A 455280-nucleotide genomic window follows, 5' to 3' on the forward strand; every position below is an offset into this window, starting at 1 on the left:
GCCAAGGTCGAAGCGGCAATTATCGGCGAGAATGGCCGCCCCAGGCGTTTCCCAAAGGACTGGATCGAAGCCTTCATGCCCGGACGGTAACGTCGGCCGAGCGGCAGCACACCGCCGACGGCCCTGCCATGAGAGTTCACTGATCACGAGATCGTGTGACGCCGCGCAGCGATTACTGGGCTCCGGAGCGCTGCAATCCCGTCGCACCGGGTGGCAGGTTGGCGCACCATCATGTTCCTAACCCATCTTTAACCATAACGGCCCATTAAGGGGTCGGTGAAAGTCGTAAGTATTCCGAGCGGCCTTCCTTTCACCAAAATTGGCTCCGAAAAGGCCGAAAAGGCGCATTTTGGGGCACTTCCGGAAGCTTCGCGCGAACGGACCACGATGGGATGATGCGCAAGGGCTAGCTGCGAGCCGGGCCCGGAAATCTTAAGGACTGTTACAAGATGGAAAACCTACCTCTCGCCCAAACCGGCGCGGAATTGTCGATTTGGGCGCTGTTCTGGCAGGCCGGCTGGGTGGTCAAGCTGGTGATGCTGGGCCTGCTCGGCGCGTCGGTATGGACCTGGGCGATCATCGTCGACAAGCTGGTTGCCTACAACCGCATGCGCGCAGCGCTGAACCGCTTCGAACAGATCTTCTGGTCGGGCCAGTCGCTGGAAGAGCTCTATCGCAACCTTTCGGACCGCAAGACCACAGGCATGAGCGCGATCTTCGTCGCTGCCATGAAGGAGTGGAAGAAGAGTTTCGAGAAGGGCGCCAAATCGCCGCTGGCGCTGCAGACCCGTATCGACAAGGCAATGGACCTGGCGCTGACGCGCGAGATGGAGCGGCTGGAAGGCCGGCTCGGCTTCCTCGCCACCATCGGTTCGGCCGCCCCCTTCATCGGCCTGTTCGGCACCGTCGTCGGCATCATGACCTCGTTCCAGGCCATTGCCGGCTCGAAGTCGACCAACCTCGCCGTCGTCGCCCCCGGCATCGCCGAGGCACTGCTGGCAACCGCAATCGGCCTGCTCGCCGCTATTCCCGCGGTCATCGCCTACAACAAGCTGTCATCCGACGCCGGCAAGATTGGCATGCGCATGGAGGGCTTCTCGGACGAGTTCTCCGCCATACTGTCGCGCCAAATCGATGAAAAAGTCGCGCAGCGGGCCTGAGGAGTAGACCATGGGTATGTCAGTTAGCGCGGGCGGTTCGGGCCGCGGCGGGCGCGGCCACAGGCGGCGCGGCCGCCACCACGGCCTGATGTCCGAAATCAACGTCACGCCGTTCGTCGACGTGATGCTGGTGCTGCTCATCATCTTCATGGTGGCCGCACCGCTGATGACCGTCGGCGTGCCGATCGACCTGCCCGAGACCCAGGCCAAAGCGCTGAATTCGGAAACACAGCCGATCACCATCTCCATCAACGAGGCCGGCCAGATCCACATCCAGGAAACCGAGATCCCGATCGACGAGGTCGTCGCCAAGCTCGGCGCCATCGCCAAGGCCGGCTACGAGGAACGCATCTACGTGCGCGGCGACAAGACCGCCGACTACGGTACGGTGATGAAGGTCATGGCCCGTATCCAGGCCGCCGGCTACAACAAGATCGGCCTCGTTACGCTGCAGGAACAGGACCAGTAGCCCGCAAAATGAAGACCGGCATCACGACATCTGTGGTTTTGCATGCGGCGGTGCTGGGTTTCGGCCTGTTCACCCTGTCGGCACCCAGCGCCCTCGAAGTCGCCGACGTCGAGGCGTTCCCGGTCGACATCGTGCCGGTGGAATCGATCACCCAGATCCAGAAGGGCGACAAGAAGGCCCCGGCCAACGAAAAGCCGGCGCCCAAGCCGACAAGCCGTCCCGATATCGTGCCGGACGCCCAGAATGTCGGCGACAACAAGACCGACAGCGACAAGCCGCCGACGCCCGAGCCGACGCAGAAGGACGTGGATGTCGCAGCCGCACCGCCGCCCTCGCCCAAGCCCGAGCCCAAGCCGACACCGGTCGAGCAGCCCAAGCCCGAGCCGGTGAAGCAGGCCGAGCCAAAGCCTGTGCCGGTACCGGCGACCGAAGTGACGCCGCAGCCTCAGCCCAAGCAGGAAGTCAAGCCCGACCCGGTTGCCGAGACCATCGTCAACGACCAGGCCGAGGCGGAAGCCGTCAAGCTGCCCGAGAATGCGCCGGCACCCGAAGCCAAGCCGCAGCCTCCGCAGGCGCAGACGGCCAAGACGCCCGAGCGCAAGCAGGAAGACAAGCAGACCCAGCAGGCCTCGTCCAAGCCGAAGTCGGAAGAAAAGGAATTCAACGCCGACGAGGTTGCGGCCCTTCTCAACAAACAGAAGCCTTCGGGCGGCGGCGCCAAGCGCTCCACCGAACAGGCGTCGCTGGGCGGCAAGAAGGACACCGGCGGCAACAAGCTGAGCCAGAGCGAGATGGACGCCCTTCGCGGTCAGGTCCAGCGTTGCTGGAACGTGCCGGCAGGCGCCATGGACGGCGGCAACCTCAAGGTTTCCATTCAGTTCAATCTCACCCCTAGCGGCGAAGTCGAGGGACGGCCGGAGATCATCTCCGGTGGTGGTTCGGCCGGCATCGAGCGGGCGGCAGCCGAGTCGGCGCGCCGCGCGGTCCTCCAGTGTGCTCCGTACAATCTGCCGGCTGACAAATATGCCGGCGGCTGGGACCAAGTCATCGTCAATTTCGACCCGAGCGAAATGTTCTGAGCGCCCACACGCTCACCCGGAACTAAGAGGCCTGTCTAATGAAGCATGTAATCAAAGCGATCCTTCTGATCGGCGCCATGGCGAGCGGCATGACCGCGTTTGCAACCTTGCCCGCACGCGCGCTGGTCGAGATCGACGTCAACAAGGGCAATGTCGAGCCGCTGCCGATCGCCATCACCGATTTCCTGTCAGGTGATGCGATGGGTGCCGAGATCGCCGGCATCGTCGCCGCCGACCTGCAGCGCTCGGGCCTGTTCGCCCCGATCGACAAGGGCGCCTTCATCGAGAAGATCTCCAACCCCGATGTCGCACCGCGCTTCGAGGACTGGAAGGTCATCAATGCCCAGGCGCTGGTCACCGGCCGTGTCAGCCAGGAAGCGGACGGCAGGCTGAAGGCCGAGTTCCGGCTGTGGGACACCTTTGCCGGCCAGCAGCTTGCCGGCGAGCAGTTCTTCGCCAACAAGGCCAATTCGCGCCGCATCGCCCACATCATCGCCGATGCCATTTATGAGCGCCTGACCGGCGAGAAGGGTTACTTCGACACCCGCGTCGTGTTCATCGACGAGTCGGGCGCCAAGACCGCGCGCAAGAAGCGCCTCGCGATCATGGATCAGGACGGCGCCAATGTGCGCTACCTCTCCGATGGCCGCTCGATCGCCATGACCCCGCGCTTCTCGCCGACGCGCCAGGAAATCACCTACATGTCCTACGAAAGCGGTCAGCCGCAGGTCTACCTGCTGCAGATCGAGACCGGCCAGCGCGAACTCGTCGGCAACTTCCCCGGCATGACCTTTGCGCCGCGCTTTTCACCCGACGGCCAGAAGGTGATCATGAGCCTGCTGCGCGACGACGGCAATTCCAACATCTTCTCGATGGACCTGCGCAGCCGCACCACAACGCGCCTGACCAACTCCAGCGCCATCGACACCTCGCCATCCTATTCGCCCGACGGTTCCAAGGTGGTCTTCACCTCCGACCGTGGCGGCCAGCCACAGATCTACGTCATGGGCGCCGACGGCTCGGGCCAGACCCGCGTTTCCTTCGGCGGCGGCAGCTACTCGACCCCGGTGTGGTCGCCGCGCGGCGACCTGATCGCCTTCACCAAGCAGTCGGGCGGCCAGTTCCAGATCGGCGTCATGAAGACCGACGGTTCGGGCGAGCGCATCCTGTCGACCGGATTCCAGCAGGAAGGCCCGACCTGGGCGCCGAATGGCCGCGTCGTGATGTTCTTCCGCGACCAGCCCGGCGGCGGCGGTCCCAAGCTCTACTCGGTCGACCTCACCGGCCGCAACGAGCAGGCGATCCCGACCTCGGGCTTTGCCTCCGACCCGGCCTGGTCGCCGCTGCTCGACTAAGTGCACGGGCGCGAAGATCGGTTTCGAACTTCGCAACGGGGCAGTCACCCGTGTCAAAGTGTGACAGCGCCCTTTGCGCGTCCCAGCTGACACGCAGTGCCACAGGGGCCCGTTGTTAACCTTCTCCGGTGAAGGCGCGACGAATGGACCAGGCGGCGTCAATTGACCAATGACGCCGCCTTTCTGCCGTATTTTCGCCTACGGTGCGCGGCGAAGTGCATGTTCGACGGCTGCCGCATGCGGGGACACTACAGCGAGCAGCAACGATATTTTAACCACGTTTCTTGAATGCCGGTTAACCCCAACGTGGTTACTGGATGTTCAACGAAATCACTCGAATGCGAAGGAGAGGCGGGATGCGCCGTATCGCAAAATTTGCAACCAACCCCGTGGTCGTGGCCCTGATCGCCTCTCTGGCGATTGCCGGCTGCGCCTCGAAGAAGACCCCGAACAACGCGGCCGATCTCGGCCTCGGCGGCGGCGCCGGCTCGGCAACGCCGGGCTCGTCGCAGGACTTCACCGTCAATGTCGGCGACCGCATCTTCTTTGACACCGACTCTTCGTCGGTTCGTGCCGACGCCCAGGGCATCCTGAGCCGCCAGGCGCAGTGGCTGAACAAGTACGGCCAGTACGCAGTCGTTGTCGAAGGCCATGCCGACGAACGCGGCACCCGCGAATACAACCTGGCTCTCGGCGCACGTCGCGCCGCTGCCGCCCGCGACTACCTGATCTCGCAGGGCGTTGCCGCCAATCGCCTGAAGACGATCTCCTACGGCAAGGAACGTCCGGTCGCGGTTTGCGACGACATCTCCTGCTGGTCGCAGAACCGCCGCGCCGTCACGACGCTGTCGGGCGCCGGCAGCTGAGCTGCGCGAAGCCACTGAGTGAAACGAAAGGCGGTCTTCGGGCCGCCTTTTGCTTATCTGGCAGTCCGAAACAAAATTTGGCCGAAGTCTCCGGTCCTGATAAATGACGAGAGCGCATCGGCGCGAAGCAACCAAATTCTCTTCCACGGCGAGAGGCTAATGCATTTTCGATCAATCCTGAGTGGCACACTTGCCATCTTCCTTCTGTCGGGGGCCGCAGCGCACGCGCGCGACGGCATTGGCATCGACTTCCCCAAGATCGGCCTGCCGGGTGTTTTCGGCAGCAAGACGGAGAGCACCGAAGTTCCGATCCAGCTCGCCCAGGCGGGCGATCCGCGCGTCACCGCGCTCGAGGAGGAAATCCGCAAGCTCAACGGCTCCATCGAGGAGCTGAACTTCCAGATCCTGCAGATGCAGGAGCAGATGCGGAAGATGCAGGAAGACAACGAGTTCCGCTTCCAGGAGCTTGAGGGCGGCGGACAGAAGAAGTCCGACGCCTCCGGCAAGAGCAACAGCTCGATCGTTGAGGCGCCCACGGCGCCTCAACCCGGCGCGGCCCAGACGGCGACCGCTCCCGCCCCAGGCGCAAACAGCGTCGAAGACGTAATCACCGATTCCGGCACCGGTGAGCCCGGTGCAGTTGCCGGTGGCGGCACCGGCGCGCCGCCGACGACATTCGGCACCATCACCGTCGATGCCAATGGCAACGTCGTCTCGGAAAGCGCCAATCCGCAGGTCGCTGCACCGGCCCAACCGCACGCGCCTGCCGCAACGCAACCGGCGCAACCGAAGAGCAATGGCACCGCTGTTGCCGCATTGCCCGACACCAACGATCCGGACGAGCTTTACCGTAACTCCTACCAGTTCGTGCTTTCGGGCGACTACACCACCGCCGAACAGGGTTTTCGCGATCACATCTCGCGCTTTCCCGCCGATCCCAAGACGGCCGATGCGCGCTTCTGGCTGGGCGAGTCGCTTCTCGGCCAAAAGAAGTACCGCGACGCTGCCGAGATTTTCCTCAACGCCTCGAAGGAATATCCGAAGTCCAAGAAGGCGCCTGAAATGATGCTCAAGCTCGGCGTTTCGCTTGTCGGCCTGAAGCAGCGCGATGTTGCCTGCGCCACCTTCGGCGAGATTGGCAAGCGCTATCCCGACGTCTCCGGCGCCATCAAGGAACGGGTCAAGCAGGAACGGGCTCTCGCCGCGTGCTGACGCAGCCGATCGACGCTGACTTCTTTGCAGACTTTTCCGAGTTCGACTTTGCCGCGCACGCAACGATCATCGCAGCGGCATCAGGCGGCAGCGACTCGACAGCGCTTCTCCTTCTTCTCAAATCCCATCTCGACAGGCACGCGCCGACGACGCGCTTGCAGGCGGTGACCGTCGACCACGCGCTGCGCCCCGGTTCGGACGCCGAGGCCGACGCGGTTGGGCAGCTCTGCGCCCGCTTTGGTATTGCCCATCGCACGATGCACTGGACCGGCGACAAGCCGTCGACCGGCATCGCAGCCGCCGCGCGCAATGCGCGCTACGATCTGCTCGCCCAGGCAGCGCGCGAGGCGGGTGCGACGATCCTGGTCACCGGTCACACCGCCGACGACCAGGCCGAGACGGTGCTGATGCGCAGCGCGCGCGGCACGGGCCGCGGTGCCGCCGGCATGGCCTCGGCCACGCTTTTCGACGGCGACATCTGGATCGTCCGCCCGCTGCTCGGGCAGCGCCGCGAGCGGCTGCGCGACATGCTCAGGGCGCTCAGGACCAGCTGGATCGACGACCCCACCAACACCAATGACGCCTACGAGCGGCCACGCATGCGGCTGTCGCTGCAGAACGATGGCATCCAGCGGATCGAGGCCGCCCTAAGCGACGCCCGGCAGGCAGGCGCGGCGCGCACCAAACTGGGCGAGCGTGCGGCAGCGCTGATCGCCACCCATGCCAGTCGCGTCAGCCCGGGACTGAACCGTCTCGACCCGGCCTTCGCGGAGACACCTGACAGCGATGCGGCGGCCTACGCGCTACGTGTGTTGATTGCGGTGTCAGGCGGCGTGCCGCATCTGCCTGACGAGGCACGCGTCCGCGACCTGCTGGAGCGTCTCGCCGATGGGCCGGCTAACAAAAAACCGGCCCGCGCCACATTGTCGCGCGCGCTCGTCGACATCAGAAGCACAGGCATTTTCCTGCTGCGCGAGGGACGCGGATTGCCGCGGGCAACGCCATTGGCGACGGGTCTGTGGGACGGCCGCTACAGGATTGCGGCCCCACAACCAGGACAGGCTGAAATGACCGTCGCACCACTCGGTTTGACGGCCGCCATCTCGATGGCGTCGGAGGTGAATGCACCGCAAAGTCTTGTCCGGGCGGCACTTCAGGCCGAGCCCGCCTTGTGGCGCGGCGAAAGATTGGCGGGATTGGCATTTCTAACAAATGCTGACGCGCTGGCCGGCCCTTGGGCGCGTTTCCTCCCCGGCTTCGACCTGGCTCCGGCTCAGGCAGTGTCAGAACTGATTGGCGGGCGAGCGATCCCGGTCTCGCCATGCCGTGGTCACATTGCTGTTTGACCTTAACCGAGACTTAGGGACGCGCTTGGCAATGTCCGAGGCCGTGCCTATGTTAGGGGCAAGCTTACTCTCACCATACGCGCCCCTGGTGGGCGCCAACGGGAAACTCGATGAATCCGAACTATCGCAACTTCGCGCTGTGGGCGATCATAGCCGTTCTGCTCATCGCCCTGTTCAATCTGTTCCAGACCCCGCAGACCCGCGGCGCGTCGAGCGAAGTGGCGTATTCGCAGTTCCTCCAGGATCTGGACTCTGGCCGCGTCAAGACGGTGACGATTGCCGGTGACCGCATCAGCGGTACCTATATCGACAACTCGACAGGCTTCCAGACCTACTCGCCGGGCGACGCGACGCTGGTGTCGCGCCTCGAGCAGAAGAACGTCACCATCAACGCCCGCCCTGAAAATGACGGTTCGGGCTCGATCTTCTCGGTGCTCTTGTCCTGGCTGCCGATGATCCTGATCCTCGGCGTGTGGATCTTCTTCATGCGCCAGATGCAGTCGGGTTCCGGCCGCGCCATGGGCTTCGGCAAGTCCAAGGCCAAGCTTCTGACCGAAGCACACGGCCGCGTCACCTTCGGCGATGTCGCCGGTGTCGACGAAGCCAAGGAAGACCTGGAAGAGATCGTCGAGTTCCTGCGCGACCCGCAGAAGTTCCAGCGCCTCGGCGGCAAGATCCCGCGAGGCGTGCTGCTCGTCGGCCCTCCCGGTACCGGCAAGACGCTGCTTGCCCGCTCGGTCGCCGGTGAAGCCAATGTGCCGTTTTTCACCATCTCGGGTTCTGACTTCGTCGAAATGTTCGTCGGCGTCGGTGCAAGCCGCGTCCGCGACATGTTCGAGCAGGCCAAGAAGAACGCGCCTTGCATCATCTTCATCGACGAAATCGACGCCGTCGGCCGCCATCGTGGCGCTGGCCTCGGCGGTGGCAACGACGAACGCGAGCAGACGCTGAACCAGTTGCTGGTCGAAATGGACGGCTTCGAGGCCAACGAGTCGATCATCCTGATCGCCGCGACCAACCGTCCCGACGTTCTCGATCCCGCGCTGCTGCGTCCGGGCCGCTTCGACCGCCAGGTCGTTGTGCCGAACCCGGACATCGTCGGTCGCGAGAAGATCCTCAAGGTTCACGTTCGCAACGTGCCGTTGGCGCCCAATGTCGACCTCAAGACGGTCGCACGCGGCACCCCCGGCTTCTCCGGCGCCGACCTGATGAACCTGGTCAACGAATCCGCCCTGATGGCTGCGCGCCGCAACAAGCGCCTGGTCACCATGCAGGAATTCGAGGACGCCAAGGACAAGATCATGATGGGCGCCGAGCGCCGCTCCTCGGCCATGACCCAGGCCGAGAAAGAGCTGACTGCCTATCACGAATCCGGCCACGCCATCCTGGCGCTCAACGTGCCGGCCGCCGACCCGCTGCACAAGGCGACCATCATCCCACGCGGCCGCGCATTGGGCATGGTCATGCAGCTGCCGGAAGGCGACCGCTACTCGATGAGCTACAAGTACATGATCTCGCGTCTGGCGATCATGATGGGCGGTCGCGTTGCCGAGGAGTTCAAGTTCGGCAAGGAGAACATCACGTCCGGTGCCTCCTCCGACATCGAGCAGGCGACCAAGCTGGCGCGCGCCATGGTCACCCGCTGGGGCTTCTCCGACAAGCTTGGCCACGTCGCTTACGGCGACAACCAGGAAGAGGTGTTCCTCGGCCACTCGGTGGCCCGCACCCAGAACATCTCGGAAGAGACTGCCCAGATCATCGACGCCGAAGTGCGCCGTCTGATCGATGAGGCCTATTCGACGGCCAGGACCATCCTGACCAAGAAGAAGAAGGACTGGATCGCACTCGCCGAAGGCCTGCTCGAATACGAGACGCTGTCGGGCGAAGAGATCAAGCAGTTGATCGCCGGCAGCAAGCCCGCCCGCGACATGGGTGACGACACCCCGCCGTCGCGCGGCTCGGCCGTGCCGAAGGCCGGTTCGACCCGCGGCAAGAAGAAGGGTTCGGAGCCCGAAGGCGGCATGGAACCCCAGCCGTCGAGCTGAGGCCCGGACAGCGGTACTGAATGAAAAACGCCGTCGAGGAAACTCGGCGGCGTTTTTGCATTCTGGGCGGTCGCAGACTGCCTCCAAGCAGATGACCGTTTCCGCCAAGTTTTCGCAGAGGTCATCGGCACGCTGCCGCCAATGTTCGGGCACGCATCCGAATCGCATCCAGTCGGCAGACCGAAGCGGAACAGATTATGGTCGCATCGCGTCGTTCACTGCTCAAACTGGGATTGACCGGCATGCTCATCCCTCAGCGATCCTTGGCCTTTGCGGTCGACGCAAGGAACCCGTCTTTCGAAGACTGGCGCCGCAACTTCGCAGCCGGCATTGCTGCACGGATGAAGGCGGCAAACGTCGTGGGCGCGGCCGTTGTAATCGCATCCAGGGAAAACACCACGCTCTTCGCCGAGGCCTTCGGCTTCGCCGACCTGAAACAGCAGCGAAAGCTCACCACCGACACCCCGATGCACCTGGCGTCCATAAGCAAGCTTTTCACGGCTTCCGCCCTGGTGTAGCTGTTCGAACGCAAGGGTCTTGACCTGCAGGGCGACGTCAGCGGATTCATCGATTTTCAGGTCCGCAACCCGCGCCATCCACAGTTGCCGATCACGCCGCACCACCTTTTGACCCACACATCGAGCATTTTCGACGAAGGCCATGGCGACGTTTCTTTCCCGGGCGATCCCACGCAGAGCCTGTCGGACTTCCTGCGGAACTATCTTGTGAGTGGCGGCAGCGCTTATGCACCCGGGACATCCTTCCTCCAGGCGGAGCCGGGCACAAAGTGGGAATACAGCAACGTCGCCATTGCGCTCGCCGGCTACGTCGTCGAACGCATCAGCGGGACGAGCTTCCCGGCTTACGTCAAGGAGAACATTCTCGACCCGATCGGCGTCAGCAATGCCCATTGGTATCTGAGGCAATTTCAGCGCGATGTGCTTGCCAAGCCCTACAGCTTCGAGGACGGCACGTTCGTCGAACTGCCGCAGCAGGGTTATCCCGACGTTCCGGCCGGAATGCTACGCTGCTCGGTGAGCGACCTCGTCAAGTCGCTGCATGCCATGCTGTGGGGAAGCCATAATGCCGTCCTGTCCCAGCGAGCATCCGCCGAAATGCTGCGCAGGCAGGTCGACCCGAAGATCTACCCTTATCAAGGGCTCGGCTGGACCGAAGAGGAAAGTGCCAGCCGCAAAGTCGTCGGCCACACAGGCAGCGACAACGGCGCCTCCAACATCGTGGCGCTGTCGGAGGACCAGAACCACGTGGCGGCACTTCTCATGAACAACGATGGCACTCTAAAGAGCGGCGCGTTCCGGGCGTCGGTGATCGACGACCTACTGGCCGGCGCGAAACTTGCGACGTGAGTCGATAGCGTTCTCAGGGAGCCGCCGCTGAGGACACCCAGCGGCGGTTTTGCATCTTCGGTTCAGCAGCCGGCGATGCTCAGTTTCGGCTGCCCAGCGCCACCCGGCATGCCAGCCCGGCAAAGACACTGGCGAGGAAATATTGAGGCAGCCTGCCCAGCCGCACCAATCCGCCTGCCCGCTGGCGCAGGTGGCTGCTCAACAGGATGACCGAGCCGTTGACGATGAAGCCGATCCCGTTGAGCACGGTCGCCAGCACCAACGTCTGCACGATCATCGATCCGGTGTCGGGACGGATGAACTGCGGAAACAGCGCCAGCACGAACAACGCCATCTTGGGGTTGAGCAGGTTGGTGGCAAGCCCTGCGCCGAGGATGCGCCTTGACGAGAACCGCTTGAGACCGGACGCCGGCGCAAAGGCCGATGTCTCGGAGCGCAGCGTCTTCCAGGCAAGGTAGAGCAGATAGGCGCAACCCGCCCAGCGCACGATCTCGTAGGCGACAGGCACTGCCACAAACAGCTGCGAAAGCCCGAGGGCCGCGGCCAACGCATGGCAATAGGTGCCGAGCGCGATGCCGAGATAGGTCAGGAAACCCGCCGAGCGCCCCTGGCTGATGCTGCGCGAGGCGATGAGCAGCATGTCAGGACCGGGCGTGGCGGTCAGAACCACCGATGCGGCGGCAAAAAGCATGAGTGTGGAGAGTCCCGGCATATCGTGTTCCTTCGAGTGAGCCGGAGTTCCTGTCTAGCTGGATTCAAGGAATTGGCAAGGTGGCGCCTTCTGCATCTGCGCCCGACAGCCAAGCAACTTCTGCAACCAGTGCGATATGGATCCTGTCGGGCTCCAACAAACGGTTTGCCCAAATTGGAGCCGCGCCACGTTTGTAGCCTGGCATCAGGGGGCCGAGAAAGGCCAACCCACCTTCAAGTCGGGGAGACTGCCGCGAAAAACCCCAACCCTTTTCTAAGCTTTTGTGACATAAAATCACCAAATGTGATGCGTTGGTCGGCCCGCGTTGTGGCAAAGCAGGCGCGGGTGGACTCCACGGGGACAGGCTAACATGGCTGGACGCTATTTCGGCACCGACGGCATTCGCGGACGGGCCAACAAATTTCCGATGACCGCTGAGGTTGCGATGAAGGTCGGCATGGCTGCCGGCCTGTCGTTCCAGCGCGGCAATCACCGCCACCGCGTCGTGCTTGGCAAAGACACGCGCCTGTCGGGCTACATGATCGAGAACGCGCTGGTGTCGGGCCTGTGCGCAGCCGGCATGGACGTGTTCCTGCTCGGCCCGATCCCGACGCCGGCTGTCGCCATGCTTGTGCGTTCGCTGCGCGCCGACATCGGCGTGATGATCTCGGCATCGCACAATCCCTACCACGACAACGGCATCAAGCTGTTCGGCCCAGACGGCTACAAGCTCTCCGACGAGATCGAGGAACGCATTGAGGCGATGCTCGACCAGGATGTCGAGGCGCTGCTCGCCGATTCCGACGGGCTCGGCCGGGCAAAGCGCGTCGATGGCGTGCATGACCGCTACATCGAATTCGCCAAGCGCACCCTGCCGCGCTCGATGTCTCTGTCGGGCCTGCGCATCGTCGTCGACTGCGCCAACGGCGCAGCCTACAAGGTGGCGCCTGCCGCCCTTTGGGAACTCGGCGCCGAGGTGATCCCGATCAATGTCGAGCCCAACGGCTTCAACATCAACGCCGAATGCGGCTCGACCCATCCGGCCGGCCTGCAAAAGAAGATCCACGAGGTTCGCGCCGACATCGGCATCGCGCTTGACGGCGACGCCGACCGCGTCGTCATCGTCGACGAAAACGGCACCGTCGTCGACGGCGATCAGATCATGGCGCTGATCGCGCAATCCTGGCAGCAGAGCGGCCGTCTCGCCGGCGGCGGCGTCGTGGCGACCGTGATGTCGAACCTCGGCCTGGAGCGCTATCTCGGCGAGCTCAACCTCGAACTGCATCGCACCAAGGTCGGCGACCGCTATGTCGTCGAGCACATGCGCGCGCATGGCCTGAACATCGGCGGCGAGCAGTCGGGCCACATCGTTTTGACCGACTACTCGACCACGGGCGACGGGCTGGTGGCGGCGCTGCAGGTGCTTGCCTGCATCAAGCGCTCCAACAAGCCGATGAGCGAGCTCAGCCGCACCTTCGAGCCGGTGCCGCAGTTGCTCAAGAACGTCCGCTTCTCCGGCGGCAAGCCGCTGGAGGAGACACTGGTGAAGGCGGCGATCGAAGACGGCCGCAACCGGCTGGGCAAGACCGGACGTCTGGTGATCCGCCCGTCGGGCACCGAGCCCCTGATCCGCGTGATGGCCGAAGGCGACGACCCGCAACTGGTCGAAACCGTGGTCAACGACATCGTCGGCGTCATATCGGAAAGCCGCTCGGCCGCCTGAGCCAAGATATCTGAGAGACACTGAAAGGCCCGCCTCCGGCGGTCCGCCTCTGGCGGGCTTTTTTTTGTTGTTCAAAAGCTTGAGGCCACAACCTCGGCAACCATTGAGCGCAGGCAAACATGGTTAATCGCCAGGGTTAAGCGGGCCTTAACCTATACCAAGCATTATCCATCCCGGTTAGTGACGTCGGGCGCGTAGCGGGTCCGCAAGTATAGGGTTATGGGCAATGTTCAATATTGGAAGGAACGCATTATTCGCCGCGCTGCTCGTCGGGGTCGCCGGGCCGGCTTTCGCCGCCGACATGCCCGAGCCGATCATCGAGGTCGAGCAGCCATCCTATGGCGGCTGGTACCTGCGCGGCCACATCGGCATGAGCAACCAGCGCATCAAGCGACTGGAATCGCCGCTGTTCGACATCCCGTTCGAACATGGCTGGTACGATGACGGCAGCTTCGGCTCGGCGCCGACTTTCGGCCTCGGCGTCGGCTATCAGTTCAACGACTTTCTGCGTGGCGACATCACCGCCGAGTATCGCGGCGCGGCGGACTTCACCGCACAGGACTGGCTGAGGGCCACGGCTCCCGGTGATCCGGTAACAACCAACGACTATCGCGGCAGAAAGTCGGAATGGCTGTTCCTGGCCAACGCCTATGCCGACGTCGGCACGTTCTATGGCATCACGCCATATGTCGGTGCGGGTATCGGCGCGTCGCGCAACACGATCTCCAGCTTCACCGACACCAATCCGCAGACGGGCGGTGGTGCTTATGCCGCCGACAAGTCGCGCTGGGATCTCGCCTGGGCACTTCATGCCGGTCTCGGCATCAAGGCCACCGAGCGCATGACCATCGACCTCGGCTACAGCTTCGTCAATCTCGGCGACGGCCAGACCGGTGAGTTGAAGAACGTCGACCCGTCCTTCCCCTTCCCGCCTGCCAATGACGGCATCCGGTTCAAGGACATCACCTCGCACGACTTCAAGCTTGGTGTCCGCTACTCGCTGAACTAACCGTCCAAGCGGATTTCCCTGACACCAAACCGCCCGGCTCGCCGGGCGGTTTTTCTTTGCAGCGACGTCCGCAAACACCAGCTAACCATCTGTTATCCTTAACTGTGACTTAACCTCTATGGTTAATGATGAGCTGAACGGCTGCTGGGCTCATCGGCAACATCTGGCGCCATTTCGGGAGAATGCGATCATGACCTTGACGTCTCGCATAGCGCTGGCACTGGCCGCGACCATGCTTTGGCCACTCGCAGCCGGCGCTGCCGACTATGACCCGCCAATCGCCATCGACGAGGCCCCGGAATATGTCCCGGTCGAAGTCGGTTCCGGCTGGTACCTGCGCGGCGACGTCGGCTACAACATCACCAAGTCGCCCTACGACTTCACGCTGTTCGGTGTTGAATCCGACAGCACCAGCATCACCGGCAGCATCGGTGCTGGCTATCATTTCAGTGATTTCCTGCGCGGTGAGCTCAATGTCGGCTTCCTGGGAACCGACAGTTTCAGCGCTTCGGATGTCGACACCACCGTCTCGCTGAACAACAGCTTCTGGAACGGCATGGCAAATGTCTATGCCGATCTCGGCACCGTCGCCGGCTTCACCCCCTATGTCGGCGCCGGCCTGGGCCTGATCTATTCAAGCCAGCGCGTGAGCATCGACGATGTCGACCCGACACTCGACTTCTATGCCCGCGACGCGCAATACAAGGTCGCATACTCGGTCGGCGCCGGTGTCGCATATCGCGTCGCCCAGAACACCTCGATCGACGTCGGCTACCAGTATCTGAGCGCGCCCGATCTGGAATACATGGATTTCAGCACGCTCACCACCAAGAAGGGCCTCGACTACCACCAGGTCAAGGTCGGCCTGCGCTACGATCTTTGGTAGCCGCGAGGTCCCTCGGCATCACATGGCGGCGGGCAGAGGCCCGCCGTTTGCATCTGGGCTGTGGACTCAGAGGTCCGCGTCCGCAGTCTTGCAGATGCGGGTGTGCCTAACTTGCCAAAACCCGAGGTCTCGAGCGCTCACGAAAGAGACGAACGAACTCTTCGTTCGTGTGATCTGCCTGTTTCTGCAGCTCAGTTCTGTCCGGCGCCCAGATCGAAAGGTCAATTCCGGCGAAATTTCCGAACCGCCTGATATCCGGCACTGGATTGCACGAAAATTCCTCATAGACGATGGGAAGCCTGGGCAATTCGAAGAGGCTGCAAAGATAGGCGATCATCTGGTTTGCCTCTGCAATGCCGGCGACCCTCGCCTCGATATCCTCGTATCGAAACTCGCTGCTCGCATTCGGCGTATCAGACTGAGTGCTGAACCAGCGCTTTGTTTGATCGGCTATTGAAAAGGATACAGCTTGTTCGACCAGGCCTCGGCGGGTCGCATGTACCACGCGTACACCGTTGAACATCTTGTCAATGCCAGACCTCAGCAGCATTGCCAGTTGATCCCAGGACGCTTTGAAACCATAAGCCGTCCCGGGCAGGCGCTCAATGTCCACGATCTTCATGATGTGATCGGGAAACGACGTGGAGCCTATGTCCTTTGAGACCAACTCGACAGTGTCAAAATTGAGATGCTCATACAGGCCACTGAACAGTCCGGTGGAGCGGATGTGTTCGGAAACCAGATTTGACCCGGACCTGTTGGTGAACGCGACGATGTAAAGAGTGGGGAAAAGCACACCGCCACTGTAATTCATGCGACCATCAAATGTCCGACGAATGGCCCGCTCATGCTCGCCCAGCGCGGCCAGTCGCTCATTCATCATTTGACTTCATCCCGCTCCGCTCTGTTTCATTATCATTCGCTAGTCTCTTCATTAGCACTGATCAATACAGTTTCAACGGAAGCGATCGTGTTTTGAGCACCCAAGCGAACACCATGATGCGCCTTCCACAGCAGGCGACGCACCACAGTCGAATTGAGCGCATGGCTAAGCCTCCATGATTGAGGCGTTCATGGAGACCAGCCAAATGGATTCTCTGATCGGATAGTGCTTCAACGCAAATCTATTGGCGAATGCGATCAAAATGCGCAGTTCGTTGATCATCTGAGCCGGAAATCTAGCACACGATCAGAAAGCTCTTTCCCCACATGCGCGCCTCGACTCTGTTCCTGTCAGCCGCTGCGTCTTGCCTCCACTTTTCGCTGGTCGCGTCTTGAGCCTTCATCAATGCCGATTCAACGAAAGCCGTTGCCGCCCCGGCATGGCTGGGGCGACATAGAAACAGCTTGTTGCGGATGTATGCGAACGGCGCCAAATTTCGCGGGAAAGCGAAGAAAGCGTTCACTGCATCATTCACGCCCAGCGTGAGCGGATTGATGAAATCATCAACAGCAACAACGCCCTTTTGTGCCAGGAGGTCTTCAGCCAAACGGAGATCCCAGAACACGTCATCACGTTCGTGCGACCCATCGATGCTTATGAAGCGCGGCCTTCCGCCATCCATCAACGCAAGCAATTCCGCCGCGCCATACGATGTGGAAAACCCCTCGACAAATCGTATGTCTGCACCAAGATGCTTAATCGATTCAAGATGATGATGAACCGCCGGGCGGGTGACATATTGGAAGGTATCTAGGCCTAAGATAGGATTTCCATTGCGCGCGGCAGATCTAGCCAGGATACTGAAGTACCTTCCAGCGAAAACACCAATTTCAAATATTGGACCCTTGACGCCGCCTTCTTCCTGCCAACGTAAAATATCAAACGTTCTAAATGCAGTCGCTTCTTCAAGCCACCCAGGGATTTTTGTCACTATCTCATTATAAAAATCGGTATCCTCATGACGTCTTTCCGCGACACCATCGGGAAACTTTTCGACTTTTTTACGAAACATTCTTTAGTCCTTCCGATGTTCTCTGGGACAATTGTTCATGCAGGGGAGTTGCCTCGGGCATACCACTCGAGGTCCGTGGACGATCCCGGATGAACGCTTCGATGAGCACATCATTGATCTTGGCTGGATCCGACATCGTTTCCAGCGGCAGGAGCAACCCCTTACGCAGGGCGCGCAGGCGCTCGGCAGGGGCTCCCATGTCGAACGTGCAGACCGGGTAGCCTGCCTCCAACGCTATGGACAGGGTATAGGAATAGGTCTCCGGCCAGACGGAAGGCAAAAGCGCTACATGCGCTTTCACGTCGTCAAGCGCGTCGAACACCTGATCCTCTTTGTAACCGCCGGTGATCTGGATTTCCGACGAGCCATTGAGCTTTTGGCTGCTCGTAAATCCAACGATCGAAAACGCGATGGGAAGCTCACGGTTTCGGGCGTCGTCGATGCAGGCTTCCAATATGCGGGCGCCCTTGTGGTCGCCGATGGCACCGATGGTGACGACTTTCAGCACGCCGCCTACGTATGGAAGAGCAACCTTACGGGCAAACGGCCTGTCCGACTCGGCGTGCGGACGCAGGACGATTTCGCGACCGGGATGATAGCGCGCCATGCGCTGGATGACGTCCTGGCTCGGCGCGGCCACTTCATCGGCTCCCGAAATGAAGTCACTGTATCGCTGCCGCCAGGCGTCGATGTCCGCCATGTCGGCGGAATGCCAGTCAGGATGAATGGTGCTGGGGGATGTGGGGTTTTCACCGATGCACCGGTTGCACTGCTCGGATCCTGTTTCACCGCAATAGTGCCCCGAGCTGTCGATCAGGGTTATCTGGGGGCAGACGGGCACATAGTCATGCAGCATGACGCCATATGTTACGCCCAGCTCGCGCGCCAGATCCGGAACCAGATCGAGGATCTTGCTTGACCAGCGAACTGTGCTGTGGACCTCGATATGCGAAACGATGCCCCGGAGTTGCTCGGCAAGCGTCGAAACGCTGCCTTCCACCGCAAAGGGTTCGAGATTTGCGAAATCGCCCCGCGATGCGACATTGGTGATTCTGAACGCCGTGCCATCCCGCACGGGCACGGCACATAGCAGCGCTTCTCCACTCGACATGCCGGCAGCCGCACGGTCAGCAAGGTAGCGATCGATGCCGCCACCCCAGCCGTGGGTAAAGCAAAGCACGACACGAGCAAGTCGACCCTCGACCAGACGGGCGATGTCCAGCCGTGCACGCGCAGCTTTGGCGGGATCGGCAGAGAGGTAACGCGCGACAGCGCCGGGGTATTGAGGGTGCTTCTTGACCAGCGCGCGGTAGCCGTCCTTCTTGGCCTGTGCAGCCCCCGAGCTGAATGACGTCTCGCCTGAATGGAAGACAAAGACATCCAGCGCGTGCAAGTTGCGCATGTTCTGCGCCTCGGCCCGAACGCAGAAATCATTCTCCTCGCCATAGCCGCGGCCAAAGGTCTTGACGTCCAAATCGCCGATCTTCGTGAATGTTGCGCGCGTCACATACATGCAGAAGCCGACACCCGTCGGCACCTCGACTGCGGTGCCCCGGTTTGCCGCAGCCGCATACTCGTCGATCTTGGCAAAGGGAACATCCAGTTCGCCCGGATTGTCCTTGCAGAATTTCGGATAGCTACAGATCGTGCCGTTGTTGGTGAACGGCGTCACAGTCGCCACCTCGCCACCCGTGACGTGATCTTTAAGCCGGTCGAGCCAGTCGTTGAAGACCAGGGTATCGCTGTTCAACAACAGCACGTCACGATCGGGATGCAGGGCGATGCCGCGGTTCACTGTCGCGACAAAACCCAAATTCTTCTGGTTTCGCAGCAGCGTGATGAGGCCCATCCCGGCAAGCCGATCGAGCGCGCGCGACAGCTCGGGCTCCGGCGAGGCATCATCGACAACGATCAGCTCGAGATCGGTCCTGTTCGTGCTCATCAGCACCGACATGATGCAAGCCAGCGTGTCGTCGTAGCCGCGATAGACAGGAACAATCACGTCAACCGTGGCAGACGACGCGACGGGAGCAGCGATATGAGCGGCCAACGCCTCGAAATCACCCCAGTCTGGAGCTGCCGGGCGAAATGACGGCTTGAAATGGTCGTCGCGACCGGCGCCCTGAAGATGCTGGCTTAGCAGCATCTTCGTCCTGTCCGCATTCGGATTGGCATTGAGATAGGATGCGGGATCGAAGTTTTCGTTCGGCCACCTGCCCTCCTTCTCGCCACGCTCGATGTAATGCAGCAGCGGGTTTCCGCCCCAGTTGCGAATGTCCGCATTGTTTTCAAGGTAGTAGGAAGTATCAAAGCCTTTGCATGGATCGCGCCCTTCATAGGCGCCGAAAAGCACATAGTGGACCACCGGCTCATGCCGGGAGGCGCCGACATCCGGGTAGCTGTCCTTGTACCACTTGCGGTCAAACAGTCCCGAATTGACCAGAGTTCGACAGATCTGCGCGAGTTCCGAATGTCCGAACTTACGCGCCAGGGTTCCCAGTGCACTGCGCCGACGTGCGGCCAGCTGTCCGTCCGAAATATATTCAGACAGGCGGTCATGGCGAATGCGATACAGGCTGGCTGCCTCATTGAGCCGCGCGATTTCGCTTCGGTGTTTAGCAGCTTCGGCTTGATGCCGGGATATGGCGGCCCTGGCCTCGGCCAGCGCGCGCTTTGCAGCTGCCAGCTGTTCATCGAGGGGTCGATCCCGGTCGTGATCCGCATCATCCGCATAGCGAGGCACTGCGGCAGTGTCCGCTTCGGAGCGTGTACGCTTTGCGGCCGCCAGCTCTTCAGTGAGGGCGACCGACTTGCGGTCACGGTTCGCAGCATCGGCATGAGACGACTCTGCCGCCGCTCTTGCCTCGGCAAGCATACGCTTTACGCCTGCCAGCTCTTCATTGAGCGCGACCCAATTCCTGTCGTGGTCCGTATCGTCGCCGTAGCGCGGAGCAGCAACGAAGTGCGGCACCAGTTCATCAATGCCATCCACCCGCTTGCACACGCTGGCGCGTTCCTGTGACGGGGCCTGGCGATCCGCCGGCAGGAACAGCAACGCTGTCTCATGCGCGACGCCGAACATGTTCTCCGGATCACCATTGCTGTTTTGGGCGTTGTAGGCGGACGTCGACACGAAGTACGCGGCATAGTCATGTGCGGACATCACATCAAACAGGCCCGAGGCATGCCCAATCGAGTTCACTTCGCAGAAGATTGCCGGTTTGTCGCGACTGATCGTCTTGAAGGCTCCTTTCAGCGCCAGCGACTCATAACCTTCGATATCCATCTTGATGAAGTCAACCTGGTCGAACTGATAGTCGTCAATCGCCCTGACTTCCACGGCGATGTCATTTGAGCCGGCAACAGTTCTAACCGATTGTGCCCCTGCATTCACGTTTCGATCGTCAGGCAACCTGCCGATAAATGCGTGCCCGGCTTTCTCGCCGATAGCCACCGCGTGAACACTGATCTGCCCATCGAATTGTCCAGCGTTGCGCGACAACAGGCTCGCCAATTGCGGCTGCGCTTCAAAAGAATGGACCCTCACGCCCTTGGAGAGGCTGGCAAAGGCACGCGCGTGAAGCCCGACATGGCCGCCAACATCCAGGACAAGACTGCATGGCGAGATGAACTGGGCAAGGAAGTCGATCTCGATCTGCGCCCACTCGCCGTACTTGGACAACGAATCCGCAATCGGACGATCGTGTACCTTGATAAACACAGGCCCATATCGAGTGGAGAACTCTGTTGTCCCCGTGGTCGCTTTCATTCCGCAGCTACTCTCTTGAAATCCCTGGCATGCGCACCTCCGACCAATCACGTGCTTGGCGGCGAGTCGAGAACCTATCCACTAACATCGACCAACGGGCTTATATCCAGCGCATCCGCTTCGGCCAAGTAGACATTGCAGACAGGCTGCATTCCCAACATGGCATCGGCGCCGTATCGGGCCACATGACACGTATCGCCACCGACGCAACGGCTGTAAGCACGCTCGGTACGGAGAAGTCGCGCGCGTCGCAAGCAGGTTTCCCCAGTGCCCACAAAGAGCGTTGGAGGCATTTCCGCCACCTTCCCACCAGCCACTTCGTTATTGCAATTTCATCTTTCAGAATTTACGATTCTCTAAATTAGACTTCACTTGGGGGGGCGGACTTGCGTGAACAACTTCCGAAACGAGGGCGGCGGCCGGCGGGGACCGAGGCCGTGCATATGAGGTTTCCATCGACCGTGCTGGACGCCGTGGACGAATATCGCCGCAACAAGCAGAGCGACGCCAGCCGGCAGGAAGCCATCCGGGAGTTGCTGCACGACCATCTGGTCCATGCGGGCTATCTGCCGGCAGAGTAGGTGGCGATTGCGGGCATGCCCGGTCGGCGACCAGCGCTGCCTGCATTTCCGCACCGTCACGGCATGTCCTCTTTGCGACAGAAACTTTCCTCTTGACGCCCGAACGCTAAACGCATATCGCCGTCCGTGGGCCACCCCTCCCCAACGAGGGGCCAACTATCTGGAAGGATAGAACCACGATGACGATCGTCGCCAAACCCGGACTCCGTCCGGCAAACCCCAATTTCTCCTCAGGTCCCTGCGCAAAACGTCCCGGCTGGTCGCTCCAGGCCCTCGCTGACGCGCCGCTCGGCCGCTCGCACCGTGCCAAGATCGGCAAGACCAAGCTCGAGCAGGCCATCGCGCTGACCCGCGAAGTTCTCCAGGTCCCATCGGACTACCGCATCGGCATCGTTCCGGCTTCCGACACCGGCGCCGTCGAGATGGCGATGTGGTCGCTGCTCGGCGAACGTGGCATCGACATGGTCGCCTGGGAGAGCTTCGGCGCCGGCTGGGTCACCGACGTTGTCAAGCAGCTCAAGATCGAAGACGTGCGCAAGTTCGAGGCGCCCTATGGCGAGCTGCCCGATCTCGGCAAGGTCGATTTCGACCGCGACGTCGTCTTCACCTGGAACGGCACGACCTCGGGCGTGCGCGTCGCCAATGGCGACTTCGTCCCCGCCGACCGCAAGGGCCTGACCATCTGCGACGCCACATCGGCGGCGTTCGCCCAGAAGCTCGATTTCCGGAAGCTCGACGTCGTCACCTTCTCCTGGCAGAAGGTGCTCGGTGGCGAAGGCGCGCACGGCATGCTGATCCTCAGCCCGCGCGCCGTCGAGCGGCTCGAGAGCTACAAGCCGGCCTGGCCGCTGCCCAAGATCTTCCGCCTGACCTCGGGCGGCAAGCTGATCGAAGGCATCTTCAAGGGCGAGACCATCAACACCCCGTCGATGCTCTGCGTCGAGGATTATCTCGACGCGCTGAATTGGGCCAAGGGCCTGGGCGGCCTCGATGCGCTGGTTGCCCGCGCCGACGCGAACTTCGCGGCCATCGACGCGTTCGTCGAAAAGTCCGGCTGGCTCGCCAACCTGGCCGTCGTTGCGGAGACGCGCTCCAACACCTCGGTCTGCCTGTCGATCGTCGACCCTGAGGTCGCCGCTCTCGACAAGGACGGTCAGGCGGCCTTCGCCAAGGGCATGGTCTCGGCGCTGGAAAAGGAAGGCGTCGCCTTCGACATCGGCGCCTATCGCGACGCGCCTCCCGGCCTGCGCATTTGGGCCGGCGCCACCGTCGAGACGTCCGATCTGGTGGCGCTGATGCCCTGGCTCGACTGGGCCTTCGCCAACCAGAAGGCAGCGCTCAAGGCTGCGGCCTGACGCCCTTGCCCTCCCCCGCGCGGGGGAGGTCGATCCGCACGGCGGATTGGGATTGGGGGCGCATGAGACTTTGCTCCCATCCCCGCGTTCAACCCATTCCCCCACCCGGTCGCTTCGCGACCGACCTCCCCACAAGGGGGAGGCAGACCAATCGCAAAGGGATTAAGACCCATGCCTCGCGTTCTCGTTTCCGACAAACTCTCCACCACCGCCGTCCAGATTTTCAAGGATCGTGGCGTCGAGGTCGACTACCTGCCCGACCTCGGCAAGGACAAGGAAAAGCTGCTCGAAGTCATCGGCCAATATGACGGCCTGGCCATCCGCTCGGCGACCAAGGTCACCGAAAAGCTGATCGCTGCAGCGACCAATCTCAAGGTCATCGGCCGCGCCGGCATAGGCGTCGACAATGTCGATATTCCTGCCGCCTCGCGGCGCGGTATCATCGTCATGAACACGCCCTTCGGCAATTCGATCACCACCGCCGAACACGCCATCGCGCTGATGTTCGCGGTCGCCCGCCAGTTGCCCGAGGCCAATGCCTCGACCCATGCCGGCAAGTGGGAGAAGAACCGCTTCATGGGCGTCGAGATCACCGGCAAGACGCTCGGCCTGATCGGCTGCGGCAACATCGGCTCGATCGTCGCCACGCGCGCCGTCGGCCTCAAGATGCATGTCGTTGCCTTCGATCCGTTCCTGTCCGAGCATCGCGCCGAAGAACTCGGCGTCGAAAAGGTCGAGCTCGACGAGCTGTTCGCCCGCGCCGACTTCATCACGCTGCATACGCCACTGACCGACAAGACGCGCAACATCATCAACGCCGAGTCCATCGCCAAGATGAAGACGGGCGTGCGCATCATCAACTGCGCCCGCGGCGGCCTGATCGTCGAGAAGGACCTGATCGCCGGCCTGAAAAGCGGCAAGGTGGCAGGCGCCGGCATCGACGTGTTCGAGGTGGAACCGGCTGAGCAAAACGAACTGTTCGGCATGGACAACGTCGTCTGCACCCCGCATCTCGGCGCCTCGACATCGGAAGCGCAGGAGAACGTCGCCTTGCAGGTGGCCGAGCAGATGGCCGACTATCTGGTCAAGGGTGCTGTTTCCAACGCCATCAACATGCCGTCCATCACCGCTGAGGAAGCGCCGCGGCTCAAGCCCTTCGTCAAGCTCGCCGAAGTGCTCGGCGCCTTTGTCGGCCAGGTGACGGAAGACCCGATCACCGAGGTCGAGATCCTGTTCGACGGCCAGACCGCACAGATGAACACCAAGGCGCTGATCAGTGCTGCGCTCGCCGGCCTGATCCGGCCGCAGGTCTCCGACGTCAACATGGTGTCGGCGCCGATCATGGTGAAGGAGCGCGGCATCATCGTCGCCGAGGTCAAGCGCGACAAGTCGGGCGTGTTCGACGGATATATCAAGCTGAGCGTGAAGACCGAGCATATGACGCGCTCGATCGCCGGCACGTGCTTCTCCGACGGCAAGCCGCGTTTCATCCAGATCAAGGGCATCAATCTCGATGCCGAGGTCGGCCAACACATGCTCTACACCACCAACGCCGACGCGCCTGGCATCATCGGCCTGCTCGGCACCGTGTGCGGCGAGAGCGGCGTCAACATCGCCAACTTCCAGCTCGGCCGCGACCGGCCGGGTGGCAATGCGATCGCCTTGCTCTATCTCGACGCACCGTTCCCCGAAGACGTGCTCGCCAAGGTGCGCGACCACAAGTCGATCGACTCGGCCAAGCGCCTGCAGTTCGACATCAACGGGATCTGACAAAGCCTCCCAAGGCACCAAAGGGCGCGGGCCGATCCCCGCGCCTTTTCTTTTCAGGCATCGGAGCTGTGTTCTTCGGCAGCCAAAAGCTCCTCGGCGCTCGCCATTTTCCGCCCGGAGTGCTCGGCAAGCCAGATGCCGCCAAGCACCAGCACGATGGCGACTGCGTGGTAGAGCTGGAAGTCCTCGCCGATGATCATCACCGACAACAACGTGCCGAAGATCGGCACCATGTTGATGAACAGGCCCGCACGATTGGCGCCGATGAGTTCGACACCCCTGATGTAGAAGATCTGCGCCAGGATCGAGGGAAACAGCACCATGTAGGCGGTGATCGCCCAGCCCGTCGCATCGGGCGCGATGGCCCTGCCAGTGCCGATTTCCCAGGCGACGAACGGAAGCGAGGTGACGAAGGCGGCCGATGTCATGACGATCATCAGGCTCAGCCAGTGGATGTCCGGCTTGAAGCGCAGCGCAACTGTGTAGGCACTGTAGACGAGAACGGCGATCAGCATCAGCGCATCGCCGAAATTCATGTCGAGCGCGAGCAAGCTCCTGAGATCGCCATGGCTGGCGGTCAGCGCGATGCCTGTCAGCGACAACAGGAAGCCCAGAATCTGGCCCCAGCTGACCCGCATGCGAAACAGGATGAAGTTGGCGGCAAAGATGACCATGGGCATGCCCGCCTGCTCGATGCTGGCATTGATGGCCGAGGTGAAATTGAGCGCGGAGTAGAGGGCGGCATTGAAGGCGGTGAAGCCTAACCCGCCCAAGGCGACAAGCAGCCAGAGCTGCCTGCGCGCCACCGCCCAGTCCACCCGGAGCCTGGACCAGCCGACGGCGCCGAGAAATGCGGCGGCGAACGCCCAGCGCAACGAGGTCAAAAGCATCGGCGAGGCGTGGCCCACGGCAAGCTTGCCCGCCACCGCATTGCCACCCCAGAACAGGGTGGTCGCCAACAGCAGGACATAGGCGTTTCGATGCATGCGGCCGGACTTTCGCTGGCGAGGGGCACCATGCCGGCCTAGGTGCTGGCTGTCGGCATGTAAATGCGCCCAAAGGCTGAATTTGTTGTGCCTGAGGCGGCAAAGAAAGGTCGCACATCCAATTGCTTGGCGTTATAGAGGCCTGTCATTTTGCACTGTTCGCGGCCTCAGCCGCGATGTCGGAAGGAAAATATTATGGCCAATGTGGTGGTCGTCGGTTCCCAGTGGGGCGACGAAGGCAAGGGCAAGATCGTCGACTGGCTGTCGGAGCGCGCCGATGTGGTGGTGCGTTTCCAGGGCGGGCATAATGCCGGCCATACGCTGGTGGTCGACGGTGTGGTCTACAAGCTGTCGCTGCTGCCATCCGGCGTCGTGCGCGAGGGCAAGCTGTCGATCATCGGCAATGGCGTCGTCTTCGACCCGCATGCCTTTGTCGCCGAGATCGAGAAAATCCGCGCCCAGGGCGTCGAGATCGGCCCCGATCGCCTGAAAATAGCCGAAAACACCGCGCTTATCCTGTCGCTGCATCGTGAGCTGGATGGCTTCCGCGAGGACGCCGCCTCCAATTCCGGAACGAAGATTGGCACGACCCGTCGCGGCATCGGCCCCGCCTACGAAGACAAGGTGGGCCGCCGTGCCGTCAGGGTGATGGACTTGGCGGATTTGGAAACGCTCCCCCAGAAGGTCGACCGTTTGCTGACGCACCACAATGCCATGCGCCGCGGGCTTGGCCATCCCGAGGTGACGCACGACGTCATCATGGCCGAGCTGACCTCGATCGCCGACAAGATCCTGCCCTACATGGACCGCGTCTGGAAGGTGCTCGACGACAAGCGTCGCGCCGGCGAACGCATCCTGTTCGAAGGCGCCCAGGGCACCCTGCTCGACATCGACCACGGCACCTATCCGTTCGTGACCTCGTCGAACACAGTCGCCGGCCAGGCGGCAGCGGGTTCCGGCATGGGCCCGGGCTCGATCCACTACGTGCTCGGCATCACCAAGGCCTACACCACCCGCGTCGGCGAGGGCCCCTTCCCGACCGAGCAACAGAACGAAGTCGGCGAATTCCTCGGCACCCGCGGCCACGAATTCGGCGTCGTCACCGGCCGCAAGCGCCGCTGCGGCTGGTTCGATGCCGTGCTGGTGCGCCAGGCGGTTGCCGTCAACGGCATCAAGGGCATCGCCTTGACCAAGCTCGACGTGCTCGACGGTCTCGACGAGATCAAGGTCTGCACCGGCTATATGCTCGACGGCGAACTGATCGACTACCTGCCGGCGAGCCAGGGCGCCCAGGCGCGTGTCGAGCCGGTCTACGAGACGCTGGAAGGCTGGAAGGGCACCACCGCGGGCGCCCGCAGCTGGAACGACCTGCCGGCCCAGGCGGTAAAGTATGTGCGCTACATCGAGGAGCTGATCGGCGCCCCGGTGGCCATGCTTTCCACCAGCCCGGAGCGGGATGACACGATACTTGTGACCGATCCGTTTGAAGACTAGTTTTGGCAACTTTCCGGCGGCTGATTTGCCGCCGGAATCGCCGCGGCCCAGAAGAAGAGATAGGTCGACGAGAGAATGGCAGACTTCGTAGCGGTTCTGAAAAAGACGCTGGATGGCATGGGCGACACCACGCCGGCGATGCGCGCGCGGGTGTATGACAAGGCCCGCAGCACCATCGCGGCCAAGCTCGCCGCGCTCAACCCGCAGCCGCCCGCAGCCGTTGCCGAACGCCAGACCAAGTCGCTCGAGGACGCGATCGCGATCGTCGAGGCGGAATTCCATCCGCCCGTTGTGGAAGACGATCCGCTGGCCGAGCTGGAAAACGTCTTTACCTCGATCGCCCGCAACAAGGATCAGCCGGCCTATACCAGGGCAGCACCTGCACCGGAGCCACGCAGCCCGGTGACCCCGGTCGCGCCACCGCCTGCCGCAGACCCCATTCCGGCCTACACGCCGCAGCAGCGCGAGCCCCTGCCCGACTTCTCGGCAAGCGACGATGACGAAGCGCAGGACGGCGAAGGCGACAACAACTTCGGCGACGCCGCAGCCAACAATGGCGATCCATTCGCCAACACGCGGCAGAAGCCGCGCAAGCGCATCAGCGGCGGCCTGATCGCAGCGGCACTTGCCGTGGTGGTGGTCGGCGCCGGCGGCTATGCGCTGTGGTCCAACCGCGATGCCTTTGTCGGCAGTGGCAGCGACACGGCGGCGGAAACGCCCCCGCCAACGAATGAAGCAGCCACTCCTCCGCCCGCCAATGGCGGCCAGGCAGCACAAGCGCCGGCAAGCGACGAGCCCGGCAAGTTCACCCAGCGCATGACCGCGGATGGCAAGGAGGTCGATCCTGGTCCGGCCAGCGGCAGCAACACCGTCGGCGAAGGCACCTCGGTTGCAGCACTGACCCAGCCGGCTCCGGCAACGCCACCGGCGACGCCCGAGACCGCGCCGGCAACCCCTGCCACGCCCGCAACACCCGCCGAGGGAACACCGGCGACGACAACGCCTGCGGCAGGCGAAAACGCACCCGTGGCCGTCGGCCAGAAGGCGATCTTCTACGAAGAGCGCACCAACGTCGCCCAAGGCTCGGCTGAGCCGGGTTCCGTCGTCTGGACGGTGGTACAGGAATCGCCCGGCGGCGACCTGCCGCCCGAGCCTGCCATCCGCGCCGAAGCGACAATCCCCGGCAAGGACATCCAGTTGCGCATGACCATCCGCCGTAACGCCGACAAGACGCTGCCGGCGAGCCATATCCTGGAAATGATCTTCCTGACGCCTCAGGGCTTTGACGGCGGCGGCATCGAGAACATCCTGCGCGTGGCGATGAAGAGCTCGGAACAGGACGCCGGCAATTCGCTGCTCGGCATTCCGGCCAAGATCGCCGACGGCTTCTTCCTCGTAGCGCTCAACGACACCAAGGCCGAGGTCGACGCCAATCTGAACCTCCTGCGTCGCCAGAGCTGGATCGACGTGCCGGTCGTCTACAAGTCGGGCCGCCGCGCGCTGTTCACGCTCGAAAAGGGCATCCCGGGCGACAAGGTGTTCGAAGACGCGATGAAGGCCTGGCAGGCCAAGGAAGCCGGCTGATCTGGAGCTTTCGCTGGCGCGGATGATCATCCTCCGCGTCAGTAGCCTTGGAACGGCGCGCCTGCAGGGCAACTATGACCGCCGCTTGCACGACGACCGAGACGTACCTTTCGGTCCTCGCGCGTCGTCTCACGCCAGAGATTCCAGCCGGCGGCTTAAAGTAGAAACCCCTGAAGTAAGATGTTAGGCTGAAGAACGCGTTCGGCCGCGTCCAGGCTGACGGATATGACCCAGCCGACGGAAAGCCGAACGCCTTCGGTATATCATGTGCGCTGCGACGACAGATCTTCCGCATCTCGGCGCTTCCGTCGCACTCACCGACGGCGGCCTCGAGACAACGTTGGTCTTCCTGGACGGGATGGACCTGCCGTGTTTCGCGGCGTTTCCCCTGTTGCTCGATGCGGCCGGCCGCGACAGGCTCGACGGCTATTTCAGGCGCTTTCTCGATATCGCCGAGCAACACGGGGTGAGCTTCGTGCTGGACACGCCGACATGGCGGGCCAATCCCGACTGGGGCGAGAAGCTGGGCTACTCCCGCACGGCACTTTCGGACATTAATCGTCGCGCCGTCGCACAGGCGAAAGCGCTGCGGGCGCCTTACGTTGCCCGCGGCATGACGGTGCCGGTCAACGGTGTGGTCGGCCCACGTGGCGACGGCTACCGTCCCGAGATGAAGATGACGCCGGTCGAGGCCTCGGACTATCATCGCGACCAGGTCGTCGCATTCCGCGACGCCGGAGCCGACATGATCAGCGCCGTGACCATGAACTACCCCGAGGAAGCGGTCGGCATCGCCTGTGCCGCCATGGAAGCGGGCCTGCCATCGGTGATTTCCTTTACGGTAGAGACTGACGGGCGATTGCCATCGGGCGAAAGCCTGGCGGAAGCGATCGAGATCGTCGATGACGAGACCGACGGCGCGCCCGCCTACTTCATGATCAACTGCGCCCATCCCAGCCATTTCCAGAGCGTGCTGGCGGAAGCCGGCAGCTGGGTCCAGCGCATTGGCGGCGTGCGGGCAAACGCATCGACAAAAAGCCACGCCGAACTCGATGCCGCAACAGAGCTCGACCCCGGCGATCCTGACGATCTCGCCCGCCGTTATCGCGCAATGCGGGACGGCTTCGGCCACATCAAGGTTCTTGGCGGCTGCTGCGGCACCGACCATCGCCATATCGCGGCGATCTGCGAAGCCTGTCTCTAGGCTGTGGCTAGCCTTCCAGTTCCTCGCGCAACATCTCGAGTTCCAGCCACTCCTCCTCAAGCGCGGTGAGCGTCGTGCGTTCCTTGTCGAGTGCGGCGATGGTCTTCTGGAAACCGTGCGGATCGCGCTCGTAGAAGGCTGGATCGGCGATCTGGTTTTCCAGCCGCGAGATCGAGGCGGTCACTGCCTCCATCTTCTTGGGCAGGCTATCGAGCGCGAACTTCTGCTTGAACGACAGCTTCTTGGACGCGGCCTTGGGCACTTCGGCTTCGCCGCGGCCGGCTGAGGCCTGGCCATTGGCTGCCTTGCGCGACTTGCGGTCGTCGAGCTTGGTGCCTCCGCGCTGGGCCAGCATGTCGGCGTAGCCGCCGGCATACTCGATCCAGCGGCCCTCGCCGTCGGGCGCAATGATGCTGGTGACGGTGCGGTCAAGGAAATCGCGGTCGTGACTGACCAGGATGACGGTGCCGGCGAAACCGGCGACCAGTTCCTGAAGCAGTTCCAGCGTCTCCATATCGAGATCGTTGGTCGGTTCGTCGAGCACCAGAAGGTTTGCCGGACGCGCCAGCACGCGCGCCAGGATCAGCCGGGCACGTTCGCCGCCGGAGAGTTCGCGCACCGGCGTCCGCGCCTGCTCGGGCTTGAACAGGAAGTCCTTCATGTAGGAGACGACGTGGCGCTGCTCGCCATTGATGACGAGGTTTTCGCCACGGCCATCGGTCAGGTAGCTCGACAGCGTCTCGTTCGGATCGACCGCCTCGCGCTTCTGGTCGAGGGTGGCGATCTCCAGATTGACGCCAAGCCGCACGCTGCCGGCATCGGGCTCCATCTCGCCAGTCAGCATCTTGAGCAAGGTCGTCTTGCCGGCGCCATTGGGACCGACGAGACCGACGCGATCACCGCGCTGGATGCGGGTCGAGAAACCCTTGACGACTGAAAGCTCGCCAAAGCTCTTGTCGATGTTCTTGGCCTCGATGATAAGCTTGCCGGATTCTGCCGCCTCGCTCGCAACCATGGTTGCCACGCCCTCGGCGCCGCGATGGCTGCGGAACGTCTGGCGCATCGTCTGCAGTTCGCCGAGACGGCGCATGTTGCGCTTGCGCCGCGCCGTCACGCCATAGCGCAGCCAATGCTCCTCGCGCACGATCTGACGGCCTAACTTGTGCTGCTCGCGCTCCTCTTCCTCCAGGATCTGGTCCCGCCATTCCTCGAAATGGGCAAAGCCGCGGTCGAGCCTGCGCGTCTGGCCGCGATCGAGCCAGACGGTGTTGCGGCTGACGCGCTCGAGGAAACGGCGGTCGTGCGAGATCAGGATCAGTGCCGAGGAGGTGCGGATCAGTTCCTCTTCCAGCCATTCGATGACCGAGAGGTCGAGATGGTTGGTCGGCTCGTCGAGCAGCAGGATGTCGGGCTCGGGCGCCATGACGCGGGCAAGTGCTGCGCGGCGCGCCTCGCCGCCCGACAGGTCGGCCGGAGACTCCTCGCCGGTCAGGCCGAGATGGTCGAGCAGATAGGTGGCGCGATGCGGATCGTCAGCAGGTCCGAGCCCGGCTTCGACATAGGCGCGGACAGAGGCGAAGCCTTCCATGTCGGGCATCTGCGGCAAGTAGCGGATGGTTGCCGTCGGCTGGCGGAACACCACGCCGTCCTGCGGCTCGATCATGCCCGCCGCGATCTTGAGCAACGTCGACTTGCCCGAGCCGTTGCGGCCGACAAGCGCGATCTTGTCGCCGGCAGCGGCCGTCAGTGCGGCGCCATCGAGCAGCGGCGTGCCGCCAAAGGTCAGACGGATGCCGTCGAGATTGAGAAGCGGAGGCGCCATGTTTCAGAAATCCGAGGCAGGAAAGGGATGAGCGAGGAGCAGGGCACGGCCGCTGCCGAGCGAAATCCGCAACGGACCCCGCACTTCATTGGAAAGGGTCAGCGACGAACCGAACGGCACGTCGACATTGTCGAGCGGCCACTTGGCGCCCTGTTCGGACAGCCCGGTCAGCTCGGAGAAGGCGAGCACCGAAAACAGCATGCCGTCTTCATAGTCGAAGCCAGCGCTGCCGGGCAGGAGCGGCAAAGCCTCCTGGCGCCCGCTGCTCAGCAGCACCTCGATGCCGGCTTCGGCAAGCCTGAGCGCCAGGGCGAAATGAAGGAAGGCGTGGTCGGCGCGGGCGCCGCCGAAGGCGCCGACAAGCACCAGCGAGGTCGCGCCGAGCCGAAGCGCGGCATCGATGGCCAGTTCACCGTCGGTCCTGTCCTTTTCGGCCGGAAAGGTCGCCCGCGGCAGGTCGGCAAAACGCGGGTCGAGATCTACCGGCACGGAATCGAAGTCGCCGAGCCACAGTTCCGGCATCAGCCCGAGCGTGGCGGCATGGCGGATACCGGCATCTGCCGCAATCACCCTGCTGCCCGCCACCTGGCGGTCGAGGCGCGGGGTGCGGAAAAGCTCGCCGCCGAGAAGTATGGTGAACCGGGTCATGGCATGCGCATTACCAGCCCGGCAGCCGAAACGGAAGGCCGCGGCGTGGTCGGTGGCCGGCAAACTACCGCTTGCGTGGCCTGATGCGCGAGCCTATTTGTTGAACCGCTCTAACGGGGTGCCGGTCGCGCAATTGCGTGCCGGCTGAGAGGCATAGGGAACCGTCCCGGCCAACCCGCTGAACCTGATCCGGTTTGTACCGGCGGAGGGATTAGATGCTTCGGACGCCCGGCGCTTCAAATTCCCTTTCAACACCAATGAAGGAGGCGCCGATGCGCTCGTTGATCCTGTCCATGACTTCCGCCCTGGCGCTGGCCACGGTTGCTTTCCCTGCCGCTGCCGAAGGCAAGCTTACCGTCTACACCTATGAAAGCTTCACCTCCGAGTGGGGCCCCGGCCCGCAGGTCAAGAAGGCCTTCGAAGCCGACTGCGCCTGCACTGTCGACTTCGTCTCGGTCGCCGATGGCGTAGCACTGCTCAACCGCGTCAAGCTCGAAGGTGCATCGACCAAGGCCGACATCGTGCTTGGCCTCGACACCAACCTGACAGCCGAAGCCAAGGCCACCGGCCTGTTTGCGCCGAATGGTGCCGCCGGCGCCGACGTCAAGGTTCCGGGTGACTGGAAGGACGACACCTTCGTTCCTTACGACTACGGCTACTTCGCCGTCGTCTATGACACCGAGACGCTGAAGAACCCGCCGAAAAGCCTGAAGGAACTTGTCGAGGGCAATCCGGAAGAAAAGATCGCGATCCAGGATCCGCGCACCTCGACGCCGGGCCTCGGCCTGCTGCTCTGGGTCAAGTCGGTCTATGGCGACAAGGCGCCGGAAGCCTGGGCCAAGCTTAAGGGCCGCGTGCTGACCGTCACCCCGGGCTGGAGCGAGGCCTATGGCCTGTTCACCAAGGGCGAGGCGCCGATGGTGCTGTCCTACACCACCTCGCCAGCCTACCACATGGTCGCCGAAAACACCGAGCGTTACCAGGCGGCGTCATTCGAGGAAGGCCACTACCTGCAGATCGAAGTCGCCGGCATCACCACGACCGGCGCCAAGAACCCGCTGGCCGAAAAGTTCATGGCCTTCATGACCAGCCCAGGCTTCCAGGACGCCGTACCCGAAACCAACTGGATGCTGCCCGCCGGCAAGACCGACAAGCCGCTCAACCCTGCCTTCGACAAGCTGGTGAAGCCGACCAAGACGCTGATCTTCAGCGCCGACGAGGTGGCTGCCAACCGCAAGGCCTGGGTCGACGAGTGGCTCGGCGTGATGAGCAAGTAAGGCTCTGTCGACCTGCCATGGTTGCGCTTGAACATCCCCTTCTGGCCTGCCGGCCATCTCCCCCGCAAGGGGGGAGATTGGTAGTGGAATGGCTCTCGCCAACCCCAGAGGTTGCCGGTGGTGCGTGGGCATCCAAGCCGCTGATCTCCCCCCTTGCGGGGGAGATGGCCGGCAGGCCAGAGGAGGGTGGGACAGAGCGCGACCCATCGCGGCTGCCGCACCTGCGCCTAGCCAATCGCGGCCCTGCATGTCGGTGAGCCGTACAGACCCCCGCATCGCCGCCGGCATCATCGCGCTGGCGGCCATCGGCATCCTGATCGGCGGCGCATTTGCCGGTCTTGGCATCGAGGCCGCACGCAATCCACAAGGTGCTGCCGACGCCTTCGATTCCTATCTCTTCCGCATTGCCCGTTTCACCCTGTGGCAGGCGCTGCTGTCGACCTTGCTGTCGGTTGTGCCGGCGATCTTCGTTGCCCGAGCGCTCGCACGGCATCCCGCCTTTCCCGGCCGCGCGCTGATCCTGCGCCTGTTTGCCGTTCCCCTCGCCTTGCCGGCGATCGTCGCAGCCCTTGGCATCCTGTCGCTCTACGGCCGCGCCGGCTATTTCGCTGAACCGTTGGCGGCGCTGACCGGCGGCACCTGGCCCGGCATCTATGGGCTGTCCGGCATTCTCGTTGCCCATGTCTTCTTCAACCTGCCACTGGCGACGCGGCTGATTCTGGAGGCGCTGCAGACGGTGCCGGCGGACCAGTGGCGGCTGGCGAGCCAGCTCGGCATGGGCGCACGGTCGAGCTTCCGCATGATCGAATGGCCGGCAATCCGAGCAGCCTTGCCCGGCATTGCGGGCCTCGTTTTCATGCTGTGCATCACCTCCTTCACCATCGTGCTGACGCTCGGCGGCGGCCCGGCCGCAACAACGCTTGAGGTTGCGATCTATCAGGCGTTGCGCTTCGACTTCGACCCCGCGCGCGCAGTCGCCCTGACCCTGCTGCAGATCGCGCTCACGGCAGTTGTGGTTCTGGCGCTGATGCGGCTCGGTGCCAACACGACCGGCGACGCCAACCTGCCGGTGGTCCAGCGCAACTACATCAAGGCAAAGACCGGCGAGAAGGCGCTCAACACCGCCATCATCGTTGTGGCGCTCGTCTTCGTCGGTGGGCCGATGCTGGCGACAATCGTCTCCGGGCTTGAGGCCAATCTCGGCCGCCTCGCCGGCGAAGCGGCGGTGCAGCGTGCGACACGTACCAGCATCGTGCTTGCGACGCTGTCGGCAACACTCGCAACCATGCTTGCGCTGTCCCTCGTCATGGCGCGCCGGGCACTGGCCGGCAGCAGGACAGGCGGCGAAAAGACATTGCTCGAACGCTTCACCGACACCGGCGCCGGCTTCGTATTGGTGGTGCCGCCGATCGTCATCGGTGCCGGCTGGTTCGTGCTGGTGCGGCAGTCGGTCGAGGTGTTTTCGCTGGCGCCATTCATGGTCGTCACCGTCAACGCCGTTATGGCCATGCCATTTGCCGTCCGCGCCGTCCGCCCTGCCTATGACGCGGCCAGCGAACGTCACGAAAGGCTGTGCGCCCAGCTCGGCATCTCAGGCTGGAACAGGCTGCGGTTGATCGACTGGCCGGTGCTCAAGCGCCCGCTTGCAACGGCATTCTCCTTTGCCATGGCGCTGTCGCTCGGCGATCTCGGTGTCATCGCGCTGTTCGGCAGCGACGCGGTGCAGACCTTGCCCTACCTTTTGCTCGCCCGCATGGGCAGCTACCGCACCGATGACGCGGCGGGACTTGCATTGATGCTCGGCCTGTTGTGCCTGGCGTTGACAATGCTCGCCGACCGCCTCGGCAGGGAGACTGCGAAATGACCTCGACCAGTGCCGCGGTACGCCTCGACCATGTGGTGTTCAGCTATAGCGACACCATGGTGCGCTTCGACGTGACCTTTGCACCGGGCGAGATCACCGCGATCATGGGACCGAGCGGCGCCGGCAAGTCGACATTGCTCAACCTCGTCGCCGGCTTTGAGATACCGCGCGAAGGCCGCGTGTTGATCGGCGACGTCGACGTGACGATCGCACCGCCATCCGAGCGGCCGGTGTCGATGGTTTTCCAGGAAAACAACCTCTTTGCCCATCTCGACGTCGAGAAGAATGTCGGGCTCGGTCGCTCGCCTGCGCTGCGCCTGGCCACTGCCGACAGGCGGGACGTGGCAACCGCACTGACACGCGTCGGCCTCGCCGGCATGGAGAAGCGCCTGCCCCGCGAACTGTCGGGCGGCGAACGCCAGCGCGTGGCGCTGGCGCGCGTCCTTGTCCGCGACCGGCCGATTCTCCTGCTGGATGAACCCTTTGCCTCGCTTGGACCAGCATTGCGCGAGGATATGCTGGATCTCGTGGCGAGCCTTCATGCAGAACGCGGCATGACCGTGCTTTTCGTGACACACCAGCCCGAAGATGCCCGAAAACTGGCTAAAAACATGGTTTTCGTCGAGGCTGGCACTGTCGCGGCGGCTGGAAAGACTGCGGATTTCTTCACCAATGCTGGACCTGAAGCGTTCAGACACTATATCGGCGGTGAACGGTGATGACGCGATCACGCCGGGTTGCCCGGAAGCGGACATAATTTACAGCCAAATCGCCACATTGGCGGTATCGGCCTTATTGTGTCGGCGAGTCGTCTGTGGCTACGTCCATCTGGTCGGGCCCGCTTCTGCTTTGCCTGCCGCCTAAAGACTTCGAAAGGACGCGAGCTCTGCCCACCTGCCGCGACATGTTGATCGAGACGAGAACGCCCCGCTATGCGCGCCTGATGGTTGCCGTCGCGCTGTCGGCGCTTGTCTCGGGTTGCCAGATACTCAACCCCTCCGACGTCCGCGAGTCAGGCTTCCAGCCGTCCAACAATCCTGTCACCGTCGACAACGTCACCCGCAACGACAAGCTCGCCGAGATCGCCAAGGCGCAGCATCCGCGCATTCTGGCGACCTATGGCGGCGAGTATTCGGATCCCAAGCTTGAGCGCATGGTCGCCAAGGTTGTCGGCAGCTTGACCACCGTGTCGAGCAACCCGAACCAGACCTACCGCATCACCATCCTGAATTCGCCCAACGTCAATGCCTTTGCGCTGCCCGGCGGCTATCTCTACGTGACGCGCGGCCTGCTGGCGCTGGCCAATGATTCGGCCGAGCTTGCCGCCGTCATCTCGCACGAGATGGGCCACGTCACTGCCAACCACGGCATCCAGCGTCAGCAGAAGGAAGCCGAGGAAGTGTTGGCGACCAAGGTCGTCACCGACGTGCTCGGCGAAAGCCCGACCGCCAAGGCAGCGCTGATCCGCGGCAAGCTCCGGCTCGCCCAGTTCTCGCGCAATCAGGAGCTGGAAGCCGACGGCATCGGCATCAAGATGAGCGGCCAGGCCGGCTACGATCCGTTTGCCGCAGGACGCTTCCTGCAGTCGATGGCCGCCTACTCCGACCTGCGCGCGGTCAGCGGCGCCACCGACGCCAGCCTCGACTTCCTGGCGAGCCACCCCAACGCGCCGCAGCGCATCGACCTTGCCCAGCGCCACGCCCGCCAGTTCGGCGCGCCCGGCATCGGCCGCCGCGATCGCGATTCCTTCCTCGCCGGCATCGACGGCCTGCTGTTCGGCGATACGCCCGACGAAGGTTATGTGCGCGGCACCACCTTCATGCACCCCAAGCTCGGCATCTCGTTTGCCGTGCCGCAAGGCTTTGTCATCGACAACACGGCAGCCGCCGTCACAGCGACCGGACCTGACAATACGGCTATCCGCTTCGATGGCGTGGCGATCGACGCCAAGCTGCCACTGACCGACTACGTCAAGAGCGGCTGGGTCGCAGGCCTCGACCCGTCGAGCGTACGCGCCGATACGATCAACGGCAACGAGGCGGCCTTCGCCCGCGCCAGCGCCGAAGGCTGGCAGTTCGATATCGTCGTGATCCGCAATGGCGCGCAGGTCTATCGCCTGCTGACGGCCGCTCCGACGGCCAGCACCGCGCTGGACCAGATCGCGCGTTCGGTCAGCTCCAGCTTCCGGGTCATGACGGCAGCGGAGAAGGCTGGTCTGAAGCCGTTGCGCATCCGCGTCGTCACCGTCCAGCCCGGCCAGAACATGGGCTCGCTCGCCGCCAGCATGGTCGGCGTCGACCGCAAGCTCGACCTGTTCAGGGTTCTGAATGCGCTGGCGCCCGGCGCCTCGGTCTCCGCCGGCGACAAGGTCAAGATCGTCACCGACCGGTAGCGCATCGGCCCGGAAATCGGGACGTTCGGCAAGCACGATGCAGGTCCAAGAGATCAGCGCTCAGGCGACCTGGAACGCCGAGTTCTTCCGCTCCAGCGCTGATTTCAGCTTTTCCATGGCGCGGGTCTCGATCTGGCGAACCCGCTCCTTCGAGATGCCGAGCGAGGTGCCGAGCTCTTCCAGCGTAGCACCTTCCTCCGTCAGCCGACGTTCTTCGATGATCTGCAGTTCCCTCGCATTGAGCACGGTGAGCGCGTCATGCAGCCATCCCGAGCGGCGCTCGATGTCGATCGCCTCGCCGACCAGCTCGTCCGGCAAGGGATCGTCCGAGACCAGCAGATCCATCCGTTCGCCCGAATCGCCATCGTCGCTGAGCGGCGCATTGAGCGAGGTGTCGGGCACCGACAACCGCATGTCCATCAGCGCGACGTCGGCTTCCGACACGCCAAGGGCTACCGAAATCTCCTGATAGGCTGCGGTGCCGCCGAGCGGGTCGCCGCCCTGGGCGAGCCGGGCGCGCATGCGCCGCAGGTTGAAGAACAGCGACTTCTGCGCCGAACTCGTGCCGCCACGGACGATCGACCAGTTGCGCAGGATATAGTCCTGCATCGAGGCGCGAATCCACCAGGTCGCATAGGTCGAGAAGCGGACCTCACGCTCCGGGTCGAAGCGTGCCGCCGCTTCAAGCAGCCCGACATGGCCTTCCTGGATGAGGTCGCCCATCGGCAGCCCGTAGCGCCGGAACTTGACCGCCATGGCGATGACCAGGCGCATATGGGCGGTGGTGATGCGGTTGAGCGCATCCTGATCGTGCCGCTCTTTCCAGCGGATCGCCAGCTCGAGCTCTTCGCCGCGCTCCAGATAGGGCGCGCGCGACGCCGCCCTCAGCATCATCTGCTCGCCAGACAGGCCTGCCCGATCCATATACATCTTGCGCCCCTTGTCCTGAGAGCAGCCAGACGCGCACCGCAATTGCCGCGCTGCCCCGCAGCGCCATTAACGCGCCGTATCGTCGAATGTTCCGGGGCGGCTGGCGGCCTTCAGTTGCGTAGATTCGCATTCCAGTATTGCGTCGATTTTGAAATTTCATTCCTTATGTCGAGAGCTGGCTTCTGACAGATTGCCGCCAATCACAACTTTCCCGGCCAGCGAGCCGGGCACAAAATCGGGATCACACAAAATGAAGTGGTTTAAGTCGCTGGCCGTTGCCGCAACGATCCAGCTCGCAGCCGTCGCCGCCGGCCATGCCGGTGAAAATCTCAATGAGATCAAGGCAGCCGGCGTATTCAAGATCGGCACCGAGGGCACCTACGCGCCCTTTACCTATCACGACGCATCGGGAGCGCTCGTCGGCTTCGACGTCGAGATCGGCAAGGAAATCGCCAAGCGCCTCGGCGTCAAGGCAGAGTTTCTCGAAGGCAAGTGGGACGGCCTGATCGCCGGCATCGACGCCAAGCGCTATGACGCCGTCATCAACCAGGTCGGCATCACGGAGGCGCGCAAGGCCAAGTACGACTTCTCCGATCCCTACATCGCCTCGAAGGCAGTGCTGATCGTCAGCGGCAAGAATGAGGACATCAAGGGCTTCGCCGACCTCAAGGGCAAAAAGTCGGCCCAGTCGCTGACCAGCAATTTCGGCAAGATCGCCGAGGCCAATGGCGCCGAGCTCGTCGGCACCGATGGCTTCGACCAGTCGATCCAGCTGGTGCTGAACGGCCGCGCCGACGCCACCATCAACGACTCGCTATCGTTCCTCGACTTCAAGAAGCACAAGCCCGACGCCGACGTGAAGATCGTCGCCGAAGAGGCCAAGGCCGACTTCTCCGGCGTGATCGTGCGTAAGGGTGAGCCCGAGCTGGTCGAGGCGATCAACAAGGCGCTGGCGGAGATCAAGGCCGACGGCACCTACAAGAAGATTTCCGAGACCTATTTCGGCGCCGACGTCTCGCAGTAACAGCATTGCCCTTCAGGCGGCGCCCGGCGTGGCGGCCGCCTGTAAGGCGCTCATTTTCCACCTCTCATTTTTTCCCATGAACTTGCCCGGAAAATCTGCGATTTTCCGGGCTTGTTTGTTGTGGAGAGGGAGCATTCATCTTGCCACATTGGCTTCAATTGATGCTGGACTCGCTCGGCCCACTGTTGTGGGCCGCGCTCGTTTTCACAGCCCCGCTGACGCTTCTCTCTTTCGCCTTCGGCCTGACCGTGGGGCTGGGCGCAGCCCTTGCCCGCCTGTTCGGGCCTACCTGGCTTTCTGGCATCGTCCGCTTCTACGTCTGGATCATCCGCGGCACGCCACTTCTGGTGCAGCTGTTCCTGATCTTCTACGGCCTGCCCAGCATCGGCATCGTGCTCGACGCCTTTCCGGCGGCACTGATCGGCTTCACCCTCAATGTCGGCGCCTATTCCTCCGAGATCATTCGTGCCGCCATCAGCTCGGTGGCCAAGGGGCAGTGGGAAGCGGCTTACTCTATCGGCATGACATGGTCGCAGGCGATGCGTCGCACAGTCCTGCCGCAGGCGGCCCGCGTCGCCGTGCCACCGCTGTCCAACACCTTCATCTCGCTGGTCAAGGACACCTCGCTGGCTGCCGCCATCACCGTGCCGGAGATGTTCCAGGCAGCCCAGCGCATCGTCGCCACCACTTATGAACCGCTGATCCTCTATGTCGAGGCGGCCATACTCTATCTCGCAATGAGCTCGGTGCTGTCGTCGCTTCAGGTCAGGCTCGAGAAGCGGCTCAACCGTTACGGCGGCTTCCTGGAGGCACGGTCATGATCGGACTGTCCCACATCGTCAAACAATTCGGCGACAATGTCGTGCTCAAGGATGTTTCGGTCGAGATCCGCGAGGGCAGCGTCACCGCCCTCGTCGGGCCTTCCGGCGGCGGCAAGAGCACGCTGCTGCGCTGCATCAACCTGCTGGAAATTCCGACCTCCGGCACTGTGCGCATCGGCGACGACACGCTCGAATTCCGCCCCGGCCACCGCGTCGCCACCAAGGCAATCCAGCAGTTGCGCCGCCAGACAGGCATGGTGTTCCAGAACTTCCAGTTGTTTCCGCATCGCACGGCGATCGAGAACGTCATGGAAGGGCTGGTGACGGTGCTGAAATGGCCAGATTCGAAGGCACGCGAGCGGGCCATGACGCTGCTCGACAAGGTCGGCATGGCGCACAAGCTCGACGCCTGGCCCGCGACCTTATCCGGCGGTCAGCAGCAGCGCGTGGCCATCGCACGCGCGCTGGCGCCGTCGCCCAAGGTGCTGTTGTGCGATGAGCCGACCTCGGCACTCGACCCGGAACTCGCGCAGGAAGTGGTCGACGTGCTCGGCCAGCTGGCGCGCGAGGGCACGACGATGGTGATCGCCACGCACGATCTGCGCCTGGCGTCGAAGATTGCCCATGAGGTGCTGTTCCTGGAAGCGGGCTCGGTGGTTGAAAAGGGCCCTGCCAACGAGGTGTTCGGCAATCCCACGCACGAGCGCACCAAACGGTTCATCGCGACGATCACGCATCAGCACGACCACGGCAAGGGCGGCGAAGGCTAGATCTCGCTGCCGCCCCAGGCAGTGGTCAGAACGAGATTGCCACGGCCGGGCGGACATCGACCACGGCATCGCCGGCACCAAAACCGTCGAGCGTTTCGTTGTGGTGGGCGATGATGTCGACATGGGTGAGATGGGCCGAGTCGGCGGTCGTATGGCAGTCAGCGACGAGCGTGACGTCGTAACCGAGCGACACGGCCCGACGCACAGTCGTGTCGACGCAGAACTGGGTCATGCAGCCGCCGACGACAAGATGCGAGATACCAAGCTCCCCAAGGCGGGCGCCGAGCTCGGTCTCGTGAAACGAGTCCGAGCTCTTCTTGCGAACGAGAAGGTCACCGGCCCGCGGGGCCAGCTCCGGCCGGACTTCCCAACCTTCCGTGCCAACTGCCAGGCGGTGGCCCGCAGGGCCGTCATGCTGGATGACTATGACCGGCACGCCCGCAGAACGCGCTCTGTCCTGGAGATCACGCAGCCTGCCAATGGTATCGTCGAGCGCAGCCTCGAGCAGTGGCTGCCGCTCCGAGGTGCCTTTGCCCCTCTGGATCGCATTCTGCACGTCGATGACAAGAAGTGCGGTGCCCATATGCTGCCTCTCCTGTTGCGATGATTGGCGTCGGATACAGCAAAACCGGTCGGCTCAGTAGCGGCTTTCACGCCGAACTGCTCGGCCAGCAGGGCCACCTTCTGGCCTGTCCCGTCGGTCGCAGGGTCACGGCAACCGCGGTGACGGTCCAGAAGTGGCGGCATCTCATCCAGCCAGAGCCTCTAGGATATTTTCCAGAAGTGACTTTCAGCCGATTGGCCGCGCAACGCACCATTGTCTGCTGAGACGCGCTGCCTCTCGGCAGACAAACAAAAAAACCCGGCCAATGGCCGGGTTTTTCATAGCGGAACTTACAAGCCCTATCAGGCAGCTTCTTCCTGCTCGGCGTCGGCTTCTTCGTTGTCAGCCTTGGTGCCGCGCTTCGGACCCTTGTTGAGGTTGGTCTCGATGAGACGGACAGCCTCGGTCTCCGACAGGCGGTTGACCGCTGCCAGTTCGCGCGCCATGCGGTCGAGCGCTGCTTCATAGAGCTGGCGCTCGGAGTAGGACTGCTCCGGCTGGTTGTCGGCGCGATAGAGGTCGCGCACGACCTCGGCGATCGAGATCAGATCACCGGAATTGATCTTCGCATCATATTCCTGGGCGCGGCGCGACCACATGGTGCGCTTGACGCGGGCGCGGCCCTGCACGACCTTCAACGCACGCTCGACATAGTCGGTCTCCGACAGCTTGCGCATTCCGATGGACGTTGCCTTGGCGACCGGCACCTTGAGGCGCATCTTGTCTTTCTGGAAATCGATTACGAACAGCTCGAGCTTGTGTCCCGCCACTTCCTGCTCGTCGATCGATACGATCTGGCCGACGCCGTGCGCCGGGTAGACAATGTACTCGCCAGTCTTGAAACCGTGACGTGCTGCGGATTTCTTCTGCGGGATGGAAGTTGCCATACGCCCTGAACTCCTTCTTGTGACACCGGCCCGCCGAGGCCGGTTGATCGGGACGGTCGCAAAACGCGACCTTCTGCCGCACGACATTCGACCCCCAATCGGAAGAGCCTGGACCGGCAAACCGCAAAACGTTGCGACCGCCGGGCCCAGATTACTCTGGTCCGGATTAGGGTTGTCACCTTTCAGTGAATTAGGCTATGCGCCATAAATCGACGTTGTGTCATCGGCATGTTGGGCTAGCTCTAACACAAAAAGTCGGAAGAATCAAGATTTTGCTGCATACGCGAACAATCTGCCGCGTCAAGAGTCGACGGCGGCTCTCAATCCAACGATCTAGCGCCATTTAGGGCGCGCTACCCTCAGTTGCCTTCGCCAGGCTCGGCCGAAAAGAACTTCTCGAACTTGCCTTCGACGCCGTCAAATTCCTTGGCGTCTGCCGGCGGCTCCTTCTTTGCAGTGATATTCGGCCATTTTTCGGCATATTCGGTGTTGATCTGCAGCCATTTGTCGAGCCCCGACTCAGTGTCAGGCTTGATCGCGTCGGCCGGACATTCCGGTTCGCAGACGCCGCAGTCGATGCACTCGTCGGGATGAATGACGAGCATGTTCTCGCCTTCATAGAAGCAGTCGACCGGACAAACCTCGATGCAATCCATGTATTTGCATTTGATGCAGTTGTCGGTGACGACGTAGGTCATGAAGCAGGCTCCGGGACTTCCCGTAGTTTGTATCTTTCGGGTGAGGTATCCCCTTTGCGGGGTCGTTGCAAGGGCGGCCATTCCGCGCAGAAGCACGTTTGCGGAACGTAATTCTCAACTTCGTTGCCGCCGCTCCAGAGCCTTTGCGTCACTGGTCGCGCAGCCTGTCGGTGGCCCGCCGTTCTTTCTTGGTCGGACGGCCACTGCCAACCTCGCGCAGCGGCGGCCTGGCGTCGGGCGGCGCCTCATCCCTCGGCGTGGGTGCGGGAGAGATGTCGTCGTAGAGCTTGCGTGCTTCTTCGGCCGGCCCGCGACGCTCGCCAGCCAGCAGAATCTTGTAGACCAGGATACGACGATCGAGCGTAATCGTCAGCACGTCGCCTGCCTTGACGATGTCGGAGGCCTGGCTGAGCTTCTGGCCATTGCACCTGACGCCGCCAGATTGCGCGAGCTTGGCGCCAAGCGAGCGCGACTTGACCGCGCGCGAGAAGAACAGCCACTTGTCGATGCGCTGTCTTCCCTCGCCGGCCAAGGCGCTTACTTCTTGAGCTGGTCGCGCAGCGCGGCGAGCTTGGCGAAGGGCGAATCCGGATCGATGCGCACCGGACGCTCCTCGCGTGGCTTGGGCTGGAAGGCGGGCTTGCCCTTGGGGCCGTTGCGGTCGCCGCCGTGCCTGTCGCCCTGCGGACGCTCATTGCGATTGCGGTGTTCGGGACGCCCACCCTCGCCCTGCGGCTTGCCGCCGGGCTTGCGGTCGAAACGCGGACGGCCGCCATCACGGCCTTCGCCACCCTCGCGCCCGCCACTGCGGTTGCCCTCGCCCTGACCCTGACGGGCTGCGGGTGCGCCGGCGGCACGCTGCTCGCGCTGGCCGCCGCGTGGGCGATTGTCCTGGCGATGACGCGGGCGCTGCTCGAAGCGGCCCTGACGCCACAAAAGGATCGGCTTGGGTTCTTCGGCAGGCTCCGCGGCGGCAGTTGCCGGCTGGGCTTCGGCTGCAGCAGTCTCGACGGCCGCCGCTTCCGACAGCGCTTCGGCTACAGGTTCTGCGACGGCTTCCACTTCTGCGGCGGGTGCAGCAACTGCCTCGGGTTCGACGGCAGGCTCGGCCGCCACTTCGGCCACGACCTCAGCTGCAACCTCGGCAACCGCTTCCGGCGCCTGCTCGGCATCCGCTTCCTGCGCGGCTTGGGCAAATGCTTCCGTGGAAACCTCGGCGGCCTGGCCGGCAGCGGCAGCTGCCGCTGCGGCCTTGTCGGCCTGCGCCTTGGCCACGGCCTCGCGCATGGCAGCGTCGATCGTCTCGAGCTTGTCCTTGACCTCGGCAGCCGGCTTCGGCTCGGCGCGATAGCCGAGGCCCTTGAGGATTTCTTCCATGTCGTCGCCGGTTGCGCCGAGGATCGACATCATCTGCGGCGTGACGATGAAGGCGCTGCCGTCATAGGCACCGTCAGGACGCGCACCGATGCCCTGCTTCCAGGCAAGCGCCGGGCGGATCAGATCGGCGAGACGTTCGAGAATGTCGACACGCACGGCGCGGCGGCCGAGATTGCGGAATCCGGCAAGCTTGTAGAAGGTCTTGTCGAAAGCCTGATCGATGACAACAGACGTACGGCCGGCGGCCAACGCATGGACGACATCGCCGAAGCCCGGCTTGTCCTTGCCGTCATTCTTGAGCGCCCAGAGCAGCGTCACCAGGCCGGACGGTGCCGGCTTGATCAGCGCCGGTACAAAGACGTGGTAGGCGCCGAAGCGGACGCCGAGACGGCGAAGTGCTGCGCGACCTTCCTGGTCGAGCGACTTCACCTCGTCGGCGATGTCGCGGCGATTGATCAGGCCGAAATTCTCGACCAACTGGAAAGCGATGCCACGGCCAATGCCGGAAAGCTGTTCGCCGGCCTTGAGATCGACCAACGGCTTGAGCAGCGACTCAATCTGGAAATTGACGAAACGGTCGGCGCGCGCCGCGACCTTGTCACGGGCCGGGCCCGTCAGTTGCTCGTCGGCGAGCAGCACGACGCGCGGCTTGAGCGCGTCCTCGCCCTCGACCAGCGTGCCGATCGGCGCGCCGATCCAGCGCAGAACGCCGTCGGAGCCAAGCGCGATATCGCCATTGGGCGACGCCGAGAAACGCTCCGCGCGGGCATCGAATTCTGTGGCGAGCGCCTTCTGTGCTGCCGTGCGCACGGCCTTGGCGTCTTCTCCGCCAGCGCTCTGATCTGCGGTGAAACGGAACCCTTGCAGTTCGCCGACATGGTGGCCCTCGACGAGGACAGTTCCGGACGGGCTTATTTCGGCTTCAAGCATAGTGTTTTCTCTAAGGCGGCGCATGAGGACGGAAGTCCTGCGGTCTACAAAGCGTTTCGTCAACCGCTCATGCAGTGCATCCGACAATCTGTCTTCGATGTTTCGCGTTTTTTCTTGCCAGTGTGCCGGATCGGCAAGCCAGCCAGGGCGGTTTGAGACAAAAGTCCAGGTCCGGATCTGTGCGATCCGGTGGGAGAGCGTGTCGATGTCGCCTTCGGTGGAATCGGCGCGGCGCACCTGTTCGGCCATGTAGTTTTCGTCGACATGACCGTTGCGGGCGAGATCGTCATACATCGACGCAATGAGGTCGGCGTGCTGGGCAGGCGCAATCCTGCGATAGTCGGGCAGCGCGCAGGTCTCCCACAACAGGGCGACACGTTCGCGACCGGTGGCGAGCGAGCGGATGTTTTCGTCACGCGACAGGTGTTCGAGCGCCTGGGCGTCGACCGCAGGCAGCGCCCGCGTCAGGCCCTCGACGGGCGCCACCGTGTCGATCGAGCGCTTGAGCGTGTCGAGGCTTGTGAAGTCGAACGAAGCGGTGCGCCACTGCAGCACCTTGACCGGCTCGAAATCGTGCCCTTCGATCTTCTCGATCAGCTCCTCGTCGAACGGATCAACCTGGCCGGTAACGCCAAAGGTGCCGTCGCGAAGATGACGGCCGGCACGGCCGGCGATCTGGCCAAGCTCGGCGGCGGTCAGCTGGCGATACTGGTAGCCGTCGAACTTGCGGTTCTGGGCAAAGGCAACATGGTCGACATCGAGATTGAGGCCCATGCCGATGGCATCTGTGGCAATCAGGTAGTCGACGTCGCCGGACTGGTAGAGTTCGACCTGGGCGTTGCGGGTGCGTGGGCTGAGCGCGCCGAGCACGACGGCAGCGCCGCCCTGCTGACGGCGGATGAGCTCGGCGATGCCATAGACCTCATCGGCCGAAAAGGCGACGATGGCCGAGCGGCGCGGCAGGCGTGTCAGCTTCTTGGAGCCGGCATAGGCAAGATGCGACAGGCGCGGCCGGGTGACCACCGACACGCCCTTCAAAAGCTTCTGCAGGATGCCGTGCATGGTGGCAGCACCCAGCAGCAGCGTTTCCTGCCTGCCCCGCAGGTGCAGGATGCGGTCGGTGAAGATATGGCCGCGCTCGAGATCGCCGGCGAGCTGTACCTCGTCGATGGCGACGAAGGCGGCATCGGTCTGACGCGGCATCGCCTCGACGGTGCAGACGGAATACTTGGCACCGGCCGGCAGGATCTTCTCCTCGCCGGTCACCAGCGCAACCTTATGGGCACCAACCTTCTCGCAGAGCCGGCCATAGACCTCGCGGGCAAGCAGCCTGAGCGGCAGGCCGATGATGCCGCTTTCATGCGCGACCATGCGCTCGATGGCGAGATGCGTCTTGCCGGTGTTGGTCGGCCCGAGGACCGCTGTCACATCGCGACCCGACAGGATCAGGGGGTCATTCTGCTTGGAGTGAACATTCATTCTAAGGAACCGCCCTCGGCGCCGGGCCCACCCGGCGTTGCGCCGCTTTCACGACGACTGGACACATAGGGATTTGCGAGACGAAGCGAAAGCGGAATGTTCCAGATTTAAGAGTTGGAACGAGTCTGGAACGAATCAGCGACGAATCACTGACTCCGGCAGATTCAGGTTTTGTTCACCCCAACATATAGATTTCGTGCTGGCAAGTCGCACCACATGCAGATTCTCTAAAGTGGCCCGTTTCATGCTTTAGCCCACTGCTGTTAACCTTTGCCGGCCAAGCGCCCGAACGCTCTGGCAAACCCGACGCAAAATAATGATTTTGTTGATGTTTCCTATCTCCGGGTTAACGCTGGAATCGTCGATGAGCGGCATTTCGTTAAGATTTGAACCAAATGCGGAACGAACAGGCGACGAATCACTGATAGGACAAGTTTCCTGATTTGTTCACCGCTAGATGTTGTGTCTTCCCCAACGACTCCACCGATTATCCACCGTGGAGTCACAGGCTTGTCCACAACAGGCTCCCGGGCGCGTTAATCTTTGCGTGCCAAAGCGGCACACCGCTGGTTCGACGAAAATATCTGTGATTGCATTACGTTAAGGGAACCACACCCGTTGAATGCGACAGCGAGGCATGTCTCCATCCGCATGTTGAGTCTGCGCGGCGGGGATTGCCCAGGCGGGGCCTCCGGAAAATGCGGCGCACCACGCAGGCGCACGACATCTGGAGGGAAGATCATGAGCAAACGTCTATTCGCCGAGTTCCTCGGCACATTCTGGCTTGTCTTTGGTGGTTGCGGCAGTGCGGTGCTTGCGGCTGCGTTTCCCGAACTCGGCATCGGCTTTGCCGGCGTAGCCCTGGCATTCGGCCTGACCGTGCTGACCATGGCCTATGCCGTCGGCGGCATCTCGGGCGGCCACTTCAACCCCGCAGTCTCTGTCGGCCTGATGATGGCCGGTCGCTTCGAAGCCAAGAACCTTGTGCCTTATGTCATCGCCCAGCTTGTCGGCGCCATCGTCGCCTCGACGGTGCTCTACCTCATCGTCAGCGGTAAGGCCGACTTTGCCGGTATCGGCGGCTTCGCGACCAACGGCTATGGCGACGCTTCACCCGGCAAATATGGCCTGACCTCGGCATTGATCATCGAGGTCGTTTTGACCTTCATGTTCCTGATGATCATCCTGGGCTCGACCCATGGACGCGTGCCGGCCGGCTTCGCACCGATCGCCATCGGCCTTGCGCTGACGCTTATCCACCTGATCTCGATTCCGGTCACCAACACCTCGGTCAACCCGGCCCGCTCGACCGGACCGGCGCTGTTCGTCGGCGGCATCGCCCTGCAGCAGTTGTGGTTGTTCTGGGTAGCCCCGATCGTCGGCGCGGCGATCGCCGGCATCGTTCACAAGGCGATGTTCGAAAAGGACTGAGCCTCACCGGCCAGACGCGAAAACGGCGCCTTGCGGCGCCGTTTTCTTGTTTCGGGGCAGCAAGCCCGACGGTCAGACGAAATATTGTCCGCCGTTTGCGGACAGGGTCGCGCCCGTGATGAAGCCCGATTGTTCCGATGCCAGGAACACCACGCAGCGCGCGATCTCTTCAGGCTCGCCGAGCCTGCTGACCGGGATCTGGGCGATGATCGATTCCCGCACCTTTTCCGGAACCGCCATCACCATCTCGGTGGCAATGTAGCCGGGACAGATGACATTGACGGTGATGCCGGCGCGGGCGCCTTCCTGGGCCAGCGCCTTGGTGAAGCCGATGTCGCCTGCCTTGGAGGCCGAATAATTGGCCTGGCCGGCCTGGCCCTTCTGGCCGTTGATCGAGGAGATGGTGATGACGCGGCCGAACTTGCGGTCACGCATGCCGCTCCACAGCGGATGGGTCATGTTGAAGGCACCGTTCAGGTTGGTGTCGATGACTTCCTTCCACTGCTCGCGCGTCATCTTGTGGAACATCGAGTCGCGCGTGATGCCGGCGTTGTTGACCAGCACCGAGACGGGGCCGAGGTCAGCCTCGACCTGCTTGATGCCGGCCTCGCAGGCGTCGTAGTCGGCGACCGACCATTTGTAGACCGGAATGCCCGTCTCGGCCTTGAACTTCTGCGCAGCTTCGTCATTGCCGGCGTAGTTGGCCGCAACCGAGTAGCCCGCCTCCTTCAGCGCGATCGAAATAGCAGCACCGATGCCGCGCGATCCTCCGGTAACCAGTGCAACCTTGCTCATGCGTTTCCCCTTTTCTGCTGCTTGATGGACTGCCCTTGCGACAGGCTTTTCCCTTGCGAGAGGCTTTTAGAGACAAAAAGGGCGGCACATCGGCCGCCCTTTTGTTTTCGATTTACATCGCCTCGACACACATCGCGACGCCCATGCCGCCGCCGATGCACAGGGTCGCCAGACCCTTTTTCGCACTGCGCCGGCGCATTTCGTAGACCAGCGTGTTGAAGACGCGGGCGCCGGACGCGCCCACCGGATGGCCGATGGCAATGGCGCCGCCATTGACGTTGACGATCGCCGGATCCCAGCCCATGTCCTTGTTGACCGCGCAGGCCTGTGCGGCGAAAGCCTCGTTGGCTTCGACCAGGTCGAGATCGCCGACCGACCAGCCGGCCTTTTCCAGCGCCTTGCGCGACGCCGGGATCGGGCCGGTGCCCATGATCTGCGGGTCGACGCCGGCGGTCGCCCAGGAAACGATGCGGACCAGCGGGGTGAGGCCGCGGCGTACAGCCTCGGCTTCGGTCATCAGCACGACAGCGGCAGCGCCGTCATTAATGCCGGAGGCATTGCCGGCGGTGACGGAACCTTCCTTGTCGAAGGCAGGCCGCAGCTTGGCAAGCGAATCGAGGGTCGCACCGTGGCGGATGTATTCGTCCTGGTCGACGATGGTGTCGCCCTTCTTGCCCTTGATGGTGACCGGAACGATCTCGTCCTTGAAGCGGCCTGCAACCTGCGCGGCTTCGGCCTTGTTCTGCGAGGCGACGGCGAACTGGTCCTGCTCGTCGCGGGTCAGCTGCCACTGGCGCGCGACGTTCTCGGCGGTGTTGCCCATGTGGTAGCCGTAGAAGGCGTCGGTCAGGCCGTCCTTGATCATCGTGTCGATCATCTTGAAGTCACCCATCTTCACGCCGCCACGCAGGTGCTGGCAGTGCGGCGCCATCGACATCGATTCCTGGCCGCCGGCGACGATGATCTTGGCGTCGCCGGTAGCAATCTGCTGCATGCCGATGGCAATGGTGCGCAGGCCCGAGCCGCACAGCTGGTTGAGGCCCCAGGCGGTCGCCTCCTGCGGCACACCCGCCGCCATGGCCGCCTGGCGGGCCGGGTTCTGGCCGGCGCCGGCGGCAAGGATCTGGCCGAGGATGACTTCGTCGACTTCCCTGGGGTCGACACCGGCGCGTGCCAGCGCCTCGCGGACCGCGACTGCACCGAGTTCATGGGCCGGGGTGTTGGCGAAGGCACCGTTGAACGAGCCGACCGGCGTTCGAGCGGCGCTGGCGACGACGATGGAGGACGAGGCGGACATGTTTCTCTCCAGACTTCGTTTGACGAATGGTTCTGGCGCCTCGAGACATTGGCGCTCATGACTTTTCTTGCCCGTTCCAGGACCCGAGTCAAACCGGAAAATCAACGGATCGCCGATGCTGCGGCCGCACTGCAGCAATGCTGCGCAGCATTTTTTTTGCCGGCGTTGCCTCGCCTTGCCTTCTCGCAGTGCACAAACCACTTGGATTTGCGATTGCTTTGCGCTTATCCTCGTGGCCGGCGAAATGTTACCGGCTGCTTACACGGCATTCCGGTCTTCCGGGGGAGGATGCTGATGGTTGCCAAAGACACGCCAATCGTAATCAAGAAATACGCCAACCGCCGCCTCTACAACACCGGCACGAGTACTTACGTCACGCTCGAGGACCTGGCCGAAATGGTCAAGAAAGGCGAGGAATTTACCGTGCAGGACGCCAAGACCGGCGAGGATATCACGCACCCGGTATTGACCCAGATCATCTTCGAACTGGAGAACAAGGACGGCCAGAACATGCTGCCGATCCCGTTCCTCAGGCAGCTGATCTCCTATTACGGCGACCAGATGCAGATGGTCGTGCCGAGCTTCCTCGAACAGTCCATGCTCGCCTTCTCGAAGGAACAGGAACGCTTCCGCGAACAGATGAAGGCGACCTTCGGCAAGGCGCCGATGGACATGATGAAGGGGACCGCGCCGATGAAGGCGCTGGAAGAGCAGACGCGCCGCAATATGGAGCTGTTCCAGAACGCGATGCGCATGTTCACCCCGTTTCCGATGCCCGGCACCGCAGCGCCCGCAGAGCCGGCGAAGAAAGAAACGCCCGAGAAGCCGGACGAGCTCAAAGAACTCAAGGACCAGCTCGCCGCCATGCAGCGCAAGATCGATTCGATGGGGTGAACACCCGGTCCGCCTTGGCGGATTGAAACGTCCGGTGGACGTTTCAAAGGGTGCGAACGCCGGGAAGCTGCCGGAGGCAGCGGGGCCCCGGCAGGGAACTGCGGCACTTAAGGCCGACGGAAAGCCAACTGCTTGGCTTTCCGAGCGTCGAACGCCCGGAGCGACAGCGAAGGGCCGGAGAGACTTGAAGCTTGAGCTCTTCCTTGAACCACCGGCAAGCCAACGCAGCACGCCCCCGCCCCTACCCTTTAGGACGAGAGATTTTCAACCTGACGCAGGGTTTTGCCGGGCGTCGGGAGGGTGTTTGCTAGACGCCCATCGATTTTATCAGGAGGACTGCACATGACCGAACTGACGCTGGCCAAGGCCAACGCCATCATCGACACCGCTTTCGGCCTTGCCGCCGAGCAGAAGTTCAAGCCCCTGGGCGTCGCCGTGCTCGACGCCGGCGGCCACCTCCTGGCCTTCCAGCGCCAGGACGGCTCGCCCTTCATCCGCGCCGAAGTGGCGTCGGGCAAGGCCTATGGCGCGCTTGCCGTCGGCTCGAGCTCGCGCGCACTCGGCGTTGCCGCCGTCGAGCGTCCGCATTTCTTCCAGGGGCTTTCGGCGGTGTCGGGCGGAAAGATCGTACCGGTGCCGGGCGGCGTGTTGATCCGCAACAAGAATGGCGACGTGCTCGGCGCGGTCGGCATTTCGGGCGACACGTCGGACAATGACGAACTGGCGGCCATGGCCGGCATCGAATCGGCCGGCTTCGTCGCCAAGGTCTGACCTATCAAGCGCGCTCCTCGAGGAGCGCGCTTCTACTCGCGCCCAAACGTGACGTCCCGGTTGGCCGAACGGATCGATACCGAGAAGCCAGCCAGCACGTCGAGCAGCGAAATCACCATCAATATGAAGAAGACCGAGCTGGTGGCGCCGCGCACCAGCAGGAATTCGACCAGGAACGCGACAAAGACGAAGGTCGAAAGCAAGTGATCGACGACAGAGGCGCTGCCCGTGCGGGTCGCCTTGACGATCTCGACGAAGAAAAGCAGCAGCGCCACCACGATCAGCAGGTCGCCGAGGGTAAGCGCAAAACTGCCGCCCGACATCATCCCCAACGTGAGGATCTCGGTTGCCCACGGATTGCCGTCGGGGCCGCTGCCGAACAAGCCGGCCACGCCGATGTTGTAGAGGACGAAGGGTATGATCAGAAGGGGAATGCCCGCGAGCATGGACCGGTCTCCGCTTTGCGCTGGCACCTTCTAGAATCCCCGGACGGCCGGGCGTCAAGGAAATTCAGCACCATCATCCGGACATGCAAAAAGAAAGGACCGGCAAGGCCGGTCCTTTCCCAATTTGCTCGCTCGGGTAAAGCCGCTTGGCTTTCCCTCGGGAAAAGCTGCTTAGCTTTCCTTCGGCGTCAGAACCTGGCGACCGCGATACATGCCGGTCTTGAGGTCGATGTGGTGCGGGCGGCGCATTTCGCCGGAATTCTTGTCCTCGACATAGGTCGGGGCCTTCAGCGCGTCGGCCGAGCGGCGCATGCCGCGCTTGGACGGGGAGGTTTTTCGTTTTGGAACAGCCATGGATATACTCCACCAATCGGTCAAATGACCCTGTCCGCCCTCGTGAAAGGGCCGCGCATGGGCCGGAAACTGAGAAAGTTGGCGAGCCTATACACGGCGAACGCAGGCTTGACCAGCCCGAAGCGACTCTTTTTTCAGCCGACAGCCGTCTATCTAGTTCAGGCACTGTACATAGGCGCCTGCCTTGGTGGCGCGGCGCTCGATGACCGATGCGAGCCGCCTCAGCCCGGGTCCAGGCTTGGCTGGATTGCGTGCCGCCGGATTGGGCAAGGTTACCGCCAGAAGCGCTGCCTGGCGCCGCGACAGCTGACTGGCCGGCTTGCCGAAATAATGCTGCGACGCCGCCTCGACGCCGTAGATGTTGGGGCCCCACTCGGCGATATTGAGATAGATCTCCATGATCCGCCGCTTGGGCATCAGCGCATCGAAATAGATCGCCAGCGGCAGTTCCAGAGCCTTCCGCAGGAACGAGCGGCCATTCCAGAGATAAAGATTCTTCACCGTCTGCATCGGGATGGTCGAAGCACCACGAGTCGATTCCCCGTCGAGCGCATCGCTTATGACACCACGCAACTCACCCAGGTCGACGCCCCTGTGGGCGCAGAATTGCCCGTCCTCGGACATGATGACGGAATGCGCCATGACGGGCGCGATGTCGTCGAGCGGCACCCACTGGCGGTCATAGCCCTGCAGCGTGACGACATCCTTGATCATCAGCGTCGAGATCGGGCGCACGACCGGAGGCAGATAGAGGATGGTCAACACCACCGGCAGCGCGATCATCAGCGCGGCGAGCAGCGCACCGAGCCGCACCCAGCGGCGCAGGCTTCCGCGCGAGAACATCCCGCGTCGCGCTGCTGCCATCTCCAGCCTTTCGGTTTCCGGCTCTATGATCGGTTCCGACAACCCGTCCGCCCTGTCTTGTCAGCCTTTTGGCATAAAGGCGCTTGGCTTCTTGCGCAACGTCTGACTGTCGGCTACCGCTCGCCGCCATGACGATCGACAGCGATATCATGTTCGAAACCTTCCTGCGCATGCGCGCGGAAACAGTCGAAACGCGGTTGCGGCAGTTGCTCGGCGAGAGCCCCCTGTCCGGCGAGATCGCACGGCCCGGGCATCTGATGGCGGCGATGCGCCATGGCGTGCTCAACGGCGGCAAGCGGCTGCGCCCATTCCTGGTGCTGGAGAGTGCTGCCCTGTTCGATGCTGATGGCGAGGCAGCTCTGCGTGTCGCAACTGCGCTCGAATGTGTGCATTGCTATTCGCTGATCCATGACGACCTGCCGGCGATGGACGACGACGACCTGCGCCGCGGCCAACCGACGGTGCACAAGGCTTTCGACGAGGCGACGGCGATCCTCGCCGGCGACGGCCTGTTGACCTTTGCCTTCGACATTATTGCCGACGAGGCGACGCCGTTGCCGGCCGACCGCCGCGCAGCCCTCGTCTTGGCGCTGGCGCGCGCTGCCGGCCCCGGCGGCATGGTCGGCGGCCAGGCACTCGATCTCGACGCCGAACACAACAAACCCGACGAAACAGGCATCATAAAACTGCAAGCGATGAAGACCGGCGCCCTGATCCGCTTCGCCTGCGAGGCCGGCGCCATCGTTGGCGGCGCATCTGCCGACGAGCGTGAAAGACTGGCCGAGTTCGGTTCGGCGATCGGGCTCGCCTTCCAGCTTGCCGACGACCTGCTCGACCTCACCGCCGACGCCGAGACGATGGGCAAGGCAACCGGCAAGGACGCAGCCGCCGGCAAGGCGACGCTGGTTTCACTCCACGGCCCCAACTGGGCCCGCTCCCAGCTTGTTGGCCTGGTCAACCAGGCGCACGACTTGCTGGAGCCCTTCGGCGAACGCGCAATCATGCTCAAAGCTGCCGCAAGTTTCGTCGCAGAGCGCAACAGCTGATCTTTACTGTCAGCCGGCAAGCAACATTTCGCGGACAAGTTGTGCGGGTCAGAAACTCTTAATGTTAATGGTGTCTATTCCGGCTCTGTAAAATTGTGCGTATGTGTTTGGGGTTGCGCATGCCGGAGCACTCGTCCTTCATCCGTTCCATACGGATCCGATATCTTTCGGGTCTCCTGATCTTCGCCCTGACGTCTATCGCCGTCATGCTGGCCTTCAGCCAGGGCAATACTTATCGCCGCGACGTCGATGCCATTGCCGCCGAGCTACAACTGTTCTCACGCGAACTGCGCAATGCCAGCAGCTTCGCCGAGACGACGAACGGTACCTGGCGGCCGGAAACGCAGGAAGCGCTGGCGGCTGCCGCCCGCAACCATGCTCTCAGGCTCGACGCCCGCATCAGCCACCTGGCCAGCTCGATCGACACCGTCCGCCCCAGCCTGTCCGACAAATCCGTGCGCGAACTCGACAGCGCATCCGTCAATGGCGATCTGTTCTGGTCGGCACGCGACATCACCCACAACCTCGGAGCGCTGGCGAGTGCCAAGACCTCCGACGAATGGAGCTATCGCGAGATCCGCAACCAGAACGATCTTTTCGCCCAGCCGATGCTGCTGCGCGCCACGGCCGCCATGGAAAACGAACGCCGTTATGCCGAAGCGCGCAGCGACCGGCTGCTGACCACGGCCGCCGCACTGCTGATCCTGGTCATCGGCGGCGTCGCTGCGTGGGTCTTCCGCCCGATGGAACACGCCATCCGCAAGGCGTTCTCCGAAAGTGCCGAGTCGCTGTCGAAGGCCGAAGCGGCCGACCGGGCAAAGTCGGAATTCCTTGCCAATATGAGCCATGAGATCCGGACGCCGATGAACGGTGTCCTCGGCATGGCCGAGCTCTTGGCACGCACCGACCTGACGCCACGCCAGAAGACCTTCACTGAAGTGATCGTGAAATCGGGCAACGCGCTGCTGACGATCATCAACGACGTACTCGACTTCTCCAAGATCAACGCCGGCCAGTTGACGCTCGACCCGGCCCCGTTCCATCTCGGCGAGGCGGTCGAGGATGTCGCGACGCTGATCTCGGCCCGGGTTGCCGAAAAGAACCTCGAGCTCATCGTCCGCGTCGATCCCCGCCTGCCGAGCCATGTCACCGGCGACGTCGGGCGCTTCCGCCAGATCATCACCAACATGCTCGGCAATGCGGTGAAGTTCACCGAGCGCGGCCATGTGCTTGTCGACGTGACCGGCGAGGTCGTCGATGGGACCGTGGCACTCAGCATCCGTGTCGAGGACACCGGCATCGGCATCCCCGCGGACAAGCTGCAGAGCGTGTTCGAGAAATTCGCCCAGGTCGACGGCAGCTCGACGCGTCGCCATGAAGGCACCGGCCTCGGCCTTGCCATCGCGGCCCGCCTTGTCGACCTGATGGGGGGCCGTATCGGCGTCGAAAGCGAGCTGGGCAAGGGTTCGGTGTTCTGGTTCACAGCGATGCTGCCGGTCCATGAAGCGCAACAGGAAAGCAGCGTCGTGCCGGTCGACGTCACCGGCGCGCGCGTGCTGGTCATCGACGACAATCCGGTCAACCGCGAAATCCTGCTGGAGCAGCTGAAGAGCTGGGGTTTCGACTGTGCAGCCGCGGAAAGCGGCGCCATCGGCCTCGCTTTCCTGGACCGCGCCGCCCAGCTCGGCGCCAGCGTCGACTGCGTCATCCTCGACTACCAGATGCCCGGCATGAACGGCGCCGATGTCGCCAAGGCAATCGCCGCCGACAGCCGCATCTCGTCGATCCCGATGGTGCTGTTAACTTCGGTCGACCAAATCGATTTCTCCCGCATGGTGCTCGATTTCGGCATCGCCGCGCATCTGACCAAGCCCGCCCGCTCGGCAGTGCTGCTCGGCACGGTGATCGCTGCGGTGCAGAAGGCCCGATCGCAGGCCGGCCGCACCGAATTCGTGCGCGAGCCGGTCCGACACACACCTGCATTCACGGTCATCCGCGGCCCTTCCGTCGCACCGGTCGCCCATCACGAGCCGGCAGTGTTGCAATCCAGCGGGCTCGACGTCCTGGTGGCCGAGGACAATGAGGTCAACCAGCTCGTCTTCGGCCAGATTCTATCCGGCCTCGGGCTCAGCCACCGAATCGCCGGCAATGGCCGCACGGCGGTGGAGATGTACCGCACCTTCAAGCCCAAGCTGATCCTGATGGATGTTTCGATGCCGGAGATGAACGGCTACGAGGCGACACGCGCCATCCGCTTGGAGGAAGCGGCCAATGGCAGCCGCACGCCGATCATCGGTGTGACAGCGCATGCGTTGAAGGGCGACCGCGAGAAATGCATTGACGCCGGCATGGACGATTACCTGCCCAAGCCGGTGTCGCCCGACAAGCTCGGCGCCAAGATCGGCATCTGGCTGAGCGAGAGCGCCGAGCTCGTCCAGTCTGCGTGACGACGCAAACTGCCTATGACTTCTTTATTTCTTGGCAGTTCCGCCCGTCTCGAATCCTGATGCGGCTGATTTTACCTTCCTGACGCGACCGGACGACGGCGACCTCGCCGCTCCGGCGTGAACAACAAGGAAGTAAGAAAATGCTTCGTACCCAGATGCCCGACCGGTTCGTCAGTGCACGGACCACAGAGCCCACGCGCCGTGATGCCGCCAATGACGGTAAGCTGGTCAAGGGCCAGACCGAGCCCTTCATGTTCACCCGCCTGTTCTTCGTCACCGGCGTGCTGCTGGGCGGCCTGGCGTTGGCCACCATGCTTTCAAGCTGACAATGGAAATCTCGGACGTGATTTCGGTCGAGGACGTGGTCCTCGACCTCCGGCCGGAGAGCAAGACACGACTGCTCAAAGCGCTTGCGGCGCATGCCGCACGCCGCACCGGCTGTCCGGCCGCCGAGATCAGTTCGACGCTTGCAGCCAGGGAAAAGCTCGGCTCGACCGGGCTTGGCCAAGGCGTTGCCATCCCGCATTCCAGGTTGCGCGGGCTGCAGACGCCCTATGGCGCGTTTGTAAGACTGGCCGCACCCTGTGCCTTCGAGGCTATCGACGACCGGGATGTCGACCTTGTCGTGCTGCTGCTGTTGCCGGAGGCCTCGCCGCAGGAACATCTCAACGTGCTGGCCAAGATCGCCCGTCGGCTGCGCGACGTCGAAGTGGTGGCAAGCCTGCGCAAGGCAGGCGACGCTGCCACCTGTCATCGCTTGCTCACGGACCAGCCGCTCAAGAGCTCGGCAGCCGCCTGAACAGACCGGCCGTCAGCGGTTCCTGACCACGATGCAGGAGCCGCCGATGCTGCGCAGGCTCTGGCATATCTGGCCTGCTTCGCTGCGGTCGTCGGCGCCGATGCGCACGGCATAGATGCCACGTCGGCCGATTGGCGTACGCACCCGACTTACGACAGGATCATGCGACGACAGCAGCTTCGGAAATCGTCCCTCGAGCCGCTGCCACTGCCTGATCGCCGCCGCGCGGCGGAAATTGCCGGCGACCTGGATGCCCCAGGGTTTCACATGCACGCTGGCCATGGCGACTGTCTGGGACCTGATCACCTTCAGGTTCTGGCAGGCGGCGGCAAAAGACATGTTCGGATCGAGCGGCCGGTTCGTGCCGACATGGGCCTTGTCGGCAAAATTGTCGGCCGGCTCGCCCATGATGTCGAGCACATAGTCCTCGGTTTCGAGCGGCAGGAAGCCGCCTGACGACAGCCAGCGCGCGACGCGGTTCTCGCCGGCATTGTAGGCAGCGGCGGCCAGGCCAAGATTGCCGAAGCCGGATTTGAGCTCGCCGAGATAGCGCGCCGACGCCGGGATCGCCTGCTCCATGTCGAACGGATTGGCGAGGCCGCGCATCGCGGCGGTACCGGGCATGAACTGGGCAATGCCTTCCGCACCTGCCGGGCTCACCGCATTCGGATCGAAACGGCTCTCCTTCCAGATCAGTCTTGCGAAGAACTCGCTGGGCAGGCCGTGGCGTCGGGCATGGGTGTCGATGAGCTCGCAGACGCGCGCGGCATGGGTCTTCTTCGGCGACCGTGGCGGATCGGCCAATGCAGGCAGGCACATGGCAAGCGAGACGAGGAAAGCCAGAGCTGCCCTCGACAGGTTGCGCATCCCTATTCGGCTGCCGCCTGGCCGCGGCCGAAACGCTGCTCGATATAATCGGCAACCATCTTTTCGAAATCCGCGGCGATCGCTGGACCGCGCAGCGTCGCGGCCTTCTTGCCGTCGATGAACACAGGCGCCGTCGGCGTCTCGCCGGTGCCAGGCAACGAGATGCCGATGTCGGCATGCTTGGATTCGCCCGGACCATTGACGATGCAGCCCATCACCGCAACCTTCAGCATTTCGACGCCGGGATACTTCTCGCGCCAGACCGGCATGTTCTTGCGCAGATCGTCCTGGATGTTCTGGGCCAGCTCCTGGAACACGGTCGAGGTGGTGCGGCCGCAACCCGGGCATGCGGCAACGATCGGCACGAACTGGCGGAAGCCCATCGTCTGCAGTAGCTCCTGCGACACCTGGACTTCCCTGGTGCGGTCGCCATTGGGCTCAGGCGTCAGCGAGATGCGGATGGTGTCGCCGATGCCCTGCTGCAACAGGATGCCCATCGCCGCCGACGAGGCGACGATGCCTTTCGAGCCCATGCCTGCTTCGGTCAGGCCGAGATGCAGCGCGTGGTTGGAGCGAGCGGCGAGCATTGTGTAGACGGCGATCAGGTCCTGGACGCCGCTGACCTTGGCCGAAAGGATGATGTTTTCACGCGGCAGGCCGATTTCTTCGGCGAGATCCGCCGAGATCAGCGCCGACTGCACGATCGCCTCGTGCATGACCTGGCTGGCGGTGAGCGGCGAGCCGTTCGCCTGGTTCTCGTCCATCAGCCGGGTCAGCAAATCCTGGTCGAGCGAGCCCCAGTTGACGCCGATGCGCACAGGCTTGTCGTGGCGGATCGCCATCTCGACGATGTCGGCAAACTGCTTGTCCTTCTTCTCCTTGAACCCGACATTGCCCGGATTGATGCGGTACTTGGCCAGCGCCTCAGCACAAGCGGGATGGTCGGCAAGCAGCTTGTGGCCGATGTAATGGAAATCGCCGACCAAAGGCACGTTGATGCCAAGGCGGGCGAGACGGTCGCGGATATGCGGAACGGCGGCGGCACTTTCGTCGCGGTCAACGGTGATGCGCACGATTTCGGACCCGGCGCGATGAAGCGCTGCGACCTGGGCGACGGTCTTGTCGATGTCGGCCGTATCGGTGTTGGTCATCGACTGCACGACGACGGGTGCTTCGCCACCAACGATCACGCCGCCGACGCTGACGCCGACCGACTTGCGGCGGGCAAATGGGGACGAAAAATAGCCGGTCATCGACGGCCTTCTTGAAGCTCGAGGTATCCGCGCCTGAGGTGGCGCGCGCTGCGCGCGATGTCAATATCGCAGGTGGTCGCGCCCGCCAAGGGCGGCGTTAACCTGGCAGCAAGCGGAGATGAACAACGGCGTCCAATGCTGTAGTGTGGACCCACATCCATGGGGGATTTCATGGCAGCATCGCTCCGCAGTCCCGTCTTGCCGCTTGTCGCCCTGTCAGCACTGCTAGTTTGCGCCCAAGCCCGCACCCAGGCAATCGAACCCGGCAAGGAGGGTGAACTCGCCAATTTCATCCCCCCTGAAGCCGGCGCACGCGCCTGTTTCGGCCGGATCTACGACGAAGCGCATCTCAAGGCGCATCCGAAGCAGCAGGTGACGGAAATGCAGTTCCGCATCGCCTACTACATTCACGAGCCGGACGCGTTTTACCCCAAGGGCCAGCGCAACTATTATTTCGAGGTCCTGGCCAGGCTGCGCGGCCACAAGCAGGCGAAGCCGCTCAGCGCGATGGGCGAATGCAGCCCCAGCGACGACGGCAAGTCGATCTTCTGCGGCGTCGATTGCGACGGCGGCGGCGTGATGGTCAAACGCAGCGTCGGCGGCAAGATAGTGGTCGATCTCGAGGCGCTCGGCCGACTGCGTATGACATCGGATTGCGGCGAGGACGAAGAAGGCGGGGTCGAGTTGTTGTCCGGCGCCGACGACAAGCGCTTCCTGCTGTCGAAGCAGGCCTCATCCGAGTGCCCGGCCTACGACGACTGGTAGGAAAAACTCGGTCCTCACCCCACAATTTCACGAAACTGTGCGACAGCGGTGCTTCTTTTGCGCCGCACAGCACGTATATGTTGCATCGCACCATAAAGATTCCCGAAGGATTCTCCTGCATGACCGCGACCAGGACCGCCATCGTCACCGGCTCGACCTCCGGCATCGGCCTCGCCATCGCCGAGGCTTTTGCCCGCGACGGCATGAACGTCGTCATCAACTCCTTTTCCGATACGCCGGCCGACCATGCCATCGCCGAACGGCTGTCGAAGGAACACAAGGCCGAGGTCGTCTACATCAAGGCCGACATGTCCAAGGCGGCCGAATGCCGGGCGCTGGTCGCCAGGGCCGCCGAGGAATTCGGTACCGTCGACGTTCTGGTCAACAATGCCGGCATCCAGCATGTCGCCCCGGTCGAGGACTTCCCTACAGAGAAGTGGGACGCCATCATCGCCATCAACCTGACGTCGGCGTTCCACACCACCGCGGCCGCGATCCCGCTGATGAAGAAGGCCGGCAGCGGCCGCATCATCAACATCGCCTCGGCCCATGGCCTGGTAGCCTCGGCCTACAAGTCTGCCTATGTCTCGGCCAAGCATGGCATTATGGGCCTGACCAAGACGGTGGCGCTGGAACTGGCGCAGGACAAGATCACCTGCAACGCCATCTGCCCCGGCTATGTGCTGACCCCACTGGTCGAGGCGCAGATCCCCGACCAGATGAAGGCGCACAACATGGACCGCGAGACGGTGATCCGCGAGGTCATGCTCGACCGCCAGCCGACCAAGGAATTCGTCACCGTCGAGCAGATCGCAGCGACTGCCGTCTTCCTCGCCTCCCCGGCGGCAAGCCAGATCAACGGCACCCACATCTCGGTCGATGGCGGCTGGACGGCTCAGTAACGCTCCGCCAGGTAGACGAACCCCGACACAAAGGACAATGACGCCATGACTGGAAACGGCACGGCGGAGGAGAACAAGCCGATCAACGTGGCGCTGCAGGGTGGAGGTTCGCACGGAGCCTTCTCCTGGGGCGTGCTCGATCGCCTGCTGGAGGACGGCCGGCTCGACATCAGGGCCATCTCCGGCACCAGCGCCGGCGCGATGAACGCGGTGGCGTTGGCCGACGGCTGGGTCCGCGGCGGTGCCGAGGGAGCACGCGCCAAGCTCGCTGGGTTCTGGCGGGCAGTCGCACGAAAGGGACGCTTCAGCCCGGTGCAGCGTTCGCCATGGGACGTGCTGTGGGGCAATTGGTCGATCGAGAACACCCCCGGCTACATCTGGTTCGACACCATGTCGCGGGTGCTGTCGCCCTATGTCGCCAATCCCCTGAACCTCAACCCGCTGCGGGACGTCGTCGCCGAGGAGATCGACTTCGCCAATGTCCGCGCCTGCAAGGACATCGACCTGTTCATCTCGGCGACCAATGTCGAGACCGGACAGTTGCGTGTGTTCAGCGACGGCGAGATCGACCTCGACACGGTGATGGCCTCGGCCTGTCTGCCACAGATCTTCCAGGCCGTCGAGATCAATGGCGTGCCCTATTGGGACGGCGGCTATGGCGGCAATCCAGCGATCTATCCGTTCTTCAAGGCCAATGAAACGGACGACGTCCTGCTCGTCCAGATCAACCCCGTCATCCGCGAACAGACGCCGAAGACGGCCAACGAAATCCAGAACCGCATCGACGAGATCACCTTCAATGCCGGCCTGCTGCGCGAATTCCGCGCCATCGCCTTCATCAAGGAGCTGATCGCAGCAGGCCGCCTGCCTCATGGTGAGTTCCGCGACATCCGCATGCACCGCATCGACGCCGACGAGGCGTTCAAGGATCTTTCAGCGTCGTCGAAGGTAAATGCCGAGTGGGCGTTCCTCGAATACTTGCGCGACCTTGGCCGCACGGCGGCCAGCGACTGGCTCGAGGACAACTTTGATTCGGTGGGCACGAAGGCCACGCTCGACCTATCCGGGCAGCTCGACGACGGCTTCAAGCCGCTGCATGGCCCCTCGGTCGGGCGCCGCGTCCGCGAGTTTCTGGCCACCAGAACCAAGCCAGCTGCCGTTCGCCAGCACAACTAACCCGCGAAAATCCGCCATTGGGGACAAGCAACCACGGCGTGCTGACACCTCCTGCCAGTTTTGTCAGGATGATGTTTCCATTCTTTTTTATCACTATTTTGTAATCTTCATTTGATGTAGAAGACGCCCTTCCGCTGCTTTGCCCCCGCGGCGGATTGAATGCGGTATTGCGCGCCACCATATCGGGGCGACGCGCCCGGCAAGATGGCGGTAGCCGCAACCGTCCTTAACGGATAACGACAATGTCGAAGATTAGGTTCCATAAGCTTGCAGCCTTGGTCGTGCTCGTGGCATTCGCCGCGTGGATGGGTACTGGCGAATTCTCTTCGGTGGGCAGCGCTCAGACTCAACCCGACGAAAAACCTGCCCAGGCCGCAGAACAACCAAAGGCGTCGCTGCGCACTGTCATGGTTGTCGCGCCGCCACGCGTCGAACACGCCCGCGCCATCCGCATTTCCGGCCAGACCGAAGCAGAAAAGCGCGCAACGCTTGCCACTCGTGCGGCCGGCATCATTGCCGAACTGCCGGTCAAGCAGGGCGACCACATCAAGCAGGGTGACCTGATCCTGATGCTCGACGCCGAAGAGAAGGCCGCAGCCGTCGAAACGGCAAAGGCGGTGCTGTCGCAGCGCAAAGCCGAATGGGAAGCAGCGCAGAAGCTCACCAAGGCAGGCTCTGCAGCCAAGCTGACCGGCGACATTGCATGGTCCAACTACCAGACCGCACAGTCGCAGCTCCAGGCATCCGAAGCCGAGCTGTCGCGCAACCAGGTCAAGGCTCCGTTCAACGGCGTCGTCGATCGTGTTTCTGTGGAGCTCGGCTCCTCGGTCGCGCAAGGCGGCGAGGTTGCCACGATCCTGAGTCTCGATCCGATCCTCGCCAAGGGCGAGATCAGCGAGCGCGACCTGCGCTACGTCAAGATCGGCGATGAGGCCGATGTCAGCCTGATCAACGGCGAAGTGGTCAAGGGCAAGGTTCGCTATATCAGCCGCGACGCCACCGCCAAGACCCGCACCTTCCCGATCGAGATCGCGGTCCCCAACAAGGACAATGCCATCCCGGCCGGCATGACCGCTGAAATCACCGTGCGCGCCAACCCGACCGACGCGGTGGTGTTGCCCCGTTCGGTGGTGACGCTCGGCCAGAACGGCGACCTCGGCATCCGCGCCATCGACGCGGCGTCGAAGGTGGTCTTCTTCCCGATCGACCTGGTCGACGACACCCAGAAGGGTCTCGTCCTCGGTGGCATCCCAGCTGACGCGAAGGTCATCATCGCCGGCCAGGACCTCGTCAAGGAAGGCGACGAAGTGCAGGCCCAGGTCGCCGACGAGGCGGCCCTCAAGAAACTCGCTGAAAGCGCAGCCGGGACGCAGTAAAAATGGACATCGTCAGCCTTGCGATCCGCAATGCGCGACTGACCCTTTCGGTCTTGCTCTTCCTGGTCATCGCGGGGGCGCTTGCCTACCGCGCCGTGCCCAAGGAAGCCGAGCCGGACGTCGCCATTCCGATCATGTATGTCAGCCTGGTGTACAACGGCATTTCGCCTGAAGACGCCGAACGACTGTTGCTGCGCCCTGTCGAATCTCAGCTCAAGAGCCTGAAGGGGCTCAAGGAGATGAAGTCGAACGCCTATCAGGGCGGCGCCAACGTCGTCGTCGAATTCGATCCGTCGGTCGATTTGGGCGACGCGTTGATCGACACGCGCAACAAGGTGCAGGACGCCAAGCGCGACCTCCCCGCGGGCGTCGAAGAACCGACAGTCAACGAGGTGAATCTGTCCGAATTCCCGGTCGTGTTCATCACGCTGTCCGGCGACATTCCGGAACGCGCTCTGACCGCCGCCGCCAAGGACCTGCGCGACCGCATCGAAGAGGTGCCCGGCGTGCTCGAGGCCGAGATCCAGGGATCTCGCGACGAGCTCGTCGAGGCGATCGTCGATCCGGTAAAGCTGTCTTCCTATGGCCTGCAGCTCGACCAGCTCATCCAGGGCGTCGGCGCATCGAACAGTCTCGTCGCCGCCGGTACCATCGAGGGAGCGGAAGGCAAATACGCGGTGAAGGTGCCGTCGCTGATCGAAACGCCGGAGGACGTCGCAAACCTGCCTGTCGTGGCCGGCCCGAACGCTGTCGTCCGAGTTCGCGACGTCGCCACCGTGCGTTCGACCTTCAAGGACGCCGAGACGATCGCCCGCATCGATGGCAGGCCGGCGATCACGCTGGCGGTCAAGAAGCGCATCGGCGCCAATGTCGTCGAGACCATCGAAGGCTCGAAGAAGGTTGCCGAAGAGTTCGTGGCAAAGAGCAAACAGGCGCTGCCCGACCTGCAGGTGACCTACACCCAGGACAAATCGGTTTTCGTCAACCAGCTGCTGAACGACCTGCAGAACCACGTGATGATCGCCGTCATCCTGGTCTTCATCGTCATTCTCTATGCGCTTTCGGGGCGCGCCTCGATGCTGATCGGACTGGCGATCCCGTCTTCGTTCCTGATCGGCATCCTGCTGCTTGCCTTGATGGGCTACACGATCAACATGATCGTGCTGTTCTCGCTCATTCTGGCGGTTGGCATGCTTGTCGACGATGCGATCATCGTCACCGAATATGCCGAGCGCCGCATGTCGGAAGGCATGCCGAAGGCGCAGGCGTTCGAGGAAGCCGCCAAACGCATGGCCGGACCGGTCATCGCGGCGACCCTGACCCGCATCGCGGCGTTTTCGCCGCTGCTGTTCTGGCCAGGCATCGTCGGCGACTTCATGAAGTATCTGCCGATCACGCTGATCGTCACGCTCGCCGCCTCGATGGCCTATGCGTTGATTTTTGCCCCGGCGATCGGCGCAATCATCGGCAAGGCGCCGCTTCATGGCGAGGAAGAAAACCGCGACGGCCTCTACATGGCGATCGTCAAGAAGGCCGTGGCCTTCCCGATCACCGCTATCGTCCTGACGCTGATGCTGCTGGGCGGCGGCCTCTATTCCTACGTCAAGTTCGGCAATGGCGTGGAGTTCTTCCCCTCGGTCGAGCCGGACTACGGCCTGCTTTACGTCCACGCCCGCGGCAACCTCTCGCTTGAGGAAATGGACGCCGCAACACGCATCGCCGAACAGCGCATCATCGGCTGGCCCGGCATCAAGTCGGTACTGACCAAGGTCGGCAAGACACGCGGCGGCGAGGACGTTCCGGAAGACGTCGTCGGTGTCATCAACTATGAGTTCATCGACTGGCGCGAGCGCGAATCCGCGCACAAGATCCTCGAAGACCTGCGTGTCGCGATGGCCGGCATTCCGGGCGTCGATGTCGAGGTGCGCGTTCCGGACGCCGGCCCGCCGACCGGCAAGGCCATCCAGGTGCAGCTTTCGGCGACGGACCCGACCGGGCTCAACGACTATGCCAAGCTGGTGGCCGCGACCGTGGCCAAGGTTCCCGGCGTCATCGACCTTTCCGATGGCCTGCCGCCCCCCGGGGTCGACTGGGCGCTTGAGGTCGATCGCTCCAAGGCCGCGCAGTTCGGTATCAGCCCGACCTCTGTCGGAACGGTGGTTCAGCTCGTGACCACGGGCCTGAAACTGACTGACTATCGGCCCGCGGGCACGGACGACGCCGTCGACATCAGGCTGCGTCTGCCGGAGGACCGACGCACGCTGTCGGCGCTCGACGAGTTGCGCATCGAAACGGCACAAGGGTCTGTGCCTATCTCCAACTTCGTCTCGCGCAAGCCGGAGCCGACCGCTGGCGTCCTGAAACGTATCGACAGCAAGCGCACCATCACCATCCAGGCCAATGTGGCAGGCGGCTTCCAGGTCGCCGAAGTTCAGGCTGCGGTCGCCAAGGCCGTTGGTGAGATTGCCAAGCCGGGCGTCGACTGGAAGCTCGCCGGGTCGAACGAAGACAGCGCGGAGGCAGCTGCCTTCCTCAGCAATGCGTTCGGCGCCGCGATCTTCCTGATCTTCATCGTGCTTCTGGCGCAGTTCAACAAGTTCACCAGCGTGCTCTTGGTGTTGTCCTGCGTCGTCATGGCGGTGATCGGTGCGCTGCTCGGCATGTTGCTGACCGGTCAGACCTTCGTCATCGTCATGTCGGGCATCGGCTTCATCGCACTGGCCGGCGTGGTGGTGAACAACAACATCGTGCTGATCGACACCTATGATCGGCTGCGCGATGAAGGTTGGAACAAGCTCGACGCGGTGCTGCAGACCTGCCGCGAACGCGCGCGGCCCGTGGTACTGACCGCACTGTCGGCCATCCTTGGCGTCATGCCGATCGCCTTTGGCCTCGGCCTGGAGATCTTCCACCACGAGACGACGATCAACGCCCCGTCGACGCAGTGGTGGATCGCGCTCTCCTCGGCGATCGTCTTCGGCCTGTCGTTCGCCACCGTGCTGACACTGGTGGTGACGCCGGCGATGCTGATGGTGTTCACCCGCGAGAAACGCAAGCCCGGCCAGCGTGGCTGGTTCAGCAAGCTTCTCCACCGGAAGGACAAGGTCGAGGCTAGCGCCACCCCGGCGCCTGGCCCCGACGAACCTGCTGTCGCCTTCCCCAAGGCAGCGGAATAGACTGACCAAGCAAGACCCCATGAAAGGCCGCCCAGGAACAACCGGGCGGCCTTTTGCGTTGCTGCCTCGATGAACCCCAAAGAATCCGAGGCATGAACAATGACGATTTCAACCCTGCTCATCATCATCCTGATCCTGATCCTGCTCGGCGCTGTGCCGGCCTGGCCGCACTCGCGCGGATGGGGATATGGCCCATCGGGCATCGTCGGCATCCTGCTCGTGGTGCTCTTGGTGTTGATGCTGATGGGGCGGATCTGACCGTCAGCGGACCAGCCGGCTAAGGCGACTGGAGCAAGCCTGCGCAGGTCGCCAGCCCCTTGCGGTAATCGTGCCGGGCCGGGACGCCCCGGTCCGCAACGCATGCTGGACATCGATGACATAAGCATTGAAGTCGGACGACGCCTCAAGGCTGTAGGGGTTGGCGGCCCCGCCGACATCCATGGCCTTCAAAGCCCAGGCCTTCTCCCGCTAGACGAGCCTCTCGATGTCGGCGGCAGTCTGGGCGGCGTCGTCCACCTTCTCGATCAGGCTTTCAAGCACGGCCGACCGGGCGGAGATCGTGTCGTGTAGGTCCCGGCTGTCGGAGAGCGCGTCGGCCACGGCCGGCGCCGTTGCAAGCTGCGAGCAACAAGGCGATACCGCTCAACGCGCTCATCCAACGCCCCCCACACGGCAACTATCTCATGCACAGTCACCGGCTGGAAGCTGAAAGGCTTCAGGCGGCCGACTTGAGTCTGGAAGGGAGCAAGTCGAGATCGTCGAGCGCGCCCTTCACCGCCTCGTCCAGCGGCGTGTGCGGGATCTCGCCGATGGCGGCTCCCAGCCGCCTCGAGACGAGGCGATGCGGTTCGAAGCGCAGATAGGACATCGATACGATCGCCTTCCACATCGGCACGAACGGGCTACCGGCGCGCAGCACCCACCACGGCATGCTGGCGAGCTTGAGCTTGCGGCCTGTCACACGCCCCATTGCCGCCTTGATCTCCAGGTCGGTCAGGGAGTGGCCCGGGAGATTGAAGCTTTCATAGGCGCCGAGAGACTCTCGCCTGTCGGCCAGCGCCACAAACGTTCTGGCGAGATCGGGCAGATAGGCCCAGGCATGAACGAGATCCACGGGGCCAGGCGCGGTGTAGACGCCCTTGGCCAGCTTGGAGGCGATGATCAGGTCGAACCAGGAGCCCGTGCCCTTGCCGCCAAAGAAGTCGCCGGCCCTGAGCAACACAGTACGAACCCGGCCGGCATCGGCCTCGTTCCGGTACAGCTCTTCTTGCTCTGCGCGGATGCGGCCCTTGTCAGTCGTCGGTCGCTGCGGCGTGTCCTCTGATATGACGGCAGGCATCGGCGAGCCGAAGTTGTAGACGGTACCGGCAACCATGTGCAGCGCGCCATTGGCGTGGCAGGCAGCCATGACGTTTTCGGCCATCGGCAGCACCGAGCTCCAGTCGGTGTAGACGGGACTCAGGCCGTTGAAGACGATGTCCATGCCACGTGTGGCAGCGACAAGCGACTGCCGGTCGAGCGCGTCGGCGGCGAACGCTTCGGCGCCAGCAAGCTCAGCCGGCAGCGTGCCGTCGCGGGTGATGGCCCTCACCTGGTATCCCGCGTCGAGAAAGGCCTTGGCGACGGCGCGGCCAAGCCGGCCGCGGGCACCCAATATTGCGATCTTTGTCATGTCGGTCACTCCTGTTGTGTGACCGCAATGTCGTTCATTCATTTCGGGAAATAAATTGACTGGAAATGGCAACCTGATATTCGTTTTTGTATAGATGCCTGAGCTCGACTGGAACCTCATCCGAAGCTTCGTCGCGGTTGCCGAAACCGGCAGCCTGTCGGCCGCGGCGCGCAAACTGGGCTCCAGCCAGCCGACCCTGGGTCGCCATATCGCCGAGCTCGAGCACGTACTCGACGTCACGCTGTTTCGGCGCGGCCGCCAGGGTTATGTGCTGACCGAGGCCGGTAGCCTGCTGTTCGAGCGGGGCCGTGCCGTCAGCGAACAGGCAACATCATTCGCGCGACTCGCTTTGGGCGCGGTGGAAGCGATCGAAGGCACGGTCCGGATCGCGGCGAGCGAGATGGTTGCCGCCCATGTCCTGCCTGTGATGCTGGCGCGTCTCGGAATGGAAGAGCCGGGCATCGAGGTAGAGGTCGTCGCGTCCAACCAGGTCGAGAATCTTCTGCGCCGCGACGCCGACATCGCGATCCGCATGGTGCAGCCGGCCCAGAATGAGCTGGTGGCCCGCAAGGTCACCGACATCGCTCTACGGATGTGCGCTGCTACAACCTATCTCGACCACCGCGGCCGGCTGGGGCATCCGGAGGATCTGCAGCAGCATGACCTGATCGGGTTCGACCGCAGCGACGAGATGATCCGCGGCCTCGAACGCTTCTACCCCGGGATGACGCGGCATGCCTTCCGCTTCCGCTCCGACAACCACATCGTGCTCTGGGAGGCCGTACGGGCCGGCAACGGCGTGGGTATCGGCCAGTTGCCGCTGATCCACCGCGAACCGGGGTTGGAGGTCGTCCTGCCTGACCTGCCGCTGCCTGTACTGCCGGTCTGGCTCGCCATGCATCGCGACGTGCGCGCAAGCGTACGTATCCGTCGCGTCGTCGACTTCCTGCATGAAGAGCTGAAGCGTTATTCCGCCGGCGCCGCTTGAGTCACTGCCCTGAAGTCGGCATGGCGGGCGAGCCCGGCCATGACGGATACCACGACCAGCAGGCCGGACAAGGTGACGAAAACAGGCGCAAAGCCCGTATGGCCGGCGACGAAGCCGATCGCCGACGGTGCCACCAGTATGCCTGAATAACCCATCGTGGTGACCACGCTCATGCCGATGTTCGGCACCACGCCGGGCTGGTTTCCGGCAGCGGAGAAGGCGATCGGCACCATGTTGGCGACGCCCAGCCCGCACATGGCGAAGGCGGCGATGGCGATCCAGGGATTGGGCGCAAGGCCTGCAGCCAGCATGCCGGCGGCGGCGACCAGCGCCGAGACGCGCAGGGTGTTGACCGCACCGAAGCGGTTGCGGACACCATCACCCAGGAACCGCATCAGTGCCATGATGCCGGAGAAGGCGGCAAAGGCGAAACCGGCGGTAGCGATGTCGGCGCCAAGTTCCTGCTTGAGGTAGAGCGCCGCCCAGTCGAGCACCGCACCTTCCGGGATCATCGAAAACAGCGCCATGACACCGACGAGATAAATGGCCGCCAGGCGCGGCATACGGAAATGCCGATGCTCATGCGCCACCGGCTTGTCCTCGATCAGATAGCGCAGGGCAAAGGCGGTCATGGCCGCTGCAACGAGCGTGACGAACAAGGCATGCGGCAGATGCCCGAACTGCTGGATGATGATGCCGCCAAGCCCGCCGCCGACGAAGCCGCCAAGGCTCCAGAAGCCGTGCGACGACGACATGATAGCGCGCGACAGCCGCTTTTCCACCGCAACGGCATTGGCGTTCATGGCGACATCCATGGCGCCCGCCGTGGCGCCGAAGATGTACATCGTCACCGCAGTCAGCCAGACATTGGGCGCCAAGGCTACCATCAGCAGTGCAAAGACCAGAATCCAGGCGAAGCCGATGACAACAGGGCGTGAGCCGCGCTTGGTCATCAGGTAACCGGAGAACGGCATCGCCGTCAGCGCGCCGATGCCGAAACCAAGGATCAACAGGCCGAGCACGAACTCGCTGATGCCGAGCCGGGTGACCAGCAACGGAATCTGCGGCGCCCAGCTTCCGGTCATGAAGCCGTTCATGAAAAATGCTGCTGCGACGGCCCATCGGGCCGAAGCGTTGGCGGGTGTCGGGGTGGCGTCTTTGATGCTCATCGAGCGCGACTCCTAACATAGCTGCCTGGCAGCTGAAATCGATTTCAAACTGCCGTGATCGTCGGATTCAAAAAGTGACCGCCAAGCTCGACAGGTCCCGGTGTCGCCACCGCATTTCAAGGCTAATGCTGATTTTTAAATCGATTTAGAAGCCAGTCAAGTCAGCTTCCATGGCAAGCATTGGGCCAGGACGGTAACAAAGGTTAACGATTGCCCGAATTCCGTCGAATAGCTGGGCTAGCAGGGAAGCTAGGAAACTGCGGCGGGACGGGCAACACACTCCACGTTCGCAATCGTTTCGATACATTGCATGCTAAATCGGGTTGGGGGTCGGCTTCGGCATGTCGCCGGGCTGTACCAGTGTGGAGTCTTGTACCATGAATACCCCCGCCTTCCGGCTTGCCGGGATATCAAGCGGCCTCGCCGCCCGTCTGCCCCGGCTGCATCTGTCGAAGCTCGAAATCGGCTTGCTTGGCGCAGCTGCGACGCTGGCGATCGCCATCGTCGCATTCGGGCTCACCGGCAGCGACAAGCCGGACCCGATAGAAACCGCAGCCGTCCTGCCCCCGCGCCTCGAAACCAAGAACCCCGGCACGGAAATGCCCGCCGAGACAGCCAAGCCGATCGCATCGGCCACCGGTCAGACAGCAGCCGCTCCGGTTCCGGCAGTGCCAGCGCCAACACAGGCCCCGCTCCTGTCAGCCCTGGCCTCGGCACCCGCAACCAGCCATTTCGAAAAGCCCCAGGCGACGGCAGCTGCCGGCCCGGACGAGCGAGGCGAGACGGCCACAACGCCATTGACCACGGCCGCCGACCAGGCGCCCGATCCAGCGCCGACCACGGTCATTCCAACGGAAGGATTGCGCGGCTCGATCGACGTCCAGGTGGCGGAGACGGAAACGGAGGTGGCGATGCTTGAGCAGCAGACCGGCATGATAGACGGCGAGACCGGTAATGTTGCACAGGCGACGACCGGTCCGCTGCCGGAGTTGCGCCCGGCAAAGGTGGTGAAATACGCCAATTTGCGTGACGGACCTGCCGACGAGGCCAAGGTGATCGTCGTCGTTCCGGCCAATGCCGAGATCGAGGCCGAGGTCGACTGCAACTGGTGCACGGTCGTCTACAAAGGCCAGCGCGGCTACATGTATAAAAACCTGATCCGCCGCACCGTGGCGGAAGAAGCAAAGGCAGGTCAGGGGCTGTTCTGAGCCCCCGACCCTGAGCGAGATCAGCCGTAGACGACCAAAAGGTCCTTGGCGTCGATCTGGTCGCCGGCACGCACCAGCACCTCGGCGATGGTGCCGTCGCGTTCGGCATGCAGTGCCGTTTCCATCTTCATGGCTTCGATCGACAGCAGCACGTCGCCGGCCTTGATCGGCTGGCCGGCTGAGACGGCGAGCGTCGAGACGACACCCGGCATCGGCGCACCGACATGGGCGTCGTTGCCCGCCTCGGCCTTGCGCCGTGCCTTGGAGGCGGATGCGCCATGGGCACGGTCCGGCACCTTGACGCGGCGCGGCTGGCCGTTGAGTTCGAAGAACACCGTCACCATGCCCTTCTCGTCGACGTCGCCGACAGCGAGGCAACGGATGACCAGCGTCTTGCCCTTTTCGATATCGACGAAAACCTCGTCCTCCGGCTTCATGCCGTAGAAATAGACCGGCGTCGGCAGCACGCTGACCGGACCGTAGGTGTCCTGGGCGCCGACGAAGTCGGTGAACACCTTCGGGTACATCAGCCAGGAGGCAAACTCGTCCTCGGACAGCTTGCGCCCGAGCTTGCTCTCGATTTCCTTGCGGTTGGCCTTGAGATCGGCCGGCTTGAGCAGCGAACCGGGGCGCGTGGTGATCGGTGTCTCACCCTTCAGCACCTTTTTCTGCAGTGCCGCCGGCCAGCCGCCCGGCGACTGGCCGAGATCGCCGCGCAGCATCGACACCACCGAGTCCGGGAAGGCAATGTCCTTGGCCGGGTTCTCGACGTCGGCGACGGTCAGCTCCTGGCTGACCATCATCAGTGCCATGTCGCCGACGACCTTGGACGACGGCGTCACCTTGACGATGTCGCCGAACATCAGGTTGACGTCGTGATAAGCCTGCGCCACCTCGTGCCAGCGGGTCTCGAGGCCGAGCGAGCGGGCCTGTTCCTTCAGGTTGGTGAACTGGCCACCCGGCATCTCATGCAGATAGACCTCCGAAGCGGGTCCCTTCAGGTCGCTCTCGAAGGCGGCATACTGGTTGCGCACGGCTTCCCAGTAGAACGAGATGCGGCGGATCCATTCGGGCGCCAGGCCCGGGTCGCGATCCGAACCACGCAGTGCCTCGACGATCGAGCCCAGGCACGGCTGCGAGGTGTTCCCGGAGAAGGCATCCATGGCCGCGTCGATGGCATCGACGCCGCTTTCGACCGCCGCCAGCACGGTTGCCGCCGACAGGCCCGACGTGTCGTGGGTGTGGAAATGGATCGGCAGGTCGGTGGCCTCACGCAGCGCCTTGAACAGCACGCGCGCCGCAGCCGGCTTGAGCAGGCCCGCCATGTCCTTGACGGCGATGATGTGCGCGCCGGCCGCTTCCAGCTCCTTGGCGAGGCCGACATAATACTTCAGGTCGTACTTCGCCCTGTTCGGGTCGAGGATGTCACCGGTGTAGCAGATCGCCGCTTCGCAGAGCTTACCCTCGGCACCGACCGCATCCATCGACACGCGCATGTTCTCGACCCAGTTGAGGCAGTCGAAGACGCGGAACAGGTCGACGCCACCTGATGCAGCCTGGCGAACGAAATGCTGGACGACGTTGTCGGGATAGTTGGTGTAGCCGACGCCGTTGGCGCCGCGCAGCAGCATCTGCAGCAGGATGTTGGGCGCCGCCTGACGGACTTTCGATAGCCGCTCCCACGGGTCTTCGGTCAGGAAGCGCATGGCGACGTCGAAGGTGGCACCGCCCCAGCATTCGAGCGACAGCAGCTGCGGCAGCGCGCGCGCATAGGTACCGGCAATCTTGGCGATGTCATGGGTGCGCACCCGCGTCGCCAGAAGCGACTGGTGGCCGTCACGCATCGTCGTGTCGGTGATCAGTACCTGCTTCTGCGCCCGCATCCAGGCCGCGAACTTCTCCGGGCCAAGCTGGTCGAGCATCTGCCTGGTGCCGTCGGGGATCGGGCCGGTGAACCACGGCACGACGGGTGCTGCGGCCTCTGGATTGGGCGCGGCGCGGCCACGCGTCTCCGGGTGGCCGTTGACGGTGACGTCGGCGAGGTAGTTGAGCAGCTTGGTGGCGCGGTCCTGGCGCTTGACCTGCGCGAACAGCTCGGGCGTCGAGTCGATGAACCTGGTGGTGTAGGAATTATCGCGGAACGACGGGTGCGTGATGATCGCTTCGAGGAAGGTCAGGTTGGTCGCCACGCCGCGAATGCGGAACTCGCGCAGCGCCCGATGCATGCGCGCGATCGCCTCGACCGGGTTCGGCGCCCAGGCGGTGACCTTTTCCAGCAGCGGATCGTAGAAACGGGTGATGACCGCGCCCGAATAGGCCGTGCCGCCGTCGAGGCGGATGCCGAAACCGGTGGCGCCGCGATAGGCGGTGATGCGGCCATAGTCGGGAATAAAGTTCTGCTCCGGGTCCTCGGTCGTGATGCGGCACTGCAAGGCATGGCCGTTGAGGCGGATGTCTGCCTGGACGGGCACGCCCGATTCCGGCGTGCCTATGGCGAAGCCGTCGAGGATGTGGATCTGTGCCTTGACGATGTCGATGCCGGTCACCTGCTCGGTGACGGTATGTTCAACCTGGATGCGCGGGTTGACCTCGATGAAGTAGAACTTGCCGGTGTCGGCATCCTGCAGGAACTCGACAGTGCCCGCGCCGATATAGGCGGTGTCGCGGGCGAGCTTGAGGGCATAACCGCACAGCTCCTGGCGCAGCTCCTCGCTGAGGTAAGGTGCTGGTGCGCGCTCGACGACCTTCTGGTTGCGGCGCTGGATCGAGCAGTCGCGCTCGAACAGGTGCACGGCGTTGCCATGGGTGTCACCCAGCACCTGCACCTCGACGTGGCGAGCGCGTTCGATCAGCTTTTCAAGATAGACCTCGTCCTTGCCGAACGCCGCCTTGGCCTCGCGCTTGCCTTCGGTCACCTCGCGGATAAGGTCGGCCTCGCTGCGGATGGCGCGCATGCCACGACCGCCGCCACCCCATGAGGCCTTGAGCATGACGGGATAGCCAACCTCGGCGGCGAGCCTCTTCACCTCGTCCATGTCGTCGGGCAGAGGGTCGGTCGCCGGGATCACCGGCACACCGACTTCAATGGCAAGGTTGCGCGCCGCCACCTTGTTGCCAAGCCGGCGCATGGTCTCGGGCTTCGGCCCGATGAAGGTGATGCCATTGGCAGCACAGGCGTCAGCGAACTCGGGGCTCTCCGACAACAGACCATAGCCGGGATGGATGGCATCGGCACCCGACAGCCTGGCGACGCGGATGATCTCCTCGATCGACAGGTAGCTTTCGATCGGTCCCATGTCCTTGGTGAGATGGGGACCACGGCCGACCTGGTAGCTTTCGTCGGCCTTGAAGCGATGCAGCGAATATTTGTCCTCTTCGGCCCAGATCGCCACGGTTTTGAGCCCCAGCTCATTGGCCGCGCGGAAGACGCGGATGGCGATTTCGGATCGGTTGGCGACGAGGATCTTGCTGATCGGCACGAATACGCTCCAGGGAACCGGATATTTAAGAGGCGGCGAATGATTAGCGGGAAAATGCTGCGGTGCAACCGAAAACACACATTGCTAAATCGATTTAATTTCCGTTGGGTCAGACCGGCATTTTTCCACGGCACAAAAAAATGCCCGACGCTTTCGCGCCGGGCATCTCACATCAGCAGACCCTGCTGAAATTACTTCTGCGGCTTGTAGGTGTACTTGCCGTCGTCGCCCTTCACCCATTCATACATGATGTAGCCGGGCAGCTTCGGGTCGCCCTTCTCGTCGAAGCCCATGTCGCCAAGCACGGTCGGGAAGGTGTTCGCCTTCATTGCCTTCGCCACTTCCTGCGGATCGACCGAACCGGCCTTCTTGGCAGCTTCGGCGATGACCTGCATCGCTGCGTAGGAGTAGAGGGTGTAAGCCTCGGGGTTGAAGCCGGCGGCACGGAACTTTTCGACCAGCGCGTTGTTCGTCGGGTTCAGCGTCGGATCGGGACCGAAGGTGTTGAGGGTACCGGCAACAGCGTCGCCAGCGATCGAGGCGAGTTCGTTCGAGACGATGCCATCGCCCGAAACCAGCTTCGCCTTGAGGCCCTGGTCAGCCGTCTGGCGGATGATCAGGCCGGCTTCGGTGTGTAGGCCGCCCCAGTAGATGATGGTGACGCCGGCTTCCTTCATCTTGCCGATGAGTGCCGAGAAATCCTTGTCGCCGATGTTGACGCCTTCGTACATGACCTCGGTCAGGCCGGCAGCGTTCATCGCCTTCTTGGTTTCGTCAGCCAGACCCTGGCCGTAAGGCGTCTTGTCGTGGATCACCGCGATCTTGGCGTCCTTGAACTTCTCAGCCAGATATGCGCCGGCGATGGCGCCCTGCTGGTCGTCACGGCCGCAGGTGCGGAAGGTGTTCCACAGGCCACGCTCGGTGAACTGCGGGTTGGTCGCAGCCGGGGTGATTTCGAGAATGCCGTTCTCGGCGTAGACTTCCGAAGCCGGGATCGAGACGCCCGAGTTGAAGTGACCGACCACGAACTTGACGCCGTCAGCGACGAACTTGTTGGCGACCGAGATGCCCTGCTTCGGATCGGAAACGTCGTCGCCGACAACCAGCTTGATCTGCTCGCCATTGATACCGCCAGCTGCGTTGATGTCGGCAACCGCCTGCTCGGCGCCCTTCTGGAGCTGCGCTCCGAAGGCTGCGTTCGGGCCGGTGATCGGGCCAGCGACGCCAACAATGATATCGGCCCATGCGCTGCCGCTGAACGCCACAAGCGCGGTCAGTGCAACAGCCGACAAAAGTGACTTTTTCATTGAAACACTCCCATTAGTTGAGTGGGCGTGGATGTTCTTTCATGCGATGCCCACCCATATCGCAGAAAGGTGAGTTTGCCGATTTTCCGGCAGTTGTCACGCCGATTCATTGGCGAATCGGCGCGTTAGAACCCCCTCAAGACTTGGCGCGCCAAGAAAGCGGCGAGGCCTTTTCATAGAGCCAGTGATATTGCTTCACCATCTGATTGGTGCGGGTGTATTTGTAACCAAGCGTTGCAAAAACCAGCAATATGACGGTGTCGACGATATAGTATTGCAGCGAGAACATGGTGCCCTCGAACAGCGCGTGGTGGATGAAGCGTACGCCGAGCCCAAGCCCCAGAATGTACAACACGAGCTGCGCGTAGCTGCGCCAGGTCTGGGCACAGGCGCGTCCGGTCATCCAGGCCGCCCATCCACCCAGCAGGCAGCTGACGAACAGGAACTGCCAGATCGAGGCTTCCTCGTAGAGAATGCCGTGCATGATGGTGTCTCCTAGTGACGGCCGCCTTCGAGATAGGCTGCGCGAACCTCGGGATCGGCGAGCAGATCCTTGCCGGTGCCGCTCATCGTGACGACGCCGTTGACCATGACGTAGCCGCGCGTCGCCAGCTTGAGCGCGCCGAAGGCGTTCTGCTCGACAAGGAACACGGTCAGCCCTTGGGTGCGGTTGAGCTCGCGGATGGCGTCGAAGATCTGCTTCACGATCAGCGGCGCCAGGCCGAGCGAAGGCTCGTCGAGCAGCAGCAGCTTGGGTCGAGCCATCAGCGCGCGGCCGATCGACAGCATCTGCTGCTCTCCCCCGGAAAGCGTGCCGCCGCGCTGGCCGATGCGCTCCTTGAGACGTGGAAACAGCGTGAACACCTTCTCGACGTCCTCATCATAGTATTTGAGGTTGTCGAGGCTTGCGCCCATCTGAAGATTTTCCATCACCGTCATGCGCGGGAAGATGCGCCGGCCCTCGGGCGATTGCGCGATGCGCAACCTCGCGATCTCGTGCGTCGGCATGTCGGTGATGTCGGTTCCGGCGAAGGTGATGGTGCCGCGGCGCGCCCTTGGCGTACCGAAGATGGTCATCATCAGCGTTGACTTGCCAGCGCCGTTGGCGCCGATCAGCGCGACGATCTCGCCTTCATTGACAGCGACGTCGACGCCGCTGAGGGCGCGGATGTTGCCGTAGTAGGTCTCGACACCTTTGATGTCGAGCAAGGTCTTAGCCGTCACTTGCCACCTCCGCGCTTGGCTTTCGCCGGCTTGGCCGCTTCACGCGCCAGCGCCTTGGCCTGCCCCACCCAGTCTTCCCGTTCGATGCGGCCGTCAAAGGCGAGATAGGCCTCGGCCGCCGCGATGTCCGACTTCTTCCACGCCGCCACCTGGTCGAAATGGAAGATACCGTGCTCGTTGAGCTTCTTTTCGTTGACCGGCCCGATGCCCTTGATCGCGATGAGCCGGTCGGCAACGCCGCCACGCGGAGCGGCAAGTACGTTGGAGATGGTCTTCGGAGCTGAGGGCTTCGCGGCGGCAGGTTTGGACGCCGCCGGCTTGGCGGCAGTCGGTTTGGGCGTTGACGCCGCAGGTTTGGCGGCCGGCTTGGCCGCAGCCTTCGCAGCCGGCTTGGCGGGCGCCTTTGTCGCAGCCGTTGATGACGGTTTTGCTGGCGTCTTCGTTTCGGCTTTGGCGACCGCTGGCTTGGCAGCCGGGGCAGGCTTGGCGCTGCCCTTTGGTGCCGGCGTGGCCGTGACTGCAGACTTTACGACCTTTGCTGTCTTGGTAGCAGGATTCGCGGCTGGTGTCGCCCTGGCAGCCGGTTTCGCCGGCGGCGTGGCCGTGCTGGTCGGCTTCGCAGCGTTCGTGGCTTTGGCAACCGGCTTGGCCGATACAGCGGCTGGCTTGGCTGCCGGAGCAGCCTTCGCCGGGGCCTTGGTCGTTGTCTTGGCAGCAGCCTTCGGCGCATCCCCCCTGGCGACTTGCTTTGCAGGTGCCGGCGCTGCCTTGGCCGCGGGCTTGACCGCCTCTTTCACGACCGCAGGCCTGCTTGCCCTGGCCGCAGGCTTCGTCTCAGCCTTTGCCGCTAACTTGGCAGCAACAGCAGCGGATGCCTTGCCGGCTGCCGCCTTGGGCGCAGGCTTGACCGGCGCAGACATCAACCCCGCGGCTGGTGCAGCCGCAGGCTTGGCCTTCGTCGCCTTTCCGGCGGGAGCCATCTGGCTTGCAGACGCGGCGGCTGCCCTTGCAGCCTGCACTTCAACCTGACTGGCTTTCGATGCGCCCTTGGAGACCGAGACGACTTCGCCATGATCATCGCTGTGGCCAATGGTGTCGCTCACCGGTCCGGCCATCATCGACGAAGACGAACCAGGTCCATGGGCCGGATCCGGCATGCCTTCGAGCTCTTCGATGACCTGCTCGTCGCCAACCTCGACCAGAACGTTGGATACCTCTTCGTCGTCGACGCCGAGATAGGCGGCAATGACCTTCGGATCCGTCCTGACCGACATCGGGTCGCCATCGGAAATCTTGCGGCCGTATTCCAGCACCACGACGTGGTCGGAAATCTGCATGACCACCGACATGTCGTGCTCGATGAGCAGGATCGACGTGCCGGTGTTGTCCTTGATGTCGTTGAGCAGCGTATTGAGTGCCAGCGACTCTTTGGGGTTGAGGCCGGCCGCCGGTTCGTCGAGGCAAAGCAGCTCTGGTCCGGTACACATGGCGCGCGCAATCTCGAGGCGGCGTTGTGCGCCATAGGGAAGGTCGCCCGCCGGATCGTCGGCACGGTCGAGCAGTTCGGCCTTTTCGAGCCAATGCTTGGCAAGCTCGACTGATTCAGCCGACGCCCTGCGGTAGCCGCCAAGGCCGACCAGGCCCATGACGGTAAATCCGGAGGCCTTCATCAGCTTGTTGTGCTGGGCAACCAGAAGATTCTCGAGCAGCGTCATGCCCGAAAACAGCCGGATGTTCTGGAAGGTACGCGCGACCTTGGCCTTGGCCGTGATCTGGAAGTCCGGCATGCGCTCGAGCAGGAATTCCCCGCCTTCGCGGCCGTTGAACCGGATCATGCCTTCGGTCGGCTTGTAGAAGCCCGTAATGCAGTTGAAGACCGTGGTCTTGCCGGCACCGTTCGGGCCGATCAGCGCGGTGATTTCGCCGCGCTTGGCCTCAAAGGACAGGTCGCCGATGGCGACAAGGCCACCGAATTTCATCGACAGATGCTCGACCTGCAGGATCGGCTTGCTCATGGATGCGCTCGCGTTCATCAGCCGTGTCCTTCCTTGGTGAAGGAACTGGAGACAGCTTTTCGTTCATGCAGGAAGGCCGTGGGTTCGCGGCTGCCGACGAAACCTCGCGGCTTCCACAGCATCACGATGACCATCGCCATGCCAAACAGCAGCATGCGGTAAAGCTCAGGCGTGAAGTCCGGCCCGAAAACGTGCTTGAGGAACTCCATCTCGCGCAGGATCTCGGTGCCGCCGATCATCACCGCGGCCGCGACCGCGATGCCGACCAGCGACCCCATGCCGCCGAGCACCACGATAGCCAGGATGATCGCCGATTCCAGGAAGACGAAGGATTCAGGCGACACGAAGCCCTGGCGCGCGGCGAAGAACGAGCCGGCGAAACCGCCGAACATGGCGCCTGTCGCAAAGGCGGTGAGCTTGGTGGTGGTGGTGTTGATGCCGAGCGAACGGCAGGCGATCTCGTCCTCGCGCAGCGCTTCCCAGGCGCGGCCGACCGGCATGCGGCGCAGGCGTATGGTGACGAAGGCAGTCAGCAGCGCCAGGCCAAGGATGAGGTAGTAGAGGAAGATCTTGTAGTAGGCGCCGGACTGGGCGATGCCGAGCACCTTGGCGATGTAGTTGGGATCGGAGACGTTGAACGACATCAGCCCGAAGAAGCTGACCTTCGGGATGCCGGAGATGCCGGCAGCACCGTTGGTGACTTCGCGCCAGTTGATCAACACGAGGCGGATGATCTCACCGAAGGCGAGCGTGACGATCGCCAGATAGTCGCCTCGAAGCCGCAGAACCGGGAAGCCGAGGATGACGCCCCAGAAGGCGGCCATGATGCCGGCCACCGGCAGCAGGATCCAGAACGACCAGCCGAGCTGCGTTGCCAAAAGCGCGTAGGCATAGGCGCCGACGGCGTAGAAAGCGACGTAGCCGAGATCGAGCAGCCCGGCGAGACCGACGACGATGTTCAGGCCCCAGGCCAGCATGACGTAGATCAGGATCTGGATGCCGAAATTGTCGACCCACTTGAGCGAACCCTGGAAGCCGCCAGCCATCGAACCCGTCAAGAGCGCCAGGATCAGGACGACAACGATTGGATAGGCGATCAGGACGCCGACGCCGAGGGCCGAAAAGTGGTTATGGATGAAGGCGCGGAAGTAGAACAGCACCGAGGCCAGCGCATAGATGATCGCCAGCGCGCGGAAGAAGCGCAGGTAACCAGCCAGGCCGGAACCGAAAATCCCGTCAAGCGAGCCGGCGAACAACAGAAGCACCGCCGCGACGACCAGCGCCCCAATGAAGTAGGGCAAGCGGAAGAACCGCGTCGCCACGCTGTCTGGCAGCAGCCCGCTGGCGACATCGACGATCTTCTGTCGCGCCATGAATGGCTGCGCATAGGCGACGTAGAGGAAGCGGCCGAGCATGACCAGACCGACGACGATGGTAAGCAGGCCCCAGCGCGGAACGAGGACCAGTTCGTTGCTGATGTTCTGGTCGGTCTTGAGGCCGATGAAGAGGAAGAAAAGGCCAAACGCGATGATACCCGCATAGAAGGCCTCGCGAAGGCCGTGCTGCAATGGGCTGGCGGTCTCTTCGCGTGAAGCTTGGGCGATATTGGCCATGTTGTCAGACCTTCTCGACTTCGGGCCGGCCAAGGATGCCGGAGGGCAGGAAGATGAGCACGATGGCGAGGATCGAGAACGCTGCAACGTCCTTGTAGTCGATCGAGAAGTAGGCCGACCACATGCTTTCGATGAAGCCGATCATCAGGCCGCCAATGACAGCTCCCGGCAACGAGCCGATGCCGCCAAGCACCGCCGCCGTGAAGGCTTTGACCCCGGGCACGAAACCGTCGGAGAAGGCAACGACACCGTAATACATGAGGAACAGGGTACCGGCGACGGCGGCAAGGGCTGCACCCATGATGAAGGTGATGGAGATGGTGCGGTCGACGTCGATGCCGAGCAAAGCTGCCATCTTGCGGTCCTGCTCGCAGGCACGCTGGGCGCGGCCGAGCGAGGTCTTGTTGACGAGGTACCAGAACAAAGCGAGCAGCAGGGCGGTGACCACGACGATGATGATCTGCTTCAGCGAAATCGAGATGCCGCCGATATCGTAGACCTGGCTGACCATTGGCGGGATCGGCTTGTTGCGCGGACCCTGGGTGACCTGAACGAAATTGGACAGCGCGATCGACATGCCGATGGCGGTGATCAGCGGCGCTAGGCGGAACGATCCGCGCAGCGGCCGATAGGCCACCTTTTCGATCGTCCAGTTGTAGAGGCTGGTCAGGAGCATCGCCACGACCATCATGATCAGCAGGGCGATGACGACCGGCACCGAATAGAACATGGCGCCCAGGATCAGGAACACGATCAGGGCTGTAAACGCCCCGAGCATGAAGATGTCGCCATGGGCGAAATTGATCATGCCGATGATGCCGTAGACCATCGTATAGCCGATCGCGATCAGGCCATAGATGGACCCCAGCGTCAGCCCATTGACCAGCTGCTGGACGAAATATTGCATATGGATGCGGCTCCCCTGGAATGTCGCGCGATGCACGCATTCCTTTTGATATTTCCCCTAGTCCTAAAGTTTCGAGCCTGGATTGCAACGTGATTCTTCAACCCGTTGCGGCTTGCCGGACAGCGTTTTCCGCCGCCTCTGTTTTTTGTTGTCCAGGCCCTGGACTATCGCGAAACCTATCATTGGCTCAACGCAATGTCTTTGCCGTTTCCGGTGATTTTGCGCGCCATTATCGAAGAATGTAGCGCCAAGATACGTAACAGCAACAGGTTCTTGCGTCTTGCCGATGGTCTCTTTCCCATGAATGTCTAGACATATTGGCTGCTCCAGCTCCCTGCCATACGACTATTTGACTATGAACCCATGCGCGAACGGATCGCGATCGTCGATGAAGATGGTGTTCAATCCGGTCATCCGCGCCCACCCCCCGATCGAGGGAATGATCGCCTTCTTGCCGGCCACTTCGACCTCGCGCTCGACCCGCCCCTTGAACAGCGAACCGATGATCGATTCGTGCACGAAATCGTCACCCGCCCTGAGCTTGTCCTTGCCGTGAAGCTGCGCCATGCGCGCCGAGGTGCCGGTGCCGCAAGGCGAGCGGTCGATCGCCTTGTCGCCATAGAAGACCGCGTTGCGGGCATGCGCTTCGGCATGCTTCGGCGCACCCGTCCACAGCATGTGCGACAGCCGGTCGATGCCGGGATTTTCAGGATGCACAAACTGGTATTTTTCGTTCAGCCGCTGCCGCACGACAGGGCTCCAGGCGATGAAATCGCCGGCGGTGTAGTCGGCCATGTCGCGGTAGTTTTCCTGCGGCTCGACGATGGCGTAGAAATTTCCGCCATAAGCGACATCGACCCTGATCTCGCCGAGTACAGGGCATTCGACCGAAAGCCCTTCGGCATAAAGGAAGGACGGCACGTTGGTGATGCGCACTTCCTCGACATAATCGCCGACCTGCCTGTACTCGGCAATCACGAGGCCGGCCGGCGTGTCGAGGCGCAGCGTGCCCGGCGTCTTCGGCTTGATCAGCCCGTGCTCGATCGCCATCGTCACCGTGCCGATCGTGCCGTGGCCGCACATCGGCAGGCAGCCCGACGTCTCGATGAACAGGATGGCGACATCGCAATCCTCGCGCGTCGGCGGATAGAGGATCGAGCCCGACATCACGTCATGGCCGCGCGGCTCGAACATCAGCCCGGTGCGGATCCAGTCGTATTCGGCAAGGAAATGCGCCCGACGTTCCATCATCGTCGCGCCTTCGAGGCGGGGGCCACCGCCCGCCACCAGCCGCACCGGATTGCCGCAGGTGTGGCCGTCGATACAGAAAAAGGAGTGGCGCGCCATGATGATACCTTGCGTCAGAAACGTTGGGCGGAAAAGGGGGTGAGATCGATCGCCGACTTTTGACCCAGCATGCGCTCGCGCACCAGCCGGCCGGTGGCCGCCGCCTGGGTGAGGCCAAGGTGACCATGGCCGAAAGCGTAGTGGACGCCGGCTTGGCTGCGCGAGCCGCCAATGACCGGCAGCGAATCGGGCAGCGACGGGCGGAAGCCCATCCATTCGCGCCCGCCCGAAGTATCGAGACCCGGTAGGAACTTGCGCGCCTTCTCCAGCATCGCCTTCGACCGCGCATAGTTCGGCGCCCGCGAGATGCCGCCCAGCTCGACAGCGCCGCCGACGCGCAGGCCGGTGGCAAGCGGCGTGATGACGAAGCCATGGCCGGAGAAGATCAGCTGTCGCTTGACGTCGAAAGCACTGGTGGGGAGCGTCGTGTTGTAGCCGCGCTCGGTTTCGAGCGGGATGACGTCGCCGAGCTGACGGGCGAGCAGATGCGACCAGGCTCCGGCAGCGATCAGAACCTGGCGGGCGAACAGCGTGCGGCCTTGCTTGAGCTGGATCAGGATGCGGTCACCAGCCGGCCGGACAAGCCCGACATCGCCCTTGACGAAGGAAGCGCCGCTGACCTCGGCATGACGCCAGATCGCCTTGCCGAGATCCTTCGGGTCGGACACCGTCTTCCAGCCGGGCACGAAGGTGCCACGCGTGAAGCGGTCGGCCAGCCCGGGCTGATAGTTTGCGAGTTCGTGCTTTTCGAGATGCCGGTAGGCGATGCCGAAGCGGTCACGCGCCGCCCAGCTCGGCAATGCCGCCTTGAACTCCGCCTCACGCTCGTAGAGTTCAAGCGAACCGTCCTCGCGCAGCATCGAGCCGGTACCCGAGCGCGCCATCAGCGACGCCCACTCCTGCTCGGCGAGCTTCATCAGCCCGGCCTGCGCGGCAAGGCTCGCCTCATAGTTGGCGGGCGCCCCGGCACGCCAGAAGCGGAAGAGCCATGGCGCAAGCTTGGGCAGGTAGGCAGGTGGAATGGTCAGCGGGCCAAGCGGGTCGGCCAGCCATTTCGGTACGTTGCGCATCATGCCCTTGTGCGCAAGCGGCAGGACATCGGAGAACGCAAACGCCCCGGCATTGCCGGAGCTGGTTTCCTCGCAGACGCCGGTGCGGTCAAAGACCGTCACCTTGCGCCCGGCCTCGGCGAGATAGGCAGCCGCCACGATGCCGACGATGCCGGCGCCGATGATGGCAATGTCGATCTCGTCGACCGCTGCACTCATGCCTTGCTCCCCTCCGAGCCCTGCCCTTACCAGATCAGAACGAAGGCAGCTTGGGGCGGACTTCCAGGGCATCCTTGATGATCTTCTCGACCGCGTTGCGGCGCTCGCCCGACAATGGCTTGCGCGGCATGCGCACACGATCGTGGGAGCCGATCGCCAGCACCTCGGCAAGCTTGATGTTCTGGACCAGATAGGTCGAGACGTCGAGGTCGAGCAGCGGGCGGAACCAGCGGTAGATGGCGAGCGCCTCTTCGCGCCGGCCCTGCTTCATCAGCTGGTAGATGGCGACGGTCTCGCGTGGGAAGGCGACGACGAGGCCTGCAACCCAACCGATTGCGCCGACCGAAAGAGCCTCGAAGGCGAGGTTGTCGACGCCGGTGAACAGGTCGTAGCGGTTGCCCAGGCGGTTGATGATCTCGGTCGAGCGGCGGATGTCGTCGGACGATTCCTTGACCGCGACGAAGCGCGTGTCGGACGCCAGTTCCTCCATCTGGTCGACGGTGACGTCGACGCGGTAGGCGAGGCGGTTGGAGTAGATCATGACCGGCAGGTCGCCGGCCTCGGCCACGGCGCGAAGGGCCGCCACCGTCTCTTCCGGGTTGGTGTGGTAGATCGGGCTCGGCACCACCATCAGGCCGGACGCGCCTTCCCTAGAGGCGCGCTTGGCGATGGCCGCCGCCTCGCGGGTGCCGGCCTCGTTGACCGTCAGCAGCACCGGCTTGCCGGCGGCGACCTTCTGGGCGGTCTTCAGCACCTCGATCTTTTCGTCATGCGAGAGCATCGGGCCCTCGCCGAGCGAGCCGGCGACGATCAGGCCGTCACATCCGGCCTCCATCTGCAGCGCGAAGCAGCGCTCCATTTCGGCATGATCGAGGCGATCGTCCGCCGTGAATTTGGTGGTGACTGCTGGGATGACTCCGGCCCACATAGCGCTCTCTCCATCTGATATATCAGTGATATATGACGAGGCGACCAACATTGTCAATCGGCAATCGCATCTGATATATCAAAAATATATCATTGCGCTTTCAAGAGATTCGGTCATGCAAGCTGAGAAACTGGAACCGGCTGCGACACGGGCCTACCACGAGCTCGAACGGCTCATCGTCACCCTCGAACTCGCCCCTGGGACCATTGCCACCGAAGGTTCTCTGATCGACAGGCTCGGCCTTGGCCGCACGCCGGTGCGCGAGGCGATCCAGCGCCTGGCCTGGGAAGGACTGGTCGAGATCAGGCCGCGCGCCGGCCTGGCGATTGCGCCGCTGCACCCCGGCGATTGGCTGCGCGTGCTCGACGCGCGCCGCGGCATCGAGGTCGTGCTCGCTCGCTCGGCGGCGCGCTTCGTCACCCGCGATGCCGCCAACCAGTTCCATGCCGCAGCCCTTGCGATGCAGAAAGCAGTGATCGCGGCCGACGTGCTCGGCTTCCTTGCGGCCGACAAGGCGCTCGACGAGGCGCTCGCCCTTGCCGCCGACAACGACTTTGCCGCCCGCCTCGCAGCACCCCTGCAGACCCACAGCCGGCGTTTCTGGTTCCGCTACCAGCGCGACACCGGCCTCGCAGCCTCTGCCGAGCACCACGTCGCGCTGATCCGGTCCATCCTCGAGCATGACGAGGAGGGCGCCGCCCAGGAAGCCGAGCGGCTGATGGCGATGCTGCGCGCCCATGCCGAGGCGGCAGCGACGCGGTAAGGCCGCATGATCGATCAATGTCTCGGTTCGGCTTCCCTGACTTCATCAGCGGCGCTCTCCCAGCCGTCGCCGGCGGCGAGCACACAGCTGCGGCCTCTGACATCCGACAACAGCACGGTCCAGGTGCCATCGTCGGAGATGTAGATTTCGACGATGGCCGCGTCGCCAGCGACACCGTAACCAAGGCGCCGCTCGTGAAAACTGTCCGTCAGGCCGGCCACGATCGCGTCATGGTCGCTGCAGAACAGCTCTGCAACTGCCGGGGTGGCCGGCAGCATCAGCGCCAAGCCGAAGGCCGCCAGCCCGCTTGTGTGGAATGCGGGCGCGAGTGCCATTCGACACCTCCTTGCCGCCGCATCTGAGCGGGAAGGTAACGACCCATCTTAACACGAAAGGCCAGTGGAAGCCCCGGAAGCATTGGGCCTTCCGTCATTCCGTCCAGGCCCTCGCACCCGGGGCATATTGCTGCACACCGCCGCAACGAGCGGCGGCACGTCAGCCCTGTCGGGGATCACACAATGGCAACTTTGCGATAGCGTCGTCCGTCAGCAGTTTTCTCAGGTTTACCGACGACACCAGGAAGTACTGTTCGTCCGCCTGGCTGCGCATGAAAATCTCTGCCGCGAGCGCGCCGGGGTTGATGGCACCGTCGCGGCATCCACCCTTGATCGTCACGGATATGCTGCCCTTGCCATCCTTCCGGCCGGTCGCCTTGAAAGCGCGCGCCTTGGCCTGTGCGGCGGCGAGCCGGGCCAGGTCCGCCTGCGCGACGCGAGCGACCTGGATCCTTTCGAAGGAAGGGCTGGCCGACACGCCCGGCGCATTGTCGCCTGATACGATTTCGAGCGGCAAGGCCTCGTTGACCGGTCCATAAGGTGCCGGCGCCTCCATCGCGAAATGCAGCACGACATCGCCGGTGCGCAGCTTGAGCGGAACAGGCATGACGGCTGCGACGCTCATCTGCTCCGGCGCGATCTCTAGAGGATCAAGGGCTGCGAGCCTGGTCAGCGCCATCGGATTGAGCGAAGCGCAGGCAGACAGCGTCAACAGCGAGGCCAGCCCTGCAATCGAACGTCCACGCACCGACATAATACCTCCATATGGTTGTTTGACAGCACTGACTTATTGTTTTACGATAATTTTTGCAAACAGATTTTGAAGAGGCTGAAATGCAGACTGCCCGCGAGCGCGCCCGTTTGCTGAGCCGGCGCATGGAAAGGCTCATCCTCGTGCTGATGGCCATTCTCGGCCTGTTCGTCCTCTACGGGCTGGTACTGGCCTGGTCCGACCCGACCTGGATCGGCACGTTCGTGATCGAAAGGCTGGCACTTCCCAAGCCGGCGCAGCTCTCGACCTCGACGATGCTGTTGCTGGCAGCGGCATTTCTCGCACAGGCCGGATTGCTCGGATGGGCGCTGCAGACGCTGCGGGCGGCGTTCCGCGAGATCGGCCTGCATGACATCGTCGGCGCTGAAAGCGCGCGCCTGATGCGCCTGTCAGGCGTGGCTTTTCTGACCAACGCGATCGCCATGGCGTTGGCCCCGCCGCTGGTCTCGCTCATCGTCAGCCTCGACATGCCGGCCGGCCAGCGATTCCTGGCGATCAGCTTCGGCACGCACGAACTGCTGGCCCTGATCCTGTCGGGCATACTGATCGTCTTTGGCCACCTCCTTGCGGTGGCCGCCGAGGTCGACGACGACAACAAGCGGTTCGTCTGACATGCCGGTCATCGTCAATCTCGACGTCATGCTGGCGCGCCGCAAGATGCGTTCCAAGGAACTCGCCGCCAAGATCGGCATCACTGAGCAGAACCTGTCGCTGCTGAAGTCCGGCAAGGTGCGCGGTGTCAGGTTTTCGACGCTCGCCCGCATCTGCGCCGAGCTCGAGTGCCAGCCGGGCGACCTGCTGGAGTACCAGCCGGGACCGGAAGAAGAGGACGAAACGTAAAACGGGCGCCCAACGGGCGCCCGTTCATTTTCCAGCTAGAAACGATCAGTTCATCGTCGGGATGATGAACGCCACGCCGTTGGGCTTAGTTCATCGTCGGAATGACGAACTCCGCACCGTCCTTGACGCCCGACGGCCAGCGCGAGGTCACCGTCTTGGTCTTGGTGTAGAAGCGGAACGCATCCGGACCGTGCTGATTGAGGTCACCGAAGGACGAAGCCTTCCAGCCGCCGAAGGTGTAGTAGGCGATCGGAACCGGGATCGGCACGTTGATACCGACCATGCCGACCTGGACGCGTGAAGCGAAATCGCGGGCGGCGTCGCCGTCGCGGGTGAAGATCGCCACGCCGTTGCCCATCTCGTGGTCGTTGGCCAGCTTGATGGCGTTCTCGTAGGTCGGCGCGCGCACCACCGAGAGAACCGGGCCGAAGATCTCTTCCTTATAGATGCGCATATCGGCGGTCACATGGTCGAACAGACAGCCGCCCATATAGAAGCCGTTCTCGTAGCCCTGCATCTTGAAGCCGCGGCCGTCGACGACGAGCTTGGCGCCTTCCTTGACGCCGATGTCGACGTAACCCTTGATGCGCTCCAGCGCCTCACGGGTGACGACCGGGCCGAAGTCGGCGGACGAGTCGGTCGACGGGCCGACCTTCAGGCTCTCGACGCGCGGGACCAGCTTTTCCATCAGCCGTTCGGCGGTGTCGTGGCCGACGGGAACGGCCACCGAGATCGCCATGCAGCGCTCGCCGGCCGAGCCGTAGCCGGCGCCGATCAGCGCGTCGACGGTCTGGTCCATGTCGGCGTCGGGCATGATGATCATGTGATTCTTGGCGCCGCCGAAGCACTGCACGCGCTTGCCGTTGGCGCAGCCCCGGCTGTAGATGTACTGGGCGATCGGCGTCGAGCCGACGAAGCCGACGGCCTTGATGTCGGGATCGTCGAGGATCGCGTCGACAACCGTCTTGTCGCCGTTGACGACGTTGAGGATGCCTGCCGGAAGGCCGGCTTCGAGGAACAGTTCGGCGATGCGCAACGGCACGCCCGGGTCGCGCTCTGACGGCTTCAGGATGAAGGCGTTGCCGCAAGCAATCGCCGGCGCGATCTTCCACAGCGGGATCATCGCCGGGAAGTTGAACGGGGTGATGCCGGCGACGACGCCGAGCGCCTGGCGCATCGAGTAGACGTCGATGCCGGGGCCGGCGCCGTCGGTGAACTCGCCCTTCATCATGTGTGGAGCGCCAATGCACACTTCGACAACTTCAAGGCCGCGCTGGATGTCACCCTTGGCGTCGGCAATGGTCTTGCCATGCTCGCGCGCCAGAAGCTCGGCCAGCGAGTCGTATTCCTTGTGCACCAGCTCCAGGAACTTCATCAGCACGCGGACGCGGCGCTGCGGATTGGTGGCCGCCCAGGCAGGCTGTGCTGCCTTGGCATTCTCGACGGCGGCGCGCAGTTCCTGCGCCGAGGCAAGTGCCACCGTGGCGCGTGCCGAACCGTCCATCGGCTGCAGCACGTCCTGCTTGCGCCCGCTGGTGCCGGCGACATGCTTGCCGCCGATGAAATGACCGTAATCGACCATTGCTTCTCTCCCAATTCTTTGTTGATGGCTCATTGTCCCGCTTAACGCGCGCCTTTGCAACGCGAGGGTGAACGCAACCGTTGTGCAGAAAATAAAGTCCGACGAGAGCTTGAATGCGATTTCATGCATAGTAGGGTGCACGGATCGTAGCCCTTCGCCCGAGGTCGGAACCACCGATGAACTGGGATGACGTCCGCATCTTCCTCGCCGTCGCGCGCACCGGCCAAATCCTCGGTGCGGCACGGCGGCTCGAGCTCAACCACGCAACCGTATCTCGGCGCGTGGCAGCCCTCGAAGAGGCGCTGAAGACAAAACTCTTCCGCCGGCTGACCACCGGCAGCGAACTGACGCCCGCCGGCGAGCGCTTCCTCGAAGTCGCCGAGCGCATGGAAGCCGACATGCTGACTGCCCGCGCCGAAATTTCGGGCGAAGGCGACGAAGTGTCGGGCACGGTGCGCATCGGCGCGCCTGACGGATTCGGCGTTGCCTTCCTGGCGCAACGCCTGGGCACGCTGACCGCCGAGCACGCCGACCTGCGCATCCAGCTCGTTCCGGTCCCAAGGACATTTTCACTGTCGCGGCGCGAGGCAGACATCGCCATCACCACCGAGCGGCCGAGCGAAGGCCGACTGGTGGCGGCAAAGCTTGTCGACTATTCGCTCGGCCTGTTTGCTTCCCGCGCCTATGTCGAACAATACGGCCTCCCCACCTCGCGCCCCGAGCTTTCGGCCCACCGCCTGATCGGCTACGTACCCGACCTCGTGGTCAGCTCATCGCTCGACTACGCCGCCGAGTTCAGCCCGTCATGGGAGTCCGCCTTCTCGATTTCGTCTGCGCTCGGGCAGGTCGAGGCGGTGCGCTCAGGCGCTGGCATCGGCATACTGCACACCTTCATTGCCCGCAGGATTGCCGACATCGTGCCGGTAACGGCGATCCCGCCAATCCGCCGCGCCTACTGGCTTGTCTATCACGAGTCCGTCCGGCCTTTGCGCCGCATCCAGACGGTGGCGGGCTTCATCACCAAAGCTGTGGAACGCGAGCGGCCGCTGTTCATCTGAACAGCCTTCCGACAAGCTCACACATCCGCTAACGTCGGTACTCCAACCGAGGAAACCGATTTGCTGCCCCGTCCCTACGCAGAATTGCTGCGCAAGGCCCGGCGCGCCACGAGGCGCGCCGATGAGGCCGAAGATCTGTTGCAGACGGTTCTTGTCGCGGCGGTCGAGGCGGGGCGCACCGACCTGTCGAATGTCGAGAACCGGCGCTGGCTTGAAGGCGCATTGCGACGCCGCGCCGCCTTCGACGCGCGTTCGGCAGTTCGGCGCAGAAAACGAGAACAACCTTTCGCAGCCATCAGCTGCGAGCCAAAGCCCCAAGAAGCCTTGCCGGTCAGGTTCGTCGCGACCTTGCCCCCTAGCTTGCGCACGACGACGCTGCTGGCGCTGACAGGCCATACGCGGCAGGAAATCGCTTGGCTGCAGCACCTCGCCGATCCGGCCTTGCGGCAGCGCATCGCAGAAATCCGGCGGCGCTGGTTGGCCTATGGCGGTGGCTCCTTTGGGGAAATTCCGGGCCTGACCGGCACTCTTGCCTTCGGCAGCATCAGGCGTTCCCTGCTCGCTTTGGCCAGGCAACCGGGCGCCCTGCTCGCCAGCCACGACCCCGACGGGCACCTTTTTGTCGTCGGCACCTCACAAAACCCGGCGGCACGGCAACTCAACAGGCGTGCAACCGACATCACGGAGTGACCATATGTTCGGCAAAAGCAAACTCGGTAACATCTGCTACTACGTCTCGAACATCGACAAGACCGAAGCCTTCTATCGCGATGTCATGGGTCTCGAGCTCCAGCGCATGGAAGGCGACGCGGACACCGGCGGCGACTGGCTGCTCGCCAATACCGCCAATGGCGTCGACCTGATCTTCTTTGCGATGGAGTCCCGGCCCGGCAACTCACCGATCATCGTCTTCGAGATCGCCGACGGCGGCATCGATGACATTGTGTCGACGCTGGCCGACAATGGCGTGACCATCGTCACCCCGGTGAGCCACGCGCCGGGCGGATGGTCATCCGAATTCACCGATCCCGACGGCCACGTCATCTCGATGTACCAATCGGCGGAGGCGCCGCGCTCGCTGAAGGTGGCCTGACGTCAGGCCCAAAAGCGCTCAGGGCCAAGGCCGCTGATATCGACCTCCGGCTCGCGGCCGGAGATCATGTCGGCAAGGATTTTCGCCGAACCGCAGGCCATGGTCCAGCCTAGCATGCCGTGGCCCGCGTTGATGTAGAGGTTCGGCAGCTTGGTCCGTCCCAGAACCGGCGGACCGTCAGGCGTCATCGAGCGCAAGCCGCACCAAAAGCGCCCTTCGCGCAGATCGCCGGCATCCGGAAACAGCTCGCTTAGCGCACGCTCCAGCGGCACCCGACGCTGCTCGTGCAGGGTCAGATCGAAGCCCGAAATCTCCACGGTGCCGCCGATGCGGATGCGGTCGCCAAGCCGTGTGACCGCGACCGTGCCGGCAACATCGATAACACTCGAGGCAGGCGCTGCATCGACGTCGGCGATCGGCACCGTCAGCGAATAGCCCTTCAGCGGATAGAGCGGCAGGCGCTGGTGCAGCTTACGCATGAAGCGTTCGGAATAGCTGCCCGCCGCCAGAACGAACGCGTCGGCGTCCTCATGGCCGTTGACCGTGACGCGCTGAACTTTCCCGGCCCAGGCATCGATCGAAAAGACCTTCTGCCCGAACTTGAACACCACACCGCGCGCGGCGCACAACTCGACCAGGCGCTCGGTAAACAAGCTGCAATCACCGGTCTCGTCGTCAGGCAGGCGCAGGCCGCCAGATAAGCTGTGGCGCGAGCGAACAAGACCGGGCTCCACTTCAACGCATCCCGCCGCATCGAGAATTTCGTACGGCACCTCGAGCCTGTCGAGCACGGCGACATCCGCAGCGATGCCGTCGAGTTGTTCCTGGGTGCGAAACAGTTGCAGCGTGCCATGACTGAGCTCGTCATAGGCGATGCCGGTGCCTTCGCGCAGCACCCGCAACATGTCGCGGCTGTATTCGGCGAGCGGCACCATCAGCGACTTGTTCGCCTGGTAGCGCTCGGCCGTGCAATTGCGCAGCACCCGGGCCAGCCACATCCACATCTTGGGGTCGAATTTCGGCCGGAAGGAAAAGGAGTCATCCTTCATGGCGAGCCATTTCAGCGCCTTGAGCGGCAAGCCAGGTGTTGCCAGAGGCGAGGCACAGCCGGAGGCAATCTCGCCCGAATTGGCATAGCTGGCTTCTTGCGCCGGCCCCTTCTGGCGGTCGTAGACGACCACCTCGTGGCCGGCCTCGGCAAGATAGTAGGCAGTCGTCACCCCGATGACGCCGCCGCCGACGACTATGACCTTCATTGCGCCCCCAGATACAGGCTCCGACATATCAGGTCGATTTCGGAGCGTGCATATTCCCGATTTGCGGCTGCTTCGAGCACTCTCCGAAGCGCGGCAGACGGCGCCGGTCAGGCCGCAGACGGGCCCGGATCATCGCCATTTGTCGAGATGTGCCGGATTTTTCGCGGCACGCCAAGAGCTTGCGGCTCATCGGCGCTGAACACCAGCACTGGAAAGCGGCGTTCAGATGGGTCGGGACGAAGGTCCGGCGTCGCGATGCCCGGCCGCGCCGCCTCGGGCTGGTAGTGAATCTCGTCGACGCAGATGGTCTCGGTTGCACCGCGGCCGCAGTCGATCGATATCGACTGGCCCTTGCGCAGGCCGAGCAGGGCAAGCCCGCGCGGCACGGTGATCGGGATGATCTGCCCGACCATGCCGTCCATCGGCCCATGCGCCACGATCCGGGTATGCGGCGCGCCACCATCGACGCTGAAGGTGACGCGGCTGTTCAGCGTCACCACGTCGGCGTCGGCCTCATTCGAAAACACGACCTGGGCCGAAGCGAGCTTCCGGCGCAACAGCGCCACCAGCGGACCGCCCGACCAGGCGAGGCGGTCGAGCATCGTCTTGACGATGGCAAAATCCTTGGTCGTCAGCTGACATTTGGACATGGCTTGTCTCCGCAAGCACCGGGTTGTTGCCCGGCATGCAGCGCCAAGGCGTCAAGGTGGACGCGCAGGCGGGATTTCAGGAGTGGGCTGGCAGGAGCGCGCCGTCAGTTGGCGTCCGCACGGGGTGCTTCGACGGTCACGATCTCCAGTTCGAGACGGCGCCCGTCGCGCGATGTCCAGGCAACTGACTGACCTTCGCGAAGACCGATCAGCGCTGCACCCACCGGCGTCAGGATCGAGACCTTGCCTTCGGCGATGTCGGCCTTGCCGGGATAGACCAGCGTCACCGTCTTGACCTCGCCGTCGCCGCCGCGGAACGTCACGGTCGAGCCCATGCGCACGACATTGGCCGGGATGCGGCTGAGCGGCTTGATCTTGGCGCGCTCCATTTCGGCGAGCAGTTCCTCGGCGATTCCAGGTAGACGTTCGAGGCTGGATTCGGCGAGGCCGGTCAGCCTGGCATGATCGTTTTCGCTCACCACGATCTCATGTTCGCGGCGCTGCTTGATGTTCTGGCGCAATGGATACTCCACGGATTCTCGTCCGGCCGTGGCGGAAACGCTCACGACCGGTCCGTCCGCGCAAAAGCGGACGTGCCCAAATGTTCAGACCGTTCCGCCCAGCGGCCCGGTGCTCATGATTTCATGCATTGAAAAGTGCCCCGCAGGCTCGGACGTCGCATAGCGACCGAGCCGGGGCTAGGATCCCGCGATGGGGCAGACCCGGAACAAGGCAAAGCTGCCAATATGAGCGTAAGTGCACATGGCCGGAGGGTCGCCGACCCCGCCCTGCTTGTCAAGGGCGGCCGGCCAGATGCTATCCGGCCAAGTATTATCCGGCCAGGTGCCTGAACGCCGCCACGACCTCGTCATAGACCTTGCGCTTGAACGGCACGATCAGTTCCGGCAGCTCGAACATCGGCTTCCACGCCCAGCGGTCGAATTCGGCCGAATGGCCGCCCGGCGGCGGGTTGATGGCGATCTCGCTTTCCTCGCCCTCGAAGCGGAAGGCGAACCATTTCTGCGTCTGGCCGCGATATTTGCCCTTGAGGGCGATGCCGAGCAGATGCGGCGGCAGGTCGTAGTTGATCCAGTCGGGCGCCTCTGCAAGCAGGCTGACGCTGCGCATGCCGGTCTCTTCATAAAGCTCGCGGAGTGCGGCCGGATACGGATCTTCACCCTTGTCGATGCCGCCTTGCGGCATCTGCCACAACTGGTCGGTATCAGACAGTTCGCTGTCCGGCTCGGCGATGCGGTGGCCGGCCCAGACCATCCCCCTCGCATTCAGCACCATGATGCCGACGCAAGGACGGTAGGGCAGATCTGCGGGCGCTTTCAGGGTCTTCGACATCAAGTCCTATCCTCGTTCGGGGTCGCTCGCGACAGCCGAGATCGGCACGATCTCGATGCCGCGCTTGCGTGCCTCGCTTGCCCACGAGGCCACGGCGTCGACGGTGACGTCGAATGCATTGCCGGTGCCGATGGCAAAGCCCTTTGCGCGCGCCGTCCGCTCCAGCTCGTCGAGCTTGTCGAGGATCGCGCCGCGATCCTGAACGCCGTCGATGATGGCATCACCAGCAGCAAACGGCACGCCGTTCTTCAACGCTGTCTCAGGTGCGAGGCTTCGTGCCGATGTGCCGTCGTCGACATAACCGATACCACGCTTGCCGAGCTCGGCCATCATCACGCCCATCGCCTCGGGGTTCGTCGAGAAGCGCGCCCCCATGTAGTTCATCACGGCGGTGTAGTTTGTCGTCCGCGACAGCGTCCAGCGCAGGTTCTTGAGGATCTCGTCGGCACCGGCCTCGACGGTCAGCGTGTTGCGACCGGGATTGACGTTGGGAAAATCGAACGGCTCGAGCGGCACCTGCATGACGATCTCGTGGCCCTCGCGCCGCGCCGCCTGCATCCATCGGCCAAGGCTGTTGCCCTGCGGCGCGAAACCGAGCGTGATCTCCGGCGGCAGCTTGCCGATCGCCGTCTGGGTTCCGGTCTGCGACAGTCCGAGCCCGCCGATCACGATCGCCACCCGCGCGCCACGCGCACCGGACCAGGCCCGGGCATAGACGTCGAACGGACGGCGCCCGTCGGCGGCGCGGATCGGCAACGGCCCGGAGGGGCTGGCCTCGATCAGTGCCTTCTCCGGCAAATGGGCGACGCGCACATTCAGCCCGACGGCAGAGGGATCGCGGACGACGACGGCACCACCCTCGCTCTCTGGCGGGTTGACGCGGATGATCTGCGGGCCGCCGCTTGGCGTCTGTGCCGGCTTCGGTTTGGCCACGGGTTGTGCGGGCGCCGCGGCAACCACCTCGGGCGTAACCACCGCAACGACTTCAGGCGTGCGATAAGGCTTCTGGCGAAAGGCGATCGACGCCGACGCCGCCACCAATGCCAGGACGCACAGGCCGGCAAGCAGCGGCCCCTTGCGCAGCCAGGCAGAGCGCTTGCCAGTCGGACGGCGCGGCGCCTGTCCAAGCGGACGGTCGATTTCCTTTTCGATCTGCACCACGCCGTGCCCTGTGGCCGAAGCCAGCCTCCCCCGAATCAAACTGCCGGAACCTTGCGGTCCCGGCAGCATGGCATTGTCACGTAAAGCAGGCCAGCGCTTCGCCGGTCGCCCCTTACTGCTGGTTCATCACGGCCTTGTCGGGGTTGGGCGGGAAGGCCGGATCGGTCTTCTGTCCACGCAACAGCTCCAGTGCGTAATTGAGCTGCAGGTCGTCCTTCGGCTCCGGCGGCACATAGGCTGCCGAGCCCGAACCCTTGTCGCTTTCCTCGGCCCCCTTGATATGGCCCTTGAGTTCGGACTCGCCACGGGTCACGTCGCGGCCCTGCAGGTCTGCCGGCAGCGGCTGGTCGACCTTGATGTCGGGCGTGATACCCTTGCCCTGGATCGACTTGCCTGACGGCGTGTAATAAAGCGCCGTCGTCAGCCTGAGCGCGCCGTTTTCGGCCAGCGGGATGATGGTCTGCACCGAACCCTTGCCGAAGGACTGCGTGCCCACCACGGTGGCGCGGCGCAGATCCTGCAACGCGCCAGCCACGATTTCCGAAGCACTCGCCGAACCGCCATTGATCAGGACGATCAGCGGCTTGCCGTCGATGTCGTCGCCGGGACGCGAGTCGAAGCGGGTGATGTCCTTCGGATCGCGGCCGCGGGTTGAAACGATCTCGCCGCGGTCGAGGAAGGTGTCGGAAACGCTGACCGCCTGGTCGAGCAGGCCGCCAGGGTTGAGGCGCAGGTCGAGCACATAACCCTTCAACTTGTCCGCCGGGACCTGCTTCTTGATCGTGGTGATCGCGTTTTGCAGGTCGTCGAAGGTCTTTTCGGTGAAGGAGGTGACCTTCAGGTAGCCGACATCGTTGTCGACGCGGAACTTGACCGCCTTGACCTTGATGACGTCGCGCATGATCGACAGCTCGATCGGCTTGTCGGCGCCTTCGCGCAGGATCGTCAGCTTGATCGGGGTGTTGATCAGGCCGCGCATCTTTTCGACGGCGTCGTTCAGCGTCAGGCCGCGAACTTCCTCGCCATCGATCTTGGAAATGTAATCGCCGGCCAGCACGCCTGCCTTGGCGGCGGGCGTGTCGTCGATCGGGGTGATGACCTTGACCAGCTCGTTCTCCATCGTCACCTCGATGCCGAGGCCGCCGAATTCGCCCTTGGTCTGGACACGCATGTCCTTGGCCGCTTCAGCGTTGAGATATGACGAATGCGGATCGAGCGAGGTCAGCATGCCGTTGATGGCGTTCTCGATCAGCGACTTTTCGTCCGGCGGGGTCACATACTGACCGCGCACGCGTTCGAAGATGTCGCCGAAGATGGCGAGCTGGCGGTAGGTTTCGGAACCCGCCGCATTCGCTGTCGAGCCGGGCGCACCGTACACCAGGCTCATCGCGGAGCCTCCCATCAGCGCCCCGGCAAGCAGAAGCGACAGTTTACGCATCATTTCATGTCCTTCCAGAGGTACGGTCCGCCCACCACGGGGTCGGATCGACGGGTTTTCCATCCTTGCGGAACTCGACATAGAGTTCCGGCGTCGCATTTGCATTGTCCGAGGCTGAGGTGCTCGCCACCCTCGCCTCTCCCATCGCACCGATCGGCTCGCCTGCTAGTACGGACTGACCCGGCGCGACGCTGATTCTGCTCATCCCCGCCAAGACGACATGATAGCCGTCGCCGGCGTTGAGGATCAAGAGTTGACCATAGGAGCGGAAAGGCCCCGCATAAAGAACGCTTCCATCCGCCGGAGCGGTGACGATGGCGCCCGATTGTGTCGCAACCATGTCCCCAAGCATGGTGCCGCCGATGCCATCGTCGGCGCCGAAGCGGCGTTTGATACGCCCGGCGACCGGTAGCGCCACCTGCCCCTGGAGCAAGGAAAATGGAGCGGAAGCAACAAGTTGGTTGGCTTCCGGCACCACCGGAACGACCGGTTCGTTTGCTGCCTTGGCTGCCTCCGCGGCAGCCTTTCGAGAGGCCTCTGCGTCGGCGGCCTTCTTCGCCGCCTGCTTGTCGAGCGAGGCGATCAAATCTTTGAGACTTTCGGCTCGCGCTGCGAGTTCGACTGAATTTTTCGTCTCTTCGGCAAGCGCTGTCTCGGATTCCGAGCGTAGCCGGTTCTTGGCTTCGAGCAGCAGGTCCAGTCGCGCCTTTTCGCCGGCCTGCGCCGTCATCGCGGTTGTCAGGCGGTCACGTTCCGCCTCGATCGAGGCCACAACCCGTGACAGCTCCTTGAGGTCGGCCATCAGAATCTCGGTCTCGGAGCGCAGCTCGGGCACCACGGCGCCGAGAAGGATGGCGCTGCGGATCGACGACAGCGCGTCTTCCGGCTTGACCAGGATCGCCGGCGGCGGATTGAGGCCCATGCGCTGCAACGCGCCAAGCACCTCCGCCAGCACGCCGCGGCGCATGTTGAGCGAGGTGCGGATGCCCGCCTCCTGCTCTTTCAGCCCTTCGACCTTGCCGGCGATATCTTCGATGTCCTGGGCGAGCTTGCGCTCAGTCTTTGCCGACTGGATCAGCGCCGCGGTGATCGAGGCGTGATCCTTCTTCACCTGGGCAATCTCGGCCGCCAGCTTTTCGCGCCGCTCGGCTGAAACCTCGATGACGCGCGACAGGTTCTCGAGTTCGGACCGCGTACGGTCCGGGTCCGGCAAGGGCGGGCCTACCTGGGCCAATGCGGCTCCGCAGGCGAGCGCGATCCAGCCTGCGGCGACGATGCCGCGGCATGGTTGGAGCCACGACTTCACTGGGGAATTCCGCGCCATGCGATGATCCGGTTGTATGCTTGCGACCTTAGCGGCGGCATCGTTAACGAACCATCAACCATGTTCACCGGGCACGACCGCGGGCGGACTTTTGCCCAGCCATTTTGTCAAATTCCGGACGCTGCCATTATTTTCCTGTTCGAATTTGTATAGTGGACGCGATACGCCTTGTCGGAGAACCCACATCACAAGACCAAAGAGGTTCCTCTCACTGGCATGTATCTGCTCGGCACTTATCGCAGCGACGGATGCGTTGACCATCGAGAGCCGCGCCATAGGCGACGTATATTCGCTCTACGAATACTTGTCTGGTCAGGACCTTACCGGGGCAGCCCAAGAAAAGCTCGCAACCTTGGCGTGCCGGAAAAGGACGACGCCGCCTTTGTACTTCGGCACCAGCGTTTTCAGCTGCAATATGCAGACCTTGTGCGGTAATCCAAACGAGCACGTGGTCTACTATTCCCGAAACAGAGGCGCATACATGGTGCCGGATCCATTTGCTGAACGGTTCGCCAGATCCTGCCCGGAAATGCTAACTGACAAGGCGCTTGCCGACATGTCAGCCCATTCACGCGCGATGATAGGGATGCCCTGAAAGAATGGTCGCCGCGCGATAGAGTTGCTCGCCAAGCATGATGCGGACCATCTGGTGCGGCCAGGTCGCGGCACCGAACGAAATCAGCATCTGGGCTTCGTTGCGCAGCGCCTCGTCGTGGCCGTCAGGACCGCCAATGGCAATCATCACGCCGCGCTGGCCGCCGTCGCGCAGCGACGACATCTTGTCGGCAAATTGCTGCGAGGAGAGATTCTTGCCGCGTTCGTCGAGCAGGATGAGTGCGGTTCCCGGCGCCATCTGGGCGCGCAGCCTGTCGGCTTCTTCGCGCCGCCGCTCATCGACGGTCTGGGCACGGCTTTCTGCGATCTCGGTAACTCCGGAAAAGTCGAGGCCGAGCGGGCCGCCGCTTTTCGAGAACCGATCGAGATAGCGGTCGGCGAGTTCCTTCTCGGGGCCGGCTTTCATCCGGCCCACGGCATGTACCCAGACTTTCATCCCTGGCGTCTAGCGGCTCAATGAACCGTTTCTTCCTCGAGATCCGGCGCCTGCCACATCTTTTCGATGTTGTAGAACTCGCGGATTTCGGGCCGGAAGACATGGACGATGATATCGCCTGAATCGATGAGGACCCAGTCGGCACCTGACAGCCCCTCGACGCGGGCGGCGCCGAGACCGGCATCCTTCAGCGCTGTGAGGAGATGATCGGCAACCGCCGCGACATGACGGTGCGATCGACCCGAGGCGATGACCATGTAGTCGCCGAGGCTCGATTTCCCCTGAATGTCGATGGAGACGATGTTTTCGGCCTTGGAGTCTTCCAGACTGTCAAGGACTGTCTTGAGGGCGCGGGCAACGGCGTCGAATTCGCCTATCCCGGCCGGCGAAGGCATGACTTCCGCCTTCTTCCGAAGTGCTGTTCTCAGTGTCTTTCCTTTCCGACAGGAACAACCAAATCACCCTGAACTCGGGCGACACCATTTAGATAGGCAGAGTTAGGCTACAGTTTCAAGACAGCGACAACAAGTTGATCGTTCCCGGCAGCCCTCGCGCCAGGGTTCCTATGGCTCGGTCGACGGCGGCAGCTGGGCCGACATCGGCGCAAAGCTGCCAGCATCGGCCTCCGGCACCGCCGGACTGATACGCAGGCGCCAGAGCACGAAAGCGGTGAACAACGCCGCGATGGCAGTGGCGACATACATGAAAGCCTGGGTTCCGTAGAAAGCCGTCAGCAAGGTGCCGAGGCCGGGAACGATGAAGCCCGACAGCGACCAGGCAAACAGCATGCTGCTCGACAGTGCCACGAGGTCGTCCTTGTGGGCGCGGTCGCTGGCATGCGCGCTCGACAGCGAGTAGATCGATTCGCTGGTGCCGCTCCACACGACATAGATCGCGACCATCAGCGGCAGGGCACTGCCGTCGAAACGGTTTGCCGCAATCCCGGCGATCACCACCAGGAGCCCCGCCGCCACCAGCACATAGCGCCGGTCGGTTCGATCGGAGATCCAACCCAGCGGGATCTGGAACAGGAGCGTACCGAGGGGCATGGCAAACAACAGCGTCGCCACCTCCTGCTGGCTGAAACCGCTCGCCGTGGCGTGGATCGGCGCGAAGCCGGCGATCATCATCGACAGACCACCAACCGCAAGCATACCGGCGACGCCGACGGGAGAGATCCGCCACGCCCGCGCCAGCGCCACAGAGGCCGCCAGCGGTGGCGGCGGCTGCCGCAGCCGGGTCAGCCCGACGGGCAGGATCGAGATGGCGGCGGAGGCCACGCAAAGCAACGGCGCCTGCGCGGTTGCGATGTCGACGAAGCGCAGCAGGAACGAACCGATACCGAGGCCGACGACATAAGCGACGTAGAAGATCGCCATGACCCGGCCGCGTATGTCGTTGCCGACGGCGTCGTTGAGCCAGCTCTGCGCGACGATGAACAAGCCGCAGATGGCAAAGCCATAAAGCGCCCGAGCGGCGATCCAGACGAAGGGGAACGTGCCTGCAGCGACGGCAACGTTGGACAGCACGATCAGGGCGGAAAACACCATGTAGGCACGGGCATGGCCGACACGGCGCACCAGCGCTCCGGTGAGCAGGCAGCCGGCAAGGCCGCCCGCCGACAGGCCGGTCAGCATCGTGCCCGCCCAGGTCGGCGCATAGCCCGCGGCCCCCAGGCTGACAGGGATGTAGCCGAACATCAGGCCGTTGCCGACGGCGAGCAGCGCCATCGCCAGGATCACACCGGCAACGGCGATCGCCGGCGTGTGGCCGCCCTCTTCGACTTCGCTGATCATCCCGTGCCGTTGTTCCATGCAGCCAGTTTCGCGGCTGCGATACATTGGCGCCGCTGCATTTGCGACATCGGCCGTGCAGGTTCAGCCAATAGTCCGGACTGGATCAAGACGGGCCGACCGGCGTTATTGCCATCGACATCGGCGCAAAAAAGCGCTGTGCAGCAAGCACGATCAAATGGACTTCCCCGCAAGCAGGCATATCGGGGTCGTCCTCATGCCGGAAACAACAATGACCCCTGTTCAGAAAGCCATCTGGTACATCGAGAGCCACTACCTCAAGGACATCGGCCTCGATGACATCGCCGCCGCTGGCGGGGTCTCGCGTTTTCACATGTCGCGCGCCTTCGCTGCCGCCACCGGCCAATCGGTCACGGGCTATATCAGGGCCCGCCGCCTGATCGATGCCGCGCTGGCGCTGGCCAAGGGCGCGCCCGACATTCTGGCGGTCGCGCTCGACGCCGGTTACGGCTCGCATGAGGCGTTCACCCGGGCCTTCCGCGATCGCTTTGGGCAGACGCCCGAGGAGGTGCGCGCCAATGGCTCCGTTTCACAGACCCAATGCCTGGAGCTTCTCAAAATGGACGAGACCTTCGTCGAAAACCTCGCCCCGTCGCGCTTCGTCGATGGCGGCCCCCTGCTCATAGCCGGCTTCGGCCAGCGCTACACCAGCGAAACGAGCCTGGCGATCCCGTCGCTGTGGCAGCGCTTCGGCCCGCATTTTGGCAGCGTGCCCGGCCAGAAGAACCATGTCGGCTATGGCGTCTGCTGCAATTTCGACGACGACAGTTTCGAGTACATCGCCGGCGTCGAGGTCAAGGATTTCGCCGACCTGACCTCGGAGTACACCCGTCTGCGCATCCCGCCGCAGCGCTATGCGGTGTTTGCCACCACCGACCACATTTCGATGATCCGTCGCATCACCCACACGGTGTGGAGTAAGTGGCTGCCGACATCGGGGCATGAAGCCGCCGACGGTCCCAATTTCGAGCTCTACCCGGAGAGCTTCGACCCGGCGACGGGCAATGGCGGCTACGAGATCTGGATCCCGATCAAAGGCTGACGCAATTCCAGGAAAACTGTACCGCGATTTTCCGTCCGGACGGCTAGGACTTGCCCTTGGCCGTCCCGTTCCTCAGCGCCGTCGACGACAGCAGGGAACGGGGTCCGTGGATGAAGGTCCAGGCAGGGGCCTTCATGCGCGCCAGCAGCGGCGCGTCGCCCTCGTCGACACGTGCATAGTCGAAGGTCTTGGCGACCACAGACGACAGGAATGACAGCGTCGCCCCCGGCCGGTCGATGACGGCGATCGGGAAGGTCGTCGCGATCTGCCGCCAGCGCTGCCAGCGATGGAAATCGCGCAGATTGTCGGCGCCCATGATCCAGACAAAATCGACGCCCGGGTTGCGCGCCTTGATCAGCGCCAGCGTGTCGGCGGTGTAGCGCACATTGTGGCTCGCCTCGAAGGCGGTGACCTTGATGCGCGGGTTTTCCGCGATCTGCTCGGACAGTTCGATGCGTCTGGCCAGCGGCGCCAGCTCGCGTGTGCTTTTCAGCGGATTGCCTGGCGTGACCATCCACCACAGCTGGTCGAGTTGCAGGCGGCGCATGGCGATTTCAGCGACGAGGCCATGGCCGGCATGCGGCGGGTTGAACGACCCGCCGAACAGCCCGACCTGCATGCCTTTCATGGCATGCGGCATGCGAAGGTACTTTTGGGAAACTGGCGGCTCCGAAGGCAACAGCAACTTTAGGCCCCCTGAGCCGTCACACCAGCCCGATGCTTTCCGTCACGGCCGAAGCTGGCCGTTGCCGCGCACACGGTATTTGAACGAGGTCAGTTGCTCGACGCCGACCGGTCCGCGCGCATGCATCTTGCCGGTGGCGATGCCGATCTCCGCACCCATGCCGAACTCGCCGCCGTCGGCGAACTGGGTTGAGGCGTTGTGCAGCAGGATCGCCGAATCGATCTCGTTGAAGAAACGTTCGACGGCCTTCGCATCCTCGGCAACGATCGCCTCGGTGTGGTGTGAGGCGAACGTCTCGATATGCTCGATGGCGCCGGCGACCCCGTCGACAAGCTTCACCGAGATGATGGCGTCGAGATATTCGGTCACCCAGTCGGCATCGGTCGCCGGCTTGGCGTCGGCAAAGGCCGTGACCACATCCGCGTCGGCATGAATTTCACAGCCTGCCTTGCGCAGCGCTTCGAGCACCGGAACCAGATGTGTCGCCGCAACTGCGCGATCAACGAGCAAGGTCTCTGCCGCGCCGCAGATGCCGGTGCGGCGCATCTTGGCGTTGACTGCGATCGCCACTGCCATGTCGAGCTTGGCCGATTTGTCGATGTAGAGATGGCAGATGCCCTCGAGATGGGCGAATACCGGCACTCGCGCCTCGGTCTGAACGCGTTCGACAAGGCTCTTGCCGCCGCGCGGGATGATGACGTCGAGATTGCCCGACAGGCCCTTCAGCATTTCGCCGACGGCGGCACGGTCGGCCACCGGCACCAACTGGATCGCGTCCTCGGGCAGGTTGGCCGACTTCAGTCCCTCGGCGAGGCAAGAATGAATCGCCAGCGACGAGTTGAGCGAATCCGAGCCGCCGCGCAGGATAACGGGGTTGCCGGCCTTGAGGCACAGCGCACCGGCATCCGCCGTGACATTGGGACGGCTTTCATAGATCACGCCGATGACGCCGAGCGGGGTGCGCACGCGCTCGATATGCAGGCCATTGGGGCGGTCCCATTCGGCAATCACTTCGCCGACCGGGTCCCTGAGATCGGCAATGGCGCGGATGCCGTCGGCCATGTCGCGGATTCGGCCCGACGTCAGCTTCAAACGATCCATGAACGAACCGCTGAGACCGGCTTCTTCCCCGTTCTTCACGTCGATGGCGTTGGCTTCGAGGATCTCGTGCTCGCGATGCAGGATGGCTTCGGCCATGCCGATGAGGGCAGCATGCTTGCGTTCGGCGGAGGCGACAGCGAGTGGGCGGGCGGCGGCACGAGCCTTGCGGCCGATATCAGCCATCAGCCGCGCAGTATCCTCATGGGACTTCTCATGCGCCTTCAGCATGTCCTACCCTTCCGCTTGCACCGCAACCTTGTCCGTATGGCTGACCACGAGGTCGTCACGATGGATCATCGCCGAGCGTGCCTCGTAGCCAAGAACGGTTTCGATCTCCGCCGTCTTCAGTCCAGCGATCCTTACGGCATCCGCAGCGTCATAGGCAACCAGCCCGCGCGCGATCTCGCGCCCCTCGGGCGACAGAATCGCCACCGTGTCGCCGCGTGAGAAATTGCCGCTGACAAGCTTCACACCGGCCGGCAGCAGCGACTTGCCCGACAGCAGCGCACCGACGGCACCCGCATCGACGGTCAGCCGTCCTGCCGGCTCGAGCTGGCCTGCGATCCAGGTCTTGTAGCCCTTCACCGGATTGCCGCTCGGCCGAAACAGGGTGGAGCGTTCGCCGCGTTCGATCGCCATCAGCGGCGACAGCCGCGTGCCGGCGGTGATGATCATCGCCGTGCCGGCCGCAGTGGCGATCTTGCCGGCGTCGATCTTCGTCCGCATGCCGCCGCGCGACAGTTCGGAGGCAGCTCCCCCGGCCGCCGCCTCGATATCAGGCGTGATGCGGTCGACGACCGGAATGAATTTGGCATTCGGGTCGCTTGCCGGCGGGGCGGTGTAGAGCCCGTCGATGTCGGACAGCAGCACCAAAAGATCAGATCCCATCATCGTCGCCACACGCGCCGCCAGGCGATCATTGTCGCCATAGCGGATTTCGCTCGTCGCCACCGTGTCGTTTTCGTTGATGACCGGCACAGCATCCATCTTGAGCAGCGTCGATATGGTGGCGCGCGCGTTCAGATAGCGCCGGCGCTCCTCGGTGTCGCCGAGCGTGACCAGAATCTGGCCCGACTTCAGCCCCTTGCGGCCGAGCTCTTCCGCCCAGGCGCCCGACAAAGCGATCTGGCCGACGGCCGCGGCGGCCTGGCTCTCTTCCAGCTTCAAGGCGCGCTTGCCGAGACCGAGGATGGTGCGGCCAAGCGCGATCGCGCCCGACGAGACGACCAGCACGTCGGCGCCACCTTCGGCGAGCGTTGCGATGTCGTCGGCCATCGAGGCCAGCCATTCGCGCTTGAGACCGGTCGAGCGGTCGACAAGCAGCGCCGAGCCGATCTTGACTGTGATGCGCTTGTAGCTTCGAAGCGTAGGGATCGTCATGGCAGTCTACTTCGTCCAGCGCGCGTCGGAGGGCGCCACCTCGCCGCTTGCCTGACGTGCCTCTTCGACCACGCTCATCAGCGCGCGCAGCGTCTCCTCGACGCCCTCGCGCGTCGCCGCCGACAGGAGGATAGGCGCGCGCCCAGCCGCGCGTTTCAACGATGCCATCTTCTTCTTGCGTTCATCTGGATCGAGCGTATCAGCCTGGGAAAGTGCGACCACTTCGAACTTCTCGTCGAGACCGTGGCCATAGGCCTCAAGCTCGCGGCGCACCGTCTTGTAGGCCTTGGCAGGGCTTTCTTCCCGCGCCGAGACCAGATGCAGCAGCACGCGCGTGCGCTCGACATGGCCAAGGAAACGGTCGCCGATGCCAACACCTTCATGCGCGCCCTCGATCAGACCGGGAATGTCGGCGATGACGAACTCGCGGGCGTCGATGCGGGCCACGCCCAGGCCCGGATGCAGCGTGGTGAAGGGATAGTCGGCAATCTTCGGCTTTGCCGCCGTGACCGAGGCAAGGAAGGTCGACTTGCCGGCATTGGGCAGGCCGACGAGGCCGGCATCGGCGATCAGCTTGAGCCTGAGCCAGACCCACATCTCCTGGCCTTCGAGGCCGGGATTGGCTCGCCGCGGCGCCTGGTTGGTCGAGGTCTTGAAATGCTGGTTGCCGAAACCGCCATTGCCGCCCTTGGCGAGCAGATAACGCTGGCCGACCTGGGTCAGGTCGCAGATCAGCGTCTCGTTGTCTTCTTCATAGACCTGCGTGCCGACCGGGACCTTGAGCGTGATGTCGGCTCCCTTGGCGCCGGTCATGTTGCGGCCCATGCCGTGAATGCCGGTCTGCGCCTTGAAATGCTGCTGGTAACGATAGTCGATCAGCGTGTTGAGACCATCGACGACCTCGAGCCAGACGTCGCCACCGCGGCCGCCATCGCCACCGTCCGGGCCGCCGAATTCGATGAACTTTTCGCGCCGGAACGACACTGCACCCGCGCCACCGTTGCCGGAGCGGATGTAAACCTTGGCCTGATCGAGAAATTTCATCGGACTCTTCGTCTTCTGCTGCTATTTCGTTGTTTCAGCGCACTTGCCATAGCGCAAGGCGCGGCGAAGGGCGAGAGCGGATTGGGCCGCGAAGCCCGTATCGAAAGGACGTAGATGAAACTGGTCACCTACAACACCCAGTATGGCGTCGGCCGCGACGCGCGCTACGACCTCGACCGCATTGTCCGCGCCGTCGACGGCGCCGACATCGTGTCGCTGCAGGAGGTGACCCGCAACTTCATGCGCAACGACATGGCCGACATGGTCGACGGCCTTGCCCGCCTGCTGCCCGACTACTTCCATGTCTACGGCGTCGCCATGGACATCGACTTCGGCATGCTCGGCACCGACGGCAAGCCCGCCAACAAGCGGCTGCAGTTCGGCAACATGGTGCTGTCGCGCTGGCCCATCGTCGCGTCGCGCAACCTGCTCCTGCCGCGCAGCAAACGCCTCAGCCGCGGCAACCTGCAGCGCTCGGCGCTGGAAGCGCTTATTATGGCACCGTCGGGTCCGCTGCGTGTCTACTCCGTACACACCGACCACGTCAGCCAGGAGGAGCGCATCGCCCAGATCCGTCACCTCAAGGAACGGGTCTACGCCTTTGCCGCAGAAGGCGGCGTCCTCACCGGTGCTGCCGAATACGGTTTCCCCGAGCTCCCCAGCCCCGAGGAATTCGTTCTCATGGGCGACTTCAACATGGTGCCGGGCTCGCCCGAACATCTCGTCATGACCGGCGTGCCCGACCCGGTGGAAGGTCCGCAGATCGTCGCCCATCACCCTGTCGACGCCTATACGCTGGCGGGCGGAGTTCCGGATGGGTCGGTCTCCTGGACCGACACGACCCATCCGGAAAAAACCCGCCTCATCGACTACGTCTTCGTTCAGGCCAACATGGCCGCCAGGGTCAAATCCGTCCGCATCGACAGCGATGCGGCAGGTTCCGACCACCAGCCGGTGTGGGTCGAGCTGGCCTGAGCCGTCCGCCTAGAACCGCGCCCACGACCTGAGGCTCGCCCAGGTCTTGCGGTCGAGCCGGTAACGCTCGACAGGGACCTGGCCGGCGACGATCGAGTTCAGCATGCCCTGGCCGGCATACTGGAAGCCGCACTTGTGGATGACCCGCCGCGACGCCGGGTTGATGACCCGGCACGAGACGTTGAGCACGGCAACATCGGTTGCCCGGAAGGCGAGATCGACGAGCGCATGCGCGGCCTCGGTGGCATAGCCCGACTTCCAGTAGGGTTCACCGATCCAGTAGCCGAGCTCTAGCCCGCGGTCGGTGACGTTTAGCCCGGCCGAACCGACGAAGGCACCGGTGTCGGCGATGGTGATGGCATAAACCACCCCGCCGCGCCTGCTACGCGCCATCGACAGGAAGGCTCGCGCCTCGGCCTCGCCGTAGGGATGCGGCATCCGCGACAACATCTCGGCGATGTGGCGGTTGTCGGCCAGCTGCACCAGCTCGGGGATGTCGTCCTCGTGCGGTGGCCGCAGGACCAGGCGCTCGGTCAGCAATATCGGACAGTCGATCGACAGCCTTTCGTCTTCGCTGTCTTCCTTCTCGGCAACCATGTGAAATCCTCCAGGAGAATGAAAAAGGGGAGATGGAAACCCATCTCCCCTGATCCTTTTCCTGGCTTGGCCAGACACCGGTTCCCGAGATGGGGCGCCGGTGTTGTAGTGCGGAACCGGCTACTCCGCGGCCTTGAGAATCGGATTCACCGATACGTAGGTTCGGCCATTGGCTTTTTTGTTGAAGGTCACGGCGCCGGCTTCGAGCGCAAAAAGGGTGTGATCCTTGCCCATGCCGACGTTGACGCCGGGATGCCAGGTGGTGCCGCGTTGACGAACGATAATGTTGCCCGGAATCACGGACTCGCTACCGAACTTCTTGACGCCAAGGCGCTTCGACTCTGAATCGCGACCGTTGCGCGACGAACCGCCAGCTTTCTTATGTGCCATGGATGTTCTCCTTCAGCGCTCTGATTACTCTGATTCCGCGACGGCTGCAGCCTTTTTCGGCGCTGCCTTCTTCGCGGGCTTTTCTGCAGCTGCATCAGCTGCGGCTTCGGCCTTCACTGCCGCCTTCTTCGAAGGCTTCGCACCGCCGGTCAGGATCTCGGAGATCCGGACAGTGGTGTGGTGCTGGCGGTGACCGCGGGCGCGACGCGAGTTCTGGCGGCGACGCTTCTTGAAGGCGATGACGGTCTTGTTGCGGCCGTGCTCGACCACCTCAGCCGTCACCACTGCGCCCGCGACGAAGGGCGCGCCGATCTCGGCGTTTTCACCTTCGCCAACGGCGAGCACTTCAACGAATTCCACGGTGTCGCCGGCGGCGCCGACGAGCTTCTCAACCTTGATCACATCATTGGCGGCAACGCGATACTGCTTACCGCCCGTTTTGATGACTGCGAACATTTTGTGCCTTTCGCTGTTCGGTCGGCCTTTTCGGCCGTCTTTTTGTCAGTCGTTACGGGTTCATGACAAACGGCGCAGAGGACCCTCCACGCCGATTGCAGGGGTCCCGTAACCGAAGGTTGCCATGAAGTCAAGGCGAACACCTTGGCAAAGCTGCGCTTTTGAGCCCGGTCAGGCCTCCCGTGCCGACGCGAGCCTCACGCAGTCCAGTCCCGGATACCGGCTTCAGCTCAAGCGAACAACTGCCGAGGCGACGCCCGCATAACCCAAACGCCCGTGAAGCCAGTCTCTCTGACCGTGATTTTCCACCGGGCTGACGCAGCGTCCATCTGGCTAAATCGGCTCAATGAAAAAGATACGCCAACTCGGTCACATTTGGCCTTGTGCGACAGGCCATGAGCCGTTATCTACTGCGCCGCGCCGGCAACGGCCGATCACGACCGCGGAGAGGTGGCAGAGTGGTCGAATGCACCGCACTCGAAATGCGGCATGGGTGCAAGCCCATCGGGGGTTCGAATCCCTCCCTCTCCGCCAGACACCGCCGCTTCTACGCTTAAAGCCCTAAATATCTTGAGGCCGCAACGGCGGCTTCCTGCCTTCATTGCCGATGTTCGGCATTGCTGCTTTAGAGTGCAGATTATGGTTCATGATCGCGCCCACCTTGAGATAGCGTTCCGTGCCAAGGCACGCCTGAAGTTCCTTTTCTTCTGGGGGCACCAGCCTGCAGAGGATGGACGGATAACTTCCTCATGCTTCAGCCAGTGGTGGTCTGTGGCCTTCGAGGTGGCCAGCATCCGCTATCCCACGGCTGAGCATTGGATGATGGCTGAGAAGGCACGGCTGTTTGGCGACCAAGAAGCGGTGCAACACGTCCTTAAGGCGCGAAGTCCCAAGCAGGCAAAGCAGATCGGTCGCGAGGTGCGCGGTTTTGATGAGGCGCGTTGGGATGGAGAGAAGCGCCGCATCGTCACTGAAGGAAGCTTCGCAAAGTTCTCCCAAAACAAGGCGCTCGGGGCATTTCTGCTGTCTACCGGCAATCAGATTCTAGTTGAAGCAAGCCCGGTGGACCGCGTGTGGGGCATCGGCTTGGCCGCTGATGACAAGCGAGCAGCCAATCCACTCCTGTGGCGTGGCGACAATTTGCTCGGCTTCGCGCTCATGAACGTGCGAGACCGCATTAGAGTCTGATACCGCCTTATAGCCCTGATCTGTATGTCCGCTAACCACTCCGCTGTAGATCTACTCGACCGATATTACTCTCCAGCTGTCTTCATTTGGATCCCAGCGTGTGCAGCGGCGGAAGGTTTGCGGATGACATAAAGATCCTGGTGTTCCCACCAACCGGCAGATTCGTAGGTTAGGTACTCAGCGCCGGAAAGTTGCGCGATTTGCCCATCGACAAAACCCTTCGCCAATCTCGCCTACGTCAATCTCCACACGGATGGCTTTGCCGAACAGGGCGGCGCTGCGGCTCTCACCGTCGCAAGGGATTCGACCGACGTCACCTTCACCACCGTCGGGTTGCGCGCCTCGACCGCATTTACAGTGGCAGGCATAGAAACCAGCGCACGCGGCATGCTCGGCTGGTGCCACGCTTTCGGCAACACGTTTCCCTCGTCAGTCAATGCCTTTGGCTACTCCAGCGCTTTCTCTGTCGCGGGGGCACCGATCGCCAGAGACAGCGCCATTACCGAGGCCGGCTCGACTTCGACATCTCCGCGGCTGCAAGCGTCGGCCTTGCCTATCATGGCCAACTGGCATCCGACGCACAGCATCACAGCTTCAAGGCAAACCTTGCGGTGCGGTTCTAGCCGTCTTCATGCACGCCATGCCGACCATGGACGACTACCAGGACCCGAAGATGGTCGTGTATCTTCGGCAGCCGCGACGGCGTTTGCCGGCCCACCTGGCGGCGGGCCCGGATGGGTCAGCCCTTGCCCGTCAGCGTGCGCTCGCGCGCGCATGGTCGATATAGATCTCGCGCAGCCGCGTGACGACTGGTCCCGGCTTGCCGTCGCCGATCGGCTTGCCATCGATGCGGGCCACCGGCATGACGAAGGTCGAAGCGCTGGTGATGAAGGCTTCGGCAGCAGCCTGGGCTTCCTCGACGGTAAAGCGGCGTTGCTCGAGCGTCAGGCCGCCCTCCTCGGCCAACTGGACAAGCGCCTGTCGCGTACAGCCGGGCAGCGTGCGCTGGCTGTTGGCGGGTGAGACGATCTTGCCGTCATGGGTAACGATATAGGCGGTCGACGACGCACCTTCGGAGACATGACCGTCCTCGACCATCCACGCCTCGTCGCAACCTTCCGCCTTGGCGTCGCGCTTGGCCAACACCTGCGGCAGCAGGGACACGCTCTTGATGTCGCGCCTTGCCCAGCGCAGGTCGGCCAGCGTCTTGACGGCAATGCCGGTCCTTGCTGCGGCAACATCGACAAGCACCTTCGGCTGCGTCAACAGCAGGAGTGTCGGCTCCAGCTCCTCGCCGAACAGGAAGTTCCGCTCTTCGGCGCCCCGCGTCAGTTGCAGGTAGACAAGCCCTTCCTGCAGACCGTTGCGCTCGATCAGACCGTGCTCGATCTCTTCGATGGCAGCGGTGGTGATGGGCAGGCGCAAGCCAAGTTCACGGGCCGAGCGCTCCAGACGCGCCATGTGCAGGTCGCTGTCGACTAGCTTGCCGTCGAGAACCGCCGTCACCTCGTAGATGCCGTCGGCAAACAGGAAGCCGCGATCGAAGATCGACAGTTTGGCCTCAGCGGCCGGCAGGTAGCTGCCATTCAGCCAGACGATGCGGTCTTGTCCACCGGCCATAGGTACTCTCCAATGCAAGTGAGATGTCAGCGCGCCTTGTACAGGCCCAGCGCCCCGATGGAAATTACCTTATGCAAGACGGCGCCGCTGTCACTTATGGTTCCGAAGGGCTTCCGCGCAGGCCTCGAGATAGGCGTAACCATATCTCAGGTCGGGTTCGAGATACGCCCCCTCGCCCCACTCGTTCCAGGCATTGATGAAGACAAGGCGCTCGTTTGCAGGATTGGCCTGCGCGCGCTCCATCGCGTCCCCGAGCCATTGCTCGAACAGATCGGGCGTCGAGCCATGGTAGATCTGGGCAGACGTCGGACGGCGCGCGCTGTTGTCCCATGACGGCATGACGCCGGGATGGACGACGCCTGCCTCGACCGACTTCACCTTTTCCGCTGCCACCACATCGGCGTAGCGTCGAATACGACCGCTGTCCCGGAAGCGTGAGACGGACAAGCTGCTTTCGATACTCGGCGTGCGGATGTTGTGCGGCGGAAACTCGGACAGCGCATCGAAGCCGTGGTCGCGATGCGCACTGAAATCAAAGGCATTCGTCGCGATCAGGTAGATCCCAGGATATCCGAGCCTGGTCATCTCTGCGCGCCAGCGTGCGATGGTGGCTTTCATGTCCGGGAAGAGGCTCGCGCGATAGACGGTGAAAACCGGCTTGCCGTCGATTTTCAGATAGCGGGGATCGCGGAAATATTTGTCGAGGCCGCGAATGACCGCGATGTCGTCCTCCGCCGAATGCCGCTGCGCCAGAAGCACGTCCTGCTCGCGCCCGGACCAGCGTCGCGACCAGGTTTCGTTGGCCCAGCACAGGGAGAATGGCAGGTCGAGATCGGCGGTTGCCAGATAATGGTCCAGCGGACCTTCCAGCAGACGCCGACCACCAAACCAGTAGAAATGAAAACAGAAGGCTGAGATGCCGTAGAGCTTGGCCAGTTCGACCTGCCGGCGCATGACTTCAGGCAACCGCAGGTCATAATAGCCCAGTTCTCCCGGCAGCCGCGGCTGGTAGTGACCTTCGAAGACAGGGAACGCGCGCGCAACGTTGCGCCATTCGGTGAAGCCGCTCCCCCACCACTCGTCGTTCTCCGCCGTCGGATGAAACTGCGGCAAGTAGTACGCCACCAGGCGGACGTCGGTCGCGGCCGGCTTTTCGCTTGCTATCGGCTTATAGTCACCGGCCGGATAATGGCCAAGGAGATTGCGGACCTGTGTCTCGTGTAGCCGGTCCGACGGCTGTGACCTCGCCAGCCATCGGGACGGCTGCGCGATCCGCCGCAACTTTCCCCAGACTCTGCGCAAGAAGGATGGCCTTTCACGCCACGGGGCGCCTGACAGAGCGTTCACTGGCGCTTCCCGAAACTGCCCATAGGGCCGCCATTCAATCCGTTTGCAAATCCCAGAAGCTTGGAGCGTCGCGCACTGGAGAACAGCACATGCGGCCACAGCAGCTTCAGCCATGTACGGAAACGTTCGGCAGGTACGTCAAGCGGCATCTGGTGCTTGTTCATGACATAGACCAGCGACCGGCCCATCGCTTCACCCTTGACGCGGCCCGACTCGACCGACCGCGCGCTGGAGCGGCCTTCCGCATGGTCGACGGCAGCACCTGCAGCAAGCCGCAGCTCGACACCGACCCGCAGCAGCCGCACGCTGAGGTCGTCGTCCTCGTGGAACAGGAAGATGTTCTGGTCGAAGCCACCAACCTGCTCGAAATGCTTACGCCTGATGAAGATGCAGGCGCCATGCAGGACCGGGATGGCGCAATCATGTTTGGGGGGCGCCCCGTGCCAAAAGTCGGACGCCGGCAGCAGTCGCGACCACCGTCTGAAGCGCCGGCGCGAGCCCGAATAGAAACGCGGATTGAAGGCGGCGTCGGGATGGGCAGCGGCTGCAGCAACAAGCGCTTCTATCGCGCCCGCCTCGAAGCGAAGGTCAGGATTGGCAAGCAGCAGGAATGGCGCATTGCCGGCGGCCGCGCCGACATTGCAGGCGCTGCCATAGCCGACATTTTCCTCGATCTCGATGACCTTCGCCCCGGCAGCCTCGGCAAGCGTCACGGAGTCGTCGACGCTGGCGTTGTCGACGACAACAACGTTTGCACAACTCGGAACAGTCGCCAAAAACACTGGCAAGACCGAGCCGCTGTTGTGGGTAACGACGATCAGATCCACGTCCGGTTTCATAAAGTCGTCCGCATCAACTTGACTTAACGTAAATGTCGACTCCTACCCAAAGCAGTGAGCTTTTCCTCGTCTCGCATCTATGCAGCGAAACGGCTGTCCGGACAACATTTGTACAATCACAGCTTCTTTCCGCCGTAGCAATCGGGTGATCAACCAAACGGGAACCTTCCGGCAACGGGCAACTGGCGTTCGCTTTCGAAAGCGCTCGGGATCAGATTCACCTGTTTGAAGATCCGACCAGTTCCGTGACCAGCCCCCCGACCCGCTCTCGCCACTCGCCGGCACGGTAGCTGAAATCGCGGGCAAAGGCGTCCGAGCTCAGTTGCGAATTCGCCGGCCGCGCGGCCTTTGCTGGCCATTGCTCACTGCCGACAGGTTCTGCAAGCGCGGATGGTCCGCCGAGCGACGCACTGACGGTAAAGACATGAGTGGCCAGCTCAAACCAATTGGCGCGGCCCTGGCCGGCGAGATGGTAGAGGCCCTGCGGAAAGCCGCCTTGCTTGCGCCACGAGGCAGCTGCCGCCAGCAAGCCGTCCGCGAGATCACGGGCCTCCGTCGGATTGCCGAACTGGTCGGCCACGACCTGCAGCCTGTCGCGTGTCGCCGAGAGCCTGAGCATCGTCTTGACGAAGTTGCGGCCATGGCGGCTGACGACCCAGGCCGTGCGCACCACCAGGTGGTCCGGATTGCCGGCACGGACGGCTTCCTCGCCCGCCAGCTTGCTGCGGCCATAGACCGTCTGCGGGTTGGGCATGTCCGTCTCTGAGTAAGGCTGCGCCGCCTTGCCATCAAACACGTAGTCCGTCGAAACCTGGATGATCGGTATGCCCGCAAGCCTGGTCAGCCGAGCCAATTCCGCCGGCGCCTCGGCATTGATGCGAAACGCACGCTGGGGTTCGTCTTCCTGCTGATCGACGCCGGTGTGCGCGGCGGCATTGATGACCATATCAGGCGCGACCGATTTCAGGACCGGGGCAAAAGTGGCGAGATCTTCAAGGTCGAGGTCAGGCCGACCGACAAGGACGATATTTGCTTTTCCCTTGGCGCGCTCGGCAAGCGAGAGCGCCAATTGGCCGGATGTTCCGGTAACCAGAATCTTCACTTGGCAGCGACCAGTCCCTGGCGGGTTCCGTCGAAGCGCTGCTCGCGGATCGGGCGCCACCACCAGCCATTGGCGAGATACCAGTCGACGGTACGGGCGAGGCCGGTCTCAAAGGTTTCCAGCGGCGTCCAGCCCAGTTCCTGCTCGCTCTTGGTCGGATCGATGGCATAGCGCCGGTCATGTCCGGGCCGGTCGGTAACATAGGTGATGAGGTCGAGATGCGAGCGGCCGCCATTGCGAGGGCGGCGTGCATCAAGCAGGGCACAGATGGCTTCGACAACTTCGAGATTGGTGCGTTCGGCACGTCCGCCGATGTTGTAGCTCTCACCAATCCGGCCCCCGGTCATGACCGCTTCGAGTGCCCTGGCGTGATCCTCGACGAACAGCCAGTCACGGATGTTTGCGCCTTTGCCATAGACCGGCAGCGGCTGCTCATCCAACGCGTTGGCGATGACCAGCGGGATCAGCTTTTCCGGGAAGTGGTAGGGCCCGTAGTTGTTCGAACAGTTGGAAAGGACAACCGGCAATCCGTAGGTCTCGTGCCAGGCGCGCACGAAGTGATCGGACGCCGCCTTCGATGCCGAATAAGGCGACGACGGCTTGTAGGGCGAGTCCTCGGTGAAGACGCCGGAATCGAAAGGCAGGTCGCCGAACACCTCGTCGGTCGAGACGTGATGGAAGCGGAAGCGCTTGCGTGCCTCCTCCCCAAGGCTGCGCCAGTGGTCGAGCACGGCCTGCAGCAGGCTCGCCGTGCCAACGACATTGGTGGTGACGAAGGCCATAGGCCCATCGATCGATCGGTCGACGTGGCTTTCTGCCGCCAGGTGCATGACGAGATCGACGGCTTCGTCTGCGAGAATCTTGCGCACCTTGTCGGTGTCGCAGATGTCGGCCTTCCGGAAGACATAGTTCGGATTGCCATCGAGATCACGCAGCGACGTCAGGTTGCCGGCATAGGTCAGTTTGTCCAGGTTAACGACGCGGTACTTGCCGCTTGCCACCAGATGCCGGCAGACGGCCGAGCCGATGAAACCGGCGCCACCGGTGACCAGCACAGTTTGAGGGACGTTTTTCACGGGTAGACAAATCCGGTTTCGACATCAGTCAGCAAGGGGGCGGCAGCATCCTTGTCCGACAGGATCAGCTCTTGTGCGGCTACCGGCCAGTCGATCGCGATGTCGGGGTCATCGAAGCGGATCGAACGGTCATGCGGCTGCGAATAGGGTGCCGACACCTTGTAGGCAACTTCGGTGTCGGGCTCGAGCGTAACAAAGCCATGCGCGAAGCCCTTGGGCACCAATATCTGATTCCATTCTTTGGCGGAAACCGTCAGCCCCACCCATTTGCCGAAGGTCGGCGAGCCCACGCGAATGTCGATGGCGACATCGTAGATCGATCCGCGCAGGACCCGCACCAGCTTGTCCTGTGCAAAGGGCGGCTTCTGGAAATGCAGCCCCCGCAACACGCCGCGCTCCCGCGACAGCGAGTGATTGTCCTGCACGAAATCGACGGCGATGCCTGCCTGGGCAAGCTTCCCGGCATTCCAGGTCTCGGAAAAGAAACCGCGTGCGTCATCGAACCTGGGGACGCGTATTTCGCAAACGCCGTCCAGGCCGAGCTTGCTCACCTCAACCATGACTGATTTCCCTGACTCGGCGCTCGAGATAGCGGGCATAGTCGGTCTTGCCGAGCTCGGCGGCACGGCGCAACACGTCCTCTTCGCTGACCCAGCCGAGTTCGAAGCCGATCTCTTCCGGGCACATGATCTTGATGCCCTGGCGATGCTCGATGGTGCGCACGAAGGACGACGCCTCGTGGAGGCTGTCATGAGTGCCGGTATCGAGCCAGGCGTAGCCCCTGCCCAGGCGGACGACATGCAACGTATCGCGCTCGAGATAGGTGCGGTTGACGTCGGTGATCTCCAGTTCGCCACGCGCCGACGGCTTGATCGACGAGGCAATGTCGACCACCGAATTGTCGTAAAAATAGAGACCTGTCACCGCCCAGTTCGAGCGCGGCTGCGCAGGCTTTTCTTCGATCGACAGGGCACGCTGGGTCTCCCGGTCGAATGACACGACGCCATAACGCTGCGGATCCTCGACATGGTAGGCAAAGACCGAAGCGCCGCTCTCGCGGGCAACGGCTGCCCGACAGCGCTCCGACAGGCCGTCGCCATAGAAGATGTTGTCGCCAAGTATAAGCGCCACCGGGCTGTTGCCGATGAACTCGCGTCCGATGATGAACGCTTCGGCCAAGCCGTTGGGAGAAGGTTGGACGGCATAGGAAAACGACACGCCAAACGCCGAGCCGTCGCCGAGCAACTGCTGGAACTGCGGCAGATCGCGCGGCGTCGAGATGATAAGGATGTCCTGAATACCCGCCAGCATGAGAACGCCGAGCGGATAATAGATCATCGGCTTATCATATATCGGAAGTATCTGCTTCGATACTGCAAGTGTTGCAGGGTAGAGTCGCGTGCCACTACCGCCCGCAAGTATAATTCCCTTCACGGTACATCCCTGGTGTCGTTGCCTTCTGACCCCCGTCCCGGCTGACAAACCGCAATAGACCGTATGGGACGCACAAACAAGACATCAACTTCGTCTGCCACAATCACGAACAGATTTGGTTTCAGAAGGTAAAACTTGCGGAGCGGAACCCGCTATCCAGCCGCTCGGCCACACGTATCGAAAGATTAGGAACATGAACCGCCTATTGCTCAAGATCGCCTCTGTCCTGGCATTCGCCGCCATGGCATGGATTGCACCAGCCGCAGGAGAAAACATGCTCGAACGTGAATTGCATGCAAGCGCGAGCAAGGGTGACGCGACAGCTGTCCGCGACCTGCTTGCAAAGGGCGCCAGCATCGACGCACGCGACGACAGCGGCCGCACCGCACTTCTGCTCGCCACCCACGGCAACCAGATCGAAGCTGCCAGGGTGCTGATCGACGCAGGCGCCGACGTCAACGCCAAGGATGCCATCAATGACAGCCCGTATCTTTATGCCGGCGCACGCGGACACCTCGAGATCCTGAAGATGACGCTGGCCCACGGCGCCGATCTCAAGAGCATCAACCGCTATGGCGGCACCGCCCTGATCCCGGCCGCCGAACGCGGTCATGTCGAAACCGTGCGCACGCTGATCGAGGCCGGTGTCGAGGTCGACCACGTCAACAAGCTCAACTGGACGGCTCTGCTGGAGGCGATCGTACTCGGCGATGGCGGTCCCCGCCACGTCGCGATCGTCAAGTTGCTCGTCGACGCCGGTGCTGACGTCAACCTTGCCGACGGCGACGGCGTAACGCCGCTGCAGAACGCACGCAGGCACGGCTTCACCGAGATCGAGAAGGTCCTGGTTGCCGCCGGCGCCCGCTGAGGAGGCCGAATTGGACAAGTCGAGTGAGTTCCTTTGCCATGCAATCGAGCTGGCGCGCGCGAACATTTCGAGAGGTGGCCGTCCTTTTGGAGCGGTTGTGGTCAGGAACGGAGAGGTCGTCGCCTGTGGCGTCAATGAAGTGCTCTCGTCCAATGATCCGACTGCCCATGCCGAAATGTCGGCCATCCGGGCGGCAAGTCAGGCCCTGGCCTCGCCACGGCTCGACGGTTGCACAGTCTATGCAAGCGGCCATCCTTGCCCGATGTGCATGGGCGCGATGCGCATGGCCGGCATAACCGAAGTCGCATATGCATATTCGAATGACGACGGCGCGCCCTATGGCCTGTCGACGGCAGCTGTCTATGCCGACCTGGCGCGGCCAGCGACCGAACAGACGATGAAGGTCGCATATCGCCCGGTGCGCTCGCGGGACCACCAGCATCTTTACGCCGAGTGGCAGGCTGCACAGTCCCAATCCTAGGCTCTTCACCCCAATCCGGCCGGAAGGTTTCACAAGCCCCTCCGCCAGCCTCTCGTTTTCGCCACAAGGAGTGCGGACCATGACCAAACCGGCAACCGGCCCGCTTGCCGGGCTTCGCGTCGTCGAATTCGTCGGTCTCGGACCTGCGCCCTTCGCCGCCATGCAGTTCGCGGACATGGGGGCCGACGTCATCCGCATCGCGCGCCCGGAGGCCACGCCTAAAATTCCCGATCCGATTTCGGGACGCGGGCGTCCAACCGTGGAGGCCGATCTCAAGGATCCCGTCCAGGCCGAGATGGTCCGCACACTCTGCGACAGTGCCGACGCCCTTATCGAAGGGTTCCGGCCGGCTGTCATGGAACGGCTGGGGTTGGGACCTGATGTCCTGTTGGAGCGCAATCCACGCCTCGTCTACGGCCGCATGACGGGATGGGGACAGACCGGCCCGATGGCAGCCTGTGCCGGGCACGACATCAATTACATTGCCATTACCGGCGCGCTCGCGGCGATAGGCCCCGCCGGCCATCCCGTGCCGCCGCTCAACCTCGTCGGCGACTTCGGCGGCGGCGCCATGTTCCTCGTCTCCGGCATGCTCGCGGCCCTGCTGTCGGCGCAGCGTACAGGCACCGGGCAAGTCGTCGATGCTGCCATTTGCGACGGCACCGTCCAACTGATGACCATGGCTTACGACCTTGCCTCCGCCGGCCAGTGGCAGCCCCAGCGCGCAGCCAATCTGCTCGACGGCGGCGCGCCCTACTACTGCACCTATGAATGCGCAGACGGCAGGCATATCGCCATCGGTCCGATCGAACCGCAGTTCTTCGAACTGTTCCGCCAGACCATCGGGCTGGACGACACCGCCCACGCCCTGCGCGCCGACCGGTGCAATTGGCCAGCACTGAAAGACGAGATCGCAGCGCTGATCATCAGACGCCCAAGCTCCGAATGGCTGGCTCTGCTGGAACACTCCGACGCCTGCGTTTCACCGGTGCTCGACCTTCACGAGGCGGCGCAACATCCTCATCTCATCGCCCGGAAAAGCTTTGTTCAACTGAACGGGCTGACACAACCAGCTCCGACCCCGCGCTTTTCCGGCACGCCGACCGAGGCGCGCGCCCGACCTCGAGAGGTGCTGCCGCTGGCCGAGGCGGTCAGGGCGTGGAGCGGCTAACTCCAGCTCGCGAGCTCTCCACCCCAGCCGACAGACCCCAAAATGCAAAAAGCCGCCGGTGGAGCCGGCGGCTTGAGCAATTCTGTCGAACGTGCCTGACCCGGCGAGAAATCCTCAGATCGCGGCTTCCAGGGTCGAAAGGTGGTTGAGATAGGCTTCCGCCTTGGTGCGGGCCTGGTCTTCCTTAGCGTCGGCGACGTCCTCGCGTGCGTCCTGGATGCGCCGCAGCAGTTCGGCGCGGTCGATGTCCTTCACCGGCGTCGCCGATTCGGCAAGCAGCGTGCAGCCTGCCGGGACGATGTCGGCGAAACCGCCGAATACGACGTAGCGCTCTTCCTTGCCGCCAACGGCCTTCACCGTCACGACGCCCGGCTTGATCGTGGTCATGACGGGCGCATGGTTGGCCATGACAGTCATTTCGCCTTCCGCACCGGGAATGACGACGGACTCGACCTGCTCCGAAACGAGCAGACGCTCGGGCGAGACCAGTTCGAATTTGAATGCTTCAGCCATGGTGTCTCACAAATGCTTGGACGGAGTTCCGAGCAGACCTGCCCACAACTGGGCAGTCATCGGTGCAACAGCGCGGACCATGGGCCCGCGCTGCGGCTTTATGATTATGCCGCTTCCGCAGCCAGGCGCTGGGCCTTCTCGATCGCCATGTCGATGCCGCCGACCATGTAGAAGGCAGCTTCCGGCAGGTGATCGTACTCGCCGTCAACCAGGCCCTTGAAGCTCTTGATGGTGTCTTCGAGCGGAACCAGCTGGCCGGGCGAGCCGGTGAACACTTCAGCGACGAAGAACGGCTGCGACAGGAAGCGCTCGATCTTGCGGGCGCGGGCGACCGTGACCTTGTCCTCTTCCGACAGCTCGTCCATGCCCAGGATGGCGATGATGTCCTGCAGCGACTTATAGCGCTGGAGGATTTCCTGGACGCGACGGGCGACGGAATAGTGCTCTTCGCCGACGATCAGCGGATCGAGCATGCGCGAGGTCGAGTCGAGCGGATCCACGGCCGGGTAGATACCCTTTTCCGAGATCGCGCGGTTGAGAACCGTCGTCGCGTCAAGGTGCGCGAACGAGGTTGCCGGCGCCGGATCGGTCAAGTCGTCGGCGGGGACGTAAATCGCCTGCACCGAAGTGATCGAGCCCTTGTTGGTGGTGGTGATGCGTTCCTGCATCGCACCCATATCGGTCGACAGCGTCGGCTGATAGCCCACGGCCGAAGGAATACGGCCGAGCAGAGCCGACACTTCCGAACCCGCCTGGGTGAAGCGGAAGATGTTGTCGACGAAGAACAGCACGTCCTGGCCCTGGTCGCGGAAGTGCTCGGCGATGGTCAGGCCCGACAGGGCGACGCGGGCGCGCGCACCGGGCGGCTCGTTCATCTGGCCGAACACCAGGGCGCACTTCGAACCTTCGGTCGAGCCGTTGTTCTCGTGCGGGTCCTTGTTAACGCCCGACTCGATCATTTCGTGATACAGATCGTTGCCTTCGCGGGTGCGCTCGCCGACGCCGGCGAACACCGAGTAACCACCGTGCGCCTTGGCGACGTTGTTGATCAGTTCCTGGATCAGAACGGTCTTGCCGACGCCGGCGCCGCCGAACAGGCCGATCTTGCCGCCGCGAGCATAAGGAGCCAGCAGATCGACGACCTTGATGCCGGTGACCAGGATCTGTGCTTCGGTCGACTGGTCGACATAGGCAGGCGCTTCCTGGTGGATGGCGCGCTTGGACTTGGTCTTGACCGGGCCGGCTTCGTCGACCGGCTCGCCGATGACGTTCATGATGCGGCCGAGCGTCTCGTCGCCAACCGGAACCATGATCGGCGAACCGGTGTCACGGACGGCCTGGCCACGAACGAGGCCTTCCGAAATGTCCATGGCGATGCAGCGGACGGTGTTTTCGCCGAGGTGCTGTGCCACTTCGAGGATGAGGCGGTTGTCGCCATTCATCGTCTCGAGCGCGTTCAGGATCGGCGGCAGTTCGCCGTCGAACTGCACGTCGACGACAGCGCCGATGACCTGCGAGACGCGGCCCGCGCCGGAGGCGACGACCGCCGACTTTTCGACCTTGGCAGCGGCCGCCTTGGCAGGCGCCGCCTTCTTTGCTGCGGGGGCCTTTTCCGCCGCCGGAGCGGCTTTCGGAGTAGCTGCTTTAGCCATCGTTTAACCTCTGTGTCCGTTCGTTGTTTCACGCGGACCCGCCTTGCGGCGAGCCATCACGTGGCTAGAGCGCTTCGGCGCCCGAAATAATCTCGATCAGTTCCTTGGTGATCTGGGCCTGACGCTGGCGGTTGTACGTGATCGTCAGCTTGTTGATCATGTCGCCTGCGTTGCGCGTGGCATTGTCCATCGCGCTCATCTTGGCACCCATCTCGCCGGCAGCATTTTCCAGCAGCGCCCGGAAAATCTGCACCGAGATGTTGCGCGGAATGAGATCGCCGAGGATTTCGCCCGGCTCCGGCTCGTATTCGTAGACCGCACCGCCGCTGGTCGCGGCATCGGCGCCGGCCGAAGGAGCGGCGGCAGGAATGACCTGCTGCGCGGTCGGAACCTGGCTGATCACCGACTTGAACTCGGAGTAGAACAGCGTGCAGACATCGAAGCCGCCCTGGTTGAACAGGGTGATCACCTTCTTGGCGATCATGTCGGCATGGACGAAGCCAACCTGCTTGGCGTCGCGCAGTTCGACGCGGTCGATGATCAGCGAGGCGAAGTCGCGACGCAGGACATCGTAGCCCTTCTTGCCGACGGTGATGATCTTGACCGTCTTGCCCTGGCCCTGGAGCTTGCGGACATGGTCGCGAGCCAGACGCGAAATCTGGCTGTTGAAGCCGCCGCACAGGCCGCGCTCGGCGGTGCAGACGACGAGCAGATGCACGTCGTCCTTGCCGGTGCCGGTCATCAGCGCCGGAGCATCGCCACCGCCACCGACAGCCTGGGCGATATTCGCGAGAACCGCACCCATGCGCTGCGAGTAGGGACGCGCGGCTTCCGCAGCTTCCTGGGCGCGACGCAGCTTCGCCGCGGCGACCATCTGCATCGCCTTGGTGATCTTCTGCGTCGCCTTGACCGAGGCGATACGGTTGCGGAGGTCTTTTAGCGAGGCCATGCCTTATCCGTCAGTGTCAGGCGAAGTTTTTCGCGAAAGCGTCGATGTGACCCTTGAGCTTGCCGCGGAGTTCGTCGCTGAGCGCCTTCTCCGTACGGATGCCGTCGAGAACGTCTTTGCCTTCCGAGCGCATGTAAGCCAGCAGGCCCTGCTCGAACTTGCCGACCTGGTTGAGGGCCAGCTTGTCGAGATAGCCGTTGACGCCGGCGAAGATCACCGCCACCTGCTCTTCGGTCTTGAGCGGCGAGAACTGCGGCTGCTTGAGCAGCTCGGTCAGGCGCGCACCGCGGTTGAGCAGACGCTGGGTGGCCGCGTCGAGGTCGGAACCGAACTGCGCGAAGGCAGCCATTTCGCGGTACTGCGCGAGCTCGCCCTTGATCGAGCCTGCAACCTGCTTCATCGCCTTGATCTGGGCCGACGAGCCGACGCGCGACACCGACAGACCGACGTTCACGGCAGGACGGATGCCCTGGAAGAACAGATTGGTCTCGAGGAAGATCTGGCCGTCGGTGATCGAGATCACGTTGGTCGGGATGTAGGCCGAGACGTCGTTGGCCTGCGTTTCGATGACCGGCAGAGCGGTCAGCGAGCCGGCGCCGTTTTCGTCGTTCAGCTTGGCCGAACGCTCGAGCAGGCGCGAGTGCAGGTAGAAGACGTCGCCCGGGTAAGCTTCACGGCCCGGCGGGCGGCGCAGCAGCAGCGACATCTGGCGATAGGCGACGGCCTGCTTGGACAGATCGTCATAAGCGATCAGGGCATGCTTGCCGTTGTCGCGGAAGTATTCGCCCATGGCGCAGCCGGCGAACGGAGCCAGGAACTGCATCGGGGCCGGATCGGAGGCGGTGGCGGCGATGATGATCGAATATTCGAGCGCGCCGCGCTCTTCGAGCACCTTCACGAACTGCGCGACGGTCGAGCGCTTCTGGCCGACGGCGACGTAGACGCAGTAGAGCTTTTCCTTCTCCGGACCAGCGACGTGGATCGCCTTCTGGTTCAGGATGGTGTCGAGAATGATGGCAGTCTTGCCGGTCTGACGGTCACCGATGACCAGCTCGCGCTGACCGCGGCCGACCGGGATCAGGGCGTCGATGGCCTTGAGGCCGGTCGACATCGGCTCATGCACCGACTTGCGGGGGATGATGCCGGGCGCCTTGACGTCGACGCGGCGACGCTCCTTCGCCTTGATCGGGCCCTTGCCGTCGATCGGGTTGCCGAGCGCGTCGACGACGCGGCCGAGCAGCTCCGGACCGACCGGGACGTCGACGATCGCGCCGGTACGCTTGACGGTGTCGCCTTCCTTGATGTCGCGGTCGGCACCGAAGATGACGACGCCGACGTTGTCGCTTTCAAGGTTCAGCGCCATGCCGCGGATGCCGCCCGGGAACTCGACCATTTCGCCCGCCTGGACGTTGTCGAGACCGTAGACGCGGGCGATACCGTCACCCACCGACAGAACCTGACCGACTTCGGTAACTTCGGCTTCCTTGCCGAAATTCTTGATCTGGTCTTTCAGAATTGCGGAAATTTCCGCGGCGCGGATGTCCATCAGCCGACCTCTTTCAGTGCAAGCTTGAGCGAATTGAGTTTGGTTTTGAGCGACGTATCGATCTGGCGCGAGCCCATCTTCACGATCAGGCCGCCGAGCAGCGAAGGATCGACCGCGACCGAGATCGCCACGTCCTTGCCGGCGACACTCTTCAGCGCCGACTTGAGTTCCGTTTCCTGCGCCGCGGTCAACGCATGCGCCGAAGTCACCTCTGCCGAGGTCTCGCCACGATGCTCGGCGGCGATCTGGCGGAACGCCTTGATCATGCCGGGCAGTGCGAACAGGCGGCGATTGCGCGCCACGAGGCGGAGGAAATTGCCGGTCAGGCCGGTGATCTTGGCCTTGTCGGCGATCGCCGAGATGGCCCTTTCCTGATCTTCGCCGGAGAACACCGGGCTCTTGATCAGGCGATCCAGATCAGCACTGCCGTCAAGCAGCACAGCGAAACGACCGAGGTCGGCTTCTACCTTTGCAACAGCGCCTGCTTCGAGTGCGAGATCGAACAACGATCCCGCATAGCGCTCAGCAACACCGGAGATTGGCGAGGAAGATTGGGTCACGGACCGTCTTTTCTCTTGTCTGACAGGCCGCAAGATTGTTGGCGCGAGTGTGAGACTCTAGCTAAATCTTTGACCTTACTGCGTTTTTTGACCCCGGAGCTCGCGACAGCCGCATCCCCCCGGCCGAAAGTCGATTGCCGTCTAGCACAGGCTTTTGATGACCGCAACACGTCCTCTAACAGGCTTTTGAGGCACTATTGTCGCATCTTGCGCATCGGAGCTGTGGCTTGACGGCGATTCACGGCCAGAAGCCGAAAACAAACCCAAGGGGTAGGGCCGCCAGCGCCAGTTCGACAACGATCGCCACCCAATTGTATGGGGTGTTGGCACCGTCCGACATCATGGCGACGATCCGGCCGAAGGCAGTGAACAGCCACGACACGCCGAGCGCCATGTAAAGCAATGGCTGGGCTAGCAGAATCGCGCACAGCCCAACCCCGAGGAAGAAGCCGGCCATAGTGGCGCGACCCTGGGCGATGGCTTCCGGATTGTCCGGCCTTGCCTGCAGCCTGAGCAGGCGGAAGGCGATTCTCGGGGCAAAGAACAGGATGACACCGAACAGCAGCGTGACCGCCGCCGAGCTCCACGCCAGCCACTCGCCCTGGCTCGCCGGCCACGGAAATGCGAACTCCATATTTCCCCTCCGGTCAGGCCTCGAATCCACAGGGATCATATCCGACGGTGTGTCGAGCGCCAGAGCGCAACTGGTGTGAACGGCCGAAACAAGTATGCTGCGGTCGGCGGGCCTGATGGAGGGACCATGGCCATACCGGCGCGAATAGTCTGGGCGATCAGTCACCTCGGCATTCAGCCAAGCGACAGGCTGCTGGAAATCGGCTGCGGGCGGGGCATCGCCATGGCTGAAATCACGCCGCTGTTGACCGATGGTCACATTATCGGGCTCGATCGCTCGGACAGCGCCGTAAGCTCCGCCGACGAGAGAAATCGCGCAGCGATATCGGCCGGCAAGGCAGCGTTGGCGCAGGGGGCACTCGCGGATTGGAGCGGTGGCGGTCGGCACTTCGACAAGATCTTCGCCATCAACGTCAACCTGTTCTGGCTGGAGGCGGCGCGCGAACTCAAGCTGATCCGGTCGCTGCTCGCCCCGGAGGGCAAACTGTACCTGTTCTTCGAGCCGCCAAGCGCCGGCCAGATCTCAGCTATCGCGCACGCCATCGAGGTGCGCCTCAAGGCGGGCGGCTATGTGCTGGAAAAAACCATGTACGGCCCTGCAGCGACGCCGCCGCTGCTCGGCATGATCACCCGGCCCATGGCCTGATCACAGGAAACTCTGCGGATCGATGTCGACCTGCACGCGCACCGATCCGCGCAGCTTGGGCCCGGCGGCAAGCAGCGCGCGGATGTAGCCCTGTATGTCGGCCTTCCTGTCGGCCTGGACCAGCAAACGGAAGCGATGGCGGCCGCCGATGAGCGCCAGCGGCGCCTCCGCTGGCCCGAGCACATGGACATCCTGCGCCACCTGGGCTGCGCGGCGCAGACCACGCGCATGGCTCTCGGCCTCGGGCCGCGTTGCCGCGCTGACGATGATGCCGGCGAGCCGGCCGTAGGGAGGCAGGGCGGAACGCTCGCGCTCGGCGATCTCACGATCGTAGAAGGCCTCCGAATCGCCCGAGACAATCGCCCGCATGACCGGATGGTCGGGCTGGAAGGTCTGCAGCAGGCCAAGGCTCTTCTTGCCGGTGCGCCCTGCCCGGCCGGTCACCTGCGACAACAGCTGATAGGTCCTCTCGGCGGCACGCGGGTCGCCATTCGCGAGGCCAAGATCGGCGTCGACCACGCCGACCAGCGTCATGTTCGGAAAGTTGTGCCCCTTGGCGACGAGCTGGGTACCGATGACGATATCGGCTTCGCCATTGGCGATCGCCTCCAGTTCCAGCCTGAGCCGTTTCACGCCGCCCAGCATGTCCGAGGACAGCACGATGGTGCGCGCGTCGGGGAAATGCGAAACCACTTCCTCGGCAATGCGTTCGACGCCCGGCCCGCAGGCGACGAGATGATCGAAGGTGCCGCATTCCGGGCAGGCCTCGGGCCGCTTCTCGTTGTGACCGCAATGGTGGCAGACCAACTGGCCACGAAAGCGATGCTCGACCAGCCAGGCCGAACAGACCGGGCAGCCGAAGCGGTGACCGCAGACCCGGCAGAGCGTCAGCGGCGCATAACCGCGCCGGTTGAGGAACAGCAGCGACTGCTCCTGCCGGCCAAGGGTTTCGCGCATCTTGCCGAGCAGCACCGGCGACAGGAAGCCGCCGCGCGCCGGTGGCGAGCGCCGCATGTCGACCGTCGCCAGCTGTGGCAGCGCCGCCTCGGCGAAACGGGCTGAAAGCACCGAACGCGCATACTTGCCCTGCTCGGCGTTGACCCGGCTCTCAACCGACGGCGTGGCTGACGCCAGCACGACAGGAAAGCCGCCGATATGGCCCCGCACCACCGCCATGTCGCGGGCATTGTAGAAGACGCGGTCCTCCTGCTTGTAAGCAGGGTCATGTTCTTCGTCGACGACGATCAGCCCGAGATTGTTGAACGGCAGGAACAGGGCCGAGCGGGCGCCAGCCACCACCCGCACGCCACCCTCGGCGACCTGGCGCCAGACGCGCTCGCGCATCCGCGGCGGCAGGTCCGAATGCCACTCGGCGGGCTTGGTGCCAAATCGGTTCTGGAAGCGCTCGAGGAAGGCCTGCGTCAGCGCGATTTCAGGCAGCAGGATCAGCACCTGCTTGCCTTTGTCGAGCGCCGCCGCCACCGCTTCGAAATAGACTTCCGTCTTGCCCGAGCCGGTGACGCCGTCGATCAGCGTGACCGCGAATTTGTCGGCCTCGACCTGGGCGCGCAAGCTTGCCGCGGTTGCCTCCTGGTCATTGGTGAGCTCTGCGCTGGTGTAGGACGTATCGGGCGGCGCCACCACCGGGCGCGGCGGGATCATCACCGTCTCGAATACGCCTTGCGCCCTCAACCCGTCGATGACGGTGGAGGAAACGCCGGCAGCATGCGCCAGGCCCGAGCGCGTCCAGGCTATGCCGTCATTGGCCATTTCGAGCACACGGGCGCGCGCCGCAGTCATTCGGTCGGGCTCGCCGTCGCTGCGCTTGAGCCCTTCCGTCCAGGGCTCCGGATCGAAGGCCTCGGGCGCGCGCAGGATCATTCGCGCCACCATGCCGGGCGGCGACAGGGTGTAGTGGGCGATCCAGTCGACCAGCCGGCGCATCTCGTCATTGACGGGGGGACAATCGAAGACATGCGCAATCGGCCTGAGCTTCTTCGGATCGACCGCTTCGACCGGTCCGTCCCAGACGATGCCTGCCACCTCGCGCGGGCCGAGCGGCACGCGCACGATCGAGCCGGGCACCACCTGCATGCCGTCGGGAACGGCATAGGAGTAGGCGCGCTCGGCCGGCATCGGCACCAGCACGGGGGCGGCCCTGGTTCTTGGCGAATCGGCGGTCATGACGCGTGACCTTGCCCCGAAGTTGGTTTAGAGCAAAGGCCGACATGTGCGGTGTGCCTGAGGCACCCTTCCATCACCAAGGAGACAGTTATGAAGTTTTTCGTCGACACCGCCGACGTGAAGGACATCCGCGAGCTCAACGAGCTCGGCCTTCTCGACGGCGTCACCACCAATCCGTCGCTGATCCTCAAGTCCGGCCGCAACATCGCCGAAGTGACCAAGGAAATCTGCGACATCGTCGAAGGCCCGGTCTCGGCCGAAGTCGCTGCCACCGAATATGCCGAGATGATGAAGGAAGCGGCGGTGCTGTCGAAGATCGCCGACAACATCTGCATCAAGGTGCCGCTGACGCTGGACGGGCTCAAGGCCTGCCGCGCGCTGACCTCGGAGGGCCGCATGGTCAACGTCACGCTGTGCTTCTCCGCCAACCAGGCCCTGCTCGCCGCCAGCCAGGCCGGTGCCACCTTCATTTCGCCCTTCATCGGCCGTCTCGACGACATGGCCGTCGACGGCATGGAGCTGATCGCCGAGATCCGCCACATCTATGACAATTACGGCTTCGACACCGAGATCCTGGCCGCTTCGATCCGCTCGACGGAGCACGTCAAGCGCGCCGCCCTGATCGGCGCCGACGTCGCCACCATCCCGCCGGCAACGCTGAAGGCACTGGTCAAGCACCCGCTGACCGACAAGGGCCTCGAGATGTTCCTGGCCGACTGGGCCAAGACCGGCCAGAAGATCGGCTGATCTTCCAGCCAGAACGACGAAAGCCGGCGCCATCAGCGCCGGCTCAGACTGCTGACGAACCCCGTCGAATTTCGGCGGGGTTTTGTTTTGTGGGTTGATTGAGCTTTTTTGGATTGATGTCGGGGGGCAGATGCCAGTGCCGTTGCGAGCCGGCTTTGGCCTCATGCGAGGCTTGGTTCTGGCTTTGGCCAGAGGCTGATTGCGATCTTTTTCATGTTCTGGGCGGCGGCTGCGATCAGGCACTGGCAGGCGACGCTTGTTCGCCCTCGGAAGCGGGCATAGCGATGGCCGAAGAGCTGCTTGGCATCGGCGAAGGATCGCTCGACCGTCTCCTTGCGGCGTCGATAGATCGCCTTGCCCCATGCGGTTAAGCGGTTGGCATCGACCCGCTCGCGGACATCCTGCCAGACATGGCGCGTGATGGTGCGCTCGGCCTTGGCGTTTGATGTGCAAGACGCCAGCAGCGGACAGTTGCGGCAGATCGTCGGGTTGCTCCTGTAGTGGCGGTAACCGCCGCGATCGGTGGTGGCGTAAGTGAGCAACTGGCCCTGCGGGCAACGATAGCCGTCAAGGTCCGGCTCATGGACGAAAGCGCCCTTCCTCATCTTGCCAGGCTTTGGCCGGGGCGGGTTGCGATAGCCGACGACACCGTGGATGTTCCTGTCCTCCAGGCCCTTGGCGATGCCTGGCGTGGCATAGCCGGCATCCAGCCCCGCCGCCGTGACATCGAAGCCGAAACGCTCCACCTGGCGGTCGAGCCGGTCGAGATAGACGATCGAGTCATGCACGTTGGCCGGCGTGGCAAACGTGTCGGTGATGATGCCGAAGCCGCCATCCACCGTGCGGTGATCGAGATAAAAGAAGCCCTTCGGCTTGCCCTCGCGCACCATATAGCCAGCCTCAGGATCGGTGCGCGAGACCTTCGTCTCTTTCACCGCAGGGCTGCCGCTCCTGCTCCTTCAGCGCCTTCTGGCCGTGCAGCGCCCGTTCGGCATCGATCGCCCGGTCGAGCTCGCCCCAGTAGTCGGCACGCGACTTGGCGACCATGGCAAGGTCGTATTTGCCCTTGTTGGCATTGGCCTTCAGGTGCGTGCTGTCGGTGTAGAGCACCGTGCCGTCGACCAAGCCTGCCCCGATCGCCTGCTCGACAATGCGGTCGAAGATCGCCTGCGCGATCGTCTCGTCCTGGTAACGCCGGCGTCGGTTCTGCGACAATGTCGAGGCGTCGAACACCTTGTCCGTCAGCTTCAGCCGCAGGAACCACCGGTAGGCGACATTGACCTCGATCTCTCGCACCAATTGCCGCTCCGAGCGCACCCCGAACAGGTAGCCGATGAACAGCGCCTTGAACATCAAAGTCGGATCAAGTGGCGGGCGACCATTGTCGGCGCAGTAAAGCGGCGCTGTCAGATCGTGGATGAACGAGAAATCGATAACACCATCGATCTTGCGCAGAAGGTGATCAACTGGAACCAGTTGATCGAGCGTGACGATCTCAAGTGCGGTTTGTTCAGGGCCGGCTCGCTTCAACATCACCCACTGAATCACAACCCCCCAACTCTCGCCAGGGGTTTGTCAGCAGTCTGAGCCGGCGCCATCAGCGCCGGCTTTTTTGTGTCTGCTGCTCAGAGAAGCGGCGGCAGCCTGCGCTTGACCGGCTGCGCCTTGACGATCGAGCTGCTGGTTTCCGCCTTGTCGGCGATGCGGTCAAGGATCGTGTCGAGCTCGTCGATGGAGCGGATGTGCAGCCGCCCGACAAAGCAGTCGTCGCCAGTCACCTTGTCGCATTCGGAGAATTGCGGGATCTGCTGGATCAGGTCCTGCACCACATGCAGCTTGCCCGGTAGCGGCCGGATGCGGACGATGGCCTGCAGCGTGTAGCCAAGCGCCGCCGGGTCGACATCGACAGTAAAGCCGCGGATGACGCCACGCTCCTCCAGCCGCTTCAGCCGTTCCGATGCGCTCGGGGACGACAGCCCGACCCTCTGGGCCAGTTCCTTCAGGGAAATCCTGGCGTCCTCGACCAGGGTTTCGACCATGCGCCGGTCGATGTCATCAAGCATTTTTCACCTCAAAGGCAAAATCATTCATCAACCTTACATTATCAGGGAGAACCGAGAAAGCGTCTCTTCAATGCCATGTTTTTCCGCCCTGCGACCGCGCAGAATGTGCCCAGCCTAACAAGGGAGCAGGGACATGTCGGACAAGATGCGCGGAACCGTCGAAATGACCGCCGCCATGGTGATTTCGGGAACGATCGGGCTGTTCGTCGTCCTGTCCGGCCAGCCGGTGATGGATGTGGTGTTCTGGCGCTGCGCCTTCGGCGCCATCACCCTGCTGATCGTCTGCGCCGCACTCGGCCTGTTCCGGCCCGAGGTGATGACGCACCGCCAGATTGCCTGGGCCGCGGCCGGCGGTGTCGCCATAGTCTCCAACTGGATCCTGCTGTTCGCGGCCTTCCCGCGCGCCTCGATCTCGATCGCGACCGCCATCTACAACACCCAGCCCTTCATGCTGGTGGCGCTCGGGGCAACGTTGTTCGGCGAGCGGCTGACGCTGACCAAGCTGAGCTGGCTCGGCATCGCCTTTGGCGGCATGCTTTTGATCGTCCAGTCCAAGCCGGACGCCGGCGCCGTCGGCACCGACTATCTCTCCGGCATCCTGTTGGCGCTGGGTGCTGCCTTCTTCTACGCCATCGCCGCGATCATCACCAAGAAGCTCAAGGGTGTGCCGCCGCATCTGATCGCGCTGATCCAGGTGACCGTCGGTATCCTCATGCTCGCGCCGTTCGCCAACTTCGCCGCGCTTCCGGTCGACGCGAAGACCTGGACGCTGCTTGTCGCGGTCGGCGTCGTCCATACCGGCGTGATGTACATCCTGCTCTACGGCGCGATCCAGAAACTGCCGACGAACCTCGTGGGGGCGCTGTCCTTCATCTATCCAGTCGTTGCGATCCTGGCCGACTTCCTGGCCTTTGGCCATCGTCTGCAGCCGCTGCAGCTGCTCGGCGCCGCAGCGATCCTGATCGCCGCCGCCGGGATGACGCTCGGCTGGACGTTGGTGAAGCGGCGCGTTGCGCGTGCCTGAGCCGGCATCAATCGTCGTCGGGCATCTGCCCTGTCGCGCGCATGCCTTCGATCGTCGTCGCACCTTCATTGCGCACCACCGTCAGCGCCCGCGACCCGGTGCGGTCTCGGATCAGGTCGGCAAGCTCGCGCGAATGTGTCACCACCCACACCTGCGTGCGCTCGGCGGCCCGCGCGACCATGTCGGCGAGTGCCGGCATCATGCGCGGATGCAGGCTCGACTCGGGCTCGTTGAGCGCAATGAGTTTCGGTAGTCTGTAGGACAAAAGCGCACCCGCCAGCGCCAGGAAGCGGGTCTGGCCGTCCGACAGTTCCTGCGGCCTGAACACACGCTGCGGGAATTCGGGCAACACCAGCCCGAATGTCGCGGTTTCTCCCGGCACGGGCACGTCGAGTTTTGCACCGCCAAGCGCATCGGCGATACAGCGGTCGAGATCGACGGTGTCCTCGCGGATATGCCTCAGCGTTGCAAAGACGGCCGCCAGATTGGCGCCGTCCTCGTCGAGCATGGGCGACGTCGTTGCAAGTGCTGCCCGCCGCACCGGCGAATCTGCGTCCGTTCGGAAGCCGTGATAGAATCGCCAGCCGGCAACGGCGGCGCGCATGTCGCCAACCTCGGGATAGCGGCCAGCGCCGCCGAGCAGAGCCAGCGCGGTTTCTGAGTTCAGGACACGTTCGGGGTGCTCGAACCGGCGACCGTCTCCGTCGCGGGCAAAAATGGCCTGCCCCTTGCGCGACATCATCTCGACCGGTCGACGTCCTGCCTCGATGGTCAGGCTCTCTTCCTTGACGTGCGGTTCAAAGGCGAAACCCGCCGACAGCGGCGGCGGCAGACCGATCTCGACCTTGTAGGCATAGCACACGGCCGTCTCGTCATCGACGAATTGAGCGTCGATGATCACGCGGGCCGGCTGCCCGATGCGGCGAGTGCCCGACCACAGGGCTGAGTTCATGCCGCCCTCGCCGGCGATCTCGCGCGCCAGCGTTCCCTCGGCGGACGCCTTGATGAGCTGCAGCGCCCGATAGAGATTGGACTTGCCGACACCGTTCTCGCCGACGAAAATCGAGACTTGGCCGATGTCGAGCCGGATCGATCGCAGCGATCGATAGCCTGCGGCCGAAAAGGATGTCAGCCGCATCGACCCATCCCTTTGAAGAGGGCGTCAGCCCTTGGACATGTCCTGGGCGATGGCCAGCCTGAGCAGTTCGGCCAGTTCGCGCGCCGCACGGTTTTCGGCATCACGCTGCGCCCGCAGCGTGGCGAACTCCTGGCGCGGCCGGTCGAACGACGCCGAGACGTTGCGCTTGCCCGAAGCGATGCGCTTGCCGGTCTTGATGTCGGTGATGATATAGGTGCCGGTCAGGGTCATCGTGCCGGTGGTGGGCTCGTCGTCCTTGGTGGTCACGGCGGCGAGCAGCGCCGATTCGCTCAACGCTGTGACCGCCAGATCCATCGTGTATGGCGCCGCTGCTTGCTGGCCGGCACCGCCATTGAACATGAAGATCAGATGGTTGCGGACTTCCTGGCCATAGCGGGTGTTGACCGGCTTGATGTTGATCGAGGCCAGTTGTGTCGCCGTGCCGGCCTCGGCACCCGCCTGTGCCGGACCGTCCGAATAAAGCGGGCGCACGGTGCAGGCAGATGCCAGTGCAAGCGTGGCAAGCAAAGCCAGACGCGCAGCAACACGCAGCGAACGGGCAGAATTCCGCGCCTCAGGCAACGACATTGACGATCCTCTGCGGCACAACAATCACCTTGCGCGGCGACTTCCCATCCAGCGCCTTCTGCACTGCTTCCAGTGCCAGCGCCGCTTTCTCGACGGTCAATTGATCTGCGTCGCGGGCGATTGTCAAATCAGCTCTTTTCTTGCCGTTGATCTGGACCGGATAAGTGATTTCGTTGTCGACGACGAGTGCTGCATCGAACTTTGGCCACGGACGATCGGCAACCAGGCCATCGCCCTGCAGCGCTGCCCAACACTCTTCGGCCAGATGCGGCATCATCGGCGCGATCATCACGATCAGGATGTCGACAGCCTCGCGCAGCGCCGAGACCATCTCGGCCGAAGCCTTGCCGGCGGCAGCGTCGGCAAGCGGCCCCTGCAGCGTGTTGGTCAGCTCGTAGATGCGCGCAACGGCCTTGTTGAAGGCGAGCTTGCCGATGTCCTCGCCGACCGACTTCAGCGCCTTGTGCGCCGCCTTCGAGACGGCCGCCGCATCGCCTTCGCCGGCTGCCCTGGCTTCCGCTTGGGCCAACGCCTCCGCCGATTCGGACACCAGGCGCCAGACGCGTTGCACGAAACGATGCGCGCCCTCGACGCCGGCCTCGGTCCACACCACGTCACGTTCGGGCGGCGAATCGCTGAGCACGAACCAGCGCGCAGTGTCGGCGCCATAGCTCGCGATGATGTCGTCGGGGTCGACAACGTTCTTCTTCGACTTCGACATCTTCTCGATCGAGCCGATCTCCACCGGCTCGCCGGTCGCAATCAGCGTCGCCCGCCGCTTGCCGTCGGTCTCCTCGATCCTGACGTCGCTCGGCGAAACCCACTCGCCGTTCGGGCCGCTGCCGAGACGGTAGGTCTCATGCACGACCATGCCTTGCGTAAACAGGCCCTTGAAGGGTTCGGACAGGTCGAGGTGGCCGGCCTTGCTCATCGCGCGGGTGAAGAAGCGCGAATAGAGCAAGTGCAGGATCGCATGCTCGATGCCGCCGATATACTGATCGACCGGCAGCCACTCATTGGCGGCCTTCGGATCGGTCGGTTCGTTTTCCCAAGGTGCGGTGAAGCGCGCGAAATACCATGACGAATCGACAAACGTGTCCATCGTGTCGGTCTCGCGGCGTGCCGCCTTGCCGCATTGCGGGCAGTTGACGTGGCGCCAGGTCGGGTGACGGTCGAGCGGATTGCCCGGACGGTCGAACTCGACGTCGTCGGGCAGCCTGACAGGCAGATCGGCCTTCGGCACCGGCACGACACCGCAATCCTCGCAGTGGATCATCGGGATCGGGCAGCCCCAGTAGCGCTGGCGCGAAATGCCCCAGTCGCGCAGGCGGAACAGCACCTTGCGCTCGCCCATCGGGCGATTGCCGATCGAGATCTGCTCGAGACGGGTGGCAACGTCGTTGAACGCCGCCTCCGGCTTCATGCCGTCGAGGAAGCGCGAATTGATCATCACGCCATCGTCGGTATAGGCCTCCTCGGTGATCTGGAAGGTCGCGGCATCGCCGCCCTCCGGCATCACGACAGGAACCACCGGCAGGCCATACTTGTTGGCGAAATCGAGGTCGCGCTGGTCGCCCGAAGGGCAGCCGAAGATGGCGCCCGTGCCGTAGTCCATCAGCACGAAATTGGCGACATAGACCGGCAGCGTCCAGCTCGGGTCGAACGGATGGACGACGCGGATGCCGGTGTCCATGCCCTTCTTCTCGGCCGTTTCAAGCGCTGCAACCGACGTACCCATGCGGCGGACGTCGTCCATGAAGGCGGCGAGCTCAGGCTTGCTCTCGGCGGCCTTCCTGGCCAGCGGATGGTCGGCCGAGATCGCCATGAAGGAGGCGCCGAAGATCGTGTCCGGACGCGTCGTGTAGACTTCCAGCTCGTTCTCACCCGCAGGTGCGGTACCGGCGGCCAGCGGCCAGCGGATCAGCAGGCCCTCCGAACGGCCGATCCAGTTGCGCTGCATCAGCTTGACCTTCTCGGGCCACTCGTCGAGGCCGTCGAGCGCGTCCGACAGGTCCTGTGCAAAATCGGTGATCTTGAAGAACCACTGCGTCAGTTCACGCTGTTCGACCAGTGCGCCGGAACGCCAGCCGCGTCCGTCGATGACCTGCTCGTTGGCGAGCACGGTCATGTCCTCGGGATCCCAGTTGACCTTGGACGACTTGCGGGTGACCAGTCCCTTCTCGACGAAGTCGATGAACAGCATCTGCTGGCGGTGGTAATAGTCGACGTCGCAGGTGGCGAACTCACGGCTCCAGTCGAGCGACAGGCCCATCGACTTCAGCTGCGTGCGCATCGTCGCGATGTTCTGGTAGGTCCAGTCCTTGGGATGGACCTTGTTCTTCATCGCAGCGTTTTCCGCTGGCATGCCGAAGGCATCCCAGCCCATCGGATGGAGCACGTTGTAGCCCATGGCGCGGCGGAAGCGCGCGACGACGTCGCCCATCGCGTAGTTGCGGACGTGGCCGACATGGATGCGCCCCGACGGATAGGGGAACATTTCCAGCACGTAGTATTTCGGCCGGGGATCGTCGTTGTCGGTCTCGAAGAGCTTTGCCTCGCCCCAGGCCTTCTGCCATTTGGGTTCGGACGCGCGCGGATTGTATCGTTCGGTTGCCATCGGATGTTTTTCACTTAAAAGCGTGCATGGACCGGGGCGAAAACCCGCGGTTCAGGAAATCGTTGCCGGGTGTTCATCATGGATTCCCGGACCCGTCAACTCCGGCAGGCTGGAGGCGGGCAAAAAGCAGCAGGGCCAGCGGCATGGAAAAGTCGGTCGAACAGCTCACTCTGGTGAAGCATAAGATAGGTGCGGCCGAGCGCGAGGCCAACAGGCCAGAGGGCTCGACAGTGCTGGTGGCGGTCTCCAAGACCTTCGATGCCGAGCACATCCGCCCCGTCATCGAGGCCGGACAGCGCGTCTTCGGCGAAAACCGCGTCCAGGAAGCGCAAGGCAAGTGGCCGCAGCTGAAGGCGGAGATTTCCGACATCGAGCTTCATCTGATCGGCCCGCTGCAATCCAACAAGGCCAAGGAGGCGGTCGCCCTGTTCGACGTCATCGAGACTGTCGACCGCGAGAAGATTGCCGCCGAGCTCGCCCGGGAAATCGAGAAGCAGGGCCGGTCGCCGAACCTCTACGTCCAGGTCAACACCGGCTCCGAACCGCAAAAGGCCGGCATCGAGCCACGCGAAGCGGTCGCCTTCGTCAAGCGCTGCCGCGAGGTCCACAACCTCGCCATCGAAGGCCTGATGTGCATCCCGCCGGCTGACGAAAACCCCGGCCCGCATTTTGCCCTGCTGGAAAAACTGGCGCGCGAAGCCGATGTCGCGAAGCTTTCGATGGGCATGTCGGGCGACTACGAACTTGCGATTGCATTCGGCGCCACCAGCGTGCGGGTCGGCTCGGCGATCTTCGGCACCCGCTGAGATGCCAGCAGCCACGAACACAAAAGGCCGGGATCTGCTGCATCCCGGCCTTTTCGTTTCTACCTAGCCCGGAAGTTACTCCGCGGCGACGATCTTGCCGCCTTCCCACTTGAACAGCGAGAAGCTCGGCGAAGTCAGGTCGCCGGTTTCGCCATAAGTCAGGTTGCCGATGGCGGTGGAGATCGGCTCGCCCGACTTGAGCGCGGCGGCAACAGCTGCGGCGTCGTCGGCCTTGCCGGCCTTTTCGATGCCGGCCTTCAGCACCTCGACGGCAGCATAGGCGTTGAGGGTGAACGCCTCGGCGGGAATGCCCTTGTCGGTCAGAACCTTGACCGCCTCGGCCGAGGCCGGGTTCTTCAGTGCGTCGGTCGCATTGGTGAACAGCGTGCCGGCAGCGGCTTCGTTGCCGATCGCCCAGAACTCGGTGTTCGACAGGCCTTCGCCGCCGATGATGACGGCGTTGACGCCACCGTCCTTCAGCTGGCGCGCCAGAAGGCCACCTTCGGGGTGATAGCCGCCGAAGTAGATGACTTCGGCATTGTCGGCCTTGAGACGGGTGATCAGTGCCGAAAGGTCCTTTTCGCCCGGGTTGAGCGAGTTCTGCTGCACTTCGGTCAGACCGCCGGCATTGATCGCCTTCTTGAAGGCTTCGGCCAGGCCCTTGCCGTAGGTGCCCTTGTCGTCGATCACGGCGACGCGCTTGTCCTTCATGTTCTTGAGCACGTAGGCAGCGGCAACTTCGGCCTGCTGGTCGTCACGGCCGCAGGTGCGCAGCACGTTGGTCAGGCCGCGTGCGGTCAGGTCCGGCGCGGTTGCCGTCGGCGTCACCATCAGGATGCCGTTTTCGGCAAAGACGTCCGAAGCCGGGATCGCAACGCCCGAAGTCACCGGGCCAACGACATATTTCACGCCTTCGCCAACCAGCAGGTTGGCAGCCGAGACGCCCTGCTTTGGATCGCCGGCATCGTCGGCGAGCTTCAGCACGATCTTCTCGCCGAGGATGCCACCCTTTTCATTGATGACATCGACGGCGGCCTGGGCGCCGTTCTTGACCTGGTCGCCATAGGCGGCGACCGGACCGGTCAGCGGGGCGACGAGGCCGATGGTGATGTCGGCATGCGCGGCGGAGCCGAAGGCCATCAGCGCGGCGAGCGAGACGCCCGCAAGGATCTTCATGTTCATCGTAGTTCTCCCTTATACCCGCCGATCTCAAGGATTCGACGGGAACTCTGGAGGGCGGGATAGCGGCCCGGGGAGCGTCCTGCAATCGGCCCAGCGCCGCAAAAGCCGCAATTGATTTGTGCCAGAACCTTGCGCAGGCGACCGTCATCGCGTGAAAAATCGCTGTCGATCAATGAGATAGGCGAACCGACGGGAAGGCTCAGTGCAGCAGCACGAACTCGCCGTCGACCTTGCGCCATTCGTTGGGCGCGATCAGCTTGCGGTGGGTGTAGTGCACCGAGTGCAGCGGGCCTTCGAGCTTTGTCCGCCAGAACTCGATGAAGCCGAACAGGACGGGAAATTTCGGCGCCAGGTCGTAGTCCTGCCAGATGAATGTCTGCAGCACATGTGGGTGGTCGGGCAGGTGATAGAGGATTTCGGCCGTGGTCAGGCCGTAGCCCTTGAGCATCAGTTCCAGTTCAGAAGCGTCGCGCATGCTGGCCTTCCGTATCGAACAGCTCCTCCACGGCCAAAGTCTGCGCCGCGATGGTTAACCGTCTGCTAAAACAACGGAATGCGCATATGATAGTTCCAAGAAATCAGCACTTTAGCACTCGACCTCAGCCATTGCTGATAGCTATATAGCGGCGGCGATTTGCCGCTACGGAAAGACCACAGCCAAATCCAAGGTCTAATATTGTGAGGCGGCGCGAATTGCTAATAATGCGCGCCAACGCGGCTCCAACGCCGCCGTCCGCCGGCCGCAAGGAGCCGTCGGATCGTTTCCGGGAGGAAGGGAGAGAAATGTCCGAAGTCCGTGTCCACCGCGTTCAGCCGGCGTGGAAGAAGAATGCGCTGATCGACAACGATACCTACCTGAAATGGTATGGCGAGAGCGTCAAGAACCCCGACAAGTTCTGGGGCAAGCACGGCAAGCGCATCGACTGGTTCAAGCCCTACACCAAGGTCAAGAACACCTCCTTCGACGGCAAGGTGTCGATCAAGTGGTTCGAGGACGGCCTGACCAACGTCTCCTACAATTGCATCGACCGCCACCTGAAGAAGCGCGGCAACCAGACCGCCATCATCTGGGAAGGCGACAACCCTTACGACGACAAGAAGATCACCTACAACGAGCTCTACGAGCATGTCTGCCGCCTCGCCAACGTGATGAAGAAGCACGGCGTCAAGAAGGGCGACCGCGTCACCATCTACATGCCGATGATCCCCGAGGCTGCCTATGCGATGCTGGCCTGCACCCGCATCGGCGCCATCCATTCGATCGTCTTCGGCGGCTTCTCGCCCGATGCGCTGGCCGGACGCATCGTCGACTGCGAATCGACCTTCGTCATCACCGCTGATGAGGGCCTGCGTGGCGGCAAGGCGATCCCGCTCAAGGAAAACACCGACAAGGCAATCGACATTGCCGCCAAGCACCATGTCATGGTCAAGGACGTGCTGGTGGTGCGCCGCACCGGCGGCAAGGTCGGCTGGGCGCCCGGCCGCGACCACTGGCACCACGACGAGGTCCGCTCGGTGAAAGCCGAATGCAAGCCCGAGAAGATGAAGGCCGAGGATCCGTTGTTCATCCTCTACACCTCGGGTTCGACCGGCAAGCCCAAGGGCGTGCTGCACACCACCGGCGGCTATCTCGTCTACGCCTCGATGACCCACCAATATGTCTTCGACTACCATGACGGCGATATCTACTGGTGCACGGCCGATGTCGGCTGGGTCACCGGCCACAGCTACATCGTCTATGGCCCGCTCGCCAACGGCGCCACCACGCTGATGTTCGAGGGTGTGCCCAATTACCCCAGCGCCTCACGCTTCTGGGACGTCGTCGACAAGCACAAGGTCAACATCTTCTACACCGCCCCCACCGCCATCCGCGCTTTGATGGGCGCCGGCGACGAGCATGTGAAGAAGGCTTCGCGCAAGAGCCTGCGCGTTCTGGGTTCGGTCGGCGAGCCGATCAATCCGGAAGCCTGGGAGTGGTATTACAACGTCGTCGGCGACAAGAAGGTGCCGATCGTCGACACCTGGTGGCAGACCGAGACCGGCGGCATCCTGATCACGCCGCTGCCTGGTGCAACCGACCTCAAGCCGGGCTCGGCGACGCGGCCGTTCTTCGGCGTCAAGCCGGAGCTCGTCGACAACGAAGGCAATGTGCTCGAGGGTGCCGCCGACGGCAATCTCTGCATCACCGATTCCTGGCCGGGTCAGATGCGCACCGTCTATGGCGACCACGAACGCTTCATCCAGACCTATTTCGCCACCTACAAGGGCAAGTATTTCACCGGTGACGGCTGCCGCCGTGACGCCGACGGCTACTACTGGATCACCGGCCGAGTCGACGACGTCATCAACGTCTCGGGTCACCGCATGGGCACCGCAGAGGTCGAGTCGGCACTGGTCAGCCACGACAAGGTTTCGGAAGCCGCCGTCGTCGGTTACCCGCACGACATCAAGGGCCAGGGCATCTACAGCTATGTCACGCTGATGTCGGGCATCGAGGCGACCGAGGACCTGCGCAAGGAGCTCGTCGCCCATGTCCGCAAGGAGATCGGCGCCATCGCTTCGCCCGACAAGATCCAGTTTGCGCCGGGCCTGCCCAAGACCCGCTCGGGCAAGATCATGCGCCGCATCCTGCGCAAGATCGCCGAGGACGATTTCGGCGCGCTCGGCGACACCTCGACGCTGGCCGATCCGGCCGTCGTCGACGACCTCGTCGCCAACCGCCAGAACAAGCGGGCCTGATGAACCTCCAACCCCCGCATCACCGATGCGGGGGTTTTGCTTCGGCGATGCACGGACCGCTGGTCCAATGACTGCTCGCAGTCACCTATTGACAACTCCTCGCATCAGAAAAAGAATTTTCCTATACGAAAATTCCTGAGAGGAGCTGCCAGATGGCACGAGAAGTTGAGTGGGCGCGCATGACCGCGCCGGACCTGCGCGAGATCGCCGCGCGCGGCAACGCCATGGCGATCCTGCCGGTCGGCTCACTGGAGCAGCATGGCCCGCATCTGCCTGTCATTACCGACACGGCCAGCGCCGAGGCCGCCGCCCGGCGCGGCGCGCGCCTAGTCGCCGATGAGGTGCCTCTCGCCGTGCTGCCCGGCCTCTGGCTTGGCATGAGCGAACACCATCTGCCGTTCGGCGGCACGATCAGCCTCGACTACACCGCCTATTTCCATGTGCTGAAATCGATCGTCCGGTCGCTGAAGGCTATCGGCTTTACCCGGTTGCTGATCGTCAACGGCCATGGCGGCAACATCGACCCGCTGGCGATGTCGACACGCGAGCTTGCGGTCGAGTTCGCCATGCCGATCGTCTACACCACGCCCTGGATGCTGGCGCCGGCGGAGACGGCAGCATTGTTCGAGACCGACAACGGTCCCAAGCATGCCTGCGAAGGCGAGGCGTCAGTGATGCTGGCGATCTCGCCCGACACGGTGAAACCGGACAAATTCGAGTTGGCCTTCACCAACGAGGCCGGCAAGAACGAGGCGCCGCATGGTGCCCATCGCTTCTACTCGTTCTCCGAGCGCGCGCCCAATACCGGCACATGGGGCGTTCCGGCCAAGGGCACGGCCGAGAAGGGCGAGCGCTTCCTTGATCTGCAGGCGCGCGAACTCGCCAAGCTGATCGTCGACCCGGTGCTGTGGACCAAGCCTGACGCTGTCTGGCGGCCGGGTCGCGGGCTCGACACGCGCGCCGGACGCGCCGACTGAGCAGGCAAAGCGCCCGCGCCCGGCAGGCATGAAGGACAGGCCTTGACTTAGAGTGCGCTCGAACACCTAGCATCGCGAGCGTCGTAACGAGACAAGGTTGATGATGAAGATCGGTGAGCTTGCCAGGCGCAGCGGTTTGACCGCTTACACGATCCGCTACTACGAGCAGATCGGGCTGTTGCCCGTGGCCGACAAGGACGCCTCGGGGCAACGCGACTATGACGCCTCGATCCTCACCTGGATCGAGTTCCTCGGCCGGCTCAAGTCCACCGGCATGCCGATCCGCGAGATGCTGCGTTATGCCCGGCTTCGCCAGCAGGGTGAGGCTAGCGAAGCCGAGCGTCGCCTCCTGCTGGAAAGGCACCGCGACAAGGTCCTGGCCAAAGTCGCCGATCTTCAGGCCAACCTCCTCGTTCTCGACGCCAAGATATCGGGCTACGCCGATGCAGAACAAAGGATCGAGACCAATGGACAACAACAACGAAAGCCGCTTCGAGCGCGGCACGCGCGCACTCTCTGACATCGACGGCGAAGGCGGCCGGAAGGTCGTCGATTCTCTCGCCGACATTGCCCCCGATTTCGCCCGCTACATCATCGAGTTTCCGTTCGGCGACATCTATTCACGCCCCGGCCTCGACTTGAGGTCGCGCGAGATCGCAACGATCGCCGCCCTGACCGCGCTCGGCAATGCTGCGCCGCAGCTCAAGGTGCATATCCAGGCGGGACTGAATGTCGGTTTGAGCCGCGACGAGATCGTCGAGACCATCATGCAGATGGCGGTCTATGCCGGCTTTCCGGCGGCCCTCAACGGCCTGTTCGCCGCACGCGAGGTGTTCCAGGAAAAGCACAGTCTCGCAGCATGATGTCGTACCAATGGTCTAGTGCCATGGTCGCACTTGCCAAATCGATGGAAAGACCCCACCTTCTTCAAGTGTTCAACGAACTGAAAGGAGGTGATCCGATGTCGAGTGATTTCGTTTTCCAGAACGTGGCCTCAGCGGATTGCCCTTTCGGGAAGCAGTCTTCCCGTTAAGGCGCGAGATGCGCGGCTGGTAACAGCCTGAGCCGCGCCATGGACGGAAAAACGGAAAGGCCGCCTCTTCGCAAGAAGGGCGGCCTTTTTCCTTTCGGCGCATACCGTCCTGCTATTTGGTCAGCACCAGCCGCTCGATGTTCTGAGCGATTGTCTGAAAAGCGGTATCGAGTTCCTTGCCGTTCGAGGTCTCGAAATAACGCTTCACCACACCGTCTGGCGAAGCACAGTCTTTCATGGTCTTCTTCGCAGCCGCGGTGTCGAGCTTGAAGCCGATGGTGAAAATCTCGATGCCCTTCTTGCGCATCTCTTCGCATAGCGTCTTGGCTGCGGTGCGGGTGGCGGTCTTGCCACTCGCATTGTAGGCATCCTGCCATTTGGAGGCATCCGCGTACGACAGGTTGAATTCGCCGTCGGTCATCAGGATGGCGAACTTTGCGACCTTCTCGGGATCGGCCTTCTCCGGCCGCTCCGACTTCTGAAAGACACCGGCCCAGTTCTCGGACAAGGTGTACCAGGCCCACTGAATGCCGATATGCCCGGCGGTGCCGCCATTGGCAACGAAAGCCTCGATCTCGGTCTTGAGCTTCTTGCCGTCATCGGTGAGCGGCACCACCTTCGCGCCAGGGCAGGCGGGGGTGTCGTAGTTTTCGGAATAGGCGTCGATCAGAAAATCGCGATTGACCATCGCCAAGTCAGGCCCCGCATCGGTGTACTGGTAAAACCCCTTGCGCTCGGTGGCGCAGTTGTCGGGACGCGTCGAGCTCGAAACCGCCTTCGCGTCGGTATTGGCAGGCGCTTGTTTGCGGTCCGCCTTACTACGCTCCACGAAGACAGAGCTTGACGCCAGATCGCCTGTGTTGACGGAGTTTGCGTAGGGGACCAGCGACATGCGCACGCGCGGGTCGCCTGACGGCGTCTTCTCCCCCTTCAGGAAGCTGTCGACCGCATTCTTTGCCGCCGTCTTCAGATCCTTGATCTTCTGACCGTCCATCGACTTGGTGACATCGAGCATCATCGCCACTTCGATGCGCTTGTCGGAATAGAGTGACGCCGTCGACGCCGCGACACCCTGACGGTTGGACGTGCCGAACAACGGGAAGAACACATTGACGTCGATGTAGGCCGACGCCTCCACCGTGCCGGCGAGCTTGTCGACTGTCACCTTGTTCAACACGACCTTTTCGCCCGGCGCCAGCAGACGGCCAGCATTGGCCTCGAGAAAGGCCCGGACTGTGGCGTCCGCATCCTCGAGCTTGATCTTGCCGGTCGTCAGATCGCGGGCGGTCGACGTCACCGCGGCATCAACCGCCTGCGACAGACCCGACTTCACGTTGAACAACTGCGCGGTGTTGATGCCGTAGCCGGCTGCCATGGCGAGAATGGAAATGGTGACGCCGCCAAGAATGGCAAAGTTGCCGCTGCTGTCTCCGGTGAAACGCCTTGCCGCCCGTGCCAGTGCCTGAAATTTCCGCATGTCCTGCCCCGCCGCCTGTGTGCCTCTGGCAAGGGCAAAGCAGGAAATCGGCCGCAGCCGCCCATTCAGCCGGGCACGGCGGCATCACCGCATCAAGTCATTGATTTTCATTGAGATCAGTGATCCACATGGTGAATGTGGGGTTAACCCGCTTGCAAACCGGCGGGCTTGTTTACCGCTCATTCACCATGGTGACGGCAGCACCGCTGGCGCCGCCTCACTTCGGCACACAGAGCCTGTGCCAGATCGGGTCACCTACACCAGCTGTCCCGCTTGCCGCCGCCATAAGCGCGCACCAGCCCGTCTTCGAGCATTGCCTTGGCGACCCCCTCACCGTCTCCGGTGCTGACGTCGGCAAGCACACGGCCGTAATATTTGGCGCCACCGATATTGGAGAGACTTATCGGACCCTCAGCGACAAGCCGGGCAAGGGCTGCTCGTGCCGCCAGTGCCGCGGTTCGTTCATCCACGCACCGGCTTTTCATCTCCGGTGCGTCGATGCCACGAATGCGGATGTTCACCCGCAGCGTCTGCCCGGGCCAGATCTCGGCCTCGGCCAGGAGCGTGTCGCCGTCAATCACCTCGACGACGCGCGCGCTGACCGGCCCGGCGAAATTGTCCCGCCGTTTGGCTTCTACGGGATAGGCAAGGCCGACACAAACCAGCACCGAAATAACCTTGAGCGGATTCGAATCCATTCAAGGTATTTATTCCTATGTCGTCGATTGAGCAATACGCCCGAGCGCAGGCGTTGCGAAACTACAACCTCGGCTCGCCGCTGACAGGATCGACCTTGATCTCCACCTTGGCCTTGTCGGAGGTGTAGTAGGTCACGTCGTAATAGCCTTCGCTCTCCCAATCGATCTCGGAGATGTAGTGGAACTGGTCGCGCTGCTCGATCTTGGCGATGATCTCGGACAGCTTGAGCGAATTCTGCGGCGGCACCGCCGGTTCCTTGGTCTGCGCTTGCGCGGGCACGGCACCCAGCAGCACAACAAGTGCGAGTCCCGAAATCATCCTGGTTATGGCAGCTCCTTGCACGGTCCCTTGGAGAACGACCGGCTCGCGATTTCGGTTCCATCGCAGTCGTGCAAGGAAGACCCGACCCGACCGCGTCAGAAGTCGCTGGTCAGGCCCTTGATTTCCCAGTCGCCATAGCGCCCGGGCTCCTTGCCTCCACGGCCGCCGATCTCGCGCGGCAGCTTGGCTTCTTCGGCCTTGTAGGCCTCGCGGCGCGCTTCCGCTTCGGCGAGCGCACGCTTGGCCGCCGGCGAAAGCTGCCTTGGCGCAGGCGTTTCCAGATCGGTCTGCAGCTTGGCGTCGTCCATGGGATTCCTCGGAAATGATTGAAACGCACCCTCGTCTCTCCCATCATATAGCGAAGCGCACGGCCGTGATCGACCCTGGCGCGCGCGGAAAAGGACGGAGTGAACGATGAACATGATGCGGACGGCGATGCTTCTGGCGACCATGACGGCGCTGTTCATGGGCGTCGGCTATCTGATCGGCGGCTCCGGCGGCATGACCATCGCCTTCCTGATCGCTGCAGGCATGAACCTGTTCAGCTACTGGAATTCCGACAAGTTGGTCCTGCGCATGAACAATGCCATCGAGGTCGACGAGCGCAACGCACCTGAATATTACGCCATCGTGCGTGGCCTTGCCGCCAATGCCGGCCTGCCGATGCCCAGGGTCTATCTGATCGACAGCCCGCAGCCCAACGCCTTTGCCACCGGCCGGAATCCCGAAAATGCCGCCGTCGCCGCTTCCACCGGCCTGTTGCAGCGCCTCAGCCATGAGGAAGTCGCCGCCGTGATGGCGCACGAGCTCGCCCATATCGAAAACCGCGACACGCTGATCATGACCGTTACCGCGACCCTTGCCGGCGCGATCTCGATGCTCGGCAACTTCGCCTTCTTCTTCGGTGGCAACCGCGACAACAACAATCCGCTCGGCTTCGTCGGCGTTCTGGTGGCAATGATCGTGGCGCCGTTTGCCGCCATGCTGGTGCAAATGGCGATCAGCCGGACCCGCGAATATTCGGCCGACAGGCGCGGCGCCGAGATCTGCGGCAATCCGCTCTGGCTCGCCTCGGCCCTTGACAAGATCGCCCGCAACGTCGAACGCATCCACAACCCCGAAGCCGAGCGCAATCCTGCGATGGCTCCCCTCTTCATTATCAATCCTCTATCCGGCGAGCGCATGGACAATCTTTTCTCGACCCACCCCAATACAGAAAACCGCATCGCCGCCCTGCAGGCGATGGCGAACGAGGGTGTCGGTCGTCCAGCCCAGCGTACGGCACCCCAGCCGACGGCGCAGTCCTCGGCACCTTCCGGCTCGCAGGGTCCGTGGGGCGGTCGCCCTGCCGAGCAGGCGGCGCCCGAACAGCCACGTCCGTCCGGCCCCTGGGGCCGCAATCCGACCGGGCCGAAAGGCCCGAGGTCGTGAGCGGCGGTCAGCGCGACGACAAGCGAAACCGCGCACGCTCAGGCAATGCCAAGGGCAGTCGCCCGTCCACCGTTCCCGATGTCCCCGGCATCGCTGCGCGCATGGCGGCCGCCCGCCTGCTTGCCGCGACGATCGACGCCGGGACCCCACTCGACGGCCTGACCGATCACGAACACGGCCACCCGCAGTTCCGCGCGCTCGACATGCGTGACCGCGGGTTGGTCCGCGCCATCCTGGCCACCGCGCTTCGTCATCGAGTCACCATCACCAAATTGCTGGCGCGCCGGCTGGAAAAGCCGTTGCCGGCCAACGCGACTGTTCTCACCCACATCCTTCATGTCGCGGCAGCCCAGATTCTGTTCCTCGACATTCCCGACAGCGCCGCCGTCGACCTCGCCGTCACCCACGCCAAGGCCGACCCGCGCACCGTGCGCTTCTCCGGCCTGGTCAATGGCGTGCTGCGCACCCTTGCGCGTGCCAAGGACGCCGAACTGCCCGAAATGCTGGCAACGACAAGTGACGCGCCGGACTGGTTCGTCGAGCGCTTGACGGCGGCCTACGGCCCCGAACAGACAAAGCTGATCCTCGCCGCGCATCGCATCGAGGCGCCGGTCGATTTCACCGCCAAGGCGGATCCGGCCATGTGGGCGGAGCAACTGGGCGGCACCGTGCTGCCCACCGGAACGATCCGTATCGAACGCCTCTCCGGCCCCGTCGCCGAACTCCCGGGCTTCGCCGAAGGCGCCTGGTGGGTCCAGGACGCCGCTGCCGCATTGCCGGCAAAGTTGTTCGGCGACGTCACCGGCCAGCGCGTCGCCGACCTCTGCGCTGCCCCCGGCGGCAAGACGGCACAGCTCGTGCTCACCGGCGCCAGGGTCACAGCGGTCGAAGCCTCGAAGAACCGCCTCGCCCGTCTTGCCGGCAATCTGGAGCGCCTTGGCCTCGACGCCGACAAGGTCAATGCCGACATTCTCACTTACGAGCCGGCCGAGCTGTTCGATGCCGTCCTGCTCGACGCGCCCTGCTCGTCCACCGGCACGGTGCGCCGCCATCCCGACGTGTTGTGGACCAAGTCGCCTGCCGACATCACCAAGCTCGCCGGCGTCCAGCGCGCTTTGCTCGACCGCGCCGTCAAGCTGGTGAGACCTGGCGGCAGAATTGTCTTTTCCAACTGCTCGCTTGATCCCGAGGAAGGCGAAGCGCTCGTTGCCGGCTTCCTCGCCGATCACAAGGCCAAGGTCGAACTTGACCCGATTCGGACAGGCGAGGTCGCAGGCATCGACGATTTCGTCACCGCCACCGGCTTTTTGCGCACCACGCCCGCTGGCCTCGACATCGGCAATCCCGCCATCTCCGGCCTGGATGGCTTCTTTGCAGCAAGGTTCCGACGCATCGCCTGATCAACACGGCGTTTACGAAAAATTCACCCTCGCGCCCGCCATTGAAACAACCTAATTTGTGTACGACGTGGGGTTGCGTCAGGAGGGGTATTGTCGATCGCGACGGACAACACGACGCGTCTTTGGGCTCTCGTTGCCAAGGAGTTCTGGCGTAAGACGCGCCGGCGCCTGCGCGCCGGGCCGGCCTACAGCTGGCGCTACTCCGGGCGCACGCCCGAACGCGTGCTTATCGCGCCGCCGGATCTGCGCCTGGCCGATCCCCAGATCGCGCTCGAAATCTACTATGGCCGCTTTCCGCTGTCGGGCCATCTTGTCGAGACCGGCGGCCAGTCGCCCTTCCTGATCGACGTGCCCAATCGCGGCTGGCAGCGCAGCCTGCATGGCTTCCGCTGGCTGCGCCACATGCGCGCCGCCGGCACCGAGCTGGCCGCCGCCAACGCCCGCGCCCTGGTGTCAGACTGGATCGCGCTGCATGGCAGCCGGATTTCCGGCATCGCCTGGGAACCGGCAACCACCGCCAAGCGCGTCATCGCCTGGCTGCAGCACTCCTCGGTCGTGCTGCAGGGCGCCGAGTTCGCCTTCTACCGGTCTTTCCTGCGTTCGCTGGCAATGCAGATCCGTTATCTCCGGTCGATGTCACCCGAGATGCCCGACGGCAAGGACAGGCTCCGCGCCCGTGTTGCGCTCGCCTTCGCCGCATTGTCGCTGCCGGCGCCTGTCTCGGCGCTGCGCTCGGCCACGCGCAACCTCGCCGAGGAGCTCGACCGCCAGATCCTGCCCGACGGCGGGCACATCTCGCGCAATCCGATGGCGGTTCTCGAAATTCTCGCCGACCTTTTGCCGCTGCGCCACACCTACGCCAACCAGGCCGAGCAGCCGCCGCTGGCGCTGATCAATGCCGTCGAGCGCATGCTGCCGGCACTGCGCTTCTTCCGCCACCAGGACGGCAGCCTCGCCCGCTTCAACGGCATGGGCGCCACCATCCATGACCGCATCGTGGCGATCCTGCGCCATGACGACACCGCCGGCTCGCCGCCGCTGCACGCCACCCATTCCGGCTACGAGCGCCTCGCCATGGGCGGCACGACGGTGATTGCCGACACCGGCACGGCACCGCCGATCGACGTGTCAAACCAGGCCCATGCCGGTTGCCTTGCCTTCGAGATGTCGTCGGGCCGCCAGCACTACATCGTCAACGCCGGCATCGACACCTATGGCGCAGCCGATCTCAGGCCGCTGGCGCGGGCCACCGCGGCTCACTCCACCGTCACCATCAACGACACCTCGTCGGCCAGCTTCGCCCATTCGCAACGCGTCAGCGGCGTGCTCGGCAGCCCGCTTTTTGGCGGACCGAAATCGGTGCCGACCCAGCGCTTGGACAAACCCGGCATCCATGGCTTCGTCGCCCGCCATGACGGCTACGCCCAGCGCTTCGGCCTCCATCACGAGCGCGAGCTGAGCCTGTCGGCCGGCGGCAGCATCCTGTCGGGCTGCGACCGCATCCTTCGTGCAGGCAAGACGCCGATCAAGAATGATGGACGCGATCTCGTCACCATCCGCTTCCACGTCCATCCCGACGTCCAGCTGTTCCGTGACCAGAAGGAGCGACTGGTGTTGACCGGGCCTGATATCGACACCTGGGTCTTCACCTCGCCTGATGTTGGGTCCGAGGTCGAGGAATCGATCTATTTCGCTGGTCTCGGCGGTCCCCGCCGCTCCCGCCAGATCGTGCTGTCGTTCAAGGCTTCGGAAATCTCCGAGGTGCATTGGCAGTTCTCGCGCACGCGCATCATCAGCCGCCTCGACGGCTAGAGCCGTCCAGGATTGCGGAGGCACCTTGAGCGCCTGATCGGCATCACCTCGGGAAATAGGCCGCATGCGCCGCTGCGCGCCTTGATTTCCGGGCCTCATGTGCTAGGCCGCCCGCAAGCAAAGTTTCCGCTCCCAACTTTGAAGGGCCCGCCACCCATGGCCGTCGTTTCCAAGAAGATCCCCGCACCCGACCTCGTGCCGATCCGGCGCGCTTTGCTGTCGGTCTCCGACAAGACCGGGCTGATCGAATTTGCCAAGTGCCTGACCAATGTCGGTGTCGAACTGGTCTCCACCGGCGGCACCGCCAAGAGTATTTCGGCCGAGGGCATCGCCGTCCGCGACGTTTCCGAACTCACCAAGTTCCCCGAGATCATGGACGGCCGCGTCAAGACGCTGCATCCGTCGGTGCATGGCGCATTGCTCGGCGTCCGCGACGACCCCGAGCACGTCGCTGCCATGGCCGAGCACGGCATCGAGCCGATCGACCTCGTGGTGGTCAATCTCTATCCCTTCGAGGAGGTCCGCGATTCCGGCGCTCACTACGCCTCGATCGTCGAGAACATCGACATTGGCGGCCCGGCCATGGTCCGCGCCTCGGCCAAGAACCACGCCTATGTCGCCATCGTCACCGACCCGGCCGACTACAAGGACGTGCTCGATTCGATCGTCGCCAACAATGGCTGCCTGACCTACGAGTTCCGCAAGAAGCTCGCCGCCAAGGCCTTTGCCCGCACCGCCGCCTATGACGCGGCGATCTCGGGCTGGTTTGCCGAGGCGCTCGAGATCGAGACGCCCGACTGGCGCGCTTTCGGCGGCAAGCTGCAGAGCGTCATGCGCTATGGCGAGAACCCGCATCAATCGGCCGGCTTCTACCTGACCGGCGACAAGCGTCCCGGAGTCGCCACCGCGACCCAGCTCCAGGGCAAGCAGCTGTCCTACAACAACATCAACGATACCGACGCAGCCTTCGAGCTGGCCGGCGAGTTCGACCCTGTCCGCACGGCCGCCGTCGCCATCATCAAGCACGCCAATCCGTGCGGTGTCGCCGAGGGTGCAACGCTGACCGAGGCCTATGCCCGGGCGCTCGCCTGTGACCCCGTCTCGGCTTTCGGCGGCATCGTTGCGCTCAACCGCATTCTCGACGCCGAGGCGGCCGAGGAGATCGTCAAGATCTTCACCGAAGTCATCATTGCGCCGGAGGCTACGCCGGAGGCCCAGGCCATCGTCGCTGCCAAGAAGAACCTGCGGCTGCTGGTGACAGGCGGCCTGCCCGATCCGGATCGCGCCGGCCTTTCGGTCAAGTCGGTCGCCGGCGGCCTGCTTGTCCAATCGCGCGACAACGCCGTCGTCGATACGCTCGACCTCAATGTCGTGACCAGGCGCCAACCGACCCAACGCGAGATCGAAGACCTGAAATTCGCCTTCCGTGTCGCCAAGCACGTCAAGTCGAACGCCATCGTCTACGCAAAGGATCTTGCCACGGTGGGTATCGGCGCCGGCCAGATGAGCCGGGTCGATTCATCGCGCATCGCCGCCCGCAAGGCGCTGGATGCCGCGGAAGCCGCCGGCCTCGCCGAACCGCTGACCAAGGGGTCGGTGGTTGCCTCCGATGCCTTCTTCCCCTTCGCCGACGGTCTGCTGTCTGCCGTCGAGGCGGGCGCCACCGCTGTCATCCAGCCGGGCGGCTCGATGCGCGACGACGACGTCATCGCCGCGGCAGATGCCCATGGTATCGCCATGATCTTCACCGGCGTGAGACACTTCAGGCACTGAGGGGGAGATACCTTCTCCTGTTGCGGGAGAAGGTAGTGAGCGGAGCAAAGCCGGACGAGGGGTTCTGGACGGAGTGAGGTGTTGCCAGAAAAGCGGCGAGCGCCGAAACCTTGAGACGCACCGCCTCGTCCAGCACCGCTATCCGTCGTCTTCGGTGACAGCTTCTCCCACAGGAGGAAGATAATATCCGCTATTTCACCTCGTCAGCCGGATAGGGCGTGCGCAACAGCACTGCCAGCCCGACGACGAAGAATATGATGATCATCGCCATGCCAAGCCGTGGCGAGCCGCTCAGGGCGGTGACTGTCGCGACCACGAACGGCGCGACGAAGCTGGTCGCCCGGCCCGACAGCGCATACAGACCGAAATAGCGCCCTGCCTCATCGGCCGAGACACTGCGCGCCATATAGGAGCGCGACGACGCCTGCACCGGGCCGAAGGCAATGCCGACCAGCAGGCCGAAGGCAATGTAGGCCTTCTCGGCGGGCGTGCCGAACAGCCCGTTGGTATCGGCACCAGGCATCTGCCACAGGCCGAACAGCGTGTAGCCCGGTCCGGTGGAGACGATGCCGATGGTGGCGATCGTCAGCAGCACCAGCGAAAACACCACCACGACCTTGGAACCGAAGCTGGTGTCGAGACGGCTGGCAACCAGGCAGCCAAAGATGGCGACGACATTGAGAATGATGCCGTAGATTCCGATTTCAGTGATTGTCCAACCGAACATCGCAGCCGCGAACGCGCCACCAAGACCGAGCAAGGCGTTGACGCCGTCCTGGTAAATCATGCGGGCGACGAGGAAACGGAAGATGCCGGTGCGCTGGCGCACCTCGCCGATCGTCGACTTGAGCTCGGAAAGCCCCAGCCGCACGGCCGGCCGGATGGCGATGCCCTTGCCGCTGTCGGGCGTAAAGAAAAACATCGGCAGGATGAAGACGAGGTACCACAATGCTGAAATCGGGCCTGTGGCGCGAGCATCCTCGCCTGCCACCGGGTCCAGCCCGAACAGCGGGGCCGACCCGATGATGGTCTTGCCGCTCTCGGGCGACGCAGCCAAGAAACCGACGACGAAGATCAGCACGATCATGCCGCCGAGATAACCAAGGCCCCAGGCAATGTTGGAAATCTTGCCGATCTCCTCCTTCGAAACAAGGCGAGGCATCATCGAATCGTTGAAGACGATCGAGAACTCCGCCGCCACCGAAGCGAGCGAAAACAGCAGGACGATCGGCACCAGCGGCGATCCGGGCTCGGCATACCAGAGCAGGCACAGGCTGATGATCTTGATCGCGGCAAAGAATGCGATCCATGGCTTGCGCGGGCCGGTCTGGTCGGCGATCGAGCCAAGCACCGGCGACAGGATGGCGATGACAAAACCGGCTGCAGCAATGCCGTAACCCCAGGCTGCCTGGCCCATGGCCGGATCGGTCGCCATGCGCGAGACGAAATAGGGACCGAAGATGAAGGTGGTGACCACGGTGAAGAACGGCTGCGCCGCCCAGTCGAAGAACATCCATCCCCAGACGCCACGCCGAGGCGTGCGTTGAACCACCATCGTGTCAGCCATCATCCCTCCGCGCGCGCCGCATCAGCGCGTTGTCTGGAGCTATAGCGTAGTTCGCTTGCGTGGTCCTTGAGGAAAATGCCTGCCACGGTTGCCGTGGCAGGCGCCGTTGCAAGGGCTCAGCGTCCCGACAGGTCGCTCATCAGCCCGGCCGCCACCGTCAGGCGCGACACGGTGATGTCGCCACCCTCCGTCAGGGCCTGCAGCCTGTCGCGGGTACGGTTGGTCCTGTCGCCGCCGGCGTCGAGCCATGCAGCGACCGGATCGGCAGCCTTGCCGAAACCGGTCAATGCCGCAACCGCGATGCCGCGTCGCGCCGCACCGATGGTGTCGGATGCACGCGACAGCGCCAGCCCCTCATAATAGTCGGAGGTGGCGATCGCATGCGTTGCATCCTCGATCCGCGGAATGCGGAACGCCTCGCTGACGCCGAAGAACGCCTTCGCCGCTGCCAGGATGTCGGCCTTGGCGGTCTTGGCCACCAGGGCGATGTCGGGCACCAGTTCGCCTGCCTCGAGCAGCGACAGCCGCTCGGCCAGTTTCTCCGGCGCACCGGCGGCGGCAAAGCCAGCCTTGCGGTTTTCGATGCGCTCGCGGGTGAAGGCAGGCAGCATGCCTGAGAACTTCGGCTCCAGTGCTGCGCGTGCTTCCTGCAGCTCGGCGATGCGGCTCGCCAATGGCGCGTCGCTGTGCTCGTTGCGCAGATACCAGCCGCTGGTACCGAAGATCAGCCGGCTGACCGCCTGATACAGGTCGAGCTGCAGCGTGCCGTCGACGACATTGTCGAGCGCGTCGATCTCGCGATAGAGCGCCGGCAGAGCAAAGCCATCGCGCACGACGGCAAAAGCCCGCACCACATCGGCCGCCGAACGGCCGCTGGCCTCCTGCAGCCGGTTGACGAAGGATGGCCCACCACGATTGACGAGATCGTTGGCGACGACACGCGCGATGATCTCGCGGCGCAGCCGGTGACCACCGATCTCGGCGGCATATTTCTTGGCCATGCGCTCGGGGAAGTAGCCGAGCAGATCACGTTCGAAATGGGCTTCGTCGGGCACGTCGCTGGCGACGATGTCGGAGAACAGCACGATCTTGGCATAGGCGAGCAGCACGCCAAGCTCGGCCCGGGTCAGCGGCTCGCCACGCGTCTGGCGTTCGGCCAGAGCAGGCGGCCATGGCAGGTTCTCGACGGCGCGGTCGAGCAGTCCGCGCGCCTCGAGCGCGCTCATGAAGCGGCCCTGATGCGCGATGTCCTGAATACCGCGCTTGGCCGCAACCGACAGCGCCAGCGTCTGCTCGTAGTTGTTGGCCAGCACCAGCCCGGCAACCTCCTCGGTCATTTCGGCGAGGAACTTGTTGCGCGCCGGCCGCTGCAGCGTGCCCTTGCGCATCGCCGAAGCCAGCGCGATCTTGATGTTGACCTCGACGTCGGACGAATTGACGCCGCCCGAATTGTCGATGGCGTCCGAGTTGCAGCGCCCGCCCTTGAGGCCGAACTCGATGCGCGCCCGTTGGGTTGCGCCGAGATTGGCACCCTCGCCGATCACCTTGACCCTGAGGTCGGTGGCGGTGACGCGGATCGCGTCGTTGGCGCGGTCACCGACTTCCTGGTTGGTTTCGCCGGTCGCCCTGACATAGGTGCCGATGCCGCCGAACCACAACAGGTCGACCTGCGCCCGCAGGATGGCGTTCATGATCTCGGTCGGCGATGCGGTCGTCTTGGCGAGCCCGATCGCCGTTGCCGCCGCATGCGGCAGCGTCACCGACTTCTGGGCGCGCGAAACGATCACGCCGCCTGCCGACAGCTTGGACTTGTCATAGTCCTGCCAGCTCGAACGCGGCAGGTCGAACATCCGCTTGCGCTCGGCAAAGGACGCGGCCATATCGGGCTCGGGATCGATGAAGATGTCGCGGTGGTCGAAGGCGGCGATCAGCTTCGTTTGCTCGGACAACAGCATGCCGTTGCCGAAGACGTCGCCCGACATGTCGCCGACGCCGACGACGGTGAACGGCGTCGTCTGGATGTCGCGGTTCATCTCACGGAAGTGCCGTTTGACCGCTTCCCAGGCGCCACGCGCCGTGATGCCCATCTTCTTGTGGTCGTAGCCCGCCGAGCCGCCCGAGGCGAAGGCGTCGTCGAGCCAGAAGCCGTGCTTCTCGCTGATGCCGTTGGCCGTGTCGGAGAAGGTCGCCGTGCCCTTGTCGGCGGCAACGACGAAATAGGGATCGTCGATATCGCGGCGGACAACACCCACCGGCGGCACCACCTTGTCGCCGTCGAGATTGTCGGTGATCGACAGCAGGCTGGAGACGAAATTGACGTAAGCAGCCTTGCCGGCCTCGAACACCGCGTCGCGGCTGCCGCCCACGGGCAGGCGCTTGGGGAAGAAGCCGCCCTTGGCGCCGACAGGCACGATGACGGCATTCTTGACCTGCTGCGCCTTGACCAGGCCAAGCACCTCGGTGCGATAGTCCTGGGCACGGTCAGACCAGCGCAGGCCGCCGCGCGCCACCGCGCCGAAGCGCAGATGCAGCCCCTCGACCTCCGAACCATAAACGAAGATCTCGCGCCACGGCCGCGGCTCTGCCAGGCCTTCGACGCTGCGCGAGTCGAGCTTGATCGCCAGCGATTGGCCACGCTCCTTCTTACCCGCCACGAAGTGGTTGGTCCTGAGCGACGCCTCGATCAGGTTGACGTAGCGCCGGATGATGGTGTCGTCGTCAATATTGGGGACCGCCTCGAGCGCGTCCTTGATCTTGGCCTTGAGGTGCTTGGCGGTGACCAGGCCGTCCTGTTCCTGTGCCGGATCGAGCCGGGCGAGGAAAAGCGCGTGCAGGCCGCGCGCGATATCGGGATAGCGGTTCAGCGCTGCCGCGATGAAATCCTGGCTCTGCGGAATGCCGGCCTGCTGCAGGTAGCGGCCATAGGCACGCAGGATAAGAATCTCGTTGGAGCCGAGACCTGCCGTCTGCGCCAGCGCGTTGTAGCCGTCATTGTCGGCGTCGCCGTTCCAGACCGACAGGAACACCTCTTCGAACAGCGCGCCACTGTCGGCGAGGTCGATCGGCTGGCCGTAGGCGTTCTCCAGCTCCATGTCATGGATGAAGATCTGGTCTTCGCCCTTCTCGCCCAGTTCGAATGTGCGCTCGCTGATGACGCGGAAGCCCATGTTCTCGAGCAGCGGCACGCGCCGCGACAGCGCCACCGGCGCGCCGTGGTGATAGATCTTCAGCGAGGCCTGTGCGGGCGCCTGGCCGGTATCGCGATAGCAGTCGATGACGATCGGGTTGGATGCGCCGATCGAGGCGATGCGCTCGGCATCGACAAGGGCTGCCGCCGGCGAGAAGCTGTTCTGGTAGTCCTGCGGGAAGTGGCTGGCGAGCCTGACGAAAGATGCGGATGAGCCGGCCTCGGCTGAGGCCTCGCGCAAGCCGTCATCCCAGGTCCGCACCATATCGCGGATTGCCGCCTCGATGGCCGTCTGCTCGACCTTGGGCGTCTTGCCGCCGGAGCGGCCGATGATGAAATGGACACGCGCCAGCCCGCCCTCGGGGAAAGCCGGGTAATAGGCCGACAGGCGGCCTTCGAACACGGTCTTGAGATAGGCGCCGATCTTCTCGCGCACCACCGAATCGTAGCGGTCGCGCGGCACGAAGACGAGGATCGAGACAAAGCGATCGAACTGGTCGACACGCACCAGCGCACGCACGCGCGGCCGTTCGATCAGGCCGAGGATGGCCTCGGAATGCTTGCGCAACGTCGGCACGGCGACCTGGAACAGCTCGTCGCGCGGATAGGATTCAAGCACGTTGATCAGCGCCTTGCCGGAATGGTCGGCAGGGTCGAAGCCCGACTTCTGCACCACGGTTTCGGCCTTGGAGCGCAGATAGGGAATCTTCATCACCGAGCGCGTGTAGGCGGTCGAGGTGAACAGGCCGACGATGCGCAGTTCGCCCGACAGCTGCCCCTTGGCGTCGTAGGTCTTGATGCCGATGTAGTCGAGATAGGCGCGGCGGTGCACCGCCGACTTGGCATTGGCCTTGGTGACGATCAGCGGATCCGGGCCATGCAGAAAGGCGCGGATTTCGGGTGTCGTCGACGTCGCGTCGATGGTGTCACGGCGCAGCACCAGAACGTCGGGGTCGGCGAGGATGCCGAGGCCCGGCTTGTCGGAGCGTTCCAGTACGCCACTCTTTTCGCCGCCCGAATATTTGAATTCGCGCATGCCGAGGAAGGTGAAATTGTCGTCGCGCAGCCATTCGAGGAAGGCGATCGCCTCGGTCACCGCGTTCTTGTCGAGCGGGATCGGCGCATAGCGGAATTCCGAGATCGCCTGGTCGAGCCTGGCCAGCATCGGCTTCCAGTCGGTGACGGCGGCGCGCACCTGCCCAAGCAGCTTCTTCAGCCGCTCGCGCAACGCTTCTGCGGCTTCCTTGCCAAGCGGCGGAATGTGGACGTGAATGACGCTGACCTTGTCGGCCGCCTCCTCGCCCTTGTGGCCGCCATCGCTCAGGATCTCGTCGACGCCGGTGCGGCCATGGCGCACGTGGATGACCGGGTGGGTGACAAGCACCGGCTCGCCGGCGGCTTCGGTGATCTCGCCGAGCACCGAATCGAACAGGAACGGCATGTTGTCGTTGACGACGGTGACAACAGTGACCGGCCGGTCATGACGGACGACGCTGCCGTCGGTCTCGATGTCGATGACCGAAGAACCTTTGCGGTGCTTGAGCACGGCCTGCTCGGCGAGCTGTGCTGCGCGCTCCAGCATGCCCGGCTCGTAATCGGCCACGTCCTCGGCCGGCGCTCGGGCGAGCAGCAATTCGTGCAGCTGGGGAGGTCTGTTGGAGGATTTGGAGGCGGATGCAGTCTTGGCGGATTTCGCCTTAGACTTCACAGATGCGGCCATGACGCTAGTTTCTCCCGTCCCGTCACATGCTTTTGCGACTATCGTAGCAGATGGCCTGCCTTTAGCGACAAAGGTTTGACGGAAGGTAGGCAAAAACGCCTATCGGGCAGGCAGAAATTGCCTGCAAAATAGGCTGACGCAGCGTCCCCAAGGCTCGCTGCGTACCTGGCCTGACAAAACTTTGGCCTTTTACCTCGCGGCAATCGCCGCGGCCGCACCCGCCATGGTCGTGGCACTCACCCGATTCGCAATCTGCATCGCCCGCTTGCTCCGCAAAAGCTTGCGCGCCTGTGCTGCTGCGAACACCCAGGCGAGGTCGATGGCGATCAACACCGCCGCCATCGTCAGCGTCAGTTCCAGCCAGCCGACGACGCTCACCGAAGCCAGGTCGATGATCGTCGGCAACAGCGCCAGATAGAACATCATGATCTTGGGATTGCCGAGCGTCACGGCCATGCCGGCAGCGAAAAGCTTGAGCGGAGAATCCTGGCTCGGCATCTCGCCTTCGCGCGTGTCGACGGGGGCCGTCCACATTTTCCAGGCGAGGTAGACGAGATAGGCGACGCCAGCCCACTTCACCACGACGAAGGCCATGTGAAAGGACTGCGCCACGAAGGCGAGGCCAAACACCGCCAGCGAAAGCCAGATCGCCTCGCCGATCCACATCGCCGCCAGGAACGGCAACACGTCACGAAAGCCCTTCGAGATGACCCGTGCCACCAGTGCTGCAATGGAAGGCCCGGGCGAACCGGCGGCAACAAGCAGAGCACCGGCAAAGATCAGAAGCGAAGTCGGTTCCATCGTCATCCCCGAATGGCTGGTCGCGGAACCTTACGGCATGCGCCGCAACTTGCAACCGCCAGACGAACCAGGCGCCTATGCCATCAACTTTGCGAGATCGGACAGGAAAGCAGGTTGTCCAGGACAGCCTACAGGCAAATGAATAGCTCGCGCGCCGGCACGATGTCGGGTGGCCGGCACCTCGGCACGCCACGGAGGAGATGTCATGGCCAAGTTTCTCTTCGTCTATCACGGCGGCGCCATGCCGCAATCGGAGGAAGAAGGCGCCAAGGTGATGAAGGCCTGGATGGACTGGTTTGCCGGCTTGGGCGCTGCCGTCGTCGATGGCGGCAATCCGGTCGGCAAGTCTCAGACGGTTGCCGCCAACGGCGCTGTTACCAATGACGGCGGCGCCAATCCGGTCAGCGGCTATTCGGTGTTCGACGCCAAGGATCCCGCCGACGCCGCGCGCATCGCCAAGGGCTGCCCTATCCTCCACGCCGGTGGTTCGGTGGAAGTCGCACCCATCATCGAGATGTAGTCGGGGTCGCACCCACGCCCCAAAGCAAAAAAGGCGCCTCCATTGGAGACGCCCTCTTGATTTGTGCCGCGTGGCTTATGCCGCGCCGGCGGTCTTCGACGACTTCTCGAAGCGCTTGCGCTCGTTCGGGTCGAGATAGAGCTTGCGCAGGCGGATGGTCTTCGGCGTCACTTCGACCAGTTCGTCGTCCTGGATCCAGGCGAGCGCGCGCTCGAGCGTCATGCGGATCGGCGGCGTCAGGCGCACTGCTTCATCCTTGCCGGCGGCGCGGATATTGGTCAGCTTCTTGCCCTTCAGCACGTTGACCTCGAGGTCGTTGTCGCGGCTGTGGATACCGATGATCATGCCCTGGTAGACCTTCACGCCGGCGTCGATGACCATCGGGCCGCGGTCTTCCAGGTTCCACATGGCGAATGCAACCGACTCACCCTGATCATTGGAGATCAGAACGCCGTTGGTGCGACCGGGCAGCTCGCCCTTGTAGCCCTGGTAGGAGTGGAACAGGCGGTTCATGACAGCCGTGCCACGCGTATCGGTGAGCAGTTCCGACTGGTAGCCGATCAGGCCGCGCGTCGGCGCATGGAACACCAGACGCTGGCGGTTGCCGCCTGAAGGACGCAACTCGACCATCTCGGCCTTGCGCTCCGACATCTTCTGGACGACGACGCCGGCATGCTCTTCATCAACGTCGATGACGACTTCTTCGACGGGCTCGAGCAGGTCGCCGTTCTCGTCCTTCTGCATGACGACACGCGGACGCGACACGGCAAGCTCGAAGCCCTCGCGGCGCATCGTTTCGATCAGCACGGCCAGCTGCAATTCGCCACGGCCGGAGACGTAGAACGAATCCTTGTCGGCCGATTCCTCGATCTTGAGGGCGACGTTGCCTTCGGCTTCCTTGAGCAGACGGTCGCGGATGACGCGGCTGGTGACCTTGTCACCTTCGGTGCCGGCCAGCGGCGAGTCGTTGACGATGAAGGACATGGTGACGGTCGGCGGATCGATCGGCTGCGCATGCAGCGGCTCGGTCACGGCCGGGTCGCAGAAGGTGTCGGCGACGGTTCCCTTGGAAAGGCCGGCGATGGCAACGATGTCGCCTGCCTGCGCTTCTTCGATCGGCTGACGCTCGAGACCACGAAAGGCGAGGATCTTGGAGACGCGGCCGGTTTCCAGCAGCGAACCGTCATGGTGCAGCACCTTGACCGGCTGGTTGGACTTCAGCGTGCCGGATTCGATGCGGCCGGTGATGATGCGACCGAGGAACGGGTTCGCCTCGAGAATGGTGCCGATCATGCGGAACGGGCCGGGGTGAACCGTCGGTGCCGGTACGTGCTTGAGCACGAGGTCGAACAGCGGCGCCAGGCCCTGGTCCTTCGGGCCTTCCGGATTCTCGGAAACCCAGCCATCGCGGCCCGAACCGTAGAGGATCGGGAAGTCGAGCTGTTCGTCGGTGGCGTCGAGGGCTGCGAACAGGTCGAACACCTCGTTGATGACTTCCTGATGGCGGCCATCAGGACGGTCGATCTTGTTGATGACGACGATCGGCTTCAGGCCGACCTTGAGCGCCTTGCCGACCACGAACTTGGTCTGCGGCATCGGGCCTTCGGCAGCGTCGACCAGAACAATCGCGCTGTCGACCATCGACAGGATGCGTTCGACCTCGCCGCCGAAATCGGCGTGGCCAGGGGTGTCGACGATGTTGATGCGGGTGTCCTTCCAGTCGACCGAAGTCGCCTTGGCCAGGATGGTGATGCCGCGTTCCTTTTCGAGATCGTTCGAATCCATCGCGCGCTCGGCGACGCGCTGGTTTTCACGGAACGAGCCGGATTGCTTGAGAAGCTGGTCGACGAGCGTGGTCTTGCCATGGTCGACGTGCGCGATGATCGCGATATTGCGGAGGTTCATATGTCTACTCGGGAGCGTTGCGGGCACTGCCTGTCGACGCGCCGCGTTTCGTGTGGCCGGGCTCATACAGCTTTTTTCGCAAATGCGAAAGGGGGGCAGGCAAATCGGCCGATTTTCTGCCCGCCGGTAAGCCTACAAGAAGTCGCCCCAGTCGGCCCGTCGTGCCGACCTGAACAGCTCGCCATCGCGCTTGGTCAAGAGCTTTTCCTCGATCGAGCCATTTTCCAGGCACAGTTTGAGCTGGACCTTGCCCGATCCGCCGCGCGCCGGCGCCAAGACCCGGGCGCGGAATGGTTCAGCCGGCATGCGCGACGCGGCCAGGAAAATGTACTTCTCGTCTTCCCACGGCACCTCGCCACGCTTGGTCAGCCGATGCAGCCGCGAGCGCGCCACGCGGCGCGAAAAATGGCACCAGTCGGGCTCGACGATCGGGCAGGCGTCGGCATGCGGACAAGGTGCAGTCAGATGTGCGCCGAGATCGATGAGGCGCTGTCGCACCGCCATCATGCGCTGCCAGCCGGCCGGCGTGCCGGGCTCGACCACGACAAGCAGGCCATCGGTGGCAGCCCACAGGCGCTCGACCAACGCGAGCCCCTCGGCCGGCGACAACTCGTCCAGCACATAGGCCAGCGTCACCAGATCGGCCTTGTCGGCCTCGAAGCTCTTGGCGGCATCCGCCACGCGCCAATCCACATGCGCAACGCCCGAATGCGCCGACAACGCAAGGCCAACCTTACGGATCGCCTGGCTTGCCTCGAGCATCGTCGCGGAATCGATGCTCGGCCAGCAGTCCGAAGCCGCCCAAAGTGCCGTGCCTGGACCGGCACCGACGTCGAGCAGGCTTTTCGGCGCAAAGTCAGGCATCAGCTCGGCGGCACTTTCGAGACTCGCCCTGACGGCCGCAAATGTCGCCGGCAGCCGCGTCGCCAGATAGGCGTTGGCGAACATCTCGTCCGACAGATGCAGTTTTCCATCGCGCAACTCGGCGCGATAGCGGCTCGACAAGGTGTCGGCAGCCCGCTGCAACTCGCCAAGCGGCACGCCTTCCAGCGCCCGGTCGACCGCCGCCCGCAATGCTGCCGGTAGTTCCATCGGCCTGCCCGTCCGCGGCCTAGACGAGGCCGCGCTTTTCCATCATCGCCTCCGGCGACGGCAACTTGCCGCGGAAGGCCTTGTAGAGTTCTTCCGGATCGGCCGAACCGCCTGCCGCATAGATGTGCTTGCGCAGCTTCTCGGCCATGCCGGGATTGAAGGCGTCGCCGGTTTCCTCGAAGGCGGCGAAGGCGTCGGCGTCGAGCACTTCCGACCACATGTAGGAGTAGTAGCCGGCCGAATAGCCCTCGCCCGAGAACACATGCAGGAAATGCGGCGTACGGTGACGCATGACGATCGCATCCGGCATGCCGAGCTTTTCCAGTGTCTCGGCTTCGAAGGCGGCGGGCTCCGTCGGTGCGTCCGGCCGGGCATGATAGGCCATGTCGACAAGCGCCGACGAAGCGAACTCGACGGTGGCAAAGCCGGCGCCGAAAGTCTTGGCAGCCAGCATCTTGTCGAGCAGAGCCTTGGGCATCGGCTTGCCGGTCTTGTAGTGCAGCGCATGCTTTTCCAGCACCGCCGGCACCGTCAGCCAGTGTTCGTAGAGTTGCGACGGCAATTCGACGAAGTCGCGGCTGACCGAGGTGCCCGCCACTGACGGCCAGGTGACATCGGTCAGCATGCCATGCAAAGCGTGGCCAAATTCATGGAACAGCGTCTTGGCCTCGTCGAGCGACAGCAGCGCCGGCTCGCCGGCCTTCGGCTTGGCGGAGTTCATGATGTTGTAGATGATCGGCGTCGAGCCCTTGCCCAGCCTGTAGCCTGACTGCAGCGCACTCATCCAGGCACCCGAACGCTTCGACTGGCGGGCAAAATAGTCGGCGAGGAAGAGCCCGCGCGTGCTGCCGTCGGCGTTGAACACCTCGAACACCCTGGCATCGGGATGCCAGGCGGCAACATCGGGCACTTCCTTGAAGGTGATGCCGAACAACCGCGTCGCGACATCGAAGCAGGCCTTGATGACGTTCTCGAGCTGGAGGTAGGGCTTCAGCTCGGCCTCGTCGAAGGCGTATTTCTCCGCCCGCAGCTTCTCCTGATAGAAGCGCCAGTCCCAGGCGGCGAGCTTGTCGTTGCTGCCGGCGGCCGCTGCAAGGCGCTGCAGTTCGGTCTCGTCGGCGGCGGCCTTCTCGCGCGCCTTGTTCCACACCGGCTCGAGCAGCTCCATCACCGCCTTGGGGGTCTTTGCCATGGTGTCGTCGAGCTTCAGCGCCGCATAGCTGTCATAGCCGAGCAGCCTGGCCTTTTCGGCGCGCAGGCTGAGCGTATCGCGCACAATGCTGGCATTGTCGGTCTCGCCACCTGTTTCGCCGCGTCCCGCAAAGGCCTTGAATGCCTTTTCGCGCAGGTCACGCCGCTCGGAGAACGTCGTGAACGGCTCATAGATCGAGCGTGACAAGGTGACGGCGTACTTACCCGTCTCGCCGCGCGCCTCGGCAGCCTGGCCCATCGCACCACGGACAAATTCCGGCAGGCCGTCGAGATCGCCTTCGTCGAGAAACAGCACCCATTCCCTCTCGTCGGCCAGAACGTTCTGGCCGAACTTGGCGCCAAGCGAGGCAAGCTCTTCCTGGATAGCGGCAAGCCGCTTCTTGCCCACCGGGTCGAGCTTGGCACCCGAACGGACGAAGCCTTTCCAGGTTTTTTCCAGCACCCTCAGCGTCTCAGGGTCTAGGCCGAGCGAAGCGCGGCGGGAGTAGAGATCGTCTATGCGTGCAAACAGCTTCTCGTTCATCGAGATCGCCGAGAAATGGCGAGCCATCTTCGGCGAGATCTCACGCTCCATCGCCTGGATCGCGTCATTGGTGTGGGCACCGGCGCGGCACCAGAAGATCGAGGACACGCGGTCGAGCGCATCACCTGCGAGCTCCATTGCTTCAAGCGTGTTGGCGACCGTCGCTTGTTCCGCATTGGCGGCAATCGCATCGATCTCGGCGGCGTGCGCGGCAAGCGCTGCATCAAACACCGGCCCGAAATCGCTGTCCTCGATCCTGGTGAAATCCGGCAGGCCGAGCGGCCCGGTCCAATGGGTCAGCGGATGACGCGCGAGATCGATGTTCTGGCTGGCGGACATGAATGGCTTCCTCGATTGGCATTCGGTTCGGACAGCCTCGATGTAGGGCCGGACCGGTAACTGCGCAACCGCATTGACTCGTCGCCTCACGTAAACTAAGTAACCCATATAATAAGGATTACTTACTAAAATGCCTGCCAGTCCGGAAACCGACACTTTCGGCTTCATCGTCAACGATCTCTCGCGCATCATCCGCGCCGAGATGGACCGCCGCACCACTGAAGCCGGCCTCGGCCTGACCACCGGCGAGGGCCGGGCGCTGCTCAATGTCAGCCGCACCGGTCCGATCAGGCAGACGGCATTGGCCGAGCGGCTGGGTGTCGAAGCGATGACCCTGAGCGGTCTTGTCGACCGGCTAGAAGCCAAGGGTTTCGTCGAGCGCCAGCCCGATCCGGCCGATCGCCGTGCCAAGCTGGTCACCCTCACCGAAGCCGGGTCCACCGTCGTCAGGCAGATCGAGCCGATCGCCGCCGCGATCCGAAGCGAGGCAGCGCTTGGCATCGATCCGGACGACTGGCAGCGCCTTCTCGTTTCACTGCGGGCAGCCCGCACCAACCTGCTCGCCACGCGCACCGAAGCGCTATCGGGCGAGGACACGGCGGCATGAACATGCGCACCGATATCAGCCAGGCGCTGGACCTTGTGGAAACCGCACCGATCATGAGCGAGCGCCGGGTGTCGCTGATCGGCGGCCTGATGGTTGCCATCGGCCCGATCTCGCTGGCGCTGTTCACGCCGGCCATGCCCGAGATCGTCCAGGCCTTCGGCACCACCGAAGCTGCAGTCAAGATGACGCTGTCGCTCTATTTCGGCGGTTTTGCCTTTGCCCAGCTCGTCTGTGGCCCGCTCTCCGACGGTTTTGGCCGCCGCCCGATCACGCTCGCCTTCATGGCGATCTATCTTGCCGCAAGCGTTCTGGCGCTGATGGCGCCGAACATCGAAACGCTCGTCGTCGCGCGCTTCCTGCAGGGCGTCGGCGCCGCCGTCGGTGTTTCGGTGGCGCGTGCCGTCGTTCGCGACGTCTTCACCCACGAACGCTCCGCCCGCATCATGAACATGATCGGCATCCTTTTGGCCCTCGGCCCGGCCATCGCGCCAACCCTCGGCGGCCTGACCATGGAGTTGTTCGGCTGGCATGCCATCTTCGTGGTGATGGTGCTGCTCGGCGTCGTCGTCATGCTGGTGGCGATCTTTGCCCTGCGCGAAACGGTGACGCGCGACCTCAGCCGCATCAGGCCGAAAGCCCTCGTTGCCTCCTACGGCTCGCTCTTCCGCAGCCCCTATTTCGTGCTCTGCTGCCTGGTCATCGCCGGCACGACCGGCGCGATCTACACCCAAGCGACCGTGCTGGCCTTCATTCTGATGGAGCGTGTCGGCCTCACGCCCACCCAGTTCGGCGTCGGCATGCTGATGCAGACCGCCAATTTCATGGCCGGCGCGATCGTCATGCGCATCTTCATGAAGCGTTTCGGCGCAGCAAGGATGGTGCCCGTCGGCCTGGTTTTCGTTGCCATCGGATCGATCGCCATGGCCATCCTGCTCAGGACCTATGAACCCAGCTTCCTGCTGGTCATGGTTCCGGTCGGCATCTACGCCTTCGGCATCGCCATGATCTCGCCGGCGATGATGACGGCGGCGATGGCGCCCTTCCCCGAAAATGCCGGGGCGGCATCCGCCATGATGGGCTTCTTCCAGATGGGCGCGGGAATGGTTGGCGGTGCAGCGGCGGCATTGATGGGTGACCCGGTCAATGCGCTCGCCACCGTGATCCCGATCATGGGCCTCCTTGCCATCCTGTCATGGCTGATCTGGCGCCGTCTGCCGGAGCCGTCGCTGATGGCACGGCTGAAGCAGGGCTAGAGCAGCAGCAGTTTTCCGTCCGGAATTGCGCAGGACATGGAGACAGAGAGCTTCCGCAACCGACGAAAAGCGGAAACGCCCTAGAAGCCGTCGCAATTCTCGCCGATCGTCATCTGCGTGTTGGCGACGATGAGGCCGTTCCTGGCGGTAAATGTCTCGCGCGTCGTCATGTCATTGTTGGGGAAGTCGTAGCAGGTACGCACCACGGTCGTTTCGCCCATTTCCGCTTCGATCTTGTGGCGGATCTTGGCGCCTTTCACGGCAACCTGCCATTCATCCATCGAGGCGATGAACTCCGCCTTGCTCTGGGTCACGCCAATATCGTCGAGCCGTATCGTCGCATTGTCGGCCAACAGTTGCGACAAGGTCGGACCATCCGCCTTGAGCAGCGCCTGATACCAACGGTCGACGATGCTCTCCTGCGCCACGGCGCCGGCAGCCACCAGCAGCGCCAGGACTGCTGCAATCGTACGAACGGGCAACATCGCACGCCTCCCTGTCGGACAGGAGAATTGTCGGACGAGAGCATTAAACCCAGATCGCGACCGGAATGCCATTGATATCGCGCCCGGGCGGCGACGGAAAGCTCATGGTCTCGCCGCGACGGTGCCGCTCGGCGATCAGCATCATCGCGCAGGCATCGAGGAAGTCGTCAGCAGCCGCACCGCGCGGCGCAGGCTGGTCGAGAAAGCCGCGGCCATGGCCGACGCGCGCCAGAAGCGTTTTCCGCTCCGCCATGCCGTCGGGATTGACGCGACCCTTGATCTTCTTCGGCAGTCTCATCGCCTGCCCGCCATTCAGCCGCCAGAACGCCACTTCGGGATGGGATTCGATCACGCGCTCACGCAGCTCCGGCCTCGAGATCATCAGCGCGTCGATCTCCCGTATCTTGGAAAATATGCCGAAGGCCTGGATCGAGACGCCGCGTGGCGGCTCAGAGGTCCTCATAGCGACCTCGCTCGACCGGCGATGCGCGGCGTACCAGGCCTCGAGGTCGGTGAACTCGGCCGCCTCGGCATGGACTGCCGCGCGCGACGGGATCGAAAACACGCTCGATTGCCGCTGACCGAGCAAAGGCCGCACCAGCATCTCGGGACCACGACCACCCTTGGTGGTGAAGTCAGGCAGGCCGATCGGCATGTCGACCGCCACCACCGCATCGTCTGGAATTGCCGCCAACAGCGCGTCGAAGCTGCCGAACACCTGAGCTCTCGTTCCGGCGTCGTCGCGGATCACCGCGACCCATCCGGCCTTGCAGCCGTCGACGCCGGCAACCGTCACGCCCCAGAATCCTGGCCGGGTTTCCGGCTCCGCGAGGGATGGATGAGCGTGCGCAGCTCGACCATCGCCATCGGATGCGACAGGCTTTGCGCATCGGTTTCGAGCTGCAGCTCGTCGCCGCCGCGCTTCGACGTGCGCGCCAGGATCTCGTAGACGGCGGCCGTGGTCGACTGCAGCGCCTTGGATGGCGTGTGCCCGGCCAGCAGTCGCGCCAGAAAGACGGCAGCACTCAGGTCGCCGAGCCCGTTCGGCGGGCGCTCGACCGTGCGGTGCTCGGCCAGCAGCGCCTGCGTCTGGGTGACCAGCAAATTGCCCGTGCCGTTGGCCATCATCGCCGGCGCCGAGGTGACCAGCATCGTTGCCGGCCCGAGCCCGAGGGCAGTCGCCATTGTCGAACGCATGTCGTCGGCCTTGGCACCCGCCAGCCATTCGAGCTCATAGCGATTGGGCGTGGCGATATCGGCCAAGGGCAGCAACCTGTCGCGAATGCCCGCGGCCAGCGTCTCGGCGACATAGAGCCCACCCTTGTCGCCGATGACGGGATCGCAAACATAGAGCGCCTTCGGATTTCTCACCTTCACCGTTTCGACCAGCGAGGCCACAGCTTCCACCTGGCCTGGCTCGCCGAGATAACCCGACAGCACCGCAGCGACTTCGCCGAGCCATGGCGCCCGTTCAAGATCGGCCATGAAGGCGGCGAATTGTTCTGTCGGCGGCACGATGCGCGTCGCGCGGCCATGGCCGGGATGCCACGGCAAGATCACCGTCGGTACGGCCCAGACCGGGTGGCCGAGCGTCTCCAGCGCAAACACCGCCGCGCGGTTGCCCACCGACCCGCGCGCGACATGGCTCGACACGACGATGACCGCGCGTGGCGCTCCGGACTGTTCAGTGCTCATCAGATTTTCACCAGTGCAATGTAAGACAACAACCAGAAGAAAAGCGCGATAGCCAACACAGCACCCAGCAGCATGTAGAGGCCATTGGGCGTCTCGCCTTCTTCTTTCGCAGCATATCTGTGGCGTGCGACAAACGAACGTCCGCCATGGTCGCTCTCACGCGACAGCCGTTTGAGGATGCGGCGAGATTGCGCCGGCCCCTCATCCTCACTGCCTGTCACCACTATCCGCCTCGAACCAGATAATTGATCAGCCACAGAACGAGGCCGATGGTCAGGAGAAAACCGAGGATGCGGCCGATGCGCGTGCCGATGTGCTCGATCGGATCGGCCTTGTCGACGTCGGCGGCGCCGAGATGATTGCGCATTTCGCTGGCCTTGCGCGCCACGAACGACGCGCCGCCAGGGTCGCTCTCGCGTGCTATGCGGTCGAGAATGCGGCGCGATTCCTTCTCGCCGTCGCTGTCTCTCGGTGACGCCATCGTCAAAAACTCCTGGCATCATCGCCAAATCGAACGCCGGTTTTCTCCGGGCGCGTTTGTGATAATGCTGTCGGATCAGTTGCTTTGTCGAGGACAAACAGATGCGCATGCAAGCTTCGCCGGCACTTCCTGCTTTCCGTCTGCTTCCGGCTTTCGTTGTTCTGGCGATCGTCATGCCGTTGCTGTCGGCCTGTGGCTACAACACCATCCCGACCCAGGAAGAGCAGGCGAAGGCGGCATGGAGCGAAGTGCTGAACCAGTACCAGCGCCGCGCCGACCTCATCCCCAACCTGGTCGAGACGGTGAAGGGTTATGCCTCGCATGAGAAGGACACGCTCGAAGGCGTCGTCGAGGCCCGCGCCAAGGCAACCCAGGTGACGGTGACGCCGGAAACGCTGACCGACCCCAACGCCTTCAAGGCTTTCCAGGACAACCAGGCCGGCCTGACCAGCGCGCTGTCACGCCTGCTCGCGGTTGTCGAGAACTACCCCGACCTCAAGGCCAACCAGAACTTCCTCGCTTTGCAGGCCCAGCTCGAAGGCACCGAAAACCGCATCGCCGTCGCCCGCCGCGACTACATCGAGACCGTTCGCATCTACAACACCTCGCTCAAGACCTTCCCCGCCATGATCTGGAACACGCTCTGGTTCCGCAACCAGCCGTTCCAGAACTTCACCGTCGCCGAAGATAAGCTCGAGGCGCCCAAGGTGAATTTCGGCACCGGCCAGGGCGGGTAATGACGGCGTCACGCGCCCAATGAAGTGGCGGAAATGACCTTGAGCGCAGGCGCCTGCACCCCCCCCTCTGGCCTGCCGGCCATCTCCCCCACAAGGGGGGAGATCAGCTGGCCGCGCAGGCTGCGCTCATTGCACATATCGAACGTCCAGCATGCCGGCCGACGCTGCCAATCTCCCCCCTTGCTGGGAAGATGGCCGGCAGGCCAGAGGCGGGTGCACAAGCACGTCCCTGCCCTTCTCGCATTGCTTCTGCTGTTGTTTGCGGCTCCCGTCCTCGCCGCCGAACTGCCCATCCTCACCGGCCGTGTCGTCGACGACGCCGGCATCATCGACGCCGCCACCGAAGCCGAGCTGGTCCAGAAACTCGCGGCCTTCGAGCAGAAATCCTCCGACCAGATCGTCGTCGCCACCATCCCCAGCCTCGACGGCGAGGAGATCGAGCCCTATGCCAACCGCCTGTTCCGCGCCTGGAAGCTCGGCCAGGCCGGCGAGGACAATGGCGTGCTGCTGATCGTGGCGCCCAACGACCGGCGCATGCGCATCGAAGTGGGTTACGGCCTGGAAGGTGTGCTCACCGACCTGCACACCAAGCTGATCATCGAGAACACCATGGTGCCGGCCTTCCGCGCCGGCGATTTTTCGGGCGGCATTTCCAAGGCGGTCGACGACATCGTCATGGTCGTCGAGGGCGATGGCGCCGAACTCGAGGCACGCGCCAAGCGCAATGAGCAGACCGGCGTTGCCGGCTGGAGCGAAGACGACATCATCTTTTTCGTCTTCATAGCGCTTTGGGCGACTCTTTTCTTTGGCGGCATGGCCATGGCCATCCTGCCGCGCATGTATGGCCGCAGGCTCGGACCCGGCCGCTACGAGTGGCTCGGCATGACCTTCAATTACAACCAGCGCTCCGGCTCGTCGTCATCAGGCGGCGGCTGGTCCTCGGGTAGCGGCGGCGGAGGCTGGTCGTCGGGCGGCGGTGGCGGCGGATTTTCCGGCGGGGGCGGGTCCTCCGGCGGCGGCGGTTCATCGGGGAGCTGGTAGAACGACATGACCCAGACCACGCTCCCCCCCAGCGATCACGGACGCATCGCCGCGGCCATCCGCGCCGCCGAAGCCCAGACCTCGGGCGAGATCTACTGCGTCGTCGCCCACCGCAGCGATGGCTACTTCTTTGCCGCGGCCTTCGCCGTCATCACGGGCATCCTGCTGGTCAGCCTCGCCGCCGCCTTCGCGCTCGAACACTGGTGGGTCGCCGTCCGGCTGCCGCATTTCGTCATCGTTCAGCTGCTGGCGGCGGCGGCTGCCTGCGCGCTGTTGTGGTGGCTGCCTGGCCTGCGCATCCGGCTCATCCCGCGCGGCCTGCTCTACCGCGCCGCCCACGCCAACGCGCTCAGGCAGTTCTTTGCCCGCAACGTGCATCTCACCACCGCACGCACCGGCGTGCTGATCTTCGTGTCGCTGGCCGAACGTTATGTCGAGGTCGTCGCCGACGCCGGCATCCACGCCAAGGTTCCGCAGGATGCCTGGGACGGCATCGTCCGCGACCTCACCGCGGAAGCGCGTGCCAACCGTCTCGCCGACGGTTTCGTTGCGGCCATCGCCACGGTCGGCACCCTGCTAGCCCGGCATTTCCCGGTGTCCTCAGCCGACGTCAACGAACTCGACGACCACCTCGTCGAGATCTGACCGCATAGCCCTGGTGAGTCCATTTGGACACACCTGCACCTGATCCTCGATCCGGATCATATGAAACGCCATTCCGGCTGCGTGCGGACTCTTTGCAACTGTCGCGGCGCGGTTTATGGTTAAGAAACTATGAACACGCTGACGATCGACATCAGGAAAGCCGAGCCCCGCGACGCGGATGCCATCGCCGAGGTGCATCACGAGGCCTGGCGCGGCGCCTATTCAGGCATCATCCCGCATCGTGCGCTGACCACCATGATCAACCGCCGCGGCGGCGAATGGTGGGCCAACGCCATCCGCCGCGCCGCAACCGTTCTGGTGATCGAGATCGGCGGCAAGATTGCCGGTTATGCCACGCTCGGCCGCAACCGCGCCCGTGAACTCAAGCAGCAGGGCGAGATCTACGAACTCTACCTCCGCCCCGAATGCCAGGGCATCGGCCTCGGCAGCCGCCTTTTCGCCGCCGCCCGCCAGCGCCTCGCCGACCACGGCCTCAAGGGCATGGTGGTCTGGGCGCTCGAGGAGAACGACAACGCGCTCGCCTTCTATTCCGGTGCCGGCGGCCGCGACATCGCCGAGGGCGTCGAGGTTTTCGACCACAAGGCGCTGAAGAAGGTCGCTTTCGTCTGGGAGTGATCCGGAAAGCAAGCCTTTCGTCGCAGTCTCCTGACATCAATATTGCATTGCACACGCGGCCCAAGGCGTTTATCGGGAGGCACCTTTAATTCTGGAGCTTCCCCATGCGCATCGATGCGATTTCGATCGGCAAGAATCCGCCTGAAGACGTCAACGTGATCGTCGAAGTGCCTGTCGGCGGCCAGCCGATCAAGTACGAGATGGACAAGGAAGCCGGCACGCTCGTCGTCGACCGCTTCCTCTACACCCCGATGCACTATCCGGGTAACTACGGCTTCGTGCCGCACACCCTTTCCGGCGACGGCGACCCGATCGACGTGCTGGTCTGCAACACCCGCCAGCTCATTCCCGGCTGCGTCATCAACGTGCGCCCGATCGGCGTGCTGGTCATGGAAGACAATGCCGGCCAGGACGAAAAGGTTATCGCCGTTCCGTCGCCCAAGCTGACCCGCCGCTACGAGAACGTCTTCAACCACACCGACCTGCCCGAGATCACGCTGCAGCAGATCGAGCACTTCTTCGGCCATTACAAGGATCTCGAGCCCGGCAAGTGGGTCAAGATCGGCGGCTGGCACGATGCGGCCTACGCCAAGAAGATGATCGTCGAGGCGATCGAACGCGCCAAGGCGCTGAAGGCCTGAGGCTTCTGTTTCAAGGTCAGTGAATACCGGGCGCGGTTCGGCAGTGCCGGCCGCGCCTCAATTCTTTGTCTTGCCTTCAGAATAGAACACCGGCATCGGATCGCCGACGAGCACCCTCTCGTCCGAGCCGCAGGCAAAATCGCGAGCCTGTTCGTCGGCGATCTTGCGCGCCAGCTCATTGGCCTTGGGTTCACCGGTCGCCAACACCAGCCCAACGACGCAGCCATCGGCCTTGCCCGGCTGCCCGACCTTCGCCACCACCAGCACCTCGATTTCCTTGTCGCCCTCGGCAGGTTCCGCCTGGACGTACCAGCGGCGGATGGTGGCGAACGGGACCACCTTGCCGTCATGGCTCGAAATGCGCCACTCGGCCTTGCCGGCACTTCTGTTGAACGTCTCGAAGCTCTGCCACGGGATGTCGACGAAATCGGCGGGCGGGAAACCGTAGAACACCGATTCCCTGAGATCGGCTGAAAACATCAGCACCGGATAGCCGCGATATCCCGGACAAACCATGTTGGCATAGTCGCCGTCATCTGCGCCGGCCTTGTCGAAGAGCACGCAGTCCGCCTCGGTGTTGGTCTCGACATAGGCGCTCGAGATCTCTTCCGCCACGGCCTGGTGCAACGGCATGGCAAGGGCCAAGGCAAATACAAGCTTCCGCATTCCGCGCTCCCCTCCGAACCTGCGATGCCCGCAACATCCTGCGCGCATGCAACCGGAGTATGTCGCGCCCGAGCCACGTTATCCAGAGCGCGGGCTCAGCGCCTGGCGAGCTCCATCATGAGCTTGGCCAGTTCGCCTGTGTTGCCTGCCACGCGAATGGTCTTCAGTCGCGAGGTTGCGCCGGCGACCACTTTTATGGAGTTTCTCGGAATGCCCAACTCGGCTGCGAGCAGCTTCTCAAGCGCTGCGTTGGCCTTGCCTTTTTCTGGCACGGCGCGCACCCGCGCCGCGAGATGGCAGCGTTCGTCGGCCGCCTGCTCAACACCTTCGACAGCATCCTTCGAGGAACGCGGCGTCAGCCTGACATAAAGCTCGACGCCGTCATCACGCTCCTTGAAGAAGCTGGCCACCACCAAAGGTCAGATGACGAGCGGAGCCACCGTGGTGAGGATGAACTGCCTGACGAAGAACAGCGCAAGCAGAAGCACGATCGGCGAAATGTCGATGCCGCCAAGGTCTGGCATCAGGCGACGGATCGGCCGTAGCGCCGGCTCGGTCAGCCGGAACAGCATATTGCCGATGGTGCCGACCACCTGGTTGCGCGGGTTGACCACGTTGAAAGCATAGAGCCAGGAGAAGATCGCCGAGGCGATGATGATCCACCAGTAGAGGTCGAGGGCCAGAACGATGGTCTGAATGAGGGCGAGCATGCCGATCTCCAATGAATTGCCGACATTTAGCCATTGCACGCCTGAGCGGCAAGTCCCGCCTGACAGACCGTGCGTTCCGCGACTGCCGCACCTGCCGGAATGTGATTTCGCCCCTACGTCAACTGCTCGCTTGACAGACGGCTTCGAGCGCCAATAAATGCGGCCATCCGCTGGACGGGGCTGTAGCTCAGCTGGGAGAGCGCGTCGTTCGCAATGACGAGGTCAGGAGTTCGATCCTCCTCAGCTCCACCAGCGGATTTTCCCAAAGTCCCGTCCCCACGTTGAGTCCCATTTTTGCTGTTAATTTTCAGGCTCTTAGCTTGGATACGGCGATCTCGATCCGCTGAAGAGACGTGCTTTGGCGGCATCCGTGGGGCCGTTTTGGCCTCCGGTCTCTCGAAGCATTTCCCGTGCCCACAAGTTTGCGTAGCCGATGCGCGCCCATCCTAGCGATGCTTGGTCAGATGGGCAGGTATCAGCCGTCGAGTTAACGCATACTGCAAGACGAGCCGCGCAGGTCACACGAAGCGTTCATCTGCCGAACGAGACATCCGGCCGTCGGCTAGATTTGCATTACTGGAGAGCGGCTTGCTGATCGGCCCACAGCATCGGTAGCTCCATACGCGCGAGGCGTCGAGCCGAAAGAGATGCGGGTTGGTTGCCATTGAAAATGGCGTCGAGCATTGGTGGGCTGAGAAAGGCCAGTGGCAGAATACGTCCCACATCGGCACGATCAATTCCGAAGGCAGCTGCTATGCCGCCACTGCTCATGTCTGATGAGTTGGTCAGATGATCGAGAAAGACATGCGCCCGAGCAATCACATCCACCAGGGCGGCATCGGGTTCGGGTGGCGGCGCGTAAGGCGAGTCTACCACGATGCGCATCCCCACCCCTCGACGCTTTAAGCTGATCGGCACCTCAATCGTTGCTGTCTCCGGCACCAGGTCCACCTGGTCGTCATCGTGATCAGCGCTTCGATCATCATCGCCATCTAACAACTCGTTTCCTGCAACCAGCACCCGCACGGCCTGTTTTGCATCGACTTCAAAGCGAATGGCCGAAGGCATCAATGTCACCGTGCGGAGTAACAGATGCAAGGTCGCGCGACGTTGGTCACTGGGTAAGTGGTCTGCCAAGGACGCGCCCAGACTGGCGGCCCTGTCGAGCCCAGTCTCGATCAGATCGACAGACGCATATTGCTGGATCCACCCTGCAATCAAGGCGCGATCGGCCAACATCTGCGTCACATGATTGCAGACAACTCGCTCGATCTCCTCTGCCGGAATCCGCCAGCTGTCTGGAACAGCGTCAGCCGATCGCCTGACGCGCCCCGAGACATAGTATCGATAGCGCTTGCCGTGCCTCCGCGAGTGCGTGGGCGCCATCCGGTCGCCGGTGTCATCGAACAGTATGCCCGTCAGCAAATGGGTGTCAGCGTTCGGATTTGAACCCCTCGGAACCGCGGCACCGATAGCCAGTTGTCGCTGCACCGCCTGAAACAGTTCGATATCAATGATGGCTTCATGCTCGCCATCATAGACATTTCCCTTGTGGCGCACCTTGCCGATGTAGAGTGGGTTAGACAGCAATTTATACAGCATGCCCGATGTCATCGGCCGCCTATGATAGCGGGCACAACCTTCGGCAATGCCGAGCTTTTCCGTATCGCGACCGATTGAGGGCATATTTACGTCCTCAGCACTGCACATTCCTCGCGCGAATGCAGCCGCCTCCAGGCTGACTTGCCGAGCAAGCTTGGGAACCGACCTGACATCAAGGTATCGACTGAAGAGGCTCCGAACGAAGCTCGCCTCTGCTTCATTGATAAGGAGCTTTCGGTCTTCGACCAGATATCCGAGTGGGACTGTACCGCCCATCCAGATACCCTTCTGCTTGGATGCCGCGATCTTGTCTCGGATGCGCTCAGCAGTGACTTCTCGTTCGAATTGGGCGAAGGAGAGAAGTACGTTCAACGTCAACCGTCCCATAGACGTCGTGGTGTTGAACTGTTGGGTCACCGAGACGAAGGAAACACCATTGCCGTCGAAAACCTCGACGATCTTGGCAAAGTCGGCCAGCGATCGGGTCAGCCGATCGATCTTGTAGACGACAACAACATCGACCTTCCGATCCCTGATATCCTGAAGCAGACGCAGGAGCGCTGGCCGTTCCATTGTTCCCCCAGAGATGCCACCATCATCGTAGTGATCGGGGATCAGCTTCCAACCAAGGCCGACCTGCGAGGCAATGAAGGAAGCACATGCTTCCCGCTGTGCGTCGAGCGAGTTGAACTCCTGGTCGAGACCATCCTCGGTCGACTTACGGGTGTAGACTGCACAGCTCAGCCGAGTGACTGGCCGTGGCACTCGCCCTTCAGGCGAGCAGGGGCCAGAAGTCGGATGGCCGCCCTTGCTGATGCCGGCCATGGATGGGGGACGGCTGTTTCTCATAGTCCGAAGAACCTCGGACCAGACCAGTGGGCGCCGGTGATCTTTCCGGCAATTGCGGTCAGCGACCGATAAACCTTGGCCTCAAACACGTAGCCTCCTTCGATGACATCAACGACATAGGCTTTGCCGTTCCAGTCACGGATCAACCTAGCGCCTGGCCGCACCTCGCGACGTTTCGATTTGGGATCGGCCGCTCTCCTGGTGATATCCACGCCTTCATTAGCGACAGCCCCGGTCGATGGCGGATTGCGGCGCCTTGCCAAGGCCTCGCTGACCTCAGTCTTGGCAGACTTAAGCCGGCGGCGAGTCTCGGCGGAGTAGCCGCCGAGATGCTTGGCCTGGAGATGCCAACCCGCCGATCTGAGCAGCAAGTCGCGGCGCATACCATCAGGAGGAGGACAGCCATATTGCTTTTGCCAGCAAGCACTCAGGTCAGACCGTGACATAGTGTCGAGTGCTGCAAGTTCCCGCTCCAGCTTACCCTGCCTGTTCATCTCGTTCAGGCTTCCGCGGCTGTGTCATCAATCCGGTAACGTCGTACCCCGTCCTTGCCGATGTCGCTCGCGAGCTTAAGGCCGAGTTTCTTCCTCACCGTGCCGGACAGGAAGCCACGTACCGAGTGCGGTTGCCAGCCGGTGGCCTCAGCGAGCTGAGTGAGCGTCGCACCCTTGGCAAGCCGAAGTTTCTTCAACACGACATCGGCCTTGGTCTCTGACGCAGCCCGGAGCTTCGTTTTTTGGTTCGATGAGGTATCTGCGGCCGCTTTCCGCTTCGTCTTTCCAGACTTGTCGCGAGCCTTTTCCCTGGCATTCGCCGCGCTGCCTGAGTTGGCATTAACCGCAACACCAGCTCCGTCGTCGGCAACCGCGCCAAGGGCGCTCGTCATTGCATTGTCAGGCACAGCCGAACTCAATGAAAAATTCTTGGAAGTCGTCATGATCTTTTCTCCGTCGATCTCCACACCGAACCATTCGGCGCCGGTACTGACGGAAGCCCGCACTGGCGGGCAAAAGATATCGAGGAGGTGAACATCGGTTCAAATTGCTTGAGCAGACCGACCTCCCAAGCCGGTCTTTTCCCCCTGTCGGCTCTGGTTAGGCTCTAATTTGCCGTGCATCACGCGTTCGGCAGCCTCTGTCCGGTGCTGTTGTCAAAATTGTCAGATTTGAAACCACTACCTGAAGCCGGCGAATTTCAGATTCAATCTCAAACAAGATCTCCCGCAGCCCGGCGTTTACTTCAGGATTCAACTGTTCTTTGAGCGTGTTCTCGGGCATCAGCGTCTCCGTCCGTCCTGTCGGCACAACACATGCTTGCTGTGACAGGGAAGTCCAGAGGGGTGAGCTCTCATCGCGAGTTTTGTGGTCGATGTGCCGACGCGGAAGCGTTCCCGACGCAATGAGCGGGTCGCAGACGGGAATGGGGCCGAAAGCTGTCCGTCAGCTTTGTGATTTCAACTTGCTTAAGCGGAAATCGGCGGCAACAGGATGGTCGCTTGATGCGGCTATGGTGACCATTGCACAACACAAAGCAAAATCGGCCAAAGCAGGCACAAACTGGCTTCGTCGAAGATCTGGGTCCTTCGTTTGCGGATAACTGGTTGGTTGCGTCAACCCTGCGTCGGTGTTGGCTTTAGAGCAACAGCGCATCAGCGCGGCAAAGGGAAACGACATCGTGACAATGGGACAAACATCCGATCCATCCGGCAGCATGAACCGCCGTGATTTCCTCCGTGCCTCGGCCACGACGGTGGCAAGCTCGGCGATGGCAGGCGCCTTTGTCAGCTTCCGGCCGGCGCAAGCCGCCGATGGTAAGGCTATGCTGGTGCAGTACGACTGGCTGCTCGGCAACGGCCAGATAGGCGACATCGTTGCCAAGGCTAAGGGCTACTTCGCCGAGGAGGGCCTCGACGTTACGCTGGGCGGCGGCGGACCGAACGCCCAAACCCTGCCGCCGCTGCTGACTGGCCAAGCGATGCTGGCGCAAATGACCAGCTCACAGACCATTCTCGCGCACGGCGCCGGCCGTCCGGTCATGCTCTTTGCTTGCGGCTACCAGTATACGCCCTACGCCTACTTCTCGAAGCCCGGCTCGCCCATCCGAACGCCACAGGACCTGGTCGGCAAGACGATCGCGCTGAACCCCAACGGCCGCCTGACGCTGCAGATCATCATGAATCTGCACAACATTGATCCAAACAGCGTCAAGACGATCACGCAGGGCGCCGACATGACCGCGCTGCTGGTCGGCCAGGCCGATGCTGTGACAGGCTTCCTCACCAACGCCACTGCGCTGGCGGTGCTGGGCGAGGACCGGGTGGTCATGACCGCTGAATCAGCAGGCGCCCTTGGCTATGCCAATGCCTACCTGACGACGCCGGAGGTCTTCGCCACAGAGCAGGAGAGCCTGGCGAAATTCATCCGCGCCTGCAGCAAGGGCTGGGGCTGGGCTTTCGAGAATCGGAAGGAGGCGGTCGACATCATGTGCGACGCATTGCCAAACCTCGATCGCACTGTCGAGCATGCGACCGTCGACACGGTAATGAGCATTGCCTTCGGACCGGACACCAAAGCCAATGGCTGGGGCTGGTTCGATAACAATAAATTGCAGACGCAGATCGACACCTTCGACAAGGGCAAGGCCTTCGAAGTGCGCAGGCCGGTACTGAGCGAGGTCTCATCACACGCGATCCTCGACGCCACCGCTGACGCACGACCGAGGCTCGGCTGATGGCGGCAATCAGGCTATCGGGGGTAGACGTCACCTTCGCCACCGCCTCCGGCCCAATCCGGGCCCTTAGCGACGTTGCGATCGAAATTCCGAAAGGTCAGTTCTGTGTGCTGATCGGGCCGTCTGGATGTGGAAAATCTACACTGCTGAGAGTCATGGCCGACCTCCAGGCGCCCGACCAGGGCGAGGTGCAGGTTTTTGGTGGAAAGCCGTGCGAAGCGCGCCGGGCACGTCGAATATCCTTTGTGTTCCAGGAGGCCACCCTCCTGCCTTGGCGAAGCGTGATCGACAATGTCCGCCTGCCGCTTCAGGTCGGCAACTGGAAATCCGTTGGCCGGCCGCATCGCGATCCAAACGAACTCGTTCGGTTGGTAGGGCTTGGCGGCCGCGAATCGGCGCTGCCCCATCAACTTTCAGGCGGCCAGCGCCAGCGCGTCGCCATCGCTCGGGCACTCGTCACGCGGCCCGATGTACTACTCATGGACGAACCATTTGGTGCGCTCGATGAAATCACTCGCGAGCGCCTGAACGAGGAGATGCTCAATATCTGGCAGGAGACGGGAACCACCATCGTCTTCGTCACGCACAGCCTGTCCGAAGCTGCGTTCCTCGGCCAGTCGGTAGCCGTCATGGCCGCGCATCCGGGGCGGATGTCGAGTGTTATCGACCTCCAGGGCGAGAAGCCGGTGGGCGCGATGGACCGCAGCTCAAGCAAGTTCTTCGACATTACCTCAAACCTGCGACGACACCTCGAGACAGCGGAAGGGATGGCCTGACATGATGACCATCCTTCGCCCCATCCTCGGACTGTCGTCGTTGGTAATCGCCTGGGCGTTCGCGGTCTGGGTCTTCAACGTCCCGAACTACATCTCCCCCGGGCCGCTTGGCGTGGCAAAGGCATTCGGCACCAGTTTCGACGTGCTGTTTAAGAACCTGGTGCCGACGATGGAGGCAGCCATTGGCGGCTTCCTGATCGGAAATTTCGCCGCGATCTGCCTTGCGACCGTTTTTGTGCACTGGAACCGGGTGCGGGAAATCTACCTGCCGGTCGCGGTATTCTTCAACACCATCCCGATCATCGCGCTCGCGCCGGTGCTGATCTTGATCTTCGGTCTCGGTATCACCTCCAAGATCATGGTGTCGGCCATCGTGTGCTTCTTCCCGATGCTGGTGAACATGATCCGCGGCTTTGAGGCCGTCTCGGCGTCGGAACTCGAACTGATGCGGGTCATGTCGGCCTCGCGCAGAGAGGTGTTCTTCAAACTGAGGCTGCCCAGGTCCGTCCCATTCCTGTTTGCGGCGCTGCGTATATCGGCGACAGCCAGCGTCATCGGCGCGATTGTGGCTGAGTGGATCGGCGCGGAACTCGGTCTCGGCGTGTTGATCATCCAGACCACCTTCGATTACCGCACCGAGCTTCTTTATGCGGCGATCGCGACGTCTTCGCTACTGGCGCTTTCGATGTTCACGATCGTGGTCGTTGCCGAGACAATCATCGTTCGCTGGCGCACCAGCTGAACGGCGCACCACACACCAAGCACCGAGGATTTGATGAACATGACCGCCACCGGCTCTCCTGCCACAATCGGCGACCAGCGCCGCATCCAGCAACTGCGCGAGATCGACCTCCCGGGTTATGTCCTTTTGCCTGGCGATCCCGACCGCGTCGACATCATGGCATCACAGTGGGAGGATGCCACCGTGGTGACGCTGCCGCGCGCCTACAAGGCGGCGACCCGCGTCTATCGTGGTGTTCGGGTGGGCGCGATGTCGACAGCGATCGGGGCGCCTTCGCTTGAGAGTGTCTTCACCGACCTGGCGAGACTTGGGGTCCACACCTTCATCCGCGTTGGCACCTGTGGCGCGCTGCATGCCGATATCGAGCCCGGATCGCTGATTATCAACGATGCAGCCGTCAGGCTCGACGGCACGACCAACTTTTACGCCCGGCCGGAGTTTCCAGCGACGGCATCATATGAGGCGACACTCGCCTTGTCGGATTCCGCCTCGGCGCTCGGCCATCCCTACAGGATCGGCACCGGCTGCACGGCCGGCTCCTTCCTGACGGGCCAGGGACGTCCTTCACTCAACGGCTTCATGTCGAAGCACAGCGAGACCGTGCTGGAGGAAATGGCTGGCCTTGGCGTCCTCAACTTCGAGATGGAAGCGGCATCGCTGCTCACATTCGCGCGCATCTTCGGCTTCCGGGCGGGCGTGGTCTGCTCCGTCATCGCAAATCGGCGCACGGGTGTTTGGTCCGAAGGTGGAGGCGTCGCCAAAGCGTGCATGACGGGCGTCGAGGCGCTCGCAAGGCTGTCGAAGTGGGACGAAGGGCGCGGCGGCCACGGCAAGGTGCCACTCACTGCAGCCCACGTTTCGACATCGGCGTAACGATCCAGAAAGAGCATCCAACATGAACATGGCGATCATCCCGACACTCATCCGCGACAGCGTCCTCCGCGAACCGGGCATGGTGCGCATTCTCGATCGGCGGGTGTTCCCGCACAGCGTCGAATTCGTAGAATGCTTTGATGTTGAGGCCTGCGCTAGGGCGATTGAGGACATGGTGACGCAGAGCGCCGGCCCCGGGAAAGTGGCGGGAGCTGCCTTGGCGCTCGCCGCCGAAAGCTGCGCGGACGCCGATGCCGAGGGACGCATGGCAGTCATGATGGCTGCGGGAAAAAGGCTCCTCAAGACCCGGCCGACAAACAATAATATCCGGGACGTTGTCGCAGCGGTGAACGCGGAACTGCCGCAGATTGCCGGGCGCGATGATTTTGTCGAGGTCGTTGATGCGTTGGTGTGCGGCCAATGGGAAATGCGCCTGAGGAACTGCCGGCGCTTGGGAGCGGCCGCTGCGGCATTGATCGATGACGGCGATGCTATCCTGACGCATTGCTGGGCAGAGACCAGCCTGATCGACACGCTGACTGTCTGCATTGAGAGCGGCAAGAAGATCTCGGTGATCTGTACCGAGACCCGCCCCTATCTCCAGGGCGCACGCCTTACCGCTCATTCGGTCGCCGAGATGGGGCTCCGGGTGACTGTCATTACTGATGGCATGGCGGCACATGCCATGGCGAACGGACTGGTTTCGAGATACATGACGGCCGCCGACCGGGTGACCCTATCGGGCCATGTGTTCAACAAGGTCGGCACGTTCCAGATCGCGACTGCCGCAAAGGCGCTCGACGTGCCATACATCGCCATGGTGTTGAAGCCCGACCGGCTGGCGCCAGGGCCAAAAGCGGTCGAGCTGGAAATGCGCGACGGCGACGAGTCGCTTTATTGTCTCGGCCAGCGCACAGCGACGCCTCTGGCCAAGGGTTGGTATCCGGCGTTCGACATCACACCACCCGAGTTCGTCAGCGAGTATGCAACGCAGAACGGCGTATTCAAGGCACATGAACTAGCGGCGCAGTTCGGCTGAGGTGAACGGGCTGTCCACCAACAAGACTCTGATTGCGAATGGCGTCGTGTGGATTGACGGCGCCTTCCGCCCTGCCGATATCCTAATCGATGACAGTTCGATCTCCGCGTTCATCGCGCCAGGCGAGGCGAAGGATTCCGGGCTGGTGACGATCGATGCGACGGGCTGCGCGATACTGCCGCCGTTCTTCAACGGTCATGTCCACTCTTCCTCGACGCTATTGCGCGGCACCGAAAACAGCTATCCGCTGGAACTGTGGTCGCTCTGGGCTGTCTGCTACGGACGCGGCTCGACCGCGGCGTCGATTCGCGCGTCGCTGCGCCTGACTGCTATCGAAATGATCAGGGCCGGCATCGGCGGCTATGTCGACCATTTCCCGGCAGCGTCGTTCATAGACGATGCCTTGGAGGTGCATCGCCAAAGCGGCATGCGTATCGGCTTTGCACCTTTCTTTGCCGACCTGCGCGACGAGGACACTCTCGACATGCCGCTCGATCGCGCGGTGCTGGAACAGTATGCCCGGATGCAGATGACTGACCATGAAACGCTGCGCCTCAGGACCGAACGGTTGGCTGCGATGCGCGACGGGCGCATCACGCCGCTGCTTGGCCCCAACGCCCCGCAGCGATGCTCGCCACCTCTGCTCGATCTCTGGACCGAGATGGCCGCCCGCCACGATCTCGGCAGCCATACGCATCTTCTGGAAACCTATCCCCAGTATCGCCTGGCTCAGTCGCGCTGGCCTGGCGGCGCGGTGGCCGAACTCGACCGGCTCGGGCTGCTCAACTGTCGAACGTCGCTGGCGCACGCCATATGGCTGGACGAGGCCGCGCGGGATACATTGGGCAGGCGCGGCGCCACGGCGATCCACAATCCCGTTAGCAACCAGATGCTCGGCTCCGGTAACATGCCGGTACGAAAGATGCTTGATGCCGGCGTGCGGCTCGGACTTGGCACCGACTGCTCGAATACGTCTGGTCGGCACGACATGTTCGAGACCATGCGTCAGACGCTGGTTTCCGGCCGCGATCCTGGCAGTTCGCACAAGGCGTGGATACGCTCCGATGAGGTGATCGCCGCTGCGACGCAGGACGGCTGGGCGGCGCTTGGCGAAGGTCCGGCCTCTCTCAGGCCCGGCACCCGTGCCGACCTCCTGATCCTCGACTTCCGCTCCGTGACATTGGCCGCGTCGGCAATTTCGTCAGCAAGCATCGTGAGCCATGGCGACCCGCGCGCGGTTCGCGATCTGATGGTCGACGGCCAATGGCTGATGCGCGACCGCATAGTAAGGGTCTTCGACGAGGCCGCGGTGATCGCTGAAGCCGAGCATCATGCCGCTAACTTGCGAGCACTCGCCGAACCCGGTCGGGTCGCGCTGGACAAGACGTTTGACGCCTACGACGAATGGACCGAGCGGACTTTTGACGGACTGGCATGCCCGCATTGCGGGGGCCGCCACAGCCGAATGATGAACACACCCAACGAATAAGGAGAGCTTGATGAGCAGCCAAGATGACATCCGCCGGGACCTTTGCAGGACCTATGTCGAGATGGGCAATTCCGGGCTGATCTTCCTCGCGGCCGGCAATGTCAGTGCACGTGCGGGGAACGGAATGCTGATTTCACCCGCTGGGGCCTCGGTCGCATCGATTAGTCCCGAGCTGTTCGTCGACTGCGACTTCGACGGACAGGCGAACGATGGCAAGAAGCCATCAAGCGAATGGGCGATGCACTCAGCCATCTACAAGGCGTTTCCGCATGCACACGCTGTGGTCCACACGCATTCCAATTACTGCGTGGCAATGGCGTCGACGGGCGCGAGTCTGCCGGCATTTCACTACATGGTGGCGTCATTCGGCGGCAGCGACGTGCGTTGCACACCCTACGTGCTCTGGGCGACATCCGAACTCGCGGACCTCGCCGTCGAGGCGCTTCAGGGACGCACCGCCTGTCTGCTCGGCAATCACGGCATGATCTCTCATGGCAAGTCTCTGCAGGCCGCCTTCAACGCCGCGCTGCGGCTCGAGACACTTTGCATGCAATATGTGCTTGCTCGACAGGCCGGCACCGTAAAGACGCTGGCAGCCGAGCAAATGGCTGACGCAAATGCGCGCTACGCGAGCTACGGCTAAGCTCCGGTTCCGCCAAGCAGCACGTCGCGATGTGCCTCGGCCAGGCGCCGGATCCCGTCCTCGATCCGGCCGGACACGATGCTCGACACTGACAACCGGATATGATCGTCCCGGCCTTGGTCCTTATGGAAGTAGCGGGCACCTGATTCGACGAGCACGCCACGCGCCGAGGCACTGGCGGCCAGGGCCCGCCCGCCGACTCCGTCGGGGACTCTCATCCAGAACGTTGATGCGCCGTCGCAGTGTCTCCAGTCGGCGGAGGGAAAATAGAGATTGAGCGCGGCGGCCATTGTCTCCTGGCGCTCCGCCACGACCGCCTGCGCTCGGCGCAGGAAAGCCCGATAGTAGCCGCGCTCTATGAACATCGCGAGCGCACGCTGGTTGTTGCCCGGCGGGTGGCGGTGGATCAGGCGCCGCAGCGCCCGCATCTTGGCGATAACAGACGGGTGAGCGATCACGTAGCCAATGCGTAGGCCGGGCGCGATTAGTTTCGACAGGCTGGCAATGTGGATTACCCGCTCCGATCCCGGCAGCGATTTCAATGCCGGCGGATACTTGCCGTTGGCAAAGATCTCCGTCTCGAACGTGTCCTCGACCACGACAAAGTCATCCCGGTTTGCCTGCTCGAGCAATGCTGTTCGCCGCTCCAGCGACATGACCGCCGTAGTCGGACACTGATGCCCGCAGGTCAGGAACACAGTGTCACAGCCGCGCATCTGGTCGCCGAGAATGACGCCTCCCTCATCGAGCGCTAGCGGTCTGACTCGCGTCCTCGATAGGTCGAGCATCCGCGCCATGTCTGGCATGCAGGGATGTTCTATCCCCGACGTCGTTTCCGATCCGCCAAACAGCTGGCTGACCAGATAGCGGCCCTGCTGGCCGCCAAGCGTGATCAGGACGTTTTCCGGCCGGGCAAGAATGCCATGGCGCGGCAAAACTTCGGAGCGCAGCTGTTCGATTAATAGGGGGTCGTCTTCGTCAACGACATCTTTGCCCCAGTTTTGGATCTCGGTGACGCTAAGCGCAGAACGCTCGCATTCGCGCCAGCGTCCAATCGGAAAAATGGACGCGTCAAACTGACCATATAGGAAACTTGCATGCGTTGGCCTAATCGAAGGGACTTCGAACTCAGAATTCAGCTTCAGTGTGAAACGGCTGAGCCAGTCGATGGTATCGTTACTGCCACTGGGGTTGTCGTCGGCACACTCTGCATGTGGGGGGACGGCTATGTATGTGCCTGACCTGTCGCGGCTAGCTAAAACGCCTTGCTCCACTAGTATTTCGACCGCGCGCTTTGCAGTGTTGCGACTTATGCCGAGAATTTCCGCTATCACGCGTGACGACGGCATTCGCGCGCCCTCAGGAATCCGCTGTTGCCTGATCGCGGCGAGGATGATCTGCACTGTCTGAATGTGCAAATTTCCTATGGTTCGATCGAGCGGTTCTGAATGGGTCAGCCACCGACCAGCCCCCCAACTTCGCTGTAGCCTTCTTTGATCAGATGTAATGGACTCCATAAATTCTTCCAGCTGGCGGGTCGGTCAATCATACAGTTGACCACCTAGAAGGACTATCAAAGCTCAGCGAGAACGCAACCTGAAGCAAATCCGAGGTGCTCGCGATTCGGCTAAATCGGGGCCGGTAGCGGTCCGTCGGCTTTCGGCGTGTTATGTCGAGGAACTGCCGTTCCGCAGCCGCCCAAACCGATAAATCGCGCGACTCAAAATCAGTGGTTCGTTCAGCACGCAGTCTCGGCTTGAGCCAAAGACCGCCGGAGGCGAGCCATCCATTCCGGCACTTCACGCGAGCCTGTCTGGAAGGAGCCCGCCTGTGATGGAAGTTATGAGTGTGCCGTCTCGAATCGAGTCGGCAGCCGCCTGCAGATCGTCCGCCATGAACCGATCACATTCGAGGCTCGCGACTGTTGAACGAAGGGTCGCAGCGGCCTTGAGCAGTTCAGGGCTGGTCTTAAGCGGTTGGCGGAATTCGATACCCTGGGCCCCACAGATTGCTTCGATACCGAGGATGCCAAAGAGGTTATCGGTCATAACCAACAGGCGTCTCGCGCCATGGCACGCCATGGACACATGATCCTCCTGATTTGCCGATGTTGGCGTGGAGTCGACCGATGCCGGATGTGCCATCTGTTTGTTTTCAGACATGAGCGCAGCGGATGTCACTTCGGCAATCATAAGACCAGAGTTGAGGCCAGGCTTTGCGGCAAGGAAGGCCGGCAGGCCAAAGGATAGTGCGGGATCAACGAGCAGAGCAATCCGCCGCTGGGCGATGGCTCCAATTTCACAAACAGCGAGTGCGATCTGGTCAGCGGCGAAGGCGACAGGCTCGGCATGGAAATTGCCCCCGGATACGACCGAGTTATCGCTGAGCACCAAGGGATTGTCGGTAACCGCGTTGGCTTCGGTTTCGAGGGTGGAACCAACTTGCCGCAACAGATCAAGGCATGCGCCAACAACCTGCGGCTGACAACGGAGGCAGTACGGATCTTGCACCCGCTCGTCGCCTTCCAGATGGCTCGTCCGGATTTCTGAGCCCGCAAGCAGTTGACGAAGCGCGTTGCCGACGTCGATTTGCCCTTGGTGGCCACGAAGCGTGTGGATGTCGGGATGGAAAGGAGCTGTCGAACCCATCGCGGCATCGACTGACATTGCACTGGTAATGAGCGAGGCCAATAAGGCTCTATGCGCCCTAAACAGGCCGGCGAGGGCTAGTGCCGTCGATGCCTGTGTACCGTTGATTAAAGCTAAGCCTTCCTTGGCTGACAGTGTGATCGGAGACAACTCAGCTCGGTGAAGAGCGACACGGCCGGAGAGCCGGTCACCTTTGTAACAAGCCTGCCCTTCTCCCATCATCACCGCGGTCATGTGGGCAAGTGGAGCAAGATCGCCAGATGCGCCTACAGATCCTTTTTCTGGGATCACCGGGATCACGCCCTTATCCAGCATAGCTTCAATGAGGGAGATAAGTTCAATCCGCACTCCAGATGCGCCTCGTCCGAGTGAAATCAGCTTGAGCGTCATTATGAGCCGCACGATTGCTTCAGGAAGGGGCGCGCCCATCCCGCAACAGTGGGAAAGAATGAGATTGCGTTGCAGAGTTGCAGTGTCGGCGGCATCTATCTTGATTGACGCCAGCTTCCCAAAACCGGTGTTGACGCCATAGACCGGCTCCGACCCGGCCGCGATTTCGGAAATACGCTCGGCGGCTCTGTGGATGGCCGGATAGGCATTCGGGGTGACGACGGCTGGCGTTCCTTTCCAGAAGACGTCGGCGAGATCGGAAAGCGGAACGCTTCCGGGAACCAGTGTCAGGGCCATGCGAATTCCTCCACAGTAGGTGATCGTCGATGTCCAGCCATCTGCCTTGCGGACGGGCCGGAAACACATCGAATGAATGAAAGATTTCATCTTGATTAGCAACACATATTTTCATACAGTGGTCCTGCAATTAACCAAAACAGCCCGTCTGAGGCGTCAAAGGGGAATGAGATGAGCAGGATTTTGACAGCGATCGCAGTGACGCTTGCTACGACCATGACGGCACATGCGCAGCCGCGGGAACTCGTAGTTGCAGCCTTTGGTGGCGCCTACACTGACGCGCTCAAGAAGAATATCGCCACCTTCGAGAAGGAAAACGACGCCACGGTCACCTTCGTGCCGGCGTCGGGCGCAGATGGCCTTGCCAAAGCGATGGCCAAGGAAGTCGATGTGATACATGCCGATATGGCGTGGGCCTATCGTGGCGAGGCGCAGGGTGCATTCGAGAAGCTTGATCCGGCAGTAGTGACCAACCTCGCTAACCTTTTCCCAAAGGCGCGGTTTTCTGACTATGGCGTCGTTACCAATTTCGGCCAGTACGGTATCGCCTACAATCCGACACTGGTGAATCCAGCCCCGGCATCTTGGCTAGATCTCTGGAAGCCTGAGTATGAAGACCAGGTCACGACGGCGGGTTTCGATGCCGCGAATGTCGAGCTCCTCGTCCTCATGGCGAAGCTGAATGGCGGCAGCGAAGACAACATCGACCCTGGCTTCGCCAAGGTGGCCGAGCTCAGCAAGCACGTTACGGTGTTCTACAATCAGCACGCCCAACTGCTCGACCTTTTCCGTAACGAGGAAGTGGCAATGGCGCGCTGGCTCCGGGGGCGTGTCGACTGGGCAAACAAGCAAGGTGTCGCGCTGAAGTTCGCAGTCCCGAGCGAAGGCGCTATCGGTCTGGTTTCCACCGTCCATGTGGTGAAAGATCGGCCGAACAAGGACTTGGCGATGAAGTTCGTCAACTATGTCCTCAGCGAGACGAGCCAAAAGACCTATGCCGGCGATCTCGGATACACGCCAGCACGTGCGGGCCTCGATCTCGCCGGCATTGATGTCCCTTACGGTGAGGATGTCGTGAACGCTCTGCTGATTTCTGATTGGAAGAAGATCGTTCCTCAGATGGATGCGTGGAAGGAGCGCTGGGAGAAGGAAATCGTTGCTCGCTGACATACAAACACGCCCGGCCGAAAAGGCCGGGCTACCTACAAGTGGTGGAGGAAATGCGTGATGCATCAGATTGGCGTCAGCAACATCAAGAAAAACTGGGGCTCGTTCGTTGCTCTGCAGGACGTCAACCTGGATGTGCGCGAGGGTGAATTTCTGTCGATTCTGGGCCCGAGCGGCTGCGGAAAAAGCACCCTGCTCCGGATCATAGCGGGTCTCGAGGAGCCAAGTGGAGGCGACATTTACATCGCCGGCCAAAAAGTCACGCAAGACCCCGTCTGGAAGAGGAAGATCGGCTTTGTCTTCCAGAATTTCGCGCTTTGGCCGCATTTGACGGTGTTTCGCAACGTCTCGATGGGGCTTGAGCTCCGCAAGATCGAGAAAGGCGAGCTGCATGAAAGGGTCATGGAAGCTCTGCGCTTGGTGCAACTTGAAGCGCTCGCCGATCGCCTTCCTGCCCAGCTCTCGGGAGGGCAACAACAGCGCGTGGCATTAGCGCGGGCGATCGTACTGAAGCCCGAGGTCTTGTTGCTGGATGAACCTCTAAGCGCTCTCGACAAGAATTTGCGGCAAGACATGCAGGTCGAGCTGAAGGCCCTTCAACAGACATTGGGCCTGACAACAATCTTCGTGACGCACGATCAGGAAGAGGCTCTGTCGCTTTCAGACCGGGTTGTAGTCATGAATAGGGGGGTGATCGAACAACTCGACACACCGAACGCAATCTACAACCAGCCGGTCTCTGAATATGTGGCTCGCTTCGTCGGAGAGGCGTTTTTCTTCGAGGGCAGTGTCGAAGGAAACGGCACCGCGAAAACACTGCGGCTATCTGACGGGGCGGCGGTGCCGATCAAGGGAAACGGCGTGCAGGTCGGCCAGGAGGCTGTCGCGTTCGTTCGACCAGAATGGGTCGGCCTTAGCCGGCTTGATATGGCTTTTGAACCAGGGATGCCCAAGGGAACGGTGGAGCGGCTGATGTTTTTCGGTCAGTCGAGCGACTACCTGGTACGGTTGGGCGACCGCCAACTGCGTGTGAAACATCGTTCCGACGGGATGGAGTTCAAGCCAGGCGACGATGTTGCCTTGCGATGCATTGCCCAAGTTCTTCCGCGAAGTGGATCCGTGTCGTGAAGAGAGCTGCCACATCCAGCCTCACACTGCCTGCCGTTACCATACTCAGCGCCTTTTTCGTGGTGCCGCTGATTTGGGTGGTCATTCTGAGCTTCCTTACCTCAGGTCCTACGGGAGAAATCCAACAACAGTTCACGCTCGCCAATTACGGCCGGTTCCTGACTGACAGTTATTACCTCAACGACCTGCTGTTTCGCACCATTCGCCTTGCTGCGATCGCTACCCTGTTTTCTGTCGCTATCGGCTATCTCGGAGCCTTTGTCATCGTTAGGGCAGAGCCGAGTACCCAGACGTGGCTGGTCCTCCTCGTGATGCTCCCCTTGTGGGTCAACCTTGTCGTCAGAACCCTCAGCCTGATGGTCGTGCTCGGCCGAAATGGGCCGGTCAACCAGATCCTTGTGGGATTGGGTATCGCGGATCGTCCTCTCCAGCTTCTCTACAATGAGACGGCCGTCGTGATCGGTATGGTTCAGGTTGCGATACCCTTCGTCGTGATGTCGATCTATGGAGTTCTGCAGTCGATTCCACGTCAGCTCGAACACGCCGCAATGACGGTTGGAGCGACCCCATTGTCGGTATTTCGGCGGGTTACCCTTCCATTGAGTGTACCTGGCATTCTCGCAGGGAGCGTGCTCGCCTTCGGCATCAATGTGGAATCGTTTGTTGTGCCGATCCTGCTTGGTGGAGGGCGCGTCCGCTTTATGAGCGTGGCTGCCTACGAGACCGCAACGATATCGAACAATTTGCCATTCGCTGCCACGATCGGGGTGATCCTCCTGATCGTCACTATGGTGATGCTTGGCGTCTATCAGTGGGCGGTTCGCTCAGCCGGCCGTTCCACCGCAGTTCTCCAAGCAAGCTGACGGTATAGAGGATTCATACAATGCAAAAAACAGTTGTTGGAACCGCGTCATGGTATTTGGGAACGGTCGCATTCTTCATGTTCCTGCTTGCGCCGCTGGTGATCCTGATCGCGGTGTCGTTCAATCCAACGTCGATGGTGTTCCCGCCGCAAGGCTTTACCTTCAAATGGTACGCCATCATCCTGGACAAACCAGATTTCCTCCATGCTGCTTGGGCCAGCACACTTCTCGGAGTGATGACTGCCGTGATCAGCACCGGTTTCGGTGTTTTGGCGGCAATCGGGTTGCAGCGCTATACGGGAATCTTGAAGGCGCCGATCGCGTTCTTGTTGATGTCGCCATTGTTCATTCCAGCGGTAATTGTTGCGCTTGCGCTGTTTCAAATCCTGTTCATGCTCGGGATCGTGAACAACATATGGACGCTTGTCGCAGCCCATGTGGTCGTTACCATTCCCTATCCGGTCCGCAATGTCATGGCTCAGATGGAAGGTTTTGACGTCAGGCTTGAGGAAGCGGCACTTAGCGTTGGTGCGACGCCGATGCAGGCATTGCGCCGTGTGACACTGCCACTGCTGAAAGCGAGCATTGTACCTTCGCTTATCATTACTTTCGTCCTTTCCTGGAACAACTACACCGTGTCGGTGTTCCTCGCGAACAAGGACTGGACGACGCTTCCGCTACAACTGCGCGCCTATCTGCAGTACGAATACGAACCGTTTGTCGCAGCGATGTCGACAATCCTGATCATCGCTTCGATAGCATTGCTCGTCGTGGTCGATCGCACGGTAGGTCTTGGAGGCGTGAGAAAGCGCAGCTAGGCCTCTAGGAGGTGAATACCTTTCGCTTCTTCGAAGACTGATCGATCTGGTCGAGGCGCTTTTGCGCCTCACCATTCATGTTGTTGCACATGGCATCGAGCAGAACCGAAACAAGCGTTGCCGATGCCGCGTAGGAATCGAAGACCAATCGCGTGTTGACGCGAGCCTTGAGAAGCAGATCGGCATGCTTGTCGTGGTCGTTGTAGCTGGCATCCGAAACCAGAGCGACCCGCATGCCTATCTGCCGCGCAAAGTCCAGCGCCCGCACAGTTTCGCGTGGATAGAGCGGCATCATGAACGCAAGCAAGGTGCGCCCACCAGCTGCGACACATTGCTCCAACTGGTCTTCGACCATAGAGCCACCGTCCACTATCAGCCGCACATCTGGATGCACCTTGGACGCAAAGAAGCAAAAGTGCGTTGCAAGGCTGGCCGAGGCACGTAGACCCACGACCGCAAGAGGCCGCGAATTGGCCAATGCCTTTCCAAACCTGTCGACCAAAGCCTCGTCAGCGAGTGACTGGGCGAGTTCGTTGAGATTCCCAACTTCAGCCAATGCGGCCGCCTGATAGCGGTTCGCTTGCGCTTCGCCGACCGACTCCTCTCCCGTCATGCCGCTACGGAGGTAGCGTCGCATCTCAAGGTATCCGTCAAAGCCAAGCGCGATCGCAAACCGCGTCACCGATGGCTGGCTTACGTTGGCAAGGTCGGCCAGCTCCATGCTCGACAGGAAGCCAATTTCGGCACTGTGCTCAGTCAGGCACTGGGCAATTCGGCGCTGGGCAGGGGTCAGCCTCTGCCCTTCTGCGCGACGTTCAAGTTCAGCCTGGATCGCCTGGCGGTCGTTCGACTGAACGCCTGGAAGGGCTTGAGTCCCTGCGTCAACAAACTGCTCGCGGTCATCATTCGTCACGGTCGTGCTCCCCTCAGTGTCAGCGCGTGTATTAATATATTCAGAGGCATTGCATGTTGTAAAATCTATTCGCCGAAAATGACAAAGCCCCAGCATCGGAGCCGGGGCTTTGTTTGTGGCAGCTTGGGAGGCTAGGCACGTCACGCGTTGGCGGCGACCTTGGCGAAGGTAAGCACCTCGGCGGGCTTGCGATGGGGGAACGCCACGCCGAGGTTCCATGGGAAGATGTAATGGATCCAGCGATGCATGCGGATGACATAGGTCATCATCGCGCCCGTCAGCTGAACATATTCTTCCTTGGTGGACAGAGTGTCGAGCGCGTCGGAATAAGTCTGCCCGATCTGGTGCATGTTGGTGATGCCGAGATCGGTCATGAACTCGAACACATTGAACGTCCCGGTGAGAAATTCACGCGTCATTCGATTGAGCGTGGAGAGCTCCATGTCTTCATATTGGGAGATCTTCAGGAACCGATACATGACGTCGGCACCGGTGAGCATAAGATATGCTTCAAGATGGACGAGGACTGAAAACGACTGTTCCCCACTTCCCGCTCCGCTGTCGATTACGCCCCAGCGGATCTTCTGGATTTCTTCGGGCTCATTGAACCAGACCCGGTCGATCTCCTTTTCGATGAGGGTCTTGGCCTCTTTCCAGTCGCCTTCGAATTTGACAATTGCGGACATTATGCAGCCCTCCGGACGTTGATTTCGACGACATTGCGCCGTGGTTGCGCAATGGTCTGCTCCCAGACAAGCTCACCGAGCTGGCGCAATGCGGGCATGTCCTCTTCCACGATTTGCCCGAACTTGTTGACGTGGGCGCTTTCCGTAATGCGTCCATAGGTCATGCAGATGGTCTGACCAGGTGCATAAAGGTACACGGCTCCAGGTGAACGCTGGACCATATTGCTACGACCAAGATGTACGATGCGCGTCGGCATCCAGATTGCCTCGCCGGAGACCACGACATGGCCTAGGACGCTCTGAAGAGGAAGTTGAGAAAGCACTTGCTGCACGACGTCTGGATTGTCGTCCACGAGCAACTTTGCCCGGAACGACAGGCCTGTACCTGGCGCGTGGAATTCGAGAGTTTCAGGGGATGACATTGGGGTTCCTCGACGTGAATGAATGAAAATTTCCCGGGTCACCAAACTATGTATATATCCATTCACAATGTCAAGGAATGAAAATCTTCATTCGCTTTGGATGGCGAGGTGCCTGCCCCGACTCACGGGTAGGCGCCCCCTCTGCTCAATGTCACAGGTATTGAGATCGGATCTTCGTCGCCTTTCTGGGTATCCGGTTGGTCCCAACCGCCTCGGCCCAAAAAGCCTGGTTGCCGATTTCTGAATCAAAGCCTAGCGCGACGCTGGCATCGCAACAGGCCGTTCGATGGGAGTGGAGCTACCGCTGATTGCCACGATCGGACTACGCAAATGCGACGATCACGTCCGACCGGTGTGGTCTCGGAACGATCATCCAACACCCTGTGGGCGTTCGGGTCAGTAGGGGGGCCGTGTCCTGCCTGTCCGCTTCTAGGCGCGATACGCAAGAAAGCTGCCCTTTGCCGACGCAAGAGCCTCGCCAATCTCGCCAAGATTGCCGCCTTGCCCTGCTCAAATCTATACGTGGTAAGCTGCCATACATTCATGGGCAACCTGCCGTGCGGGAATATACGCTACGGCTCAAGCCGCCGACATAACGGCCGTAACTGGCCAAATCGACTCGACTGGCTGAGCTGAGCGAGGAAGTACTCCGTGCAGCAGGCAGCGGGAGCGCCCACCCGAAAGCCTATACGATCGAGCACTGGGGCGTCGGTCGAGGCGGCGGCACCCAGCGTGGGCGTGCCAGCTTGGCTGCATCTTGAAGTTGAGGTATCGATACGTTTTCCGCAGCAGGATCAGGGACGGCGATATGGAGTGGGAGAAGCTGCTTTGCAGCGAACGCCTCGGCGACAGCAGGTACGAGCAGAAGCCCGATCGGTCAATCTTCGTCCAGGACCATGACCGCATCGTCTTCTCGGCGCCTTTCCGTCGCCTCGCCAACAAGACGCAGGTCCAGCCGCTCTACGAGCACGACCATGTCCACCATCGGCTGATCCACTCCTTAGAAGTCAGCAGCGTCGGCCGTTCGCTGGCGATGCGGATCGGTGCCTGGCTCGAGGAGACCGGCCGGATCGAGCCTGGAGTGTCGAGCGACCTCGCCAGCATCGTCCAGGCGGCGTGCGCGGCCCACGACATCGGCAATCCGCCGTTCGGTCACTCGGGTGAGAAGGCGATGGGCGACTGGTTCGCCGAGCGGTTCGCCGATCCGAAAGGGATATTTGCGGAAATCGAAAAGCTCCATAGGGCTGAGTTCATCGACTTCGAGGGAAACGCGCAGGGTTTCCGCATTATCACGCGGCTGGAAATGTACCGCAACCAAGGCGGCATGCGGCTCTCTAAGGCCATGCTGGGCGCCTTCACGAAATACCCGGTCTCGGCGGCGGTCAAGTCAGCCATCGTGGGCAAGGGGAAGGCCCCCTACATCGGACTGAAGAAGTTCGGCCTATTCCGCTCGGAGGTCGACTTGTTCCTCGACGCGGCCAACACGCTCGGTCTTCCACGCCAAACCCACGACTCCGGGGCTTGGTGGAAGCGGCATCCCCTGGTGTTCCTCGTCGAGGCCGCCGACGACATCTGCTACAACATCGTCGATCTGGAGGACGCATTCACCACCGGTGAGCTCCCCTTCGAGACCGTCAAGCAACTTCTCCTCAAGGCAACGGGCAATTCCAACAAGGACGCGTCCGGCCTGAACCAAGCTGAGCACGTTGCAATGCTGCGCGCCGTGAGCATCGGTGCGGCCGTTAACGCTTGCCTCGAGGCGTTCAAGACACACTACGACGCGATCATGGCGGGCGAATTCTCAGGCTCGCTATGCGGCGCCGGTCCGATGGGCTCCGTCTTCGATGAGATGGAGACGCTCTCAAGGGATGAAGTGTTCACGGCCCGACGCAAGACCGAGTTGGAGGTGTCCGGCCGCCGTGTGATCGAAAACGTGATGTCCGGCGTCATGCCGGTCTTCGAAGATCTAGCCCGCGTCAATTGGAGAGCCGAGAAGCTCAAGCCCCACAACGTCCAGCTTATCCGAGCGCTCGACTTAGACATCCGCCATGTCGGCGATGCGGGTCAGGCTCTACACGCGCTCGCCGACTTCACCTCCGGAATGACCGACAGATACGCGGTTAGAATAGCTCGCATGCTGTCAGGGATCTAGGGTGCCAAGGCTTGCGCGACTAACTCAGCCCTTTGGAACGCTAGACTGCGCCTCAGGTGTCGCAATCAATGTGGCAGGCTGGTCGTGTTGGCTAGTGGCGACGCCCGAACAGAAGTTGTTGGAACCAAAAGCCGGATCGCAATGATTGTTGCTGGGGCGCTGACGGTCGGCTTGCGTCACTGATCACGAGTAAGCCAACGAACAATTTAGTGGTGCAGGCGCAACCTCCAGACCGGCGCCTACCAGCCGAATGACGAGATGAGTCCGTCGGTGTCCGGATTAAAGCAGAATTGGCACCCGGCCAGCTTCTTGCGCATAACGCGGGCACGGGCGATCGGCAGGTTCCACGGATCGACCCGCCAGTAGTTGGTGGAGCATTCGCCATTGAACGTACGCAGCATTTCCACCGCCATAAGGATGCCCGCCCAAGCAGACACAAATGCAAATGGCGCCAAGATCTGCCGACCTTCAGGAGTGGTGAGCGCCTGTTGCGCGCAGAGCTGGCGGAACAGGCTGTCAAAAGCCGAGCCAACGATCGCGTCTGGATCGATCTGCGGATATTTTTTGTTGATCGTGCCGGCGGCATCGGCGTCGATGAACCCTTTGCGCACGACATCGAGATCGACCCCCAGCCCAGCAGCGATGGCGCGCTCGCGCGAATGCTCCTCCGGCACATGGCTGTAGATGCAGGCAAGGCATGCATGGGCAGTCGGTAGGCTGTTGGAGTGCACGATGACGCCGCTCACATCCGTAGTGGACGCGTCGATTGTTGTGTGGGGAAACTCGTTCTGGATCGAGCGTCGCGTCGCACGGCTATCAACGGTGACGAACACCGTTTCCGGCGGCCGCGTCCTTCCCTTGAGCACTTCGCGCAGATCGCGGGGATCGGCAACGAGGGCTAGGCCGGCGAAGTCGGTCTTCGCTCGCCCCACGAGTGCGGCCGCCTTGTCGCTGCCGATGTCTTCCGGCTCGAGATAGAGGCACCGGTTGAGAACCCCTTCCTTCACGGTTTTCGGATCGACGACGGTCAACGTCCCACTGAGAACCAGATGCCGGGCCGCGTGCAGGAATCCGTGTGCGACGGCCCCGGCGCCCGCAACGAATGCATCGCGGAGCACGATCTCGCGTTCGAGCGCTCCAGGCGGCACGCCGAGGTCCGCGAAGTTGAACTTCATGGGAAGCCGGACCTCGGGAAGCGCTGCCGCACCGATAGCCGAATGGATCGCAACCGCGGAGACCGCGCACGCCGCAGCGGCGCCATAGAGGCCGTGTGGCTTAGATCCGCTGAGGAGTTTGCTCTCTTTTCCGACGAGCAAGCCGCTCGCATCGAGGTCTGCGAAAATGGCGCGTCCCGTGCTTCGGCCGTCGACCTTGCCGATAACGATTTCGAGGTTGCACCCGCTACCGTCATCCTCGGTCACCACATGCAAGGTCCGCTCAAGCACCCGCGCGAGCTCGAGCGCCCAGTCCGACTTCCAGCCAGCCTCCGCTGTTAGTAGGACCGTTCGATCGAGTTGTTCGGCTGCCTCGTCCTCGCCCACCCCGAGAAGCGATGCGAGCATCATGGCATTCTGTTGAGCGGCAGTCGTCACCTTGTGATCTCCATAACGGCGTCGGGTCCGACACCGGGTTGCAAGTCCCATTCTCCCGCCGGACCATTTGGGCGGGATGGTAAGCTGGACGGGACAGGGGAAGACCAGGACGTCACCAACTGAGCGCGGCCTCAGGCGTTAATTGGCCTGCTCCACACCTGCCAAGGCCAATCGAGCCAAGCCATTCGATGAGTAGCTGACACCGTCTCGAACAACGGTGATCTTAAAGCGAATAGCGGCAGGCAGACGTTTCTGAACCGTCCATTCCGTGGACCATTTCGCGGGTAGGGCGGTTCCGTCGAGATACTCGAATTCTACGCTTGTATCGCCACCCGACACTATGATGCGTTCTGCATCTGAGGTTGTATTCGCATTTCTTATCCGTCGCGGAAGGAGTTCGAGCATCAAGTCGTTGCCAACCTTATCGTCCGGCTTATCAGCGAAAATCGCTATCTGCCTCAAGGCCGATGAACCGAATCCGGTTACCTGAACGCCAACCAACTCCAGCCGTTGCGAACTTCCCGAAAGAAACAGCGTATTGCCTTGGGACGAGAGCTGCAACGGCAAGGGTTCCGCAGCTGAAATCAAGCCTTCTAGGAAGTCCGCGGCGGCGTCGATTTCCGTCTGAACTTCCGTGGCATTCGTAATTCTGATGATCGATCGCGCTTGGCCAAGGAAGACAATCATCAACGACGAAATCACCGCGACCAACGCAAGTGCGACGAGCATGTCGATCAAGGCAAAGCCGTCTGTGCCAGGCCGGCCTTGTCGGTCAGTTGCTTCCGGGCAATGGTAAGTTCGAGTTGCGGTGAACCTCCCCGCAGAGCTCAAAGCAGTCACTGCAGACGTCTCGCGGGTGCTGGAACGAATGTCAGGAACCGCTTATTGCCCGCGGTAGGTCCGACAGATGCGTTCGGCTCGATGCGAAGAGCAATGATGTGGCTGCCACCGATGTCGATCTCGCGCTCTTCCGTGTGAAAACCAGCAAGCCCGGTTTGAGCGGGGTTCGTATTTTCCGCGGCCGAACCAAGCTGGTGTAGCAAGATCGCCTCACGCAACTCCTTGATCGAGCGAAGTTGTGCTTCGGCGGTCACGATGTTCCGGCGAGCCAGTGCGATGGACTGACTGACCATTCCCAGGACCAGCGCCAGAATCGTAAAGGCGACGATCATTTCCAGTACGGAGAAGCCAGCTTCCTCAGATGTCGTGGGTGGTTGCATCAGCGGACCCGCCGTCTTGCAGAAAGGCCCGTCAGCCAATTGACCTCAATCTTCACCTCAGAGGCAGCGTCCTTGAGAAACAGATCAGCACCGGTTGCGCTGCCATTTGGAAGAAAGGCAAGCACGGCTTCGGATTCTGCCCGAACTGTCTCTTGCCCCGTCACGATCGTCAGTTCGACCTCCTGAGGGATGCTAAGCAAGGAGCTATCGGGAAAGCGGATTTGCCTCGCGCCTGGCGCAATGACAATCGATTGTGGTGATGCTCGAGCAATTGCCATTGTCCTGGACACGCGGAGCCGGGATACGATCTCACGAGATATCGTTTCCGCGTTTTGCGATCGTGAACTTGCCTGAATGCTTGGAAAAGCTAACGCTGCCACGAGCGCGACAATTGCCAAGGCGACGAGGAGTTCAACAAGCGTGAACCCTTCCTCGTTTCCAGCTTTGACAAAGGTCGGAATTGTCATTTGAGCGCCAGATCGTTGATGCTCAAGATGGTCGTCATGACCGAGACTACCAGGCTGCCGACGACGAGCCCCATCGAAATTGTCATGATGGGGGTCAACAGCTTCAGCAGCGCTTCGATCTGGCTGGTCACCCGCATCTGAAGCATTTCCGCGGCACGCTCAAGGACTGCGGGAAGCGCATTAGCTTCTTCGCCGATGCTGATGAGTGAGACAGTCGCTTGCTCGAACAATGGCTGGCCTGCGATGGCGTCATTGAGCTTGGAGCCGTTCGCAACGCTTTCTTTGATGTCTGCAAAATGCGGGCGCAATCCTGCTTGCGCGACCGTGTCGCCGGCGAGCTTGAGCGCATCCAGCATCGTCACGCCATTGGCAAGCAGCAACGAGAGCGTTTGAAGGTAGCGGGCAACAGCCATCCTCTTGATCAATTGGCCGAGCAGTGGTGTCTTCAATAGCGCCTCAGATGCAAGATTCTGCATGCGAGTGGATCGCGACATCCCAAAAAAGGCCAGCAGGCAGATCAATACGATCAATGGGAAGACCGCGGGATAGTCGATGAACGTGTTCCGCAGCGATGCAAGCATCGACATGACAAGTGGCTTATCGGACGTTGAGCCTTCAAAGATTGGCTCCAGTGCAGGAACGAGCACGGCCGCGAGCACGAAGAGTGCGCCAACCATTACGATCAACAGGAACGCCGGATAGGTCAGCGCCTCGATGATCGCTGTCTTCCGTCTGGCGCTCGCTTGATATGACTCTGCGAGCTTCTGACAGACCAGCGCGATCTTCCCGCTCTTTTCGCCACTGGACAGCAGAGCAATCGTCGTTGGCGACATCGCCGGCAAGGTGGCAAAGGCCTCTGCAACAGACCGGCCACTGACGATCAGATCGTGGATGCTTTGAAGGTGCCCTTGCCTGGCGCGATTGCCTTCGCTTGCAATCACGGCCGCAAGCGCGCGGTCGATTGTGAAACCCGCATTGAGCAACACGGACAGGTCGGCAAACAGCCGCTCAGGCTTAACTTTTTGCGAAAACAAAGCAAACGATGACGGCCTGGCTGCGCTTTGGTCTGTTTTGGTTGGTGCCAAATAATACGGTCGGCACCCTCGTTTGCTAAGGTCTCGCGCGGCGTCCTGTTTCGTAGCGGCCTCCAAGAGCCCGCTTTCGTCAGTGCCATCGGCCAAGTAGGCGCGGTAGCGGAATGTAGGCATCAGCTGCTGCCACCATAGTCCAGCACCCGTCGAACTTCCTCGATCGTCGTCGTGCCGCCGGCGCTCAAAGACATGGCATGCGCCCGCATTCTGGTCATACCGGTTTTTGCTGCGGCCAGTTCAATCTCGGCTTCGCTAGCGCCCGCATCGATGAGCGCTGCAATTTCGGGAGACACGTGCAGCATCTCATAGGTTACTGTTCGCCCGCGATATCCAGTGCCGTTACATCGTGTACAAGCTGCCACCTCGTCAGACACTGGTTCGCTACGTGCAGTCGTGCATTCTGAACAGCAGCACCTCAACAACCTCTGCGCAATGACACCCTTGATCGTCGAACCAAGCAAATAGCCTTCGATGCCCATATCCCGAAGCCGTGTCAGTGCCCCGGCAGCGCTGTTGGTGTGAAGCGTTGAAAACACCAGATGGCCTGTCAGTGCGGCCTGGATGGCAATCTGAGCGGTCTCACGGTCGCGAATCTCGCCAATCAAAATCGTATCGGGGTCCTGGCGAAGAACCGATCGGAGGGCGGTTGCAAAATCGAGATCAATGGCCGGGTTAATCTGCAACTGGGTGATGCCGTTCAGTCGGTACTCGACCGGGTCTTCAACGGTGAACACCTTGACGTCGGGTTTCGAAAACTCTGACAAGATTGAGTAGAGCGTCGTGGTCTTGCCGCTGCCGGTTGGCCCAGTAACGAGCACGATGCCGTTTGCCGATTGTGCCATGCGCGCAATGTTTCGTTGCGCATCACCGTCATAGCCAAGCTTGCCCAATCTTAGCTCGACAGATGCACGATCGAGAATTCGCAGCACCATCGTCTCACCGTGAACCGATGGGACAATGGACACGCGAAGGTCGACATCTCTGCCCCTGACGGCAATGCGCATCCTGCCGTCCTGCGGTAGCCGCCGCTCAGCGATGTTCAGCCGCGACAGGATCTTTACGCGCGTTGAGATGCCGGCCTCTGATCATGCCGATATCGCTCGTCACCGCCCCCCTTGGCGCGCGTATGGCCCATGCTGCCTCCAAACGCGCGCTCGAAGTGTCCTTCGGCGTCTTCCTGCTCGCCGTCTCGGCCCAGTTCGCCTGGTCGCTGCTGGCATAGCGGGAGCACGGCACCGCTTCGGGCTCGCTATCGAACAGGGGAGCGCGCCGATCTCATTCGCCAGCCGGGACACTCTGGCCGTTCGTCGGTTCGGATGTCGATCCTTTGCTCCGCCAACCGAACCTGTTGACTCCTCCCATATTAATTTCTAAAGTTTAGAAAATAATATGGGAGGAACCGGATGGGTGTTCATCACGGCCATATCTTGCGCATCCTCAGGGATGAAGGACCGCAGTCGCGGGCCGACCTGTCGCGCCGGTCGAAGCTGTCGGCGACGACGCTGACCCATGTCACGGCTGCCCTGCTGCGTGATGGCTCGATCCTCGAAGGCGACACCAGCCTGCCCAACGGCGTGGTCGGCCGCCCCGCTCAGGCGGTGAAGCTGGCGCCCGACGCCCGCAGCGTCGCCGGCGTCCATATCGGCGCCGGCAATGTGCAGGTGGCGATCACCGATCTCCTCGCCCGCCCCAAGGCCACCGCCGCCTTCGCCTTCGACACCGAGGCTGCCGATCCCGACGAGATCGTCGGTCAGGTGTCGAAGACTGTCACCGAGCTTGCCGCCGAAGTGCAGGTCGAGACCAGCAGACTGCTTGGCGTCGGCATCGGCGTGCCCGGCCCGGTCGATCCGGCGCGCCGCACGGCGCTCGCCTCGATCAATGTCGGCTGGCGCAACGTGCCGCTCGCCGACAAGCTCGAAGATGCGCTTCGACTGCCGACGACGGTCGAACACAATGTCAGCGCCATGGCTCTGGCCGAAAGCCACTACGGCATCGGCAAGAATGTGCCGGCCCTGCTCTACATCTACCTGCGCACCGGCCTTGGCGCCGGATTGATGGTCGATGGCGCGCCGTTCAGGCCGGGCGGCCATGGTGCGGTCGAACTCGGCCACATCCAGATCGTGGCCGAGGGCAAGCGCTGTGCCTGCGGCAATGTCGGCTGCCTCGAAACCTTCGTCTGCGAGCGCGCTTTGATGGACGCCGCCGGCCTCAAGGGCGCGGCGCCCGACAACCTGCTCGCCAGGGTCGAGCAGAACACCGCCGCCTGGGACGTCGTCGTTCGCCACCTCACCACCGCGCTCGCCAGCGCCGTCAACATATTGAGCCCCGACCTGATCGTCTTCGGCGGTCATCTCGGCGACGCGCCGCAATCACTGTTCGAGCGGCTGGAACGGGACCTGCCGCTCCGCATCATGCCGCATATGCGCGACATATTGAGCATCCGCCGCGCCACGTTCGGAGCGCAGTCCGGCGCCATCGGCGGCGCGGCCGTTGCACTCGACCAGTTCTTCTATTCGGGAGCACTCCATTGAGCGCCGCCTCGTCGACCGTCGCGGCCTCCACTGGCACGCTTCTTTCGCGCGTCGGACCACACCTCCCCGGCCTCGCTCTCAACGCCCTCGCCTTCCTCGTCGGCCTCGCCATCTGGTGGGCGATCACGGCAGCCAAGCTGGTTGTCCTGCCCGGGCCGCAGGAAGTGTTCGTCCGCGCCATCGAACTCGCCGCCAACGGCCAGCTCGCGCTCGACATCTTCTCCAGCCTCAAGCGCGTGCTCACAGGCTTCCTGCTCGGCGCAGCACTCGCCATCCCGGTCGGCTTCCTGATGGGCTGGTACAAGATCGCCCGCGCGCTGATCGAACCTTACGTCCAGTTCTTCCGCATGATCCCGCCGCTGGCGGTTATCCCGCTCGCCATCGTCACCATGGGCATCGACGAGGCCCCCAAGATCTTCGTCATCTTCCTTGCCTCGTTCCTGTCCTGCGTCGTCGCCACCTATCAGGGAGTCATCAGCGTCGACCGCACTTTGATCAACGCAGCCCGCGTGCTCGGTGCCAGCGACAGGGTCATATTCCCGCGGGTCGTCATCCCGGCGTCGACCCCCTTCATCCTCGTCGGCGTCCGCATCGGCCTGGGATCGGCCTGGGCAACTGTCGTCGCGGCCGAGCTGATCGCGGCGCAGTCGGGCCTCGGCTTCCGGATGCAGCAGGCCCAGCTCTATTACGACCTGCCGACCATCTTCGTCAGCCTGATCACCATCGGCGTGCTCGGCCTGCTGATGGATCGCCTGCTTCAGGCGACCGAACGCCGCCTCACCAGTTGGCAGGAGCGCGCCCAATGAGCCAGCCCAAGCTTTCCTTCCAGCCCAAACTTTCCTTCCAAAATGTCAGCCGCCGCTTCGGCGAAGGCGACAAGTCGTTCCTGGCGCTTGACCGGCTCAACCTCGACATCGCCGACGGCGAGTTCGTCACCGTCGTCGGCCCGTCCGGCTGCGGCAAGTCGACGGCGATGAACATCGCCGCCGGCCTGATGGACGTCTCCGACGGCAAGGTTCTCGTCGACGGCAGGCCGGTCAGCGGCCCGGGGCCGGAACGGGGCGTCATCTTCCAGCAATACGCCCTGTTCCCGTGGCTGACGGTGCGCCAGAACGTCGAGTTCGGACTGCGCATCAAGGGCCTGCCGGCGTCGGAGCGGCGCCGCATCTCCGACCATTTCATCGGGCTGGTCGGGCTCCGCGATTTCGCCGACGCGCTGCCCAAGACTCTGTCGGGCGGCATGAAGCAGCGCTGCGCGATTGCCCGCGCCTATGCCGTCGACCCGACGATGCTTTTGATGGACGAGCCGTTCGGCGCGCTCGACGCGCTGACCCGGGTGCACATGCAGGACCAGTTGCTCGACACCTGGAGCCGCGAGCGCCGCACCGTCTTCTTCATCACCCATGACGTCGACGAGGCGGTCTATCTCGCCAACCGCGTCATCGTCATGGCCGCCCGGCCCGGGCGCCTGCACAAGATCATACCGGTCAACCTGCCGGCCGAGCGCAACGAGGATGTGCGCCTGTCCAAGGAATTCACCGAGATACGCAACCAGGTCTGGCACTCGGTCTACCACCAGAAGCCGCAGGTCGAGGCCTGACACCAAAGGGAGGACTACAATGAAGATCAAACTGACCAGGCGCGGCTTTCTCGCCGCAACCGGAAGCGCGCTGGCCGCACCCGCAGTGTTGTCGCTCGGCAGTCCGGCCCGCGCACAGGCCAAGCCGGTGCGCGTCGGCTACATCGCCGACTATTTCGGCACCAGCCTGACAGCCGTTGCCAGCGACCAGGGCCTGTGGGCCAAACATGGCCTCGAACCGGAACTCAAGGTGTTCACCAACGGTCCTATCCAGGTCCAGGCGCTCGGCGCCGGCAGCCTCGACTTCGGTTATGTCGGTCCCGGCGCCTTGTGGCTGCCCGCCTCTGGCAAAGCCAAGATCGTCGCCATGAACGCGCTTGGCCTGTCCGATCGCGTCATCGCCCAGGCCGGTTTCAACTCGATGGCCGACCTCAAGGGCAAGAAGGTCGGCGTGCCCGAGGGCACATCCGGCGACATGCTGCTGCGCCTCGCGCTCGCCAAGGCAGGCATGCAGCTCTCCGACGTCGAGGTGGTCAAGATGGACCCGAGCACCGTGGTCTCGGCCTTCGCCTCCAAGCAGATCGACGGTGCCGGCATCTGGTACCCGCTTGTCGGCGTCATCAAGAAGACCGTGCCCGACCTGGTCGAGGTCGCCCAGAGTGCCGATTTCTTTCCCGCCAATTCCTTCCCCTCGGCCTTCGTCGCCCGTAACGAGGTTGCAGCGGAAGATCAGGACACGGTCAGGAAGATGATCGCCGTGCTCAAGGACGCCAACGACTTCCGTGCCGCCGACGTTCCGCGCTCGGTCGATATCACCGCCAAATTCCTCGGCGTTCCGGCAGACCCGCTGGTAACCGAGAGCAAGAACGGCAAGTACCTGACCAGTGCCGAACTTGCCGCCGCCACCAAGGACGGCACCGTCGCCGGCTGGCTCAAGGGCCTCAACGAGCAGTTTGTCGCTTTCGGCAAGCTGAAGGACCCGCTCGATCCGAAGGACTACTATCTCGGCGATCTCTACGCCGGCTGATCGAGTCTGCTTGCCTCGCCGCTTTGGCGGCGGGGCCTTTCCCGACCTCTCCCATCCAAGCGTGACCCCATGAACGTTCTCTACATCGACATCGACAGTCTCCGCCGCGACCATCTCGGCTGCTACGGCTACCACCGCAACACCTCGCCTGCGATCGACGCTCTGGCGGCAGACGGCATCCGCTTCGAGAACGTCTATGTCTCCGACGTGCCCTGCCATCCGTCGCGCACCGCTCTCTGGAGTGGCCGGCACGGGTTGCGGACGGGCGTCGTCGGTCATGGCGGCACCGCCTGCGAACCTTTTCGGGAGGGTGCTGAGCGCGCCTGGGCCGGCACCTTCTACGAGGAAGGCTGGATGAAGGCGCTGCGCGACCTCGGCTACCACACCGCCACGATCTCGTCCTTCGGCGAGCGCCATGGCTGCTGGCATTGGTATGCCGGCTTCAACGAGATGTTCAATCCCGGCCAGGGTGGCATGGAGAATGCCGACGACGTCGTCCCGGTGGCCGTCGACTGGCTGCGCCGCAACGGCAAGTCCAGGAAATGGTTCCTGCATGTCAATGTCTGGGATCCGCACACCCCCTACCGCGTACCTGAAAGCTTCGGCGACCCGTTCAGGGACGATCCGATCCCGTCATGGATGACGCGCGAGGTCCTTGCCGAGCAGATGAAAGGCTATGGCCCACACAGCCCGATGGAGCCGCGCGGCTATGACGCCGATCCCTCCGGCTACCCTCGCATGCCCGTCCCCATCGATGACCTCGCAAAGGCCAAGGCCTGGTTCGACGGCTACGACACTGGCGTCAGATATGCTGACGACCATGTCGGCATGCTGGTCGCCACGCTGAAGGACCTCGGCCTGTTCGACGACACCATCATCGTCATCGGTGCCGACCATGGCGAGAACATGGGTGAACTCAACGTCTGGGCCGACCACCAGACCGCGGACGAATACACCTGCAACGTGCCGCTGGTCATGCGCTGGCCCGGTGTCGCCGACATGCGCGGCGTCAACGAGGGCCTGCACTATCACTTCGACTGGGCAGCGACCCTGATCGACAAGCTCGGCGGTAAGGTGCCCGAGGTCTGGGACGGCAAGTCCTTCGCGCCTGCTCTGGCAGCGGGTGAACAGGGTGGCCGCGACTTTCTGGTGCTGTCGCAGGGCGCATGGGCGGTGCAGCGTGGCGTGCGCTTCCGCAGCGAGGATGCCGACTGGCTGATGCTGCGCACCTACCACGACGGCTACAAGGACCTCGAACCGATCGAGCTCTACAACCTGACCTACGACCCGCACGAGCAGCACGACCTCGCCGTCGAGCGGCCCGACATCGTCGCCCATGCGAGCAAGCTCCTGGAGGACTGGCGTTCGGCCACGCTTGCCCGCAGCGAGACCGACGTCGACCCGCTGGTAACCGTCCTGCGCGAGGGCGGTCCCTATCACTGCAAGGGCGAGTTGCCGGCCTATCTCGAACGCCTGAGGGCCACCGGCCGCGCCCATCACGCGGACAAGCTGGAAGAGCGCCATCCCGGCCCGAAGGCGCGGACGGCAACGACGCGCTAGCGCAATTCCAGGAAAAGTGTGCAGCGGTTTTCCGTCCGGAATTGCGCAAAAGCAGGAAGATAGAAAGGTTCCGCGGTTCGAAGAAAAGCGGAACCTCGCTAACGACGGCACGGACCCCGCCGGGCAAATCGTTCCGTTTCCGCGACGGCTTGTCCGGCTGTCTTCTGCGGCGCACCAGGCACTATGCGATGAGCAGGCTGAGCGCTGTCAGGCCGGTCGGGCGCACACCGTCGAGCGCGTCAGAAAACGCTTCTCGCGGCCGTTGTCGAGCGAGAACATGCCGCCGCGCCCCGGCACGACGTCGATGATCAGGTCGGTATGTTTCCAGGCCTCGTATTGGGAGGCGCTGATGTAGACAGGCGTTTCGCCGATGGTGCCCAGCCGCACGTCGTTGTCGCCGACGATGAAGTCGGAGCGCGGATAGCACATCGGCGACGAGCCGTCGCAACAGCCGCCGGACTGGTGGAACAGCACCGGCCCATGGTCGGCGATGATCTCGTCGAGCAGGGCGACTGCTTCGACCGTGGCGGAGACCTTGTCGAGGGGAGGATGCGAGGGCATGGGCGGAGTTCCGGGTTAGCTTTCCTCTCCCCGTTCACGGGGAGAGGATGCCGGCAGGCAGGTGAGGGGCAGCGCAGACATTGGTGGTTCGAGCCGCCCCTCATCCGCCCCTTTCGGGCACCTTCTCCCCGCAAGCGCGGAGAAGGAAGAGGCTCAGAAAAACCCGAGCTTCTTCGGGCTGTAGCTGACCAGCATGTTCTTGGTCTGCTGGTAGTGGTCGAGCATCATCTTGTGCGTCTCGCGGCCGATGCCCGACTGCTTGTAACCGCCGAAGGCAGCGTGCGCCGGATAGGCGTGGTAGCAGTTGGTCCAGACTCGGCCGGCCTGAATGGCGCGGCCGAAGCGGTAGAGCCGGTTGGCGTCGCGGCTCCAGATTCCGGCGCCGAGGCCATAGAGCGTATCGTTGGCAATCGACAGCGCGTCATCATCGTCCTTGAAGGTGGTGACCGAGACAACCGGCCCGAAAATCTCCTCCTGGAAGATGCGCATCTTGTTGTGGCCCCTGAACACGGTCGGCTTGACGTAATAGCCGCCGGCAAGGTCGCCCGGCAGGTTGGCGCGTTCACCGCCGGCCAGCAGCTCGGCGCCTTCCTGGCGGCCGATGTCCATGTAGGACAGGATCTTCTCCAGCTGCTCCGACGAAGCCTGGGCGCCGATCATCGTCGCCGGGTCGAGCGGGTCGCCCTGGACGATCGCCTCGACGCGCTTCAGCGCCCGCTCCATGAACCTGTCGTAGATCTTCTCATGCACCAGCGCGCGGCTCGGGCAGGTGCAGACCTCGCCCTGGTTGAGCGCGAACATGACGAAGCCTTCGATCGCCTTGTCGAAGAAGTCGTCGTCTTCCGCTGTCACGTCCTGGAAGAAGATGTTGGGCGACTTGCCGCCAAGTTCGAGCGTCACCGGGATCAGGTTCTGCGAGGCATATTGCATGATCAGCCGGCCGGTCGTCGTTTCCCCGGTGAAGGCGATCTTGGCGATGCGCGGGCTCGACGCCAGCGGTTTGCCGGCCTCGAGGCCGAAGCCGTTGACGATGTTCAGCACGCCCTCGGGCAACAGGTCGCCGATCAGGTCGGCCCACAGCATGATGGTGGCGGGCGTCTGCTCAGCCGGCTTCAGCACCACGCAGTTGCCGGCAGCGAGCGCCGGTGCCAGCTTCCAGCAGGCCATCAGCAGTGGGAAGTTCCACGGAATGATCTGGCCGACGACGCCGAGCGGCTCGTGGAAGTGATAGGCGACAGTGTCGTCGTCGATCTGCGACAGGCTGCCTTCCTGGCCGCGCAGCGCGCCGGCGAAGTAGCGGAAATGGTCGATGGCAAGCGGCACGTCGGCGACGGTCGTCTCGCGGATCGGCTTGCCATTGTCCCAGGTCTCGGCCAGCGCCAGAAGGTCGAGGTTTTCCTCCATACGATCGGCGATGCGATTGAGGATCAGCGCGCGGGTCGCAGGTGCTGTCTTGCCCCAGGCGTCCTTGGCCTTGTGGGCGGCGTCGAGTGCCGCCTCGATGTCGGCCGCATCGGAGCGGGCAACCTCGCCGAGCGGCCGGCCTGTGACAGGCGAGATGTTTTCGAAATAGCGGCCGGCCTTCGGCGCTACCCAGGCACCGCCGATATAGTTGTCATAACGCTTGGCAAACGGCACCTTGGCGGTACGCGAGAATTCCACCTTGTTCATGCTCTTCCTCCCGAGAAGCAGCGCCGCGGCATGCGGCGCGTCGGGAGGCAGACTTGCCGGGACTTCGACAGTTGTCAGCCGGGCTGCAAGCGGGGCCCGTCGCGATGTGTCGCAGTTCTGCGACACATCTGCCAAACGCACTGGCAGCCGGCCGAAAGGCGGTGCCGGGACCTCAGATGTAGGAGGTGATCGCAGGCGGTTCCCACCACCTATTGTCGCGGCCATTGCCATAGTTGACGGGCGCCGCTGCAAGCTCGTTCGGATCGACGTCGTCGAGACATCCGATCTGGATGGCAACGAAGTCGCCGCCGATCGCCTCGACATGACCTTGGCTGAACGGCGCGCAGCCGCATGTCGAACAGAACAGATGATGCCCCTGCATGGTGCCGAAGCCGTAGTCGGTCATGGCGTCCTCGCCCGACAGCAGGCGAAACTGTGCCGGCTTGACCAGCGCGTTCCACGAGCGCCGCTTGGAGCAGATCGAACAGTTGCAGCGCGCAGTCCCTGCCGCGAGATCCATGTCAGCCTCGAAATGCACCTTGCCGCAATGACAGCTGCCCCGGTAAGTCTTGATCACGACGTCCTCCTCGATGAACTGGCCGCGACATACCACCCGGCTCCTGCCATCTTGATGTCAGGAGACTTGTCAGCATCCGTTGATTTCGTCAGGTGGCGCGGTGGAGATCGAGCCGGTTCATCTTGCGATGCAAGGTCGCGCGGCTGATGCCGAGCATACGCGCGGCAAGCGCGACATTGCCGCCGGCGCGGGCCAGCGCGCGCTGCAGCACGGCCCGCTCGGCCTCGCGCAATTCTCGCTCCGCCACCACGCTGCCGCCCAGCAGGTCGGCTGCCGGCATGGGTTTGGCAAAGCTTTCGGCGGTCAGCCCGAGCGCCAGCCTGGCGCTGCGCGTCGCGCCGATGACGAGATCGTCGGCATCGATGGCAAGCAGGGCGCCGGCGCTGCGTTCGGCCACCGGCGCCAGCATGATGCGGGCATCGGGGAAGGCGAGCCGGAAATTGTCGGCTTCGATGCGCCGGGCGGCGTCCCCCACCGCCAGCGCGATGAGGTTGACAAAGCCCTCGGTCAGGTCGGCACGGCAGGACGAGACGTCGAGCGCCGCGGCCAGCTTGCCTTCGTGGTCGAAGATCGGCGTGGTCGTACAGGACAAAGCCGTGTTGCGCGTCAGAAAATGCTGGCCGCGATGGATTGTCAGCGGTCGCTGCTCGACAAGGCAGGTACCAATGCCATTGGTGCCCTCGCTCTCCTCGCTCCACACCGTGCCGGTCCACAGTCCCCAGTCATGGAAGGTCTCGTCATCGGCCAGCGCACCGCGGCGCTCGACCGGCACGCCGTCGCGATCCGCCAGGAGCACGCAGCAGCCGACCCCGCCGACGGCGAGGTAGAGCCGGTCGAGGCTGGCCTGGGCGACCGCGATGAGCGGCTCGATGCGCTGCCGGGCGAACACGAGCTCGGATTCGGTCAAGCGTTTGGGCGGGCTGCGATGGGTCGGATCGAGATGGTGATGCGACGATCGCTGCCAGGACGCGACCAGTGCCGAACGCGCGGCCTCGCTCGACTTCAGGGCAGCCTGCACCTTGTCGGCATGCTCGGTGACTGCGGTGCCTCTCATCCTCTCCTCCGGTGGCGTCTGCACCTCTTCCCGTACCGCATAGTCGTTGCCTGCTTCCGAAATCGGGTCAAGTAGCCCTTAGACGTATGCGGATGCCGGCCGGCGGAGCCAACGCCCGCCGGCCGCGTGGTTTGACATCAGGACTTGTGATGGACCTCCTGCAACCCGTAGATGTCGGTTGCGATCCCTTCCTTGCGCGCCTTGAGCTGCAGCGACAGATACTGCGAATAATGCCTGGACTGGTGCAGGTTGCCGCCATGGAACCACAGCGCGTTTTGCCGGGTCGGCTTCCACATGTTGCGCTGTTCGCCTTCCCACGGCCCGGGATCCTTGGTCGTGCTCGAGCCAAGTCCCCAGCACTTGCCGACCTTGTCGGCGACGTCCTGGCTGATCAGGTCGGCGGCCCAGCCGTTCATCGAGCCATAGCCGGTGGCATAGACGATGAGGTCGGCTTCCAGCTCGCGCCCGTCTTCGAGCACGATCGAGGTCTCCGTCAGCTTCTCGACGCCGACACCGCTGACCAGCTTGATCCGGCCATCGGCAACCAGCTCGCAGGCGCCGACGTCGATGTAGTAGCCGGAGCCGCGCCGGAGGTACTTCATGAACAGGCCGGACTCGTCGTCTCCGAAGTCGAGCATGAAGCCGGCCTTCTCCAGCCGCTCGTAGAAGGCGGCGTCCTTCTCGCGGATCTTGTTGTAAATCGGCACCTGGAACTCGTGCATGATACGGTAGGGCAACGAGGCGAAGATCAGGTCCGCCTTACGTGTCGTCATGCCGGCAGCGACCGCGCGCTCGGAATAGAGATCGCCGAGCCCGATCTCCATCAGCGAGTCCGACTTGACGATGTGGGTCGAGGACCGCTGCAGCATGGTGACGTCGGCGCCACCCTCCCAGAGGGCCGCGCAGATGTCGTGCGCCGAGTTGTTGGAGCCGACAACGACAACCTTCTTGCCCCGGTAGGCATCGGGCCCCGGATGCTGGGAGGAATGCTGCTGCTCGCCCTTGAAGACGTCCTGCCCCTTGAACTTGGGAACATTCGCCTTGCCCGACATCCCCGTCGCCAGCACCAGCTGCTTCGGCTTCAGCACGATCTCCCGTCCGTCGCGCTCGACCACGACCGTCCACTCGCGCGTGGCCTCGTCATAGCTGGCGGACTTGCAACTGGTCGAGCTCCAGTAGTTGAGCTCCATCACCTTGGTGTACATCTCCAGCCAGTCGCCGATCTTGTCCTTCGGCGCAAAGACCGGCCAGTTCTCGGGGAACGGAATGTAGGGCAGGTGATCGTACCAGACCGGATCGTGCAGGCAGAGCGACTTGTAGCGCTTGCGCCAGCTGTCGCCCGGCCGCTCGTTGCGTTCGACGATGATGGTGGGCACGCCGAGCTGCCGCAGTCGGGCGCCCAGCGCGATGCCGCCCTGGCCGCCGCCAATGATGACGACATAAGGCTGCTCGGAGAAGCCGAGCTCTGCGGCCTCCGCCTCGCGCTTTTCCTTCCACGTCCGGCGGCCGGCGTCGCTGCCATGTTCGGCACCCATCGGACGCAGAAGGCCCTTGGGCTCTTCGTGACCCTTCAGCTCACTCATCGTCGTCAGCAGCGTCCAGATGAGACCGTTCTTGAGCCTGACATGGCCATAGCCGCGCGCCACTGCAGTCTCGAACTCGAACCAGCCGTCGGTGATGCCATCATTCTGGCTGGCAAGCTCCTTTTCGTCCTGGCGGAAGCGCCCCGGCTTGATCGATGCCAGCTGGCTCTTCAACATGTCGCGGATCTGGTCGTGGCCCTCCATGGTCTTGAGGTTCCAGGTAAACGTCACCAGGTCACGCCAGTAACAGTCTGCCTGGAACAGGTTCACCGCCGCTTCGATGTCGCCGCCGGCAAGCGCTTTTTCCAGCTTGGCGAGAATGTTGTCGATCTTGGTCTGCGGGCTGTCGTCGAGCATGTTGTTTTCCTCCGAATTGCCGATGATTGTTCAAATGGCGAGCGCGCGGTCTCGCGCTTTCCCGGGCGGTCCGGCCGGCGAGACGGATTCTCGTCTCCGGCTGTTCCGCAGCTTTCAGCAGGCCGTCGCGGCCCTGGCTGTTCGACATGGCTTCCTCCGATTCCAGTCGATCCATGGACAGCAAGCGCCGTGCCAAGTCGCCGGCGCCGGGAAAAGACTTGATTTCCTGGGGAAACGCAGGCGCGGCCTGTTGCACCGCGCCTGCCGCATGCCACAGCTGTTGCAGCGGCAAGCTGCAACAGCTCAGTTGAGCGCGGTCAGGCCGTAGCGCTTGATCTGGCGGTGGATGGTGGAGCGGTCGACGCCCATGCGGCGGGCGGTCTCGGAAATGTTCCAGCCGCAGGCCCCGAGCATCGCTTTCAGCGCCGCCGGTCCGGCACTGGCGTCATCGAGCCGCACGGCGACCGCTGCCGCCGACGTCAGCGTCTCCGGCAGGTCGCCGGGTTCGATCACGCCGTCCTGGCAAAGCGCTGCAGCAACGGCGATCACATTGTCGAGCTCACGGATGTTGCCCGGCCAGCCATGGGCGCGCAACGCCAGGAGTGCCGCCGGCGAGACTGCAAGTCGCTCGCCGACCGGTCGGTGGCGGGCTACGACCGTCTCGAGCAGCCAGTCGAAGTCGCGGCGCTCGCGCAGCGGCGGGATCGAAAGTGTCGCCGCATTCAGGCGGTAGTAAAGATCCTCGCGGAAGCGTCCCTCCCGCACCAGCAAGCCGAGGTCTCGGTGCGAGGCCGAGATGACCCTGAGGTTCACTGGTCTTGGCCGCGCAGCGCCCACCGGCAGCACCTCCCGTTCGGCCAGGACTCGCAGGAAACGGCTCTGCAGTGAAAGCGGCATGTCGCCGATCTCGTCGAGGAACAGTGTGCCACCGTCGGCCTCCTCTATCAGGCCCTTGCGCCCCTTGGCGGAAGCACCGGTGAAGGCGCCCGGCAGGTGGCCGAACAACTCGCTTTCGATCAGTTGCTCCGGGATCGCGGCGCAGTTGATGGCGACGAACTTGCCCTTGACGGCAGCACCGTCATGGATGGCCTTGGCCAGATATTCCTTGCCGGTGCCGGTTTCGCCCTGGAGCAGGATCGGCAGCGGCTTGCCAGCCAGCTTCGCCGCCTTTGCCTGGAGAGTCGCCATCTGCGGATCGCCGCCGCTCAGGCCACGCAGCGACACCGGAATCTGCTCGCGCGCCAGCACCGGCGCCTGCACCTTGTGGTGCGGCTCGATGGCGTGGGCAAACAGCGCGTTGCCGTCGCGGGCGAAGACCAGGCGATCCTGAGTCGGCCGCCGCCGGGTGAGATCCGGCAGGTCGTCGATCTCCATGTCGAAGAATCGCGCGATCGGCTGACCGATCAGCCCATCCGGTTGGCGCCAGTCGAGTCCGACAGAGCGCGCCAGTATCTTGGCGCCGCCATGGGTCATGCCGATGATGCGGCCCGAGCCATCGATGGAAATCGCCGCCTCCGGGTCGACGTCGAGGAACTCTGGCGAGCGGGCAAAGCGCAGCACCCATTCGTCCCGGGTCTGGGCCATCAGATTGGCCAGCTCGATGCGGCGCACGGTGGCGGCGACCAGATGCAGCGCGAGGTTCTGGCTGGTCTTGCGGATCGGCGAGCTCAACAGGGAGATGTCGAGCACGGCGGCAAGATCGCCACTGGTATCGTAGACCGGCGCGGCGGTGCAGGACAGCGGCGTGTGCGTGTTGTCGAAATGGTCGGTCTGGTGGATCGTCAGGGCCTCACCCGCCTCCAGGCAGGCGCCGACGGCGCAGGTTCCGGCGCGCGCCTCCGACCACTCGGAGCCGAGATACAGGCCGGCCTTGCGGAGATTGTTGTCGAACAGCGGGTCGCCCAGAAACTCGACCGTCACGCCCTTGCGGTCGGACAGCAGCAGAACATAGTTCTGGCCCGCCACCTGCCGGAACAGGTTTTCGAGGCCCGAGCGGGCAATGGCGATCAGTTCCTCGGACTGCTGGCGATGCGCGCGCAATTCGCCATCGGGCAGGATATAGGCCTCGCACGCCTGGGTAGGGTCGAGACGATGCTGCTCGATGCAGCGCAGCCACGACTTGACCACTTGCTCGTCACGCCCGGTCGAGGCACCGAGGCTGACGCTTTCGATCTCGCGAATATGGTCGGAATGCGAAAACATCGGCACTGCAGCACGCCTCCCAACGCACCGCCTCCCATTTCCTCCTGATGCCACATGACTGCATGGCATGTTGGTAATGTAAAGGACGCAACCGATGCAGCAGGGGGCACACGCCTCCAGCCTTGTCAGCCCGTAGCTCCGAACTGGGCCCACAGCAGCATCGTCCCCGCCCCGGCGACAAGCACGCCGACGGTGGGACAGCGCGGCATCCAGAGCAGCAGTGCGGCCGAGGCCACGGCGATCCCGGCTGCAAGCAGACCGCCGCCAGCGAGCTGGAAAATGGCCATGACGCCCGCAATGATCAGCCCCACCCCGACGGGGGCGAGGCCCTCGCGCATCGCCTTGTGCCACCGCTTTGCCTTGTGGGCATTGGACACCTTGATGACGCCGTAGCAGAGCAGCGAAGACGGCACGAACAGGGCCATGGTCGCGGCCAGCGCTCCCCACCAGCCGGCGACCTTCCAGCCGATAAGCGTCGCAAGCATAGTGCCCGGTCCGGGTGCAGCGCGGGAGATGGCGAACAGGTCGATGAACTCACGGCTGCTGATCCAGCTGTGCACCGCGACGGATTCGTGCTGGATACCGGCGATGATCGCCGAGCCGCCGCCGATCGACAGCAGCGAAAACGGCACGAAAACGGCGATCAGGGTGACAAGGTCGTCGTCGCGCATTGATCAGCTCGGACGCCAGGCAAGGGCGACGCTGATCGGTGCCACGACAAGGACGACGGGGATCAGCGGCAGCTTCATCAGCCCGACGGCGATGGCGACGACGGCAATCACGACCAAGCTCGGTGGAAACTTCATGGCGCGCTGGACACCCTTCAGGCAGATCACCAGCAAAAGCCCCAACGCGGCATAGGCCACGCCATTCGACGCCGCCTCCAGCATGGTCACATCGGGCAGGGAGTCGAACACTGCGCTCAATGCGATCACGGCAAAGAACGGGCCGACGAGGAAGCCGAGCACACAGGCGATGCTGCCAGCAAGGCCGCGTAAATCGTCGCCCATGCAGATGACCAGGTTGACGACATTGGCACCGGGCAGCATCTGCGAGATCGCGAGCGAGCTGGCGAAATCCTCGTCGCTGATCCAGCGGTTGCGCAAGACGAACTCCTGGTAGAGCCAACCTGACAAACCGCCGCCGAAGCTCAGCAGCCCGATCTTCAGGCAGGCGAGGAACAGCGCGCCCAGGCCTGGGGCAGGCCGCATTGCGTTCAACAGCTGCGGCTCCACAACCGGATCGGGAATCGACGTCATCTCAGGCCGCCAGCGCGCCCGGCTGCACTTCGCTCGCCGCCAAAAGTCGCCTGGTGTAATCGTGCTGCGGCTTGCCGTAGACCTGCTCGGTCGGGCCCTGCTCGACGATCTTGCCCTGGTACATGACGATGACCGAGGTGGCGAAGTCGCGGACCAGCGCGAGATCGTGGGCAATGAAGATGTAGGACAGCCCCATGTCGCGGCGCAGTTCCTTGAGCAGGTCGATGATCTGCGCCTGGATCGAGACGTCGAGCGCCGACACCGCCTCGTCGCAGACGATCAACTCCGGCTGCAGCGCCAGTGAGCGGGCGATGGCGATGCGCTGCCGTTGGCCGCCGGAGAACTGGTGCGGGTAGCGCTCGGCATGGTCCGGCAGCAACCCGACCTTCTCGAGCAGTTCGGCGACACGCTCACGCCATTGCTGCCTCGGCAGCACGCCCGCATGGATCGCCCACGGTTCCGACACGATCTGCTGAATGGTCATGCGCGGATTGAGCGAAGCGGTCGGGTCCTGGAACACGAATTGCACGCGCCGCCGGACCTTGAAGGTCTCGGCGGCCGACAGCTTGAGCAGATCCTTGCCGTCGAAGTCGATCGATCCCGCCGTGGGTGTGTCGAGCCCGAGCAGCATGCGCGCCAGCGTCGACTTGCCGGAGCCGGATTCGCCGACGATGCCAAGCGTCGCACCGCGCGACAGCTTGAAGCTCGCGTCGTCGACCGCCTTGACCTGCGGCTGCGGCGCGCTGGAAAACAGCTTGGGGCGGCCGAAATAGACCTTGGAGACATTGCGCACCTCGAGCAGCGGCGTCGGTCCCGCCTCGGCTGCCTCGTTGACGCTGAAGCCATGGCGCCCCGGTACCGCGTCGAGCAGGCGCTGGGTATAGGGATGGCTCGGCTGCGATAGTACCTTGGCCACAGGTCCTGCTTCGACGATGCGCCCGCCCTGCATGACCACGACCTTGTCGGCGACCTTTTCGACGACGCCGAGATCATGGGTGATGATCACCATGCCCATGCCGCTGTCACGCTGCAGCTCCTTCATCAGGTCCAGCACCTGCGCCTGCACGGTGACGTCGAGCGCGCTTGTCGGCTCGTCGGCGATCAGAAGGTCGGGCTGCAGCGCGATCGCCGAGGCGATCATGATGCGTTGGCGCTGACCGCCCGAGAACTGGTGCGGATAGTCGCGCGCGCGCCGCTCCGGATCCGATATGCCGACGCGGCCGAGCAGGTCGATGGCGCGTCGCCGCGCCGTGTCGGCGTCGATGCCGTGCACGCGCATCGTCTCGGCGATCTGCCAGCCGATCGGGTAGACCGGGTTGAGCGCGGCGAGCGGGTCCTGGAAGATCATCGAGATGCTCTTGCCGTTGACCAGGCGCCGGTCCTCGGCAGAGGCCTTCAGCAGGTCCTGGCCACGGAACAGGATCTGCCCGGACGAGATCACCGCCGGCGGCGTGTCGACGAGGTTCATCACCGCAGAGGCGCTGACACTCTTGCCGCAACCGCTCTCACCGAGGATGGCCAGCGTTTCGCCCCCTGTCGACAGTCCAGCTGACGTCGTTGACGGCATGCACGATGCCCTTGCGCGTCGGGAACTGGATGCTGAGGTTCTGCACCTTGAGAAGTCTCGTGTCGGGCATTGTCATTCCGCCGAGGTTTGCAGGCGCCAGCGTTCAACCGGATCGGTCACGACGCGGAGCCAGTTCGAGAACAGATTGAGCGACATGGTGACGAGCATGATCACGAGGCCGGGCCAGAACGCCACCCACCAGGCCGAGCCGATGTAGTTGCGCCCGTCCGAGACCATCAGGCCCCAGGTGATCTCGGGCGGCTGGATGCCGATGCCGAGGAAGCTCAGGCCGGATTCGACGAGCATGACGAAGGCCATTTCCAGCGCCGCGAGATTGATGACGGTCGGCAGCACCATCGGCGCGACATGGCGAAACAGGATGCGCCAGGTCGAGGCGCCCATGGCGCGTGCCGAGGTGACGAACAGCCGTTCCTTCAGCTCGAGCACTTCGGCACGGACCGTGCGCAGGAAGATCGGCACGCGCGAGATGGCGAGCACCAGGATGACGTTGGCGACGCCGGGCTCGAACACGAACAGCACGATAACGGCGAGCAGAAGCGACGGAAAGCTCATGATAGCGTCCGCCAGGCGCAACAGGATCGCGCTGACGGCGCCCTCCTTGAAACCGGCGACGAGGCCGAGCGCACCGCCGACCACCAGCGAAGTCAGCACCGCCGTTCCGGCGATCAGGATGGTATTCTGGCTCGCCACGATGATGCGGGCGAGAACCGAGCGTCCGAGCGCGTCGGCGCCGAGGATGTAGAGCCATGGCCGATCGAACGAGAACGGTGCTGCGTTGCGCTGCATCAGGTTCATGGCGCGGGCCTTGTCGGCGAGCAGCGTCGGCCCCAGTGCAACGCAAACCAGGACGATGGCCAGGAAGGCGGCCGAGACCAGGGCGACCTTGTCGCGCAACAGGCTCGAGACGATGTCGCGGAGTGCCGACGGCGTTGCCTGTGCGGGCCTGGCCATCTCAGCTGTGCCGGATGCGTGGATCGACGAGCGCATAGGTGATGTCCACAACGATGTTGATGATGAAGACGGCAAGTGCCGTGACCAGCACTGCGGCCTGGATGACGGCAAAGTCGCGCAGCAGCACGGAATCGATCATCAGCTTGCCGATGCCGGGAAAACCAAACACCGTTTCGACGATGACTGCCCCATTGACGATGCCGGCGGCCTGGTCGCTGGCGACCGTGATGACAGGCAGCAGCGCGTTGCGCAGCGCGTGAACGAAGACGATGGCCCTGGCGCGCACGCCCTTGGCTCGCGCCGTCTTCACATAGGCCGAAGACAGCGCCGTGATCATCGACGAGCGCACGACCTGCACCAAGACACCTGTTGGCCTGAGGCAAAGCACTGCGACCGGCAGGACCCAGTGCCAGGGCGTTCCGGTGCCCGATGTCGGCAGTACGCGCAGCCAGACGGCGAAGACGATCACGCCGACGATCGCCACCCAGAAATTCGGCGTGCTGGCGCCGATCAGCGAGATCAGGCTGGCGATGCGGTCAAACAGCCCGCCCGGACGGAAGGCGGCGAGCGAGCCGGTAACGATGGCGACCGCGATGACGATCGGCATGGTGATCGCCGCCAGCATCAGGGTCGTCGGGAAGGCCTGCAGCACGACCTCGACGGCCGGCTTCGAATACTGGATCGACTCGCCGAGATCGAACTGCAGCAGGCCGCCCAGGAAACGGAAGAACTGGACATAGACCGGATCGTCGAATCCGAAGCGCTGGTTGAACTGGTCGCGCATCTCCTCGGTGGCGTCGAGCGGCAGATAGAGGTCTGCAGGCGAGCCGGTGAACCTGGCCAGAAAGAAGACGAGGATGATCAGCAGCGCCAGCGACAGCACGCTCTGCAACGATCGCTTGAAGATGAAATTGCCCATTCTCCGCCTCCTCCGCCGGACATGGTTGACACGGGAGGGCGGCGCCGGCGATCGGCCGGCGCCGTTCCAGTGTTACGACGGTGACTTGACGACCAGCTTGGCAAGCTGCAGCTCGACCGCGTTGGCAATTGTCGGCGTGAAGTCGATGCGCTTGCCGACCCGCATGTAGTTGACCATGTGGAACAGCGGCGCGTCGGCGACAAGGTCCTGGTAGATGTAGCGGAAGGTCTCCTGGTAGAGCTTGGCGCGTTCCTCGCCCGAGGCCATGCCGGCGTCAGTGATCAGCTTGTCCACCTTGGCGTCGTGGATTTCGCTCTGGCGGCCGTCGCTGTGATACTTGAAGAACGCGGTGAACTGGGCGTCTCCGCTGTTGTTGTCATGCATTGTCAGCAGCGCGTTGGCCTGGCGACCGGCGGCGAACGGCTTGTTGGCCGCCTCCAGCCACTGTGTCATCTCGAGATTGTCGAGCTTGATCTTGAAGCCTACGGCCCGCAGCATCTCGGCGGCCGCCTCGACGAACTCGTTCGAGTTGGCGAACATGCCGGGGCGGCCGATCATGCGGATCTCGGTGTCGACGGGCACGCCCGCGGCCTTTGCCTCGGCGAGCAGCGCCTTGGCCTGTTCGGGGTCATAGGGCCACGGCACGAGGTTCGGGTTGTGGCCGAGCACGCTCGGGCCGACCTGCTGGGTGGCGAGTTCCGCCTTGTCGCTGATGACGCTGCCGAGGAATGCCTTGCGGTCGATCGCCAGGTTTAGGGCCTTGCGCACGCGAATGTCGTTGAGCGGCGGAATGTCGGCGGAGAGACGGAACATCGCACTGTCGGAGTTCGGGTAGACCTTGTCCGTCTCCGGATTGGTCGCATCCTGCGGCGCGATCGAGAAGGCCAGGTCGGCCTCGCCGGTTTCCACCATCGCGGCCGCGACGGAGGATTCGCTGCGCCAGACATAGGTGGCGTCTTCGATCTTCGGCTTCTCGCCCCAATAGCCGTCGAAACGCTTGATCTTGACGTTCTCGCCCTGGGTCCAGCTGACGAAGTCATAGGGGCCGGTGCCGATCGGCTCGGTCGTGTATTCGCCCTTCGGCGTCTTCGCCGATGCGATCGCCAGTTGCGCCAGCAGCGTCGGCAGGATCGGCATCGGCGTCTTGGTCATGAACTCGACGGTGTTCTCGTCGATCGCCTTGGCAGTGATGTCGACGCCGCCGAAATATTTGGTGCGGGTGATGCAGGTCAGCTTGGGATCGAGCGTGCGCTCGAGCGAATAAACCACCGAGGCCGCATCGAACGGCGTGCCGTCGTGGAACTTGACGCCCTTGCGCAGGTTGAAGCGCCAGGTCGTCGGCGAGGTCTGCTCCCAGCTTTCGGCGAGGCGCGGAATTGTCGTCTGCTTGGCATAGTCCAGCTCGACCAGCGTCTCGACGACATTCTGCTTGATGATGCGGCCGATGACCGAGCGCGGAGTCTCGCATGGATCGAGCCGGTCCGGCCCGCCCGGCAAGACGATGGTCACGGCATCGCCCGACTGGGCCATGGCCGCTGGCATCGGCGACAGAAACAGCGCCGTCGAAAGCCCCAGTGCGGTTTTCCTGAATGCGTTCATTTCAAACTCCTCCCGAGTTCTAGTTGATTTCGTGAAGTCCGTCGCGGCTAGACGGCGCGCAGGCGCGCACCCGTCCTGAAGCCCTCCAGCTTCAGTCGTTCCTTCTCCTCCTGGGCACGGATGCCGGGCAGGATGTCGGCCGCCACCTTCGGCGACAGGGCGACAACGCCATCCTCGTCGCCGACGACCAGGTCGCCCGGATGAACGACGAGGCCGCCGATGGCGACGTCGACGTTGATGGCGCCGGGGCCATTCTTGTAGGGGCCGCGATGGGTGACGCCGCGGGCAAAACAAGGCAGCTTGCTGGCCCTGATGGCTGCGACGTCACGGATAGCTCCGTCGATGACGAAGCCGGCAACACCAAGGGATTCGGCATGGGCCAGGATGATCTCGCCGATCAGCGCCTGGCTGGTGTCACCGCCGCCGTCGACGACGATGACGTCGCCGGGACGCGCAATGCGCAGCGCCGCATGGATGGCGAGATTGTCGCCACGACGCGTCCGCACCGTCAGCGCCGTGCCGACCAGCTGTCCGCCGGCATGAAAAGGCAAGAGGCCGACCGCGCCCGGAAGACGGTCCAGATTGTCGCTGACGATCGACGTCGCGACATTGGCGTATTGTTTCAGCAGTTCGTCTGAAACGGGCACCGCGGACGGCAGTTCGGTGACGGTCATGATAGCTCCTCCCTTGGCGACCGCGGATCAGCGGCCTCCAGTCGTCAAAGGGATAGGAGTGTCACTTCCTGAAGAAAAGCGATATTAATGCATCAGAAGGCATCACTATTCTTCATATCAGGAGGAATTCATGTTCACGATCAAGCAGATGGAGGCGCTTTACTGGGTCAGCACGCTGGGCAGTTTCGAGGCTGCTGCCGACTATCTGAACATGGTCCAGTCGACGATCTCCAAGCGCATCGGCGAACTGGAGGCCAGGTTTTCGACGCCGCTGTTCCATCGGACCGGGCGCAAGCCGGTCCTGACGACCAAGGGCGAAGAGATCCGCGCAATCGCCGAGCAGATTCTGCGCCTGAACGATCGCCTGAACTCACTGGCAAAGAAATCGTCGGTTCCGTCATTCCGCTTTCGCCTTGGCGTCACTGATCTCGTCGCGCTGTCATGGCTGCCCGAACTGTTGTCCGGGATTCTCGACCGCTATCCGATGATCACACTCGAACCCGAGATCGACCTCACCGCCTCCCTGCTCGAGCGCCTGGTCGACCGCCGCCTCGACTTCGTCATCTGCCCGCGAGTCATCCAGGAGCCGCAATTCGTCAGCACGCCGCTTGGCGCCATCGAGCTTGTGTGGATGTGCAGCCCGAAGCTGTTGGACGGCAAGGACAACGCGACGTTGAGCGATCTCACCAAGCATCCATTGCTGATCCAGACGACCGGCTCGATCCTGCGGCCGATCCTGCACAGCGTCATCGACGACCCGAATTTGCCGTTCAAGCGGACGATTTCCTGCAACAACATGGTGGCGCTGGCTCACTTGGCGGCCCATGGCATGGGCGTCACCATCCTGCCGCACGCCTTCTTCAGGAACATGGTCGCCGATGGCCGGCTGTGCGTCGTGCGCACCGAGATGGAGCTGCCCAATCTCGAATACTTCGCCACCTTCAGGAACGATTACCATGTGCAGTTCTGTGAGGAAGTCGCGGCCCTGAGCGCCGAAATCTGCGATTTCCGGCTGCAATAGGTGCCGCGCAAATCGCCACTGGCGTGCCAATGCCGCCTTGCCGCCGGACAGCCGATCTGCGATCTCGGCGTGAGCATCGAAATGAACCCGACCGGAGTTGGCAGTGCGCAGTGTGGGCTTGATCGTTTCGGCCATCGTCCTTGTCATCGCCATCGTGCTCACCACCGCCTGGGCAGCGATGGCGCTTTGGTATCGGTTGCCGGCGCCTGACATCGCCAGGGGACTGGCCGCAGGCTTGTTCGTCCTGCTCGGCATCGCAGCCGCCATCGCCCTGTTCACGCCCTGGCGCCTGCATGGGCTGGCACTGTTCGCCATCGGCTTCGCCGCGGTGCTGGTATGGTGGAACACCATCGTTCCGTCGGACCATGCCGAGTTTGCGCCCGACGTGGCCCGGCAGGTCACCGGCCGGCGCGACGGCGACATGCTGACCCTGACAGATGTCCGCGACTTCGACTGGCGCAGCAACAGCGACTTCACCGAACGCTGGACGACGCGCAGCTACGACCTGAGCAAGCTCAAGACGCTCGACCTGTTCATGTCCTACTGGGCCGGGCCCGAGATGGCCCATGTCATCATGAGCTTCGGCTTCGAGGGCGGTGACCAGCTCGCCTGGTCGGTCGAGGTGCGGCGGCAGAATGGCGGTCAGTTTTCGCCGATCGCCGATCTGTTCAAGGCAAACCCGCTGGTCATCGTCGCCGCCGACGAGCGCGACGTCGTCGGCGTCCGCTCGAACATTCGCGGCGAGGACGTCCAGCTCTATCGCCTCAACGTCTCACCGACCGCCGCCCGGGCGCTGCTGCTCGGTTATGTCGCCGATGCCAATGCGCTGGCCGCAACACCGCGCTTCTACAATTCGATCACCACCAACTGCACCACCGTCATCTTCAGGATGATGCGCGCCGTCGGCGACGTCACCCCGTTCGACTGGCGCCTGATCGTCAACGGCTACCTGCCCGAATATGCCTATGACCGCGGCGCGCTCGACACACGCATGTCGGTGCAGGAGCTGCGCAGCCGCGCCCATATCGCCCAGCGCGCGCTGGCGGTTGGGCTGACCGGCGATTTCTCGCGGCTGATCCGCGAGGGCGTGCCGCAACCGGCCCTCTAGACGGAACCTGGGAATTGGAGGTCGTTTTCAGCCAGAAGGCGCCAAGCTCTGGCACTGCCGGCCATCACACCGCCAAGAGGCAGCTAGACCCTGGCTTCGGCGAAGGTCACAAGGCGACGGCGATCCTCGCACCACAGCGCGAGATTGACGCATCCGACGCTCTTCCAGAAAGTCAGCTTCACCGTCTGGCTGGCATCGCGAAGCTCGGCATTGCTGTCGAAGCAGGCCTGCAGGCGATAGAACGGCACGCGGCTGCACAGATGGTGGATGTGGTGCAGGCCGATCGAGCCGGTGATCCACTGCGCCACAGCGGGCAAGGCATACCACGAGCTGCCGCCAAAGGCCGCGACATGCAGGTCCCAGGCGTCGCCCGCATCCCAGCGCGTCTCTTCGAACTGGTGCTGGACGTAGAACAGCCAGCCGCCGGCCCAGGCGCCCATCACCACGACGGGCAGAACCGCCAGCATCACCGCCCAGCCGGCCAAGAGCACGAGGCCGCCATAGACCAGCACCAGCGCCACGTTGAGGCCGCCGGCGCTGCGCCATGCCTCGACGCGCGGAATGGCGTCGTTGTAGGGCAGCCGGTGCATGATCAGAAAGTAGATCGGCACGCCGATGACGATCAGGATGATCGGGTTGCGATAGATGCGATACATCAGCCGCTGGCTGGTGGTCATCGCCTCATATTCGGCAACCGTGCGCGTATCGATGTCGCCGATGCCGCGTTTGTCGAGATTGCCCGAGCCGCCATGGTGCACGGCATGCGCCTTCTGCCATAGCGTGTAGGGCGTGAAGGTGAAGACACTCAGCGCCCGGCCGATGGTCTTGTTGGCCATACGCGAACTGGTGAACGAGCCGTGACCGCAGTCATGCTGGATGGCAAACAACCGCACCAGGAACGAGGCACAGACCGGCGCCAACGCCACCATCAGCAGCCAGCGCCAACCGCCGAGCAGCGGGCCGGCATAGGTTGCGAGCCAGATAAGCGTTGCACCCATCACCAGGAAAGGTATCAGCGTCACCGCCAGTTCGAACGCCGCGCGGCGGTCGTCGGGGTCGCGAAAGCGGTTGCAATGCGAGGCTAGCCGGCGAACGAGCGCCTTTTCAGCCGCATGATCCGCACCCTGGGCAGACCCTTTGGGCAGGTCGTCCGCCTTGGACGACATCAATTTCGTCATTTAGTCCCCGAAATCTCGCTGCCAACTCGGTCAAGCGCGCCATTTGTCCATAATGCGCGGCACGCGCCATGGCTAGTGGCACCACCGTGGCATATTAGCCGTATCCAGCGTCTATGCACCGCTGGACGCAAATCATGGCGTTTTCCTGTTGAGTGCGCGGGCCATTACGTCTTAGGTCGGGGAAATCATCGAGGCGCGGCCAGCAGCCGCAGGGAACTCCTATCCATGGCTTCTTTGGAAATTTCCGCCGGCTCGGCCAAATGGACCACGCTTCCAAGCCATCGCTTGTGGCTGTTGCAGCAGGCCGACGCGCTGTTCTCTTTCTTCGAACGCCAGAGCCTCAATCCGCTCGGCGGCTTCCACGACCTCGACGATCATGGCCACCCGCTCGCGCCGGGCGCCGTCCCCGGCCGCTTCGCCGGCCGACAGATCCACGTCACCACGCGCCTGGTGCACTGTTTCTCGATTGCCCATCTGATGGGACGCCCTGGCGCCGACGTGCTCGTCGACCACGGCATGGATTTCCTCTGGAACGGCCATCGCGACACAGCCAATGGCGGCTATTTCTGGGGCGTCGGTTATGACGGTCCGACCAACGACACCAAGCAGGCCTATGGCCATGCTTTCGTCCTGCTTGCCGCCTCCAGCGCCAAGGTCGCCGGCCACCCCGACGCCGACCGCCTGCTGACCGACATCTCGACAATCCTGTCTGAAAAATTCTGGGAAGAGGCGCATGGCGCGGTGGCGGAAGAGTTCAGCCGCGACTGGCAGCCGCTCGACAGCTATCGCGGCCAGAACTCCAACATGCACCTCACAGAGGCGCTGATGGCCGCCTTCGAGGCGACTGGCGACAGCATCTATCTCACCATGGCCGAGCGCATCGCCGACCTGATCATCCGCCGCCATTCGGCTGCCGCCGGTTGGCGCCTGCCCGAGCATTTCACGGCGGAATGGAAGCTCGACCGCGATTACTCCGGCGACCCGATGTTCCGCCCTTATGGCACGACGCCTGGCCATTCGCTCGAATGGGCACGGCTGCTGCTGCAATTGTGGGAGCTCGGCGGCCGCAAGCATGCCTGGCTGCCGGACGCGGCAAGGAACCTGTTCGGCCAGGCGACGGCAGACGGTTGGGATACCGCCAAGGGCGGCTTCTATTACACGCTCGAATGGGACGGCTCGGCCCGGATCAGGGATCGCTACTGGTGGCCGTGCTGCGAGGCGATCGGTGCCGCGTCCGTACTCAACGCCATCGGCGGCGACGCTGCCTACGAGGCCTGGTACCGCCGTATCTGGAGCTTCTGCGCCAGCCGCTTCATCGACCGCGCCAATGGCGGCTGGCACGCCCAGCTCGACGACGATCTCAAGCCCAATGCCGGCCCGTTCTACGGCAAGCCCGACATCTACCACGCGCTCCAGGCCTGTCTGATCCCACTGTTGCCGACCTCGGGCAGCATCACCCGTGGCCTGCTGCAGACGGGCATCCGCCTCTAGCAAGATCGGTCCGGCCTCACGGCCAGCGCGCCGCCACCTGGTTGCCGAAGATCGCGCGCTGCATCGAACCGGCAAGGGTCGCCGCAAAAGGCGTGGCGATGTGGTGGCGGTCGCGGAAGGTCAGCTTGCCACCGATCATCGCCGGGCAGGTCGTGTCGTTGCAGAACAGCTCGGTCAGGTCGACATAGCGGACGCCATCAAGCCCGGCGCTCGCCACTTGTTCAGTCTTCGACACCCGTTCGTCGATCGCTTCCCGTCGCGGCGTGTCGCAGACCGTACTGCTCCTGCCCTGCCACAACGAACGGGCGACGCAACGGTCGAGATATGACTTGTGAACGGGAACATCCCTGAGCAGCACGACCTCGGCGCCGGTTTTGCGAAGCGCCGCAAGCGATGCCCTCAGGCCACCCGCCCAGACGTCGCGGCTGACCAGATGCTTCAGCCCGCCATTGACGTCGTTTTCGACGTAGCTGTAGGAAAACTGCGAAACGATCACCGCATCGGGCTTGAGGCTGGCGATCTCCTTCATTGCCGTCTGCCGCCACGCATCGCATTCGGAATAGGCCCGCATCAATCGCACGTTCCATGTCGGCACCGCCGCCACCGAGCAGGACGATTTCAGATAGGTCACCAGCCGCCAGTTGTTGGTCTCGGCAATCTTTGCCAGCGGCGTCGACCAGTGGTCGGCATGCGAATCGCCGAACAGCACGATCGTCTTTTGCGGCTTCGATGCACCCAGACTGCAGCTGCGCGGCTTGGTCTGCTCGAGGCTGGCAACGCAGGCGCTGTCTATCTGGCGCGCCGACGACGAACGTGCAGCACTGTCCGCGATCAACTTCTGCTCCGGGCCGACACTTCGCGCAGCAATCTGAGCTGCGCCAAAGGACAATGTCACGCCGAGCGAGGTCAGCAGCGCCGCCAAACCCAGCGAGCGCAGCGAACCGGCCGAAAGCCAGCCATTGGAGCGAACAGGATTCTCGACATACCGATAACTGAGGAAGGACAGGCCGACCGTCACCGCCAGGCAGGCAAGCCTGCCGGCAAGCGTAAGGTCAGGCCACAGGATCGTCGCATAGACGATGACGGGCCAGTGCCAGAGATACAGCGAATAGGACAGCTTGCCGGTCCATTGGAACGGCGGCAGTGACAGCAGGCTTGCCGGCCCGACAGCACTCTTGCGGGCGCCTGACAGCAGCAGCATCGCCGTGCCCGCGACCGGCAGCAACGCGAGGAAGCCGGGGAAAGGATCGGTCTCCGAGACGCTGAGATAGGCGACGGCGATCAATGCGATACCAGTCCAGCCCATGACAGGCGAGAATCGAAAACCCGATGCCCAGCGCTCCGCCACAACAAGCGAAACGAGCCCGCCCACAGCGAATTCCCAGGCCCGCAGCGGCGAGAAATAGAAGGCCCAGGGCTGCGACTCCGAGGTCATCCAGGCGCTCACGCCGAACGACACCAGTGCAACCACACCGAGGATGAGCGCGATACCCCTTGCCCCCGGCCGGAACCACGCGACCAACAGCAGGAACGCCGGCCAAAGCAGATAGAACTGCTCCTCGACCGACAACGACCAGAAATGCAGAAACGGGTTGCTGGCCGTGTCGGCGGCGAAATAATCGAAAGACCAGCGCAGCAGCCAGAGATTGATGACGTAGCTCGAGGCAAACAGCGCACCCTTGGCGTAAAGCTGCTGCTCGGACGGCGCGAGGATGAAATAGCCGGCGGCAAGCGTGGTGGCGATCACCAGAAGCGATGCCGGCAACAGCCGTCGGGCGCGGCGTCCATAGAAGCGCCAGAGATCGACGGTCCCGCTGCGGCCGATCTCCTGCATCAGATGGCGTGTGATCAGATAGCCCGAGATGACGAAGAAGATATCGACGCCGATGAAACCGCCCGGCAGGTCGGACATGCCGAAGTGAAAGGCGATCACGCCGCTGACGGCGATGGCACGCAGGCCCTCGATGTCGGGGCGGAAGGTGGTGACAGGTGCCGTCATGTCTTTGCTGCAACGTGTGCTGTGATGTGCGTGCTGGACATGACGGCAGGTTGGGCGACCATGCCCGCGGGCACAATTCAAACTATGTTGCAATGCAACATGAAAGCCGCCTTTCCGAACACCTTACCCGGGAGAAACGCGTGCATTTCCGCGCCTTCGAGTGTCGATTTCTGTATGAACGGAACTCATGCGGGCATTGGTCGTTAATGCCCCACGGAACCAGGGCGGCCACATGACGAATCGCGAGACTTTGCTCGGCGGGCTGCCGGCTGCGGTCTATACGACCGATGCCAGCGGGCGGATCACCTTTTTCAATGAAGCCGCAGCAGCACTCTGGGGTCACCGGCCCGAAATCGGCAAGGACTCGTGGTGCGGCTCCTGGCGGCTTCGGACGGCGGAGGGCGAACCGCTGGCACATGGCGACTGCCCGATGGCGCGGGCCCTGAAGGAGGGTCGGGCGATCCGCAACGCCGAGGCCATAGCCGAGCGGCCAGATGGCACTCTGGTGCCGTTCCTCGCCTTCCCCGCGCCAATACGCGACGAAACCGGCGAGATAACGGGTGCCATCAATCTTCTGGTCGACATCTCGGCCCAGAAGCAGGCCGAGATACAAACCCAGCGCCTCGCCTCGATCGTCGAATCTTCCGACGACGCCATCGTCAGCAAGGATCTGTGCGGCGTCATCCAGAGCTGGAACGCCGGCGCCACCAGGCTTTTCGGCTACAGCGCCGATGAAGCCATCGGCAAGCACGTCCGCATGCTGATCCCAGATGACAGGCAGGACGAAGAGGACGTCATCCTCGGCAAGGTGCGGAGCGGTCAGCGCGTCGACCACTTCGATACGATCAGGAAACGCAAGGACGGCAGCCTTGTCTTCATTTCGCTCACCGTATCGCCGGTGCTCAACGGCGCCGGCAAGGTCATCGGCGCCTCGAAGATCGCCAGAGACATTACCGAGCGCAAGGAAAGCGAGAGCCGCATCCGCATGCTCATGCGCGAGGTCAACCACCGGGTGAAGAACCAGTTCGCCGTCATCCTGTCGATGATCCGCGAGACGGGCAAGCACGCAACGACGATCGCCGAATTCGACACCCAGATCCGCAACAGGATCATGGCGCTGTCGCAGTCCCAGGATCTGCTTGTCGACGGTGACTGGCGCGGCGCTGACCTGGCCGATCTGGTCAGCAACCAGATCCGGCCGTTTGCCGCCGAGCGCCGCATCACCATATCGGGCGAGCCGGTCCTGCTGTCGACGATGGCGGTCCAGAATCTTGGCATGGCCTTTCATGAGCTTGCCACCAATTCGGCCAAGCATGGCGCGCTGTCATCCGATCTTGGCACCGTCGAAATCGGCTGGACCGCTTCCGATCGCTTTCGCCTGACCTGGAAGGAAACCAACGGACCGACCGTTGGAAAGGCCTCGCGCAAAGGATTTGGCCGGATCGTGCTCGAGCGCGTCGCGCCTTTGGCGCTGAACGGCGTAGGCCATCTCAGCTTCCAACCAGATGGCGTCACCTGGACGCTCGACGCACCGCTTGACCTGGTCCGGACGCCCGCTCCCTGACGGCAGTAGCTTCACCTCTGCAGTCGGCTTCGCTTCTCTTGCCGCGAAAGCCAGGCAAGAGTGATGCGCTCGTCGACGTCAAGCTGCGAGCCGGCCTTGGGGCGGGACGCAGCCAGCTCGTCAGACAACCGCCCTTCCGACCACGCCAAAATCACTTCCGGATGAATGTAACCTTTTCGGCAGACGGCCCGCGTGTTACCGAGGTGCCTGGCAACGTCGTCAATGACTTCGTTGCATGCCTGCGCCCTCGCTTCCGCCCGCTCGGGCACCGGCGTTCTGGAAAACAGCGCCATCGCGCGCACGGTTCCGCCCCAGGTGCGGAAATGTTTGGAGCTGAAAGCTGCGCCCGCCGCAGCTCGAATGTAGTCATTGACGTCCTGGGACGATATCGGCGCCCGCGCACCATTGTCGTCGAGATATTGAAACAGGGTCTGGCCGGGCAGTTCCTGGATGCTGCGCACGATCTTTGCCATACGCCTGTCGACCAGCCGCAAACGCCATTCTTTTCCCGATTTGCCCTTGAAGGCGAATCTGAGCGTCGAACCTTCGATGTCGACATGGCGGTTGCGTAGCGTCGTCAGCCCGAAGCTGCCATTCTCCCTGGCATAGGCGGCGCCACCCACCCGGATCATTGTATTGTCCAGCAGCCATACCACCGCTGCGACGACCCGCTCGCGCACCATTCCGCGCAGCCGCAAATCCTTGTCGATCCGGCGGCGCAGCAGCGGCAGCGCGCGTGCAAATTCGGCCAGGCTCGAGAATTTGAGCTCGTCACGCTTTTCCGACCAGTCGGGATGGTAGCGATATTGCTTTCGGCCACGCTGGTCGCGTCCCGTCGCCTGGATATGACCGTTGCTTTCGGCGCAAATCCACACATCAGTCCATGCCGGAGGAATGGCAAGCGCATCGATGCGCGCAAGAACCGCCTTGCTGGCGACCTTTCCGCCATTGGCCGTTTCGTAGAGAAGGCGCTTGCCTGCCCTTTTCCTTGATATGCCGGGCTCGTCGTCGCTGACATAAGCCAGCGATGCGTCATGCGCGGCCTCGGCATTTTCGTCCGGCACGCGCCGGGACTGCTCGGTGTCTTTCCGCATCGGTGCGATCCCTCGGGATCAACGCTAACTTGGATGCAGCTCATGGGTTCCGGCACGCTGTTGCTTGCAACGACATCCTGGTTCAAATCAAGCATGCCAACGGCTACGTTCAGGAAACGGAAACGCCCGCCGCGCACTGTGATCTCAGGCACTGACGTGCCCGGCGTCGGGACGCAACCCGACAATTCTAGCGAGGCGACAGGCTGGTCAGCTTTCTGAATTTCCGTTCGCAAAGACAGTCACCCGGGCGTCGGCGCATCGAGATCGACCTGTTCGGAACGGTCGTCTATGCGATCGGCGACGTCCATGGCTGCTATCGCGAACTGCGCACGCTCGAGGACAAGGTCGTTGCCGACGCGGCCATCCTGCCCGGCCGCAAGCTGATCATCATGCTTGGCGACTATATCGACCGTGGCCCCGATTCGGCACAGGTGATCGATCACCTCATAGCCCCGCCGCCACCAGGCTTCGAGCGTCTCTGCCTGATGGGCAACCACGAGACCCAGACGCTCGACTATCTCGACGGCAAGCTGTCACTGGCTCGGTGGCTGTCCACGGGTGCACGCAGCACGCTGTTCTCCTACGGCATCGACGCCGAGCATCTCGGCGAACTCTATGGCGGCGGCAACAGGCTCGACGACCATATTCGCGAAACCATCCCGCCGGAACACATCGCCTTCATGCGCGACCTGCCGATCATGGCCTATTCCGAACGCTTCGTGTTCGTTCATGCGGGCATCCGGCCCGGCGTGCCGCTGCTCGACCAGGAAGACGACGACCTGCTCTACATCAGGGAGGAGTTCTTCGAGGCGTCGCGTCGGCTCGACCGCTGGGTCGTGCATGGCCACACGCCGGTTGACCATCCGCGCATCGACGGCCGCCGGCTGGACATCGACACCGGCGCCTTCAAGACTGGTCGGCTGACGGCGGTGCGCATATCAGGCAAGAGCGGCAGGCTGTTTTTCTCCTAGCTCGCGACCTAGGTGTCGAAGCTATGAAGGTTGTTCATTCGAGGAGGGACTGAGAAGCTGGGGTTGCGAAGCCAACCAACCTTCAGTGGAGCTCCCCGAATGAACGTCCATAAGAATGCGCGTCTGACGCCGTCAGGTCGAGTGCTTTTGGTGCAACGAATTGAACAGGGCTGGAGCGTGCGGCGTGCTGCCGGTTCGGCCGGGGTTTCGGAACGAACGGCTTATCGCTGGCTCGACCGCTACCGGGCCGGCGACCGGGTTCTGCACGATCGCAGTTCGGCTCCGCACCGCTGCCGGCATCGGCTGGCAGCCATGCAGGTGTCGCGGATCGAGCAGTTGCGGCGCCAGCGCATGACCGGGCCGGCAATTGCCCGGTCCTTGGGCCTGGCGCGCTCGACGGTAGGCTTGGTGCTGCGCCGGCTGGGACTGAACCGGCTGGCCTGGCTCGATCCCCGGCCCCCGGTGTTGCGCTACGAACGGCAGCGGCCGGGCGAACTGATCCATATCGACATCAAGACCTTGGGCCGTATCGACGGCGTTGGCCATCGGATCACGGGTCAGCACCAAGGCCATCATCGCGCCCGAGGCATCGGCTACGAACACCTGCATGTCGCCATCGACGATGCCTCGCGCCTCGCCTATGTCGAACTGCTGCCCAGCCTGGGCCGGGATGATGCCACCGGGTTCCTCAACCGGGCACTGGCCTGGTACGCCAGGCTGGGCGCCAGGGTTGAGCGGGTGATGACCGACAACGGCTCGGCGTATCGCTCCAAACTGTTCGCCCAGGCACTCCAAGGTGCCGGTGCCCGACACATCCGCACAAGGCCCTACACCCCGCGCACCAACGGCAAGGCCGAGCGCTTCATCCAGACTTCGCTGCGCGAATGGGCCTATGCCAGGCCATACGCCTCATCGAACGAACGCGCCAAGGCCATTCACCAATGGGCAGCCAACTACAACCTGGCACGCCCACACTCGGCCCTTGGAGGCATCAGCCCGTTCCAAAGACTGAACAACCTTCTTGGAAACGACACCTAGGCCTTGGCTTTGGTTTCGCTCTTGTCGATATAGTAGCTGGAATAGCGTTCCAAGAACTGCTCCGAGCCACCATAGGCGCCGTAGCGCGGCAGTTTCTTCAAGTCGACCTTGTTGAGCACCAGGCCGAGCACCTTGCTGGCGATCTGCGGCTCGGCGCCGAGCCCGGAGCGGACCAGCGGACGCGGGGTAGCACCCCATTCCGCCACCAGCACGAAACCGTCGGCCAGCGGCGCGAACGCCTTGGCGTCGACGACCGGCCCGAGTGGCGGCAGGTCGACGATGATGTAGTCGAAGGTCGCCTTGGCGTCGTCGATGAAACGCCGCATGCCGGCCGACGACAGCAGTTCGCTGGTATGCGAAAAGCGGCCGCGCACCACCGCAGGCACGATCGCCATCTTGCTCTGGCGGTCGACCTTCACCACCGATTGCCAGCCCTGGTCGTTGACCACGGCTTCCACCAGCCCTTGCTCGGCATCGATGCCAAGGCTGCGGCTGAGGCCCGGATTGCGCAGGTCGGCGTCGATCAACAGCGTCCTTGCGCCATTGCTGGCGATCAGGCCGGCCAGATTGGCGGCAACCGTCGACTTGCCCTCGCCCGGCAGCATCGAGATGACACCGATCACCTTGCTGCCGATGTCCTGCAGCACGACGTCGCCGGCGATCTTGGTACTGCGCAGCGTTTCCGCGAACATCGACGCCGGCTGGTCGACCGCGATGCGCATCCTGGCCCGGCGTTTCATAAGCTCCGCCGCGCGCGACGGCGGCGGCGTGCCCATATTGCCCGTCTTCCCGGCGTCCTTCCTGTCCTCGTTCGAGGCGATGAGTGGCAGGTAGCCGAGGAACTTGACGCCCAGCCTTTCGCGCACGTCCTCCGCGGTGCGGAAGAAGCGCTCGTTGAATTCGTTGAGTGCGCCGAAGGCAGCACCGAGGACGACGCCGAGCACCAGCGCCAGGCCAAACACCATCGAGGTCCGCGGGCTCGACGGGCCGCGCGGCATCGTTGCTTCCGAAATCACCCGGACCTTGGCGATCGGGAAGGAGCGCTGCTGCGACGCCTCCTCGTAGCGCGACAGGAAGGTCTGGTAGAGCGTGCTGAGTGCCGTCGCCTGTTGCTGCAGTTCGCGCAGCCGCACCTGCGCCTGGTTGGCGCTCGAGTTCTGGCCAGTCGCCTCCGACACGGAGTTGCGGAGCGCGGTCTCGCGCGACTGCGCCACCTCGAATTCGTTGCGATAGGTTTCGGAAAGCTGGCTCAGCTCACGGAAAATCTGGGTGGCGAGGTCGCTCTGTTCCTTGCGCAGCGCCACCGCCTGAGGGTGGTTGGGACCGAAGCCGGCCGAAATCTCCTGCTCGCGCTTCGATACGCCGGAATGGCGCTTCTTGAGCTCCGAGATCAGCGGATTGCCTGCCTCGGCCGCCGACAGGGTTGAATTGCCGACCGCCGCTTCCGGCCCGCTCTCGACGATGGTGCGGTATTGTTCGTAGCGCGCCCGCGCCTTGGCGGTATCGGCCTGTGCGAGGATCAGCTGGGCGTTGAGATCGGAAAGCTGCTGCTCGGCGATGGTTTCGCCGCGCGCCGCCGCAAGGCCGTTCTCGGCGCGGAATTTTTCCACCTCGAGCGCAGCCTTCTGCGAACTCGTGCGCAGTTCCTCCAGCCGGCCTTGCAGCCAGACGGCCGCCTTTTCGGTGGCGTCGAAGCTGGCATCCAATTGGTCGGCGACGAAGGCATCGGCATAGGCTTTGGTGATCGCAGCCGCCAGTTGCGGATCATGCGCGCGGTAGGCCATGGAAATGACATAGCTGCGGCCGGAGCGCTCGGCCATGATGTTGTTCTGCAGCATCGCCACCGCCTGCTCCTTGCGGGCGGCGTCGGCCATCGCCTTGCGTTGCGCATCGGTAAGTTCGGGGCTGCCGGCGATCTCGGGCGCGGAACGGAAAACCTGCAGGAAGCCGCGAGCGTAGCCGACAAGCGTCGACAGCAGCGATTGCGGCGGCTGCATGAAGCTGGCGTTCTGGTCGAGCTTCTGCTTCTCGACCACCACGGCAGCCAGCCGCGCCGACTTGATGATCTCGATCTGTGACAGGATCGCCGCATCGGTCTGCATGTTGACAGGCGTCGCCGACACCTCGTCGACCATCTTGTTCATGCCCTCGTCGATCAGCACGCGGGTCGACGCCGTGAAGGTCGGTGGCGTCGTCTGCAGATAGACAAGCCCGAGCAGCAGGCCGATGACGGCGCCGACGCCGACCACCTTGGCCTGGCGCTTGGCCATCGCCAGCAGGCGTTCGAGGTCGATGAAGTCGCTCCCCTCGCGCGCGTCCTCGCGAGACGCGGCAAGGCGGTTGCCGAAGGGAAAGCTGGCGTAGTTCATCTGCGTTCCAGTTCTTGCCTGAGCAGCGGCCGCTGCTCGCTGGGTTCTGGCGAAGCCGACTTCAGCTACGCAATCTACCGCGCCCGACGGGCACGGCTCTTTTCGAACACCGTCGTGGTGGCCATTCCAGCCGCCGCGACGGACCGATCATGTCAGGCCGCGACGACGTGATCCTGCTCGGCGACCATCTCGCGGATGGCATCGAGCACGGAATCGCGGATGTCGGCCCGCTTCAGGGCAAAGGCGACATTGGCCTGGATGAAACCTTCCTTGGAGCCGCAGTCGAACATCCGGCCATTGAATGGCCGGGCGAAGAAGGCCTGGCTCGCGGCAAGGCGCACCATTGCGTCGGTCAGCTGGATCTCGCCGCCGGCGCCACGCTTCTGCGTGCCCAAAAGGTTGAAGATTTCCGGCTGCAGGATGTAGCGGCCGTTGATGTAGAAATTCGACGGCGCCTGGGCCGGTGCCGGCTTTTCGACCATCGCCGTCACCTCGAAGCCCGAACCGACATCGGGGCCTTTGCCGACGATGCCATACTTGTTCGTTTCACTCGGATCGCACTGCTCGACGGCAATGACGTTGCCGCCTGACACGGCATGCAAGTCCATGATCTCGGCCAGGCAGCCACGCTTGCCGAAGGACACCATGTCGGGCAGCAACAGCGCGAAGGGCTCGTCGCCGATGATGTCGCGGGCGCACCAGACGGCGTGACCGAGGCCGTGCGGCGCCTGCTGGCGGGTGAAGCTGGTGGCGCCGGGCACAGGCAGCAGGCTCTCCAGCGACCTGATCTGGTCGACCTTTCCGGCCTGTTCGAGCGTGCCGACGAGTTCGGGGTGAAGGTCGAAATAGTCCTCGATGACAGCCTTGTTGCGGCCGGTGACGAAGACGATGTGCTCGATGCCGGCCTCCAGCGCCTCGTCGACGGCATACTGCACCACCGGCCTGTCGACCACGGGCAGCATCTCCTTGGGCATCGACTTAGTCGCGGGAAGGAACCGCGTGCCGAGACCCGCCACCGGGATCACCGCTTTCCTGACTTTCTTCATCGTGCCAATCCTCTCGCTCATGTAACTCTCCTCGTCTTGTTCTTGGCCGCTCCGGGCACGCGCATCATGTGCCGGACCGGTATGCGAACTGCCTGGCAAGCCGGCGCAGCCGGACCTCTATAGGCATCCGCAAATGTCGAACCGCCGCCGGGTCCCCCAGTGCGGTCCGTACCGCCTTGAGCGGCGACCGCTGCTTGATGTGCGCAACCAGTGACAGGAATGAGGCAGCCCGGGAGAGGCTCCGGGCACGTCGCGTGAACGCCTTTTTCGCCTCTCCGTCGAGCCAGTAAGCCGCCTCGAAGATGGCATCCGCCCGCTGCATCGCCTCGACGTGATGAAGCTCCAGAACTCTTGAAATGGAGCCGTTTCGCACGTGATAGGCATAGCCTACAGCGGGTTCGACGATGCAGCCGCCGCCCCGTGCGAGCGCGCTGGCGAGCAGGATATAGTCCTCGCCGATGCGCAAATTCTCGTCGTAACGGAGCTCATTTGTCTCGAGATATTCACGCAAGAATATCGGCTTCATGTAACCAAAATTGAACGTCGCCTCGAAGACGACATTGCTGCTGATGAAGTCCGCCAGCGTCAGATTGCCGAGTTTTTCGAGATAGCTTTCGGCGAACATTACTTCGCTTGGCCTGCCGTCGTCGTGAACAACCACGATGTTGTCGACCGCTATCGCCGCAGAGCCAGCATCAGCCCTGCCGATCATTGCCGAAAGCCTGTCGGGCAGGACGGCATCGTCCGAATCGAGCACGGCGACCCAGCGCCCCAGCGCCGCATCGAGGCCAGCGTTGCGCGCTCCACCTGGGCCGCGATTTTTCTCCAGCGCCACGACCCGCACACGCGGATCGGCATAGGCCCGTGCAAGCGCAATCGTCGCGTCGGATGAGCAGTCGTCGACGACGATCACCTCGACGGTGACGCCTTGCTGTGCCAGCGCGCTGTCAATGGCGCGGCCGAGCGTTGCCTCGGCATTGTAGGCGGCGATGACGAAGCTGACGTCAGGCTGCATCCTAGCCTCCCTCTTTGCCGTAGAGACGCAGTTCACGTGCGCCGGCCAGCCCGCTCAGCACGCCCAAATGCATCACGCCACGCAGCAGGCTGCGGTTGCGGCTGACCGGCTGCAGCGCGGTCAGCCCCGCCGCGGCAAAGCAGTAGCCGGCCTTGGCCGAGGCCCGTACGAGCTCACCGAAGCGACCAACGCCACTCCGCTTGGCGCCAAGCAGGCGACCATGCGTCTGCCCGACACGGAAGCGCCGCGTCGTCAGCCAGCGGAACGAGGCGCGAGACGCCGGAACCGGCTCCTCCACCCAGGCCTCCGCGGCATAGCTTATGCGACCACCGGCACCGAACACCTGGTCGAAGAATTCGGTGTCCTCGCCGCCCGACTGGCCGCGCTCCAGGCTGAAGCGGCGGCCGGCGATGCTGGGCGAAGCGATCCGGAGCAAGGCATTACAGGTGTAGCCGGTGCGGATCTCGCCCCGAACGAACACCGGATAGGTCGAGTGAAAGTCGCCGACCTGCATCCAGCCCGGGGCTCCCGTCCCATAACGCGCCTTGACCGGCCCGAGCACCACCTCGGCACCGGTCGCCTGCGCGGTCTCGACGAGCCGCTTCAGCCACATGCCTGTCGCCTTCTCGTCATCGTCGATGAAGGCGACGAAATCGGCCGAGCTGGCATCCAGGCAGGCATTGCGGGCAAGCGAGATGTTGCGCGCCGGACAATGGACGTAGCGAACCTCGAGCGAAAGCTCGTCCGCCAGAACGGAGACCAGTTCCGCAGCACTGGGCACCTCGTCATTGTCGGCCACGACGATGCCGATGCGATACCCCGCGGGTAGGTCCATCGCCGCAAGCGACTGCAACGTGTCGGCCAGTTCGCGCCGCCGGAAGGTGCAGACGCAGATGTCGATGCTGGGCATTTCGGTCATGCTGGGCGCCCCCTTGCCGGCAAGGCAGCGAGTTGGAGCCAGAAGCCGAGCGACCAGGCGAAATGCATCACCATCGCCGACACGCCGGCGAGCGCCAGCCCCGGCTTGCCGGCCCGCAAGGCAAGGGCAGCGCCATAGCCCAGGCAGATCGCCGCCCAGACGAGGACAGGCACGGCGAAGATCCAGTGAACGACGGCGAGGCTTGCGAGCAGCGCCGTCGGCGCCACCATCAGCGGCACCATCTGGCGGAGCCTGGGGATGACGCGGTGTTTCAGCACGTTCCGCGCCCGTCCCCTGCCATAGCCGAGATACTGGTGGAACAGGCCGCCAAGTGAAGCACGCGGAAAATAGGTCATGCGGGTGCGCCCGCTCATCCAGATGCGGTAGCCGGCCTGGCGCAGACGATGGTCGAGCTCGGCATCCTCATTGTGACTGAAGCTCTCGTCATAGCCGCCGACATCGCTGAACGCTGCGATGCGCATCAGGGCGTGATGGCCGTGATCGACCCATTCCCCGGCCGAGCCATGCCTGTGCTTGGACCCACCTGTGCCGAGCTTCGAGTTCTGCGCAGTCGCAGCCGCCTGCTGCACGGTGCCGCGGCCTTCGGTCAGCATCGAAACGACGAGGGAATCGGCGCCCGTCGCCAGCGCTTCCTCGAGCAGCCGGTCGCAATAATCGTCGGGATAGCCGCCATGAGCGTCGATGCGGATCAGATAGTCGACGCCACGACCGAAGCGTTCGACGGCCAGGTTCACTGCCGCACTCTGGATGCGCGCCGGATTGTCGATCAGCACGACATTGTCGTCTTCGGCAGCAATGCCGGCAACGATGGTCCGGGTCGCATCGCGGCTGCCGCCGTCGGCGACGATGATCATTGCGCCGAGCCGCCGGGCAGAGGGCCGCAGCTGGGCCAGAAGGCCTCCGATATGGCGCTCCTCGTCGAGGCACGGAATGATGATGATGGCGGAGGACGTTTCGGTCATGCGTCTGCTTGTGTTGATTGCGTTGAAGGTCAGGCGGCGATGGCGCCAGGGCTTTCGCCGTTTTGGGCGGCGACCCGTTCGAGCTTCGCCACCAGCGCCCGGCAATCGGCCAGGTCGCAGATCCAGTTTCGCGGATCACGGGCAAGCACTTCACCGCGCAAGGCGGCGTAACGTTCGCTCGTCATGCCCGAGAGCGCTTCCGCCAGAGCTGATGCCGACGGCTCGGGCAGCATCAGCCCGATATCGAGGCGCTCGAGGAAGCGCGCCGTCTCGGTGCCGGCCATGGCGATCGGCACCGTACCGAACCGGCAGCTTTCATAGAGCCGGTTGGGCAACAGCCATGTCGAGTTCTGACCTTCCTCGAAGAAGTCGATCGCCCAGGCAAAGTGCGCCTGCGCGTAGATGTCGACCATGTCCTCTGGATTTCTGTAGGCACCCTTAAACTCCAAATGGGGCTCGGATGCGACGAAACCGTGGAAATCCGGAAACTCCGACAGCGCGGGGCGGCCGCGCAACACGACCTTGAACCGCCCCTCCGTCCCACGGCTGAAAGCGGCCAGCAGTTCGAGCGACTTGCGGCAGCGCAGCGCCCCGAACCAGCCGATCGTCCAGGGCTCGCCCGCCGGCGCCGGCGACGGCAGCGCTTCAATGCGCGGCTCGAGTTCCAGGAGCTTGTTCTCGACCAGTTCGATGGGGGCGTCGATCTGCCCGAACCGTTCGAAATAGTGCCTGACGAAGGCCGGCGAGCTGGTCAAGAGCAGGCCGACATTGCGCCCGAACAGGCGCTCGGCGCCACGCAGGCCCTTGCCCAGAAAATCCTCGCGCAGCACCAGCCGGTGGATGTCTAGGCACTCGTAGACAATGGGCGTCGACGCACCGAAAACCGAACGGGCACGTTGCGCCAACGCCAGCATTTCGAGATTGCGGGCAACGATCACATCGGGCGTCACCACCGATTTCAGCGAAGCGCCGATACGCGTCGCCGCCATTGCAACCGCACCCAGCCGCTGCGCAAAACGCCCGTCGCGGGTGTGACCGAGGTCGATCGGCGTAACGCCTTCGACGTCTTCGAGTTCTTGCGTCCGGCGAAAACCAGCGAGCGTAACGCGCGCGCCACCGGCCTTGAGCATGATGATCCGTCGACGGACTGCCGGGTCGGAAACATCGTGCACCAGGTACAGAACATGCAGCATGAATTCACGCTCGCAGTTTGGCCCACCGACGACGAAGCTAGTGCACCTATTGCTGCGTCGCAACAAATATTGACTGGTCGCACCTCAAATATTGTTGCGCCGCAAAATGGCCCGGTTAGCCTGTACTTATCTTCCCGACGCGACCAATCCGAGGAGGCTAGCCCCCATGAAGACTGTCCCCATGAAGACTGTCATCGTCGAAAACACCGTCTGCCTGAACACTGGCGATGCGGCGATCCTGCTGGCCATCCGGCACATCCTCAAGGCGGCCTGTCCGGGCGAGTTGCGCTTCCAGGTGTTCGATAGCCAGCCCACGGTGGCGTCGCGGCTTTATCCCACGCAAGCCTATCCCGATATCGAGATCCGCAAGCTGCTGGCCGAATCGATCTTCAAGTACCCCTATGACGACAACCGCCTGAAGAACCTGGCCAAGCCGATCTACAACCGCCTCGCCCTGAGTGCGCTGCGCCACTACGGCAAGAGCCGCGCCCTGGACGAGACGATGTTCAGCGCCGAGGACCGTCGCAGCCTCGACATGTACCGCCAAGCCGATCTGGTCGTCACCACAGGCGGCACCTATCTGGTCGAGAACTACAATCTCGAACGCCGCCTCAACCAGTTCCGCATCGACGCGATCTTCGGCAAGGACCCGGTATTCTTCACCCAGTCGCTGGGCCCGTTCGACAAGGACTACAACCGCCGTGAACTGAAGCCGGCCTTCGACCGCAGTCCGTTGATCCTGTTGCGCGACAGACGCTCGCACGGCCATCTCGACGGGCTCGTCGACAATCCCGGCAAATGCCATGTCGTCGCCGATTCGGTGTTTGCACTCGCCGACAAGAAGCGCATCGAAACGATGCTCTCGGCCGGCACGCCGCCGGCACAGACCGGCCGTGTCGGCATTTCGGTACGACACTGGAACTACGTCAATGACGGCGCCGACGGCATGCACCGCTACATGGCCTCGATCCGTGATATCGCCACAAGCCTGGTGCGCGACCACGGCAAGCAGGTGACCTTCGTCTCGACCTGTCAGGGCGTGCCGGAATACGCACATGACGATTCGAAAACCGCACGGGCGATCGTTGCCGAACTCGATGCCGATGTCGCCGCCCATGTCGACGTCGACGCCGGCTTCCACACGCCCGAGCAGTTGATGGAACTGGTCAAGGGCTTCGACTTCGTCGTCGCCACCCGCATGCACATGATGATCATGTCGCTCTGCGTCGGCGTGCCGGTTCTGCCCATCGCCTACGAATTCAAGACCCGAGAACTTGCCAAGCGCGTCGGCCTGGCCGAGTTGCTGCTCGACATCGACTCCGTGACCCCTGAAGAGGCCGCCCAAAAGCTCGCGACCTTCACAGGCGATCTCGACCGCCTCAGGAAAACGACCCTTGCAGCGGTGCTGGAAGAACACGCCTCGGCCATGTCGGCCGCCGATCTGGTCCGGCCGCTGCTAGCGGATGCGTCAGCGAATGTTGCGGGCGATGGTCTTCCACGTCGCGACGAGGGCGCGGCGCGACTGCGGAACGGCGACCATGAAGGCGAGCGCCACCGCGTAGCTTAGGGCTGCCGCGGTGATCGCCGCCACGATGTTGGACTGGGCGATCAGCGCAGCCGGCAGGTGGTCGTAGGCCAGCCAGGTCATGGCCGCTGCGATAATCAGCAGCCCCTGCACCATCAGGAAGTCGAGCGCCGTGACCGGGCCGGTCCGCCCGATCATCACCGCCAGCACCGGCAGCCTGAGCGCATAGCCTGAGATGGCATAGGCAGCGGCGACGCCGACTGCACCCCATTTCAGCCCGGCAGCGAATGACAGCGCCGTCGTCAGCGCCGAATAGACGCCCCAGCGGAACATCGTGCCGGTCTTGCCCTGGCAGATGAAGATCCAGCCCGTCGTGCTCGACACCGGCTGCATCAGGCCGGCAATGCCGAGCCAGGCGAAGATCGGCGCTACGCCGAGCCAGCGTTCGCCGAACAGGATGGAAACGACCGGCTCTGCGGCAATCGTCAGGGCGGCGATGCCGGGAACGGTGATGAACGCAAGCAACCAGTTGGTGCGCAGATAGAGCTCGCGAAAGCGTGGCTTGTCGTCCTGGATGCGGCTCAGCAGCGGCACCATCAGCCGCGACAGCGGCTGGTTGATGTTCTGCAGCGGAAACAGAAGCAGCTTGTAGGCGCGGTCGTAATAGCCGAGCTCGACCGGACCGGAAAACTTGCCGATCAGGATGTTGTCGAGGTTGCGCGAGAAGAAGTTGACGAGGTTGAAGCCGGTGAGATTGGCGCCGAAGGACAGGATCTCGCGCTCCACCTTGATGCTCGGCCTGCCCGGTTTCCAGCGCGTCGCCAACCATGCACCGGCGAGCGTCACCACGGCACCCGCCGCAGGTCCGATCACCAGCGACCAGTAGCCGAGCCCGGCATAGGCCGCAGCGACCGCCGCGCCCAGGCCGGCAAGGGCGGTCGCGACGTCATTGATCGCCAGCTGGCCGAATTGCAGGTTTCGGTTCATCAGGGCCAGCGGCAACGCCGCAAGACTGCCGAGCAAGAGCGGCGTGGCGGCGGCAAGCGTGATGCCGGTCATCCTGCCATCGGCATAAAATGCCGACACCGCCGGCGACAGCGCGGCAATCACGATGGTGCAGATCAGCCCGGCCAGCGCGCTGATCCAGAACACCTGGTTGAGCTGCTGGCGGCTGATTTCCGGTCGCTGGATAACCGCCTGCTGCAGGCCGAGATTCTGGAACAGCCCGACAAAGGCGATGATCGGACCAACCGAGGCGACGAGGCCGAAATCCTCCGGCGCCAGCATCCTGGCCAGCACCACCACTGAAACGAACTGGATGCCGATCTTGATCGCCTGCGCCGCTGCCGTCAGCGCGCCGCCGCGCAGCGCTATGCGCCCGAGTTGCTGCGCTTCCGCCGTCATGCGGCAACCTTCGTGGCGGCAAGACGGAACAGCGTATCGGCGAAAGCGTCGTTGAGCCGACCGGAATCGAAATCCTCCTCGACCTTGCGCCGCGCCGCGCGTGCCAGTTCTCCGCAGGAGCCGGGATTGTCGGCGATCCAGATCAGCTTCTGCGCCAGCGCGCCGACGTCCCGTTCGGGGGCCAGAAGCCCGGTCCTGCCGTCCTGGATCAGCTCGGGAATGCCGGAATGATAGGTGCTGACCACGGTCAACCCCGCAGCCATCGCCTCCATCAGCGCCACCGGAATACCTTCGAGGTCGCCATCGCCCGCTTTGACGCTGGGCAGCACGAAGACATGCGCCTCGGCCAGCCGCTGTTTGACCTCGCTGTGCGGACACGGCCCGCGAAAGGCGACGCGCCCGGCAATGCCGAGACTTGCAGCCAGTTGTTTCATGGCATCGAGCAATTCACCGCCGCCGATGATCGTGTAGGACCAGTCGATATCGGGCCTGACGGACTGCACCTCGCCGAGCGCGCGAAGCGCGAACTCGATGCCCTTCTTCTCGGTCAGCCGGCAGACCGAGATCAGCGCCAGCCTGCTATCCCGGCGCTCGCCGGCCCGAAAACCGATCGTCTCGGTATCGACGCCCATATGGTGCACGGCAACCCTGTCGGCGCGCGCGCCGGCCTCGATCAGCGCATCGCGGAAGAAGCCGTTGACCGGCAGCTGCAGCGCGCCTTGGCGGAACACCACCTCGTAGCGCGACAGCGAGCCGTCATGCATCGGCGCGCCGACATCATGGCCATGGAAGATCGTCACCAGGGGAGCCGATATCCGCCGCTGCTTCATCGCCCTTGCGACCCGCAAGCCGTTGTTGCCGAAATGCGCGACGATGACATCGTATTTTTCGAGCTTGCCGGCAAAGGCAATGTCGAGCGCTGTCGACGCCTTGTCCCAAAGCTTGCCCGACCAGCGGCGCAGCGACGGGCGCAGCGGTCCGAGCGCACCCCACCATTGCGCGACGCCACCGGGCAGGTTGCGCCAGCGCGGATCGTCGATGTTGCGCTCCTTGCCGAAGGTCGTCTCATTGCATATGACGCCGACTTCGATGCCGCGCGCAAGGCAGCCCTCGATCTGGTCGAGCACGAAGGTCTCGGACAGCGACGGGAACTTGTCGACGACGAAACAGACCTTCATCGAACGGCTCTCCAGAACCCTGACGGCATCACCTCAGGCGGCCTTGTTCAGGCCCTGCGTCACGGCCTGCTCGAGCACGCCCATGAAGGTGGCGAACTGCGCGTCGGGGTCGAGTTGCGCGCGCCCGGCAAAGGCGCGCGCGGCCGCCGACTGCCGGTCATACCAGGCCTTGTCCTCCCAGAGCCGACGCACGGTTTCGACCCAGTCGTCGAGCGGCGCATCGTAGTCGAGCACCACGCCGCCCTCGCCAACCGCCTCCGGCAGGCCGCCGCGGCGCGAGCCGATGACCGGAATGCCGCTGCAATGCGCCTCCGAGGCGACACGGCCCCAGGCCTCCTCCCATTTGCTCGGCGCGAGCAGGATCTTCGTCCGACCATAGACCGTCTTCATGTTGCTGGTTCGGCTTTCGAGCCGGACATTGCCGAGCGGCGCAATCGTCTGCTCGATACGGGCGCGGTGATCGTCGGCCAGCTTCCAGCTTTCGACGAACAGGAACGGAATGTCGGGGCAGCGCCCGGCGATGTGCACCGCAAGCTCAAAACCCTTTTCCTCGTAAGGATTGATCAGCGTGACGAATTCGCCTGACGTTTCCGTGGCGTAGTGGGCGGGATTGATCGTCGGCGGAATGACAGTCGATTCGATGCCGAAGCGCTGGCCATAGGTGCGCGCGGTGAATTCCGAATTGGCGATGTAGCGCGCCTGCCGCAACTCGCTGGGATCGCCGCCAAGCTCGTGGAATTCGACATTCCGGAGATAGACGACCAGTGGAATGCCCTGGGCCTCCAGCGCTTTCCCGATCGGCACCGACTTGTGGCACTGGACCACGGCGACGTCGGGCTTCAGCTTCTCCACTGCAAAGCCTGCGGCCTCCCATGGAAACCAGGCCCGCACCACGGGATATCCAGGGAAGCTGTCGATGACAGCGCGTTGTCCGGTCAGCTTCATCTTGGCTCTCGCCTTGAAGCCGAACATGCCGTCGCCGAACAGCGCGGCCAGCACCGAAGCCTCGTGGCCATGGGCGCGCAATTGCTCGACCAAGTGATGCGTCGACGACTGAACGCCGCCGCTGAACTCGGGCGTGTAGCCGTTGCCGCCTGCAAACAGAACCTTCATGTCCCTGCTCCGATATCAAGTTGGTTGACGGCCTCGCGCCTCACCCGGCCTTTCGGCCGATGGAGACGTATTGGATGCCGTGGCGGGCGACGACTGCCGGGTCGTAGAGGTTGCGGCCGTCGAAGATGACGGCGGTCTTGAGCTGTTCGCGGATCAGCTCGAAGGACGGCGCCCTAAAATTCTTCCACTCGGTGGCGATCAAGAGTGCATCGGCGCCGCGCAACGCCGCCTCCTTGGTACCGCACAAGGTGAGGTCGTCGCGCTGGCCATAGATCTGCTGCGCCTCGTTCATCGCCTCGGGATCATAGGCCTGCACCCTGGCGCCGGCTTGCCACAGCGCCTCCATCAGCACCCTCGATGGTGCCTCGCGCATGTCGTCGGTGTTGGGCTTGAAGGCCAGACCCCAGAGCGCAAAGGTCTTGCCGGCAAGGTCGCCGTTGAAGTGGCTCTTCAGCTTGTCGAACAGCACCGCCTTCTGGGCATTGTTGCGCGCCTCGACCGAGTGCAGCAGCACCGGCTCGAAACCGACATCGCCGGCGGTGCGGATCAGTGCCCGCACATCCTTGGGGAAACACGAGCCGCCATAACCCAGCCCGGGATAGATGAAGTGGTAGCCGATACGCGGGTCCGAACCGATGCCCTTGCGCACCTCCTCGATATCGGCGCCGAGCAGCTCGGCCAGATTCGCCATCTCGTTCATGAAGCTGATCTTGGTCGCCAGCATGCAGTTGGCGGCGTATTTGGTGAACTCGGCCGAGCGCACGTCCATCACGATCATCTTCTCGTGGTTGCGGTTGAACGGTGCATAGAGCTCGCGCATCACCTCCTCGGCCGCTTCGCTGTCGGTGCCGACGATGATGCGGTCGGGCTTCATGCAGTCGGCGACCGCCGAACCTTCCTTCAAAAACTCCGGGTTGGAGACGACGTCGAAGCTTAGCTCCTCCCGGCCTCTCTGTTTCAAGGCCACCGCAATCGTCTCGCGCACCTTGTCGGCGGTGCCGACCGGCACCGTCGACTTGGTCACCACGATCTTGGCACCCGCCATCTCGCGGCCGATGGCATCGGCCACCGACAGCACATATTTGAGGTCGGCCGAGCCGTCCTCGCCCTGCGGCGTGCCGACGGCAATCATCTGGATCGCGCCATGGCGCACGGCCATCGAAGCGTCCGTCGTGAAGACGATACGCCCCGCCGCGTGGTTCTCGCGCACCAGCGCCTCCAGCCCCGGCTCGAAGATCGGGATGAAACCCTGGTTCAGCCGCTCGACCTTGGCCGCATCGACGTCGACGCAGACGACGTCATGACCGACCTCGGCCAGAACAGCCGCCTGAACAAGACCGACATAGCCAATCCCAAATACCGTGAGGTTCATCCAGTCCGTTCCTGTCTGTTGATGATGTCGAAGCGCGGCTGAACCGCGCCTGGGTATCTGCCCGTCATTTCAGGGTGCACGCGACCGAGCCCTCGAACTGGCAAGCTTCGCCCGGGGCGGTGAAGGCGACGCGATCGACCGCCATGCTCACCGGCTTGCCGGGATCGGTGAACTCGCCCATCCATTCGCGCAGCGTGCCGGTGCCCCACAAGCTGAAGAATATCTTCTGCGGGTTGCTCGGCAGCTGGGTAGGATCGGTCACCTCATGCACCAGCTGGCCGTTGACATACCAGCGCAGCCGCCCCTTCTCCCAGACGAAGGCATAGTCGTTGAAACTTTGGTCGGCGCCGCCGGGCACGTCGACAAGCTTCTCGTCATTGGACTTGCCGCCGACATAGGCGTTGACCTGCACCTTCGAGGGATCCTTGGTCAGGACCTCGAAGTCGATCTCGTCATGCGGCTTTTTGTGCACCGGGCCGATATAGGTGAAAAAGGCGGCATTCAGGCCCGAGCCGGTACCTGTCTTCATCCGCGCCTCATAGGTGCCGTAGCCGAAACGTTCCTTGGTCTGCACCTCGCCGCAGGAATAGTCGCGGTTCTTCAATGGCTTCTTCTCGAAGCTCAGGACCAGATTGCCGTCGGCAACCTTGACCTGGTCCTTCGACCAGGTGCAGTTCTGGTGCTTGCCGTTGTCCCAGCCGTCCGAGATGAACCAGCGCGAAGCGGTCAGCGTGTCGAAGGTCTCAACGAAGGACTTGCCGGTGGCCTCCTGCGCCACGGCACCACCCGACATACCCAGCAGGCCGGCAAGTGTGACCGACACTGCCAACGCAGCGGTACTGCCGAGAGGTCGGCACGCGCTGTAGTCCCTAACGTTCGCGTTCATAGGTCATCCTTGTGTCTTCGCGCCTCCCGCCCGGAAACCGCATTGCCATACCGGCCGGAGATGCCCCCAGCCGGACGAAATCCTCCCATCCTCCCTGATGTCAGGCCCTGTCGCCTCGGGCCTAGAACTGGCGCAGGGCCTCCCCTTGCGCCAAACGTGCCGATGATTCCTCGTCGGTCTCGCGACCTTCATCGGCAAAAATGTCCAGCGAATGACGAAGCCCAGCGACGAAATCCTTTTGCCGTCCGAGCGCCTCGATCCGTCTCAGACAGGCCTTGAGCGATTCTGTCATCTGGTCCATCTCACGCGCCCGCAGCACGGAAACCGCTGAATTTTCCATGGCTTCGACAAGAAAAGCAGCATTGGCCGAAACCGCCTCGTAGCGGTTGCGGATGCCGGTTCGTTCCGCCTCGATGCCGGCGGCGAGTTCGTCCAGCGCCCGCGACAGCTGGCCGAAGCGCGCCTCGTCGGTCTGCCGGTCGCGGTCGGGGCTGCGGGTGCGGAATGCAAAGATCGATGCCATGCGCCCTACCCCGCCTTCGCGGCCGAGCCGGCCATCAGGTAGCGTGGACGTGCAGCGCCACTTTCCATCGCCGACGGATTGTGACGGCGCAGCAGCTCGAGCTTGTCGAATGCCGCCCCTTTGGTCACGGCCGACAGGTTCGTCGGCGAGGCGAAGGCAAAGCCCATGGCACCGGAAAGCCCGCCACTGGCCTTGAGATCGAGGAAATGTCGCAGCCGATATTTGTCGCGCACATGCCGCTCATGGCGGCGCAGGACACGTCGCTGTCCGGCTGTCAGACCGGCAAGCGCCAGAAGATCGAGATCGGCATCGGCCAGCCGCCTCAGGTCCTCGGTACGATGCTGGCCGCTCAGCGAATTGGACCGGACCACCGCGCAATAGCCGCAGGAGTGGATCAGCTTGAAGCAGGCACCGAAAGCCAGAGCCCGGGCATAGAGCGCATAATCCTCGCCGAGGCGCAGCTGCTCGTCATAATGCAGGCCGTGCTCTGTGAGCATGGCGCGCCGCATCACCGGCTTGAGAAAACCCAGCTCGCCGCGCCGGGCGCCGCGCCGGGAAATGTTGCCGGCGACGAAGCCGACAAGGTCGAGCTCGGTCGGATCGGCTGCGAACTGCTCGATGCTGCCCGACAGCACGTCGCGCACCGAGGCGTGTTCGGCAAAGACGATGTTGTCGGCGACGAGATCCCAGTCATCGCCGTCCACGAGCTTCGCGAACCGTCCCGGCAGGAAGAAGTCGTCGGCGTCGAGAATGCTGATCAGCGGCGCCCTGGAGTGGCGTATTGCCATGTTACGGGCAAAGGACGGGCCGCGATTGACGTCGAGCCGCAGCACCAGAAGCCTGCCGCTGCCGTCATCGGCGGCGCGCGCCACCGCCTCGGTCGCATCGGTCGAAGCGTCGTCCACGACGACCACCTCGGCCACCTCCGGCTCCAGCAGAGCGGAGGCAATGGCCGTCGTGATCGTTTCGGCTGCGTTGCGCGCAGCAATGATGACACAGACGTCGGTTCCGCTCACGTCGGTTGCCTTTCGTCATAGCCCGCCGACGCAAGAGCTATATTGCACCTGCTAACAAGGGAACCCCAACTTTTGTTACGGCGATTCACGGGAGGCGCTACGGGCACCGGCAACCGCCATCGGCAATCCGCGGCTTTCCAAGGGCTGCAGGCAGCTTCGTCCGATCACATATGACGGTTTCATCACACCGAGGCCGCCAAGGCCGCCTTCGGATTGGCAGCGTCGCGTCTTGCTTACATATACGGGCAGGACGGCAGCGATTCTGCCGGAACAGGCGGCCGCTCACGCCGATCTTGTCGGTCTAGTGAGCGCTGCCTTTCGGGGTCAGGTCGTCGGCTGGAACAGTGGCGGTACCTTCAGCCGCGGTCTTCGACTTGCCGGTTTCCACCGGTTTCGGCCCGGCGCGCGCCACCATTGCCAGCACGACGAGAAAGTATCCGACCTGAAGAACAACCGCGCATATCACCGCGCGCAGCAAGATCGTGCCCCAGCCGGCAGCATCCATGTAGGACCACAACGCCACGACAGCGATGACCATCGCCATGCCGAACACGAATTTGGGTAAAGTCATGTCAGCTGATCGTCAGGCCGGAGGCATCGGCACTGATTTCGTCGCCATGTTGCTTGCAACTCCCCTTGCCCTGAAAGCTTCCGCCCGTGTCCGTTCCTTCGTTTTATTTTGATGCCGGCTCGGCCCCAGCCGGTCGGCGCGAAGAACGTCATTCCACTATATTGACCCGCCCAACTGTCAGCAAGCGGAGCCTCTTGGAGAGCGAGTCTAGACGGCAAAGATGAATGCTGCATTGCACCGTCCGGCGATGCCCCAAGTCGAAACGATTTTTACCTTTGATGGCGTTATTTCAGAAATTTCTGCGATATCAGCCGCCTGTAACAATATGCTCGTATCTCGTGACGCACTTTGTTCGACTAAACAGCAGCATGACGAAGATATAATTTCAGGCATTTCCACCTGATGGACTGGATTGATTCTGCATACGCATTAATCTTGAGGACACAAAACTGTCGCAATGGACTCTTTTTGTGCAGGCCATGCACGGTTCTAGGACATCTACTGGCGCAAATATTTCACGCGTCAAAAAAACGTGTGTTGCGGCGCAGCATACCAATCCTATCCTGACACGGGGCGATTCTGGGGCGATTTATCGACCAATTGGAGTTGCAGCATGAGGGATCTAGCCAAGTCGAGCAGCTTGGAGTTTCCACATATGGCCGCCGACCTTCCTCCGCTCGGTGGCGTGGCCAAGCGCGGATTCGACATCGTCGGTGCCGGTCTCGGCATCGTCGCGCTGAGCCCGTTGTTCCTGCTCATCGCACTACTGGTGAAAGCCTCCGACGGCGGCTCGGTCTTCTACGGCCATCGCCGCATCGGCCGCGGCGGCCGTATCTTCCAGTGCCTCAAGTTTCGCACCATGGTTCGAGACGGCGATGCAGTTCTGGCCGCTCATCTGCGCAACGATCCTGAGGCGCGGGCCGAGTGGGAGGCAACGCGCAAACTCAAGGACGATCCGCGCGTGACCCGCGTCGGCACCGTGCTGCGCAAGCTCAGCCTCGACGAGCTGCCGCAGATCATCAACATCCTGCTCGGCGACATGAGCATCGTCGGCCCGCGCCCGGTGGTCCGCGACGAGCTCGAATATTACGGCAAGGCCGTCGTCTTCTACCTCAAGTCCCGGCCGGGTCTCACAGGACTGTGGCAGGTCAGCGGCCGCAACGACGTCTCTTACGACAGCCGCGTGGCCTTCGATCGTCACTATGTCGAGAACTGGTCGCTCGTCGAAGATATCCGCATCATCCTGAAGACGGTTCCGGCCGTCTGCATGTCGCGCGGCAGCTACTGATCCTGCCGCAATCGGGCTGCGCCGGCGCGCGCGGCCACTCCCAGCCGCGCATCCCCGGAGATGTCGCGGCACAGGAATGGACGATACCGTTGAACACCATCAGCACTCCCAAGCGCGCAAAGCGCCTGCTCGGCATGGGCGCCGCGCTCTTTCTTGCCCTCGCTTTCGCGACAACCCTGGCCGCAGCCGAGGACTACAAGCTCGGCACCCAGGACAAGCTGACAATCCGCGTCGTCGAATGGCAGACCGTCGAAGGCGCCTTCCGCGACTGGTCCTCGGTCAGCGGCGACTACACGGTCGGCCCCTCCGGCAAGCTGTCGCTGCCGTTCGTCGGTGAGACCGAAGCCGCGGGCAAGACGACGGCCGAGATCGCCGAGACCATCGGCAAGACCCTGCAGGACAAGTTCGGCCTGTCCGATCGCCCCGAGGCTTCGGTCGAGGTCGCGCAGTTTCGCCCGTTCTACATCTCCGGCGACATCCAGAGCCCCGGTCAATATGCCTATGCGCCCGACCTCACCGTGCTCAAGGCGGTCAGCATCGCCGGCGGCATGCGTCGCGGCGCCGACGGCGCCCGCACCGAGCGCGACCTCATCAACGCCGAAGGCAGCCACGCCGTGCTGTCCGACGAGCAGCTCCGCCTGATGGTGACGCAGGCGCGCATCGACGCTGAACTCGCCGGCAAGACCGAATTCGCCGCCCCAAAGGACATCGCCTCCTTGCCTGGGGTGGACGGCATGGTCGCCAACGAGACCGCCATCATGGCCTCGCGCCAGAAGAAGCTCACGCTCCGGCTGCAGGCGCTCGACAACCTCAAGGGCCTGCTCGAAAGCGAGATCGTCTCGCTCGGCCAGAAGGCCGAGACGCAGAAACGCCAGGTCGAACTCGCCAGAAAGGAACTCAGCGGCATCGACACGCTGGCGCAGAAGGGGCTCGTCGTGAACACACGCGTGCTGTCGACCGAACGTTCGATCGCCGAGATGGAAGGCAAGATCCTCGACCTCGAGACCGCCACGCTGCGTGCCAAGCAGGACGTCAGCAAGGCCGAGCAGGAAGCGATCGATCTCAGGAACAACGCCGAATCCGAACTCGCCGTCGAGCGCCAGAAGACTGTCGGCGAGCTCAATGCGGTGACGCTCAAGCTCGGCATGCAGAAGGGACTGATCGCCGAAGCCGGCGGCACGGCGTCCGCGGCAGCCGGCATCGAGCAGCCGACGTCCTTTGTCCTCGTCCGCAAGGGCAGCGATGGCAAGAGCAAGGAAATCACGGCTGCCGAGGACACGTCCATCCTGCCCGGCGACGTGATCAAGGTCGTGCGGTCGGGTAGCCCGCTCGTCCAGTAGTTGATCGGGTCTAACGCGATGCGGATCAGCAAGTCGTCACTGGTCGAACCCGGCCGCAACACGCTCTACGGCGCATTCGCGGTCGCCGTCTCGTTCTTCGTCTTCGCCTATTCCTTCCGCATCGGCCAGATCTCGATCCTGATGTATTACGCGGTGTGGCTGCCGCTGGTGCTGGTCGACTACCGTTTCACGCTCGGCCGCCTTGCCCGGTCGCCGCAACTCCTGGCCTTCGCGTTCTTGGCATGCCTGTCCTATTTTTGGTCAGACGCGCCTGACGTCACCTTGCGCGCAGCCCTCCAGTACCTCACACATGTCGTCTGCGCCGTTATCGCCGCCCGTGTCATCGATGCGCGCACCTTGTGCATCGGCGCCATCGCAGGCATCGCCGTCATTCTCGGTTATTCGATGCTGCAGGGCGGCTATGTCTACGACGCGCTCGACGGCAGCTACAGCTTCGTCGGCGCCTTCGGCTCCAAGAACCAGCTCGGCTTCTACGCCTCGCTGGGCGTGCTGCTGGGCTGCTATTTCGCGCTGTTCCTGACCCGCAGCCGCATCGCTCGCCTCCTTGCGCTCGGCGTCGTCGCCCTTTCGGCCGCGTCGCTGGTGCTGTCGCAATCGGCGACATCGATGCTCGCCACGCCCGCGGCCATAGCCATGGTCGTCGCCATCGCCGGACTGGAGGCATTCTCGCCGATACATCGCCGGATCTTCTTCGCCGCCGGCCTCGCGCTTGCCGGCACGGCAGTGCTGGCCGCCCTCAATTTCGGCGCGGCCGACATGGTGCTCGGCGCCTTCGGCAAGGATTCGACGCTGACTGGCCGCACCTATCTCTGGCAGCAGGGCATCGATGCGGCGGCCAACACGCCGCTGCTCGGCGTCGGCTATGCCGCCTACTGGGTGCAGGGCTTTTCCGAGGCCGAGCGGCTGTGGAACGAGTTCTACATCCCCGCCCGCACCGGCTTCCACTTCCACAACACCTATATCGAGGCGCTGGTAGAAACAGGCTATGTTGGCGCGGTCATGATCGTGCTGCCGCTGCTCGCCATCCTCAGGCTCTGCATCGCGCGCCTTTTGTCCGACGGCGACTGGACCGAAGCCCTGCTGCAGACCGGCCTGCTCGCGCTCTTGGTCATTCGCTCGTTCTTCGAGGTGGATATCCTCCAGCCCTACGTTATCGGCTCGTTCCTGCTCTACTACTGCTGGGCCCGCGCCAAGGAGCCGGCGGCGCTGCGACGGCCCGCTTCGGCAGCGGACTGGCGCCCGCCGTCGCCTTCGATGCCGTCGAACGGCATCGGTCCAGGCATCCAGGCGTAACGCAGCCTGCCCGCACCAGCCTTCTGTCAAATCCTGGTCGACGTCATGGAACTGTCGGTCGTTTCGGGAATTGAATCAGCTGATATCGCTGGAGCCGACATCATGCCGACACCACTTCAACCGCAACGCCCCGAAAAAGGCGAACAGCGCATAGAACTTTATTTCGTCGCGGCCACGATGCTGGCGATGGCAACAACGATGCTCCACACCAACGCCACTGCTTTTGTCCTGGTGCTGCATCTGTTGCAGTGACCAGCGTCCCCAGTTGTCGGCGTCCAGGCACCGAACCGGCCTTGCAATGCAACTGCCGCCCAACAGGCAGTATCGGCGGACGCGGTCGTTGCGTGGCACGCCCTGATCTCAGGAGTCATCGATGGATTGGACAGACTGGTTCTATCTTGCCGTGGTGTTCGGGGCGTCGAGCGCAGTGCTGTGGATGATGGGCGCCTGATCGGCGACACTCGGCTTTACTCTCTGCCCGCACCTGCCGTCCGACGTCACCCGAAACGGCATTTTCGCGGAACCGAAACCGGCCCGGTCGGTTTGTCACCTGGGCGGCGGCCAGAAATTTGAGAGGCCAGGAATTTGAGAGGAAAGAAATGAAACATGCACACGCTATCGCGATCCTGATCGCGTCGGCAACGCTGGCGGTACCCGCCGCCGCCGAGGACGCCGCCAAGCCGGCTGCGCAGCTGGATAGGTCCACGACGGCCAGTACCGGCGCAATGGCCGATCTCGCAACCGTCATGTCGGCCATCGAAGCCAGCCGGAGCACTGCAACCGCGATCCAGGCCATGACGACCGTCGGCAGCGTCCGTGTCGTCAAGGTTTCCGACATCGTCAGCCCCGGCGACAAGCAGGCACTGGACAAGGCCGTGTCGGACAACGAGGCCGATATCACCGGTGTGCAGGCCGCGATCATGGCCAACAGCGCGCTGAAAAAGCAGATCGACGCCAACACGGTCGACACCTCGGCCATCTTGGCCGCCAAAATCGCCGAAGATGGCGCGGTGACGGTCTTCGTCAGGTAGCAAAGCTGGCCGGGACCATGCGGCGTTGGCCCGGTGGCGTGATGTGCCGTGCCACGCTGGCCAGCCGACCCGGAAAATCTTGATCCAGCTGATTTTGTCCGCCCGCCCGTCCGCAAACTGCGCTATGCAGCGCGTGTCGGCTGGCGCGATCCGGACCGGCGCCGCAACAGGTGCATTCGCCCGCCCCGATGACATCCCAGACCGCCACGGCACCTGAACAGCGTTTCGCCGCCTTCCGCCATGGCGCGTTCTCGCGCTACTGGGTGGCGCGCTTCCTGGGTACCTTTTCGACGCAGATCATCTCGGTCGGCGTCGGCTGGCAGGTCTATGACCTGACACGCGACCCTTTCGACCTCGGCCTCGTCGGCATCATCCAGTTTGCCCCAGCGTTGCTGCTCGTCCTTGTCACCGGCGTCGTGGCCGACCGTTTCGGCCGCAGGCTGATCATGGGCCTGTCCGCCCTGGTCGAGGCCGCCTGTGCGGCGGCACTGCTGGCGCTGACCTACCACGGCCTTGCAAGCCCGTTGCCGATCTTCGCCGTGCTCGTCGTTTTCGGCATTGCGCGTGCCTTCTTCGGTCCGGCCTCGGCGTCGTTGGTCGCCAACCTCGTGCCATCAGAGGACTTCGCCAACGCGGTCGCCTGGAACTCGTCGGCCTGGCAGACCGCGACGATCGTCGGCCCGGTCGCCGGCGGCCTGCTCTATGGCCTGTCGCCCGAGATCGCCTATGGTGCCGCCGCCGTCCTGATGCTGGCATCGACGGCTCTGATCTTCTCCATCCCCAAGCCGGTCCAGCGCAGCGAGACCGACAAGCCGTCGGTCGAGACGCTGTTCGCCGGCTTCCGCTACATCTGGGGCGAAAAGGTCGTGCTCGGCGCCATCTCGCTCGACCTCTTCGCCGTGCTGCTGTCCGGCGCCGTGGCGTTGCTGCCGGTCTATGCGCGCGACATTCTCGACCTTGGGCCGTGGGGCCTCGGCCTGCTCCGCGCCGCCCCCGGCGTCGGCGCCATCATCGTCGCCGTCTGGCTCGCCGGGCACCCGATCCGCGACCATGCCGGCAAGGTCATGTTCGTCTTCGTGGCGCTGTTCGGCGTCGCCACGGCGGTCTTCGGCATCTCGACGATCCCCTGGGTCTCCATATCGGCACTTGCGCTGCTCGGCGCCACCGACATGGTCAGCGTCTACATCAGGGAAACGCTGATCCAGCTGTGGACGCCCGACCATGTTCGTGGTCGCGTCAACGCGGTCAACGGCGTCTTCGTCGGCGCCTCCAACGAACTCGGCGAATTCCGCGCCGGCACCATGGCCGCTCTGATCGGCACCGCGCCCGCCGTCGTCTTCGGCGGCATCGGCGCCATTGCCGTTGCCGGCATCTGGGCCTGGACGTTCCCTGCCTTGCGCAAGGTCAGGCACCTCGACCGGCACGTCTGACCTTTCCATTGCCCGGTTGCTTTGCCGGCGTTGCAAACGTCGCAACGTATTCATACATTCTTCTACATCGGTCAGGGGATCGCGATGCTTGCCCCGCCTGATCACCGCAAGAAGAACACTGCGCGAGCCCTCAGAATAGTTCGGAATGACCATGTCCAATGTGAATGACAACGACCTCGCCTTGATCAACAAGCTGATCACCGAAGTCGAGCGCTCGCAGAACGAACGCTCGGCGGACGATTTCCTCGCCCTGTTCCGTCCCGACGCCGTCTGGGTCACCGCCTTTGGTCGGCGGTTCAGCAACAAGGCCGAGATCTCCGACTTCGCCCGCAAGGTGTTGACCCCTGACCTGGGCGACCAGTATGCCCGCTACGACGTCGCTCATGTCACGATGCTGAGCCCCGACGTGGCCGCGGTGAATGTCCGCCAGCGCCCGATCCACAAGGACGGCACGCCTATCGAAGGCGAACTCGAAGGTTCGCCGCTCTATGTGCTGGTCAAGGAGAACGGACGCTGGATGGTCGGCGCCGGACAGAACACCAAGGTGCAGGCAGCGGCAATCGACACCCAGCAGAGCGAAATCGACGCCCGCGAGGGCAAGAAGTAAGCCTCAGCCCTTGGCCGGTTCGCCGAAGATCCTGACCAGGAATTCGTCGAGCCAGCGCTTGAGATGCATGTCCCAGATCAGCCGGCCGCCGAGATGGTCGCGGCCGGGCTGGGCGCCTGGCAAGACGAAGCGTTCGGCGCCGCGCACGACCCAGCGCTGCATCATCACGCGCGTCAGTTCGGCATGGAACTGGATGCCCCAGGCATTATCGCCATAACGGAAGGCCTGATTGGGATAACTCTCCGACGACGCCAGCAGCACGGCATCCCCAGGCAGCGAAAAGCCCTCGCGGTGGAACTGGTAGACCATCTCGGGCCAGTGCATCAGCTTGCGGCCTTCCTCGGTCGCCTTGATCGGATACCAGCCGATCTCGACAAGCCCCTCGCCATGCCCTTCGACCTTGCCGCCGAGGTGATTGACCAGCATCTGGGCGCCGAGGCAGATGCCGAGGAACGGACGGTTTTCCTTGAGCGGCACTGCCAGCCAGTCGGTCTCGCGTCGAACGAACTCATCCTGGTCGTTGGCGCTCATCGGGCCGCCGAAGACCACGGCGCCGGCATGCCCGTCGAGCGTGTCGGGCAAGGGATCGCCGAGCGGCGGCCGGCGGATGTCGAGTTCGAAGCCGTTCTCGATCAGCACATGGCCGACGCGGCCGGCACTCGAATGCTCCTGATGCAGCACCACCAGGATCTTGGGTCGCGCCTTGCCCGGCATTTACAGCTACTCGTCCGCTTCGGGTCCGATCTGGCGCTGCGCCTTCTGAGCCTCCTTGCGCTTGGCCTCGACGCGGTCGCGGCTTTCCACGCCGATCAGTTCGGCGATGCGCCAGATGGTGTTGTCCTCCATCTCATGCAGCTCGCCGTCGGCATAGACGATTTCCCACATCATGCCGATGAAGTCCTTGCGCGCCTGGTCGTCGAGGCTGCGCTTGAGCACGCTGGTGAAGGCATAGAGATCGATCGCTTCGTTGTCGGCCTGTTCGCCGGCCTTGACCAGCCGGTCGAGCTCGGCGCCCGAAATGCCGTAGCTCTGGCTCAGCAACTGCTTGACCCGCTCCCATTCGACGTCCTGCCGGTCCCCGTCGGCGTCCATGACATGGTACATCAGCGCCGCCGCGGCAACGCGCGGATCGTCCTCGCGGCTCGCCTTGGACCCTGCCGCCGGCAGGTCCTTCAGAAACGAAATCATGCGTTCGAACATCGTCGGTTCCTGTTTGGGCCAAGCCTAGATCTAGGGTCGAGCTGAAATCAAAACAAACGGAACCGCTTCTGGGCGTTTTCCCGCTCCACTTCCGGATCGACGCCGGGGTCGTCGGGCAAGCGGATCGGTTCGGCCATGTCATCCTCGTCGGTCAGGATCGCGCCGTCGGTCGCCGGCGGCACCGCGCGCGGGGGCACGGGCTGCACTGCCGCAGTCTCCTGCGCCACCTCGTCCTCGACGATCACGTCGACGATGTCGTCGCCGGCGGGCTGCGCTGCCGGAATGCTGGGGATCGACACCCGCTCGTTCGGCTCGTCGTCCTGCTCGATCAGGTGGCCGAGCCGCTCTTCCGGCGCCTTCCATTCGAAAGCATCGAGCCGGCCGGTGACGGGTGAGAACGGCGCCCAGCGTTCGGAGACCACGCCGTCCGCCACCCAGGCCGGGTCGCGCGGCGCGCGCACGGCCCGCGACAGCCACTGTCGCACCTTGCCCTGATCGCCACCTTGGGCTTCCTCGATGTCGGCGAGCAAAAGATAGGCACCCTCGCGCGGCTGCATCCGTGCGGCGGCCTCGGCCTCGGAGCGCGCCAGCTTGTAATCCTGTGCTTCCAGTGCCGCCCGCGCCACGGCGAGCGAGGATTCCGGATGGTTCTGCTTCAGCGATTGCAATTTCTTTGCCCGCGCCAGCCGGTCGAGCACGGCATCGCCTGGGCGACCATGGACGTAGAGCTCGGCGATGTCGGGCAGCGGTTCCGCCTTCCACGCCGTCTCCAGCACCTTCGAGCCCTTGCGCACGTCGTTCTGGCGGAACAGCGCCTTTGCGGCAATTGCAGCCGCCGGACCGAAACCGGGCCGCAGCCGATTGGCCTCAAGCGCTGCGGTCCGCGCCGCATTGAAATCGCCTTCGAACAGCGACATCGCCTTGGCGGTCAAAAGCACCGCGCGCTTGTTGTTGGCAACGTCGCGCTCGATCTGGCGCGTCGACTTCTGCGCGTCGATCAGCGCCAGCGCGCCGTCCCAGTCGCCGCGTTCGCACTTTTCCTCGAGCGTCGAATCCGCCGCCCAGCCGAGCTGCGGCGCAAGGCCGGCGGCGCGGCCGGCATAGTGGCGTGCAGCGGCCCGGTCGCCGAGCCGTTCGGCTTCGAGATAGAGCCCGCGCAGGCCGAGCAGCCGCATCTCGGGATCGTCCAGCATCGCCTCGAACTTCTGCCGCGCCGTGTCGTGGTCGCCCTCCAGCAGCGACGCCTGGGCATCAAGCAGCAGGATCAGCGGCTCCTGGTCGGAGTTGATCAGCTTGGCGGCTTCCTTGTTCTTCTTGCGCGCAAGTGCGGCGTCGCCCGCTCCGGCGGCGATCATGCCGGTCGACAGCGCCTGATAGCCGCGGTCGCGCCGGCGGGCGCGAAAATGCCGGGCGATGGTGAAAGGGCTATTCCAAACCGCTTTGGTGAGCCACCAGGTCAACATCGTTGCCGCAACGATCGCGGTGATCGCCACCGCTGCCACCATCAGGCTGACCTTGTACTGGTAGCCGCTGAAGGTCACGACCATGTCGCCGGGACGGTCGGCCAGCCAGGCAAAGCCCAGCCCGAGCGCAAAAACGATGGCCAGATAGAACAGGATACGGATCATCTGGCGTCCCTCATGCCTTCATCGCGCCGGCGACAAGCTTGTCGACCAGCGTTTCGACATCTAGCCGCGCCTTAAGCTTGGCAACGAAGTCGGCGCCCGCAGCCTTCGCCGTCTCGGGCAGCGTGTCATATTCGGCCAGCGCCTTGGCGAAATCGCCCTGGTTGACCGCCACCTCCATGCGCGCCACCGTCTCCGGCACGCCGGTGCCCTCGACCGCCCCGATCGGCCGCACCTGAACCAGTTGCTCGGCGCTCGACACCAGCCGTTCGAGGATGCCGGCATCCTCGTTGACCGGCTTGGCTGCAGCGATCATCGCATTCGCCGCCGCATCGGTTTCGGTCACGATATCGGCGCGTGTCGGCACGCCCTTTTCGGCATGAGCCCTCAGGGCCGCCAGTTCCGGCGCCTCCGGGGAAATCGCGGCGAAAGTTTCGAGCTCGGCGCCGAAGCCCGCGCCCCGGTCGACAGCCGCCTTCAACGCCGAAGCGGCGATCGCCAGCGCGATCTTGGGCTGCGACGCCTGTGCGTCGACCTTCGAGGTGAGCGCGGAGATGGACTGCTCCAGCGTCGCGATCTTGCCGTCATCGACCGTCGCCGCCTCGCCCGCCGACTTCAGCGCCGCGTCAAGGCCGCTGACGCGCTCGGTGAGTGCTGCGATCTCGCTCGAAGCGCCGTTGTTCTGGCTGAGCGAGGCCACGGCAGTTTCAACCTGCGCGATGCGGCCGTCGAGCGTGGCAAGGGCCTCATTCGACCCGGCCTGGCCGGCCGTCGCTTTCAGCGCCTCGATGTCCGACTTCACCTGCTGGACGGCAGCGGCGAGGCCGTCGACGTCACCCTTCAGCGCCGCACCGCCATTGGCGGCAGCACCGAGATCGGCCAGCTGCGACTTCAACGAGGCGATTTCGGCCTGCATCTGTCCATTGTCACCGGTTCCGGTACCCGGCGCACCCAGCACGCCGGCATATTGCAGCCCACCGGCCACCAACAGCGCGATCACGCCGCCGGCCAGGCCCGGCAACAGCCCGGATGCTGATTGACGATTCGATGATGCAGCCGAGGCTGCATCACTTGTAGCCCGCGACCCGGCCGAACTCGACGAAGCAGCACGCGACGGCGCCTCGGCCTTGGGCGTTTCGGCCGGCTTGTCGTTTTCGAAGCTGTAGTCATAGGAGGCATAGGCGCTGTCTGCCTTCGCCGCCGTCTCCTCAGACGGCGTCTCTGCCGAGGTCAGGGCTTCTTCGCCGGCCGTCGCTGCGACCGCCTCCGTCTCAGCGTCAGGCTTGGCGGCCTCTTCTACGCGCGACACCGCGCCCGGCTCCAGTTCGATCGTCACCGGATCGCGATGCGTCTTCGAATGGCGCGTCTTCGGCGTCTTGACCATGCTGGGGGCTCCGCGATTTCGTTGGCATAAATCCCGCGGCAGATGCGGGTTCGAAGATCAAAAACCAGTAACACCCACCGTCCCGCGAAAAAAGGCCGGTTGATGGCAAGTAGCCTTTCCGTCAGTCGGGATCGCCGAGAAGCGCCAGCAGCGCATCCTCATTGGGATCGCGCGCGACCTCGACCCTGATCCCGCCGACCAGCGCCGAAGCGATGCGGCCGGACAGGCAAAGGCAACGCGCGTTGCGCATCAGGAAATCCGCCTCGGCGTGCATTTCCATCAGCGAACCGAAGGCGGCTGCGGCGCGCGCCGAGTAAACGAGCACGGCGTCGATTGGTTGCCCGCCAAGCTGCTGGCGCACGAAGGAAGGGGCCGGATTGAGCGCGACTGTGTCATAAGTTTCGATCGGCACCACCCGCACCCCGTTGATGCCGAGACGACGTTCGAAGTCCGGCATCCGTACCCGGCCGCACAGATAGACAACCGTCGCCTTGCCGAGTTCGATTGCTATCATGTCGGCGAGCGCGGCAGCGTCGCCAGGACCTTCGTTGACGGAGTAGAAGCCGGCTTTGCGCGCGCTTTCCGCGGTCCTTGCGCCAACGGCGTGACAGGGCAGGCCCCGCAGTCGCTCGACAAGCCCGCTCGGCGCGTGTCGCAATGCGTTAGCGCTTGTCACCGCGATCGCCGTCGCGCCGGACGGGACGCTTTCACGCGCCACCGGCAGCGGTCGCGTTTCGGAAAGTGGCAAAAGCACAGGCTCGAAGCCGAGCGCCTCGAGGCGCCGCGCGGTGCGGGTTGCGCCGGGTTCCGGCCTCGTCACCAGCACCCGCTGTGCCATCTAGCTCCATCCCTCGAAGAATGTGGTGCCGGCCCGTGCCCGCACCTCGTCGCCGGCATTCCGGCCGATCTCGGCGGCATCCGCCGCCCGGCCGTCGGCCTTGGCCTCGTGCCACAGCGTACCATCCGGGGTCAGGATAAGCCCGGCGAAAGACAGCCTGTCGCCGTCGATCTCGGCATATCCGGCGATCGGCGTGCGGCAAGAGCCGTCGAGTGCGGCCAGAAACGCCCTTTCGCAGGCCAGAGCCTGCCCGGTCGGCTTGTGATCAATCGCCTGGAGCATGTTGGTGACAGCAGTATCGCCAATGCGGCTCTCGATGCAGATGGCACCCTGCCCGGGGGCCGGCGGGAAGGCGTCGAGCGCCATCAGATCGGTGATGACCTCTTCGAGCCCAAGCCGGCGCAGACCGGCATTGGCGAGGATCGTGCCCTCGGCCACCCCCTCGTCAAGCTTCCTCAGGCGGGTCTGCACGTTGCCGCGGAACATCACCACGTCGAGGTCGGGCCGCATGCGTCGGATCAGCGCCTGTCGCCTGAGCGACGAGGAGCCGACGACGGCACCTTGCGGCAGTTCCATGATGCTGGGTGCCGCGCGGCCGATGAACGCATCCCTTGGGTCCTCGCGCGGCAGGAACGCCGACAATTCGAGCCCGTCGGGCAGCTGCGTCGGCATGTCCTTGGACGAATGCACGGCGATGTCGATCTCGTCGGCATACATCGCCTCTTCCAGTTCCTTGGTGAACAGCCCCTTGCCACCGGCGAGCGACAGTGGCCGGTCCTGGATGCGGTCGCCGCTGGTCGAAATCGTCACGATCTCGAATGCCTCTTCCGGCAGGCCGTGCGCTGCCATCAGCCGCGCACGCGTCTCGTGCGCCTGGGCGAGCGCCAGCAGGCTGCCGCGGGTTCCGATTCTCAAGGCTCTAGTTTGCATAGCGCTTGGTCCGTGATAACCCCGCGCTGGCGGGGCGGTCCCGTACCTCCTATCTAGGAAATTACCACCGGGCAATCATGCAGGGTAGCGACCAATTGATCCGTGTTCTTGGCATCGAGACAAGCTGCGACGAAACCGCGGCCAGCGTCGTTGCGCTCGAATCCGGGCAGCCGCCGCGCATCCTGTCGAACACGGTATTCAGCCAGATCGACGAGCACGCGGCCTTTGGCGGCGTCGTGCCGGAGATCGCCGCGCGCGCCCATGTCGAGGCTCTCGACGGCATCGTCGAGGCGGCGCTCGAGGATTCCGGCGTTGCCCTTGAAGACATCGACGCCATTGCCGCCACGGCCGGTCCCGGCCTCGTCGGCGGGCTGATCGTCGGGCTGATGACGGCCAAGGCGATTGCCGCTTCAGTGGGCAAGCCGCTGATCGCCATCAACCATCTCGAAGGCCACGCGCTGACGGCGCGGCTCACCGACGGCCTCGCATTTCCCTACCTCTTGCTGCTCGTCTCCGGCGGCCACACCCAGATCGTCCTGGTCAAGGGCGTCGGCGACTATCAGCGCTGGGCGACCACCATCGACGACGCGCTCGGCGAAGCCTTCGACAAGACCGCCAAGATGCTGGCCCTGCCTTATCCAGGTGGCCCCAATGTCGAAAATGCAGCCCAGTCGGGCGACGCTTCACGCTTTGTCTTCCCGCGCCCGATGAAGGGTTCGGCCCAGCCTGATTTCTCCTTCTCCGGCCTCAAGACCTCGGTGCGCCAGGCAGCAACATCGGTGGCACCCCTCAGCGACCAGGACGTCGCCGACATCTGCGCCTCCTTTCAGGCAGCCGTCACTGATACGCTCGGCGACCGTGTCAAGCGCGCGCTGGCCCGCTTCCGTGACGAGTTCCCCGACACCGCAGCCCCGGCCCTCGTCGTCGCCGGCGGGGTCGCCGCCAACAAACAGATCCGCGCCATGCTGGAAAAGCTCTGCGCCAAAAACGGCTTTGCCTTCATCGCGCCACCGATGGCGCTGTGCACCGACAATGCTGCAATGATCGCCTGGGCCGGCATCGAGCGCCTGCGCGCCGATCTCGTCGAACCCAACGCATTCGATTTTGTACCGCGCTCGCGCTGGCCGCTGGACAGCGTGTCAGCCCCGGTCGTCGGTTCCGGCAGGCGGGGAGCCAAGGCATGAGCGCATACAAGGTCACGGTTCTCGGCGGCGGCGCCTGGGGCACGGCACTTGCGCTCGCCATGCTGCGCGCCGGCCATGCCGTCACGCTCTGGGCCCGCGACACAGACAGCGTCACGGCGATCGCCAAGGGCACCAACCCACGCTATCTCGCCGGCATCGTCTTCGAGACAGGCATCGCCGCCACAACCGACCTTGCCCAGGCGCTTGCCGGCACCGATTGCGTGCTGGTCGTCACCCCGGCACAGGCCCTGCGCAGCGTGCTGACCGAGGTCAAGCCGCATATCGCCGACGATGTTCCGCTGGTGCTCTGCGCCAAGGGTATCGAGCGCGACACCGGCCGCCTGCTGTCCGACATCTCCAGCGCAATCTTGCCCGACAATCCCGTGGCCGCACTGTCCGGCCCGAGTTTCGCCACCGACGTCTCGCGTGGACTCCCCACCGCCGTCGTCGTCGCTGCCGAAGACGAGGCGCTGGCCTCGGCTCTGGCGGTGCGCTTCTCGGCAGCCAACCTGCGCTGCTATTCCAGCGACGACCTGATCGGTGTCGAAATCGGCGGTGCGCTGAAAAACGTCTTTGCCATCGCCGCCGGTGCCGTCACCGGGGCCGGTCTCGGCGCCTCGGCCCAGGCAGCGCTGGTCACCCGTGGCTTCGTCGAACTGCGCCGCATCGGCGCCGCCTTCGGCGCCCGCCCCGAAACGCTGATGGGCCTGTCCGGCCTCGGCGACCTGATGCTGACCTGCTCGTCGGTGCAATCGCGCAATTTCGCTTATGGCGTGGCACTCGGCAAAGGCGAAGAGCTTGCCGGCCGCCCGCTCGCCGAAGGTGTCGCCACTGCCCACATCGCCGCCCGCATCGCCCGTGAGCGTGGCCTCGACGCGCCGATCATCGAGGCGGTCGCTGCCCTGCTCGACAATGCCATTACCATCAACGAGGCCGTCGCCGGGCTGATGACCCGCCCGCTGCGCGCCGAAGCCGACTGAACGTCCAAATCGAGAGGGACAACATGCTTTTCGCACTGATCTGCAAAGACAAGCCGAACCATCTCCAGGTCCGCCTCGACGCACGGCCCGACCATGTCGCCTTCCTCAACGACCTCAACGCCAAGGGCGCGCTGAAATTCGCCGGCCCCTTCCTTGATGCCGACGGCAAGCCGGATGGTTCGCTCGTCGTCATCGAAGCCGCTGACGCGGAGGCTGCCCAGGCAGTCGCCGGCACCGACCCCTACGCCAAGGCCGGCCTGTTCGAGAGCGTCCAGATCCGGCCGTGGAACTGGGTCTTCAACAACCCGGCCAGCGCCTGACCACAAGCCAAGAGGGGACGAGATGAGCGAGAAGAAATACTGGCTGTTCAAATCCGAGCCGTTCAAATTCTCCTTCGAGATGCTGAAGGCCAAGGGCAAGGAAGGCACGCAGTGGGACGGCGTGCGCAACTACCTCGCCCGCAACAACATGCGCGCCATGCAGATCGGCGACCTCGGCTTTTTCTACCACTCCAATGAGGGGCTCGAAGTCGTCGGCATCGCCGAGGTCTGCGCGCTCGCCCATCATGACACAACGACTGAAGACCCGCGTTGGGAGTGCGTCGACATCCGCTACCACAGCCCGGTCCCCAAGCCGGTGACCCTTGCAGACGTCAAGGCCAATCCGAAGCTCGAAAAGATGGCGCTTGTCACCTCGATGCGCCTGTCGGTCCAGCCGGTGACCGCTGACGAGTGGCAGGAAGTCTGCCGCATGGCCGGGCTCGACAAGGCGCCGTGACGACGGCTTCCCCGACACGCCTGACATCAGAGGGTGCCGCAAGCTTCATCCGCGCCAACACGGCGCTGATGCGGCCGCCGCATGTGCCCGAAGTCGCGCTCCATCTCGCCGACGAAGCGCATGACCTCTGGCACCGTACCGAGGAAGAGCTGTCCGAGATCGGCCTGCCGCCGCCCTTCTGGGCCTTCGCCTGGGCAGGCGGCCAGGGTCTGGCGCGCTACGTACTCGATCACCCCAAGACTGTTGCCGGCAAGCGCGTGCTCGAACTTTGCCTCCGGCTCGGGTCTCGTCGCCATCGCTGCGATGAAGGCGGGGGCTGCAAACCTTACAGGCGCCGACATCGACCCGTTCTGCGAGACGGCGATCCGGCTGAATGCCGAGGCCAATGCCGTTGAGGTCGGCTTCCTCGGCGCCGACCAGGTCGGGCGCGACGACGGCTGGGATGTCGTCCTCGCCGGCGACGTCTTTTACGAAAAGCCTTTCGCCGACCGGCTCGTGCCGTGGTTCGAAGCGCTTCGGTCCCGCGGCGCCGACGTGCTCGTCGGCGACCCCGGCCGCTCCTACCTGCCCAAGGACCGGCTGCAAAAGCTCGCCACCTACGAGGTGCCGGTCACCCGCGCCCTCGAGGACGCCGAGGTCAAGCGCACCACCGTCTGGCGATTTGCCTGAACCGAGCTCCCTGCGATCGTCATCCCGGGCGATCGGGTCCGGATAACCCTACGCTGCGCTCCGGTTTCCGGGATGACGTGAATCGACGCACTCAAATCTCCGTCTTCGCCGCCTCCTCGATGATCCAGTCTCGGAACGCCCCGATGCGCGGGTCGCCCTCCGACGTCTTGGGATAGACCAGGAAATAGGCGAACTCACGCGACACCCGGATGCCCAGGTCGAATGGCCGGACCAGCCGCCCCTCCGACAGGTCGTTGGCGACCATGGCGAAATCGGCAAGCGCCACGACGCTGCCGTCGATCGCCGCCTGTACCGCGTCCGACGAGGTGGTGAAGACGATGGCGCGGCTGTCGTCGAAATCGTCGACGCCGGCAGCTGCCATCCACATCCGCCAGTTCGGCCAGGTCACGCCCTGCTGCGACCACTCGATATGCACCAGTGTGTGGTGGAACAGGTCGCGCGGCACCTTGAGCGGCGGCCCGGATGCCAGGAGCCGCGGGCTGCACACCGGGATGATCATGTTGTCGAACAGCCGGTCGGCGCGCAGGCCGGGATACTTGCCCATGCCGAAGCGGATCGCCACATCGACATCGTCGAGGTCGAAGTCGCGCACCTCGTAGCTGATGTCGAAACGCAGCTCGATGTCGGCATGCAGCTTGCGGAACCCGTCGATGCGTCGCATCAGCCATTTCGAGGCGAATTGCGCATCGAGCGTCACCTTGAGCAGCGCCGTGCCGCGGCTGAGCTTGCGCGCCCGCGACACCGCGCGGTTGAGCACGTCGAGCGCATCGACCGAAGCGTCGACCAGCGCCGATCCTGCCTCGGTCAGCCTGATGCTCCGACTGGTGCGGGTGAACAAGGTGACGCCGAGCTGGTCCTCGATTTCCTTGATCTGGTGGCTGACCGCAGCCGGCGTCAGGCCGAGCTCGTCGGCGGCGCGGGTGAAATTCAGATGCTTGCCTGCGGCCGCCAGCGTTCGCAAAGCACGTGTCCCAGGTACGAAGCGCATTGCCGGATCTTCAAATTTGGTTTGATGGTCGAGAAAGAACTACTCGTTTCTCTTTTGCCTTTCAGCACTGCATCATGAGCCCAGTTCAACCAATGTCAAACCGGATTTGATGTCCGGACGAAACGGAAATGACCATGTCCACCGCTGTCTTGAGAACCACCTTTGTCCAGCCGTCGCGGCTGCAGCCGGTTTTCGACTGGCTTCGCCAGATGCGGGCAGCACTCAACGTGCCGGCGCCGCAGGATGCGGCCGAGCTGTCGGACCATTATCGCCGCGACACCGGTATCGCCCAAAAGGATATCGCCAGGGCCGTCGATGCGGATCTCGGCCGTCTCGGCCTGCTCGACATCGGCTGGCAGCAGCCCCGCCGCCTGAACCGTCACTGATTCCCATCTCCCAAGCTCACTCTGGGAGCACGCTCGGCCCGAGGATCATGTCTCCCGATCTTCGGGCCGCTTTCTGTGCAGTGACTAGCGCACCACCTTCAGCACGGTCCGGCGCGACAGTTGCGGCAGAAGCCGCGCCATCACCTGCGCCGTGACCGCGACGCAGCCTTGCGTCGGCGTGAAACCCGGCCGCGCCAGGTGGAAGAAGATAGCGCTCCCGCGCCCGCGCCGGCGGGGCCGGATGTTCCAGTCGAGCACCAGGCAAGCATCGTAGAGGTTGTCGTCGCGCTTCATCCGCTCATGGCTGGCGCCGTAAGGTATCTTCACCGGCCTGTTGTAGTTGCGGTCGTCCGGCACCTCGCACCAGCCGAGATCGGCGCCGATCGGGCTCATAGGCAGGCGGCTCTGCCCCGCCACGAACTGGTCGCGGCGGAAATAGCCCGACAACAGCCGCATCGACGCCAGCGGCGTGCCGCCGTCGCCCTCGCGCTTGCTCGCGGTGATGCCGCCGTGCCCCAGCGCGCAGGGAAACACCAGCCCGCCGACCTGCATCAGCCCCTTGGTCGGGTCGCCGGGCTTGGCCCGCACGACGATTGTCGAAATGCCTTTTCGCAAAAATGCACCCGCCCCAATTACGCCTTTGATTTTTCTTGTATGATCGCCTTGCGGAACAAATCACTACCGCTGAAAGTTGTGGCGATCAGCTTCCGCATTCGATTGCCGCGGTCAACTGAATACTGATTTTGAAACAACGGATTGATCCATGACCTCACGCACTATCCTCATCGTCGACGATGACGACGATCTGCGCAGCACATTGGTCGAACAGCTGGCGCTCTACGAGGAGTTCGAAGTCCTTGAGGAAGCGACGGCGGCCAAGGGCGTCAACGCGGCGCGCGCCGGCCTCATAGACCTGCTGATCATGGATGTCGGCCTGCCCGACATGGATGGGCGCGAGGCGGTCAAGATCCTGCGCAAGGGCGGCTACAAGGCGCCGATCATCATGCTGACCGGCCACGACACCGATTCCGACACCATCCTCGGCCTCGAAGCCGGCGCCAACGACTATGTCACCAAGCCGTTCCGCTTCGCCGTCCTGCTCGCCCGCATCCGCGCCCAGCTGCGCCAGCACGAGCAAAGTGAGGACGCCACCTTCTCGGTCGGGCCTTATACGTTCAAGCCGAGCCAGAAGCTTCTCATCGACGCCCGCGGCGGCAAGGTCAGGCTGACCGAAAAGGAAGCCTCGATCATCAAGTATCTCTACCGCGCCGACCAGAAAGTGGTCACCCGCGACGTCCTTCTCGAGGAAGTCTGGGGCTATAATTCGGGGGTCACGACCCACACGCTGGAAACCCATGTCTACCGGCTGCGCCAGAAGATCGAGCGCGATCCTTCCAATGCTGAAATTCTTGTGACAGAAAGCGGCGGATACAAGCTGGTCCCCTGACTGGTTTGCTGAATCGCCCCAAAATCAGCTTTGGTTTTCGGGGGGATAAGCGGAATATGTTGTTAGTTTGGAACGGGGAACCGGCTAACAACGGGAGGGGAGCCAGTCTGAGAAGTCGGGGACATAATGGCGCTGGATGACGACATCCGCATCCTGTCCGGCGTGAGGCTGTTTGAGGGCTTCACACAAGAACAGCTGCGTTTGCTGGCCTTCGGTGCGGAGAATGTGAACCTCCCCGCCGATCGCAAGCTCTACCGCGAGGACGACGAGGCCGATTCGGCCTATGTCGTGATATCGGGACGTATTGCGCTTTACCGCGAGACCGACGGCGTGCGCGCCGATCTTGGCTCCGCCGGCCGGCTCGATGCTTGGCGAGCTCGCCCTCATCGCCGACACCAGGCGCCTGACCAGTGCCGCTGCCGCCATCGATTCGGAAATCATCCGGCTCAACCGCAAAATGTTCCACCGCATCCTCGAGGAATACCCCGAACTCGCAGAGCGGCTGCACCAGCACATCCTCGAAGACCTCCAGGACATGATCGCCCGCATCGAAAGCATGGCGCCGCGATTCGGGAAGTAGTCGGCCAGCCGTCAATTCAATTCGGCCAGCTGGGCACGGCCGGATCGGGCCAGGCCGAGCCGAAAATGATGGATTCCGAGTACCGGAGCGGAGCGGACATTCAGGTCCGTGAGCACCGGAAGCGCAGAAAGCCGCCATTTGCAGGCCGGCCTCACCAGAATCCCTCAGTCGAGGTCGAAGCGCGCTATGACTGGCACATGATCCGACGGCCGTTCCCAGCCGCGGGCGGCGCTCAGGATGTCGATGCCGGCAAGCTTGGGCGCAAGATTGGCCGAGGACCAGACGTGATCGAGCCGTCGGCCGCGGTTGGAGGTCTCCCAGTCCTTCGCCCGATAGCTCCACCAAGTGTAGATCTTCTGGTCGTCGGGCACGTTGAGCCGCATCAGATCGACCCATTCGCCGGCCTTGCGCATCGCCTCGAAACTCTCGGTCTCGACCGGCGTGTGGCTGACGACGTTGAGCAGTTGCTTGTGCGACCAGACGTCGTGCTCCAATGGCGCAATGTTGAGGTCGCCGACCAGCACCGAAGCCGAACCTTCGTCATGGTCGGCACGGATGGCGTTCATCTCCGAAACGAAGCCGAGCTTGTGGCGGAACTTCGGATTGATCTCGACATCCGGCTCGTCGCCGCCGGCCGGAACGTAGAAATTGTGCAGCGTCACCTTCTTGCCGCCGGCCTCGAAGCGCACCGACAAATGCCGACTGTCGTCGATCTCGCAGAACCGCCGCTTCTCCACGATCTCCAGCGGCCGCCGCGCCACAGTGGCGACGCCGTGGTAGCCCTTCTGACCATGGAAGGCGATGTGCTCGTAGCCTGCCTTGCGGAACGCCGCCGAGGGAAACTGGTCGTCGGGACACTTGGTCTCCTGCAGGCACAAAACGTCAGGCGCCTGCTCGCTCAGCAGCCGCTCGACCAGCGGCATGCGCAGGCGCACGGAGTTGATGTTCCAGGTGGCGATGGAAAAGGGCATGGCAGGTTCCGGCAACAGGTTGCGGCGGAACCTGCCAGCACGGACCTGCGATGACAAGGCACGATGCCCGATGCGGCGCCCGTGCCGCCGATGTCCACAACTAAGCCGGGCAGTCCAGCGAATGAGGCCGCGCACCTAGCTTGCCGCGCCAGATGGCCGGCAAGGTAGAGTTGGCGGGCAGCCTGTTAGTCGCCCTTCTTCTGCGCATTCAGCTCGCGATTGAGCTTGTAGTCGATCTTGAACGTATCGCCCGGGAAGGAACCGCCCTGCTTGACGTTGAACACCATGACGGTGGTGTCCTTGCCCTGGGCGTCGGTAATCGTCCACTGGCGCAGTTCGTAGGTGTTGGGGTCGAACATCATGGTGATGGTCGAATTGCCGAAGACCTGCTTGTCCGACAGCTTGATGGTGGTCAGGTCGTCCTCTTCGGTGACGCTCTTGACCTTGTTGCCGCTGAGGTCGATGCGCTCGTCGAGCAAAAGCTTCAGCGGCGTTTTCGACAGCGGATAGAGGTCGGAGGTGCGCATCTTCGAGTTGAGGATGACCACCGACTGGCCGTCGGAAATCACCTTGAAGTTCGACGGTGCCTCGTAGTTGAAGCGGATCTTTCCCGGACGCTGCAGGAAGAACTTGCCGCCGGTCTGTTCGCCGCGCGGACCAAACTGCACGAACTCGCCCGACATCGAGCGCACGCTCGAGAAATGATCGGCGATGCGCTGGGCGGCATCGGAGCCTTGTGCCTGTACCGGGCCATTGAAGGCCACCAGCGGCGTCGCGGTCAGCGCGATCGCGGCCGCGAAGCCGAGCAGGCGTCGGCGGGTCGGAGTGCGGATATCGTTCATGCCGGTTACTCTCTCATTCAAGTTCGACGGTTGTATCGGCACTTAGTAGGGCTGAAGTTTGACATGGTTCACGGCCTCGCGCACTGAACGCGAAAACGTGATCGCCAGTTCCCCGATCCTACATCTTGTCGTCTTCCGTCGGCACCAGAATCTCGCGCTTGCCGGCATGATTTGCCGGACCGACGATGCCCTCCTGCTCCATCCGCTCGATGATCGACGCCGCGCGGTTGTAGCCGATGCCGAGGCGGCGCTGGATGTAGCTGGTCGACGCCTTGCCGTCACGCAGCACCACCGATACCGCCTGGTCGTAGGGATCGTCCGAATCCTCGAAATTGCCGCCACCGCCATTACCGCCGCCCTTGCCCGACGGCTCGTCCTCGTCCTCGCCGTCATCCTCGGTGATGGCGTCGAGATATTCCGGCACGCCCTGCAGCTTGAGATGGGCAACAACCTTCTCGACCTCGTCGTCGGCGACGAACGGGCCATGGACGCGCTGGATGCGGCCGCCGCCGGCCATATAGAGCATGTCGCCCATGCCGAGCAGCTGTTCGGCGCCCTGCTCGCCGAGAATGGTGCGACTGTCGATCTTCGACGTCACCTGGAACGATATGCGGGTCGGGAAGTTGGCCTTGATGGTGCCGGTGATGACGTCGACCGACGGACGCTGGGTCGCCATGATCACGTGGATGCCGGCCGCGCGCGCCATCTGCGCCAGGCGCTGGACCGCACCTTCGATGTCCTTGCCGGCGACCATCATCAGGTCGGCCATTTCGTCGATGATGACGACGATGTAGGGCAGCGGCGCCAGATCGAGATTTTCGGTTTCGTAGATCGCCTCGCCGGTCTGACGGTCGAAGCCGGTCTGCACCGTACGCGAGATCTGCTCGCCCTTCTTTTCCGCCTGGCTGACGCGCGCGTTGAAGCCGTCGATGTTGCGCACACCGACCTTGGACATCTTGCGGTAGCGGTCTTCCATCTCCCGCACCGTCCATTTCAGCGCCACCACGGCCTTCTTTGGATCGGTGACGACAGGGGTCAGAAGATGTGGGATGCCGTCATAGACCGACAGTTCCAGCATCTTCGGATCGATCATGATCAGGCGGCATTCCTGCGGCGTCATCCGATAGAGCAAGGACAGGATCATGGTGTTGATGGCGACCGACTTGCCCGAGCCGGTGGTACCGGCGACCAGCACGTGCGGCATCTTGGCGATGTCGACGATGACGGCCTCGCCATTGATCGTCTTGCCAAGTGCCAGCGCCAGCTTCGACTTGGTCGTCTCGAAGTCGCGGCTCGCCAGAATCTCGCGGAGATAGACGGTTTCGCGCTTGGCGTTCGGCAGTTCGATGCCGATCGCATTGCGCCCCGGCACCACCGCGACGCGGGCGGCAATCGCGCTCATCGAGCGGGCGATGTCGTCGGCGAGGCCGATGACGCGACTCGACTTGATACCGGGCGCCGGCTCCAGTTCGTAGAGCGTGACGACGGGGCCGGGACGGACATGGATGATCTCGCCCTTGACGCCGAAATCTTCGAGCACGCCTTCCAGCAGCCGCGCATTCTGTTCCAGCGCATCCTTGGAAAGCGAGGCGTCACGCACGACGTTCTTGGGCTCGGCCAGGAAATGCAGCGACGGCATCTCGAATGTCTCGGTGCCGATCAGCGTGGTCTGGGCCTCGCGCTGGACACGGGCTCCTGGTGCCGGCCGGGGGGCAGGTGCTGCGACACGCACGGCGGGAGATCCAGCCTCCGGCGAGCGGAAATTCTGCACCTGGGCATTGGCGCCCCGGCGCTCTGATGACACCGGCGGCATGTCCATGTCGTCGTCGTCACCGAAGACATCCTGGTCGTTGGGGTCTATCGAAACCGTCCGCTCCGACACCATCTGGGCAAAGAATTCAGGTTCGACGCGGGCGCGGCCGCCTGTCGTAACGCGCTGCTCGGCGCGCTCGGCCGATTCGACGCGCTCGGCCGCCTGCCGCCAGGCGCTCTCGCGCTTGACCGGCGGCAGGTCGTAGCCTTCCAGCTCGCGCCGCTTGGCGGCGCGACGGCGCATCCATGCCCTGGCCGACAACCACCAGTGGGCGATGGCGCCAAGCGCCAGCACGCCCTCGTTTTCGTCCTCGTCCTCGTCGTCGAAGCTGGCGAAGTCCTGCTCGCGCATGTCGGGCTTGGGCTTGGGATTGACCACTGCAAAGCCGTTCTCGCGGTTGAGCAGGCCGGCGCCGAAGGCAAACAGCCAGATCGCCGGCGCAATCAGCAACACGCCAATGACGGTGGCGATCAGCCCGGTTGGATAGCCGCCGATGAACAGCCCCGGCACCTTGAGCACCATGTCGCCGAACACGCCACCGAGGCCGGTCGGCAGCGGCCAGGTCGGCGGTGCGCCGACACAGCCGGCAATGGCCGCGCCAAGAAGTGCCGAGCCGAACCAGACCAGGCCGCGCTTGGGCATGCGGTCGACGCCGCGCGCGGTGACGAACAGCACGCCCCAGATCACCGCCGGCATCAGGGCAGCGACCGAGGCAAGGCCGAAGAACTGCATCGCGAGATCGGCGAACACCGCACCCGGATACCCCATGGCGTTGGTGACGGGATTGTCGGTGGCATGGCTGAAGCTCGGGTCGGCGACATTCCAGGTGCCGAGCGCCGCCAGCCCGAAGGCCACGAAGGCAAACAGGCCCAGACCCGCCGCGCGGCCTGCCTGCCGTCGCGCGAATGCCTGAATGCCGTGCCCCGTCTCGGTCAGCGCGAGCGGTGAGGAAACCCCAGAACGCATGCCTCGTCCCCGTCCATTGATGCCGTGGCCCGCATGCGGACGCATGGCGGGCAGATTCGTTTGCCAGACTATCGGGGCGAAGGTTAAGGCGGCATTAAGGTTAAGCCATTGTTCACGCAACAGCCCCTTGGACGCTTCCGCGAGCGGCGGCAAACAACGCGTCACTCCTCCCCGGCATAGGCATTTTTGATGCAACCATCCTGTCTCCGTGGCGTTGGGTCTGCCGGAAGGGACCAGAAACGAGGAGAAAGAAATGAGAAAGCTCATTTTGGCTTTGGGTGCGGCAGCCTTGATGGCTGGCGCCGCTTGGGCAGCTTCGGCCGACGGCGTGGTCAAGGAGTTCAACAAGGACACCCGCGTGATCACGCTCGAGGACGGCAAGACTTACACCGTCCCGGCTGACGTGGCACTTCCCGCCGATCTGGCGGCAGGCATGAAGGTGTCGATTACCGTTGCCGATGACGATGCCACCAAGGTGACCGCCGTCATGACGTCGGCGATGTAACGACCCCGACCTGGCTCGCAGAAACCCCGTCCAGACAGGGCGGGGTTTTTGCATTTCCGGTTCAAAACAGGCTTGCCGCAGAGACCGCAGCGCCATAGTTTTCCATATTAGGAAAACCTAATGGAGGCAGCGATGAAGCACCATAGCATCGAGCAACTGCAGGCCTTCGCAGACATCCAGCCGCTCAGCCCCTATCTGCCGATGACGCGTACCGAGCGTCTCGAGCGCTGGGCGCAACTGCTCGAAGATCAGCCGGAACGGCGCCTCGGCACACTTTCCGGCACCGAATACGCGCCGCGCGCCGAACGGCTCGCCATGCGCGTACCGGGCTCGCCTATTACCGTTGCATTCGAGGACCCTGCCTTCCGGGCAGCCGGCCTTGAAGACGACAGCTACGGCGCAGCCAAGCGCTTCTTCGAGCTGTCCGACCGGCAGCTGCACAACATCGTCTGCTACTGCCATTTCGGCGATGCGGTCAGGGGTGCAAGTGCCGCCCGCCGTGTCCGGGCAGCGATCAGCATGTGGACGCGCATCCGGGCATTCTTCGCCTGAAGGCGCGCAAGGCACTCCAGAATCCAGCCAAGGGCCCGGCTGGCTCGGGCCCCGGTGGACGCTACGCCTGCTGCCATCGGGTAGAAACATTAGCATGTACACATATAATCGATTGACCAGGTAACGACCCGGATCGCGCGACGTACCTCCGTCGCTTTGCCCCCTCGGATTCAAGCCAGGAGCCAGATGCCGACAGGATTGAGATTCTTCGACGCCACCTACTATCCCGTACCCAAGAGTGGCAGCAGCAGCGTCAAGTACCTGCTCATGCAGGTCGCCGGCGCGCATCAGGCGCTCGACAATCCCGACGACGACGTCCACCACCACCTCGGCACCAATCTGGTCGATCCGTTTCGCCCGATGCACAATGCCGACGCCAAGCCCTTCACCATCGTCAGGGACCCGGTCGAGCGGCTGCTGTCGGCCTATTCCGACCGCGTCGTCAAAGCCGGCCTGCTGACGTCAGATGAAGCCGACAGCCCGCTGGCCCGCGAGCTCGGCCTGTCGCTCGAACCGGACCTCGAGACCTTCATCCTCAGGGTCGAGGACTATTGCCGCATCTGCGCCGACGTCCGCTTTCATGTCGCCTCGCCGCGCTACTTTCTCGGCAGCAACCTTTTCCTCTTCGACCGGGTGTTCAAACTCGAGAAGATCGACCAGGTCGCGGCCTATATCAGCGAGATCGTCGGCCAGGATGTGTCGATGCCGCACATCCACGTCTCGAGCGGCCAGGCCAGCCCGTCCGACCTGTCGCCGGCAGCACTCGCCAAGGCGCTGCGCTTCTGCCGCTACGATTACGCCTTCCTCGTCGACCTCTACGACGCCGGCCGCTGGGGCACCATTCCGCGCGGCACGCGCCGCGATCCATCGACACTGAGCGTCTATCGCGACCCGGCGAAATATGAGGGCGACAGCTATCCCCGCACGCCGCGCAACCTGCGCAATTTCCTGAGCAAGCGTCCGCTCGATCCGGCATTGCCCAAGGCCGACTAACAACTCCAGACAAAAAAGGAGGCCCGGATTGCTCCGGGCCTCAAAGCGCAGCTGCCTTGAGGGCGGCCACGACGGATTAGGGAGGATGTTGCGCGGCCAGGGCGTCGGCCGCGCGCGCCGGAGCACGATCCCTAGGGGGAGGACCGCGCTCCAACAGGCATCAGGAGTGGTAGGCCACTTCACCATGCGAGGTCAGGTCGAGGCCCTGGCGTTCGGCTTCGACGGTCGGGCGCAGGCCGACGAGCAGATCGACCAGCTTGTAGAGTACCAGCGAGCCGATGCCGCACCAGATGACGGTCACCGAGACAGCGAGGAACTGCGTCCAGACCTGGCCGCCGATCGACATTTCGCCATAGCCGATGCCGCCGAGCGCCTTGGCGTTGAACACGCCGGTGCCGATGGCGCCGACAATGCCACCGACGCCGTGGATGCCGAACACGTCGAGCGAGTCGTCATAGCCGAGCTTGATCTTCACCACCGCCACGAAGAAGTAGCAGATCACCGAGGCGATGGCGCCGAGTGCGATGGCGCCGACCGGACCGACGAAGCCGGCGGCAGGCGTCACCGCGACGAGGCCGGCAACCATGCCGGAAGCAGCACCCAGCATCGACGCCTTGCCGCGGGCAACCACTTCGATGATCACCCAGGCGAGGATCGCGCCGGCAGTGGCGGTGAAGGTGTTGATCATCGCAAGTGCCGCACCGCCATTGGCTTCGAGGTTCGAGCCGGCATTGAAGCCGAACCAGCCGACCCACAGGATCGAGGCGCCGACCATGGTCAGCGTCATCGAGTGCGGGGCCATGTTGTCCTTGCCGTAGCCCGTGCGCTTGCCGATCACCAGGGCGCCGACCAGGGCGGCGATGCCGGCATTGATGTGCACGACGGTACCGCCGGCGAAATCAAGTGCGCCCCAGCCATAGATCAGGCCATCCGAATCCCAGACCATGTGGGCGATCGGAAAATAGACGACCGTCACCCACAGCGCGACGAACAGCAGCACGGCCGAGAACTTGATGCGTTCGGCAAAGGCGCCGACGATCAGCGCCGGCGTGATGCAGGCAAAGGTCATCTGGAAGACGATGAAGACGTATTCGGGGATGACGATGCCCTTGGTGAAGGTCGCCGCCATGCTCTCGGGCGTCACGCCGGCCAAAAATGCCTTGCCGAGGCCGCCCCAATACGGGCTCGGCGCGTCGCCGAAGGCCATCGAGTAACCCCAGAACGTCCAGATCACGATCACCAGCGCCACGATCATCGTGCACTGCATCAGCACCGACAGCATGTTCTTGGCGCGCACCAGGCCGCCATAGAATAGCGCCAGGCCCGGCAGTGCCATGAACAGCACCAAGAGTGACGAGGTCAGCATCCAGGCGACGTCGCCCTTTTCCATGACGTCGGCGGGCGCCGGCGCGGCCGCCGCGGCATCTGCCGCCGCAGGTGCGGCTTCCTGGGCGAAGGCTGCGACCGTTCCCAGGGCGGTCAGTGCGAGCGTGCCGACAAGGGCCGTCCGCGCCGCCGTCTTCAATGAGGTTGGAATTTGCATTGAGGTCTCCATGAGAATTGGTTGGCCTGCTCAGAGCGCGTCGGTGTCGGTTTCGCCGGTACGGATGCGCACGGCCTGGTCGATGCCGAAGACGAAAATCTTGCCGTCGCCGATCTGGCCGGTCTTGGCGGCCCCGGTGATCGCCTCCACGGCCTTGTCGACGAGGTCGGTCGAGACGGCGACTTCGATCTTGATCTTGGGCAGGAAGCTCACGGCATATTCGGCGCCGCGGTAGATCTCGGTATGTCCCTTTTGCCGCCCATAGCCTTTTACTTCGGTGACGGTCAGGCCCTGGATGCCGACATTGGTGAGCGCTTCGCGCACCTCGTCGAGCTTGAACGGCTTGATGATGGCCATCACGATTTTCATCAGGTTTCACCCCTTTCTGATGCGGGTCCCCCGCGTTGCAGACGTCGCCAGCGGACCCGAAGACCACCGGTGAGTGACCAAGGCTATTCAAGCTCCATGCCAGTTTGCCCCAGCACAAGCCAACCATTTGAAATTTAATGAAAATGCGCTGCGCGCAGACGACATCCTTCGCAGGTGCAGCAAAGCACCTGCTCACAAAATGTGCAAAATAGCCAAAATGCCTATTTCGTAGGCTTTGTCCGCAGGCGGATCAGCCCCTCTTGTGCCACCGAAGCGACCAGCGTGCCGTCCTGGGCATAGAGCGCGCCGCGCGTGAAGCCGCGCGAACCCGAAGTCGAAGGGCTGTCCTGGGTGTAAAGCAGCCAGCCGTCGAGCGCATGCTCGCGATGGAACCACATCGCGTGGTCGATACTCGCCGCCTGGATGTCGGGATCGAAGATGCCACGGCCATGGGCAAAGGTTGCCGTATCGAGCAGCGTCATGTCGGAAAGATAGGCAAGCACCGCACAGCGCAGTGCCCGGTCGTTCGGCACCGGGCCGGTCAGGCGGATCCACACCTTCTGCAGCGGCGGCAGCTTGTCACGGCTGGAATAATGCTCGGCATAGACCGGCCTCAGCTCCAGCGGCCGTTCCTTGGCCCAGAACAACCTGATCTGCTCGGGCACATGGGTGGCCTCGGCCAGCAGCTCGCGCTGCGACTTGAGCTCTTCCGGCGGCGGCACGTCGAGCGGCATCGGCATCTGGTACTCCAAGCCCTGCTCCTCGACCTGGAACGACGCTTCGAGCGAAAAGATCGCGTGGCCATGCTGGATCGCCACCACGCGCCGCGTGGTGAAGCTGCCGCCGTCGCGGATGCGGTCGACCTCGTAGATGATCGGCACGGTGATGTCGCCGGGGCGCATGAAGTAGCCGTGCAGCGAATGCACGTGCCGGTCCGGCTCGACGGTGCGCTGTGCCGCCACCAGCGCCTGGGCGATGGTCTGGCCGCCAAACACGCGTTGCCACTGAACCTGCGGGCTGCGACCACGGAACAGGTTGTGTTCCAGCTTCTCGAGATTGAGAATGCTGAGAAGCTCTTGTATTCCGGCCGGCATGCTTTTCCCCTTTTCGGGACGAAGTATTTCCGGTTTCCAGCAGGAAGCCCCCGTCGAGTCAAGGCGGGAAGCCTAGCCGTAAAGGACGCCGCCATGGTCACGCGCGAATCTGACGACAAGAAATCGACACAGCTCGACGTGCTCGTCGCCGGCGCCGGTTATGTCGGCCTCGCCACCGCCGTTTCGATCAAGCAGGCACGACCCAATCTGCACATCGCCATCGTCGACGCGGCTCCCGCCGAGGTCTGGCGCAAGGACGGCCGCGCCTCGGCCATCGCGGCTGCTGCCTGCCGCATGCTCGACCAGCTCGGCTGCTGGGAAGAGATCGCACCCGAGGCACAGGCGATCACCGACATGATCATCACCGATTCGAAGAGTGCCGATCCGGTCCGTCCGGTGTTCCTCACCTTCGACGGCGAGATCGGCGCCGGCGAGCCCTTCGCCCACATGATCGAGAACCGGCTGCTCAACGGCGCCCTGCGCCGCCGCGCCGCCGAGCTCGGTATCGACATCATCGAAGGCGTCGCCGTCCAGGCCTTCGAGGCCGGCACCGCCGGGGCCAAGGTCCATCTCGCCGACGGTATCAGCATCGACACGCGCCTTCTCATCGCTGCCGACGGCGTCAACTCCAGGCTGCGCGACATGGCCGGCATCAAGACCGTGCGCTGGGAATACGGCCAGTCCGGCATCGTCTGCACCGTAATCCACGAGCGCCCGCATGGCGGCCGCGCCGAGGAGCATTTCCTGCCGGCCGGCCCCTTCGCCACGCTGCCGCTCAAGCCGACCAAGGACGGCACCAACCGCTCCTCCATCGTCTGGACCGAACGCACCGAGGACGCCGACAAGCTGGTTGCGGGCGACCCGTTCGTCTTCGAGATAGAGCTCGAACAGCGTTTCGGCCTGAAGCTCGGCGAGATCCGCGTCGAGGGCAAGCCGCGTGCCTGGCCGCTCGGCCTGACCCTGGCGCGCGCCTTCGTCGCTTCCCGCTTCGCGCTTGCCGGCGACGCCGCCCACGGTATCCACCCGATCGCCGGCCAAGGCCTCAATCTCGGCTTCAAGGATGCCGCAGCGCTTGCCGAAACCATCGTCGAGGCCGATCGCCTGGGACAGGACATCGGCGCGATCGACGTGCTCGAGCGCTACGAGCAATGGCGCCGCTTCGACACCGTGCGCATGGGCATCACCACCGACGTGCTCAACCGGCTGTTCTCCAATGACATCGCGCCCGTCCGTGCCATCCGCGACATCGGCCTCGGCCTCGTCGACCGCGTGCCCCGGCTCAAGGACTATTTCATCCGCCAGGCCTCAGGCCTGACAGGCGAAACCCCGCGCCTGCTCAAGGGCGAGGCGATCTGACGGCGGCAGTTCGCCATCCAGCCAGCTACAGCATCAAGCACCGGGAATGTCGTAGATCGGCCTGACCTCGACCTTGCCCATCGCCGCCAGCGGGATGTTCGAGGCGATCTCCAGGGCCTCGTCCTGGTCGGTCGCCTCGATCATCACGAAGCCGATCAGCTGTTCCTTGGTCTCTGCGAACGGCCCGTCGGTCACCAGCCGCTTGCCGGCGCGTCGCGTGACCGTCTTCGCCGCCCTCACCGACTGCAGCGCCTCGGCCGCGATCAGCTTGCCTTTGGCTTCGAGATGCCTGTCATAGGCCAACGAGTCTGTGTCGAGCTTCTCTTTCTGTTCAGGCGACAGCGTCCCGAACAGGCCTTCTTCGAGATAGACAAGGCAGGCATATTTCACGGTTGATCTCCCTGGGTTGACCTTACGCCACAAGGACGCAGCTGGCGAAGACAAGCAGACACTTCGGCGCAAGACTTTTTTCGCGCGATGTTTGCTTTCCCGACGACGGAACGCTGGCGGGTACGCCGGGCGGCGCTATAGTCTCACCCGGTTGCCGCACCTGGCCCCGTCAGAAATCATGGAGAACGTCATGAACCACAGCGCCAACGCCGTCTGGAAAGGCAATCTGAAGGAAGGCTCGGGAACGCTCGACACCCAGAGCGGCGCGATCAAGGGCCAACCCTATTCGTTCAAGGCCCGCTTCGAGGACGAAACCGGCAAGTCCGGCACCAACCCCGAGGAGCTGATCGCCGCCGCCCACGCCGGCTGCTTCGCCATGCAGCTGTCGCACTTCCTCGCCGAAAACGGCACGCCCGCCGACAAGCTCGACGCCAAGGCGGTGGTGACGCTGATCCCCGGCACCGGCATCACCGAGAGCGCGCTGACGCTTGTCGGCACCGTGCCCGGCATCGACAATGCCAAGTTCCAGGAACTCGCCACCAAGGCCAAGGAGAACTGCCCGGTTTCCAAGGCGCTCGGTGCGATCAAGGTTTCGCTGACCGCCAGCCTCGCCTAACGACACTCTGGGCGCCGGTCAGGCATCGGCGCCCTCGCCGCCTCAGGCGGCCAGTCCATCCGCCCGCACCTCGGACGGCGTCGCGTCGAAGCGGCGGCGAAACACCCGGTTGAAGTACGACAAATCGTTGAAGCCCGCCTCATAGGCGATGTCGGTGATGCTGCGCTGCGCCCACAGCGGGTCGGCCAGCATGCGGTGCGCTCGCTTCAGCTTCTGGCCGAGCGCGAATTCGGTGAAGGACAGCCCCTCGCTCTCGAACAGCTTCCTGACATAGCGCGGCGACAGCTTGTGCTCGGCCGCGATCGCCTCGGCCGACAGTCCGCGCAGGTCGCCGCGCGCCGAAATGTCCGACTTGATTGCCGCCAGCCTGGCGGCTCGCAGCCCACGCCCCAGCGCCACCTGTTCGGCGTCGCGCTCGGCTCCAAGCGTCAGCGCGGTCAGGTCGAGCAGATGGCTCGCCACCATGCGCGCCATGTTGCCCGGCAGCGGCTCGTCCAGCTTCTGCAGCGCCGTGGCATAGGTGATCAACAACTGCATCGGCCCTTGGCTGATCGGAATCGGCCGCATCATCATTGCGGAGACGTCGCCGAGCAGCGGCTGCAGCGCTTTCCTGTCGAAGCGCAGGTTGACATAGGTGAAGCCCGGCCGCGTGATATTGGCGCCGACCCGCCCACCGGGCACGAACATCGCGCAACCCGGACGGATGCTTTCGTCCTGGCCGCCGACCTGCATGTGGCTGCCGCCCGACAGAGCGGCGAGCAGGATCACATCGTCATTGTCGATCATCTCCTTGCCGATGCCGACCTTGATCGGCGACGCCGAGCCGGTGGCGATGCCGACGCCCGGCAGCAGCCGCACCCGCATGTCCATGTGGACGGGCGCACCTTCCAACGGCTCGAGATCGGCATTGAGGATGGTGCGGCCATAGACCTCGCGCAGAACGGCAAGCCGCTCCTGCGCGGGGAGGTCGTCTGTCAGCACGCGAAAGGAGGCATTCTGCCCGTCAGGATTCGTCATTGGTCTACTCAACGATACACAACCAAGGCGGGCAGACACTCCTTCTATTTCGCGCGGATGAATAGGTCAAGCCCGTACCGCCGAAACCCTGAGAATGGGCCGCGCAGTCCAAGAACGGCACTGCTCGCCCGTCTAGTTTGCGCTCGCGAATCGAAGTGGTCAGTCCAGCGAACGAGGTAACGGACATGTACCGCCTGCAAGTCTGGAAGACGCTCGCGGCTCTTGCCGCGGCCGGCTTCAACCCGCGCGCTTTCCTCGCCCCCATGGCGCTCGGCGGCAAGCTCCCCGAACCGGCTGACAAGCGGCAGCCGAAGGAGAACAGCGAACCGGAGGCCTGATCCGCAAGGACAGGTCCTGAAACGCCGGCGCTCAACGCCGGCGGCTGACGGAGTCTGGCTGCAAGGAGTGCCAGGGCAGTGGCATTCCGACCAGCCGGCAGGCCGGGCGCGTGGGGGCAGACCCGCGTCCGGCCACCCTCCTTCCGCGCACTCCGTGTTTTGCGTTTGTTGCGCGGCAAAGCGGCACCGCGCAACGGGCAGTCGCGCGGCGCCCCGTCTTCGAAACCAAAAATCGCCGAAAATGTTTAACTTTCGAGGGGACCAGCGCACCCGGGAGGAACCCTCATGCTGAACGTCCTTGAACCGCGTCATCCGCAGCCATCGGTCGCGACGACGCTCGAAATCACCGACATCACCGCAGACGTTCGTCATCTCCAAGGCTTCGACCATCACGAGCAGGTCTGGCTCGGTCGCGACACGGCACGCGGGCTGACCGCGATCGTCTCGGTCCACACCACCGTTCTCGGGCCCGCCCTCGGCGGCACGCGCATCTGGCCGCACACAAGCTTCGAATCCGGCATCATCGACGCGCTGCGCCTGTCGCGCGGCATGACCTTCAAGTCGGCCATCGCCGGCCTGCCGCTCGGCGGCGGCAAGGCGGTCATCATCGCCGACGCCAAAACCGAAAAGACGCCGGCCATGCTTGAGGCCTATGCCGAGATGCTTAACACGCTTCAGGGCCAGTACATCACCGCCGAGGACGTCGGTATGACGCTCGCCGACGCCGACTTCCTCGCCGAGCGCGCGCCCAATGTCAGCGGCACCACCAAAGGCGGCAGCGGCAACCCCTCGCCCTTCACCGCCGAAGGCACTTTCGTCGGGCTCAAGGCGGCCCTGCGCCACAGCACCGGCAGCGACGATCTTGCTGGCGTCCGCGTCGCCGTCCAGGGCCTTGGCTCGGTGGGCTGGTCGCTGTGCCAGAAGCTCCACACCGAAGGTGCCGTCCTGACAGTCTGCGATCTCGATGCGGTCAGAACCGCCCGCGCCGCCGAGACCTTCGGCGCAACCGTCGTGTCAGGCGATGCGATCATCGCAGCCGACGTCGACATCTTCACGCCCTGCGCACTGGGCGGCATCCTGTCTGCCGACACCATTCCGCTGCTCAAGGCGAAGATCGTCGCCGGCGCCGCCAACAACCAGCTGGCTACCGCCGAGGACGGGCAGCGCCTCGTCACGCGCGGCATCCTCTATGCCCCCGATTACGTCATCAATGCCGGCGGCGTCATCAACGTCGCCGCCGAGATGGCCGAAGGCGGCTACGACGTCGCAACCGTCACCCCGCGCGTCGCCCGCATCGCCGACACGCTGTCGGCCATCTTCCAGCGCGCCGACAGCGAAGGCCGCACCACCGACGCCGTCGCCGAGGCTATGGCCCGGGAGATCGTCGAAGCTGCGAGGAAGTAGGCCATTAGCTCCCCTCTCCCCGTTGGCGGGGAGAAGGTGTCGGTAGGCGGATGAGGGCTGGCCCTCGCAGGCACCGCCCAAAGCAAAGACGGCCCGGCTGCTTCCGCAACCGGGCCGTTCTCCTTCACAACGTCAGACTGTCAGGTCATTCGCCCGGGGCGAGCCTGTGGGTCCATTCGCGCCAGAATGCATCAAGCAGTCGTTCACTGCCAGGACGACGCTCCTGCACCCCATCCTTCCAAAACTGCATTCGTGGGAATTCCGCTGTCAGAAACGCACGTATAGGCAGGGGTATTGGGCCGTTGCCAAGTTCGCGCGTTTCCGCTTTGCGCGCCATCAACTCATTGATGGTATCCACGACCGATAGCTCCAGCGGCACGCCCGCGCACAGACTCGGGAAGTTCATCGGCGCAATCACGGAATTTGGGTTCTCTTCCAGCCACTTCAGCGCCATGAGCGGACGCAGGGCGTAAAAAAGCTTCTTGAGCGGCACATCCTCCTCGGCAGACAGGAAGCGATCGAGGTGGTTCGCCGCAAGGTGGTAGTAGTGCCTAGCTGTCAGACTGCGATCCGCCACTTCGCCAGCAATCTCCAGGAAGGCCGCACGAAAATCGGAATTGCACTGATAGACCAAGGGCGATGTCGGCCACTCGACCACCACCACATTGCCTTTGAGAAGGAGTTTCAGCGCCTTGGACAGCTCCCAACCATTGACGTCAAGGATCGGAGTGAGCGGCGTTTCGATGACATCGCGTTCGGGGAACAGCGTGAAAGTCTCGCTGACTGCCCGGACAAACACGAATCGGCAGTCGTAGTCGCTGTCTGGCGACGGAAAACCCCAGGCTCGACTTCCGCTTTCGACGGCCAACGGGATCGATACGTTGTGATGACGTTTGATGTCGGCCAAACGGCCGTCGATCCCGGCTACAATTGTCCGATCCATCGATGTTGGAAAATGCCGATCGATCAAACCTGCCACCCCACGCGCCGACTATAGCCTAGCGCTATAGCAGGTCTCAGGGATCAAGGTCGATCGTTCCCGCCTTGGCCTATGCGCCGACCGCGTCGAGCCGCGCCTTCAGCGCCGCCACTTCCTCTTCCAGCAGCCGGACGCGTTCCTCGAGTTCCGAGACAACAGGTGAGGCGCTCGGTGCCCGGCTCGTCGCGACGATCGCGGCAGCCTCGACATCGCCTGACAAGAGATGGGCGAAGCGATCCTCGCGCTGGCCGGGGGCACGGCCGATTTCCTTGACCAGCGCCGGCCGGCGGCCAATCAGCATGTCGAGCTCGCTGCGCACGGCGTCGGCATCGGCGAAATTCGCCATGCGTTCGGTGCGAGCGAGCAACTCGTAGACGGTCTGGGGACCGCGCAGCAAAAGCATGCCGATCAGCGCGCTCTGGTTGCGCGTCAGCGAGAATTTCTGCGCCATCTGGTGTTCGTAGCGCTCGACGCGCGAGGCGAACTGCTGCTTCGCCAGTCCCTTCGACTGCAACGTGCCAAGCGTCCTGACGACGTCGACCATCTCAAGGGCCATGACCGGCTCGCGCGAGGTCTTCTGATTGGCCGCGGCAACCAGCGCATTCGACGTCATCGGATAGACGTCAGGCGTCAGTTCCTTCTTCTCGATCAGACAGCCGAGCACGCGCACTTCGGCCGGGGTGAGATGGGGAAGATCCGTGTCCGTCATATCAGCTATCGCCTCAAACCCGGCGTTCAACCATCATCTTCCTTATTTCGGCTGCCGCGCCGGTACAGGCGCGCAACCAAAACCGATCGACGAAACTAAACGCGCCTCTCCACCATCATTTTCTTGATCTCCGCGATCGCCTTGGCCGGGTTCAGACCCTTGGGGCAGGTCTGGGCACAGTTCATGATCGTGTGGCAGCGATAGAGCCGGAACGGATCCTCGAGATTGTCGAGGCGCTCGCCCTTGGCTTCGTCTCTGGAGTCGATCAGCCAGCGATAGGCCTGCAGCAGCACGGCCGGGCCGAGATAGCGATCGCCGTTCCACCAGTAGCTCGGGCACGAGGTCGAGCAGCAGGCGCACAGGATGCATTCATAGAGGCCGTCGAGCTTCTGGCGGTCCTCATGGCTTTGCAGCCATTCCTTCGCCGGCTCGGGCGACACCGTCTTCAGCCACGGCTCGATCGAGCGGTGCTGGGCGTAGAAGTTGGTGAGGTCGGGCACCAGATCCTTGACGACCGGCATGTGCGGCAGCGGGTAGATCTTCACCGCGCCCGAAATGTCGTCGCAGCCCTTGGTGCAGGCCAGCGTGTTCGAGCCGTCGATGTTCATCGCGCAGGAGCCGCAGATGCCTTCGCGGCAGGAGCGGCGCAAAGTCAGCGTCGGGTCGATCTTGTTCTTGATGTAAAGCAGCGCGTCCAGCACCATCGGGCCGCAATCGTCGACATCGACGAAATAGGTATCGATGCTCGGGTTCTCGCCATCGTCGGGCGACCAGCGGTAGATCCGGTACTCGCGCAGATTGGTCGCACCCTCCGGCTTCGGCCAGGTCTTGCCCTGCTTGATCTGCGAGTTCTTGGGGAGTGTTAGTTCGACCACGATCGGTTCCTCACAGCTTGGCACGCAGTTCCTTGCGGATGACGAGCTTGAGCCCGCTCCACACGGCATCCACGGCACAGACCTTTACGTCCACCAGCCCAGTCGGCAGCACGACGTCGCGAATGACATCCTCGGTGATGTCGGTGGCGATCTTCGCTGCCTTCTTGGGCCAGGAGATCCAGACAGCGCCGTCGGGCGCGATCATCTTCTTGAATGTCTCGACATGACCTTCGAGATCGGCGCGCTTGCCGGTGAAGGCATGAACGATGTCATGCCGCTCGCCCGTTGCGCCAAGGGCTGCCCAGTCGGTCTGCGCCACAGCCGCGAAGTCGCAGGCAGTTGCCAGCCCCCGGAGGTCGCCAGGCAGGTTCACGAAGACCACGCTCTGGCCGTCCTTGAGGCCGAGCTTGGCCGCAAGCGGCACAGCCGAATAACCTGCATCGGGCAAGGTCGCGGCCATCATGCCTGCACCGCCAGCCGACGCATCTGCTGGCCGACATCGACGGGCGACCATGGCGCCATGTAGAGCCCGAACAGCGACAGCGGCGAACCATGCATGGCGTTGAGCCAGAGCTGGATCCTGAGCCTGCCGCGCACCAGCCCCTGCTGAAGGAAATGGAACGGGTCACGCCGTTTGACGTGGCGGTGCGGCGTCCTGAGTTCGCCCATCGTCGTGTCGGCACCGGCCTGTGCGATCAGCCAGGGCGAAGTGTGCATCACGTCGCAGCCATGCAGCCCGGCATTGGAAATGAAATCGTCGACCGGCACGGCCAGCTTGCCGGCCCTGGCAAGCAGTTGCCCGGCAGCCTTGCGCGTCACCAGATAACCGGCGCCACCCGAAGACGGGCGCAGCGAACGCACCAGCTTCGCAGCCCCCAGGTCGGACACCGGCACGGACAGCCTGCCGCCGCTGCGGACGATGCCTTCCATCTTGACGATGTCGAAGGCGATGCCGCTGGCAAGGAGCCGGCGCATCGTCTCGGCGAAACCGTCGAGCGGTACCGCGTCGTCTTCCAGGATCACCGCGTGGTCGTGGCCGGATTCCAGGAACGCCTTCAGCGCCAGCATGTGGCTGGCAAAACATGCTTCCTCGACCAGCGCAAACATGCGGTTGCGCAGCGGATTCCAGCCGATGCCGTTGGGCGGCATATCAAGCTTCTGGCCGCGCACCGCCAGCACCTCGTCGGGGTTGCGCACATCGACTGCGGCGACACGTTCGAGCGGCCAAGGCATCGAGCCGAACAGCCGCTGGATTTCCGCCCAGCGATGCGGCGATCGGTCGAGATTGATGGCGAAGAAAGCGAGTTCGCTCATCGCCGGCACTCCCGGCGCCAGTTCTCCCAGCGCCAATGCTCCAAGCGCCAATTCTCCAAGCGCTTGTCGGCGCGCGCGCAAGCGAGGACGGCCGTTTCAGGCCCTCCAGCTTGTCTTGCGCAGCGCCGCGTCTCGACCATGGCTCAGTACACCCGCGCCTTGGGTGCGATCTTGGCCAGGGAGATGCCGCCGTCTTCTTCCTTGAGCAGCGGCTCGGTGTGCACCGGCCGGTAGGTCAGCGTCACCTTGCCGTCCTCGGCGACGTGGGCCAGCGTGTGCTGGCGCCAGTTCTCGTCGTCACGGGCCGAGAAGTCCTCGCGGGCATGCGCGCCACGGCTTTCCTTGCGTGCTTCCGCGCCATAGACGGTTGCGATGGCGTTCGACATCAGGTTTTCGAGCTCCAGCGTCTCCACCAGGTCCGAGTTCCAGATCATCGAGCGGTCGAAGACCTTGATGTCCTTCATCTCGCCCCAGATCTCGGAGATGCGCTTGCAGCCCTGCTCCAGCGATTCCTGGGTGCGGAACACGGCAGCGTCCTCCTGCATCGCCTTCTGCATCTTCTCGCGCAGCACTGCCGTCGGCGTGCCGCCATTGGCGTGGCGCAGGCGGTCGAAACGATCCATGATCTTCTCGACCGAAGCGGCGTTGGGCGACGGGATCGGCGCGTTGCGGTCGACGACCTGGCCGGCGCGGATGGCGGCGGCGCGACCGAACACCACGAGGTCGATCAGCGAGTTGGAGCCGAGACGGTTGGCGCCATGCACCGAAGCACAACCGGCCTCGCCGACGGCCATCAGGCCGGGCGACACGCGGTCCGGGTTCGCCTTGGTCGGATTCAGCACCTCGCCCCAATAGTTGGTCGGGATGCCGCCCATGTTGTAGTGCACCGTCGGCAGCACCGGGATCGGCTCGCGGGTCACGTCGACACCGGCGAAGATCTTCGCCGACTCGGAAATGCCGGGCAGGCGTTCATGCAGGACCGCCGGATCGAGGTGGTCGAGATGCAGGAAGATGTGGTCCTTGTTCTTGCCGACGCCGCGACCGTCGCGGATCTCCAGCGTCATGCAGCGCGAAACCACGTCGCGCGATGCCAGGTCCTTGGCCGATGGTGCGTAGCGCTCCATGAAGCGCTCGCCTTCGGAGTTGACGAGATAACCGCCCTCGCCACGCGCGCCTTCGGTGATCAGGCAGCCCGAACCATAGATGCCGGTCGGGTGGAACTGCACGAACTCCATGTCCTGCAAAGGCAGGCCGGCACGCGCGGCCATGCCGCCGCCGTCGCCGGTGCAGGTATGGGCCGAGGTCGCCGAGAAATAGGCGCGGCCGTAGCCTCCGGTCGCCAGCACCACCATCTTGGCCGAGAAGCGGTGGATTGTGCCGTCGTCGAGGTTCCAGGCCACGACACCGGTGCAGGTGCCATCCGGCTCCATGATCAGGTCAAGGGCGAAATACTCGATGAAGAACTGCGCGTTGTTCTTCAGCGACTGGCCGTAGAGCGTGTGCAGTATGGCGTGGCCGGTGCGGTCGGCGGCAGCGCAGGTGCGCTGCACGGGCGGTCCGTCGCCATAATTCATCATGTGGCCGCCGAACGGCCGCTGGTAGATCTTGCCCTCTTCAGTACGCGAGAACGGCACGCCATAGTGCTCGAGCTCATAGACCGCAGCCGGCGCTTCGCGCACCAGATACTCCATCGCGTCGACATCGCCGAGCCAGTCGGAACCCTTGACGGTGTCGTACATGTGCCACTGCCAGGAGTCGGGGCCCATGTTCTGCAGCGAGGCGGCGATACCGCCCTGAGCCGCAACCGTGTGCGAGCGGGTCGGGAACACCTTGGTGATGCAGGCGGTCTTCAGCCCCTGCTCAGCCATGCCGAGCGTGGCACGCAGGCCGGCACCGCCGGCACCGACGACGACGACGTCGAACTTGTGATCGACATAGGTATAGGCGGAAGCTCCGCTGGTCTTGCCGTCCTTGGCCACCGTTTCAGCCTCCAAATGCAAGTTTGAGCAGGGCGAAGAGCGAAGCGACGCCGACAGCTACGGTAAAGAAAGTGTTGAGCATGATGAGCGTCACCTTGAGCAGCTCGCCATGCACGTAGTCCTCGATCACCACCTGCATGCCGAGGCGCATGTGGTAGAGGCCCGAGACCAGCACCAGCGCCAGCACAAGCGACACCAGAGGATTGGCGAACGAGGCGCGCACGGTGGCGAAATCGGCACCGTTGAGCGCGATCAAGAGGCCGACGAAGAACAACATCAACGGGATGTTGGCGACCGCCGTCAGGCGCTGGCGCCAGAAATGTTCGGTACCCTCGCGGGCCGAACCCAGGCCGCGGACCTTGCCAAGCGCGGTGCGCATGTCGTTGTTCGAGCCGCTCATCTTATGCTCCCCGCACCATGTAGCCGACGATCCAGACCGCCGCCGTCAGCACCACCGAACCGACGAGCGTCGCCCAGGCGAACCTGGAGGCAGTTTCCTTTTCGAGCGCAGCACCGGTGTCCCAGACCAGGTGACGAATGCCGCCCAGCATGTGCAGCATCAAGGCCCAGGTGTAGCCGAGCAGCACCAGCTGGCCGATCCAGCTGCCATAGACCCAACTGACGAAGTCGAAATACTCCTGCGACGTCGCCGCCGCGATCAGCCACCAGGCGACCAGCAGCGTGCCGAAATACAGCGCGCAGCCGGTGATGCGGTGCAGGATCGAGGTCGTCATCGTCACCGGCGGACGATAGATGCTCAGGTGCGGCGACAAAGGCCGCGCACGCGATGTGGCTTGGGTTGCTTGTGATTTGCTCATGGCTCCCCCGGTCTGCATCCGAGCGTGGCTATGTTTGAATACGGCGCCGTCGCACCGTTTTGCGACGTCGGACTGCGCGCTTTCTAAAGCTCTTTTTGCACCGCGTCAAAGTCAGAAAACCGTTCTGGCGCACCTATTTAGTCGCATCACGGCTTCAATCGATTGAACAAATGCCGCCACTACCCCAGTGGGTGAGTCGTCACCAGACGTGCCGACGAAACAGGCAATGACGGCATCCCCCATCGGGACGATATCAGGCTACCCGTTCGTTGGCTTGGACAGGCTGCAGGCATATCAGCGCAACAGATAATTAACCATGTTTGTTAATCTTTTCCGTCCAAGCAGACGCCAAGCCTTAACAATGATTAAGAAACGGTTAATCTCCGGTTCGATCGAACAGGGAGATTTGCCCGATGCGTCCCGCACTGGCTTTGACCACATTTGCGTCTTTCATGCTTGCCGCCGGCGTCGCGCTGACCTCTCCGGCCGCCGCAGGAGGCAGCCACGACCGCGTTTATGCCGATTCGTTCGGCAACCTGATCGTCGAGAGCACCACTGGCTACAAGCGCATCATCGTCGGCGAGGGCGCTTCGGCCCGCAAGCTCGCAGCCTACACCGGTTCGACCGGACCGAAGGTCGTCTATCTCGACGGCCCCAGCGCGCAGCGCCACTGCTACCGCCCGCCCATGCTGCTCAAGGGCCGCAGCTACATGTATGGTTTCTCCGAAGGTGAAATCCCGCAGCCCGGCCTGGTCTGCCGCTGAAACTGCGCGGCTACCGGCTCGGCGGTTTGAGGCCGAACGGCACCACGGTCGAGTCCGAAAACAGCTGCACCGCGCCCCACACCCGAACGCAGTCGCGCCCGTCCTTCTTGGCTTCGTAAAGCGCTGAGTCGGCCCGCACCATCAACTGGTCGATGCTTTCGCCGGCCACCAGTTCGGCGACACCGAAGCTTGCGGTAAAGCGGCAATCGTCCGGTAGGCCATCGATCGGCATGCCGGAGAATGCCGAGCGCGCGCCTTCGGCGAACAGCCGCGCCGAGGCCAGATGCGCGCCCGGCAGGATGATTGCGAATTCCTCGCCGCCGATCCGGCCGGCGACGTGATGACCGGCCATCGATTCGCGGATGAACTGGGCAAATGCTTCGATGACACGATCGCCCGAGGCGTGGCCGTAACTGTCGTTGATCGACTTGAAGTGATCGAGGTCGGAGATGACAAGCGTGATCGGCAGCCCCTGGCGCACCGCGTCGCGCATCGCGCTGGCCGCCCGGCGCTGGAAGCCGCCGCGGTTGAGCAGGCCCGACAACGCGTCGGTCTCCGACTTCTGTGTCGCGTCGAGCAGGATGTCGCGCACCAGAATCACCAGCAGCATCAGCGCGATCGACAGCGCGAACACCGTGCCCAGCGCCTGCGAGATCATCGCATAGGTGCTCTGCAGATAGTGATGCGGATCGGCTCCCGGGCCGCCGACGGCGAGCGCTAGATAAGGCTTGGAGAAGAACTGCAGCGCGCTGGCGAAGAGCACGCCCGCCAGCACGTAGTCGAACTGGCTGAGCTGCCGGCGCGAGCGCAGTATTGTAGCGGCACCGACGGCTTGGGCGATCGCATAAGGCGTCTGGTAGGTCATCATGCGCAGCAGCGAATCGCGGGCGAAGCCCTGCGTGGCAAAGACGGCTATCGTCGTCACAACGAGAAACGCTGCCATCAGCCGCCATGCCGGCTGCGCCTCGTAGCGGATAGCCAAGCCGACGTTCATGACCATCAGCGTGGCCAGGAAGGCGACGAAGTTGGCGGTGACGATGAACCGCGTGTCTTCGAACATAGGGATCGCGAACTCGGTCCCGATATAGACGATGCCGGCGAGGTAGCAGAGCGCGAACCAGCGCGCCGAGTTGCGACGCCCGTCATAGATGGCGATCGACATGAAAGCGCCGGCCAGGAGGCCGGCAACAAACACGTTGATCGCAAGTATGAACTCGGCGCCGGTCATCGTCGACTGCAATCTCCTTCGCGCGGATGACACCACAGCCCGGCGAAAAAGACGTTAACGCAAGGGCCGAAATACCGGTCATCCCAGAGGCTTGAGACAAAAAAGCGGCGAAGCATGTGCTCCGCCGCCTTGTCTGTTTCTGCTGCGGCCCTGAGGCCGCCGTCGTCAGTGCCAGTCGCGGATGTCGACGAAGTGGCCGGCGATGGCAGCGGCCGCAGCCATGGCCGGCGACACCAGATGGGTGCGGCCCTTGAAGCCCTGGCGGCCCTCGAAGTTGCGGTTCGAGGTCGAGGCGCAGCGCTCATGCGGCTTGAGGCGGTCGTCATTCATGGCCAGGCACATCGAGCAGCCCGGCTCGCGCCAGTCGAAGCCAGCCGCCACGAAGATCTTGTCGAGGCCTTCGGCTTCCGCCTGTTCCTTGACCAGGCCCGAGCCCGGCACGATCATCGCGCTGACAGTCGAGGCGACCTTGCGGCCCTCGACGACCTTGGCGACGGCGCGCAAATCTTCGATGCGGCCATTGGTGCAAGAGCCGATGAAGACGCGGTCGACCGAAATGTCGGTGATCTTGGTGCCGGCGGTCAGGCCCATATAGTCGAGCGCGCGCTTCTTGGAGTTGCGCTTGGTCTCGTCCTCGATCGCCTCGGCATCCGGCACCACGCCGGTGACGGCGACCACGTCCTCGGGCGACGAGCCCCAGGTAACGATCGGCGGCAGCTTGGCTGCGTCGAGCACGATGACCTTGTCGAAATGCGCACCTTCGTCCGAATGCAGCGTCTTCCAGTAGTCGAGCGCCATCTCGAAGGCCTTGCCCTTCGGCGCGCGCGGCTTGTCCTTGACGTAGGCGTAGGTCTTCTCGTCGGGCGCGATCAGGCCGGCGCGGGCGCCGCCTTCGATCGACATGTTGCAGATCGTCATGCGGCCTTCCATCGACAGGGCACGGATCGCCTCGCCAGCATATTCGATGACGTAGCCGGTGCCGCCGGCGGTGCCGATCTCGCCGATGATGGCAAGCACGATGTCCTTGGCGGTCACGCCTTCCGGCAGTTGGCCGTCGACACGTACCAGCATGTTCTTGGCCTTCTTCTGGATCAGCGTCTGGGTCGCCAGGACGTGTTCCACTTCCGAGGTGCCGATGCCGTGCGCCAATGCACCAAAAGCACCATGCGTCGAGGTGTGGCTGTCGCCGCAGACGATGGTCATGCCCGGCAGGGTGAAGCCCTGCTCGGGGCCGACGATATGGACGATGCCCTGGCGCTTGTCGTTTTCGGAGTAATACTCGACGCCGAAATCGGCCGAGTTCTTGGCCAGCGCCTCGACCTGGATGCGGCTTTCCTCGTTCTTGATGCCGTTCTTGCGGTCCGGCGAGGTCGGCACGTTGTGGTCGACCACGGCGAGCGTCTTCTCGGGATGACGGACCTTGCGGCCGGTCATACGCAGGCCTTCGAAGGCCTGCGGGCTCGTCACTTCGTGCACGAGGTGACGGTCGATGTAGAGCAGGCAGGTGCCGTCTTCCTGGCGGTCGACGACGTGGTCGTCAAAGATCTTGTCGTAGAGGGTACGCGGTGCGCTCATGGCTTTGGATCCGTCGATATGAAACTTGGGAAGGCTAAAGGGCGCGCCAAAGGCCCGTCGGCTCGGCGCAAGCGACTAGATAAGTCGGCTGGTCAACGCGCCTGAAATCCGGGCAAAGAATCGCGACGGCAGGCGCTTGTGGTCCTGCAGCACGAAACCCTTGTAGGCCGGATCTCCAAAGAGTGCTTCCATAAGCGGCTCAATACCAATCTTTTGACGTTCCGGCAATCGCAAGCTCCGCCTGGCCCAAGCGGCAAGATGGCGGAGCGTCCACGGATGCCCGCAAGAAGCTATACGATGCGCGCCAGCGCAGCCTCGCCGCGGCGCAGCCCATGCCGGTCGGCCCAGCCTGAAACAGCGGCAGCAATCGCTTCCGGCTGGTCTTCCGGCGCCGCATGCCGGGCTGGACCGCAGTTCTCGATCTCGAGGCTGGCAATGTTGTCGGCGCACCACCGGATCATCTCCTCCCCGATCATCAACGTTTCCATCGAACCTTCGAAGGTTAAAAGCAGCTTCGGCACGCCGCCGCTCGCCGCCAGCCAGCGGTCATAGGCCTCGATGCGGGCAATCACATCGGCTGGCTCGCCGTCGATCGGCATGGCGCGTGGCCAGGCGAGCAGTGGCCGCCGGCTTTCGCGGGTCGGATAGGGCTTGCGATAGACGTCGAGATCCCCGTCGCTCAGCCCATTGAGCACGGTGGCGCGCAGGGCGAACTCTATGAAGAAGTTCTCGTCCAGCACCTTGGCCTCGCCGGTGCCCGCGCCGCGAAGTGCCTCATAGCGTGGCCGGGCGCTTTCGGCGAAGTCGGCCCAGCTCATCGGACGCACGATCGTCTCCATCACGGCGATGCCGCGCACCCGCCCGGGATGGCGCGCGGCCCAGTCGAAGGCCAGCGCCCCGCCCCAGTCGTGACCGACAAGCACCACCTCCTCCAGCCCCATCGCCTCGAACCAGGCGTCGAGATAGCGGGCGTGATCGTCGAAGCTGTAGGCAATGTCAGGTTTGCCTGAACCGCCCATGCCGATCAGGTCGGGCGCAAGCCGGCGCACGCCGTCGCCCATGCCGGGAAGCACGTTGCGCCACAGATAGGACGATGTCGGGTTGCCGTGCAGGAACACGAACGGCACGCCGTGCCCCACATCCACATAGGAGATTGTCGAGTCGAGTACGCTGATTGCAGGCATCTGGCTTTCCTTCCCGTCGCTCAAGTAGTAAGGTGCCTGTCTAATATCAATTAGTCAGGCACCTGTCCATCTTGAAAGAGACGATCCCGGAAAATCCGCCGCTCGGCCTGTTGCTGCGCCTGGTCCACCAGCATTGGACCCAGGCCGTCGACACCGCCCTCGACGCTGCCGGTTTCGGCGACATTCGTCCGCCGCACGCCAACGTCTTCACCTTCACCCCATCGCAAGGCATCCAGGTCAGCGAACTGACCAAGCTCGCCCATGTCCGCAAGCAGACGATGGCCCAGGCGGTGGAGGAGCTGGAGAAGCTTGGTTATGTCGAGCGCCGACCCGATCCCAACGACCGCCGCGGCCGGCTGGTCTTCCTCACGGAACGCGGCAAGGCCGTGCGCCCCATCGCCGCCGCCACAGGGCGCAAGGTTGACGAGCGCTGGGCCGAACTGACCAGCCCGCAAGAGATGGAGGCGTTGCGGCAGGCGCTGCGGCTGCTGTTCGAAAAGGTGCGCGACGACGTGACGACCCGCCCAGGCGATGAGACGAAGGCTGACTAGCCGGCCTTGCCCTTGCCCGGGCTATGCGCACCCGGCTTTTCGTCGCGTTTGTCCTCGCTGAGGTCGAACTTGACCTCGAAGCGGTGCAGCAAGCCGAGAACGCACAGTGCGAGCAGGGTGACGAAGGCCGCGATCTGCCAGAGCCCAAGGCCTGCAGCGAGGCCGATGGCGCCCGCCAGCCACATACCGGCACCCGTCGTCAGCCCCTGCACCTCGCCCCTGCTGAAAAACACCACGCCCGCGGCAAGGAAGGCGACGCCGGCGGTCACCGCCTCGACGACGCGGATCGGATCGACCTTGGCGCCGTCCTTCAGCACCTCCGGTCCGAACATCGGCGCATGCACGATCTCGATGGTCAGCAGCGCGAAGGTCGCCGCCGCCACACAGACGAGAATATGTGTCCTCAGACCCGCCGGCCGGTTGCGCCATTCACGCTCGAAGCCGATGGCCGCGCCGAAGACGGCAGCCAGCAGCATGCGCGCGACGATGACGGGAAACGAGGTGTAGGTCGGATGGCCGAATTCTTCGACGAGCTGTTCCATGGGGGCCTCATGATTGGTTCGGCTCCCAACGCGCCATGGCAAGGGTGGTTCCTCGCCCGGAACAGCCCGCTTCGCTCAGAACGGCTTGATGATCACCAGCCCGACAATGCCGAGCAACAGCAGGCCGACCAGCCAATGCAGCTTCAGCAGGATGCCGGCAGGCTTCGCCAGCCTGGCGCCTGCGAGCTGCCGCAACTGGCCCGACAGCACGCCATGCAGGCCCGACATCGCCACGACAAGCGCCAGCTTGGCGTGCAGCCAGGCGTCGCCGAAAGAGCCGAGGTCATAAGCGAGATAGAGCCCCAGCGCCCAGACGATCATCATCGCCGGCGTCGACAGCATCGAGAAGCCGGCGCGCAACTGCGCCGCCTGCCGCGAATCGATGCCGCCATTCCGGGCCATGTGCGACAATGCCAGCGGCACTGATATCATGCCTGACAGCCAGACCACCATCGCCACGACATGCAGAGACTTGATGACGAGATAGCTCATTGCCCTGCCGTCTGGTTGGCCGCCCTGGCGGCGAGGAAGCGATCATTGATGAAGGTGCCGAAGGGCACGAGGCAGGCGAGGCCGGTGCGCAGCATCTCCCTGAGCGACCAACCACCGCCGGAGAAATTGTCGACCAGGCACACGACGTAGAAGACGAAGGCGAGGCCGTGGACCGGCCCGGCCGTGCTGACGATTGCGGGATAGCCGGCCAGATGTTTCATCGGGACAGCAAACAGCACGAGGAAAAGCAGCGTGCTTCCCTCGAACAGGCCCGCGAAGCGCAGGCGGGAGAGTGGATTGGAGAGGATCTTGCGAATGGTTTCCATGCCGCGAGATTTGTCCGCGGCCGTGCCGCTCGCAATCGTCCATCCGGTCGCAGAGGCCGAATGACGCGCGACATTTCAGACAACCCTGAATATATACGCCTTGACCAGCACATCCGGTTCGGCCACGGCAAAGGCCCGGAAAGCAGGGCTCTCCTCGACCGCCTGCCATCTTCCGGTCGCCACAAGTTCAGTGAACTTATCCTGGAAACCGCCCGCTTCCAGGACCACGTCGCGGACGGTGAAGATGACGAAGCCACCCGGCCGCGTGATCCGGACCAATTCGTCCAGGCTCGATGCCGGCGCATGGCCCGCCGTGAACACGCCGGTCGAGAAGACGGCGGCGAAATGCCGATCCGCCCAAGGCAACGGACCGCCGAGTGCCGCCTGCGTCAGCGCGCTGTGGCCGCCGCGTGCCCGCGCCAGTTCGAGCATTTCCTCGGAGAAGTCGAGCCCTTCGATGTCGTCATATCCAAGCGCCTGGAGATACGGCCCCGACAGTCCGGTGCCGCAACCGGCATCGAGCAGCGGTCCTTCGCCCTTGGGCACGTGCCGCGCCACCCACGCCGCGATCAGGAAGGGCAGGCAGTATCCCAGCGCCGCTGTCTCGGTGTCGTAGCCGTTCGCCCAGGCCGCATAGGCCGCCGCCAGCTGCATTTCTGTCTCTGCCGCATAGACCATGGCGAGCGCAGTCTTGTCGGCACCTCCGGTCATGGCGTGAAATCCCTGCGCATCCGCCGCTCCAGCGCCCGCAGGCTGAGCGACAGCCCGACGGTCAGGAGCAGGTAGACATAGGCTACGATAGAGTAGGTCTCGAAGAAGCGGAATGAGCCCGAGGCATAGACCTTGGCCATCTGGGTGATGTCGGCGACGCCAAGCACCGACACCAGCGAGGAATCCTTCACCATGGCGATAAAGTCGTTGCCATAGGGCGGCAGGATGGTCCTGAATGCCTGCGGCCAGACAATCAGCCGAAAGCGCTGGGTGCGCGACAATCCCAGCGCCTTCGCCGCCTCGATCTGGCCGACATCGACGGCCTGGATGCCGGCGCGGAAAATTTCGGCGATGAAGGACGAATAGGCGATCGTGAGCGCAATGATCGCCCGCCACAGTAGCGAGAAGTCGCGCACCTGCATCGGCTCGACCAGCCCCGCCGATTGCAGCGGTAGCGTCACCCAGTTCCACGCCACGACGAAGGCCGGCGCGCCGACGAAAGCGATCCAGAACAGCAGCACCAGGATCGGCAGGCCGCGAATGATCTCGACATAGAAACGCGAAACCTGACGCAGCAGCTTGGAATTCGACAGCCCGAGCAGGGCGATGAGCAGCCCGAGCGCCGAGGCCATTGCGAAGGCGACGATGGTGACGAAAAGTGTTACCCAAAGCCCTTTGACGAGGGTCGACAGGATCTGGCCGTACACGTCGCTGGCCGCGATGGTCACCGCCGAAACCACACCGATCGCCACGGCAGCCACCAGCCACCACGGGAAATCGTCCTTCTTGACCCGGTACTGGCTCATGCTGCGTCCTGCCGCGGCCCGGCAAAAGAATGCGGCAGCGTCTCGAACTGGTCGAGCAAGGCGACCACCCGGCGACCGCCCGCCGTCAACGAATAGACGACGCCGCGCGGGAAAGCTGAAACTGCGTCGCGCTCGACAAGGCCGCGTCTCAACAGGCCGTCCAACCGCTCCGACAGCACCTTGGCGGTGACCCCGGGCAGCCGTGCCATCAGGTCGCCATGCCGCTTCGCGCCCACCGACAGCTGCCACAACACCAGCGCGTTCCAGCGATGGCCGAGAAAAGAGAGCCAGTCTTCCACCGGACATAGCTCCGGCCGTCGCGGCATCGGCACTTCGCGCTCGCTGGTCGCAGTCATCTCTGCACTCATTCGGGGTACCCGTTTGGATAGCTCTGCAAGGGCGTGTTCTGGTCGCCGAAACAGGAGAAAGCCAATGTCATCAAAAGTCTACCGGCCGGCCGACATGAACGAAACTTTTGCCGCCATCCGCAACAGCGGCGATGTCGAGGCTCTGCTTGGGCTCTACGAGGAAGATGCCCGCCTGCTGGTCGATGCCGGCGGCGAGGGCTTTGCCGGCAAGGCCGCCATCGCCGAAGAACTTGAGCGGCTCGTGCGCATGCCCGGCACGATGAGGTCGCAAAACACCTTCTGCGTCGAGCATGGCGACCTGGCGCTGCTGCGCGCCGATTTCGCGATCGTCGATGACGAAGGCCGCCCCCTCTATTTCGGCTTCACTGCCGAGATCGTGCGCAGGCAGGCCGACGGCACGTGGCTCTATGTCGTCGACCACGCCGGCGCCAGCCGCTACCGAGCCTAGGCTCGACCAACAGTTTGCCGTCTCCGCCAGATGGAGGAGACGGCAGCGCAATCACTGGCCCATCTTGTAGTCGAGGAACCACTTCTTGTTCAGCTTGTCGAAGGTGCCGTCAGCCTTCAGCGCCGCGATCGCCTGGTTGATCGGAGCGACGAGGTCCGAGCCCTTCTTGAAGATGAAGCCGAAATCCTCGCTGCCCAGCGGCTCGCCCACCACCTTGAGCTTGCCTTCCGAGGCGTCGACATAACCCTGGGCGGCGACGCTGTCGGTCAGCACGAGGTCGACGTCGCCGGCCTTGAGCGCCTGCACGGTGGCGCCGAAGGTCTCGAACAGCTTGATGCGCGGGTTCTGCTCGTTGCCGTCGAGGATCTCGTAGACGGCGGTGTAGAAAGGCGAGGTGCCCGGCTGCGCCGCGATCAGGCCGTCCTTGAGGGCACCGAAGCTCTTGGCGTCAGTGAAGCGGCTCTCGTCTGATCGCACCAGCATGAACTGCTGTGACCGCATATAGGGGTCGGAGAAGTCGACCTTCTCCTTGCGCTCGTCCTTGATGGTGATGCCGGTCATGCCGATCTGGTACTGGCCGTCCGAGACCGCCTGGATCATGGCGTCCCACGAGGTGTTCTGGTACTCGATCTTGACGTTCAGACGCTTGGCGATCTCGTCCATGGCGTCGTACTCCCAGCCGATCTGCTTGCCGGTCTTGGGGTCGATGAACTGCAGCGGCGGATAGGCATTTTCGGTCACCACGACGACCGACTTGCCGCCAAGATCCGGCAGGCTCTGGGCCATGGCGGCCAAGGGCAGAAGCACGACAGCCAGCGCGCCGGCCAGCGACAGTTTGAAATTAGACATGATGCGTTCCCCGAAACAAGAAGACCGGCGGCGCCGGTCGATTTGCGCCAGACTTTAGCCGTCCCAAGCGTGCTTGCAAGCATGGACGATGCGCTGGCACAGCCGAATGCACTGTATCTGTTTCGCTTTTGGCCCGTTTGCGAAACAAACCCCGGCCTCAGCCACCCGGCTGGTAAATCAGCAGATGCTCGTCATGAAACACGCCGTCGACCAGCAGCGCTCTCGGCTCGACGCCGTAGCTGACGAATCCAAGACCGAGATAGAGCCTGAGTGCCGGCAGATTGTCGGCAATCACATGGGCATGCAGTGCAAGGCCGCGTTCGGTCGCATGGTCGATCACCTGCCGCACCAGCGCCCGGGCGGAACCCGTGCCGCGCCAGACCGGATCGACATAAACGCCGAACATCGCGCCCTTGTGCCGTGTCTTGCGCCGCTTGTCGCCGATGAAGGTCGCGACGCCGACGAGCTCGCCATCGCCAAATACGCCATACACCGCATCGGGTTCGGCAAGGCTGATCCGCGCCTCGAAATCGGCGTCGGTCAGGTGCGCCTCGTCTTCCGGGCTCGAGCTGAAAGCCAGCGGCGCGTTTTCAAGCGCAGCAAACCGCAGCTTGCGATAGGCAGCGCCCTCGCCCAGCATAAGCCGACGCACGACGAAATCCCGCGAGCTCACCACCAACAAATCCTCCCCAAACGCAAAAGGGCGGCCGAAGCCGCCCTTTCGAAATCAAGTCCGGAAATTACTCGGCTGCGGTCTCAGCGGCGGCTTCAGCTGCCTTGGCGGCCTCGGCTGCTGCCTTCTTCTCGGCGGCTTCCTGAGCGGCCTTCTCGGCGGCCAGCGCCTGGGCTGCGGCAACCTTCTCGGCTTCGATACGGGCCTTCTCGGCGACCAGTGCGGCACGCTCGGCGTCGTTCAGCTTGCGGGCGCGGACGCCGGTGTTCTCGGTGATACGAGCCGACTTACCGCGACGATCGCGCAGGTAGTAAAGCTTGGCGCGACGCACCTTGCCGCGACGGACGATCTCGACGCCCTCGATCATCGGCGAATAGACCGGGAACACGCGTTCCACGCCTTCGCCATAGGAGATCTTGCGGACGGTGAAGTTTTCCTGGAAGCCCGAGCCGGCGCGAGCGATGACGACGCCTTCATAGGCCTGGACGCGGGTACGCGAGCCTTCGGTGACGCGCACCTGGACGCGTACGGTGTCGCCCGGCTGGAATTCCGGCAGGGTGCGCTTGGCTTCGATCTTGGCGGCCTGTTCGGCCTCGAGCTGGCGGATGATATCCATCTCAAAAATCCACTTCTTGTTCTTCCGACAGCCAGAGCGCCCAACGCTCGCCTTGCAGTTCCAAATGACCGCTTGGGTATGCCTTCTTCCCTTGCGGGCCTTCTGGCAGGGGCGACTACACCGTCACTGTTGACGGGTCCGGTCGATTATTCGTCCGGTTCGGGCGGGCACATAGCGCTATTTCGGCCATTTGTCACGCCTTTGCCGCTTCTTTTTTACGCGCCTTGTGTGCAGCGGTCCAGCGAAGGATGGCGGCCGGCGGCCACAAAGCCAGTTTCACCGAGGTATAGGACAACGTGCCTTGCCTTCCCTGCGTCAGCTTCCTAGAGAGCAACGAACGCAAACCACCTCTCAGGCAGCCCGTGTCCCTCGTCACAATTGGCATCCTCTTCCTCGCCGGCTTCCTATCGGGAGTCGTCAATGCCATCGCCGGCGGCGGCACCTTCCTCACTTTCGGCGCCATGACCATGCTCGGCGTCCCGCCGATCTCGGCCAACGCCACCTCGTCGATCGCCCAGTTCCCCGGCTACATCACGTCGACCTGGGCCTACATGGCCGACATCAGGCAGATGTGGCGCGGCGCCGTCGCCTTTGCCATCATTTCGGCCGTTGGCGCGCTGGCCGGAGCGCTCATCCTGCTCTCGCTCGACAATGTCGCCTTCGGTGCGCTCGTGCCGTGGCTTCTGCTCGCCGCCACCGCCCTCTTTGCCGCCGGCCCGTGGCTGCGCCCGAAGAAGCTCGCCGCGCGCGCCGCTGATGCACCGGCCTCGCTCGCCGGCCGCATCGTTCAGTTCTTCACCTCGATCTATGGCGGCTTCTTCGGCGCCGGCATGGGCGTGATGATGCTGGCCACCCTCGGCCTCACCGAAGGCGGCGACTACCACCGCCTCAACGCGCTCAAGAACATGCTCTCAATCGTCATCGCCGCGGTTGCCATCATCATCTTCGCCTCGGGCGGTGTCGTCGCCTGGACCCATGCCGCGATCATGGTGCCGGGCGTCGCGCTCGGCGGCTACGCCGGCGTCTGGACCGCCCGCCGCGTCCCCCAAGCGCTCGTACGCACCTTCGTCGTCGCGGTCGGGCTGTTCCTTGCGGGCTATTACTTCACAAAAGGCTGAAACGCCGTCGCTTCTCACCTCTCCCCGTTCACCGGGAGAGGGTGCTCACAGGCAGATGAGGGACGGGGCTAACGCCTACCCCTTCTTCCCCGCACGCGCGGCCCACAAATCCGGTCGTCGCTCCCTGGTCAGCTTTTCCGCCTCCGCCCGCCGCCATTTGGCGATCTTGCCGTGATTGCCCGAGGTCAGCACCTCGGGGATGGCCCGGCCCTCGAACTCCTGCGGCCGGGTGTAATGCGGGTGCTCGAGCAGCCCACCCTCAAAGCTCTCTTCGTCACCCGAGACGTCGTTGCCCATCACGCCGGGCAGAAGCCGCACCACCGCGTCGAGCAGCACCAGTGCTGCCGGCTCGCCGCCGGAGAGGATGAAGTCGCCAACGGAAATCTCTTCCAGCTCGCGTGCATCGATCACGCGCTGGTCGACGCCTTCAAAGCGCCCGCACAGGATCACAGCACCAGGCCCCGCCGCCAGCTCGCGCACCCGCTCCTGGGTCAGCGGCTTGCCGCGCGGGCTCATCAGGATGCGCGGACGTTCGTCACCCTCGGGCGAAGCGTGGTCGATGGCCTTGGCGATGATGTCGGCACGCAGCACCATGCCGGCGCCGCCGCCGGCCGGAGAATCGTCCACGGTCCGGTGCTTGTCGGTGGCGAAGTCGCGGATCTGCACCGACTCCAGCGCCCAGTCGCCGCGCTCCATCGCCCGCCCGGCCAGGGACAGCCCCAGCGCGCCCGGAAACATTTCCGGATAAAGCGTGAGCACGGTTGCTCGGAACATCAGCGATTGCCCCCGGCGTCCTTCGGGCCGCGCGGCCGTTCGTCGAACTCGCCATCGGAGGGTGCGTCTTCGTCGTCCTCGTCATCGACAAGTCCGGCCGCCACAGTGTCGATGGCCACGAAGCCGCCTGATACATCGACGACCGGCACCGCGGCCTGGGTGAACGGGATCAGCACGCCCTTGCGGCCCTGGTACTGGATTTCCAAAATGTCGCCGCCGCCATAATTCTGCACGGCAAACACCTTGCCCACCGGTGCGCCGGTTTCATCGCGAACCTGAAGGCCGACCAGGTCGGCGTGATAGAACTCGCCCTCGTCACCATCGTCGGGCAGCGCCGAACGGTCGACGAACAGCTCCGTGCCCGTCAGCGCCTCGGCCGCGTTGCGGTCGGCCACGCCCTTGAAACGCACCACCACCACCTCGTTGGCAGGCCGGATCGCAGCGATCTCGAAAGCGCGCCCGTCCTTGGCATAGAGCGGGCCATAGTCGGCCAAGGCCAGCGGGTCGCCGGTGAAGGTCTTGACCCGCAACTCGCCCTTGATGCCATGGGCGGCGCCGATCACGGCCATCTGGATAGGATTTTGGGGTTTGGCCATCGCCTGCTTCACTGCTTGTCAACTTCACGCGTTCAACACTGCCATATTCCAATCGGACGCCCGCTGCCAATGCAGGAATTCCTCATCGCCGCAAAACCCGACCTGCAATCAGCCCGCGAAGGCTGGCTGAAGGCGCTTGCCGGCGAACGTCGCCTCTCGGCAGCAACGGTCGATGCCTATGAGCGCGACACACGCCAGTTCCTGCAGTTCCTGACCGGCCACAATGGCGGCCCACCCGGCATTTCCGACATCAGCGACCTGCGCCCGGCCGACCTGCGCGGCTTCCTTGCCTCGCGCCGCGCCGACGGCGCCGGTGCCCGCACGCTCGGGCGCGGCCTTGCCGGCGTTCGCTCGCTGCTGCGCTTCCTCGAACGCCAGGGCCTGGTCAATGCAGCCGGTTCGTCGGCCCTCAGGGCGCCGAAGCAACCGAAATCGCTGCCCAAACCGCTGACCGCGGTCGATGCCAAGCGTGTCGTCTCGGTGGGCGAACAGCTCGCCGAAGAACCATGGATCGCCGCGCGCAATGCCGCCGTGCTGACCCTGCTCTATGGCTCAGGCCTGCGTATTTCCGAAGCACTCAACCTGTCCGGCGCGGAACTGGCCACGCCTGCCGACACCGTGCTGCGCGTTTCGGGCAAGGGCGGCAAGACCCGTCTCGTGCCGGTTCTATCAGTTGCACTCCAGGCCGTCGCCGAATACCGCAAGCTCTGCCCCTACCATCTCGGCGCCGGCGGCGCCCTGTTTCGCGGCGCGCGCGGCGGCCAGCTCGATCCGGCAATCATCCAGCGCGAGATGCGCAAGATGCGCGCAGCACTCAACCTGCCCGATACGGCAACCCCGCATGCTTTGCGCCATTCCTTTGCCACCCACCTGCTCGGCCGAGGCGGCGACTTGCGCACCATCCAGGAACTGCTCGGCCACGCCAGCCTGTCGACGACCCAGATTTACACCGGCGTCGACACGGCGCGGCTGCTGGAAATCTACGAAGCCGCCCACCCGCGTGCCTGACGCCTCGTCCGAAAGTCGCCCCCGATTTCCGGAGCATATTTCGCCTGCAACAGCTCTTGCGGCTCGACAATTGTCACCACCGCATTAACCGTTTTGCCGTTTTTGACCGTTACACCAGCAGCATGACACGTCTCGTTGCCATTGCCGATCGCACCTCGCTGTTGTCGTTGAAGCTGCTTGCAGCACTCAACATGCTGTTCTTCATCCTGTTCTTCGCCATCGCCTTCCTGCTCGCCGGCAAGGCACATGCCGAGGCGCCTGTTTGCACTGGCTCCGACATGCTGACCGAGTTGCAGAAGAGCGACCCGGCAGCGCTCGCCAGGATCGAAACCGAGGCCAGGGACACGCTCAACGGCCAGGGCCTGTTGTGGAAGCTGGAAAAGCCCGGCCAGAAGCCGTCCTGGCTCTACGGCACCATGCATGTCACCGATCCGCGCGTCACCGTGCTTGAGCCGGCGGCGCAAAAGGCCTTCGACGGATCGCACACGCTGGTCATCGAAACCACTGATGTGCTCGACCAGCAGGCGATGGTCGCCGGCCTGATGAAACAGCCCGAATTGATGATGTTCACCGATGCGACGACATTGCCGTCGTTGCTGTCGGCAGAGGAAGCAAAGATCGTCAATGCGGCGCTGGAAGCGCGCGGCATCCCGCCGGCAAGCGTGACCAAGATGAAGCCGTGGATGCTGTCGGCGATGGTCGCCCTTCCAGCCTGCGAGCTCGCCCGCAAGTCCGGCGGCGCGCCGGTGCTCGACATCCTCTTGGCCCAGCAGGCCAAGGCGGCCGGCAAGCAGGTCAAGGGCCTCGAAAGTGCGGCCGACCAGCTCTCGGCGATGGCGTCGCTGCCGATCGAATTCCATATCAAGGGCCTTGTCGAAACCCTCAAGCTCGGCAACCGCATGAACGATGTCATCGAAACGATGGTCGTGCTCTACCAGCGCGGCGACACCGGCATGTTCTGGCCGCTGTTCCGCAATGCGCTGCCGAGCTCAGCCGGCGACGAAACCAGCTATGCCGCCTTCGAGGAAGCGATGGTGACGACGCGCAACAAGACCATGGTCGAGCGCGCCGGGCCGCTCGTCGGCCCGGGCGACGCCTTCATGGCCGTCGGCGCGCTGCACCTGCCCGGCCCGGACGGGCTGGTCGAGTTGTTCCGCAAGGCCGGTTACACCGTGACGGTGGCCGACCGCTGACAACTGCTTCTAAGGCTTGGCAGCCCGCGCCAGCATGGCCGGAACGATGATCCTGTGGAACGGCAGGACAATGGTGAGATAGGTTCGGCCGAGCCAGTTGTGCGGCTTGACCAACGTTGTTGCGCTGACCTCCTGCCGGCCCCCACCAAGCTCTGTCAATTCGACAAGCAGCCTGAAATCGAGATGGTGGTCGTCCAAGCCAAGCACCATCCGCTGCCCGGACTGGCTCAGCACAGGGAACATCCCCTTCCGTTCCAGCTCCGGCGCAAGGTCTTCGTCGCGAGTCTTCAAGCCGAACGGCCTGACCATCACATTGCGCAGCGTCATCAGTGCCCCGATCCAACTCGGCCGATGGCGGAACACCCGCTCGGCCGCAGTCCCGACGTCAAGACGCTGGCCATGCACCACAACGGTAAATTTGTCGGCGAAACTCGCGCCGGGCAATATTTGCGCGGCATCGGGAAAGACAGGCACCACTGGCATGTTCTTGGCCTCTGCTCATTGCAACCTGACCGAGCCTATTCCTGTTTGATCGCCTTTGGAGCGTGGCGAAACGACGCCGCCGGAACGTTCGTTTCGAAATTTTCACGTCAAAGTGAAACCGAAACGGCCTTCGCGCGTTGATTGCGATGTTCACGCAACGATTGCGGAGCGCAGCTGAGGGAGATCTCAATGGTGAACAATCCAGATCCAGGACGCCCGGCCGGCCAGTCGAGCATGGGCAGCACGTGGCTGATAGCCATCATCGTCGTGCTGCTCGCCGCGGTGGCCTATTACATCTTCGGTCCCAAGACCGCCGAAGCTCCGGCACCCGCCGAGCCACCGGCGGCGACGGCCCCGGCACCAGCTCCGGCCGAACCTGCTGCTCCGGCACCGTCGGGCACGATGGCGCCCGCGCCTGCTGAACCGGCCCCCGCGCCGGCACCTGCCGAGCCTGCACCCGCACCGGCCACTCCGGCTCCGGCCGAGCCAGCGCCTTCGGGCGGCGGCACAACGGCTCCGGCCCCGGCACCTTCCGGCGGCTAAGGCACCAGCTCAAATGCAAACGGCCCGCTCATCGAGCGGGCCGTTTCAATTTGGTTCGAAACGAACTGCGGACCGAAGCGATCCAGCGGTTCTTACATGTGGATCGGCTTGAAGAAGGTGGCGAGTGCCGCTTCCTTCACCGCTTCCGACATCGTCGGGTGCGCATGGCAAGTGCGGCCGAGATCTTCCGACGAGCCGCCGAATTCCATCAGCACCGCCGCTTCGTGGATCATCTCGCCGGCGCCGAAGCCGACGATGTGCACGCCCAGCACCCTGTCGCTGTCCTTGTCGGCCAGCACCTTCACGAAGCCGTCGGTGTGCAGCATGGCGCGCGCCCGGCCGTTGGCGGTAAACGGGAACTTGCCGACCTTGTAGGCAACGCCGGCCTTCTTGAGCTCGTCTTCGGTCTTGCCGACCGAAGCCACTTCGGGGCTGGTGTAGACCACACCGGGGATGACGTCGTAGTTCACATGGCCGGCCTGGCCGGCGATGATCTCGGCAACCGCCACGCCCTCGTCCTCTGCCTTGTGTGCCAGCATCGGGCCGACGACGACGTCGCCGATGGAATAGATGCCGGCAACGTTGGTGCGCAGATGGCCGTCGGTCTTGACCCGACCACGCTCGTCCATCTCGACGCCGGCTTCCTTGAGCCCCAGACCGTCAGTGTAGGGCCGACGGCCGGTGGCAACGAGCACGACATCGGCCTCGATGGTCTCAGTGTCTCCTCCCTTTACCGGCTCGAAGGTCACCGTCGCGCCCTTCTTGGCCTTGGCGACACCCGTCACCTTGGAGCCGAGTTTGAACTCGAAGCCCTGCTTGGCCAGCATGCGCTGGAACTGCTTGGCGACGTCGCCGTCCATGCCGCCCAGGATGGTGTCGAGATACTCGACAACAGTCACCTTGGCACCGAGGCGCGCCCAGACCGAGCCGAGCTCGAGGCCGATGACGCCGCCGCCGACAACCACCAGATGAGCAGGCACCTTCTCCAGCGACAGGCCGCCGGTGGACGAGATGATCACCTTCTCGTCGAACTCGACATTGACGCCCGGAATGCCGGCGACGTCGGAGCCGGTGGCGATGACGATGTTCTTGGTCTCGATTTCCTGGGTCTTGCCGTCGGCCCCGGTCACGCCAACCTTGCCGGCGCCCAACACCTTGCCGATGCCCTGGAAGCTTTCGATCTTGTTCTTCTTGAACAGGAACGACACGCCGTTGACGTTGGCCGCGACGGTCGCATCCTTGTGCGCCATCATCTTCTTCAGGTTCATCTTCGGCGTGCCGACCTCGACGCCGAGCGCGTCGAAGGAATGCTGCGCCTCGGCCAGCATTTCCGACGCATGCAGCAGCGCCTTGGAGGGAATGCAGCCGATGTTCAGGCAGGTGCCGCCGAAGGTCGCGTTCTTCTCGACCACGGCGACCTTCAATCCGAGCTGTGCCGCCTTGATGGCGCACACATAGCCGCCTGGGCCCGAGCCGATTACGACGACGTCATATGCCATTGTTCTTTCCTTCTTGCCTGGGGCGGTCAGCGACCGCCGCTCACATTCAAAATCGAGCCCGTCGTATATGATGCCTCATCCGACAAAAGCCAGATGACGGCGCGGGCAACTTCTTCCGCCTTGCCTTCGCGTTTCATCGGCACGAGCCCGCGAATGGCAGCGATCCGGTCGGGCTGACCGCCCGACGCGTGGATTTCGGTGTCGATGATGCCGGGACGCACCGCGTTGACGCGCACGCCCTCGGTTGCCACTTCCTTGGCAAGCCCGATGGTCAAGGTGTCGATCGCGCCCTTGGAGGCGGCATAGTCGACATATTCGCCGGGCGAGCCGAGCGAGGCGGCCGCCGACGAGATGTTGACGATGGCGCCACCCGCGCCACCATGCAGGCTCGACATGCGCTTCACCGCCTCGCGGGCGCACAGGATCGAGCCGACGACGTTGATGCGCATCATGCGCTCGAGTCTGAAGGCGCTCATCTCGTCGACGCGCGCCTTCATGTCGACCACGCCGGCATTGTTGACGAAGGCGTCGAGCCGGCCATAGGCGCGGTCAACCTCGGCGAACATGGCGAGCACGTCGGCCTCGTTACCGACATCGCCCTTGATGGCGATGGCATCGCCGCCTGCCGACTTCAGCTCGGCCACCAGTGCTGTGGCCGCGGCAGCGTTGGACACGTAGCTGAACGCCACGCAATAGCCGGCCTTGGCCGCCAGCCTGCAGATGGCGGCCCCGATACCGCGGCTGCCGCCTGTAACCAGCAGGACTTTTCCCTGAGCGCTCATTCCTGGCACCCCTTCAGCTCGAACACGTCCCACGGCACTTTGGAAAAGCCTTGGGGACCATAGGCTGCAGATGCCCTGAGCCCGTGGCCCAGGTCGGAGAAGATAAGTTTCTTCGGCGCGGCCGCCGCGATGCGCTCGCGCGGCAGAAGCCCGACATCGCCCTGCTCGTCGACGCTGTAGATCACACCCTGCCACACCGTGCAGGCTTCGATCTCCTCGCCGGTCACGTCGCCTTCCGGGCACTGATGCATCAGCATGCCGTTCGGCCGCGCCACGTCCTGCGACCACATCACCACGCCGTCGAGCACGATGGAATTGTCCATCACCATCTTGAAGCTGTTGGTCACGGTTGCCGATTCCAGCGTCGGCCGGAAGTCGATCTCGGCGGCACCGTCGCGGTCGCCATAGACAGCAAGCTCGATCGGGCATGCCGCTTGCGCCACCGTCGCCGACAGCACCGCTACAGCCGTGATCAATGCCTGAAGCCGCATCAGCCGGCCTGCACGGTCGCGAGCTTCACGCCAAGCCCGATGAAGATCATGCCGGTCACCTTGTTGAACCAGCGGCCCCAGGCGACGAAGCGCTCGCGCACCGAGGCCATGGTGAAGAACATCGACACGCCGACAAACCAGGCAATCAGCACCACGGCCATCAACAGCCCGTAGACGCCCTTCACCGCGGCGGGCGTCTTGTGGCTGACCATCGCCGTGAACAGCGGCAGGAAGAACAGCACCGCCTTGGGGTTGAGCGCATTGGTGACGAAGCCCGTCAGGAAGCAGCGCACAGCAGAAATCTCCCGCGGCTCACTTGCGCCCGCCTGCACTTCGACCGACGCCATCTCCATCGGCCCGGCGCGAAGCGCCTTGATACCGAGATAGAGCAGATAGGCCGCACCGGCCCACTTGATCAGCGAAAACAGCAGCAACGACTTCGACACGATCAGCCCGATGCCCAAAATGGTGTAGCTGACATGAAACAGCAGCGACACGCCGATGCCGAAGCTGGTGATGATGGCGGCACGGCGGCCATGCACGATGCTCTGGCGTACCACCATGACGAAATCGGCACCCGGCACCACCATCAGCACCGAGAACACGGCCAGCAGGCCGGCAAATTCGAACGCATATTGCGTCATGCCTTGTCACTCCCCGACTGCGCGCCCAGTGACGCATTGCCCAAGGGCGCATTGAACGCCCAGACATGGCCGAACGGATCCTGGATCTTGGCGTAGCGTGCGCCCCAGAACATGTCGTCTGGCTCCATCACAGTCTTCGCACCAGCCGCCACCGCGCGCTCGACCGCCTGGTCGACCTGGCCGGGCAGCTTCAAATTGATGTTGACGGTCATGCTGGCGCCGCCGCGGGAGAGCGGCGACAACACATCGCCGCCGAATTCGGGAAACTCGTCATGCAGCATCACCTCGCTGCCGAACATGGCGAGGTTGGCATGCAGTACACGCACGCCGTCATCGGCCATCTGCTCGAAGGTCTCGACGGCATCGAACGCCTTTTCGTAGAAGGCGATCGCCTCCTTGCCGTCCTTGACGCACAGATGCACCTGGATTGCGGGAATGTCTGGTTCGAAAGCCATGCGACCGTCTCGTTTCGGTTTCTTCAGGCGGCAATGTTACGTCATCAGGCGCACGACCATCAGGACCAGCCCGGCGATCGAAACGAACCAGACGAGCGTACGCAGCACCGGAATTCCGGCCACGTACAGCAAGGCATAAACAAGGCGGGCGACGATCCACATCACGGCGCCCAGAGCACCCAGCTCGCCCGTCTTGCCTGTCACCGCCAGCGCCAACGCCAGCGCGATGAAGGCGGGATAGGTCTCCAGCATGTTGTTGAGCGACCGGATCAGACGCCCCGAAATGATGCTCTTCGGCGCGCGGCCGTCGTCACGCGAACTGAGCAGATACTTGATGCTGAAATCGCCCGACAGGTCGAGCGAAAGCGCCTGCACCAGTATGTGCGCGATCAGCAGCACGACACTCCAGCCCAGAACCCAGATTTCAGTCGATGCTGCTGCGGGTTCCATCACCACTACCGCCCTCGAAGCGCAAGATAGCTGATCAGTACGGCGTCTCCGGCCGCTGGCAAGTCCGGCATTAGCTCAGGAAAGCAAAGGGGCCCAGTCAGCCGGGCCCCTTGAAGCCTTTTTCGATCAGAGGTCGAGAACCAGACGCTCCGGATCTTCCAGGCTGTCCTTGACGCGGACCAGGAAGGTCACGGCTTCCTTGCCGTCGACGATGCGGTGATCGTAGGACAGTGCAAGATACATCATCGGGCGGATGACGATCTGGCCGCCGACAGCGACCGGACGGTCCTGGATCTTGTGCATGCCGAGGATGCCCGACTGCGGTGCGTTCAGGATCGGCGTCGACATCAGCGAGCCGTAGACGCCGCCGTTGGAGATGGTGAAGGTGCCGCCCTGCATGTCGGCGACCGACAGCTTGCCATCGCGCGCGGCGAGACCGAGGCGACCGATTTCCTTCTCGATCTCGGCGATCGACATCTGGTCGGCATCGCGCACCACCGGAACCACCAGGCCCTTTTCGGTGCCGACGGCAACGCCGACATGGGCGAAGTTCTTATAAATGATATCGGTGCCGTCGATCTCGGCGTTGACGGCCGGGATTTCCTTCAGCGCATGGGTCACCGCCTTGGTGAAGAAGCCCATGAAGCCGAGCTTCACGCCATGCTTCTTCTCGAAGATGTCCTTGTACTTGGTGCGCAGCGCCATCACCGCGCTCATGTCGACCTCGTTGAAGGTGGTCAGCATGGCAGCCGTCGACTGCGCTTCCTTGAGGCGGCGCGCGATCGTCTGGCGCAGCTTGGTCATGCGCACGCGCTCTTCGCGCGGAGCGTCTTCGGTTGACGAGGGAACGCGTGCCGCAACCGGTGCGGCGGCAGCAGCCGGTGCAGCGGCGGGCGCCGAAACGCCCTTGGCAATGGCTTCGAGCACGTCGCCCTTCAGCACCTGGCCGCGCTTGCCGGAGCCGGCGACCTGGTCGACCGACAGGTTGGTCTCGGCCAGAATCTTGGCAGCAGCCGGTGCCGGCGGCATCTTGCGCTCTTCGATGGGCGGCGAGCCGGCAACCGATGCGGTCTGCGCGACAGCTTCCTTGACGGTCGATGCCGCATTCGGCGCGGACGCCTGGGCAACCGCTGCGGGCTTGGTTGCTGCCACGGCGCCATCGCCGGCACCGATGGTGCCAAGCAGCGCGCCGACGCCGACGGTTTCGCCTTCCTTGACGGTCAGCTCGACCAGCACGCCGGCGGCCGGCGCCGGCACTTCGATGGTGACCTTGTCGGTCTCGAGCTCGACCAAAGGCTCATCGGCGGCGATCACGTCGCCGGCCTTCTTGAACCACTTGCCGATGGTTGCCTCGGAAACGGATTCGCCGAGGGTAGGGACACGGATTTCGGTAGCCATTTTTTGCCTGTCCGTTCTTTGTTTATTCGCCGAGGGCGTCGTCGAGGAATGCCTGGAGCTGCGCCACGTGCTTGGACATCAGGCCCGTCGCCGGGGAGGCGGCAGCCGGACGGCCGGTGTAGCGCACGCGCTGGTGCTTGGCGTCGATATGGGCGAGCACCCATTCCAGATACGGGTCGATGAACGACCACGCGCCCATGTTCTTGGGCTCTTCCTGGCACCACACCATTTCGGCGTTGCGGAAGCGGCTGAGCTCGGTGATCAGCGCCTTGGCCGGGAACGGATAGAGCTGCTCGACGCGCAACAGATAGATGTCGTCGATACCGCGCTTCTCACGCTCCTCGTAGAGGTCGTAATAGACCTTGCCGGTGCACAGCACGACGCGGCGGATCTTCGAGTCCTTGACCAGCTTGATCGGCTGATCGCCGAGATACTGGGCGTCGTCCCACAAGAGACGGTGGAACGAGCTCTCGCCCGAGATCTCCGACAGCGACGACACGGCACGCTTGTGGCGCAGCAGCGACTTCGGCGTCATCAGGATCAGCGGCTTGCGGAAGTCGCGCTTCAGCTGCCGGCGCAGGATGTGGAAGTAGTTGGCCGGCGTGGTGACATTGGCCACCTGCATGTTGTCTTCGGCGCAGAGCTGCAGGAAGCGCTCGAGGCGCGCCGACGAGTGCTCGGGGCCCTGGCCTTCATAGCCGTGCGGCAAGAGGCAGACGAGACCCGACATGCGCAGCCACTTGCGTTCGCCAGACGAGATGAACTGGTCGAACACCACCTGGGCGCCGTTGGCGAAGTCGCCGAACTGCGCTTCCCACAGCGTCAGCGCCTTGGGCTCGGCGAGCGAGTAGCCATATTCGAAGCCAAGCACGGCTTCTTCCGAGAGCATCGAGTTGATGACCTCGTAACCGGCCTGCGCCGCCGACAAATTGTTGAGCGGGATGTAGCGGTTTTCGTCACGCTGATCGTAGAGCACGGTGTGGCGCTGCGAGAACGTGCCGCGCTCGGAATCCTGGCCCGACAGGCGGATCGGATTGCCGTCGAGCAGGATCGAGCCGAACGCCAGCGATTCCGCCGTTGCCCAGTCGATGCCTTCGCCCGATTCGATCGCCTGGCGGCGGTTTTCGAGGAAGCGGCCGATGGTGCGGTGGACTTCGAAGTCCTTCGGCACCTCGGTCAGCTTCTTGCCGATTTCCTTCAGCGTCTTGACCGGCACCGCGGTCTTGCCGCGGCGCTGTTCGTCCTGGTTGTCGGCCGTGCGCATGCCCGACCACGCGCCATCAAGCCAGTCGGCCTTGTTCGGCTTGTAGGCCTGGCCCGCCTCGAACTCGGCTTCGAGGAAGCCGCGCCAGTCGGCGCGCATCTTGTCGACCTCGGCCTGGTTCATCAGGCCTTCGGCCATCAGCTTGTCGGCATAGGTCTGCACCGTGGTCTTATGGGTGCGAATGTTGCGGTACATGATCGGCTGCGTGAAGGCAGGCTCGTCGCCTTCGTTGTGGCCGAAGCGGCGGTAGCAGAACATGTCCACGACAACCGGCTTGTGGAACTTCATGCGGAACTCGGTCGCGACCTTGGCCGCGAACACCACCGCTTCCGGATCGTCGCCGTTGACGTGGAAGATCGGCGCCTCGATCATCTTGGCAACGTCGGACGGATAGGGCGACGAGCGCGAGAAGCGCGGGTTCGTCGTGAAGCCGATCTGGTTGTTGATGATGAAGTGCAGCGTGCCGGCGACGCGGTGGCCGCGCAGGCCCGACAGGCCGAGGATTTCGGCGATCACGCCCTGGCCGGCGAATGCCGCATCGCCGTGCAACAGCAGCGGCATCACCTTGGCGCGCTCTTCCTGCGGCACGATCTCGCCGCGGGCGCGACCGAACAGCTGGTCCTGCTTGGCGCGTGCCTTGCCCATCACCACCGGATCGACGATCTCGAGATGCGAGGGGTTGGCGGTCAAGGACAAATGGACCTTGTTGCCGTCGAACTCGCGGTCCGACGAGGCACCAAGGTGGTACTTCACGTCGCCCGAACCCTCGACATCGTCAGGCGCGTAGGAGCCACCCTTGAACTCGTGGAACACGGCGCGATGCGGCTTGGCCATGACGTTGGTCAAGACATTGAGGCGGCCGCGATGGGCCATGCCGAGCACGACCTCCTTGAGGCCGAGCGAGCCGCCGCGCTTGACGATCTGCTCCAGCGCCGGGATCAGCGACTCGCCGCCGTCGAGGCCGAAACGCTTGGTGCCCTTGTACTTGACGTCGATGAACTGCTCGAAGCCCTCGGCCTCGATCAGCTTCGACAGGATCGCCTTCTTGCCCTCGGGCGTGAACTCGATCGCCTTGTCCGGACCTTCGATGCGGGCCTGGATCCAGGCCTTTTCCTCGGGATCGGAGATATGCATGAACTCGACGCCGAGCGTCGAGCAATAGGTGCGCTTCAGGATCTCGAGCATCTCGCGGATGGTCGCGTATTCGAGGCCCAGCACATGGTCGATGAAGATCGGCCGGTCGTAATCGGCGGCGGTGAAGCCATAGGCCTCAGGCGACAGCTCGTTATAATCCTCGAGCGGCTTGGCGATGCCGAGCGGGTCGAGATTGGCATGCAGGTGGCCGCGCATGCGGTAGGCGCGGATCATCATGATGGCGCGCACCGAGTCGCGCGTCGCCTGCAGCACGTCGGCCTTGGACGGTTCGGTGCCGGTCACGGCGACCGCCTTGTCCTTGACCTTCTTCTCGATCAGCTTCTCGACCATGCCCCAGTTGCCGTCGAGCGCGGAAACCAGTTCGCCATTGGCCTGCAGCGGCCAGCTCGGCGTCGACCACGAGGCGCCCTTGGCGTTCTTGCGGATGTCGCCGGCGTCGTCCTTCAGCGCGCCGAAGAAGTCGCGCCACTCCTGGTCGACCGCTTCAGGGTCGTCGAGATAGGCGGCGTGCAGCGCCTCGATGTAGTCGGCATTGCCGCCATAGAGGAACGAGGTGAGGGAAAATTGGTCGTTGGCCTGATCGGATCGTGCCATCTTTGTCCTGCGGAGCCTCTGGCTCCTCTCCTGTTTTGAAGGGAGTAGCGCAGTAAGGCAGTAGGGCAATGATCTGGAATTCCTGCTGCCCGTACTGCCCTACTCCCCTATTCACTTGGCCTTAGCTCTTGATCGCCTCGACCAGCGTGGTGCCGAGGCGTGCAGGCGACGGCGACACGCGGATGCCCGCTGCCTCCATGGCCGCGATCTTGTCTTCCGCGCCGCCCTTGCCGCCGGAGATCACTGCGCCGGCGTGGCCCATGGTACGGCCTTCCGGTGCGGTGCGTCCGGCGATGAAGCCGGCCATCGGCTTCTTGCGGCCGCGCTTGGCCTCGTCGATGAGGAACTGCGCTGCGTCCTCTTCGGCCGAGCCGCCGATTTCGCCGATCATGATGATCGACTTGGTCTCGTCGTCAGCCAGGAACATCTCGAGCATGTCGATGAATTCCGTGCCCTTGACCGGGTCGCCGCCGATGCCAACAGCCGTCGACTGGCCGAGACCGGCATTGGTGGTCTGGAACACCGCTTCATAGGTAAGCGTTCCCGAGCGCGAAACAACGCCGACCGAACCCTTGCGGAAGATGTTGCCCGGCATGATGCCGATCTTGCACTCGTCCGGCGTGACGATGCCGGGGCAGTTCGGGCCGATGAGGCGCGACTTCGAGCGGTCGAGGCGTGCCTTGACCTTGATCATGTCGGTGACCGGGATGCCTTCGGTGATGCAGACGATCAGCGGGATCTCGGCGTCGATCGCCTCGATGATCGCTGCGGCGGCACCTGCCGGCGGCACGTAGACGACGGACGCATTGGCGCCGGTCTTTTCCTTGCCTTCGGCAACCGTCGAAAAGATCGGCAGCGGCACGGAACCGTCCCACGTCTCGCCGCCCTTCTTGGGGTGGATGCCGCCGACCATCTTGGTGCCGTGATAGGCCAGCGCCTGTTCGGTGTGGAACGAACCGGTGTTGCCGGTCAGGCCCTGCACCAGGATCTTGGTGTTCTTGTCGATGAGAATGGACATTGGCTCAGTTTCCCTTCACCGCAGCGACGATCTTCTTCGCCGCGTCGTCGAGGTCGTCGGCCGAGATGACGTTCAGCCCGCTCTCGTTGATGATCTTCTTGCCCAGCTCGACATTGGTGCCTTCGAGGCGCACAACCAGCGGAACCTTGAGGCCGACTTCCTTGACCGCCGCGATCACGCCCTCGGCAATGACGTCGCACTTCATGATGCCGCCGAAGATGTTGACCAGGATGCCTTCGACAGCCGGATCGGCGGTGATGATCTTGAACGCTGCCGTCACCTTCTCCTTGGAAGCGCCGCCGCCGACGTCGAGGAAGTTGGCAGGCTCAGCGCCATAGAGCTTGATGATGTCCATCGTGGCCATCGCCAGGCCGGCGCCGTTGACCATGCAGCCGATGTTGCCGTCGAGCGCCACATAAGCGAGGTCGTATTTCGACGCCTCGATCTCCTTGGCATCCTCTTCGGTGGTGTCGCGCAGCTCGAGCACGTCGGCGTGGCGGAACAGCGCATTGTTGTCGAACGACACCTTGGCATCGAGCACACGCAGGCGGCCATTCTTCATGACGATCAGCGGGTTGACCTCGAGCAGGCTCATGTCCTTCTCGACAAACGCCTTGTAGAGGATCGGGAACAGGCTCTCGCCGTCCTTGGCCGCCTCGCCTGAGAGCTTCAGCGCCGAATTCAGCGCCTTGAGGTCGTCAGCCGTCACGCCCTTCTCCGGGTCGATCGCAACGGTGATGATCTTCTCCGGCGTGTCATGGGCGACAGCCTCGATGTCCATGCCGCCCTCGGTCGAAACCACGAAGGCGATGCGGCCGACCGAACGGTCGACGAGGATCGACAGATACAGCTCGCGGTCGATGTCGGCGCCGTCCTCGATATAGAGGCGGTTGACCTGCTTGCCGGCCGGGCCGGTCTGCTTGGTCACCAGCGTGTTGCCGAGCATTTCCTTGGCAAACGCCACGACCTCGTCGACCGACTTGGCGAGACGCACGCCGCCCTTGGCGTCGGCGGGCAGTTCCTTGAACTTGCCCTTGCCGCGCCCGCCGGCGTGGATCTGGCTCTTCACGACGTAGAGCGGGCCCGGCAGCGCCTTGGCGGCAGCTTCGGCTTCCTCGATCTTGAACACCGGCACGCCGTCAGCGACGGGAGCACCGAAACCCTTGAGCAATTGCTTGCCCTGATATTCGTGGATGTTCATGCCCGTTGTCCCTTACTTCTTGCCGAGGTTCGGCGCGATGGCGACGCAGGCCTCGCACAGACCCTTCACCGCTTCGACCGACTTCTCGAACATCTTCTGCTCGGCCTTGTTGAAGTCGAGCTCGATGATGCGCTCGACGCCACCGGCGCCGATCACCACGGGAACGCCAACATACATGTCCTTGACGCCATACTGGCCCGACAGGTGCGTCGCGCAGGGCAGCACGCGCTTCTTGTCCTTGAGATAGGCTTCGGCCATCTGGATCGCCGACGAGGCCGGCGCGTAGTAGGCCGAGCCGGTCTTGAGCAGGCCGACGATCTCGCCGCCGCCCTTGCGGGTGCGCTCGACGATGGCGTCGAGCTTGTCCTGGCTGGTCCAGCCCATCTTGACCAGGTCCGGCAGCGGAATGCCGGCAACGGTCGAATAGCGCACCATCGGCACCATGTCGTCGCCGTGGCCGCCCAGCGTCATCGCCGAGACGTCTTCGACCGAAACCTTGAACTCTTCCGACAGGAAGTAGCGGAAACGCGCCGAGTCGAGCACGCCGGCCATGCCGACGACGTGGCTCTTGGGCAGGCCCGAAAACTTCTGCAACGCCCACACCATAGCGTCGAGCGGGTTGGTGATGCAGATGACGAAGGCCTTCGGGGCATACTTCTTGATGCCGGCGCCGACCTGTTCCATGACCTTGAGGTTGATGCCGAGCAGGTCGTCGCGGCTCATGCCGGGCTTGCGCGGCACGCCGGCGGTGACGATGCAGACGTCGGCACCCTCGATGCCGGCATAGTCGTTGACGCCGGTGTAGCGCGAGTCGAAGCCGTCGACCGTCGAAGATTGCGCGATATCGAGACCTTTACCCTGCGGGATGCCTTCGGCAATATCGAACATGACCACGTCGCCGAGGTCTTTGAGGCCAACCATATGGGCGAGCGTGCCGCCAATCATGCCGGAGCCGATGAGGGCTATCTTGTTGCGTGCCATGAAGGAATTTCCCTTTGCCTGTAACGACGCCGTGGCGGCGGGGTGGATTAGGTTTGGGCCAGAGAGGCCGCGGAAATGCAGCCAGAAATAGCGGCTCGCAATAGCTCCATGGCCAAAAAAATTCAACCGATTATTTTGACCTCAACTTTTTCAATCGGTTAGAAACAACGGGATTTACGTAAACGTCAAAGTTTTGTGACGACTTTACGAAGAAACGGTGAAGAGTACGATGCCTCCCATCGAGATCCGAAGACTGGGTCCCGGCGACGAACGCCTGCTCGACACCGTCGCCGCAGACGTCTTCGACGAGCCGGTCGACCCGCTCCGCCTGAAGGCCTGCCTCGCCTCCCCGGGCCATCTGCTCTTCGTCGCCCTCGATGATGGCCAGGTTGTGGCGCAGGCAGCCGGCATGATCCACCACCACGTCGACAAGCCGTCGGAACTCTATGTCGACGAAGTCGGCGTCTCGCCCGCCTGGCAGCGCCGCGGCATCGCCAACCTGCTGATGGACGCGCTGTTCAACGCCGGCCGCGAAGCCGGCTGCGAAGAAGCCTGGCTCGGCACCGAACCCGACAACCTCCCCGCCCGTGCCCTCTACGACAGCCGCAGGGAGCCGGCCGAACCGGCGGAGACGTTTGTGATGTATCTCTACGACCTTGGCGAAGGATCGAAGTAGACCGGAGCGTCGATGACGGCCTGACCTTCGTTTTGGCGGCGCCTACGGAAGAGAGCGGGATAGGATCCTCACGCCTTCACGCTATTCCGGCGCTGCCGCAGGCCTGGTTTCCACCGTCTCGTTCCTTCGCCCCCCTCTGCCCTGCCGGGCATCTCCCCCACAAGGAGGGAGATTAGTCTCTCCGCCGCCGGCGCTCATTCTGCAAGATTGCTGGGAATGCGCTTGCAACCTCAATGGTAAGGCAAGGCGCCGATGAAGGCATGATCTCCCTCCTTGTGGGGGAGATGGCCGGCAGGCCAGAGGGGGCTGCGAAGGATCATGACGCCGAAGATTAAGCTTCATAGGCACCACGATCAGGCTCAGCCGCCGCTCTGGGCGCGCAACCGTCATCTGCTGCATCGGGAATGCAAAGACGTAGTACCATGGGACAAGTCGCCGATCCTGCGCATGGGACCCTTGCACTACGGGGCGACGGCAGGCCGCACAGAGCGGCACATAGGGAACGCTGAGAAGGGTCAGAGACACGCGGCATGGCCCGATGCTGCCCGCCGCGATGAAGGCCAAGACCGCTGCGACCGGCCGTCGAACACGATCCAGCCCCTGAACATCCAGAAACTGCAGCCGATCGCGTCGCCGACCCATCTGGCGGCCAGTGGCTCTTGCCCGGCGCCCCCGGACCGAGAACACGTCTACTGCAAACAGCACCTGCAAAAAAGCCGCCGGAGCTTTCGCCCCGGCGGTTTGTTTCACATGAATCGCGTCGAGAACTTACGCGGCGAGGTCGCGCAGGACGTACTGCAGGATGCCGCCGTTCTTGAAGTAGTCGAGTTCATCAAGGGTATCGATGCGGCAGAGGATCGGAACGTCCTTCACCGAACCGTCGGCGAAGGTGATCTTGGCCACCATCTTCTGGCGCGGCTTGATCGTCTCGAGGCCGTCGATCGTCACCTGCTCGTCACCCTTGAGGCCAAGCGTCTTCCAGCTGGTGCCCTCTTCGAAGGTGAAGGGGATCACGCCCATGCCGACCAGGTTCGAGCGGTGGATACGCTCGAAGGACTGGGCGATGACGGCGCGGACGCCGAGCAGGTTGGTGCCCTTGGCAGCCCAGTCGCGCGATGAGCCGTTGCCGTACTCGACGCCGGCGAAAATCACCAGTGGCGTACCTTCGCTGCGATACTGCATGGCGGCATCGTAGATCGGCATCTCTTCCTTGGACGGATAGTGGAAGGTGTAGCCACCCTCGCGACCGTTCTCGCCCAGCATGTGGTTGCGGATGCGGATGTTGGCAAACGTGCCGCGCATCATCACTTCGTGGTTGCCACGACGCGTGCCGTACTGGTTGAAGTCGGCAACGCCGACGCCGTTGTCGGTCAGGTACTTGCCGGCAGGTGAAGCCGCCTTGATGGAACCAGCCGGCGAGATGTGGTCGGTGGTGATCTTGTCGCCGAACAGGCCGAGCACGCGCGCGCCCTGGATCTTGCCGATCTGGCCCGGCTTCGAGCCCATGCCGACGAAGTAAGGCGGGTTCTGCACATAGGTCGACTTGTCGTCCCAGGCATAGGTCTGGCCTTCCGGCGCCTTGACGTTCTGCCAGTTCTCGTCGCCCTTGAAGACGTCGGCATATTTGCGGGCAAACAGCTCGCGGGTGACGTTTTCGGCGATGAACTGCTCAATCTCGACATTGGTCGGCCAGATGTCCTTCAGGAATACCGGCTTGCCGTCACGGTCCTCGCCGATCGGCTCGGAGGTCAGGTCCAGGGTCACAGTGCCGGCGAGCGCGTAAGCGACCACCAACGGCGGCGAGGCCAGGTAGTTGGCCTGCACGTCGGGCGACACGCGGCCTTCGAAGTTGCGGTTGCCCGAGAGCACGGCCGCGCCAATCAGGCCCTTGTCGTTGATGGTCTTGGAGATCGGCGCCGGCAGCGGGCCGGAGTTGCCGATGCAGGTCGTGCAGCCGAAGCCGACGAGGTTGAAGCCGATCTGGTCGAGCTCCTTCTGCAGGCCCGACTTCTCGAGATACTCGGCAACCACCTGCGAACCGGGAGCCAGCGAGGTCTTCACCCACGGCTTCTGCTTGAGGCCGATGCGGTTGGCATTGCGGGCCAGAAGGCCGGCGCCGATCAGCACGCTCGGGTTCGAGGTGTTGGTGCAGGAGGTGATCGCAGCGATCACCACGTCGCCATGGCCGAGGTCGAACTTTTCACCCTCGACCGCATAACGCTTGGCGGTGTCGACGGTCTTCTTGTATTCGGCTTCGAGCGCGGTCGCGAAGCCCGAGGCGATGCCTTCGAGCGGGATGCGGCCTTCGGGACGCTTCGGGCCGGCCATCGATGGAACGACTGACGCCATGTCGAGCTCGAGCAGGTCGGTGAAGACAGGATCGGCCGACGAAGCGTCGCGCCACATGCCCTGCGCCTTGGAGAACTCCTCGACGAGTGCGATGCGGTTTTCGGCGCGGCCCGACATGTTGAGGTAGCGGATGGTCTCGGCATCGACCGGGAAGAAGCCGCAGGTCGCGCCATATTCCGGCGCCATGTTGCCGATGGTGGCGCGGTCGGCCAGCGTCATGTTGCTGAGGCCGGGGCCGAAGAACTCGACGAACTTGCCGACGACGCCCTTCTTGCGCAGCATCTGGGTGACGGTCAGCACCAGGTCGGTAGCGGTGACGCCTTCCTTGAGCTTGCCGGTCAGGCGGAAGCCGATGACTTCAGGCAGAAGCATCGAGACGGGCTGGCCGAGCATAGCGGCTTCCGCTTCGATACCGCCGACGCCCCAGCCCAGCACGCCCAGGCCGTTGACCATGGTGGTGTGCGAGTCGGTGCCGACGCAGGTGTCGGGATAGGCCGTCGTCACGCCGTCCTCGGTGTTGGTCCACACCGTCTGGGCGAGGTATTCGAGATTGACCTGGTGGCAGATGCCGGTGCCGGGCGGCACGACGCGGAAGTTGCGGAATGCCTGCTGGCCCCACTTCAGGAACTTGTAGCGCTCTTCGTTGCGCTCATATTCGAGCTCGACATTGCGGGCGAAGGCCAGCGGCGTGCCGAATTCGTCGACGATGACCGAGTGGTCGATGACGAGGTCGACCGGAACCAGCGGGTTGATCTTCTCAGGGTCGCCGCCCAGGGTCTTGATACCGTCACGCATGGCGGCAAGGTCGACGACGGCCGGAACGCCGGTGAAGTCCTGCATCAGCACGCGGGCCGGGCGGTAGGCGATCTCGACGCCGGCGGTGCCCTTGTCGACAAGCCAGCCGGCAACCGCCTGGATGGCGTCCTTGGTGACGGTGCGGCCGTCTTCGTTGCGCAGCAGGTTTTCCAGCAGCACCTTCATCGAATAGGGCAGCTGCGAGATGCCGGTCAGGCCGTTCTTTTCGGCCTCGATGAGGCTGTAATAGACATAGTCCGTGCCTGCAGCGGTGAGCGTGCGGCGGCAATTGAAACTGTCGAGTGATTTGGACACGTGCGATCCATCCTTGTCTGTTCAGCCTGAAAGGGAACGGACTCCGATGGGCATGCAATCACGCGCAAAGGTGCGGGTACGGCCATTTCCGCTGTCCGGTCCCAAGCAACCCGAGCCGTTCAAGGCGGCGCGTGCGCTGGTTCGGCGCAAATTCTGTTTCCATGCCGACCGCTGGCATGGTCGAGTGGCATATAGAGAATTTATTGGAATAGTTCTAGACGGAGATTCGCCTATTTTGCTGCGACGCAAAGCGGCAGCGAGATGGTTTCGGCGACGGGGGAAGAATGCGGCTGATCGCCGAAAATCTCAGCGGTGAACGGGGTGGCGAGCCGGTTTTCGAAGACATCGGCTTCACGCTGGAGAACGGCGAGGCGCTGATCGTCACCGGCCCCAACGGTTCGGGCAAGTCGACCCTGCTGCGCGTCATCGCCGGGCTTTTGCCGCATGCATCGGGACGAATCGGCATCGAGGGCGGCGGCGAGGAGTTTCCGACCGTTGCCGCAGCCTGCCACTATCTCGGTCATCAGAACGCAATGAAGGCCGCATTGACGGTTCGCGAGAATCTCAAATTCTGGCAGAGCTTTGCGGGCAGTGGAAAGCTGGGCATTGCTGACGCCCTGGACGATGTCGGCCTCGGCGGCCTCAGCCACCTGCCCTTCGGCTACCTCTCCACCGGCCAGAAGCGCCGTGCCGCGATCGCCAAGCTGCTCATCAGCCACCGCCCGGTCTGGCTGCTCGACGAGCCGACTGCAGGTCTCGACAAGGCGTCCGACGCGCGCTTGGCAGGGCTGATGCGGGATCATTGCGCGGCGGGCGGAATCGTCGTCGCCGCGACCCATCTGCCGCTTGGGCTGGAGGGGGTGAAGGCGCTGGAGATGGGGCGGGTGCATGTCTGAAAACGCTGCCCTTCTTCCCACCCCCCTCTCCGAACAGATCAACGGAAGGCAGCTCCCATGCTAGCCCTCTACCTTCGCGACCTACGCATGGGCGTCCGCGCCGGCGGTGGCGCCTTGACGGGCGTGCTGTTTTTCCTCGCCGTCATCGTCACCATCCCCTTCGGCGTCGGGCCCGATCTCAACCTGCTTGCCCGCATCGGCCCGGCAATTCTCTGGATCGGCGCGCTGCTGGCCAGCCTGCTCGGCCTCGACCGGCTGTTCCAGGCCGACCGCGAGGACGGCTCGCTCGATCTTCTGGTGCTCAATGCCGACCGCCACATGCTGGCGCTGACGGTGCTGGTCAAATGCCTGGCGCACTGGACAGCAAGCGTGTTGCCTCTGGTTATCGCAGCCCCCCTGCTTGGCCTGTTCATGAACATGGAGCTCATCGGCATCGGGGCCGCGGCACTCACCTTGCTCGTCGGCACGCCGGCCATCGTCTTCATCGGCGCGACGGGTGCCGCCGTCACCGTCGCCCTGCCGCGGGGCGGGCTGCTGATCTCGGTGCTGGTGCTGCCGCTGGTCATCCCGGTGCTGATCTTCGGCGTCACAGCAAGCTACGGTGCTGTCAACGACCCCGACCCGTTCACCCCGCCGTTCCTGATTCTTTGCGCATTGACGATGTTCCTCGCCGTCATCGGCCCATTGGCGGCGGCGGTTGCGCTTCGCTCGGGCACCGACTGATCACGTTTCCTTCAACCGCAACGGTGCGGCGCGGCGTCCGATTGCGCAGCGGCAGCCTCGCCGCTAAGTGAATGACATGCTCGGAAACAGCGACATGACCACGTCTTGCCAGGGTGCCCGATGAGCGCGCATGCCCTCTATGTCACCGCGGCATATGCCGTTTCGGCGATTGCCATCGTCGGACTGGTGCTGTGGATTCTTGCCGACCAGCGCGCGCGCAAGCGCGAGATGGCCGAACTTGAGGCCGCCGGCCATCGCCGTCGCTCGGACAAGGCCAAGGCATGAGCACAGACAGCCAGAAGCCGACGGCGCGGCCTCGCAGGCTTATGGTTCTGCTGCCGCTGCTGATTTTCATGGGCCTCGCCGGCCTGTTTCTGGCGCAGCTGCTGTCCGGCCGCGACCTCACCGCGGTGCCCTCGGCGCTGATCGGCCAGATGGCGCCAGAGACAGACCTGCCGCCGCTCGAAGGCATGCAGGTTCCCGGGCTGAACTCAGCCGACTTCGCCGGCAAGGTCACGCTGGTCAATGTCTGGGCGTCGTGGTGCGCGCCATGCCGCGAGGAACACCCGGTGCTGCTCGAACTGTCGAAGGACCAGCGCTTTTCCATCGCCGGCTTGAACTACAAGGACAAGCCCGAGAATGCCCGTCGTTTTCTCGGCGACCTCGGCAGCCCCTACAAGGCGATCGGCGTCGACCAGAACGGCCGCACGGCGATCGACTGGGGTGTCTATGGCGTGCCGGAGACCTTCCTTCTGGGCAAGGACGGCAAGGTTGCCTTCAAGCATGTCGGACCGCTGTCGCCGGAGGCGGTAAGCACGACACTCATGCCCGAAATCGAGAAGGCACTGGCGGCGCAATAGACCGGATCGGGGCCGGCTCGCGCACCACGTGCGAATCATCAAGATTTCAACTACGTTTTCATACAACCGCTGGGGAGAGGCGCGCCGTGAGGGCGCGACCGGTGGCTGTTGGGGGAGACGTCAATGCAAGACAGTTCCGCGCTCATCATTTTTCTGCCGCTCGCGCTCGGCGTCATCATGCTCGGCCTCGGCCTGTCGCTGACGACGGAGGATTTTCGCAACGTCCTGCAAAAGCCCAAGGCGGTGATCGTGGCGCTGCTCTGCCAGACCGTCATCCTGCCGCTTGCGTGTCTCGGCCTGGTCTACGTCTTCGGCCTCGAACCGGCATTGGCTGTGGGCATGATGCTTTTGGCGGCAAGCCCCGGCGGCACCTCAGCCAATCTCTACAGCCACCTGGCCGACGGCGACGTGGCGCTCAACATCACGCTGACGGCGATCAATTCGGCGCTGTCGATCGTGACGCTGCCGCTGATCGTCAACTGGTCGCTGATGCATTTCATGTCGGGCGACCATGCGATCCCGCTGCAATTCGCCAAGGTGATGCAGGTGTTCGTCATCGTGCTCGGCCCCGTGCTGATCGGCATGTGGCTGCGCAGCCGCTTCCCTGATTTCGCCGAACGCATGGCGCGGCCGGTGAAGATCTTCTCGATGCTGTTCCTGTTCGCCGTGGTTGCCGTGGCGCTCGTGCAGGAGTGGGAAACGCTCAAGGCCTGGGGACCGATCGTCGGCCTGGCAGCCCTTGCCTTCAACCTCGTCAGCCTCGGCGTCGGCTATTTCGTGCCCCGCGCCGCCGGCGTCGAAAAACGGCAGGCCACCGCGATCGGCATGGAGATCGGCATCCACAACGGCACGCTGGCAATCGCCATCGCGCTGAGCCCGCTGCTGCTCAACAACGCGACAATGGCGGTTCCGGCAGCGATCTACGGGCTGATCGCCTTCATCACCGCAGCGATCTTCGGCTACTGGCTGAAGCGGTCGCATGGCCGCGCGACTGCGACGATGCCGGTGCACTGAGGCCGCCGCGTGGCCCACGATGCTGCAAACGAAAAAGGCGCTTGCGGCATCCCTTGAGGGTGCCCCTGGCGCCTTGTCGCAACGGCCGGTCAAAAGCCGGCCGGACATTTCTCGCTAGGAATCAGCCGTAGACCTGCTTGTAGGCCTGGAACAGCATCTCGCTGCGGTCGGCGCGCATATCGGCCAGGTCGCGGCTCGAGAAGCCGTCGATTTCGGCAACGAGGCGCTTGTACTGCTTGCGCTTGGCGGCGCTCTGGCGCGCGCGGGTCAGAAGGTTGTCGAACAACATCTTGCGTTCCTTTCGTCTGCCGCCCGATGCGGCTTGAACCGACCTCCCTGATCGATCCGAACATGACATAGGAACCGTTGCGCTGCAAAATAAGATGCTGCAACGCAGCAATGCACGGCGCGCATAACGAGTTAACGAGTGCAAACAAAACTGGAAAACGCCGCCAACCTGTCCCGCATCAATGCAATGCTAGCCGCGTCAGCAAGGATCTCGTCAATCTCCTGCGGTCTCTTGCCGAGCAGCGTAATGGTCAGGTCTTGCCCGTCAAAAAGGTCGAAGGACATTGTTTTCATGATCTCGGCAAGGGCAGCGCGGGCAAATTGCGACCGCGGCGAGGCATGAACCTGCATCGCCGGCTTGCCGACGACGGCGTCACGTGAAACCAGCCAGTCCAGCGCATTCTTCAGTCCGCCCGGCACCCCATGGGCGTATTCAGGACAAGAGACGATCACTCCGTCGGCTCGCGTAACGGCAGCGATGAGCGCCGTCACCTCCTGCGGTGTGCGTTCACCCTCGTCATCGGGATTGAAAATCGGCAGGTGGCCAAGCCCGTCATGGACGCTGACATGGCATCCCGGTGGCGCATTGCGCGCCAGGGCGACAACAAGCGCAGTGTTGGTAGAGGCAGCCCGCTGGCTGCCGGAAAGGGCGAGAATATTGATCAAGGCAAGGCCGCCAGCGTCGGACGATTCGTGTCCGGCGAAAGCTACCACATGCTCTTGCGATAGGACTCGTCCAGCGAGCGGTCGAGCGTCTCGGCATTGTCGGCGAGCACCAGCTGGTCGCGGAGGATCTGGCCGAGCGTAGGCAGGCTGGTGCGGTCGGGCCATGTGCCTGATACCCACAGCTCGGAACGCATGAACGCCTTGGCGCAATGCATGTAGACAGCCTTGATCGCAACCACCATGACGGTGACCGGCAGCTTGCCTTCGGCGGCGAGCCGTTCGCACAACGCCGGATCGGCGGTCAGGCGCGCATCGCCATTGATACGCAGTGTCTCGTTCATGCCCGGTATCAGGAACAGCAGGCCGACAGCGGGATTGACGATGACGTTTTCCAGCGTGTCGAGCCTGTTGTTGCCGGGCCGGTCGGGAATGGCGATGGTGACATCGTCGAGTATGGCGACGAAACCCGGCTTGTCGCCCTTGGGCGTGACGTCGGCGTTGCCCTTGTCGTCGGACGAACCGATCAGCACGAACGGGCTGCGCGCCAGGAAGCCCTTGGCGTGATGGTCGAGGCGGCGGAGCTCCTTGCGCACGGCGCCATCACCCGGCGCGCGATAATGTTGACGCAACGCCTCGCGGTCGGTGATGAACTCCATGATGCCCTCTTACTTATGGTCTTCCAACGAATGGCGCATGATGAGCGGCATCTGGCTGAAAGTGAAGAGCAAGGTTATAGGCATGATGCCCCAGACCTTGAAAGCCACCCAGGTGTCGGTCGTAAAGGACCGCCAAACAACCTCGTTGACCAGAGCAAGAAACAGGAAGAACAGGCCCCAGCGGAAGGTCAGCTTGCGCCAGCCTTCGGCATCGAGGCGAAAGGCCGATGCAAAGACATAGCCAAGCAACGACTTGCCGAAGACAAGGCCACCCAGTAGCACGACACCGAAAAGCGAATTGATGATCGTTGGCTTCATCTTGATGAAGATGTCGTTCTGCAGATAGAGCGTCAGCGCGCCGAATATGAAGACAACGACGCCCGAGACCAGTGGCATGATCGGCAGCGAGCGGGTCAGCAGCCAGGAAGCCGCCAGCGCAACCGCCGTGGCAACCATGAAGAGGCCTGTGGCGACGAAGATCGGCTTGCCAAGCTCTGCCAGTATCGGGAAGTGCGACGCCAGCCACTCGCCGCGCGCGTTGGCGAAGAAGAACACGACCAGCGGCCCGAGCTCCAGCGCCAGCTTGAGCAGCGGGCTGACGTCTTCCTTCTTGGTTTTCGGGTCCGACGGATCGCGTTCGAGGATAGGTGCATTCATGGATCAGGCGACTCCTGCGATCGCCTTGGCGAAATCGCTTGCCGAAAAGGGTTCGAGATCGTCGACCTGCTCGCCGACGCCGATGAAATAGACCGGCAGCTTATGTTTGGCGGCGATTGCGACCAAAATACCGCCGCGCGCCGTACCGTCGAGCTTTGTCATCACCAGCCCGTTCACACCTGCGACATTGCGGAAGATCTCGACCTGATTGAGCGCGTTCTGGCCGGTGGTGGCATCGACAGTCTGCAGCACCGTGTGCGGGGCTTCGGGATCGAGCTTGCCGAGAACGCGCACGATCTTTTCGAGCTCGGCCATCAGTTCGGCCTTGTTCTGCAGGCGGCCGGCGGTATCGATGATCAGCACGTCGGATCCGGCGGCCTTGGCCTGCTCGAAGGCATCGTAGGCGAGACCGGCGGCATCAGCGCCGAGCTTGGTGGCGATGACGGGCGACTTGGTGCGTTCACCCCAGATCTTCAGCTGCTCGATGGCCGCAGCGCGGAAGGTATCGCCGGCGGCGAGCATGACAGACAGCCCGCCTTCGGTGAGCTTGGCGGCCAGCTTGCCGATGGTGGTGGTCTTGCCGGTGCCGTTGACGCCGACGACCAGGATGACATGCGGCTTGTGCGACAGGTCGAGCTCCAGCGGAAGCGCCACCGGCTTCAGCACCTTCTCGACCTCGACCGCCATGATCGAGCGGACCTCGTGGTCGGAAACGTCCTTGCCATAGCGGCTCGCCGCCAGCGCGTCGGTGACCCGAAGCGCGGTCTCGACGCCGAGATCGGCGCGGATCAGCACGTCTTCGAGGTCCTGCAGCGTGTCTTCGTCCAGCTTGCGCTTGGTGAAGATGCCGGCAATGTTGCCCGACAGTTCCTTGGATGAGCGCGACAGGCCCTGGCGCAGGCGCTGGAACCAGCTCTGGCGCGGCGCGGGCGCCGCCACTTCGACGATTTCGGCCTTCTGCTCGACCTTCTTCTGGACGGTGACCTTGCCGGCCGAGGGTTTCGGCTCAGGCGCAGAGGAAGCCTGTACCGGTTCAGCGGGAGCGGGAACGACAACAGGTGCAGGCTTGCGCAGCGCTGCTACCGGCTGCGCTTCCTCGGCTGCCATCGCCACAGGCACAGGCGCTTCGGCTGCGATCGGCGCAGGCTCCTCGTCGACTGGCTCGACGGGACGTGGTTCAGCCACAGGTTCCGGCGGTACAGAGGCAGGCGCCTCGATGACGGGCTCTTCGACAACCGGCTCCGTTTCAGGGGCACGCATTGTCGGCTCGGGCGCAGAGGGCACCGGCTGAGCCGGAACTTCTTCGGGCAACTCCGGCGTGGACGGCTCAACCGGCGGCAGCGGAACCTCCGCCGGCGTTGGCTCCGGCTCGACCGGGCTCGGCGCAGGCACGGGCTGTTCGGCTGGCTTTTCCGGCTCGACAGCAGGTTCTTCCTGCGGAACGGGCTGCGGCCCGGGCTCGATCGGTACCGGCTGTTCGGCCGGCTTTGGCTCCGGCACCACTGGCGGCGTCGGCGGCGTTTCTGGAGCCGGCTCCGGCGTCGGCTCTTCGATCGGAACGGCCGGTGTCTCCCCGGCAACAGGCGTTTCCGCTGCGGCCGGCACCTCTTCCGCCGGCTTCAACGCTTCCAGAGCGTCAAAATTCAGCGGCGGCAGAACCTCGTTCTCGGCCGGCTGCTCGACAGCCTCCTTCTTGCCGAAGGAGAAAACTTTCTTGATGAACCCGAATGCCATGCGGTCGCTTTCGTCAGGCCGCGCGCGCGGCGGCCGGTGCCGCTGTCAGCCGCTCGCCGTCATGTCCGGCGATGTCGACTTCCATGATTTCACCCGCCATGCCCCTGTCGATCGCAACGAGCGTAAAACCTTCCGTCCGGCCGAGCCCCTCGCGCTCGACAAGCACCTTCTGGCGCGAACCCTTGAGGCTTTCGAGATGGTGCGTATAGGCGACGTCGCCGGCAGCGCGCAGGCGGGCGGCGCGCAGCTTGACGATGTCGCGACGAACCTGCGGCATGCGCGCGGCGGGCGTGCCCTCTCGCGGGCTGAACGGGAAAACGTGGAGATGGGTCAACCCACACTCCTCGACGATGCGGATCGAATTCTCGAACATCTCGTCGGTCTCGGTCGGAAAACCGGCAATGATGTCGGCGCCGAAGACAATGTCGGTGCGAAGCTTGCGCACATCGGCGCAGAACTGGATCGACTGGTCGCGCAAGTGGCGGCGCTTCATGCGCTTCAGGATCATGTCGTCGCCCGACTGCAGCGACAGATGCAGATGCGGCATCAGCCGGCTCTCGGTAGCGACCGCTTCGAGCAGGTCCTCGTCGGCCTCGATCGAATCGATCGAGGAGAGACGCAGGCGGCGAACGTCGGGAACCTGGCGCAGAATGGTCTTGACCAGCTTGCCCAGTCGCGGCGCGCCCGGCAGGTCGGCGCCATAGCTGGTCATGTCGACGCCCGACAGCACCACCTCGGCATAACCGTTGCCGGCCAGGCGCTTGATCTGCTCGACCACCGCGCCCATCGGCACCGAGCGCGAATTGCCGCGGCCATAGGGAATGATGCAGAAGGTGCAGCGATGGTCGCAGCCGTTCTGCACCTGGACGAAGGCGCGTGCGCGGCCTTCGATGGCATCGACCATGTGGCCAGCCGTCTCGCGCACGGAAAAGATGTCGTTGACGCGGGCCTTCTCGAAATCGTTGACGCCGAAGTCCGGCAGCGCCCGGTAATTGTGCGCCTTGAGCTTTTCCTCGTTGCCGAGCACGAGGTCGACCTCGGCCATGTCGGCAAAAGCCGCCGGGTCGGTCTGGGCGGCACAGCCGGTGACGATGATGCGTGCGTCAGGGTTCTCGCGGCGCGCCTTGCGGATCGACTGCTTGGCCTGGCGCACCGCTTCGCTCGTCACTGCGCAGGTGTTGAATATGACCGCGCCGCCCTTGAGTTCTTCAAGGCCTGCGGCCTTGGCCTCGCGCTTCATCACCTCGGATTCGTAGGTGTTGAGGCGGCAGCCGAAAGTTACGATGTCGACCGCCATCAGGCGACGTCCTGCTGATCGCGACGCCAGGCGCCGGTCGCCGGATTGAAGCTGCCGGAGAATTCCCACTCGGCGGGACCGGTCATGACGACATGGTCGTCGTTGCGCCAGTCGATCTGAAGCGTACCGCCGCTCGGCACGGTGACTGTCACGCTACGGCCGGTACGGCCGGTGCGCGCGGCTGAGACGGCAGCAGCACAGGTGGCCGAACCGCAAGCCAAGGTCAGGCCGGCGCCACGCTCCCAGGTGCGCAGGTTGAGCGTCCCGGGCGAGGTCACCTGGGCGATCGAGATGTTGGCACGCTCGGGAAAGATCGGATGGTTTTCGAGCAGCGGGCCGAAACGGTCGAGATCGTAGGACCAGACGTCGTTGTCGACCCAGAAAATGGCGTGCGGGTTGCCCATCGAGGCGACCGAGGGCGAATGCAGCACAGGCTGGTCAATCGGCCCGATCTGCAACTCGATGGCGCGGGTGTCGCGGAATTCTTCCGCCAGCGGGATGTCCTGCCAGCCGAAGCGGGGAATGCCCATGTCGACCGAGATCGAGCCGTCCTCATGCTCTTCGGCATTGAGGATGCCGGCGACAGTCTCGAAGGTGAACACCTTCTGTCCGGTCTCGGCGGCCAGCGCCTGGACGACGCAGCGCGTGCCGTTGCCGCAGGCCTGGGCATGGGTGCCGTCGGAGTTGATGATCTCGATGTAGTTCACGGTGCCTGGGGTGCGCGGGTCGTGGATCGCCATGATCTGGTCGAACTTGGTCGCCGGATCGGCGGCAAGCGCAATCGCCGCGGCAGGCGTAACGCGGTCCGCGCGACCGCGCATGTCGGCAACGATAATGTCGTTGCCGAGCCCGTTCATCTTGGCGAAAGGGGCCTCAATGGCCATGGTCGGTAAGTCTCGCGGCTGTTTGGGGCCTATATGGCGGAAACATCACCGAATTACCAGTCTCGCGGCACGTTGGCCTATTGAGACAATTTTGCAACAATTTCATACGCAAACCCTATTTTAACCATATCAGGTTGAAATTCTGCCAACTTCGCCGCTTTAGAGGCGAATTGTCGATCGCGCGGGGGCGCCCCCAGAACTGCCCCACGGAGGGAATGCAATGGCTTTTTCGAAAACCGGCCTGCTGGCCGCATCGCTGGTGGCGCTTCTGGCTGCAGCTGGCTGCAACAGCACGCGCCTTTCCTCGATGGACACCCAGCCGGCCCCGCTGCCCGCGGCGCCCGCCGGCACTGTCACCAGCGGCCAGCTGCCGCCGCCCTCGGCACCAGGCGCCGCCGCAGGTGCTTCGCAATTTCCGGCCGCGCCGGCACAGACCCAGGTCGCGGCCCTGCCCGCCGACGGTGGCGCTGCCGCCGCCAACGCACCCGACATCACCGCAACCAGCGTGGCTGGGGTGTGGAGCGCGTCGGTTTCCGGCCAGAGCTGCAAGGTGGCGACGCCGCAGACCAAGTTCGGCCAGGGCTTCCGCGCCGGCCCGCTGCGCTGCCCGGCTCCGATCGACGGCGTCAAGTCGTGGAACGTCGCTGGCAAGCAGCTGACGCTGTTCGATGAAAGCGGCTCGCCGCTGGCCAGGCTCTATCAATCGGGCGAAGGCCGCTTCGACGGCCAGACCTCGAACGGCCTGCCGATTTCGCTGAACCGCTGACATCTCGGCAGCCAGAGTAAATCATGCACGTTCGTGACGGCCTGCAGACTCATGTGACCGTCAGGCAGCGTTATGACCACCTGGTCGAGAGCGGCAGCATCCGCAGCGACCAGGCCCAGCTTCCGATCGTGGCCGCACTGGACCGGCTGATCGACGAGATTTCCGAGAAGAGGCTGGCGCGCAAGTCGAGCGCGCTGGGTTGGCTGTTTGCCCGGCGCAAGCCGCAGCACGAACACGTCAAGGGCCTCTACGTCCATGGCGGCGTCGGCCGCGGCAAGACCATGCTGATGGACATGTTCTTCGAGCTGGTGCCGGTCAAGCACAAGCGTCGCGTCCATTTCAACGACTTCATGGCCGACGTGCACGACCGCATCCAGAGGCAGCGGGCGGCGCGCAAGAACGGCACCTCGCGCGATCACGACCCGATCCCCCCGGTGGCGGCGGCACTGGCCGAGGAGGCCTGGGTGCTGTGCTTCGACGAGTTCTCGGTCACCGACATCGCCGACGCGATGATCCTGTCGAGGCTGTTTTCGGCGCTGTTTGCCCAAGGCGTGGTGCTGGTCGCCACCTCCAACGTCGCGCCGCGCGATCTTTATCGCGACGGGCTCAATCGCCAACTGTTCCTGCCCTTCATCGGTATGCTCGAGCAGAACACCAACGTGCTCAACCTCGATGCCGACACCGATTACCGGCTGGAGAAGCTCGATCGCGTGCCTGTCTATATCAGCCCGCTCGGCGAGGCTGCCGACAAGGCGATGGACAAGGCCTGGGCCAGGATGACCCATGGTGCCGCAGCTGAGGCGGCCACCGTCGCGGTCAAGGGCCGCAAGGTCGCCGTGCCGGCGGCCGTTCCCGGCTGTGCGCGCTTCGGCTTCGCCGATCTCTGCGAAAAGCCGCTTGCGGCGCGCGACTATCTGGCGATCACCGCACACTACAAGACCATTTTCGTCGACCATGTGCCGGTTCTGGCAGAAGCCAATCGCAACGAGGCCAAGCGCTTCATCCTCTTGGTCGACACGCTCTATGACCAGCAGATCAGGCTGGTGATCAGTGCCGCCGCCACGCCCGACAAGCTTTATGTCGGAAAGCGGGGACACGAGGCCTTTGAGTTCGACCGGACGTCGTCGCGGCTTATCGAGATGCAAGGCGCCGAATGGCTCGACGGCTGGGCCGAACGGCACGCCGAGCCGGCAGCTTCACTGGCCGGGTAAGGCACCGTCCGCCGTCAAACGTGCTGGATTTTCATGAACTGCCCGCGCTGTACGTGGCCTGCCGTAGCGTGTCGTCGCGGCAAGCAGCACGCCGAGCATCAGCCCGTCCAGCATATGCCACATGAAATGCGTGCCGATCGGCATGGCGTCGCAGACCAGCGGGTCCATGACCCGGCAGGTGACGGCGCCGAGGAAGATGACGGCGGCGGCGATGTTGTACCAGCCGGCACGGCTGCCGCTGGCGATGACCACCCAACCGAAGAAGATCAGCGCCAGGAACGGCGGCAGGTAGCCGGTAGTGCCGTTTGAAGCTGTACGCAGCCAGTCCGGCACCATGTAGGTGACGAACCCGACAGCGACATAGAAAGCAAAGAAGATCACCAGCGCTTTGGGCCATCCCATGCCGGCGAAGCGGCGCAGGTTGAACAGCGAATAGACCAGCGTGAAACCGGCGATCGGGACGATGTCGCCCCATTTGGTCGCCTCGTTGGCAAACGTATGGAACAGCGTCGAGCCGATGCCGATCGCCACCACCCACCAGCCCAGCACCTCGGCGAAAGCGCCGGCATCGCGCCGCCGTGCCTCGTAGACGCCCCACAGGCCGGCGAGGAAAAAGGCGAGATTGCTGACGGCATTGAACGGCTCGGCCCACAGACCGATGTCAGTCCGTTCGCAATAGAGATCGAGATGTTGGCTGAACTGTTCCAGCATCACCTTGCCTCACCACAGCCCAATTCTACCGCCGCCAGCCAATTTTCATAACGGTAATTTGTCCCGACAGCCTGACGCAGCGGAAACTTCACTTGTTGGAAATTTCACCGCAACGTGACTTCCCGTTGAATGGCGCTTCTGCCACATATTTCAGCAACTACAAAAAAGGCCGGTTTCGCTGGCTGAGGATCTGGATCGGTCATGGAGTTTCGCAGATATTTTCGGCTGGCGGCCGTGGCGCTGGTCTTTGCCGGGTTTACCGGCGCAACGCATGCCGACTCGACAACCAAGGCACCCGTGCGCCCGCTCGGCGTCATCGAACTCTTCACCAGCCAGGGCTGCAACTCCTGCCCGCCGGCCGACGAACTGTTTGCCAAATTCGCCGCCCAGGACGACATGGTCGCGCTCGCCTATCACGTCACCTACTGGGATTACCTCGGCTGGCAGGACGAACTCGGCAGCAAGGACAACACCGAACGCCAATATGCCTATATGCGTGCCTTCGGCGCGCGCTCGGTCTACACACCCCAGGCCGTCATCAATGGCCGCACCCATGTAAATGGCGCCAAGAGCGACGATGTGAACGGCGCACTCGCCAACCTCGCCGAGACCGGCCAGGGCATGAATGTCGACCTGAAGGTGACCGACAATGGCGACACCTTCACCATCGAGGTCGGCGCCGCCACCGGCCCGGCCAGCCCGGCCCATGTGGTGATCGTGCATTATCAGCCGCCGCAGGTCGTCGACCTCCAGAAGGGCGAAAACAAGGGCCGCAGCGTCACCTACTGGAATGCCGTCACCGACCTGCACACCGCTGGCATGTGGCACGGCCAGACGCAACGGTTCGAGCTGCCGAAGAGCGAAGTGGAAAAGAAGGGCGGCTGCGCCGTGCTGTTGCAGGCTGTCGGCAAGGATGGCGTACCGGGCCCGATTCTCGGCGCGGCTGTCGTGCGCAAGCCGTCGAAGATGGCGCTGTAGACGCAAAAAAGCCGACGCAGGCTTGTGGCCAGACGTCGGCTTCAGATTTTGGGATCGTCGCCCTCGTCCTGAAAAGGAGCCGAGGTTGGTTCGATCCGACTCTAGCCCGTGGGCGGGGGGCTTGGGGTTTACGAGCCGGTGCCGGACCGAACCGTCTCAGGCAACACGGGTAAATTCGTCGGACAATGGGGCGTCAGCGCGGATAAAAAACGGCAGGAATGTGGCGAGTCATCACCAATTCCGACAGTCTGTTTCGCAAACGTTACCGCTGCGGCAAGCTACCTTACACTCTTCATACAGGTGTTACTTGTTGCATTTCGGGTGCGAATGCGCGATTCTTTAGCCGAGGTCATGTTCTGCAAGGGAACGATTGATGACTGATCGCGGCGCTGGGGCGGAGGATGGCGAGCCATCCGCGGTTTTGATCCCGCTCCATGAGGCCCGTCGGGAGCGACAAGAACTCCCGGTGGCATTCGAGAGACGGGAACTCGACCAGATTCTCAGGCTCTATGGGCGCATGGTTGCCGCCAATGAGTGGCGCGACTACGCCATTGACCATCTCAGCGACCGCGCCGTCTTTTCGGTATTTCGCCGCACCAGCGAAACGCCGCTATTCCAGATCGTCAAGGATCCCAGGCTCGCCCGCAAGCAGGGCGCCTTCTCGGTCATCGCCGCCGGCGGCCTGATCCTCAAGCGCGGCCACGAATTGGCCCGTGTGCTCGGCGTCTTCGACAAGCGCCTGAAGGTGGTGGAAGCCTAAAGTCGTCTCGACCGGTGCGCCAAGCGCGAGTTGCAGCGCATCGGGCCATGATGCCGCGATGCTTGCGCCAGAGACCGAATCCCGCTCCCCGGCCCTTTCCTCGATGCTATCAATACCGCGACTGAATGCGGAACAAGCCAATGGGCGCCAAGAAGACAGAACCGGCCGCCATTCTCATCCGGCCGGCAACCACTGGCGATTCGCCGTTGCTGATGAAGGCGATCATCGGCCTTGCCGCGCATGTCGGTGAGGCTGACGGCATCGCCTGCACGGAAGACGACATCCGGCGTTTCGGCTTTGGCGAAAAGCCGGCCTTTGAAGCGGTCATCGCCGAGATCGACGGCGCTTTCGCTGGCATGTGCCTGTTCTTTCCGATCTTCTCGACCTGGTATGGTCGTCCGGGCGTCTTCGTGCAGGACCTGTTCGTCGACCAGCAATTCCGCAGCTTCGGCATCGGCGAGCGGCTATTGCGCCATGTCGCCCGGCTTTGCCGGGACAGAGGCGGCGTCTACATCAGGCTCGCGGTCGATGAGGACAATGCGCGGGCGCATCCCTTCTACACCAGGCTCGGCTTGGCCTGGACGAAGGACCAGAGGTCCTACATTGCCGGCGGACCGACATTCCAGGCGCTGAGCCAAACGACAGGGGAGCCGGAATGAAAACCTTCTATGCCGAGGAGCAGAAGCGGCACGACCCCAAGGCGTTCCTGTCGATGGGAATGCAAAAGCCCAATCCGGAACAGCCCGAACGCGTCGAGCGCCTGCTGGCGGGCTCCCGGGCGGCCGGCTCGACGATCCATCGCCCGGCCAGCTACGGCCTCACCCCGATCGCTGCGGTCCACACGCCCGAATACATCGAGTTCCTCACCCACATCTTCGAGCGCTGGCAGCGCATGGAGGGCGCTTCCGCCGAGGTCATTCCCAACGTCCATCCTTTTGCCCGCAATGGCAGCTACCCAGCGGGTGCGGCCGGCCAGGCCGGTTACCACATGGCCGACACCGCCTGCCCGATCTCGGCAGAGACCTTCGACAGCGCCTGCTGGAGCGCATGGAGTGCCGTCGCCGCCACAGAGGCGGTGATGTCGGGTGAACCGGCGGCCTACGCGCTGTGCCGCCCGCCCGGCCATCATGCCTTTGCCGACGTCGCCGGCGGCTTCTGCTTCTTCAACAATTCGGCCATTGCCGCGCAGCGGCTGCGGGCGACCGCCTCGCGAGTCGCCATCCTCGATGTCGACCTTCATCACGGCAACGGCACGCAAGGCATCTTTTACGCGAGACCGGACGTGCTGACAGTGTCGCTGCACGCCGATCCGAGCCGCTTCTACCCGTTCTTCTGGGGCCATGCCGACGAGCGCGGCGAGGCTACCGGTCTCGGCTACAACCTCAACCTGCCCTTGGCGCGCAAGTCGGGCGATACCGAGTTCCTGGAGGCGCTCGGCCACGCCGTCAGCCGCATCCGGGCCTTTGCGCCCGACGCGCTTGTCGTGGCACTCGGGCTCGATGCCTTCGAAGGCGACCCGTTCGGCGGCCTGTCGGTGACGACATCGGGCTTTGCGCGCATTGCCGAGGCGATTGCCCAGCTAAGGTTGCCGACTGTCATCGTCCAGGAGGGCGGCTATCTCTGTGACGCGCTCGGCGACAACCTGACCGCCTTCCTCACCGGTTTTTCCGGCGCGAACTAGTTAGCGCGCCGCGCGAATGCTCCAGGCGCGGTAGAACAACAGCAGCGCATAGGCGAGCATCAGGATCATGGCGATGCGCAGCAGCGTTTCAGCGCTTGAAAGCGGCACGAACATCAGCGCCAGGCCAAAGGCGGCATAGACCGCGCCGCCGACAAGTGTCGGCCACAGCCGCGTCTGCCGCTCGCTATCGAGAAAGCTCGACGCCATCTCGATCAGGCCGACGAGCAGCGCCAGCAGGCCGACGATCCATGTCAGCGCCGACAAGGTGAACACGCTGGTCAACAGGCCGCTGGCGACGACGATCGCGCCCGCGGCGATCGACAACAGGTTGCGGACCAGCCCGAGCGTCTGGCCGGTCGTGCGTGGCGGCGAGCGGTCGAGCGTCACCAGGCCCAAAATGCCGTCGACGAGCAACAGCCCGCCGCCGACCAGCACCAGCAATTGCACCGCTTGGGACGGATAGAAGAAGGCGACCAATGCCGCCGCCGCGATCAGAACTCCCCGCAACGCCGTCAGCGTCGCGTCGAACCGCTTGGTCTTGCCGTCGGCCATGCCCTGCTCCTGCTTAGACTGAGACAACCATTTGTCGAAGAAATGCGCGCGGTTCGCAACCGTGATGCTGTGATAGCCTTCCCGCGGCGGACAGCTCGCGGGCAGCGCGTACACCGCGACCAGATGCGCGTACCGCGTGAATAAAAGCCTGCTTAGATTAGGAATTTCTTTCATCTTTCGGGAGGAGACTTAGCCACGGCCTGACCAGACAGTCTTGGCGGGCATGGGGGCGTGGCAATGTTCAAGGTCATTTCCTGTCTTGCTTACGAGCATGACTATTCGTTCGTCGTGGTCGCCGCGATCGTCTGTATTGCCGGCGCGGCCATGACTATTCGGCTTTTCGAGCGTGCCTCTCGTCTCTCGGCCAGTGCCCGCTCCTCTTGGATCATGCTTTCCGGCATCGCCTGCGGTGCCGCGATCTGGACCACACATTTCGTTGCCATGCTTGGCTTCCAACTGCCGTTCGAGGCAGCCTTCGACCCGCTTCTGACCATCGCCTCGCTGCTCATCGCCATCGCCTTCACCGCCGCCGGACTGCATCTTTCAGCGAGCCCGCCCAATGGACTGCCGGTCGAGACGGGCGGCGCGGTGATCGGCGCGGGTGTGGTTGCCATGCATTTCACCGGCATGCGCGGCTTCGAGATCGCCGGCCGCATCGAGTGGGATGCCGGTCTCGTCGAGGCCTCGATCCTGTTTGCCGTAGCCTTCGGCGCACTCGCCATGCATCTGGCGGCACGGCAGCGCATTCGCTACGCCAAGCCGCTCTCGGTGCTGGCTCTCGTGCTTGCCATCTGCGCCATGCATTTCACTGCCATGGGCGCTGCCACCATTGTGCCCGATCCGTCGGTTCCGGTGCCGACAAAGGTGTTGTCGAGCGAATTCCTCGCCGTTCTGGTGCTCGCCACCATGGCGATCATCGCTGGGCTGACGCTTTACGTGATGGACGCCAAGTCGCAGCGCGAACTGGTCGACAGCTTCCGCCATGCCGCCCAGCACGACCCGCTGACCGGCCTGCCCAATCGCGCCTTCCTGTCCGACAACCTGCCCGGCATGCTCAAGCGCAGTGCTGCCGCCGGCAAGGAAGCCGCTGTCATTGTGGTCGACCTCGACCGCTTCAAGGAGATCAACGACGTCCACGGCCACCACGCTGGTGACCTGCTGTTGCAGACGGTGGCCAACCGGCTGAAGATCCTGACCGGCCCCGGTGAACTGGTGGCGCGCGTCGGCGGCGACGAGTTCATCGCCGTCAAGCAGGACATTTCGAGCAAGGAAGAGGTCGATCGCTTCGTCATCAGGCTGATTTCCGGTGTGCTCGACCCGATCCAGAACAAGTCCAAGACGTTGTCCGTCGGCGCCAGCATCGGCATCAGCCTGTTCCCGCACCACGCCAGCGACGCCGACGAGCTGATCGGCGCGGCCGACCTTGCCATGTACCGCGCCAAACGCGCCGTAACAGACAAGGTCTGCTACTACGACCGCTCGATGGACGAGGGCCGGCGCGAGCGCAGCGCGCTCGCCATGGAACTGCGGCACGCACTGGAGCGCGACGAGTTCGAACTCTATTACCAGCCGCAGCTCGACATGAAGACTGGCGAGGTCACCGCCTATGAGGCGCTGCTGCGCTGGCATCATCGCGAACGCGGCATCGTTGCGCCGGAAGAATTCATCCCCATCGCCGAGGAGAATGGGTTGATCATCCCGATCGGCGAGTGGGTGCTGAAGACCGCCTGCGCCGAGGTTGCCGGCTGGCGCAAGCCCTACAAGATCGCCGTCAACATCGCCGCCGCCCAGCTGGTGCAGGCCGACCTGACCAAGGTTGTGCATGAGACGCTGCTTTCGACCGGCCTTGCGGCCTCGCGGCTGGAGCTCGAGATCACCGAGGCCAGCATCATCGAGGACCGCGACCGCGCCCTGCACGTGGTGCGCCAGCTCAAGGCGCTCGGCGTGACCATCGCCATGGATGATTACGGCGTCGGCTATTCCTCGCTGTCGACGCTGCAGATCTTCCCCTTCGACAGGGTCAAGATCGACCGCTCCTTCGTCGAGGACGTCAGCAATGACAGCGCAGCCGCAGCGATCGTGAGGGCAACGATCCTGCTCGCCAACGACCTGCGCATCCCGGTTCTGGCCGAAGGCGTGGAAAAGCGGGAAAGCTTCGAGTTCCTGCGCGCCGAAGGCTGCACCGAGATGCAGGGCTTCCTGTTCGGCCGGCCGTTGCCGCTGTCGGAGATTGCAAGCCTCGTCGGTCGCAACGAAGCTCCCGGCAACATGCGCTCGGAGCTCCAGCGGTCGAGCGCTGCCTGAAGCCTGTCAGGCCTCAGCGCGCTTCCGGCCGTGGCGTGTAGCCGTCGGACTGGATGACAGGCAGGTGCGTCCAGGCGTCGTTGGCCATGCGCATCCAGGCACCGGCGGCAAGCGCGCCGCCATCGACAAGGATCGTCGTGCCCGACACCCAGCCTGACAGCGTGTCCGACGCCAGGAACAGTGCGGCACCCGCCGAGTCCGAACCCTCGCCAAAGCGGCCAATGGGGAACCAGCGCTTGAGGTGCTCGAGATTTTCCTTGGGCACGCGCGGCGTCGCCACGATCTGCGCCGAATTGGTGGTCTCGGGCGCAATGGCGTTGACGCGGATGCCATGCTGGCCAAGCTCGACGGCGAGGCTCTGGGTGAAGCCGGTGACCGCTGCCTTGAAGGCCGAATAGACAACCGTCATCGGGATGCCGCGGAAGGCCTCGATGGTCGAAACGTTGATGATGCTGCCGCCTTGCCCACTTGCCCGCATCAGCGGGATCGCCGCCTTGCTGACATGGAACATGTGCAGCAAGTTGACGTGGTAGAGCGCGTTCCATTCGGCCTCGGTCGACTGCTCGAACGGCGTCTTGAAGCCGAGATAGTCGCCGACATTGTTGACCACCACATCGAGCCGGCCGAAGCTGCCACGCACCGCTTCGACAAGGCGCGCCACGTCATCCGCCTTGCGTACGTCGGCTTCGACGACGAGGTGATCGGGGCCCAGCGTCTCGCGCATCGATGTCACCCGAACGGGGTCGATCTCGGCGACAGCAACCTTCATGCCGGCGCGCGCAAAGAGTTCGGCCGTGGCGCGGCCGATGCCAGCGCCGCCGCCGGTTACCAGCGCGACTTTGCCGGCGAGGCCAAGGATGGAGATTTCGTCGGTCATCTTGTCCTCCGCAGTCGACGGTTCAAGCACAGGCGGCTCAGCTCGCCGCGTCCTGCGCCTCATATGTGTGGGTGCCGACCACCACCAGCTCGCGGCGCGCAAGGCGCCATCCGTCAGGGGTGCGAACGAAGCGATCCTGGTAGCGGATGGTCATCTCGTAGCAGAGGTAGCGGCCGGCCGGATCGCGGAAATAGTGCCGTGCGATGCAGTATGTCTCGCCTTCGGCACCGCCCTCGACCGGCCTGACCGCCTGATTGAGCACGGCATGGAAAGTCTTGAGATAGCGGCCGGCGACCATCGCTGGAATGCCGCGCAGTTGGGCGAGACCCTCGAAGGTCCCACGCGGCGCGATGACCGCGCCATCAGCGGTGAACTGCGCGGCGAGCAGGTCGCCATCACCAGTGTCGACGGCATAGGCATAGCGCTCCGACACCCGCCGCAGCGCCACTTCCATCAGCAGATCCGCCTGATTGTCGGCCATGACGTCCTCCCCGGAGAAGCGCTACCGGCCCGAGACCTGCGCGAAGACCTCGCGCAGCGCCCGCTGCACGTCGTTGCGGCGATAGCCGAGCAGCTTGGTCTCCTCGGCCTCAGGCTCGTAGGCGAGGATGTTGCCACGGCCCGGAACGATGAACATGTCGGGCAAAAGCGGGTGCTCCTCATTGCGCTCCTCGACCCGGTGCGGATTGCCGACGGCGTCGAACAGCGACTGGAAATATTGCTGGAACGTCAGGTTCTCGTCGCCGACCAGATAGGCCTTGCCGCTCTCGGCGCGCTGGAAAGCTCCCCAGATGGCTTCCGCCAGCGACTGCACCGACATGTAGTTGGTGCCGCCGGGCGGCGCGAAGATCGGCATCTGCGTCTCGCCGCGCGCATAAGCCATCAGCTTCTCGTAGCGCTTGGTCGGCAGACCCTGGACATAGCCGACGATCGACGGCGGGTTGAGCGTCGAGACGTTGAAGTCGGCGGTCGCAAGCGCACGCACGCCTTCGTCGGCAAGGCTGCGGCCACGCACATAGGCGTTTGTCTCCACCAGGTTCGGCATGACCTGGTGATAGTAGCTGCCGATGTGGACGACGCGACGGACGCCGGCCTTGCGCGCCAACTCGACGAAGGTCGGCACGCCCTCGATCTGCATCTTGGTCCAGAACTCGTTCTCGTCGACGCCCTTGGGCAGGTGGCGGATGTCGTTGCCGGCGGCAAACAGGATGCCGTCGAATGGCGCGAGGTCGGCAGCCAAGAAATCACCCTTGGTGTAATCGCCATAGATGGTCGGATAGGCCGCCATCGGGGTCGTCTCGGGTGCCGGCTTGCGTGCCGCCAGCACCACTTCGTTGCCTTGAGCCTTGAGGTAGGCGGCGGTGTGGCCGCCGATCATGCCCGTTCCGCCAATGATGAGGATTTTCATGCGCGCGCTCCCGGGCATCTGCAAAAAAGATGGCCGGACGATAGGCAGCGTCACGGGTACGGCATCGTCCGTATCGACTACCAGCCGGTGGCAGGACGAATGGCGACCGCGCCGTCCAGAGTGACCACCTGCCCTTCCGCCATGTCGATGTCGATGGCGACGGCCCATATGCCCGGCGCCGGCAGGTCGAGGCTGTCGATTCGCCAGGTGCCGTCGCCGGGCTTGTAGGCGTCGGCCTTGATTTCGGTCGAGCCGGACTGGCTCAGCCGCAGCACGACGCCGCGCGCGTCGAGCGGGCCGAAATCGCCAGTCATCACCATGATCGAGGCGCTGACAGCGCCGGCATGGCCGGGGCTGAGGGCAAAGTCGGCCATGGCCTCCGGAGTATGGATGTGAATTGCTGCAGGCGCCGCCGTCTCGATAGCCAGAACGCGCGGTGGCGGCGTGAAGCGGAAGCCGGCGACGAGACCGAGGATCGCGACCATCAGCAGCGTCTCGACCAGGATGCTGCGCACCAGCAGGCGCTGTGCCCCACGCTGCTCGGCCAAGGCCGGTTTCGTCAGCTGCCAACGGTTGAAACCGGCGAGCGCAAGCAGGGCGAAAGCCAGCACCAGCTTCGCCGACAGCAGCAGCCCGTATCCGGTATGCCAGAGCGCGGGAACTGCCTCGACCTGGATGACTGTCAGCACGAGACCGGCGGCGACCAACGCCGCAACCACATAGGGAATGGCCACCGAAAACCGTCGCAGCGCCAGCTCGGCGCTTTCTCCACCTTCGCGCCAGCAAAAGGCCAGCGGCAGCAACGCCCCGGCCCAGAAGGCGATGCCGGTCCCATGGACAAACACCATCGGACGCGTCAGCCATTGCGGGGTTGCGGCACTGGCATGGCCGCTCGCGGCCAAGGCGGTGCCGACGCCGACGAGGCCGGCAAGCGACAGCCAACGGGCCAGGCTGGCATCGCTGGCGAGTGCCAGCAGCGCCAGCGACAGGGCGATGAAGGCGATAGCCGCGGTGAAGGCATAGCTGGTCGCAGCCGCCGCCTGCCAGCCCATGCCCTGACCGAACAATGCGAGCGGCGCGCCGAGCGCATCGAGCCCTTGCAGCCCGAAGGAGACGGGTGCTGCGACAAGGCCCGCAACGAGCAGCGCGCCGATGACACCGACACCGGAGTGCTTGCCGGGCATGAGCCAGGCGAGCGCGAATGCGCCACCGACGCCAAGGAACAGGCCGAGATAGAGCACCAGCTTGGCGCTCCAGATGGCAAGTCGCATCGACGTGTCGTTCAGCTCAGGTGCAGCGGGAGGCGTGACACTCGGATTGCCGACCGAAAAGGACAACACGCCCGCCACAGGGTGCCCGTCGGAAGAGACGACGCGCCAGGACAAAAGGTAGGTGCCTTCGGCCTTCCAGCCCGGCCAGGCAATCGCCAGGTCGGCGCCATTTGCCTTGGCTGTCAGGCGCGTTTTGGTGCCGTCGGGGCCAATCAGCTCGGTGACCAGCGGCGCCACAGTCTCGCTGAAACCGAGCAAGAGCTCGGCGGGGGCTGCCTGCACCACCGCACCTTCGACAGGCGTCGAGCGCAGTAACGAGGCATGAGCACGTGCGACCGACGTCGTGCCCAGAAAGGCACTGGCGGCCATGATCAGGCCGCACAGGAAAACGAGCAGGCGCGCGCTGTCGCCAACAATGCCGCCCCCGGTCAGGCAAGGAAAGCGCGCGCCCATGATGTCAGTGGCCCGAATGGTCCTGGCTCTGGCCGCCGATCTTGTCGGCCTGGAACTCGACGGTCACCGTACCGGCCTTTTCGAAGGTCAACGTGCCGGAGAACTTGTCGCCTTCCTTGACCGGCGCCTTCAGGCCGATGAACATGATGTGGTAGGCGCCCGGCTTGAGCGCGACCTCGCCGCCGGCCGGGATTTCGAGGCCGTCGGTAATCTGGCGCATCTTCATCACGCCTTTGGCGTCTACCGCCATCTCGTGAATCTCGGCCTTTTCGGAAACGTCGGACTGGATCGAAACCAGGCGGTCGGCCTGGCTGCCGTTGTTCGTGATGGTCAAATAACCGGCAGCGACCTTGGCGCCGGCCGGCGTAGCGCGCGACCAGGGGTGGCCGATCTCGAGATCGCCCGCCTTGAAGCCATGGGCGAGCATCTGCTGGGTCGAAGCGAAGAGCAGCAGCAGCGCAAAGACGGCGATGCCGATACGCTCCTCGAAGCTGCGGAAAAGCGGGCGCGAAAAGGCGCGAGCGGAACGGGTCATGGAAAACTCCGGATGTCTAAGGCGCCGGCACATGCGGCGCAGGGTCTGTCGAGATATGCGAATTCGTCCGGCTGCAGCTATGCGGCAGCCGTCTCAGACCAGTGGTGGCGGCGCGCGCGGATTTCCGGGGTCGTGCTCCGGCGCTGTCGCCGCATCGGGTCTGAGCGCCAGAAAGACGGTCTTTGTCTCGATCTGGCGCCCGAGCAGAAGACCAGCGCCATCGGGCGGCATCACCGCGAGCGGCGAGACCATGTTGCAGCCAAGCGTGCAACACGCGGTCAAGGCAGGATGTTCGCTCTTGGCCGGTGCGGTGTGGCCGCTTGCCGAGGTGATGCAGAGCGGGTTGCCGAAAATGTCGAGCGGCGGCGTGCCCTGGCCGAGCGCCACGGCACCCGCCACCGTCTGCAGGACGAGCATCAGCGCCGCGACATGCGCGACCCCGAACCCAAATCCCTTGCGGCGAAATCCGACCAAGCGTCGCGACCTTTTCTTTTCGGGGCCACTGATAGCATCGATGGCACGAAAGCGAAAATGGACCACGCTGCGACAAATTCTTTGTTCGAGCGAACGCCCGTCTCTCCCGTCGGCCATCGTCGCATCGGACGATGGCCTTCATTGCCATCACCGGTACGACTTGCAGTCGAGCGCGGGAGAATACGCATGAAGGCTGGCATATCGGGGTTGCGCGACGTCTGGCGCGGCGGCGTCGCCACCTGGGAATGCGACGAAATGGGCCATATGAACACGCGCTTCTACGTGGCGCGCTGCATGGAGGCCATCACCATGCTGTTCGGCCGGTCTGGCCTGCCCCGCCTGTTGGCGGTCGGCTCGGAGACGACATTGGCCGTCAGGACCATGCATATCCGCTTCCTGCGCGAGGCGCGGGCCGGAAGCTCGATGCACATCTCGGCGGGGTTCGCCGCCATAGGCAACGGCACGGCCGACATCGTTGCCATGATGTTCGACACAGCCTCGAATGATTGCGCCGCGACCTTTCGCATCCGCCTTCATCATGTCGCATCGACGGACGGCAGCGGGCGGCCATGGCCTGAGACCTTCGCCAATCATATTGCGACCGAGCTCACCGAGACGCCGAGGCTGGCAATGCCGCGTGGCACAGGCGATCTTCCCACGATGATATCCGCATCGGGCGTGCGGGCCGAACAACTCGGCCTGCATCGGCTCGGCCAAGGCGCTGTGCCGCATCAGGCCTGTGACCCCTGGGGCAGGATGCTGCCTTACGCCTTCGTCGGCGCCATGGCCGACAGCGTCCGCAACATCATCACGCCGCTGCGCGAGGCCTGCGCCCGCCACAGCGACAGGACTGGACCACATTTCGGTGCCGCAGCACTCGAGTTCCTGATCGGCGTGGACGGCCTGCCCGCAAGCGGCGACTGCTGGGAGGTGCGCTCCGGCCTCGCCCGCGTCGACGGGCGGACCATGAACATCGTCAACTGGATGCTCGACCCGTTCTCCGGAAGGCCGTTCGGCTCGATGGAGGTTGTGGCCATCTGCTTCGACCTGGAAACGCGCAAGCTTCTGCCCATCGCGCCGGCAGCACAAGCGGAGTTGGCGGGATGGACAATCCCCGACCTCACACTCTGAACCGCAAGCGGAGACGCCGCCCGCTTCTGCGGACGGCGCCTGAAGTCATGCGGCGGCTGTGGCGTGGCCGATGCCAGCGCCGCAACCGGTGTCGGCTTGCTCAGTCGATGTCGAAGCTGACGCCCTGGGCCAGCGGCAGCGCCTTGGAGTAGTTCACCGTGTTGGTGGCGCGGCGCATATAGGCCTTCCAGGCGTCCGAGCCGCTTTCGCGGCCGCCGCCGGTCTCCTTCTCGCCGCCGAAGGCGCCGCCGATCTCCGCACCCGAGGTGCCGATGTTGACATTGGCGATGCCGCAGTCCGAACCCTCGACCGAGAGGAAGCGCTCGGCTTCCTGCAGGTCGAGCGTGAAGATCGACGACGACAGGCCGGCGCCGACCGCATTGTGCAGGTCGAGCACAGCATCGAAGTCGGAATATTTCATCACATAAAGGATCGGTGCGAAGGTCTCTTCCAGCACCGGACCTGTCTGATCAGGCATCTCGACCAGTGCCGGCTTGACGTAATAGGCGCCGTCATGGCCCTGGTCGACGCGCGCACCACCGGTGATCTCGCCGCCGGCCTCGGCCGCGTGCCTCAGCGCCTTCTGCATGCCGTCGAAGGCGGCCTTGTCGATCAGCGGGCCGACGAGGGCCGAGCTTTCCAGCGGGCTGCCGACCGAGACGCTCTGATAGGCCTTCTTCAGCCGCGGCACGAGCTGGTCGTAGACGCTGTCATGGACGAACAGGCGGCGCATGGTGGTGCAGCGCTGGCCGGCGGTGCCCATGGCGCCGAAGGCGATGGCGCGCAGCGCCATGTCGAGATTGGCCGAGGGGCAGACGATGCCGGCATTGTTGCCGCCGAGCTCGAGGATGGCGCGGGCGAACCGTTTGGCCAGACGCGGGCCGACGTCACGGCCCATACGGGTCGAGCCGGTGGCCGAGACCAGCGGCACCTTGGGGTGGTCGACAAGCACCTCGCCGATGGCGCGATCGCCGATCAAAAGCTGCGACAGGCCTGCGGGCGCATCAGCGCCAAAACGTTTTGCCGCACGCTCGAAGATCGCCTGGCAGGCAAGGGCGGTCAGCGGCGTCTTTTCCGACGGCTTCCAGACCACCGAATTGCCGCAGACAAAGGCCAGGGCTGCATTCCACGACCACACCGCAACGGGGAAGTTGAAGGCCGAGATGACGCCTGTGACGCCGAGCGGATGCCAGGTTTCCATCATGCGATGGCCGGGACGCTCGGTGGCAATGGTCAGGCCATAAAGCTGGCGCGACAGGCCGACGGCGAAGTCGCAGATGTCGATCATCTCCTGGACTTCGCCGAGGCCCTCGGAGGTGATCTTTCCCACCTCGATCGAGACCAGGCGGCCGAGATCGGCCTTTGAAGCGCGCAGCTCCTCGCCGAGCAGGCGGACAAGCTCGCCGCGCTTCGGCGCCGGCACGTTGCGCCAAGCTTTGAAGGCGGCATCGGCGCGGGCAATTACGGCTTCCGCCTCGGCTGATGAGATCGACTTGAGCGCGCCGATCTGCTCGCCCGTCACCGGGCTGCGCACGATCAGGTCGCCGCCGGTGAAGGCAGCTGACGCAACGCCAAGCCGCTCCAGAAGAGCGGCGGTTTCGCTGGTCATGTTCATGCTGAATTCCTTTCCTCGTTCCTCACCCGCCCCGGGGCCGTTTGCGCGTGTGTTCGCGTCGTCGGTCGGGGCATTATCGCTTCGTTTCTCGACGGCCTTGGCCGCAAGACGCTTGGCAATGGCTATAGCCTGATCGACCACCTCAGCGCCACATCGGCGATCGCTGTGAGCGTGCTGTCCGGCGAATTGGCCAGACGTGATCCAGCGCCACGCGGTACGCGCGGCGAAGCTGACATCGATGTGAGGGAGGCTGAAAAAACAACACCCGCCGGGGGAGGAGGTCCGGCGGGTGTCGTATTTGTGGCCAGCGTCTGGGAGGAGGTAGGCGCTGACCTATTCGTCGGAAACCTGGGAGGAGGTAGGCCCGACAAATTCGATGACTGATATCTAGCTCCGCTGCGTATCGATTTAAAGTGTTGATATTGCATAGGAGCTTTGCGTTTTGTGCAATGCAGCAAGAGGCGCCGCGCTGCACCATCTTGCGGACGCTGCGTAAGCAGCCCTGATAGGGGAACCTTGCGCAACCGCGACGGTTAAAGGGGCGACGGCAGGAAGGCCATGGTCGACTATCGGGCAGCGCGCCTCAACATGGTGGAGTACCAGATCGCCCGGCGTGGATTGACCGAGCCGGCGGTGCTGGAGGCCATGGCCGCGGTGCCGCGTGAGAAATTCGTACCCACGGCCCTGCGCGACCGCGCCTACGACGATACCGCCCTGCCCATCGCCCACGACCAGACTATATCGCAACCTTATATCGTCGCGCTGATGGCCTGGGCGGCGGAACTCGAGCGCGGCAACAAGGTTCTGGAGATCGGCACCGGCTCGGGCTATGCGGCGGCCGTCATGGCCAGGCTAGCCGGCCGCGTCGTCACCATCGAGCGCATCGCTTCGCTGGCCGACAGCGCCAGGGCTCGGCTGAACAAGCTCGGCCATGCGAATGTACAAGTCATCGCGGGAGACGGCTCGGCCGGCTGCGAGGCCGAGGCGCCGTTCGACGCCATTCTCTCGGCAGCGGGTTCACGCACCGTGCCGTCGGCGTGGAAGGAACAGCTTGCGATAGGCGGACGGCTGATCATGCCCTTGGGCCCGTTCGGCGACCAGCAATTGGTCAAGATCGTGCGCAACGGCGAGAACGACTATGCGCGGAAGACGCTCGTGGCCGTGCGTTTCGTGCCGCTTCTCGGCGGCACGGGCTGACGGCTCAGCCCTTGCCGCCTTTGGCGACGAAGCGCCGTTCCGGCATCGAGCCCGGATCCGGCGGCAGTGTCGCGCCGCCATTCAGCGCCAGTTGCATGAACACGGTGTCGAGCCAGCGGCCATGCTTGTAGCCGGAGCCTTCCATGCGGCCGGTGTGATGGAAACCGAGCCTTTCATGCAGCTGCACCGAAGCGCTGTCGGCATGGCCGTCGCCGATGACGGCGATGATCTGTCGAAAGCCGAGAACAGTTGATTCGTCGATCAGCGCCTGCATCAGCGTCTTGCCGATGCCGGCGCCCTTGGCTTCCGGCGCAACATAGATCGAATCCTCGACAATGAAGCGATAGGCAGGGCGCGCACGGAACGGGCCGGCATAGGCATAGCCCAGAATGACAGCGTCGCGCTCGGCGACGAGGTAGGGATAACCGGCATCCGTCAGGCTGTTGTAGCGCTCCCCCATCTCGGCGCGCGAGGGCGGATCGAGCTCGTAGCTCGCCGTGCCGTTGAGGACCGCGTCGGCATAGATTTCGGTGATCCGGTCGAGGTCGTCAGGCAGCGCGTGCCGAATCTTCATGCTCATTTTTTAGGCAATCCATTCTTCTGCCTCCATTAGAGCAAAGCTCCGAACAAATGAAAAGGGCGGCCATTGGCCGCCCTTCGAAAGTCTGATGGTCCAGCTGATTATTCGCGGTTGCCCAGGAACGACAGCAGGAACGAGAACAGGTTGATGAAGTCGAGATAGAGCGTGAGCGCGCCCATGATCGCCTTGCGGCCGGAGACGAGCACGTCGTCGCCGTCGAAATACATCTCCTTGATCTTTTGCGTGTCGTAGGCGGTCAGGCCAGCGAACACCAGCACGCCGATCGCCGAGATGGCGAACTGCAGGGCCGGCGACTGCAGGAAGATGTTGACCACCATCGCGATCAGCAGGCCGATCACGCCCATGGTCAGGAACGTGCCCATGGCGGTCAGGTCACGCTTGGTCGTGTAGCCGACAAGCGAGAGCGCACCGAAGGCGGTCGCGGTGATGAAGAAGGTCTGGACGATGCTGGCGCTGGTGTAGACCAGGAAGATCGACGACAGCGACAGGCCCATCAGGCCGGCGAACACCCAGAACGCGGTCTGCGCGCCGGAAACGCTCATCGACTGGATGCGGGCGCTCAGGAAGAACACCATGCCGAGCGGAGCCAGCATGACGACCCACTTCAGCGGCGAACCATAGAGCGCAACGCCGAGGCTGGTCAGCATCTTGCCGTTGCCCATCGTGGCGACGGCGGTGGCCGGATCGTTGGTGGTCGCCAGCGTCATGGTGCCCAGCGCTGCAAGACCGGTGATGACCAGGCCGAGCGCCATAAGGTTGTAAACCTTGAGCATGTAGGCGCGCAGGCCTTCGTCGATCGACGCGTCGGTGCGGCTGCCTGCCGTCGCCATGCGCGTCTGGTAGTTTCTAAAGTCGGACATGGTTTCCTCTGTTGCTTCTGCCCCGTCGGGTGTCAGGCCGAGACCCAGGCGCCGCTGGCGGGACTCCAGCATGCCTCCGCCGAAATATGATGTTTCTTTCAGACCTAAACAAGGCCTGTAACGCCTTGAAACCGGCTGTGAGCGCACAATCTCATACAAATGTCGTTGAAGTCCAGCCCGCGCAACGGCATTTCGTCATTCGCTGCGCAGCACCGGCGCCGCCTTGTGGCCGAGCACCCGCCAGGTGCCGACCAGACCGAAGCCGACGGTCAGCACCAGGGCAAAGACGATCGTCGCAACCGCCACCTCCGGCAGGAAGGACGATGGCAGCGTCATGATTCGCGCGACGACGAACCAGGCCGCGACCCCGCCGGCGGCGAGCGCGAAGATGGCGGTGGCGAGGCCGATCAGCATGTATTCCAGCGAAAACGCCGATATCAACGTCCGCCGCGTCGCACCGAGCGTCTTCAGGATGACCGCGTCATGGACCCGGGCACGGTTGCCGGCGGCAAGTGCGCCGGCCAGCACCAGCACCGAGGCGATCAGCGCCACGCCGGCAGCGGCACGGATCGCAGTACCGAGCTGGGCGACCAGCCGGTTGACGACGTCGAGCGCGTCCTTCACCCGCACGGTGGTGATTGCCGGATAGCTGCGCGTCACCGCGTTCAGGATCTTAGCCTCGTCGGCAGGGACAGCCTTGTCTTCGGTCAGCGTCGCCAGCCAGCTGTGCGGCGCACCGGCGAAGGTGTTGGGTGAAAACACCATGACGAAGTTGATGCCCATCGATTCCCACTGCACTTCGCGGAAATTGGCGATCTTGGCCGTGACGTTGCGGCCCAGCACGTTGACGGTGACCATGTCGCCAATCTTGAGGCCGAGTTCGCCCGCCTCTTGTGCCGAGAATGACACCAGCGGCTCGCCCGAATAGTCGGCCGGCCACCACGTGCCTTGCGACAGCGTCGAATTCTCCGGCAGGTTCTTGGCATAGGTCAGGCCACGGTCGCCGCGCAGCACCCAGGCGCCTTCCGGCGGTACGTTGAGTTTCTGCACGTCGGTGCCGTTGAGCGCCATGACACGGCCGCGCAGCATCGGCACCCGCACCAGCTTGCCGCCGGGCGCCTCTGTCGCAACGAGCCTGGCAAAGTCGTCGACCTGGTCAGGCTGGATGTCGACGAAGAAGAAGTTCGGCGCCCGCTCCGGCAGGCTGCCTGATATCTGGCGGCGCAGATTGCCGTCGATCAGCGCCAGCGTGACGAGAAGCGTCAGCCCGAGGCCGAGCGACAGCACCACGGACGGCGTCAAAGCGCCGGGGCGGTGGATGTTGCCGACGGCGAGCCTGAGCGCGGTCGAGCGCACACGCGGGCTTTTCCGCGCCAGCCACTGCACCGCAACGGCCACGGCGCGCAGCACCAGAAACGAAAAGATCGTCGCGCCGACAAAAATGGTGGCGATGCGGCGGTCGCCGGCGAACCAGATCGCGAGCGCCGCGAGTATGGCGGCGATGCCCAAAGCGGTTGCGATGTAGACCAGCCGCGGCAGGCCCCGACCTTCAAAACCCATCTCGCGGAACAGCGCGGTGGCCGGCACGTCGCGGGCACGGCCGAGCGGCAGGATGGCGAAAGCAAGCGTCACAAGGACGCCGAACAGAGCGGCCATGGCAAGTGCCGCCGGGTAGACGCCGGCTTCGGCCGGTACCGGGATGACCGACTGGAGTGCTGCGCTCGCCGCAAACGGCATCAGCGCGCCGAGCGCCAGGCCGATGGCGATGCCGAGACCTGCAATAAGCAGGATCTGGATGAGATAAACTGTCAGTACGAAGCCGCCCGAGGCGCCCAGGCTCTTGAAGGTGGCAATGACGCCACGCTTGCCGTCGAGATAGGCGCGCACGGCATTCGCTACGCCAACACCGCCAACGACCAGTGAGGTCAAGCCGACCAGCGTCAGGAACTGGGTGAAGCGTTCGATGTTGGCCGACAATGCGGGCGCGGCATTGGTCCTTGTCCGCACGCTCCAGCCAGCCTCGGGGAATTCGGCATTCGCCCGCTCGCGCGCATCAGCCACTTCGGCTTCGCTGGTACCGACCGGCATGCGCAGCTTGTAGGCGTGTTCGACGAGACTGCCGGGCTGGATCAGTCCGGAAGTGGTCAACCCTTCCATCGACACCAACAGGCGCGGCGCAAAGCCGAAGCCGTCGGAGACCGCGTCGGGCTCGGTGACCAGCTTTGCCCGGAGTTCGAAGGTCGCGCTGCCGAGCTTGATGCGGTCGCCAAGCTTGAGGTTGAGCCGTTCGAACAACAGATCGGGGGCCACCGCGCCGAAGATGCCCGAGCGCTCGGCAAAGAGTTCGGCGCGGGGCAGCGCCGGCTCCGTCACCAGTTGGCCGTAAAGCGGATAGGCGTCGTCGACCGCCTTGGCTTCGACAAGCGACTGGTCGGAACCGTCTTCCAGCCGCGCCATCGAGCGCATGCCGGCATTGTGCGAGACGGTGCCGAGGCTTTCGAGGAAGGTCTTTTCCTTGTCGGTCGCCTCGCGCTGGATCAGCTGGAAACGGATGTCGCCGCCGAGCAGCGCCTGACCCTCGCTGGCAACGCCGGCGGTAATCGCCCGCGCCACCGAATTGACGCCGCCGATTGCCGCCACGCCGAGCGCGATGCAGGTCAGGAAGATCAGGAAGCCGCGCAGGCCGCCACGCATTTCACGCGCGGCAAAGCGGAAGGCGAGAGGCAGGTCCTTCAGCATGGGAGCACCTGCGATCCGAATGCCTCATTCCGCAACGCTGGCGCTCTACGTTGCCCCGCTCTGCCCTGCCGGGCATCTCCCCCACAGGGGGGGAGATTGGAGGCGGCGTCCTTGCCGCCGTTCTTGCGGCCTCGAATATTGGCTGAGACGACGGCGAAGGCTGATCTCCCCCCGTTGCGGGGGTAGATGGCCGGCAGGCCAGAGGGGGGTTGCTCAGAAGCGAAAATCATGCCCGGACTTTCTCGGCCAGAGGCGCAATTGTCGCCGTCTCGATCCGCCCGGAGCGCATCGCCACCTGCCGGTCGCAGCGCGCGGCGAGTGCTGGATCGTGCGTCACCAACACCAGCGTCATGGCGCGTTCGGCGGCCTTGGCGAACAGGAGGTCGGCGATCTGCCGCCCTGTCGCCTGGTCGAGATTGCCTGTCGGCTCGTCGGCGATGAGGATGGCAGGCTCCGGCGCCAGCGCACGCGCAATCGCCACGCGCTGCTGTTCGCCGCCCGAAAGCTCGCCCGGATAGTGCGTGACGCGGTCGGCGAGGCCGACGGCCGCGAGCTCGCGTTCAGCGATGGCAAAGGCGTCGCGCTTGCCGGCCAGTTCGAGCGGCACGGCGACGTTTTCCAGCGCGGTCATGTTGGGGATCAGATGGAACGACTGGAAGACGATGCCGATGTTGCGGCCGCGAAACGCCGCGATCTGGTCCTCGCTGCGGCCGTTGAGCAGCTCGCCGGCGATCTTGACCGTGCCGCCATCGACACGTTCGAGTCCGGCCAGAACCATCAGCAGCGTCGATTTGCCGGAACCGGAAGGGCCGACGATGCCGGTGGCCTCGCCGGCGGCGACATCGAGGCTCACGCCCTTCAGCACATGCACTGAAGAAGCCCCCGTCCCAAGCGTCAACGACACGTCTCTCAGTTCGATGACTGCTTCTGTCACGGCAAATCTGTCCTATATGAAAATCTAAGAGGCGTGAATTTTTCCGTCATATGGGTTTTGAAACATGGCATTGAAACATCTGACCTTCGCATTCCTTGCCGTCTCTCTGGCCTTTTTCACGACCATTGCCCCGGTTTGGGCCGAACCATTCAAGATCGTCGGCTTTGGCGACAGCCTGATGGCCGGATATGGCCTCAATCCCGGCGAGAGCTTTCCCGAAAAGCTCGAAAAGGCGCTACGCAACAATGGTCACGATGTCGTGATTACCAATGCCGGCGTCTCTGGCGACACCACAAGCGGCGGCCTGTCGCGGCTCGACTGGTCCGTCCCCGACGGAACGCAGCTGGTCATACTGGAGCTCGGCGCCAACGACATGCTGCGCGGCATCGACCCGGCGCTCGTCGAGCAGAACCTCGACAAGATGCTTGCCCGGCTCCGGGAGCGAAAGATCGAGGTGCTGCTGGCCGGCATGGTTGCGGCGCCAAATCTCGGTCACGCTTATGGCGAACAATTCGGCACGATCTATCCGAGGCTGGCCGAGAAGTACGGCGTGACGCTTTATCCGTTCTTTCTCGATGGCGTCGCCGGTGATCCGAAACTGCTTTTGGAGGACGGCATGCACCCGACAGCAGAAGGTATCGACCGCATGGTCGCAAAGGCGCTGCCGACTGTCGAAAAGGCAGTTGCCGGCAAATGAACGTCGTCATGCATCGTTGCAACACATCCGATTTCGTTGCGTGGTCGAAACAGCAGGCGCTGAACAAAGCCCTTGCCCGGCGCAGCGATCGATGATTCGCTGAGCCCTACGAACTGCGATTCGAGGAAGGGAGCCTGGCCATGCCGCGACTTTTCACCGCCCTCGAAATTCCGCGTGATGCCGCCTTATCGCTGTCGCTGCTCAGGGGCGGCCTGTCAGGCGCCCGCTGGATCGACGTCGAAAACTACCACCTCACCTTGCGTTTTTTCGGCGACATCGAAGGCCACGTCGCCGACGAGATCGTCGAAGCACTCGACCGTGTCGACCGTCCGAGCTTCCAGCTCACGCTTTCGGGTGTCGGCGCCTTCGGGCAGAAAAAGCCGCATGCGGTCTGGGCCGGCGTCACACCGTCGCCGGAGATGAACGCGCTGCAGGCCGAAATCGAGCGCATCAGCAAGCGCCTCGGCCTGCCGTCGGATCCGCGCAAGTTCACCCCGCATGTCACGCTGGCGCGGCTCAGGAACACCAGCCCGCTCGATGTCGCACACTATCTGTCAGCGCGCGGCAACTTCGCCACCGTGCCCTTCCGTGTCGGCCGCTTCGTCTTGATGTCGTCGCGCGACTCGGTCGGCGGCGGCCCCTACATCGTCGAGGAAGCCTGGCCGCTGAATGGCGTCGACGCCCGCGCTGCCAGCCGGTCGGCAAGCGCCTCCGAAGCGTCGCGGATCATGCGGTAGACCGCAGCGAAGCCGTCTTCCCCGCCGTAATAGGGATCGGGCACGTCGCGTGGTCCACCCACGGCCTGGCCGATGAAAAGCTCGACACGCTCGGCCAAGCTCGCCGGCGCAAGCGCCCGGAGATCGTCGACATTGGAGCGATCCATGCCGAGGATCAGGTCGAAGCGCTCGAAATCGCGCGCCACAACCTTGCGGGCCTGCTGGGCGGTGATGTCGATGCCATGCTCGGCCGCAACCGCGATCGACCGCGGATCGGGGGCCGAACCCGCGTGCCAGCCGCCCGTGCCAGCCGAGTCGATTGTGTATTCGCCATCTAGCCCGCGCTCGGTGAGCACGGCCCGAAACACACCTTCGGCAAGGGGCGAACGGCAAATATTGCCGAGGCAAACGAACAGAATTGATTTTACCGGCTTCTCGCTCATCGATCCCGCGCTATGCTGGTGAACACTTCGCATATCACGGGAGCATGAAATGGCCAGAGAGAAACTTGGACAGCAGGAGCTGAAGGCAGCGCTCGACGCGCTCGGCGGCTGGACACTCGCCGCCGACGGGTTGTCGATGTCGCGCAGCTTCGTGTTCAAGAACTTCAGTGAGGCCTTCGCCTTCATGACCCGCGTCGCCATGGCGGCAGAACAGCTCGACCACCACCCCGACTGGTCGAATGTCTACAAGACGGTCGACGTCACGCTGAACACCCACGACGCCGGCGGGCTGACCGAGCTGGATTTCAAGCTGGCCAAGCGCATGAACGGCTATTTCGGTTCCTGAGGCCGGCATCTTGCAGAGGGGACCGAACCTTCCCACATCTTTGATCGCGCATTGGCACCGAAACCGGAACCGGTTTCCGGCAAGCGTGAGAAGATAGAGTTCGGGCAAAGGAGATTGTCTGGATGGTGAAGTTCCCCGGCTTTGACGGCTTTCGCGGCGGCGTGAACGGCGCTCCGGCAAGCGAAGCCGAGGTGCGCGAGAAGTTCTGGCGCACCGCCAAGCGCGCTGCCCGCCACGTACCTTTCATGGAAGAGGTGGTGGCGGCCTATTATTGCGCGCTGGACAAGGACACGCCGCTGCGAGCCAAAGGTATCCTGTTGGCGGCGCTCGGCTATTTCATCCTGCCGGTCGACACCATTCCCGATGTCATACTGGGCCTCGGCTTCACCGACGACATCGCCGTGCTGACCGCTGCGATCACGGCGGTCCGGGCGCACATGACACCGGCCCACCGCATTGCCGCGAAGGAAGCGCTGTCACAGGACCAATGACAGCGCTGCCCGCTTGTTTCATCCTGAAACGAAAAGTCAAACTCTTGCCGTTTTCGTGGTTTTCAACCACGTCAGGGACAAGGTGCCCGTCCACGATGGGCAGTTCGGCGGGGTTCCATGCGATGAATGTCCTTTCTGAAAAGCATTCACCCTTTGGTAACCCAGATTAAATCAAAATGAAGCGAACGGGCGGGCGCGCAGTCGGCCTGCCCCGCTCCATTTGAACTACAGGAAAAACGATGCGCGGTTTGATAGCTACAATTTCGGGTCTGGTGCTTGCAGTGTCGGCAATGCCGGCGCTCGCCCAGTCGGCGACCAAGATCGGCCAGCACAACGCCTGGGGCACCTACAGCTACCAGGCGCAGAACGGCAAGGTCTGCTACGTGCTGACGGTGCCGACCGACAAGCAGCCGTCGACGCTCGACCATGGCGACATGTTCTTCTTCGTCAGCCAGCGCCCCGGCCAGAAGGTTTCCTTCGAGCCGCAGTTCATCGCCGGCTACAATTTCCAGGAAAACTCCAAGGTCACCGTCACCATTGGCGACAAGTCGTTCTCGATGTTCACCAAGGGAAAGTCGGCCTGGGTCGAGAACGCAGCCGAGGAACCTGCCCTGATCAGCGCCATGAAGGGCGGCTCGGACATGAAGGTCTCGGCCAAATCAGGCCGTGGCAACCCGACCAATTACGTCTTCTCGCTCAAGGGCATTTCGGCGGCGCTGACGTCGATCACCACCTGCAAGTAAGCGCAGACGCAAGACAGGTTTTCGAAAGCCGGGCGGCCCGATCGCCCGGCTTTTTTTTGCGACAGGAGCCGGGGTCTGCAGATGCACAGGATCATTGACGGGACCAGTAGCCATCTCGACCGGGCCGCGATCATCTGGGCGCGGGCGACGGCGGTGCGCGACAACGATCCTGATGTGGCGACGCTCGACGAGGCGCGGCCGATCATTTCGCGGGTGCTCGCCAGCTCGGAGCGGGCTCTGCTCGCCATCGCCGAGGCCACCGATGGGACCGCTGTTGCCTTCGGTGCCATTGCGCCGATGCCGGGAGATGGCAACGTGGCGGAACTGCACTATTTCGGCGTTGACCCGAACCATTGGGGCAAGGGCGCGGCAGTCGAATTGCTGGCCGGCATCGCAGCGCTGCTGCGCGAGCGCGGCTTCGATGCGGCCGAACTCGCGGTCTATTCGGACAATGAGCGCGCCGTCCGGCTTTACGAACGTCTCGGCTGGCGACGCCTGGGCGAACCGGTGCCACACCAACGCAGCGGCCGGCCTGAGCAGCGCTACCGGCTGGTGCTCCGCCCAACCGCCTGAAACATCTTTGGCCTAAGACACGGCCGGTCGGCTCAGCGCATCAAGCAACCCCGAGGCCCATTGCGGCGCGATCAGCCAGATCGCCAGTACGGCAATGGCGACCGCATGCGCGATGACAATTGTGTAGAGCCGCGATCGGAACGGCTCCTTGCGGGTCTTGTGTCGGAACAGGTGCTGGGCCGACAAGGCACCCAGGCTGCCACCGGCGAAGGCGAGCCAGAGCAGGGTTTTCTCGGGGATGCGCCGGCCGCCGACGCGGGCCAGATACTTGTCGCGCCAGAAGGCAGCGAACGCCGCAATATTGACGACGAGCGCCACCAGGACAACGTTAAAGATGTTGCTCATCGGGCCAGCATCCCAGCCATTGCCTAACAGACTGCAAAGCTGCGGCACAAATGCATGGCCGCCAAAACGTGACGCAGCGCCAGACCTGTGATATGTCGCGCCAAAATCCTACATTTGCCGATATCTACAGCTAGCTGAGCCCGAATGACCCTTTCGCTCGACCTTACCACCGATGCTACCCGTGACACGTTGCGCGCCCGTGCGGCCGCGCCCGTCAAGGGCGAGCTGATCGGCCTCACCCGCGAGGAGCTTGCCGAAGCGCTCGTTACATCAGGCGTCGTCCCCGAACGCCAGGCCAAGATGCGTGTCCAGCAGCTCTGGCACTGGCTTTATGTCCGCGGCGTCTCCGACTTCGCCGACATGTTCAACATCTCCAAGGACCTGCGCGCCGAGCTCGCCAAGCACTTCACAATCGCGCGGCCGGAGATCGTCGAGGAGCAGATTTCCTCGGACGGCACGCGCAAGTGGCTGTTCCGTTTCCCGCCGCGAGGCGCCGGTCGCCCGGTTGAAATCGAGACCGTCTACATCCCCGAGGAAGGCCGCGGCACGCTGTGCATCTCGTCGCAGGTCGGCTGCACGCTGACCTGCTCGTTCTGCCACACCGGAACCCAGAAGCTGGTGCGCAACCTGACGGCGGAAGAGATCCTGGCGCAGCTGATGACGGCACGCGATCGGCTCGGCGATTTCCCCGACCGCGACACGCCCGCCGGCGCCATTGTTCCGGCCGAGGGCCGCAAGGTCTCCAACATCGTCATGATGGGCATGGGCGAGCCGCTGTACAATTTCGAGGCGGTCAAGAAGGCGCTGCTGATTGCCTCCGATGGCGACGGGCTGGCGCTGTCCAAGCGCCGCATCACGCTGTCGACCTCGGGTGTCGTGCCGGAAATCTTCCGCACCGGCGAGGAAATCGGCGTCATGCTGGCGATCTCGCTGCACGCCACCAATGACGACCTGCGCGACCTGCTGGTGCCGATCAACAAGAAGTACCCGCTCAAGGATCTGGTCGACGCCTGCCGCAACTATCCCGGCCTGTCGAACGCCCGCCGCATCACCTTCGAATATGTGATGCTGAAGGACGTCAACGACAGCCTCGAAGATGCCAAGGCGCTGGTCAAGCTGCTCAAGGGCGTGCCGGCCAAGATCAATCTGATCCCGTTCAATCCATGGCCCGGCACCAACTATCAGTGCTCGGACTGGGAAACGATCGAGAAGTTCGCCGACTACATCAACAATGCCGGCTATGCCTCGCCGATCCGCACCCCGCGCGGCCGTGACATCCTCGCCGCCTGCGGCCAGCTCAAGTCGGAATCCGAGCGCATGAAGAAGAGCGAGCGCCTGGCGCTCGAGGCGATGATGATCGCGGGACACGGCGAGGCGTGAGCCGCGTCCTCGTCTATCTCGGCAAATTCGCCCACATGGTGCTGGGCTATGCCGCGGCGTCCATTGCCGCCAGCGCCTTCCTCAACGTTGTGTTCCTTGGCGTTGCGGGCCTGATAGCCACCGACATACCGCCCGAGGTAGCCAGCGGCTCGATGGTCTTCACCATTCCTTTCATCGCGCTGTTCGTCGCCTATTTCGGCTTCGTGCCGGCAGTCGTCGTCATGCTGCTCGCCGAATTGCTCGGCAAGCGCGACTGGCTGTTCTACGCCCTTGCCGGCGGCTTCGTGGCGCTGGTCTTCATAGGCGTCGCCTACCAGAGCGGCGACGGCGGCTTCGCCTATCGCGATCCGCTCTGGCCGGTGTCGATCATCGGCAGCGGTTTGGTCGGCGGCATCGCCTACTGGTTCGTCACCGGCCGCTTCGCCGGCGCGCTCAGGAATACCCCTACTTCGCCTGCGCCGTGAGAATCTTCAGCGCGAAGGCCGAGAACACCCCTGCAAACAGATAGTCGACGATGCGCGTCACGCGCGGACTCTTCTTGAGCAGCCCGGCGAATTTGTCGGCGGCAATCACCATCGGCGCCGTCACCGGCAGCGACAGGACGATGAACATCGCACCGAGGAAGAACAGCTTGCCCGGCGCATTGGTGTCGTGGGCCGAGACGAACTGCGGCAGGAACGTCATGAAGAACAGGATGATCTTCGGGTTGAGCAGATTGATGCCGAGGCCGGTGGCCCAGTTCTGGAACACAGAGCGCGGCGCACGCTTGGTGGTGTCGGGCGAAAACGCCGAACCCTTGGTGATCGCCTGGAAGGCGAGCCAGACCAGGTAGCCGGCACCGACGACCTTGAGCGCCATGAAGGCTTGCGGCGAAGCGACGATCAGGGCCGAGAGGCCAAGCGCCACCAGCGTGGTGTGGATGACGATGCCGGTCATCGCGCCTGCCATGCAGGCAAAGCCGGCCTTGCGGCCTTCCGACAACGCGCGGCCGACGAACAGGGTCATGTCGGGTCCGGGCGTGATCGCGATGATGAAGGTTGCGATCGCGAACTGGATGATGGTCGACCAATCGGGAATGAAGGACATAATCGGGCCGCCGGGTCTGCCTGGAAGGCAAGGGTTGTGGGGATTTTCCGGCAATAGCCCTAATCGCACCAATTCGGCGCTTCAACCGGAAAAAAGCAGGCCAGAGCAGGGCACCGGCCTGACAAATGAAGATGAAAGACGGACCGCCGGGCCGAATGGCCCGGCGCTACACCTCGGCGTGGCTCAACTGTCGAAGTAGCTCTGCGTGCCGTGCGCCTCGATCGCCTCAGCGAGACGGCCGAGCGCATGCACATAGGCGGCTGTCCGCACCGAGATCTCCTTCTTGCTGGCGACGTCCCAGATGGCGCGGCCCTCGCGTTCCATGATGGCGCGCAGCCGGTCGTGAATCTCCTCGATCTGCCAGTAGAAGCCCTGGCGGTTCTGCACCCATTCGAAATAGGAGACGGTGACGCCGCCGGCGTTCGCCAGGATGTCGGGCAGCACGACGATGCCCTTCTTTTCCAGGATGGCGTCGGCTTCCGAGGTCACCGGACCGTTGGCGAGCTCGAGCACGATGCGCGCCTTGACGCTGTCGGCGTTGTCGACGCGGATCATGTTTTCCAGCGCCGACGGCACCAGGATATCGCAGTCGATGCCGACGAGCGCGTCGCCGGCGAGCAGCTCATGACCGTGTTGACCGGCGGTCGAGGTCACCGAACGGGCGCTGTTCTTGGCCGCAAACAGGCGGTCGAGGTCGAGGCCGTCGGATGCATGCACGGCACCTTCCGAATCCGACACGGCAATGATCTTGTGGCCGTCCGAGGCAAGCAGGCGGGCGATATGCTGGCCGGCATTGCCAAAGCCTTGCACGGCAATGCGCAGGCTGCCCTTGAGCCCGAGTTCGTCGGCGAGGTGCCGCACGAGATAGAAGCCGCCTCGCGCGGTGGCGTCGCCGCGGCCGAGCGAGCCGCCCAGCGCCAGCGGCTTGCCGGTGATGACGGCGGGCGAAGCCTGACCGACGATCTGGGCGTACTCGTCGGCCATCCAGCCCATGATCATCGAGTTGGTGTAGACGTCTGGTGCCGGGATGTCGCGGTCGGGCCCGATGATGCGGGCGAAGGCCTGCATGTAGGCACGCGACAGGCGCTCCAACTCGGCTTTGGACAGCTTGCGCGGGTCGACCTGCACAGCACCCTTGCCGCCGCCATAGGGCAGGTTCATCACGGCGCATTTGAAGGTCATCCAGAACGCCAGCATCTCGACCTCGTCGGCGGTCGATTCCGGATGGAAACGGATGCCGCCCTTGGTCGGGCCGCGGGTGTCGTCATAACGGCAGCGCCACGAGAGGAACGATTTTCGCGAGCCGTCGTCCATGCGGATCATCAGCCGTGCCTTGGTCGTCTCGCGGGCGAACTTCAGTTTCTCGATCACGTCGGCGTCGACGTTCAGGTGTTTTGCCGCCTCGTCGAGGCGCACGAGTGCGTGATCAAGAAGACTGCCTTCTGTCATAATGAGTATGTCCTGTGATTGGATTGGCGATGTGATGCACGGCTCATCGACCGCACCCGACCCGCCTGCACAAAAAAGCGCCAGCGCACAACGTCCAGCCAGAGCCAATCACTGCCGCTGCGTCAGCCCCGGGGGCAGCCAAGGGCGGTCAACCCCTCATATCGAGCCGGGTTGAGGACCGTGGCGGCCGTTTCAGGCGCGAGTGGTCCAGGCATGGCTTAGTGTTGGTCCTGGATAGGGCTTCCCCAGCGGAACCGCGGCTTCGACCCGTCGGGCGCCCGTTGGCACATGTTGACTCCCCCCGCCCGGCATCCTTCAACTGCCTTCCACTTACAGGAGTGGGTAATGCAGGCAGTATTCGACGGTCACAACGACGTCCTTTTCCGGTTGTGGCAGAACGCCGCCAAGGGCGCCGATCCGGTGGCCGAGTTCATCGAGGGCACCCGCCAGGGCCACATCGACATGCCGCGCGCCGCAAAGGGCGGCCTCGTCGGCGGCCTCTGCGCCATCTACATCACATCGGCCAGCATGCCCGACGAGCAGCGCGACGAGAACGGCCACTACGCCATTCCGCTGTGCAAGCCGCTCGAACGCGCGCCGTCGCTCGACATCGCCCTCGACATGGCTTCGATCGCCTTCAGGATCGAGCGCGCCGGCGGCTGGAAGATCTGCCGCACAGGCGCCGACATCGACGCTGCGCGTGCCGAAGGCAAGTTTGCAGCCGTGCTGCACATGGAAGGCTGCGAGGCGATCGACGCCGATCTCGCCGCACTCGACGTGTTCTATGCCGCCGGCCTGCGCTCGCTCGGCCCTGTCTGGAGCCGCAACACCGTCTTCGGCCATGGCGTGCCCTTCGCCTTCCCGTCGAGCCCCGACACCGGCCCCGGCCTGACCGAAGCCGGCAAGAGGCTGGTCAAGGAATGCAATCGCATCGGCATCGCCATCGACCTTGCCCACATCACCGAGAAAGGCTTCTGGGACGTGGCCAAGCTCAGCGACCAGCCGCTGGTCGTCAGCCACTCCAACGTTCATGCGATTACGCCGATCAGCCGCAACCTGACCGACAAGCAGCTTGCAGCGGTGCGTGAGAGCAACGGCCTTGTCGGCCTGAACTTCGCCGTCACCATGCTGCGCGAGGACGGGCTGAAGAGCGTCGACACGCCGCTCTCGGACATGATTCGCCATATCGACTATCTCGTCGAACATGTCGGCATCGATGGCGTGGCGCTGGGTTCGGACTTCGACGGCGCCACCGTGCCGGCCGAGATCGGCGATGCCGCCGGCCTGCAGAACCTCGTTGCCGCCCTCAGCGGCGCGGGCTACGGTGACGACGATCTGGCGAAAATCTGCCGCGACAACTGGCTGAGGGTCTTGCGCTCGGCCTGGCACGAAACGGCAGCCTAACAACAAATAATCGTCAACTTGGGGAACTGAAAAATGATGCTTGGTAAAATGAACGGACACTTCCGTCTGATGCTTGCCGGCGCCGCTCTGTCGGCGATGGTCTTCGCGGCGCCGGCACTTGCGGCGACGCCGGCCGACACGCTGGTCCAGGCATGGGCCATCGACGACACCATCACGCTTGACCCGGCAGAGTCCTTCGAGCTCAGCCCGGCCGAATTCCTCGGCAACGCCTATGACATGCTGGTACGTCTCGACATCAACGACACCACGAAGGTGCGTCCCGGCGTCGCCGAAAGCTGGACCGTCTCCGACGACGGCCTGACCTACACCTTCAAGCTCAAGTCGGGCCTGAAGTTCGCATCGGGCAATCCGATCACCGCCAAGGACGTCGCCTGGTCGTTCGAGCGCGTGGTCAAGCTCGACAAGAGCCCGGCCTTCATCCTCACCCAGTTCGGCTTGACCAAGGACAACGTCACCGAGAAGGCCAAGGCCGCCGATGACAGTACCTTCGTCTTCACCGTCGACAAGTCCTATGCGCCGTCCTTCGTGCTCAACTGCCTGACCGCCACGGTCGGTGCCGTGATGGACAGCAAGCTGGTGCTCGAGCATGTCGCTCCTGTTACACCGACCGACGAGTACAAGTTCGACAACGACTTCGGCAATGGCTGGCTGAAGACCGGCTACGCCGGCTCGGGTCCGTTCAAGATCCGCGACTGGCGCGCCAACGAGATCCTCGTGCTCGAACGCAACGACAACTATTATGGCGACAAGCCGGCGCTTGCCCGCGTCATCTACCGCCACGTCAAGGAAAGCGCGACCCAGCGCCTGATGCTCGAAGCCGGTGACATCGATGTTGCCCGCAACCTCGAGCCGGGCGATCTGGAAGCCATTTCGAAGAATGCCGAGCTGGCCACCACGAGCGCGCCTAAGGGCACCGTCTACTACATCAGCCTCAACCAGAAAAACCCGAACCTGGCCAAGCCTGAAGTGCGCCAGGCGCTCAAATATCTGGTCGACTATGATGCCATCGGCTCGACGCTGATCAAGGGCATCGGCGAAATCCGCCAGACCTACCAGGCCAAGGGCGTGCTCGGCGCACTCGATTCCAACCCGTTCACCTTCGACGTCGCCAAGGCCAAGGAACTGCTGGAAAAGGCAGGCCTGAAGGACGGCTTCTCGGTCACCATGGACGTGCGCAACACCCAGCCGGTGACGGGCATTGCCGAATCCTTCCAGCAGACGGTCGGCCAGGCCGGCGTGAAGGTCGAGATCATCCCCGGCGACGGCAAACAGACCCTGACCAAGTACCGTGCCCGCAACCACGACATGTATATCGGCCAGTGGGGCATGGATTACTGGGATCCGAACTCCAACGCCGAGACCTTCACCTCCAACCCGAACAATGCCGACGACGGCACGGTGAAGACGCTGGCCTGGCGCAATGCATGGGATGTGCCGGAGCTGACCGAAAAGACCAAGGCGGCCTTGCTGGAACGCGACAACGACAAGCGTGCGACGATGTACAAGGAACTGCAGCAGGCAGCCCTCGACACCAGCCCGTTCGTGCTGATCTTCCAGCAGACCGAGGTCGCCGGCCTGCGCGGCAACGTCAAGAACTACAAGCTTGGACCGAACTTCGATTCGAATTTCGTCGCCCCCGTGACCAAGGAATGATCCTTTACGGCGCCGCGCGTTCTCCGGAACACGCAAAGCGACGCTGTAGCCATTCGAGTCTGCGCATGACATCCGCAAGGGGCCGTGCGCAAAAGGATCGGACCATTGAGCACTGCTGATACACAAACGCCCGCGAGGCGCGCCAACAGGCGCGCCTCCACCATTCTCAAGGCGGTCGCCAGTTTCGCGGTGATCGTGGGGACCACCTATCTCGGCCTTCTGGCCGTCACCTTCTTCATCGGCCGGGTCGTGCCGATCGACCCCGTGCTCGCCATCGTCGGCGACCGGGCGCCGGCTCACGTCGTCGAGCGGACGCGCGAGCAGATGGGCTTCAACCTGCCCTACTACCAGCAGTTCTATCTCTACGTGAAAGGCGTGCTGTCAGGTGACTTCGGCACCTCGGTGCTGACCACCAATCCCGTCATGTCCGACATTCGCCGCGTCTTCCCAGCAACGATGGAACTCGCCACCGTCGGCACCATCATCGGCGCAGCCCTTGGCATCCCGCTCGGCGTGCTCGCCGCGGTCAAGCGCGGCAGCCTCGCCGATCAGGTCGTCCGCATCATCGGCCTGATCGGCTATTCGGTGCCGATCTTCTGGCTCGGGCTGCTGGCACTGCTGGTGTTTTATGCCCGCCTCGGCTGGACTGCCGGCCCCGGCCGCATCGACGTGGTGTTCGAATACACCTTCACGCCGATCACCGGCTTCTATCTGCTCGACGCGATGCTCAACCGCGACTGGGCAGCCTTCAAGGACATCTTCGCCCACATCATCCTGCCAGCGTCGTTGCTCGGCTATTTCTCGCTCGCTTATATCAGCCGCATGACGCGCTCCTTCATGCTGAACGAGCTGAGCCAGGAATACATCGTCGCCGCCCGCGCCAAGGGCCTGTCGGAAACCCGCATCATCTGGGGCCACGCACTGCGCAACGCCGCCGTGCCGCTGGTCACCGTCATTGCCCTTTCTTATGCCGGCCTGCTCGAAGGCTCGGTGCTGACCGAAACCGTCTTCGCCTGGCCCGGCCTCGGCCTCTACATCACCAACTCGCTGCAGAACGCCGACATGAACGCGGTGCTGGGCGGCACGATCATCATCGGTTCGGTGTTCATCGCGCTCAACCTGCTCTCCGACCTGCTTTATCGTCTGCTCGACCCAAGGACGCGCATCCGATGAGCGACACGACCATGACCCGCCGCGAATGGCTGCTCACCGACCGACCGCAATCGCGCCTGCAGGCGCGGCTCGGCCGCGCCTATGTGACCTGGCGCCGCTTCACCGCCAACCGGCTTGCCTCGATCGGCCTCGGCATTATCCTTCTGCTGCTGTTTGTTGCCGCCTTCGCGCCACTCCTGGCGCCGCATTCGCCCTATATTGGCGACCTCAAGAACGCCCGCCTGCTGCCGGCGAGCTCCACCTACTGGCTCGGCACCGACGACCAAGGCCGCGACATCCTTTCACGCCTGATCTACGGCTCGCGTCTGACCTTGCAGGTCATCGTGCTGGTGGCGATCATCGCAGCGCCGATCGGCCTCCTGGTCGGCACGGCGGCCGGCTATGCCGGCGGCTGGATCGACGCGGTGCTGATGCGCATCACCGACATCTTCCTCGCCTTCCCCAAGCTGGTTCTGGCCCTGGCATTCGTCGCAGCCCTCGGGCCCGGCATCGAAAACGCCATCATCGCCATCGCGCTGACCTCGTGGCCGCCCTATGCCCGCATCGCTCGTGCCGAAACGCTGACCGTGCGCAATTCCGATTACATCGCAGCGGTGAAATTGATGGGTGCCTCGCCGATGCGCATCGTGCTCCGCCACATCATGCCGCTATGCATCTCTTCGCTGATCGTCCGCGTCACGCTCGACATGGCCGGCATCATTCTGACTGCCGCGGGTCTCGGCTTCCTCGGCCTCGGCGCCCAGCCGCCGCTACCTGAATGGGGCGCGATGATCGCCTCGGGGCGCCGCTTCATCCTCGACCAATGGTGGGTGGCGGCAGCACCGGGTGCTGCGATCCTCATCGTCAGCCTTGGCTTCAACCTGCTCGGTGACGGCCTGCGCGACGCACTCGACACACGCAGCGGTGGCCAATGAGCACGTTGCTGCATGTCGAAAATCTCAGTGTCTCCTTCCCCACCCGCACCGGCGTGGTCGAAGCGGTGCGCGGCGTATCCTTCGCGCTCGGCCAGGAACGGCTCGGCATCGTCGGCGAAAGCGGTTCGGGCAAGTCGCAGACCGGCCGCGCGATCATGGGGTTGACGCCACAGCAGGCAGAGATCAGGGCCGGAAGGCTTGAATTCAGCGGCATCGACCTGCTCAAGGCCTCCGTCGCCGAGCGCCGGGCGCTGCGTGGCAACCGCATCGCCATGATCCTGCAGGATCCGAAATATTCGCTCGATCCGGTCATGACCATCGGCCGCCAGATCGTGGAGACGCTGCGGACGCATGAAAAGGTCAGCAAGTCGGCGGCCCGCGAGCGCGCTCTCGACATGCTCGCCGCCGTCCAGATTCGCGACCCGAAGCGGGTCTACGACCTCTACCCGCACGAGGTCTCGGGCGGCATGGGCCAGCGCGCCATGATCGCCATGATGCTGATTGCCGGGCCGGAACTTCTGATCGCCGACGAACCGACCTCGGCGCTCGACGTCACTGTCCAGCTCGACATCTTGCGCATTCTAGACCGGCTGGTGATCGACCGCGGCATGGGCCTGATCTTCATTTCCCACGACCTGCGCCTGGTCTCGACCTTCTGCGACCGCGTCATCGTCATGTATGCCGGCAAGATCGTCGAGGAACTCAAGGCCTCGGAACTGTCGCAGGCGAAGCATCCCTACACGCAAGGCCTGCTCAACTGCATGCCCAAGATCGGCGCCGACCGGCACCCGCTGCCCGTGCTCGACCGAAAGCCGGAGTGGCTGCTGTGACCCCTGCTCTCTCGATCGACAAACTGCGTGTGGTCTACGACGATTTCGTCGCGCTGAAGGACGTCAGCGTGACCGTGGCGCAAGGCGAATCCTTCGGCCTCGTCGGCGAATCCGGCTCGGGCAAATCGACGCTGCTGCGCGCCGTCGCCGGTATCGCGCCCGTCTCCAGCGGCACCATCGACGTCAGCGGCAAGCGGTTGGGCAAGCTCAGGGACAAGGAATTCTATCGTCAGGTGCAGATGGTGTTCCAGGACCCGTACGGTTCGCTGCACCCGCGCCAGACCGTCGACAGGTTGCTGCTCGAACCGCTCGACATTCACGGTTTTGGCGACACCGAGAAACGCATCCAGCGCGCGCTCGACGAGGTCGGCCTCGGCTCCGGCTTCCGCTTCCGCTACTCGCACCAGCTCTCGGGCGGCCAGCGCCAGCGCGTGGCGATCGCCCGTGCGCTGATCCTCGAACCGTCGATCCTGCTGCTCGACGAGCCGACATCGGCCCTCGATGCTTCGGTGCAGGCCGAAGTGCTCAACCTGCTCGAACAGGTGCGCCGCGACCGCAAGCTGACCTTCGTCATGGTCAGCCACGACCTCGGCGTCATCACCCACATGTGCGAGCGGCTGATGGTGATGCAGGTCGGACAGGAGGTCGAACGGCTGCAGGCCGGCGACCTCGCCACGCGAAACGTGGCGCAGGACTACACGCGCAACCTTCTCGTTGCGAGCGAAGGTTTCGTCCGCGACGCCTAGGGTGTTACGGAAATGCGGAAGTCCGTTTTCCGCATTTCCGCGAAAGGCGAAAATGTCAGATGGACAGCTTGCGCGCGCAAGCACTTGCCTGCAATTCTGGACTGGAAACTATGGCGTTCAGGTGCGGCCGCCCCGCATCCGCAACCCGCATCTCAGGTGACAAAAATGCTCCTTGGCATCGATCCGCTGCTCGGCCCCGACGTGCTCTACGTGCTCCGCGCCATGGGCCATGGCGACGACCTGATCATCGCCGATGCCAATTTCCCGGCCGATGCGATGGCGAGGCAGACCGTCTTCGGCCGGCCACTGCGCATCGACGGCGACATCGTCAGCGTCATGAAGGCGGTGCTGTCGGTGATGCCGGTCGACACTTTCGTCGACGACGCCTTCGGCCGCATGGAAGTGGTCGGCAAGCCGGACGAGATCCCCGAGGTGCAGCGTGAGGTCGGCAAGCTGATCGAGGGCACGGCCACCAAGATGGTCGGCATCGAACGCTTCGCCTTCTACGAGCGTGCCAAGAAGGCCTATGCCGTCATCCAGACCCTGGAACGCCGCTTCTATGCCGACTTCGCCGTGCGCAAGGGCGTGGTACCGCCGGGGGGATGAACCGCGTCTTCGGCGCAGGTCTAGGAGAGCCAGAACTTTCCCTGAAAGGGGCGCAGCCGCGCCCTCAACCGCCTGCCGGTACGTAGCATCGAGCTCTGCGCTACGCAGCGCCAAAGCAACGTCCAACCCGCGCCTACGACAGCGACAGCTTGGCCGCGACGTCCTTGAGCAATGCCAGCGTCTGGTCGATGTCGGCCTGCCTGTCGTCGATCCGCAGGATGTAGGGACAGGTCAGCACGGCGATCGCGTAGCCGTCAGGCGAGAGGATCGGCACCGAGATGTCGTCGATGGCGCGCATCTGCTGGCTCGGGCCGACGCGGTGGCCGGCCTCGCGATAGCCGGTCAGGATCGGCTCCAGCTTTTCACGTGCACTTGCCTGCCTGGTGCCTTCCCAGCGGGCAGCTGCCTCGGATTGCGAATGCGGGTCCTGGAAGGCGAGCAAGATATGACCCGAGCTGGTGGTCAGGAGATCGATATGGGCGCCGATGCGGATGCCGAATTCCCAGTTGCCGGGCGGGCTGGCATGCGCCACCACGATCGCCGCGTCGCGGTCGGGCGCTACCAGATGACATGACTGGCCGGCAGCCACCGAAAATGCATCCATCAAAGGCTGAGCCCGCGCCACCAACCGCCTTATCGGCGGATGCCGATGGGCGAGGATGAAAAGCTTCATGGTCAGCGCGTAGCGGTCGCCCTCTGGTGAGCGGCTGACAAAGTCGCGCGCCACCAGACGTTCGAGCATGCGGTAGACCTCGCTTGGCCCACGTCCCATCGCCTCACCGATCTCGGCCCGGGTCAGGCCACCCGGTTGCTCCGAAAGCAGCTCGAGAATGTCCAGGCCCTTGTCCAGTGCCGGTGCGCGGTAGCGGTCGTCCTTGTCGACGCTGTTGGCCGTCTTTGCCGACCCTTTTGGCATGATGCGAAATCCTCCCTCGACCGGCCTCACGACCCCTCCTCACAATTCCCCATTGCAAGGTTGGTTCATTTATGAATAGTATGTTCGTATATAGACAGAAGCGCAAGCAGTTTGCTGGGAGGAGCGACGGTTATGCGACTAAGCGGGAAACGCATTTTCATTTCCGCCGCGGCCCAGGGCATCGGCCGCGCCAGCGCGCTGGCCTGTGCCAATGAGGGCGCCCATGTCATCGCCACCGACATCAATGACGACGCGCTCAAAGCGCTTTCGACCGAGCATAAGAACATCGAGACCCATCGTCTCGACGTCCGCGACGGCAAGGCCGTGGCAAGCTTCGCCGCCGGCCAGGCGCCGCTCGACGGGCTCTTCAACTGCGCCGGCTTCGTCCACAACGGCACCATCATGGACTGCAGCGACGAAGACTGGGACTTCAGCTTCGACCTGAACGTCAAGAGCATGTACCGCACGACCAAGGCGTTCCTGCCCGGCATGCTCGAACGCGCCGAAAAGACCGGCGCGGTGTCGATCCTCAACATGGCTTCCATGGCTTCGTCGATCAAAGGCTTCCCCAACCGGCTGCTCTACGGCGCCACCAAGGCGGCCGTCATCGGCTTCACCAAGGGCATGGCCGCCGACTATGTGCGCCGCGGCGTGCGCTGCAACGCGCTCTGCCCGGGCACTGTCGACACGCCGTCGCTGCGCGGCCGCATCGCTGCTGCCGCCGACCCGGTGCAGGCGGAGAAGGACTTCATCGCCCGCCAGCCCATCGGCCGACTTGCGACCGTCGACGACATCGCGCCGCTCGTCGTCTACCTGTTGTCCGACGAGTCGCGCTTCGTCACCGGCCAGGCAGTCCTGGTCGATGGCGGCGTCACCATCTAGACGGGGCGGCGGCCATGATCGAAAGGATCGACGGCCACTGCCACTACTGGGCGCTCCAGCGCGGCGACTACGGTTGGCTGACGCCTGACGCCACCCATCTCGCCCCGATCTACCATGACTTCGGCGCAGCCGAGATGCGCCCGCTGGCGGAAGTCGCCGGCATCGCCAAACGCATCCTGGTCCAGGCAGCCCCGACGGAAGCCGAGACGCAGTTCCTGCTCGACCAGGGCCGCGACGACAAGGCTGTTGCCGGCGTCGTCGGCTGGGTCGACCTGTCCTCCACCGAAAGCGTTGCCACGCTCGATCGCTTCGCTGCCGATCCCCTGTTCAAGGGCGTCCGGCCGATGTTGCAGGATCTCGACGATCCCGACTGGATCGCCACCCGCCCGCACCTGGACGCTATCGCAGCACTCAAGCGGCTCGGCCTGCGTTTCGACGCGCTCGTGATGCCGCAGCATCTTCAGGCGCTCGGGCGTTTCGTCGAGGCACATCCCGAGCTCCCCGTCGTCATCGACCATGCTGCCAAGCCCGCCTTCGCCGCTTCTGCCGACGATCCGCGCCATGGCATGTGGCGGTTCGGCATGGCCGAGCTGTCGGGGCACACGCAGGTCTATTGCAAGCTGTCTGGCCTGCTCACCGAATTGCCCGCGGAGCGCCGCGCGACGTCCAAGGCCGCGGCTGAAGCGCTGCACCCGGCGATCTGCAGCCTGCTCGACTGGTTTGGGCCGGATCGCCTGATCTGGGGGTCGGACTGGCCGGTGCTGACACTGGCCAACCCCTTCGCCTTCTGGGACGAGGTCACGGGCCGCCTGCTTGACGGCCTTGGCCAACGCGAGCGCATGGCGATCCTGGGCGGCACAGCCGCCCGCTTCTACGGCATCGAAGGAGGTCGCGCATGACCGCTCTCGTCGTCATGAAGGACATCGGCAAGTCGTTCCCCGGCGTGCGCGCCCTGCACAATGCCCAACTCGAGCTGCTGTCAGGCGAAGTGCATGCCCTGATGGGGGAGAACGGCGCCGGCAAGTCGACGCTGATGAAGATCCTTGCCGGCATCTACCGCCGCGATGCGGGTGAAATCCTGCTCGACGGCAAGCCGGTCGAGATCAACTCGCCGCGCCAGGCCCAGGATCTCGGCATCGGCATCATCCATCAGGAGCTCAATCTGATGCCGCATCTGACAGCGGCGCAGAACATCTTCATCGGCCGCGAGCCACGCAAGGCCGGCGGCCTGCTGCTCGACGAGGCGAAACTCAACGCTGATACCGCCGAGATCTTTGCCTCGATGCATCTAAAGCTCGACCCGCGCACCCCGGTCGGCGGGCTGACCATCGCACGCCAGCAGATGGTCGAGATCGCCAAGGCGCTGTCCTATCGCTCGCGCGTGCTGATCATGGACGAGCCGACAGCGGCCCTCAACGACGCCGAGATCGCGGAGCTCTTCGCCATCATCGCCAGGCTGAAGGCCGAGGGTGTCGGCATCGTCTACATCTCGCACAAGATGGACGAGCTGAAGCGCATCGCCGACCGCGTCACCATCATGCGCGACAGCGAATATATCGGCACGGTGCCGGCTGCCGAGACGCCAGTCGAGAAGATCATCTCGATGATGGTCGGCCGCACATTGACCGACGATCGGCCGGACATTCCCGACCACAGCAAGTCCGAGACCGTGCTGGAGGTCAAGAACCTCAATCGCGGTACGGTCATCCGCGACGTCAGCCTTTCTGTCCGCAAGGGCGAAATCCTCGGTTTCGCCGGCTTGATGGGCGCCGGCCGCACCGAGGTGGCGCGTGCCATCTTCGGCGCCGACCGTCGCGACGGCGGCGACATCTTCATGCATGGCAAAAAGGTCGACATCCGTATCCCGCAAGACGCCGTGCGTGCCGGCATCGGCTACCTCTCCGAGGACCGCAAGCATTTCGGCCTCGCCACCGGCATGGACGTACGCAACAACGTCGTGCTGGCCAGCCTTGCGCGCTTCGCCGGCCCGGCCGGGTTGCTCAGGGAAGGCGCCATGCACGATGTCGCCGCCCGCTACATCGACCAGTTGGCGATCAAGACCCCGTCGGACCGGCAGGAAGTGCGCCTGCTGTCGGGCGGCAACCAGCAGAAGATCGTCATCGCCAAATGGCTGCTGCGCGAGTGCGAGGTGCTGATCTTCGACGAGCCGACGCGTGGCATCGACGTCGGCGCCAAGAACGAAATCTACAAGCTCTTGAATGCGCTGGCCCAGCAGGGCCGCGCCATCATCGTCATCTCCTCCGAACTGCCGGAGGTGCTCCGGCTCAGCCATCGCATCGCGGTGATGTGCGAGGGGCGGCTGACCGGCATCTTGCCCGGCGGCGCCAGCCAGGAGGAGATCATGCATTTGGCGACGCTTCGCGGCGATGCCGCCAACCAGAACAAGCAAAAGACGGCAAAGGGAGAGGCCAAATGAGTGCTGCAGCATCCACGGCGAGCACCTCTGCCGTTTCGCGATTTTCCGGCGCGCAACACCGGCTGCTCGCCTTCGCCAGCCTGATCATCCTTGTCGCGGTGTTCAGCTTTGCCTCGCCCAATTTCATGCAGACGTCCAACATCATCGCCATCCTGCAGGCGACGTCGGTCAACGGCGTGCTGGCGATCGCAGCAACGCTGGTCATCATCACAGGCGGCATCGACCTGTCGGTCGGCACGCTGATGACCTTCTGTGCGGTGATTGCCGGCGTGGTGCTGACCTTCTGGGGCATGCCGCTCGGCCTCGGCGTGCTGGCCGCGATCCTGGCGGGGGCTGCCAGTGGCACGCTGTCCGGAACGTTCGTCGCCAAGCTCAAGATCCCGCCCTTCATCGCCACGCTTGGCATGATGCTGATCCTCAAGGGCCTGTCGCTGGTGATCTCGGGCACGCGCCCGATCTACTTCAACGGCACGCCTGGCTTCACCCAGATCTCGCAAGGCTCATTGATCGGCTCGGTCATCCCGAGCCTTCCGATCCCCAACGGCGTGCTGATCCTGTTCCTGGTCGCCATCGCCACCAGCTTCATCCTCGAGCGCACCATTTTGGGCCGCTTCACCTTTGCGCTCGGCTCCAACGAAGAGGCGGTCAGGCTTTCCGGCGTCAACACCGACCGCTGGAAGATCGCGGTCTATGCGCTGGCCGGCTCGATCTGTGGCATCGCCGGCCTGCTGATCGCCTCGCGGCTCAACTCGGCCCAGCCCGCGCTCGGCCAGGGCTACGAGCTCGATGCGATTGCGGCGGTTGTCATCGGCGGCACCTCGCTGTCGGGCGGCCGCGGCACCATCATCGGCACGCTGATCGGCGCCCTCATCATCTCCGTGCTCGCCAACGGCCTGCGCATCCTCTCGGTCGCCCAGGAATGGCAGACCGTGGTCACCGGCTCGATCATCATTCTCGCCGTCTACACCGACATTCTGCGGCGGCGCAGGCTTTGAGCAAGCTTGCTTCGCGCAGCGCCGGGGTGCTGCGCCAACATCAAGAAGAGAGCGAAAGCGCTCCACCAGCAGAGTTCAACAACCAAGGTTCAATCGGAGGAAACATGTTCACCAGACGCACAGTGATTGGCGCTCTCAGCGCCATGACGATCCTCGGCTACGGCTCGACCATGGCAATGGCCCAGGACAAGATGTACATCCCGCTGATCTCCAAGGGCTTTCAGCACCAGTTCTGGCAAGCGGTGAAAGCCGGCGCCGACAAGGCTGCCGCCGATCTCGGCGTCGAAGTCACCTTCGAAGGCCCTGACTCGGAAACCCAGGTCGACCGTCAGATCGACATGCTGGCCGCAGCGCTTGCCAAAAAACCGGCGGCGATCGGCTTCGCCGCCCTCGACAGCCAGGCGGCTATCCCGCTGCTGCAGCAGGCCAAGGACGCCAAGATCCCGGTCGTCGCCTTCGACTCCGGCGTCGACAGCGACATCCCGGTGGCCACAGCCTCGACCAACAATATTGCGGCGGCCGCCCTCGCCGCCGACAAGATGGCCGAGCTGATCGGCGACGAAGGCAAGGTGGCACTTGTCGTCCATGACCAGACCAGCCGCACCGGCGTGGACCGCCGCGACGGCTTCGTCAACCGCATGAAGGAAGCCCACCCGAAGGTCGAGATCGTCGCCATCGAATATGGCGAGGGCGATCATCTCAAGTCGACCGAAATCACCAAGGCGATCCTGCAGGCCAACCCCGACCTCAAGGGCATGTTCGGTGCCAATGAAGGCTCGGCCATCGGCGTCGTCAACGGCGCCAAGGAGCTCGGCCGCCAGCTGGTGATCATCGGCTACGACTCGGGCGCCCAGCAGAAGGCGGCGATCCGCGACGGCCAGATGGCCGGCGCCATCACCCAGAACCCGGTCGGCATCGGCTACAAGACTGTCGAGGCAGCCGTGAAGGCGGCAAAGGGCGAAGCCATCGAAAAGAACATCGACACCGGCTTCTACTACTACGACAAGTCGAACATCGATCAGCCCGAAATCGCAGCGGTGCTGTACGACTGATCCTGGGCAACTCTACCGGAGGCGGTCCGCCGCCTCCGGCTTTTTCCAATCAAGGTGACATCAGATGAAACTGCTCCGCTACGGCCCCAAGGGCAACGAGAAGCCCGGCATCCTCGACAGATCAGGCCGCGTCCGCGATCTCTCGCGCCACGTCGACGACATCGCCGGCGACGTTCTGACGCCCGAAGGCCTCGCCCGCCTGCGCACCCTCGATATCGAGACGCTGCCGCTGGTAGCCGGCACGCCTCAGCAGGATCTGCGCCTCGGCGCCTGCGTCGGCCGCATCGGCAAGTTCATCTGCATCGGCCTCAACTATGCCGACCATGCCGCCGAAACCGGTGCAGCCATCCCCGCCGAACCGATCGTCTTCAACAAGTGGACCTCGGCCATCGTCGGTCCCAACGACGACGTCGAAATCCCGCGCAATTCGGTCAAGACCGATTGGGAGGTCGAGCTTGGCGTCGTCATCGGCAAGCCCGGCCGCTACATCGACGAGGCCGACGCCATGTCCCACGTTGCCGGCTATTGCGTCATCAACGACGTTTCCGAACGCGAATTCCAGACCGAGCGCGGCGGCACCTGGGACAAGGGCAAGGGTTGCGACACCTTCGGCCCGACCGGCCCCTGGATGGTGACCGCTGACGAGATCGCCGACCCGCAGAACCTCAAGATGTGGCTCGATGTCGATGACAAGCGCTTCCAGGACGGCTCGACCAAAACGATGATCTTCTCGGTGCAGCAGGTCGTATCCTACCTCAGCCGCTTCATGAGCCTGCAGTCCGGCGACGTCATCTCGACCGGCACCCCGCCCGGCGTCGGCCTTGGCCAGAAACCTCCCGTCTATCTCAAAGCAGGCCAGACGATGACTCTTGGCATCGAAGGCCTGGGCAGCCAGAGGCAGCGCGTTATCGCTGCCTGACCCCTTTGGAGCGGGAGGCGTCTCCCAGGCAATCCTTCCGCTCTCGTTTCAGCCGCACGAACTTGCCCTCGAGGCTCCCAGCCTTTCGGGATCGTGCCCAGAGGACCCACACCATGACCAGAATCATCGACATGCGGGTGCTCGACCTGCGTTTCCCGACGTCGCAGCATCTCGACGGTTCCGACGCGATGAACCCGGACCCCGACTATTCGGCGGCCTATGTCATCCTGAAGACCGACACGGCAGGGATCGAGGGTCATGGTCTGACCTTCACCATCGGCCGCGGCAACGAAATCTGCTGCGCGGCGATCGAGGCGATGCGCCATCTGGTCGTCGGCCTGGAGATGGACAAGGTGGCCGCTAACATGGGCGCCTTCTGGCGGCACGTGACGTCGGACAGCCAGTTGCGCTGGATCGGCCCGGACAAGGGCGCGATCCACCTGGCCACCGGCGCCGTCGTCAACGCCGTCTGGGATATCTGGGCGAAGATGGTTGGCAAGCCGGTGTGGAAGCTGGTCGCCGATATGTCGCCGGAAGAACTCGTGCGCTGCATCGACTTCCGCTACATCACCGACTGCATCACGCCCGAGGAAGCGCTCGCCATGCTGCGCGAAAAAGAGCCGGGCAAGGCCGAGCGGATCGCGACCCTCGAGCGCGAGGGATATCCCTGCTACACCACCTCGGCCGGCTGGCTCGGTTATGGCGACGAGAAGCTGCGCCGGCTGTGCCAGGAAGCGGTCGACGCCGGCTTCAACCACGTCAAGCTCAAGGTCGGCCGCGACAAGGCCGACGATATCAGGCGCCTGCGCATCGCGCGTGAGGTGCTCGGCCCAGACCGCCAGCTGATGATCGACGCCAACCAGGTCTGGGAAGTCGGCCAGGCCATCGACTGGGTACGCGACCTCGCCTTTGCCAAGCCGTGGTTCATCGAAGAGCCGACCAATCCCGACGACGTCGAGGGCCATCGCAAGATCCGCGAGGGCGTCGCCCCGGTCCAGGTCGCCACCGGCGAGATGTGCCAGAACCGCATCATGTTCAAGCAGTTCATCATGCGCGGCGCCATCGACGTGGTGCAGATCGACTCCTGCCGCCTCGGCGGCGTCAACGAAATCCTCGCCGTGCTGTTGATGGCGGCGAAATACAATCTGCTCGTCTGCCCACACGCCGGCGGTGTCGGCCTGTGCGAATATGTCCAGCACCTGTCGATGATCGACTACGTCTCAATCGCCGGAACCCGCGAGGGCCGTGTCGTCGAATATGTCGACCACCTGCATGAGCACTTCAAGGAACCCTGCGTGGTGCAGCACGCCGCTTACATGCCCCCGTCCGCGCCCGGCTTCTCCATCGAGATGAAGCCGGCGACGCTCGAAGACTTCCAGTTCCGCGGTTGAGGGAAACGACAATGGACCTCGGGCTGAAGGACAAGATCGTCATCGTCACCGGCGGCGGTGCCGGCATCGGCGGCGCGGTCACACTCGGTCTCGCTGTCGAAGGCGCCATTCCGGTCATCTTCGGCCGCAGCCCACTGGCCGAGGATTTCGCCGCGAAGCTCAAGGCCGTTTCGCCGCGCTCGCTGTTCGTCCAGGTCGAGCTGATGCACGATCCCGAGATCGGCGCAGCTGTCGAGCAGGTGGCAAAAACCTTCGGCCGCATCGACGGGCTGGTCAACAATGCCGGCATCAATGACGGCATCGATCTCGAGGCCGGTTCGGATGCTTTCCGCGAGTCGCTCGAACGCAACCTGATCCACTACTACACCACCGCCCATCACTGCCTGCCGTGGCTGAGAAAATCGCGCGGCGCGATCGTCAACGTCTCGTCCAAGACCGCACTCACCGGCCAGGGCAGCACCAGCGGCTACACCGCCGCCAAGGGCGCCCAGCTGTCACTCACCCGTGAATGGGCCGCCGCCCTGCGCGGCGATGGCATACGCGTCAACGCGGTCATCCCGGCCGAGGTGATGACGCCGCTCTACGAAAAGTGGCTGAAGACATTCGACGATCCGGAAGCACGGCTGGAAGAAATCACCCGACGCATCCCGCTCGGGCAGCGCATGACGACGTCGGAAGAGATCGCCGACACCATCATCTTCCTGCTCTCCGACAAGGCCAGCCACACCACCGGCCAGTGGCTGTTCGTCGACGGCGGCTATACCCATCTCGACCGCGCATTGGACTGAACGCGGCTAAAGCACCGGCCCGAGCATGGCGATGGCGTTGTTCCAGATCTGGCGCGGCCGGCTCCACTTGGCGACCATGCGGTCGCTGATGGGGATGGACGACTCGATATAGCTCTGCTGCCGCTTCCGCACCTCGCCGGTAACGCGTGCGTCGTGCAGCAGGATATTGTTCTCGAAATTCAGCTCGAAGCTGCGCCGGTCGAGATTGGCCGAACCGATCAGCGTCACCTCGCCATCGACCGTCAGCGTTTTCGCGTGCAGTAGGCCGCCTTCATATTCGTGGATGTTCACGCCGGCATCGAGCAGTTCGCGATAGTAGCTGCGGCTTGCCGCCGCGACGATCCAGGAATCGTTGCGCCGGGGAAGGACGATGGTCGTTTCGACGCCGCGGTGGCCGCAAGCGCACAGCGCCGCCTGCAGCGGCTCGTCCGGCACGTAATAGGGTGTCGAAATGACGAGCTCGCGCCGTGCGGCGTTCATCAGCGCGATGAACATTTCGGGCATCGCCGAATAGCGCACGGCAGCACCCGTGCCGATGACCTGCGCCGTAAAGCCGAGTTGCGCCGACGGCAGCGGCTGGCGCATCAGCGGGCTCAGGTCCTCCTTGACCTGCGCCATCCAGTCGCTGGCAAACAGATGCTGGTTCTGAAGCACGACCGGGCCCTCGAAACGCATCATCACGTCAACCCAGGGCGCGTACTTCGCCTTGATGGCAAAGGCCGGATCGGCGCAGTTCTGGCTGCCGCAATAGGTGGTCTTGTTGTCGATAACGACGATCTTGCGGTGGTTGCGCATGTCGACTCGCCCCTTGAGCGGGCGCAGCAGCGCGATCCCTACCGGCAGGGCGCGCGCCAGCCTGACCTTGGCTGAAGCCATCTCGCGCCAGTGCGGCGACCGGATCAACCGGCGCGAGCCGATGTCGTCGACCATCACCCGGCACGTCACGCCGCGCATCGCCGCGCGCTTGACCGCCTCGACCATCTTCACGCCGTTGCTATCGGGCAACCAGATGTAGAATAGCAGGTGCACATGATCGGTGGCCGCATCGATGTCGGCGATGATCGCATCGATGGCAGCATCGGAACCAGGCATGAGGTGAGCCCGGTTTGCGCCGACCGGCGCATAATTGCTGATCGATTCGCCGACACGAAACAGCGGCGCGTAAGGCTCCGGGACGCTTGGCTGCTCGCGCCCGTCGAGATCGGTCGTGTTGATCGTGGCAAGCGAGGGCAAGCGCTGGAGCGCGTCGCGCAGCCGGGCGATACGGCGGCTGCCGACATTGGTATCACCGAACAGGATGTACGCGACAACGCCGACCACCGGCGCAACGACGATGACCACGATCCAGGCCAGCCGCGAGGCCGGCTCGCGATGCGGGCGCAGCAGCGCCCGCACGAGATAGATGATCTGCAGGCAGATGGTCAGGTTGACCAGGGCCCAACCTAAATAGGCGGAAGCGCTCATGTTTGGGGTGGCCCTCCAGACAGTAGGTTCAACCGATAGCAGATAGTTCGATGCGGGAGCCATAACCCTTGCTCTCGGGGAGAGCGACGGAAGGCCCGGCCACGCCGGCAGGCAATTTGTTGCCAAGGCACTCATGCCGTGCAATGTGCAATGCCAAGAGCGCCTGCCCCGCTCAGCCAATTGCCGGGGGAGTTGTCAGTGCACAAGAAGGTGGACGGGCTGTCGGTCGAGACGTCAGCGTCTGATTTGACGCTGCGCGGGCTTTCGCTCAGCGAGCTTGCACCCGAGCCGGTGACCTACCCGCTCGTCTCCTTCATCATCCGAAACTGGAACTACGCCCGCTTCGTCGGATCGGCGATCCGCTCGGTTCGCCATCAGACCTATCCCAATTTCGAAGCCATCGTCGTCGACAATGGCTCGACCGATGACAGTCGACGCGAGATAGAAGCGGCGATCGGGGACGACCCGCGGTTTCGCACGATCTGGCTCGACGAAAACCTCGGCGCACTCGCAGGGGCATTGAAAGGCCTGGATGTCGCACGCGGCGATTTCGTCACCTTCGTCGATTCCGACGATTATCTGCTTGCCGACTTTACCGCCATGCATGTCCAGACGCATTTGGCGCTGCCACGGAGCGTCGCCTTCACATCGAGCGCGGTGATCGAGATCGATGCGACTGGCGCAGCATTGGGAACCGGTCTGAGGGGATCGCAGCCCGACACGCGTAAGGGCAGTCTGCGGCGCTCCTTCCTGGTCGTCCGTTTGTCTGAGGTTTCCGGTCCGCAGTTCGACCAGCTCGACGACAGCGTCGTTGCCCATCCACCCACCGAAAACGGCTGGCTGTGGTCGCCGGGCACATCAAACATGTTCCGCCGTTTCCTGCTCGAAACCATCCGCCCGCGCGCCAAATCAGACGTCATGTTCGGGCTTTCGGTCGACGGCCATTTCTGCCGGCTCGCCCATGTATTTGCCGGATCGGCCACGATCGCCATGCCGCTGTCGGCCTATCGGCTGCACGGTAACAACTTCTTTGCCGGCAATCCGACCCTGGACGGGGCCGTGAACGTCTCCGGCCCCGCCAGGAGATTTTTCCCCGCGCGCCGCCGCGAAGCGATGCGTGTTCTCGTCGAAGACGCGGCGTCGCTTTCGGCGAGCATGGGGGCATGGCGCTTCTGGTCCGCGATTGCCCAGGTTCTCGACAGCGACGGCGTCACTTCGGTTCAGGTCTTCGAAGCGGCCGAAGCCCAGGCCATCATCGTTGAGAACCTGCCTGCGCTGTTCGCGACCTTCGGCAAGTGGGACACCTTGCGCAAGCTGCGGCAGCTGATGTCGAGAAGCGCATTGAAGGCTATTCTCCGCGCCGCCGGCCTGAGCCCCGCTGCCTATGCACCGCGCATGGTCGGCATCGAGCTGTCGATGCTCGAAGCCAGGCTGAGGCGCAAGCGTCGCGCCAAAGCTGCGCGGCGGAATCCAAGACCCTAAGGACGCCGTCCCGCGAAAGGGTGGCGGCCAATCTCAAGCGGGCACCGGAGACAAGACCCCGGAACCTGTCGGCAACAGTCCAAGCACGCGTTCCATGGCGCAAGGGATCGGCGCGATGATCGGCGTGTCGAACATCGGCTGCAGTTGTTCGGCCGCCTGGCCGAGCGGGCCGCCGCCGATGATGACGGCCTCCGCTCCATCCAGCTCGATGCATTCGCGTACAGCCTCGGCCAGCGACTGCCCGAGAAGCTTTTCGTCGCCGGCAAGCGCGATCGGATCACCCGCCGTGCAGCGGATGCCGGCATAGAGATGGTCGAGGCCAAGGTCACGGGCACGACCCGCAATCGCCTCGACAAGATCCGGCGTCGTCGTCGCGACGCCGAACCGCCGCCCGTCGCGCGCGGCCTCGATCATCGAGGCCTCGCAGATGCCGACGACTGGCACGTCGACCCGTTCCCTCAGTGCCGCCAGTCCAGGATCGCCAAAGGCGCTGACGATGATGCCCCGGCAGTCCTGGCCATGGCTGGACCCGATCTCGATGACCTGGTCGGCCGCAGCTTCAAGCTGCGGGCCGTTGACAATCATCGGCGGGTTGCGGGTAGCCGTGGCAATCGCCACGGCTACCCGTCCTGCTGCAGTCTTGCGCGCGATGGCATGCATCATGTCGCTGGTTGCCTGCGAGCTGTTGGGATTGATCAACAGGATATGTGACGTCATGCTCATCGTTACGCTCTTGCTTGCGCCTGCCGGGTCGACACTTCGGGTGTCTCGACCTCGGCCGGCTGGGTCAGGTCTTCCATCGACATGCCATAGGTTTCGGGGCCCATCTGGATGCAGAAGGCACTCGCGCTTCGTCAAACGGCTGGGTTATGACAACTACGAAGAAGCCCGGCGCCATGCGCGCGAGGAAAAGCAGACCGGCTCGCGCCTGTTCCTGACGACCTCGACGGATACTGCCGGGGTGCAATCGCTGGGCGCCCATATCGCTCAAGGCATCGCCAACATCGAAGGCACCTTCGCCACCCATCACCGACAGCCAGATCGACGCCGCCGTCGAAGCGATGCTGGCCAGCCGCAAGATCTGGGTGCTCGGCTTCCGCAGCAGCCACCCTTTCGCCGACTACTTCCAGTGGCAGATAACGCAGGTGGTGGAAAACATCGTCGCCATACCGGGTGGCGGGCAGACGCTGGGCGAACATCTCGTCAGCGTCGGCAAGGACGACGTTGCAGTGGTATTCGGGTTGCGCCGCCGCATCGCGCGCATGGAAATGGTGCTGTCGGCGATCGAGAAAAGCGGCGCGAAACTGCTCTACATCACCGACGAGGGGGTGCCCCACCGCCCGGGTGCGGCCTGGCATTTCCGCTGCCAGACACTCGCCCCGGGCCCGCTGTTCAACCACGTCTCGGCGATGGCGATCTGCCACCTGCTCGCCACCCGCGCCATCGAACGGTCGGGCGCTGCGGGCCGGACCCGCCTCAGGGGCATCGAGACCATCGGCGACGCGCTTGAGGAACTGTAGTCTTCAGCCTGCCGGCATGCGGTCGCGTACATGCCGGAGGAACAACGACAGAAGTTCGGCCTGGGTGGAGATGGCAAGCCTCTCATAAGCATGCTTGCGATGGGTCTTGACCGTGGCGCGCGAGATGTCGAGGTGAGCCGCGATCGAATCCGAAGAATGCCCGCGCAGCACGAGCACCACCACCTCGCGCTCGCGGTTGGTCAACAGCTCGGCGCCGAAGCTTTCATAGGCCGCCTCCGCCCAACCGGCACCGATGGAATGCCGCTTGGCCGCATGCCGCGCCTTGATGCGTTGCCAGTGCTGGCGAAAGCTCGTCTCGATCAGCGGCAACAGGCCGTTGAGCCTCTCGACAGCCGCGTCGTCGAAGCTCCCGGGCCGGGCGCTGTAGATGCCGATCTCCGTCGTCTCGCCATCGTCGAGGGTCACTGCGATGTCGATCTCCTCGAGCCCGCGCGGCCAGTCGCGGGTGACGTAGCCGATCTCCTCCGTCTCCGCGATGATGATTTCATAGGAGCGGTAGACCTCGCTCTGCAGATAGTGGTCGGGCGCGAGATCGCGGACGCGGTAGACGCCCGAAGCGATTCCCTTGAGATGGCTCTGGTAGAACGGATTGAGGATATAGGTCTGCGCCAGATATTGCTTCAGCCCGTTGCGCGCCCGCTCGCCCTTGAAGTCGTCATGGATATGCAGCGGCGGGCGGCTGCCGCGATAGACGACGATGGCGATCATGTCGAAGGCGACGTGGCTGCGGATCCAGGCGGCCAGGACCGACGGAAACCGCGGCGCGCCGATGGCGCCGACCAGTTCCGCCACGTCGCGATAGTCGTCCTGCGGCATACGCTTGCTGCGTCCCCTTATGTACCGGCAACCTCCTCCCCTGGGAGGATGGCTTGCCGTGGCGATCCTGACTAACACTGCTCACCGACACAGTGGCATGCCGTGGCACGGGAGAGCGCGAAGATGAACTACGCCAGGATGGTAATCGAAAAGGAAGCGCCGGAGGAATATGGCTACGACCGTATTCGCTACAATCTCTCGGAGAGCTCGATTGCCGACCAGAAGCTGTCCGAGATCGGCCTGTCTCTGCCCGACCTGACGCTGTTCTACGGCGAACATCGCGGCGACAAGGCCTTGCGCGAGTTGATCGCCGGCCAGGATGCCGGGCTCTCTCCCGACCATGTGCTGGTCACCGCCGGTGCTGCCGGCGCGCTGTTCATCATCGCCACCAGCCTGCTGTCGGACAAGGATCACCTCGTGGTGGTGCGGCCCAACTACGCTACCAATATCGAGACGCCTCGCGCCATCGGCTGCGCCATCAGCTACATCGACCTCGACTTCGACAACGGCTTCGCCGTCGATCTTGCCGAAGTGGCGGCTGCCCTGCGGCCCAACACGCGCTACATCAGTGTCACCTGCCCGCACAACCCGACCGGCACCATCATGAGCCGCGCCGACCTCGACGGGCTGATCGCCCTTGCGGAACGCCACGGCTGTTACCTGCTGGTCGACGAAACCTATCGCGACCTGAGTTACGGCCAACGCCTGCCTGCAGCCGCCTCGCTCAGCCCGCGCGCCATCAGCGTCTCGTCGCTGTCCAAGGCCTATGGCATCCCCGGCATCCGCATCGGCTGGCTGGTTACCCAGGACGCCGGGCTCTACGAACGGTTTCTCGCTGCCAAGGAGCAGATCGGCATTTGCGGCAGCGTCATCGACGAGGCGATCGCACGTGCCATGCTGGAACGCCGCGACGAGTTCCTCGGCGCGCTGATGCCCGAGATGAAGGCGCGGCGCGACATCGTCCAGCAATGGATCGACCGTGAGCCGCTTGTCGACTGGGTCCGGCCGGAAGGCGGCGTCGTCGGCTTCCCCCGGATCAATGTCGGTCCCGATTTCGACCTCGACCGCTTCTACGACGGCCTGCTCAAAAAGCACGGCGCTTATGTCGGCCCCGGCCATTGGTTCGAAATGCCCAAAACCTATTTCCGCGTCGGTTTCGGCTGGCCGACAACAGCGCAACTCAGGGGCGGGCTCGAAGCCATCTCCGCCGCCCTGCGCGAGCAGAATTGAGCGACATCCTGGTCACGGGATGACGACGGCACCGAAAGTTGCCGAAGCACCTGCATTTCCATCGCGCGGCTGCGGTCAGCATCACGTTCGCGGACGATGGCGACAGGTTGGCTTCGGCATCGACGAGGCCGCGATCGAGGCCCGCCGACACCAATCAGACATCGGTACTCGTCGGTGGACGCCACGCTCGGGGCATATTATGCCGTGGTGCATGCGCGCTCGAGCGTCGACGCCGTCCTTGCCTGGCAAGAGCCAGTTCGAAAACGCAGGATGAAACGGCCGCTGGCGCGAAAACAGAAAACAATACCGGGCCATGCCCGGCGAGGAGACATCGAGATGCATTGCCGGATCATTGGCGCACCCATTCAGGAAGGCACCGACCGTAGGGGCTGCGACATGGGACCAAGCTCGCTCCGGACCGCAGGCCTTGTCGAGGCGCTTGTCGAACTTGGCCATTCCGTTGCCGACATGGGGCAAGTCGTGCCAGTGCCGGGGCCGGCGCTGGAGCACCCAAACAAGGCGCTGAAAGCCCTGCCCGCGATCGCGGCCTGGACGGCGGCCCTGGCCGAGGCGGCCTACCAGATCAGCGCCGACGCCATGCCGATCTTCCTCGGCGGCGATCACAGCATGTCGGCAGGCACCGTCAGCGGCATTGCCCGGCGCGCGGGCGAACTCGGCAAGCCGCTGTTCGTGCTCTGGCTCGACGCCCATCCGGATTTCCACACGCTCGACACCACCACCAGCGGCAATTTGCACGGCGTGCCGCTTGCCTATGCCAGCGGCCTGTCCGGTTTCCAGGGCTATTTTCCCAAGCTTCAGGCCAATGTCAGCCCCGAGCGCATCTGCGCGCTGGGCATTCGCAGCGTCGACCCGGCCGAGCGTGTCGCGCTTGCCGAGGCGGGCGTCACCGTCCACGACATGCGCGCTATCGACGAGCATGGCATCGCGCCACTGCTGCGCGCCTTCCTGGAGCGTGTGGCGGCCGAAGGCGGCATGCTGCATGTCAGCTTCGACGTCGACTTCCTCGATCCGGCGATCGCGCCCGCCGTCGGCACCACAGTGCCCGGTGGCGCGACCTTCCGCGAGGCACATCTGGTGATGGAAATGCTGCATGACAGCGGCCTGGTCACCAGCCTCGACCTTGTCGAACTGAACCCCTTCCTCGACGAACGCGGCCGCACCGCAACGCTGATGGTCGACCTGACGGCGAGCCTGATGGGCCGCCGCATCATGGACCGTCCGACCAGGAGTTACTGACCATGACCGAAAAACTGAATGTCGTTCCCTTCGTCAGCGTCGACCACATGATGAAGCTTGTGCTGGCGGTCGGCGTCGAGCGTTTCCTGACCGAGATGTCGGCCTACATCGAAGAGGACTTCCTGCGCTGGGAGCAATTCGACAAGACCCCGCGCATCGCCTCGCACAGTCATGACGGCGTCATCGAGCTGATGCCGACGAGTGACGGCCACCTCTACGGCTTCAAATACGTCAACGGCCACCCCAAGAACACCCGCGACGGCCGCCAGACGGTAACCGCATTCGGCGTGCTCGCCGATGTCGGCAACGGCTATCCGATGCTGTTGACCGAGATGACCATCCTGACGGCGCTGCGCACCGCGGCCACCTCGGCAGTGGCAGCCAAATATCTCGCGCCCAAGGGCGCCGATACCATGGCCATCATCGGAAATGGCGCCCAGTCGGAATTCCAGGCCGTGGCGTTCAAGGCGCTGCTTGGCGTCAACAAGCTCAGGCTCTACGACATCGACGCCTCCGCCTCGCAGAAATGCCAGGCCAACCTCGCCGGCATGGGCTTCGACATCGTCATTGCGGACAATGCGCAGGACGCGGTGGAAGGTGCCCAGATCATCACCACCGTCACCGCCGACAAGCAGCTTGCGACCATCCTGACCGACAACATGGTCGGCACCGGCGTTCACATCAACGCGGTCGGCGGCGACTGCCCCGGCAAGACCGAGCTGCACAAGGATATCTTGCTGCGCTCCGACATCTTCGTCGAGTTCCCGCCGCAGACCCGCATCGAGGGCGAGATCCAGCAATTGGCTGCCGATCACCCCGTCATCGAGCTGTGGCAGGTCATGGCAGGCAAGGCGCAGGGCCGCAACTCCAGCGCGCAGGTCACGCTGTTCGACAGTGTCGGCTTTGCCATCGAAGATTTTTCCGCTTTGCGCTACGTCAGGGACAAGCTGATCGACACCGGCCTGTTCGAGGAACTCGACCTTTTGGCCGACCCCGATGAGCCGCGAGACCTGTTCGGCATGCTGTTGCGCGCCGCCAAGGCATCGGCCGTCTAGCTGGGATCGTAACCTCGCCAAGCAGACCGCAAGGCGTTCGGCGCCACTGGCCTTGGCGTCTGTCGAGGGCTCATGCCAGCACGCTATCTTGTACGTTGGGCCCTGTAGAGGCTGTGCTGGGTTCTGGGTCGGCCGCGCGGCAACCGCGCTAATGATTCTGTCGCGCTTCGAGCGCCTGACGCGAATCCAGCGGCCGCGGTGACGATACGGACATTTGCCGTGGACCAAGCCATTCGACCGTGCTTCGAGGACAAGCTGCATTGAAGCGTCGCGGTCTTACCGCCTTCCAGAAACGACGAAGGCCGCGGTGAAACCGCGGCCTTTTCGTGGGATATTTGGAGCGGGTGAAGCGATTCGAACGCTCGACCCCAACCTTGGCAAGGTTGTGCTCTACCCCTGAGCTACACCCGCTCGCCGCGGCTCGTCGCCGCAACGGCTGCTATATGGCCGAAGCTCGCGGCGAATGCAACAGGGAAAAACCGCTCTGTCTTGAACTTTTTTCGCGGCGGCTGAAAATCCCATGATTCCCCTCGGGAAGCTCTGCGTCAGCGCTATGCCGGACTTGTGCAGCAAGCCGGCTTTGCCCATAAACCTCGCGCAACGGCAATTCCCGGAAGCTGCGATGACCGCCTCGATGACACCCAAGACCCGCGCCGAACTGCTCGCCTATCTGGCTGGGCTCGGCATTTCAGTGACCACCCACGACCATCCCCCGCTCTACACCGTCGCCGATTCGCAGGCGCTGCGCGGCACCATATCAGGCGGGCACACCAAGAACCTTTTCCTCAAGGACAAGAAGGACAACTTCTTTCTGGTCACTGTCGATGAGGAAGCAAGCGTCGACCTCAAGCAGATCCACCAGTTGATCGGTGCCTCGAGCCGCGTCTCCTTCGGCAAGCCCGAGGCGCTCATGGAGCTGCTCGGCGTCGTGCCCGGTGCTGTCACGGTCTTCGGGCTGATCAACGACACCTCAGCCAGGGTGAAGCTGGTGCTCGACAGCGCGCTGATGGAAAACGCCGTCATCAACGCCCACCCGCTGACCAACGAAGCGACGACCTCGATTGCCAATGCCGACCTGCTGCGATTCGTCGAGGCAACCGGCCATGATGCTGTTATCTTGAAAGTCTCGGGCTGATCGCCACATGGTGGGCTGACGGCCAGGCCAGGTCGCCGGCAGAAGATAGCGAATACCGGAAGAGTGAAGATGAGCAACGAAAGCAATCCCTTCGGCGGCATGGGCAGCCAGTACGCCACCAACGTCCAGTTTGGCACCGCACCTGCCGCCCCCGTGGCCGAGCTCATCAAGGACACGACGACGGCGGCCTTCAGCGCCGACGTGATCCAGGAATCGCGCAAGCAGCCGGTGCTGGTCGACTTCTGGGCACCCTGGTGCGGCCCGTGCAAGCAGCTGACTCCGGTCATCGAGCGCGTCGTCCAGGCTGCCGGCGGGCGGGTCAAGCTGGTCAAGATGAACATCGACGACCATCCGGCGATTGCCGGCCAGCTCGGCATCCAGTCGATTCCCGCGGTTATCGCCTTCAAGAACGGCCAGCCGGTGGACGGCTTCATGGGTGCAGTGCCCGAAAGCCAGATCCGCGATTTCATCGACAAGATCGCCGGCAAGGATGGCGGCCAGCCGCAGATCGCCGAGGCGCTTGCGGCAGCAGCCGAAGCGCGCGAAGCTGGCGACCTGCAGACTGCGGTACAGATCTATGATGCCGTGCTCGAACAGGTGCCCGACAATATCGACGCCATCGCAGCGCTTGCCGACATCCTGTTCGAGGCAGGCGATGCAGAAGGCGCGAACGAGGTGCTGGCACGCGCGCCCGACGACAAGAAATCCGCTGCGGCACTGGTTTCCGTCCGCACCAAGATGGCGCTTGCCGAAGAAGCGGCAGCGCTTGGCGATTCCGCCGAGCTCGAGCGCCGGTTGGCGCTGGATCCCGGCGATCACCAGGCGCGTTTCGATCTCGCCATGATCCAGAACGCCAAGGGCCAGCGCACCGAGGCTGCCGACAACCTGCTGGCCATCGTCAAGGCGGACCGGACCTGGAACGACGACGGCGCCCGGGCACAATTGCTCAAGCTCTTCGAAGCCTGGGGCTTCACCGACGAGGTGACGCTTTCGACGCGTCGCAAGCTGTCGTCGCTGCTGTTTTCGTAATCGAGCAGCGCCGCGGCCTTGCGTTTGGTTGCAACAACCCCAGATGAGTAGCAGCTGAGGACAAGATGCAGGCAGGAAACGCGCATTACCGGCTCGACAGCGATCTGCCGACAACACTGGCGGTGTTCCCGCTGACGGCGGCCTTGCTGTTGCCGGGCGGGCGCATGCCGCTCAACATCTTCGAACCGCGCTACCTCCAGATGATCGACGACGCGATGGCCGGCTCGCGGCTGATCGGCATGATCCAGCCCTCGCTCGACGGCAATCTGCGACCGGACGGCGAACCGGCGCTCTGCCCGGTCGGCTGCATTGGCCGCATCACGTCGCTCGCCGAGACGGGTGATGGCCGCTACCTGATTTCGCTGCAAGGCGTCTGCCGCTTCCGTATCGTCCAGGAGCTGGTGGTCAAGACGCCGTTCCGGCAGTGCAGGATCACCTCGTTTGCGGCGGATCTCGGCGAGGACAAGGCCGGCGCGGAAGTCGACCGGCCGGCACTGCTCAAAGCCTTCCGCACTTACCTCCAGGCCAACGAACTCGAGGCCGACTGGGAGAGCGTCAGCCGCGCCGACAACGCCATACTGGTCAACGCGCTGTCGATGATGGCGCCCTATGGCGCTGCCGAAAAGCAGGCACTTCTCGAAGCTCCCGATCTCAAGACCCGCGCCGAGACGCTGATCGCGATCACCGAAATGGCGCTGGCTCGCGAAAACGAGGATTTCGGATCGAGCCTGCAATAGGCAACGCTGCCGGAGAGCCGGAAATGGTCGAGACCAACAAACGCGACATCGACGTCAAGCTGCTCGAACTTTTGGCTTGCCCGCTGACCAAGGGGCCGCTGAAGTGGGATGCCGAACGCGGTGAACTGGTCTCCAGGCTGGCAAAGCTGGCTTACCCCGTACGCGACGGCATTCCCGTCATGCTGCCCTCCGAGGCACGGCAGATCGGCGACCGGGAACCCGGCCCGAGCACCTGATACGCGACCTTCCTTGCCCTTCGAATCCGGGACAAGATTGCGCGCCCCTGCTGCGGGCCGATGCCACATCACACAATGAACGCTTCGCCCGGCACCTCGAGAGAGATTTGCCCGCCAGCTTTACCACGCGCGGACGTGCTTCCCGTCGGCACGCCGCCGGCCGATACATCGCAAGTGAATGATCGACGCACACGCCTTGCCGCCCGGCACGGTTCGCCATTTGCCTGCGCTCTTCCCCCCTCCATCCGCTATTGAAAGTTGCGGCCCTTGGGCATGACGTTGCTCGCCTTGCGGGCCAGCGTTTCGTAGCTCTGCAGCATGCGCGGGTCACGTGCGGCCTTGTCGGCGGAACTGGCCCGTCCCTCCGCAATCGGCCGGTTGCTTTGGTCGGCAGTTGCCTGCAGTTCCTCCGACATCGTCGCCAGCCAATGCGTGCAGTCCTCCATATTGTCGGCAACGATATGGAGGACACCGGATTCCTTCTGCAGCTTGCCGGTGACGCGGATGAACTTCGATCCCATGATGACAGGCCGGAAGCGCTCGAAGACACGTGCCCAGACGACGATGTTGGCGATCGAATGCTCGTCTTCCAGCGTGAGGAAGATGGCATTGCCTTTACCCGGTCGCTGGCGAACCAGCACCAGCCCGGCGACGGAGACCCGCCGCCCGTCGGGTACATCACCGAGCCGGGCATTGGGTGTAATGCCGGCACGGTCGAGATGGTGCCTGAGGAAGGCCACCGGATGCGCCTTCAGCGAGAGGCCGAGCGAGCGGTAGTCGTGAATGACATGTTCGCCGAGCGGCATTGACGGCAAGTGTGTTTCTGGTTCGTTGTCGCCCAGTTGCACTTCGGGACGGTCGAACAGCGGCAGCATCTCGGCGGCACTCTTGCCATCGAGTGCCCGCACCGCCCACAGCCCCGCCCGCCTGTCGACGCCGATGGAGCGGAAGGCGTCCGCCTGGGCGAGAAGCTCGATCTCGCCGACATCGAGCCCAGAGCGCAGCCAGACATCGCGCACCGAGACGTAGCCCTTGCCACGCCGCGCAGCAAACTGCTCCATCCTGGCTTTGCTCAGCCCCTTGATCTGGCGGAAGCCGAGCCGGACGGCATGGCTGGTCCTGATGACATCCCGCATTTCGGCGTGGCGTTGCTGGATGCGTTTTGGGTCGAAGCCCGAACGCTCGAGCGTACAGTCCCAGACGGAATGGTTGACGTCGATCTGGCGAATTTCGACGCCGTGATCCTGTGCATCGCGCACCAGCTGTGCCGGCCGGTAGAAGCCCATCGGCTGCGCGTTCAGGATCGCCGCACAGAACACGTCTGGATAGTAGGCCTTGAACCAGCATGAGGCGTAGACGAGCAATGCGAAGGCCGCGGCATGGCTCTCGGGAAAACCGTACTCGCCAAAACCCTCGATCTGCTTGAAGCAACGCTCGGCGAAGTCGCGCTGGTAGCCCCTGTCGACCATTCCCTGGATCATGCGGTCGCGGTAATTGCCGATCGTGCCGGTGCGCTTGAAAGTCGCCATCGCGCGCCTGAGCTGGTCGGCCTCGCCGGGCGTGAAGCCGCCGGCGACGATAGCGATCTTCATTGCCTGCTCCTGGAACAACGGCACGCCCAGGGTCTTGCCCAGGATGTCCTCAAGCTCCGGTTTGGGAAAGCCGTGCGCTTCCTTGCCCTGTCGGCGCCTGAGATAGGGATGCACCATGTCGCCCTGGATCGGGCCGGGACGGACGATCGCCACTTCGATGACAAGATCGTAGAATTTGCGTGGCCTCAGCCGCGGCAGCATCGACATCTGCGCCCGGCTCTCGATCTGGAAGACGCCGAGCGTGTCGGCCCGGCAGATCATGTCATAGACCTTGGGGTCCTCCGGCGGCAGCGTCGCCAGCTCGAACGGACGGCCATGTCGGTCACGCTCGTCGTAATGCGCCTCAAGCAGGTTGAAGGCCTTGCGCAGGCAGGTCAGCATGCCCAGCGCCAGAACATCGACCTTCAAGATGCCGACGGCGTCGAGGTCGTCCTTGTCCCATTCCACCATCTTGCGCTCGTCCATCGCCGTCTTGACGATCGGCACGATCTCGTCGAGCCGGTCTCTGGTGATGACGAAACCGCCGACATGCTGGGACAGATGGCGCGGAAAGCCCATGATCTCATTGGCGCGGTCGATGACATGCCGGGTCACCGGGTCCGCCTTGTCGAGGCCGCCGGCCGTCGCTTCCTTCTCGCCCAGTTCCGACGAATACCAACCCCAGATCGAGCCGGACATGGCGCCCCTGACGTCATCCGACAGACCCATCGCCTTGGCGACTTCGCGCAGCGCCGAGCGACCGCGATAGGTGACGACGGAAGCCGCGAGCGCGGTGCGCTTGGCGCTGTATCTTTCGTAGATGAATTCGATCACCTCGTTGCGCCGCTCGTGCTCGAAGTCGACGTCGATATCCGGCGGCTCGCCACGTTCCTCCGAAATGAAGCGCTCGAACAGCACATCGACGATATCCGGTCCGACATCGGTGATGCCGATGCAGAAGCAGATGACAGAATTGGCAGCGGAGCCGCGCCCCTGGCAGAGGATGCCCCTCGAACGGGCGAACTTCACGATCTCGTGGACGGTGAGGAAATAGCGAGCGTAATTGAGCTTTTCGACGATGTCGAGCTCATGCCGGATGATGCCCTGAACCTTTTCCGAAACGCCGTCCGGGTAGCGCTTTTTGGCACCCTCCCAGGCCAGCCGTTCCAATTCCGCCTGCGGTTCGAGGCCGGATTCCGTCGGTTCGTCGGGGTAATTGTATTTGAGCTCGCTCAGCGAGAAATGCAGGCTTTCGGCAAAGCGCAACGTCTCGGCCAGGGCCTCCGGGTGGTTGCGGAAAAACCTTGCCATATCGACAGGCGGCTTGAGGTGGCGTTCGGCATTCGCCTTGAGCTCGAAACCGACCTCGGCAACAGGCACGCTGAGGCGGATTGCCGTCAGCACATCCTGCAGCGGGCGCTGGTCCGGTGCATGGTAGAGCGCATCATTGGTCGCCATCAGCGGTATGCCTGCCATGGCGGCCATGGTAGCGGCCTGCTCGATCCTGAAGCGGTCGTCCCCACCGAAATTCGGAGCGACCGCGAGCCACAAGGAAGTGCCGAAGCGCTCCTTGAGACTGCGCAGAAGCGCAACGTCATCTTCCCTGGCGACCGCGACGTCGGGCAGGATGGCAAGCGACAGCAGGTCGCCCCACTCGAAAAGATCTTCCCGATAGAGAAGCGGCGCACCCTTTTCGCTCTCATCCCGGGCATTGGCCTGGGTAAGCATGCGGCACAGATGTCCCCAACCTTTGCGATCCCTGGGGTAGGCGAGCATGTCGGGCGTACCGTCGGCGAAAACCAGGCGGCATCCCGGGTGGTAGGCCAGCCCTTCCGTCTCCGCCATCTTCCACGCGCGGACGACACCAGCCACCGTATTGCAATCTGCAAGGCCGATGGCCGAAAGCCCCAGGAATTTCGCCGCGATCACCAGCTCTTCCGGAGCGGAAGCCCCGCGCAGAAAGGAGAAATTCGACTGGATGCCGAATTCGGCATAGCTGGCAGCGACCACCATGTTCATGCAAAGACCCCGTGCAGGAACCAGCGCGGCACCGCCTGCGCATTGTAGAGGCCCTGCCGGTAGAGCCAGTAGCGGCGGCCCTCGGCGTCCTCGATGCGGTAATAGTCGCGCGTCGGCGCATCGGCCGCCTGGCGCCACCATTCGGGCGCGATGCGCTCGGGCCCTTCCGCCCGCGCCACGCGATGCAACGCCCGGCGCCAGCGGAAATTGAGCGGCGGACCATCGGGAATCTCGGTCGCCGGAACATCGATTGGTTCGGGCTGCCGGAACAGGCGAATGGGGCGGTCGGGCAACCGGAGCCGCCTGGTAGCTTGCTGCGCCGCTCTGGCAGGACGCTCGGCTCCGTCCTTGCGGGCCTCTTCCTGGGCATAGGGCCGGGCGGAGGCGGCACGTTCCGGCAAATGGCTCTCGACCGGGATCGCTTCGAGCACCGCAGCTTCGCCAAGGCGTGCACTGATGCGATCGGCAAAGATCGCCAGTTCTTCGCCGCCATCCTCCACCACCTCGCCGGCAAGATCGGCCTGGCGCGCGTCGAAGCGGGCCGTCGACAGGGCAGAGAGACGCACGAGGTCGAAGCCGTAGCCGGCATCGATTGTCTCGCCGAGTGCCGCCAGCCGCTCATGAAACAGCCGGCGCACCAGTACCGGCTCGCGGATGGGGCGTGAGGCCCCGACAGTTATGCGGCTGACCATGCCGTCGACCCTGAACAGCAGCAGTTCGAGCGCGCGTGCGCCCTCTTCCCGGCGCTCGAGATCGACCTTGAGGGTGGCAGCAAGCAGGCCGATCAGCCGCTCGATGTCGTCGATCAGCGACAGCGGGTCGGCGAGATGGCGCTCGACCGAAAGCGGGGCGACAGGAAGGCGCGGTGAGATCGCCTCCTCGAGCCGACCCAACGCCTGGTCGAGGCGCTCGATGAGCTCTGCCCCGAAGCGACGGACAAGTGGCGCGCGCGGCCCGTCCATGATCGCGCCGACGCTGCGCAGCCCGACGCTTTCCAGGCTCGCCTTCGTCCTGGCATCGATCCTCAGCGCCGACAGCGGCAGGCGCGCGAGAAATTTGCGTTCGTTGCCCGGGGCCAGGATTTGACCCGTGGCAAAACGTGCCGTTGCCCATGCAGCACCGGGCGTCGAGGCAAGACCGGCGCGCACGTCGAAACCCTGGTGGAAAAACCGCGCCATCAGATCGGCGAGCAGCGCCTTTTCGCCGCCGAAGAGGTGAGCGCAGCCTGAAATGTCCAGGAACAGTCCGTTTTCACCGTCGATCGCGACAAGCGGCGTGTAGCGGTCGCACCAGTCGGCAAGTCCTTCGAGCAACCGGCGGTCGGCCTCGGGATCGGCTTCGACGACATCGATGTCGGGGTGCATGGCGCGCGCCTCGGCGATGCCCATGCCCGGCTTCAAGCGAAGCGCCTCAGCCCGTGCGTCGAGGCCGGCGATGCGCTGGGTGTTGTTCTCGCGGTGGCTGATCACCAGCGGCTTCAACGGCTGCGGGCTTGAACGCCAGGACCGCCCCAGCCTGCGCCGGAGGATGCGTTCGGCCGCGAGATGGGGAAACCACAGCGATACGATTCTCTGGGCTTCGTTCTGCGAGGGTGCGTGCATCGAGGTTCCATTCCAGAATGAAGCTGCCGGGAAGAGCCGTGCGGCTCTTGCCAATCTCGACAGCGAAGGCGGGAGCTGCGATCGAACCGGCCAGCGGCCCGAGAAGCGTTTGCCGCAAGGTGGCCGGCGCCGGCGAGACGACCAGCCGGACGGGGGCTGCCGTTGGTTCCGGCTCGGCCGACTGGCGCAGCAGGAGGACGGGCCGGCCGCTGTCCTGCGCCCGGCGGTGCAGGCGCCGCGTCGCCGTGAGGTCGACAATGCGCGGGTTGCCGCGCAATTCGACGACGACGGCTGCTATCTCCTCGATGCGGGCTGCTTCTTCGGCGATCCACAGCACGTCGGCGGCCTTCGGCGCCTCGGCAAGCAGCAGGCTTTCGGCCGGTATGCCGAAGAAGCTGGCGAGGCCCGGTGCGTAGGGCAACCCTGCCTCGCGGAACATCTCTGTGGTACCGACCCACAGCACCAGGTCGCTGGACCGCGACCGCTCCTTCAGCATGCCGCTGACGAGCGCCAGCGCCAGCCCCGCGGCAGCCCCCGCATTGCGGGTTTCGGTGCCATGGATCTCGGTCAGCGCCGCCTTCGGCAGGCCGCCGCCAAGCACCTCGTCGAGCCGCTCGACACCGGTCGGCAGGAAGAAGTCACGCGCCGAGGCGTGGCCGTTGCGGCGGACCAGCAGCCCCGCGACCGGCTGGCCGTCGGCAGGCAAGACCAGCCTCTCAGCCAGTGTTCCCTCGATCTTGGCTATCTTCTGACGCAAGGCAAAAACGACATCCCGCGCCACGGCGCTGGTCGCCATGTCGATCTGCTTTCCCTGTTGTTCCTGTTATGTTCCTATAGATTCCAGAGGCGCCCTGGAGAGTCAAGCCGATTCAAGGAGAATTTATTCCTCTCCTCTCCTTCTGCTGTCGCCGCTAATTTGGCGCCCGAGCGGCAAAGGCCTCGTAAGCGCGGCGGCAAAGGGCTATATGCCCCCAAAAGGACAAAGAATGGCCCGCATTTACAAGACCCGCGCCTGGCACGACCAGCTTTCGCCCTCGATCGAGGAGATGGAGCTTCTGGCGCTCGAAGCCTATGCGCATCTGCCGGAAGAGTTTCGCCAGCTGACCGGCGAGGTCGTCATTCAGTTGGCCGAATTCCCGACCGACGAGATCATGGACGACCTGTCGCTGGAAACGCCGTTCGACCTGCTCGGCCTGTTCGAGGGCCGCGGCATCGCCGAGCGCTGGAACCCACAGACTGGCGAGGGCCCCAACCGCGTCACACTCTACCGCCGCGCCATTCTCGACTACTGGGCCGAAAACGAAGAGACGCTGGGCGACATCGTCACCCATGTGCTGATCCACGAGATCGGCCACCATTTCGGCCTGTCCGACGAGGATATGGAGCGGTTGGAGGAAGCCGCCGAATAGCGGCAGAACCTGAGATCAGTAGTCGCCGAGCTTGATGTCAGGCGTGTATTCGGCGCCCTCGACATCCTTCACCACCGCCTGCCCGCAGCGCATCGTCCTGGTTTCGGCGTCGAAGGAATAGGTCGGCGAGCCGAACAGGTGCCAGCCCTTGTTCACCGCAGCCGTGACCTTGTGGCAGAAGGTGGCGTCGTCAGGGCCGGTCAGGAAGCGGTAGAGTTTCATGGCGGTGTCCCTTTCAGTGCCTGAGGCTTTCGAGCTGCGCTGCCCGCGCCAGAAGCCGCTCGGCCTCCGCAAGGTGCAGCCTTTCGACCATCTTGCCGCCGAGCGAGATTACACCTGAGGACGTATTCTCAGGAAGCGCGAAGGCATCGACGACGGCGCGCGCTTCGGCAAGTGCCTCGACCGACGGCGAGAACGCCGCATTGGCCGGGCCGATCTGGGCCGGGTGGATGACGGTCTTGCCCGAGAATCCCATGGCGGCGGCCTCGCCGCATTCGGCGGCGAAGGCGTCGAGATCGCGGAAATCGTTGGACACGCTGTCGAGCATGTCGATCCCGCCGGCTCGCGCGCAAAGCACCATCTGCATCAGCCAGGGCTGGATATAGCGGCGGTCCGGCGTGAGCCTGACGCCGGTGTCCTTGGCAAGGTCGTTGAGCCCGGCGATCAGGCATGACAGCCGTGCCGAAGGATCGCGGCCGAGCTCGGCGATGGCCGCGAGATTGACCAGCGCCCGCGGCGTCTCGATCATCGCCCAGAGCTTGAGCGTGTCGAGGGCGTCGGCCTCGTCGAGCACGTCATTGGCTTCGAGCAGGTCGCGCGGCGTCTCGATCTTGGGCAGCACAACGCCATCGGTGGCCCAGCCGCTGGCGGCAGCAAGATCGTCCGCGCCCCACGGACTTTTCAGCCCGTTGATGCGCACGACATATTCACGCGCGCCTGCCGGCCGTTCGGCGAAGAATTTTGCCAGCCTGTCACGCGCTGCGGCTTTCTGCTCGGGCAGCACGGCATCTTCCAGGTCGAAGATGACGGTGTCGCAGGCAAGCTGCGCAAGCTTGGCGATCGCCTTTTCGTTGGTGGCGGGCACGAACAGTACCGAGCGGCGCGGGCGGGGCAGGGAATGTTGCATCTGGTCTTCTTGCCCGGCAATGCTGGCCCTTGCAAGTCCTTGCCGGACGACGGCGTAACTGCTTTTGTCCTCCATCACAGACAGACGGGAACACTCCATGGCACGCTACGACGTGGTCATCACAGGCGGCGCGATCGTCGGCAGCTCGATCGCCTATTATCTGCGCGAGGAGGGTTTCACCGGCTCGATCGCGCTTGTCGAGCGCGACCCGCAATTCGCCCATGCCGCGACCACATTGTCCTGCGCCTCGATCCGCCAGCAATTCTCGATCCCCGAGAACATCCGCCTGTCGCAGTTCACGCTTGGCCTGTTCCGGCGGCTCAAGCAGGAGTTCGGCCCTGACGCCGATATCGGCTTCCGTGAGGGCGGCTACCTGATCCTCGCCGGCGACAGCGGCCTGCCGATCCTCAGGGCGAACCACGAGGCCCAGATGGCCGAGGGCGCCGACATCGTGCTCGAGGATGCCGAGCAGCTGGCGAAGCGCTTCTCCTGGATCTCGACCGAGGGTATTTCCGCCGGCGCCTATGGCCGCACAGGCGAAGGCTGGTTCGATGCGCATGCCATGCTCGGCCTGTTCCGCAAGGCGCTGAAGACCAAGAACATCGACATGATCACGTCGGAGGTCACGGGCATCGAGCGCTCAGGCAACCGCGTTACGGCAGTGACGCTTGCCACCGGCGAGCGGCTGGAAACCGGCACGCTGTTCAACGCCGCCGGGCCGAACGCCGGCAAGGTCGCCGCCATGGCCGGTCTCGCTCTGCCGGTCGAGCCGCGCAAACGCAACGTCTTCGTCTTCGAGGCGCGCGAAAAATTCGCCGACATGCCGCTGATGGTCGACCCCTCCGGCGTCTATGTCCGCCCCGAAGGTTCGGTCTACATCACGGGCGGGGCCGAAAGTGAGGATGGCGAGTTGGCTGCCGACCCCACGGATTTCAACCCCGACTGGGGGCTGTTCGAGGAGGTGATCTGGCCGGTGCTGGCCACCCGCGTGCCGGCCTTCGAGGCGATCAAGGCGACGCAAGCCTGGGTCGGGCACTACGACTACAACGCGCTCGACCAGAACGCCGTCATCGGCCCGCATCCCGAGGTTCAGAACTTCATTTTCGCCAATGGCTTCTCCGGCCACGGCCTGCAGCAGGCGCCGGCGGTCGGCAAGGCGCTCGCCGAGCTCCTTGTCCATGGCACCTACCGTACCATCGACTGTTCGGCCTTCGGCTACCAGCGCATCGCGGAAGGGCGAGCGTTCCGCGAGCTGAACGTGATCTAGGTAGGATCCTCAAGCAGCTTCACCTACGAGACAGCGAACGAACGTCCGGATTTATCGGAGATTCATAATATTATCGAGAGCTAATTTGAAAATATCGCAGAGCCTGCGTACCGAGCGGGTCAGATCATTAAGTCTTTCTCAGATACGAGACCACTTTTCCTTGTCAAGAAACTGCAATTGGCGTCAATGTAACGAATCTCAGGCAGTGCATACAGGGAATTGGAATGAAGCAGTCTTGCGCGAACGGGGGCGCACCGGGTACCCAATCAACCAGCAAATACAAACTTCTTTCAGGCGTCTGCATTGCCGCTTTGGCAATGGGGGGAACACTTCCCGCGGCAAGGGCAGCGAACTTCGTCGCCTCGAACCAGACGGAACTCTACCAGGCGATAGCGGACGCCCAGGCGAGCCCTGATGCAGCATCGACAATCATGCTGACATCCAGTTTCCAGATCACCAGCCCGCCTCCCGCGATCGCCGGAAAGGCGATCACGATCGCCACCGGCGCCAATACGCTCTCCTACAGTTCGGCTGCGGTCTTCAACGTCGCGAGCGGCGCGAGCCTGACGCTCTCAGGCCAGATCCAGGGCACTGGCAGCCTGAACACGGGTTTGCTTTCGAAGGTCGGCGGGGGCGAACTCATCATCAACGAGGCCGCTGGCTCCGGCATTACGACAATCAGCATCAACGATGGACACACGCTCATCTCTGGCGGCAGCGACGTCACATTCGGCTCTTCCGCCGGTGGAACCGTGTCGCAATTGGATATTGCCGGCGGGGACGGCCAAGTGGCGAGCCTGACGTTGTCAGGTCAGGGCACCCGGCTGGTCGCGACAGGCACCGACCCGAATGACTTGAGCGGCGGCGCGGGAAGCCAATCGACCCTGACCATCGAGAATGGCGCCGTTTACACGACGACGGGGGGCATAAGGGTTCACACGCCAGGCTCGCAAGGCACGGCCACCATCAACGTCATGGGCGAAGGCTCGACGCTGGAAGCCGGCGGCTTCACGTCCACTAACGGCACCAGCTACATCTACGTTCGCGACGGCGGCGTGGTCGACATCACCGGCAACACCTCCTTCGGCGGCGTTGGAAACCTCAGCTTCAACACCGCACTGGTCACAGCTGAGGTGTCCGGCGAAGGATCCCGATGGGACTCGGGCTCGACGATAGCAATGTACCAGGGTTCGCTCTCGATCCTGGACGGCGGCGTCATGACCGGGACGGCCGTGAACATCTCCACCAGCCCAGGCGGCGTCCTCCCAAATTTCAGTGTCCTTGTTTCCGGGGACGGGTCGGTGCTCAACGGGACCGCGGTCACTCTCGGAACCAGGGGCAAGGGTGCCCTGACCCTTGCCGATGACGGCAGGGTGGTAGTGAACAACGGCAACTCGGCCCTTGTCGTCGGTAGCGTGCATGCCAGCAGCCACGCAGCGCTGAACATCGGCGGCGCGGTTGGCCAGGCGGCGACCGGTGCCGGAACGCTCCAGGCGTCGGCGATAACCCTCGCGGCCAGTGCCGAGATCAACTTCAACCACACCGAAACCGGCTACGTTTTCGACCTGCCGATCAACGGCAGCGGCGCCATCAACCAGCTCGCCGGCCGCACCATCTTCAACGCCAACCAGACCGGCTTCAACGGGCTTGCCAGCGTTTATGGCGGCGCGCTCGAGGTGAACGGCATGCTCGGCGGCATCATGGACGTCCGAGGAGGCACTCTTGCCGGTATTGGCTCGGTCGGCGACACCCGGAATTTCGCCGGCGGAGCGATCGCTCCCGGGATCAACGGCATCGGCACGCTGACGATCGACGGCAACTACACGGGCAATGGCGGCACCCTTCAGATCGACACCGCCCTCGGCAGCGACTCCTCGCCCACCGATCTTCTCGCCGTCACTGGAGACTCGATCCTTGGGACCGGCCCGACGCGGGTCGTCGTCACCAACTTCGGCGGAGCCGGGGCGGAGACCATCGGCGACGGCATCAAGATCGTCGATGTGGCGGGGACATCCGCCGCCAATGCCTTCGTGCTCGGCGCTCCGGCAATCGGCGGGGCCTACCTCTACGGCCTCTTCCAGAACGGCATCGTCGATCCCACAGACGGCGACTGGTATCTGCGTATGACCGATACCCTAGCGCCGACCGTGCCTATCTATGAGAACTATCCGATCGTCTTACTCGGCCTGACCGACCTGCCAACGCTGCAGCAGCGCGTCGGCGACCGCTACTGGCCTGGGGCAAGCGAAGTGGCCGGCTCCGCCATGGGTGATGCGGGCCCGCGCAATATCTGGACGCGTATCGAAGGTGCGCACGGCCATGTCGAAGGAGATTCGTCGGCGGGCGCCTCTTATGACAGCAGCCGCTATCTGGTGCAGGCAGGCATCGACGGTCTACTAACCGAAAACGGCTCGGGCGTGCTGATTGGCGGCATCAACGCGCAATATGGCCGGGTCAACGCCGCCATCCGCTCCAGCCTCGGCAATGGTACCAATTCGACTGATTCCTATGGCGGCGGCGCGACATTGACCTGGTATGGCAGCAACGGCGTCTATGTCGACGGCCAGGCCTCGGTTACCCGCCTCTCGAGCAAACTTGCTGCCGATACTGTCGGCAAGCTCGTCGACGACAATCAAGGCCTTGGCTATGCCTTCAGCATCGAAGCCGGTCGCAAGGTTGCCGTAAGCGGCAACTTGTCGGTGACCCCGCAGGCACAGCTTGCCTACACCTCCGTCGATTTCGACGCGTTCGCCGATCCGTTCGGCGCCAAGGTGTCGCTGGACAGTGGCGACAGCCTGAAAGGACGGATTGGCGTTGCCCTGAACTATGACGCAGGCAGCAGCGCGAGCGGCAGCCATGTCTACGGCATCGCCAATCTCACCTACGAATTCCTGGATGGAACGGCTGTCGATGTGGCGGGTACCAAGGTCGCGTTCGAACCCGATTCCTTCGGTGTGGAACTCGGTCTTGGCGGCACTTATCGCTGGGCCGGAGGCAAGTACGCCCTGTACGGCGAAGCACTGGCCTCCACCAGTTTCGAGGGCAGCTACGGCTTCAAGGGCACGGTTGGGTTCAGCACCGCGTTCTAGATTCCAAGGAGCACGATGGCCCGCCGCTGACGGCGGCGGGCCTTTTCGTTTCAACGTCTTGAAGGCTGCCAGTCCGCTATCGGCCCAAACTGCGACATGTGAGCAGGCGATTGCCGCTATTGGCGCAAAGCCAAGCTGGCCGCCCCTACGCCCTCTCCTCCCAAACCCGCGCCAGCTCCACGATCGTCTTCACCGCCTTTTCCATGTCTTGGCGGCTGACCCATTCCAGCGGGGAGTGGAAGGCGTGGCCGCCGGCGAAGATGTTGGGGCAGGGCAGGCCCAAGAACGATAGGCGCGAGCCGTCGGTGCCGCCGCGGATGCTGCCGCGCACCGGCTCCATGCCGGCGCGGCGAACGGCTTCGAGTGCGTTTTCGACGATCTCGGGATGGCGATCCAGCACCACCTTCATGTTGCGGTACTGCTCCTTGACGGTGAAGCTGTAGGACGAGCCGGGATAGGCCTTCAGTACGTCCTTGACGATGTCTTCGAGCAGTTTTTCCTTGGCGGCGAGGCCCGCTTCGGTGAAGTCGCGCACGATCAGGCTGAGCGCGGCCTTTTCCATCGAGCCCGACAAAGCGGTGGGGTGGAGGAAGCCTTCGCGGCCCTCGGTGGTTTCGGGCGAAAGCTCCTTCGGCAGCCGGTCGACGATGGCGCCAACGATCTTGATGGCGTTTTCCATGCGGCCCTTGGCGAAACCGGGATGGATGGCGACGCCTGAAATGGCGATCTCGACGCCGTCGGCGGAAAAGGTCTCGTCCTCGATATGGCCGGCGGTCTCGCCGTCCATCGTGTAGGCGAACTTGGCGCCGAGCTTGGCGAAGTCGACCTTGTCGACACCGCGGCCGATCTCCTCGTCGGCGGTGAACAAAAGCTTGACCGCGCCGTGCTTGATATCGGGATTGGCGATGAGGAACTGTGCTGCCGTCATGATCTCGGCGATGCCGGCCTTGTCGTCGGCGCCGAGCAGCGTGGTGCCGTCTGTGGTGACGATGTCATTGCCGATCTGGTTCTTCAGCTCGGGATGCTCGGTCACGCGGATGACCTGCTGCGGGTCGCCTGTGAGCCGGATGTCGCCGCCGGCATAGTTGCGAAGGATCTGCGGCTTGACGTTGGTGCCGGTGAAATCGGGCGCGGTGTCCATATGCGAGCAGAAGCAGATGACCGGAACCTGCTTTTGGGTGTTGGCCGGCACCGTGGCGTAAACATAACCATGCTCGTCGAGATGGGCGTCGCTGAGGCCGATCGCCAGAAGCTCTTCGACGAGCAGGCGGCCGAGGTTCTTCTGCTTCTCGGTCGAGGGCTGGGTCGGCGAGCTCGCATCGGACTGGGTGTCGATGACGACGTAGCGGAGGAAGCGGTCGAGCACGGTGTCGGTGGTGGCGGTCATGTCAGGCTCCAATGCATCGGCGATGCACTGCTATAGCCGCCCGGGCGGATGCCGTGAACGGGTTTCGCGCCTGTTGTGGCCGCTGTCCGCGCGATCGGCGCGGTCTGGCCCAAGGCGCGCCCGGCGGAACCGGGCGCTTCACCGGACGCTTCCGGGCGATGTGCCTGCAGCTCAGCGCGGCGCAGCACTGTTCTTGGCGATGGCCAGGATGATGATGCCCCAGTCGTCCTCATGAAGCTCATGGCCGCCGCCTTCGACGACGACATATGTCGAGCCCTTGACCGCGTCGGCGATCGCCTTGCCGTGGACGATCTGGAAGATCGGGTCGGCAGTGCCATGGATAACGGTAAGCGGCACGTTCAGGCCGGGAAGCTTGCCCTTCACCGCTTCGCCGCCGGCGAGCATGAAGTGGTTGGTCGCCGAGAGGTAGCCACCGGAGCGATCGTAGTCACGTTCGATGAAGGAAAGAGTCTTCACCGCGTCATGCGGATGGGTAGTGCTTGCGATCACCCGGGCCTCGCCGGCAATGAAGCCGGTCGCCTGGGCGCGGTCCGACCAGTCGACGCTTTCGCCCGTCGCGGCATGCTCCATGTAAGCAGGGCTCGGCGGCGGCAGGTCGAGATCGAGGCCGATGGGTGTCGTCGACAGAAGCGTCAGCGAGGCGACGCGGCCAGGCGCCGAGAGCGCCAGGATCTGGGCGATCATGCCACCGAGCGACATGCCGACGACATGAGCCTTTTCGATGCCGTAGGCGTCGAGCACGGCGATGGCGTCTTGGGCCATGTCGTCCATCGAATAGGGTGGCTTGCCCGGCGCGAACCTGGTCGACAACCCGGTGTCGCGGTTGTCGTAGCGGATGACATAGCGGCCGCTGGCAGCGATCTGGCGGCAGAAATCCTCCGGCCACCACAGCATCGAGGCCATGGCGCCCATGATCAGCAGCACGGGCGGCGCCGAAGGATCGCCGAAGGTTTCGGTGACAATCTCGACGCCATTGGCACGGACGGTCTTTGTGGTCGTTTTGCTGGCCATCGCCTTACTCCCCGGGGTTGCGCCGAAAACGGCGAGCACTGCTGCGGAGAGCAGGAAGCGGCGCCGGCTGGTCGTGTTGATGTGATCTGGCATTTCGATCTCCTAGCGCCCGCTGGGCGGCTTGGACGGACACTAGGGACGTCGAAGTCGGATCGCGAGAGCGATACTGGACAAAAACGAGGCATACGTGCCACTGATGGCACATGAAAACCCAGGCCGAACCCCTCCGCATCAGCCTGCTTGCCTTGCCGCAGACGACACCGGCGGCGGTATACGGGCTGTTCGAGGTGCTGTCGGCGGTGGGCTCGATCTGGGACCGGCTGACCGGGCAGCAGACCAGGGCACGGCGCATCTCAGCCGAGATCGTGGCACGAAGCAAGGAGGCGTTCACCTGCGCCATCGGCACACCGATCCAGCCGCATGCGACATTCGCCGACACAGAGAATACCGACGTGGTGATCGTCACCGACCTGGCGCTGCCGCTCGAGGGTGGCGCGGCGCTCGGATGGGGCGATGAGATGGAATGGGTCCGGGCGCAGCTGTCCGGCGGCGCCACGATCTGCTCGGTGTGCACAGGCTCAATCTTCCTCGCCGAGGCGGGGCTGCTCGACGGCAAGGACGCAGCCTCGCATTGGATCGCCGCCGACATCTTCCGCGACAACTATCCCTTGGTGCGGTTCCGGCCCGAGCGCATCGTCTGCGACATGGACCCTGAGGGACAGCTGATCACCACCGGCGGCGCGTCGTCCTGGGAAGACCTCGCACTGCACCTGATCGCGCGCTACAGCGGCAGGGAGGAAGCAGCGCGCATCGCAAAAGTTTTCCTGCTCGGCGACCGTAGCGACGGCCAGTTGCCTTTCGCCGCGATGGCCAAGCCCAGGCGCCACGAGGATGCGGCGATCGGCAACTGCCAGCTCTGGATCGCCGACAATTACGCCTGCGCCAATCCGGTGACGCGCATGGTCGCCGAAAGCGGTCTGCCCGAGCGCACCTTCAAGCGCCGCTTCAAGGCGGCGACCGGCTACACGCCTGTCGATTATGTGCAAAGCCTGCGTATCGAGGAGGCCAAGCAGATGCTGGAGGCCACCGCTGACGCGACGGACGAAATCGCCGAGACAGTCGGCTACGAGGATCCGGCGTTCTTCCGCCGGCTGTTCCGGCGCCATACCGGCATTACGCCGGCGCAATACCGGCAGCGGTTTCGCCTGAAGCGGTTGTAGCGGCCACCCGGCCCTTCCCTTCACCCATTCCCGCCGTCATCATGCCGCGCGGACCACTCTGCGAAGGAGCGACGCATGGACTTCATGCGACTGCTGAAATCGATCGAGGAACTGCTCTACGAGGTCGTGTCGTGGCTGCTGTTTTACCCGCTGACGATGTGGCGAGCATTGCGCGACCCCGACAAGATGATGCGCTATGCCAATGTCGAGCTGTCCGACGACGTGGACGAGCAGTACCAGGACACGATGAGCCCGCCGATGTTCCTGCTGCTGACGCTGCTGATCGTGCATGGCCTGGAGCTCGGCTTCATCAGCGATCGTTCCTGGGTGGCGCCGTCGATGCTCGCCAGCGACTCCAACCTTCTGATCTTTCGGGCCGTCGTCTTCAGCGTCTTCCCGCTGCTGATGGCGGTGAAGCTGTTGCGCTTTCGCGGCGCCCGGATCGACAGGGCAACCTTGAAGCCGCCGTTCTACAGCCAGTGTTATGTCGCGGCACCCTTCGCCCTCGGCGTCAGCCTGGCGGGCGTGGTGTGGCGCGTCCACAACAGCACCGCGAGCGTCGCGGCACTGCTGCTGCTGGTCGTTGCCGTCGTCTGGTACGTGGCGGTGGAAACGCGCTGGTTTGCCCGCAATCTCGACCTTGGTCTCGGCCGCGCGCTGCTCAGCGTCGTTGTCAGCGTGCTGCAAGGCGTGGCAGCCATGCTGATCGTCGGCACGGCCATCGCCCTGACGCAGGCGCCAGGGACGTAACGCAACGGCCATCGCCGTCGCGGCATGCCGGCCCGGCGACCGCCACCCCGCGGCGTGTTGCCCGCGACGGTTCGTTATCGCATCGATTGCAATCTGGACATGAGACCAGCCTCGACGTCGAGGCTGGGAATGGCATCAACGGCAGGGTAGCCGATGTCCTTCATCTGCTCCGGGCTGAGTGCCGCGATGATCCGCCTACTCTGGGCACGGCGATACCACATCTCGGCTGCCGCGATACGGTGTGCAGTGGCCTGGAGGAGCCGGATCGTCAGATCCGCCGTCTGATGTCCGTGGCTGGAATGCACTGAGTAAGCCATCTCGGCCTCCCGTCTCCTGACATGACCCGGCGAGCTTGCCATGCAGGCGTGAGTCCAGCGTGTTCGACGCGTGAACGAGACGTCTAATGCGGAAACACTCCCGCTTGATCTCGATCAATGCGGGAAGTCGCGTTGCCGCGCAGATAGAGCGCTGCGGTCGGATGCAGCGCGGGGCGAGGGAGGACGAATGGCGGATATGGACACCTACGCGAGGCGACCGGCTAGGCCGCCGGAAGTGCGCGCACTGACCGTAGCCGACATCAGGCAGAGCCTGGCGGAGGGCGCCGCCGACTTCGCCCGGAGCCCGCGCATCGGGCTCGCTATTGCGCTGGTCTTCGTGGTGATCGGCTTGGCAATTACAACGTCCCTGCTGGTGCTGCACGCCCCATGGCTGATCTATCCGTTCGCGATCGGCTTCCCGCTGGTCGGGCCCTTCGCCGCCGTCGGATTCTATGAGGTAAGCCGCCAAATGGAGGCCGGGCATAAGCCAACGCTTGGACAGGTCCTCAACGTGATCTGGGCCCAGCGCCGACGCGAAGTGTCGTGGATGGCTTTCGTCATGCTGTTCGTGTTCTGGGTCTGGATGTACCAGATCAGGCTGCTGATGGCGTTGATTCTCGGCCGCATGTCCTACGCCACGCTCGACCGCTTCGCCGATCTTGTGTTGACCACCAACCAGGGCTGGATCTTCCTCGGTATCGGCCATATCGAGGGCGCGGCACTGGCGCTGGTACTGTATTCCATCACGGTCATCTCAATCCCGATACTGCTCGACCGCGAAATCGACTTCGTCACCGCCATGCTGACATCGATCCGTGCGGTGCTGGCGAGCCCGCTTGTCATGCTCGGCTGGGGCCTGGTGGTGACGGTTGCGGTGCTGGCAGCCTGCTTGCCCTTTTTTCTCGGCCTCCTGGTGGTGCTGCCGGTGCTGGGCCATGCTACCTGGCATCTTTATCGCCGCGCGGTGGTTTAGCGTACTTGTCCCTCATCCTTCGACAGGCGCAGGATGAGGGAGCGCACGACGTGGATCGTCAGTTCCAGGCAGCACCCGCGACCTGGCGGACCGCGGCGTTGAGGCGGTTCCAGACATTGATCGCCGCAATGCATAGCAGCAGCGCCGAAATCGCCTTCTCGTCGTAGTAGCGCGTCGCCTCTTCCCAGACGTCGTCCGTCACCGGGTCGGACTTGTCGGCGATGCGGGTCACGGCTTCCGTCAGCGCAAGGGCTGCGCGCTCGGCCGGCGTGAACCAGGGCGTGTCGCGCCAGGCGGCGGCGGCGAAGATGCGGTCGTCCTTCTCGCCGAGCTTCCTGAGTTCGAGCGAATGCATGTGAACACAGACGCTGCAGCCGTTGATCTGGCTGGCGCGCAAATGGACCAGCTTGCGCGTCACCTCGGGCAGGCCGTCCCTCTCGGTCGCCTTGTTGAGCGCAAACAGCGCCTGCATGGCATCGGGAAGCAGGATGGCGGGGTTGGTCATACGAGCTTGCATGTGAGTCTTCCTTGTCGGGTTGGGGTCCATTCGATCTTGACGGCGCCGGCCCCGCGACAGTCTCTGTCACATCGGCCGGGATTCGTTCGTCATGGCCTTGACGGAACAGCAGCAGGGAATGTGACCGATGAACGAAGAAATTTTTCTGGCCGAAAAATTCGCCGAGAAGCGCGGGCATCTGCGCGCCGTCGCCTACCGCATGCTAGGCTCGGCCAGCGAGGCCGAGGACGCGGTCCAGGAGACCTGGCTGCGCCTGGCGCGCACCGACACCGACGACATCGACAATCTCTCGGGATGGCTGACGACGGTGGTGGCGCGCGTCTGCCTCGACATGCTGCGCCGGCGCAAGTCGCGGCGCGAGGAGCAGCTCGACACCGAAGGGCCCGACGAAATTGCCGACGATGCCCCTGCCGTCGATCCCGAACGCGAGCTGGCGATGGCCGACGCCGTCGGCCTGGCACTGCTGGTGGTGCTGGAGAAATTGGCACCGGCCGAGCGCATCGCCTTTGTGCTGCACGACATGTTCGACCTGTCCTTCGATGACATCGCCCCCGTCGTCGAGCGGACGCCGGTCGCGGCGCGGCAGCTGGCGAGCCGGGCCCGGCGCCGGGTCCAGGGCAGCGACGAGGCGCGCGCGCCCGACCGGACGCGTCAGCGGCAGGTTGTCGACGCGTTTCTCGCGGCATCGCGCGGCGGCGATTTCGCCGGCTTGCTTGCCGTGCTCGATCCCGACGTCGTGTTCCGCGCCGATGCCGTCGCCGCACATCTCGGTGCCGTTGCCGAACTGCGCGGCGCGCAGGCCGTGGCGCAAAGCTTCAAGGGCCGGGCGCAGGGCGCGCTGCCGGCGCTTGTCGACGGCGCGATCGGCCTGCTGGTCGCCCCGATGGGCAAGCTCCGTGTCGTGCTGATGCTCAGGCTCAACGGCGACAGGATCGTCGGCATCGACGCCGTCGCCGATCCGGACCGGCTGGCAAAGCTGGATCTGGCTTTGCTCGACTAGTCGGTAGAACCCTGCCTTCCAAAGATCGGTGGGCCGCGCGTGCCACAAGGCGCGCGGCCGATGCCGGCCGTCCGGCAAAGCCCATCACATTCCCGCAACATAGGCACTCTTGCCTTGCTGCCGCCGGATCGCAGGCGCAGAATTGCCTGGCACGGCGGATGAGGAGGCCTTTTCTCTGAGCGGAGGAAAGCTCCATGAACGACCTGAACCTCACGACCCTTGACGGTGGGCTGGCGACAGTGAGCGCGCCTGTCCTCGATGCTTTCGCAGCAAGCCTGCGCGGCCAAGTGCTGAATGCCGGCGATGCCGGCTATGACGAGGCGCGTACCGTCTGGAACGCCATGATCGACCGTCGCCCCGGCCTTGTCGTGCGCTGCGCCGGCGCCAGCGACGTTATCGCCGCAGTCAAGTTCGCGCGCGACAACAAGCTGCTCGTCTCGGTACGCGGCGGCGGCCACAACATCGCCGGCAGCGCCGTGTGCGACGGCGGCATGATGATCGACCTGTCGCAGATGAGGTCGGTTCGCGTCGACAGGGTGGCACGGCGAGCCTGGGTCGAGCCGGGTGCCATCCTCGCCGACGTCGACAAGGAAACGCAGGCGTTCGGCCTTGCGGTTCCGACCGGCATCAACTCGACGACGGGCATTTCAGGACTGACGCTGGGCGGCGGCTTCGGCTGGACGACACGCAAGCTCGGCCTGACCATCGACAATCTGCTGTCGGCCGACGTGGTGACTGCGGATGGCGAACTGGTGCGGGCAAGCACGGCCGAGCATCCCGACCTGTTCTGGGCGATACGCGGCGGCGGCGGCAATTTCGGCGTCGTCACCGCCTTCGAGTTCAAGCTGCATAAGCTCGGCCCGCAGGTGCTGTCGGGGCTGGTCGTGCACCCGTTCGACGAGGCCAAGTCGGTGCTACGGCAATATCGCGAAGCGCTCGAGGACGCGCCCGACGAGCTGACCTGCTGGACGGTGATGCGGCAGGCGCCGCCGCTGCCGTTCCTGCCGGCGCAATGGCACGGCAAGGAGGTGCTGGTGCTGGCGATGTGCTGGTGCGGCGAGCTCGAGGCCGGCGAGAAGGCGACCGCTGCCTTGCGCGGCATCGGCCAGCCAATCGTCGACGTCGTCGGGCCGAACCCGTTCGCCGGATGGCAGATGGCGTTCGATCCGCTGCTTGCGCCCGGCGCGCGCAACTACTGGAAGAGCCACGACTTCATCGATCTGGAAGATACCACCATCGACATGCTCGACAGCGCGATCCGTGCCTTGCCGGGGCCGGAATGCGAAATCTTCGTCGGCCATGTCGGCGGCGCTGCCGGGCGGGTGGCGACCGATGCGACGGCATTTCCGCAGCGCAATTCGCACTTCGTCATGAACGTGCATGCGCGCTGGCGCGAAGCGTCGATGGACAAGGCCTGCATCGGCTGGGCCCGCAACATCTATGAAGCGACGCGGCCGCAGGCTGTCGGCACCGCCTACATCAACTTCATGCCGGCTGATGAGGCCGATCGTGTCGAGGCGGCTTATGGCGCCAACTACACCAGGCTGCTCGAAGTGAAGCGCAAATACGACCCCGACAACATGTTCCGCATGAACCAGAACGTTCACGCCAAGAAGACGCGCAAGGCGGCGTGACGCGTTTCTGCCGCTTGTGCTGAGAGCCCACGGCACGGACGTGCTCGACGAGGCCCCCACGCTGGATCCCTCCCCAAAAAAGGGGAGGGATAGGTCAGCGTTGCGCCTGCCTTTTCTCGGCCAAGCTTGACGGGCTCTCTCATTCTATATAACCTTTCAGTTATAGAATGAGAGAGCAGCGCCATGACCCCGTCCGAACGCCTTGACGCGACCTTTACCGCACTGGCCGATCCGACACGGCGGGCGATCCTGGCGCGACTGATGACGGGCGAGGTTTCGGTGATGGAGCTGGCCGAACCCTTTGCCATGAGCCAGCCGGCGATTTCAAAACATCTCAAGGTGCTGGAGCGCGCCGGGCTGATCTCGCGCGGCCGCGACGCCCAGCGCAGGCCTTGCCGCATCGAGGGCGAGGCGCTGGCAGAAGTGACCGGCTGGCTCGACGAGTACCGAAAGGTCTGGGAGGGCAACTACAAGCGTCTCGACGCGCTGCTCGCTGATCTGCAGGCGAACCAGGGCAAAGCCTGAAGCGGAAGCGAGGAGAAGAAACGACGATGAGCCACAGACTGGAAGTGACGACGCCGAGCGACCGTGAGATCGCCATGACGCGTGTGTTCGACGCGCCGCGCGAGCTGGTGTTCGACTGCTGGACGATTCCCGCATTGCTGAAACGCTGGATGACCGGGCCCGACGGCTGGTCGTTTGCCGTCTGCGAGATCGACCTCAGCGTCGGCGGCACGTATCGCTTCGTCTGGCGCCATGACGACGGCCGCGACATGGGCATGACCGGGACCTATCGCGAGATCGCCCGGCCGGAAAGAATCGTCAGCGTCGAGCTGTTCGACATGGACTGGACCGACGGCGAGGCGCGCTCGACCCTGGTGCTGACCGAAAGGGACGGCCGCACCATTTCGGTCAACACCGTGCTCTACAGCTCCCGCGAGGCCAGGGACGGCGCGATCGCCATCGGCATGGCCAGGGGCGTCGAGGCCGGATACGACAGGCTCGACGGGGTGCTGGCCGAGCAAGTGGCAGCGCGGTAGCTCGGGGGCTGACGGGCGACGGTCGCTCAACGGCAGACGCGGCGATAGATGTTGCCGTAGAGCTCGATCTGGCAGTTCGACTTCATCACGCGCACCTCGGGCCGCTGCATCTGCGGTATCACGATCTGGCGGTCCTGCTCACGCAGCCGCTGCTGCTCGGCCTGGAAATCGGCGCGGCCCTGCCGGCTTTGCAGGATCTGCAGCTCGTTGATGCGGCCTTCGCGGGCAAGCTGGTTTTGGTCGGGCTGGCCGGGCAGGTCGATGGCATGCGCCTGCATTGCGCCGGCAAGCAGAATGCCCGCCACCATCAGAGCCCGTTTCGATCTCGCCATCTTCGCCACCAGCACATTTTCCGCGCGAAACAACCGCGCCTCACGAAGGTAGTGCGCCTATCCGCCGAAACAATGGCGTTAGCCTGTGCGCGACTTATCGGCGAGGAAATCGATGAAAGCGCGGATGCGCGCGGCAAGGTGACCATGGCCGGCGAAGACGGCGTGGATCATCTCTATGTCCTCGGGGTTGTAAGCTTCGAGCACCGGCACTAGCGTGCCGGCGTCGATGTCGGCCTGGACCTGGAAGCGGCCGCTGCGGATCAGGCCGACGCCGTCGAGGCAGAGCCGGCGCAGGCTTGGGCCGTTATTGGCAAGCAGGTTGCCGCCGATGCGCTGTGCGAAGGTCTCACCGGTTGCCGGGTCGCGAAACATCCATTCGTCGCGGTTGCGCAGGAAGTTGAAGCGCAGGCAGTTGTGGCCAACCAGATCGGCCGGTCTTTCCGGCACGCCATGCCTTTCCAGATAGGCAGGCGAGGCAACGACGACGCGGCGGATTTCCAGAATCTTGCGCGCCTTCAGCGATGAATCGCGCAGCTTGCCGGACCGGATTGCGACGTCGGCGCGCTCTTCGTAGAGGTCGATGACGCTGTCGGTCAGCGACAGGTCGAGTTCGACCTCGGGATAAAGCGCCAGAAACGCGGCGATGTGGGGCACGACGTGGCTGGCGCCGAAAGCGACCGAGGCGCTGACCCTGAGCAGGCCGCGCGGCACAGCGTTGGCGCCTCCGGCGACGATACGTTCGGCCTCCTCGATCTCGCCGAGGATGCGGCCGGCGCGCTCGAGATAGACTTCACCTTCCGGGGTGAGCTGCAGGCTCCGCGTCGAACGCACGACCAGGCGGGTGCCCAGCCTGTCCTCGATGCGCGTGATCAGCTTGCTGACCGCCGAAGGCGACAGGCCGAGCTGCCGGCCGGCGGCGGAGAAGCTCTTCAGCGAGACGGCCCGGACGAAGACCTCCATCTCACCGGCGCGATTGTCCATGACTGGCCTCTTGTGAATCAAATTCATAAGTATTCGTCCATCATCGCGCATTATTGCGCAAGTGCCCTTGCCCCATATGCAGCCCACGGATCAACCGCGGCGCAGGCCGCCCATTCAACTCGGGAACGGTGCACGACATGCCCCTAGCCATCTTCGCGCTCACCATCGCCGCCTATGCGATCGGCACGACCGAATTCGTCATCGTCGGGCTGTTGCCGACGGTGGCCCAGGATCTTCACATCACTCTGCCGCTCGCCGGCCTGATCGTCAGCGTCTACGCGCTGGGCGTCACTTTCGGCGCGCCAGTGCTGACGGCGCTTACCGGCCGGATCGAACGCAAGCCCCTGCTGCTCGGGCTGATGGCGCTGTTCGTCGTCGGCAACACGGCAGCGGCGCTGAGCCCCAGCTACGAGCTGTTGCTGGTCGCGCGCGTGCTGTCGGCCTTTGCCCATGGCGTGTTCTTCTCGGTGGGCGCCACCATTGCCGCCGATCTGGTGCCGGAAAACCGCCGCGCCTCGGCGATCGCCATGATGTTCATGGGCCTGACGGTGGCGATCGTCACCGGTGTGCCGCTCGGCACTTTCATCGGCCAGACCTTCGGCTGGCGCGCCACCTTCTGGGGCGTCTCGCTGCTCGGCGTCATCGCCTTCGTCGGCATCGCTGCCCTGCTGCCCTCGACCCTCAACAAGGCCGCACCGTCCAGCCTGCTCGACCAGGTCCGCGTGCTCGGTTCCGGCCGGCTGCTGCTGGTGTTTGCGATGACCGCGCTCGGTTATGGCGGCACCTTCGTCACCTTCACCTATCTCGCCTCGATCCTCGAACAGATCACCGGCTTCCAGGCTTCGAGCGTCAGCCTGATCCTGGTGCTCTACGGTCTCGCCATCGCCATCGGCAACATTGCCGGTGGACGCATCGCCGACCGCAACCCGGTCAAGGCGCTGACGGTGCTGTTTGCATTGCAGGCTATGGTGCTGGTGCTGTTTTCCTTCACCGCGCTTTCGCCCGTGTGGACGCTGGCAACGCTGGCAGCACTCGGCTTCCTGTCTTTTGCCAATGTGCCGGGCCTGCAGCTCTACGTCGTGCAACTGGCCAAGGAGCATCGCCCGGGCGCCGTCGACGTCGCCTCGGCGCTCAACATCGCCTCTTTCAATCTCGGCATCGCACTGGGCGCCTGGATCGGCGGCTTGGTTGTCGCCTCGCCGCTCGGCCTTGGCGCCACGCCATGGGTGGGTGCTGTGCTGGTGGCCGGTGCCTTCGTGCTGACGGTATGGAGTGGCGCGCTCGACCGGCGCCAGGAACCGCTGTGCCAACCGGCTTAAGTTGATTGACCGGTTTCAGTGCCGACCTACCTAAGGGGCGGAGCCATCCGTCCGAATTTCCCACCGCCCCCAATTTCCTCTCAATGAGAACATCATGAAATTCGTTACCGCCAATGGCGCGACAATCCCTGCCCTGGGCTTCGGCACCTTCCGCATGCCCGGCGCAGAAGTCCTCGAAGTGGTGCCTGAAGCGATCCGCAAGGGCTTTCGCCACATCGACACCGCCCAGATCTATGGCAACGAGGCCGAAGTCGGCCAGGCTATCGCCGCCTCGGGCGTGACACGTTCGGACATCTTCCTGACCACCAAGGTCTGGGTCGACAAGTACCAGCGCGATGCCTTCGTCAGATCGGTCGACGACAGCCTGAAGAAGCTCCGCACCGACAATGTCGACCTGCTGCTGCTGCATTGGCCGAACGACGCGGTGCCGCTGGCCGAGCAGATCGGCGTGCTGAACGAGGTGAAAAAGGCCGGCAAGGTACGCCATATCGGCGTCAGCAACTTCAACACCACACTGATGGCCGAGGCAGTGAAGCTGAGTGACGCCAAGCTGGTGACCAACCAGGTCGAATACCACCCCTATCTTGACCAGACCGCGGTGCTCCAAGCCGCGCGCAAGGCCGGCATGTCGGTCACCGCCTACTACGCCATGGCCGACGGCAAGGTGATCTCCGATCCCGTGCTGAAAGCGATCGGCGCCAGCCACGGCAAGACTGCAGCTCAGGTGGTGCTGCGCTGGCTGGTGCAGCAGGACAGCGTCGTGACACTGACCAAGACGTCGACGCTGTCGCGCCTGCCCGAGAATTTCGCCATCTTCGATTTCGACCTGTCGGCGGACGAGATGGCGGCGATCCATGCCCTGGCCACACCTGGCGGGCGCATCGTCAGTCCCGGCGGGCTGGCCCCAGTGTGGGACAAAGCCGCCTGAACAGGGGCCGCCTGACCTCCGGCCTCCGGCCGCGCCCTCATTGACGGCGCGCCTTGTACTTCCTATCTGAGGGCGGTCAAGGGCGGGGAGCCCCTGCCGCCCGCAGCCGCAAGGCCCCGGTGAAGCTTCCCTTCATAAATTTCGTTTCCCTGTCGATGCGACGGCCGAAGCGGCAATGCGGGCTCCCGACTTTCACCACGCCGTTCGCGCATCGCGAAGGAGCGAAACCATGACCACAGGTCCCGACTACAAAACCAATGCACGCAGGCTGCGCGACGCGCTGGCCAGCGAAGGCATCGCCATCAGCCACGCCAAGGCGCTTGAACTCGTCGCCCGTCAGGAAGGCGTGCGCGACTGGAACACACTGGCCGCGCGTCCCAAGGACACCAGGGCCGAAGAGACCCCGGGCGGCGTCCCCTTCGCCGTCGGCGAGACGGTGTCGGGCACCTTTAACGGCAACCCGGCGAAGGGATGCGTCATCGGCCTAGAGGAGACGATCAAGCCGGATCTCTGGCGTGTCACCGTCGCCTTCAATCCGCCGGTGGACGTGTCGACGTCGAAGCTGTTTTCGTCGGAGCGACGCCGCATCCAGATGGTCGTCGGCGCCGACGGTCGTTCGCGTCGGTTGACCGGCACCGAAACAGGCGTGATGGCGCTCAGCCGCGCCTAACCTCATTACCCACTCCGCATTCAAGCGGCCGTGGATCGTCGACACGATCCGCGGCCGTTTTCGTTTGCGTCGGCGCGTCGATCGCCGACCAGGATCAACGCTGAGTCACCTCGGGCACCCTGAGAACAACTATCTGGACAAATTTAAATGCAAATGCAAATATCTTGCTGAGGAGGACGGAGGAGGCACAAGGGTAGGATCGAGATTTCGCGCTCGCGCATCGGCAACGATGGCGTACACGGAACACTTGCCCGAAACCCTCGTACGCGAACGAAGCAAAGCACGGATCGCCAGATTCAGAGGCAGCCAACATGGCCAGCCACGGAAAGTGCGGTGGTGCCGGCGGCGGACAGAACCCGTCGCTCGCCATATGCCCATGCATACTTACAGGCTTGAAGCAGCGACATGTGACTGGCGACTGGATCGCCTGTCAGCGTCGATCGATCAAAGGGAGGAAGAAAATTGGCATTCTCTAAACTAGCGGCCGGCATGGCCATGGCATTTGCCCTCGCGCTCTCGGCACCGGCCAGCGCCCAGGAAAAGCTCGTCGTCGGCGCCTACCCGGCCAATCCGCCATGGGAGTTCAAGACCGAAAGCGGCAGCTTCGAGGGTTTCGAGATCGATGTCGCGACAGAGGTCGCCAAGCGCCTGGGGCGTCCGGTCGAATTCCAGGACATGGGTTTCCAGGCGCTCTTCGCCGCCTCCAGCTCGGGCCGCATCGACTTCGCCGTGTCATCGATCTCGGTCAATAACGAGCGCCTGCAGAACCAGTCCTTCACCCAGCCCTATTATGACGGCGACGGCACGGTCATCGGCCGCGAAGCGTCCGACATCACCGGCCTAGACGGGCTGAAGGGCAAGGTCATCGGCGTCGTCGCCGGCACGACGGGCGAAGCCTGGGCCAAGGAAAACACCGAGAAACTCGGCCTCGCCGAAGTACGCAGCTACAACGCCCAGCAGGACCTTCTGCTCGACATCCAGGCCCAGCGCGTCGATGGCGGTGCCGGTGAACTCGCCGGCTTCCAGTATGCCATGACCAAGACGCCGGGCTTCAAGGTGCTGGTGCGCATTCCGACCGGCGAGCGCTTCGCCATGATGGCGCGCAAGGACCATCCTGCCATCGTCGCCGCCAACGACGCAGTCTCGGCGATGAAGGCCGACGGCACGATGGCCGCGATCCACAAGAAGTGGTTCGGTGTCGAACCGGACGCGGGCACCAGCACGACAACCTCGATGCCGCTGCCCAAGGCCGAGTGAGCCGACGGCTCGACCCGCAAACCGTTGAAACGACGCTGCGGCCCCCCCAAGGCCGCGGCGTCCCGCGCCCGGACCTCGCCATGGACCTGATCACCACCTTCTTCAACTGGGACATACTGGTCCGCAGTTTTCCGATGCTCATGCGGGGTGTCGGCAACACCATTCTTCTCGGCGTCGCCAGCATCGTCTTCGGCGGCGCGGCCGGGCTGCTCGTCTGCCTGATGCGGCTCTACGGGCCGAAGCCGGTGCGCTACGTCGCCATCGCTTATGTCGATTTCCTCAGGGCGATGCCCATCCTGGTGCTGCTGATCCTGATCTATTACGCGCTGCCCTTCGTCGGCATCCGCTTCTCGTCATTCACCGCAGCGACGCTGGCACTGTCGCTGGTGCTCTCGGCGTTTACCGCCGAGGTCTGCCGCGCCGGCATCGAAAACGTGCCGAAGGGCCAGTTCGAGGCAGCCTCGGCGCTGGGCATCGGCTTCTGGACGACGATGCGCACCGTGATCCTGCCGCAGGCGTTGCGTGTCATCATCCCGCCGCTGACCAGCAATTGCGTCTCGATCTTCAAGGACACCGCCCTCGCCTCGGTCGTCGCCATGCCCGATTTGTTGAAGCAGGCGACGGACGCACAGGCGCTCATGGCCAACCCGACCCCGCTGATCGGTGCTGCTGCGCTCTATCTCGTCTTCCTGTTGCCGTTGGTCAGGCTGGTGAGCTTTCTCGAGGAACGCGGCAAGCGCCAGATGACGGCGCGCTGAGCCCACGACAGCAATACGGAATTCCGCACGATGACAACACCAGACGGCTCCGCCTACTTCCTCTACCACTCGATCGGCATGTATCCCGGCAAGGCCGAGGCCATGGCGGCGGAACTTTCCGAATTTGCGGCCAGTTGGGGTGCCTTCGACGACGGACAGTGGATGCGGGCGCTGGGCAAGCGCCAGCGTTTCATCGATCTCTGGAGCAACCTGATCGGAGCGCCGAAGGGAACGCTGACCTCGGCTGAGAACGTCACCACCGCGCTCTACAGCCTGATCGGAGCTCTTTCAGCCCATCATCTTGCCGGTCGCCGCGTGCTGGTGACGGCAGACTGCTTTCCGAGCCTGCATTTCTTGCTCGCCGGTCTTGCGCCGCGCTTCGGCTTCACGCTCGATACAGTGCCAATGCGGGACGGCGAAAGCTGGGTGCAGGACGACGACGTCATCGCGTCATGGGGCGCGGACGTCGGCCTGGCGCTCCTGACGCAGGTGACCTCGACTTCTTCGCACCGCTGCGACCTCGACCGGTTGGTGGCCCATGGCCGAGAGATGGGCAGCCTCGTCGGCGTCGACATCACCCAGGGCGTCGGGCTGATCCCGTTCAACGTCGACGCACCGGCGGTCGATTTTACCTTGTCGACGAGCCTCAAATGGCTCTGCGGCACGCCAGGCGCCGGCATCATCCATGTCGCAGAGCCCTTGCTCAGGGAATGCCGGCCCGAACTGCGCGGCTGGTTCAGCCAGGACAACATCTTCTCCTGGGATCTCGACGCCTTCGCCTATGCGCCGGATGCCCGTCGCTTCGACCACGGTACGCCGTCGGCACTGGCCTGCATCGGCTCGGTGCGGGCGCTGGAATGGCACGCGGCGCAGGACAAGACAGCACTGCTCGCGCACAACCGCAAGCTCGGCGCCGCGATCATCGCCAAGGCCGACGAGATGGGCCTGACGCTTGCCAGCCCGCGCGACGAAACGCGGCGCGGCGGCAGCATCATGCTGCGCCTGCCCGAGCAAACCGACACGGCGACGATCGTCAACGGCCTGCGCGAACATGGTGTTTTCACCGATTGCCGTGGCCGCATCCTGCGCCTGTCGCCCGGCACCGTCACGACGGAAGCTGGTATCGCGCGGCTGTTCGCCGGGCTGGACGCGCTGTTGTAGTCGGCCGACGCACTGGACGGGAGCCGGCCGGCTTGCTTTGATGCCCGCTTGGGCGGAGGCAAGCGGTGGACCAGCACCCCAAGAAGCACCACGCCGGATGGCATCTGACCTCGCTTGCACGTGGCATGCGCGATGCGTTCGCCGATCCGCAGGTCCGCACCCTGCTGGTCGTCACCTCGACACTCGTCGCCGTTGCGTCCGTCGTCTACGTCTGGATCGAAGGCTGGAGCTATCTGGACGCGATCTACTTCTCGGTCATGACGCTGGCTACCGTCGGTTATGGCGATCTTGCGCCGCACACGGCACTCGGCAAGCTCTTCACCATCTTCTTCGCTCTGGTCGGCATCGGCCTGTTTGTCGTGCTGTGCTCCTCGGTCGCCAAGCAGATCATCTTTCGCGTCACGGACGATGAAAACGAATAGAACGCGACAGCGTCAGTGAGCCACCGGTTTCGGCGCCAGCATGCCGCCGGCATAGCCGAACAGCGCGCCGACGCAGAGCGGCCCGAACAGCGCCGGATCGACGATGAACAGCATGATCAGCACCGCCGCGATCGGTCGGCCGAGGCCCGCTGCGGTGGCGGCTCCCATGCCCGCCGCGATCGCCACCGACACCTCCATGCCGGGTATCACGGCAAGCGCTGCGGCCCCTGCGGCGGCACCGGCGAAAATGAGCGGGAACATCGCTCCGCCGAGCCAGCCGGTGGACAGGCAGATGCTCAGCGCCAGCACTTTGAGCAGGCCAAGCAGGAGCAACACCGCCATGCCGACGCCGCCTGCCCATTCCAGCATCGGCTCGATTTCGTGGTGTCCTGAAAACCTGAGGACAGGAAACGCCATGGCGAGCAGGCCGAACATGGCTCCGCCGATGACCGGCTGCCAGAAGGGCCAGGGCGCGCGGGTCTCGATCGCGTGCTTGAGCATCGGATGCAGGAACAGGAAGGCCATGCCAACGGCAGCGCCGAGGATCGCCGGAACGATCGCCATCATCAGGTCGGTCCCGTCGCCTGCAGGCGCATAGGCCGGCAGCGCGAGACGGTGCAGACCGCCGTCGAACAGCAGCCGGCCGGCAAGCAGGAAGCCGAGCAGGCCGCAAAGGGCGGCGAGCAGGAGCAGGGCGCGCGGTGCCTGTGGCTTGTCGTCGGCGTAAGCAGCTCCGCCAAGAGGCGAGCCGAACAGGCCAGAGAGCGCGCCGGAGACACCTGCCTCGCCGATCACACGCTGGTCGGCATGGCTGCGGCCAAGCACGATGGCAATTGCCGCGGTCATTTCGGCAACCACGGCCAGCAGCCCGGCCTCCGGCCCGATGGCGCCACCGAAGCCGACCGCGACGATTGCCGCAAGCGCGATGAACAGTGCCTTGCGCCTGTGCAGATGGACCGGATCCTGCGCTTCGGCGATCTGCTGGTCGAGGTCGGGGCTGGGGCCGTGCAGCCGGGTCAGGCCGATCAGCGCACCGCCGGCGACAGTCACCAGCGGAATGTACCAGATGGCATCGCTGATCGACCAGACCGCATGGCTGACCTGCTGCATCAGCCACAGCGTCAGCGCCGCTGATATGCCGGCGAGCAGGCCGACACCGGCGGCCAGCAGCACCAACCTGATCACCTGCCGATTGCTCATGCCTGGCCCCTCTCCGTCATATGCGGTCCTTGCTAAAGAAGCCATTCGATCGGCAGCCAGCCGAACACCGTCACCATAAGCCGTTTGAGCGCCGAGGCGTTCGGTTCGTCGTGGACGGTGACAACGGGCTTGCCGGGTTCGTTCTTCGACCATTGCATGCCGTCATTCGGGCCAAGCGAGACCCTGTAGGATCCCTCGGCGACTTTGGTATCAAAACCTTGCGACATCGCCTTGGCGATGGTCGGGCTGCCGATCAGGAAGCCCATCTCGCAATTGAGCAGGGCCGAGCGCGGGTCGAAATTGAACGAGCCGATGAAGACCCGGTCGCCATCGGCGGCGAAGGTCTTGGCGTGCAGGCTGGAGCCGGAGGAACCTGTGAGGTTGAGTTCCTCTTCGCCCCGGACGGCATCGGCCATCGGCTTGAGCTCGAACAGCTCGATGCCGTCTTCCAGCATCTCACGGCGATATTTCGAATAGCCGGCATGGACCATCGCAACATCCGTGGTCTCGAGCGCATTGGTCAGGATCCGCACCTTGGCACCGCCCTTCACCAGATCGGCGAAGTAGTCGACGCCAGGTTTGCCCGGCACGAAATAGGCGGAAACCAGGTCGAGGCCCTGCCGCACCGGCCCGACCACCTGGGCAAGCCGGCTGATCATCAGCTGGTCCTTGCTTGCCTTGCCTTCTCCCTTGATCGGGTCGTCGACCACCAGCTTGACGTCGACCCATTCGAGGCCAAGCCCACCGCTGCGCAACCTGTTGTAGGCCGGCGCATCCGGCCGGACGAAATCGGCTGCGGCAGGGCGCTTCGCAGCCTCGTCGGTGCCCTGGACGAACGCCTCCAGCGTGCCGGCGGACGGATCGACGATCTTGTCGGCGGCAAACACAGACGCGCTGTTCCAGTAGAGGTCGAAAGCCGTCGACGTGTCCTGGACCACGGCACCGGCGCCCAGCACGTCAAGGTCGAGATAATAGGTGCCGTCGCCGACCTTGAAATACTCGTCGCCGATGTTGCGCCCACCGACGATGGCGGCGAGGCCGTCGACGATGAACGACTTGTTGTGCATGCGCCGGTTCATGCGGAAGAAGTCGAAGGAATAGCCAAGCAGCTTGGGCGAGCGGATCATCGAGGGATTGAACAGGCGGATGTCGAAATTGGGCTGCGCGTCGAGGGCTGCCACTGTCGGGTCGAGGCCAGGAATGCCGTTGTCGTCGAGCAGCAACCTGATGCGGACGCCGCGCTTTGACGCCTCGTAGAGCGCCCGGAGCAGCAGCCGGCCGGAGGTGTCGTCGTGCCAGATATAGTACTGCACGTCGATCGAACGCTGAGCGATGCCGGCGAGGAACAGCCGGCTGGCAATGGCGTCGTGACCGGCGGCGATCGGCACGACGCCGCTCTTGCCGGGATTTTCGGCGCTGCCTTGCGCGACCATCGTGGCAAGTGCGCCCTCGGTGACCGGCGGCAGGGCCGTCTCGACGGGCCTGTCCTTGATCGACGGCAACGGGAAGATCATACGGGCAACAAGGATGGCTACGGCTGCAGCCAGGAGCAGGACAAGGACTGCCTTGATCATTCTCATTCGGCCAGTCCCTCGCCTAGTAGCAGGATCATGCGCGCATCACACAGACATCCCCGCCAGTTAAAGCGCGCGCATGCACCCGATGACAAGCCGCGGTTGCAATGAAGCGGCATGACAGGCCGCGCAAACGGGATTCGTCACAGGGCGAAGACTGTTACCCGGATGGGTGCGGAGTTTCGGCTCAGACTTGCGGAGCCGTCCCGAAGCGCGGCGACGAATTACGGATCGGGATGCACAGCGGACGCTGATGCACCGGATCCTCGATGACGCGGCAGCTGATACCGAACACATTCTCGATCAGCGCTTCCTGCATCAACTCTGCCGGCGCACCATCGGCGACCAGACCGCCTTCTTTCATGAACACCAGACGGTCGGCGTAGCGCGCTGCGAGATTGAGGTCGTGCAGCACCAGGACCACGGTGCGGCCATGCTCGCGGTTGAGGCGGCTGACGAGATCGAGGCAGTCGATCTGATGGGCCATGTCGAGATGGTTGACCGGCTCGTCGAGGCAGATGATGTCGGTTTCCTGCGCCAGCACCATGGCGATCCAGACACGCTGCAACTGACCGCCCGACAGCGAGCCCAGCCGCCGCTCGGCAAGATGCGAAACGCCGGTGCCGAACATCGCCGCCTGGATGGCGTCGGAATCGGCAGCACTCCACGGCTGCAGCATGGTCTGGTGCGGATAGCGGCCGAGCCGGACGAGTTCCTCGACACTCATGTCGTCGGGGGCCGACGGGCTCTGCGCCAGAAGGCCGATATGGCGCGCCAGCTCCTTTTCCTTGAGGCCTGATATTGGCAGGTCACCGAGCCGGATCTCACCCGATTTCGGCTGGTGGAGCCGGCGGATGGCGCGCAGCAAGGTCGACTTGCCGCAGCCGTTGGGCCCGGCGAGCACTGTGACCTTGCCCCTGGCAATGTCGAGGTCGACGGCGCTGACCGCTGTCGCCGCCCCATAAGCGATGGTGAGCGCCTGGACGCTGATGGCCTTATCCATTGGTGCTTCCCCTGCGCAGCACGAGGTAGAGGAAATAGGGCGTGCCGATCACCGCCGTCACGGTGCCGGCGGGCACCTCGGTCGGCGCGAACAGCACGCGTACGATGAGATCGGCGCCGATCAGCATGATGGCGCCCAACAGGAAGCTGGCGGCGATGCCGGCAAGCACCGGGCGTCCGATGATCAGCCGCGCCAGGTGCGGCGCCATCAGGCCGATGAAGCCGACGCCGCCGGCGAAGGCGACGGCAAGCGCGGTCAAGGCGGAGGCCAGTGCGAAGACCAGGATACGGAACACCGGCAGGTTGAGGCCGAGTCCGCGCGCCGAGACCTCGTCGAGGTCGGTCGGCGGCAGCCGCCGCGCCACCGCGACGACGCCGACCATAGCGATGGCGAGCCCGATGGCCACTACCTGGACCTCGCCCCAGTTGATCTCGTTGACCGCACCGGCAAGCCAGCGGCTGGCCTGGGTGGTGCGGTAGATCGGCCCGACGATCATCAGGATTAAAGTCGCGGCTTTGCAGACAGCGCCTACGGCGATACCGAACAGGAGCAGCCGCACCGCCGACGAGGCCTGCTGGCCGGAGAGCAGGAACACCGCCGCGATAGCCAGGCTTGCGCCGATCATCGCCGCCACCGGCTGCCAGACGATCGAGGTGACGAGCGAATTGCTCTCGTCCGAGAGCAGCGCGAGGAAGATGACCACGCCCAGTCCGGCACCGCCGATGACGCCGAGCACGCCTGGTGAAGCCAGTTCGTTGCGCGTCACCTTCTGCAGCAGATAGCCGGATACCGCCATGGCGCCGCCGGCGAGCGCGGCAATGGCGACGCGCGGCGCGCGCAACTGCAACACCACGACACGCTCGCCGCGCGTGCCCTCGCCCATCAGGATCTCGACGATGCGACGCGGATCGATCCAGGTCGAACCGAAGCCGATGCCGCACAACGCAAGCACGACTGTGACGACCGCAATGATTGCGACGAATATCCAGGCGCGGCGATTGACGCGGGCCAATGCCGGCGACAGGCGTGGAGCGACAACACTCATGCCGCGCGCCTTCTGAGCAGGACAAGAAGCAGGCAGCCGCCGACGATCGCGGTGACCGCGCCAACGGGTGCCTCGCGCGGAAAGATGACGAAACGGGCGACGATGTCGGCAAGCGTCGTGTAGACCGCGCCGACAAGAGCTGCTGCCACGATTTGAAGACGATGCTCGAGGCCGACAAGCGCGCGCGCCGCATGCGGCACGACGAGGCCGACAAACAGGACCGGCCCGGCCATGGCCACCGAGGCGCCACTGAGCAAGGCAACCGCAACGAAGCTCAGCCCGCGCACGGCGCCGAGCGGCACGCCGAGCCCGCGCGCCGTGGAATCGTCGGTCTGCAGGATGTCGAGCGAACGGGTGAGGTAGAAGGCGATGCCGCCGCCGATCAGCACGAAGGGCAGGCCGTTGAGCCCCAGGCTGAGCTTGCGGTCGGCGAATGAGCCGGCGAGCCAGAACAAGAGCTGGTCGAGCATCGTCTCGTTGACCGTCAGCACGACGTTGACGAAGCTGTCGAACAGGCCGGCGAAGGTGACGCCGACGAGCACGATCCTGAGCGGCGAGATGCCGCCGGCGGCGGCAGCGAGACCAAAGACCAGCAGGCTGGTGGCCAGCGCACCCGCGGCGGCGGCCATCGACAAGCCAGGCAAGGATGCGACGCCGAACAGCCCGCTTGCCATGACCACGGCGAAAGCGGCACCGGCATTGAGACCGAGCGTGTCGGGCGAAGCGATGCGGTTGCGCGACAGGGTCTGGACCAGCACGCCTGATATGCCGAGGGCTGCGCCGACAAGCGGCGCCATCAGCGCACGCGGCAGACGGAGATCGCGGATCACGACATGCGCCTCGCTGCCGTCGAAGGCGGTCACTGCGCGCCAGATCTCGCCGGGCGAATAGAGGCGATAGCCGATCGCCAGGCTGAGATACATCAGGATCAGCAGCATCGCCGCAAGCCCTGATAACAGCGCGCGCCGACCGATGCGCTGATGCACTCGGATGCTCGTGTTCGACGAAGCGAGGGGCACGCGGCAGCCTTAATATGAGCTTGACAGTCAGGGTTTGTTCTGACCCTTTGCCAAACCTTCTTGCCCCCGTCAAGTTTGGAGCCATGACCATGAAGCTCATCGCCAAAGCCGCACTCGGCCTCGCACTGGCCGCTTTCGCCGCCAGTTCCGCCTTCGCCCACGAAGTGAAACACGCCATGGGCGTGACCGACGTGCCCGAGAATCCACAGCGCATCGTGGTGCTGACCAACGAAGGCACCGAAGCCGTGCTGTCGCTGGGCTCCAAGCCTGTCGGCGCCGTGCGCTCCTGGACCGGCTCGCCCTGGTACAGGCACATCGTCGAAAAGATGGACGGCGTCGAGGTTGTCGGCGAGGAATCAGCCGTCAATCTCGAGCTCATCGCCGGCCTTCAGCCGGACCTGATCCTCGGCAACAAGACGCGCCAGGAAAAGATCTACGATCAGCTATCGGCGATCGCGCCCACCGTCATGTCCGAACGCCTGCGCGGCGACTGGAAGGTGAACTTCGCCCTTTATGCCGACGCGCTCGGCAAGAAGGCCGAAGGCGAGGAACAACTCAAGGCCTTCGACGACAAGGCGACCAAGCTCGGCGAGGCACTCGGCGACAAAAAGGCCGAGAAGGTGTCGTTGATCCGCTTCATGCCGGGCCTGACCCGCATCTACTACAAGGACACCTTTCCCGGCATGATCTTCAGCCAGATCGGCATCCAGCGTCCCGCCGTGCAGGACAAGCCGGGCTTCGCCGACGACGTCACCAAGGAACGCATCCCCGAATTCGACGGCGACCACCTGTTCTACTTCGTCTACGAGACCGGCAACGGCAAGGCGAGCAAACAGTCGGAAGAGTGGCTGTCCGAGCCGCTGTGGCAGAACCTGCCGGTGGTCAAGGCCGGCAAGGCCGTCGCGGTGGACGATGCGGTGTGGAACACCGCAGGCGGCGTGATCGCCGCCAATCTCCTGCTCGACGACATCGCCCGCGTCTACGGCGTGACGCCGACGAAGTAACCGGCACCGGGCTTCGCGCCGCCGCGCATGATGCCCACGGCTTCTTCCCCAACGTCGAAACGCTTTGATTCCCGGCCAAGCTTGTGTAAAGCGGGGCAAGCCAAAATCCCCGCAACAGCCAGACGGGCAAAAGCCATGGAAAAATTCACCAAGCTCACGGGCGTCGCCGCCCCCCTGCCAATCGTCAATGTCGACACCGACATGATCATCCCCAAGGATTATCTCAAGACGATCAAGCGCACTGGCCTTGGCACCGGGCTTTTCGCCGAGATGCGCTACAATGAGGACGGTTCGGAGAACCCCGACTTCGTGCTCAACAAGCCGGCCTATCGCAAGGCCGAGATCCTCGTCGCCGGCGACAATTTCGGCTGCGGCTCGAGCCGCGAGCATGCGCCATGGGCGCTGCTCGACTTCGGCATCCGCTGCGTGATTTCGACGTCGTTCGCCGACATCTTCTACAACAACTGCTTCAAGAACGGCATCCTGCCGATCACCGTCAGCCAGGAAGACCTCGACAAGCTGATGGACGACGCCTCACGTGGCGCCAACGCCACCGTTTCGGTCGATCTTGAAGCCAAGGAGATCCGCGGCCCCGACGGCGGCGTGGTCACCTTCGACCTCGACGACTTCCGTCGTCACTGCCTGCTCAACGGCCTCGACGACATCGGCCTGACAATGGAGAAGGCCGCGTCGATCGACAGCTACGAAAAGAAGGTCGCCGAGAGCCGCCCCTGGGCCTGATCGCTCGGCTTCATATCTCAGAGTTTCGAAAGCCCCGTTCCGCAAGGTACGGGGCCTTTTTTCATCTCCGGCCGGAATGCATTAGCGGCTGCGCAAATGCTGGCCCAGCCACCCGAAGCTGACAGGCCAACTGGGGCATGCCATTGTCCCGCCTCGGGATTCGGGGCATGCGCACGACTGCGCCTCGGCACATCGCTCACGCCCGGACAATGGAGCGCCGCATGAAACCATCCACCCTCTTCGCCACCGCATCGATCGCGCTTTTGCCGAGCCTTGCCATCGCCCAGGACAGCAAGCCGCAGACCATTCCGTTCGAAGGCGGCAATTTCACCATCGTCGAAAACGCCGAGGGCGAGAAGGTGCTTGCCTATGAGGGCAAGGAACTGGCCAGGAACTATGTCGCCTTCCACGACCGCACGGTCGAGGTGAGCGATACCAAAGTGGCCATCTTTGCTTTCGGCGACGGCGGCAACGCCTGCAGTCCCGAAACTGTACTTGCCTGGAAGACCGAGGCGGGCATCCAGTCGACGACCATCGGCGCCGGCAAATGCGACACGCCGTCGCCGGCGGTGACGGCGTACAACATCTTCTTCATCCCTTATCCGCTCCCCGGCGAGACGCTGCCGGTCACGACATGGGATCCGGAAAACGGCCTGACAATGCACGGCAATCTCGCTTATGCGCCGCAGCCGGGCACCGACTGGTCCGATCTGACGCCGAAAACATACGCGGACGGCATCGTCGCAGCCTTCAAGAACGAGGCGGTCTACAAGGCTGCTCAACAACTGCTTGGCGACGACCTGCCTGGCTTCGCCACCAGCCTGCTGGTCAATGGCGGCACGGAACCGTTGCCGTCAGGGGCCTTCTACGCCAGCGGCTGCGTCCCGCATGCCTGCGGCGTCAGCGACGGTTTCATAGCGATCGATGCCAAGGCCAGGAAGCTCTATCTGGCGCAGCAGACGGAGGCTGAGCCCAAGGCCTGGCCGGCACTGGCGACTTGGCCGGCCGAGTTCAGGGACGCCTTGACCAAGGCGCTGGCAGACGAATGAGGGAGAGGTGACAATGCGCAAGCTGATTTCAACAGGATCGCCCTTCGAGAAGACCGCGGGCTATTCGCGCGCCGTGGTCCAGGGCGACTGGTGCTTCGTCTCGGGTACGACGGGTTACGACTACCCCACCATGACCATGCCCGACAGCGTGGAAGCACAGACGCGCAATTGCCTGGCGACCATCGCCAAGGCGCTTGACGACGGCGGCTTCGAAATGGCCGACGTGGTGCGCGCGCATTACTACATCACCGACCAGTCCTATGTGGATGCAGTGTTCCCGATCCTCGGCGAGACCTTCGGCGACATCCGCCCGGCGGCGACGATGATCGTCTGCCAGCTCAACAAGCCGGAGATGAAGATCGAGATCGAAGTCACCGCACTGAAGCGTCCGTGACCGCGAAGGGGGGCCGCTTGCGCATTCTATCGCTGAACGGCTGGGGCGGCAGGCTCGGCGAGGAGCTCGTCGCCTATGTCAGCAGCACGGATCCCGACGTTTTCTGCCTCCAGGAGGCGACCAGAACGCCCGCGGCGACGTCGCCGTGGCTGGTCTATCGCGACGGCGGCGGCGAGCTGTTGCAACGGGCCAACCTTTTTGGCGAGGTCGCCGACGCCCTGCCCGGCCACCAGGCCTTTTTCTGCCCAGCCGCGCGCGGCCCGCTCTATGACAGCGACCGGACGCTGCGGTCGGAATGGGGACTGGCAACCTTCGTCAGGCGCTCGCTGCCGATCATCGGGCAGTTACAGGACTTCATCCACGGCGCCTTCTCGGCCGACGGCTTCGGCGAGCACCCGCGCTCGCGCAACGCCCACGCGGTAAGACTGCATGACTATGTGACCGGCAACGCTGTTCTCGTCGCCCATCTCCACGGCCTGCGCGAACTCGACGGCAAGGGCGACACCCCGGCCCGCGACGCGCAGACTGCAAGGCTTGTCGAGCTGATCGGCAGGATCCGCCGCAAGGGCGACCGCCTCGTCGTCTGCGGCGACTTCAACGTGCTGCCGGAGAGCCGGATGCTCACCGAACTACGCAGCATCGGGCTGACGGATCTGGTGACACAGGGCGGCTTCACCGACACCCGCACCTCGCACTACCTGAAAGCGCCACGCTTCGCCGACTACATGCTGGTCAGCGACAACGTCGATGTGCGCAACTTCGAGGTCGTGGGCCAGCCCGAAGTCTCCGACCACCGCGCCCTGCTTCTGGAGATCGGCTAGATGAATCCGGTCAAACAGGCGCCGGCGGAGCCATTTGCGCGCTCTGGAGCGTCCTTTCCTGCTTGCACCGGCGCCCCTCCAAGGCTAGCAAGACCGCGGTTCACGCATCTTTCGGAAAGGCTTTCCATGGCGACGCGCAATCTTCTTCTCCTGCCCGGCGACGGCATCGGCCCCGAGGCCATGGCCGAGGTCGGCAAGCTGATTACCGCAATGAACGAGAAACTCGGCAGCGGCTTCACCACCGAGGAGGGTCTCGTCGGCGGCTCGGCCTATGACGCGCATGGCCAGGCGATCTCGGATGCCGACATGGCCAAGGCGATGGCGGCGGACGCGGTGCTGTTCGGCGCAGTCGGCGGCCCGAAGTGGGATGCCGTGCCTTACGAGGTGCGCCCCGAGGCCGGCCTGCTGCGCCTGCGCAAGGACATGGAGCTGTTCGCCAACCTGCGTCCGGCGATCTGCTACCCGGCGCTCGCCTCGTCGTCTTCGCTGCGCCAGGAAGTTGTCGAGGGCCTCGACATCCTGATCGTGCGCGAGCTGACCGGCGGCGTCTATTTCGGCGAACCCAAGCAGATCATCGACCTCGGCAACGGCCAGAAGCGCGGCATCGATACCCAGGTCTACGACACCTTCGAGATCGAGCGCATCTCGGGCGTCGCATTCGAACTCGCCCGTACGCGCCAGAACCGCGTGACGTCGATGGAAAAGCGCAACGTCATGAAGTCGGGCGTCTTGTGGAACGAGGTGGTGACCGCCACCCACAAGGCCAAGTATTCCGACGTCAAGCTCGACCACATGCTGGCAGATGCCGGCGGCATGCAGCTTGTGCGCTGGCCCAAGCAGTTCGACGTCATCGTCACCGACAATCTGTTCGGCGACATGCTGTCGGACGTCGCAGCCATGCTGACCGGCTCGCTCGGCATGCTGCCTTCCGCCTCGCTCGGCGCGCCGGACGCACTGACCGGCAAGCGCAAGGCCCTCTACGAGCCCGTGCACGGCTCGGCCCCCGACATCGCCGGCAAGGGCATCGCCAACCCGATCGCCATGATCGCGTCGTTTGCCATGTGCCTGCGCTACTCGTTCAACATGGTGGCCGAGGCCGACCGCCTCGAGGCGGCGATCGCCGCCGTGCTGGAAGACGGCCTGCGCACCAAGGACATCATGTCAGAAGGCAAGACCGAGGTCGGCACGACCCAGATGGGCGACGCCATCATCACGAAGTTCTTCGCCTGATACCAGGTCGAAGAAACCAAACGGCGCCCACGCGGCGCCGTTTTCTTTTGCGCTTCTGAAGTTGCCCTATCCGACAGGGACGTAAGGCGGCGGAACGTTCACCCCAACCGGCACCGGGCCCCATTTGTTGTCGTGCTTCTGGGACGGAATCAAAGTGAAGACGAAGATGATCAGGCTGCCGACATAAGGCAACAGGATCAGCAGATAGAACCATCCCGACAGGCCGAGGTCATGAATACGGCGGATGGTGACGGCGATGCTGGGCAACAGCGTTGCCAGGATGAACAAGCCTGGCAGCACGAAACCGACAATCGGTTCCGCATCGAGATTGCCAAGTGCGCCATCAATACCGAAGCCGATCGCTGCCAGCGCGACAGCGGAAAGCGTCCAGAACAGATAGTAGCCCCAATATTCCTTACGCCGGGCGCGGGCGCGGAAGTTCACATAGTCGGTGGTCAGCGCGCGCCGGAAATACGACCACAGCCCGGTCGTTGCGACCACGCCGCTGTAGGCGGCTCCCTCCTGATCGGATCCGCGGCGGCCGAACTGGGGTCCCGATGTTGCGGCAGCGGGCGCCGCAGCAGCCATTTGCGCAGCGCCGACCTGGGCGTGGATTACAAACACGTCACGGGCCTGACTGCCGCTCGGTTGAAACTCGATCTCGGTGCCCTTGCCCGGAATCGCCGTGCCCCTCAAATCCTCGCGGGCAAAGGTGTAGCGGTTGCCGTCGACCGCGGCGGCGAAGCCGAAACCCTGAGCCTGATCGTAATGCAGTACTTCGCCGCGCATCTGTCGCCTCGTGAATTGCCAACCAGACAGTGTTCCAACTTGCCCTGGGCCGCAAGCTCCAGGGGTAGCCGGCGCAGGTCATCGAGCTCGCCGCCAAACGTTGCCCTCACGCAACGCTCGCGGCGCGTTGATTAGCCGGTAACCATATGTTGACTGTGAAATGTTCAACTCGTGTTACCCTTTCGATAGGCAAAGGGCATGGGGTAAGGAACTGTGATTCGGGTCGATAGACCTCGAGATCCATCGTCGAACAGATGGCGTCGCGGCGCCGCCAGGCCGCCTCCCCTGACGCCGGTTTCCACGATGCGAAGCTTCTGGGGCCTGATGCGGGCCTACTGGTTCTCGGATCGCTGGAAGGAAGCCTGGGGGCTGACGCTGGTGATCGCGCTCCTCACCGCACTTTCCAGCAAGGCCAGCGTCTGGATGGCCGAGGCTTCAGGCGAATTGGTCAATTCGATCGCCTTCTTCCATGACCCGGCCAACATGGCGCCCCTGGCGTCGCTGCTGACCAGTGCCGGCACATTGCTTCTTCTCGTCGTCATCAAGGATGCAGGCTTCATCGGCATCCGGCACCTTTTCTCCACCACCTTGCATCGCAAATGGCGCGGCTGGCTGAACAACCGCTTCAACGCCGCCTTGCTCGACGCCAACCACACCCATTTCCACGTGCAGCACAACGCAAGCGCCGGCGACGGCCCGGGCACGGCGCCCGACAACATCGACCAACGCGTCCAGGATTCGATCAAGGGCATGACCGGCGGTGCCATCGGCCTCGCCATGGGTGTGATGGGCGTCACCACCTCATTGTTCTTCGTCGGGCAGAAGCTGCTCGAAACCTCGACCATCGTTCCTGGCCTTGAATTTCTCGGCCCCTATGGCAGCGTCATCCTGGCCTTTGCCGCCGTTGCCGCCTACGTGCCGCTCAACACCTATATTGCCATGAAGCTCGGCGGCATGATGGAGCGTCTCAGCATCCGCATGCAGCAGGCCGAGGGCAGCTATCGCGGCGAGCTGACGGTGCTTTTGCGGCGCAGCTTCCATGTCGCGGCATCGCACGGCGAAAACGTGCAGCGCTCGATGCATGACCGCCTCTACGTCGACATCGACAAGACCTGGTCGCGCCTCAACATCGTCAATGCCGGCTACATGTCGTTCGAGTCGATCTATGGCTTCATCGCCGCGCGCATCGTCGCCTATGGGCCGGGGCTGGTGCCCTACATGCACGGCCACATCAACCTGAAGGGCTACATAACAGGCGCCGAACTGGTGAACTCGCTGATCAGCCAGTGCTCGTGGTTCATCCAGGTGATGCCGGCGATCGCCACGCTCAGAGCCAACAGCGAACGTGTCACCGATCTCGCCAAGGCGATTGAGAACGTGCAGCGGCCGCCGTCATTCTATGCCGCGACTGGAAAGTCCGAGTTCAGCTATGGCAGCCAGAACGCGCTGTTCGGCCTGACCGTCCGCAATCTCGAACTGATGCACCAGGGTGTTGAAGCCAGCCCCTTCCTGACCGTCACCAACCTGCGCTTCCGCCGCGGCGAATGGACCTTCGTGTCGGGCCAGTCCGGCTGCGGCAAGACCTCTTTGGTCAAGGCGATCAACGGACTGTGGCCATATGGCCGCGGCTCCATCGACTTTCCCGACGGCATCAGGTCGTTCTATGCCACCCAGGACGTCAAGCTGCCACAGGTTTCGCTCAAGCAGCTGGTCTGCCTGCCCGACCACCCAGGCAACCATTCCGAGGCGAAGGTGGCGGTGGCCATGCACAAGGCCGGCCTTGGCGACCTGATCGATCATCTCGACGACGAAACCCGCCAGGGCAAGAGCTGGGATCAGCTGCTGTCGGGCGGCCAGAAGCAGAAACTGGTCGCGGCCCGCATCCTGCTGTTGCAGCCGGGGCTTTTGTTCCTCGACGAGGCGACCGCTGCCCTCGATCTCGAGGCCAAGATCGCCTTTCATCAGGTGATCAAGGACAATTGCCCCGATGTCACCGTCATCAGCGTCATGCATGAGGCCGTGCCGCCAAAATCGGCGCAAGGCGTCGAGTTCTACGACAGCATCCTCAGCATTTCAGACGGCATCGGATCGAAGAAGGCACTGGCCAGCCTGCCGGCCGAACTCACCACGCTTTTGGCCCAGCCGCAGCAGCCGGAGGAAGAATGGCCGCCGCTCAGGTTCCCGCGCGTCAAGCTGAAGGAGAAGTAGAACGCGCTCGCGTTACAGGAAGCCGATGAAGCGGCCGCACAACAGGACCGTGCACCAGATCACCACCGACATCACAGCAAGCGGACGCCGCAACGAAGACCATCGACGCTGCTTGTCGCTTTCGATCGCAGCGAACAGGGCAAAGGTTGCACCTGCCAAGGCGATAAGCCCCATCTTGCCGAGGAAGACCGGCATTCCGCCATAATACGACGCCCGCACGGAAAACAGGGCGAGGCCGCTCAGCACGGCGAGGCAGAAGGCCATCAATGCCAGCCGCCGCAGCAACATGACAAAGGGGCGTTCCGGCAGGCTGCCGAAGGCACCGAGGATGCGCAGATCAAGAAGCGCGACCGACGTCAGCAAAGCGCCTATCGCGGCAATGTGCACTGCGTTGACGACCGGATAGGCGACAAACGAGGTCTTCAGTTGCCTGACCAAATCCCATTGTTCGACTGCCTGCAGGGGCTCCACCCGTACTATCCCGGTCAGCTCGGCGGCACGCGGTCCGCATAGACGTCATAGGTCTTGCCGTTGATGATGATCCGGACGGCTTTCATGCGCTTTTCGGTTTCGTCGCGCGAGCGGTTGCCGATGGCGACGACCTCGTCACCCTTCTTGGCGACCTCATCGGTGAAACCGGCGGCAATGGTCCGCGCTGGCGGCGCCAGCTCCACGCGCCACAGCTCGCCTTCGACGTCTACGTCGAGCGTCGCATGCGGGTTGCCGATGTAGATGTCGGCGATCACGCCCTTGAGCTCGAAGAAGCCGTCCTGGGTCCAGGACCAGCCGTGATGAGCAAGTGCCGGCAGCGCAAACAACGCAGCCACGGCAAGGGTCGCGGCGAGGGAGATGCTTTTCGGCAGGACTTCCATCTGGGGTTCCTCCGTCAATCGATCCGCGCAGAAGCCTAGGTGGCAAGCGACAAAGGTCAAATCACATCAGCCGGAGCCCACCGGTCCCCGATTGACTCTCCATACAAACCGGATAAAAGCGGCGGCGAACAGGGATCCCTCCGATGCGCGGCCTCTTGATGGCGCTTTTCGCATTCGACTTTCCCGGCCACGACAGAGATCGTGCCGGGCGCGGAGCCGTTTCCCTGCTTTCGACCAAAACCATGGCCAAAACCACCACCACCAAAATGGTGTGATTTCCCTTGGCCTGCTCACCCTCTCCCGGGTCCGGCCCGGGGGATGAAGCCCGCAACGGCCAGCGGGTTTTCTCCAAAAAGCGAGCGGAGAGGGACAGGAGATTTTCGATATGGGATTCAAGGTTGCAGTCGTCGGCGCCACGGGCAATGTCGGCCGGGAAATGCTCAACATCCTCGAGGAACGCGGCTTTCCGGTCGATGAGGTCGTGGCGCTTGCCTCGCGCCGTTCGCTCGGCACCGAGGTTTCGTTCGGCGACAAGACGCTGAAGGTCAAGGTTCTCGACACCTACGACTTTTCCGACACCGACATCTGCATCATGTCGGCCGGCGGCAACATCTCCAAGGAATGGTCGCCGAAGATCGGCAAGCAGGGCTGTGTCGTCATCGATAACTCGTCGGCCTTCCGTTACGACCAGGACGTGCCGCTGATCGTTCCGGAAGTGAACCCCGACGCGATCTCCGGCTTCACCAAGAAGAACATCATCGCCAACCCGAACTGCTCGACTGCCCAGCTGGTTGTGGCGCTGAAGCCACTGCATGACGCCGCGACCATCAAGCGCATTGTCGTTGCCACCTACCAGTCCGTTTCCGGCGCCGGCAAGGAAGGCATGGACGAGCTGTTCACCCAGACGCGCGCCGTCTTCGTCGCCGACCCGGTCGAAGCCAAGAAGTTCACCAAGCGCATCGCCTTCAACGTCATTCCGCACATCGACGTCTTCATGGAAGACGGCTCGACCAAGGAAGAGTGGAAGATGGTCGCCGAGACCAAGAAGATGCTCGATCCCAAGATCAAGCTGAGCGCCACCTGCGTACGCGTGCCGGTGTTCATCGGCCACTCGGAAGCCGTCAACATCGAGTTCGACAAGCCGATCACCGCCGATGAGGCACGCGATATCCTGCGCGAGGCGCCAGGCTGCCTGGTCATCGACAAGCGCGAGGACGGCGGCTACGCCACCCCGCTCGACTCGGCCGGCGAAGACGCGACCTACATCTCGCGCATCCGTGAGGACCAGACCGTCGACAACGGCCTGTCGATGTGGATCGTCTCCGACAATCTGCGCAAGGGTGCTGCCCTCAACGCCGTCCAGATCGCCGAGCTTCTTGTCGAGCGCGGCCTGATCTCGCCGAAGAAGAAGGCGGCCTGACACCAATGCCCGATGTCGTGCTGCGTCCGGCCGAGGCCGAAGACGCACACGACATCGCCCGCATCCTGAGGGCAGCACTCGCCGCCTTCAACTGGATGCCCCAGCTGCATACACCCGACGAAGACCTGTATTTTGTCAGGCACGTCCTCCTCGTCGAGCAGACCGTCACCGTCGCTACGATCGAGGACAGGATTGTCGGCTTTGCCGCCACCAAGAATGAGTGGATCGAACAGCTCTATCTCCATCCCGACTGGACCGCTCGCGGCATTGGCGCCCGGCTTTTGAACCATGTGACGGCCGCAATGACTCACGTGAAACTCTTCTGCTTCGAAGCCAACGCAGGCGCGTGCCGTTTCTACGAGCGCCACGACTTTGTTGACGACGCCTTCGGCGACGGCTCGTCCAACGAAGAAGGCTTGCCCGACATCCTCTACGTCCGCCGCGGCATGCCGGCGGCTCGGCCACAATCCCCTCAAGGTTGATTCCGGACATTGCTACGGTAGACTGGGTCCGTCGCAGGGAGGCAGCGGGGCTGAGGTGCCGGAGGCAGGACGATAGCGCGCGATAGTCTAGCCAGCGACAGCACCCGTCAGGACGGCGTGCACCGGCCGCTGCGGATCCTGATGACAAATGCCGTGCTGACCGGGCGCAGCGGCACCGAAACGCTCGTCCGCGACACGGTGCTGGCACTGCGGCGGCGTGGCCATTCGGTAACCGCGTTTGCGCCGATCACAGGCCCTGCAGTAGCGGAAATCCGTGCCACGGGTTCGCCGGTGGCAACATCGCTGGCGGCGCTCGAAGCGCCCGACATCATTCACGGCCATCACACCGGACCAACCATCGCCGCCCTAACGCGCTTTCCCGGGACGCCCGCAATCTTCGTCTGCCACGACTTCAGCAGCGAGATCGACGCGCCCCCCATTCATCCCAGGATCAGCCGCTATCTCCATGTGCGGGCCGCATTGCGCGGCAGGCTGGTGGACGAATGCGGGATCGCTGCGTCGAAGGTAAGGTTCTGGCCGAACACCATCGACCTGCAGCGCGTCGGACCTGCTGCCCCGGCTCCCGCGAGGCTGGCAACCGCTGCAATCTTCGCCCACCCCGGGACCATTCGCTTTACCGGCATGATCGCCGAAGCCTGCCAGCGCCATGGCATTGCCTTTCGCGGTGAGCTGATCGGCAAGGCAGCGGACGACGTGGTCAAGCGGCTGGGCGGCACGGATCTGGCATTCGCCAGCGGCCGAATGGCGCTCGAAGCCATGGCGCGGGGCTGCGCCGTGATCAATGTCGACCGCTTCGGCGTTGGCGGCTTGGTGACGACGGACATGTTTGACGGTTTTGCCGCGGTGAACTTCGCCTATGGCGCATTGTCCGACGCAGCATCGCCCGAACTGCTCGACCGCGAAATTGCCGCCTACAGGGCGGAAGATGCCATTGCGGTCACCCAACGCGTGCGGCGTGACTTCGCCAGCGAAAAGGGCGCCGAGCAGATCGAGGCGATCTACCGCGACGTGCTGGCGGAAAAGCGCTGGCCGAGGCGGGAGCCGAACGAGGACGAACGCGCCATGGCCGCGATCATAGAACGATTTCTGCAGCAGAAGCAGATCTACGACCGCAGCTTCGTCAGATTGCGCGAGGGTCTTGGCCCAAGCGAGGAACTGCAGTTCCAGCTCGGCGAGCTGTCGAGCAAGACAGCCGAGCTTGCGCACGAGGTCCGCCGGCTGAGGCGGGGCGGCGTTCTCCGCAGGCTGGTCGACAAGCTGACCGGGCGAACCTACGAGAACTGACCCAAGTTTTGCGCCTCCCCATTGGGCGGCGGGGCCGGCTGCCATATCGGACAAATCAACGCAATCGCTATTCATGTCGTGATTGGAGATGACACCGGCAGGCCTGGCGGCGCACTATCTTTTGGAAACAGGTACCACCCCGCATGATCGTTCGCCCGCGCACAAACCTTTTGAAGCTGTTCTTCGTCATGCGCGGCTCCGTGGTGCCGCGCATCCTGCCGCAGATTCTCGGCTTCGCGCTCTATGGCGCCGCGGTGGTCGCCGCCATCAAGCTGCTCAAGCTCGATCTCGGCGACGCCGGCGTCGCACCCTTCGCGCTGCTGGGCGTCGCGCTTTCCGTCTATCTCGGCTTCCGCAACAACGCCGCCTATGACCGCTGGTGGGAAGCCCGCAAGTTATGGGGCCAGCTCGTCTTCGAAATCCGTAACCTGTCGCGCGCTGCAACAGCGATGATCTCCGACCGCGACGAACTCAGGCCGCTCCTGATGGATTCGCTCGCCTTCTGCCATTTCCTGCGCGGCGAACTGCGACGGGTCGACACCAGGGAAGCGGCTCGCCCATTCATCGGCGATGCCATCGACGAAATCCATGCCGCGACCAACAGGCCTGACGCAGCGATGCGGCGGATGGGCGAGAAGATCGGTGCGCTCAAGCGCGCGAAAGTGCTGGAGGCGATGGACTATCGCATCCTCGACGAGCGTCTGGCGGCGATCTCGGCGCTGCAGGCCGGCTGCGAGCGCATCATGGGCACGCCCCTGCCCTTCGCCTACACGTTGCTGCTGCAGCGCACCGCCTACATCTTCTGCCTGCTGCTGCCGTTCGGGCTGGCGGGTTCGGCCGGCTGGGTGACGCCGCTGTTTACGGCGCTGATCGCCTACACATTCTTCGGCCTCGATGCGCTGTCGGAAGAGCTCGAAGACCCTTTCGGCATGGAGGCCAACGACCTCGCCCTCGACGGCCTGTGCCGGGTCTGCGAGATCTCAGTGTTCGAGGCGCTGGGCGAAACACCGCCACCAATGCTGCCGGCGGAAAATTTTTATTATTCCTGAGCTAGCCCGGGCCGGGCCTTGGCATCGGGGGCGCTCGCATCGATGCCCTCCCAATAGTCCATCGTCGCCGCCTTGCCGTAGCCTTCGCCGGTCAGGCGGACGCTGACGCGGCCTGATTCCGGGTAGACGATGACATCGTTTGGATTGCGCTCGCCGATGATGAGATAGCGGCACGGCGCATCGGTGTGGTTGAAAAACGCGTGCCCGACCTTCTGGCCGGCGGGAAAGCAGACATAGTCGCCTGTCTTCATGACATAGTTGCGCGCACCGAGCTTCAGTGTCAGCGCGCCCTCGAGGATGTAGGCATGCTCCTCCTCGAGCATGTGATAGTGCGACGGGTTCGTCTCCTTGCCTGGCACGAGTTCCTCCAGCGCGACGCCGACATGGTCGCCGCCGCCAAAGCTGGACAAATGGCGGAAGCTCGATCCGAAGCGCTCGCCATGAGAGAAGACCTCGAGTGGCGCCGCTTCGGCGGCAAAGGGCTCGGAGATACCGTCAGCGTTGAGTGCGGATATCTTCTCGGGCATGGCATTTCCTCCGGCAACCTTGCTGCAGCTTAGGTGGCCGGTCATCCGGTTCGGTCAAGCAGTCGCCCTAAGCCACCTGAACCTTGTTGCCACGATAGCTCGCGATGATGTCGGCCGCTCCTGCCCCGTCGACCGGCGGGCTGAACAGGAATCCCTGGATCTCGCCGCAGCGCTCCCGCCGGAGCAGCTCGAGCTGGGCGCCTGTTTCAACGCCTTCGGCCGTCGTGTCGATACCGAGATTGGTGCCAAGGCCGATGATGGCGCGTACGATCGCCATCGATTCACGGCTGCTGCCGATATCGCGGACGAAGGAACGGTCGATCTTCAACCGGCTGAATGGAAAGCGCCGGAGGTAGCTCATCGATGAGTATCCGGTGCCGAAATCATCGAGCGCGATGCGCACGCCGATCTGCTTGAGCTGCTGCAGGACGGCGAGATTGGCGCCTGTGTCTGCCAGAAGAACGGATTCGGTGATTTCGATCTCGAGCCGCGACGGGTCGAGCCCCGACCGCGCAATCGCCTGGCCGATGGTCTGCGCGAATTGACCCTGCCGGAACTGCACAGCCGACGCGTTGACAGCGATGACGAGGTCGTCCGGCCAGGTGGCGGCACGCCGGCAGGCCTCGTCGAGCACCCAACGCCCGATCGCCTCGATCATGCCGGTCTCTTCAGCGAGTGGAATGAATTCCGCAGGCGAGACCATGCCGCGCCTGGGATTGCGCCAACGTACAAGTGCTTCGAAGCCGCGCAGCGCACCCGTCTTCACCGAAATGATCGGCTGGTAGTGCAGCTCGAGTTCGCGATTGAGGTCGGCGCAGCGCAGCTCCAGTTCAAGCTCGCGGCGATCGCGCATTTCGGCGTCCATCTCCGGTTCGAAAAAATGGAACGCGCCTTTGCCGTCGCGCTTCGAGCGATAGAGCGCCAAGTCGGCGCATTTGAGCAGCGTGCCGGCCTCGCGCGCGTCGGCCGGCGCGATCGCAGCACCCAGGCTGGCGCCGATCGACAGCTTGTGGCCCTCATAGGCGTGCGGCTCGCTGATCGCCTGGATGATGCGTTTGGCCAGCGCCTGGACATCGGCGCGGCTGAGCGCGCCGCGCAGCAGGATGGCGAACTCGTCGCCACCGAGTCGGGCGACGAGGTCGCTGCGGCGCAGAAGCGTGCGGATGCGGGATGCCGTCTCGACCAGCAGGGAATCGCCGGCGGCATGGCCGAGCGTGTCGTTGACCGCCTTGAAGTCGTCGAGGTCGACAAGCAAAAGCGCGAAAGGCTGGTGGCCGGCGACGGCAGCGCCGACGGCCTCCTCGATCTCCTGCGAGAAGATGGTGCGGTTGCCGACGCCTGTCAGCGGATCGTGGTGGGCGAGGTAGGAAATGCGATCCTCGGCGCGCTTGCGCTCGGTGATGTCGACGATTGTCGACAACGTCGCCGGTGCGGTGCCGACCTGAATGTTCCTGGCATATTCGATGACATCGAGCTCGCTGCCCGCCGCCGTGCGGTGACGCACGAAGCGCTCGCCCGTCACCGGCAGGTCGGCGACACCGGGCTCCAGATCGGCGATGCCGAGCGCCAGGAACTCGCCCCGGCCTCGGCCATAGAGATTGAGCGCTGCGGTGTTGACGTTCAGGAACGCGCCGCCATCGGCCTGGCGCACATACATCGGGACCGGGTTGTCGTCGAACAGCGAGCGAAACAGCGTTTCGCGGTTGCGGATCTCGCGTATGTCGGTCAGCGTCACCGCCAGCAGGCCGTCGGTTTCAGCGACGCCGACCTGCAGCGAGACGATTTCGCCGCCAAGCTGGTATTCCAGTTCGAGCGACGGCGCAGGGACACCATGCGCACGGGCGACGCCGCATTCGTCGAGCAGGCGCGACAGCCCGCAAGCGGCATTCGCCTGCGACAGCAGCCTGAATCGCATGTCTTCGGCCGAGACCCCGAGAAGGCGCGCTGCGGCGTTGTTGATGCTAAGGACCTGATAGTCCCGTGCCTCGCCACCGGCGGATTCGAGCGCGCTGAGCGCTAATATACCTTCGTCGGTCGAGTTGATGAGCAGCCGAGCCAGGTCGATCTGGCTCTTGCGCGGCCGCGCGAAGATCAGGAAATACTCGCCCGGCCAGCGGCACGACAGCGGCAGCGCCAAAACCTCGACGGTAGAGACCATGCCGTCGACGATCGAGCGGCACAGCGCCAATTGCGGGCGCGCCGCCAGGCGGGCCAATTCGATCGCGCCCGATATGGCGCGCTGGAAAGCGAAAGGCAGCACCGACAGCACCGCCGCGGGCACGCTGAGGCCGGCAATCGCGCCGAAGCGCGGGCCGGCGCGCAGGATGAAACTGTCCGTGGCGGGCTGGAGACGAACAACCGCCATCTCGTCGGCGAATCGGCCGACGCTGCCGAGCGCCAGCTCTTCATAGGGCGGCAAGGCGCCGTCGATGCAGGCCGCCTGCCAGCGCCGCAGAACCAACCTGACGTCGTCGAACTCGGTGTCGACGCCAGCTGACAGGTCCGCGGCGCACCTTGCGACCGGCTGCTCCGCCGCCCCACCTGGCATTTCCGACGGAAGCGCCCGCCCCCTGTCCCAAGCTCGCATTGCCAAAAGCATCCGGTCACCTGTCAGCCTGCGACCGCCCGGACCAGATCAGCCCGGTCGCAGGCACGTCGCATCGATTGTCGGCATGCCGAAGCCCCCCTCGGCAGACAGCACGGCCTCATGCCTGCGCGGTATGCCGCGCGCTGTCAGGGGCAAGCTATCCGCTGCCGCCTTACCGCCTGCTTAAGCCGAATGTCACATAAGTGTCATGTGCTTAGGGGCAGCAGCGGTGGCGCGGGCGGGGCCAGATCCATGTCGCCGAAACGGCTGAAACACGCCCCGAAAAAGCAAAACGGCGGACCTTTCGGCCCGCCGTTGCTTGTTTCGCCGATAAGGCGAAAAATTACTCGGCCGAAGCTTCAGCCGGGGAAGCAGCTGCAGCCGCGATGGCGGCAGCGGCGTCGTCCTGGGCCTTCTTCAGGGCAGCCAGACGCTCCTGGGCCTTCTTGCCCGGCTCACCCTTGGTCGGGTTCGAACGAGCGTCGCGCTTCACGATGCCTGCCTCGTCGAGGAAGCGGGCAACGCGGTCGGTCGCCGTGGCGCCGTTCGACAGCCAATGCTTGGCGCGGTCGGCGTCGAGCTTCACGCGGTCGCCGTCCTTGGGCAGCAGCGGGTTCCAGGCACCGATTGCCTCGATGAAGCGGCCATCGCGCGGGCTGCGGGCGTCGGCAACGACGATGTGGTAGTAGGGGCGCTTCTTCGAGCCGGCGCGGGCCAGGCGGATCTTAAGGGACATTGTCTTACTCCTGAATAGTTCTGTCTTGGGTTGGTCTTGGTCTGCTGTCTGTTCCGCCGTCAGGCGGAGGTAGTCTTGTCTGACGCGCCGTTGTGTTCGGCAGCCAGCATTTCGTGGTGACGGATCACCTCGCGGATGATGAAGTTCAGAAACTTCTCCGCGAAATCGGGATCGAGATGGGCGTCGTCGGCCAGGCGGCGCAGGCGCGCGATCTGGGTCTGCTCACGCGCCGGATCGGCCGGCGGCAGGCCGTGGGTGGCCTTGAGCACGCCGACTGACTTGGTGCAGCGGAAGCGCTCGGCCAGCATGTGGATCAAGGCTGCGTCGATGTTGTCGATCGAAGCGCGCAATTCCTGAAGCTGTGCCTGCGGGGTGATGTCGGTCATCGCGCTCCTCACTTCTTCTTGCCAAGGCCGGGCAGGCCGCCACCGAGACCGGGAAGCTTCATGCCGCCGGGCAGGCCGGGAAGGCCACCGCCGCCGAGACCAGGCATGCCGCCCGGAAGACCCTTGAGCCCGCCACCGAGGCCGGCGGCTTCGGCCTGCTTCTGCAGGGCTTCGAGCTGCTTGGGATCCATCTTGGACAGGTCGGGCATGCCGCCGCCAGGCATCATGCCGCCGAGGCCCATCTTGGAAGCCAGGCCGCCCATCATGCCGCGCATGAGGCCGCCGCCTTTGCCCTTGCCGCCCATGGCCTTCATCATGTCGGCCATCTGGCGATGCATCTTGAGCAGCTTGTTGATCTCGGCGGCGTCGGTGCCGGAACCGGCGGCAATGCGCTTCTTGCGCGAGTGCTTGAGAACGTCGGGGTTCGCACGCTCGGCCTTGGTCATCGACGAGATGATGGCAAGCTGGCGGCCGAACATCTTGTCGTCCAGGCCCGCCGCGGCCATCTGGTCCTTCATCTTGCCCATGCCAGGCATCATGCCCATGATGCCACCCATGCCGCCCATCTTCTGCATCTGGCCAAGCTGGTCGGCGAGGTCGTTCAGGTCGAACTTGCCCGACTGCATCTTCTTGGCCATCGCCGCGGCTTTTTCCGCGTCGATGGTTTCGGCAGCCTTCTCGACCAGCGAAACGATGTCGCCCATGCCGAGGATGCGGTCGGCGATGCGCTTGGGATAGAACTCCTCCAGCGCATCCATCTTTTCGCCGACGCCGATCAGCTTGATCGGCTTGCCGGTGACAGCGCGCATCGACAGCGCAGCACCGCCGCGGCCGTCGCCGTCCATACGGGTCAGCACCAGGCCGGTGATGCCGACGCGGTCGTCGAAATTCTTGGCGAGGTTGACGGCATCCTGGCCGGTCAGCGAGTCGGCGACGAGCAGGATTTCGTGCGGGTCCGACACCTTGCGGATGTCGGCCATCTCGACCATCAGCGGCTCGTCGATATGGGTGCGGCCGGCCGTGTCGAGGATGACGACGTCGTGGCCGCCGAGCTTGGCCGCCTGAACGGCGCGCTTGGCGATGTCGACCGGCGACTGGCCGGCGATGACGGGAAGGGTCGCGACCTTGGTCTGCTCGCCGAGCTGGCGCAGCTGCTCCTGCGCGGCCGGGCGGCGCGTGTCGAGCGAGGCCATCAGGACCTTCTTGCCCTGGCGCTCGGTGAGGCGCTTGGCGATCTTGGCCGAGGTGGTGGTCTTGCCCGAACCCTGCAGGCCGACCATCATGATGACGACCGGAGCGGGCGCGTTGAGGTCGACGGCTACGCCTTCGGCGCCAAGCATTTCGACAAGTTCGTCATGGACGATCTTGACGACCATCTGCCCGGGTTTGATCGACTTCAGGACGGCGGCGCCGACGGCCTTCTCGCGCACCTTGTCGGTGAACGAGCGGACGACTTCCAGCGCCACGTCCGCTTCGAGCAGGGCACGGCGAACCTCGCGCAGGGCTGCCGAGACATCGGCCTCCGACAGTGCGCCACGGCCGGTCAGGCCGTTAAGGATTGATCCAAGCCGCTCTTGCAGCGATTCAAACATTCGACTTCCCTTCTCTCAGCCAACCGGTGTCGAACCGAGAGGTAATGCCTCTGCGCGCCTGAACCAAACCAAAAAGCACCCGGGGGCGCATTGCGCTGCCGGGTGTTGGCCTCCGGGATCGTTTTGTACCTTTAAGGGTGTCCCGGTCGGCCGCTCGGAGTGGAACTCGTCGCGGAATTTGACGGCTGTAGACAGGAAAATGCCGGGCGAGTCAAGGCAAGGGCCCGAGAACGGCGATTGTTGGCGGATTCCCGGACGAAAATCAGTGGCTGTTAATACTTCCCTGCTATCATATGCGCCATCCGGGGGGATGCATGTACTATTTTAGAGTCTTCTACCACCATGTGTGATCATCGGGTTGATCCGCATAAATGTATGGACGGTGGTGACTTCATGACCCCGACCGCAGATGCCTCGCCGCTTGCCGGCTTTGTCGAGAATATCGAATTCGCCCTGGTGGTCATCGATGCCAGCCGCAACATTTCCTTCGTCAACAAGTCGGCCGAGCGCATGTTCGGCTACGACAAGGCCGAACTCGTCGGCGAAACCCTCGATCTGATCATTCCCGCGAGACTACGCGGCGCCCACAATGCCGGCATCGCGCGCGTCGCCGCCGGCACTCCATCCAAGCTGAGCGGCAAGACCGTCGAGGTCTCGGCACTGCGTCGCGACGGCAGCGAATTCCCCATCGAACTGTCGCTGTCGGTCTGGGATGGGCCCAACGGCGTTTCCATGGGCGGCATCATCCGCGACATTTCCGAGCGCAGGCAGCGCGACATGCGCCTGTATCGTCTGGCGCATCAGGACACGCTGACTGGCCTGCCCAACCGCTTGCAGTTCGACATGCAGCTTGAGGATGCACTTGAGAGAGGCGAGGCGACCGGACTTTTGCTTGTCGACCTCGACGGCTTCAAGAAGGTCAACGACACGCTCGGCCACGCCACCGGCGACACGCTTTTGCAGGCGCTTGCCGTGCGCCTGCCCGCAGCGCTCGACGCCAATGCCATAGTGGCGCGGCTAGGCAGCGACGAGTTTGCGGTGCTGTTGCGCGGTATCGACAGGCCGGCGGCGGTCGCTGCCGCCGCCAACAGCCTGCTGCATTCGTTCGAACAGCCCTTCGAGATCGGCGACCACTTTCTCAAGCTCGGCGTCAGCATCGGCGGCGCGGTTGCGCCCCGCGATGGCGGTGACTCGGAAGAGCTGATGGCCAGCGCCGATCTGGCGCTTTACCGCGCACGGCAGCAAGGCGGCAGCTATCGCATATTCGAGCCGGGCATGCGCAACGCCGTGGCCGTACGGCGCGCGCTGCAGGACGAGTTGCTGCGCGCCATCAGGGCCCGGGAATTCGTGCTGCACTACCAGCCGCAGGTCTGTCTGGAGAGCGGCAGGGTGATGGGCGCCGAGGCGCTGCTGCGCTGGAACCACCCGTTACGCGGGCTGCTCGCGCCCGCCGATTTCCTTGCCGTGCTCGAAACGCATTCCGGCGCGCTGACGGTGGGCAACTGGATCCTTGATGAGGCCTGCCGACAGTCGGCCGCGTGGCGGGCTTCAGGCTTTGCCCCCATCACGATGGCCGTCAATCTGTTTGCCGTTCAGGTCAACGCCGGTAACCTGGCCGAAACCGTGACGTCGACGCTGTCGCGTCACGGTCTGCTTGCCGACGCGCTCGAACTCGAGGTCACCGAAACCATCGCGCTCGATTATGAAGAGCGTACTCTGGAGCCGTTCCGCAAACTCGGCAAGGCGGGCGTCGGCCTCGCCTTCGACGATTTCGGCACCGGCCACGCAGCACTCAGCACTATCAAGCGTTTTCCCCTCACGGTGCTCAAGGTCGACCGCAGTTTCATCCGCGACATGCTGCGCGATCCGCAGGACGCGGCAATCGTGCGCGCGGTGCTCGGCATGGCCGGTGACATGGGGCTGTCGGTTATCGCCGAAGGCATCGAGACGCGGGCACAGGAGGCGGCACTCTACGCCATGGGCTGTCGCGTCGGCCAAGGCTATCTCTATTCCAAGGCGCTGCCGGCTGCAGAGTTCGAGCAAA

442 protein-coding genes, 3 tRNA genes, 8 pseudogenes and 1 riboswitch (2 of these 454 running past the window's edge) are annotated in these 455280 nt (G+C 63.7%); of the genes and pseudogenes, 209 read left to right on the top strand and 244 right to left on the bottom strand.

Going from position 1 to position 455280, the window contains the following annotated elements; translation table 11 throughout:
• The 10 genes and pseudogenes from ybgC to Amn_RS25170 all read left to right on the top strand — a co-directional run.
• On the top strand, positions 1-90 hold the 3' portion of the coding sequence (gene ybgC / locus Amn_RS25125) for a tol-pal system-associated acyl-CoA thioesterase (protein ID WP_067956802.1). The gene continues 378 nt to the left of window position 1, outside the view; only the last 90 of its 468 coding nucleotides appear in the window; its start codon lies off the left edge, out of view; the stop codon is at positions 88-90.
• A gap of 359 nt (positions 91-449) precedes the next feature.
• A complete protein-coding gene (gene tolQ, locus Amn_RS25130) occupies positions 450-1160 on the top strand; it encodes a protein TolQ (protein WP_067956800.1) in 711 nt (236 codons plus the stop codon).
• A gap of 10 nt (positions 1161-1170) precedes the next feature.
• Positions 1171-1629 carry a protein TolR gene (tolR, locus tag Amn_RS25135; RefSeq protein ID WP_067956797.1) on the top strand — a complete coding sequence of 153 codons (459 nt, stop codon included), beginning with the start codon at positions 1171-1173 and terminating at the stop codon, positions 1627-1629.
• A gap of 8 nt (positions 1630-1637) precedes the next feature.
• The gene (gene tolA / locus Amn_RS25140) at positions 1638-2708 is read left to right on the top strand and encodes a cell envelope integrity protein TolA (RefSeq protein WP_067956794.1); all 1071 of its coding nucleotides are present in this window, start codon (positions 1638-1640) and stop codon (positions 2706-2708) included.
• Between the two features lie 38 nt (positions 2709-2746).
• Positions 2747-4063, top strand: a complete 1317-nt coding sequence (tolB, locus tag Amn_RS25145) for a Tol-Pal system beta propeller repeat protein TolB (protein ID WP_067956791.1) — start codon at positions 2747-2749, stop codon at positions 4061-4063.
• 356 nt (positions 4064-4419) lie between these two features.
• The gene (gene pal, locus Amn_RS25150) at positions 4420-4929 is read left to right on the top strand and encodes a peptidoglycan-associated lipoprotein Pal (protein WP_067956787.1); all 510 of its coding nucleotides are present in this window, start codon (positions 4420-4422) and stop codon (positions 4927-4929) included.
• 159 nt (positions 4930-5088) lie between these two features.
• Positions 5089-6141, top strand: coding sequence for a tol-pal system protein YbgF (ybgF, locus tag Amn_RS25155; RefSeq protein WP_067956784.1), 1053 nt, complete (start codon positions 5089-5091; stop codon positions 6139-6141).
• A complete protein-coding gene (tilS, locus tag Amn_RS25160; RefSeq protein WP_246787032.1) occupies positions 6135-7487 on the top strand; it encodes a tRNA lysidine(34) synthetase TilS in 1353 nt (450 codons plus the stop codon). The genes ybgF and tilS overlap by 7 nt, the downstream gene beginning before the upstream one ends.
• Positions 7488-7597: 110 nt before the next feature.
• A complete protein-coding gene (ftsH, locus tag Amn_RS25165; protein WP_067956781.1) occupies positions 7598-9532 on the top strand; it encodes an ATP-dependent zinc metalloprotease FtsH in 1935 nt (644 codons plus the stop codon).
• 341 nt (positions 9533-9873) lie between these two features.
• A pseudogene (locus Amn_RS25170) lies at positions 9874-10899 on the top strand (serine hydrolase domain-containing protein).
• A gap of 79 nt (positions 10900-10978) precedes the next feature.
• Here the strand turns inward: Amn_RS25170 and Amn_RS25175 are convergent.
• The gene (locus Amn_RS25175; RefSeq protein WP_286293026.1) at positions 10979-11611 is read right to left on the bottom strand and encodes a LysE family translocator; all 633 of its coding nucleotides are present in this window, start codon (positions 11609-11611) and stop codon (positions 10979-10981) included.
• Between the two features lie 349 nt (positions 11612-11960).
• Here Amn_RS25175 and glmM point away from each other — a divergent pair, with 349 nt between their 5' ends.
• From glmM to Amn_RS25190, 3 genes are all read left to right on the top strand, one after another.
• A complete protein-coding gene (glmM, locus tag Amn_RS25180) occupies positions 11961-13313 on the top strand; it encodes a phosphoglucosamine mutase (protein ID WP_067956772.1) in 1353 nt (450 codons plus the stop codon).
• A 226-nt stretch (positions 13314-13539) separates the two neighbouring features.
• The gene (locus Amn_RS25185; RefSeq protein WP_067956769.1) at positions 13540-14322 is read left to right on the top strand and encodes an outer membrane protein; all 783 of its coding nucleotides are present in this window, start codon (positions 13540-13542) and stop codon (positions 14320-14322) included.
• 190 nt (positions 14323-14512) lie between these two features.
• Positions 14513-15208, top strand: coding sequence for an outer membrane protein (locus Amn_RS25190; RefSeq protein ID WP_286293032.1), 696 nt, complete (start codon positions 14513-14515; stop codon positions 15206-15208).
• Between the two features lie 106 nt (positions 15209-15314).
• Here the strand turns inward: Amn_RS25190 and Amn_RS25195 are convergent, their stop codons facing one another.
• The 3 genes from Amn_RS25195 to Amn_RS25205 all read right to left on the bottom strand — a co-directional run bounded on the left by Amn_RS25195 (position 15315) and on the right by Amn_RS25205 (position 20932).
• Entirely contained in the window at positions 15315-16088 is a 774-nt protein-coding gene (locus Amn_RS25195) for a Stf0 family sulfotransferase (protein WP_286293034.1), read from the bottom strand.
• A 298-nt stretch (positions 16089-16386) separates the two neighbouring features.
• Complete coding sequence (locus Amn_RS25200) at positions 16387-17163, bottom strand: class I SAM-dependent methyltransferase (protein WP_286293036.1); 777 nt, start codon at positions 17161-17163, stop codon at positions 16387-16389.
• Positions 17153-20932: an FkbM family methyltransferase gene (locus Amn_RS25205; RefSeq protein WP_286293039.1), complete on the bottom strand. Its 3780-nt coding sequence runs from the start codon at positions 20930-20932 to the stop codon at positions 17153-17155. The genes Amn_RS25200 and Amn_RS25205 overlap by 11 nt, the downstream gene beginning before the upstream one ends.
• Before the next feature lie 29 nt (positions 20933-20961).
• Between Amn_RS25205 and Amn_RS25210 the strand changes: the two genes are divergently transcribed.
• The 4 genes from Amn_RS25210 (at position 20962) to serA (ending at position 24638) form a co-directional block, all read left to right on the top strand.
• Complete coding sequence (locus tag Amn_RS25210) at positions 20962-21297, top strand: hypothetical protein (protein WP_286293044.1); 336 nt, start codon at positions 20962-20964, stop codon at positions 21295-21297.
• Between the two features lie 78 nt (positions 21298-21375).
• Complete coding sequence (locus tag Amn_RS25215; protein ID WP_169808307.1) at positions 21376-21513, top strand: hypothetical protein; 138 nt, start codon at positions 21376-21378, stop codon at positions 21511-21513.
• Positions 21514-21692: 179 nt separating this feature from the next.
• A complete protein-coding gene (locus tag Amn_RS25220; RefSeq protein ID WP_263005816.1) occupies positions 21693-22868 on the top strand; it encodes a phosphoserine transaminase in 1176 nt (391 codons plus the stop codon).
• A 171-nt stretch (positions 22869-23039) separates the two neighbouring features.
• Entirely contained in the window at positions 23040-24638 is a 1599-nt protein-coding gene (gene serA, locus Amn_RS25225; RefSeq protein WP_154386623.1) for a phosphoglycerate dehydrogenase, read from the top strand.
• A 53-nt stretch (positions 24639-24691) separates the two neighbouring features.
• Here the strand turns inward: serA and Amn_RS25230 are convergent, their stop codons facing one another.
• Positions 24692-25624, bottom strand: a complete 933-nt coding sequence (locus tag Amn_RS25230; RefSeq protein ID WP_154386624.1) for a DMT family transporter — start codon at positions 25622-25624, stop codon at positions 24692-24694.
• Between the two features lie 195 nt (positions 25625-25819).
• Here Amn_RS25230 and Amn_RS25235 point away from each other — a divergent pair, with 195 nt between their 5' ends.
• The 3 genes from Amn_RS25235 to Amn_RS25245 all read left to right on the top strand — a co-directional run bounded on the left by Amn_RS25235 (position 25820) and on the right by Amn_RS25245 (position 29906).
• Positions 25820-27118, top strand: a complete 1299-nt coding sequence (locus Amn_RS25235) for an adenylosuccinate synthase (RefSeq protein ID WP_067956749.1) — start codon at positions 25820-25822, stop codon at positions 27116-27118.
• 75 nt (positions 27119-27193) lie between these two features.
• Positions 27194-28702 (top strand): hypothetical protein, encoded by a 1509-nt coding sequence (locus Amn_RS25240; protein ID WP_067956745.1) that lies wholly within the window; start codon positions 27194-27196, stop codon positions 28700-28702.
• A gap of 265 nt (positions 28703-28967) precedes the next feature.
• The gene (locus tag Amn_RS25245; RefSeq protein WP_286293050.1) at positions 28968-29906 is read left to right on the top strand and encodes a homocysteine S-methyltransferase family protein; all 939 of its coding nucleotides are present in this window, start codon (positions 28968-28970) and stop codon (positions 29904-29906) included.
• A gap of 7 nt (positions 29907-29913) precedes the next feature.
• On the opposite strand, the gene Amn_RS25250 is transcribed toward Amn_RS25245, so the two are convergent.
• Positions 29914-31728 carry an ABC-F family ATP-binding cassette domain-containing protein gene (locus tag Amn_RS25250; RefSeq protein ID WP_286293053.1) on the bottom strand — a complete coding sequence of 605 codons (1815 nt, stop codon included), beginning with the start codon at positions 31726-31728 and terminating at the stop codon, positions 29914-29916.
• A 3-nt stretch (positions 31729-31731) separates the two neighbouring features.
• Positions 31732-32376 carry a thiamine diphosphokinase gene (locus tag Amn_RS25255; RefSeq protein ID WP_067966047.1) on the bottom strand — a complete coding sequence of 215 codons (645 nt, stop codon included), beginning with the start codon at positions 32374-32376 and terminating at the stop codon, positions 31732-31734.
• A gap of 104 nt (positions 32377-32480) precedes the next feature.
• Positions 32481-32604: riboswitch (TPP riboswitch) on the top strand.
• 44 nt (positions 32605-32648) lie between these two features.
• Here Amn_RS25255 and thiB point away from each other — a divergent pair.
• From thiB to Amn_RS25275, 4 genes are all read left to right on the top strand, one after another.
• Positions 32649-33653, top strand: a complete 1005-nt coding sequence (gene thiB / locus Amn_RS25260; protein ID WP_286293056.1) for a thiamine ABC transporter substrate binding subunit — start codon at positions 32649-32651, stop codon at positions 33651-33653.
• A gap of 247 nt (positions 33654-33900) precedes the next feature.
• Positions 33901-35517 carry a thiamine/thiamine pyrophosphate ABC transporter permease gene (thiP, locus tag Amn_RS25265; RefSeq protein ID WP_286293059.1) on the top strand — a complete coding sequence of 539 codons (1617 nt, stop codon included), beginning with the start codon at positions 33901-33903 and terminating at the stop codon, positions 35515-35517.
• The gene (gene thiQ / locus Amn_RS25270) at positions 35514-36236 is read left to right on the top strand and encodes a thiamine ABC transporter ATP-binding protein (protein ID WP_182574280.1); all 723 of its coding nucleotides are present in this window, start codon (positions 35514-35516) and stop codon (positions 36234-36236) included. The genes thiP and thiQ overlap by 4 nt, the downstream gene beginning before the upstream one ends.
• Positions 36237-36460: 224 nt before the next feature.
• Positions 36461-37909, top strand: coding sequence for a M48 family metalloprotease (locus Amn_RS25275; RefSeq protein WP_154386648.1), 1449 nt, complete (start codon positions 36461-36463; stop codon positions 37907-37909).
• A gap of 60 nt (positions 37910-37969) precedes the next feature.
• On the opposite strand, the gene Amn_RS25280 is transcribed toward Amn_RS25275, so the two are convergent.
• Positions 37970-38839 (bottom strand): RNA polymerase factor sigma-32, encoded by an 870-nt coding sequence (locus tag Amn_RS25280; protein ID WP_067956731.1) that lies wholly within the window; start codon positions 38837-38839, stop codon positions 37970-37972.
• Positions 38840-39089: 250 nt separating this feature from the next.
• On the opposite strand from Amn_RS25280, the gene Amn_RS25285 reads away from it, so the two are divergent.
• The 3 genes from Amn_RS25285 to Amn_RS25295 all read left to right on the top strand — a co-directional run bounded on the left by Amn_RS25285 (position 39090) and on the right by Amn_RS25295 (position 41454).
• Positions 39090-39863 (top strand): amino acid ABC transporter substrate-binding protein, encoded by a 774-nt coding sequence (locus Amn_RS25285; protein ID WP_067956728.1) that lies wholly within the window; start codon positions 39090-39092, stop codon positions 39861-39863.
• A gap of 140 nt (positions 39864-40003) precedes the next feature.
• On the top strand, positions 40004-40684 hold the full coding sequence (locus tag Amn_RS25290) for an amino acid ABC transporter permease (RefSeq protein ID WP_067956726.1): 681 nt from the start codon (positions 40004-40006) through the stop codon (positions 40682-40684).
• Positions 40681-41454, top strand: coding sequence for an amino acid ABC transporter ATP-binding protein (locus Amn_RS25295; protein ID WP_286293068.1), 774 nt, complete (start codon positions 40681-40683; stop codon positions 41452-41454). The genes Amn_RS25290 and Amn_RS25295 overlap by 4 nt, the downstream gene beginning before the upstream one ends.
• Positions 41455-41479: 25 nt before the next feature.
• Here the strand turns inward: Amn_RS25295 and Amn_RS25300 are convergent, their stop codons facing one another.
• The 5 genes from Amn_RS25300 to Amn_RS25320 form a co-directional block, all read right to left on the bottom strand.
• Complete coding sequence (locus tag Amn_RS25300; RefSeq protein ID WP_286293070.1) at positions 41480-42037, bottom strand: cysteine hydrolase family protein; 558 nt, start codon at positions 42035-42037, stop codon at positions 41480-41482.
• Positions 42038-42360: 323 nt separating this feature from the next.
• A complete protein-coding gene (locus Amn_RS25305) occupies positions 42361-42945 on the bottom strand; it encodes a CarD family transcriptional regulator (RefSeq protein WP_067956717.1) in 585 nt (194 codons plus the stop codon).
• 359 nt (positions 42946-43304) lie between these two features.
• The gene (gene fdxA, locus Amn_RS25310) at positions 43305-43643 is read right to left on the bottom strand and encodes a ferredoxin FdxA (protein ID WP_067956714.1); all 339 of its coding nucleotides are present in this window, start codon (positions 43641-43643) and stop codon (positions 43305-43307) included.
• A gap of 148 nt (positions 43644-43791) precedes the next feature.
• A complete protein-coding gene (locus tag Amn_RS25315; protein ID WP_067956710.1) occupies positions 43792-44175 on the bottom strand; it encodes an RNA-binding S4 domain-containing protein in 384 nt (127 codons plus the stop codon).
• Between the two features lie 5 nt (positions 44176-44180).
• Positions 44181-47429, bottom strand: a complete 3249-nt coding sequence (locus Amn_RS25320; RefSeq protein ID WP_286293073.1) for a helicase-related protein — start codon at positions 47427-47429, stop codon at positions 44181-44183.
• A gap of 741 nt (positions 47430-48170) precedes the next feature.
• Here Amn_RS25320 and aqpZ point away from each other — a divergent pair.
• Entirely contained in the window at positions 48171-48860 is a 690-nt protein-coding gene (aqpZ, locus tag Amn_RS25325) for an aquaporin Z (protein ID WP_067956705.1), read from the top strand.
• 72 nt (positions 48861-48932) lie between these two features.
• On the opposite strand, the gene Amn_RS25330 is transcribed toward aqpZ, so the two are convergent.
• The gene (locus Amn_RS25330) at positions 48933-49655 is read right to left on the bottom strand and encodes a beta-ketoacyl-ACP reductase (protein ID WP_067956702.1); all 723 of its coding nucleotides are present in this window, start codon (positions 49653-49655) and stop codon (positions 48933-48935) included.
• Between the two features lie 112 nt (positions 49656-49767).
• A complete protein-coding gene (locus Amn_RS25335) occupies positions 49768-50952 on the bottom strand; it encodes an acetyl-CoA C-acetyltransferase (protein ID WP_067956699.1) in 1185 nt (394 codons plus the stop codon).
• A 294-nt stretch (positions 50953-51246) separates the two neighbouring features.
• On the opposite strand from Amn_RS25335, the gene phaR reads away from it, so the two are divergent.
• Both phaR and Amn_RS25345 read left to right on the top strand, forming a co-directional pair.
• Positions 51247-51846, top strand: a complete 600-nt coding sequence (gene phaR / locus Amn_RS25340) for a polyhydroxyalkanoate synthesis repressor PhaR (RefSeq protein ID WP_067966042.1) — start codon at positions 51247-51249, stop codon at positions 51844-51846.
• 342 nt (positions 51847-52188) lie between these two features.
• Positions 52189-52617: a GlcG/HbpS family heme-binding protein gene (locus Amn_RS25345; protein WP_067956696.1), complete on the top strand. Its 429-nt coding sequence runs from the start codon at positions 52189-52191 to the stop codon at positions 52615-52617.
• Between the two features lie 32 nt (positions 52618-52649).
• Here Amn_RS25345 and Amn_RS25350 read toward each other — a convergent pair whose 3' ends face one another.
• The 3 genes from Amn_RS25350 to mtgA all read right to left on the bottom strand — a co-directional run bounded on the left by Amn_RS25350 (position 52650) and on the right by mtgA (position 54281).
• Entirely contained in the window at positions 52650-53063 is a 414-nt protein-coding gene (locus Amn_RS25350) for a hypothetical protein (RefSeq protein ID WP_067956693.1), read from the bottom strand.
• Between the two features lie 171 nt (positions 53064-53234).
• Positions 53235-53417, bottom strand: a complete 183-nt coding sequence (gene rpmF, locus Amn_RS25355; RefSeq protein WP_008834724.1) for a 50S ribosomal protein L32 — start codon at positions 53415-53417, stop codon at positions 53235-53237.
• A gap of 153 nt (positions 53418-53570) precedes the next feature.
• Positions 53571-54281, bottom strand: a complete 711-nt coding sequence (mtgA, locus tag Amn_RS25360) for a monofunctional biosynthetic peptidoglycan transglycosylase (RefSeq protein WP_182574295.1) — start codon at positions 54279-54281, stop codon at positions 53571-53573.
• Between the two features lie 128 nt (positions 54282-54409).
• On the opposite strand from mtgA, the gene Amn_RS25365 reads away from it, so the two are divergent.
• The 4 genes from Amn_RS25365 to Amn_RS25380 all read left to right on the top strand — a co-directional run bounded on the left by Amn_RS25365 (position 54410) and on the right by Amn_RS25380 (position 58573).
• On the top strand, positions 54410-55327 hold the full coding sequence (locus Amn_RS25365; protein ID WP_067956690.1) for a polyprenyl synthetase family protein: 918 nt from the start codon (positions 54410-54412) through the stop codon (positions 55325-55327).
• Between the two features lie 119 nt (positions 55328-55446).
• Entirely contained in the window at positions 55447-57774 is a 2328-nt protein-coding gene (locus tag Amn_RS25370) for a response regulator (protein ID WP_286293556.1), read from the top strand.
• 140 nt (positions 57775-57914) lie between these two features.
• The gene (locus Amn_RS25375) at positions 57915-58100 is read left to right on the top strand and encodes a hypothetical protein (RefSeq protein ID WP_154386633.1); all 186 of its coding nucleotides are present in this window, start codon (positions 57915-57917) and stop codon (positions 58098-58100) included.
• Positions 58101-58102: 2 nt separating this feature from the next.
• Positions 58103-58573 (top strand): PTS sugar transporter subunit IIA, encoded by a 471-nt coding sequence (locus Amn_RS25380; protein WP_182574275.1) that lies wholly within the window; start codon positions 58103-58105, stop codon positions 58571-58573.
• 12 nt (positions 58574-58585) lie between these two features.
• Here Amn_RS25380 and Amn_RS25385 read toward each other — a convergent pair whose 3' ends face one another.
• Together Amn_RS25385 and ispG are read right to left on the bottom strand one after the other, a co-directional pair.
• Entirely contained in the window at positions 58586-59440 is an 855-nt protein-coding gene (locus tag Amn_RS25385; protein ID WP_502874741.1) for a lytic transglycosylase domain-containing protein, read from the bottom strand.
• 2 nt (positions 59441-59442) lie between these two features.
• Positions 59443-60693, bottom strand: coding sequence for a flavodoxin-dependent (E)-4-hydroxy-3-methylbut-2-enyl-diphosphate synthase (gene ispG, locus Amn_RS25390; RefSeq protein ID WP_182574273.1), 1251 nt, complete (start codon positions 60691-60693; stop codon positions 59443-59445).
• A 171-nt stretch (positions 60694-60864) separates the two neighbouring features.
• On the opposite strand from ispG, the gene Amn_RS25395 reads away from it, so the two are divergent.
• From Amn_RS25395 to Amn_RS25420, 6 genes are all read left to right on the top strand, one after another.
• Positions 60865-61458: a hypothetical protein gene (locus Amn_RS25395; protein WP_286293562.1), complete on the top strand. Its 594-nt coding sequence runs from the start codon at positions 60865-60867 to the stop codon at positions 61456-61458.
• A gap of 119 nt (positions 61459-61577) precedes the next feature.
• Positions 61578-62360: a 3-hydroxybutyrate dehydrogenase gene (locus tag Amn_RS25400; protein WP_083948733.1), complete on the top strand. Its 783-nt coding sequence runs from the start codon at positions 61578-61580 to the stop codon at positions 62358-62360.
• Between the two features lie 45 nt (positions 62361-62405).
• A complete protein-coding gene (locus Amn_RS25405; RefSeq protein WP_067956662.1) occupies positions 62406-63536 on the top strand; it encodes a patatin-like phospholipase family protein in 1131 nt (376 codons plus the stop codon).
• 242 nt (positions 63537-63778) lie between these two features.
• Complete coding sequence (locus Amn_RS25410) at positions 63779-64912, top strand: efflux RND transporter periplasmic adaptor subunit (RefSeq protein ID WP_154386638.1); 1134 nt, start codon at positions 63779-63781, stop codon at positions 64910-64912.
• A 2-nt stretch (positions 64913-64914) separates the two neighbouring features.
• Positions 64915-68088, top strand: coding sequence for an efflux RND transporter permease subunit (locus tag Amn_RS25415; protein ID WP_067956658.1), 3174 nt, complete (start codon positions 64915-64917; stop codon positions 68086-68088).
• A gap of 99 nt (positions 68089-68187) precedes the next feature.
• On the top strand, positions 68188-68346 hold the full coding sequence (locus Amn_RS25420; RefSeq protein WP_083948446.1) for a DUF3309 family protein: 159 nt from the start codon (positions 68188-68190) through the stop codon (positions 68344-68346).
• Between the two features lie 210 nt (positions 68347-68556).
• Here Amn_RS25420 and Amn_RS25425 read toward each other — a convergent pair whose 3' ends face one another.
• Positions 68557-68688 (bottom strand): hypothetical protein, encoded by a 132-nt coding sequence (locus Amn_RS25425; protein ID WP_286293576.1) that lies wholly within the window; start codon positions 68686-68688, stop codon positions 68557-68559.
• 115 nt (positions 68689-68803) lie between these two features.
• On the bottom strand, positions 68804-69760 hold the full coding sequence (locus Amn_RS25430; RefSeq protein WP_286293577.1) for an NmrA family NAD(P)-binding protein: 957 nt from the start codon (positions 69758-69760) through the stop codon (positions 68804-68806).
• A gap of 94 nt (positions 69761-69854) precedes the next feature.
• Here Amn_RS25430 and Amn_RS25435 point away from each other — a divergent pair, with 94 nt between their 5' ends.
• Positions 69855-70748: a LysR family transcriptional regulator gene (locus Amn_RS25435; protein ID WP_286293578.1), complete on the top strand. Its 894-nt coding sequence runs from the start codon at positions 69855-69857 to the stop codon at positions 70746-70748.
• Here the strand turns inward: Amn_RS25435 and Amn_RS25440 are convergent.
• Complete coding sequence (locus Amn_RS25440) at positions 70727-71917, bottom strand: MFS transporter (protein ID WP_067956652.1); 1191 nt, start codon at positions 71915-71917, stop codon at positions 70727-70729. The genes Amn_RS25435 and Amn_RS25440 overlap by 22 nt on opposite strands.
• A 377-nt stretch (positions 71918-72294) precedes the next feature.
• Between Amn_RS25440 and Amn_RS25445 the strand changes: the two genes are divergently transcribed.
• On the top strand, positions 72295-73125 hold the full coding sequence (locus tag Amn_RS25445; protein WP_185910301.1) for an SH3 domain-containing protein: 831 nt from the start codon (positions 72295-72297) through the stop codon (positions 73123-73125).
• Positions 73126-73145: 20 nt separating this feature from the next.
• Here the strand turns inward: Amn_RS25445 and pyc are convergent, their stop codons facing one another.
• From pyc to Amn_RS25495, 11 genes and pseudogenes are all read right to left on the bottom strand, one after another.
• Positions 73146-76604 carry a pyruvate carboxylase gene (gene pyc, locus Amn_RS25450; protein ID WP_067956648.1) on the bottom strand — a complete coding sequence of 1153 codons (3459 nt, stop codon included), beginning with the start codon at positions 76602-76604 and terminating at the stop codon, positions 73146-73148.
• 191 nt (positions 76605-76795) lie between these two features.
• Entirely contained in the window at positions 76796-77911 is a 1116-nt protein-coding gene (locus Amn_RS25455) for a branched-chain amino acid ABC transporter substrate-binding protein (protein WP_067956644.1), read from the bottom strand.
• A gap of 136 nt (positions 77912-78047) precedes the next feature.
• Positions 78048-78395: a DUF6867 family protein gene (locus tag Amn_RS25460; RefSeq protein WP_067956643.1), complete on the bottom strand. Its 348-nt coding sequence runs from the start codon at positions 78393-78395 to the stop codon at positions 78048-78050.
• Positions 78396-78406: 11 nt separating this feature from the next.
• Positions 78407-79135, bottom strand: a complete 729-nt coding sequence (locus tag Amn_RS25465; RefSeq protein WP_067956640.1) for an ABC transporter ATP-binding protein — start codon at positions 79133-79135, stop codon at positions 78407-78409.
• Positions 79132-79386, bottom strand: a pseudogene (locus Amn_RS32750) (helix-hairpin-helix domain-containing protein); the annotation flags it as partial. The pseudogene Amn_RS32750 and the gene Amn_RS25465, both read right to left, overlap by 4 nt.
• Before the next feature lie 915 nt (positions 79387-80301).
• Positions 80302-81168 (bottom strand): annotated as a pseudogene (locus Amn_RS32755) (ABC transporter ATP-binding protein); the annotation flags it as partial.
• On the bottom strand, positions 81168-82763 hold the full coding sequence (livM, locus tag Amn_RS25475) for a high-affinity branched-chain amino acid ABC transporter permease LivM (RefSeq protein WP_067956637.1): 1596 nt from the start codon (positions 82761-82763) through the stop codon (positions 81168-81170). The gene livM and the pseudogene Amn_RS32755, both read right to left, overlap by 1 nt.
• A gap of 4 nt (positions 82764-82767) precedes the next feature.
• Positions 82768-83670 carry a branched-chain amino acid ABC transporter permease gene (locus Amn_RS25480; protein ID WP_067956635.1) on the bottom strand — a complete coding sequence of 301 codons (903 nt, stop codon included), beginning with the start codon at positions 83668-83670 and terminating at the stop codon, positions 82768-82770.
• Positions 83671-84015: 345 nt separating this feature from the next.
• Complete coding sequence (locus Amn_RS25485) at positions 84016-85017, bottom strand: 4-hydroxyproline epimerase (RefSeq protein WP_067956631.1); 1002 nt, start codon at positions 85015-85017, stop codon at positions 84016-84018.
• A 14-nt stretch (positions 85018-85031) separates the two neighbouring features.
• The gene (locus Amn_RS25490; protein WP_154386184.1) at positions 85032-86285 is read right to left on the bottom strand and encodes an NAD(P)/FAD-dependent oxidoreductase; all 1254 of its coding nucleotides are present in this window, start codon (positions 86283-86285) and stop codon (positions 85032-85034) included.
• 34 nt (positions 86286-86319) lie between these two features.
• The gene (locus Amn_RS25495; RefSeq protein WP_067956627.1) at positions 86320-87213 is read right to left on the bottom strand and encodes a dihydrodipicolinate synthase family protein; all 894 of its coding nucleotides are present in this window, start codon (positions 87211-87213) and stop codon (positions 86320-86322) included.
• Between the two features lie 115 nt (positions 87214-87328).
• On the opposite strand from Amn_RS25495, the gene Amn_RS25500 reads away from it, so the two are divergent.
• Complete coding sequence (locus Amn_RS25500; RefSeq protein WP_263005789.1) at positions 87329-87976, top strand: GntR family transcriptional regulator; 648 nt, start codon at positions 87329-87331, stop codon at positions 87974-87976.
• Between the two features lie 14 nt (positions 87977-87990).
• On the opposite strand, the gene Amn_RS25505 is transcribed toward Amn_RS25500, so the two are convergent.
• Together Amn_RS25505 and Amn_RS25510 are read right to left on the bottom strand one after the other, a co-directional pair.
• Complete coding sequence (locus tag Amn_RS25505; RefSeq protein WP_286293588.1) at positions 87991-88311, bottom strand: hypothetical protein; 321 nt, start codon at positions 88309-88311, stop codon at positions 87991-87993.
• 160 nt (positions 88312-88471) lie between these two features.
• On the bottom strand, positions 88472-89065 hold the full coding sequence (locus tag Amn_RS25510) for a hypothetical protein (RefSeq protein WP_263005787.1): 594 nt from the start codon (positions 89063-89065) through the stop codon (positions 88472-88474).
• 80 nt (positions 89066-89145) lie between these two features.
• On the opposite strand from Amn_RS25510, the gene Amn_RS25515 reads away from it, so the two are divergent.
• Both Amn_RS25515 and Amn_RS25520 read left to right on the top strand, forming a co-directional pair.
• Positions 89146-89694 (top strand): hypothetical protein, encoded by a 549-nt coding sequence (locus Amn_RS25515; protein ID WP_286293591.1) that lies wholly within the window; start codon positions 89146-89148, stop codon positions 89692-89694.
• A 1-nt stretch (position 89695) separates the two neighbouring features.
• Positions 89696-89923, top strand: coding sequence for a helix-turn-helix domain-containing protein (locus Amn_RS25520; RefSeq protein ID WP_192313696.1), 228 nt, complete (start codon positions 89696-89698; stop codon positions 89921-89923).
• 85 nt (positions 89924-90008) lie between these two features.
• Here Amn_RS25520 and Amn_RS25525 read toward each other — a convergent pair whose 3' ends face one another.
• Positions 90009-91505: a CoA-acylating methylmalonate-semialdehyde dehydrogenase gene (locus Amn_RS25525; protein ID WP_286293596.1), complete on the bottom strand. Its 1497-nt coding sequence runs from the start codon at positions 91503-91505 to the stop codon at positions 90009-90011.
• 176 nt (positions 91506-91681) lie between these two features.
• On the opposite strand from Amn_RS25525, the gene Amn_RS25530 reads away from it, so the two are divergent.
• Genes Amn_RS25530 through Amn_RS25540 form a run of 3 tightly spaced genes read left to right on the top strand, consistent with a single transcriptional unit; the run spans position 91682 to position 93656 of the window.
• A complete protein-coding gene (locus Amn_RS25530) occupies positions 91682-92563 on the top strand; it encodes a LysR family transcriptional regulator (protein ID WP_286293598.1) in 882 nt (293 codons plus the stop codon).
• Between the two features lie 60 nt (positions 92564-92623).
• Positions 92624-93253: a transcriptional regulator gene (locus Amn_RS25535; protein WP_286293600.1), complete on the top strand. Its 630-nt coding sequence runs from the start codon at positions 92624-92626 to the stop codon at positions 93251-93253.
• A gap of 4 nt (positions 93254-93257) precedes the next feature.
• Positions 93258-93656, top strand: a complete 399-nt coding sequence (locus Amn_RS25540) for a VOC family protein (RefSeq protein ID WP_286293603.1) — start codon at positions 93258-93260, stop codon at positions 93654-93656.
• Between the two features lie 2 nt (positions 93657-93658).
• Here Amn_RS25540 and Amn_RS25545 read toward each other — a convergent pair whose 3' ends face one another.
• From Amn_RS25545 to Amn_RS25590, 10 genes are all read right to left on the bottom strand, one after another.
• Entirely contained in the window at positions 93659-94912 is a 1254-nt protein-coding gene (locus tag Amn_RS25545) for a D-amino acid dehydrogenase (protein ID WP_286293608.1), read from the bottom strand.
• 107 nt (positions 94913-95019) lie between these two features.
• Positions 95020-95562, bottom strand: coding sequence for a GreA/GreB family elongation factor (locus Amn_RS25550; protein WP_185910299.1), 543 nt, complete (start codon positions 95560-95562; stop codon positions 95020-95022).
• A gap of 104 nt (positions 95563-95666) precedes the next feature.
• Positions 95667-96083, bottom strand: coding sequence for a nucleoside diphosphate kinase regulator (gene rnk / locus Amn_RS25555; protein WP_067956606.1), 417 nt, complete (start codon positions 96081-96083; stop codon positions 95667-95669).
• 310 nt (positions 96084-96393) lie between these two features.
• Positions 96394-96912, bottom strand: a complete 519-nt coding sequence (locus Amn_RS25560) for an RNA pyrophosphohydrolase (protein ID WP_067956604.1) — start codon at positions 96910-96912, stop codon at positions 96394-96396.
• Between the two features lie 6 nt (positions 96913-96918).
• Complete coding sequence (locus Amn_RS25565; protein WP_157096993.1) at positions 96919-98073, bottom strand: divergent polysaccharide deacetylase family protein; 1155 nt, start codon at positions 98071-98073, stop codon at positions 96919-96921.
• Positions 98074-98185: 112 nt separating this feature from the next.
• Positions 98186-99514: a S41 family peptidase gene (locus Amn_RS25570; protein WP_067956602.1), complete on the bottom strand. Its 1329-nt coding sequence runs from the start codon at positions 99512-99514 to the stop codon at positions 98186-98188.
• 1 nt (position 99515) lies between these two features.
• Positions 99516-100835 (bottom strand): murein hydrolase activator EnvC family protein, encoded by a 1320-nt coding sequence (locus Amn_RS25575; protein ID WP_154386195.1) that lies wholly within the window; start codon positions 100833-100835, stop codon positions 99516-99518.
• A 568-nt stretch (positions 100836-101403) separates the two neighbouring features.
• Entirely contained in the window at positions 101404-101886 is a 483-nt protein-coding gene (rlmH, locus tag Amn_RS25580; protein ID WP_067956598.1) for a 23S rRNA (pseudouridine(1915)-N(3))-methyltransferase RlmH, read from the bottom strand.
• A 17-nt stretch (positions 101887-101903) separates the two neighbouring features.
• Positions 101904-102281 (bottom strand): ribosome silencing factor, encoded by a 378-nt coding sequence (rsfS, locus tag Amn_RS25585; protein WP_067956597.1) that lies wholly within the window; start codon positions 102279-102281, stop codon positions 101904-101906.
• Positions 102282-102449: 168 nt separating this feature from the next.
• Positions 102450-103682 (bottom strand): MFS transporter, encoded by a 1233-nt coding sequence (locus tag Amn_RS25590; protein ID WP_286293623.1) that lies wholly within the window; start codon positions 103680-103682, stop codon positions 102450-102452.
• A gap of 229 nt (positions 103683-103911) precedes the next feature.
• On the opposite strand from Amn_RS25590, the gene Amn_RS25595 reads away from it, so the two are divergent.
• Positions 103912-104742, top strand: coding sequence for an AraC family transcriptional regulator (locus Amn_RS25595; protein WP_067966027.1), 831 nt, complete (start codon positions 103912-103914; stop codon positions 104740-104742).
• A 43-nt stretch (positions 104743-104785) separates the two neighbouring features.
• Here the strand turns inward: Amn_RS25595 and Amn_RS25600 are convergent, their stop codons facing one another.
• The 4 genes from Amn_RS25600 to obgE all read right to left on the bottom strand — a co-directional run bounded on the left by Amn_RS25600 (position 104786) and on the right by obgE (position 108952).
• Positions 104786-105382, bottom strand: coding sequence for a nicotinate-nucleotide adenylyltransferase (locus Amn_RS25600; protein WP_067956595.1), 597 nt, complete (start codon positions 105380-105382; stop codon positions 104786-104788).
• Positions 105383-105469: 87 nt separating this feature from the next.
• Complete coding sequence (locus Amn_RS25605; RefSeq protein WP_286293628.1) at positions 105470-106756, bottom strand: glutamate-5-semialdehyde dehydrogenase; 1287 nt, start codon at positions 106754-106756, stop codon at positions 105470-105472.
• Positions 106757-106759: 3 nt separating this feature from the next.
• The gene (gene proB, locus Amn_RS25610) at positions 106760-107908 is read right to left on the bottom strand and encodes a glutamate 5-kinase (RefSeq protein WP_502874742.1); all 1149 of its coding nucleotides are present in this window, start codon (positions 107906-107908) and stop codon (positions 106760-106762) included.
• Positions 107909-107914: 6 nt separating this feature from the next.
• Positions 107915-108952, bottom strand: coding sequence for a GTPase ObgE (gene obgE, locus Amn_RS25615; RefSeq protein WP_067956589.1), 1038 nt, complete (start codon positions 108950-108952; stop codon positions 107915-107917).
• A 114-nt stretch (positions 108953-109066) separates the two neighbouring features.
• Between obgE and Amn_RS25620 the strand changes: the two genes are divergently transcribed.
• Positions 109067-109927: an endonuclease/exonuclease/phosphatase family protein gene (locus Amn_RS25620; RefSeq protein ID WP_286293629.1), complete on the top strand. Its 861-nt coding sequence runs from the start codon at positions 109067-109069 to the stop codon at positions 109925-109927.
• A gap of 9 nt (positions 109928-109936) precedes the next feature.
• Here the strand turns inward: Amn_RS25620 and Amn_RS25625 are convergent, their stop codons facing one another.
• The 3 genes from Amn_RS25625 to rplU all read right to left on the bottom strand — a co-directional run bounded on the left by Amn_RS25625 (position 109937) and on the right by rplU (position 111370).
• A complete protein-coding gene (locus Amn_RS25625; RefSeq protein ID WP_067956586.1) occupies positions 109937-110524 on the bottom strand; it encodes a GNAT family N-acetyltransferase in 588 nt (195 codons plus the stop codon).
• 120 nt (positions 110525-110644) lie between these two features.
• Positions 110645-110914 carry a 50S ribosomal protein L27 gene (gene rpmA / locus Amn_RS25630; protein ID WP_055974797.1) on the bottom strand — a complete coding sequence of 90 codons (270 nt, stop codon included), beginning with the start codon at positions 110912-110914 and terminating at the stop codon, positions 110645-110647.
• Positions 110915-110938: 24 nt separating this feature from the next.
• Complete coding sequence (gene rplU, locus Amn_RS25635; RefSeq protein WP_067956584.1) at positions 110939-111370, bottom strand: 50S ribosomal protein L21; 432 nt, start codon at positions 111368-111370, stop codon at positions 110939-110941.
• Between the two features lie 444 nt (positions 111371-111814).
• Between rplU and Amn_RS25640 the strand changes: the two genes are divergently transcribed.
• From Amn_RS25640 to Amn_RS32655, 3 genes and pseudogenes are all read left to right on the top strand, one after another.
• Positions 111815-111904: transfer RNA gene (locus tag Amn_RS25640), tRNA-Ser, on the top strand.
• 105 nt (positions 111905-112009) lie between these two features.
• Positions 112010-112558: a riboflavin biosynthesis intermediates N-glycosidase gene (gene ybiA, locus Amn_RS25645; protein WP_182574258.1), complete on the top strand. Its 549-nt coding sequence runs from the start codon at positions 112010-112012 to the stop codon at positions 112556-112558.
• 198 nt (positions 112559-112756) lie between these two features.
• A pseudogene (locus Amn_RS32655) lies at positions 112757-113065 on the top strand (autotransporter outer membrane beta-barrel domain-containing protein); the annotation flags it as partial.
• A gap of 246 nt (positions 113066-113311) precedes the next feature.
• Here the strand turns inward: Amn_RS32655 and Amn_RS25650 are convergent.
• The 7 genes from Amn_RS25650 to rfbA form a co-directional block, all read right to left on the bottom strand.
• Complete coding sequence (locus Amn_RS25650) at positions 113312-114178, bottom strand: D-amino-acid transaminase (RefSeq protein WP_182574257.1); 867 nt, start codon at positions 114176-114178, stop codon at positions 113312-113314.
• 90 nt (positions 114179-114268) lie between these two features.
• Positions 114269-115459 carry a glycosyltransferase WbsX family protein gene (locus Amn_RS25655; RefSeq protein ID WP_067956573.1) on the bottom strand — a complete coding sequence of 397 codons (1191 nt, stop codon included), beginning with the start codon at positions 115457-115459 and terminating at the stop codon, positions 114269-114271.
• Between the two features lie 62 nt (positions 115460-115521).
• Positions 115522-116364 carry a glycosyltransferase family 2 protein gene (locus Amn_RS25660; RefSeq protein ID WP_182574255.1) on the bottom strand — a complete coding sequence of 281 codons (843 nt, stop codon included), beginning with the start codon at positions 116362-116364 and terminating at the stop codon, positions 115522-115524.
• 217 nt (positions 116365-116581) lie between these two features.
• Positions 116582-117466, bottom strand: a complete 885-nt coding sequence (gene rfbD, locus Amn_RS25665; RefSeq protein WP_182574254.1) for a dTDP-4-dehydrorhamnose reductase — start codon at positions 117464-117466, stop codon at positions 116582-116584.
• Positions 117463-118542, bottom strand: coding sequence for a dTDP-glucose 4,6-dehydratase (gene rfbB / locus Amn_RS25670; RefSeq protein ID WP_246787030.1), 1080 nt, complete (start codon positions 118540-118542; stop codon positions 117463-117465). The genes rfbD and rfbB overlap by 4 nt, the downstream gene beginning before the upstream one ends.
• Positions 118539-119102: a dTDP-4-dehydrorhamnose 3,5-epimerase gene (gene rfbC, locus Amn_RS25675; RefSeq protein ID WP_154386206.1), complete on the bottom strand. Its 564-nt coding sequence runs from the start codon at positions 119100-119102 to the stop codon at positions 118539-118541. Before rfbC ends, rfbB begins: the two co-directional genes overlap by 4 nt.
• Positions 119095-119976, bottom strand: coding sequence for a glucose-1-phosphate thymidylyltransferase RfbA (gene rfbA / locus Amn_RS25680; protein WP_067956564.1), 882 nt, complete (start codon positions 119974-119976; stop codon positions 119095-119097). The genes rfbC and rfbA overlap by 8 nt, the downstream gene beginning before the upstream one ends.
• Positions 119977-120250: 274 nt before the next feature.
• On the opposite strand from rfbA, the gene Amn_RS25685 reads away from it, so the two are divergent.
• The 3 genes from Amn_RS25685 (at position 120251) to Amn_RS25695 (ending at position 122496) form a co-directional block, all read left to right on the top strand.
• Positions 120251-120844, top strand: coding sequence for an ankyrin repeat domain-containing protein (locus tag Amn_RS25685; protein ID WP_210283768.1), 594 nt, complete (start codon positions 120251-120253; stop codon positions 120842-120844).
• Between the two features lie 10 nt (positions 120845-120854).
• Entirely contained in the window at positions 120855-121325 is a 471-nt protein-coding gene (locus Amn_RS25690; RefSeq protein ID WP_286293652.1) for a nucleoside deaminase, read from the top strand.
• A gap of 79 nt (positions 121326-121404) precedes the next feature.
• Entirely contained in the window at positions 121405-122496 is a 1092-nt protein-coding gene (locus tag Amn_RS25695) for a CaiB/BaiF CoA transferase family protein (RefSeq protein WP_286293654.1), read from the top strand.
• Between the two features lie 114 nt (positions 122497-122610).
• On the opposite strand, the gene Amn_RS25700 is transcribed toward Amn_RS25695, so the two are convergent.
• The 6 genes from Amn_RS25700 to Amn_RS25725 all read right to left on the bottom strand — a co-directional run bounded on the left by Amn_RS25700 (position 122611) and on the right by Amn_RS25725 (position 128350).
• Positions 122611-123009, bottom strand: coding sequence for a F0F1 ATP synthase subunit epsilon (locus Amn_RS25700; RefSeq protein ID WP_067956560.1), 399 nt, complete (start codon positions 123007-123009; stop codon positions 122611-122613).
• Between the two features lie 104 nt (positions 123010-123113).
• Positions 123114-124661: a F0F1 ATP synthase subunit beta gene (gene atpD / locus Amn_RS25705; RefSeq protein ID WP_067956557.1), complete on the bottom strand. Its 1548-nt coding sequence runs from the start codon at positions 124659-124661 to the stop codon at positions 123114-123116.
• A 64-nt stretch (positions 124662-124725) separates the two neighbouring features.
• Positions 124726-125610: a F0F1 ATP synthase subunit gamma gene (locus Amn_RS25710; protein WP_067956556.1), complete on the bottom strand. Its 885-nt coding sequence runs from the start codon at positions 125608-125610 to the stop codon at positions 124726-124728.
• Between the two features lie 16 nt (positions 125611-125626).
• The gene (gene atpA / locus Amn_RS25715; RefSeq protein WP_286293658.1) at positions 125627-127156 is read right to left on the bottom strand and encodes a F0F1 ATP synthase subunit alpha; all 1530 of its coding nucleotides are present in this window, start codon (positions 127154-127156) and stop codon (positions 125627-125629) included.
• On the bottom strand, positions 127156-127716 hold the full coding sequence (locus Amn_RS25720; RefSeq protein WP_067956552.1) for a F0F1 ATP synthase subunit delta: 561 nt from the start codon (positions 127714-127716) through the stop codon (positions 127156-127158). The genes atpA and Amn_RS25720 overlap by 1 nt, the downstream gene beginning before the upstream one ends.
• Positions 127717-127954: 238 nt before the next feature.
• Entirely contained in the window at positions 127955-128350 is a 396-nt protein-coding gene (locus Amn_RS25725) for an AGROH133_08824 family phage infection protein (protein WP_067956549.1), read from the bottom strand.
• Positions 128351-128476: 126 nt separating this feature from the next.
• On the opposite strand from Amn_RS25725, the gene Amn_RS25730 reads away from it, so the two are divergent.
• Positions 128477-128995, top strand: a complete 519-nt coding sequence (locus tag Amn_RS25730) for an SAM-dependent methyltransferase (RefSeq protein WP_169808305.1) — start codon at positions 128477-128479, stop codon at positions 128993-128995.
• On the opposite strand, the gene Amn_RS25735 is transcribed toward Amn_RS25730, so the two are convergent.
• Positions 128996-131179: a primosomal protein N' gene (locus Amn_RS25735; protein ID WP_154386213.1), complete on the bottom strand. Its 2184-nt coding sequence runs from the start codon at positions 131177-131179 to the stop codon at positions 128996-128998. It lies immediately after the preceding gene.
• Positions 131180-131269: 90 nt separating this feature from the next.
• On the opposite strand from Amn_RS25735, the gene fsa reads away from it, so the two are divergent.
• Positions 131270-131926 (top strand): fructose-6-phosphate aldolase, encoded by a 657-nt coding sequence (fsa, locus tag Amn_RS25740; protein WP_286293668.1) that lies wholly within the window; start codon positions 131270-131272, stop codon positions 131924-131926.
• Between the two features lie 161 nt (positions 131927-132087).
• Here the strand turns inward: fsa and Amn_RS25745 are convergent.
• Both Amn_RS25745 and Amn_RS25750 read right to left on the bottom strand, forming a co-directional pair.
• A protein-coding gene (locus tag Amn_RS25745; RefSeq protein WP_286293670.1) for an IS1182 family transposase occupies positions 132088-133459 on the bottom strand; the annotation gives its coding sequence in 2 pieces (ribosomal slippage) (positions 132088-132867 and positions 132869-133459; 1371 coding nt in all).
• A gap of 92 nt (positions 133460-133551) precedes the next feature.
• Positions 133552-133989 (bottom strand): Lrp/AsnC family transcriptional regulator, encoded by a 438-nt coding sequence (locus Amn_RS25750; protein WP_067956542.1) that lies wholly within the window; start codon positions 133987-133989, stop codon positions 133552-133554.
• A 133-nt stretch (positions 133990-134122) separates the two neighbouring features.
• Between Amn_RS25750 and Amn_RS25755 the strand changes: the two genes are divergently transcribed.
• Positions 134123-135013 carry a DMT family transporter gene (locus Amn_RS25755; RefSeq protein WP_286293673.1) on the top strand — a complete coding sequence of 297 codons (891 nt, stop codon included), beginning with the start codon at positions 134123-134125 and terminating at the stop codon, positions 135011-135013.
• Positions 135014-135020: 7 nt separating this feature from the next.
• Here the strand turns inward: Amn_RS25755 and Amn_RS25760 are convergent, their stop codons facing one another.
• From Amn_RS25760 to leuS, 3 genes are read right to left on the bottom strand one after another with little or no spacing between them, the layout of a single operon-like run.
• A complete protein-coding gene (locus Amn_RS25760; protein WP_286293675.1) occupies positions 135021-136151 on the bottom strand; it encodes an AAA family ATPase in 1131 nt (376 codons plus the stop codon).
• Positions 136152-136175: 24 nt separating this feature from the next.
• On the bottom strand, positions 136176-136739 hold the full coding sequence (gene lptE / locus Amn_RS25765) for an LPS assembly lipoprotein LptE (RefSeq protein ID WP_067956537.1): 564 nt from the start codon (positions 136737-136739) through the stop codon (positions 136176-136178).
• Positions 136726-139356, bottom strand: coding sequence for a leucine--tRNA ligase (gene leuS, locus Amn_RS25770; RefSeq protein WP_286293678.1), 2631 nt, complete (start codon positions 139354-139356; stop codon positions 136726-136728). Before leuS ends, lptE begins: the two co-directional genes overlap by 14 nt.
• A 143-nt stretch (positions 139357-139499) precedes the next feature.
• Between leuS and Amn_RS25775 the strand changes: the two genes are divergently transcribed.
• Positions 139500-140162 (top strand): YggS family pyridoxal phosphate-dependent enzyme, encoded by a 663-nt coding sequence (locus tag Amn_RS25775; protein ID WP_067956533.1) that lies wholly within the window; start codon positions 139500-139502, stop codon positions 140160-140162.
• A 75-nt stretch (positions 140163-140237) separates the two neighbouring features.
• Here Amn_RS25775 and Amn_RS25780 read toward each other — a convergent pair whose 3' ends face one another.
• Positions 140238-141338, bottom strand: coding sequence for a branched-chain amino acid ABC transporter substrate-binding protein (locus Amn_RS25780; protein ID WP_376769285.1), 1101 nt, complete (start codon positions 141336-141338; stop codon positions 140238-140240).
• 205 nt (positions 141339-141543) lie between these two features.
• On the bottom strand, positions 141544-141819 hold the full coding sequence (locus Amn_RS25785; protein WP_067956529.1) for an usg protein: 276 nt from the start codon (positions 141817-141819) through the stop codon (positions 141544-141546).
• 308 nt (positions 141820-142127) lie between these two features.
• On the opposite strand from Amn_RS25785, the gene acs reads away from it, so the two are divergent.
• From acs to Amn_RS25805, 4 genes are all read left to right on the top strand, one after another.
• Positions 142128-144083: an acetate--CoA ligase gene (gene acs / locus Amn_RS25790; RefSeq protein WP_286293683.1), complete on the top strand. Its 1956-nt coding sequence runs from the start codon at positions 142128-142130 to the stop codon at positions 144081-144083.
• Positions 144084-144235: 152 nt separating this feature from the next.
• Entirely contained in the window at positions 144236-145060 is an 825-nt protein-coding gene (locus Amn_RS25795; protein ID WP_182576180.1) for a creatininase family protein, read from the top strand.
• A gap of 103 nt (positions 145061-145163) precedes the next feature.
• Positions 145164-145580, top strand: coding sequence for a MerR family transcriptional regulator (locus Amn_RS25800; protein ID WP_286298175.1), 417 nt, complete (start codon positions 145164-145166; stop codon positions 145578-145580).
• Positions 145528-145923 (top strand): carboxymuconolactone decarboxylase family protein, encoded by a 396-nt coding sequence (locus Amn_RS25805; RefSeq protein ID WP_185910293.1) that lies wholly within the window; start codon positions 145528-145530, stop codon positions 145921-145923. Before Amn_RS25800 ends, Amn_RS25805 begins: the two co-directional genes overlap by 53 nt.
• A 282-nt stretch (positions 145924-146205) precedes the next feature.
• Here the strand turns inward: Amn_RS25805 and Amn_RS25810 are convergent, their stop codons facing one another.
• From Amn_RS25810 to Amn_RS25825, 4 genes are all read right to left on the bottom strand, one after another.
• The gene (locus Amn_RS25810) at positions 146206-147570 is read right to left on the bottom strand and encodes a pilus assembly protein (protein WP_286293687.1); all 1365 of its coding nucleotides are present in this window, start codon (positions 147568-147570) and stop codon (positions 146206-146208) included.
• 251 nt (positions 147571-147821) lie between these two features.
• The gene (locus tag Amn_RS25815; RefSeq protein WP_286293690.1) at positions 147822-148268 is read right to left on the bottom strand and encodes a thermonuclease family protein; all 447 of its coding nucleotides are present in this window, start codon (positions 148266-148268) and stop codon (positions 147822-147824) included.
• A gap of 61 nt (positions 148269-148329) precedes the next feature.
• A complete protein-coding gene (locus Amn_RS25820; protein WP_286293692.1) occupies positions 148330-148587 on the bottom strand; it encodes a PepSY domain-containing protein in 258 nt (85 codons plus the stop codon).
• A gap of 98 nt (positions 148588-148685) precedes the next feature.
• Complete coding sequence (locus Amn_RS25825; protein WP_067956515.1) at positions 148686-148898, bottom strand: DUF1674 domain-containing protein; 213 nt, start codon at positions 148896-148898, stop codon at positions 148686-148688.
• Between the two features lie 106 nt (positions 148899-149004).
• Between Amn_RS25825 and htpX the strand changes: the two genes are divergently transcribed.
• From htpX to purH, 4 genes are all read left to right on the top strand, one after another.
• Positions 149005-150021, top strand: a complete 1017-nt coding sequence (gene htpX, locus Amn_RS25830; protein ID WP_182576182.1) for a zinc metalloprotease HtpX — start codon at positions 149005-149007, stop codon at positions 150019-150021.
• Positions 150018-151421 (top strand): RsmB/NOP family class I SAM-dependent RNA methyltransferase, encoded by a 1404-nt coding sequence (locus Amn_RS25835; protein WP_286293696.1) that lies wholly within the window; start codon positions 150018-150020, stop codon positions 151419-151421. Before htpX ends, Amn_RS25835 begins: the two co-directional genes overlap by 4 nt.
• A gap of 90 nt (positions 151422-151511) precedes the next feature.
• On the top strand, positions 151512-153233 hold the full coding sequence (locus tag Amn_RS25840) for a heparinase II/III family protein (protein ID WP_067956511.1): 1722 nt from the start codon (positions 151512-151514) through the stop codon (positions 153231-153233).
• Positions 153234-153389: 156 nt separating this feature from the next.
• Positions 153390-155006, top strand: coding sequence for a bifunctional phosphoribosylaminoimidazolecarboxamide formyltransferase/IMP cyclohydrolase (gene purH / locus Amn_RS25845; RefSeq protein WP_067956508.1), 1617 nt, complete (start codon positions 153390-153392; stop codon positions 155004-155006).
• A gap of 190 nt (positions 155007-155196) precedes the next feature.
• Here the strand turns inward: purH and Amn_RS25850 are convergent, their stop codons facing one another.
• The 3 genes from Amn_RS25850 to Amn_RS25860 all read right to left on the bottom strand — a co-directional run bounded on the left by Amn_RS25850 (position 155197) and on the right by Amn_RS25860 (position 162281).
• Positions 155197-156573, bottom strand: a complete 1377-nt coding sequence (locus Amn_RS25850; protein WP_376775259.1) for an MFS transporter — start codon at positions 156571-156573, stop codon at positions 155197-155199.
• A gap of 116 nt (positions 156574-156689) precedes the next feature.
• Positions 156690-161480 (bottom strand): NAD-glutamate dehydrogenase, encoded by a 4791-nt coding sequence (locus tag Amn_RS25855; protein WP_067956504.1) that lies wholly within the window; start codon positions 161478-161480, stop codon positions 156690-156692.
• 189 nt (positions 161481-161669) lie between these two features.
• Positions 161670-162281: a LysE family translocator gene (locus tag Amn_RS25860; protein WP_067966014.1), complete on the bottom strand. Its 612-nt coding sequence runs from the start codon at positions 162279-162281 to the stop codon at positions 161670-161672.
• A 205-nt stretch (positions 162282-162486) separates the two neighbouring features.
• On the opposite strand from Amn_RS25860, the gene Amn_RS25865 reads away from it, so the two are divergent.
• Positions 162487-162801 (top strand): YciI family protein, encoded by a 315-nt coding sequence (locus tag Amn_RS25865; RefSeq protein ID WP_067956501.1) that lies wholly within the window; start codon positions 162487-162489, stop codon positions 162799-162801.
• 75 nt (positions 162802-162876) lie between these two features.
• Here Amn_RS25865 and typA read toward each other — a convergent pair whose 3' ends face one another.
• From typA to Amn_RS25880, 3 genes are all read right to left on the bottom strand, one after another.
• On the bottom strand, positions 162877-164706 hold the full coding sequence (gene typA, locus Amn_RS25870; RefSeq protein ID WP_067956499.1) for a translational GTPase TypA: 1830 nt from the start codon (positions 164704-164706) through the stop codon (positions 162877-162879).
• A 132-nt stretch (positions 164707-164838) separates the two neighbouring features.
• Positions 164839-165798: a small ribosomal subunit Rsm22 family protein gene (locus Amn_RS25875; RefSeq protein WP_067956497.1), complete on the bottom strand. Its 960-nt coding sequence runs from the start codon at positions 165796-165798 to the stop codon at positions 164839-164841.
• Positions 165799-165817: 19 nt separating this feature from the next.
• Positions 165818-167872: a M3 family metallopeptidase gene (locus tag Amn_RS25880; protein ID WP_154386224.1), complete on the bottom strand. Its 2055-nt coding sequence runs from the start codon at positions 167870-167872 to the stop codon at positions 165818-165820.
• Between the two features lie 130 nt (positions 167873-168002).
• On the opposite strand from Amn_RS25880, the gene Amn_RS25885 reads away from it, so the two are divergent.
• Positions 168003-168479 (top strand): MarR family winged helix-turn-helix transcriptional regulator, encoded by a 477-nt coding sequence (locus Amn_RS25885; protein WP_067956493.1) that lies wholly within the window; start codon positions 168003-168005, stop codon positions 168477-168479.
• Entirely contained in the window at positions 168476-169732 is a 1257-nt protein-coding gene (locus Amn_RS25890; protein WP_067956491.1) for a multidrug effflux MFS transporter, read from the top strand. Before Amn_RS25885 ends, Amn_RS25890 begins: the two co-directional genes overlap by 4 nt.
• Before the next feature lie 80 nt (positions 169733-169812).
• On the opposite strand, the gene Amn_RS25895 is transcribed toward Amn_RS25890, so the two are convergent.
• From Amn_RS25895 to Amn_RS25915, 5 genes are read right to left on the bottom strand one after another with little or no spacing between them, the layout of a single operon-like run.
• Positions 169813-170217, bottom strand: a complete 405-nt coding sequence (locus tag Amn_RS25895) for a nuclear transport factor 2-like protein (protein WP_067956490.1) — start codon at positions 170215-170217, stop codon at positions 169813-169815.
• A 43-nt stretch (positions 170218-170260) separates the two neighbouring features.
• Positions 170261-171013, bottom strand: a complete 753-nt coding sequence (locus Amn_RS25900; protein WP_067956488.1) for a DUF429 domain-containing protein — start codon at positions 171011-171013, stop codon at positions 170261-170263.
• Positions 171010-171912: a pyridoxal kinase PdxY gene (pdxY, locus tag Amn_RS25905; RefSeq protein WP_067956485.1), complete on the bottom strand. Its 903-nt coding sequence runs from the start codon at positions 171910-171912 to the stop codon at positions 171010-171012. The genes Amn_RS25900 and pdxY overlap by 4 nt, the downstream gene beginning before the upstream one ends.
• Positions 171912-172133 carry a hypothetical protein gene (locus tag Amn_RS25910; protein ID WP_154386225.1) on the bottom strand — a complete coding sequence of 74 codons (222 nt, stop codon included), beginning with the start codon at positions 172131-172133 and terminating at the stop codon, positions 171912-171914. Before Amn_RS25910 ends, pdxY begins: the two co-directional genes overlap by 1 nt.
• A gap of 2 nt (positions 172134-172135) precedes the next feature.
• The gene (locus Amn_RS25915) at positions 172136-172393 is read right to left on the bottom strand and encodes a hypothetical protein (protein ID WP_067956482.1); all 258 of its coding nucleotides are present in this window, start codon (positions 172391-172393) and stop codon (positions 172136-172138) included.
• Positions 172394-172494: 101 nt separating this feature from the next.
• Between Amn_RS25915 and Amn_RS25920 the strand changes: the two genes are divergently transcribed.
• The 5 genes from Amn_RS25920 to ppa all read left to right on the top strand — a co-directional run bounded on the left by Amn_RS25920 (position 172495) and on the right by ppa (position 176093).
• Positions 172495-173130: a LemA family protein gene (locus tag Amn_RS25920; protein WP_067956480.1), complete on the top strand. Its 636-nt coding sequence runs from the start codon at positions 172495-172497 to the stop codon at positions 173128-173130.
• 180 nt (positions 173131-173310) lie between these two features.
• Entirely contained in the window at positions 173311-174171 is an 861-nt protein-coding gene (locus Amn_RS25925; protein WP_067956478.1) for a TPM domain-containing protein, read from the top strand.
• Between the two features lie 6 nt (positions 174172-174177).
• The gene (locus Amn_RS25930; protein ID WP_067956476.1) at positions 174178-174816 is read left to right on the top strand and encodes a TPM domain-containing protein; all 639 of its coding nucleotides are present in this window, start codon (positions 174178-174180) and stop codon (positions 174814-174816) included.
• A 129-nt stretch (positions 174817-174945) separates the two neighbouring features.
• The gene (locus Amn_RS25935) at positions 174946-175452 is read left to right on the top strand and encodes a GNAT family N-acetyltransferase (protein ID WP_067956474.1); all 507 of its coding nucleotides are present in this window, start codon (positions 174946-174948) and stop codon (positions 175450-175452) included.
• Between the two features lie 104 nt (positions 175453-175556).
• Entirely contained in the window at positions 175557-176093 is a 537-nt protein-coding gene (ppa, locus tag Amn_RS25940; RefSeq protein WP_067956472.1) for an inorganic diphosphatase, read from the top strand.
• 57 nt (positions 176094-176150) lie between these two features.
• Here ppa and Amn_RS25945 read toward each other — a convergent pair whose 3' ends face one another.
• The 3 genes from Amn_RS25945 to Amn_RS25955 form a co-directional block, all read right to left on the bottom strand.
• Positions 176151-176759: a hypothetical protein gene (locus Amn_RS25945; RefSeq protein WP_067956470.1), complete on the bottom strand. Its 609-nt coding sequence runs from the start codon at positions 176757-176759 to the stop codon at positions 176151-176153.
• 95 nt (positions 176760-176854) lie between these two features.
• Entirely contained in the window at positions 176855-177169 is a 315-nt protein-coding gene (locus Amn_RS25950; RefSeq protein ID WP_067956468.1) for a DUF167 family protein, read from the bottom strand.
• Between the two features lie 9 nt (positions 177170-177178).
• Complete coding sequence (locus Amn_RS25955) at positions 177179-177469, bottom strand: YggT family protein (protein ID WP_067966013.1); 291 nt, start codon at positions 177467-177469, stop codon at positions 177179-177181.
• A 176-nt stretch (positions 177470-177645) separates the two neighbouring features.
• Here Amn_RS25955 and Amn_RS25960 point away from each other — a divergent pair.
• A tRNA-Ala gene (locus Amn_RS25960) sits at positions 177646-177721 on the top strand.
• Between the two features lie 321 nt (positions 177722-178042).
• Here the strand turns inward: Amn_RS25960 and Amn_RS25965 are convergent.
• The 5 genes from Amn_RS25965 to Amn_RS25985 form a co-directional block, all read right to left on the bottom strand.
• Complete coding sequence (locus Amn_RS25965) at positions 178043-179896, bottom strand: recombinase family protein (RefSeq protein ID WP_286293742.1); 1854 nt, start codon at positions 179894-179896, stop codon at positions 178043-178045.
• 20 nt (positions 179897-179916) lie between these two features.
• Positions 179917-180414, bottom strand: coding sequence for a DUF2924 domain-containing protein (locus Amn_RS25970; RefSeq protein WP_286293745.1), 498 nt, complete (start codon positions 180412-180414; stop codon positions 179917-179919).
• 5 nt (positions 180415-180419) lie between these two features.
• Positions 180420-180857 carry a DUF3489 domain-containing protein gene (locus tag Amn_RS25975; protein WP_286293746.1) on the bottom strand — a complete coding sequence of 146 codons (438 nt, stop codon included), beginning with the start codon at positions 180855-180857 and terminating at the stop codon, positions 180420-180422.
• Between the two features lie 157 nt (positions 180858-181014).
• Positions 181015-181197, bottom strand: a complete 183-nt coding sequence (locus tag Amn_RS25980; protein WP_286293748.1) for a hypothetical protein — start codon at positions 181195-181197, stop codon at positions 181015-181017.
• 162 nt (positions 181198-181359) lie between these two features.
• Complete coding sequence (locus Amn_RS25985; RefSeq protein WP_286293750.1) at positions 181360-181632, bottom strand: hypothetical protein; 273 nt, start codon at positions 181630-181632, stop codon at positions 181360-181362.
• 52 nt (positions 181633-181684) lie between these two features.
• Between Amn_RS25985 and Amn_RS25990 the strand changes: the two genes are divergently transcribed.
• Genes Amn_RS25990 through Amn_RS26020 form a run of 7 tightly spaced genes read left to right on the top strand, consistent with a single transcriptional unit; the run spans position 181685 to position 188212 of the window.
• Positions 181685-182650 (top strand): ABC transporter substrate-binding protein, encoded by a 966-nt coding sequence (locus tag Amn_RS25990; RefSeq protein WP_286293753.1) that lies wholly within the window; start codon positions 181685-181687, stop codon positions 182648-182650.
• Complete coding sequence (locus tag Amn_RS25995) at positions 182650-183426, top strand: ABC transporter ATP-binding protein (protein ID WP_286293755.1); 777 nt, start codon at positions 182650-182652, stop codon at positions 183424-183426. The genes Amn_RS25990 and Amn_RS25995 overlap by 1 nt, the downstream gene beginning before the upstream one ends.
• Position 183427: 1 nt before the next feature.
• Positions 183428-184168 carry an ABC transporter permease gene (locus Amn_RS26000; protein WP_286293757.1) on the top strand — a complete coding sequence of 247 codons (741 nt, stop codon included), beginning with the start codon at positions 183428-183430 and terminating at the stop codon, positions 184166-184168.
• Positions 184169-184201: 33 nt separating this feature from the next.
• A complete protein-coding gene (locus Amn_RS26005) occupies positions 184202-185041 on the top strand; it encodes a nucleoside phosphorylase (RefSeq protein WP_286293759.1) in 840 nt (279 codons plus the stop codon).
• A 22-nt stretch (positions 185042-185063) separates the two neighbouring features.
• A complete protein-coding gene (locus Amn_RS26010; protein WP_286293761.1) occupies positions 185064-186080 on the top strand; it encodes a translation initiation factor eIF-2B alpha/beta/delta subunit family protein in 1017 nt (338 codons plus the stop codon).
• 46 nt (positions 186081-186126) lie between these two features.
• Positions 186127-187569, top strand: a complete 1443-nt coding sequence (locus Amn_RS26015; RefSeq protein WP_286293762.1) for an amidohydrolase family protein — start codon at positions 186127-186129, stop codon at positions 187567-187569.
• 10 nt (positions 187570-187579) lie between these two features.
• A complete protein-coding gene (locus Amn_RS26020; protein WP_286298180.1) occupies positions 187580-188212 on the top strand; it encodes a class II aldolase/adducin family protein in 633 nt (210 codons plus the stop codon).
• Here the strand turns inward: Amn_RS26020 and Amn_RS26025 are convergent.
• Both Amn_RS26025 and hutH read right to left on the bottom strand, forming a co-directional pair.
• Entirely contained in the window at positions 188209-189615 is a 1407-nt protein-coding gene (locus Amn_RS26025; RefSeq protein ID WP_286293764.1) for an aminotransferase-like domain-containing protein, read from the bottom strand. The genes Amn_RS26020 and Amn_RS26025 overlap by 4 nt on opposite strands.
• Positions 189616-190011: 396 nt before the next feature.
• Positions 190012-191547 (bottom strand): histidine ammonia-lyase, encoded by a 1536-nt coding sequence (gene hutH / locus Amn_RS26030; protein WP_286293765.1) that lies wholly within the window; start codon positions 191545-191547, stop codon positions 190012-190014.
• Positions 191548-191718: 171 nt separating this feature from the next.
• On the opposite strand from hutH, the gene Amn_RS26035 reads away from it, so the two are divergent.
• From Amn_RS26035 to Amn_RS26050, 4 genes are read left to right on the top strand one after another with little or no spacing between them, the layout of a single operon-like run.
• Positions 191719-192714: an ABC transporter substrate-binding protein gene (locus tag Amn_RS26035; RefSeq protein ID WP_286293766.1), complete on the top strand. Its 996-nt coding sequence runs from the start codon at positions 191719-191721 to the stop codon at positions 192712-192714.
• 60 nt (positions 192715-192774) lie between these two features.
• The gene (locus Amn_RS26040; protein WP_286293767.1) at positions 192775-193842 is read left to right on the top strand and encodes an ABC transporter ATP-binding protein; all 1068 of its coding nucleotides are present in this window, start codon (positions 192775-192777) and stop codon (positions 193840-193842) included.
• Positions 193839-194705 (top strand): ABC transporter permease, encoded by an 867-nt coding sequence (locus Amn_RS26045; protein ID WP_286293768.1) that lies wholly within the window; start codon positions 193839-193841, stop codon positions 194703-194705. Before Amn_RS26040 ends, Amn_RS26045 begins: the two co-directional genes overlap by 4 nt.
• A gap of 20 nt (positions 194706-194725) precedes the next feature.
• Positions 194726-195523, top strand: coding sequence for an ABC transporter permease (locus tag Amn_RS26050; RefSeq protein WP_286293769.1), 798 nt, complete (start codon positions 194726-194728; stop codon positions 195521-195523).
• A gap of 4 nt (positions 195524-195527) precedes the next feature.
• On the opposite strand, the gene Amn_RS26055 is transcribed toward Amn_RS26050, so the two are convergent.
• The 3 genes from Amn_RS26055 to Amn_RS26065 all read right to left on the bottom strand — a co-directional run bounded on the left by Amn_RS26055 (position 195528) and on the right by Amn_RS26065 (position 197544).
• Entirely contained in the window at positions 195528-196436 is a 909-nt protein-coding gene (locus Amn_RS26055; protein ID WP_286293770.1) for a MurR/RpiR family transcriptional regulator, read from the bottom strand.
• Between the two features lie 140 nt (positions 196437-196576).
• A complete protein-coding gene (locus Amn_RS26060; protein ID WP_286293771.1) occupies positions 196577-197122 on the bottom strand; it encodes a cucumopine synthase-related protein in 546 nt (181 codons plus the stop codon).
• On the bottom strand, positions 197122-197544 hold the full coding sequence (locus Amn_RS26065) for a DUF3830 family protein (RefSeq protein WP_286293772.1): 423 nt from the start codon (positions 197542-197544) through the stop codon (positions 197122-197124). Before Amn_RS26065 ends, Amn_RS26060 begins: the two co-directional genes overlap by 1 nt.
• A gap of 808 nt (positions 197545-198352) precedes the next feature.
• Between Amn_RS26065 and dgt the strand changes: the two genes are divergently transcribed.
• Entirely contained in the window at positions 198353-199696 is a 1344-nt protein-coding gene (gene dgt / locus Amn_RS26070) for a dGTP triphosphohydrolase (RefSeq protein WP_286293773.1), read from the top strand.
• A gap of 239 nt (positions 199697-199935) precedes the next feature.
• Here the strand turns inward: dgt and Amn_RS26075 are convergent, their stop codons facing one another.
• The 6 genes from Amn_RS26075 to Amn_RS26100 form a co-directional block, all read right to left on the bottom strand.
• A complete protein-coding gene (locus Amn_RS26075; RefSeq protein WP_286293774.1) occupies positions 199936-201288 on the bottom strand; it encodes a ThiF family adenylyltransferase in 1353 nt (450 codons plus the stop codon).
• 138 nt (positions 201289-201426) lie between these two features.
• Positions 201427-202017 carry a general secretion pathway protein GspJ gene (locus Amn_RS26080; RefSeq protein ID WP_286298181.1) on the bottom strand — a complete coding sequence of 197 codons (591 nt, stop codon included), beginning with the start codon at positions 202015-202017 and terminating at the stop codon, positions 201427-201429.
• A gap of 107 nt (positions 202018-202124) precedes the next feature.
• Positions 202125-202508 (bottom strand): PulJ/GspJ family protein, encoded by a 384-nt coding sequence (locus Amn_RS26085; RefSeq protein WP_286293775.1) that lies wholly within the window; start codon positions 202506-202508, stop codon positions 202125-202127.
• Positions 202508-202975: a GspH/FimT family pseudopilin gene (locus Amn_RS26090; RefSeq protein WP_286293776.1), complete on the bottom strand. Its 468-nt coding sequence runs from the start codon at positions 202973-202975 to the stop codon at positions 202508-202510. Before Amn_RS26090 ends, Amn_RS26085 begins: the two co-directional genes overlap by 1 nt.
• Positions 202972-204183: a type II secretion system F family protein gene (locus Amn_RS26095; protein ID WP_286293777.1), complete on the bottom strand. Its 1212-nt coding sequence runs from the start codon at positions 204181-204183 to the stop codon at positions 202972-202974. The genes Amn_RS26090 and Amn_RS26095 overlap by 4 nt, the downstream gene beginning before the upstream one ends.
• Positions 204183-205139, bottom strand: coding sequence for a GspE/PulE family protein (locus Amn_RS26100; protein ID WP_353622438.1), 957 nt, complete (start codon positions 205137-205139; stop codon positions 204183-204185). The genes Amn_RS26095 and Amn_RS26100 overlap by 1 nt, the downstream gene beginning before the upstream one ends.
• Positions 205140-205153: 14 nt before the next feature.
• Between Amn_RS26100 and Amn_RS26105 the strand changes: the two genes are divergently transcribed.
• From Amn_RS26105 to Amn_RS26130, 6 genes are all read left to right on the top strand, one after another.
• Positions 205154-205288, top strand: a complete 135-nt coding sequence (locus Amn_RS26105; RefSeq protein ID WP_353622412.1) for a hypothetical protein — start codon at positions 205154-205156, stop codon at positions 205286-205288.
• A gap of 181 nt (positions 205289-205469) precedes the next feature.
• The gene (locus Amn_RS26110; RefSeq protein ID WP_192313321.1) at positions 205470-206597 is read left to right on the top strand and encodes an ROK family transcriptional regulator; all 1128 of its coding nucleotides are present in this window, start codon (positions 205470-205472) and stop codon (positions 206595-206597) included.
• Between the two features lie 110 nt (positions 206598-206707).
• Positions 206708-207403 carry an ABC transporter permease gene (locus Amn_RS26115; protein WP_371818650.1) on the top strand — a complete coding sequence of 232 codons (696 nt, stop codon included), beginning with the start codon at positions 206708-206710 and terminating at the stop codon, positions 207401-207403.
• Positions 207400-208197 (top strand): ABC transporter ATP-binding protein, encoded by a 798-nt coding sequence (locus tag Amn_RS26120; RefSeq protein WP_067956241.1) that lies wholly within the window; start codon positions 207400-207402, stop codon positions 208195-208197. Before Amn_RS26115 ends, Amn_RS26120 begins: the two co-directional genes overlap by 4 nt.
• A 31-nt stretch (positions 208198-208228) precedes the next feature.
• On the top strand, positions 208229-209203 hold the full coding sequence (locus Amn_RS26125; protein ID WP_371746551.1) for an aliphatic sulfonate ABC transporter substrate-binding protein: 975 nt from the start codon (positions 208229-208231) through the stop codon (positions 209201-209203).
• Between the two features lie 69 nt (positions 209204-209272).
• Entirely contained in the window at positions 209273-210763 is a 1491-nt protein-coding gene (locus Amn_RS26130) for a sulfatase family protein (RefSeq protein WP_154387013.1), read from the top strand.
• A gap of 207 nt (positions 210764-210970) precedes the next feature.
• Here the strand turns inward: Amn_RS26130 and Amn_RS26135 are convergent, their stop codons facing one another.
• The 13 genes and pseudogenes from Amn_RS26135 to Amn_RS26195 form a co-directional block, all read right to left on the bottom strand.
• Positions 210971-211324 (bottom strand): DUF779 domain-containing protein, encoded by a 354-nt coding sequence (locus Amn_RS26135; RefSeq protein WP_067956239.1) that lies wholly within the window; start codon positions 211322-211324, stop codon positions 210971-210973.
• A 153-nt stretch (positions 211325-211477) separates the two neighbouring features.
• Positions 211478-212995: an aldehyde dehydrogenase gene (gene adh, locus Amn_RS26140; RefSeq protein ID WP_067956238.1), complete on the bottom strand. Its 1518-nt coding sequence runs from the start codon at positions 212993-212995 to the stop codon at positions 211478-211480.
• Between the two features lie 172 nt (positions 212996-213167).
• Complete coding sequence (locus Amn_RS26145) at positions 213168-213572, bottom strand: GFA family protein (protein WP_067965970.1); 405 nt, start codon at positions 213570-213572, stop codon at positions 213168-213170.
• A gap of 88 nt (positions 213573-213660) precedes the next feature.
• Positions 213661-214626, bottom strand: coding sequence for a helix-turn-helix domain-containing protein (locus Amn_RS26150; RefSeq protein ID WP_154387015.1), 966 nt, complete (start codon positions 214624-214626; stop codon positions 213661-213663).
• A gap of 137 nt (positions 214627-214763) precedes the next feature.
• A complete protein-coding gene (locus Amn_RS26155) occupies positions 214764-216566 on the bottom strand; it encodes an NAD(P)/FAD-dependent oxidoreductase (protein ID WP_154387016.1) in 1803 nt (600 codons plus the stop codon).
• 303 nt (positions 216567-216869) lie between these two features.
• The gene (locus Amn_RS26160; RefSeq protein WP_154387017.1) at positions 216870-218768 is read right to left on the bottom strand and encodes a sigma-54-dependent Fis family transcriptional regulator; all 1899 of its coding nucleotides are present in this window, start codon (positions 218766-218768) and stop codon (positions 216870-216872) included.
• 125 nt (positions 218769-218893) lie between these two features.
• Positions 218894-219439: a chromate transporter gene (locus Amn_RS26165; protein WP_067956234.1), complete on the bottom strand. Its 546-nt coding sequence runs from the start codon at positions 219437-219439 to the stop codon at positions 218894-218896.
• A 3-nt stretch (positions 219440-219442) separates the two neighbouring features.
• Positions 219443-220027: a chromate transporter gene (locus Amn_RS26170; RefSeq protein ID WP_154387018.1), complete on the bottom strand. Its 585-nt coding sequence runs from the start codon at positions 220025-220027 to the stop codon at positions 219443-219445.
• A gap of 1 nt (position 220028) precedes the next feature.
• Positions 220029-221664: pseudogene (locus tag Amn_RS26175) on the bottom strand (ABC transporter ATP-binding protein).
• Positions 221665-221666: 2 nt separating this feature from the next.
• Positions 221667-222566, bottom strand: coding sequence for an ABC transporter permease (locus Amn_RS26180; RefSeq protein WP_286298183.1), 900 nt, complete (start codon positions 222564-222566; stop codon positions 221667-221669).
• Between the two features lies 1 nt (position 222567).
• Positions 222568-223485 carry an ABC transporter permease gene (locus Amn_RS26185; protein ID WP_067956228.1) on the bottom strand — a complete coding sequence of 306 codons (918 nt, stop codon included), beginning with the start codon at positions 223483-223485 and terminating at the stop codon, positions 222568-222570.
• A 72-nt stretch (positions 223486-223557) separates the two neighbouring features.
• A complete protein-coding gene (locus tag Amn_RS26190; protein ID WP_286293792.1) occupies positions 223558-225084 on the bottom strand; it encodes an ABC transporter substrate-binding protein in 1527 nt (508 codons plus the stop codon).
• Positions 225085-225131: 47 nt separating this feature from the next.
• Positions 225132-225758 carry an RraA family protein gene (locus Amn_RS26195; protein ID WP_067956226.1) on the bottom strand — a complete coding sequence of 209 codons (627 nt, stop codon included), beginning with the start codon at positions 225756-225758 and terminating at the stop codon, positions 225132-225134.
• A gap of 130 nt (positions 225759-225888) precedes the next feature.
• Between Amn_RS26195 and Amn_RS26200 the strand changes: the two genes are divergently transcribed.
• A complete protein-coding gene (locus Amn_RS26200) occupies positions 225889-226779 on the top strand; it encodes a LysR family transcriptional regulator (RefSeq protein ID WP_286293795.1) in 891 nt (296 codons plus the stop codon).
• A gap of 178 nt (positions 226780-226957) precedes the next feature.
• Positions 226958-227887: an Lnb N-terminal periplasmic domain-containing protein gene (locus Amn_RS26205; RefSeq protein ID WP_246790444.1), complete on the top strand. Its 930-nt coding sequence runs from the start codon at positions 226958-226960 to the stop codon at positions 227885-227887.
• Between the two features lie 83 nt (positions 227888-227970).
• Here the strand turns inward: Amn_RS26205 and Amn_RS26210 are convergent, their stop codons facing one another.
• Entirely contained in the window at positions 227971-229065 is a 1095-nt protein-coding gene (locus Amn_RS26210) for a fatty acid desaturase (protein WP_067956214.1), read from the bottom strand.
• A 225-nt stretch (positions 229066-229290) separates the two neighbouring features.
• On the opposite strand from Amn_RS26210, the gene Amn_RS26215 reads away from it, so the two are divergent.
• Positions 229291-230556, top strand: a complete 1266-nt coding sequence (locus Amn_RS26215; RefSeq protein WP_067956213.1) for an AGE family epimerase/isomerase — start codon at positions 229291-229293, stop codon at positions 230554-230556.
• Positions 230557-230572: 16 nt separating this feature from the next.
• Here Amn_RS26215 and Amn_RS26220 read toward each other — a convergent pair whose 3' ends face one another.
• Positions 230573-232555 (bottom strand): acyltransferase family protein, encoded by a 1983-nt coding sequence (locus Amn_RS26220; protein WP_286293800.1) that lies wholly within the window; start codon positions 232553-232555, stop codon positions 230573-230575.
• Between the two features lie 232 nt (positions 232556-232787).
• Here Amn_RS26220 and Amn_RS26225 point away from each other — a divergent pair, with 232 nt between their 5' ends.
• Positions 232788-234119 (top strand): sensor histidine kinase, encoded by a 1332-nt coding sequence (locus tag Amn_RS26225; RefSeq protein ID WP_067956207.1) that lies wholly within the window; start codon positions 232788-232790, stop codon positions 234117-234119.
• 11 nt (positions 234120-234130) lie between these two features.
• On the opposite strand, the gene Amn_RS26230 is transcribed toward Amn_RS26225, so the two are convergent.
• The gene (locus Amn_RS26230; protein WP_067956206.1) at positions 234131-235213 is read right to left on the bottom strand and encodes a DNA topoisomerase IB; all 1083 of its coding nucleotides are present in this window, start codon (positions 235211-235213) and stop codon (positions 234131-234133) included.
• A 323-nt stretch (positions 235214-235536) separates the two neighbouring features.
• Here Amn_RS26230 and Amn_RS26235 point away from each other — a divergent pair, with 323 nt between their 5' ends.
• Both Amn_RS26235 and Amn_RS26240 read left to right on the top strand, forming a co-directional pair.
• Entirely contained in the window at positions 235537-236184 is a 648-nt protein-coding gene (locus Amn_RS26235; RefSeq protein WP_312883692.1) for a metallophosphoesterase, read from the top strand.
• Positions 236185-236283: 99 nt separating this feature from the next.
• Positions 236284-237222 carry an IS481 family transposase gene (locus tag Amn_RS26240; RefSeq protein WP_067955524.1) on the top strand — a complete coding sequence of 313 codons (939 nt, stop codon included), beginning with the start codon at positions 236284-236286 and terminating at the stop codon, positions 237220-237222.
• On the opposite strand, the gene Amn_RS26245 is transcribed toward Amn_RS26240, so the two are convergent.
• The 6 genes from Amn_RS26245 to Amn_RS26270 form a co-directional block, all read right to left on the bottom strand.
• Complete coding sequence (locus tag Amn_RS26245) at positions 237219-239591, bottom strand: polysaccharide biosynthesis tyrosine autokinase (protein WP_067956204.1); 2373 nt, start codon at positions 239589-239591, stop codon at positions 237219-237221. The genes Amn_RS26240 and Amn_RS26245 overlap by 4 nt on opposite strands.
• 152 nt (positions 239592-239743) lie before the next feature.
• Positions 239744-240637 carry a UTP--glucose-1-phosphate uridylyltransferase gene (locus Amn_RS26250; protein ID WP_067956202.1) on the bottom strand — a complete coding sequence of 298 codons (894 nt, stop codon included), beginning with the start codon at positions 240635-240637 and terminating at the stop codon, positions 239744-239746.
• A 64-nt stretch (positions 240638-240701) separates the two neighbouring features.
• Entirely contained in the window at positions 240702-241652 is a 951-nt protein-coding gene (locus tag Amn_RS26255; protein WP_286293810.1) for a glycosyltransferase family 2 protein, read from the bottom strand.
• Between the two features lies 1 nt (position 241653).
• On the bottom strand, positions 241654-242571 hold the full coding sequence (locus Amn_RS26260) for a glycosyltransferase family 2 protein (RefSeq protein ID WP_286293811.1): 918 nt from the start codon (positions 242569-242571) through the stop codon (positions 241654-241656).
• Positions 242568-243554 carry a glycosyltransferase family 2 protein gene (locus Amn_RS26265; RefSeq protein ID WP_286293813.1) on the bottom strand — a complete coding sequence of 329 codons (987 nt, stop codon included), beginning with the start codon at positions 243552-243554 and terminating at the stop codon, positions 242568-242570. The genes Amn_RS26260 and Amn_RS26265 overlap by 4 nt, the downstream gene beginning before the upstream one ends.
• Before the next feature lie 29 nt (positions 243555-243583).
• The gene (locus Amn_RS26270; protein ID WP_067956198.1) at positions 243584-244747 is read right to left on the bottom strand and encodes a glycosyltransferase family protein; all 1164 of its coding nucleotides are present in this window, start codon (positions 244745-244747) and stop codon (positions 243584-243586) included.
• Positions 244748-244913: 166 nt separating this feature from the next.
• On the opposite strand from Amn_RS26270, the gene Amn_RS26275 reads away from it, so the two are divergent.
• A complete protein-coding gene (locus tag Amn_RS26275; protein WP_246341091.1) occupies positions 244914-246314 on the top strand; it encodes a polysaccharide pyruvyl transferase family protein in 1401 nt (466 codons plus the stop codon).
• Here Amn_RS26275 and Amn_RS26280 read toward each other — a convergent pair.
• From Amn_RS26280 to Amn_RS26315, 8 genes are all read right to left on the bottom strand, one after another.
• On the bottom strand, positions 246216-247676 hold the full coding sequence (locus Amn_RS26280) for a lipopolysaccharide biosynthesis protein (protein WP_286293820.1): 1461 nt from the start codon (positions 247674-247676) through the stop codon (positions 246216-246218). The genes Amn_RS26275 and Amn_RS26280 overlap by 99 nt on opposite strands.
• Positions 247673-248854, bottom strand: a complete 1182-nt coding sequence (locus Amn_RS26285) for a glycosyltransferase (RefSeq protein ID WP_286293823.1) — start codon at positions 248852-248854, stop codon at positions 247673-247675. Before Amn_RS26285 ends, Amn_RS26280 begins: the two co-directional genes overlap by 4 nt.
• 33 nt (positions 248855-248887) lie before the next feature.
• Positions 248888-249967, bottom strand: a complete 1080-nt coding sequence (locus Amn_RS26290; protein ID WP_286293826.1) for a glycosyltransferase — start codon at positions 249965-249967, stop codon at positions 248888-248890.
• A gap of 40 nt (positions 249968-250007) precedes the next feature.
• Positions 250008-251339, bottom strand: coding sequence for a UDP-glucose dehydrogenase family protein (locus Amn_RS26295; protein ID WP_286293828.1), 1332 nt, complete (start codon positions 251337-251339; stop codon positions 250008-250010).
• Positions 251340-251403: 64 nt separating this feature from the next.
• Positions 251404-252225 carry an endo-1,3-1,4-beta-glycanase ExoK gene (gene exoK / locus Amn_RS26300; protein WP_353622413.1) on the bottom strand — a complete coding sequence of 274 codons (822 nt, stop codon included), beginning with the start codon at positions 252223-252225 and terminating at the stop codon, positions 251404-251406.
• A 121-nt stretch (positions 252226-252346) separates the two neighbouring features.
• Positions 252347-252748 carry a hypothetical protein gene (locus Amn_RS26305; RefSeq protein WP_067956188.1) on the bottom strand — a complete coding sequence of 134 codons (402 nt, stop codon included), beginning with the start codon at positions 252746-252748 and terminating at the stop codon, positions 252347-252349.
• A gap of 5 nt (positions 252749-252753) precedes the next feature.
• The gene (locus Amn_RS26310; protein WP_286293832.1) at positions 252754-253764 is read right to left on the bottom strand and encodes a glycosyltransferase family 2 protein; all 1011 of its coding nucleotides are present in this window, start codon (positions 253762-253764) and stop codon (positions 252754-252756) included.
• A 301-nt stretch (positions 253765-254065) separates the two neighbouring features.
• Positions 254066-254335 (bottom strand): exopolysaccharide production repressor protein, encoded by a 270-nt coding sequence (locus Amn_RS26315; protein WP_067956186.1) that lies wholly within the window; start codon positions 254333-254335, stop codon positions 254066-254068.
• 220 nt (positions 254336-254555) lie between these two features.
• On the opposite strand from Amn_RS26315, the gene Amn_RS26320 reads away from it, so the two are divergent.
• The 8 genes from Amn_RS26320 (at position 254556) to Amn_RS26355 (ending at position 261345) form a co-directional block, all read left to right on the top strand.
• A complete protein-coding gene (locus Amn_RS26320; protein WP_286293835.1) occupies positions 254556-254738 on the top strand; it encodes a hypothetical protein in 183 nt (60 codons plus the stop codon).
• Between the two features lie 210 nt (positions 254739-254948).
• A complete protein-coding gene (locus Amn_RS26325; RefSeq protein WP_067956181.1) occupies positions 254949-255623 on the top strand; it encodes a sugar transferase in 675 nt (224 codons plus the stop codon).
• 89 nt (positions 255624-255712) lie between these two features.
• Positions 255713-256963, top strand: a complete 1251-nt coding sequence (locus Amn_RS26330; protein ID WP_286293839.1) for a polysaccharide biosynthesis/export family protein — start codon at positions 255713-255715, stop codon at positions 256961-256963.
• Between the two features lie 18 nt (positions 256964-256981).
• Positions 256982-258277, top strand: a complete 1296-nt coding sequence (locus Amn_RS26335; RefSeq protein ID WP_154386715.1) for an O-antigen ligase family protein — start codon at positions 256982-256984, stop codon at positions 258275-258277.
• 45 nt (positions 258278-258322) lie between these two features.
• The gene (locus Amn_RS26340; protein WP_067956179.1) at positions 258323-258529 is read left to right on the top strand and encodes a hypothetical protein; all 207 of its coding nucleotides are present in this window, start codon (positions 258323-258325) and stop codon (positions 258527-258529) included.
• Between the two features lie 347 nt (positions 258530-258876).
• Entirely contained in the window at positions 258877-259308 is a 432-nt protein-coding gene (locus Amn_RS26345; RefSeq protein ID WP_286293847.1) for a hypothetical protein, read from the top strand.
• 188 nt (positions 259309-259496) lie between these two features.
• On the top strand, positions 259497-260738 hold the full coding sequence (locus Amn_RS26350) for an MFS transporter (RefSeq protein WP_286293850.1): 1242 nt from the start codon (positions 259497-259499) through the stop codon (positions 260736-260738).
• A gap of 151 nt (positions 260739-260889) precedes the next feature.
• Positions 260890-261345, top strand: coding sequence for an SgcJ/EcaC family oxidoreductase (locus Amn_RS26355; RefSeq protein WP_210252529.1), 456 nt, complete (start codon positions 260890-260892; stop codon positions 261343-261345).
• Between the two features lie 3 nt (positions 261346-261348).
• Here the strand turns inward: Amn_RS26355 and Amn_RS26360 are convergent, their stop codons facing one another.
• From Amn_RS26360 to hemC, 6 genes are all read right to left on the bottom strand, one after another.
• Positions 261349-262059 carry a glutamine amidotransferase gene (locus tag Amn_RS26360; RefSeq protein WP_067956171.1) on the bottom strand — a complete coding sequence of 237 codons (711 nt, stop codon included), beginning with the start codon at positions 262057-262059 and terminating at the stop codon, positions 261349-261351.
• A 6-nt stretch (positions 262060-262065) separates the two neighbouring features.
• The gene (locus Amn_RS26365) at positions 262066-262545 is read right to left on the bottom strand and encodes a tellurite resistance TerB family protein (protein WP_263005682.1); all 480 of its coding nucleotides are present in this window, start codon (positions 262543-262545) and stop codon (positions 262066-262068) included.
• A 47-nt stretch (positions 262546-262592) separates the two neighbouring features.
• Positions 262593-264173: a heme biosynthesis protein HemY gene (locus Amn_RS26370; protein ID WP_286293860.1), complete on the bottom strand. Its 1581-nt coding sequence runs from the start codon at positions 264171-264173 to the stop codon at positions 262593-262595.
• 10 nt (positions 264174-264183) lie between these two features.
• Positions 264184-265554: a COG4223 family protein gene (locus Amn_RS26375; protein ID WP_154386719.1), complete on the bottom strand. Its 1371-nt coding sequence runs from the start codon at positions 265552-265554 to the stop codon at positions 264184-264186.
• 121 nt (positions 265555-265675) lie between these two features.
• Complete coding sequence (locus Amn_RS26380) at positions 265676-266392, bottom strand: uroporphyrinogen-III synthase (RefSeq protein ID WP_154386720.1); 717 nt, start codon at positions 266390-266392, stop codon at positions 265676-265678.
• Entirely contained in the window at positions 266393-267322 is a 930-nt protein-coding gene (gene hemC / locus Amn_RS26385) for a hydroxymethylbilane synthase (RefSeq protein ID WP_154386721.1), read from the bottom strand.
• A gap of 98 nt (positions 267323-267420) precedes the next feature.
• Here hemC and tsaD point away from each other — a divergent pair, with 98 nt between their 5' ends.
• The 5 genes and pseudogenes from tsaD to Amn_RS26410 all read left to right on the top strand — a co-directional run bounded on the left by tsaD (position 267421) and on the right by Amn_RS26410 (position 270932).
• Positions 267421-268506, top strand: coding sequence for a tRNA (adenosine(37)-N6)-threonylcarbamoyltransferase complex transferase subunit TsaD (gene tsaD, locus Amn_RS26390; protein ID WP_182574061.1), 1086 nt, complete (start codon positions 267421-267423; stop codon positions 268504-268506).
• On the top strand, positions 268503-269486 hold the full coding sequence (locus Amn_RS26395; protein ID WP_154386723.1) for an NAD(P)H-dependent glycerol-3-phosphate dehydrogenase: 984 nt from the start codon (positions 268503-268505) through the stop codon (positions 269484-269486). Before tsaD ends, Amn_RS26395 begins: the two co-directional genes overlap by 4 nt.
• Before the next feature lie 23 nt (positions 269487-269509).
• Complete coding sequence (locus Amn_RS26400) at positions 269510-269806, top strand: YciI-like protein (RefSeq protein WP_154386724.1); 297 nt, start codon at positions 269510-269512, stop codon at positions 269804-269806.
• Positions 269807-269828: 22 nt separating this feature from the next.
• Positions 269829-270263, top strand: a complete 435-nt coding sequence (locus Amn_RS26405; protein WP_154386725.1) for an EVE domain-containing protein — start codon at positions 269829-269831, stop codon at positions 270261-270263.
• A gap of 68 nt (positions 270264-270331) precedes the next feature.
• A pseudogene (locus Amn_RS26410) lies at positions 270332-270932 on the top strand (class I SAM-dependent methyltransferase).
• Between the two features lie 91 nt (positions 270933-271023).
• Here the strand turns inward: Amn_RS26410 and gcvA are convergent.
• Positions 271024-271941 carry a transcriptional regulator GcvA gene (gene gcvA / locus Amn_RS26415; protein ID WP_067956146.1) on the bottom strand — a complete coding sequence of 306 codons (918 nt, stop codon included), beginning with the start codon at positions 271939-271941 and terminating at the stop codon, positions 271024-271026.
• A gap of 134 nt (positions 271942-272075) precedes the next feature.
• On the opposite strand from gcvA, the gene Amn_RS26420 reads away from it, so the two are divergent.
• Positions 272076-272327, top strand: a complete 252-nt coding sequence (locus tag Amn_RS26420) for a hypothetical protein (protein ID WP_246670868.1) — start codon at positions 272076-272078, stop codon at positions 272325-272327.
• 84 nt (positions 272328-272411) lie between these two features.
• Here Amn_RS26420 and Amn_RS26425 read toward each other — a convergent pair whose 3' ends face one another.
• Complete coding sequence (locus Amn_RS26425; protein WP_286298193.1) at positions 272412-272879, bottom strand: L,D-transpeptidase family protein; 468 nt, start codon at positions 272877-272879, stop codon at positions 272412-272414.
• Positions 272880-273090: 211 nt separating this feature from the next.
• On the opposite strand from Amn_RS26425, the gene Amn_RS26430 reads away from it, so the two are divergent.
• Together Amn_RS26430 and Amn_RS26435 are read left to right on the top strand one after the other, a co-directional pair.
• Positions 273091-273774 carry a response regulator transcription factor gene (locus Amn_RS26430; protein ID WP_067956144.1) on the top strand — a complete coding sequence of 228 codons (684 nt, stop codon included), beginning with the start codon at positions 273091-273093 and terminating at the stop codon, positions 273772-273774.
• Positions 273775-273900: 126 nt separating this feature from the next.
• Positions 273901-274354, top strand: a pseudogene (locus Amn_RS26435) (cyclic nucleotide-binding domain-containing protein).
• Between the two features lie 164 nt (positions 274355-274518).
• On the opposite strand, the gene Amn_RS26440 reads toward Amn_RS26435, so the two are convergent.
• The 3 genes from Amn_RS26440 to Amn_RS26450 all read right to left on the bottom strand — a co-directional run bounded on the left by Amn_RS26440 (position 274519) and on the right by Amn_RS26450 (position 278946).
• Positions 274519-275325: an exodeoxyribonuclease III gene (locus Amn_RS26440; RefSeq protein WP_067965952.1), complete on the bottom strand. Its 807-nt coding sequence runs from the start codon at positions 275323-275325 to the stop codon at positions 274519-274521.
• A 185-nt stretch (positions 275326-275510) separates the two neighbouring features.
• Complete coding sequence (locus tag Amn_RS26445; RefSeq protein WP_286293869.1) at positions 275511-276167, bottom strand: outer membrane lipoprotein carrier protein LolA; 657 nt, start codon at positions 276165-276167, stop codon at positions 275511-275513.
• A 118-nt stretch (positions 276168-276285) separates the two neighbouring features.
• Positions 276286-278946 carry a DNA translocase FtsK gene (locus Amn_RS26450; RefSeq protein WP_067956141.1) on the bottom strand — a complete coding sequence of 887 codons (2661 nt, stop codon included), beginning with the start codon at positions 278944-278946 and terminating at the stop codon, positions 276286-276288.
• Between the two features lie 253 nt (positions 278947-279199).
• On the opposite strand from Amn_RS26450, the gene Amn_RS26455 reads away from it, so the two are divergent.
• From Amn_RS26455 to Amn_RS26465, 3 genes are all read left to right on the top strand, one after another.
• Positions 279200-279451, top strand: a complete 252-nt coding sequence (locus tag Amn_RS26455; RefSeq protein ID WP_083948380.1) for a DUF1344 domain-containing protein — start codon at positions 279200-279202, stop codon at positions 279449-279451.
• Between the two features lie 132 nt (positions 279452-279583).
• On the top strand, positions 279584-280003 hold the full coding sequence (locus tag Amn_RS26460) for a hypothetical protein (protein ID WP_067965950.1): 420 nt from the start codon (positions 279584-279586) through the stop codon (positions 280001-280003).
• A gap of 186 nt (positions 280004-280189) precedes the next feature.
• Positions 280190-280996 carry a sulfotransferase family 2 domain-containing protein gene (locus tag Amn_RS26465; RefSeq protein WP_067956139.1) on the top strand — a complete coding sequence of 269 codons (807 nt, stop codon included), beginning with the start codon at positions 280190-280192 and terminating at the stop codon, positions 280994-280996.
• Between the two features lie 160 nt (positions 280997-281156).
• On the opposite strand, the gene Amn_RS26470 is transcribed toward Amn_RS26465, so the two are convergent.
• The 3 genes from Amn_RS26470 to Amn_RS26480 all read right to left on the bottom strand — a co-directional run bounded on the left by Amn_RS26470 (position 281157) and on the right by Amn_RS26480 (position 284002).
• Entirely contained in the window at positions 281157-282539 is a 1383-nt protein-coding gene (locus Amn_RS26470; RefSeq protein WP_154386726.1) for an ammonium transporter, read from the bottom strand.
• Between the two features lie 30 nt (positions 282540-282569).
• Positions 282570-282908: a P-II family nitrogen regulator gene (locus Amn_RS26475; protein WP_055975214.1), complete on the bottom strand. Its 339-nt coding sequence runs from the start codon at positions 282906-282908 to the stop codon at positions 282570-282572.
• 221 nt (positions 282909-283129) lie between these two features.
• Positions 283130-284002, bottom strand: coding sequence for an acyl-CoA thioesterase (locus tag Amn_RS26480; protein WP_067956138.1), 873 nt, complete (start codon positions 284000-284002; stop codon positions 283130-283132).
• A gap of 93 nt (positions 284003-284095) precedes the next feature.
• Here Amn_RS26480 and Amn_RS26485 point away from each other — a divergent pair, with 93 nt between their 5' ends.
• Positions 284096-285358 (top strand): ubiquinone biosynthesis hydroxylase, encoded by a 1263-nt coding sequence (locus Amn_RS26485; protein WP_154386727.1) that lies wholly within the window; start codon positions 284096-284098, stop codon positions 285356-285358.
• 33 nt (positions 285359-285391) lie between these two features.
• On the opposite strand, the gene Amn_RS26490 is transcribed toward Amn_RS26485, so the two are convergent.
• The gene (locus Amn_RS26490) at positions 285392-285748 is read right to left on the bottom strand and encodes a YciI family protein (RefSeq protein WP_067956131.1); all 357 of its coding nucleotides are present in this window, start codon (positions 285746-285748) and stop codon (positions 285392-285394) included.
• Between the two features lie 190 nt (positions 285749-285938).
• Between Amn_RS26490 and Amn_RS26495 the strand changes: the two genes are divergently transcribed.
• Positions 285939-286364 (top strand): OsmC family protein, encoded by a 426-nt coding sequence (locus Amn_RS26495; protein ID WP_154386728.1) that lies wholly within the window; start codon positions 285939-285941, stop codon positions 286362-286364.
• A 42-nt stretch (positions 286365-286406) separates the two neighbouring features.
• Here the strand turns inward: Amn_RS26495 and Amn_RS26500 are convergent, their stop codons facing one another.
• Positions 286407-287381, bottom strand: a complete 975-nt coding sequence (locus Amn_RS26500; RefSeq protein WP_154386729.1) for an AraC family transcriptional regulator — start codon at positions 287379-287381, stop codon at positions 286407-286409.
• A gap of 185 nt (positions 287382-287566) precedes the next feature.
• Here Amn_RS26500 and Amn_RS26505 point away from each other — a divergent pair, with 185 nt between their 5' ends.
• Both Amn_RS26505 and Amn_RS26510 read left to right on the top strand, forming a co-directional pair.
• Positions 287567-287719 carry a hypothetical protein gene (locus Amn_RS26505; protein WP_169808298.1) on the top strand — a complete coding sequence of 51 codons (153 nt, stop codon included), beginning with the start codon at positions 287567-287569 and terminating at the stop codon, positions 287717-287719.
• 285 nt (positions 287720-288004) lie between these two features.
• Entirely contained in the window at positions 288005-289123 is a 1119-nt protein-coding gene (locus tag Amn_RS26510) for a Glu/Leu/Phe/Val family dehydrogenase (RefSeq protein WP_286293896.1), read from the top strand.
• 145 nt (positions 289124-289268) lie between these two features.
• Here the strand turns inward: Amn_RS26510 and Amn_RS26515 are convergent, their stop codons facing one another.
• The 8 genes from Amn_RS26515 to sdhC form a co-directional block, all read right to left on the bottom strand.
• The gene (locus Amn_RS26515; RefSeq protein ID WP_286293900.1) at positions 289269-290102 is read right to left on the bottom strand and encodes a nucleotidyltransferase domain-containing protein; all 834 of its coding nucleotides are present in this window, start codon (positions 290100-290102) and stop codon (positions 289269-289271) included.
• A 70-nt stretch (positions 290103-290172) separates the two neighbouring features.
• Positions 290173-290811, bottom strand: a complete 639-nt coding sequence (locus Amn_RS26520) for a YceH family protein (protein WP_286293903.1) — start codon at positions 290809-290811, stop codon at positions 290173-290175.
• 95 nt (positions 290812-290906) lie between these two features.
• A complete protein-coding gene (locus Amn_RS26525; RefSeq protein WP_067956123.1) occupies positions 290907-291686 on the bottom strand; it encodes a succinate dehydrogenase iron-sulfur subunit in 780 nt (259 codons plus the stop codon).
• 10 nt (positions 291687-291696) lie between these two features.
• Positions 291697-292146 carry a DUF3052 family protein gene (locus Amn_RS26530; protein WP_067956121.1) on the bottom strand — a complete coding sequence of 150 codons (450 nt, stop codon included), beginning with the start codon at positions 292144-292146 and terminating at the stop codon, positions 291697-291699.
• A complete protein-coding gene (locus Amn_RS26535) occupies positions 292146-293000 on the bottom strand; it encodes a glycosyltransferase family 25 protein (RefSeq protein WP_067956119.1) in 855 nt (284 codons plus the stop codon). The genes Amn_RS26530 and Amn_RS26535 overlap by 1 nt, the downstream gene beginning before the upstream one ends.
• Before the next feature lie 143 nt (positions 293001-293143).
• Positions 293144-294979: a succinate dehydrogenase flavoprotein subunit gene (sdhA, locus tag Amn_RS26540; protein WP_115733587.1), complete on the bottom strand. Its 1836-nt coding sequence runs from the start codon at positions 294977-294979 to the stop codon at positions 293144-293146.
• 4 nt (positions 294980-294983) lie between these two features.
• Entirely contained in the window at positions 294984-295379 is a 396-nt protein-coding gene (sdhD, locus tag Amn_RS26545; RefSeq protein ID WP_067956118.1) for a succinate dehydrogenase, hydrophobic membrane anchor protein, read from the bottom strand.
• 1 nt (position 295380) lies between these two features.
• On the bottom strand, positions 295381-295797 hold the full coding sequence (gene sdhC / locus Amn_RS26550) for a succinate dehydrogenase, cytochrome b556 subunit (RefSeq protein ID WP_067956116.1): 417 nt from the start codon (positions 295795-295797) through the stop codon (positions 295381-295383).
• 413 nt (positions 295798-296210) lie between these two features.
• Between sdhC and Amn_RS26555 the strand changes: the two genes are divergently transcribed.
• Positions 296211-296561 carry a hypothetical protein gene (locus tag Amn_RS26555; protein ID WP_067956114.1) on the top strand — a complete coding sequence of 117 codons (351 nt, stop codon included), beginning with the start codon at positions 296211-296213 and terminating at the stop codon, positions 296559-296561.
• Positions 296562-296571: 10 nt separating this feature from the next.
• Here the strand turns inward: Amn_RS26555 and Amn_RS26560 are convergent, their stop codons facing one another.
• From Amn_RS26560 to Amn_RS26570, 3 genes are all read right to left on the bottom strand, one after another.
• Positions 296572-297789, bottom strand: coding sequence for a GGDEF domain-containing protein (locus tag Amn_RS26560; protein ID WP_067956112.1), 1218 nt, complete (start codon positions 297787-297789; stop codon positions 296572-296574).
• Positions 297790-297954: 165 nt separating this feature from the next.
• Positions 297955-299364 carry a 3-isopropylmalate dehydratase large subunit gene (gene leuC, locus Amn_RS26565; RefSeq protein WP_067956110.1) on the bottom strand — a complete coding sequence of 470 codons (1410 nt, stop codon included), beginning with the start codon at positions 299362-299364 and terminating at the stop codon, positions 297955-297957.
• A gap of 290 nt (positions 299365-299654) precedes the next feature.
• Positions 299655-300548 (bottom strand): haloalkane dehalogenase, encoded by an 894-nt coding sequence (locus Amn_RS26570; RefSeq protein ID WP_067965941.1) that lies wholly within the window; start codon positions 300546-300548, stop codon positions 299655-299657.
• Positions 300549-300619: 71 nt separating this feature from the next.
• Between Amn_RS26570 and Amn_RS26575 the strand changes: the two genes are divergently transcribed.
• Positions 300620-301099, top strand: a complete 480-nt coding sequence (locus Amn_RS26575; protein ID WP_154386734.1) for a MarR family winged helix-turn-helix transcriptional regulator — start codon at positions 300620-300622, stop codon at positions 301097-301099.
• Here Amn_RS26575 and Amn_RS26580 read toward each other — a convergent pair.
• The 6 genes from Amn_RS26580 to Amn_RS26605 all read right to left on the bottom strand — a co-directional run bounded on the left by Amn_RS26580 (position 301096) and on the right by Amn_RS26605 (position 304332).
• Complete coding sequence (locus Amn_RS26580) at positions 301096-301641, bottom strand: MgtC/SapB family protein (RefSeq protein ID WP_067956109.1); 546 nt, start codon at positions 301639-301641, stop codon at positions 301096-301098. The genes Amn_RS26575 and Amn_RS26580 overlap by 4 nt on opposite strands.
• Positions 301642-301716: 75 nt before the next feature.
• On the bottom strand, positions 301717-302133 hold the full coding sequence (locus tag Amn_RS26585; protein ID WP_286293913.1) for a CopD family protein: 417 nt from the start codon (positions 302131-302133) through the stop codon (positions 301717-301719).
• Positions 302130-302459 carry a DUF3817 domain-containing protein gene (locus Amn_RS26590; RefSeq protein WP_286293915.1) on the bottom strand — a complete coding sequence of 110 codons (330 nt, stop codon included), beginning with the start codon at positions 302457-302459 and terminating at the stop codon, positions 302130-302132. Before Amn_RS26590 ends, Amn_RS26585 begins: the two co-directional genes overlap by 4 nt.
• 75 nt (positions 302460-302534) lie before the next feature.
• Entirely contained in the window at positions 302535-303170 is a 636-nt protein-coding gene (locus Amn_RS26595; protein WP_286293918.1) for a class I SAM-dependent DNA methyltransferase, read from the bottom strand.
• Positions 303167-303976 (bottom strand): amino acid ABC transporter permease, encoded by an 810-nt coding sequence (locus Amn_RS26600; protein WP_154386737.1) that lies wholly within the window; start codon positions 303974-303976, stop codon positions 303167-303169. Before Amn_RS26600 ends, Amn_RS26595 begins: the two co-directional genes overlap by 4 nt.
• On the bottom strand, positions 303973-304332 hold the full coding sequence (locus tag Amn_RS26605) for a winged helix-turn-helix transcriptional regulator (protein WP_246340652.1): 360 nt from the start codon (positions 304330-304332) through the stop codon (positions 303973-303975). Before Amn_RS26605 ends, Amn_RS26600 begins: the two co-directional genes overlap by 4 nt.
• A gap of 76 nt (positions 304333-304408) precedes the next feature.
• Here Amn_RS26605 and Amn_RS26610 point away from each other — a divergent pair, with 76 nt between their 5' ends.
• A complete protein-coding gene (locus Amn_RS26610) occupies positions 304409-304792 on the top strand; it encodes a YybH family protein (protein ID WP_246340653.1) in 384 nt (127 codons plus the stop codon).
• 51 nt (positions 304793-304843) lie between these two features.
• Here Amn_RS26610 and Amn_RS26615 read toward each other — a convergent pair whose 3' ends face one another.
• The 3 genes from Amn_RS26615 to rplS form a co-directional block, all read right to left on the bottom strand.
• Positions 304844-305641 carry a basic amino acid ABC transporter substrate-binding protein gene (locus tag Amn_RS26615; RefSeq protein ID WP_067956101.1) on the bottom strand — a complete coding sequence of 266 codons (798 nt, stop codon included), beginning with the start codon at positions 305639-305641 and terminating at the stop codon, positions 304844-304846.
• 157 nt (positions 305642-305798) lie between these two features.
• On the bottom strand, positions 305799-306314 hold the full coding sequence (locus Amn_RS26620; protein WP_182574002.1) for a GNAT family N-acetyltransferase: 516 nt from the start codon (positions 306312-306314) through the stop codon (positions 305799-305801).
• A 67-nt stretch (positions 306315-306381) separates the two neighbouring features.
• The gene (gene rplS, locus Amn_RS26625; protein ID WP_067956097.1) at positions 306382-306930 is read right to left on the bottom strand and encodes a 50S ribosomal protein L19; all 549 of its coding nucleotides are present in this window, start codon (positions 306928-306930) and stop codon (positions 306382-306384) included.
• 362 nt (positions 306931-307292) lie between these two features.
• Between rplS and Amn_RS26630 the strand changes: the two genes are divergently transcribed.
• Positions 307293-308048 (top strand): sulfite exporter TauE/SafE family protein, encoded by a 756-nt coding sequence (locus Amn_RS26630; RefSeq protein ID WP_182574003.1) that lies wholly within the window; start codon positions 307293-307295, stop codon positions 308046-308048.
• Positions 308049-308123: 75 nt separating this feature from the next.
• On the opposite strand, the gene trmD is transcribed toward Amn_RS26630, so the two are convergent.
• Complete coding sequence (trmD, locus tag Amn_RS26635) at positions 308124-308825, bottom strand: tRNA (guanosine(37)-N1)-methyltransferase TrmD (RefSeq protein WP_286298197.1); 702 nt, start codon at positions 308823-308825, stop codon at positions 308124-308126.
• A complete protein-coding gene (gene rimM / locus Amn_RS26640) occupies positions 308822-309418 on the bottom strand; it encodes a ribosome maturation factor RimM (RefSeq protein WP_286293929.1) in 597 nt (198 codons plus the stop codon). Before rimM ends, trmD begins: the two co-directional genes overlap by 4 nt.
• A 69-nt stretch (positions 309419-309487) precedes the next feature.
• Here rimM and Amn_RS26645 point away from each other — a divergent pair, with 69 nt between their 5' ends.
• Together Amn_RS26645 and Amn_RS26650 are read left to right on the top strand one after the other, a co-directional pair.
• Complete coding sequence (locus Amn_RS26645; protein ID WP_286293931.1) at positions 309488-310426, top strand: tyrosine recombinase XerC; 939 nt, start codon at positions 309488-309490, stop codon at positions 310424-310426.
• A gap of 122 nt (positions 310427-310548) precedes the next feature.
• Positions 310549-311619, top strand: a complete 1071-nt coding sequence (locus Amn_RS26650) for a TraB/GumN family protein (RefSeq protein ID WP_286293933.1) — start codon at positions 310549-310551, stop codon at positions 311617-311619.
• Positions 311620-311628: 9 nt separating this feature from the next.
• On the opposite strand, the gene Amn_RS26655 is transcribed toward Amn_RS26650, so the two are convergent.
• Positions 311629-312102 carry a DUF2867 domain-containing protein gene (locus Amn_RS26655; protein WP_067956093.1) on the bottom strand — a complete coding sequence of 158 codons (474 nt, stop codon included), beginning with the start codon at positions 312100-312102 and terminating at the stop codon, positions 311629-311631.
• Positions 312103-312291: 189 nt separating this feature from the next.
• Between Amn_RS26655 and Amn_RS26660 the strand changes: the two genes are divergently transcribed.
• Entirely contained in the window at positions 312292-312645 is a 354-nt protein-coding gene (locus Amn_RS26660; protein WP_083948376.1) for a hypothetical protein, read from the top strand.
• A gap of 92 nt (positions 312646-312737) precedes the next feature.
• Here Amn_RS26660 and lpdA read toward each other — a convergent pair whose 3' ends face one another.
• The 11 genes from lpdA to mdh form a co-directional block, all read right to left on the bottom strand.
• Positions 312738-314144: a dihydrolipoyl dehydrogenase gene (gene lpdA, locus Amn_RS26665; protein ID WP_286293936.1), complete on the bottom strand. Its 1407-nt coding sequence runs from the start codon at positions 314142-314144 to the stop codon at positions 312738-312740.
• Between the two features lie 26 nt (positions 314145-314170).
• Positions 314171-314926 carry an SDR family oxidoreductase gene (locus tag Amn_RS26670; RefSeq protein WP_286293939.1) on the bottom strand — a complete coding sequence of 252 codons (756 nt, stop codon included), beginning with the start codon at positions 314924-314926 and terminating at the stop codon, positions 314171-314173.
• Positions 314923-315417, bottom strand: a complete 495-nt coding sequence (locus Amn_RS26675) for a hypothetical protein (RefSeq protein WP_286293941.1) — start codon at positions 315415-315417, stop codon at positions 314923-314925. Before Amn_RS26675 ends, Amn_RS26670 begins: the two co-directional genes overlap by 4 nt.
• Positions 315417-316061 carry a LysE family transporter gene (locus Amn_RS26680; RefSeq protein WP_286293943.1) on the bottom strand — a complete coding sequence of 215 codons (645 nt, stop codon included), beginning with the start codon at positions 316059-316061 and terminating at the stop codon, positions 315417-315419. The genes Amn_RS26675 and Amn_RS26680 overlap by 1 nt, the downstream gene beginning before the upstream one ends.
• Positions 316058-316516: a VOC family protein gene (locus Amn_RS26685; protein ID WP_067956086.1), complete on the bottom strand. Its 459-nt coding sequence runs from the start codon at positions 316514-316516 to the stop codon at positions 316058-316060. The genes Amn_RS26680 and Amn_RS26685 overlap by 4 nt, the downstream gene beginning before the upstream one ends.
• A 36-nt stretch (positions 316517-316552) precedes the next feature.
• A complete protein-coding gene (locus Amn_RS26690; protein WP_286293946.1) occupies positions 316553-316966 on the bottom strand; it encodes an MAPEG family protein in 414 nt (137 codons plus the stop codon).
• A 126-nt stretch (positions 316967-317092) separates the two neighbouring features.
• Entirely contained in the window at positions 317093-318364 is a 1272-nt protein-coding gene (gene odhB / locus Amn_RS26695; protein WP_286293948.1) for a 2-oxoglutarate dehydrogenase complex dihydrolipoyllysine-residue succinyltransferase, read from the bottom strand.
• Positions 318365-318386: 22 nt separating this feature from the next.
• Complete coding sequence (locus tag Amn_RS26700) at positions 318387-321377, bottom strand: 2-oxoglutarate dehydrogenase E1 component (protein ID WP_286293950.1); 2991 nt, start codon at positions 321375-321377, stop codon at positions 318387-318389.
• A gap of 121 nt (positions 321378-321498) precedes the next feature.
• On the bottom strand, positions 321499-322395 hold the full coding sequence (gene sucD, locus Amn_RS26705) for a succinate--CoA ligase subunit alpha (RefSeq protein WP_286293952.1): 897 nt from the start codon (positions 322393-322395) through the stop codon (positions 321499-321501).
• A 4-nt stretch (positions 322396-322399) separates the two neighbouring features.
• Entirely contained in the window at positions 322400-323596 is a 1197-nt protein-coding gene (gene sucC, locus Amn_RS26710) for an ADP-forming succinate--CoA ligase subunit beta (protein WP_182574008.1), read from the bottom strand.
• A 12-nt stretch (positions 323597-323608) separates the two neighbouring features.
• Complete coding sequence (gene mdh, locus Amn_RS26715) at positions 323609-324577, bottom strand: malate dehydrogenase (RefSeq protein WP_067956077.1); 969 nt, start codon at positions 324575-324577, stop codon at positions 323609-323611.
• 229 nt (positions 324578-324806) lie between these two features.
• Here mdh and Amn_RS26720 point away from each other — a divergent pair, with 229 nt between their 5' ends.
• Positions 324807-325253 (top strand): GNAT family N-acetyltransferase, encoded by a 447-nt coding sequence (locus Amn_RS26720; protein ID WP_286293957.1) that lies wholly within the window; start codon positions 324807-324809, stop codon positions 325251-325253.
• A gap of 768 nt (positions 325254-326021) precedes the next feature.
• Here Amn_RS26720 and acnA read toward each other — a convergent pair.
• Complete coding sequence (gene acnA, locus Amn_RS26725; protein WP_286293959.1) at positions 326022-328712, bottom strand: aconitate hydratase AcnA; 2691 nt, start codon at positions 328710-328712, stop codon at positions 326022-326024.
• Between the two features lie 284 nt (positions 328713-328996).
• Between acnA and ccmA the strand changes: the two genes are divergently transcribed.
• The 5 genes from ccmA to Amn_RS26750 all read left to right on the top strand — a co-directional run bounded on the left by ccmA (position 328997) and on the right by Amn_RS26750 (position 332205).
• A complete protein-coding gene (ccmA, locus tag Amn_RS26730) occupies positions 328997-329608 on the top strand; it encodes a heme ABC exporter ATP-binding protein CcmA (RefSeq protein ID WP_154386751.1) in 612 nt (203 codons plus the stop codon).
• Positions 329609-329665: 57 nt separating this feature from the next.
• A complete protein-coding gene (gene ccmB, locus Amn_RS26735; RefSeq protein ID WP_067956070.1) occupies positions 329666-330331 on the top strand; it encodes a heme exporter protein CcmB in 666 nt (221 codons plus the stop codon).
• A gap of 120 nt (positions 330332-330451) precedes the next feature.
• Entirely contained in the window at positions 330452-330616 is a 165-nt protein-coding gene (gene ccmD / locus Amn_RS26740; protein WP_067956069.1) for a heme exporter protein CcmD, read from the top strand.
• Positions 330613-331191: a DsbE family thiol:disulfide interchange protein gene (locus Amn_RS26745; RefSeq protein ID WP_154386752.1), complete on the top strand. Its 579-nt coding sequence runs from the start codon at positions 330613-330615 to the stop codon at positions 331189-331191. The genes ccmD and Amn_RS26745 overlap by 4 nt, the downstream gene beginning before the upstream one ends.
• 123 nt (positions 331192-331314) lie before the next feature.
• On the top strand, positions 331315-332205 hold the full coding sequence (locus tag Amn_RS26750) for a bile acid:sodium symporter family protein (protein WP_286293966.1): 891 nt from the start codon (positions 331315-331317) through the stop codon (positions 332203-332205).
• A 121-nt stretch (positions 332206-332326) separates the two neighbouring features.
• Here the strand turns inward: Amn_RS26750 and Amn_RS26755 are convergent, their stop codons facing one another.
• From Amn_RS26755 to dapF, 7 genes are all read right to left on the bottom strand, one after another.
• Positions 332327-332494: a hypothetical protein gene (locus Amn_RS26755; RefSeq protein WP_154386754.1), complete on the bottom strand. Its 168-nt coding sequence runs from the start codon at positions 332492-332494 to the stop codon at positions 332327-332329.
• A 131-nt stretch (positions 332495-332625) separates the two neighbouring features.
• A complete protein-coding gene (locus Amn_RS26760; RefSeq protein WP_154386755.1) occupies positions 332626-333159 on the bottom strand; it encodes an NADPH-dependent FMN reductase in 534 nt (177 codons plus the stop codon).
• A gap of 41 nt (positions 333160-333200) precedes the next feature.
• Positions 333201-333815, bottom strand: coding sequence for a pyridoxamine 5'-phosphate oxidase family protein (locus Amn_RS26765; RefSeq protein WP_154386756.1), 615 nt, complete (start codon positions 333813-333815; stop codon positions 333201-333203).
• Between the two features lie 9 nt (positions 333816-333824).
• The gene (locus Amn_RS26770) at positions 333825-334472 is read right to left on the bottom strand and encodes a septation protein A (protein ID WP_067956052.1); all 648 of its coding nucleotides are present in this window, start codon (positions 334470-334472) and stop codon (positions 333825-333827) included.
• A gap of 3 nt (positions 334473-334475) precedes the next feature.
• A complete protein-coding gene (gene ftsY, locus Amn_RS26775; RefSeq protein WP_154386757.1) occupies positions 334476-336206 on the bottom strand; it encodes a signal recognition particle-docking protein FtsY in 1731 nt (576 codons plus the stop codon).
• A gap of 13 nt (positions 336207-336219) precedes the next feature.
• The gene (gene mtaB, locus Amn_RS26780; protein WP_154386758.1) at positions 336220-337503 is read right to left on the bottom strand and encodes a tRNA (N(6)-L-threonylcarbamoyladenosine(37)-C(2))-methylthiotransferase MtaB; all 1284 of its coding nucleotides are present in this window, start codon (positions 337501-337503) and stop codon (positions 336220-336222) included.
• On the bottom strand, positions 337503-338387 hold the full coding sequence (gene dapF, locus Amn_RS26785) for a diaminopimelate epimerase (protein ID WP_067956046.1): 885 nt from the start codon (positions 338385-338387) through the stop codon (positions 337503-337505). Before dapF ends, mtaB begins: the two co-directional genes overlap by 1 nt.
• A gap of 220 nt (positions 338388-338607) precedes the next feature.
• Between dapF and Amn_RS26790 the strand changes: the two genes are divergently transcribed.
• Both Amn_RS26790 and zapE read left to right on the top strand, forming a co-directional pair.
• Entirely contained in the window at positions 338608-339153 is a 546-nt protein-coding gene (locus Amn_RS26790; protein ID WP_067956044.1) for a protease inhibitor Inh/omp19 family protein, read from the top strand.
• A gap of 23 nt (positions 339154-339176) precedes the next feature.
• Positions 339177-340364: a cell division protein ZapE gene (gene zapE, locus Amn_RS26795; RefSeq protein ID WP_286293978.1), complete on the top strand. Its 1188-nt coding sequence runs from the start codon at positions 339177-339179 to the stop codon at positions 340362-340364.
• Here zapE and Amn_RS26800 read toward each other — a convergent pair.
• The gene (locus tag Amn_RS26800) at positions 340350-341075 is read right to left on the bottom strand and encodes a ceramidase domain-containing protein (RefSeq protein WP_182574015.1); all 726 of its coding nucleotides are present in this window, start codon (positions 341073-341075) and stop codon (positions 340350-340352) included. The two genes, zapE and Amn_RS26800, sit on opposite strands and share 15 nt — an antisense overlap.
• Positions 341076-341276: 201 nt before the next feature.
• On the opposite strand from Amn_RS26800, the gene Amn_RS26805 reads away from it, so the two are divergent.
• The 4 genes from Amn_RS26805 (at position 341277) to Amn_RS26820 (ending at position 344494) form a co-directional block, all read left to right on the top strand.
• Positions 341277-342053, top strand: coding sequence for a DUF1223 domain-containing protein (locus tag Amn_RS26805; RefSeq protein ID WP_067956037.1), 777 nt, complete (start codon positions 341277-341279; stop codon positions 342051-342053).
• 373 nt (positions 342054-342426) lie between these two features.
• Complete coding sequence (locus Amn_RS26810) at positions 342427-342813, top strand: DUF2794 domain-containing protein (RefSeq protein WP_067956035.1); 387 nt, start codon at positions 342427-342429, stop codon at positions 342811-342813.
• A gap of 140 nt (positions 342814-342953) precedes the next feature.
• Complete coding sequence (locus Amn_RS26815) at positions 342954-343472, top strand: GNAT family N-acetyltransferase (protein WP_286293982.1); 519 nt, start codon at positions 342954-342956, stop codon at positions 343470-343472.
• Positions 343469-344494, top strand: coding sequence for a histone deacetylase family protein (locus Amn_RS26820; RefSeq protein ID WP_067956031.1), 1026 nt, complete (start codon positions 343469-343471; stop codon positions 344492-344494). Before Amn_RS26815 ends, Amn_RS26820 begins: the two co-directional genes overlap by 4 nt.
• Here the strand turns inward: Amn_RS26820 and Amn_RS26825 are convergent, their stop codons facing one another.
• Positions 344495-345046 carry a DUF308 domain-containing protein gene (locus tag Amn_RS26825; RefSeq protein WP_067965929.1) on the bottom strand — a complete coding sequence of 184 codons (552 nt, stop codon included), beginning with the start codon at positions 345044-345046 and terminating at the stop codon, positions 344495-344497.
• A 237-nt stretch (positions 345047-345283) separates the two neighbouring features.
• On the opposite strand from Amn_RS26825, the gene Amn_RS26830 reads away from it, so the two are divergent.
• Complete coding sequence (locus Amn_RS26830) at positions 345284-347350, top strand: putative bifunctional diguanylate cyclase/phosphodiesterase (protein ID WP_154386763.1); 2067 nt, start codon at positions 345284-345286, stop codon at positions 347348-347350.
• 13 nt (positions 347351-347363) lie between these two features.
• Here Amn_RS26830 and Amn_RS26835 read toward each other — a convergent pair whose 3' ends face one another.
• From Amn_RS26835 to Amn_RS26860, 6 genes are all read right to left on the bottom strand, one after another.
• Positions 347364-348227: an SDR family NAD(P)-dependent oxidoreductase gene (locus Amn_RS26835; RefSeq protein ID WP_286293990.1), complete on the bottom strand. Its 864-nt coding sequence runs from the start codon at positions 348225-348227 to the stop codon at positions 347364-347366.
• 37 nt (positions 348228-348264) lie between these two features.
• A complete protein-coding gene (locus Amn_RS26840) occupies positions 348265-348708 on the bottom strand; it encodes a nuclear transport factor 2 family protein (RefSeq protein WP_192313092.1) in 444 nt (147 codons plus the stop codon).
• Positions 348709-348729: 21 nt separating this feature from the next.
• A complete protein-coding gene (locus Amn_RS26845) occupies positions 348730-349635 on the bottom strand; it encodes an NAD-dependent epimerase/dehydratase family protein (RefSeq protein ID WP_286293995.1) in 906 nt (301 codons plus the stop codon).
• A gap of 77 nt (positions 349636-349712) precedes the next feature.
• A complete protein-coding gene (locus Amn_RS26850) occupies positions 349713-351359 on the bottom strand; it encodes a copper resistance CopC/CopD family protein (protein ID WP_286293998.1) in 1647 nt (548 codons plus the stop codon).
• A 4-nt stretch (positions 351360-351363) separates the two neighbouring features.
• Complete coding sequence (locus Amn_RS26855; protein ID WP_067956022.1) at positions 351364-351894, bottom strand: copper chaperone PCu(A)C; 531 nt, start codon at positions 351892-351894, stop codon at positions 351364-351366.
• A 93-nt stretch (positions 351895-351987) separates the two neighbouring features.
• Positions 351988-352368: a hypothetical protein gene (locus tag Amn_RS26860; RefSeq protein WP_169808297.1), complete on the bottom strand. Its 381-nt coding sequence runs from the start codon at positions 352366-352368 to the stop codon at positions 351988-351990.
• Positions 352369-352554: 186 nt separating this feature from the next.
• Here Amn_RS26860 and Amn_RS26865 point away from each other — a divergent pair, with 186 nt between their 5' ends.
• The gene (locus Amn_RS26865) at positions 352555-353499 is read left to right on the top strand and encodes a thioesterase family protein (protein WP_067956018.1); all 945 of its coding nucleotides are present in this window, start codon (positions 352555-352557) and stop codon (positions 353497-353499) included.
• A 100-nt stretch (positions 353500-353599) separates the two neighbouring features.
• On the opposite strand, the gene amaB is transcribed toward Amn_RS26865, so the two are convergent.
• Positions 353600-355114: an L-piperidine-6-carboxylate dehydrogenase gene (gene amaB, locus Amn_RS26870; RefSeq protein WP_067965925.1), complete on the bottom strand. Its 1515-nt coding sequence runs from the start codon at positions 355112-355114 to the stop codon at positions 353600-353602.
• Between the two features lie 558 nt (positions 355115-355672).
• Between amaB and Amn_RS26875 the strand changes: the two genes are divergently transcribed.
• Positions 355673-356311 carry a protein-L-isoaspartate(D-aspartate) O-methyltransferase gene (locus tag Amn_RS26875; protein WP_067956017.1) on the top strand — a complete coding sequence of 213 codons (639 nt, stop codon included), beginning with the start codon at positions 355673-355675 and terminating at the stop codon, positions 356309-356311.
• A 4-nt stretch (positions 356312-356315) separates the two neighbouring features.
• Here the strand turns inward: Amn_RS26875 and Amn_RS26880 are convergent, their stop codons facing one another.
• From Amn_RS26880 to Amn_RS26895, 4 genes are all read right to left on the bottom strand, one after another.
• Positions 356316-356891: a GNAT family N-acetyltransferase gene (locus Amn_RS26880; RefSeq protein ID WP_286294008.1), complete on the bottom strand. Its 576-nt coding sequence runs from the start codon at positions 356889-356891 to the stop codon at positions 356316-356318.
• A 101-nt stretch (positions 356892-356992) separates the two neighbouring features.
• Positions 356993-357772, bottom strand: coding sequence for a Bax inhibitor-1/YccA family protein (locus Amn_RS26885; protein WP_154386301.1), 780 nt, complete (start codon positions 357770-357772; stop codon positions 356993-356995).
• 195 nt (positions 357773-357967) lie between these two features.
• Entirely contained in the window at positions 357968-360511 is a 2544-nt protein-coding gene (locus Amn_RS26890) for an ABC transporter permease (protein ID WP_286294011.1), read from the bottom strand.
• Between the two features lie 226 nt (positions 360512-360737).
• Entirely contained in the window at positions 360738-361445 is a 708-nt protein-coding gene (locus Amn_RS26895) for an ABC transporter ATP-binding protein (protein WP_182574022.1), read from the bottom strand.
• A 64-nt stretch (positions 361446-361509) separates the two neighbouring features.
• Here Amn_RS26895 and Amn_RS26900 point away from each other — a divergent pair, with 64 nt between their 5' ends.
• Complete coding sequence (locus Amn_RS26900) at positions 361510-362142, top strand: arylesterase (protein WP_185910254.1); 633 nt, start codon at positions 361510-361512, stop codon at positions 362140-362142.
• 140 nt (positions 362143-362282) lie between these two features.
• Positions 362283-362879: an RNA 2',3'-cyclic phosphodiesterase gene (gene thpR / locus Amn_RS26905; protein WP_067956007.1), complete on the top strand. Its 597-nt coding sequence runs from the start codon at positions 362283-362285 to the stop codon at positions 362877-362879.
• Here thpR and Amn_RS26910 read toward each other — a convergent pair.
• Entirely contained in the window at positions 362783-363301 is a 519-nt protein-coding gene (locus tag Amn_RS26910; RefSeq protein ID WP_067956006.1) for a low molecular weight protein-tyrosine-phosphatase, read from the bottom strand. The two genes, thpR and Amn_RS26910, sit on opposite strands and share 97 nt — an antisense overlap.
• A gap of 49 nt (positions 363302-363350) precedes the next feature.
• On the opposite strand from Amn_RS26910, the gene Amn_RS26915 reads away from it, so the two are divergent.
• From Amn_RS26915 to Amn_RS26930, 4 genes are all read left to right on the top strand, one after another.
• Positions 363351-363647: a 4a-hydroxytetrahydrobiopterin dehydratase gene (locus Amn_RS26915; RefSeq protein ID WP_067956005.1), complete on the top strand. Its 297-nt coding sequence runs from the start codon at positions 363351-363353 to the stop codon at positions 363645-363647.
• 122 nt (positions 363648-363769) lie between these two features.
• Positions 363770-364138, top strand: a complete 369-nt coding sequence (locus Amn_RS26920; protein WP_182574024.1) for a YkvA family protein — start codon at positions 363770-363772, stop codon at positions 364136-364138.
• Between the two features lie 239 nt (positions 364139-364377).
• Positions 364378-364881 carry an invasion associated locus B family protein gene (locus Amn_RS26925; protein WP_067956001.1) on the top strand — a complete coding sequence of 168 codons (504 nt, stop codon included), beginning with the start codon at positions 364378-364380 and terminating at the stop codon, positions 364879-364881.
• An 81-nt stretch (positions 364882-364962) separates the two neighbouring features.
• Positions 364963-365454, top strand: a complete 492-nt coding sequence (locus Amn_RS26930) for a GNAT family N-acetyltransferase (RefSeq protein WP_286294021.1) — start codon at positions 364963-364965, stop codon at positions 365452-365454.
• A gap of 12 nt (positions 365455-365466) precedes the next feature.
• Here the strand turns inward: Amn_RS26930 and Amn_RS26935 are convergent, their stop codons facing one another.
• The gene (locus tag Amn_RS26935; protein WP_286294024.1) at positions 365467-365799 is read right to left on the bottom strand and encodes a DUF1294 domain-containing protein; all 333 of its coding nucleotides are present in this window, start codon (positions 365797-365799) and stop codon (positions 365467-365469) included.
• Positions 365800-365943: 144 nt separating this feature from the next.
• Here Amn_RS26935 and rlmN point away from each other — a divergent pair, with 144 nt between their 5' ends.
• Both rlmN and Amn_RS26945 read left to right on the top strand, forming a co-directional pair.
• Positions 365944-367179, top strand: a complete 1236-nt coding sequence (gene rlmN / locus Amn_RS26940) for a dual-specificity RNA methyltransferase RlmN (RefSeq protein ID WP_286294026.1) — start codon at positions 365944-365946, stop codon at positions 367177-367179.
• A complete protein-coding gene (locus tag Amn_RS26945) occupies positions 367176-367643 on the top strand; it encodes a hypothetical protein (protein WP_182574028.1) in 468 nt (155 codons plus the stop codon). The genes rlmN and Amn_RS26945 overlap by 4 nt, the downstream gene beginning before the upstream one ends.
• Here the strand turns inward: Amn_RS26945 and Amn_RS26950 are convergent.
• Both Amn_RS26950 and Amn_RS26955 read right to left on the bottom strand, forming a co-directional pair.
• Positions 367624-368265 (bottom strand): LysE family translocator, encoded by a 642-nt coding sequence (locus tag Amn_RS26950; RefSeq protein WP_067955991.1) that lies wholly within the window; start codon positions 368263-368265, stop codon positions 367624-367626. The two genes, Amn_RS26945 and Amn_RS26950, sit on opposite strands and share 20 nt — an antisense overlap.
• Positions 368266-368448: 183 nt before the next feature.
• On the bottom strand, positions 368449-369714 hold the full coding sequence (locus Amn_RS26955) for a Glu/Leu/Phe/Val family dehydrogenase (RefSeq protein ID WP_263005635.1): 1266 nt from the start codon (positions 369712-369714) through the stop codon (positions 368449-368451).
• 345 nt (positions 369715-370059) lie between these two features.
• Here Amn_RS26955 and Amn_RS26960 point away from each other — a divergent pair, with 345 nt between their 5' ends.
• The 7 genes from Amn_RS26960 to Amn_RS26990 all read left to right on the top strand — a co-directional run bounded on the left by Amn_RS26960 (position 370060) and on the right by Amn_RS26990 (position 377061).
• Complete coding sequence (locus tag Amn_RS26960) at positions 370060-371118, top strand: dipeptidase (RefSeq protein WP_263005634.1); 1059 nt, start codon at positions 370060-370062, stop codon at positions 371116-371118.
• Between the two features lie 36 nt (positions 371119-371154).
• Positions 371155-372792, top strand: coding sequence for an ABC transporter substrate-binding protein (locus Amn_RS26965; RefSeq protein ID WP_263005730.1), 1638 nt, complete (start codon positions 371155-371157; stop codon positions 372790-372792).
• A 105-nt stretch (positions 372793-372897) separates the two neighbouring features.
• On the top strand, positions 372898-373965 hold the full coding sequence (locus Amn_RS26970) for an ABC transporter permease (RefSeq protein ID WP_154386296.1): 1068 nt from the start codon (positions 372898-372900) through the stop codon (positions 373963-373965).
• A gap of 11 nt (positions 373966-373976) precedes the next feature.
• The gene (gene nikC, locus Amn_RS26975) at positions 373977-374879 is read left to right on the top strand and encodes a nickel transporter permease (RefSeq protein WP_286298204.1); all 903 of its coding nucleotides are present in this window, start codon (positions 373977-373979) and stop codon (positions 374877-374879) included.
• Complete coding sequence (locus tag Amn_RS26980) at positions 374876-375709, top strand: ABC transporter ATP-binding protein (RefSeq protein WP_286294035.1); 834 nt, start codon at positions 374876-374878, stop codon at positions 375707-375709. Before nikC ends, Amn_RS26980 begins: the two co-directional genes overlap by 4 nt.
• On the top strand, positions 375706-376455 hold the full coding sequence (locus Amn_RS26985; protein ID WP_286294038.1) for an ABC transporter ATP-binding protein: 750 nt from the start codon (positions 375706-375708) through the stop codon (positions 376453-376455). Before Amn_RS26980 ends, Amn_RS26985 begins: the two co-directional genes overlap by 4 nt.
• 165 nt (positions 376456-376620) lie before the next feature.
• On the top strand, positions 376621-377061 hold the full coding sequence (locus Amn_RS26990) for an RbsD/FucU family protein (protein ID WP_286294040.1): 441 nt from the start codon (positions 376621-376623) through the stop codon (positions 377059-377061).
• Between the two features lie 133 nt (positions 377062-377194).
• Here the strand turns inward: Amn_RS26990 and Amn_RS26995 are convergent, their stop codons facing one another.
• The gene (locus Amn_RS26995; RefSeq protein WP_286294041.1) at positions 377195-377977 is read right to left on the bottom strand and encodes an IclR family transcriptional regulator; all 783 of its coding nucleotides are present in this window, start codon (positions 377975-377977) and stop codon (positions 377195-377197) included.
• A 132-nt stretch (positions 377978-378109) separates the two neighbouring features.
• Here Amn_RS26995 and Amn_RS27000 point away from each other — a divergent pair, with 132 nt between their 5' ends.
• From Amn_RS27000 to Amn_RS27035, 8 genes are all read left to right on the top strand, one after another.
• Positions 378110-378859 (top strand): SDR family oxidoreductase, encoded by a 750-nt coding sequence (locus Amn_RS27000; protein WP_067955972.1) that lies wholly within the window; start codon positions 378110-378112, stop codon positions 378857-378859.
• A 14-nt stretch (positions 378860-378873) separates the two neighbouring features.
• Positions 378874-379758: an amidohydrolase family protein gene (locus Amn_RS27005; protein WP_182574033.1), complete on the top strand. Its 885-nt coding sequence runs from the start codon at positions 378874-378876 to the stop codon at positions 379756-379758.
• A complete protein-coding gene (locus Amn_RS27010; RefSeq protein WP_067955968.1) occupies positions 379755-381296 on the top strand; it encodes a sugar ABC transporter ATP-binding protein in 1542 nt (513 codons plus the stop codon). The genes Amn_RS27005 and Amn_RS27010 overlap by 4 nt, the downstream gene beginning before the upstream one ends.
• Positions 381293-382291 carry an ABC transporter permease gene (locus Amn_RS27015; RefSeq protein WP_067955967.1) on the top strand — a complete coding sequence of 333 codons (999 nt, stop codon included), beginning with the start codon at positions 381293-381295 and terminating at the stop codon, positions 382289-382291. The genes Amn_RS27010 and Amn_RS27015 overlap by 4 nt, the downstream gene beginning before the upstream one ends.
• Positions 382292-382395: 104 nt before the next feature.
• On the top strand, positions 382396-383343 hold the full coding sequence (locus Amn_RS27020; protein ID WP_286294049.1) for an ABC transporter substrate-binding protein: 948 nt from the start codon (positions 382396-382398) through the stop codon (positions 383341-383343).
• Between the two features lie 64 nt (positions 383344-383407).
• Entirely contained in the window at positions 383408-384262 is an 855-nt protein-coding gene (locus Amn_RS27025) for a fumarylacetoacetate hydrolase family protein (protein ID WP_192313030.1), read from the top strand.
• Between the two features lie 113 nt (positions 384263-384375).
• On the top strand, positions 384376-385653 hold the full coding sequence (locus Amn_RS27030; RefSeq protein ID WP_286294053.1) for an L-fuconate dehydratase: 1278 nt from the start codon (positions 384376-384378) through the stop codon (positions 385651-385653).
• Positions 385654-385664: 11 nt separating this feature from the next.
• Positions 385665-386441, top strand: coding sequence for an L-fucose dehydrogenase (locus Amn_RS27035; RefSeq protein WP_154386287.1), 777 nt, complete (start codon positions 385665-385667; stop codon positions 386439-386441).
• Between the two features lie 6 nt (positions 386442-386447).
• Here the strand turns inward: Amn_RS27035 and cls are convergent, their stop codons facing one another.
• Positions 386448-387905 carry a cardiolipin synthase gene (gene cls, locus Amn_RS27040; RefSeq protein WP_286294058.1) on the bottom strand — a complete coding sequence of 486 codons (1458 nt, stop codon included), beginning with the start codon at positions 387903-387905 and terminating at the stop codon, positions 386448-386450.
• Between the two features lie 198 nt (positions 387906-388103).
• Here cls and Amn_RS27045 point away from each other — a divergent pair, with 198 nt between their 5' ends.
• On the top strand, positions 388104-389387 hold the full coding sequence (locus Amn_RS27045) for a glycosyltransferase family 2 protein (RefSeq protein WP_286294060.1): 1284 nt from the start codon (positions 388104-388106) through the stop codon (positions 389385-389387).
• A gap of 33 nt (positions 389388-389420) precedes the next feature.
• Here the strand turns inward: Amn_RS27045 and Amn_RS27050 are convergent, their stop codons facing one another.
• Positions 389421-390104, bottom strand: a complete 684-nt coding sequence (locus Amn_RS27050; RefSeq protein ID WP_286298206.1) for an aspartate/glutamate racemase family protein — start codon at positions 390102-390104, stop codon at positions 389421-389423.
• A gap of 127 nt (positions 390105-390231) precedes the next feature.
• Here Amn_RS27050 and Amn_RS27055 point away from each other — a divergent pair.
• A pseudogene (locus tag Amn_RS27055) lies at positions 390232-390907 on the top strand (MurR/RpiR family transcriptional regulator); the annotation flags it as partial.
• A 3-nt stretch (positions 390908-390910) separates the two neighbouring features.
• Here Amn_RS27055 and Amn_RS27060 read toward each other — a convergent pair.
• The gene (locus Amn_RS27060; protein WP_286294062.1) at positions 390911-391744 is read right to left on the bottom strand and encodes a helix-turn-helix transcriptional regulator; all 834 of its coding nucleotides are present in this window, start codon (positions 391742-391744) and stop codon (positions 390911-390913) included.
• A 123-nt stretch (positions 391745-391867) separates the two neighbouring features.
• Between Amn_RS27060 and Amn_RS27065 the strand changes: the two genes are divergently transcribed.
• From Amn_RS27065 to ocd, 3 genes are all read left to right on the top strand, one after another.
• Positions 391868-392974 (top strand): aminotransferase class I/II-fold pyridoxal phosphate-dependent enzyme, encoded by a 1107-nt coding sequence (locus Amn_RS27065; RefSeq protein ID WP_286294065.1) that lies wholly within the window; start codon positions 391868-391870, stop codon positions 392972-392974.
• 336 nt (positions 392975-393310) lie between these two features.
• Positions 393311-394231 carry an arginase gene (gene rocF, locus Amn_RS27070; protein ID WP_182574040.1) on the top strand — a complete coding sequence of 307 codons (921 nt, stop codon included), beginning with the start codon at positions 393311-393313 and terminating at the stop codon, positions 394229-394231.
• 2 nt (positions 394232-394233) lie between these two features.
• Positions 394234-395286, top strand: coding sequence for an ornithine cyclodeaminase (gene ocd / locus Amn_RS27075; RefSeq protein WP_502874743.1), 1053 nt, complete (start codon positions 394234-394236; stop codon positions 395284-395286).
• A 336-nt stretch (positions 395287-395622) separates the two neighbouring features.
• Here ocd and Amn_RS27080 read toward each other — a convergent pair.
• Positions 395623-395697: transfer RNA gene (locus Amn_RS27080), tRNA-Gly, on the bottom strand.
• 211 nt (positions 395698-395908) lie between these two features.
• On the opposite strand from Amn_RS27080, the gene Amn_RS27085 reads away from it, so the two are divergent.
• The 4 genes from Amn_RS27085 (at position 395909) to Amn_RS27100 (ending at position 398423) form a co-directional block, all read left to right on the top strand.
• The gene (locus tag Amn_RS27085) at positions 395909-396421 is read left to right on the top strand and encodes a prolyl-tRNA synthetase associated domain-containing protein (protein ID WP_169808296.1); all 513 of its coding nucleotides are present in this window, start codon (positions 395909-395911) and stop codon (positions 396419-396421) included.
• A gap of 69 nt (positions 396422-396490) precedes the next feature.
• Positions 396491-397450, top strand: a complete 960-nt coding sequence (gene trxA / locus Amn_RS27090; RefSeq protein ID WP_263005623.1) for a thioredoxin — start codon at positions 396491-396493, stop codon at positions 397448-397450.
• 65 nt (positions 397451-397515) lie between these two features.
• Complete coding sequence (locus Amn_RS27095; protein ID WP_154386280.1) at positions 397516-398187, top strand: LON peptidase substrate-binding domain-containing protein; 672 nt, start codon at positions 397516-397518, stop codon at positions 398185-398187.
• Between the two features lie 23 nt (positions 398188-398210).
• Positions 398211-398423: a Trm112 family protein gene (locus Amn_RS27100; protein WP_067955941.1), complete on the top strand. Its 213-nt coding sequence runs from the start codon at positions 398211-398213 to the stop codon at positions 398421-398423.
• A 248-nt stretch (positions 398424-398671) separates the two neighbouring features.
• On the opposite strand, the gene Amn_RS27105 is transcribed toward Amn_RS27100, so the two are convergent.
• From Amn_RS27105 to Amn_RS27115, 3 genes are read right to left on the bottom strand one after another with little or no spacing between them, the layout of a single operon-like run.
• Positions 398672-402013 carry an error-prone DNA polymerase gene (locus Amn_RS27105; protein ID WP_286294076.1) on the bottom strand — a complete coding sequence of 1114 codons (3342 nt, stop codon included), beginning with the start codon at positions 402011-402013 and terminating at the stop codon, positions 398672-398674.
• Positions 402010-403482 carry a Y-family DNA polymerase gene (locus tag Amn_RS27110; protein WP_182574044.1) on the bottom strand — a complete coding sequence of 491 codons (1473 nt, stop codon included), beginning with the start codon at positions 403480-403482 and terminating at the stop codon, positions 402010-402012. The genes Amn_RS27105 and Amn_RS27110 overlap by 4 nt, the downstream gene beginning before the upstream one ends.
• On the bottom strand, positions 403424-404410 hold the full coding sequence (locus tag Amn_RS27115; RefSeq protein ID WP_067955937.1) for an ImuA family protein: 987 nt from the start codon (positions 404408-404410) through the stop codon (positions 403424-403426). The genes Amn_RS27110 and Amn_RS27115 overlap by 59 nt, the downstream gene beginning before the upstream one ends.
• Before the next feature lie 190 nt (positions 404411-404600).
• Between Amn_RS27115 and Amn_RS27120 the strand changes: the two genes are divergently transcribed.
• Positions 404601-405023 (top strand): metallopeptidase family protein, encoded by a 423-nt coding sequence (locus Amn_RS27120; RefSeq protein ID WP_067955935.1) that lies wholly within the window; start codon positions 404601-404603, stop codon positions 405021-405023.
• Between the two features lie 15 nt (positions 405024-405038).
• On the opposite strand, the gene Amn_RS27125 is transcribed toward Amn_RS27120, so the two are convergent.
• Both Amn_RS27125 and Amn_RS27130 read right to left on the bottom strand, forming a co-directional pair.
• Complete coding sequence (locus tag Amn_RS27125) at positions 405039-405245, bottom strand: DUF1737 domain-containing protein (RefSeq protein WP_067955933.1); 207 nt, start codon at positions 405243-405245, stop codon at positions 405039-405041.
• A 13-nt stretch (positions 405246-405258) separates the two neighbouring features.
• Positions 405259-406149 (bottom strand): HpcH/HpaI aldolase/citrate lyase family protein, encoded by an 891-nt coding sequence (locus Amn_RS27130; protein ID WP_263005618.1) that lies wholly within the window; start codon positions 406147-406149, stop codon positions 405259-405261.
• Positions 406150-406246: 97 nt separating this feature from the next.
• On the opposite strand from Amn_RS27130, the gene Amn_RS27135 reads away from it, so the two are divergent.
• Together Amn_RS27135 and Amn_RS27140 are read left to right on the top strand one after the other, a co-directional pair.
• Positions 406247-407416 carry an NAD(P)/FAD-dependent oxidoreductase gene (locus Amn_RS27135; protein ID WP_067955931.1) on the top strand — a complete coding sequence of 390 codons (1170 nt, stop codon included), beginning with the start codon at positions 406247-406249 and terminating at the stop codon, positions 407414-407416.
• 224 nt (positions 407417-407640) lie between these two features.
• Positions 407641-410505: an autotransporter family protein gene (locus Amn_RS27140; protein ID WP_286294083.1), complete on the top strand. Its 2865-nt coding sequence runs from the start codon at positions 407641-407643 to the stop codon at positions 410503-410505.
• 145 nt (positions 410506-410650) lie between these two features.
• Here the strand turns inward: Amn_RS27140 and pepT are convergent, their stop codons facing one another.
• Together pepT and Amn_RS27150 are read right to left on the bottom strand one after the other, a co-directional pair.
• Positions 410651-411892 carry a peptidase T gene (gene pepT, locus Amn_RS27145; RefSeq protein WP_286294086.1) on the bottom strand — a complete coding sequence of 414 codons (1242 nt, stop codon included), beginning with the start codon at positions 411890-411892 and terminating at the stop codon, positions 410651-410653.
• A 171-nt stretch (positions 411893-412063) separates the two neighbouring features.
• Positions 412064-412924, bottom strand: coding sequence for an alpha/beta fold hydrolase (locus Amn_RS27150; protein WP_286298210.1), 861 nt, complete (start codon positions 412922-412924; stop codon positions 412064-412066).
• A gap of 203 nt (positions 412925-413127) precedes the next feature.
• Between Amn_RS27150 and Amn_RS27155 the strand changes: the two genes are divergently transcribed.
• Both Amn_RS27155 and Amn_RS27160 read left to right on the top strand, forming a co-directional pair.
• Positions 413128-414144: a GlxA family transcriptional regulator gene (locus tag Amn_RS27155; RefSeq protein WP_286294088.1), complete on the top strand. Its 1017-nt coding sequence runs from the start codon at positions 413128-413130 to the stop codon at positions 414142-414144.
• Between the two features lie 75 nt (positions 414145-414219).
• On the top strand, positions 414220-414894 hold the full coding sequence (locus Amn_RS27160; protein ID WP_083948366.1) for a hypothetical protein: 675 nt from the start codon (positions 414220-414222) through the stop codon (positions 414892-414894).
• A gap of 74 nt (positions 414895-414968) precedes the next feature.
• Here the strand turns inward: Amn_RS27160 and Amn_RS27165 are convergent, their stop codons facing one another.
• Entirely contained in the window at positions 414969-415211 is a 243-nt protein-coding gene (locus Amn_RS27165; RefSeq protein WP_067955920.1) for a YjiS-like domain-containing protein, read from the bottom strand.
• Between the two features lie 187 nt (positions 415212-415398).
• Between Amn_RS27165 and Amn_RS27170 the strand changes: the two genes are divergently transcribed.
• Positions 415399-416184: a DUF2189 domain-containing protein gene (locus Amn_RS27170; protein WP_286294090.1), complete on the top strand. Its 786-nt coding sequence runs from the start codon at positions 415399-415401 to the stop codon at positions 416182-416184.
• A 58-nt stretch (positions 416185-416242) separates the two neighbouring features.
• On the opposite strand, the gene Amn_RS27175 is transcribed toward Amn_RS27170, so the two are convergent.
• Positions 416243-416701 (bottom strand): carboxymuconolactone decarboxylase family protein, encoded by a 459-nt coding sequence (locus tag Amn_RS27175; RefSeq protein ID WP_067955917.1) that lies wholly within the window; start codon positions 416699-416701, stop codon positions 416243-416245.
• A gap of 127 nt (positions 416702-416828) precedes the next feature.
• Here Amn_RS27175 and Amn_RS27180 point away from each other — a divergent pair, with 127 nt between their 5' ends.
• From Amn_RS27180 to Amn_RS27195, 4 genes are all read left to right on the top strand, one after another.
• Positions 416829-417701, top strand: a complete 873-nt coding sequence (locus tag Amn_RS27180; RefSeq protein WP_263005612.1) for a sigma-70 family RNA polymerase sigma factor — start codon at positions 416829-416831, stop codon at positions 417699-417701.
• A gap of 194 nt (positions 417702-417895) precedes the next feature.
• Positions 417896-419335: an FAD-binding oxidoreductase gene (locus Amn_RS27185; protein ID WP_067955915.1), complete on the top strand. Its 1440-nt coding sequence runs from the start codon at positions 417896-417898 to the stop codon at positions 419333-419335.
• A gap of 183 nt (positions 419336-419518) precedes the next feature.
• Positions 419519-419860, top strand: coding sequence for an ArsR/SmtB family transcription factor (locus Amn_RS27190; RefSeq protein WP_067955913.1), 342 nt, complete (start codon positions 419519-419521; stop codon positions 419858-419860).
• A gap of 26 nt (positions 419861-419886) precedes the next feature.
• Positions 419887-420375 carry an SRPBCC family protein gene (locus Amn_RS27195; protein WP_067955911.1) on the top strand — a complete coding sequence of 163 codons (489 nt, stop codon included), beginning with the start codon at positions 419887-419889 and terminating at the stop codon, positions 420373-420375.
• A gap of 26 nt (positions 420376-420401) precedes the next feature.
• Here the strand turns inward: Amn_RS27195 and Amn_RS27200 are convergent, their stop codons facing one another.
• Together Amn_RS27200 and Amn_RS27205 are read right to left on the bottom strand one after the other, a co-directional pair.
• Positions 420402-420707 carry a hypothetical protein gene (locus tag Amn_RS27200; protein WP_246790364.1) on the bottom strand — a complete coding sequence of 102 codons (306 nt, stop codon included), beginning with the start codon at positions 420705-420707 and terminating at the stop codon, positions 420402-420404.
• Between the two features lie 78 nt (positions 420708-420785).
• Positions 420786-421688 (bottom strand): LysR family transcriptional regulator, encoded by a 903-nt coding sequence (locus Amn_RS27205; RefSeq protein WP_067955907.1) that lies wholly within the window; start codon positions 421686-421688, stop codon positions 420786-420788.
• Positions 421689-421825: 137 nt separating this feature from the next.
• Between Amn_RS27205 and Amn_RS27210 the strand changes: the two genes are divergently transcribed.
• The 7 genes from Amn_RS27210 to Amn_RS27240 all read left to right on the top strand — a co-directional run bounded on the left by Amn_RS27210 (position 421826) and on the right by Amn_RS27240 (position 428203).
• Complete coding sequence (locus Amn_RS27210; protein ID WP_067955905.1) at positions 421826-423007, top strand: MFS transporter; 1182 nt, start codon at positions 421826-421828, stop codon at positions 423005-423007.
• A gap of 94 nt (positions 423008-423101) precedes the next feature.
• Positions 423102-423935 carry an aldo/keto reductase gene (locus Amn_RS27215; protein ID WP_286294104.1) on the top strand — a complete coding sequence of 278 codons (834 nt, stop codon included), beginning with the start codon at positions 423102-423104 and terminating at the stop codon, positions 423933-423935.
• A gap of 229 nt (positions 423936-424164) precedes the next feature.
• Positions 424165-424605 (top strand): glyoxalase superfamily protein, encoded by a 441-nt coding sequence (locus Amn_RS27220; protein ID WP_286294107.1) that lies wholly within the window; start codon positions 424165-424167, stop codon positions 424603-424605.
• A 489-nt stretch (positions 424606-425094) separates the two neighbouring features.
• The gene (locus Amn_RS27225; protein ID WP_083948362.1) at positions 425095-425862 is read left to right on the top strand and encodes an ABC transporter substrate-binding protein; all 768 of its coding nucleotides are present in this window, start codon (positions 425095-425097) and stop codon (positions 425860-425862) included.
• 80 nt (positions 425863-425942) lie between these two features.
• Positions 425943-426620 (top strand): amino acid ABC transporter permease, encoded by a 678-nt coding sequence (locus Amn_RS27230; RefSeq protein WP_067955897.1) that lies wholly within the window; start codon positions 425943-425945, stop codon positions 426618-426620.
• A gap of 30 nt (positions 426621-426650) precedes the next feature.
• A complete protein-coding gene (locus Amn_RS27235) occupies positions 426651-427781 on the top strand; it encodes an aminotransferase class V-fold PLP-dependent enzyme (protein WP_286294110.1) in 1131 nt (376 codons plus the stop codon).
• Positions 427782-427846: 65 nt separating this feature from the next.
• Positions 427847-428203: a potassium channel family protein gene (locus tag Amn_RS27240; protein ID WP_067955894.1), complete on the top strand. Its 357-nt coding sequence runs from the start codon at positions 427847-427849 to the stop codon at positions 428201-428203.
• Between the two features lie 12 nt (positions 428204-428215).
• Here the strand turns inward: Amn_RS27240 and Amn_RS27245 are convergent, their stop codons facing one another.
• The 5 genes from Amn_RS27245 to Amn_RS27265 all read right to left on the bottom strand — a co-directional run bounded on the left by Amn_RS27245 (position 428216) and on the right by Amn_RS27265 (position 434011).
• The gene (locus tag Amn_RS27245; protein WP_286294114.1) at positions 428216-429403 is read right to left on the bottom strand and encodes a chloride channel protein; all 1188 of its coding nucleotides are present in this window, start codon (positions 429401-429403) and stop codon (positions 428216-428218) included.
• A 32-nt stretch (positions 429404-429435) separates the two neighbouring features.
• Positions 429436-430983, bottom strand: a complete 1548-nt coding sequence (locus Amn_RS27250; RefSeq protein ID WP_286294116.1) for a phospholipase D family protein — start codon at positions 430981-430983, stop codon at positions 429436-429438.
• Positions 430984-431164: 181 nt separating this feature from the next.
• Positions 431165-431980: an ABC transporter ATP-binding protein gene (locus Amn_RS27255; protein ID WP_067955888.1), complete on the bottom strand. Its 816-nt coding sequence runs from the start codon at positions 431978-431980 to the stop codon at positions 431165-431167.
• Positions 431973-433025, bottom strand: coding sequence for a FecCD family ABC transporter permease (locus Amn_RS27260; RefSeq protein WP_182574056.1), 1053 nt, complete (start codon positions 433023-433025; stop codon positions 431973-431975). Before Amn_RS27260 ends, Amn_RS27255 begins: the two co-directional genes overlap by 8 nt.
• On the bottom strand, positions 433022-434011 hold the full coding sequence (locus tag Amn_RS27265; protein ID WP_286294119.1) for a FecCD family ABC transporter permease: 990 nt from the start codon (positions 434009-434011) through the stop codon (positions 433022-433024). The genes Amn_RS27260 and Amn_RS27265 overlap by 4 nt, the downstream gene beginning before the upstream one ends.
• Before the next feature lie 122 nt (positions 434012-434133).
• Here Amn_RS27265 and Amn_RS27270 point away from each other — a divergent pair, with 122 nt between their 5' ends.
• Entirely contained in the window at positions 434134-435048 is a 915-nt protein-coding gene (locus Amn_RS27270) for an ABC transporter substrate-binding protein (protein ID WP_286294120.1), read from the top strand.
• On the opposite strand, the gene Amn_RS27275 is transcribed toward Amn_RS27270, so the two are convergent.
• Positions 435024-435185 (bottom strand): hypothetical protein, encoded by a 162-nt coding sequence (locus tag Amn_RS27275; RefSeq protein ID WP_154386260.1) that lies wholly within the window; start codon positions 435183-435185, stop codon positions 435024-435026. The two genes, Amn_RS27270 and Amn_RS27275, sit on opposite strands and share 25 nt — an antisense overlap.
• Here Amn_RS27275 and leuD point away from each other — a divergent pair.
• The 5 genes from leuD to leuB all read left to right on the top strand — a co-directional run bounded on the left by leuD (position 435184) and on the right by leuB (position 439283).
• On the top strand, positions 435184-435789 hold the full coding sequence (gene leuD, locus Amn_RS27280; protein WP_154386259.1) for a 3-isopropylmalate dehydratase small subunit: 606 nt from the start codon (positions 435184-435186) through the stop codon (positions 435787-435789). The genes Amn_RS27275 and leuD overlap by 2 nt on opposite strands.
• Before the next feature lie 221 nt (positions 435790-436010).
• Entirely contained in the window at positions 436011-436838 is an 828-nt protein-coding gene (locus Amn_RS27285; RefSeq protein WP_286294124.1) for an Ivy family c-type lysozyme inhibitor, read from the top strand.
• Positions 436839-436851: 13 nt separating this feature from the next.
• Entirely contained in the window at positions 436852-437232 is a 381-nt protein-coding gene (locus Amn_RS27290) for a RidA family protein (RefSeq protein WP_286294126.1), read from the top strand.
• A gap of 17 nt (positions 437233-437249) precedes the next feature.
• On the top strand, positions 437250-438053 hold the full coding sequence (locus tag Amn_RS27295; RefSeq protein ID WP_286294129.1) for an endonuclease/exonuclease/phosphatase family protein: 804 nt from the start codon (positions 437250-437252) through the stop codon (positions 438051-438053).
• Between the two features lie 126 nt (positions 438054-438179).
• A complete protein-coding gene (gene leuB / locus Amn_RS27300; RefSeq protein ID WP_286294132.1) occupies positions 438180-439283 on the top strand; it encodes a 3-isopropylmalate dehydrogenase in 1104 nt (367 codons plus the stop codon).
• A gap of 66 nt (positions 439284-439349) precedes the next feature.
• On the opposite strand, the gene Amn_RS27305 is transcribed toward leuB, so the two are convergent.
• Complete coding sequence (locus Amn_RS27305) at positions 439350-440072, bottom strand: DUF805 domain-containing protein (protein ID WP_286294134.1); 723 nt, start codon at positions 440070-440072, stop codon at positions 439350-439352.
• A gap of 303 nt (positions 440073-440375) precedes the next feature.
• Between Amn_RS27305 and Amn_RS27310 the strand changes: the two genes are divergently transcribed.
• Positions 440376-442280, top strand: coding sequence for an ABC transporter ATP-binding protein/permease (locus Amn_RS27310; protein WP_067955877.1), 1905 nt, complete (start codon positions 440376-440378; stop codon positions 442278-442280).
• Positions 442281-442292: 12 nt separating this feature from the next.
• On the opposite strand, the gene Amn_RS27315 is transcribed toward Amn_RS27310, so the two are convergent.
• A complete protein-coding gene (locus tag Amn_RS27315) occupies positions 442293-442751 on the bottom strand; it encodes a hypothetical protein (RefSeq protein WP_286294136.1) in 459 nt (152 codons plus the stop codon).
• Positions 442752-442765: 14 nt separating this feature from the next.
• A complete protein-coding gene (locus Amn_RS27320) occupies positions 442766-443152 on the bottom strand; it encodes a DUF6152 family protein (protein WP_067955873.1) in 387 nt (128 codons plus the stop codon).
• A 143-nt stretch (positions 443153-443295) separates the two neighbouring features.
• On the opposite strand from Amn_RS27320, the gene Amn_RS27325 reads away from it, so the two are divergent.
• The 5 genes from Amn_RS27325 (at position 443296) to Amn_RS27345 (ending at position 447408) form a co-directional block, all read left to right on the top strand.
• Positions 443296-443427 (top strand): hypothetical protein, encoded by a 132-nt coding sequence (locus Amn_RS27325; RefSeq protein ID WP_256438667.1) that lies wholly within the window; start codon positions 443296-443298, stop codon positions 443425-443427.
• 110 nt (positions 443428-443537) lie between these two features.
• On the top strand, positions 443538-444572 hold the full coding sequence (locus tag Amn_RS27330; protein WP_067955871.1) for an aspartate-semialdehyde dehydrogenase: 1035 nt from the start codon (positions 443538-443540) through the stop codon (positions 444570-444572).
• Between the two features lie 5 nt (positions 444573-444577).
• The gene (locus Amn_RS27335) at positions 444578-445054 is read left to right on the top strand and encodes a GNAT family N-acetyltransferase (protein WP_286294143.1); all 477 of its coding nucleotides are present in this window, start codon (positions 444578-444580) and stop codon (positions 445052-445054) included.
• Between the two features lie 141 nt (positions 445055-445195).
• On the top strand, positions 445196-446359 hold the full coding sequence (locus tag Amn_RS27340) for a glycosyltransferase (RefSeq protein ID WP_286294144.1): 1164 nt from the start codon (positions 445196-445198) through the stop codon (positions 446357-446359).
• 143 nt (positions 446360-446502) lie between these two features.
• Positions 446503-447408: a bestrophin family protein gene (locus Amn_RS27345; protein WP_182576057.1), complete on the top strand. Its 906-nt coding sequence runs from the start codon at positions 446503-446505 to the stop codon at positions 447406-447408.
• Here Amn_RS27345 and Amn_RS27350 read toward each other — a convergent pair.
• The 5 genes from Amn_RS27350 to ffh form a co-directional block, all read right to left on the bottom strand.
• A complete protein-coding gene (locus Amn_RS27350; protein ID WP_286294148.1) occupies positions 447399-447935 on the bottom strand; it encodes a cupin domain-containing protein in 537 nt (178 codons plus the stop codon). The genes Amn_RS27345 and Amn_RS27350 overlap by 10 nt on opposite strands.
• A 67-nt stretch (positions 447936-448002) precedes the next feature.
• The gene (locus Amn_RS27355) at positions 448003-450483 is read right to left on the bottom strand and encodes a putative bifunctional diguanylate cyclase/phosphodiesterase (RefSeq protein ID WP_286294150.1); all 2481 of its coding nucleotides are present in this window, start codon (positions 450481-450483) and stop codon (positions 448003-448005) included.
• A 382-nt stretch (positions 450484-450865) separates the two neighbouring features.
• Positions 450866-451258: a 30S ribosomal protein S16 gene (rpsP, locus tag Amn_RS27360; RefSeq protein ID WP_067955862.1), complete on the bottom strand. Its 393-nt coding sequence runs from the start codon at positions 451256-451258 to the stop codon at positions 450866-450868.
• A 59-nt stretch (positions 451259-451317) separates the two neighbouring features.
• The gene (locus Amn_RS27365; RefSeq protein ID WP_067955860.1) at positions 451318-451644 is read right to left on the bottom strand and encodes a chorismate mutase; all 327 of its coding nucleotides are present in this window, start codon (positions 451642-451644) and stop codon (positions 451318-451320) included.
• A gap of 8 nt (positions 451645-451652) precedes the next feature.
• A complete protein-coding gene (ffh, locus tag Amn_RS27370) occupies positions 451653-453236 on the bottom strand; it encodes a signal recognition particle protein (RefSeq protein ID WP_067955854.1) in 1584 nt (527 codons plus the stop codon).
• Positions 453237-453629: 393 nt separating this feature from the next.
• Here ffh and Amn_RS27375 point away from each other — a divergent pair, with 393 nt between their 5' ends.
• Positions 453630-455280, top strand: the 5' portion of a protein-coding gene (locus Amn_RS27375; protein ID WP_067965902.1) for a putative bifunctional diguanylate cyclase/phosphodiesterase. It continues 50 nt past the right edge of the window; 1651 of the gene's 1701 nt are visible here — the first part of the coding sequence; it begins with the start codon at positions 453630-453632; its stop codon lies off the right edge, out of view.

It is taken from the genome of Aminobacter sp. Y103A (assembly GCF_030294925.1).
Lineage (GTDB): Bacteria > Pseudomonadota > Alphaproteobacteria > Rhizobiales > Rhizobiaceae > Aminobacter > Aminobacter ciceronei.

Coding starts and splice junctions, on each gene's coding strand:
- tolQ (WP_067956800.1), top strand. CDS start 450: ATGGAAAACCTACCTCTCGCCCAAACCGGCGCGGAATTGTCGATTTGG.
- tolR (WP_067956797.1), top strand. CDS start 1,171: ATGGGTATGTCAGTTAGCGCGGGCGGTTCGGGCCGCGGCGGGCGCGGC.
- tolA (WP_067956794.1), top strand. CDS start 1,638: ATGAAGACCGGCATCACGACATCTGTGGTTTTGCATGCGGCGGTGCTG.
- tolB (WP_067956791.1), top strand. CDS start 2,747: ATGAAGCATGTAATCAAAGCGATCCTTCTGATCGGCGCCATGGCGAGC.
- pal (WP_067956787.1), top strand. CDS start 4,420: ATGCGCCGTATCGCAAAATTTGCAACCAACCCCGTGGTCGTGGCCCTG.
- ybgF (WP_067956784.1), top strand. CDS start 5,089: ATGCATTTTCGATCAATCCTGAGTGGCACACTTGCCATCTTCCTTCTG.
- ftsH (WP_067956781.1), top strand. CDS start 7,598: ATGAATCCGAACTATCGCAACTTCGCGCTGTGGGCGATCATAGCCGTT.
- Amn_RS25175 (WP_286293026.1), bottom strand. CDS start 11,611: ATGCCGGGACTCTCCACACTCATGCTTTTTGCCGCCGCATCGGTGGTT.
- glmM (WP_067956772.1), top strand. CDS start 11,961: ATGGCTGGACGCTATTTCGGCACCGACGGCATTCGCGGACGGGCCAAC.
- Amn_RS25185 (WP_067956769.1), top strand. CDS start 13,540: ATGTTCAATATTGGAAGGAACGCATTATTCGCCGCGCTGCTCGTCGGG.
- Amn_RS25190 (WP_286293032.1), top strand. CDS start 14,513: ATGACCTTGACGTCTCGCATAGCGCTGGCACTGGCCGCGACCATGCTT.
- Amn_RS25195 (WP_286293034.1), bottom strand. CDS start 16,088: ATGAATGAGCGACTGGCCGCGCTGGGCGAGCATGAGCGGGCCATTCGT.
- Amn_RS25200 (WP_286293036.1), bottom strand. CDS start 17,163: ATGTTTCGTAAAAAAGTCGAAAAGTTTCCCGATGGTGTCGCGGAAAGA.
- Amn_RS25205 (WP_286293039.1), bottom strand. CDS start 20,932: ATGAAAGCGACCACGGGGACAACAGAGTTCTCCACTCGATATGGGCCT.
- Amn_RS25210 (WP_286293044.1), top strand. CDS start 20,962: ATGCGCACCTCCGACCAATCACGTGCTTGGCGGCGAGTCGAGAACCTA.
- Amn_RS25215 (WP_169808307.1), top strand. CDS start 21,376: ATGAGGTTTCCATCGACCGTGCTGGACGCCGTGGACGAATATCGCCGC.
- Amn_RS25220 (WP_263005816.1), top strand. CDS start 21,693: ATGACGATCGTCGCCAAACCCGGACTCCGTCCGGCAAACCCCAATTTC.
- serA (WP_154386623.1), top strand. CDS start 23,040: ATGCCTCGCGTTCTCGTTTCCGACAAACTCTCCACCACCGCCGTCCAG.
- Amn_RS25230 (WP_154386624.1), bottom strand. CDS start 25,624: ATGCATCGAAACGCCTATGTCCTGCTGTTGGCGACCACCCTGTTCTGG.
- Amn_RS25235 (WP_067956749.1), top strand. CDS start 25,820: ATGGCCAATGTGGTGGTCGTCGGTTCCCAGTGGGGCGACGAAGGCAAG.
- Amn_RS25240 (WP_067956745.1), top strand. CDS start 27,194: ATGGCAGACTTCGTAGCGGTTCTGAAAAAGACGCTGGATGGCATGGGC.
- Amn_RS25245 (WP_286293050.1), top strand. CDS start 28,968: ATGTGCGCTGCGACGACAGATCTTCCGCATCTCGGCGCTTCCGTCGCA.
- Amn_RS25250 (WP_286293053.1), bottom strand. CDS start 31,728: ATGGCGCCTCCGCTTCTCAATCTCGACGGCATCCGTCTGACCTTTGGC.
- Amn_RS25255 (WP_067966047.1), bottom strand. CDS start 32,376: ATGACCCGGTTCACCATACTTCTCGGCGGCGAGCTTTTCCGCACCCCG.
- thiB (WP_286293056.1), top strand. CDS start 32,649: ATGCGCTCGTTGATCCTGTCCATGACTTCCGCCCTGGCGCTGGCCACG.
- thiP (WP_286293059.1), top strand. CDS start 33,901: ATGTCGGTGAGCCGTACAGACCCCCGCATCGCCGCCGGCATCATCGCG.
- thiQ (WP_182574280.1), top strand. CDS start 35,514: ATGACCTCGACCAGTGCCGCGGTACGCCTCGACCATGTGGTGTTCAGC.
- Amn_RS25275 (WP_154386648.1), top strand. CDS start 36,461: ATGGTTGCCGTCGCGCTGTCGGCGCTTGTCTCGGGTTGCCAGATACTC.
- Amn_RS25280 (WP_067956731.1), bottom strand. CDS start 38,839: ATGTATATGGATCGGGCAGGCCTGTCTGGCGAGCAGATGATGCTGAGG.
- Amn_RS25285 (WP_067956728.1), top strand. CDS start 39,090: ATGAAGTGGTTTAAGTCGCTGGCCGTTGCCGCAACGATCCAGCTCGCA.
- Amn_RS25295 (WP_286293068.1), top strand. CDS start 40,681: ATGATCGGACTGTCCCACATCGTCAAACAATTCGGCGACAATGTCGTG.
- Amn_RS25300 (WP_286293070.1), bottom strand. CDS start 42,037: ATGGGCACCGCACTTCTTGTCATCGACGTGCAGAATGCGATCCAGAGG.
- Amn_RS25305 (WP_067956717.1), bottom strand. CDS start 42,945: ATGGCAACTTCCATCCCGCAGAAGAAATCCGCAGCACGTCACGGTTTC.
- fdxA (WP_067956714.1), bottom strand. CDS start 43,643: ATGACCTACGTCGTCACCGACAACTGCATCAAATGCAAATACATGGAT.
- Amn_RS25320 (WP_286293073.1), bottom strand. CDS start 47,429: ATGAATGTTCACTCCAAGCAGAATGACCCCCTGATCCTGTCGGGTCGC.
- aqpZ (WP_067956705.1), top strand. CDS start 48,171: ATGAGCAAACGTCTATTCGCCGAGTTCCTCGGCACATTCTGGCTTGTC.
- Amn_RS25330 (WP_067956702.1), bottom strand. CDS start 49,655: ATGAGCAAGGTTGCACTGGTTACCGGAGGATCGCGCGGCATCGGTGCT.
- Amn_RS25335 (WP_067956699.1), bottom strand. CDS start 50,952: ATGTCCGCCTCGTCCTCCATCGTCGTCGCCAGCGCCGCTCGAACGCCG.
- phaR (WP_067966042.1), top strand. CDS start 51,247: ATGGTTGCCAAAGACACGCCAATCGTAATCAAGAAATACGCCAACCGC.
- Amn_RS25345 (WP_067956696.1), top strand. CDS start 52,189: ATGACCGAACTGACGCTGGCCAAGGCCAACGCCATCATCGACACCGCT.
- Amn_RS25350 (WP_067956693.1), bottom strand. CDS start 53,063: ATGCTCGCGGGCATTCCCCTTCTGATCATACCCTTCGTCCTCTACAAC.
- rpmF (WP_008834724.1), bottom strand. CDS start 53,417: ATGGCTGTTCCAAAACGAAAAACCTCCCCGTCCAAGCGCGGCATGCGC.
- mtgA (WP_182574295.1), bottom strand. CDS start 54,281: ATGGCAGCAGCGCGACGCGGGATGTTCTCGCGCGGAAGCCTGCGCCGC.
- Amn_RS25365 (WP_067956690.1), top strand. CDS start 54,410: ATGACGATCGACAGCGATATCATGTTCGAAACCTTCCTGCGCATGCGC.
- Amn_RS25370 (WP_286293556.1), top strand. CDS start 55,447: ATGCCGGAGCACTCGTCCTTCATCCGTTCCATACGGATCCGATATCTT.
- Amn_RS25375 (WP_154386633.1), top strand. CDS start 57,915: ATGCTTCGTACCCAGATGCCCGACCGGTTCGTCAGTGCACGGACCACA.
- Amn_RS25380 (WP_182574275.1), top strand. CDS start 58,103: ATGGAAATCTCGGACGTGATTTCGGTCGAGGACGTGGTCCTCGACCTC.
- Amn_RS25385 (WP_502874741.1), bottom strand. CDS start 59,440: ATGCGCAACCTGTCGAGGGCAGCTCTGGCTTTCCTCGTCTCGCTTGCC.
- ispG (WP_182574273.1), bottom strand. CDS start 60,693: ATGACCGGCTATTTTTCGTCCCCATTTGCCCGCCGCAAGTCGGTCGGC.
- Amn_RS25395 (WP_286293562.1), top strand. CDS start 60,865: ATGGCAGCATCGCTCCGCAGTCCCGTCTTGCCGCTTGTCGCCCTGTCA.
- Amn_RS25400 (WP_083948733.1), top strand. CDS start 61,578: ATGACCGCGACCAGGACCGCCATCGTCACCGGCTCGACCTCCGGCATC.
- Amn_RS25405 (WP_067956662.1), top strand. CDS start 62,406: ATGACTGGAAACGGCACGGCGGAGGAGAACAAGCCGATCAACGTGGCG.
- Amn_RS25410 (WP_154386638.1), top strand. CDS start 63,779: ATGTCGAAGATTAGGTTCCATAAGCTTGCAGCCTTGGTCGTGCTCGTG.
- Amn_RS25415 (WP_067956658.1), top strand. CDS start 64,915: ATGGACATCGTCAGCCTTGCGATCCGCAATGCGCGACTGACCCTTTCG.
- Amn_RS25420 (WP_083948446.1), top strand. CDS start 68,188: ATGACGATTTCAACCCTGCTCATCATCATCCTGATCCTGATCCTGCTC.
- Amn_RS25430 (WP_286293577.1), bottom strand. CDS start 69,760: ATGACAAAGATCGCAATATTGGGTGCCCGCGGCCGGCTTGGCCGCGCC.
- Amn_RS25435 (WP_286293578.1), top strand. CDS start 69,855: ATGCCTGAGCTCGACTGGAACCTCATCCGAAGCTTCGTCGCGGTTGCC.
- Amn_RS25440 (WP_067956652.1), bottom strand. CDS start 71,917: ATGAGCATCAAAGACGCCACCCCGACACCCGCCAACGCTTCGGCCCGA.
- Amn_RS25445 (WP_185910301.1), top strand. CDS start 72,295: ATGAATACCCCCGCCTTCCGGCTTGCCGGGATATCAAGCGGCCTCGCC.
- Amn_RS25455 (WP_067956644.1), bottom strand. CDS start 77,911: ATGAAAAAGTCACTTTTGTCGGCTGTTGCACTGACCGCGCTTGTGGCG.
- Amn_RS25460 (WP_067956643.1), bottom strand. CDS start 78,395: ATGCACGGCATTCTCTACGAGGAAGCCTCGATCTGGCAGTTCCTGTTC.
- livM (WP_067956637.1), bottom strand. CDS start 82,763: ATGGCCAATATCGCCCAAGCTTCACGCGAAGAGACCGCCAGCCCATTG.
- Amn_RS25480 (WP_067956635.1), bottom strand. CDS start 83,670: ATGCAATATTTCGTCCAGCAGCTGGTCAATGGGCTGACGCTGGGGTCC.
- Amn_RS25485 (WP_067956631.1), bottom strand. CDS start 85,017: ATGGCGCGCCACTCCTTTTTCTGTATCGACGGCCACACCTGCGGCAAT.
- Amn_RS25490 (WP_154386184.1), bottom strand. CDS start 86,285: ATGAGTGCAGCGGTCGACGAGATCGACATTGCCATCATCGGCGCCGGC.
- Amn_RS25495 (WP_067956627.1), bottom strand. CDS start 87,213: ATGTGGGCCGGAGTCATCCCAGCAGTCACCACCAAATTCACGGCGGAC.
- Amn_RS25500 (WP_263005789.1), top strand. CDS start 87,329: ATGCAAGCTGAGAAACTGGAACCGGCTGCGACACGGGCCTACCACGAG.
- Amn_RS25505 (WP_286293588.1), bottom strand. CDS start 88,311: ATGGCACTCGCGCCCGCATTCCACACAAGCGGGCTGGCGGCCTTCGGC.
- Amn_RS25510 (WP_263005787.1), bottom strand. CDS start 89,065: ATGTCGGTGCGTGGACGTTCGATTGCAGGGCTGGCCTCGCTGTTGACG.
- Amn_RS25515 (WP_286293591.1), top strand. CDS start 89,146: ATGCAGACTGCCCGCGAGCGCGCCCGTTTGCTGAGCCGGCGCATGGAA.
- Amn_RS25520 (WP_192313696.1), top strand. CDS start 89,696: ATGCCGGTCATCGTCAATCTCGACGTCATGCTGGCGCGCCGCAAGATG.
- Amn_RS25525 (WP_286293596.1), bottom strand. CDS start 91,505: ATGGTCGATTACGGTCATTTCATCGGCGGCAAGCATGTCGCCGGCACC.
- Amn_RS25530 (WP_286293598.1), top strand. CDS start 91,682: ATGAACTGGGATGACGTCCGCATCTTCCTCGCCGTCGCGCGCACCGGC.
- Amn_RS25540 (WP_286293603.1), top strand. CDS start 93,258: ATGTTCGGCAAAAGCAAACTCGGTAACATCTGCTACTACGTCTCGAAC.
- Amn_RS25545 (WP_286293608.1), bottom strand. CDS start 94,912: ATGAAGGTCATAGTCGTCGGCGGCGGCGTCATCGGGGTGACGACTGCC.
- Amn_RS25550 (WP_185910299.1), bottom strand. CDS start 95,562: ATGTCCAAATGTCAGCTGACGACCAAGGATTTTGCCATCGTCAAGACG.
- Amn_RS25560 (WP_067956604.1), bottom strand. CDS start 96,912: ATGTCGAAGACCCTGAAAGCGCCCGCAGATCTGCCCTACCGTCCTTGC.
- Amn_RS25570 (WP_067956602.1), bottom strand. CDS start 99,514: ATGATGCGTAAACTGTCGCTTCTGCTTGCCGGGGCGCTGATGGGAGGC.
- Amn_RS25575 (WP_154386195.1), bottom strand. CDS start 100,835: ATGGCGCGGAATTCCCCAGTGAAGTCGTGGCTCCAACCATGCCGCGGC.
- rlmH (WP_067956598.1), bottom strand. CDS start 101,886: ATGAAAGTCTGGGTACATGCCGTGGGCCGGATGAAAGCCGGCCCCGAG.
- rsfS (WP_067956597.1), bottom strand. CDS start 102,281: ATGCCTTCGCCGGCCGGGATAGGCGAATTCGACGCCGTTGCCCGCGCC.
- Amn_RS25590 (WP_286293623.1), bottom strand. CDS start 103,682: ATGATCAGCGAAGTCGAAGAGGGCGGCCACACGCCGGCGATCGCCGTT.
- Amn_RS25595 (WP_067966027.1), top strand. CDS start 103,912: ATGACCCCTGTTCAGAAAGCCATCTGGTACATCGAGAGCCACTACCTC.
- Amn_RS25600 (WP_067956595.1), bottom strand. CDS start 105,382: ATGCCGCATGCCATGAAAGGCATGCAGGTCGGGCTGTTCGGCGGGTCG.
- Amn_RS25605 (WP_286293628.1), bottom strand. CDS start 106,756: ATGCTGAAGGCGCATGAGAAGTCCCATGAGGATACTGCGCGGCTGATG.
- proB (WP_502874742.1), bottom strand. CDS start 107,908: ATGACGATCCCTACGCTTCGAAGCTACAAGCGCATCACAGTCAAGATC.
- obgE (WP_067956589.1), bottom strand. CDS start 108,952: ATGAAATTTCTCGATCAGGCCAAGGTTTACATCCGCTCCGGCAACGGT.
- Amn_RS25620 (WP_286293629.1), top strand. CDS start 109,067: ATGAAACTGGTCACCTACAACACCCAGTATGGCGTCGGCCGCGACGCG.
- Amn_RS25625 (WP_067956586.1), bottom strand. CDS start 110,524: ATGGTTGCCGAGAAGGAAGACAGCGAAGACGAAAGGCTGTCGATCGAC.
- rpmA (WP_055974797.1), bottom strand. CDS start 110,914: ATGGCACATAAGAAAGCTGGCGGTTCGTCGCGCAACGGTCGCGATTCA.
- rplU (WP_067956584.1), bottom strand. CDS start 111,370: ATGTTCGCAGTCATCAAAACGGGCGGTAAGCAGTATCGCGTTGCCGCC.
- ybiA (WP_182574258.1), top strand. CDS start 112,010: ATGGTTCATGATCGCGCCCACCTTGAGATAGCGTTCCGTGCCAAGGCA.
- Amn_RS25650 (WP_182574257.1), bottom strand. CDS start 114,178: ATGGCCGGTGGACAAGACCGCATCGTCTGGCTGAATGGCAGCTACCTG.
- Amn_RS25660 (WP_182574255.1), bottom strand. CDS start 116,364: ATGAAACCGGACGTGGATCTGATCGTCGTTACCCACAACAGCGGCTCG.
- rfbC (WP_154386206.1), bottom strand. CDS start 119,102: ATGGTTGAGGTGAGCAAGCTCGGCCTGGACGGCGTTTGCGAAATACGC.
- Amn_RS25685 (WP_210283768.1), top strand. CDS start 120,251: ATGCTCGAACGTGAATTGCATGCAAGCGCGAGCAAGGGTGACGCGACA.
- Amn_RS25695 (WP_286293654.1), top strand. CDS start 121,405: ATGACCAAACCGGCAACCGGCCCGCTTGCCGGGCTTCGCGTCGTCGAA.
- Amn_RS25700 (WP_067956560.1), bottom strand. CDS start 123,009: ATGGCTGAAGCATTCAAATTCGAACTGGTCTCGCCCGAGCGTCTGCTC.
- atpD (WP_067956557.1), bottom strand. CDS start 124,661: ATGGCTAAAGCAGCTACTCCGAAAGCCGCTCCGGCGGCGGAAAAGGCC.
- Amn_RS25710 (WP_067956556.1), bottom strand. CDS start 125,610: ATGGCCTCGCTAAAAGACCTCCGCAACCGTATCGCCTCGGTCAAGGCG.
- atpA (WP_286293658.1), bottom strand. CDS start 127,156: ATGGACATCCGCGCCGCGGAAATTTCCGCAATTCTGAAAGACCAGATC.
- Amn_RS25725 (WP_067956549.1), bottom strand. CDS start 128,350: ATGGAGTTCGCATTTCCGTGGCCGGCGAGCCAGGGCGAGTGGCTGGCG.
- Amn_RS25730 (WP_169808305.1), top strand. CDS start 128,477: ATGGCCATACCGGCGCGAATAGTCTGGGCGATCAGTCACCTCGGCATT.
- Amn_RS25735 (WP_154386213.1), bottom strand. CDS start 131,179: ATGACCGCCGATTCGCCAAGAACCAGGGCCGCCCCCGTGCTGGTGCCG.
- fsa (WP_286293668.1), top strand. CDS start 131,270: ATGAAGTTTTTCGTCGACACCGCCGACGTGAAGGACATCCGCGAGCTC.
- Amn_RS25750 (WP_067956542.1), bottom strand. CDS start 133,989: ATGCTTGATGACATCGACCGGCGCATGGTCGAAACCCTGGTCGAGGAC.
- Amn_RS25755 (WP_286293673.1), top strand. CDS start 134,123: ATGTCGGACAAGATGCGCGGAACCGTCGAAATGACCGCCGCCATGGTG.
- Amn_RS25760 (WP_286293675.1), bottom strand. CDS start 136,151: ATGCGGCTGACATCCTTTTCGGCCGCAGGCTATCGATCGCTGCGATCG.
- lptE (WP_067956537.1), bottom strand. CDS start 136,739: ATGTCGTTGCCTGAGGCGCGGAATTCTGCCCGTTCGCTGCGTGTTGCT.
- leuS (WP_286293678.1), bottom strand. CDS start 139,356: ATGGCAACCGAACGATACAATCCGCGCGCGTCCGAACCCAAATGGCAG.
- Amn_RS25775 (WP_067956533.1), top strand. CDS start 139,500: ATGGAAAAGTCGGTCGAACAGCTCACTCTGGTGAAGCATAAGATAGGT.
- Amn_RS25780 (WP_376769285.1), bottom strand. CDS start 141,338: ATGAAGATCCTTGCGGGCGTCTCGCTCGCCGCGCTGATGGCCTTCGGC.
- Amn_RS25785 (WP_067956529.1), bottom strand. CDS start 141,819: ATGCGCGACGCTTCTGAACTGGAACTGATGCTCAAGGGCTACGGCCTG.
- acs (WP_286293683.1), top strand. CDS start 142,128: ATGTCCGAAGTCCGTGTCCACCGCGTTCAGCCGGCGTGGAAGAAGAAT.
- Amn_RS25795 (WP_182576180.1), top strand. CDS start 144,236: ATGGCACGAGAAGTTGAGTGGGCGCGCATGACCGCGCCGGACCTGCGC.
- Amn_RS25800 (WP_286298175.1), top strand. CDS start 145,164: ATGAAGATCGGTGAGCTTGCCAGGCGCAGCGGTTTGACCGCTTACACG.
- Amn_RS25805 (WP_185910293.1), top strand. CDS start 145,528: ATGGACAACAACAACGAAAGCCGCTTCGAGCGCGGCACGCGCGCACTC.
- Amn_RS25810 (WP_286293687.1), bottom strand. CDS start 147,570: ATGCGGAAATTTCAGGCACTGGCACGGGCGGCAAGGCGTTTCACCGGA.
- Amn_RS25815 (WP_286293690.1), bottom strand. CDS start 148,268: ATGGATTCGAATCCGCTCAAGGTTATTTCGGTGCTGGTTTGTGTCGGC.
- Amn_RS25820 (WP_286293692.1), bottom strand. CDS start 148,587: ATGATTTCGGGACTCGCACTTGTTGTGCTGCTGGGTGCCGTGCCCGCG.
- Amn_RS25825 (WP_067956515.1), bottom strand. CDS start 148,898: ATGGACGACGCCAAGCTGCAGACCGATCTGGAAACGCCTGCGCCAAGG.
- htpX (WP_182576182.1), top strand. CDS start 149,005: ATGAACATGATGCGGACGGCGATGCTTCTGGCGACCATGACGGCGCTG.
- purH (WP_067956508.1), top strand. CDS start 153,390: ATGGCCGTCGTTTCCAAGAAGATCCCCGCACCCGACCTCGTGCCGATC.
- Amn_RS25850 (WP_376775259.1), bottom strand. CDS start 156,573: ATGGCTGACACGATGGTGGTTCAACGCACGCCTCGGCGTGGCGTCTGG.
- Amn_RS25855 (WP_067956504.1), bottom strand. CDS start 161,480: ATGGCCGCATCTGTGAAGTCTAAGGCGAAATCCGCCAAGACTGCATCC.
- Amn_RS25860 (WP_067966014.1), bottom strand. CDS start 162,281: ATGGAACCGACTTCGCTTCTGATCTTTGCCGGTGCTCTGCTTGTTGCC.
- Amn_RS25865 (WP_067956501.1), top strand. CDS start 162,487: ATGGCCAAGTTTCTCTTCGTCTATCACGGCGGCGCCATGCCGCAATCG.
- typA (WP_067956499.1), bottom strand. CDS start 164,706: ATGAACCTCCGCAATATCGCGATCATCGCGCACGTCGACCATGGCAAG.
- Amn_RS25875 (WP_067956497.1), bottom strand. CDS start 165,798: ATGGAACTACCGGCAGCATTGCGGGCGGCGGTCGACCGGGCGCTGGAA.
- Amn_RS25880 (WP_154386224.1), bottom strand. CDS start 167,872: ATGTCCGCCAGCCAGAACATCGATCTCGCGCGTCATCCGCTGACCCAT.
- Amn_RS25885 (WP_067956493.1), top strand. CDS start 168,003: ATGCCTGCCAGTCCGGAAACCGACACTTTCGGCTTCATCGTCAACGAT.
- Amn_RS25890 (WP_067956491.1), top strand. CDS start 168,476: ATGAACATGCGCACCGATATCAGCCAGGCGCTGGACCTTGTGGAAACC.
- Amn_RS25895 (WP_067956490.1), bottom strand. CDS start 170,217: ATGTTGCCCGTTCGTACGATTGCAGCAGTCCTGGCGCTGCTGGTGGCT.
- pdxY (WP_067956485.1), bottom strand. CDS start 171,912: ATGAGCACTGAACAGTCCGGAGCGCCACGCGCGGTCATCGTCGTGTCG.
- Amn_RS25915 (WP_067956482.1), bottom strand. CDS start 172,393: ATGGCGTCACCGAGAGACAGCGACGGCGAGAAGGAATCGCGCCGCATT.
- Amn_RS25920 (WP_067956480.1), top strand. CDS start 172,495: ATGCGCATGCAAGCTTCGCCGGCACTTCCTGCTTTCCGTCTGCTTCCG.
- Amn_RS25930 (WP_067956476.1), top strand. CDS start 174,178: ATGACCCAGACCACGCTCCCCCCCAGCGATCACGGACGCATCGCCGCG.
- Amn_RS25935 (WP_067956474.1), top strand. CDS start 174,946: ATGAACACGCTGACGATCGACATCAGGAAAGCCGAGCCCCGCGACGCG.
- ppa (WP_067956472.1), top strand. CDS start 175,557: ATGCGCATCGATGCGATTTCGATCGGCAAGAATCCGCCTGAAGACGTC.
- Amn_RS25945 (WP_067956470.1), bottom strand. CDS start 176,759: ATGCGGAAGCTTGTATTTGCCTTGGCCCTTGCCATGCCGTTGCACCAG.
- Amn_RS25955 (WP_067966013.1), bottom strand. CDS start 177,469: ATGCTCGCCCTCATTCAGACCATCGTTCTGGCCCTCGACCTCTACTGG.
- Amn_RS25965 (WP_286293742.1), bottom strand. CDS start 179,896: ATGGCCGGCATCAGCAAGGGCGGCCATCCGACTTCTGGCCCCTGCTCG.
- Amn_RS25970 (WP_286293745.1), bottom strand. CDS start 180,414: ATGAACAGGCAGGGTAAGCTGGAGCGGGAACTTGCAGCACTCGACACT.
- Amn_RS25975 (WP_286293746.1), bottom strand. CDS start 180,857: ATGACGACTTCCAAGAATTTTTCATTGAGTTCGGCTGTGCCTGACAAT.
- Amn_RS25980 (WP_286293748.1), bottom strand. CDS start 181,197: ATGCCCGAGAACACGCTCAAAGAACAGTTGAATCCTGAAGTAAACGCC.
- Amn_RS25985 (WP_286293750.1), bottom strand. CDS start 181,632: ATGCTGCCGGATGGATCGGATGTTTGTCCCATTGTCACGATGTCGTTT.
- Amn_RS25990 (WP_286293753.1), top strand. CDS start 181,685: ATGGCAGGCGCCTTTGTCAGCTTCCGGCCGGCGCAAGCCGCCGATGGT.
- Amn_RS25995 (WP_286293755.1), top strand. CDS start 182,650: ATGGCGGCAATCAGGCTATCGGGGGTAGACGTCACCTTCGCCACCGCC.
- Amn_RS26000 (WP_286293757.1), top strand. CDS start 183,428: ATGATGACCATCCTTCGCCCCATCCTCGGACTGTCGTCGTTGGTAATC.
- Amn_RS26005 (WP_286293759.1), top strand. CDS start 184,202: ATGAACATGACCGCCACCGGCTCTCCTGCCACAATCGGCGACCAGCGC.
- Amn_RS26010 (WP_286293761.1), top strand. CDS start 185,064: ATGAACATGGCGATCATCCCGACACTCATCCGCGACAGCGTCCTCCGC.
- Amn_RS26020 (WP_286298180.1), top strand. CDS start 187,580: ATGAGCAGCCAAGATGACATCCGCCGGGACCTTTGCAGGACCTATGTC.
- hutH (WP_286293765.1), bottom strand. CDS start 191,547: ATGGCCCTGACACTGGTTCCCGGAAGCGTTCCGCTTTCCGATCTCGCC.
- Amn_RS26035 (WP_286293766.1), top strand. CDS start 191,719: ATGAGCAGGATTTTGACAGCGATCGCAGTGACGCTTGCTACGACCATG.
- Amn_RS26040 (WP_286293767.1), top strand. CDS start 192,775: ATGCATCAGATTGGCGTCAGCAACATCAAGAAAAACTGGGGCTCGTTC.
- Amn_RS26050 (WP_286293769.1), top strand. CDS start 194,726: ATGCAAAAAACAGTTGTTGGAACCGCGTCATGGTATTTGGGAACGGTC.
- Amn_RS26060 (WP_286293771.1), bottom strand. CDS start 197,122: ATGTCCGCAATTGTCAAATTCGAAGGCGACTGGAAAGAGGCCAAGACC.
- Amn_RS26065 (WP_286293772.1), bottom strand. CDS start 197,544: ATGTCATCCCCTGAAACTCTCGAATTCCACGCGCCAGGTACAGGCCTG.
- dgt (WP_286293773.1), top strand. CDS start 198,353: ATGGAGTGGGAGAAGCTGCTTTGCAGCGAACGCCTCGGCGACAGCAGG.
- Amn_RS26080 (WP_286298181.1), bottom strand. CDS start 202,017: ATGCTCGTCGCACTTGCGTTGGTCGCGGTGATTTCGTCGTTGATGATT.
- Amn_RS26085 (WP_286293775.1), bottom strand. CDS start 202,508: ATGCAACCACCCACGACATCTGAGGAAGCTGGCTTCTCCGTACTGGAA.
- Amn_RS26090 (WP_286293776.1), bottom strand. CDS start 202,975: ATGACAATTCCGACCTTTGTCAAAGCTGGAAACGAGGAAGGGTTCACG.
- Amn_RS26095 (WP_286293777.1), bottom strand. CDS start 204,183: ATGCCTACATTCCGCTACCGCGCCTACTTGGCCGATGGCACTGACGAA.
- Amn_RS26105 (WP_353622412.1), top strand. CDS start 205,154: ATGCCGATATCGCTCGTCACCGCCCCCCTTGGCGCGCGTATGGCCCAT.
- Amn_RS26110 (WP_192313321.1), top strand. CDS start 205,470: ATGGGTGTTCATCACGGCCATATCTTGCGCATCCTCAGGGATGAAGGA.
- Amn_RS26120 (WP_067956241.1), top strand. CDS start 207,400: ATGAGCCAGCCCAAGCTTTCCTTCCAGCCCAAACTTTCCTTCCAAAAT.
- Amn_RS26130 (WP_154387013.1), top strand. CDS start 209,273: ATGAACGTTCTCTACATCGACATCGACAGTCTCCGCCGCGACCATCTC.
- Amn_RS26135 (WP_067956239.1), bottom strand. CDS start 211,324: ATGCCCTCGCATCCTCCCCTCGACAAGGTCTCCGCCACGGTCGAAGCA.
- adh (WP_067956238.1), bottom strand. CDS start 212,995: ATGAACAAGGTGGAATTCTCGCGTACCGCCAAGGTGCCGTTTGCCAAG.
- Amn_RS26150 (WP_154387015.1), bottom strand. CDS start 214,626: ATGAGAGGCACCGCAGTCACCGAGCATGCCGACAAGGTGCAGGCTGCC.
- Amn_RS26155 (WP_154387016.1), bottom strand. CDS start 216,566: ATGCTCGACGACAGCCCGCAGACCAAGATCGACAACATTCTCGCCAAG.
- Amn_RS26160 (WP_154387017.1), bottom strand. CDS start 218,768: ATGTTTTCGCATTCCGACCATATTCGCGAGATCGAAAGCGTCAGCCTC.
- Amn_RS26165 (WP_067956234.1), bottom strand. CDS start 219,439: ATGCGCGACGACGACCTTGTCACCCTGATCGCCGTTTTCGTGCCGTTT.
- Amn_RS26170 (WP_154387018.1), bottom strand. CDS start 220,027: ATGACGTCGATTCCCGATCCGGTTGTGGAGCCGCAGCTGTTGAACGCA.
- Amn_RS26180 (WP_286298183.1), bottom strand. CDS start 222,566: ATGGCCAGGCCCGCACAGGCAACGCCGTCGGCACTCCGCGACATCGTC.
- Amn_RS26185 (WP_067956228.1), bottom strand. CDS start 223,485: ATGGGCAATTTCATCTTCAAGCGATCGTTGCAGAGCGTGCTGTCGCTG.
- Amn_RS26190 (WP_286293792.1), bottom strand. CDS start 225,084: ATGAACGCATTCAGGAAAACCGCACTGGGGCTTTCGACGGCGCTGTTT.
- Amn_RS26195 (WP_067956226.1), bottom strand. CDS start 225,758: ATGACCGTCACCGAACTGCCGTCCGCGGTGCCCGTTTCAGACGAACTG.
- Amn_RS26200 (WP_286293795.1), top strand. CDS start 225,889: ATGTTCACGATCAAGCAGATGGAGGCGCTTTACTGGGTCAGCACGCTG.
- Amn_RS26205 (WP_246790444.1), top strand. CDS start 226,958: ATGGCGCTTTGGTATCGGTTGCCGGCGCCTGACATCGCCAGGGGACTG.
- Amn_RS26210 (WP_067956214.1), bottom strand. CDS start 229,065: ATGACGAAATTGATGTCGTCCAAGGCGGACGACCTGCCCAAAGGGTCT.
- Amn_RS26215 (WP_067956213.1), top strand. CDS start 229,291: ATGGCTTCTTTGGAAATTTCCGCCGGCTCGGCCAAATGGACCACGCTT.
- Amn_RS26220 (WP_286293800.1), bottom strand. CDS start 232,555: ATGACGGCACCTGTCACCACCTTCCGCCCCGACATCGAGGGCCTGCGT.
- Amn_RS26225 (WP_067956207.1), top strand. CDS start 232,788: ATGACGAATCGCGAGACTTTGCTCGGCGGGCTGCCGGCTGCGGTCTAT.
- Amn_RS26230 (WP_067956206.1), bottom strand. CDS start 235,213: ATGCGGAAAGACACCGAGCAGTCCCGGCGCGTGCCGGACGAAAATGCC.
- Amn_RS26240 (WP_067955524.1), top strand. CDS start 236,284: ATGAACGTCCATAAGAATGCGCGTCTGACGCCGTCAGGTCGAGTGCTT.
- Amn_RS26245 (WP_067956204.1), bottom strand. CDS start 239,591: ATGAACTACGCCAGCTTTCCCTTCGGCAACCGCCTTGCCGCGTCTCGC.
- Amn_RS26250 (WP_067956202.1), bottom strand. CDS start 240,637: ATGAAGAAAGTCAGGAAAGCGGTGATCCCGGTGGCGGGTCTCGGCACG.
- Amn_RS26255 (WP_286293810.1), bottom strand. CDS start 241,652: ATGCAGCCTGACGTCAGCTTCGTCATCGCCGCCTACAATGCCGAGGCA.
- Amn_RS26260 (WP_286293811.1), bottom strand. CDS start 242,571: ATGACCGAAATGCCCAGCATCGACATCTGCGTCTGCACCTTCCGGCGG.
- Amn_RS26265 (WP_286293813.1), bottom strand. CDS start 243,554: ATGACCGAAACGTCCTCCGCCATCATCATCATTCCGTGCCTCGACGAG.
- Amn_RS26270 (WP_067956198.1), bottom strand. CDS start 244,747: ATGCTGCATGTTCTGTACCTGGTGCACGATGTTTCCGACCCGGCAGTC.
- Amn_RS26275 (WP_246341091.1), top strand. CDS start 244,914: ATGAAGACTGTCCCCATGAAGACTGTCATCGTCGAAAACACCGTCTGC.
- Amn_RS26280 (WP_286293820.1), bottom strand. CDS start 247,676: ATGACGGCGGAAGCGCAGCAACTCGGGCGCATAGCGCTGCGCGGCGGC.
- Amn_RS26285 (WP_286293823.1), bottom strand. CDS start 248,854: ATGAAGGTCTGTTTCGTCGTCGACAAGTTCCCGTCGCTGTCCGAGACC.
- Amn_RS26290 (WP_286293826.1), bottom strand. CDS start 249,967: ATGAAGGTTCTGTTTGCAGGCGGCAACGGCTACACGCCCGAGTTCAGC.
- Amn_RS26295 (WP_286293828.1), bottom strand. CDS start 251,339: ATGAACCTCACGGTATTTGGGATTGGCTATGTCGGTCTTGTTCAGGCG.
- exoK (WP_353622413.1), bottom strand. CDS start 252,225: ATGAACGCGAACGTTAGGGACTACAGCGCGTGCCGACCTCTCGGCAGT.
- Amn_RS26305 (WP_067956188.1), bottom strand. CDS start 252,748: ATGGCATCGATCTTTGCATTCCGCACCCGCAGCCCCGACCGCGACCGG.
- Amn_RS26315 (WP_067956186.1), bottom strand. CDS start 254,335: ATGACTTTACCCAAATTCGTGTTCGGCATGGCGATGGTCATCGCTGTC.
- Amn_RS26320 (WP_286293835.1), top strand. CDS start 254,556: ATGAATGCTGCATTGCACCGTCCGGCGATGCCCCAAGTCGAAACGATT.
- Amn_RS26325 (WP_067956181.1), top strand. CDS start 254,949: ATGAGGGATCTAGCCAAGTCGAGCAGCTTGGAGTTTCCACATATGGCC.
- Amn_RS26335 (WP_154386715.1), top strand. CDS start 256,982: ATGCGGATCAGCAAGTCGTCACTGGTCGAACCCGGCCGCAACACGCTC.
- Amn_RS26340 (WP_067956179.1), top strand. CDS start 258,323: ATGGAACTGTCGGTCGTTTCGGGAATTGAATCAGCTGATATCGCTGGA.
- Amn_RS26345 (WP_286293847.1), top strand. CDS start 258,877: ATGAAACATGCACACGCTATCGCGATCCTGATCGCGTCGGCAACGCTG.
- Amn_RS26350 (WP_286293850.1), top strand. CDS start 259,497: ATGACATCCCAGACCGCCACGGCACCTGAACAGCGTTTCGCCGCCTTC.
- Amn_RS26355 (WP_210252529.1), top strand. CDS start 260,890: ATGTCCAATGTGAATGACAACGACCTCGCCTTGATCAACAAGCTGATC.
- Amn_RS26360 (WP_067956171.1), bottom strand. CDS start 262,059: ATGCCGGGCAAGGCGCGACCCAAGATCCTGGTGGTGCTGCATCAGGAG.
- Amn_RS26365 (WP_263005682.1), bottom strand. CDS start 262,545: ATGTTCGAACGCATGATTTCGTTTCTGAAGGACCTGCCGGCGGCAGGG.
- Amn_RS26370 (WP_286293860.1), bottom strand. CDS start 264,173: ATGATCCGTATCCTGTTCTATCTGGCCATCGTTTTTGCGCTCGGGCTG.
- Amn_RS26375 (WP_154386719.1), bottom strand. CDS start 265,554: ATGGTCAAGACGCCGAAGACGCGCCATTCGAAGACGCATCGCGATCCG.
- Amn_RS26380 (WP_154386720.1), bottom strand. CDS start 266,392: ATGGCACAGCGGGTGCTGGTGACGAGGCCGGAACCCGGCGCAACCCGC.
- hemC (WP_154386721.1), bottom strand. CDS start 267,322: ATGCAAACTAGAGCCTTGAGAATCGGAACCCGCGGCAGCCTGCTGGCG.
- Amn_RS26395 (WP_154386723.1), top strand. CDS start 268,503: ATGAGCGCATACAAGGTCACGGTTCTCGGCGGCGGCGCCTGGGGCACG.
- Amn_RS26400 (WP_154386724.1), top strand. CDS start 269,510: ATGCTTTTCGCACTGATCTGCAAAGACAAGCCGAACCATCTCCAGGTC.
- Amn_RS26405 (WP_154386725.1), top strand. CDS start 269,829: ATGAGCGAGAAGAAATACTGGCTGTTCAAATCCGAGCCGTTCAAATTC.
- gcvA (WP_067956146.1), bottom strand. CDS start 271,941: ATGCGCTTCGTACCTGGGACACGTGCTTTGCGAACGCTGGCGGCCGCA.
- Amn_RS26420 (WP_246670868.1), top strand. CDS start 272,076: ATGTCCACCGCTGTCTTGAGAACCACCTTTGTCCAGCCGTCGCGGCTG.
- Amn_RS26425 (WP_286298193.1), bottom strand. CDS start 272,879: ATGCAGGTCGGCGGGCTGGTGTTTCCCTGCGCGCTGGGGCACGGCGGC.
- Amn_RS26430 (WP_067956144.1), top strand. CDS start 273,091: ATGACCTCACGCACTATCCTCATCGTCGACGATGACGACGATCTGCGC.
- Amn_RS26440 (WP_067965952.1), bottom strand. CDS start 275,325: ATGCCCTTTTCCATCGCCACCTGGAACATCAACTCCGTGCGCCTGCGC.
- Amn_RS26445 (WP_286293869.1), bottom strand. CDS start 276,167: ATGAACGATATCCGCACTCCGACCCGCCGACGCCTGCTCGGCTTCGCG.
- Amn_RS26450 (WP_067956141.1), bottom strand. CDS start 278,946: ATGCGTTCTGGGGTTTCCTCACCGCTCGCGCTGACCGAGACGGGGCAC.
- Amn_RS26455 (WP_083948380.1), top strand. CDS start 279,200: ATGAGAAAGCTCATTTTGGCTTTGGGTGCGGCAGCCTTGATGGCTGGC.
- Amn_RS26460 (WP_067965950.1), top strand. CDS start 279,584: ATGAAGCACCATAGCATCGAGCAACTGCAGGCCTTCGCAGACATCCAG.
- Amn_RS26465 (WP_067956139.1), top strand. CDS start 280,190: ATGCCGACAGGATTGAGATTCTTCGACGCCACCTACTATCCCGTACCC.
- Amn_RS26470 (WP_154386726.1), bottom strand. CDS start 282,539: ATGCAAATTCCAACCTCATTGAAGACGGCGGCGCGGACGGCCCTTGTC.
- Amn_RS26475 (WP_055975214.1), bottom strand. CDS start 282,908: ATGAAAATCGTGATGGCCATCATCAAGCCGTTCAAGCTCGACGAGGTG.
- Amn_RS26480 (WP_067956138.1), bottom strand. CDS start 284,002: ATGCCGGCCGGAATACAAGAGCTTCTCAGCATTCTCAATCTCGAGAAG.
- Amn_RS26485 (WP_154386727.1), top strand. CDS start 284,096: ATGGTCACGCGCGAATCTGACGACAAGAAATCGACACAGCTCGACGTG.
- Amn_RS26495 (WP_154386728.1), top strand. CDS start 285,939: ATGAACCACAGCGCCAACGCCGTCTGGAAAGGCAATCTGAAGGAAGGC.
- Amn_RS26500 (WP_154386729.1), bottom strand. CDS start 287,381: ATGACGAATCCTGACGGGCAGAATGCCTCCTTTCGCGTGCTGACAGAC.
- Amn_RS26505 (WP_169808298.1), top strand. CDS start 287,567: ATGTACCGCCTGCAAGTCTGGAAGACGCTCGCGGCTCTTGCCGCGGCC.
- Amn_RS26510 (WP_286293896.1), top strand. CDS start 288,005: ATGCTGAACGTCCTTGAACCGCGTCATCCGCAGCCATCGGTCGCGACG.
- Amn_RS26520 (WP_286293903.1), bottom strand. CDS start 290,811: ATGACGGACACGGATCTTCCCCATCTCACCCCGGCCGAAGTGCGCGTG.
- Amn_RS26530 (WP_067956121.1), bottom strand. CDS start 292,146: ATGGCCGCGACCTTGCCCGATGCAGGTTATTCGGCTGTGCCGCTTGCG.
- Amn_RS26535 (WP_067956119.1), bottom strand. CDS start 293,000: ATGAGCGAACTCGCTTTCTTCGCCATCAATCTCGACCGATCGCCGCAT.
- sdhD (WP_067956118.1), bottom strand. CDS start 295,379: ATGAGCGGCTCGAACAACGACATGCGCACCGCGCTTGGCAAGGTCCGC.
- sdhC (WP_067956116.1), bottom strand. CDS start 295,797: ATGAGCAAATCACAAGCAACCCAAGCCACATCGCGTGCGCGGCCTTTG.
- Amn_RS26555 (WP_067956114.1), top strand. CDS start 296,211: ATGCGTCCCGCACTGGCTTTGACCACATTTGCGTCTTTCATGCTTGCC.
- Amn_RS26560 (WP_067956112.1), bottom strand. CDS start 297,789: ATGACCGGCGCCGAGTTCATACTTGCGATCAACGTGTTTGTTGCCGGC.
- leuC (WP_067956110.1), bottom strand. CDS start 299,364: ATGAGCGCACCGCGTACCCTCTACGACAAGATCTTTGACGACCACGTC.
- Amn_RS26570 (WP_067965941.1), bottom strand. CDS start 300,548: ATGCCTGCAATCAGCGTACTCGACTCGACAATCTCCTATGTGGATGTG.
- Amn_RS26580 (WP_067956109.1), bottom strand. CDS start 301,641: ATGGAACAGCTCGTCGAAGAATTCGGCCATCCGACCTACACCTCGTTT.
- Amn_RS26585 (WP_286293913.1), bottom strand. CDS start 302,133: ATGAGCTATCTCGTCATCAAGTCTCTGCATGTCGTGGCGATGGTGGTC.
- Amn_RS26590 (WP_286293915.1), bottom strand. CDS start 302,459: ATGGAAACCATTCGCAAGATCCTCTCCAATCCACTCTCCCGCCTGCGC.
- Amn_RS26595 (WP_286293918.1), bottom strand. CDS start 303,170: ATGACCGGAGGTGCCGACAAGACTGCGCTCGCCATGGTCTATGCGGCA.
- Amn_RS26600 (WP_154386737.1), bottom strand. CDS start 303,976: ATGAGCCAGTACCGGGTCAAGAAGGACGATTTCCCGTGGTGGCTGGTG.
- Amn_RS26605 (WP_246340652.1), bottom strand. CDS start 304,332: ATGACTGCGACCAGCGAGCGCGAAGTGCCGATGCCGCGACGGCCGGAG.
- Amn_RS26610 (WP_246340653.1), top strand. CDS start 304,409: ATGTCATCAAAAGTCTACCGGCCGGCCGACATGAACGAAACTTTTGCC.
- Amn_RS26615 (WP_067956101.1), bottom strand. CDS start 305,641: ATGTCTAATTTCAAACTGTCGCTGGCCGGCGCGCTGGCTGTCGTGCTT.
- rplS (WP_067956097.1), bottom strand. CDS start 306,930: ATGGATATCATCCGCCAGCTCGAGGCCGAACAGGCCGCCAAGATCGAA.
- rimM (WP_286293929.1), bottom strand. CDS start 309,418: ATGGCCAAACCCCAAAATCCTATCCAGATGGCCGTGATCGGCGCCGCC.
- Amn_RS26645 (WP_286293931.1), top strand. CDS start 309,488: ATGCAGGAATTCCTCATCGCCGCAAAACCCGACCTGCAATCAGCCCGC.
- Amn_RS26650 (WP_286293933.1), top strand. CDS start 310,549: ATGACACGTCTCGTTGCCATTGCCGATCGCACCTCGCTGTTGTCGTTG.
- Amn_RS26655 (WP_067956093.1), bottom strand. CDS start 312,102: ATGCCAGTGGTGCCTGTCTTTCCCGATGCCGCGCAAATATTGCCCGGC.
- Amn_RS26660 (WP_083948376.1), top strand. CDS start 312,292: ATGGTGAACAATCCAGATCCAGGACGCCCGGCCGGCCAGTCGAGCATG.
- lpdA (WP_286293936.1), bottom strand. CDS start 314,144: ATGGCATATGACGTCGTCGTAATCGGCTCGGGCCCAGGCGGCTATGTG.
- Amn_RS26670 (WP_286293939.1), bottom strand. CDS start 314,926: ATGAGCGCTCAGGGAAAAGTCCTGCTGGTTACAGGCGGCAGCCGCGGT.
- Amn_RS26675 (WP_286293941.1), bottom strand. CDS start 315,417: ATGCGGCTTCAGGCATTGATCACGGCTGTAGCGGTGCTGTCGGCGACG.
- Amn_RS26680 (WP_286293943.1), bottom strand. CDS start 316,061: ATGACGCAATATGCGTTCGAATTTGCCGGCCTGCTGGCCGTGTTCTCG.
- Amn_RS26685 (WP_067956086.1), bottom strand. CDS start 316,516: ATGGCTTTCGAACCAGACATTCCCGCAATCCAGGTGCATCTGTGCGTC.
- Amn_RS26690 (WP_286293946.1), bottom strand. CDS start 316,966: ATGGAACCCGCAGCAGCATCGACTGAAATCTGGGTTCTGGGCTGGAGT.
- odhB (WP_286293948.1), bottom strand. CDS start 318,364: ATGGCTACCGAAATCCGTGTCCCTACCCTCGGCGAATCCGTTTCCGAG.
- Amn_RS26700 (WP_286293950.1), bottom strand. CDS start 321,377: ATGGCACGATCCGATCAGGCCAACGACCAATTTTCCCTCACCTCGTTC.
- sucD (WP_286293952.1), bottom strand. CDS start 322,395: ATGTCCATTCTCATCGACAAGAACACCAAGATCCTGGTGCAGGGCCTG.
- sucC (WP_182574008.1), bottom strand. CDS start 323,596: ATGAACATCCACGAATATCAGGGCAAGCAATTGCTCAAGGGTTTCGGT.
- mdh (WP_067956077.1), bottom strand. CDS start 324,577: ATGGCACGCAACAAGATAGCCCTCATCGGCTCCGGCATGATTGGCGGC.
- Amn_RS26720 (WP_286293957.1), top strand. CDS start 324,807: ATGCCTCCCATCGAGATCCGAAGACTGGGTCCCGGCGACGAACGCCTG.
- ccmA (WP_154386751.1), top strand. CDS start 328,997: ATGCGGCTGATCGCCGAAAATCTCAGCGGTGAACGGGGTGGCGAGCCG.
- ccmB (WP_067956070.1), top strand. CDS start 329,666: ATGCTAGCCCTCTACCTTCGCGACCTACGCATGGGCGTCCGCGCCGGC.
- ccmD (WP_067956069.1), top strand. CDS start 330,452: ATGAGCGCGCATGCCCTCTATGTCACCGCGGCATATGCCGTTTCGGCG.
- Amn_RS26745 (WP_154386752.1), top strand. CDS start 330,613: ATGAGCACAGACAGCCAGAAGCCGACGGCGCGGCCTCGCAGGCTTATG.
- Amn_RS26750 (WP_286293966.1), top strand. CDS start 331,315: ATGCAAGACAGTTCCGCGCTCATCATTTTTCTGCCGCTCGCGCTCGGC.
- Amn_RS26755 (WP_154386754.1), bottom strand. CDS start 332,494: ATGTTGTTCGACAACCTTCTGACCCGCGCGCGCCAGAGCGCCGCCAAG.
- Amn_RS26765 (WP_154386756.1), bottom strand. CDS start 333,815: ATGGAGTTCATCACCGACCGCGAGGCGTTGCGTCAACATTATCGCGCG.
- Amn_RS26770 (WP_067956052.1), bottom strand. CDS start 334,472: ATGAATGCACCTATCCTCGAACGCGATCCGTCGGACCCGAAAACCAAG.
- ftsY (WP_154386757.1), bottom strand. CDS start 336,206: ATGGCATTCGGGTTCATCAAGAAAGTTTTCTCCTTCGGCAAGAAGGAG.
- mtaB (WP_154386758.1), bottom strand. CDS start 337,503: ATGGCGGTCGACATCGTAACTTTCGGCTGCCGCCTCAACACCTACGAA.
- dapF (WP_067956046.1), bottom strand. CDS start 338,387: ATGGCCATTGAGGCCCCTTTCGCCAAGATGAACGGGCTCGGCAACGAC.
- Amn_RS26790 (WP_067956044.1), top strand. CDS start 338,608: ATGGCTTTTTCGAAAACCGGCCTGCTGGCCGCATCGCTGGTGGCGCTT.
- zapE (WP_286293978.1), top strand. CDS start 339,177: ATGCACGTTCGTGACGGCCTGCAGACTCATGTGACCGTCAGGCAGCGT.
- Amn_RS26800 (WP_182574015.1), bottom strand. CDS start 341,075: ATGCTGGAACAGTTCAGCCAACATCTCGATCTCTATTGCGAACGGACT.
- Amn_RS26805 (WP_067956037.1), top strand. CDS start 341,277: ATGGAGTTTCGCAGATATTTTCGGCTGGCGGCCGTGGCGCTGGTCTTT.
- Amn_RS26810 (WP_067956035.1), top strand. CDS start 342,427: ATGACTGATCGCGGCGCTGGGGCGGAGGATGGCGAGCCATCCGCGGTT.
- Amn_RS26815 (WP_286293982.1), top strand. CDS start 342,954: ATGGGCGCCAAGAAGACAGAACCGGCCGCCATTCTCATCCGGCCGGCA.
- Amn_RS26820 (WP_067956031.1), top strand. CDS start 343,469: ATGAAAACCTTCTATGCCGAGGAGCAGAAGCGGCACGACCCCAAGGCG.
- Amn_RS26825 (WP_067965929.1), bottom strand. CDS start 345,046: ATGGCCGACGGCAAGACCAAGCGGTTCGACGCGACGCTGACGGCGTTG.
- Amn_RS26830 (WP_154386763.1), top strand. CDS start 345,284: ATGTTCAAGGTCATTTCCTGTCTTGCTTACGAGCATGACTATTCGTTC.
- Amn_RS26835 (WP_286293990.1), bottom strand. CDS start 348,227: ATGACCGACGAAATCTCCATCCTTGGCCTCGCCGGCAAAGTCGCGCTG.
- Amn_RS26840 (WP_192313092.1), bottom strand. CDS start 348,708: ATGGCCGACAATCAGGCGGATCTGCTGATGGAAGTGGCGCTGCGGCGG.
- Amn_RS26845 (WP_286293995.1), bottom strand. CDS start 349,635: ATGAAAATCCTCATCATTGGCGGAACGGGCATGATCGGCGGCCACACC.
- Amn_RS26850 (WP_286293998.1), bottom strand. CDS start 351,359: ATGGGCGCGCGCTTTCCTTGCCTGACCGGGGGCGGCATTGTTGGCGAC.
- Amn_RS26855 (WP_067956022.1), bottom strand. CDS start 351,894: ATGACCCGTTCCGCTCGCGCCTTTTCGCGCCCGCTTTTCCGCAGCTTC.
- Amn_RS26865 (WP_067956018.1), top strand. CDS start 352,555: ATGAAGGCTGGCATATCGGGGTTGCGCGACGTCTGGCGCGGCGGCGTC.
- amaB (WP_067965925.1), bottom strand. CDS start 355,114: ATGAACATGACCAGCGAAACCGCCGCTCTTCTGGAGCGGCTTGGCGTT.
- Amn_RS26875 (WP_067956017.1), top strand. CDS start 355,673: ATGGTCGACTATCGGGCAGCGCGCCTCAACATGGTGGAGTACCAGATC.
- Amn_RS26880 (WP_286294008.1), bottom strand. CDS start 356,891: ATGAGCATGAAGATTCGGCACGCGCTGCCTGACGACCTCGACCGGATC.
- Amn_RS26885 (WP_154386301.1), bottom strand. CDS start 357,772: ATGTCCGACTTTAGAAACTACCAGACGCGCATGGCGACGGCAGGCAGC.
- Amn_RS26890 (WP_286294011.1), bottom strand. CDS start 360,511: ATGCTGAAGGACCTGCCTCTCGCCTTCCGCTTTGCCGCGCGTGAAATG.
- Amn_RS26900 (WP_185910254.1), top strand. CDS start 361,510: ATGGCATTGAAACATCTGACCTTCGCATTCCTTGCCGTCTCTCTGGCC.
- thpR (WP_067956007.1), top strand. CDS start 362,283: ATGCCGCGACTTTTCACCGCCCTCGAAATTCCGCGTGATGCCGCCTTA.
- Amn_RS26910 (WP_067956006.1), bottom strand. CDS start 363,301: ATGAGCGAGAAGCCGGTAAAATCAATTCTGTTCGTTTGCCTCGGCAAT.
- Amn_RS26915 (WP_067956005.1), top strand. CDS start 363,351: ATGGCCAGAGAGAAACTTGGACAGCAGGAGCTGAAGGCAGCGCTCGAC.
- Amn_RS26920 (WP_182574024.1), top strand. CDS start 363,770: ATGGTGAAGTTCCCCGGCTTTGACGGCTTTCGCGGCGGCGTGAACGGC.
- Amn_RS26925 (WP_067956001.1), top strand. CDS start 364,378: ATGCGCGGTTTGATAGCTACAATTTCGGGTCTGGTGCTTGCAGTGTCG.
- Amn_RS26930 (WP_286294021.1), top strand. CDS start 364,963: ATGCACAGGATCATTGACGGGACCAGTAGCCATCTCGACCGGGCCGCG.
- Amn_RS26935 (WP_286294024.1), bottom strand. CDS start 365,799: ATGAGCAACATCTTTAACGTTGTCCTGGTGGCGCTCGTCGTCAATATT.
- rlmN (WP_286294026.1), top strand. CDS start 365,944: ATGACCCTTTCGCTCGACCTTACCACCGATGCTACCCGTGACACGTTG.
- Amn_RS26950 (WP_067955991.1), bottom strand. CDS start 368,265: ATGTCCTTCATTCCCGATTGGTCGACCATCATCCAGTTCGCGATCGCA.
- Amn_RS26955 (WP_263005635.1), bottom strand. CDS start 369,714: ATGACAGAAGGCAGTCTTCTTGATCACGCACTCGTGCGCCTCGACGAG.
- Amn_RS26960 (WP_263005634.1), top strand. CDS start 370,060: ATGCAGGCAGTATTCGACGGTCACAACGACGTCCTTTTCCGGTTGTGG.
- Amn_RS26965 (WP_263005730.1), top strand. CDS start 371,155: ATGCTTGGTAAAATGAACGGACACTTCCGTCTGATGCTTGCCGGCGCC.
- nikC (WP_286298204.1), top strand. CDS start 373,977: ATGACCCGCCGCGAATGGCTGCTCACCGACCGACCGCAATCGCGCCTG.
- Amn_RS26980 (WP_286294035.1), top strand. CDS start 374,876: ATGAGCACGTTGCTGCATGTCGAAAATCTCAGTGTCTCCTTCCCCACC.
- Amn_RS26990 (WP_286294040.1), top strand. CDS start 376,621: ATGCTCCTTGGCATCGATCCGCTGCTCGGCCCCGACGTGCTCTACGTG.
- Amn_RS26995 (WP_286294041.1), bottom strand. CDS start 377,977: ATGCCAAAAGGGTCGGCAAAGACGGCCAACAGCGTCGACAAGGACGAC.
- Amn_RS27000 (WP_067955972.1), top strand. CDS start 378,110: ATGCGACTAAGCGGGAAACGCATTTTCATTTCCGCCGCGGCCCAGGGC.
- Amn_RS27005 (WP_182574033.1), top strand. CDS start 378,874: ATGATCGAAAGGATCGACGGCCACTGCCACTACTGGGCGCTCCAGCGC.
- Amn_RS27010 (WP_067955968.1), top strand. CDS start 379,755: ATGACCGCTCTCGTCGTCATGAAGGACATCGGCAAGTCGTTCCCCGGC.
- Amn_RS27015 (WP_067955967.1), top strand. CDS start 381,293: ATGAGTGCTGCAGCATCCACGGCGAGCACCTCTGCCGTTTCGCGATTT.
- Amn_RS27020 (WP_286294049.1), top strand. CDS start 382,396: ATGTTCACCAGACGCACAGTGATTGGCGCTCTCAGCGCCATGACGATC.
- Amn_RS27025 (WP_192313030.1), top strand. CDS start 383,408: ATGAAACTGCTCCGCTACGGCCCCAAGGGCAACGAGAAGCCCGGCATC.
- Amn_RS27030 (WP_286294053.1), top strand. CDS start 384,376: ATGACCAGAATCATCGACATGCGGGTGCTCGACCTGCGTTTCCCGACG.
- Amn_RS27035 (WP_154386287.1), top strand. CDS start 385,665: ATGGACCTCGGGCTGAAGGACAAGATCGTCATCGTCACCGGCGGCGGT.
- cls (WP_286294058.1), bottom strand. CDS start 387,905: ATGAGCGCTTCCGCCTATTTAGGTTGGGCCCTGGTCAACCTGACCATC.
- Amn_RS27050 (WP_286298206.1), bottom strand. CDS start 390,104: ATGACGTCACATATCCTGTTGATCAATCCCAACAGCTCGCAGGCAACC.
- Amn_RS27060 (WP_286294062.1), bottom strand. CDS start 391,744: ATGCCGCAGGACGACTATCGCGACGTGGCGGAACTGGTCGGCGCCATC.
- Amn_RS27065 (WP_286294065.1), top strand. CDS start 391,868: ATGAACTACGCCAGGATGGTAATCGAAAAGGAAGCGCCGGAGGAATAT.
- rocF (WP_182574040.1), top strand. CDS start 393,311: ATGCATTGCCGGATCATTGGCGCACCCATTCAGGAAGGCACCGACCGT.
- ocd (WP_502874743.1), top strand. CDS start 394,234: ATGACCGAAAAACTGAATGTCGTTCCCTTCGTCAGCGTCGACCACATG.
- Amn_RS27085 (WP_169808296.1), top strand. CDS start 395,909: ATGACCGCCTCGATGACACCCAAGACCCGCGCCGAACTGCTCGCCTAT.
- trxA (WP_263005623.1), top strand. CDS start 396,491: ATGAGCAACGAAAGCAATCCCTTCGGCGGCATGGGCAGCCAGTACGCC.
- Amn_RS27095 (WP_154386280.1), top strand. CDS start 397,516: ATGCAGGCAGGAAACGCGCATTACCGGCTCGACAGCGATCTGCCGACA.
- Amn_RS27100 (WP_067955941.1), top strand. CDS start 398,211: ATGGTCGAGACCAACAAACGCGACATCGACGTCAAGCTGCTCGAACTT.
- Amn_RS27105 (WP_286294076.1), bottom strand. CDS start 402,013: ATGAACATGGTGGTCGCTGCCAGCTATGCCGAATTCGGCATCCAGTCG.
- Amn_RS27115 (WP_067955937.1), bottom strand. CDS start 404,410: ATGGCGACCAGCGCCGTGGCGCGGGATGTCGTTTTTGCCTTGCGTCAG.
- Amn_RS27120 (WP_067955935.1), top strand. CDS start 404,601: ATGGCCCGCATTTACAAGACCCGCGCCTGGCACGACCAGCTTTCGCCC.
- Amn_RS27125 (WP_067955933.1), bottom strand. CDS start 405,245: ATGAAACTCTACCGCTTCCTGACCGGCCCTGACGACGCCACCTTCTGC.
- Amn_RS27130 (WP_263005618.1), bottom strand. CDS start 406,149: ATGCAACATTCCCTGCCCCGCCCGCGCCGCTCGGTACTGTTCGTGCCC.
- Amn_RS27135 (WP_067955931.1), top strand. CDS start 406,247: ATGGCACGCTACGACGTGGTCATCACAGGCGGCGCGATCGTCGGCAGC.
- Amn_RS27140 (WP_286294083.1), top strand. CDS start 407,641: ATGAAGCAGTCTTGCGCGAACGGGGGCGCACCGGGTACCCAATCAACC.
- pepT (WP_286294086.1), bottom strand. CDS start 411,892: ATGACCGCCACCACCGACACCGTGCTCGACCGCTTCCTCCGCTACGTC.
- Amn_RS27150 (WP_286298210.1), bottom strand. CDS start 412,924: ATGGCCAGCAAAACGACCACAAAGACCGTCCGTGCCAATGGCGTCGAG.
- Amn_RS27155 (WP_286294088.1), top strand. CDS start 413,128: ATGAAAACCCAGGCCGAACCCCTCCGCATCAGCCTGCTTGCCTTGCCG.
- Amn_RS27160 (WP_083948366.1), top strand. CDS start 414,220: ATGGACTTCATGCGACTGCTGAAATCGATCGAGGAACTGCTCTACGAG.
- Amn_RS27165 (WP_067955920.1), bottom strand. CDS start 415,211: ATGGCTTACTCAGTGCATTCCAGCCACGGACATCAGACGGCGGATCTG.
- Amn_RS27170 (WP_286294090.1), top strand. CDS start 415,399: ATGGCGGATATGGACACCTACGCGAGGCGACCGGCTAGGCCGCCGGAA.
- Amn_RS27175 (WP_067955917.1), bottom strand. CDS start 416,701: ATGCAAGCTCGTATGACCAACCCCGCCATCCTGCTTCCCGATGCCATG.
- Amn_RS27180 (WP_263005612.1), top strand. CDS start 416,829: ATGAACGAAGAAATTTTTCTGGCCGAAAAATTCGCCGAGAAGCGCGGG.
- Amn_RS27185 (WP_067955915.1), top strand. CDS start 417,896: ATGAACGACCTGAACCTCACGACCCTTGACGGTGGGCTGGCGACAGTG.
- Amn_RS27190 (WP_067955913.1), top strand. CDS start 419,519: ATGACCCCGTCCGAACGCCTTGACGCGACCTTTACCGCACTGGCCGAT.
- Amn_RS27195 (WP_067955911.1), top strand. CDS start 419,887: ATGAGCCACAGACTGGAAGTGACGACGCCGAGCGACCGTGAGATCGCC.
- Amn_RS27200 (WP_246790364.1), bottom strand. CDS start 420,707: ATGGCGAGATCGAAACGGGCTCTGATGGTGGCGGGCATTCTGCTTGCC.
- Amn_RS27205 (WP_067955907.1), bottom strand. CDS start 421,688: ATGGACAATCGCGCCGGTGAGATGGAGGTCTTCGTCCGGGCCGTCTCG.
- Amn_RS27210 (WP_067955905.1), top strand. CDS start 421,826: ATGCCCCTAGCCATCTTCGCGCTCACCATCGCCGCCTATGCGATCGGC.
- Amn_RS27215 (WP_286294104.1), top strand. CDS start 423,102: ATGAAATTCGTTACCGCCAATGGCGCGACAATCCCTGCCCTGGGCTTC.
- Amn_RS27220 (WP_286294107.1), top strand. CDS start 424,165: ATGACCACAGGTCCCGACTACAAAACCAATGCACGCAGGCTGCGCGAC.
- Amn_RS27225 (WP_083948362.1), top strand. CDS start 425,095: ATGGCCATGGCATTTGCCCTCGCGCTCTCGGCACCGGCCAGCGCCCAG.
- Amn_RS27230 (WP_067955897.1), top strand. CDS start 425,943: ATGGACCTGATCACCACCTTCTTCAACTGGGACATACTGGTCCGCAGT.
- Amn_RS27235 (WP_286294110.1), top strand. CDS start 426,651: ATGACAACACCAGACGGCTCCGCCTACTTCCTCTACCACTCGATCGGC.
- Amn_RS27245 (WP_286294114.1), bottom strand. CDS start 429,403: ATGAGCAATCGGCAGGTGATCAGGTTGGTGCTGCTGGCCGCCGGTGTC.
- Amn_RS27250 (WP_286294116.1), bottom strand. CDS start 430,983: ATGAGAATGATCAAGGCAGTCCTTGTCCTGCTCCTGGCTGCAGCCGTA.
- Amn_RS27255 (WP_067955888.1), bottom strand. CDS start 431,980: ATGGATAAGGCCATCAGCGTCCAGGCGCTCACCATCGCTTATGGGGCG.
- Amn_RS27260 (WP_182574056.1), bottom strand. CDS start 433,025: ATGAGTGTTGTCGCTCCACGCCTGTCGCCGGCATTGGCCCGCGTCAAT.
- Amn_RS27270 (WP_286294120.1), top strand. CDS start 434,134: ATGAAGCTCATCGCCAAAGCCGCACTCGGCCTCGCACTGGCCGCTTTC.
- leuD (WP_154386259.1), top strand. CDS start 435,184: ATGGAAAAATTCACCAAGCTCACGGGCGTCGCCGCCCCCCTGCCAATC.
- Amn_RS27275 (WP_154386260.1), bottom strand. CDS start 435,185: ATGGCTTTTGCCCGTCTGGCTGTTGCGGGGATTTTGGCTTGCCCCGCT.
- Amn_RS27285 (WP_286294124.1), top strand. CDS start 436,011: ATGAAACCATCCACCCTCTTCGCCACCGCATCGATCGCGCTTTTGCCG.
- Amn_RS27290 (WP_286294126.1), top strand. CDS start 436,852: ATGCGCAAGCTGATTTCAACAGGATCGCCCTTCGAGAAGACCGCGGGC.
- leuB (WP_286294132.1), top strand. CDS start 438,180: ATGGCGACGCGCAATCTTCTTCTCCTGCCCGGCGACGGCATCGGCCCC.
- Amn_RS27305 (WP_286294134.1), bottom strand. CDS start 440,072: ATGCGCGGCGAAGTACTGCATTACGATCAGGCTCAGGGTTTCGGCTTC.
- Amn_RS27310 (WP_067955877.1), top strand. CDS start 440,376: ATGCGAAGCTTCTGGGGCCTGATGCGGGCCTACTGGTTCTCGGATCGC.
- Amn_RS27320 (WP_067955873.1), bottom strand. CDS start 443,152: ATGGAAGTCCTGCCGAAAAGCATCTCCCTCGCCGCGACCCTTGCCGTG.
- Amn_RS27325 (WP_256438667.1), top strand. CDS start 443,296: ATGCGCGGCCTCTTGATGGCGCTTTTCGCATTCGACTTTCCCGGCCAC.
- Amn_RS27330 (WP_067955871.1), top strand. CDS start 443,538: ATGGGATTCAAGGTTGCAGTCGTCGGCGCCACGGGCAATGTCGGCCGG.
- Amn_RS27335 (WP_286294143.1), top strand. CDS start 444,578: ATGCCCGATGTCGTGCTGCGTCCGGCCGAGGCCGAAGACGCACACGAC.
- Amn_RS27340 (WP_286294144.1), top strand. CDS start 445,196: ATGACAAATGCCGTGCTGACCGGGCGCAGCGGCACCGAAACGCTCGTC.
- Amn_RS27345 (WP_182576057.1), top strand. CDS start 446,503: ATGATCGTTCGCCCGCGCACAAACCTTTTGAAGCTGTTCTTCGTCATG.
- Amn_RS27350 (WP_286294148.1), bottom strand. CDS start 447,935: ATGCCCGAGAAGATATCCGCACTCAACGCTGACGGTATCTCCGAGCCC.
- Amn_RS27355 (WP_286294150.1), bottom strand. CDS start 450,483: ATGCCAGGTGGGGCGGCGGAGCAGCCGGTCGCAAGGTGCGCCGCGGAC.
- rpsP (WP_067955862.1), bottom strand. CDS start 451,258: ATGTCCCTTAAGATCCGCCTGGCCCGCGCCGGCTCGAAGAAGCGCCCC.
- Amn_RS27365 (WP_067955860.1), bottom strand. CDS start 451,644: ATGACCGACATCACCCCGCAGGCACAGCTTCAGGAATTGCGCGCTTCG.
- ffh (WP_067955854.1), bottom strand. CDS start 453,236: ATGTTTGAATCGCTGCAAGAGCGGCTTGGATCAATCCTTAACGGCCTG.